Origin of the sequence: Weissella paramesenteroides (assembly GCF_051903945.1) — a bacterium.
Classification (GTDB): Bacteria; Bacillota; Bacilli; order Lactobacillales; family Lactobacillaceae; genus Weissella; species Weissella paramesenteroides_A.
Genome location: NZ_CP192268.1, coordinates 285,786 through 747,158 on the forward strand (window position 1 = coordinate 285,786; position 461,373 = coordinate 747,158).

General features: G+C 38.3%; 402 protein-coding genes, 16 tRNA genes, 9 rRNA genes, 1 other RNA gene, 3 pseudogenes, 5 riboswitches and 1 other annotated feature (1 of these 437 cut by a window edge). Of the genes and pseudogenes, 389 read left to right on the plus strand and 42 right to left on the minus strand.

Features of this window, described 5'->3' with window-relative positions:
- Positions 1-79: 79 nt before the first annotated feature.
- The 17 genes from ACQ4QH_RS01335 (at position 80) to purD (ending at position 15,813) form a co-directional block, all read left to right on the plus strand.
- A complete protein-coding gene (locus ACQ4QH_RS01335) occupies positions 80-1,066 on the plus strand; it encodes a ribose-phosphate diphosphokinase (RefSeq protein WP_439819004.1) in 987 nt (328 codons plus the stop codon).
- A gap of 65 nt (positions 1,067-1,131) precedes the next feature.
- Entirely contained in the window at positions 1,132-2,076 is a 945-nt protein-coding gene (locus tag ACQ4QH_RS01340; RefSeq protein ID WP_439819005.1) for a nucleoside hydrolase, read from the plus strand.
- Between the two features lie 126 nt (positions 2,077-2,202).
- A complete protein-coding gene (gene rpsF / locus ACQ4QH_RS01345; protein WP_002828739.1) occupies positions 2,203-2,502 on the plus strand; it encodes a 30S ribosomal protein S6 in 300 nt (99 codons plus the stop codon).
- Positions 2,503-2,572: 70 nt separating this feature from the next.
- Positions 2,573-3,124, plus strand: a complete 552-nt coding sequence (ssb, locus tag ACQ4QH_RS01350; RefSeq protein ID WP_002828738.1) for a single-stranded DNA-binding protein — start codon at positions 2,573-2,575, stop codon at positions 3,122-3,124.
- A 55-nt stretch (positions 3,125-3,179) separates the two neighbouring features.
- Complete coding sequence (gene rpsR / locus ACQ4QH_RS01355; protein ID WP_002828737.1) at positions 3,180-3,422, plus strand: 30S ribosomal protein S18; 243 nt, start codon at positions 3,180-3,182, stop codon at positions 3,420-3,422.
- 282 nt (positions 3,423-3,704) lie between these two features.
- Complete coding sequence (locus ACQ4QH_RS01360; protein WP_439819006.1) at positions 3,705-4,172, plus strand: hypothetical protein; 468 nt, start codon at positions 3,705-3,707, stop codon at positions 4,170-4,172.
- Between the two features lie 268 nt (positions 4,173-4,440).
- On the plus strand, positions 4,441-4,932 hold the full coding sequence (gene purE, locus ACQ4QH_RS01365) for a 5-(carboxyamino)imidazole ribonucleotide mutase (protein ID WP_439819007.1): 492 nt from the start codon (positions 4,441-4,443) through the stop codon (positions 4,930-4,932).
- On the plus strand, positions 4,925-6,046 hold the full coding sequence (gene purK, locus ACQ4QH_RS01370) for a 5-(carboxyamino)imidazole ribonucleotide synthase (RefSeq protein WP_439819008.1): 1,122 nt from the start codon (positions 4,925-4,927) through the stop codon (positions 6,044-6,046). The genes purE and purK overlap by 8 nt, the downstream gene beginning before the upstream one ends.
- Positions 6,047-6,048: 2 nt before the next feature.
- Positions 6,049-6,786 (plus strand): phosphoribosylaminoimidazolesuccinocarboxamide synthase, encoded by a 738-nt coding sequence (gene purC / locus ACQ4QH_RS01375; RefSeq protein ID WP_439819009.1) that lies wholly within the window; start codon positions 6,049-6,051, stop codon positions 6,784-6,786.
- Position 6,787: 1 nt separating this feature from the next.
- Positions 6,788-7,051 (plus strand): phosphoribosylformylglycinamidine synthase subunit PurS, encoded by a 264-nt coding sequence (gene purS / locus ACQ4QH_RS01380; protein ID WP_439819010.1) that lies wholly within the window; start codon positions 6,788-6,790, stop codon positions 7,049-7,051.
- Positions 7,048-7,734 (plus strand): phosphoribosylformylglycinamidine synthase subunit PurQ, encoded by a 687-nt coding sequence (purQ, locus tag ACQ4QH_RS01385; protein WP_439819011.1) that lies wholly within the window; start codon positions 7,048-7,050, stop codon positions 7,732-7,734. The genes purS and purQ overlap by 4 nt, the downstream gene beginning before the upstream one ends.
- Positions 7,727-9,961, plus strand: coding sequence for a phosphoribosylformylglycinamidine synthase subunit PurL (purL, locus tag ACQ4QH_RS01390; RefSeq protein WP_439819012.1), 2,235 nt, complete (start codon positions 7,727-7,729; stop codon positions 9,959-9,961). The genes purQ and purL overlap by 8 nt, the downstream gene beginning before the upstream one ends.
- Positions 9,946-11,406, plus strand: a complete 1,461-nt coding sequence (purF, locus tag ACQ4QH_RS01395; protein ID WP_439819013.1) for an amidophosphoribosyltransferase — start codon at positions 9,946-9,948, stop codon at positions 11,404-11,406. Before purL ends, purF begins: the two co-directional genes overlap by 16 nt.
- Positions 11,407-11,433: 27 nt before the next feature.
- Entirely contained in the window at positions 11,434-12,450 is a 1,017-nt protein-coding gene (purM, locus tag ACQ4QH_RS01400; protein WP_439819014.1) for a phosphoribosylformylglycinamidine cyclo-ligase, read from the plus strand.
- Positions 12,450-13,034 (plus strand): phosphoribosylglycinamide formyltransferase, encoded by a 585-nt coding sequence (gene purN / locus ACQ4QH_RS01405; RefSeq protein WP_436586131.1) that lies wholly within the window; start codon positions 12,450-12,452, stop codon positions 13,032-13,034. Before purM ends, purN begins: the two co-directional genes overlap by 1 nt.
- A gap of 2 nt (positions 13,035-13,036) precedes the next feature.
- The gene (gene purH, locus ACQ4QH_RS01410) at positions 13,037-14,566 is read left to right on the plus strand and encodes a bifunctional phosphoribosylaminoimidazolecarboxamide formyltransferase/IMP cyclohydrolase (RefSeq protein WP_439819015.1); all 1,530 of its coding nucleotides are present in this window, start codon (positions 13,037-13,039) and stop codon (positions 14,564-14,566) included.
- A 14-nt stretch (positions 14,567-14,580) separates the two neighbouring features.
- Positions 14,581-15,813: a phosphoribosylamine--glycine ligase gene (gene purD, locus ACQ4QH_RS01415; RefSeq protein ID WP_439819016.1), complete on the plus strand. Its 1,233-nt coding sequence runs from the start codon at positions 14,581-14,583 to the stop codon at positions 15,811-15,813.
- A gap of 198 nt (positions 15,814-16,011) precedes the next feature.
- Here purD and ACQ4QH_RS01420 read toward each other — a convergent pair.
- Together ACQ4QH_RS01420 and ACQ4QH_RS01425 are read right to left on the minus strand one after the other, a co-directional pair.
- Positions 16,012-16,084: transfer RNA gene (locus ACQ4QH_RS01420), tRNA-Lys, on the minus strand.
- 110 nt (positions 16,085-16,194) lie between these two features.
- A tRNA-Lys gene (locus ACQ4QH_RS01425) sits at positions 16,195-16,267 on the minus strand.
- Positions 16,268-16,402: 135 nt separating this feature from the next.
- Positions 16,403-16,505, plus strand: a riboswitch (purine riboswitch).
- A gap of 77 nt (positions 16,506-16,582) precedes the next feature.
- Between ACQ4QH_RS01425 and guaB the strand changes: the two genes are divergently transcribed.
- Positions 16,583-17,734: an IMP dehydrogenase gene (gene guaB / locus ACQ4QH_RS01430; RefSeq protein WP_439819017.1), complete on the plus strand. Its 1,152-nt coding sequence runs from the start codon at positions 16,583-16,585 to the stop codon at positions 17,732-17,734.
- Positions 17,734-18,585: an IMP dehydrogenase gene (locus ACQ4QH_RS01435; protein WP_439819018.1), complete on the plus strand. Its 852-nt coding sequence runs from the start codon at positions 17,734-17,736 to the stop codon at positions 18,583-18,585. The genes guaB and ACQ4QH_RS01435 overlap by 1 nt, the downstream gene beginning before the upstream one ends.
- A gap of 65 nt (positions 18,586-18,650) precedes the next feature.
- Here ACQ4QH_RS01435 and ACQ4QH_RS01440 read toward each other — a convergent pair.
- A tRNA-Lys gene (locus ACQ4QH_RS01440) sits at positions 18,651-18,723 on the minus strand.
- A gap of 252 nt (positions 18,724-18,975) precedes the next feature.
- Between ACQ4QH_RS01440 and yycF the strand changes: the two genes are divergently transcribed.
- From yycF to ACQ4QH_RS01470, 6 genes are all read left to right on the plus strand, one after another.
- The gene (gene yycF / locus ACQ4QH_RS01445; protein WP_002828720.1) at positions 18,976-19,680 is read left to right on the plus strand and encodes a response regulator YycF; all 705 of its coding nucleotides are present in this window, start codon (positions 18,976-18,978) and stop codon (positions 19,678-19,680) included.
- 77 nt (positions 19,681-19,757) lie between these two features.
- Positions 19,758-21,641 carry a cell wall metabolism sensor histidine kinase WalK gene (gene walK / locus ACQ4QH_RS01450; RefSeq protein ID WP_439819019.1) on the plus strand — a complete coding sequence of 628 codons (1,884 nt, stop codon included), beginning with the start codon at positions 19,758-19,760 and terminating at the stop codon, positions 21,639-21,641.
- Positions 21,604-22,956: a two-component system activity regulator YycH gene (gene yycH / locus ACQ4QH_RS01455; protein WP_439819020.1), complete on the plus strand. Its 1,353-nt coding sequence runs from the start codon at positions 21,604-21,606 to the stop codon at positions 22,954-22,956. Before walK ends, yycH begins: the two co-directional genes overlap by 38 nt.
- A complete protein-coding gene (gene yycI, locus ACQ4QH_RS01460; RefSeq protein ID WP_439819021.1) occupies positions 22,957-23,778 on the plus strand; it encodes a two-component system regulatory protein YycI in 822 nt (273 codons plus the stop codon).
- A gap of 208 nt (positions 23,779-23,986) precedes the next feature.
- Positions 23,987-24,787, plus strand: coding sequence for an MBL fold metallo-hydrolase (locus ACQ4QH_RS01465; protein ID WP_439819022.1), 801 nt, complete (start codon positions 23,987-23,989; stop codon positions 24,785-24,787).
- A 108-nt stretch (positions 24,788-24,895) separates the two neighbouring features.
- Positions 24,896-26,113: a S1C family serine protease gene (locus tag ACQ4QH_RS01470; RefSeq protein ID WP_439819023.1), complete on the plus strand. Its 1,218-nt coding sequence runs from the start codon at positions 24,896-24,898 to the stop codon at positions 26,111-26,113.
- A gap of 505 nt (positions 26,114-26,618) precedes the next feature.
- Here ACQ4QH_RS01470 and ACQ4QH_RS01475 read toward each other — a convergent pair.
- Positions 26,619-27,056, minus strand: coding sequence for a DUF1934 domain-containing protein (locus ACQ4QH_RS01475; RefSeq protein WP_439819024.1), 438 nt, complete (start codon positions 27,054-27,056; stop codon positions 26,619-26,621).
- 103 nt (positions 27,057-27,159) lie between these two features.
- On the opposite strand from ACQ4QH_RS01475, the gene ACQ4QH_RS01480 reads away from it, so the two are divergent.
- The 11 genes from ACQ4QH_RS01480 (at position 27,160) to ACQ4QH_RS01530 (ending at position 41,939) form a co-directional block, all read left to right on the plus strand.
- Positions 27,160-28,536, plus strand: a complete 1,377-nt coding sequence (locus tag ACQ4QH_RS01480) for an HD domain-containing protein (RefSeq protein WP_439819025.1) — start codon at positions 27,160-27,162, stop codon at positions 28,534-28,536.
- A 15-nt stretch (positions 28,537-28,551) separates the two neighbouring features.
- Positions 28,552-29,388: a sugar-phosphatase gene (gene yidA, locus ACQ4QH_RS01485; RefSeq protein ID WP_439819026.1), complete on the plus strand. Its 837-nt coding sequence runs from the start codon at positions 28,552-28,554 to the stop codon at positions 29,386-29,388.
- Positions 29,389-29,467: 79 nt separating this feature from the next.
- The gene (rpoE, locus tag ACQ4QH_RS01490) at positions 29,468-30,064 is read left to right on the plus strand and encodes a DNA-directed RNA polymerase subunit delta (protein WP_439819027.1); all 597 of its coding nucleotides are present in this window, start codon (positions 29,468-29,470) and stop codon (positions 30,062-30,064) included.
- Positions 30,065-30,237: 173 nt separating this feature from the next.
- On the plus strand, positions 30,238-31,848 hold the full coding sequence (locus ACQ4QH_RS01495) for a CTP synthase (RefSeq protein WP_439819028.1): 1,611 nt from the start codon (positions 30,238-30,240) through the stop codon (positions 31,846-31,848).
- A gap of 385 nt (positions 31,849-32,233) precedes the next feature.
- Positions 32,234-33,496, plus strand: a complete 1,263-nt coding sequence (locus tag ACQ4QH_RS01500) for a UDP-N-acetylglucosamine 1-carboxyvinyltransferase (RefSeq protein WP_439819029.1) — start codon at positions 32,234-32,236, stop codon at positions 33,494-33,496.
- A 292-nt stretch (positions 33,497-33,788) separates the two neighbouring features.
- On the plus strand, positions 33,789-35,327 hold the full coding sequence (locus ACQ4QH_RS01505; RefSeq protein ID WP_439819030.1) for a DEAD/DEAH box helicase: 1,539 nt from the start codon (positions 33,789-33,791) through the stop codon (positions 35,325-35,327).
- Between the two features lie 252 nt (positions 35,328-35,579).
- Complete coding sequence (alr, locus tag ACQ4QH_RS01510; RefSeq protein WP_439819031.1) at positions 35,580-37,100, plus strand: alanine racemase; 1,521 nt, start codon at positions 35,580-35,582, stop codon at positions 37,098-37,100.
- 10 nt (positions 37,101-37,110) lie between these two features.
- On the plus strand, positions 37,111-37,473 hold the full coding sequence (locus tag ACQ4QH_RS01515) for a type II toxin-antitoxin system PemK/MazF family toxin (RefSeq protein ID WP_439819032.1): 363 nt from the start codon (positions 37,111-37,113) through the stop codon (positions 37,471-37,473).
- A 92-nt stretch (positions 37,474-37,565) separates the two neighbouring features.
- Entirely contained in the window at positions 37,566-39,851 is a 2,286-nt protein-coding gene (gene helD, locus ACQ4QH_RS01520) for an RNA polymerase recycling motor HelD (RefSeq protein ID WP_439819033.1), read from the plus strand.
- A 109-nt stretch (positions 39,852-39,960) separates the two neighbouring features.
- Entirely contained in the window at positions 39,961-40,980 is a 1,020-nt protein-coding gene (gene trpS / locus ACQ4QH_RS01525) for a tryptophan--tRNA ligase (RefSeq protein ID WP_439819034.1), read from the plus strand.
- A gap of 29 nt (positions 40,981-41,009) precedes the next feature.
- Positions 41,010-41,939, plus strand: coding sequence for a Ppx/GppA phosphatase family protein (locus ACQ4QH_RS01530; protein WP_439819035.1), 930 nt, complete (start codon positions 41,010-41,012; stop codon positions 41,937-41,939).
- Positions 41,940-42,828: 889 nt separating this feature from the next.
- Here the strand turns inward: ACQ4QH_RS01530 and ACQ4QH_RS01535 are convergent.
- Entirely contained in the window at positions 42,829-43,884 is a 1,056-nt protein-coding gene (locus ACQ4QH_RS01535; RefSeq protein ID WP_439819036.1) for a Gfo/Idh/MocA family oxidoreductase, read from the minus strand.
- A gap of 159 nt (positions 43,885-44,043) precedes the next feature.
- On the opposite strand from ACQ4QH_RS01535, the gene ACQ4QH_RS01540 reads away from it, so the two are divergent.
- From ACQ4QH_RS01540 to ACQ4QH_RS01625, 18 genes are all read left to right on the plus strand, one after another.
- A complete protein-coding gene (locus ACQ4QH_RS01540) occupies positions 44,044-44,889 on the plus strand; it encodes an NAD(P)H-hydrate dehydratase (protein WP_439819037.1) in 846 nt (281 codons plus the stop codon).
- Between the two features lie 77 nt (positions 44,890-44,966).
- A complete protein-coding gene (gene pepV, locus ACQ4QH_RS01545; RefSeq protein ID WP_439819038.1) occupies positions 44,967-46,385 on the plus strand; it encodes a dipeptidase PepV in 1,419 nt (472 codons plus the stop codon).
- Between the two features lie 271 nt (positions 46,386-46,656).
- Positions 46,657-47,232, plus strand: coding sequence for an AAA family ATPase (locus ACQ4QH_RS01550; protein ID WP_002828697.1), 576 nt, complete (start codon positions 46,657-46,659; stop codon positions 47,230-47,232).
- A gap of 6 nt (positions 47,233-47,238) precedes the next feature.
- A complete protein-coding gene (locus ACQ4QH_RS01555) occupies positions 47,239-47,724 on the plus strand; it encodes a hypothetical protein (protein WP_439819039.1) in 486 nt (161 codons plus the stop codon).
- Positions 47,724-48,521: a DUF6681 family protein gene (locus ACQ4QH_RS01560; RefSeq protein ID WP_439819040.1), complete on the plus strand. Its 798-nt coding sequence runs from the start codon at positions 47,724-47,726 to the stop codon at positions 48,519-48,521. Before ACQ4QH_RS01555 ends, ACQ4QH_RS01560 begins: the two co-directional genes overlap by 1 nt.
- A 177-nt stretch (positions 48,522-48,698) precedes the next feature.
- Entirely contained in the window at positions 48,699-49,433 is a 735-nt protein-coding gene (locus ACQ4QH_RS01565; RefSeq protein ID WP_439819041.1) for an amino acid ABC transporter ATP-binding protein, read from the plus strand.
- A gap of 11 nt (positions 49,434-49,444) precedes the next feature.
- A complete protein-coding gene (locus ACQ4QH_RS01570) occupies positions 49,445-50,293 on the plus strand; it encodes a transporter substrate-binding domain-containing protein (RefSeq protein ID WP_439819042.1) in 849 nt (282 codons plus the stop codon).
- The gene (locus tag ACQ4QH_RS01575) at positions 50,290-50,943 is read left to right on the plus strand and encodes an amino acid ABC transporter permease (RefSeq protein ID WP_439819043.1); all 654 of its coding nucleotides are present in this window, start codon (positions 50,290-50,292) and stop codon (positions 50,941-50,943) included. Before ACQ4QH_RS01570 ends, ACQ4QH_RS01575 begins: the two co-directional genes overlap by 4 nt.
- Positions 50,940-51,596: an amino acid ABC transporter permease gene (locus ACQ4QH_RS01580; RefSeq protein ID WP_439819044.1), complete on the plus strand. Its 657-nt coding sequence runs from the start codon at positions 50,940-50,942 to the stop codon at positions 51,594-51,596. Before ACQ4QH_RS01575 ends, ACQ4QH_RS01580 begins: the two co-directional genes overlap by 4 nt.
- 350 nt (positions 51,597-51,946) lie before the next feature.
- Positions 51,947-53,563, plus strand: a complete 1,617-nt coding sequence (locus ACQ4QH_RS01585) for a peptide ABC transporter substrate-binding protein (protein ID WP_439819045.1) — start codon at positions 51,947-51,949, stop codon at positions 53,561-53,563.
- 394 nt (positions 53,564-53,957) lie between these two features.
- Entirely contained in the window at positions 53,958-54,878 is a 921-nt protein-coding gene (locus tag ACQ4QH_RS01590) for an ABC transporter permease (RefSeq protein WP_040760973.1), read from the plus strand.
- 14 nt (positions 54,879-54,892) lie between these two features.
- Positions 54,893-55,924 carry an ABC transporter permease gene (locus tag ACQ4QH_RS01595; protein WP_439819046.1) on the plus strand — a complete coding sequence of 344 codons (1,032 nt, stop codon included), beginning with the start codon at positions 54,893-54,895 and terminating at the stop codon, positions 55,922-55,924.
- Between the two features lie 17 nt (positions 55,925-55,941).
- Positions 55,942-57,045, plus strand: coding sequence for an ABC transporter ATP-binding protein (locus ACQ4QH_RS01600; protein WP_439819047.1), 1,104 nt, complete (start codon positions 55,942-55,944; stop codon positions 57,043-57,045).
- A complete protein-coding gene (locus tag ACQ4QH_RS01605) occupies positions 57,045-57,998 on the plus strand; it encodes an ABC transporter ATP-binding protein (protein ID WP_002828686.1) in 954 nt (317 codons plus the stop codon). The genes ACQ4QH_RS01600 and ACQ4QH_RS01605 overlap by 1 nt, the downstream gene beginning before the upstream one ends.
- A gap of 329 nt (positions 57,999-58,327) precedes the next feature.
- Positions 58,328-60,322 carry a DHH family phosphoesterase gene (locus ACQ4QH_RS01610; RefSeq protein ID WP_439819048.1) on the plus strand — a complete coding sequence of 665 codons (1,995 nt, stop codon included), beginning with the start codon at positions 58,328-58,330 and terminating at the stop codon, positions 60,320-60,322.
- Positions 60,323-60,351: 29 nt separating this feature from the next.
- Entirely contained in the window at positions 60,352-60,804 is a 453-nt protein-coding gene (rplI, locus tag ACQ4QH_RS01615) for a 50S ribosomal protein L9 (RefSeq protein WP_439819049.1), read from the plus strand.
- A 190-nt stretch (positions 60,805-60,994) separates the two neighbouring features.
- On the plus strand, positions 60,995-62,410 hold the full coding sequence (dnaB, locus tag ACQ4QH_RS01620) for a replicative DNA helicase (RefSeq protein WP_439819050.1): 1,416 nt from the start codon (positions 60,995-60,997) through the stop codon (positions 62,408-62,410).
- 92 nt (positions 62,411-62,502) lie between these two features.
- Positions 62,503-63,699: an MDR family MFS transporter gene (locus tag ACQ4QH_RS01625; protein ID WP_439819051.1), complete on the plus strand. Its 1,197-nt coding sequence runs from the start codon at positions 62,503-62,505 to the stop codon at positions 63,697-63,699.
- Positions 63,700-63,941: 242 nt separating this feature from the next.
- Here ACQ4QH_RS01625 and ACQ4QH_RS01630 read toward each other — a convergent pair whose 3' ends face one another.
- Positions 63,942-64,331: a YbaN family protein gene (locus ACQ4QH_RS01630; RefSeq protein ID WP_439819052.1), complete on the minus strand. Its 390-nt coding sequence runs from the start codon at positions 64,329-64,331 to the stop codon at positions 63,942-63,944.
- Between the two features lie 143 nt (positions 64,332-64,474).
- Here ACQ4QH_RS01630 and ispE point away from each other — a divergent pair, with 143 nt between their 5' ends.
- The 8 genes from ispE to gpmA all read left to right on the plus strand — a co-directional run bounded on the left by ispE (position 64,475) and on the right by gpmA (position 71,872).
- Positions 64,475-65,332 (plus strand): 4-(cytidine 5'-diphospho)-2-C-methyl-D-erythritol kinase, encoded by an 858-nt coding sequence (gene ispE / locus ACQ4QH_RS01635; protein ID WP_002828680.1) that lies wholly within the window; start codon positions 64,475-64,477, stop codon positions 65,330-65,332.
- A 179-nt stretch (positions 65,333-65,511) separates the two neighbouring features.
- On the plus strand, positions 65,512-66,567 hold the full coding sequence (locus tag ACQ4QH_RS01640; RefSeq protein WP_439819053.1) for a BMP family lipoprotein: 1,056 nt from the start codon (positions 65,512-65,514) through the stop codon (positions 66,565-66,567).
- A gap of 170 nt (positions 66,568-66,737) precedes the next feature.
- On the plus strand, positions 66,738-66,944 hold the full coding sequence (locus ACQ4QH_RS01645; RefSeq protein WP_439819054.1) for a hypothetical protein: 207 nt from the start codon (positions 66,738-66,740) through the stop codon (positions 66,942-66,944).
- A 6-nt stretch (positions 66,945-66,950) separates the two neighbouring features.
- Complete coding sequence (locus ACQ4QH_RS01650) at positions 66,951-67,247, plus strand: hypothetical protein (RefSeq protein WP_439819055.1); 297 nt, start codon at positions 66,951-66,953, stop codon at positions 67,245-67,247.
- A 253-nt stretch (positions 67,248-67,500) separates the two neighbouring features.
- Entirely contained in the window at positions 67,501-68,736 is a 1,236-nt protein-coding gene (locus tag ACQ4QH_RS01655) for an MFS transporter (protein WP_439819056.1), read from the plus strand.
- A gap of 450 nt (positions 68,737-69,186) precedes the next feature.
- Positions 69,187-70,002, plus strand: a complete 816-nt coding sequence (locus ACQ4QH_RS01660; protein ID WP_439819057.1) for an SseB family protein — start codon at positions 69,187-69,189, stop codon at positions 70,000-70,002.
- A gap of 43 nt (positions 70,003-70,045) precedes the next feature.
- On the plus strand, positions 70,046-71,056 hold the full coding sequence (locus tag ACQ4QH_RS01665; protein ID WP_439819058.1) for an NAD(P)/FAD-dependent oxidoreductase: 1,011 nt from the start codon (positions 70,046-70,048) through the stop codon (positions 71,054-71,056).
- A 96-nt stretch (positions 71,057-71,152) separates the two neighbouring features.
- Complete coding sequence (gene gpmA, locus ACQ4QH_RS01670; protein WP_436586723.1) at positions 71,153-71,872, plus strand: 2,3-diphosphoglycerate-dependent phosphoglycerate mutase; 720 nt, start codon at positions 71,153-71,155, stop codon at positions 71,870-71,872.
- Between the two features lie 153 nt (positions 71,873-72,025).
- Here the strand turns inward: gpmA and ACQ4QH_RS01675 are convergent, their stop codons facing one another.
- Entirely contained in the window at positions 72,026-72,409 is a 384-nt protein-coding gene (locus tag ACQ4QH_RS01675) for a winged helix-turn-helix transcriptional regulator (RefSeq protein WP_251939841.1), read from the minus strand.
- A 108-nt stretch (positions 72,410-72,517) separates the two neighbouring features.
- On the opposite strand from ACQ4QH_RS01675, the gene ACQ4QH_RS01680 reads away from it, so the two are divergent.
- The 5 genes from ACQ4QH_RS01680 to argH all read left to right on the plus strand — a co-directional run bounded on the left by ACQ4QH_RS01680 (position 72,518) and on the right by argH (position 78,026).
- A complete protein-coding gene (locus ACQ4QH_RS01680) occupies positions 72,518-73,024 on the plus strand; it encodes a type 1 glutamine amidotransferase domain-containing protein (protein WP_439819059.1) in 507 nt (168 codons plus the stop codon).
- 312 nt (positions 73,025-73,336) lie between these two features.
- Positions 73,337-74,668 (plus strand): gluconate:H+ symporter, encoded by a 1,332-nt coding sequence (locus ACQ4QH_RS01685; protein ID WP_251939843.1) that lies wholly within the window; start codon positions 73,337-73,339, stop codon positions 74,666-74,668.
- Positions 74,669-74,883: 215 nt separating this feature from the next.
- A complete protein-coding gene (locus ACQ4QH_RS01690) occupies positions 74,884-75,201 on the plus strand; it encodes a SemiSWEET family transporter (protein ID WP_439819060.1) in 318 nt (105 codons plus the stop codon).
- Positions 75,202-75,401: 200 nt separating this feature from the next.
- Entirely contained in the window at positions 75,402-76,625 is a 1,224-nt protein-coding gene (locus tag ACQ4QH_RS01695; RefSeq protein ID WP_439819061.1) for an argininosuccinate synthase, read from the plus strand.
- Positions 76,626-76,640: 15 nt separating this feature from the next.
- On the plus strand, positions 76,641-78,026 hold the full coding sequence (gene argH / locus ACQ4QH_RS01700; RefSeq protein WP_439819062.1) for an argininosuccinate lyase: 1,386 nt from the start codon (positions 76,641-76,643) through the stop codon (positions 78,024-78,026).
- Between the two features lie 278 nt (positions 78,027-78,304).
- Here argH and ACQ4QH_RS01705 read toward each other — a convergent pair whose 3' ends face one another.
- Positions 78,305-79,267 (minus strand): AraC family transcriptional regulator, encoded by a 963-nt coding sequence (locus tag ACQ4QH_RS01705; RefSeq protein ID WP_439819063.1) that lies wholly within the window; start codon positions 79,265-79,267, stop codon positions 78,305-78,307.
- 247 nt (positions 79,268-79,514) lie between these two features.
- On the opposite strand from ACQ4QH_RS01705, the gene ACQ4QH_RS01710 reads away from it, so the two are divergent.
- The 12 genes from ACQ4QH_RS01710 to ACQ4QH_RS01765 all read left to right on the plus strand — a co-directional run bounded on the left by ACQ4QH_RS01710 (position 79,515) and on the right by ACQ4QH_RS01765 (position 94,863).
- Positions 79,515-80,930 carry an MFS transporter gene (locus ACQ4QH_RS01710; RefSeq protein ID WP_439819064.1) on the plus strand — a complete coding sequence of 472 codons (1,416 nt, stop codon included), beginning with the start codon at positions 79,515-79,517 and terminating at the stop codon, positions 80,928-80,930.
- 20 nt (positions 80,931-80,950) lie between these two features.
- Positions 80,951-82,918, plus strand: coding sequence for a glycoside hydrolase family 127 protein (locus ACQ4QH_RS01715; RefSeq protein ID WP_439819065.1), 1,968 nt, complete (start codon positions 80,951-80,953; stop codon positions 82,916-82,918).
- Between the two features lie 277 nt (positions 82,919-83,195).
- Complete coding sequence (locus ACQ4QH_RS01720; protein ID WP_439819492.1) at positions 83,196-83,963, plus strand: ABC transporter permease subunit; 768 nt, start codon at positions 83,196-83,198, stop codon at positions 83,961-83,963.
- A gap of 16 nt (positions 83,964-83,979) precedes the next feature.
- Entirely contained in the window at positions 83,980-84,693 is a 714-nt protein-coding gene (locus ACQ4QH_RS01725; protein WP_439819066.1) for an ABC transporter ATP-binding protein, read from the plus strand.
- Between the two features lie 13 nt (positions 84,694-84,706).
- Positions 84,707-85,663 carry an aliphatic sulfonate ABC transporter substrate-binding protein gene (locus ACQ4QH_RS01730; RefSeq protein WP_439819067.1) on the plus strand — a complete coding sequence of 319 codons (957 nt, stop codon included), beginning with the start codon at positions 84,707-84,709 and terminating at the stop codon, positions 85,661-85,663.
- A gap of 31 nt (positions 85,664-85,694) precedes the next feature.
- Positions 85,695-87,206, plus strand: coding sequence for an AMP-binding protein (locus tag ACQ4QH_RS01735; protein ID WP_439819068.1), 1,512 nt, complete (start codon positions 85,695-85,697; stop codon positions 87,204-87,206).
- A 5-nt stretch (positions 87,207-87,211) separates the two neighbouring features.
- Positions 87,212-88,381 (plus strand): acyltransferase, encoded by a 1,170-nt coding sequence (locus tag ACQ4QH_RS01740; protein ID WP_439819069.1) that lies wholly within the window; start codon positions 87,212-87,214, stop codon positions 88,379-88,381.
- 212 nt (positions 88,382-88,593) lie between these two features.
- Positions 88,594-90,117: an AMP-binding protein gene (locus tag ACQ4QH_RS01745; RefSeq protein WP_439819070.1), complete on the plus strand. Its 1,524-nt coding sequence runs from the start codon at positions 88,594-88,596 to the stop codon at positions 90,115-90,117.
- Between the two features lie 113 nt (positions 90,118-90,230).
- Entirely contained in the window at positions 90,231-91,322 is a 1,092-nt protein-coding gene (locus tag ACQ4QH_RS01750) for an Ldh family oxidoreductase (protein WP_439819071.1), read from the plus strand.
- 13 nt (positions 91,323-91,335) lie between these two features.
- Positions 91,336-92,280: a phosphoglycerate dehydrogenase gene (locus ACQ4QH_RS01755; RefSeq protein ID WP_439819072.1), complete on the plus strand. Its 945-nt coding sequence runs from the start codon at positions 91,336-91,338 to the stop codon at positions 92,278-92,280.
- Positions 92,281-92,385: 105 nt separating this feature from the next.
- Positions 92,386-93,300: a magnesium transporter CorA family protein gene (locus ACQ4QH_RS01760; RefSeq protein WP_439819073.1), complete on the plus strand. Its 915-nt coding sequence runs from the start codon at positions 92,386-92,388 to the stop codon at positions 93,298-93,300.
- A 429-nt stretch (positions 93,301-93,729) separates the two neighbouring features.
- On the plus strand, positions 93,730-94,863 hold the full coding sequence (locus tag ACQ4QH_RS01765; RefSeq protein WP_439819074.1) for a 5-methyltetrahydropteroyltriglutamate--homocysteine S-methyltransferase: 1,134 nt from the start codon (positions 93,730-93,732) through the stop codon (positions 94,861-94,863).
- A gap of 82 nt (positions 94,864-94,945) precedes the next feature.
- Here ACQ4QH_RS01765 and adhP read toward each other — a convergent pair whose 3' ends face one another.
- The gene (gene adhP / locus ACQ4QH_RS01770) at positions 94,946-95,962 is read right to left on the minus strand and encodes an alcohol dehydrogenase AdhP (protein WP_002828647.1); all 1,017 of its coding nucleotides are present in this window, start codon (positions 95,960-95,962) and stop codon (positions 94,946-94,948) included.
- A gap of 270 nt (positions 95,963-96,232) precedes the next feature.
- On the opposite strand from adhP, the gene ACQ4QH_RS01775 reads away from it, so the two are divergent.
- From ACQ4QH_RS01775 to ACQ4QH_RS01790, 4 genes are all read left to right on the plus strand, one after another.
- Positions 96,233-98,011 carry an oleate hydratase gene (locus ACQ4QH_RS01775; protein ID WP_439819075.1) on the plus strand — a complete coding sequence of 593 codons (1,779 nt, stop codon included), beginning with the start codon at positions 96,233-96,235 and terminating at the stop codon, positions 98,009-98,011.
- A gap of 256 nt (positions 98,012-98,267) precedes the next feature.
- Positions 98,268-98,786, plus strand: a complete 519-nt coding sequence (locus tag ACQ4QH_RS01780) for a hypothetical protein (RefSeq protein WP_439819076.1) — start codon at positions 98,268-98,270, stop codon at positions 98,784-98,786.
- A 26-nt stretch (positions 98,787-98,812) separates the two neighbouring features.
- Positions 98,813-99,493, plus strand: coding sequence for a hypothetical protein (locus tag ACQ4QH_RS01785; RefSeq protein ID WP_439819077.1), 681 nt, complete (start codon positions 98,813-98,815; stop codon positions 99,491-99,493).
- A gap of 27 nt (positions 99,494-99,520) precedes the next feature.
- The gene (locus tag ACQ4QH_RS01790) at positions 99,521-99,985 is read left to right on the plus strand and encodes an ASCH domain-containing protein (protein ID WP_439819078.1); all 465 of its coding nucleotides are present in this window, start codon (positions 99,521-99,523) and stop codon (positions 99,983-99,985) included.
- Positions 99,986-100,136: 151 nt separating this feature from the next.
- On the opposite strand, the gene ACQ4QH_RS01795 is transcribed toward ACQ4QH_RS01790, so the two are convergent.
- The 3 genes from ACQ4QH_RS01795 to ACQ4QH_RS01805 form a co-directional block, all read right to left on the minus strand.
- Positions 100,137-101,033: an IS3 family transposase gene (locus ACQ4QH_RS01795; protein WP_439819491.1), complete on the minus strand. Its 897-nt coding sequence runs from the start codon at positions 101,031-101,033 to the stop codon at positions 100,137-100,139.
- A complete protein-coding gene (locus tag ACQ4QH_RS01800; RefSeq protein WP_439818706.1) occupies positions 100,988-101,494 on the minus strand; it encodes a helix-turn-helix domain-containing protein in 507 nt (168 codons plus the stop codon). Before ACQ4QH_RS01800 ends, ACQ4QH_RS01795 begins: the two co-directional genes overlap by 46 nt.
- A 91-nt stretch (positions 101,495-101,585) precedes the next feature.
- Complete coding sequence (locus ACQ4QH_RS01805) at positions 101,586-102,626, minus strand: AI-2E family transporter (RefSeq protein ID WP_439819079.1); 1,041 nt, start codon at positions 102,624-102,626, stop codon at positions 101,586-101,588.
- A 409-nt stretch (positions 102,627-103,035) separates the two neighbouring features.
- Between ACQ4QH_RS01805 and ACQ4QH_RS01810 the strand changes: the two genes are divergently transcribed.
- From ACQ4QH_RS01810 to ACQ4QH_RS01835, 6 genes are all read left to right on the plus strand, one after another.
- A complete protein-coding gene (locus ACQ4QH_RS01810) occupies positions 103,036-104,139 on the plus strand; it encodes a BMP family lipoprotein (RefSeq protein WP_439819080.1) in 1,104 nt (367 codons plus the stop codon).
- Positions 104,140-104,455: 316 nt separating this feature from the next.
- On the plus strand, positions 104,456-105,535 hold the full coding sequence (locus ACQ4QH_RS01815) for a BMP family lipoprotein (protein WP_439819081.1): 1,080 nt from the start codon (positions 104,456-104,458) through the stop codon (positions 105,533-105,535).
- Positions 105,536-105,752: 217 nt separating this feature from the next.
- Complete coding sequence (locus ACQ4QH_RS01820; protein WP_439819082.1) at positions 105,753-107,303, plus strand: ABC transporter ATP-binding protein; 1,551 nt, start codon at positions 105,753-105,755, stop codon at positions 107,301-107,303.
- 4 nt (positions 107,304-107,307) lie between these two features.
- Complete coding sequence (locus tag ACQ4QH_RS01825) at positions 107,308-108,426, plus strand: ABC transporter permease (protein WP_439819083.1); 1,119 nt, start codon at positions 107,308-107,310, stop codon at positions 108,424-108,426.
- Between the two features lie 2 nt (positions 108,427-108,428).
- Entirely contained in the window at positions 108,429-109,385 is a 957-nt protein-coding gene (locus ACQ4QH_RS01830) for an ABC transporter permease (RefSeq protein ID WP_439819084.1), read from the plus strand.
- A 307-nt stretch (positions 109,386-109,692) separates the two neighbouring features.
- A complete protein-coding gene (locus ACQ4QH_RS01835) occupies positions 109,693-110,502 on the plus strand; it encodes a Cof-type HAD-IIB family hydrolase (RefSeq protein WP_439819493.1) in 810 nt (269 codons plus the stop codon).
- A 58-nt stretch (positions 110,503-110,560) separates the two neighbouring features.
- Here the strand turns inward: ACQ4QH_RS01835 and ACQ4QH_RS01840 are convergent, their stop codons facing one another.
- Positions 110,561-111,928 carry a UDP-N-acetylmuramoyl-tripeptide--D-alanyl-D-alanine ligase gene (locus ACQ4QH_RS01840; protein WP_439819085.1) on the minus strand — a complete coding sequence of 456 codons (1,368 nt, stop codon included), beginning with the start codon at positions 111,926-111,928 and terminating at the stop codon, positions 110,561-110,563.
- Between the two features lie 179 nt (positions 111,929-112,107).
- Between ACQ4QH_RS01840 and ACQ4QH_RS01845 the strand changes: the two genes are divergently transcribed.
- From ACQ4QH_RS01845 to ACQ4QH_RS01915, 15 genes are all read left to right on the plus strand, one after another.
- Positions 112,108-113,088 (plus strand): rod shape-determining protein, encoded by a 981-nt coding sequence (locus tag ACQ4QH_RS01845; protein ID WP_439819086.1) that lies wholly within the window; start codon positions 112,108-112,110, stop codon positions 113,086-113,088.
- 11 nt (positions 113,089-113,099) lie between these two features.
- Entirely contained in the window at positions 113,100-113,309 is a 210-nt protein-coding gene (locus ACQ4QH_RS01850; protein ID WP_002828628.1) for a DUF2969 family protein, read from the plus strand.
- Positions 113,310-113,343: 34 nt separating this feature from the next.
- Positions 113,344-114,528: an FtsW/RodA/SpoVE family cell cycle protein gene (locus tag ACQ4QH_RS01855; protein WP_439819087.1), complete on the plus strand. Its 1,185-nt coding sequence runs from the start codon at positions 113,344-113,346 to the stop codon at positions 114,526-114,528.
- Positions 114,529-114,657: 129 nt separating this feature from the next.
- A complete protein-coding gene (proC, locus tag ACQ4QH_RS01860; protein ID WP_439819088.1) occupies positions 114,658-115,449 on the plus strand; it encodes a pyrroline-5-carboxylate reductase in 792 nt (263 codons plus the stop codon).
- Between the two features lie 84 nt (positions 115,450-115,533).
- Positions 115,534-115,605: transfer RNA gene (locus tag ACQ4QH_RS01865), tRNA-Glu, on the plus strand.
- A gap of 168 nt (positions 115,606-115,773) precedes the next feature.
- Positions 115,774-118,305 carry a M1 family metallopeptidase gene (locus ACQ4QH_RS01870; RefSeq protein ID WP_439819089.1) on the plus strand — a complete coding sequence of 844 codons (2,532 nt, stop codon included), beginning with the start codon at positions 115,774-115,776 and terminating at the stop codon, positions 118,303-118,305.
- 23 nt (positions 118,306-118,328) lie between these two features.
- The gene (locus ACQ4QH_RS01875; RefSeq protein ID WP_439819090.1) at positions 118,329-119,135 is read left to right on the plus strand and encodes an HAD-IIB family hydrolase; all 807 of its coding nucleotides are present in this window, start codon (positions 118,329-118,331) and stop codon (positions 119,133-119,135) included.
- 208 nt (positions 119,136-119,343) lie between these two features.
- Positions 119,344-121,326 carry an ATP-binding cassette domain-containing protein gene (locus ACQ4QH_RS01880; protein WP_439819091.1) on the plus strand — a complete coding sequence of 661 codons (1,983 nt, stop codon included), beginning with the start codon at positions 119,344-119,346 and terminating at the stop codon, positions 121,324-121,326.
- A 281-nt stretch (positions 121,327-121,607) separates the two neighbouring features.
- The gene (nagA, locus tag ACQ4QH_RS01885) at positions 121,608-122,783 is read left to right on the plus strand and encodes an N-acetylglucosamine-6-phosphate deacetylase (RefSeq protein ID WP_439819092.1); all 1,176 of its coding nucleotides are present in this window, start codon (positions 121,608-121,610) and stop codon (positions 122,781-122,783) included.
- Between the two features lie 5 nt (positions 122,784-122,788).
- Positions 122,789-123,493 carry a GntR family transcriptional regulator gene (locus ACQ4QH_RS01890; RefSeq protein ID WP_140837133.1) on the plus strand — a complete coding sequence of 235 codons (705 nt, stop codon included), beginning with the start codon at positions 122,789-122,791 and terminating at the stop codon, positions 123,491-123,493.
- 255 nt (positions 123,494-123,748) lie between these two features.
- Positions 123,749-124,360 (plus strand): 30S ribosomal protein S4, encoded by a 612-nt coding sequence (gene rpsD, locus ACQ4QH_RS01895; RefSeq protein WP_439819093.1) that lies wholly within the window; start codon positions 123,749-123,751, stop codon positions 124,358-124,360.
- Between the two features lie 274 nt (positions 124,361-124,634).
- Positions 124,635-126,365, plus strand: a complete 1,731-nt coding sequence (locus ACQ4QH_RS01900; RefSeq protein WP_439819094.1) for a septation ring formation regulator EzrA — start codon at positions 124,635-124,637, stop codon at positions 126,363-126,365.
- 190 nt (positions 126,366-126,555) lie between these two features.
- The gene (locus ACQ4QH_RS01905) at positions 126,556-129,126 is read left to right on the plus strand and encodes a cation-translocating P-type ATPase (RefSeq protein ID WP_439819095.1); all 2,571 of its coding nucleotides are present in this window, start codon (positions 126,556-126,558) and stop codon (positions 129,124-129,126) included.
- Between the two features lie 226 nt (positions 129,127-129,352).
- Positions 129,353-130,645 carry an adenylosuccinate synthase gene (locus tag ACQ4QH_RS01910; RefSeq protein ID WP_439819096.1) on the plus strand — a complete coding sequence of 431 codons (1,293 nt, stop codon included), beginning with the start codon at positions 129,353-129,355 and terminating at the stop codon, positions 130,643-130,645.
- Between the two features lie 2 nt (positions 130,646-130,647).
- Complete coding sequence (locus tag ACQ4QH_RS01915; protein WP_436586634.1) at positions 130,648-131,184, plus strand: phosphoribosyltransferase; 537 nt, start codon at positions 130,648-130,650, stop codon at positions 131,182-131,184.
- Positions 131,185-131,243: 59 nt separating this feature from the next.
- On the opposite strand, the gene ACQ4QH_RS01920 is transcribed toward ACQ4QH_RS01915, so the two are convergent.
- The 3 genes from ACQ4QH_RS01920 to ACQ4QH_RS01930 all read right to left on the minus strand — a co-directional run bounded on the left by ACQ4QH_RS01920 (position 131,244) and on the right by ACQ4QH_RS01930 (position 133,315).
- A complete protein-coding gene (locus tag ACQ4QH_RS01920) occupies positions 131,244-132,140 on the minus strand; it encodes a cation diffusion facilitator family transporter (protein WP_439819097.1) in 897 nt (298 codons plus the stop codon).
- A 1-nt stretch (position 132,141) separates the two neighbouring features.
- Positions 132,142-132,417: an ArsR/SmtB family transcription factor gene (locus ACQ4QH_RS01925; RefSeq protein ID WP_002828613.1), complete on the minus strand. Its 276-nt coding sequence runs from the start codon at positions 132,415-132,417 to the stop codon at positions 132,142-132,144.
- A 79-nt stretch (positions 132,418-132,496) separates the two neighbouring features.
- Positions 132,497-133,315 carry a hypothetical protein gene (locus tag ACQ4QH_RS01930; RefSeq protein WP_439819098.1) on the minus strand — a complete coding sequence of 273 codons (819 nt, stop codon included), beginning with the start codon at positions 133,313-133,315 and terminating at the stop codon, positions 132,497-132,499.
- A gap of 137 nt (positions 133,316-133,452) precedes the next feature.
- Here ACQ4QH_RS01930 and ACQ4QH_RS01935 point away from each other — a divergent pair, with 137 nt between their 5' ends.
- The 12 genes from ACQ4QH_RS01935 to ACQ4QH_RS01990 all read left to right on the plus strand — a co-directional run bounded on the left by ACQ4QH_RS01935 (position 133,453) and on the right by ACQ4QH_RS01990 (position 151,742).
- Entirely contained in the window at positions 133,453-133,878 is a 426-nt protein-coding gene (locus ACQ4QH_RS01935) for a GtrA family protein (protein WP_439819099.1), read from the plus strand.
- The gene (locus tag ACQ4QH_RS01940) at positions 133,875-134,726 is read left to right on the plus strand and encodes a Cof-type HAD-IIB family hydrolase (protein ID WP_439819100.1); all 852 of its coding nucleotides are present in this window, start codon (positions 133,875-133,877) and stop codon (positions 134,724-134,726) included. The genes ACQ4QH_RS01935 and ACQ4QH_RS01940 overlap by 4 nt, the downstream gene beginning before the upstream one ends.
- 104 nt (positions 134,727-134,830) lie before the next feature.
- The gene (locus tag ACQ4QH_RS01945) at positions 134,831-135,622 is read left to right on the plus strand and encodes an isoprenyl transferase (protein ID WP_439819101.1); all 792 of its coding nucleotides are present in this window, start codon (positions 134,831-134,833) and stop codon (positions 135,620-135,622) included.
- Between the two features lie 11 nt (positions 135,623-135,633).
- A complete protein-coding gene (locus ACQ4QH_RS01950) occupies positions 135,634-136,422 on the plus strand; it encodes a phosphatidate cytidylyltransferase (RefSeq protein ID WP_439819102.1) in 789 nt (262 codons plus the stop codon).
- 134 nt (positions 136,423-136,556) lie between these two features.
- Positions 136,557-137,813, plus strand: coding sequence for an RIP metalloprotease RseP (gene rseP / locus ACQ4QH_RS01955; protein WP_439819103.1), 1,257 nt, complete (start codon positions 136,557-136,559; stop codon positions 137,811-137,813).
- Between the two features lie 120 nt (positions 137,814-137,933).
- The gene (locus ACQ4QH_RS01960) at positions 137,934-139,646 is read left to right on the plus strand and encodes a proline--tRNA ligase (RefSeq protein WP_439819104.1); all 1,713 of its coding nucleotides are present in this window, start codon (positions 137,934-137,936) and stop codon (positions 139,644-139,646) included.
- Positions 139,647-140,018: 372 nt separating this feature from the next.
- Positions 140,019-144,332 (plus strand): PolC-type DNA polymerase III, encoded by a 4,314-nt coding sequence (locus ACQ4QH_RS01965; RefSeq protein WP_439819105.1) that lies wholly within the window; start codon positions 140,019-140,021, stop codon positions 144,330-144,332.
- Between the two features lie 641 nt (positions 144,333-144,973).
- Positions 144,974-146,548 (plus strand): 16S ribosomal RNA (locus tag ACQ4QH_RS01970).
- A gap of 248 nt (positions 146,549-146,796) precedes the next feature.
- A 23S ribosomal RNA gene (locus ACQ4QH_RS01975) occupies positions 146,797-149,712 on the plus strand.
- A gap of 77 nt (positions 149,713-149,789) precedes the next feature.
- Positions 149,790-149,906 (plus strand): 5S ribosomal RNA (rrf, locus tag ACQ4QH_RS01980).
- The 16S, 23S and 5S rRNA genes sit together here, the layout of an rRNA operon.
- A gap of 361 nt (positions 149,907-150,267) precedes the next feature.
- The gene (locus ACQ4QH_RS01985; protein WP_439819106.1) at positions 150,268-151,056 is read left to right on the plus strand and encodes an SDR family oxidoreductase; all 789 of its coding nucleotides are present in this window, start codon (positions 150,268-150,270) and stop codon (positions 151,054-151,056) included.
- A gap of 77 nt (positions 151,057-151,133) precedes the next feature.
- Complete coding sequence (locus tag ACQ4QH_RS01990) at positions 151,134-151,742, plus strand: TrmH family RNA methyltransferase (protein ID WP_439819107.1); 609 nt, start codon at positions 151,134-151,136, stop codon at positions 151,740-151,742.
- Between the two features lie 58 nt (positions 151,743-151,800).
- Here ACQ4QH_RS01990 and ACQ4QH_RS01995 read toward each other — a convergent pair whose 3' ends face one another.
- Entirely contained in the window at positions 151,801-152,187 is a 387-nt protein-coding gene (locus tag ACQ4QH_RS01995; protein ID WP_439819108.1) for a hypothetical protein, read from the minus strand.
- Positions 152,188-152,650: 463 nt separating this feature from the next.
- Here ACQ4QH_RS01995 and ACQ4QH_RS02000 point away from each other — a divergent pair.
- From ACQ4QH_RS02000 to ACQ4QH_RS02145, 30 genes are all read left to right on the plus strand, one after another.
- Positions 152,651-154,225 (plus strand): 16S ribosomal RNA (locus ACQ4QH_RS02000).
- Positions 154,226-154,314: 89 nt separating this feature from the next.
- Positions 154,315-154,388 (plus strand) — tRNA-Ile (locus ACQ4QH_RS02005).
- A 4-nt stretch (positions 154,389-154,392) separates the two neighbouring features.
- Positions 154,393-154,465, plus strand: a tRNA-Ala gene (locus ACQ4QH_RS02010).
- Between the two features lie 201 nt (positions 154,466-154,666).
- Positions 154,667-157,582, plus strand: a 23S ribosomal RNA gene (locus tag ACQ4QH_RS02015).
- A 77-nt stretch (positions 157,583-157,659) separates the two neighbouring features.
- Positions 157,660-157,775 (plus strand): 5S ribosomal RNA (rrf, locus tag ACQ4QH_RS02020).
- An 89-nt stretch (positions 157,776-157,864) separates the two neighbouring features.
- Positions 157,865-159,160 (plus strand): DEAD/DEAH box helicase, encoded by a 1,296-nt coding sequence (locus ACQ4QH_RS02025; RefSeq protein ID WP_439819109.1) that lies wholly within the window; start codon positions 157,865-157,867, stop codon positions 159,158-159,160.
- Complete coding sequence (locus ACQ4QH_RS02030; RefSeq protein WP_439819110.1) at positions 159,157-159,834, plus strand: ComF family protein; 678 nt, start codon at positions 159,157-159,159, stop codon at positions 159,832-159,834. The genes ACQ4QH_RS02025 and ACQ4QH_RS02030 overlap by 4 nt, the downstream gene beginning before the upstream one ends.
- Positions 159,835-159,987: 153 nt before the next feature.
- A complete protein-coding gene (hpf, locus tag ACQ4QH_RS02035; RefSeq protein WP_439819111.1) occupies positions 159,988-160,560 on the plus strand; it encodes a ribosome hibernation-promoting factor, HPF/YfiA family in 573 nt (190 codons plus the stop codon).
- A gap of 163 nt (positions 160,561-160,723) precedes the next feature.
- Positions 160,724-161,170: a hypothetical protein gene (locus ACQ4QH_RS02040; RefSeq protein ID WP_439819112.1), complete on the plus strand. Its 447-nt coding sequence runs from the start codon at positions 160,724-160,726 to the stop codon at positions 161,168-161,170.
- Positions 161,170-163,359, plus strand: coding sequence for a Tex family protein (locus ACQ4QH_RS02045; protein WP_439819113.1), 2,190 nt, complete (start codon positions 161,170-161,172; stop codon positions 163,357-163,359). Before ACQ4QH_RS02040 ends, ACQ4QH_RS02045 begins: the two co-directional genes overlap by 1 nt.
- A 114-nt stretch (positions 163,360-163,473) precedes the next feature.
- Positions 163,474-163,557, plus strand: a tRNA-Leu gene (locus ACQ4QH_RS02050).
- A gap of 507 nt (positions 163,558-164,064) precedes the next feature.
- Positions 164,065-164,154, plus strand: a tRNA-Ser gene (locus ACQ4QH_RS02055).
- Positions 164,155-164,187: 33 nt separating this feature from the next.
- Positions 164,188-164,261, plus strand: a tRNA-Met gene (locus ACQ4QH_RS02060).
- A gap of 5 nt (positions 164,262-164,266) precedes the next feature.
- Positions 164,267-164,356: transfer RNA gene (locus ACQ4QH_RS02065), tRNA-Ser, on the plus strand.
- Positions 164,357-164,433: 77 nt separating this feature from the next.
- On the plus strand, positions 164,434-166,011 hold the full coding sequence (locus tag ACQ4QH_RS02070; RefSeq protein WP_439819114.1) for an ATPase P: 1,578 nt from the start codon (positions 164,434-164,436) through the stop codon (positions 166,009-166,011).
- 225 nt (positions 166,012-166,236) lie between these two features.
- Positions 166,237-167,799 (plus strand): ribonuclease Y, encoded by a 1,563-nt coding sequence (gene rny / locus ACQ4QH_RS02075; protein ID WP_439819115.1) that lies wholly within the window; start codon positions 166,237-166,239, stop codon positions 167,797-167,799.
- Between the two features lie 985 nt (positions 167,800-168,784).
- On the plus strand, positions 168,785-169,828 hold the full coding sequence (locus tag ACQ4QH_RS02080) for a PTS sugar transporter subunit IIC (protein WP_439819116.1): 1,044 nt from the start codon (positions 168,785-168,787) through the stop codon (positions 169,826-169,828).
- A 393-nt stretch (positions 169,829-170,221) separates the two neighbouring features.
- Positions 170,222-170,974, plus strand: a complete 753-nt coding sequence (locus tag ACQ4QH_RS02085) for an ABC transporter ATP-binding protein (protein WP_439819117.1) — start codon at positions 170,222-170,224, stop codon at positions 170,972-170,974.
- A gap of 9 nt (positions 170,975-170,983) precedes the next feature.
- A complete protein-coding gene (locus ACQ4QH_RS02090) occupies positions 170,984-172,777 on the plus strand; it encodes an FtsX-like permease family protein (protein WP_439819118.1) in 1,794 nt (597 codons plus the stop codon).
- A 277-nt stretch (positions 172,778-173,054) separates the two neighbouring features.
- Positions 173,055-173,933 (plus strand): ROK family protein, encoded by an 879-nt coding sequence (locus tag ACQ4QH_RS02095; RefSeq protein WP_439819119.1) that lies wholly within the window; start codon positions 173,055-173,057, stop codon positions 173,931-173,933.
- Positions 173,934-174,043: 110 nt separating this feature from the next.
- Positions 174,044-174,313, plus strand: a complete 270-nt coding sequence (locus ACQ4QH_RS02100; RefSeq protein ID WP_439819120.1) for a hypothetical protein — start codon at positions 174,044-174,046, stop codon at positions 174,311-174,313.
- Positions 174,314-174,527: 214 nt separating this feature from the next.
- Positions 174,528-175,358 carry an undecaprenyl-diphosphate phosphatase gene (locus ACQ4QH_RS02105; protein WP_439819121.1) on the plus strand — a complete coding sequence of 277 codons (831 nt, stop codon included), beginning with the start codon at positions 174,528-174,530 and terminating at the stop codon, positions 175,356-175,358.
- A gap of 499 nt (positions 175,359-175,857) precedes the next feature.
- Positions 175,858-176,115, plus strand: a complete 258-nt coding sequence (locus ACQ4QH_RS02110; protein ID WP_439819122.1) for a hypothetical protein — start codon at positions 175,858-175,860, stop codon at positions 176,113-176,115.
- Positions 176,106-177,533, plus strand: coding sequence for an aryl-sulfate sulfotransferase (locus ACQ4QH_RS02115; RefSeq protein ID WP_439819123.1), 1,428 nt, complete (start codon positions 176,106-176,108; stop codon positions 177,531-177,533). Before ACQ4QH_RS02110 ends, ACQ4QH_RS02115 begins: the two co-directional genes overlap by 10 nt.
- A gap of 75 nt (positions 177,534-177,608) precedes the next feature.
- Entirely contained in the window at positions 177,609-178,943 is a 1,335-nt protein-coding gene (locus tag ACQ4QH_RS02120) for a C1 family peptidase (RefSeq protein WP_439819124.1), read from the plus strand.
- A 114-nt stretch (positions 178,944-179,057) separates the two neighbouring features.
- The gene (locus ACQ4QH_RS02125; protein ID WP_439819125.1) at positions 179,058-179,636 is read left to right on the plus strand and encodes a hypothetical protein; all 579 of its coding nucleotides are present in this window, start codon (positions 179,058-179,060) and stop codon (positions 179,634-179,636) included.
- 130 nt (positions 179,637-179,766) lie between these two features.
- Positions 179,767-180,002: a binding site (T-box leader), on the plus strand.
- Positions 180,003-180,228: 226 nt separating this feature from the next.
- Complete coding sequence (locus ACQ4QH_RS02130; protein WP_439819494.1) at positions 180,229-181,071, plus strand: 2-keto-4-pentenoate hydratase; 843 nt, start codon at positions 180,229-180,231, stop codon at positions 181,069-181,071.
- A 199-nt stretch (positions 181,072-181,270) separates the two neighbouring features.
- Positions 181,271-183,295, plus strand: a complete 2,025-nt coding sequence (locus ACQ4QH_RS02135; protein WP_439819126.1) for a KUP/HAK/KT family potassium transporter — start codon at positions 181,271-181,273, stop codon at positions 183,293-183,295.
- A 686-nt stretch (positions 183,296-183,981) separates the two neighbouring features.
- Positions 183,982-184,545 (plus strand): cadmium resistance transporter, encoded by a 564-nt coding sequence (locus ACQ4QH_RS02140; RefSeq protein ID WP_439819495.1) that lies wholly within the window; start codon positions 183,982-183,984, stop codon positions 184,543-184,545.
- Positions 184,546-184,567: 22 nt separating this feature from the next.
- Positions 184,568-184,879 carry an ArsR/SmtB family transcription factor gene (locus tag ACQ4QH_RS02145; RefSeq protein ID WP_439819127.1) on the plus strand — a complete coding sequence of 104 codons (312 nt, stop codon included), beginning with the start codon at positions 184,568-184,570 and terminating at the stop codon, positions 184,877-184,879.
- Positions 184,880-185,536: 657 nt separating this feature from the next.
- Here ACQ4QH_RS02145 and ssrA read toward each other — a convergent pair.
- Positions 185,537-185,901, minus strand: a transfer-messenger RNA (tmRNA) gene (gene ssrA / locus ACQ4QH_RS02150).
- Positions 185,902-186,095: 194 nt separating this feature from the next.
- Here ssrA and ACQ4QH_RS02155 point away from each other — a divergent pair.
- The 19 genes and pseudogenes from ACQ4QH_RS02155 to ACQ4QH_RS02245 all read left to right on the plus strand — a co-directional run bounded on the left by ACQ4QH_RS02155 (position 186,096) and on the right by ACQ4QH_RS02245 (position 203,685).
- Positions 186,096-187,082 (plus strand): GMP reductase, encoded by a 987-nt coding sequence (locus tag ACQ4QH_RS02155; RefSeq protein ID WP_436586441.1) that lies wholly within the window; start codon positions 186,096-186,098, stop codon positions 187,080-187,082.
- Between the two features lie 247 nt (positions 187,083-187,329).
- Positions 187,330-188,382, plus strand: coding sequence for a mechanosensitive ion channel family protein (locus ACQ4QH_RS02160; RefSeq protein WP_439819128.1), 1,053 nt, complete (start codon positions 187,330-187,332; stop codon positions 188,380-188,382).
- 164 nt (positions 188,383-188,546) lie between these two features.
- Positions 188,547-189,905: a cytosine permease gene (locus ACQ4QH_RS02165; protein WP_439819129.1), complete on the plus strand. Its 1,359-nt coding sequence runs from the start codon at positions 188,547-188,549 to the stop codon at positions 189,903-189,905.
- Positions 189,906-189,944: 39 nt separating this feature from the next.
- Positions 189,945-192,026 carry a DNA topoisomerase gene (locus tag ACQ4QH_RS02170; RefSeq protein WP_439819130.1) on the plus strand — a complete coding sequence of 694 codons (2,082 nt, stop codon included), beginning with the start codon at positions 189,945-189,947 and terminating at the stop codon, positions 192,024-192,026.
- 25 nt (positions 192,027-192,051) lie between these two features.
- A complete protein-coding gene (gene codA, locus ACQ4QH_RS02175; protein ID WP_439819131.1) occupies positions 192,052-193,293 on the plus strand; it encodes a cytosine deaminase in 1,242 nt (413 codons plus the stop codon).
- A 222-nt stretch (positions 193,294-193,515) separates the two neighbouring features.
- On the plus strand, positions 193,516-194,244 hold the full coding sequence (locus tag ACQ4QH_RS02180; RefSeq protein ID WP_439819132.1) for a response regulator transcription factor: 729 nt from the start codon (positions 193,516-193,518) through the stop codon (positions 194,242-194,244).
- Between the two features lie 17 nt (positions 194,245-194,261).
- Positions 194,262-195,164 (plus strand): sensor histidine kinase, encoded by a 903-nt coding sequence (locus tag ACQ4QH_RS02185; protein ID WP_439819133.1) that lies wholly within the window; start codon positions 194,262-194,264, stop codon positions 195,162-195,164.
- Positions 195,165-195,290: 126 nt separating this feature from the next.
- A complete protein-coding gene (locus tag ACQ4QH_RS02190; protein ID WP_439819134.1) occupies positions 195,291-196,235 on the plus strand; it encodes a GRP family sugar transporter in 945 nt (314 codons plus the stop codon).
- A gap of 253 nt (positions 196,236-196,488) precedes the next feature.
- Positions 196,489-197,523: an aldose epimerase family protein gene (locus ACQ4QH_RS02195; RefSeq protein ID WP_439819135.1), complete on the plus strand. Its 1,035-nt coding sequence runs from the start codon at positions 196,489-196,491 to the stop codon at positions 197,521-197,523.
- 124 nt (positions 197,524-197,647) lie between these two features.
- Entirely contained in the window at positions 197,648-198,991 is a 1,344-nt protein-coding gene (locus tag ACQ4QH_RS02200; RefSeq protein WP_002828937.1) for a glucose-6-phosphate isomerase, read from the plus strand.
- A 183-nt stretch (positions 198,992-199,174) separates the two neighbouring features.
- Entirely contained in the window at positions 199,175-199,741 is a 567-nt protein-coding gene (efp, locus tag ACQ4QH_RS02205; RefSeq protein WP_002828936.1) for an elongation factor P, read from the plus strand.
- Positions 199,742-199,843: 102 nt separating this feature from the next.
- Positions 199,844-200,278, plus strand: coding sequence for an Asp23/Gls24 family envelope stress response protein (locus ACQ4QH_RS02210; protein WP_439819136.1), 435 nt, complete (start codon positions 199,844-199,846; stop codon positions 200,276-200,278).
- The gene (gene nusB / locus ACQ4QH_RS02215) at positions 200,278-200,697 is read left to right on the plus strand and encodes a transcription antitermination factor NusB (RefSeq protein ID WP_439819137.1); all 420 of its coding nucleotides are present in this window, start codon (positions 200,278-200,280) and stop codon (positions 200,695-200,697) included. The genes ACQ4QH_RS02210 and nusB overlap by 1 nt, the downstream gene beginning before the upstream one ends.
- Before the next feature lie 175 nt (positions 200,698-200,872).
- A complete protein-coding gene (gene infC / locus ACQ4QH_RS02220; protein ID WP_050755328.1) occupies positions 200,873-201,406 on the plus strand; it encodes a translation initiation factor IF-3 in 534 nt (177 codons plus the stop codon).
- Between the two features lie 25 nt (positions 201,407-201,431).
- Positions 201,432-201,626 carry a 50S ribosomal protein L35 gene (gene rpmI, locus ACQ4QH_RS02225; protein WP_002828932.1) on the plus strand — a complete coding sequence of 65 codons (195 nt, stop codon included), beginning with the start codon at positions 201,432-201,434 and terminating at the stop codon, positions 201,624-201,626.
- A gap of 66 nt (positions 201,627-201,692) precedes the next feature.
- Positions 201,693-202,106, plus strand: a pseudogene (gene rplT, locus ACQ4QH_RS02230) (50S ribosomal protein L20); the annotation flags it as partial.
- Complete coding sequence (locus tag ACQ4QH_RS02235; protein WP_439819496.1) at positions 202,083-202,250, plus strand: HeH/LEM domain-containing protein; 168 nt, start codon at positions 202,083-202,085, stop codon at positions 202,248-202,250. The pseudogene rplT and the gene ACQ4QH_RS02235, both read left to right, overlap by 24 nt.
- Positions 202,251-202,327: 77 nt before the next feature.
- Entirely contained in the window at positions 202,328-202,834 is a 507-nt protein-coding gene (locus ACQ4QH_RS02240; protein ID WP_439818706.1) for a helix-turn-helix domain-containing protein, read from the plus strand.
- Positions 202,835-202,869: 35 nt separating this feature from the next.
- Positions 202,870-203,685 carry an IS3 family transposase gene (locus tag ACQ4QH_RS02245; RefSeq protein WP_439819497.1) on the plus strand — a complete coding sequence of 272 codons (816 nt, stop codon included), beginning with the start codon at positions 202,870-202,872 and terminating at the stop codon, positions 203,683-203,685.
- Positions 203,686-203,741: 56 nt separating this feature from the next.
- Here ACQ4QH_RS02245 and ACQ4QH_RS02250 read toward each other — a convergent pair whose 3' ends face one another.
- Positions 203,742-204,134, minus strand: a complete 393-nt coding sequence (locus ACQ4QH_RS02250; RefSeq protein WP_439819138.1) for a hypothetical protein — start codon at positions 204,132-204,134, stop codon at positions 203,742-203,744.
- Between the two features lie 332 nt (positions 204,135-204,466).
- Here ACQ4QH_RS02250 and rpsL point away from each other — a divergent pair, with 332 nt between their 5' ends.
- From rpsL to ACQ4QH_RS02290, 8 genes are all read left to right on the plus strand, one after another.
- Positions 204,467-204,889 carry a 30S ribosomal protein S12 gene (gene rpsL, locus ACQ4QH_RS02255; protein WP_002828929.1) on the plus strand — a complete coding sequence of 141 codons (423 nt, stop codon included), beginning with the start codon at positions 204,467-204,469 and terminating at the stop codon, positions 204,887-204,889.
- 17 nt (positions 204,890-204,906) lie between these two features.
- Complete coding sequence (gene rpsG / locus ACQ4QH_RS02260; RefSeq protein WP_002828928.1) at positions 204,907-205,377, plus strand: 30S ribosomal protein S7; 471 nt, start codon at positions 204,907-204,909, stop codon at positions 205,375-205,377.
- 132 nt (positions 205,378-205,509) lie between these two features.
- Complete coding sequence (fusA, locus tag ACQ4QH_RS02265; protein ID WP_436586417.1) at positions 205,510-207,627, plus strand: elongation factor G; 2,118 nt, start codon at positions 205,510-205,512, stop codon at positions 207,625-207,627.
- Between the two features lie 125 nt (positions 207,628-207,752).
- Positions 207,753-208,889 (plus strand): ABC transporter ATP-binding protein, encoded by a 1,137-nt coding sequence (locus ACQ4QH_RS02270; RefSeq protein WP_439819139.1) that lies wholly within the window; start codon positions 207,753-207,755, stop codon positions 208,887-208,889.
- On the plus strand, positions 208,879-209,697 hold the full coding sequence (locus ACQ4QH_RS02275; protein WP_439819140.1) for an ABC transporter permease: 819 nt from the start codon (positions 208,879-208,881) through the stop codon (positions 209,695-209,697). The genes ACQ4QH_RS02270 and ACQ4QH_RS02275 overlap by 11 nt, the downstream gene beginning before the upstream one ends.
- A complete protein-coding gene (locus ACQ4QH_RS02280) occupies positions 209,687-210,511 on the plus strand; it encodes an ABC transporter permease (RefSeq protein ID WP_439819141.1) in 825 nt (274 codons plus the stop codon). The genes ACQ4QH_RS02275 and ACQ4QH_RS02280 overlap by 11 nt, the downstream gene beginning before the upstream one ends.
- Complete coding sequence (locus ACQ4QH_RS02285; protein WP_439819142.1) at positions 210,511-211,602, plus strand: ABC transporter substrate-binding protein; 1,092 nt, start codon at positions 210,511-210,513, stop codon at positions 211,600-211,602. Before ACQ4QH_RS02280 ends, ACQ4QH_RS02285 begins: the two co-directional genes overlap by 1 nt.
- Before the next feature lie 96 nt (positions 211,603-211,698).
- Positions 211,699-212,475 (plus strand): peptidylprolyl isomerase, encoded by a 777-nt coding sequence (locus ACQ4QH_RS02290; RefSeq protein ID WP_439819143.1) that lies wholly within the window; start codon positions 211,699-211,701, stop codon positions 212,473-212,475.
- A gap of 95 nt (positions 212,476-212,570) precedes the next feature.
- On the opposite strand, the gene ACQ4QH_RS02295 is transcribed toward ACQ4QH_RS02290, so the two are convergent.
- Both ACQ4QH_RS02295 and ACQ4QH_RS02300 read right to left on the minus strand, forming a co-directional pair.
- Positions 212,571-212,936: a hypothetical protein gene (locus ACQ4QH_RS02295; RefSeq protein WP_436586404.1), complete on the minus strand. Its 366-nt coding sequence runs from the start codon at positions 212,934-212,936 to the stop codon at positions 212,571-212,573.
- 147 nt (positions 212,937-213,083) lie between these two features.
- Positions 213,084-213,533, minus strand: a complete 450-nt coding sequence (locus ACQ4QH_RS02300) for a universal stress protein (protein ID WP_002828920.1) — start codon at positions 213,531-213,533, stop codon at positions 213,084-213,086.
- Positions 213,534-214,131: 598 nt separating this feature from the next.
- On the opposite strand from ACQ4QH_RS02300, the pseudogene ACQ4QH_RS02305 reads away from it, so the two are divergent.
- From ACQ4QH_RS02305 to ACQ4QH_RS02405, 21 genes and pseudogenes are all read left to right on the plus strand, one after another.
- A pseudogene (locus tag ACQ4QH_RS02305) lies at positions 214,132-214,302 on the plus strand (type II toxin-antitoxin system RelB/DinJ family antitoxin).
- Positions 214,303-214,451: 149 nt separating this feature from the next.
- A complete protein-coding gene (locus ACQ4QH_RS02310) occupies positions 214,452-214,832 on the plus strand; it encodes a phage holin family protein (protein WP_439819144.1) in 381 nt (126 codons plus the stop codon).
- A 19-nt stretch (positions 214,833-214,851) separates the two neighbouring features.
- Positions 214,852-215,781, plus strand: a complete 930-nt coding sequence (gene hprK / locus ACQ4QH_RS02315) for an HPr(Ser) kinase/phosphatase (protein WP_002828917.1) — start codon at positions 214,852-214,854, stop codon at positions 215,779-215,781.
- 107 nt (positions 215,782-215,888) lie between these two features.
- Positions 215,889-216,908, plus strand: a complete 1,020-nt coding sequence (locus tag ACQ4QH_RS02320) for an NAD(P)H-dependent glycerol-3-phosphate dehydrogenase (protein WP_439819145.1) — start codon at positions 215,889-215,891, stop codon at positions 216,906-216,908.
- Between the two features lie 7 nt (positions 216,909-216,915).
- The gene (gene galU, locus ACQ4QH_RS02325) at positions 216,916-217,791 is read left to right on the plus strand and encodes a UTP--glucose-1-phosphate uridylyltransferase GalU (RefSeq protein WP_131473821.1); all 876 of its coding nucleotides are present in this window, start codon (positions 216,916-216,918) and stop codon (positions 217,789-217,791) included.
- Positions 217,792-217,961: 170 nt separating this feature from the next.
- On the plus strand, positions 217,962-218,918 hold the full coding sequence (trxB, locus tag ACQ4QH_RS02330; protein ID WP_439819146.1) for a thioredoxin-disulfide reductase: 957 nt from the start codon (positions 217,962-217,964) through the stop codon (positions 218,916-218,918).
- Positions 218,919-219,039: 121 nt separating this feature from the next.
- Positions 219,040-219,654: a histidine phosphatase family protein gene (locus ACQ4QH_RS02335; protein WP_439819147.1), complete on the plus strand. Its 615-nt coding sequence runs from the start codon at positions 219,040-219,042 to the stop codon at positions 219,652-219,654.
- A 95-nt stretch (positions 219,655-219,749) separates the two neighbouring features.
- On the plus strand, positions 219,750-220,721 hold the full coding sequence (locus ACQ4QH_RS02340) for a beta-ketoacyl-ACP synthase III (protein WP_439819148.1): 972 nt from the start codon (positions 219,750-219,752) through the stop codon (positions 220,719-220,721).
- A gap of 32 nt (positions 220,722-220,753) precedes the next feature.
- Entirely contained in the window at positions 220,754-220,939 is a 186-nt protein-coding gene (locus ACQ4QH_RS02345) for a hypothetical protein (RefSeq protein WP_140837617.1), read from the plus strand.
- A 185-nt stretch (positions 220,940-221,124) separates the two neighbouring features.
- Positions 221,125-221,391: a phosphocarrier protein HPr gene (locus ACQ4QH_RS02350; RefSeq protein WP_075269226.1), complete on the plus strand. Its 267-nt coding sequence runs from the start codon at positions 221,125-221,127 to the stop codon at positions 221,389-221,391.
- Positions 221,392-221,430: 39 nt separating this feature from the next.
- On the plus strand, positions 221,431-223,158 hold the full coding sequence (gene ptsP, locus ACQ4QH_RS02355) for a phosphoenolpyruvate--protein phosphotransferase (protein WP_439819149.1): 1,728 nt from the start codon (positions 221,431-221,433) through the stop codon (positions 223,156-223,158).
- Between the two features lie 320 nt (positions 223,159-223,478).
- On the plus strand, positions 223,479-225,164 hold the full coding sequence (locus tag ACQ4QH_RS02360) for an alpha-glucosidase (RefSeq protein WP_439819150.1): 1,686 nt from the start codon (positions 223,479-223,481) through the stop codon (positions 225,162-225,164).
- 265 nt (positions 225,165-225,429) lie between these two features.
- Positions 225,430-226,206 carry a triose-phosphate isomerase gene (gene tpiA, locus ACQ4QH_RS02365; protein ID WP_131473809.1) on the plus strand — a complete coding sequence of 259 codons (777 nt, stop codon included), beginning with the start codon at positions 225,430-225,432 and terminating at the stop codon, positions 226,204-226,206.
- Between the two features lie 92 nt (positions 226,207-226,298).
- Positions 226,299-226,619: a hypothetical protein gene (locus ACQ4QH_RS02370; protein WP_439819151.1), complete on the plus strand. Its 321-nt coding sequence runs from the start codon at positions 226,299-226,301 to the stop codon at positions 226,617-226,619.
- A gap of 183 nt (positions 226,620-226,802) precedes the next feature.
- Positions 226,803-227,060, plus strand: coding sequence for a hypothetical protein (locus tag ACQ4QH_RS02375; protein ID WP_439819152.1), 258 nt, complete (start codon positions 226,803-226,805; stop codon positions 227,058-227,060).
- A gap of 260 nt (positions 227,061-227,320) precedes the next feature.
- Entirely contained in the window at positions 227,321-228,679 is a 1,359-nt protein-coding gene (gene eno / locus ACQ4QH_RS02380; protein ID WP_439819153.1) for a phosphopyruvate hydratase, read from the plus strand.
- A 134-nt stretch (positions 228,680-228,813) separates the two neighbouring features.
- Positions 228,814-229,053: a preprotein translocase subunit SecG gene (gene secG, locus ACQ4QH_RS02385; RefSeq protein WP_002828898.1), complete on the plus strand. Its 240-nt coding sequence runs from the start codon at positions 228,814-228,816 to the stop codon at positions 229,051-229,053.
- Between the two features lie 74 nt (positions 229,054-229,127).
- Positions 229,128-231,479, plus strand: coding sequence for a ribonuclease R (gene rnr / locus ACQ4QH_RS02390; RefSeq protein ID WP_439819154.1), 2,352 nt, complete (start codon positions 229,128-229,130; stop codon positions 231,477-231,479).
- A gap of 22 nt (positions 231,480-231,501) precedes the next feature.
- Entirely contained in the window at positions 231,502-231,972 is a 471-nt protein-coding gene (gene smpB / locus ACQ4QH_RS02395; RefSeq protein ID WP_439819155.1) for an SsrA-binding protein SmpB, read from the plus strand.
- A gap of 182 nt (positions 231,973-232,154) precedes the next feature.
- Positions 232,155-233,606 carry an amino acid ABC transporter substrate-binding protein/permease gene (locus ACQ4QH_RS02400; protein ID WP_439819156.1) on the plus strand — a complete coding sequence of 484 codons (1,452 nt, stop codon included), beginning with the start codon at positions 232,155-232,157 and terminating at the stop codon, positions 233,604-233,606.
- Positions 233,606-234,343, plus strand: a complete 738-nt coding sequence (locus tag ACQ4QH_RS02405) for an amino acid ABC transporter ATP-binding protein (protein ID WP_439819157.1) — start codon at positions 233,606-233,608, stop codon at positions 234,341-234,343. Before ACQ4QH_RS02400 ends, ACQ4QH_RS02405 begins: the two co-directional genes overlap by 1 nt.
- A 128-nt stretch (positions 234,344-234,471) precedes the next feature.
- On the opposite strand, the gene ACQ4QH_RS02410 is transcribed toward ACQ4QH_RS02405, so the two are convergent.
- Positions 234,472-235,029, minus strand: a complete 558-nt coding sequence (locus ACQ4QH_RS02410) for a hypothetical protein (RefSeq protein WP_439819158.1) — start codon at positions 235,027-235,029, stop codon at positions 234,472-234,474.
- A 125-nt stretch (positions 235,030-235,154) separates the two neighbouring features.
- Here ACQ4QH_RS02410 and ACQ4QH_RS02415 point away from each other — a divergent pair, with 125 nt between their 5' ends.
- From ACQ4QH_RS02415 to ACQ4QH_RS02425, 3 genes are all read left to right on the plus strand, one after another.
- Positions 235,155-235,820, plus strand: coding sequence for a uracil-DNA glycosylase (locus tag ACQ4QH_RS02415; RefSeq protein ID WP_439819159.1), 666 nt, complete (start codon positions 235,155-235,157; stop codon positions 235,818-235,820).
- Between the two features lie 128 nt (positions 235,821-235,948).
- Entirely contained in the window at positions 235,949-236,929 is a 981-nt protein-coding gene (pta, locus tag ACQ4QH_RS02420; RefSeq protein WP_439819160.1) for a phosphate acetyltransferase, read from the plus strand.
- Between the two features lie 99 nt (positions 236,930-237,028).
- Positions 237,029-238,006 carry a linear amide C-N hydrolase gene (locus tag ACQ4QH_RS02425; RefSeq protein ID WP_002828888.1) on the plus strand — a complete coding sequence of 326 codons (978 nt, stop codon included), beginning with the start codon at positions 237,029-237,031 and terminating at the stop codon, positions 238,004-238,006.
- Between the two features lie 67 nt (positions 238,007-238,073).
- Here the strand turns inward: ACQ4QH_RS02425 and ACQ4QH_RS02430 are convergent, their stop codons facing one another.
- Both ACQ4QH_RS02430 and ACQ4QH_RS02435 read right to left on the minus strand, forming a co-directional pair.
- Complete coding sequence (locus tag ACQ4QH_RS02430; RefSeq protein ID WP_002829237.1) at positions 238,074-238,934, minus strand: IS3 family transposase; 861 nt, start codon at positions 238,932-238,934, stop codon at positions 238,074-238,076.
- Between the two features lie 8 nt (positions 238,935-238,942).
- Complete coding sequence (locus ACQ4QH_RS02435; RefSeq protein WP_096740512.1) at positions 238,943-239,428, minus strand: transposase; 486 nt, start codon at positions 239,426-239,428, stop codon at positions 238,943-238,945.
- Between the two features lie 124 nt (positions 239,429-239,552).
- On the opposite strand from ACQ4QH_RS02435, the gene tsaE reads away from it, so the two are divergent.
- From tsaE to ACQ4QH_RS02550, 23 genes are all read left to right on the plus strand, one after another.
- The gene (gene tsaE / locus ACQ4QH_RS02440) at positions 239,553-240,014 is read left to right on the plus strand and encodes a tRNA (adenosine(37)-N6)-threonylcarbamoyltransferase complex ATPase subunit type 1 TsaE (RefSeq protein WP_439819161.1); all 462 of its coding nucleotides are present in this window, start codon (positions 239,553-239,555) and stop codon (positions 240,012-240,014) included.
- The gene (locus ACQ4QH_RS02445) at positions 240,014-240,526 is read left to right on the plus strand and encodes a GNAT family N-acetyltransferase (protein ID WP_439819162.1); all 513 of its coding nucleotides are present in this window, start codon (positions 240,014-240,016) and stop codon (positions 240,524-240,526) included. The genes tsaE and ACQ4QH_RS02445 overlap by 1 nt, the downstream gene beginning before the upstream one ends.
- Before the next feature lie 12 nt (positions 240,527-240,538).
- The gene (locus ACQ4QH_RS02450; RefSeq protein WP_439819163.1) at positions 240,539-241,072 is read left to right on the plus strand and encodes a 3'-5' exonuclease; all 534 of its coding nucleotides are present in this window, start codon (positions 240,539-240,541) and stop codon (positions 241,070-241,072) included.
- Between the two features lie 15 nt (positions 241,073-241,087).
- Entirely contained in the window at positions 241,088-241,981 is an 894-nt protein-coding gene (gene murB, locus ACQ4QH_RS02455; RefSeq protein ID WP_439819164.1) for a UDP-N-acetylmuramate dehydrogenase, read from the plus strand.
- Positions 241,982-242,002: 21 nt separating this feature from the next.
- Positions 242,003-244,060 (plus strand): Na+/H+ antiporter, encoded by a 2,058-nt coding sequence (locus ACQ4QH_RS02460; protein ID WP_439819165.1) that lies wholly within the window; start codon positions 242,003-242,005, stop codon positions 244,058-244,060.
- Between the two features lie 8 nt (positions 244,061-244,068).
- Positions 244,069-244,902 carry a diadenylate cyclase CdaA gene (gene cdaA / locus ACQ4QH_RS02465; RefSeq protein WP_002828882.1) on the plus strand — a complete coding sequence of 278 codons (834 nt, stop codon included), beginning with the start codon at positions 244,069-244,071 and terminating at the stop codon, positions 244,900-244,902.
- A 1-nt stretch (position 244,903) separates the two neighbouring features.
- Positions 244,904-245,875, plus strand: a complete 972-nt coding sequence (locus tag ACQ4QH_RS02470; protein WP_439819166.1) for a CdaR family protein — start codon at positions 244,904-244,906, stop codon at positions 245,873-245,875.
- Positions 245,876-245,885: 10 nt separating this feature from the next.
- Positions 245,886-247,244 (plus strand): phosphoglucosamine mutase, encoded by a 1,359-nt coding sequence (gene glmM / locus ACQ4QH_RS02475; RefSeq protein ID WP_439819167.1) that lies wholly within the window; start codon positions 245,886-245,888, stop codon positions 247,242-247,244.
- Positions 247,244-247,558 (plus strand): hypothetical protein, encoded by a 315-nt coding sequence (locus ACQ4QH_RS02480; protein WP_002828879.1) that lies wholly within the window; start codon positions 247,244-247,246, stop codon positions 247,556-247,558. Before glmM ends, ACQ4QH_RS02480 begins: the two co-directional genes overlap by 1 nt.
- A 151-nt stretch (positions 247,559-247,709) precedes the next feature.
- Entirely contained in the window at positions 247,710-248,957 is a 1,248-nt protein-coding gene (locus ACQ4QH_RS02485) for a glycosyltransferase (protein ID WP_439819168.1), read from the plus strand.
- Positions 248,954-249,994 carry a glycosyltransferase family 4 protein gene (locus ACQ4QH_RS02490; protein WP_439819169.1) on the plus strand — a complete coding sequence of 347 codons (1,041 nt, stop codon included), beginning with the start codon at positions 248,954-248,956 and terminating at the stop codon, positions 249,992-249,994. The genes ACQ4QH_RS02485 and ACQ4QH_RS02490 overlap by 4 nt, the downstream gene beginning before the upstream one ends.
- Positions 249,991-250,992 carry a lysylphosphatidylglycerol synthase transmembrane domain-containing protein gene (locus ACQ4QH_RS02495; protein ID WP_439819170.1) on the plus strand — a complete coding sequence of 334 codons (1,002 nt, stop codon included), beginning with the start codon at positions 249,991-249,993 and terminating at the stop codon, positions 250,990-250,992. The genes ACQ4QH_RS02490 and ACQ4QH_RS02495 overlap by 4 nt, the downstream gene beginning before the upstream one ends.
- Before the next feature lie 10 nt (positions 250,993-251,002).
- Complete coding sequence (locus ACQ4QH_RS02500; RefSeq protein WP_439819171.1) at positions 251,003-251,257, plus strand: DUF1797 family protein; 255 nt, start codon at positions 251,003-251,005, stop codon at positions 251,255-251,257.
- Between the two features lie 111 nt (positions 251,258-251,368).
- Positions 251,369-253,549: an LTA synthase family protein gene (locus ACQ4QH_RS02505; RefSeq protein WP_439819172.1), complete on the plus strand. Its 2,181-nt coding sequence runs from the start codon at positions 251,369-251,371 to the stop codon at positions 253,547-253,549.
- Positions 253,550-254,014: 465 nt separating this feature from the next.
- A 16S ribosomal RNA gene (locus ACQ4QH_RS02510) occupies positions 254,015-255,589 on the plus strand.
- Between the two features lie 248 nt (positions 255,590-255,837).
- Positions 255,838-258,753 (plus strand): 23S ribosomal RNA (locus ACQ4QH_RS02515).
- 77 nt (positions 258,754-258,830) lie between these two features.
- A 5S ribosomal RNA gene (gene rrf, locus ACQ4QH_RS02520) occupies positions 258,831-258,947 on the plus strand.
- A gap of 8 nt (positions 258,948-258,955) precedes the next feature.
- A tRNA-Val gene (locus ACQ4QH_RS02525) sits at positions 258,956-259,028 on the plus strand.
- 2 nt (positions 259,029-259,030) lie between these two features.
- A tRNA-Asp gene (locus ACQ4QH_RS02530) sits at positions 259,031-259,104 on the plus strand.
- A gap of 28 nt (positions 259,105-259,132) precedes the next feature.
- A tRNA-Trp gene (locus ACQ4QH_RS02535) sits at positions 259,133-259,206 on the plus strand.
- A gap of 2 nt (positions 259,207-259,208) precedes the next feature.
- Positions 259,209-259,281 (plus strand) — tRNA-His (locus tag ACQ4QH_RS02540).
- A gap of 27 nt (positions 259,282-259,308) precedes the next feature.
- Positions 259,309-259,392: transfer RNA gene (locus tag ACQ4QH_RS02545), tRNA-Leu, on the plus strand.
- 187 nt (positions 259,393-259,579) lie between these two features.
- A complete protein-coding gene (locus tag ACQ4QH_RS02550) occupies positions 259,580-259,882 on the plus strand; it encodes a hypothetical protein (RefSeq protein ID WP_439819173.1) in 303 nt (100 codons plus the stop codon).
- Positions 259,883-260,012: 130 nt separating this feature from the next.
- On the opposite strand, the gene ACQ4QH_RS02555 is transcribed toward ACQ4QH_RS02550, so the two are convergent.
- Complete coding sequence (locus ACQ4QH_RS02555) at positions 260,013-262,829, minus strand: YfhO family protein (protein WP_439819174.1); 2,817 nt, start codon at positions 262,827-262,829, stop codon at positions 260,013-260,015.
- Positions 262,830-263,067: 238 nt separating this feature from the next.
- On the opposite strand from ACQ4QH_RS02555, the gene ACQ4QH_RS02560 reads away from it, so the two are divergent.
- The 6 genes from ACQ4QH_RS02560 to ACQ4QH_RS02585 all read left to right on the plus strand — a co-directional run bounded on the left by ACQ4QH_RS02560 (position 263,068) and on the right by ACQ4QH_RS02585 (position 267,983).
- Complete coding sequence (locus ACQ4QH_RS02560; RefSeq protein WP_439819175.1) at positions 263,068-264,045, plus strand: mannose/fructose/sorbose PTS transporter subunit IIB; 978 nt, start codon at positions 263,068-263,070, stop codon at positions 264,043-264,045.
- Positions 264,046-264,091: 46 nt separating this feature from the next.
- A complete protein-coding gene (locus ACQ4QH_RS02565) occupies positions 264,092-264,889 on the plus strand; it encodes a PTS mannose/fructose/sorbose transporter subunit IIC (RefSeq protein WP_002827690.1) in 798 nt (265 codons plus the stop codon).
- 19 nt (positions 264,890-264,908) lie between these two features.
- A complete protein-coding gene (locus tag ACQ4QH_RS02570) occupies positions 264,909-265,856 on the plus strand; it encodes a PTS system mannose/fructose/sorbose family transporter subunit IID (protein ID WP_439819176.1) in 948 nt (315 codons plus the stop codon).
- 87 nt (positions 265,857-265,943) lie between these two features.
- Complete coding sequence (locus ACQ4QH_RS02575) at positions 265,944-266,291, plus strand: DUF956 family protein (RefSeq protein WP_439819177.1); 348 nt, start codon at positions 265,944-265,946, stop codon at positions 266,289-266,291.
- A gap of 33 nt (positions 266,292-266,324) precedes the next feature.
- A complete protein-coding gene (locus tag ACQ4QH_RS02580; RefSeq protein ID WP_439819178.1) occupies positions 266,325-266,996 on the plus strand; it encodes a histidine phosphatase family protein in 672 nt (223 codons plus the stop codon).
- A 117-nt stretch (positions 266,997-267,113) separates the two neighbouring features.
- The gene (locus tag ACQ4QH_RS02585) at positions 267,114-267,983 is read left to right on the plus strand and encodes a DNA/RNA non-specific endonuclease (protein WP_439819179.1); all 870 of its coding nucleotides are present in this window, start codon (positions 267,114-267,116) and stop codon (positions 267,981-267,983) included.
- Positions 267,984-268,112: 129 nt separating this feature from the next.
- On the opposite strand, the gene ACQ4QH_RS02590 is transcribed toward ACQ4QH_RS02585, so the two are convergent.
- On the minus strand, positions 268,113-269,447 hold the full coding sequence (locus ACQ4QH_RS02590) for an ISL3 family transposase (protein ID WP_439819180.1): 1,335 nt from the start codon (positions 269,445-269,447) through the stop codon (positions 268,113-268,115).
- A gap of 274 nt (positions 269,448-269,721) precedes the next feature.
- Here ACQ4QH_RS02590 and ACQ4QH_RS02595 point away from each other — a divergent pair, with 274 nt between their 5' ends.
- From ACQ4QH_RS02595 to ACQ4QH_RS02605, 3 genes are all read left to right on the plus strand, one after another.
- Entirely contained in the window at positions 269,722-270,426 is a 705-nt protein-coding gene (locus tag ACQ4QH_RS02595) for an aspartate/glutamate racemase family protein (RefSeq protein WP_439819181.1), read from the plus strand.
- Positions 270,427-270,540: 114 nt separating this feature from the next.
- Entirely contained in the window at positions 270,541-270,876 is a 336-nt protein-coding gene (locus tag ACQ4QH_RS02600) for a DsrE family protein (protein WP_439819182.1), read from the plus strand.
- 530 nt (positions 270,877-271,406) lie between these two features.
- A complete protein-coding gene (locus ACQ4QH_RS02605; RefSeq protein WP_439819183.1) occupies positions 271,407-272,063 on the plus strand; it encodes a hypothetical protein in 657 nt (218 codons plus the stop codon).
- Positions 272,064-272,815: 752 nt separating this feature from the next.
- On the opposite strand, the gene ACQ4QH_RS02610 is transcribed toward ACQ4QH_RS02605, so the two are convergent.
- Positions 272,816-272,887 (minus strand) — tRNA-Arg (locus ACQ4QH_RS02610).
- 168 nt (positions 272,888-273,055) lie between these two features.
- Here ACQ4QH_RS02610 and ACQ4QH_RS02615 point away from each other — a divergent pair.
- The 12 genes from ACQ4QH_RS02615 (at position 273,056) to cls (ending at position 284,509) form a co-directional block, all read left to right on the plus strand.
- The gene (locus tag ACQ4QH_RS02615; RefSeq protein WP_040760342.1) at positions 273,056-273,442 is read left to right on the plus strand and encodes a helix-turn-helix transcriptional regulator; all 387 of its coding nucleotides are present in this window, start codon (positions 273,056-273,058) and stop codon (positions 273,440-273,442) included.
- Positions 273,429-273,884 (plus strand): hypothetical protein, encoded by a 456-nt coding sequence (locus ACQ4QH_RS02620; RefSeq protein WP_150177449.1) that lies wholly within the window; start codon positions 273,429-273,431, stop codon positions 273,882-273,884. The genes ACQ4QH_RS02615 and ACQ4QH_RS02620 overlap by 14 nt, the downstream gene beginning before the upstream one ends.
- A 125-nt stretch (positions 273,885-274,009) precedes the next feature.
- The gene (locus tag ACQ4QH_RS02625; RefSeq protein ID WP_439819184.1) at positions 274,010-274,222 is read left to right on the plus strand and encodes a hypothetical protein; all 213 of its coding nucleotides are present in this window, start codon (positions 274,010-274,012) and stop codon (positions 274,220-274,222) included.
- A gap of 356 nt (positions 274,223-274,578) precedes the next feature.
- Complete coding sequence (gene gap, locus ACQ4QH_RS02630; protein ID WP_002827627.1) at positions 274,579-275,589, plus strand: type I glyceraldehyde-3-phosphate dehydrogenase; 1,011 nt, start codon at positions 274,579-274,581, stop codon at positions 275,587-275,589.
- Positions 275,590-275,697: 108 nt separating this feature from the next.
- Positions 275,698-276,918, plus strand: a complete 1,221-nt coding sequence (locus tag ACQ4QH_RS02635; protein WP_131473772.1) for a phosphoglycerate kinase — start codon at positions 275,698-275,700, stop codon at positions 276,916-276,918.
- 226 nt (positions 276,919-277,144) lie between these two features.
- Complete coding sequence (locus tag ACQ4QH_RS02640) at positions 277,145-278,041, plus strand: LysR family transcriptional regulator (protein WP_439819185.1); 897 nt, start codon at positions 277,145-277,147, stop codon at positions 278,039-278,041.
- Between the two features lie 50 nt (positions 278,042-278,091).
- A riboswitch (TPP riboswitch) is annotated at positions 278,092-278,193 on the plus strand.
- 105 nt (positions 278,194-278,298) lie between these two features.
- Positions 278,299-278,823 (plus strand): energy coupling factor transporter S component ThiW, encoded by a 525-nt coding sequence (gene thiW, locus ACQ4QH_RS02645; protein WP_439819498.1) that lies wholly within the window; start codon positions 278,299-278,301, stop codon positions 278,821-278,823.
- A complete protein-coding gene (locus ACQ4QH_RS02650) occupies positions 278,820-279,653 on the plus strand; it encodes a PfkB family carbohydrate kinase (protein WP_439819186.1) in 834 nt (277 codons plus the stop codon). Before thiW ends, ACQ4QH_RS02650 begins: the two co-directional genes overlap by 4 nt.
- On the plus strand, positions 279,616-280,233 hold the full coding sequence (gene thiE, locus ACQ4QH_RS02655) for a thiamine phosphate synthase (RefSeq protein ID WP_439819187.1): 618 nt from the start codon (positions 279,616-279,618) through the stop codon (positions 280,231-280,233). Before ACQ4QH_RS02650 ends, thiE begins: the two co-directional genes overlap by 38 nt.
- A gap of 293 nt (positions 280,234-280,526) precedes the next feature.
- Entirely contained in the window at positions 280,527-281,447 is a 921-nt protein-coding gene (locus tag ACQ4QH_RS02660; protein ID WP_439819188.1) for an ATP-binding cassette domain-containing protein, read from the plus strand.
- Between the two features lie 10 nt (positions 281,448-281,457).
- The gene (locus ACQ4QH_RS02665; RefSeq protein WP_439819189.1) at positions 281,458-282,978 is read left to right on the plus strand and encodes an ABC transporter permease/substrate-binding protein; all 1,521 of its coding nucleotides are present in this window, start codon (positions 281,458-281,460) and stop codon (positions 282,976-282,978) included.
- 82 nt (positions 282,979-283,060) lie between these two features.
- Positions 283,061-284,509: a cardiolipin synthase gene (cls, locus tag ACQ4QH_RS02670; protein ID WP_439819190.1), complete on the plus strand. Its 1,449-nt coding sequence runs from the start codon at positions 283,061-283,063 to the stop codon at positions 284,507-284,509.
- A gap of 70 nt (positions 284,510-284,579) precedes the next feature.
- On the opposite strand, the gene ACQ4QH_RS02675 is transcribed toward cls, so the two are convergent.
- Entirely contained in the window at positions 284,580-285,209 is a 630-nt protein-coding gene (locus tag ACQ4QH_RS02675) for a DUF308 domain-containing protein (protein WP_439819191.1), read from the minus strand.
- 124 nt (positions 285,210-285,333) lie between these two features.
- Here ACQ4QH_RS02675 and ACQ4QH_RS02680 point away from each other — a divergent pair, with 124 nt between their 5' ends.
- From ACQ4QH_RS02680 to ACQ4QH_RS02695, 4 genes are all read left to right on the plus strand, one after another.
- Positions 285,334-285,471 (plus strand): hypothetical protein, encoded by a 138-nt coding sequence (locus tag ACQ4QH_RS02680; RefSeq protein WP_439819192.1) that lies wholly within the window; start codon positions 285,334-285,336, stop codon positions 285,469-285,471.
- A gap of 72 nt (positions 285,472-285,543) precedes the next feature.
- Positions 285,544-287,367, plus strand: coding sequence for a translation elongation factor 4 (lepA, locus tag ACQ4QH_RS02685; protein ID WP_439819193.1), 1,824 nt, complete (start codon positions 285,544-285,546; stop codon positions 287,365-287,367).
- Between the two features lie 139 nt (positions 287,368-287,506).
- Positions 287,507-287,749, plus strand: a complete 243-nt coding sequence (locus ACQ4QH_RS02690; protein WP_002827614.1) for a type B 50S ribosomal protein L31 — start codon at positions 287,507-287,509, stop codon at positions 287,747-287,749.
- A gap of 440 nt (positions 287,750-288,189) precedes the next feature.
- Positions 288,190-289,545 (plus strand): Na+/H+ antiporter NhaC family protein, encoded by a 1,356-nt coding sequence (locus ACQ4QH_RS02695; protein WP_439819194.1) that lies wholly within the window; start codon positions 288,190-288,192, stop codon positions 289,543-289,545.
- On the opposite strand, the gene ACQ4QH_RS02700 is transcribed toward ACQ4QH_RS02695, so the two are convergent.
- Entirely contained in the window at positions 289,526-289,918 is a 393-nt protein-coding gene (locus ACQ4QH_RS02700; protein ID WP_439819195.1) for a ribonuclease HI family protein, read from the minus strand. The genes ACQ4QH_RS02695 and ACQ4QH_RS02700 overlap by 20 nt on opposite strands.
- A 97-nt stretch (positions 289,919-290,015) precedes the next feature.
- On the opposite strand from ACQ4QH_RS02700, the gene ACQ4QH_RS02705 reads away from it, so the two are divergent.
- The 30 genes from ACQ4QH_RS02705 (at position 290,016) to ACQ4QH_RS02850 (ending at position 319,161) form a co-directional block, all read left to right on the plus strand.
- Positions 290,016-290,396, plus strand: a complete 381-nt coding sequence (locus tag ACQ4QH_RS02705) for an EbsA family protein (RefSeq protein WP_436585394.1) — start codon at positions 290,016-290,018, stop codon at positions 290,394-290,396.
- The gene (locus ACQ4QH_RS02710) at positions 290,389-291,303 is read left to right on the plus strand and encodes an RluA family pseudouridine synthase (RefSeq protein ID WP_439819196.1); all 915 of its coding nucleotides are present in this window, start codon (positions 290,389-290,391) and stop codon (positions 291,301-291,303) included. Before ACQ4QH_RS02705 ends, ACQ4QH_RS02710 begins: the two co-directional genes overlap by 8 nt.
- Before the next feature lie 197 nt (positions 291,304-291,500).
- Positions 291,501-292,013: a bifunctional pyr operon transcriptional regulator/uracil phosphoribosyltransferase PyrR gene (pyrR, locus tag ACQ4QH_RS02715; RefSeq protein WP_439819197.1), complete on the plus strand. Its 513-nt coding sequence runs from the start codon at positions 291,501-291,503 to the stop codon at positions 292,011-292,013.
- A gap of 64 nt (positions 292,014-292,077) precedes the next feature.
- Entirely contained in the window at positions 292,078-293,163 is a 1,086-nt protein-coding gene (locus ACQ4QH_RS02720; RefSeq protein WP_439819198.1) for a carbamoyl phosphate synthase small subunit, read from the plus strand.
- Positions 293,160-295,628: an ATP-grasp domain-containing protein gene (locus ACQ4QH_RS02725; RefSeq protein ID WP_439819199.1), complete on the plus strand. Its 2,469-nt coding sequence runs from the start codon at positions 293,160-293,162 to the stop codon at positions 295,626-295,628. Before ACQ4QH_RS02720 ends, ACQ4QH_RS02725 begins: the two co-directional genes overlap by 4 nt.
- Before the next feature lie 69 nt (positions 295,629-295,697).
- Positions 295,698-296,750 (plus strand): peptidylprolyl isomerase, encoded by a 1,053-nt coding sequence (locus tag ACQ4QH_RS02730; protein ID WP_439819200.1) that lies wholly within the window; start codon positions 295,698-295,700, stop codon positions 296,748-296,750.
- Between the two features lie 142 nt (positions 296,751-296,892).
- Positions 296,893-298,188 carry an adenylosuccinate lyase gene (gene purB, locus ACQ4QH_RS02735; protein WP_439819201.1) on the plus strand — a complete coding sequence of 432 codons (1,296 nt, stop codon included), beginning with the start codon at positions 296,893-296,895 and terminating at the stop codon, positions 298,186-298,188.
- 134 nt (positions 298,189-298,322) lie between these two features.
- Positions 298,323-298,562: a CsbD family protein gene (locus tag ACQ4QH_RS02740; protein WP_251940098.1), complete on the plus strand. Its 240-nt coding sequence runs from the start codon at positions 298,323-298,325 to the stop codon at positions 298,560-298,562.
- 234 nt (positions 298,563-298,796) lie between these two features.
- A complete protein-coding gene (gene fabZ, locus ACQ4QH_RS02745; RefSeq protein ID WP_040760323.1) occupies positions 298,797-299,258 on the plus strand; it encodes a 3-hydroxyacyl-ACP dehydratase FabZ in 462 nt (153 codons plus the stop codon).
- 2 nt (positions 299,259-299,260) lie between these two features.
- The gene (locus tag ACQ4QH_RS02750) at positions 299,261-299,719 is read left to right on the plus strand and encodes a MarR family winged helix-turn-helix transcriptional regulator (protein ID WP_002827601.1); all 459 of its coding nucleotides are present in this window, start codon (positions 299,261-299,263) and stop codon (positions 299,717-299,719) included.
- An 11-nt stretch (positions 299,720-299,730) separates the two neighbouring features.
- Positions 299,731-300,702: a beta-ketoacyl-ACP synthase III gene (locus ACQ4QH_RS02755; protein ID WP_439819202.1), complete on the plus strand. Its 972-nt coding sequence runs from the start codon at positions 299,731-299,733 to the stop codon at positions 300,700-300,702.
- Between the two features lie 49 nt (positions 300,703-300,751).
- Complete coding sequence (locus ACQ4QH_RS02760) at positions 300,752-300,991, plus strand: acyl carrier protein (RefSeq protein WP_002827598.1); 240 nt, start codon at positions 300,752-300,754, stop codon at positions 300,989-300,991.
- 30 nt (positions 300,992-301,021) lie between these two features.
- Entirely contained in the window at positions 301,022-301,969 is a 948-nt protein-coding gene (locus ACQ4QH_RS02765; RefSeq protein ID WP_251940100.1) for a DUF561 domain-containing protein, read from the plus strand.
- Positions 301,970-301,985: 16 nt separating this feature from the next.
- Entirely contained in the window at positions 301,986-302,915 is a 930-nt protein-coding gene (locus tag ACQ4QH_RS02770; RefSeq protein WP_439819203.1) for an ACP S-malonyltransferase, read from the plus strand.
- An 11-nt stretch (positions 302,916-302,926) separates the two neighbouring features.
- On the plus strand, positions 302,927-303,649 hold the full coding sequence (locus ACQ4QH_RS02775; RefSeq protein ID WP_140837086.1) for a 3-oxoacyl-ACP reductase family protein: 723 nt from the start codon (positions 302,927-302,929) through the stop codon (positions 303,647-303,649).
- Positions 303,650-303,736: 87 nt separating this feature from the next.
- Complete coding sequence (fabF, locus tag ACQ4QH_RS02780) at positions 303,737-304,972, plus strand: beta-ketoacyl-ACP synthase II (protein ID WP_439819204.1); 1,236 nt, start codon at positions 303,737-303,739, stop codon at positions 304,970-304,972.
- On the plus strand, positions 304,972-305,436 hold the full coding sequence (accB, locus tag ACQ4QH_RS02785; RefSeq protein WP_439819205.1) for an acetyl-CoA carboxylase biotin carboxyl carrier protein: 465 nt from the start codon (positions 304,972-304,974) through the stop codon (positions 305,434-305,436). The genes fabF and accB overlap by 1 nt, the downstream gene beginning before the upstream one ends.
- An 11-nt stretch (positions 305,437-305,447) precedes the next feature.
- On the plus strand, positions 305,448-305,879 hold the full coding sequence (gene fabZ, locus ACQ4QH_RS02790; protein ID WP_002827591.1) for a 3-hydroxyacyl-ACP dehydratase FabZ: 432 nt from the start codon (positions 305,448-305,450) through the stop codon (positions 305,877-305,879).
- A gap of 2 nt (positions 305,880-305,881) precedes the next feature.
- Complete coding sequence (gene accC, locus ACQ4QH_RS02795; protein ID WP_439819206.1) at positions 305,882-307,258, plus strand: acetyl-CoA carboxylase biotin carboxylase subunit; 1,377 nt, start codon at positions 305,882-305,884, stop codon at positions 307,256-307,258.
- Positions 307,259-307,268: 10 nt separating this feature from the next.
- Positions 307,269-308,114, plus strand: coding sequence for an acetyl-CoA carboxylase, carboxyltransferase subunit beta (gene accD, locus ACQ4QH_RS02800; protein WP_439819207.1), 846 nt, complete (start codon positions 307,269-307,271; stop codon positions 308,112-308,114).
- A gap of 2 nt (positions 308,115-308,116) precedes the next feature.
- Entirely contained in the window at positions 308,117-308,902 is a 786-nt protein-coding gene (gene accA / locus ACQ4QH_RS02805; RefSeq protein WP_150177485.1) for a carboxyltransferase subunit alpha, read from the plus strand.
- Between the two features lie 403 nt (positions 308,903-309,305).
- The gene (gene rpiA, locus ACQ4QH_RS02810) at positions 309,306-309,995 is read left to right on the plus strand and encodes a ribose-5-phosphate isomerase RpiA (RefSeq protein ID WP_439819499.1); all 690 of its coding nucleotides are present in this window, start codon (positions 309,306-309,308) and stop codon (positions 309,993-309,995) included.
- An 84-nt stretch (positions 309,996-310,079) separates the two neighbouring features.
- Complete coding sequence (locus ACQ4QH_RS02815; protein ID WP_439819208.1) at positions 310,080-311,804, plus strand: phospho-sugar mutase; 1,725 nt, start codon at positions 310,080-310,082, stop codon at positions 311,802-311,804.
- Between the two features lie 252 nt (positions 311,805-312,056).
- A complete protein-coding gene (locus ACQ4QH_RS02820) occupies positions 312,057-312,626 on the plus strand; it encodes a LemA family protein (RefSeq protein WP_150177497.1) in 570 nt (189 codons plus the stop codon).
- Positions 312,627-312,639: 13 nt separating this feature from the next.
- A complete protein-coding gene (gene htpX, locus ACQ4QH_RS02825) occupies positions 312,640-313,530 on the plus strand; it encodes a zinc metalloprotease HtpX (RefSeq protein ID WP_439819209.1) in 891 nt (296 codons plus the stop codon).
- 174 nt (positions 313,531-313,704) lie between these two features.
- Entirely contained in the window at positions 313,705-315,072 is a 1,368-nt protein-coding gene (gene rlmD / locus ACQ4QH_RS02830; protein WP_439819210.1) for a 23S rRNA (uracil(1939)-C(5))-methyltransferase RlmD, read from the plus strand.
- A 131-nt stretch (positions 315,073-315,203) separates the two neighbouring features.
- Positions 315,204-315,752 carry a cysteine hydrolase family protein gene (locus ACQ4QH_RS02835; protein ID WP_439819211.1) on the plus strand — a complete coding sequence of 183 codons (549 nt, stop codon included), beginning with the start codon at positions 315,204-315,206 and terminating at the stop codon, positions 315,750-315,752.
- A gap of 132 nt (positions 315,753-315,884) precedes the next feature.
- A complete protein-coding gene (locus tag ACQ4QH_RS02840) occupies positions 315,885-316,880 on the plus strand; it encodes a Gfo/Idh/MocA family protein (protein WP_439819212.1) in 996 nt (331 codons plus the stop codon).
- A gap of 25 nt (positions 316,881-316,905) precedes the next feature.
- The gene (locus ACQ4QH_RS02845) at positions 316,906-318,195 is read left to right on the plus strand and encodes a DEAD/DEAH box helicase (protein ID WP_439819213.1); all 1,290 of its coding nucleotides are present in this window, start codon (positions 316,906-316,908) and stop codon (positions 318,193-318,195) included.
- Positions 318,196-318,522: 327 nt separating this feature from the next.
- Entirely contained in the window at positions 318,523-319,161 is a 639-nt protein-coding gene (locus ACQ4QH_RS02850; protein WP_439819214.1) for a redox-sensing transcriptional repressor Rex, read from the plus strand.
- A gap of 79 nt (positions 319,162-319,240) precedes the next feature.
- Here the strand turns inward: ACQ4QH_RS02850 and ACQ4QH_RS02855 are convergent, their stop codons facing one another.
- Complete coding sequence (locus ACQ4QH_RS02855; RefSeq protein WP_439819215.1) at positions 319,241-319,897, minus strand: metal-dependent transcriptional regulator; 657 nt, start codon at positions 319,895-319,897, stop codon at positions 319,241-319,243.
- Positions 319,898-320,084: 187 nt separating this feature from the next.
- Here ACQ4QH_RS02855 and ACQ4QH_RS02860 point away from each other — a divergent pair, with 187 nt between their 5' ends.
- Positions 320,085-320,399: a hypothetical protein gene (locus ACQ4QH_RS02860; protein ID WP_439819216.1), complete on the plus strand. Its 315-nt coding sequence runs from the start codon at positions 320,085-320,087 to the stop codon at positions 320,397-320,399.
- A gap of 144 nt (positions 320,400-320,543) precedes the next feature.
- On the opposite strand, the gene ACQ4QH_RS02865 is transcribed toward ACQ4QH_RS02860, so the two are convergent.
- Entirely contained in the window at positions 320,544-321,083 is a 540-nt protein-coding gene (locus ACQ4QH_RS02865; protein WP_439819217.1) for a folate family ECF transporter S component, read from the minus strand.
- 37 nt (positions 321,084-321,120) lie between these two features.
- A riboswitch (THF riboswitch) is annotated at positions 321,121-321,213 on the minus strand.
- Between the two features lie 218 nt (positions 321,214-321,431).
- On the opposite strand from ACQ4QH_RS02865, the gene rbsR reads away from it, so the two are divergent.
- Together rbsR and ACQ4QH_RS02875 are read left to right on the plus strand one after the other, a co-directional pair.
- Positions 321,432-322,424, plus strand: a complete 993-nt coding sequence (gene rbsR, locus ACQ4QH_RS02870) for a ribose utilization transcriptional repressor RbsR (RefSeq protein ID WP_439819218.1) — start codon at positions 321,432-321,434, stop codon at positions 322,422-322,424.
- A 38-nt stretch (positions 322,425-322,462) separates the two neighbouring features.
- A complete protein-coding gene (locus tag ACQ4QH_RS02875; protein ID WP_439819219.1) occupies positions 322,463-323,485 on the plus strand; it encodes a DUF3114 domain-containing protein in 1,023 nt (340 codons plus the stop codon).
- Between the two features lie 193 nt (positions 323,486-323,678).
- On the opposite strand, the gene ACQ4QH_RS02880 is transcribed toward ACQ4QH_RS02875, so the two are convergent.
- Positions 323,679-325,034, minus strand: coding sequence for an aspartate kinase (locus ACQ4QH_RS02880; protein WP_439819220.1), 1,356 nt, complete (start codon positions 325,032-325,034; stop codon positions 323,679-323,681).
- A gap of 109 nt (positions 325,035-325,143) precedes the next feature.
- Positions 325,144-325,316: riboswitch (Lysine riboswitch) on the plus strand.
- 91 nt (positions 325,317-325,407) lie between these two features.
- On the opposite strand from ACQ4QH_RS02880, the gene alr (ACQ4QH_RS02885) reads away from it, so the two are divergent.
- The 8 genes from alr (ACQ4QH_RS02885) to ACQ4QH_RS02920 are packed head-to-tail and all read left to right on the plus strand — an operon-like array spanning position 325,408 to position 333,690.
- Positions 325,408-326,523 carry an alanine racemase gene (gene alr / locus ACQ4QH_RS02885; protein ID WP_439819221.1) on the plus strand — a complete coding sequence of 372 codons (1,116 nt, stop codon included), beginning with the start codon at positions 325,408-325,410 and terminating at the stop codon, positions 326,521-326,523.
- 20 nt (positions 326,524-326,543) lie between these two features.
- Positions 326,544-327,830 carry a diaminopimelate decarboxylase gene (gene lysA, locus ACQ4QH_RS02890; protein ID WP_439819222.1) on the plus strand — a complete coding sequence of 429 codons (1,287 nt, stop codon included), beginning with the start codon at positions 326,544-326,546 and terminating at the stop codon, positions 327,828-327,830.
- Between the two features lie 30 nt (positions 327,831-327,860).
- Positions 327,861-328,571: a 2,3,4,5-tetrahydropyridine-2,6-dicarboxylate N-acetyltransferase gene (gene dapD / locus ACQ4QH_RS02895; protein ID WP_439819223.1), complete on the plus strand. Its 711-nt coding sequence runs from the start codon at positions 327,861-327,863 to the stop codon at positions 328,569-328,571.
- A gap of 11 nt (positions 328,572-328,582) precedes the next feature.
- Positions 328,583-329,734 carry an N-acetyldiaminopimelate deacetylase gene (locus ACQ4QH_RS02900; RefSeq protein ID WP_439819224.1) on the plus strand — a complete coding sequence of 384 codons (1,152 nt, stop codon included), beginning with the start codon at positions 328,583-328,585 and terminating at the stop codon, positions 329,732-329,734.
- A 14-nt stretch (positions 329,735-329,748) separates the two neighbouring features.
- A complete protein-coding gene (gene dapA, locus ACQ4QH_RS02905; protein WP_439819225.1) occupies positions 329,749-330,624 on the plus strand; it encodes a 4-hydroxy-tetrahydrodipicolinate synthase in 876 nt (291 codons plus the stop codon).
- 4 nt (positions 330,625-330,628) lie between these two features.
- Positions 330,629-331,369, plus strand: coding sequence for a 4-hydroxy-tetrahydrodipicolinate reductase (gene dapB, locus ACQ4QH_RS02910; protein ID WP_407124868.1), 741 nt, complete (start codon positions 330,629-330,631; stop codon positions 331,367-331,369).
- A gap of 39 nt (positions 331,370-331,408) precedes the next feature.
- Positions 331,409-332,590, plus strand: a complete 1,182-nt coding sequence (locus ACQ4QH_RS02915; protein WP_131473747.1) for an aminotransferase class I/II-fold pyridoxal phosphate-dependent enzyme — start codon at positions 331,409-331,411, stop codon at positions 332,588-332,590.
- Between the two features lie 29 nt (positions 332,591-332,619).
- Positions 332,620-333,690: an aspartate-semialdehyde dehydrogenase gene (locus ACQ4QH_RS02920; protein WP_439819226.1), complete on the plus strand. Its 1,071-nt coding sequence runs from the start codon at positions 332,620-332,622 to the stop codon at positions 333,688-333,690.
- A gap of 131 nt (positions 333,691-333,821) precedes the next feature.
- Here the strand turns inward: ACQ4QH_RS02920 and ACQ4QH_RS02925 are convergent, their stop codons facing one another.
- Positions 333,822-334,559 (minus strand): M15 family metallopeptidase, encoded by a 738-nt coding sequence (locus tag ACQ4QH_RS02925; protein WP_439819227.1) that lies wholly within the window; start codon positions 334,557-334,559, stop codon positions 333,822-333,824.
- A 235-nt stretch (positions 334,560-334,794) separates the two neighbouring features.
- Between ACQ4QH_RS02925 and ACQ4QH_RS02930 the strand changes: the two genes are divergently transcribed.
- The 10 genes from ACQ4QH_RS02930 to ACQ4QH_RS02975 all read left to right on the plus strand — a co-directional run bounded on the left by ACQ4QH_RS02930 (position 334,795) and on the right by ACQ4QH_RS02975 (position 344,262).
- Positions 334,795-335,988, plus strand: coding sequence for an aminotransferase class I/II-fold pyridoxal phosphate-dependent enzyme (locus tag ACQ4QH_RS02930; RefSeq protein ID WP_439819228.1), 1,194 nt, complete (start codon positions 334,795-334,797; stop codon positions 335,986-335,988).
- Positions 335,989-336,184: 196 nt separating this feature from the next.
- A complete protein-coding gene (locus tag ACQ4QH_RS02935; protein WP_439819229.1) occupies positions 336,185-336,799 on the plus strand; it encodes an ECF transporter S component in 615 nt (204 codons plus the stop codon).
- Positions 336,800-336,967: 168 nt separating this feature from the next.
- A complete protein-coding gene (aroE, locus tag ACQ4QH_RS02940; RefSeq protein WP_439819230.1) occupies positions 336,968-337,780 on the plus strand; it encodes a shikimate dehydrogenase in 813 nt (270 codons plus the stop codon).
- A 1-nt stretch (position 337,781) separates the two neighbouring features.
- Positions 337,782-338,762 carry a 3-deoxy-7-phosphoheptulonate synthase gene (gene aroF / locus ACQ4QH_RS02945; RefSeq protein ID WP_439819231.1) on the plus strand — a complete coding sequence of 327 codons (981 nt, stop codon included), beginning with the start codon at positions 337,782-337,784 and terminating at the stop codon, positions 338,760-338,762.
- A 9-nt stretch (positions 338,763-338,771) separates the two neighbouring features.
- Positions 338,772-339,836: a 3-dehydroquinate synthase gene (gene aroB / locus ACQ4QH_RS02950; protein ID WP_439819232.1), complete on the plus strand. Its 1,065-nt coding sequence runs from the start codon at positions 338,772-338,774 to the stop codon at positions 339,834-339,836.
- Between the two features lie 3 nt (positions 339,837-339,839).
- Positions 339,840-341,018: a chorismate synthase gene (gene aroC, locus ACQ4QH_RS02955; RefSeq protein ID WP_439819233.1), complete on the plus strand. Its 1,179-nt coding sequence runs from the start codon at positions 339,840-339,842 to the stop codon at positions 341,016-341,018.
- 25 nt (positions 341,019-341,043) lie between these two features.
- Positions 341,044-342,336 (plus strand): 3-phosphoshikimate 1-carboxyvinyltransferase, encoded by a 1,293-nt coding sequence (aroA, locus tag ACQ4QH_RS02960; RefSeq protein WP_439819234.1) that lies wholly within the window; start codon positions 341,044-341,046, stop codon positions 342,334-342,336.
- A 1-nt stretch (position 342,337) separates the two neighbouring features.
- Positions 342,338-342,865, plus strand: coding sequence for a shikimate kinase (locus ACQ4QH_RS02965; RefSeq protein ID WP_439819235.1), 528 nt, complete (start codon positions 342,338-342,340; stop codon positions 342,863-342,865).
- Positions 342,840-343,571: a type I 3-dehydroquinate dehydratase gene (aroD, locus tag ACQ4QH_RS02970; protein ID WP_439819236.1), complete on the plus strand. Its 732-nt coding sequence runs from the start codon at positions 342,840-342,842 to the stop codon at positions 343,569-343,571. The genes ACQ4QH_RS02965 and aroD overlap by 26 nt, the downstream gene beginning before the upstream one ends.
- Complete coding sequence (locus ACQ4QH_RS02975; RefSeq protein WP_439819237.1) at positions 343,564-344,262, plus strand: hypothetical protein; 699 nt, start codon at positions 343,564-343,566, stop codon at positions 344,260-344,262. Before aroD ends, ACQ4QH_RS02975 begins: the two co-directional genes overlap by 8 nt.
- Positions 344,263-344,527: 265 nt before the next feature.
- Here ACQ4QH_RS02975 and ACQ4QH_RS02980 read toward each other — a convergent pair whose 3' ends face one another.
- Genes ACQ4QH_RS02980 through ACQ4QH_RS02990 form a run of 3 tightly spaced genes read right to left on the minus strand, consistent with a single transcriptional unit; the run spans position 344,528 to position 347,172 of the window.
- Positions 344,528-345,196 (minus strand): energy-coupling factor transporter transmembrane component T family protein, encoded by a 669-nt coding sequence (locus ACQ4QH_RS02980; RefSeq protein WP_439819238.1) that lies wholly within the window; start codon positions 345,194-345,196, stop codon positions 344,528-344,530.
- On the minus strand, positions 345,189-346,604 hold the full coding sequence (locus tag ACQ4QH_RS02985; RefSeq protein ID WP_439819239.1) for an ABC transporter ATP-binding protein: 1,416 nt from the start codon (positions 346,602-346,604) through the stop codon (positions 345,189-345,191). The genes ACQ4QH_RS02980 and ACQ4QH_RS02985 overlap by 8 nt, the downstream gene beginning before the upstream one ends.
- A 4-nt stretch (positions 346,605-346,608) precedes the next feature.
- A complete protein-coding gene (locus tag ACQ4QH_RS02990) occupies positions 346,609-347,172 on the minus strand; it encodes an ECF transporter S component (protein WP_439819240.1) in 564 nt (187 codons plus the stop codon).
- Between the two features lie 119 nt (positions 347,173-347,291).
- Positions 347,292-347,383, minus strand: a riboswitch (TPP riboswitch).
- A 172-nt stretch (positions 347,384-347,555) separates the two neighbouring features.
- Here ACQ4QH_RS02990 and ACQ4QH_RS02995 point away from each other — a divergent pair.
- The 46 genes from ACQ4QH_RS02995 (at position 347,556) to ACQ4QH_RS03220 (ending at position 402,528) form a co-directional block, all read left to right on the plus strand.
- Complete coding sequence (locus tag ACQ4QH_RS02995; RefSeq protein WP_439819241.1) at positions 347,556-348,527, plus strand: ribose-phosphate diphosphokinase; 972 nt, start codon at positions 347,556-347,558, stop codon at positions 348,525-348,527.
- 33 nt (positions 348,528-348,560) lie between these two features.
- Complete coding sequence (locus ACQ4QH_RS03000) at positions 348,561-349,550, plus strand: aldo/keto reductase (RefSeq protein WP_150221977.1); 990 nt, start codon at positions 348,561-348,563, stop codon at positions 349,548-349,550.
- 92 nt (positions 349,551-349,642) lie between these two features.
- Positions 349,643-350,566, plus strand: coding sequence for a ribokinase (gene rbsK / locus ACQ4QH_RS03005; RefSeq protein WP_439819242.1), 924 nt, complete (start codon positions 349,643-349,645; stop codon positions 350,564-350,566).
- A gap of 2 nt (positions 350,567-350,568) precedes the next feature.
- Positions 350,569-351,057, plus strand: coding sequence for a DUF1456 family protein (locus ACQ4QH_RS03010; RefSeq protein ID WP_439819243.1), 489 nt, complete (start codon positions 350,569-350,571; stop codon positions 351,055-351,057).
- A gap of 438 nt (positions 351,058-351,495) precedes the next feature.
- A complete protein-coding gene (locus ACQ4QH_RS03015; protein ID WP_150190530.1) occupies positions 351,496-352,890 on the plus strand; it encodes an Nramp family divalent metal transporter in 1,395 nt (464 codons plus the stop codon).
- Between the two features lie 188 nt (positions 352,891-353,078).
- Positions 353,079-353,393 (plus strand): PadR family transcriptional regulator, encoded by a 315-nt coding sequence (locus ACQ4QH_RS03020; protein WP_002827535.1) that lies wholly within the window; start codon positions 353,079-353,081, stop codon positions 353,391-353,393.
- Positions 353,386-354,003 carry a DUF1700 domain-containing protein gene (locus tag ACQ4QH_RS03025; protein ID WP_002827534.1) on the plus strand — a complete coding sequence of 206 codons (618 nt, stop codon included), beginning with the start codon at positions 353,386-353,388 and terminating at the stop codon, positions 354,001-354,003. Before ACQ4QH_RS03020 ends, ACQ4QH_RS03025 begins: the two co-directional genes overlap by 8 nt.
- A gap of 1 nt (position 354,004) precedes the next feature.
- Positions 354,005-354,814, plus strand: coding sequence for a DUF4097 family beta strand repeat-containing protein (locus ACQ4QH_RS03030; protein ID WP_002827533.1), 810 nt, complete (start codon positions 354,005-354,007; stop codon positions 354,812-354,814).
- A 178-nt stretch (positions 354,815-354,992) separates the two neighbouring features.
- Positions 354,993-357,359 carry a Xaa-Pro dipeptidyl-peptidase gene (locus tag ACQ4QH_RS03035; RefSeq protein ID WP_277375096.1) on the plus strand — a complete coding sequence of 789 codons (2,367 nt, stop codon included), beginning with the start codon at positions 354,993-354,995 and terminating at the stop codon, positions 357,357-357,359.
- 42 nt (positions 357,360-357,401) lie between these two features.
- Complete coding sequence (locus ACQ4QH_RS03040; protein WP_439819244.1) at positions 357,402-358,220, plus strand: Cof-type HAD-IIB family hydrolase; 819 nt, start codon at positions 357,402-357,404, stop codon at positions 358,218-358,220.
- Positions 358,221-358,399: 179 nt separating this feature from the next.
- Positions 358,400-359,800, plus strand: coding sequence for an RsmF rRNA methyltransferase first C-terminal domain-containing protein (locus ACQ4QH_RS03045; RefSeq protein WP_439819245.1), 1,401 nt, complete (start codon positions 358,400-358,402; stop codon positions 359,798-359,800).
- 51 nt (positions 359,801-359,851) lie between these two features.
- Positions 359,852-360,163 carry an Asp-tRNA(Asn)/Glu-tRNA(Gln) amidotransferase subunit GatC gene (gatC, locus tag ACQ4QH_RS03050; RefSeq protein WP_040760292.1) on the plus strand — a complete coding sequence of 104 codons (312 nt, stop codon included), beginning with the start codon at positions 359,852-359,854 and terminating at the stop codon, positions 360,161-360,163.
- A complete protein-coding gene (gatA, locus tag ACQ4QH_RS03055) occupies positions 360,163-361,620 on the plus strand; it encodes an Asp-tRNA(Asn)/Glu-tRNA(Gln) amidotransferase subunit GatA (protein ID WP_439819246.1) in 1,458 nt (485 codons plus the stop codon). The genes gatC and gatA overlap by 1 nt, the downstream gene beginning before the upstream one ends.
- Positions 361,620-363,065, plus strand: a complete 1,446-nt coding sequence (gene gatB / locus ACQ4QH_RS03060) for an Asp-tRNA(Asn)/Glu-tRNA(Gln) amidotransferase subunit GatB (RefSeq protein ID WP_002827526.1) — start codon at positions 361,620-361,622, stop codon at positions 363,063-363,065. The genes gatA and gatB overlap by 1 nt, the downstream gene beginning before the upstream one ends.
- Before the next feature lie 366 nt (positions 363,066-363,431).
- Complete coding sequence (locus ACQ4QH_RS03065; protein WP_002827525.1) at positions 363,432-364,382, plus strand: diacylglycerol kinase; 951 nt, start codon at positions 363,432-363,434, stop codon at positions 364,380-364,382.
- A gap of 251 nt (positions 364,383-364,633) precedes the next feature.
- Positions 364,634-365,932 (plus strand): bifunctional folylpolyglutamate synthase/dihydrofolate synthase, encoded by a 1,299-nt coding sequence (locus ACQ4QH_RS03070; protein WP_439819247.1) that lies wholly within the window; start codon positions 364,634-364,636, stop codon positions 365,930-365,932.
- A 1-nt stretch (position 365,933) separates the two neighbouring features.
- The gene (locus ACQ4QH_RS03075) at positions 365,934-366,539 is read left to right on the plus strand and encodes a non-canonical purine NTP pyrophosphatase (protein WP_002827522.1); all 606 of its coding nucleotides are present in this window, start codon (positions 365,934-365,936) and stop codon (positions 366,537-366,539) included.
- A 33-nt stretch (positions 366,540-366,572) separates the two neighbouring features.
- Positions 366,573-368,099: a UDP-N-acetylmuramoyl-L-alanyl-D-glutamate--2,6-diaminopimelate ligase gene (locus ACQ4QH_RS03080; protein WP_439819248.1), complete on the plus strand. Its 1,527-nt coding sequence runs from the start codon at positions 366,573-366,575 to the stop codon at positions 368,097-368,099.
- A gap of 103 nt (positions 368,100-368,202) precedes the next feature.
- Positions 368,203-368,505 (plus strand): hypothetical protein, encoded by a 303-nt coding sequence (locus ACQ4QH_RS03085; protein ID WP_002827520.1) that lies wholly within the window; start codon positions 368,203-368,205, stop codon positions 368,503-368,505.
- Positions 368,505-370,190, plus strand: coding sequence for an arginine--tRNA ligase (gene argS / locus ACQ4QH_RS03090; RefSeq protein WP_002827519.1), 1,686 nt, complete (start codon positions 368,505-368,507; stop codon positions 370,188-370,190). The genes ACQ4QH_RS03085 and argS overlap by 1 nt, the downstream gene beginning before the upstream one ends.
- A 349-nt stretch (positions 370,191-370,539) precedes the next feature.
- Complete coding sequence (locus ACQ4QH_RS03095; RefSeq protein WP_002827518.1) at positions 370,540-371,007, plus strand: arginine repressor; 468 nt, start codon at positions 370,540-370,542, stop codon at positions 371,005-371,007.
- 1 nt (position 371,008) lies between these two features.
- Complete coding sequence (locus tag ACQ4QH_RS03100) at positions 371,009-373,201, plus strand: transglycosylase domain-containing protein (RefSeq protein WP_002827517.1); 2,193 nt, start codon at positions 371,009-371,011, stop codon at positions 373,199-373,201.
- Positions 373,202-373,253: 52 nt separating this feature from the next.
- Complete coding sequence (locus ACQ4QH_RS03105) at positions 373,254-373,598, plus strand: YlbF family regulator (RefSeq protein WP_002827516.1); 345 nt, start codon at positions 373,254-373,256, stop codon at positions 373,596-373,598.
- 321 nt (positions 373,599-373,919) lie between these two features.
- Complete coding sequence (locus tag ACQ4QH_RS03110; protein ID WP_439819249.1) at positions 373,920-375,113, plus strand: metallophosphoesterase family protein; 1,194 nt, start codon at positions 373,920-373,922, stop codon at positions 375,111-375,113.
- Positions 375,103-377,439, plus strand: a complete 2,337-nt coding sequence (locus ACQ4QH_RS03115) for an ATP-binding protein (protein ID WP_040760289.1) — start codon at positions 375,103-375,105, stop codon at positions 377,437-377,439. Before ACQ4QH_RS03110 ends, ACQ4QH_RS03115 begins: the two co-directional genes overlap by 11 nt.
- 9 nt (positions 377,440-377,448) lie before the next feature.
- Positions 377,449-378,417 carry a 3'-5' exoribonuclease YhaM family protein gene (locus ACQ4QH_RS03120; RefSeq protein WP_439819250.1) on the plus strand — a complete coding sequence of 323 codons (969 nt, stop codon included), beginning with the start codon at positions 377,449-377,451 and terminating at the stop codon, positions 378,415-378,417.
- Positions 378,418-378,513: 96 nt separating this feature from the next.
- Positions 378,514-380,046: a gluconokinase gene (gene gntK / locus ACQ4QH_RS03125; protein ID WP_439819251.1), complete on the plus strand. Its 1,533-nt coding sequence runs from the start codon at positions 378,514-378,516 to the stop codon at positions 380,044-380,046.
- A gap of 142 nt (positions 380,047-380,188) precedes the next feature.
- Positions 380,189-380,656: a PH domain-containing protein gene (locus ACQ4QH_RS03130; RefSeq protein WP_251940150.1), complete on the plus strand. Its 468-nt coding sequence runs from the start codon at positions 380,189-380,191 to the stop codon at positions 380,654-380,656.
- A complete protein-coding gene (locus ACQ4QH_RS03135; protein WP_439819252.1) occupies positions 380,646-382,091 on the plus strand; it encodes a PH domain-containing protein in 1,446 nt (481 codons plus the stop codon). Before ACQ4QH_RS03130 ends, ACQ4QH_RS03135 begins: the two co-directional genes overlap by 11 nt.
- Before the next feature lie 91 nt (positions 382,092-382,182).
- Positions 382,183-382,740, plus strand: coding sequence for a LemA family protein (locus ACQ4QH_RS03140; RefSeq protein WP_439819253.1), 558 nt, complete (start codon positions 382,183-382,185; stop codon positions 382,738-382,740).
- Positions 382,722-384,476, plus strand: coding sequence for a DUF2207 domain-containing protein (locus ACQ4QH_RS03145; RefSeq protein ID WP_439819254.1), 1,755 nt, complete (start codon positions 382,722-382,724; stop codon positions 384,474-384,476). Before ACQ4QH_RS03140 ends, ACQ4QH_RS03145 begins: the two co-directional genes overlap by 19 nt.
- 349 nt (positions 384,477-384,825) lie before the next feature.
- On the plus strand, positions 384,826-386,328 hold the full coding sequence (locus ACQ4QH_RS03150) for a gluconate:H+ symporter (protein ID WP_131473711.1): 1,503 nt from the start codon (positions 384,826-384,828) through the stop codon (positions 386,326-386,328).
- Between the two features lie 229 nt (positions 386,329-386,557).
- The gene (gene yfmF, locus ACQ4QH_RS03155; RefSeq protein WP_439819255.1) at positions 386,558-387,823 is read left to right on the plus strand and encodes an EF-P 5-aminopentanol modification-associated protein YfmF; all 1,266 of its coding nucleotides are present in this window, start codon (positions 386,558-386,560) and stop codon (positions 387,821-387,823) included.
- On the plus strand, positions 387,813-389,102 hold the full coding sequence (gene yfmH / locus ACQ4QH_RS03160) for an EF-P 5-aminopentanol modification-associated protein YfmH (RefSeq protein ID WP_439819256.1): 1,290 nt from the start codon (positions 387,813-387,815) through the stop codon (positions 389,100-389,102). Before yfmF ends, yfmH begins: the two co-directional genes overlap by 11 nt.
- A gap of 61 nt (positions 389,103-389,163) precedes the next feature.
- Positions 389,164-390,111, plus strand: coding sequence for a helix-turn-helix domain-containing protein (locus tag ACQ4QH_RS03165; RefSeq protein ID WP_439819257.1), 948 nt, complete (start codon positions 389,164-389,166; stop codon positions 390,109-390,111).
- A gap of 21 nt (positions 390,112-390,132) precedes the next feature.
- Positions 390,133-390,717 carry a CDP-diacylglycerol--glycerol-3-phosphate 3-phosphatidyltransferase gene (gene pgsA / locus ACQ4QH_RS03170; protein WP_439819258.1) on the plus strand — a complete coding sequence of 195 codons (585 nt, stop codon included), beginning with the start codon at positions 390,133-390,135 and terminating at the stop codon, positions 390,715-390,717.
- 288 nt (positions 390,718-391,005) lie between these two features.
- The gene (locus ACQ4QH_RS03175) at positions 391,006-391,479 is read left to right on the plus strand and encodes a nicotinamide-nucleotide amidohydrolase family protein (protein WP_439819259.1); all 474 of its coding nucleotides are present in this window, start codon (positions 391,006-391,008) and stop codon (positions 391,477-391,479) included.
- 87 nt (positions 391,480-391,566) lie between these two features.
- A complete protein-coding gene (recA, locus tag ACQ4QH_RS03180) occupies positions 391,567-392,712 on the plus strand; it encodes a recombinase RecA (protein WP_439819260.1) in 1,146 nt (381 codons plus the stop codon).
- A 126-nt stretch (positions 392,713-392,838) separates the two neighbouring features.
- Positions 392,839-395,121: an RNA polymerase recycling motor HelD gene (gene helD, locus ACQ4QH_RS03185; protein ID WP_439819261.1), complete on the plus strand. Its 2,283-nt coding sequence runs from the start codon at positions 392,839-392,841 to the stop codon at positions 395,119-395,121.
- 6 nt (positions 395,122-395,127) lie between these two features.
- Positions 395,128-396,072, plus strand: coding sequence for a type I pantothenate kinase (coaA, locus tag ACQ4QH_RS03190; RefSeq protein ID WP_439819262.1), 945 nt, complete (start codon positions 395,128-395,130; stop codon positions 396,070-396,072).
- A gap of 369 nt (positions 396,073-396,441) precedes the next feature.
- A complete protein-coding gene (locus tag ACQ4QH_RS03195; RefSeq protein ID WP_439819263.1) occupies positions 396,442-397,221 on the plus strand; it encodes a LysM peptidoglycan-binding domain-containing protein in 780 nt (259 codons plus the stop codon).
- A 318-nt stretch (positions 397,222-397,539) separates the two neighbouring features.
- The gene (locus tag ACQ4QH_RS03200) at positions 397,540-399,084 is read left to right on the plus strand and encodes an MDR family MFS transporter (RefSeq protein ID WP_439819264.1); all 1,545 of its coding nucleotides are present in this window, start codon (positions 397,540-397,542) and stop codon (positions 399,082-399,084) included.
- A gap of 5 nt (positions 399,085-399,089) precedes the next feature.
- A complete protein-coding gene (locus ACQ4QH_RS03205) occupies positions 399,090-399,842 on the plus strand; it encodes a DUF4811 domain-containing protein (protein WP_131473701.1) in 753 nt (250 codons plus the stop codon).
- A gap of 259 nt (positions 399,843-400,101) precedes the next feature.
- Positions 400,102-400,302: a cold-shock protein gene (locus ACQ4QH_RS03210; protein ID WP_040760279.1), complete on the plus strand. Its 201-nt coding sequence runs from the start codon at positions 400,102-400,104 to the stop codon at positions 400,300-400,302.
- A gap of 84 nt (positions 400,303-400,386) precedes the next feature.
- The gene (locus ACQ4QH_RS03215; RefSeq protein WP_439819265.1) at positions 400,387-401,280 is read left to right on the plus strand and encodes an RluA family pseudouridine synthase; all 894 of its coding nucleotides are present in this window, start codon (positions 400,387-400,389) and stop codon (positions 401,278-401,280) included.
- Between the two features lie 147 nt (positions 401,281-401,427).
- A complete protein-coding gene (locus tag ACQ4QH_RS03220) occupies positions 401,428-402,528 on the plus strand; it encodes a CAP domain-containing protein (RefSeq protein ID WP_439819266.1) in 1,101 nt (366 codons plus the stop codon).
- Positions 402,529-402,764: 236 nt separating this feature from the next.
- On the opposite strand, the gene ACQ4QH_RS03225 is transcribed toward ACQ4QH_RS03220, so the two are convergent.
- Positions 402,765-404,003, minus strand: a complete 1,239-nt coding sequence (locus ACQ4QH_RS03225; RefSeq protein WP_439819267.1) for an aminopeptidase — start codon at positions 404,001-404,003, stop codon at positions 402,765-402,767.
- Between the two features lie 158 nt (positions 404,004-404,161).
- On the opposite strand from ACQ4QH_RS03225, the gene ACQ4QH_RS03230 reads away from it, so the two are divergent.
- From ACQ4QH_RS03230 to ACQ4QH_RS03260, 7 genes are all read left to right on the plus strand, one after another.
- A complete protein-coding gene (locus ACQ4QH_RS03230) occupies positions 404,162-404,809 on the plus strand; it encodes a hypothetical protein (protein WP_439819268.1) in 648 nt (215 codons plus the stop codon).
- A 44-nt stretch (positions 404,810-404,853) separates the two neighbouring features.
- Complete coding sequence (gene msrA / locus ACQ4QH_RS03235) at positions 404,854-405,399, plus strand: peptide-methionine (S)-S-oxide reductase MsrA (protein WP_439819269.1); 546 nt, start codon at positions 404,854-404,856, stop codon at positions 405,397-405,399.
- The gene (gene msrB, locus ACQ4QH_RS03240; RefSeq protein WP_439819270.1) at positions 405,386-405,823 is read left to right on the plus strand and encodes a peptide-methionine (R)-S-oxide reductase MsrB; all 438 of its coding nucleotides are present in this window, start codon (positions 405,386-405,388) and stop codon (positions 405,821-405,823) included. Before msrA ends, msrB begins: the two co-directional genes overlap by 14 nt.
- Before the next feature lie 111 nt (positions 405,824-405,934).
- A complete protein-coding gene (locus tag ACQ4QH_RS03245) occupies positions 405,935-406,888 on the plus strand; it encodes an NAD(P)-dependent oxidoreductase (RefSeq protein WP_439819271.1) in 954 nt (317 codons plus the stop codon).
- A gap of 101 nt (positions 406,889-406,989) precedes the next feature.
- The gene (locus ACQ4QH_RS03250; RefSeq protein WP_436585513.1) at positions 406,990-408,456 is read left to right on the plus strand and encodes a helix-turn-helix domain-containing protein; all 1,467 of its coding nucleotides are present in this window, start codon (positions 406,990-406,992) and stop codon (positions 408,454-408,456) included.
- A 122-nt stretch (positions 408,457-408,578) separates the two neighbouring features.
- Positions 408,579-409,532, plus strand: a complete 954-nt coding sequence (locus tag ACQ4QH_RS03255; RefSeq protein WP_395462057.1) for a hypothetical protein — start codon at positions 408,579-408,581, stop codon at positions 409,530-409,532.
- Positions 409,533-409,561: 29 nt separating this feature from the next.
- The gene (locus tag ACQ4QH_RS03260) at positions 409,562-409,897 is read left to right on the plus strand and encodes a heavy metal-binding domain-containing protein (RefSeq protein WP_395462056.1); all 336 of its coding nucleotides are present in this window, start codon (positions 409,562-409,564) and stop codon (positions 409,895-409,897) included.
- A 153-nt stretch (positions 409,898-410,050) separates the two neighbouring features.
- Here the strand turns inward: ACQ4QH_RS03260 and ACQ4QH_RS03265 are convergent, their stop codons facing one another.
- From ACQ4QH_RS03265 to ACQ4QH_RS03275, 3 genes are all read right to left on the minus strand, one after another.
- Positions 410,051-411,385: an ISL3 family transposase gene (locus tag ACQ4QH_RS03265; protein WP_439819272.1), complete on the minus strand. Its 1,335-nt coding sequence runs from the start codon at positions 411,383-411,385 to the stop codon at positions 410,051-410,053.
- 147 nt (positions 411,386-411,532) lie between these two features.
- Positions 411,533-412,393: an IS3 family transposase gene (locus tag ACQ4QH_RS03270; RefSeq protein ID WP_002829237.1), complete on the minus strand. Its 861-nt coding sequence runs from the start codon at positions 412,391-412,393 to the stop codon at positions 411,533-411,535.
- An 8-nt stretch (positions 412,394-412,401) separates the two neighbouring features.
- Positions 412,402-412,887: a transposase gene (locus tag ACQ4QH_RS03275; protein ID WP_096740512.1), complete on the minus strand. Its 486-nt coding sequence runs from the start codon at positions 412,885-412,887 to the stop codon at positions 412,402-412,404.
- A 213-nt stretch (positions 412,888-413,100) separates the two neighbouring features.
- Here ACQ4QH_RS03275 and ACQ4QH_RS03280 point away from each other — a divergent pair, with 213 nt between their 5' ends.
- The 3 genes from ACQ4QH_RS03280 (at position 413,101) to ACQ4QH_RS03290 (ending at position 415,765) form a co-directional block, all read left to right on the plus strand.
- Positions 413,101-413,886, plus strand: a complete 786-nt coding sequence (locus ACQ4QH_RS03280; RefSeq protein WP_436585518.1) for an alpha/beta hydrolase — start codon at positions 413,101-413,103, stop codon at positions 413,884-413,886.
- A 15-nt stretch (positions 413,887-413,901) separates the two neighbouring features.
- The gene (locus ACQ4QH_RS03285) at positions 413,902-414,645 is read left to right on the plus strand and encodes an alpha/beta hydrolase (protein ID WP_439819273.1); all 744 of its coding nucleotides are present in this window, start codon (positions 413,902-413,904) and stop codon (positions 414,643-414,645) included.
- Between the two features lie 310 nt (positions 414,646-414,955).
- The gene (locus ACQ4QH_RS03290) at positions 414,956-415,765 is read left to right on the plus strand and encodes a Cof-type HAD-IIB family hydrolase (RefSeq protein ID WP_436585520.1); all 810 of its coding nucleotides are present in this window, start codon (positions 414,956-414,958) and stop codon (positions 415,763-415,765) included.
- 69 nt (positions 415,766-415,834) lie between these two features.
- Here the strand turns inward: ACQ4QH_RS03290 and ACQ4QH_RS03295 are convergent, their stop codons facing one another.
- On the minus strand, positions 415,835-416,530 hold the full coding sequence (locus ACQ4QH_RS03295; RefSeq protein WP_395462051.1) for a GntR family transcriptional regulator: 696 nt from the start codon (positions 416,528-416,530) through the stop codon (positions 415,835-415,837).
- Between the two features lie 172 nt (positions 416,531-416,702).
- Here ACQ4QH_RS03295 and ACQ4QH_RS03300 point away from each other — a divergent pair, with 172 nt between their 5' ends.
- The 15 genes and pseudogenes from ACQ4QH_RS03300 to ACQ4QH_RS03370 all read left to right on the plus strand — a co-directional run.
- Positions 416,703-418,160, plus strand: a complete 1,458-nt coding sequence (locus tag ACQ4QH_RS03300; RefSeq protein ID WP_439819274.1) for a 6-phospho-beta-glucosidase — start codon at positions 416,703-416,705, stop codon at positions 418,158-418,160.
- 27 nt (positions 418,161-418,187) lie between these two features.
- Positions 418,188-418,508, plus strand: coding sequence for a PTS sugar transporter subunit IIB (locus tag ACQ4QH_RS03305; RefSeq protein ID WP_150176975.1), 321 nt, complete (start codon positions 418,188-418,190; stop codon positions 418,506-418,508).
- A 44-nt stretch (positions 418,509-418,552) separates the two neighbouring features.
- Complete coding sequence (locus ACQ4QH_RS03310) at positions 418,553-418,876, plus strand: PTS lactose/cellobiose transporter subunit IIA (protein WP_150176976.1); 324 nt, start codon at positions 418,553-418,555, stop codon at positions 418,874-418,876.
- A gap of 1 nt (position 418,877) precedes the next feature.
- Positions 418,878-420,338 (plus strand): 6-phospho-beta-glucosidase, encoded by a 1,461-nt coding sequence (locus tag ACQ4QH_RS03315; RefSeq protein ID WP_436585526.1) that lies wholly within the window; start codon positions 418,878-418,880, stop codon positions 420,336-420,338.
- Positions 420,339-420,382: 44 nt separating this feature from the next.
- On the plus strand, positions 420,383-421,663 hold the full coding sequence (gene celB, locus ACQ4QH_RS03320; protein WP_150176978.1) for a PTS cellobiose transporter subunit IIC: 1,281 nt from the start codon (positions 420,383-420,385) through the stop codon (positions 421,661-421,663).
- Positions 421,664-421,745: 82 nt separating this feature from the next.
- Positions 421,746-422,855, plus strand: coding sequence for a DUF871 domain-containing protein (locus tag ACQ4QH_RS03325; RefSeq protein WP_439819275.1), 1,110 nt, complete (start codon positions 421,746-421,748; stop codon positions 422,853-422,855).
- 234 nt (positions 422,856-423,089) lie between these two features.
- Positions 423,090-423,581: a hypothetical protein gene (locus ACQ4QH_RS03330; protein WP_439819276.1), complete on the plus strand. Its 492-nt coding sequence runs from the start codon at positions 423,090-423,092 to the stop codon at positions 423,579-423,581.
- A gap of 18 nt (positions 423,582-423,599) precedes the next feature.
- Entirely contained in the window at positions 423,600-424,952 is a 1,353-nt protein-coding gene (gene celB / locus ACQ4QH_RS03335; RefSeq protein WP_439819277.1) for a PTS cellobiose transporter subunit IIC, read from the plus strand.
- 20 nt (positions 424,953-424,972) lie between these two features.
- Positions 424,973-426,406: a 6-phospho-beta-glucosidase gene (locus ACQ4QH_RS03340; RefSeq protein WP_439819278.1), complete on the plus strand. Its 1,434-nt coding sequence runs from the start codon at positions 424,973-424,975 to the stop codon at positions 426,404-426,406.
- 172 nt (positions 426,407-426,578) lie between these two features.
- Positions 426,579-427,313, plus strand: coding sequence for a GntR family transcriptional regulator (locus ACQ4QH_RS03345; RefSeq protein WP_439819279.1), 735 nt, complete (start codon positions 426,579-426,581; stop codon positions 427,311-427,313).
- 88 nt (positions 427,314-427,401) lie between these two features.
- A complete protein-coding gene (locus ACQ4QH_RS03350; protein ID WP_436585538.1) occupies positions 427,402-428,379 on the plus strand; it encodes a LacI family DNA-binding transcriptional regulator in 978 nt (325 codons plus the stop codon).
- Positions 428,380-428,538: 159 nt separating this feature from the next.
- Positions 428,539-429,321: a glucose 1-dehydrogenase gene (locus ACQ4QH_RS03355; RefSeq protein WP_436585540.1), complete on the plus strand. Its 783-nt coding sequence runs from the start codon at positions 428,539-428,541 to the stop codon at positions 429,319-429,321.
- Positions 429,322-429,338: 17 nt separating this feature from the next.
- On the plus strand, positions 429,339-429,707 hold the full coding sequence (locus ACQ4QH_RS03360; protein ID WP_439819280.1) for a hypothetical protein: 369 nt from the start codon (positions 429,339-429,341) through the stop codon (positions 429,705-429,707).
- A 132-nt stretch (positions 429,708-429,839) separates the two neighbouring features.
- A complete protein-coding gene (locus ACQ4QH_RS03365; protein WP_439819281.1) occupies positions 429,840-431,123 on the plus strand; it encodes an IS1380 family transposase in 1,284 nt (427 codons plus the stop codon).
- A gap of 187 nt (positions 431,124-431,310) precedes the next feature.
- Positions 431,311-431,922 (plus strand): annotated as a pseudogene (locus tag ACQ4QH_RS03370) (NAD(P)-dependent oxidoreductase); the annotation flags it as partial.
- Between the two features lie 68 nt (positions 431,923-431,990).
- Here the strand turns inward: ACQ4QH_RS03370 and ACQ4QH_RS03375 are convergent.
- Positions 431,991-433,004 (minus strand): LacI family DNA-binding transcriptional regulator, encoded by a 1,014-nt coding sequence (locus tag ACQ4QH_RS03375; protein ID WP_150221907.1) that lies wholly within the window; start codon positions 433,002-433,004, stop codon positions 431,991-431,993.
- A 426-nt stretch (positions 433,005-433,430) separates the two neighbouring features.
- Between ACQ4QH_RS03375 and ACQ4QH_RS03380 the strand changes: the two genes are divergently transcribed.
- The 22 genes from ACQ4QH_RS03380 to ACQ4QH_RS03485 all read left to right on the plus strand — a co-directional run.
- Complete coding sequence (locus ACQ4QH_RS03380; RefSeq protein WP_436585544.1) at positions 433,431-434,180, plus strand: sugar phosphate isomerase/epimerase family protein; 750 nt, start codon at positions 433,431-433,433, stop codon at positions 434,178-434,180.
- Position 434,181: 1 nt separating this feature from the next.
- The gene (locus tag ACQ4QH_RS03385) at positions 434,182-435,477 is read left to right on the plus strand and encodes an SLC13 family permease (protein ID WP_439819282.1); all 1,296 of its coding nucleotides are present in this window, start codon (positions 434,182-434,184) and stop codon (positions 435,475-435,477) included.
- A gap of 24 nt (positions 435,478-435,501) precedes the next feature.
- On the plus strand, positions 435,502-436,464 hold the full coding sequence (locus ACQ4QH_RS03390; protein ID WP_436585547.1) for a sugar kinase: 963 nt from the start codon (positions 435,502-435,504) through the stop codon (positions 436,462-436,464).
- Positions 436,464-437,087, plus strand: coding sequence for an orotidine 5'-phosphate decarboxylase / HUMPS family protein (locus ACQ4QH_RS03395; protein ID WP_436585549.1), 624 nt, complete (start codon positions 436,464-436,466; stop codon positions 437,085-437,087). Before ACQ4QH_RS03390 ends, ACQ4QH_RS03395 begins: the two co-directional genes overlap by 1 nt.
- On the plus strand, positions 437,084-437,626 hold the full coding sequence (gene hxlB / locus ACQ4QH_RS03400) for a 6-phospho-3-hexuloisomerase (RefSeq protein WP_150176995.1): 543 nt from the start codon (positions 437,084-437,086) through the stop codon (positions 437,624-437,626). The genes ACQ4QH_RS03395 and hxlB overlap by 4 nt, the downstream gene beginning before the upstream one ends.
- 22 nt (positions 437,627-437,648) lie before the next feature.
- Positions 437,649-438,293, plus strand: coding sequence for a bifunctional 4-hydroxy-2-oxoglutarate aldolase/2-dehydro-3-deoxy-phosphogluconate aldolase (locus tag ACQ4QH_RS03405; protein ID WP_439819283.1), 645 nt, complete (start codon positions 437,649-437,651; stop codon positions 438,291-438,293).
- Positions 438,294-438,458: 165 nt separating this feature from the next.
- A complete protein-coding gene (locus ACQ4QH_RS03410; protein ID WP_436582104.1) occupies positions 438,459-438,791 on the plus strand; it encodes a hypothetical protein in 333 nt (110 codons plus the stop codon).
- 4 nt (positions 438,792-438,795) lie between these two features.
- On the plus strand, positions 438,796-439,596 hold the full coding sequence (locus ACQ4QH_RS03415) for an SDR family NAD(P)-dependent oxidoreductase (protein WP_439819284.1): 801 nt from the start codon (positions 438,796-438,798) through the stop codon (positions 439,594-439,596).
- 1,395 nt (positions 439,597-440,991) lie between these two features.
- Entirely contained in the window at positions 440,992-441,936 is a 945-nt protein-coding gene (locus tag ACQ4QH_RS03420) for an acyltransferase family protein (RefSeq protein WP_436585555.1), read from the plus strand.
- A gap of 649 nt (positions 441,937-442,585) precedes the next feature.
- On the plus strand, positions 442,586-444,298 hold the full coding sequence (locus tag ACQ4QH_RS03425; protein ID WP_436585557.1) for a hypothetical protein: 1,713 nt from the start codon (positions 442,586-442,588) through the stop codon (positions 444,296-444,298).
- Positions 444,299-444,776: 478 nt separating this feature from the next.
- Positions 444,777-445,610 (plus strand): LicD family protein, encoded by an 834-nt coding sequence (locus ACQ4QH_RS03430; RefSeq protein WP_436585559.1) that lies wholly within the window; start codon positions 444,777-444,779, stop codon positions 445,608-445,610.
- On the plus strand, positions 445,603-446,121 hold the full coding sequence (locus ACQ4QH_RS03435) for a hypothetical protein (protein WP_439819285.1): 519 nt from the start codon (positions 445,603-445,605) through the stop codon (positions 446,119-446,121). Before ACQ4QH_RS03430 ends, ACQ4QH_RS03435 begins: the two co-directional genes overlap by 8 nt.
- A 106-nt stretch (positions 446,122-446,227) precedes the next feature.
- Positions 446,228-447,508 (plus strand): ATP-binding cassette domain-containing protein, encoded by a 1,281-nt coding sequence (locus ACQ4QH_RS03440; RefSeq protein ID WP_436585563.1) that lies wholly within the window; start codon positions 446,228-446,230, stop codon positions 447,506-447,508.
- Positions 447,509-447,513: 5 nt separating this feature from the next.
- Positions 447,514-448,338, plus strand: coding sequence for an ABC transporter permease (locus tag ACQ4QH_RS03445; protein WP_436585567.1), 825 nt, complete (start codon positions 447,514-447,516; stop codon positions 448,336-448,338).
- 10 nt (positions 448,339-448,348) lie between these two features.
- The gene (locus ACQ4QH_RS03450) at positions 448,349-448,738 is read left to right on the plus strand and encodes a hypothetical protein (protein WP_308399754.1); all 390 of its coding nucleotides are present in this window, start codon (positions 448,349-448,351) and stop codon (positions 448,736-448,738) included.
- Positions 448,739-448,794: 56 nt separating this feature from the next.
- The gene (locus ACQ4QH_RS03455) at positions 448,795-449,535 is read left to right on the plus strand and encodes a hypothetical protein (protein ID WP_439819286.1); all 741 of its coding nucleotides are present in this window, start codon (positions 448,795-448,797) and stop codon (positions 449,533-449,535) included.
- A 16-nt stretch (positions 449,536-449,551) separates the two neighbouring features.
- Positions 449,552-453,547 (plus strand): CDP-glycerol glycerophosphotransferase family protein, encoded by a 3,996-nt coding sequence (locus ACQ4QH_RS03460; protein ID WP_439819287.1) that lies wholly within the window; start codon positions 449,552-449,554, stop codon positions 453,545-453,547.
- A 21-nt stretch (positions 453,548-453,568) separates the two neighbouring features.
- A complete protein-coding gene (tagD, locus tag ACQ4QH_RS03465; RefSeq protein WP_439819288.1) occupies positions 453,569-454,015 on the plus strand; it encodes a glycerol-3-phosphate cytidylyltransferase in 447 nt (148 codons plus the stop codon).
- Between the two features lie 30 nt (positions 454,016-454,045).
- Complete coding sequence (locus tag ACQ4QH_RS03470) at positions 454,046-455,272, plus strand: SGNH/GDSL hydrolase family protein (RefSeq protein WP_439819289.1); 1,227 nt, start codon at positions 454,046-454,048, stop codon at positions 455,270-455,272.
- Positions 455,273-455,371: 99 nt separating this feature from the next.
- Positions 455,372-456,766: a hypothetical protein gene (locus ACQ4QH_RS03475; RefSeq protein ID WP_439819290.1), complete on the plus strand. Its 1,395-nt coding sequence runs from the start codon at positions 455,372-455,374 to the stop codon at positions 456,764-456,766.
- Complete coding sequence (locus tag ACQ4QH_RS03480; RefSeq protein WP_439819291.1) at positions 456,763-460,224, plus strand: bifunctional glycosyltransferase/CDP-glycerol:glycerophosphate glycerophosphotransferase; 3,462 nt, start codon at positions 456,763-456,765, stop codon at positions 460,222-460,224. Before ACQ4QH_RS03475 ends, ACQ4QH_RS03480 begins: the two co-directional genes overlap by 4 nt.
- Positions 460,225-460,764: 540 nt before the next feature.
- Positions 460,765-461,373 carry the 5' portion of a CDP-glycerol glycerophosphotransferase family protein gene (locus tag ACQ4QH_RS03485; RefSeq protein ID WP_439819292.1) on the plus strand. Its footprint extends 534 nt past the window's final position, so only the first 609 of its 1,143 coding nucleotides appear in the window; its start codon is at positions 460,765-460,767; its stop codon lies off the right edge, out of view.

A 461,373-nucleotide genomic window follows, 5' to 3' on the forward strand; every position in this document is an offset into this window, starting at 1 on the left:
TGAAGAATACGTTGAAAAACTGTACAATGGGATTATTAAAGACTTGAATACGCATGTGAATGTGTCTATGGAGGAAAGCATGGCAACTTATTCGGATCCACATTTGAAAATATTTTCATTGAGTAGCAATCGACCATTAGCGGAAAAGATTGCTGCCGCTATTGGTGTGGAACTATCGAAAATAAATATCGCTCGGTTTAGTGATGGAGAGATTCAAATTAATATTGAAGAATCTGTCCGCGGGGATAACGTATATGTTATCCAACCAACATCAGCACCAGTTAATGACAGTTTGATGGAACTGTTAATTATGATTGATGCATTGCGTCGAGCAAGCGCACGTTCAATTAACATTGTAATGCCTTACTATGGTTATGCACGCCAAGACCGTAAGGCACGTTCTCGCGAACCAATTTCAGCAAAGTTGGTTGCTAACATGCTTGAAATGGTTGGTGCAACTCGAGTATTAGCACTTGATTTGCATGCATCACAGATCCAAGGATTCTTTGATATTCCGGTTGATCATATGACGGGGGCGCCATTATTAGCTGACTATTTGATTACAACAGGTATTGCAGATGACAATACCGTTGTCGTATCTCCTGACCATGGTGGTGTCACTCGTGCACGAGCTTTAGCAGAGTTATTGGGATCACATGAACCAATTGCCATTATTGATAAGCGTCGTCCAAAGGCTAATGTTGCACAAATTATGAACATTATCGGTGACGTTAAGGGTAAGCGGGCTATCATGATCGATGATATGATCGATACTGGTGGTACGATCACACAAGGGGCACAAAAGTTGAAAGACGAAGGAGCTTCCGAAGTGTATGTTGTTGCAACGCATGCGGTCTTTTCAGGTAAGGCTGTTGAAAATCTACAAAATTCCGTATTTGAGAAAGTTATTGTGACAGACTCAATTAATTTGCCAGAAGAAAAGAAGTTCCCAAAGTTGGTTCAAGTTTCGACTGCAGAATTGATTGCGGAAGCAATTAAGCGAATCAATGAGAACAAAGCGGTTTCACCATTGTTCAAAACACGTTTTCACCGTACAGCTGATTAAGTAAGAAAAATAAGTCGTTGTTCTAGCAAAGTTTAGAGCAGCGTTTTTTTATAAGGGGATAAAAAATGGCCAAAAAAAAGATGATTTTAGACTTGGATACTGGTGTTGACGATGCATTAGCATTAGCGTATGCACTGGCAACTCCCGATGCTGATTTAATTGGTGTGGTGTCTTCATTTGGAAATACCCAAGTTGAGACTGCTGCTCAAAACACATTGAAATTATTAGAGCTCTTAGATGAGCAGCATGTACCCGTTTTTGTTGGGGCAGCTCATTCATCAGCAACTGATAGCTTTGAAACCATGCAGGTATCAATGGATATCCATGGTAAAAATGCTATTGGGGATGTTGTCTTACCAGATCCTAAGGCGACGCCAGAAACGACGCCAGCAGTTGATTTTTTAATTGAATCTGCCCACCGGTACGCTGAAGATTTAATTGTGGTACCAACTGGTCCACTAACTAACTTGGCAGCAGCCTTTCAAAAGGATTCTCAAATAGCTGATTTGATCGGAAATATCACTTTAATGGGTGGGGCATTAACTGTTCCAGGTAATGTAACACCATATACTGAAGCAAATATTAATCAAGATCCTGCAGCGGCTGACTATGTTTTCAAACATGCAAAACATCTGGTAATGGTTGGCTTGGATGTGACGTTACAAACATTGCTAACGAAGAAAGAAACGCAACAATGGCGTGACTTAGGTACGCGTCAAGGTCGTGTGTTTGCCGATATCTTCGATTATTATATCGATGCCTATTATAATTTAGATATTAATCATGCTGGCGCTGCATTACATGATCCATTGGCTGTTGGTGTGGCAGTCGATCCAAATTTGGTGACATTACTACCATTGAATATGATGGTTGATGTCAATGATGGTCGCACAATTGGTGATCCGAGTCGTTTGCGTGATTCACATAAAAATAACTATGTTGCCGTTGAAGTGGATGAACCATTTTATTTAGAGCGATTTATGAACTATACATTGCAGATATTATCATAACAATCAATAGTTAAGGCTTGCCAAATGCCTTATTATCGTGTAACATAAGTGTTTGTGAGTTATCAGTAATTGATAGCTCTCCTTGCCGGCAGGTAGTCGGCCATAGACCAAAAGGAGGAATATATAATGGCATACGAATTAACATACATTATTCGCCCTGACATGAATGCTGACGCTAAGAAAGCATTGGTTGAGCGTTTTGACAAAGTGTTGTCAGATAATGGTGCTACGGTGGTTGAGTCAAAGGACTGGTCATCACGTCGTTTTACTTATGAAATTGCAGGTTACCGTGAGGGTCTTTACCACATCGTTAACTTTACTGCAGAAGATGACGCAGCTATTAACGAATTTGATCGTTTGGCTAAGATTTCAGAAGACATCTTGCGTCACATGGTTGTAAAGCGCGAATTAGCATCAGCTGAGTAATTTTTATAAGTTACTTTAATTTAATAAATTTAGTGGCTAGGTCTGAGGACCTTGAAAGGAGGCTTTCCATATGATAAATCGTGTTGTTCTGGTTGGTCGTTTGACACGTGATGTTGAATTACGTTATACGACTTCTGGTGCTGCTGTTGGTTCATTTACAATTGCCGTTAATCGACAATTTACAAATGCTAACGGTGAGCGTGATACTGATTTTATTAATGCTGTCATTTGGCGTAAGTCAGCAGAAAATTTTGCTAATTTTACATCAAAAGGTTCGTTAGTTGGTATTGAAGGCCGTATTCAAACTCGTAATTATGAAAATCAACAAGGGCAACGTGTTTATGTCACGGAAGTCGTCGTTGATAACTTCTCATTGTTAGAAAGTCGTGCTGAAAGTGAAGCACGCCGTTCTCAGAGTGGTTCAAATAATACGAATAATTTTGGTGGTGGACAGCAACGCAGTCAGGGGAATTTTAATTCCTCATCATCACAAAATCCATTTGGTGCACCAGCATCAAGTGGTAATGTGTTTAATGGTGGCTCAGCTAATTCACAATCATCAAATGATCCTTTCGGTGGTGGTCAAGAGATTGATATCTCTGATGATGACCTACCATTCTAAATTATTAACAAACAACATTGTCTAACGACATTATTCTATCAGGAGGAATTTAATCATGGCACAACAACGTCGTGGTGGCGGACCTCGTCGCCGTCGTAAGGTTGACTTTATCGCAGCCAACCACATTGAATATGTGGATTACAAAGATACTGAATTATTGGAACGTTTCATCTCAGAACGTGGTAAGATTTTGCCTCGTCGTGTTACTGGAACTTCAGCAAAGAACCAACGTAAAGTTACGACTGCTATTAAGCGTGCTCGTATCATGGGTCTTTTGCCATTCGTTGCAGAAGATTAATTACGTATAAGAAAAGTTGGAACAAATTTTTTTGTTCCAACTTTTTTTGCTAAAAATGTATTAATTATCAGCATGAAAGTTTTATAGCATAAACGCGTTCCAAAAGTCTGAAGCCTCAATGTAACGCAATTTACGCAATCCCTGTCCTTCGCGTTGCTACGGACAAAAATTGCGCAAATCACGTTACACACCGGCTTCAAAACAACTTTTGTCTCGCTCTTTTTTTAGATAGTCGCTTTGAGCAATGATATCAGTTACAATACAAGTACAAGGGAGGCATATATGAAAAGAGTAATCATGTACATCGTTGTATTTGTATTAGGTATTGTTTTAGGGGGATTAGGGGTCCATTTTGTTTCGGATTATCAGACCGATAAAGCTGAAGATAAATATGAGTCAAGTTATCGTGATTCAAGAGCGGCTTCACTAAAACAGAGTCAAAATTCTGTCAGCAGTCAGAGCGATAGTACAGAAAGTAGTCAGGTTGTATCCTTGCCATCGCAAGCAGAGGTTACAAAACGTGTAAGTAATGATCTTGATAAGTTTATTGCAGAACAAAAAGACGGTTTGCTTAAGACGGCATCTGTTGAAGATTCTGTAGATGCATTTGAAGATTCGTATCTTGATACTTATGAGGATGAACTGCAAACAAAGTATCCAGGCGATGCTAATGAAGATCAAATTGAGCATTTATTAGATACGGCAGTAGCGACGGTAAATATACACCAAAAAATTTCAGATAATAAATGATGAATTTAAATAAAAATATTTATCAGTAAGGCATCGGTAAAATGCTGGTTTTAATACCAGTATTTTACCGATTTTTTTGTAGCTAGTTCCCAATCTAATGCTAAAAGTGCCGAATTTTTAAAAACACGAACTTTATTAAAAATCCAAACTTTTTAAAGCCTTTTTTTGAAATAAACACGAATTATAGACATTGACTTAAATAATAAAGTTAAGTATTATGAAAGTGAAAAATAGGTGTGTTAACGACGAATTTAAAAAGTGAGGAATAATGGTGACAAATGAAGTTGCAGTATTGATGGGATCGATTTCAGATTGGTCGACGATGAAATTAACGTGTGAACAACTTGAAAACCTAGGTATATCATACGAAAAACATGTTATATCAGCTCATCGTATGCCTAATGAATTACAGGAATTTGGTCAAAATGCTCGCATGCAAGGATACAAAGTAATTATTGCAGGTGCTGGTGGTGCAGCACATTTGCCAGGGATGATTGCAGCAAATACAACCTTACCGGTGATTGGTGTTCCGATTAAAACACGAACATTGAATGGTGTAGATTCATTACTTTCAATTGTTCAGATGCCAGCAGGAGCACCAGTAGCAACGGTTAGTATCGGTGAAGCTGGTGCTAAGAATGCGGCTATTTTAGCGGCGCAAATTTTGGCAGTCGCACAATTAGATGTGCAAGAAAAATTAGTTGCATTCAAACAGATGCAACGTCAAGAATCTATCGAAAGTGAGGCGCGTTTTGATTAAAACGATTTTACCGCCAGCTACAATCGGTATTGTTGGTGGTGGACAATTAGGTCAAATGATGACGTTAAGTGCTAAAAGTATGGGATATAAAGTTGGCATCTTAGATCCTACACCGGATGCACCGGCTGCCCAGGTTGCAGATTTTCAAATACAAGCAAATTATGATGATGAAGCCGCGTTATTGGAATTGGCACATCGTAGTGCTGTTTTAACCTATGAATTTGAAAATGTCGCTGAAGAAACTTTAAAAAAAGCAGCAGCATATGCGGCCTTACCTCAAGGTGTTAATTTACTGCATATTACCGGGCAACGTTTGCGGGAGAAAAATTTTTTAAGAGATGCACAGGTACCAGTAACAGAGTTTGCAGCGGTTAATGATGAGGCGTCATTACAAACAGCTATTGCGAAAATTGGTTATCCGGCACTTTTAAAAACAGTCAGTGGTGGTTACGATGGCCATGGTCAGCTTGATATTAATAACTCTGCAGACTTAATCACTGCTAAGCAATTGTATGGTCAAGCGCCATGTATCCTAGAAGCTCGTCAGCATTTTCAAGCAGAAGCTTCGATTATGGTAACACGAGACTTGCACCAAAAAACTTATACTTTTCCGTTGGTGACGAATCAACACAAAAATCACATTTTACATACAACGATTGCTGCCAATCAATTTCCTGAAATACTACGTCAGAAAGCAAAAACTTATGCTGAAAAAATTGCTGAAAAGCTCGATCTCCATGGGATTTTAGGTATTGAATTTTTTGTTATTAATGATCATGAATTGATTGTCAATGAATTGGCTCCTCGACCACATAATTCAGGTCACTACACGATTGAGGCATGTAACATCTCACAGTTTGAAGCACATATCCGCAGTATTTGTGGCTTGCCAATACCTGTAATTAAGCAAGAACATCCCACGGTGATGCGTAATTTATTAGGGACTGACTTAACGTTAGCGCGAGAATTATTAAATGACCATCCGGAGTGGCATTTCCATGATTATGGTAAAGCTGAAATTAGACCACAACGAAAGCTTGGCCATATTACTGTCGTAGGTGATGATGTTGACGAATTGCTCGAAATGACCGCTATGTTAAAGGGAGAAAATTAACGATGACTGAACTGGCAGATATAGAAAAACAAGAATTGTTATACCAAGGAAAAGCAAAAGAAATGTACACAACGAATGATCCGGAAATTTTATGGGTACATTACATGGATCAAGTAACTGCTTTAAATGGGAAACGTAAAGTACAGATGAAGGATAAGGGTAAGACAAATTGTGCTATTTCATCGCAATTATTTACGGATTTACGGCACCAAGGCATAGAAAATCACTTTATAAAGCAATTGGGTCCTACTGATCAATTAGTACAGCGTGTTCAGATTATCCCTTTGGAAACCGTTGTTCGTAATTATGCGTCTGGTAGTTTTGTAAAACGATATCAAGTAGATTATTTGCAAAAATTTGAACAACCAGTCATTGAATTTTTCTATAAAAACGATGCATTAGATGATCCTTTTTTGAACGATGATGATGCTTTGGCACTGGGTGTTGCGACAAGCGATCAAATTGCAGCGATTCGTAAACTTGCACGACAAGTTAATCAACATTTGATTCAAATTTTTACCAAAATGAATGTACAACTTGTTGATTTTAAACTTGAGTTTGGGTTAACAACAGCCGGGGATGTCATTTTAGCAGATGAGTTGTCACCTGATAATTGTCGTTTAGTTGATATGAAAACAAAAGAGTCACTAGATAAGGACATTTTCCGTAAAGGATTAGGCGAAATGGTGCCGGTCTATGAAGAAATTTTGCAACGCTTACAGCACTCGGAGGAAATCTAAAATGACAGTTGTTAAAGTTTTTGTGAACTATAAAGAATCAATTTTGAATCCAGAGGCTGAGGCAATTAAACAAGCGTTAGGTCGCCTTGGTTATGACGATATTATTGATTTAAAAGTCGGAAAGACCTTTGAACTAACGTTTGCTGATCAATTGAGTCATGACGAGATTGATCATGAAGTTAATGAAATTTGTGATCGGATGTTAGCAAATTTTAACATGGAGAACTATCGCTATGAAATTAGCGACTCGGAGGCAATACAATGAGGTTTGCGGTTTTAGCATTTCCTGGATCTAATTGCGAGTTAGATGCTTATTATGCGGTTTCGGATGTGCTTCATGAAGAAGCAGAACTGGTTTCTTATGAAGCGGATTCGTTGATTGATTTTGATGCAGTGATTGTGCCGGGTGGTTTTTCTTATGGCGATTATTTACGTAGTGGTGCAATTGCACGTTTTGCACCAATTGTGCCAGCGTTACAAGAATTTGCGAAAAGTGGGAAACCAGTTATTGGTATCTGTAATGGTTTTCAAATTCTTACAGAAGCAGGCCTTTTACCAGGTACCTTGCAAAAAAATACAGTTGCTAAATTTGTGTGTCGAGACCAGCAGCTAGTTGTTGCAAATAATCAAACACCCTTTTCATCGTTATACGAAACGGGTGCAGTCATTACGTTACCAATTGCTCATGGTGATGGTAATTATTATTGTGATGCTGAGACGCTTAAAACGCTAGAAGAGAATAATCAAATTGTTTTTAGGTATCAAAATAACCCCAATGGTAGTTTGAGTGACATTGCTGGTGTTACTAATAGTGAAGGCAATGTTTTGGGTATGATGCCACACCCAGAACGAGCGGTTGAAAAAATATTGGGATCAGATGATGGTGTCCAATTATTTGCATCGATAATTAACTTTGTTAAGAAACATGAGGTAGTTAGCTATGAGTAGTGTTGGTGTTCAAACAGCAGAAATTTCACCCACAGATATTGAAGAACAAAAACTTTATCGTTCATTGGGACTATCGGATGATGAATATCAATTAATTAAAAATGAAATTCTAGGGCGTTTGCCAAATTATACTGAAGTCGGATTATTTTCAGGTATGTGGAGTGAACACTGTTCATACAAAAATTCAAAACCAGTTTTAAAAAAATTCTTTACCGCTGGGCCTCGTGTTGTAAAAGGACCAGGTGAAGGTGCCGGTATTATTGATATCGGTGATGGTCAAGGGGTAGTTTTTAAAGCTGAAAGCCATAATCATCCATCGGCAGTTGAACCATTTCAAGGAGCAACAACTGGGGTTGGTGGTATTTTACGTGATATTTTTTCAATGGGTGCTCGCCCAATTGCAAGCTTAGATAGTTTGCGTTTCGGGACGCCGCGTACTGCAGCAGATCGTTATTTAATTTCACAAGTGGTCGCTGGTATCAGTGCATATGGTAATTGTATTGGTGTTCCTACTGTAGGTGGCGATATGGCGTTTGATGATGCTTATGACCATAATCCGCTGGTCAATGTAATGTGTGTTGGCCTAATGGATTTGGAAAACATTCAAGTTGGTGCAGCGGCGGGTGTCGGTAACAGTATTATTTATGTTGGTGCTAAAACCGGTCGTGATGGGATCAATGGTGCATCATTTGCATCGTCACAATTTGATTCCGAACATGAAAGTCAACGGTCTGCTGTTCAAGTTGGGGATCCCTTTACTGAAAAATTAGTTATGGAAGCATGCTTAGAAATCAGTGAGCATCATGCAGATGCTTTGGTTGGTATGCAAGACATGGGTGCTGCCGGTTTAGTATCTTCTTCGGCAGAAATGGGTTCAAAAGCTGGTGGCAACGGTATGATTTTAGATTTGGATTTAGTGCCCCAACGTGAGACTAATATGACACCTTTTGAAATGATGCTATCAGAATCACAAGAACGAATGTTGTTATGCGTCAAAAGTGGCCGTGAAGATGAAGTATTAGCGGTATTTGACGAATATGGTGTGGAAGCAGTTGTGATTGGTCATGTTACTGATAATGATAGTTACCAACTAGTGCATCATGGCCAAATTGTTGCTGATGTACCAGTTGATGCACTTGCATCACAAGCACCGGTCTATCATCGTGAAAGTAAGGTACCAGCAAGAATTGAGCAAGCTAGTAAGCAACAGTTTGTGCCAGAAATTTCTTCAGCCACTGAAGTTTTAAAGCAAATGTTAGCCCAGTTAACAATTGCTTCAAAGGAAAGTGTTTATGAGACTTATGATTCACAAGTTCAAACGAACACGCTAGTAAAGCCTGGTTCTGATGCAGCGGTTGTTAGAATTCGTCATCATGATAAAGCGCTAGCTATGACAACAGATGTTAACGGCCGCTATCTATATCTAAATCCACGAATTGGTGGTCAAATGGCTGTGGCCGAAGCGGCAAGAAATATTGTGGCTTCCGGAGCTGTACCACTAGGTATAACGGATTGTTTGAATTTTGGTAACCCAGAAAAGCCAGAACAATTTTATGAATTAGACCAAGCGGTACAGGGAATGAGTGAGGCGTGTGAAAAGTTTGCTACCCCAGTTATCTCTGGGAATGTTTCTTTGAACAATGAGTTTGATGATGTGCCAATTTATCCAACCCCAATGGTGGGGATGGTTGGTTTGATTCAAAGGCTCGAACACATTACCACTCAGGATTTCAAACAAGCTGGTGATTTTGTTTATGTCATTGGTCAAACACATCAGGATTTTAATGGTTCTGAGATTCAGAAATTGCAGACCGATGAAATTTCAGGTCAATTGTTTGATTTTGACTTGGATTATGAAGTTAAAATACAAAATCTCGTAACGCAGGCAATTCAAAATAACCTGTTGCAAAGTGCACATGATGTTTCAGAAGGTGGCTTGATTGTTGCGATTGCAGAAGCGACATTTGGTAACCAGTTAGGTGTTGATTTGACTAGTAAATTGTCAGTTCGTCAATTTTTTGCTGAAACACAATCACGTTTTGTTGTTTCTGTGAGTCCTGAAAATCAAGTGGCTTTCAAACAATTGGTTGGTGCACATGCAACGTATTTGGGTCGAGTGACTGACGATGCTCGTTTGCAAGTCACGGCGCAAGATGGTGCCTTTGATCTTTCAGTTGCTCAAGCATTGGATATTTGGAAAGGAGCTTTGCCATGCAGTCTGAATTAAGTCATTTGAATGAAGAATGTGGTGTCTTTGGTGTCTGGGGTACGCCAGACGCAGCATTTTTAACCTATACTGGTTTATTTGCATTGCAACACCGTGGTCAAGAAGGCGCGGGCATCACGATTAATGATGATGGACAACTTAGAACGAAACGTGGTTTAGGTTTGCTTAACGATGTATTCAATGCAGCAGATCTTGAACAACTTCAAGGACAAGCAGCGATAGGACATGTCCGTTATTCAACGGCAGGTAGTAATTTACTAGAAAATATCCAACCATTACCTTTCAATTTTAGTGACACACAGTTTGCACTTGCTCACAATGGTAATTTGACAAATGCAGAGACAATTCGGAAAAACTTAGAAGATAGAGGTGCGATATATCATTCAAGTTCAGATTCAGAGAATTTAATGCATCTTATCCGATTAAGTAAAGCAACAACGTTAGATGAACAAGTTAAGGATGCCTTGCGGACGATTAAAGGTGGTTTTGCTTATTTATTATTGACGAAGGATCGTCTTTATGCCGCCCTTGATCCAAATGGTTTTCGACCACTTGTTGTTGGTAAATTGCCGAATGGTGGCTTTGTGGTTTGTAGCGAAACCTGCGCCTTAGATGCTGTCGGTGCGATTTTTTTCTGTGATGTTCAACCCGGTCAATTATTGCGAATTGATGAGTCAGGGTTATCAATTTCTGCTTATACGACAGACACGCAATTAGCAATTTGTTCAATGGAATTTATTTATTTTGCCCGCCCGGATTCAGATATTTATGGTGTAAATGTGCATTCTGCTCGTAAACGTATGGGGGCACTATTAGCCAAGGAACAACCAGTTGAAGCCGACTTGGTAACCGGTGTGCCCAATTCTTCTTTATCGGCGGCTATGGGTTATGCCCAGGAATCAGGGTTGCCTTATGAGATGGGCTTGATAAAAAATCAGTATTCTGCCCGCACATTTATTCAACCTACGCAAAAATTACGTGAGCAGGGTGTGAATATGAAACTATCAGCTGTCAAAGGTGTCGTAGCTGGGAAACGAGTTGTTTTGGTTGATGATTCTATCGTACGTGGCACAACTAGCCGGCGCATCGTGAAGTTATTAAAAGATGCTGGAGCAGCAGAAGTTCACTTGCGGATAGCCTCACCAGCACTAAAGTATCCTTGTTTTTATGGGATAGATATTCAACACGCCAGTGAATTGATTGCGGCAAATCAAACTTTGGCAGAAATGCGGCAAACATTTGGCGCAGATTCATTAGGATTTTTAAGTGTACCAAGTTTAATAAAAGCTGTTGGGTTAAATACTGGTGCACCGAATGGTAGTCTGTGTGTTGCTTATTTTGATGGTAAATATCCAACACCACTTTATGATTATCAAGAACAATACGACCAAGAGCAGGAAAAATTACGTCGGCAAGATGAACCTCAACATGTAACGACATTTTAACATCAGTTAACAGGAAAGGATCATAGAATGGATGCCTATAAAAAGGCGGGCGTTGATATTAATGCAGGATATCAATTGGTCGATCAAATAAAAAAATTAGCACACAATGAATCATTGGGTTCGTTTGGCGGACTATTTTCGTTAGACGTTGGATCATATCAAGAGCCGGTTTTAGTTGCAGGAACTGATGGTGTTGGCACCAAATTGCTAATTGCAATTCAAGCGAATAAGAATACGCAAGTGGGCATCGATTTGGTGGCTATGTGTGTTAATGATGTGTTATCACAGGGAGCCAAGCCATTGTTTTTTCTCGACTATTTGGGAACTGGTCATTTAGATCAAGGACAAGCCAAAGATATTATAACTGGCGTGGTCGAAGGGGTGAAACAAGCTGGTGCACTGCTATTAGGCGGTGAAACGGCTGAAATGCCCGATATGTATGCTACGCAACATTATGATTTAGCAGGATTTGCGGTTGGTATTGCCGACAAAAAACAGTTATTAACAGCTGAGAATACGCAAAATGGTGATGTACTCATTGGTTTAGCATCAAATGGTTTGCATTCAAATGGATTTAGCTTGGTACGTGATATTTTATTTAAACAAAATGACTTTTCATTACATGAGACATTGCCAGGTTACAAACACGATTTGCAAACTGAATTGTTAAAACCTACCCGAATCTATGTTGATGCAGTCTACCCTTTGATAGAACAAAAGCTAGTACATACCATTGCCCACATTACTGGTGGTGGTCTAATTGAAAATGTTGGTCGTATTTTGAATAAAGACCAGCGTGCTGAAATAAATGTAGCGACTTGGCCAATGCCGGGAATTATGCATTCATTACAAGAATTGGGCCAGCTGACATTTACTGATATGACGCAGACTTTTAATTTAGGAATTGGCATGGTTCTAGCAGTTGATCCAGACAATGTAGAAAAGGTGATGACGTTATTACAACAGTCAGGTGAAAGGGTTTATCAAATTGGTCGAGTTGTTTCGGGACAACAGGAAGTCAAATTGAAAGGCGAATTGCAGTGATGTCAATAATCAAAAAAATAGCGATTTTTGCTTCAGGCGAGGGGTCTAACTTTACAGCCTTATGTCAGGCATTTAAGCGTGAAAAAATGCCAGTTCAAGTTGCGCTACTAGTCTGTGATCACCAAAATGTGCCAGTATTGCAACGTGCTAAAAATGAGAGTGTTCCTACCTTGGTAGTCAATTTTCGTGACTATCCAGATAAAGCATCAGCAGAAGCGGTTATTGCAGCAAAATTAGCTGCTGAACAAATTGATTTTATTTTGTTAGCAGGATATATGCGCATTATCGGTCCAACCTTATTAGCAGGGTATGCCGGTAAAATGGTCAATATTCACCCAGCATTATTGCCAAGTTTTCCTGGTCGTCATGGCATTGAGGATGCTTATGAAGCAGGCGTGTCAACAACTGGCGTAACAATTCATTGGGTTGATGCAGGTGTCGATTCGGGTCAGATTATTGCCCAGCGTCAGGTACCAATTTATAAAACAGATCAGCTTACTGATCTTGAACAAAGGATTCATCAGGTTGAACATAAATTTTATCCATCAGTTGTTAAAGAGCTATTAGAAAAAGGAGAATTCTAAAAATGACTAAAAGAGCATTGTTGAGCGTTTCGGATAAAACAGGTTTATTGGAATTCGCACGCCAGTTAATTGCCCTAGATTTTGAAATTATTTCAACTGGGGGAACAAAAAAAGTCCTTGAAGATGGCGGACTAGCTGTTATTGGTGTTGAAGATATTACTGGTTTTCCTGAAATGCTAGACGGTCGCGTCAAAACTTTGCATCCGAAAATTCATGGTGGATTACTAGCAAAACGTCATAATTTGGCACACATGTCACAACTCGAAGAAGCGGGTATTTCACCTATTGATTTAGTTGTTGTTAATTTGTATCCTTTCAAGGAAACGATTAAAAAACCTGAAACAACTGAAGCAGAAGCAATTGAGCAAATTGATATTGGCGGTCCATCAATGTTACGTGCGGCCGCAAAAAACTTTGCCGATGTTTTGTCAGTGGTTGATACTGCCGATTATGAACGGGTGATATCATTTTTAGAAGCTGGTCAAGAAGATTTAACTTTCAGAAAGGAATTGGCAGCAAAAGTATTTCAACATACGGCGGCATATGATGCGTTGATTGCAAATTACCTGACAACCGAAGAATTTCCTGAGAAGTTAACATTAACATACGAGAAACAACAAAGCCTGCGTTATGGTGAAAATAGCCATCAAGCAGCGGCGTTTTACCGTAATCCTATTCCAGCAAAGTTATCAATTATCACGAAACAATTACATGGTAAGGAGTTATCTTTCAATAACTTGAAGGATGCTAATGCAGCCTTAAACATGGTTAGTGAATTTGCAGAACCATGTGTGGTTGCAATGAAGCATATGAATCCGTGTGGTGTTGGTATTGCTGATAATATTGAACAAGCTTGGGACGAGGCGTACGAATCAGATCCGATGTCGATTTTTGGCGGTATCGTCGCAGTTAATCGTGAGATTGATGCGGCAACTGCCCAGAAAATGCATGAAATTTTCTTGGAAATTGTCATTGCACCATCATTTAGTGCTGAAGCTTTGGAGATTCTTGGTAAGAAAAAGAATATTCGTTTATTGCAGGCCGACTTAAGCCATCGTGATGAGGCAGAACGTTTCGAAACGATTGCAGTTAGTGGTGGGTTGCTTGTCCAAGAAACTGACCGTCAAGTTGAAACAGTGTCAGATTTTAAAGTGGTAACTAAGACGCAACCAACGGCTGCACAATTGCAAGCATTGCAATTTGGTCAACATGTCGTGAAGTTTGTAAAAAGTAATGCTATTGTTGTCACAACAGCTACAAAAACACTAGGCGTTGGTATGGGACAACCTAATCGCATTGATGCAACAAAGATTGCAATCCAAAAAGCGATGCCTAAAGAAGGTTATGAACATGCTATTTTGGCCTCAGATGCCTTCTTCCCAATGGACGACTGCGTTGAGTATGCTGCACAGCATAATATTAAAGCAATCGTTCAACCAGGTGGTAGTATTCGTGATAAAGATTCTATTGCGATGGCCGATAAGTATGGTATTGCAATGGTGACTACCGGTGTACGTCACTTTAGACATTAGAAAGGGGCAGTGTGATGGTCAACGTTTTGATCATTGGTTCTGGCGCACGTGAACATGCAATTGCCACAACCTTTCTTAAGAGTAAGCAGGTTGAGCAGGTTTTTTGTGCACCAGGAAATCCTGGCATGCAAGCAAGTGGTATTCAAACAGTTGCAATTGCCGAAAATGATTTTGAAAAAGTAGCTCTTTTTGCTGAGCAACAACCGATAGACTTGGTGTTTGTTGGTCCAGAGGCGCCACTGGCTAGTGGTATTGTAGACTTCTTAACGGCTAAGGGGATTCGTGTTTTTGGGCCTAATCAGGCAGCAGCTAGATTGGAAAGTGATAAACAGTTTGCTAAAGAATTTATGAGTCGCAATCACGTGCCAACAGCAGCCTTTTCTTCGTTTAAGGATTTTGAGCAGGCATTGAACTATGCCCAAAAATTATTACTGCCAGTAGTGATTAAAGAGAATGGTTTGGCAGGTGGCAAGGGAGTTCGCATTGTTAAAGAAGCTGATGAATTAGCATTTGCTTTGCGTGAAGGTTTAAAAAAATCTGGCCAAATTCTTGTAGAAGAATACCTAGAAGGCGAAGAATTCTCATTGATGTTGTTTGTTGGCGGGCCAAACCCTGTTATTTTGCCAATTTCACAAGACCATAAAAAAATATACGCAGGAGAAACGGGACCAAATACAGGTGGTATGGGTGCTTATTCGCCAGTGCCACATATTACAGATGATATTATTGCACGTGTTGAACAAACAATTGTCAAACCTACGATAAATGGGTTATTGCGTGAAAATTTGATGTATGCGGGGACATTGTATATTGGTTGTATGTTGACTAGTGAGGGGATCAAAGTAATAGAATTTAATGTCCGTTTGGGTGATCCGGAAACACAAGTTTTGTTACCACAATTAGAGAGTGATTTTTATACAGCGATAACAGACTTGATTGCTGGCAAAAATCCACAGATGGTTTGGCAGACACAAGATTATTACTTAGGAACAGTTGTTGCTGCTCCGGGATACCCGGACGCGCCTAAACAACACATTGTTTTACCGATATTACCACAGAATGTTTTTTATGCTGGGGTTAGTGCGGAGGAACAACGATTATATAGTTCGGGTGGGCGTATTTTTACACTTATTGCGCGTGCACCGAGTTTGAAAGAGGCACAAAGTAGTGTCAATACTGCCCTAAAGAATATGAATTTGAATGATTTTTACTATCGAACAGATATTGGATTCCGTGATATCGACTAATTAATATCATTTTAGCAAGAAGAGGTTGGAACGTTTTCTTTTGTCCCAAACTTTTGGAAAAAGCTCAAGGTCATCAATCTACCGACTTCAAGTCGATGGATTGGTGATTCTTTTGGTATATATGCCAGATGCGTTTTAATTTTTGTTATTAAAAATACAAAAAAAGAGAACGACCGAAGTCATTCTCTTTCAAAATAGTGGACAAGCAGGGGCTCGAACCCTGGACCCACGGATTAAGAGTCCGTTGCTCTACCAACTGAGCTACTTGTCCAAAGTAATAAATTGTCTCGCAACAACAAATAATAATATATCATACAATAAGTATGTGTGCAAGTTTTTTTGAAAATAAAAAAGCCGATTCAAAATCAGCTTTCGAAATAGTGGACAAGCAGGGGCTCGAACCCTGGACCCACGGATTAAGAGTCCGTTGCTCTACCAACTGAGCTACTTGTCCAAATTAATAATATTGTCTCACAACAACGGATATAAATATATCATATAGAAGGAATGATTGCAAGTTTTTTTGGTTTAAAAAATTTAAAAATAAGTACTTGCAATTTTTTAGAAGTCGAGTAGAATCAATTGATAAATAAATATGAACTACCTTGTAGATTTAATCGTTAGATAAATGGGCTAACAAGTCTCTACCGCCTACCCGATAATAGGCGACAATCCACAATTGATTAGTGAAACTGTCTGGTTAACTAGCATTTGTTGGATTCTATGCAATCTTGCAAATGCTTTTTTTATACAAAAAAATGGAGGAAATATGGCTAATTATAGTGTTGCAAACAAATTTGTACCGATGGGGTTAACTTTTGAAGATGTCTCGTTACCGAAAAATACTGTGGGTAACCAACAAGATAAAATATCTATGCAAACTATACTTACGCCGACGTTGAAATTAAATCAACCTATTTTATCTGCCGCAATGGATACGGTCACAGAATCTCCGATGGCAATTGCTTTGGCAAAATTTGGTGGTCTTGGTGTAATTCACAAAAACATGTTGATTGCAGATCAAGCAGCAGAAATCCGTTTCGTTAAATCTACGACGGTAGATTTGACGCTCGATCCAAATGCATCAGTTGACGATGACGGCCGTTTAATTGTTGCTGGTGCAGTAGGTGTTACATCAAATACACTTGAACGTGTGCGAGCATTAGTCGCAGCTGGTGCGGATGCAATTGTCCTTGATTCGGCTCATGGACATTCTGAAGGCGTTTTACGTAAGATTCGTGAAGTTCGTGATGCCTTTCCTAAAATCAATATTATCGCTGGAAATATCGCGACAAAAGAAGGTGCTAGTGCCCTGTATGATGCGGGAGCAGATGTTGCTAAGGTTGGGATTGGTCCTGGATCAATTTGTACAACTCGTGTGGTTGCTGGTGTTGGTGTACCTCAAATTTCAGCAATTGCTGCAGCGGCGGAAGCAGCAAAGGAATACAATAAAGCAATTATTGCTGACGGTGGTATTAAAACTTCAGCAGATATGTCAAAAGCTATTCTAGCTGGTGGTCATGCAATTATGTTAGGGTCAGTCCTTGCTGGCACATTTGAAACACCTGGTGATGTGTTGACTGATGAAACTACTGGATTGCGATTTAAAGCTTACAGAGGCATGGGCTCAATTGCAGCGATGCAAAATGGATCAAAAGATCGTTATTTCCAGGGCGAAGTCAATGAAGCAAATAAAATGGTGCCAGAAGGTATTGAAGGTAAAACACCATATAAGGGAACATTGCTTGATGTTTTGCGACCTGCATTAAATGACGTCGCTGAAAACTTAAATAATGGTGGCTTTACCTCAATTCTACAGGCTGCTGAGAATGGAAACTTGATAGTAGCGACAGCGACACAGGATTATGCAAAAGTACCACAAAGCGTACGCATCATGCAAAACAAGGAGGAATTAGTATAATGTTTAGCCAAAATGGACTAGGACTTGATGAGGTGTTGTTGGTACCAAGTGCTTCCAATGTATTACCAAATGAAATTGATATTAGTACACAGGTTGCTGAAAATATTACACTATCAATTCCGGTAATTGGCGCAACGGGATTTACAACTATGGCAAATGCAATTGATTTTGCAAAAGAAGGTACATTGGCCATTTTGCCAGTACAATTATCAACATCTGAAAACGTAACCAAAATTAAGCAATTAGATAATCAGTATCTAGTTGGGGTATCGGTAGAAGCTACGGATACTGTAGCTAAATTGGTACAAGCAGGTGCTGATGTTGTGCAAGTCCTACCAACTGATAATCAAGACTTTTTGGTAAAAAACATTAGTGAAATTAAATCTAGCTTTAATGCATTACCAGTCTGGTTCGGACCGATAGATGATTTGGAAATTGCCAAACAAGCACTTGTGGCAGGTGCTGATACAATTATCGTTGGTGCTGCTGATGGTGATCCAATGGATGCTATCGTGACAACTGTTATGGCTTTTGCTGAACAAGCTGCTGAATTTAACAAAAATGTTATTCTCGGTTCAGGTATTCAATACAGTGGGGATGTGGTTAAAGCACTGGCTGCCGGTGCGGTTGCAACAATGATTGATGAAACAATGATTACGGATGTTATTGCAGATAACATTTTTCAAATCAGTGGGGGCTTGCGATCGGGTATGGGGTACACTGGTTCAGGTGATGTAGAAACACTGCGTCAGCAAGCGCAATTTGTTCAAATCACTTCGGCAGGTTTAACTGAAAGTCATCCACATGATATTGAATTGATTAAGGATGCTCCGAATTATCATCATATCTAATCGATGACATAATGAAAAAAAGACGTCAGAATTTTCTTAATTCTGACGTCTTTCTTTTAATATAGTGGACAAGCAGGGGCTCGAACCCTGGACCCACGGATTAAGAGTCCGTTGCTCTACCAACTGAGCTACTTGTCCAAATTGATGAAATTGTTTCGCAACAACGAATAATAATATACCACCAGTAAAAAAAGATTGCAAGCATTAAATAAAAAAATCATATCGAATGAATTAATAAACCGTGTATAAATTTTTTATTATGAAGTAAAATGTACCTATATACGGTCGCGTAATCTTGTTTTTTAAATTTTTGATAAAGTTTTATTTTGGTAAAAGCTGCTTGCATGATATAATATCAATCAGAGACCCACCCTTGGGAGGAACATAGTGATGAGTAAAATATTGGTCGTAGATGACGAAAAGCCTATTTCAGATATTATAAAATTTAATTTAACTAAAGAAGGTTATGATGTCGCTGTGGCGATGGATGGTCGTGAAGCCTTGGATTTGTTTGAGAGTGAGGAACCAGACTTGGTTCTTCTAGATCAAATGTTACCTGAGGTTGAGGGAACTGAAGTATTGCGTCAAATTCGGACAAAATCTCAAACACCAGTTATCATGGTTACTGCAAAAGATTCGGAAATTGACAAAGTGCTTGGTTTAGAAATGGGTGCGGATGATTATGTCACGAAACCATTTTCAAACCGTGAACTATTGGCGCGAATAAAGGCTAATTTGCGTCGTCAATCACCGGTTTCTGGACAATCAGGTCAGGTTGATGATAGTGGTGACATTAAAATTGGCGCACTGACTATCCATCCTGATGCCTACATGGTTTCTAAAAATGGACAAGATATCGAATTGACTCATCGTGAGTTTGAGTTATTACACCACTTGTCAAAGCATATTGGACAAGTTATGACACGTGATGATTTATTACAAACGGTATGGGGTTATGATTATTTCGGGGATGTACGCACAGTTGATGTCACTGTACGACGCATTCGTGAAAAAATTGAAGAGACACCAAGTCATCCACAAATTTTGATGACCCGTCGCGGTGTCGGATATTATTTAAAAGCTTCAGAAGAATAAATCATTAAATTGAAAGGCTAGTGCCTTGCCAAATGGCATGGCGCTAGCCTTTTTCGTAATTAAGAAAGGCAGTATTCATGCAAAGTAGTCGCAAAGGGCGCCGCTTTTTTTCATCTATTCACTTTAAAATTGCATTAGTATTTACGCTAACATTAATTGTTACTTTGGAATTAGTTGGTGCTTTTTTTGTGCGTCAATTAGAGCAACAAAGTTTATCATCTTTTCGTGATCAGATTGCTTTGCCTGCATATGTTGACGATTCCTTGACGCAACAATTGGCTAGTAGTAGTCATTCAAAGGTGAATCAAGATGTTCATACAATTTTAACGTCAACGAACAATGCTGCTATTTCAGAAATTCAAGTTTTTGATACAGCAGGAGTTTTACGTGGAACGAATGATGTTAATAATCAAGATAAAATTGGGCAAAAGACAACCGACTCAAATATCAAGGCAGCTATTAATGGTAATAAATATAGAAAAAATCCAATTGTTACGGTTAACAGTACGCGTTATCAATTAGTAGTTAAACCACTGGTTAATACGGTGGATGGAGAAAGTAATGTTGTTGGTGTGGTTGTTGTTCGAGCTAGTTTAGAGTCAGTTTATAATAATTTAACAAAGATATCATACATCTATTTTGCATCATTAGTTTTTGCGGTTGTTCTGGGTATTATTATGGCGATTTTTATCTCACGTAGTATTACGCGACCAATTGCTGAGATTAGTGCAAGAACAACTAAAATTGCGCAGGGTGATTATTCTGGCGGTATCGTCGTTCGGACAAATGATGAAATTGGTAAGCTCGCACAAGATGTTAACGTGTTGGCAGCACGTATTGAAGAAACAACTAATTCAATGGACTTTGAACGTCGTCGTTTAGACTCTGTTTTGGAGCATATGAGTGATGGTGTTATTGCAACAGACCGACGCGGTAATATTAACATTATAAATATTGCAGCTTTACGGATGACAGGGTTATCTGAAAATCAGGAAGCCAATGGTCGTTCGATTTTGGATATTTTACGTATTGCAGATCAATATAGTTTGCGTGATCTTTTAGATAATCGACATGAGTTATTATTAGATTTTAGTACAGATGAACATCCATTAATGATTCGGGCATATTTTAGCCTAATTGAACGCGCATCAGGATTTATTTCAGGATTGGTTATCGTTTTGCATGACGTTACTGAACAGCAGCGAACTGAACGTGAACGTCGGCAATTCGTTTCTAATGTGTCACATGAGTTGCGTACACCGCTAACTTCTGTTAAATCATATGTGGATGCTTTGCAAGATGGTGCAGTAGAAGATCCAGAAGTTGCACATAACTTCTTACAAGTTGCTCAAGATGAGACCACACGTATGATTCATATGATTAATGATTTGTTAGAACTGTCACGTATGGATTCAGGTACCATGAAGCTGGAGAAAGAGTACATTAACATTGCGGCATTGTTTAATTATATTCTAGATCGTTTTGATATGATTATTGCCAATGACGATAAACCAGAAAAATATTACACGATTAAGCGTATGATTCCGCAATTACAAATCTGGGTCGAAATTGATACATCGAAATTTACGCAGGTAATTGACAATATTATGAACAATGCCATTAAATATTCTCCTGATGGTGGCGTTATTACGGCGCGATTAGAAGATCGCGATAGTGAAGTGGTTTTGAGTATTACTGATCAAGGATTAGGTATTCCAAAGTCAAATATGAAACAAATTTTTGATCGTTTCTTCCGTGTCGATAAAGCTCGTTCTAGAGCACAAGGTGGTACAGGTCTTGGTTTGGCTATCTCGAAAGAAATTATTGAGCGTTTTAATGGTCGTGTATGGGTAGAATCGACTGAAGGTGAAGGATCAACATTCTCGATTGCATTACCGTATGAGCCATATAATGAGTTAGACGATGATTGGGATGATGGTGCGTGGGATGAAGAAGAATAAGCAATGGCGTGTTAATATAAGATATTTTAGACAACGTTATGGTGTAATTATTGCACTCATTATTGCGATATTAATTAGTATTTTTTTATCAGTACAATTATGGCGCAGTCCTGGTCAATCGATGAAACAACAGAAAGTAATTAATGACACAACCCAAGAAAATGTTAGTGGGGAGAATTTAACAAGTGTTTATAGTATTTCCCAATTAGTATTTAATCAATCAGATAAAGAACTTAGCGTCATTGACTATCGCACGTTATATTCAAAAATTGTTGATCGTGTGAAAGAATGGGATATTGCTTATAAAACAAGTGATGTTTTAAAAAAGACAACTTACCTAAATTCACTGTCTCAAAAAAATACAATTGTGATGAGCTTTCCCGATGCTGTTTCTGGTAATGTCATACAGTCTATTTTTGGTAAACGTATTAAGATAGCTGGTAATGCGACAATTAATCATGTGCAAATATCGCAGGATGATAGTAATAAACTTTTCTTTTATGATGATCATCATCATAAAAGGTATGCCTACCAGGTATCGAATGCGCCGCAAACGGTCCAACATTTGAAGCCTAGCAAAAAAACGGCAAGCGTGGACTATCAGTGGGTTGGTGAACATGTCATGGCAGCAACAACAACGCCAGTTAAATTACAAAGTTATAGTTATTTACTAGATGTTGACAGCACGGTATCGCGACTAACAAAACTCTTTTCAGATAGTGGTAAACGTGATGTGAACAATGGTCAGGAAATTTTAACATATTCTAACGGTGATAATCGTCGGATGGCACATAATGTCACGACAGGTTCTATTAATTATGATGCGTATAATGTTAATCGCAAGGCAAATACATTTAATCAACGACAACACGAGGGTTATCGTTGGCTAGTTAATTTACACCAAAATTCAGATAATTTATACTATTTTGAAGAACGTGACCAGGGTCAAACATTGACGTATCGTTTGTTTGTTAATGGATTGCCTATTTTTGGACAAACATCATATGGTTCTGTACAAATAAAGCAATTACCTAATAAACATGCAAGAATTGGAATGTCACAATATTCATTGCGGGTACCATTGCCAACAGATCAAAAGAATCAAATTAATATTGAGCCAATGGCTAGTGCGATGGCTGATTTAGAAAGTGTCGGTGTATCGCGAAATGATATCGAACAAATGTCAATTGGCTACCGCTGGCAATTGGATCCGGACAATCAAATTGTTACCTTGGATCCGGGATGGTATTTTGAACAGAATCATGTCTGGCGATCGGTGACAGATCAGGTTAAAAGTGAGCAAGGAGGTCATTAAATGGATTTTAGAAAAGTCTTGGCGGCCTTCTTAGCGGTGTTTATTGCGCTGGATATCTTTTTGGGTGTTCAATGGGTGCGGGCATATCCATTTAGTGATAACCGCACAACAGATCAACAAATATTAGATGAAATGAGTGATGATGGCATTTCGTATGGTTCTTTAGTACAAGATCGTCATTCAGGTTCATATTTAGCTGGTAAAAATGGCAAACAAGTTCTGGTTGATAAACAAAATGAACTTAAGCCCGGCTGGCAAACCTCGTTTTCGGATGATCAATTAGTTGTTGTCCCCCAGAAGCCTGTGCAGTTAGGTGTGGATTCAGCAAGTGATGTGATGAATTTGGACAAATTTGTTGCAAAAGATGATCAAGTGATTATGGGGAATGAATATCAATATAGTAAAAAGATGACCCAAATCGCACGAGCTAAAGAAAACAAACATACGACATCGAAACTCTATGTTTTCGTGGAAAAAATCCCGGCAGATAATCATGAATTTGTTACTGATCTTGCACAAATAGTCTTTGAAGTTGATAGTAATCATCGGCTACAAAAGTATGAACAACAATACGTCAATCAAACGCAATTTTTGCGTGATGATATGCAATTGATTTCTGAAAAACAAGCGTTGATTAATCTTTATCAATATAATGAATTACCCAATAATAGTACAGTTAAATTATCAAAAATAGGTTATGCGCCACTAACAACGGTTAAAAAAGATATCATCTTTATCCCCGTATGGCAGTTCTTAGTATCTACTAATAAAGACACAACTTTGATTACCGTTAATGCGATAAATGGTTCGATAATGAAATAAATATGTCATCACGTGGTAGAATATTACTTGTGGTGGCATCATAATGAATAGTGTATGAAACATCAAAGGCATTGAAATAATGCTGGGTGTGTCTCTTCCTTTTCGTGGTTGCCCGTAATCTCGTAGCATTTAGAGATTGCGGGTTTCTGAATATATTTGACAGTAAATCTGGACCACAACACAAGTTTCAGTTGGTGAGGAGTTAGGAATGGCGAACGATTTTAAAGTATCAATGTTAGCATCTGGTAGTAAAGGCAATGTGACGTTTATTGAAACGCCACACCATAATGTACTAGTGGACGCAGGCTTATCTGGTAAAAAAATAGCTGGTTTAATGGCACAGATAGGACGGTCACTGACGGATGTGGATGCTTTGTTTGTGACCCATGAACATAGTGATCACATTGCAGGGGTTGGTGTTTTAGCGCGTAAATATGGGATGAATGTTTATGCTAACCAAAAAACATGGGCTGCGATGGAAAATAAAATTGGGAAGATCAATCCGGAACAGGTGCAATTGTTTGAACCAGGGCAAACGAAACTGATGGGAGATTTGGATATTGAGAGCTTTAGTGTGTCTCACGATGCAGCTGATCCGCAATTCTATGCCTTCCACCATGATAATAAAACATTTGCTATGTTAACAGATACTGGTTATGTCAATGATCGTATTATTGGTACAATTAAAAATTCAGATGCTATTTTGATGGAAGCCAATCATGATTATGAAATGTTGCGAATGGGCAGCTATTCTTGGCCATTGAAGCAACGTATTCTAGGCGATCAAGGTCATTTATCTAATGAAGATGGCGCATTGGCTTTGACACAAATTCTTGGAAATCGTACAAAGCATGTCTATCTAGGACATTTAAGTCAAGAAAATAATCAAAAACCACTTGCTCATTTAACTGTTCAATCTGTATTGGAAGAACACGATTTTGGTGTTGATCATGATTTTGGACTATTAGATACGGATCCTTCTGTCGCCACGCAATTGATTCAAATTTAAGGACAATGATTCGCTGTTAAGGCGCTTTAAAGGGGATTATTTTAAAATTATTTTTACATAGACAAATAAAAGATAAGAACACGAAAACATAAGATACGGGGCATAAATATGAAATTATCATCTGAATCAAAAATTGTGGTAATTAGTGTTGTCGCTGGACTAATCGGTGGGGGTGTTGCTGCTGGTGGTGTGACATATTTTTCACAGGATGATCAGTCATCTGTGACGACCAGTAAAACAACAGCGGTTAAAGTAAATAGTAATAATGTTAAGGGGACTTCCAGTGCAACCAAAGCTTTTAAGAAAGTCTCCGGAGCAGTTGTCTCGGTAATTAATTTACAAAAACAACAGTCCTTAGAGTCTGGTACTTATGGTAGTACAACAGACAGTTCTTCAAGTAGTGATTCATCAGATCTTCAAACGGCGTCAGAAGGATCAGGTGTAATTTATAAAAAAGATAATAATACTGCCTATATTGTGACCAATAATCATGTCGTTGCCGATTCAAATGCTATTCAAGTTTTGTTGAGCGACGGGACGAAACTAACAGCAAAGTTAGTAGGGACTGATGAACAAACCGATTTGGCCGTTTTGAAAGTGTCGTCAAATAAAGTTAATGAAGTTGCTGATTTTGCTGACTCTTCTAAGACAGAAGCCGGTCAATCAGTATTAGCAATTGGTTCACCGTTAGGATCTGATTATGCAACGTCAGTGACGGAGGGAATCATTTCTGCTACAAAACGACAAGTTGATGCGACTGATGAAAGTGGTAATTCTTTGGGAAAGGCGACAGTTCTACAAACTGATGCCGCGATAAATCCTGGAAATTCAGGTGGTCCATTAGTTAATTTGGCTGGACAGGTAGTGGGAATCAACTCAATGAAACTAGCCTCTTCTGAAGATGGTACTTCTGTTGAAGGTATGGGTTTTGCAATTCCTTCAAATACAGTTGTAAGTATTATTAACGAACTTGAGAAGAATGGTAAGATCGAGCGTCCAGCCTTAGGGGTTTCGATGGTTGACTTGAGCAATGTTTCTACGAGCGATCAAAGTAATGTCTTACACTTACCATCCAGCGTATCGGGAGGGGTCGTAGTTGTTGACACTGAGGATAACTCGCCAGCTGCTAATGCTGGGTTGACTCAGTATGACGTGATTACCAAAATTGATGGTAAAAGTGTGTCGAATTCAGGTGACCTACGGGATGCGCTATATAAGCATAAAGTTGGCGATTCCGTACAGTTAACTTATTATCACAGAGGTAAAGAAAAAACCGTAACAGTAAAGTTGAATAAGTCGACAAGTTCATTAAGTAGTGCGCAATAAGCTTACGAGAGAGCGAGATAAAAGTCGTTTTTAAGCCGGTGTGACGCATGGTTTGTGCTATTTTTGGCCGTAGCAAAGCCGAAGGACAGGAATGGTGTAAATTGCGTTACATTGAGGTTTCAGACTTTTGGAACGCGTTTATGCTATAAAAATTACAGGTTTTATAATTAATACAATTTTAGCAAGAAGAGGTTGGAACGTTTTCTTTTGTTCCAACTTCTTTTTTGTAAACAAAAAGAAATGTTTTAGTAACTTTTTTGAAATTATCATCGCTTATATTATATATATCCGCTTTTGTTAGTGGAATTCATTACTCCCCAAAGTATATGAAAAATTACATAGTTCCCCAAACTATGTATCCCCCCTTCGCTGGTTGCGATAGTAGCCGGCGGCGGACCATCGCTGCGTTCCCCCTCTTGCACGATGGTCTTTTTTTTATCTAAAAAGTCGTTTACAAAAGATGATTTGACTTAGTGTCAATTCTTTTGTAAACGACTTTTGCTTTTTATTGTGGAATAGTTAGTGTGAGTTGATAATTACCGATTGATTCATGACGGTTTAATAAAGTGTATGTAATGGCTAACTTACCATAAGGATGGTCGGTAGTGATTTCATTAGTTAATTGATTAGTTCTTACAGTGATAGGAATGTTTCCTTGTGAGGTGATGTAATGTGATTGGAATTCTTGATCTGGTGAAAAATGTAACTGAACATCGGTGAAATCGTTGTGACGATGTAGTAATATATCGTCAATTTGTGATATTTTAAAAGTAACCGGTGTGGCAACACCATATTGATGTTCTGTATAGCAAAGATACAGTGCGTTGGGTGTTAGTGTCAATGTACCTAACTCTTTAAAGTTGAATGCTTCAGTTTGGTCATCTTGTTTAATTTGTGTTGATAGAGAGATAGTTGTTGACCATGTTTTTCTTATAGGTTGCATATAAAACTCCTTAGAATATGATTGTTTCAGTCCATTATACAGGGTTCAATAGGGTATAATGTAGTAAAAATATGTATTATTCGTCAGAATTAGAAAGGAAATCATGACGCAATTTATTAAAACAGGTTCAGAAAAAGTTTTTAGGGATCCTGTCCTGAATACGATTCGGGTAAAAGATCAGGTGATTCTTGAATTAATTGGGACGTCTGAATTTCAACGTCTGCGCCGAATAAAACAACTAGGTGTGGCGAGTGCAGTCTTTCATGGGGCAGAACATTCACGCTTTTCACACTCGCTTGGCGTTTATGAAATAGCTCGTCAATGTGCTGAACATTTGGAACGATTTTATCCTTCGCGTGAGCCAGGGGATGGGTTATGGGACGTTAGCGAACGGCTTGTATTACTCTGTGCAGCGTTATTACATGATGTTGGTCATGGACCATACTCGCACACATTTGAACACATTTTTAATACGGATCATGAGGCCTATACACAAGCAATCATTTTATCACCTAGTACTGAAATACATCAGGTATTGGTAAAGGTATCTTCTGATTTTCCTGAAAAGGTTGCCAGTGTGATTGCAAAAACCTATCCTAATCCACAAGTTGTTCAATTGATTTCTAGTCAAATCGATGCAGATAGGATGGATTATCTATTACGTGATGCTTATTATTCGGGTGCAACGTATGGACAATTCGATCTTTCAAGAATTATTCATGTCATGCGACCTTATGCTGGTGGCATTGCTTTTGATGAAAAAGGGTCTTACGCAATTGAAGACTATGTTGTTTCGCGCTATCAAATGTATGTACAAGTTTATTTTCATCCTGTATCAAGGTCGTTTGAAGTGTTATTACAGCATTTGTTAGAACGTGCAAAGGTTGTTTACGATGAAGGTCAAAAGGATTCACGTGTCAGTACGGCATTTATTTCACCAACCTTACAACCATTATTTGCTGGCAATTTAACGTTACAGCAATACGTGATGCTAGACGATTCATTGATGTTAGCGAATATCAGTGCTTGGCGTTATGCTGAGGATGCTATTTTGGCTGATTTAGCAACACGGTTTATTGATCGAAAACCATTAAAATCAATTGTTATTACGAATGAGACAAAAAAATTATTGCCAACAATAAAGCAATTGATTGACTCGGCAGGATTTGATACCAGATATTATACAGCTGAAAATGATAGCTTTGATTTACCATACGATGCATATAATCCTAAAGATAAAAAACCACGAACGCAGATTGAACTGATGCAATTAGACGGCTCTCTAAAAGAACTATCGACCCAAAGTCCTTTGGTTGAAGCAATGACAGGACGGATTTTTGGTAACGCACGTTTCTTTTTCCCACGAGAAATGTTAGTGCAACATGCAGTCGACGATATTATGGCGCCAATATATAGTGATTTTCAACGTTATGTCCATAATGAAACGTTAGTGGATCCGTTAGATGCTGAATCGAAATAGGAGTAGTTTTAAATAATGGGAATTAAGTTAATTACAATTGATATTGATGATACACTCGTTAATTCTGAGAAGCAGATCACGCCACGTGTTAAACAAGCGTTGCAAGCAGCTACAAATCAGGGCGTTAAAGTTGTCTTAGCGACAGGTCGTCCGCTATCAGGTGTCCAAGATTATTTAACACAGTTACATTTAGCAAATCAATCGGACCAATTTGCTATCACGTATAATGGTAGTGTTGTGCAAACAACGGCTGGTGAACAATTAGGCGGTCATGAACTATCTTTAGCCGACTATAAAAAGTTTAAAGCAATTGCTGAAAAATATAATTCTTACATTCAGGTGGAGTCACTTTCATATGCTATTACAGCAAATACAATGGTAAATCGATTTGCTAATGGTGAAAATAACATGGTAAGGATGCCATTGAAATTTCAACCGGTGTCAGATATGACGACAGATGAACATTACGTTAAATTCATGTTCATTGACGCGGCTGAAAAAATCGATGAAATTGCTGAGCACATGCCACAAGATTTGAAAGATGAGTATTACATCGTGAAATCAACGCCAAATTTCTTAGAAGTGATGCATAAGCAGTCTACTAAGGGAAATGGATTACAGCTGTTGGCTGATAAACTAGGCATTGATATGAGCGAGACAATGGCATTAGGTGATCAACATAACGATTTAACAATGATTGCAGTGTCAGGAATTGGCGTGGCGATGGCTAATGCTGTACCTGAGGTAAAGGCAACAGCGGATGTGATGACAACTTCACAAAATGAAGATGGGGTTGGATTAGCCGTTGAAAAATGGGTTTTGAATCAATTTGTGCAAGAATTAGAAAATTAAAATGAAAAGTATTTGCCGAAATGACAGAAATATTGTAATATTAGACATTGAGTAAGACCGCGAAAGGACGTGCAGTGATTTGGCATTAACACAATTTGACGGCCAAAATAAGGATGAGCTTTCAATGATTGAAGTTGCTCGTGCAATTTTGTCTGACCGTCATGAAACCATGGGATTTAATGACTTGTTGAATGAAGTGCAAGCATTCACCGGTAAGTCGGATGAAGAAATTCGTACGCGCTTATCACAATTTTATACTGATTTGAATATTGACGGTTCATTCATTTCATTGGGTGATACAATGTGGGGATTGCGTTCGTGGTACCCAATCGACTCAATTGATGAAGCTGTTCACATGGATCTGGAAGAAGAAGTTGAAGGCAAGCCTAAGAAGAAGAAGCGTAAGAAGATCAACGCATTCTTGGCTGATGTTGATGACGATGATGATGTCATCGACTATAACGACGATGATCCTGAAGATGATGACTTTGATGTTGCAGATACCGATGATGATGATGACAGTGCTGATGATATCGATGACGATGATGATGACGACGATACAAGTACTGATGATGATTTCGATCATGATGAGGTTTCTGGTGGCCTTGGTGACGAAATTAGTGGCATCAAGACTGACGTAGATGATGACTACGGTTCTGGTGATATTGAACATTAAGCATCGATTAATTAATTGACAAATACAGGAATTTCATGTATTATTAAATTCCGGGCTCTTGTATTAAATTACAAGGCGTAATCAAAGTTGATTAATGCTCCCAACGCTACTATAAGCATTGGGAGTTTTTTATTTTTATTGGCATTGGCACAGAACTCGGAGGATATATTTATATGACGGCTAAATACATCTTTGTTACTGGTGGTGTGGTTTCATCATTGGGAAAAGGTATTGTTGCAGCTTCACTAGGACGGTTATTAAAGAATCGTGGTTTTAAAATTGCGGTACAAAAATTTGATCCCTACATCAACATTGACCCAGGGACAATGTCACCATACCAACACGGTGAAACGTTTGTTACTGAGGATGGTTTGGAAACAGATTTAGATTTGGGACATTATGAACGATTCATTGATATTGACCTAAATAAATATTCAAACGTCACATCTGGACGTGTGTATTCAGAAGTTCTTGCAAAGGAACGTCGAGGCGATTATGATGGCGCAACAGTCCAAGTCATTCCACATATTACGAATGCATTGAAAGAAAAGATGATGCGTGCAGCTGAAACGAAGAATGCAGACATCGTTATTACTGAAGTTGGTGGAACGGTTGGAGACATTGAATCATTGCCATTTATTGAAGCCTTGCGTCAAATGAAGCGAGAAGTAGGTCCTGAAAATGTCGCCTACATTCACACCTCATTGATTCCATATTTGCGTGCTGCAGGTGAGATGAAGACAAAACCTACGCAACATTCAGTTGCTGAATTGCGTTCATTAGGAATTCAACCGGATATGTTAGTTGTTCGTACGGAGCAACATATTACGCAAAGTATGCGTGATAAATTAGCATTGTTTACTGATGTGGCACCGGAAGCGGTTATCGAATCATTAGACGTTGATATTTTGTATGAAGTTGTCTTGAACATGCAAAAGCAGGGGATGGATGATGTGATTTTGAAGCGTTTGGGACTTTCTGCACCGGCTGCGGACCTTACAGAATGGCGTGGCATGATTGATAAGATTCGTAATCTTAAGAAGAAAATCAAAATCACACTTGTTGGTAAGTATGCTGATTTACAAGATGCCTATATTTCAGTGAATGAAGCCTTGCGTTCAGGTGGCTATGCGGTAGATGCTGACGTTGATATCAATGCAGTAAATTCTGAAAAAGTAACGGCAGAAAATGTTGCAGAAATTCTGGCTGATGCTGACGGTGTCATTGTTCCTGGTGGATTTGGTTCGCGAGGAACCGAAGGTAAAATCGCTGCCATTCAGTATGCTCGTGAAAATAACTTACCATTCCTTGGTGTTTGCTTGGGTATGCAATTAGCGACAGTAGAATTTGCTCGTCATGTTTTGGGACATGCTAATGCTAATTCTATTGAGTTGGATGAAAATACAGATACACCAGTTATCGCATTAATGAATGATCAGAAGGAAATTACAAATCGTGGTGGTACCATGCGTTTAGGATTGTATCCAGCTTCATTGAAGGAAGGCAGCCTAACACAAAAGTTGTATGGTGGTCAATCAGAAATTCAAGGTCGTCACCGTCATCGCTATGAATTCAATACGACATATCGTCAAGAATTTGAGGATGCTGGTATGGTCTTTGCGGGTACTTCACCTGATCAAAGTTTGATGGAAATTGTTGAAATACCTGCTAACGATTTCTTTGTGGCAGCACAATATCATCCAGAGTTAACGTCACGGCCAAATCGTCCAGAACCATTGTATGCTGGATTTGTTAAAGCTGCTTTGGCACATAAAGAAAAATAATTTTAAAAAGTGTTGAGTAAAATAAATTTTGAATTCAGGTGTTGAATAAGGATTCAATCTTTTTGGACACGTAAAAATGATTGATAAATTTAATTATCAGTCATTTTTTTAGGTTATTATAGTATTCAGTTGTTATAATAGTTTATGTAGTTATTTTTGAATATTTTATTACTTTTTTGTGTTTGCTTTTTGTAAAAAGATAAATAAAAGACATCTTCTTGTAATTTAATTGTAACTACTGTAAACTTATTTAAGTATATTGTTAGCAATGGTATCTGACCATTATTGTTTGGCGATAGTCGAATGATTGATAACAATGAAAAATTTTGAATGAATGGACCTTAATGAAGGATGATAGAGTAGTAACTCTAAAAGGATTGATAAAATGAAGAAGTTGGTAATCCATGGTGGACGACGGCTCAGTGGTGAAGTAACCATTGGTGGTGCAAAAAATTCTACTGTTGCGCTAATTCCTGCAGCAATTTTAGCTGAAACACCCGTGAAATTTGATAGTGTACCCGATATCTTAGATGTTTATAATTTGCAGGCAATTTTGAATTCAATGAATGTCACCTCTACATTTAGAGGCGGCGAATTGATGATTGATCCAATTAACATCGTTGAGTCAGAGTTACCATCAACAGCAATTAAGTCATTAAGAGCCTCTTATTATTTTATGGGATCATTATTAGGCCGGTTTGGACGAGCAACCGTGACATTCCCAGGTGGTGACAATATTGGTCCACGACCAATTGATCAACATATCAAAGGTTTCGAAGCTTTGGGAGCCACTGTTCATGAAGAAAATGATACCGTATATATTAACGCGGAAAATGGACTAAAAGCGGCTCGTATTTTTTTGGATGTTGTCTCAGTAGGGGCTACGATGAATATTATTATGGCGGCTGTTCATGCTGAAGGAACAACGGTTCTGGAGAATGCTGCTCGCGAGCCAGAAATCATTGATTTAGCAACCTTTTTGAACAATATGGGTGCTCAAATTCGTGGTGCTGGAACTGATGTTATTCGTATTACTGGTGTAAAAAAGTTAGAATCTAAAAATACCCATACGATTATTCCAGATCGTATTGAGGCTGGTACATATCTTGCCTTGGCAGCTGCACAAGGAGATGGTGTGCTGGTTAAAAATGTGATTCCAGAACATTTAGAGTCATTTACAGCCAAATTATTAGAAATGGGTGTTGAGTTAGAGGTACGTGAGGACAGTATTTACGTACCAAAGTCAGTTAATTTGAGTCCAATTCATATTAAGACGGCGCCTTTCCCTGGATTTGCAACTGATTTGCAGCAACCAGTTACACCACTCTTAACTTTGGCTAGCGGTACGAGTGTCATTCAAGAGACGATTTATCCTGAACGGACACGTCATATACCAGAACTACAGAAACTTGGCGTTGATATATCGAATGATGTCTATGGTCAAATTAATGTGACAAAATCAAGCAACTTCCACGGTGCACGAGTGTCTGCTGCTGAGATTCGCGCAGGAGCTTCATTGGTTGCAACTGGATTGATGGCTGATGGTATCACTGAAGTTATTAATGCGGAACATGTTTTACGTGGTTATGACCACATTGTTCATAAATTAACGATGTTGAATGCTGACATTCAGATTGCAGAAGAATAAACCAACTTAGAATGTAAAAAATAAAATGTTGTGCAAAAATTAGGCTGTAGTCTAATGAAAGCGTACACATTTTGTTTTTTGCATTTTTTTTTGCAAATACTTGAGAAAAGCCAGTCTTAATGGTTGCTAATTACTTATTATCAGGATAAACTAGATAAGTTACGAAAATAAAGGACGATTACTAATGATAAACGCAGTATGGACGCCGGATTGTGTCTAGTTTGTTATTATGTTGATAAGTTCGCGATATTGAAGAACGATTGTTGCGGCAATCGTTACCGGAGGAAAAATTTTGAAGTTTTCAGAGTTAGGTCTTACGCAAGACCTGTTAACAGCCATCGAAAAGCATGGCTATGTAGAAGCAACGCCGATCCAGGAAAAGACAATTCCTTTGACTATGGCTGGTAAAGACGTTATTGGTCAAGCACAAACAGGAACTGGAAAAACAGCAGCGTTTGGATTGCCAATCTTAGAAATGATTGACAATGAAAATAAGGATGTGCAGGCATTGGTTGTTTCACCAACCCGTGAATTAGCCATTCAAACACAAGAAGAATTATTTAAATTAGGACGTGATAAGCATGTTCGTGTACAAGCCGTTTTTGGTGGTGCAGATATTCGTCGTCAAATTAACGGATTAAACCACGGTGCTCATATTGTTGTTGGAACACCTGGCCGTTTGATTGACCACATTCGTCGTGGCACAATCAATTTATCACATGTTAAGACATTAGTTTTGGACGAAGCTGATGAAATGTTGAACATGGGATTCTTAGAAGATATTGAGTCAATTTTGAAGGCTGTGCCTGATGAACGTCAAACGTTGCTATTTTCAGCAACAATGCCACCAGCAATTAAGCGAATTGGTGTGCAATTTATGACAGAGCCTGAGCACATTCAAATTGCAGCTAAGGAATTAACAACTGACTTGGTTGATCAATATTACGTTCGTGTCCGTGATTTTGAAAAATTTGATGTCCTAACACGTATTTTGGATGTTCAACAACCAGAATTAGCAATCATGTTTGGTCGTACAAAGCGTCGTGTTGATGAATTGACTCGTGGATTAACATTACGTGGCTTCAAGGCCGCTGGTATTCACGGTGATTTGACACAACAGAAACGTACTCAAGTATTGAAGCAATTTAAGAATCGTGAAATTAAGATTTTGGTTGCGACAGATGTTGCGGCTCGTGGACTAGATATCTCAGGGGTCACATACGTTTATAACTTTGATATTCCACAAGATTCAGAATCATATGTTCACCGTATTGGCCGTACTGGACGTGCCGGTGCACACGGTAATTCTGTAACCTTTGTAAGTAATTCAGAAATGGATTACTTAAAGGATATTGAAAAGCTAACTAAGAAGCGCATGCAACCATTGAAGCCTTACACTCGTGAAGAAGCTTTGGCTGGTCGTATGAGTGTTGCAACTGATTCAATTTCTGATATTGTTAAGGCCACTGCTGGTGTTGCTAATTCAGAGCAAGTTGACCAATTGGTAGAACAATATGATGCAAAGGCATTAGCAGCTGCCTTATTAGGTGCTGTTGCTAACGTTGAGCAGATGGATGCTGAATTTAAGTTGTCACACGAACGTCCATTACCACACAAGCATGGTAACTTCGGTGGTTCACGTCGTGGTGGTGGCTACCGTGGCCGTCGTGATGGCTCACGTAATGGTGGTTATCGTGGTAACCGTGGGCAACGCGAGCGACGTTCATACGATCGTGGTTCACGTACTGGATCAGGTGATCGTTCACAACGTGGACATTCAGGTGCACCACGCCGTCAATCACGTAATTTTGTGATTAAAAATAACGACTAATTAAGTATGAATGGCTTATTAGTCTGAAATGAATAATAGTGCCATTGTTGTTATATCAAGACATCAGTCTTGTGTAACATATCTAAGAGGCATCAATCTTCCAACTTTAAATTGGTAGATTGATGTCTCTTTTGATATATAATGGGCGATTTATAGCGTAGCCTCGGTTTTGTATTTATTAAATAAAAAAATAGTCAAACATTGATGGGTTATAGAGGGTATAATGAATATAATATTTTGGGAGGTATGTACATGATTGTTGGACATGGAATTGATGCGCAGATTATTAGTCAGGTTAGTGCGGTTGCTGAACGGCGTCCTGGCTTTGTAGATGTTATTCTGACGCCAGCAGAACGTGCGGTTTATGATGCAAGAAAAGGTAAGCATCGCCAAGAATTTTTAGCAGGCAGGTTCTCAATAAAAGAAGCCTATAGCAAAGCGATTGGAACTGGTATTGGTTCGCAAGCACATTGGCAAGATATTGAGATTTTACCCAATGACTCTGGTCAGCCAATAATGGTCAAGCATCCTAAGCAAGACCAAGTTATTGTACATATTTCTATATCACATACAGGTGATAGTGTTCATAGTTCTGTTATTTTAGAGGAGATGTCCTCATCCGCAACCAAAGCAGCTGATCAACGAAATATTGATGATCTGGCGATTATTAGTACCAGACGACCTGCTTGGATCGAAATTTCAGAGCGTGCGATTCAAAAAAATATTGCTGTGATTCGTGAACTAACAGGTGCACACCATTTTATTGCAATTGTTAAAGCCAATGCCTATGGCCATGGGATGGCACAAATTTTAACAGCTGCTAAACATGCCAATGTTGATGGATTTGGTGTGGCAACCATTGATGAGGGGATTTGGCTGCGCCGTTATGGAATATTGGAACCAATTTTTATATTAGGTGTAACACCTGTTACGTATGTTGATGATTTAGTGAAATATCAGTTAATACCTGTGGTAACGAGTGAAGCCTGGTTAAATGCGGCAATTAATAAAGTATCACCTCAAGCATCATTAGCTATTTCTATTGGGGTTGATACTGGTATGGGAAGAATTGGTATTCGTCACCATGACGAATTACAACGAGTTGTTCAAAAAATTAACCAAACTGATCAACTAATTCTTAAAGGAATCGGCATGCACTTTGCAACAGCTGATGAAAAAGACGAAGCATATTATCAAAAACAAGTTCAAACTTGGCATGAGCTTGTTGATGATTTACCATTGCCTCAGAATATCTGGTACCACTTAGCAAATTCAGCGACAGCATTATGGCATGAACAACCAAGTCGGGATGCAATCCGGGTTGGTGCTGCGATGTATGGGTTTAATCCTTCTGGTAAGGAATTAATGGCAAATCAATTGACACCAGCATTGACGTTGAAAGCGGAACTTGTTCATGTAAAACAAACAGAAGCTGGTACGTCTATTTCCTATGGTGCAACGTATCAAACTAAGCAACCAGAGTGGATTGGTACACTACCACTTGGTTATGCAGATGGCTATGCACGTCAATTGCAGGGCATGTATGGACTGCTGCCAGATGGTCGTCATGTTGAAATAATTGGACGTATTGCGATGGATCAATTAATGGTGCGCTTACCAGAAGAAATGCCAGTCGGCACAGTTATTACTTTAATTGGTAAGGTTGGTGATGAAGAAATTACGTTGGTAGACTTGGCTGAGCGCTTAAATACGATTCCTTATGAAATTGCGACAAGCTTATCAACGCGCTTGCCACGAAAATTAGTAAAGTAAAGAGAGATATATGGCTATTAAAAATGATATTAAACGTGGTGATATTTTTTTTGCTGATTTATCACCCGTGGTTGGATCGGAACAAGGTGGTCAACGTCCAGTTGTTATTGTGCAAAATAATGTTGGCAATCAGCACTCACCAACTGTGATTGTGGCGCCAATTACTGCTAAAATAGCAAAACCTAAGTTACCAACGCATGTTGGTTTACCAGCTGAGTCTGTGGATACAGGAATTGGCAAAGATTCTGTTATTCTGTTAGAACAGATTAGAACGCTGGATAAACGTCGTCTACAGGATAAAATAGGGACAGTGCCAGCAGAATTAGTTGTTAAAATAGATCAAGCATTATTTATTAGTCTTGGCTTAGTATAATTCATACAATTTTAGTAAAGAGGTTGGAACATTTTTTTGTCCCAACCTCACCTGTTTTTATGAGTAAAATTTGTTGAGAGGGAGGGAAAAACATGCATCAAGAACAAGCTGCTGAACAAAGAAGATTAGATACAGTCGTACAAAAAATAGATCAACAATTGTTAGAAGCAAGGGAAGCATATACAAAGGCCCACTCTGAAACTCGAGCTGTTGAAAGTAACTATATTGCCAACACGTCAATTAATACCGTTGAAATTGATGACGCGATGGAGACAAATGCTGAGATTCAGCAACAACGAAACATCGTGGCTCGTGTTACGGAAACTGAGAATATTATGGCGAAGGCAGTTGACACACTAACAATGCTACGACCAAATCCATATTTTGGACGGGTAGATATTGTCGAAGATAATTTGCCAGAAACGCTCTACATTGGATTAGCATCTCTGCAAGATGACCAAGGTGATTTTTTAATTTATGATTGGCGGGCACCAATTAGTGGTGTTTATTATAATGGGACACTGGGACAAGTTAGTTATCCGACACCAAATGGCGAGCAAATTGTTGATTTAAAAAAGAAAAGACAGTTTGTTATTAGTGAAGCTAAGATTACCAACATGTTTGATACTAATGAAACTGTTGGTGATGAGATGTTGCAATTTGCCTTGGGACAACAAAATGATGAAGTGATGCGCAATATTGTGGCAACTATCCAAAAGGAACAAAATCAAATTATTCGTGACACGACAAGTGATTTGTTAGTCGTACAAGGCGTTGCAGGTTCTGGTAAAACATCAGCAATTTTACAAAGAATTGCCTTTTTGCTTTTTCATGCACGTGAAGCACTTAATTCTGATCAAATTGTGCTTTTTTCACCAAATCGCCTTTTTTCGAGTTATATCGCCGATGTTTTACCATCATTAGGTGAACGCAATATGCGTCAAGTAACATTAGCTGAGTTTTTTAGTGCTCGTCTACAAGGATTAACAGTACAGACATTATTTGATCGTTATGAGCAAGAACAACAGATGATTGGACAGGCTAGTCAAAGTATTCGAGAAGTACTTGAAAGTGCCGATATTGTAAAATTTATCCAAAATTATGTTGCACAATTACGAACGAATGAGCTACATTTTGTTGATATTTACTATGAAGATAAAGTCTTCTTTAGTGCAGAAGACTTGGCTGATTATATGGCAACGTTGTCTGTGAATTATTCGATACGTGAACGAATTGACATGGTTCAAAAACATTTTCTACAAGTGTTGACGGATCGAATTGACCAGTTGCAAGATGCGGATTGGGTACTTGAAGAATTAGACAACTTGATGGATCAAGAGTATCAAGATTTGCTTGGTGATGAAGACATCGAGGAAACACTGGCAGCAGAGAATGTTAATGATGTCATTTCATTGGTGGCTAAACGTTATTTAACGAAACACTGGCAGATTATTGATGATGCCTTATATAACAGTTTCTTTCTTGACATTTATGAACAATATGTGTCATTTTTGGCATACATGGGTGAGCAGGATACTGAACATCTTGATTGGTGGGAAATGAAACGCGATCGATTTGCAAGGCAGTTAGAATACCATCGCATTGATTTAGAGGATGCCGCACCACTGTTATTTTTGCGGGATGCTTTGACCAGTGGTGGTACGAATCAAGCAATGTCATATGTATTTGTGGATGAAATGCAAGATTATGCATTATCACAATTGTTGTATCTAAAACATGCTTTCCCACGGGCAAAATTTACGGTGTTAGGTGATTCTGAACAAGCTTTGTTTCGTGCTGTTGAGACACCACAAGCGTTACTTGATAAATACGCACAAGCATTTGTTGCCAAGCGTCCAACCTTGATTAAACTGAATAAAGCGTACCGTTCGACACAAGAAATTATGAATTTTGCTAAGGCATTACTGCCGGATGGTGAGGACATTATGACTTTTACAAGACATGGTGAGAAACCAAAACTTATTCAAACAACAACCAAGGATGTTAGTGCGGTTTTGACAAATGAAGTGACCCGATTACGGCAGAAGTTCCAAACGGTTGCGATACTGACTAAAACTGCAACGCAGTCTGTAAAAGTAGTTGATGCTTTACGCAATTATCCAGAAACAGTACAATTGCTACATGCAACGGACCGCTCACGGATGTCTAATGTGTTAGTTATGCCAATTTATTTGGCAAAAGGTTTGGAGTTTGATGCTGTCATCGGCTATGACGTGTCACAGGAAAATTATCCAGATGACCAAGCGACAGGATTGCTATATACACTAGCATCGCGTGCGATGCATGCCCTTAGTTTAGTCAGCATTGGGCGTGTTTCGGGGTTAATCACTCGAGTGAATGAAACGCTTGAAAAATAAACAATTGTATAATAACTTACTAAGCGCTTGTTATCGTCCACAAAAACTTTTACAATTGATTTTGACGAATTTGATTTTGTGATGTGGTCACAATAGAAAGAAGAAAAATATGACTGAAAAGAAAGTTTTGTTAACTGGTGATCGCCCAACCGGTAAACTACATATTGGGCATTATGTCGGATCATTGAAAAACCGTGTTGAAATGCAAAACTCTGGCCAATATGATCCTTACATTATGGTGGCTGATAAACAAGCATTTACCGATAATGCACGAAATCCTGAAAAAATTCAAAACTCTCTTTTGGAAGTTGTTTTGGACTATTTAGCAGTTGGGATTGACCCAGCAAAGACAACGATTTTTGTGCAATCTGCTGTACCAGAGTTATCTGAATTGACGGAATACTTTTTGAATTTGGTGTCAGTGGCACGTGTACAACGTAATCCGACTGTTAAGGCTGAAATTCAACAAAAAGGGTTTGGTGAAAGTATCCCAACTGGCTTCTTTATTTATCCAGTCTCACAAGCTGCTGATATTGCTTTGTTCAAAGGACAAGTCGTACCAGTTGGGGATGATCAAAAGCCAATGCTGGAACAGACACGTGAATTAGTTCGTACATTTAACCGATACTATAATACTGATATTTTGGTGGAACCCGAAGGTATTTTTCCACCAGAAGGACAAGGTCGTATCCCAGGTCTAGATGGTAACGCGAAAATGTCAAAGTCTTTGGGAAACGCTATTTACTTAAGTGATGATGAAGATACACTTTGGGCTAAAGTAAAGTCAATGTATACCGATCCAACTCATGTACGTTTGGCAGATCCAGGTCATGTTGAAGGAAATATGGTATTTACCTACCTTGATATTTTTGACGAAGATAAGGCATATGTTGCTGATCTGAAGGCACAATATGAAGCTGGTGGATTAGGTGATATGAAGATTAAAAAATATTTGTTTGAAGTATTGAACAAAGAGTTAGCACCAATTCGGGAACGTCGCGCACAATTTGCAGCAGATAAAGCGGCTGTTTTGGATATTGTGAAGACGGGATCTGAAAAAGCCCGTGTTGTTGGTCAACAGACTATGGCAGAGGTTCGCCATGCAATGGGTGTTGATTACTGGGGTTAATGATTATTGATACCTTGAAGGAGCATTAAATGAGTTATTTGGCAGTCATTGACTTGGGTTCCAACTCAACCCGCATGGTGGTTGAGGAACTACAAGAGGATGGAAATTTTGTTGAATTACGCCGGCGCAAATTAGATACACGTTTGGCTGAAGGCATGGATGATAATGATGGTGAGTTGACAGATGCGGCGATGACCCGTGTTGTTGATGCGCTGTTAGAATTTCAGCAAGATTATATGATGTTTGATGATGTGACAGTAGTTGGTATTGCAACTGCTGCGGTTCGTGAAGCAGAAAATCAAGCTGAATTCTTAGACAAGGTTTTTCGGGCAGTTGGTGTCGAAATTCGCGTGTTAACGGGCGATCAAGAGGCTTATTATGATTATTTAGGAGCAGTATCAGCTTTGGATATTTCTGATGCTTGGTTATTGGATACTGGCGGAGCGAGTGTTGAATTAGTTGGCATTGAAGAACGCATGGCCACGAATATGATGAGTCTACCATTTGGTGCGGTCAATTTGTCTGAAAAGTTCAAGTTGAACGTTGATGGTGTGGTCTCACCTGATGCGATTGCTAAAGCAACGAAGTATGTGAACGATCAATACTTTAAATTACCTTGGTTAGATGATACGGTAACTTTACCAGTTATTTTGTTAGGTGGTGCTAATCGGTCTTTGGCTAGATTAGATCGCGTCCAACATGGGCTAGCTGCTGACTCAGATTTTCATGGGTATGAAATGACTACGGCAGCAGTGCTTGCAACTTATGAAAAACTAGTAAAGATGACTAGAGCAGAACGAGAGGCATTATTAGGACTAGAAGCTAATCGTGCAGATATTATGATTAGTGGCTTATTACCGTTGGTAGAACTAATTAAACGTACAGGCTCAAATAAAGTTATTTTTTCATCGTCGGGTGTACGCGAAGGGCTCTTACAAGAGTATCGGATGAATAATTAAAGATAAAGATGAAGTCGAAGTTTTCTGATTTACATTGGAAATCCTCGACTTTTTCTATTGTCCTTAGGCCCTATATTCACTTCCAAAAACAAAAATTTATCAGCTCTGCATAAACGCGCTCCAACAAGCAGCATTCCTCATATAAGCCCAATTTTGACCCAGCCGCTTACAGCGCCAGGGCACAAAACAGGTCTTATACCGGAACGCTAGGCGCTTGTTGTCACGCTCTGCATAAACGCGATGAGCTACCAGTTCGTCAAAAATAAGCAATCAATATGTCACACGCCTACGCAGTCGCTTCGGCAGCGTGCCAAATTGATCACTTATTTTGGACTCCAAAACGGTAGCTCATCAGCTCTGCATTAAAAAACCGCCGGTACGTTGACCCGCGGTTACTTCTGCTATACCCATAGGATACAACAAGGGGAGCACTTGAATTTGCTACCCTATATTCAATTGTAATGGTAATATCTAGAGGCTTAATCTGCAGATTTAAGCGACTGTCGCTAGTATTACCGAAACCATCAAATACATCTTGCTCGCAACTACTACTCATCCACATTTATCCGTTTAAAAAGCGAACCGTGTCGGGAGCAGCCTCCAAATCAACAAACATGTTTTCACCCTACGAAGAGATATCGTTCGTTATTGAAGAAACCGATGCTAATGACTGCAAGATTGTCAATTCATGACTTAATGTTTATCATTCAAAATTTGATACTAGTAATATCTTGCATCATTACTGTGACACGCCCATATGGATTTCAGTAGCTAAAGCGATGTTTGAGGTTGAAAAGAAATCATTTTTCAAATCATCTACCTACCTTTCCTTTGGTACACCATTATAATAACACGACTTGAAAACGGTTACAAATATTTAGCACCATAATTAATGATTAAAATAAACAATATGCGGATTAACGTCGGCTATGCCAGCTTCTAGTATCTGCATGGTGGTCAATAATTGTTCATCTGACACTAATTTTGGTTTTTTATTAACGATTGTTTCAAAAACTGAGTCATAGACCGAACCATAGTCACCTAAAATCGACGGCACAAACTTTTCTAAACGATCATTATTTTGATTGTAGTAGGTAACCTTACCATAGTCTTGTGGTGCATCTTGACCAAAGCCAAGGTCTCCTGGCATGATACCGGCTTTTAGGTCGTATTCTTGTTGGTCAATGTTGTTCTTGATATATGAACCCTTGGTGCCATGAAGAATCCACTTTGGATAGTGGGTAACAGTCGTTTCACTTGACTGAATGGTTGCCTTAAAAGCATCGTTATAAAATAAATTAGCCTCAAATTGATCGGATAGAGTTGCTGATAAATCACGTGTCGCTCTTAAATCATAAGTTACGGCCTGTGGTGCACCAAATAAAGAGACGATTTGATCAACTAAATGAGCACCATGGTCAAACCAGGTTGTTTCCATTGCGCTACCGGTTGATTTGGCATCGTTTGGTCGATAATGATCCATGTGTAGTTCAAGTTCAATAGGACGACCGACATAACCAGTATTAAGAACGTGCTGTAAGGTTAAGAAGTCACTATCAAAGCGTCGATTTTGGAATGGCATAAAAAATAGACCATTTTTATTCGCAAGATCAATCAGTTCTGTCGCTTCTTGTGCTGTTGCAACTACCGGTTTATCAACCAAGACATTTTTGCCAGCTAGTAATAACTGTCGAACGACTGCAAAATGAGTTGGCGCTGGTGTAACAACAATGACTAAATCTAATGTCTTATCAGCAATAATATCCTGTATATTTGTCGAAAAGACGGTGCCATTTTTTTCAAGGGCATTTCGATCATCTGGCCGTTTATTAATATGAGGCGCAACGATACGACCAATACGAAATTTATCAGGGCGTTGACGGACATAAGGTATATGGTAACGATTAGTACTTTTTCCAAATCCAACATAGGCGATGTTAAGCATAATTAGCCTCCAAATTTTATTCTCACTCTATTTTCATGTCTTTCATGTATTTGTGCAATAGATGTTAGAATAGTAATATGAAATAGAATAATAAACAAGTTTTTATACCATGACATGGCAAGGTATAAGCATTATTTTAGGAAAAACTGGAGAATCACTATGGTTAGTGAATTAAAATCAGATATTTTACATGAAGTTATTTTAAGGCGACCTGATCAAAGCCATAAAGGGGACTACGGTCGTGTGCTACTGATTGGGGGAAGTGTGCAATTTGGTGGTGCTATTTTAATGGCTAGTCAGGCAAGCATTGGTGCTGGTGCCGGATTAACAACAGTTGCAACAGATCGGACGAATTTAACGGCTTTGCATGCACGTACACCAGAAGCGATGTTTGTCGACTGGCAAGATAGTGACCAGGTGGTCAAAAATATTGAAAAAAGTGATGTGATTGTTATTGGACCAGGTTTGGGAACGGACCAACAGGCGGTTAATTTAGTTAAACGCGTATTCGCGATGGTTACGCAACAACAAATTTTAGTGGTTGATGGTTCAGCATTAACCATTATGGCCGAAAATCATTTAATGTTTCCACGTCAACCTTATACAATTGCGACACCTCATCAAATGGAGTGGGAGCGTTTGAGTGGTATTCAGCTAAATTATCAAACGGAGCACCAGTTAAATGAAGTCCAACGTCAAATTTTGAATTTAGATGTTTTAGTGTTGAAACAGCATCATACTTTAATTTACGCACAAAATGAACTCCGTCAATTAATGATTGGTGGTGCTTATCAAGCAACTGGTGGTATGGGAGATGTATTAGCGGGTACGATCGGCGGATTTGTTGGTCAGTTCAAAAATAACCATTTAAAGGCAGTAGAGGCAGCGGTCTATGCGCATTCGATGATTGCACAAGAAATGGCCAGTCATAGTTATGTTGTAAAGCCATCATTTATAGCAGATGCTTTACCAAATTATATGGCACGTATTCAATCTAATTTATAAAGCATACTGGGTCGGTGTGCATTTTCATAAAGAAGTGTATAATTGAGAACAATGTTAATCGTGGAGGAATTAAAAAAATGGCAAGACAATGGCGTGCTGAAGCATTGAAATATGAAGATGATTTACTAAAAGATTTGAAAGAAATGTTAGCAATCAAATCTGTTCGTGATGATGAAGCGGCAACAGCAGATGCACCTTTAGGACCAGGTCCTAAGGAAGCATTGTTGAAGTTTGAAGAATTTGCTAAGCGTGATGGCTTCCGTGTCGGTAATTACAAGAATTTAGTGGCTTATGCTGAATTAGGACCTGAGGACGCAGAAGAAACAGTCGCTATTATCGGTCATTTAGACGTTATGCCCGAAGGTGATGGTTGGACAAAGGATCCTTGGACACCAGTTATTGAAGATGGACGTTTATATGCTCGTGGTGCTTCTGATGATAAAGGACCAACGTTCGCAGCTTACTACGCACTTAAAATGATTAAGGAACTAGGCGTAGAGCTAAAGCGTAAATTAGTTCTGGTTGTTGGTATCGATGAGGAATCTGATTGGACCGGAATGGATGAATTCTTTGCTGAATATGGTGAACCAACTATGGGATTCTCACCAGATGCAGAATTCCCAATTATCAATGGTGAAAAAGGAAATGTTTCAATTGTCACTCGGTTTGCGGGAACGCAAGGTGGTTCATTGAAACTAATTTCATTTACTGCTGGTCAACGACCTAACATGGTACCAGGTGTTGCAAAGGCATCGGTTGAAACAACCGATACAGACGCATTAGTTGGTGCTATGAAAGATTACTTAGCTACTGAAACCCGTGTTAAGGGAGAAGCAACAGTTGCAGGTAATCAAGTAGATTTCACATTCTACGGCAAGCAAGTGCATGGTGCTATGCCTGAGACTGGGGAAAATGCAGGAACTTACTTGGCTAATTTCCTACAATCTCAAGACTTTGGTGGCAATGCGCAAGGATTCTTGACGTTCCTAGGAACTAAGCTACATGATGATACCGTTGCAGATAAGATTGGTGCTAAGACACATGACGAACTAATGCACGATTTGTCAATGAATGTGGGAATTCAACGCTTTACTGATAGTCAAGATGGTTTTGTTAACACGAATTTCCGCTATCCACAGAATACTACGGCTGAAGAAATTGAAAAGCATGTTGCTGAGTCATTACCTGATGGTTTTGATGCCGTAGCTAAGCAAGAAGGACATGCGCAAGTTCCTCATTACGTATCTGGTGATGATCCACTTGTTCAGACGTTATTGCAAGTTTATCGTGATCATACTGGTTTGCCAGCTGGTGAACAAGTTATCGGTGGTGGTACATTTGGTCGTTTGCTAAAGCGTGGTGTTGCCTTCGGTGCAATGTTTGAGGGTGTGCCAGATACGATGCATCAAGCAGATGAATTCTATCCAGTTGCTGATTTGACACGATCAATGGCTATCTTTGGTCAAGCAATGTATGAATTGGCAAACGTTGAATAATATGAAATAAGTTATATATAAAGTTGGCGAAAAATTTCGCCAACTTTTTTCATTTGTAATAAAAATATGTTACAATTATGTGACAGAGGTATTAGTGATAATAAGGTGTAACACGTTTAAAAGCATGTACAATTAATGTGCATGCTTTTACTATGACGGATTAACGAAATTATAGTAATCTAAACACTGAAAAATGTTATCAAATTGTTAGGGAACCTTAAGCATCAGACAGTATACTAATAACAGTAAAAAAAGAGAGTAGAAAAGAGTTATGAATCGAAAAGTTTTCGTTCTGACAGGTAATACGGGTACAGGCAAAACAACCGTTGCCAATTATTTAAATGAGTTTTATGAAATGCCCAAGGTAATCACACATACGACACGACCACCAAGAGAAGGTGAAATCGATCAGGTTGATTATTATTTTGAGTCAGAACAGTCTTTTAAAGAAAATCATTATTTAGAAAGTGTTGCTTACGCAAATTATCGTTATGGATCTTCCTATGAAGGACTTGAACGTGCTTGGGAGAAAAGTCCACTAATTACCATTGTCCTTGATACTGCGGGTGCCAAAACATATTCTGAAAAATTAGGGGATGAGGCAGTTGTTATCTTTTTAACCGTCACAAAACCTGATGAAATTTTAGGCAGATTATCAAAACGTGGTGATAATTTAGAAGAAACTCGCCGGCGGATGGCCAGTGAGGAATATAAACGTGATGTGCAGTTACCGCAATCCTTGCAAGGAATTGCCCACGTTGTCGTTAACGATGATTGGCTAAGTACAAAAGAAGAAATTGACAATATTGTTAAGCAGGCTTTAGTTTTTGACCTGGAGGAGGAGTAGCACTATATGGCATATCGAACACCACCATTTATTACACCAGTTGCATTAGTTTCAATAATTTTGGCGCTCAGTGCTGGAAACGCAATTGTTAATGTTTCTACGCATACTTCAAACGGTGCAGCAAAATCATCATCAGTTGTATCAAGTAGTATAGTATCATCAAGTAGCATTAAGTCATCGGTCAGTTCTTCAGAAAAACCTTCAAGTCGTTCAACTGAATCAGACATGACAAGTGACGATTCAGTTGATGATACAACGGTTAGTTCAGCATCGAAGTCATCTGCAAGCAGTTCGAGTTCATCAACAGATGAGGCGTCAACTGATACAACAACAGATGGAAATACTGATAGCACAACGGGAACAGATACAAATACAAATACGGATAATACCACCGGCAATACAACCACCGATAATACAACGGGAACAGATACAAATACGGATAATACCACCGGTAATACGACTAATAATGCAACACAAGGAGGAACTAATTAATGTTAACGATATTAGATTTACTTAATCATTATCTTGGTTTCTTCAATGTGAATGCCCGTTGGAAGGGGCAGGTATATACTGTTCTAGCAAGTGTTGGTAACTTTTATATTCTTTATTTGGCTGTTCGTCACATTCAAAATGGTGCCTATTTACGAGGTGCTCTGTTAGCATTAGCATTTTTGCTAATACTATATGGTGCAATTTTGAATATCGTTTATTATTATACGAAGAAGACAATTAAGTGGGATGTTTCACCAAAGTTAGAAAAAATGTTGGGTGGCCCCCAAGCTGCCAAAACAGCGACCGATAATAAAGCAATGCCATATGTGCCAGCGAATGGTCTTTACGATAAGAAACAAGTTTTACCGGCAACTGCTCTTTCTGATAATGATATGGCTGCAGAATTAACAAAAGTAGTTGATCAATTACGGGAGGGTGGTTTGATTACTGAAAATTACGGTGGTCTTTCAGAGAAAGAACAGTTGGCCTTTTTAGCTACTGGTCAACCAGCGATCTTTGCTAATCATCCTGGGACACCATTACCTTATTTTAAACTGGAAGAAGAACGTGGTGGACTAGCCATTTATGGTGGCATGAACGAGATGTTGTCTTCACGTTTAGCACGCGTACAGACAGTTGGTCTACAACCAGTAGACTTAGCATTAAAATCATACGATTTATATATTGCGTCAGTTGTTGTGACTGGTGGTCCGGGTAAAATTCGTGGGCGTCATGCTTTAATGCCTGTGGAAAAGCCTTATAAATTGGCAGTAGAATTAGCGTATACAAAAAAATAAAAAATCAAACATAATTGAATGTTTTTAAGTGTTAACAAACCTAACAATATGTTTGACAATTAAGATAAACTAAGATTATTATTAGATTATCGACCCGTCACGAATAAAAGCGCGGCGGGTTATTTTTTTTATACTAAGATAATTTTTTAGGTAAATTATCTATAAGGAGGAACCAGTATGTCGATGATCGAATTCAAAGATGTCAATAAATTTTATGGGGATTTCCATGCGTTGACGGACATCAATCTAAAGGTAGAGGCTGGGGAAACGGTTGTTTTAATCGGGCCATCTGGTTCAGGAAAATCAACGTTGATTCGCACAATTAATGGTTTGGAACCTGTTCAGGGTGGGCAGTTGATTGTAAACGGGCAAGACTTAGCTAATCCCCAAACGGATATGAACCGTACAAGAAAAAATGTCGGTATGGTGTTCCAGCATTTTAATTTATATGCGAATAAATCTGTTTTAGAAAATATAATGCTTGCACCACGATTGGTATTACATCGTGATGAGGATGAAAATAAGAAAGTTGCAATGGAACTACTTGATCGTGTTGGGCTAGTTGATCAGGCTGAAAAGTCACCAGCAGCACTTTCAGGTGGACAACAACAACGTATTGCAATTGCGCGTTCACTTGCAATGAAGCCTAAAGCATTATTATTTGACGAACCAACTTCGGCCTTGGATCCAGAAATGATCAATGGTGTCTTGCAAATCATTCAAGATATTGTGAGTGATTCTTCAATGACAACCTTAGTTGTTACGCACGAAATGGGCTTTGCTAAGAAAGTTGCTGACCGAGTTATCTTCATGGATAAGGGACAAATTTTGGAGGATTCACCAACCAAAGAGTTCTTTGCTAATCCAAAGGAGCCACGTGCACGGGAATTCCTATCGCAAATTATTCGTTAAGGAGGCGCAACATGAAAAGTAAATTTCAAGTTGTCATGAAGTCAGTTCTTGCAGCTGCTGCAGTCACCTTGTTTGCTGGGGTAACCGAAGGCACGGTTATTCATGCAGATACTGTTAAGAATCAAACATACAATCGGATTATGAAAACCGATCGAATGAATTGGGGTGTTAAGGGCGATACCAAATTGATGGGATTGATGAACATCAAAACGGGTAAACTAGAAGGATTTGATGTTGATATGGCTAAGCAAATTACCAAGCGTATCAATCCAAAAGCCAAGGTGGAGTATACGCAAATTACATCAGGTACCCGTGTGCCAATGTTGTTGAACGGTAATATTGATGCCGTTATTGCAACGATGTCGATTACACCTGATCGTCAAAAAATTGTTGATTTTTCACAATCATATTTTAATGCCGGTCAATCAATTTTGGTTAAAAAATCAAGTAAGTATCACAATGTTAGACAATTGAATACGCCTAAAGCACGTGTGTTAGCGGTTCAAGGGTCAACATCAATTGATGAAATTAAAGACTTTGCACCAAAAGCAAAAGTTGTTGGGTTACAAGATTATGCAACAGCGTTAACTGCTTTAAAGGCTGGCCAAGGGGATGCATTGACAACTGACAATGGTATTCTATATGGTATGGCAGCTGGATCTAAAACATTGGAAGTCCGTGGTGGTACCTTTACCAAGGAACCATATGGTGTTGCCATGCAAAAGCAGAATCCAAAGTTAGTTAAAGCCGTGAATAAAGCAATTGATGACATTAAGTCAGATGGTACTTATGCTAAAATGGCTCAAAAATGGTTCGGTAATGTTAAGGGAATGAATTGGAAGGAGTTGGCTAAAGAATGATTTCATTATTTCAATCACACGCCGGTGAATTCTTTACTGGATTTGGCTGGACAATTGCTTCGTCAGTTCTAGCACTGATCGGATCACTTATTTTAGGGACAGCTTTTGCATTAATGGAAGTTATTCCGAATAAACTAGTTAATGTCATCGGGCGTATCTACATCGAAGTTGTTAGAAATATTCCGCTATTGGTTATAACAATGTTCTTTTATGTTGTTATTGCAAATGTCATTAAAATTAGTGGCTTTGCGGCAGGAACCTTTGGTTTGACATTATATACATCAGCATTTATTGCTGAAACTGTACGCGCAGGAATTAATGCTGTGCCCAAAGGTCAACTAGAAGGAGCCATGTCAAATGGTCTTTCATGGTGGCAAGGTATGCGTTACATTGTTTTGCCACAAGCATTTAAGCTGGTGATTCCACCACTTGGCAATCAGTTTATTAACTTAATTAAAAACTCATCAGTTCTAGCGTTTGTTGCGGGGCTCGATTTAATGTACCAAGCAAATCAAATTTCACAAATGACATTTGACACATTTGGTCCATTTATCATTGTTGGTATTTTCTACCTAATTTTGACAATGCCAATGAGTTATTATATGCGTTATTTGGAAACTAGACTTGAAAAGAATGGAGGTCGCGCATGAGTGAGTTCTTTTCAGCATTTTCGTGGGTAAATATGCGTTTCTTGATGATGGGACTAGGAGTAACGATTGAGGTTGCTGTTGTTTCGATTATCTTGAGTTTCATTATCGGATCAATTTTGGGTGTCATTAGATATGTTAAAATCCCTTACCTTTCACAAATTGTGGGATTTATTATTGACTTGATTCGTAATTTACCATTGCTATTAATTATCTTTTTCACCTACTTTGCTTTACCAAAGATTGGTATTCATTTTGGTGTTATCACGTCAACAATCTTCGCATTAACGATTTTCGAATCTACAATGTTGGCTGAAATTATTCGTTCAGGTATTTTGGCAGTTCCTAAGGGACAGCTAGAAGGTGCCTTATCAAATGGATTGAACTTTAAGCAAGCTTTGTGGCACATTATTTTGCCACAAGCGTATAAGAAGATGATTCCACCAATTGTTTCACAATTTGTTTCTTTGATTAAGGATACATCATTGGCAACAATTATTATGTTGCCTGAAGTGACTTACCGTGCACAAATTGTTTATGCACAAGAGCCAAGTGCAATTATTTCAATGTTCTTTGCATTGGCAGTGATTTACTTTATCTTGAATTTTATTATTTCGAAGATTGGTGATATGCTAGATCGTCGTATGACAGCATAGATTTATAGAGAGCGATACAAACTTCGTTTATGCTATAAAAATTACAGGCTTATCATTCATACAAGTTTAGCAAGAAGAGTTTAGGACATTTTTATTTGTCCCAAACTCTTTTTTTATTTAGAAAAATGAGAAAATGGTGATTATTAAAAATGAGCTGATTATGAGAGCTGATAATATCCTTTTTTATATATAAATGCTGGTTTACCAATAGTTATCGATAAAACATAAGACTTGTTGATATTGTTTTATTAAATTGAACTTAAATCAGTCATTGACTATGGTTTAAGTTTATTATATGATTATGAAAAAGTTATCACGTTATGTGAATATGAATAAGGAATGGGGAAAATATGAATAAGACATTAAAGGTCAGTGCTTTGTTGTCTGGTGCGGTGATCCTAGGGTCAACTTTCGTACCAGTGACAGCTAGTGCCGCTAAGTATAAGACAATTAATTGGACTGAAGGTGCAAATGTTGGAACAATGGATCCTTCAAAGACAACTGCAGCCATTGATTTTAACTACTTACAAGCCATTGGTGAAGGTTTGTACCGTATGGACAAGTCTGGTAAGCCACAATTAGCTGGTGCAACTTCGGTTGATAAATCAGATGATGGCTTGACTTTAACGTATCATTTGCGTGATATGAAGTGGTCTAACGGTGAGTCAGTGACAGCTAATGATTATGTCTATGGTTGGCAACGTACTAATGACCCAAAGACAGCATCACAATATGCTTATCTATATTCAGGTATTAAAAATGCCGATGCCGTTCAAAAAGGTGATAAGCCAGTCACTGACTTAGGAGTTAAGGCACTTGATGATAAGACTTTGCAAGTAACTCTTGAGCGCCCAATGCCACAACTAGAGTCAGTGTTGACCATGGCTACTTTTGAACCACAAAACAAGAAGTTTGTGGATAAAGTTGGTAAGAAGTATGGTACTGCATCTAAGTACACGATTTCTAACGGACCATTTACCATGAAGGGTTGGACAGGTTCAAAAAACAAGATTTCTTTGGTTAAGAATCCAACTTATTGGGATGCTAAGTCTGTAAAGACACCAAAGGTTACTGTTCAAACCATCAAGGACCAAAATACTGGTTACAACTTGTATAAGTCAAAGAAGGTTGATTACACTACACTATCACCTGATCAATACAAGGCTTCAAAGAATAAGAAGGACTACACTGTTATTTCACAAGCATCAACAGCGTTCATCGAATTTAATGAAAACAAGAAGCCTTTGAATAACACAAATATTCGTAAGGCTTTGTCAAAGTCAATTGATCGTCAGACAATGTCATCAAAGATTCTTGGTGGTGGTGGAACACCAGCAACTTCATTTACATCAACAAAGTTAGCTAAGGATCCAGCAACGGGTAAGGACTTTGCTAAGGTAGCTGCAGATAAGAGTGCTGTTGGTTACAACTTGAAGGAAGCCAAGAAGTTGTGGAAGCAAGGATTGAAGGAAACTGGTAAGAAGAAGGTTACTTTGCAATACTTGACTGATGATTCTGATGGCGCAAAGCGTTCAGCACAATTTATCCAATCACAAATGGAAAAGTTACCAGGATTGAAGGTTACAATTAAGACTGTGCCATTCAAGCAACGTATTTCATTATCAGATGAAAAGAAGTTTGATATGGTTAACACGATTTGGGGTGCTGATTATGCTGATCCATCAACTTTCTTAGATTTGTATACCTCTGACTCATCATTTAACAATGGTAGTTGGAAGAATACAGACTATGACAATGTTATGAAGGCTGCAAAGACAACTGATGTAAACGATGCAACAAAGCGTTATGCGGATTACGCTAAGGCTGAGAAAATTCTACAAGAAGATGCAGCAGTTGCACCAGTTTACTATCAAGCAAAGCCATCACTATTGAATACAAAGGTTAAGGGTGTTGTTTCAAATACTGTTGGAGCACCATTCGATTGGAAGTGGGCATACAAGAAGTAATTTGATTGTTTGATCAAATGAACCGATGCTGAAAAATAGAGGGGGTGTGGCAAATGGGTGTTTGTCATGCTCTCTCATTTTTTTATAGCCAAATTTGTGAAAAAATAACTAAAAAAAGAAAAGTTTTCATTTTATGGTGATTACTTACGAATGCGCTTTAAATACCAGTAAAAAGTATACTTTCACCGTTAGTTATTTGAAATGTAAGCATTTACAATTTTTTCATAAGATTAAATATTTATGTGAGGTTTTATAACAAACTCTTTAACATTTGTGAAACCTCTGGTAAAATTAAAAACATCTAATTAATAGCTATGAGATATGAGAGTATGGTTATTTACGAAATGACTTTCTAGCATATTATGAGTAGAACTAAAATAGGGAAGGCATGGCCATGTTCAAATATATTATTAAACGGTTAGCAATTATTGTGTTAACTTTGGTCTTGATTATTTCAGCAACATTTTTCTTAATGAAGCTGATGCCAGGATCACCATTGGCAAACGCAGAACGTTTGTCTGCTAGTCAGCAAAAAATGATTGAGGCCCAATATGGATTGGATAAGCCTGTTATCGTGCAATATGTGACATATCTATGGGATGCATTGCACTTTGATTTTGGTGTTTCATTCCAATTTGCGAACCAAGAAGTATCAACTTTGGTAGCACAACGCCTTGGTCCATCTGCACAACTTGGAATTCAAGCATTGATTTTCGGATTGATAGCAGGTACTGGTTTAGGAGCTGCCGCTGCAGTTCGTCGTAATACAAAGACTGATACATTCTTATCAATCTTAGCAGTGTTGGGTATTTCAATCCCTTCATTCGTATTTGCGGCTTTGTTACAGTACTGGGTTGGATTGAAGTTGGGTTGGTTGCCAATCGCTGGTTGGAAGGGCTTTGCAGCAACAGTCTTACCAACAATCGCCTTGGGAATGAGTCCACTTGCTACGTCAGCACGATTTATTCGTACTGAAATGGTTGATGTGCTTGGCTCTGATTATATTGAGTTAGCCCGAGCAAAAGGATTGTCAAAGAATGAAATTATTTGGAAGCACGCATTACGTAATTCTTTGATTCCATTGGTAACGTTAATCGGGCCAATGGCGGTCAACTTGCTAACTGGATCGATTGTTGTTGAGAATATTTTCTCTATCCCTGGAATTGGTAGTCAGTTCGTTGATTCAATTTTGACTAATGATTACCAAATTATCATGGGAACGACAATTGTCTATTCAATGATGTTGATGGTTGTGTTATTACTAACTGATATCCTATACGGTATCATTGATCCACGAATTCGTTTGGCTAAATAAGGAAGGAGTAGCTAATGTCTGAAAAAGTAAATTTAACAGCAGATGATTTTCAATTGCTTCCCGCAGATCGTCAAACTGATAGTGAAAAAATTTTAAAGCCCTCAGTTAGTTTTTTGAAAGATGCTTGGCGTCGTTTGAAGAAAAATAAGGGTGCCTTCATCTCACTTTGGGTGTTGGTCTTTGTTTTTATCGTTGCTTTTGGTTCAACGCCAATTGCTAATTCAAAAGTAACTGCACAACAAGATGTGACTGTTCAAAACTTACCAGCCCGTTTGCCAGGTGTGTTAGGTGATATTCCTGGCTTTACTGGAGAAGGTAAGTTAGACGGCACAAAGGTTGACCAATATAAGTCATCTGGTGTGTCTGATAAGAAGAATTTCTGGTTTGGAACTGACCAATTTGGTCGTGACATTTTTAAACGTGTTTTGTATGGTACACGTATTTCATTGGAAGTTGCATTAATCGCGACATTAATGGACTTAGTCTTTGGTGTGACTTACGGTATCATTTCTGGATGGCGTGGCGGTAAGACTGATATTGTCATGCAACGTATTATTGAAATCGTTTCTTCGATTCCTAACTTGGTTGTGTTTGTGCTTTTGATTTTGATAATGAAGCCAGGTATGTTGTCTATTTCATTAGGAATTGCCTTAACATCATGGACATCAATGGCACGATTGGTCAGAGCGCAGGTTTTGACAGCTAAGGAACAAGATTATATTCTGGCTGCCCGAACATTAGGTTCTTCAACATGGCGCATTGGTTTGCGACACTTGGTACCAAACCTTAGTTCAACGATTATTGTGCAATTGATGTTCACGATTCCATCAGCAATCTTCTTTGAGGCTTTGCTTTCATTTATTGGACTAGGAATTCCAGTTCCAATGGCTTCATTAGGTACGTTGTTAAACGATGGACAAAAAGCAATGCAATTCTACCCATATCAGTTAGTTATTCCAGCTGTTATTTTGGGTATCATTATGATTGCGTTTAACTTATTAGGTGATGGATTACGTGATGCGTTTGATCCACGTACAAAGGATTAATGGAAGTGAGTGAAAATATGGCAGAGAAAATTCTTGAGGTTGATGACCTTAAAATTAATTTCAATACTTATAATGGAAGTGTTCAAGCCATTCGCGACGTTTCATTTGATTTGTACAAAGGTGAAACGTTAGCGATTGTGGGGGAGTCTGGTTCTGGGAAATCAGTAACGACTCGTTCTCTAATGGGCTTGTTAGCTAAAAACGCACGTGTTGAAAAAGGTTCAATTACGTTTAAGGGTGAAGAAATTCTTGGTAAATCCGAAACACAAATGCAAAAAATTCGTGGTTCAGAGATTGCAATGATTTTCCAAGATCCGATGACGTCTTTGGATCCAACAATGAAAATTGGTCAACAAATTGCAGAGCCTTTAATTAAGCACCAGCACTACAGCAAGAAAAAAGCTTGGGCAAAGGCCTTGGAAATGATGAAGATGGTCGGTATTCCAAATGCTGAGGCACACATTAATGATTATCCACACCAGTTTTCTGGTGGTATGCGTCAACGAATTGTGATTGCGATTGCCTTGATTGATAATCCAGAGATTTTGATTGCTGACGAACCAACAACTGCGTTGGACGTAACGATTCAAGCACAAATTTTGCACTTGATGAAAAACATCCAAGAGCAATCAGATACCTCAATCATTTTTATTACCCACGATTTAGGGGTAGTTGCTGGTATGGCTGATCGTGTTGCCGTTATGTATGCTGGTGAAATAATCGAAATTGGTAAAGTTGATGAGGTGTTTAACTTCCCACAACATCCATATACTTGGGGCTTGTTGAATTCAATGCCAACAACTAAAACAGAACGTGGTAAGTTAGAGGCTATTCCTGGTACACCACCAGATTTGTTGAATCCTCCTGTAGGTGATGCTTTTGCTGCACGTAATCGTTATGCAATTGCCGCTGATGAAAAGGTGAAGCCACCATTCTTTAAATTATCAGAGACGCATTATGCAGCAACATGGCTATTAGATGAACGTGCACCTGAAGTAGAACCACCGCTTGAAGTTCAAAAGCGGTGGGCACGTTTCCAAGCTGAACATCCAGAAGCAGATCGTTCAAAGGCTGTTCCGGTTGACAATACTGCTGTTCTTGGAAATGGAGGTGGCAAGTAATGGCCGATGAACGTAAGAAATTAGTTGAGATCCAAGGATTAGATATTACCTTTAATGAAGGGAAGTCTAATGAAACCAAGGCCGTACAAAATGCTTCATTCGACATTTATGAAGGTGAAACATTTGGACTTGTTGGTGAATCAGGTTCAGGTAAAACGACGATTGGTCGTGCGATTATGAAGTTGTACGAGCCAACAAACGGTAAAATTTTATTTGAAGGTGAAGACTTAGCCAAGTTAAAGAGACGTGGTAAGTTAAGCAAGTTCCGTCAGGCTGTCCAAATGATTTTTCAAGATCCGCAAGCATCACTTGACTTACGTATGAAAGTTAAGGATATTGTTGCTGAAGGAATTGATGTTAATCATTTGGCAAAAAATGATGCTGATCGTTCAAAACAAGTTGAAGACTTGTTAGAAATTGTTGGCTTGAATCGTGATCACTCTAGTCGTTACCCTCATGAGTTTTCTGGAGGACAACGTCAACGTATTGGGATTGCTCGTGCATTAGCAGTGCAACCTAAGTTCATTATTGCTGATGAACCTATTTCAGCGTTAGACGTTTCTATTCAAGCCCAAGTCGTTAATTTGTTAAAGGACTTGCAAGTAAAACAAGGTTTGACTTATTTGTTCATTGCACACGATTTGTCAATGGTGAAGTATATTTCTGATCGTATTGGCGTAATGCATTGGGGAAAGATGGTTGAAATTGGGACGGCTGATGAAGTTTATAATCATCCATTGCATGATTACACGCGTTCATTATTAAGCTCAATTCCAGTACCGGATCCAAGTGTTGAAGAACAACGTGTACCAATTGTCTATGATCCAACTGATGAATTAGATGGTCGTGACCGTCAAATGGTTGAAATTGCACCACAACATTTTGTTTGGGCTGGTGAAGATGAAATTGCTAAGTACCAAGAGCGTGCTCGTGAATTTGGTTTAATTGATTAGAAATATAGAGAGCGACACAAAAAGTCGTTTTGAAGCTGATGTAACGTGGTTTGCGCAATTTTTTGTCCGTAGCAAAGCGAAGTACAGCGATTACGTAAATTGCGTTACATTGAGAATTCAGACTTTTGGCACGCGTTTACGCTATCAAAAATTACAGGCTTATAATTCATATGATTTTAGCAAACCGAGGATAGAACATTTTCTTTTGTTCCATCCTCGGTTTTTTATAGGCAAAATTAAGATTGGTAGTTTGGGGGCAATTTTATGGATATGTTGGTTTATGTTATAATAATATGATACAAACAAAAAGAATAGGCTAGGTGAGACGGGTGAAAAAAATTACGGCGTTACCGACATTCTTTAGAAATCAACGCCTTAGTGGCATGGCAGCCTTGGTATCATTTATTGCAATTGTTGGGGCAGTTTTGGCCTGGCTAGTTAATTGGGTTGTAGGTATTATTTGGCTGGTATTAGTCGTTATTGCATTGATTGTTATTTTCAGGACACTTCAAGATTTAAGTGAACAAACAACGCATTATATTGAAAATTTATCGTATCGTATTAATCGTGGTGAGCAAGAATCGATTATTCAAATGCCCTTAGGTGTCATCCTTTGTACAGCCGAAGGTGACATTGAGTGGGTCAACCCATATATTCAACAATTACTGGGTAATGAGACGATTGTTGGTAGTGATTTACAACATGTTTCTGAACAATTAGCTGAAATTGTGACATTATGGCCAAATGAAGAAAAACGTGTCACTGAGCTTGAATGGCTAGGCCATGTTTTTCAGTTGCAGGTTCAGCCAGAGTTGAATGCAGTTTACTTAATGGATCGAACTGCTGCAGCTAAGGTAACTGCAGATTTTGAAAATCATAAATTGTTTTTAGGAATTGTTTCATTAGATAATTACGACGAAGTGACTGAAGGTATGAGTGATGCTGAAGCATCAACCTTGCGAACTTATGTTACCAAAACATTATCTGACTGGATGGCAGATCATGAAATCTATGCACGTCGCTTATCAGTGGACCGATATTTATTAATTGGTTATCGTGCAGCCTTGAAGAAAGCTGAAAATGATAAGTTCAATTTATTAAAAACGATTCGTGAATCAACCTCTGTTCAAAATGCGCAAATCACATTGAGTATTGGAATTGCTTATAATGAAATGGCTATTGATACATTAGCCGAAAATGCCCAAGCTAATTTAGACTTAGCATTAGGACGTGGTGGTGACCAAGTAGTTGTTAAGTCATCGACTGGTTCAGCCAGATTCTATGGTGGTAATACGAATCCTATGGCTAAGAGAACTCGTGTGCGTGCGCGCGTTATTTCACAAGCATTAGCTGATTTATTTGATCAGGCCGATCAGGTTTTTGTTATGGGGCATAAACGTCCAGATATGGATTCATTTGGTGGTGCTTTAGGTGTACGTAGATTAGCAGAAATGTTGGGAAAACCAGCATGGGTGGTTTACGAGGAAACGGGGCAAGAACATTCTGACATTCATCTATTATTGGAACAAATGTCTGAAGATGTTTCAGATGAACATGCACTGTTAACACCGAATGAAGTCTTAGCACAAATGACGGATCAAAGTTTGTTGGTTATAGTTGATCACTCTAAGCCATCGTTATCTGAGTCGCAAGACGTCTATGAAGCATTAAAGAATCGTGTTGTGATTATTGATCATCACAGAAGAGGTGAAGAGTTCCCAGAAGAGCCACAGCTGGTTTATGTTGAATCTTATGCATCTTCAACTTCTGAGTTAGTTACGGAATTGTTTGAATATCAACCAAGACGAGCGCAAGGATTAAGGCGTTTGGAAGCTACAGCAATGTTGGCGGGTATTCAAATTGATACGAAGTCATTCACTTTGCGTTCTGGTACGCGTACGTTTGATGCAGCCAGTTATCTGCGTGCAGTCGGTGCGGACGGTAATTTGTTGCAGGACTTTATGAAAGAAACGGTTGATTCATACCGTAATCGTGCGCATCTTATCGAACGTGCCCAGATTCATGATTCTGTGGCGATTGCAGTCGGTGAAGATGATGTGCAATACGATTCGGTTGTTGCAGCACAAGCCTCTGACTCATTATTGCAGATGATTGGTGTGACATCATCTTATGTTATTACTAGGCGTGATAATGATACTGTAGCTGTCTCAGCTCGATCAACAGGTATCGTTAGTGTGCAACTAATAATGGAAGCAATGGGTGGTGGTGGCCATCTAAGTAACGCTGCAACTCAGGTTAAAGATACATCAACAGAGGCAGTTTATGAGACATTGTTAGCTGAGCTTAATAAAGATAGTGATTAAAAATTTTGGTAAGAAGAGGGTATGAAACAATGAAGGTTATTTTCTTAGAAGATGTTAAAGGTCGCGGAAAGAAAGGCGAAGTAAAAGATGTTCCTGATGGTTATGCTAATAATTTTTTGATTAAAAACAAAAAGGCAAAGCCAGCAACGAATGCGAATATTTCGGCCTTGCGTGGTCAAAAGAAAGCAGCTGATCGTGAAGCTGCAGAAGAAAAAGAAATGGCCATTGCATTGAAAAATAAATTGGAGGATGACAATACAGTCGTTGAACTAAAAGCCAAGGCAGGTACAGATGGTCGTTTGTTCGGCGCTATTTCATCAAAACAAGTTGTTGCAGGATTACTTGACCAATTTAATATTAAGATTGATAAACGTAAAATGGATATGAAAGAGCCTATTCGAGCATTAGGTTATCGAAATGTGAAAGTTAAGCTTCACCGTGATGTTGAGGCAACTATTCGTGTCCACACAGAAGAGCAATAAATAAGTATTGAATGAGCTCTTACTATATCAATAATTAGGCGATTCTGGCTTGCAAAAATGCAAAAAGCTAGAATCGCCTAATTATCGTTATATTCGAATTCAAATCATCTTTTGTCTAACTCTGATTTTTTAATCGATGGTTATTTGGTACAATGAACAGTAGACTATGTTGAAGGGAGGTTATGTTCACATGCCCGATCAAAATGAAGGTGCACCATTACGTGTACCACAAGATGTTGAGGCCGAGCAGGCAGTGCTGGGTTCGATTTTATTGGCAACGGATCCCCAAGATTTATTGGCGGATATTATGACCATTCTTGAGCCAAGTGACTTTTATCGCACGGCACATCGCTTGATTTATTCGGCTATCTTGGCGCTTGACGAAACACAAAGAGCGATTGATATCTTAACAATCACTGATGAATTGGATAAAGATAATCAAGTCGAAAATGTCGGTGGCATGGCCTACCTGACTGAGTTGGCATCAAGCGTACCAGTTGCTGGTAATGCTTTGTATTATGCCAGAATTGTGCGAGAACGCTCTGTGCGTCGCAACATGATTGATACCTTACAGGATAGTTTGACACAAACTTATGAAGGTAGTGACTCAGTTGATGATGCGGTTGCAGACTTATCAACAAAGCTGGATTTAATTAATGGTGGCGAAAAAAGTGCAGACTTTAAAAATATCGCTGATGTTGTGAATAAATCCTTTGAACAAATTGAACAAAACTCACGCACCGACGAAACAGTTACGGGATTGGCCTCTGGTTTTCCAGCACTCGATAATTTGACTACCGGATTTCATGACGGTGAAATGATTATTATTGCTGCCCGTCCTGCCGTTGGAAAAACTGCATTTGTATTAAATATTGCGCAAAAAGTGGCGGTTGCAGACCCAACTTTACCAGTTGTTATTTTTTCATTAGAAATGCCAGATACGTCTTTGGTTAATCGTATGCTAGCGGCAGAAGGCAATATTAATTCGCAGCACATGCGAACAGGACAGTTGGAAGCTGAGGAATGGAACTCTTTAGCAGTGGCAACGGGTTCGCTAGCACGAACAAATATTTATATTGATGACACACCTGGTATTAAGGTGACAGAAATCAGATCGAAGTTACGTCGATTATATAAACGTGAGGGTCGGTTAGGTTTAGTCATTATTGATTATTTACAGTTGATTGAAGGAACTCGTAGTGAGGGTCGTCAACAAGAGGTTTCAGCTATTTCACGTGCAATTAAGATGATGGCCATGGAAATGAATGTGCCAATCATTGCCTTGTCACAGCTATCGCGTAGCGTTGAGCAACGTCAAGATAAGCGTCCGATGTTGTCAGACATTCGTGAATCTGGGTCTATCGAGCAGGACGCCGATATTGTTGCTTTCTTATATCGTGATGATTATTACGATAAATCTAATGATGATACGGATAATCAAAATGATCCACGTGATGAAGAACAGCAAGATATTGGTGAAATTGAAGTTATTCTAGAAAAGAATCGTTCTGGAGCTCGTGGAACAGCGCGGTTACTATTTGTTAAGTCATATAATAAGTTTTCAAACATTGATTTTCACAATGAAGAACCGGGTGGATTCGGTTAATTGTAAATAAAAGGGTTGCTAAAGAACGAGGCTAATGATGAATTTCATTAGTCTCGCTCTATTTTTGTGAGTATGTTAAAAAGAGGTTTATAATGCAAAGTATTGGGCAAGGAATGTCGTTACGTTGGTTGTTAACGGCAAGTTTTATTAATAGTTTTGCTTTTGGCTTTATTTGGCCATTAACATCAGTTTATTTATATAATGAACTGTATCAAACTTTAGTGACAATTGGATGGGTGATGATGGCTAATGCAGTTGGTCAAGCTATTGGGTCGATTGTTAGCGGCCGATTATTTGATCAATTTAAACCCTATCGGCTCATTCAGTTCGGTGTGTTAGCCATGATTGTGTTGCAAGTCGCCTTTATTATTTGGCATGGTTGGCCCACATATGCTGTTATTTTGACATTGGTCGGTTTCTTTGGTGGCTGGTTAACGGCGGCTATTAATGCTTATGGCACACAAGTACGGTCCCATGACGGTCGTTTTGTATTCAATATGCTTTATTTTATGAGTAATTTTGGTATGGTTTTTTCAACCGCATTAGTAGGACCAATTTATCCATTTGGTATAACATGGTTATTTCTATTAGCTTTAATACTATATGTTGCTTTATTTTTTATTGTACATACAAAGTTTCGCATTAATTTGGCAAATTACAGTCATGAACAACAGACAACTAAAATTGCTTTACCAAAATGGAATTTATTACTAATTTATGCAGGTATATCAGGACTCGTTATTTTGTGGATCTCATATGCACAGTGGCAAGGAAATGTCTCAGTGTACATGAATAGTGTACTGAAATTACCACTCTGGCAATATTCAATGTTATGGACGATCAACGGTATTTTGATTGCGATTATTCAATTGGGGATGAACGCCTTGAATTTATCAGCCAATCGACGATCAATGTTTATTCAAATATTTGCTGGCATTATCATGTTTGGTTTATCATTCTTAGTGTTACCATTTAGTCATCATTTCGTAGGATTTGCTTTGGCAATGATTATTACGACGATTGGCGAAGCAACTGCATTTCCAATGATTCCAGCGTTGGTGAATGAACTAACACCATTAACTTTGAAAGGACGTTATCAGGGACTAACCGCTGCTGCGCCATCTGTTGGAAGAGCTGTTGGACCATTAGTGGGTGGATTCATTATTCAACAACAAGGGTATAATGCATTGTTTTATGCAGCATCAGCATTAACTTTCGTGGCATTTATTGGTGTTTTAACTAGTATTGTTCTAGGATATCGTCGAACAGTACGCTATGAAGAAAATTGATATCAATAAAGAGAGTGTGACAAAAGATGCTTTGAAGCCGATTGTAACGATAATTAGATAATTTTGGTTCGTAGCAAAGCGAAAAGCCAGAGTCGTCTAATTGTTGTTATAGTAAGGATTCAGTCTTTTGGAACACGTTTAAAAGGGCAAAATCTACCGAAGTCAAATAGGTGGATTTTGCCCTTTTCAGTTTATAATGGCTAGTTTTGTCCCGGCCTTTAAATATGTTCCCATTTTGTGGTTTAATCTTCTTCGTCAAGGAACCAGTTATTTAACCACCAACCACGATAAAAACCTTCCATGGCAATAATTTGCGAAATTGAAGCACAAATTAACGTTATTTGTAACCATAATTTACCAGAAGTGAAAAATGGTATGCTCATGAAGGCAGCAGTGACAAGATAAATAATTATGCGATTCTTTTGGGTTAATTGGCGTTTATAAATACCTTCATATACGTACTGCTGGTAGTATTTATTGCTTTCTAACCAAATTTGTAGGCGCGTTGATGAACGTCCCCAGAAAAATGCTGTTAATAAATAGAATGGCGTTGTTGGAATGCCAGGTATCCAAATGGTTAGAGTACCTATTCCAAAAGTGATCAAACCTAAAATAATGTAGATGAAACGCATGTAAACTCCTTATTGTTTATTCTGATTTAGTATATCAAGGATTAGTTAAAACCAACAGAAGTAATAATTCTTTATCTGTCTTTGTTTCGCAATTAAAGGCAACTTGCTATAATTAAAATAATCTATGAAAGGACTTGGTCGCGATGGAAGTATTAGAGCAAGCCTACGCAAAGTTAAATATTAGCCTAGATACCCCGTTCATTCATAAAAATGGTGAACAAGAATGGGATATGTTAATGGTGGCCATCGACCTAGCTGATACGGTGACTATTCGAACAACGACTAATCATCAGAATATTGTTGTGGAATCAACAAGTGGTTTATTACCGCTCAATGAAAAAAACTTGGCCTATCAAGCGGCCAATTTGATGCGTGAAACAGCAGGTCGGACAGAAGGTATTGAAATTCACATTATGAAGCGTATTCCAGTTGCGGCAGGACTAGGTGGTGGTTCTTCAGATGCAGCGGCAGTCTTACGTGGGTTGAACCGAATTTGGCAACTTAACTACACCGAAGATAAGTTGGCGGTGATGGGGCTCCAAATTGACGCTGACGTACCGTTTTGTGTTTATTCACGGCCAGCTCGTGTTCGTGGACGTGGTGAAGTAGTCGAACCACTGACAGAAGCGATGCCACCGTTGTGGGTGATTGTTTCTAAGCCTGGAATCAGTGTTTCAACGCCTAAAATATTAAAATTAGTTGATTATTCTAATATGCAGCATGGGGATATGGTTGGATTGATGACAGCGGTTAATTCTGGTGATTTTCAAACAGCTTATCACAAAATGTTTAATGTCCTTGAAGCAATTACAGGAGCTAAGTATCCAGAGATACTAAAATTAAAGCAAAAAATGTATGATTTTGGTGCTGATGCAGCTCAAATGTCAGGTACTGGACCGACGGTATTTGCAATTTCTGAAAAAGCCTCACGTGCAAAACGAATCTATAATGCGGTTAGAGGATTTGTGTCAGAAACTTACTTGGTCAGGTTAGTTAATTAAAAACAGTATAATGAACCTTTATTGTTCGTGTTTTGTTGAATTTAAATAATCGGTTCATTTTTTTTTGCAAAAAAAGCGAACGAAAAGCTTTACTTTTTGAACATTATACATTATATTTAGAGTGTAGTTCGTGATTGACGAACAATCTAGGTAATCTTTTTATAAAAGGGGATAGAAAAATGGCTTCAAACGCAAAGATATGGGTGGCAGGTGCCGCGGTTGTAATTATTGCAGGTGGTGCATATGCTGCTTGGTCTGGAAACAAGTCAAGTGATGATAAAAGTAATAAGACTTCAGTTGCATTGATAACTGATGGTGGTGGAATTGATGATAAGTCATTCAACCAATCGGCTTGGGAAGGTATGAAGTCATGGGCAAAGGATAATAACGTTAAGCAAGGTAAGGGCGGCTATGCTTATTATCCTTCAAAGACGAATGCTGATTTTACAACAAATATGGATCAAGCCCGTTCTGATGGGTTTAAGAACATTTATGGTATTGGATTCCAATTGGTTTCAACGATTAATGAACAATCAAAGAAACATCCAGATACGAACTATATGATTATTGACGATGTTGCGAAGGCACGTAAGAATACAGTATCTGTTACTTTTAAGTCTGAACAATCATCATACTTGGCGGGTGTTGCAGCTGCTAAAACAACAAAGACAAACAAACTTGGTTTCGTCGGTGGTATGCAATCAGCTGTTGTTAAGACGTTTGAAGCCGGCTTTATTGCAGGTGCTAAGTCAGTTAACCCTAACATTAAGGTCGATGCGCAATATGTTGGTAGCTTTACTGATGCTGGTAAGGGTAAGACAATTGCCTCATCAATGTATCAAAATGGTGCGGATGTTATCTTTAGTGCTGCGGGTGGTTCTGGTGCTGGTGTCTTCACAGAGGCCAAGGATTTGAATGAAGAAAAGAATGCAGCAGATAAAGTTTGGGTCGTTGGTGTTGACCGTAATCAAAATGCTGATGGTGCCTACACTGCCAAGGATGGCAAGTCTAACTTCACATTGACTTCTGCAGTGAAGAAAGTTGGTAAGGCAGTAATTGATGTTACGAAAGATACCTCTAAGGGTCACTTCCCTGGTGGTAAGCACTTAGTTTATGGGTTGAGTGATAAGGGTGTTGCTGTAACTCGTGGTAACATGTCAAGCGCTGCATGGCATTCAGTACAAGATGCACAAAAGAAGATCGTTGATGGGGATGTCAAAGTTCCTGCTAAGTAATTGAATCGTTATAAATTAAGCAACGGAATCCTTTATGGATTTGGTTGCTTTTTTGATTAGAATAATTTATATATAAATTAACTCGGATGAAAAAATAAATTAGTTTAATAAAAAAACGTGATATAATTTGTTTGTTTTAAATGTTATTTAATTTAAAGGAGGTACTTTGCATGAATTTCGATGGTCAATCTTCTTATAATGTTTTAAGTGAGACGGAAATGATCAATATTTTTGGCGGTGCAAGCAAATGGCATTATTGGGGGAATGACGTCTATACTAGGGGTAATAAGGTTTGTACTAATTGGAATCAGGCATGGCATGCTGTCGGTCGTATTTCATATGGTTCATGGGCAAATGGATTAGCCCACATACGTTGATAAATTATGAAAAAAGATATGATGGCATTACTTTCCTTAATTGATGAGAGCGCTCATTCAGTAGAAACGCAATCAGATCCAAAACTAAGTGCTATTTTTACAAATTTTAATCAAAAAAAGGACAATCAGTTACAGAAAGCCTTGATTGATTTGAAATCAGAGATAAATATTTATCAATTAAACAATGAGTATAGGACACCTAAGTTCCTGACAAGAATTGTATTAGATATTTCAAGTGTGACTTCCGCTAATGAAAGTTTTGGAATGGCAGCATTTTTTTCAAATTTGTGGTTTGGCAAATAAGGTGTTTAATTTTTAAAAAATATAATCGTTAATTTTATACTGGATCGAATCAGGGCAAGCAAGTTTTGTTTTTACGATGCTTGTTTTTTTGTTGTCCTGAAAATAGGTTAAACCTAAATTAAATAACCTTGTTAATGAATTTAAGCGCTTTCATTTTTTATTTTTTAAATACCTAAGAATTACTTATTTAATAAAATAACCTTGACTATTGCCGTCATAAAGTATTAGTTTAGTAATGTAGGTTTTAATTAATATGTTATTGTTAAGGAGAGTTCTGTTGGAAAGTAAGGATAAGTTGTTCAATAAGGGATTTCTCAGTATTACACTGATTAATTTCTTAGTTTATTTAGTTTACTATTTATTAATGGTAATCATTGCAGTTGTTGCTCAAGAAAAATTGGGTGCAACCTTAAGCCAGGCAGGACTAGCGTCTGGTATTTATGTTATTGGAACATTGGTGGCACGGCTTTATGTGGGAAAGAAGCTTGAAGTACTTGGCCGTAAACAAACTTTGCGTGTTGGAATCATCTTGTACTTAATAACAACACTAATGTACTTGTATATGCCATCAATCGCGATCCTTTATGTTGTGCGTCTATTGAACGGATTCTTTTATGGGACCGTTTCAACAGCGACAAATGCAATTGTCACGGAATATATTCCATTATCACGACGTGGTGAGGGAATTAATTATTATGGATTGAGCACAAGTTTAGCAGCGGCAATTGGGCCATTCTTAGGTATGTTGTTACTGCACGCAACTAGTATTAATTTTATTGTGATAATGTCAAGTATCATCTTAGCATTCACTGTTATTGGTTGTTTCATACTAAATGTAAATAATATGTCATTAACTAGTGATCAACGTGCCTTGGCTGATAGTTGGAAAATCAATACATTTATTGATACGAAAGTTGTCTTTATTGCAGCAATTGCCTTTATTATGGGATTGGCTTATTCAAGTGTGTTGTCATTTTTGGCATCATATGTTGAGACAATTGATCTTGTATCAATTAGTTCATTTTTCTTTGTCGTATATGCGTTGGTGATTACTGTCACTCGTCCAATGGCTGGCCGAATCTTTGATCGATATGGTGAGAATTCAGTCATGTATCCAAGTTATTTCTTTTTAGCAATTGGATTATTTGTGCTTAGTGTTACCACTTCTGCCTGGGAATTATTATTCTCTGGTGCCCTTATTGGTTTAGGTTATGGAACATTTATGTCTAATGGTCAAGCAGTTGCCTTGCATTTAGAAAAAGATATTAGTCGGATCGGTGTTGCATTATCAACATATTTTGTTGGATTAGACTTAGGAATTGGTGTGGGTCCGTACTTGTTAGGTGCCCTACGCAATTTTGTTGATTTCAAGCAAATGTACTTAATGACAGCCGTACTACCAATTTTATGTGCTATCTTATATAAATTGTTCTATAAAGGTGCTAAAACTGAAGAACGGCTGCCAGAAAACGAACAACACGCTGCTTAATGTTCGTTTTTTGAGCAAAAATGTCGTTTTAAACAAGCATATTTGGTAATAAGAGTAATATTAACAATTAATTGTTTTTTATAGATGAATAAAACACGAAGTATGTATTTACTTTGCTTCTTTTTTAAGCTATGATTAAGGAGTTGCTTGAGGGGAAACGCAAAGCACATTAAAATACATATAGAGGATACAATGATTTGGCATCTATTTTATTAGCTGAATGTTGCCTTTGATTTGTCATAATGTGAAAATTGAGATGATCATCTCAGTTTTATCAGCCCAAAGTTTTTCGATATTATTTTGAAAAAACTTTGGGCTTTTGTAATGCCGATAAACGTTTATTGTTAGTTGGTGATGATATGTAGTTAAAAGGTGAGCCTCCTGACAAACACAGGGTTTTCCGTTATACTTGTTAAAAAGAGATGAGAAATTAAAGGAGAATGATTGCGCATGGATAATGATGATGAAGAACTACGTAATGATAAACTGCTGGATGCGATAGCGGTTTTTCGTGAGGAACAAAATGAGGTCACAGAGCATAACTTTATCCAGGCATTGATTGATGCGGTATTTATTGCGCCAGTTAATTTTTCAGAACCACCAGTTGTCAAAGACGATGGTGATGTTGAAATCCCAGATGATGCACAGATGCAGTTAGTAACATTCGAATTAGAAAATGGTAACGGGGTTTTCCCAGTGTTTACTGATTTGGATGCATATAATGCACAACCTATTGAAGCTGAATTACCTGTTTATCCATGGGCAATGGCGTTGTCAGATTATTTGCCAATCCTGCAAGATGATGAGACACAGAACATTGAAGGGCTAGCATTAAATCCATTTACAAATGGGATGCCAATTACGCGTGATAACATTGCCTATATTGCGCAACAAGTTGCTGCCCAGCAAGAAGCAAATAATGATGAAGATGAAGAAGGCAATAATGAAATGGAAATCACATCTGCTGAAGAGTTGATTCCAACACCACTTCGTTACGAGCTGATTGGTATTGCGGATGATGCAATGGGTACAATTGAAAATATGTATCTCCTTTGGTTGACTAATAATGATGCTGACACATCAAACTACCTACTTGTTGTAGATGGACCAGATCGTGATGCTGTGCAAGCACTCTATCAACAAATTGCGACCGCATTTAAAGAAAAAGCAGGCGATGAAGGAAGTGCAGTGGACATTGTCTATGCACCTGATTTCCAAGTTGACCTGTCTGAATTTGATAGTTTATACAGCCGAACGATTGGGTAATGATATTTACCAAGCAAATAGTAATAGGAAGTTTTCAATAATAATGAATGAAGAAGTTGATTTAACAATTATTGGTGCCGGTCCCGTCGGCATGTTTGCCGGTTTTTACGCAGGATTACGAGAACTAAAAGTGGCGATTGTCGAAAGCTTGTCAGATTTAGGTGGGCAGGTAACTAATTTCTATCCAAACAAAACCATATTGGATGTTGCGGGTTTTACGAATGTTTCGGGACAAGCATTGATTAATGATTTGACTGAACAACTATCCCAATTTGACCAAACGATGCGATTAGGTGCAACAGTAACGGATATTGTTCCTGATGAAGATGGTTATCAAATACAGACAGATCAACAGGATATTTTTCATACGAAGGGCATTGTTTTAGCAACTGGAGCAGGCGCTTTTGAACCTCGTCGTATTTCAGCGGATTTATTAGATGAACATGTTGAAGATAATATTCATTATTCGATTCATGAGTTAGAGTCATTTACAGGAAAACGTGTTCTAGTTGCTGGTGGTGGTGATTCTGCAGTTGATATGGCGCTACATCTAGAACCGGTGGCTGCAAAGGTTCGTTTGACTCACCGACGGGATAAGTTCCGGGCGTTGGAACATAGTCTAACGCGTCTTGAAAATTCATCAGTGGCCCTTGAAACACCTTATACAATTAAGCATGTTGCGCGTGATGTGTCTGGTGCATTATCAGTGACATTACAAGTGGCTCGTGCTGAAGAAACCAAAGTGATCACAGTAGATGAAATTGTCATTAGTTATGGTTTTCAGACAGAAAACAAAATCATGGCTGGTTGGACAATTAAGCCAGAGTTGAATGATCAAAATCAGATTTTAGTTTCACAGAATATGGCAACATCTGTAAAGAATATTTATGCAATTGGGGATGTGGCGGCCTATAACGGTAAATATGATGTCATTGCGACCGGGTTTGGTGAAGCGCCAACAGCAATCAATGATTTGATGACACATATTCTGCCAGAAAAGAAGGGACCAGCACATTCAACAGCATTGACTGTTGAAAATGGCACCGTTAAGTAGAAGTGATTATTTTGTGAAAAGATTACCAATTACTACTAAATATCATGAAAATTTGTTACAATAAGAACGAACAAAATTAGAAAAAGAGGTGTACCAATGGCAAAGTTGGTTTTAATTCGTCACGGTCAAAGTGAATGGAATGCATTGAACTTATTCAATGGATGGGTTGACACAAAGTTGAGTGATAAAGGTATTGCTCAAGCTAAGACAGCTGGACAATTGTTGGCTAAAGAAGGTATTCAATTCGATCAAGCTTATACGTCAGTTTTGACACGTGCCATTACGACATTGCACTTGGCATTGGAAGAAGCAGATCAATTGTGGATTCCAGAAGTTAAGTCATGGCGTTTGAATGAACGTCATTACGGTGCTTTGCAAGGTTTGAACAAGGCCGATGCAGCAAAGAAGTGGGGTGACGAACAAGTTCACCAATGGCGTCGTTCATATGACGTTTTGCCTCCTCTACTAGAAGAGCAATCAGAAACAATGACGATTGATGGTAAGACTTATCCTGCATTGGATCGTCGTTACCATGATGTACCAGAAGGTGAATTACCAAAGGGTGAGAACTTGAAGGTTACTTTGGAACGTGTCTTGCCATTCTGGGATTCAGACATCTCAAAAGCATTGAAAGACGGTAAGAACGTTGTTATCGGTGCCCACGGAAACTCATTGCGTGCCCTAGTAAAGCACGTTGAGCAAATCTCAGATGCTGACATCATGGGTGTTGAAATCGCCAATGGTGAGCCATGGGTTTACGACTTGGATGAAGATTTGAACGTTGTTTCAAAGAAGATCTTGAAGCCTGAAGCTTAATTAGAAATATAAAATAGAGACTACTGACAGAAATGTTGGTAGTCTTTTTTGTTGTATATAAAAATTTAGGCATAAAAATTCCCAGAAAGTTAAATGGTTACTTTAACTTTCCAGGTTCGGTTTATAAATTCATGGAATTTTTAGGGTTCTTCATCATATTTTTGGTTCGTAATCAACATTTAGCGTTGCTAATCGATTTGTTCCCCACGTAAACATCAATTCAATGATTGGCATCAAGCTCTCGCCGGTTGAGGTCAAAGAATAGAAAACAGCTTTACGATTTTTAATGAGTGTTTCATGGCGGGTTACTAATCCATCTTCAACTAATTCATTGAGTTGTTGTGATAGTACTTTGTGGGTTGCGTTATCCAAAAGTTGTTGAATTTGGCTAAAGCGCATTTGGCCGTCGTGTGAAAGATGATAGATAATGACTATTTTATATTTGCCAGAAAACATTGAAAGGGTGTATTCCTTGGCACAATTAAAATCTTTCTTTTGAATCTTGTTAATGGCATATTTTCTGATTACATCTGTCATAAAATTTTCTCCGTTAGTGTTAGATTTCATACGCACAAAAAAGTGCGTTATTGTATTGCTGTTCATTTAGGTATAAATTATATACCATAATAAAGGAGGTTGTTAATTATGACAAAGAAAGTTGCGGTTGTCGTCACCGATTTAGTAGAGGATATTGAATTTACTGATCCAGTTGAAGCTATTAAGAACGCGGGACATGATGTTACAACTATTGGTTTTGAGGTAGGAACTATAAAAGGTAAGCATGGTACTAAAATTAATATCGATAAGTCTATTGCAGATGTGGCACCTGAAGATTTTGAGGCTTTGTTTATTCCTGGCGGTTTTTCACCTGACCAATTACGTGCTGACCAACGATTTGTCGACTTTGTCAAATCGTTCTTATCAAAGAATAAGTTGACTGCAAGTATTTGCCACGGTCCTCAATTGATGATTCAAACTGGTTTGGTACACGGTCGCACCATGACATCTTACCTAACTGTACAACCAGATTTGTATTATGCAGGAGCTCGTATTGAAGACCAACCAGTGGTTATTGATGGTAACTTGATTACAAGTCGCGAACCTAAAGATATTCCAGCATTCAATGAAGCTGTTGTTGCGGCTTTAGCGTAATGTAAATTTATATATACTTTGAGTGAAGGCTTTAAAATTACAAAGACTATTGACAGAAATGTTGTAGTCTTTTTTGTGTTATACGTTAAAATTTAAGCTGCTGGTCAAACATATGAACATTAGAAGCAAAATTATTTAGTTTAGTGAACAGAAAATATCTGGATCTTTTCAAAATGTCAAGTTTTTAGTCAGTAAAATCAGAAATAAATGTGTTCCAAGATGGCATGATAAAATGCTAGATAATAGTAATGTGAACGGTTACAATATATGTGTGATCGATTTTATTATGTTTATTTATAGGGAGATTTTATTATGCCATTGTTTTGGGTATTGGTGGGCATTGTTTTATTGATTTTGCTGATTGTAAAATTTAAATTAAATACATATGTCTCATTATTAGTAACCGCTGTATTTTTGGCTTTGGTGCTAGGAATTCCGGTCGATAAAATTGGACCAGCTATCGAGACTGGTATTGGTGGTCAGTTAGGTCATCTTGCCATTGTTTTTGGTCTAGGATCAATGATTGGAAAGCTAGTTTCTGATACTGGTGGTGGTTACCGTATTGCGCATACACTAATTCAGAAGTTTGGTCGCAAGCAAATTCAAATTGCTATTATTCTGGCTTCATTTATTGTTGGTATTGCGTTGTTCTTTGAAGTAGGATTGGTTGTCTTACTACCAATTTTGTTTGTGATTGCTAAAGAGTTGCAAGTGCCATTGCTTTATTTAGGTATCCCAATGGCAGCAACTTTGAATACTGCGCATGCATTTTTACCACCACATCCAGCACCAACAGCTGTTGCAGGTGTGTTTAATGCAAGCATTGGTCAAGTATTGTTGCTAGGTATCATTGCTGCTATACCAACGATTATTATCGCTGGTCCAATCTTTAATATGGTACTCAAGAAGGTTTATCCAAGTGCTTATCATAAAGAGACACCAAATGTCTTTGGTGAATTTAAGACATTTGAAATCGAAGAGACACCTGGATTTGGTATCAGTATTTTAACTTCAATGATGCCAGTTATCTTAATTGGGATAGCAACTATCTTAGATCCATTTTTGAACAAGCATTCAATTATTGGCCAAATAATTGGTTTTATTGGTAGTCCTGACATGGCGATGCTCCTGTCGCTGCTCTTTGCTTTATTTACAATGGGTATTTTGCGTGGAATTAAAATGTCAGAAATTGGCAATACATTAACGGAATCAATTAAGCAAATTGCTATGATGCTACTAATTATTGGTGGTGGTGGTGCCCTAAAGGAAGTGTTGATTGAAGGTGGTATTTCAGATTATGTTTCGGCATTGTTTGCCCATACATCAATGTCACCAATCATTGCTGCTTGGTTGATTACCGCTGTACTACGTGTTAGCTTGGGGTCGTCAACAGTTTCAGGAATTACAGCAGCAGGATTGATTGCGCCATTGGTTGCTAGTTCTACTGTTAACCCAGCCTTAATTGTATTAGCAATTGGTGCTGGTTCAGTATTCGCTGACCATGTTAATGATGCTGGTTTCTGGATGATCAAAGAATACTTTGGTTTGTCATTAAAGGAAACATTGTTATCTTGGACAACACTGACTAGTGTCCTGGCACTTGCTGGATTGGGGTCAGTGCTGTTACTATCACTATTTGTATAATGATTTAAGCAATAGAAAATTAACGAATTATTTAAATCGTTTAGTAGCCAAATTAATTGTGAATTTGGCTACTTTTTTATATATAAAAGGTATATATTAACATCCTGTCATAAGTAAATAACATTTTAAAAAAATTAACCCTTGCATAATAAATAAATACGACTATCATATATGTCGTACATACTTTTAGCTTTAGGAGGAAATAAACAAGAAAAATGGACAGCGGAACCGATAAATCTAGTGATAGACGGCGCTTTATTGATATAAGTAGTAGGGTTACTATCGTAAGGTTGATTAGCATATTAGCGACCATTATGTGTGTGCTCATGTATTTATCGTATATAACCGAAATTCAAAGTAACCTTGCTGGCAATCCAGTACCACTCGTTCAACCACTAACTATGATGTTAGATGCTATATTGTGGGCTGGGTATGGATGGTTAAAAAAATATCGAGATTGGCCATTGGTGATATCAAATGTACCAGGCGTATTCTTAGGTATTGCTACTATCATTACAATATACGTTCATTAAATTTGAATATAATTAATAGAGACAAATGACTACTTGAACTGAACCTCCAAAAATTGGCGGGGAAGTTCGGTAGTTTTTTTATTTAAAATATACACTTTAAAATGAATATACGCTTTATTTATGAATAAATCGCAAAAAGTGTTGCATTTAATGTATATTTATTCTATTATTTAAAAAACGTCCAAAGAGGGGGAACGATTATGAGTAAAGAGAAAGTGGTTTTAGCATATTCTGGTGGATTGGATACATCGGTAGAAATTGCCTGGTTAAAAAATGCGGGGTATGACGTAATTGCATGTTGTATCGATGTTGGTGAAGAAAAGGATCTAGTTAAGATTCAGGAAAAGGGTAAGCAAGTTGGTGCGATTGAATCTGTTGTGATTGATGCGCAACAGGAATTTGCAGAGGAATATGTATTAGTGGCGCTACAAGCCCATGCTTATTATGAAGGGAAGTATCCTTTAATTTCAGCGTTATCACGACCATTGATTGCAAAGAAGCTTGTTGAAGTTGCCAAACAGTATGGCGCAACAGCGATTGCTCACGGTTGCACGGGTAAGGGTAATGATCAGGTCCGTTTTGAGACGGAAATTCATGCATTAGCGCCAGAAATGAAAATTGAAGATCCTATTCGTGATCAACATATGTCACGTGAAATGGAAATTGCCTATGCGAAGGAGAATGACATCCCCGTGCCAATCACAAAAGAGAGTCCTTATTCAATCGACGAAAATCTTTGGGGTCGTGCAAATGAATGTGGTGTACTTGAGGATCCATGGGCAACAGCACCTGAGGATGCTTATGAACGAACAAATGCATTAGAAAATACGCCGGACTCACCAGACTATGTAGAAATTACCTTTGAGCAAGGTGTGCCAGTTGCACTTAATGGTCAAGCGTATGAATTGGCTGAGCTCATTAAAGAACTCAATCAAGTGGCTGGTAAGCATGGTATTGGTCGTATCGATCATGTGGAAAATCGGTTGATTGGTATCAAGTCACGTGAAATTTATGAAGCACCGGGTGCCGAAGTTTTGCTAAAGGCACATAAGGATTTGGAAGATTTAACAACAACAAAGGATTTGGCACACTTTAAGCCAATTATTGAGAAGCAAATTGCTGAGACTATTTACAATGCATTATGGTACACACCATTATTTGATTCATTAAAGGCATTTATTGCTGAAAGTCAAAAAGAAGTGAACGGTGTTGTTCGTGTCAAGTTGTTTAAGGGTAATGTGATTTGTGAAGGTCGGCAATCAGATAACTCTCTATATAGCCTAGATTTGGCGACATATACTTCAGCAGATGCTTTTGATCAAGAATCAGCCGCTGGCTTCATTAAATTGTATAGTTTACCTTCAGTTGTTCATGCACAAGTGCAACAAAAATTAGCAGCAGCTGAACAATTAGTTTTAAAGTAGAAAGTGGGCAAATTGATGGCAACAAATCAAATGTGGGGTGGTCGTTTTGAAAAAGGCAATCGGTCAGATGTTGTGGCATTTAATGCATCGATTGCTTTTGACCAACGATTAGCAAAACATGATTTAATCGGTTCGATAGCTCATGCGAAAATGTTGACCCACACTAAGATACTTTCCGAAATAGAAGGAAAGCAAATCATTGGAGGGCTCGAAAAATTACAGGAAAAATTAGCGACAGGGGAATTAGTTTTTTCGGACACGTTTGAAGATATTCATATGAATATTGAACATCTCCTGCAACAAGAAATTGGGGATGTGGCTGGTAAATTACATACGGCTAGAAGTCGAAATGACCAAACAGCCACTGACATGCATCTTTTTATGAAGGACGAAATAGTGGCAATCACGTCATTATTAGATGAGCTACGGGAAGTTGTTGTCACAAAAGCTGAAATGAACGTCAATACGTTGATGGCTGGCTATACTCATTTACAACACGCACAGCCTATTTCATATGCTCACTACTTGATGGCTTATTATGAAATGTTTACACGTGACCGTGAAAGATTTCAAGCGGCATACAATAGCGCAAATCAATCACCATTAGGTGCTGCTGCCTTGGCAGGGACGACATTTCCGATTGATCGTGAATATAGTGCGCAAGCGTTGCAGTTTGCGGGAAATTATCAAAATTCGATTGATGCAGTATCCGATCGGGATTATCTATTAGACTTCTTACATGCTTCAGCAACTTTAATGATGCATTTAAGTCGTTTCTGTGAAGAAATTATTCAATGGAATTCTTATGAATTTGGTTATATTGAAATTAGTGATGAATTTGCGACGGGTAGTTCTATCATGCCACAAAAGAAGAACCCAGATGTCGCTGAATTGATTCGGGGTAAAACTGGCCGCGTTTATGGCTCATTGTTTTCGTTGCTCACCACATTAAAAGGGTTGCCATTGGCTTATGATAAGGACTTGCAAGAAGATAAAGAGGGTATTTTTGACACAATTGATACCTTGAAAGCATGTGTTTCGCTGTTTACAGACATGTTAGCCACTATTCAAATTAAATCAGATAAACTACAGGCGTCATTAAAGGATGATTTTTCAAATGCAACGGAGCTTGCGGATTACTTAGCTGATAAGGGATTACCATTCCGGCAAGCGCATCAGGTCGTAGGAAAGTTAGTTCATTATGGTATTGCCAATAATGAGCCACTGCAAGAAATGTCACTTACCCAATTACAAGGGTTTGAACCATTGATAGCAGATGATGTCTATGATGTTCTTGATCCAGAAAACGCCGTTGCACGTCGAATTTCTTTAGGATCAACTGGGTTTGATCAGGTAAAGTATCAAATTAAAATGGCTAAAGAAATGTTGATCAAAAAATAATAAAAAACACATGCGTTAGATAATGTTGTCCAGTGAGACAAATCTAACGCATGTGTTTTTTATTATTTTTTGGACTGCCGCTGCCGATTATCATGAGCTAGACTTAAGTAGATCAAAATCAATAAGACGGCGGCGCCACTTATTGTATAGAGATTGTTGGCAATTTTATGGTCAGCAACTTCCCAAGCTAAGTAAATGAGAATGAGCTGTAAGCACCATGAAATCAGGGATTGCCCAGCAAATATTTTAGTGAATAACTTCATAAATTTAGACTCCTTTTATTGATGGAAATTTGTATCTGGTAGATTGCCATTTTCTGGGATGTAATCAAGCATATCCTCAATTCGTTTAGGAATCGGAATTTGAGGGTCAATATGAGGATTATTTTGGTGAACCAAACGATATGATTGCCGATAATCAGTGGGTGATAAACCAGTTGTTGCTTTAAATTTATGTGTAAATATTTTAGGATCCGTAAAGTAAGCAGCGGCTGCAATTTGTTTGATTGACATTTCTGTGCGAATCAATAATAACGAGGCAACCTCAATTTTTAAATGATTCAAATATTGTAGGGTCGTCATCCCAGTATATTTTTTGAATAACCGAGTTAAGTAATCTGGATTTAAATGAACATGGTCAGAGATTTCCGCAACAGTCAACGTTGCAGAAATATTCGCACGAATCCATTCCTTAATATAATTTATTTTTGAACGTTCATCAGGTTGGTTTTGTGATACAAATGCCTTAAATAAATAGATGAGTAATGTTGAGGTTAAATAATCACGCTCATCAATATAGGATAGATTGTTATTGATCGATAACATCTGATGGACCAAAATTAAAATTTGTTGGTCATTTTCCAGTGAAAATTGGCGTGGTAAGGCAATCTGTTGCTGCTTGGTTGCTGCTGACTGAACTTGTTCAATAAATGCGACGGGAGTACTGGTAAAGATTTTTTCCTTAAATTGAGAAAAGAAATGGAACCAGTAAAAATCAACCGGGTCGTTACTTTCACGAAAACCCCCAAACGGCGTAAATGGTGGAATCACGAGGACATCATGCGCATGAAGGGTCACGTATTGTTGATCGATTTCTAAATAAATTGGACCTTTAATACAAATAATAATTTCATAGTCACCTTTATGGAACATGCGTTTATGTTGCCAATGTTGATCACTAATGAATTCACCGCCTTTATAAAACAACATCGTTTTATCTAATGTGAACGTTGAAAAAAGCATAACTTGCACCTCAATTTAATGGTCGGAAATAAACACCTAATATCGTATTTTCGTCTCAGCTAACTTTAACTCATAATACTATGATAATACATTATCATCCTGATGGAACGGTTATATAAAGTAGTCGGAAATGATTACCTTATGTGCAAGTATATATCTTTTTTGAATATTTGAAAACGGTTACAATGACTTTGTGAATAGGTAATCAAATGTTGGATTGCCAAAAAAATAGAGGGAGATTATTATCATGAGTTCAAATACGGATAACAACGGTCAAGTGAATCGTCATGTTGATGCTGCACAAAAATTGTTAGCAGAAGACAAACTACCTTTCCACCGTAAAATTACGTATGGTTTCACAGATATGTCTGGTAATTTACTTTACTGTATTATCAGTTCATACATGCTATATTTTTTCACGAATGTTTTCGGACTTTCTGTCGGTGTTGCAGGAGTCTTACTATTAATTGGTCGTGTTTTTGATGCAATTGGGGCACCCATTATGGGTATCTTGGTTGACCATACGCACAGTAAGTATGGAAAAAGTCGTCCATGGTTCTTATGGGGTGCGTTACCATTTGCAATCTTCGTTTGGTTACTATTTACGACACCTGATATTAGTAATACTGCAAAAATTATTTATGCTGGTGTCATGTACATTTTGGCTGACTTTTCTTATACGGCCATGTCAACACCAATTACATCTGTATTACCTAATTTAACAACGAATACAGACGATCGAATGCAAGCGAACTCTATTCGTTTGGTGCTAGGAAATGTTGGAAACTTCTTTGCCGTAACCTTCATTATTCCGTTTGCTGATTTGTTAGGTCACGGTAATGATCAACGTGGTTGGTCATTAGCCGTTGGTGTTTATGCAATTGTTGCTTTCATCTTGTTAATCATTGCATTCTTCGATATGCGTGAGAAAAACCTTGCCAAAGAAAAGGTTATTAGCATTAAAGAAAGTTTGAAGGCTACCAAGGGAAATTGGCCATGGATGTTGATTGTTTTGGCTAATTTGGCTTACTGGACAGCTTATACCGTACGAAATGCGGCATTGCCATATTATTTTCAGTACAATCTCGGTGACAAATCATTAATTTCATTCTTTAATGGTTTCTCAATTATTCAAGTTATTGGCATGGCATCCGTACCATTTGTGGTTAAGTTATTACACAAGTGGGGTTCAACCGTATTTTTCCTATCTTTGACAATTATTGGACAAATCTGGATGGGATTTGCGGGTAGTAACACGACTTCAGCATTGATTGGCTGGTGTGTTGCCTGTATTGGTGCTGGTTCAGCATGTACGATGTTCTTTGCCATGGTTGGTGATACCGTTGACTTTGGTGAATGGAAAACAGGTATTCGTGCAAATGGTTTCTTAACAGCCATTGGTGCAGCATTCTGTATTCAAATGGGGTCTGGTCTAGGCTCATTTATTGTTTCAATGTTATTAAATAATGTTGGTTTTGATGCATCACATGCAGTGCAATCAGCAAGTAGTTTAACTGGTATTCATCTATCATTTATTTGGGTACCTATCATTATTTACATTATCAGCTTGATACTAATGGTAACTTACCGTAAGTGGGAGCGTCATGAACCAGTTGTACAAAAAGAATTAGCAGAACGTGAAGTTGAAGCAGAAGAGGCATAACCGAAAGGAATTTTTATAAAATGAGTCACAATGAAACGATACAATTAAACCAAGTACAGGTAACATCTGAATTTTGGCAACGTTATCGCAATTTAGTTGTAAAGGAAGTGCTACCTTATCAATGGGAAGTTATGAACGATCAAGCCAATATCAATATTGCTGACGATCCTCAAAACAATGGCCAGGATAAGAATAGTCATGCAATTGCTAATTTAAAAATTGCGGCTGGTCTGGAATCTGGTCATCACTATGGCTTTCCTTTTCAAGATACAGATGTTTATAAATGGTTAGAAGCAGCTGCGTATTCCTTTTCATATCATCAAGATGATAATTTGAAAAAGATGACAGACGAATTGATTGATTTAATCGCTGATGCGCAAGATGACGATGGCTATTTATCAACATATTTCCAAATTGATGCACCTGAAAGAAAGTTTAAGCGTCTACAACAGTCGCATGAATTATACACGATGGGTCATTATATAGAAGCTGGTGTTGCCTATTATCAAGCAACTGGAAATCAAAAGGCATTGCAGATTGCAGAACGGATGGCCGACTGTATTGATAAAAACTTTGGTTTAAAAGATGGTCAAATTCATGGTTATGATGGACACCCAGAAATTGAACTAGCTTTGGCAAGACTATTCGAAGCGACGCAAGAGCAACGTTATCTTGATTTAGCACATTATTTTTTAAATCAACGTGGCCAAAATCCAGAATTCTTTGATGAACAAATCAAGGCAGACGGTGTCGAACGTGACTTGATTGCGGGTATGCGTGATTTTCCTCGTAGTTATTTTCAAGCAGCTGAACCAATCAAAGATCAGCAAACTGCTGATGGCCATGCAGTTCGTGTGGTCTATCTATGCACAGGCATGGCGATGGTTGCTCGTTATACTGGTGATCAAGAATTATTAGCAGCATGCAAGCGCTTTTGGCATGACATTGTTAAGCAGCGTATGTATATCACGGGAAATATTGGTTCGACAACCACTGGTGAAGCGTTCACTTACGACTATGATTTACCTAATGATACAATGTACGGTGAAACTTGTGCTTCAGTTGGGATGTCTTTCTTTGCAAAAGAAATGTTAAAGATTGAAGCAAAGGGTGAGTATGGGGACATCTTGGAGAAAGAGTTGTTCAATGGTTCTTTGAGTGGGATGTCATTGGATGGCAAGCATTTCTTCTATGTCAATCCACTAGAAGCCGATCCGACTGCATCAAAGTTAAATCCAGGGAAATCACATATTCTAACGCATCGTGCGGATTGGTTTGGGTGCGCTTGCTGTCCTGCTAATTTGGCTCGTTTAATTACTTCAGTTGATCAATATATTTATACGGTGCATGATAATACAATTTTGAGTCACCAGTTTATTGCCAATCAAGCAAGCTTTAGTAATGGCGTGACTGTCACTCAGACGAACAATTTCCCATGGCAAGGAGACATTAAGTACCATCTTGAAAATGCTAACCATAAAACATATCAGTTTGGTATTCGTGTACCACAATGGTCACAAGATGAGTTTAGTATTGCTGTAAATGGTCATAACGTTGATGCAACAATAGAAGATGGCTTTATTTATCTGACGATTGATCAAGATAATGTGGATGTTGAATTAACATTGAATATGGCCACAAAGTTAATGCGTAGTAGTAATCGGGTGAAAGTTAACTTTGGTCAGGTTGCAGTTACCCGTGGTCCATTAGTATATGCAGCTGAAGAGGCTGATAACGAGGCACCTCTTTGGGATTATCATGTTAATACGAAAGATGATACAACATATGATTATCAGGCAGAGACTCTTGACGGGGTCGGTGTGATTACAGTGCCAGCAACTCGTGAACAACTTGAATCAACTGATGATGCATTATATAAGTCAATTGATGACGTACCAAATAAAATTGATACGCAATTAACATTAGTACCATATTATAGTTGGGCTAACCGTTTAAACGGCCAAATGCGTGTTTGGTTGTATCGATAAAGACATAAAATATAATATTGAATAAGCATAGTAAAATGACGTGTGCAATGAAAGTTCAGTTAACTTTCTGGTTACACGTCATTTTTTTTAATTTTTTTAAATGTCACGCAATTGTAAATAATTCAAGAAAAAAATTACCGTAGGTTTAAGTTTAAAATTTTAAGATTGAACTTATTAAAAATAAATCCATTAAAAACTGTTGTTTTAGAAAGTTTATTAAAGTTAAATGATGAATTTTTCTAACCGTATGTAAAGGGGAGGCTATCATTTGCAAAGAATGATTACTAAAAGTAGGAAAAAACGACACATAGAGGGTACCTTACCTTGGTTAATTCCAGTTGGAATCATCATTATTTGGGAAATCATTGTGGATGCAGGGATGATTGATACAACTTATGTACCTAGCCCATCGGCAGTTGGCTCTCAGGCAATTACTTTATGGCAAGAAGGTACGCTGCAACAAAATATTGGTATTTCGTTATATCGCGCGACGATTGGGTTACTTATTGGTGGAACGATTGGATTTACACTAGGTGTGGCCAATGGATTGTCACGAATTAGCAATTTATTATTTAATTCGACCGTACAAATGGTACGTAATATTCCACATTTGGCTTTAATTCCTTTGATTATTATTTGGTTAGGGATTGGTGAACCAGCTAAAGTCACTTTGGTTGCTATTGGCGTAATGTTTCCTATTTACATTAACACCTTACATGGTATTCAATCGATTGACCCAAAATTAATTGAAATGGGACGTTCATATCAATTATCAAAGTGGCAAATGTTAACAAAAATTATTTTTCCCGGTGCAATGCCAACGATTTTAATGGGAATTCGATACGCTTTAGGGGTTATGTGGACCACTCTAATCGTGTCTGAAACAATCTCATCAAGTTCCGGTATTGGGTATATGGAAACCAATGCGCAACAATTTCTAGATATGCCAACAATTTTCTTGGCAATTATTATTTATGCAATTTTAGGTAAGGTATCTGATTGGATCGCAGCGTTATTGGAATCTATTCTGCTAGATTGGCAATAAAGAAGGAGATGATGGAATGGCAGATAATAGCATTGTACATATAAAGAATGTCACAAAAAAGTATGAGGACAAACTTGTTTTACATGATATAAATTTTGATATTGCACAAGGAGACTTCATTGCCTTTGTCGGTGAATCTGGTGGTGGTAAGTCGACCTTACTCCGATTAATTGCGGGATTAGAATTGCCAACTTCGGGGGAAATCGTTGTTAATGGTGAATTGGTTCAAGGACTAAGTCAAGTGACCCGTGTGATGTTTCAGGATGATCGTCTGTTACCATGGATGACGGTTTTAGACAATTTATCATTTCAATCACGTGATAAAAAAGCCAGGCAGCGTGCGCAAGAATTGTTGGATTTAGTACAACTACATGACTTTGCAGATCATTTTCCAAATCAGTTATCTGGTGGGCAAAAACAGCGAGTTGCTCTAGCACGTGCGTTAATGTCTTCACCACAATTATTATTACTTGATGAACCATTAGGTGCCCTGGATGCACTGACGCGTATTCGGATGCAAGAGTTGATTGCCGCAATTGTTGATAGGGAACAGTTAACGACGATTTTAATTACTCACGATGTTCGCGAAGCGGCAAAGATGGCGGATTATGTTGTTGCCATCAAACATGGAACAACTGGATTAAAGGTAGCTGGTCAACGTGGTAGTGACGATGAAGTAGCCATGATGCAAGTGGCTAATCAAGTACAAGATTTTATTTTGGCGGAGTAATAAGGGAGTTTATATGACAAAATCTTGGAAAAAAATAATATTAATTGTGCTGTTAATTTTGTGGGCCGGTGGTACTTACTATGGTTATCGGCAAGCGACAGGTGCGGGCGATAAATTGGAAAAGGTGACAATTGGCTATCAAAAGGGAGACCCTGTGGATGTTTCTAAATCTCGTGGGGTATTAGTTAAGAAAATGAAAGCACTAGGTTATCGGATTGTGTTTAAAGAATTTTCTGATGGATCATCCGAAATGCAAGCCCTTGTGTCAGGTAGTATAAATTATGCCCGTACAGGCGATACACCACCCATTACCGCAACAAGCAACATTGCCTATCTTGCTGCTGGTGCTAAGAAAGCCAATGGATCAGGAATTTTAGTGAAAGCAAATTCTGGTATAACGAAATTATCTGACTTAAAGGGAAAGAAAGTAGCCTATACACAGGGCACGTCTTCACATTATCTACTGTTGCAAGCCTTATCAAAGGCCAAATTGAGTAATTCTGATATTAAATGGGTCAATATGAAACAACCTGATGCAGCCATTGCTTTTTCAAAGGGGAAAGTCGATGCGTGGGTCACTTGGGATCCTTATACAGCCCAAGGACAGGTCCAACAAAAAGCACAACTTCTCGTTGATGGCCAGGGACTTTCAAACAATCGAGACTTTTTGATTTCAACGCAATCTTATGCAAAGAAACATCAAGAAATCAATAAATACCTGGTTAAGTACGTTGGCGAAGACATGAAATGGGCGAACAAACACCCAAATAAACTGGTTACATTGTTATCTAAGAAATTACATATGAAGCAAGCAGTGGTACAAAAAATGGTTGATCGTCGTGATTGGACGATGTCTCCTTTGAGTAAATCAGTTATTGCTGATGAACAAAAAATCGCCGATGTTTTCTATGCCAATGACCTTATTAAAAAGCAAATAAAAGTTAGCGATGATGTAATTACAATCAAATAATAATTAATAGATTAAGAAAGGAAAAATCAATATGACAGTTCTTACTGATGCCTTACAAAGACAGTTAGTAAATCATCAAGTAGATACAAAGTTGGTATCATTAGTTGACAGTCGGGCGTATACCGGCCGTCAAATAACAAAAATGGTGAATGGGTTAGCAGAAAAATTTACGCAGCATGGTATCAAAAAAGGGGATGTTGTGCTCATCGCTCTAACCAATCATTGGACTTACCCAGTGATTGAAATGGCGTTGTGGCAATTAGACGCAATTGCTCACCCGATTGCCCCATCATCGGGAATGGTGGAGATACTTGATGAATTTGAAGAGTATCAATATGCGGCAGGAATTTTTGATACGGCATATACTAACTCGTTAGAGCAGACGACAAATTTTATTGCTGACCCCTTTTTAATCGATGGTGCAAAAATCAATTTCTATCGTTATCAAGCTGTTCAAGAAACTAATACAGGAAATTTTAAAAATACAGATTTAGCGTTAATTTTAAATACGTCAGGATCAACGGGAAAGCCCAAACGTGTTGGTCTAACACATGAGGAGTTGTATCATTCTGCAAAACATATTGCCGCTTCGCAATTATTGACCGATCAAGATGCTGCTTTGGTTGTTATGCCAATGTTCCATGTCAATGCTCAGGTTATTCAAATGCTGGGTACGTTGGTTTCGGGTGGGAAATTAGTCATTGCACAAAAATTTTCGGCCTCAAGATTTTGGTCGGCAATTGCATATCATGAAATCACCTGGGTATCAATTGTACCCACAATTATACAAATTTTACAGATGAATGAAAAAGCAAAATCGGCCTTTAAACAATATCAGCATGATATAAAACTAAAGTATGTACGGTCTGCTTCATTTTCATTACTACCAGATCAGTTAACGGCTTTTGAGAAGCAATATCACTTACCAATAATCGAGGGTTATGGCATGACTGAAGCAGCATCATTGATTGCTTTGAACCCATTTGATGCACCTAAGGCAGGAACTGTTGGTTTACCAATAGCGACAGATGTTGCATTGTTGATTGATGGTAAGGTTTCTAAAAAGGCAGGTCAATCAGGTGAAATTTTATTGCGTGGTGATCATGTGATTACGGACTATCTTGATAGTCGACCTGATTCATTTCACAATGGGTGGTTACGTACGGGTGACCTTGGTCGATTTGATGCTGATGGTTATTTGAAAATCGTGGGTCGAATTAAAGAAATTATTAGTCATGGTGGGGAAAAAGTTGCACCAATTGCCATTGAAGCCGTGTTACGACAGCTTGATTTTATTGATGAGGTGGTTGTGATTGGTGTGCCGAATATATTGTATGGTGAAGAAGTTGTCGCTGCGGTGATTGCTAACCACAGTAATAATGAGTTGACGGATGCACAAATGCAGGAGAAAATATTGCATTATGCAGCAGATAATCTTTCGTTACCTGCACGACCTACTCGAATTGTCTTTGTGACAGACTATCCACATAATCCAACGGGAAAGGTGATGCGACATAAGTTGATAGCGCAATTGAGTCAATAAAAATTATGGTAGAAGGCAAACAGAAAAGAAAATATTTATATGAGGTCGATGTTTTACGACTAATCTTTATTACAGGTGTTTTATTAAATCACACAACAACCATGATTGGCCAAGAATTAGCAACAACATCTTGGGAAAGTGGTTTTCTAAATATGACACATTTATCATTACACTTCACCCGTATGGGATTTATGTTTATTACGGGCTTGGTATTGTTTTTACAGCATTATCATAAAGAACTGCATGTTTGGTCATTTTGGAAAAAGCGGTTTCTGGGTGTGGGAATTCCATACGTGAGCTGGTGTTTCCTGTTGCTAATGGGTGAAACTTTACAACAAAATGCATGGTCTGGTGCGGGAGACTTTTTTGCAGATCTTGTTCATTTAATAACTCATGGTGATGACTATTACATGTATTATATTATTGTGACCATGCAACTGTATGTGGTCTTCCCAGCACTAGTTTGGCTATTCAAAAAATTTAGCAATAAGCATAATTTAATTTTAGGAATTTCTTTTGTATTTCAGATTGTGTTACTGTTTTTTATTAAATATGGACTACCACACATTGATACAAGCAATTGGCCATATCTAATGAAAAACTATGGCTTTAGCCTACTGGTTTATCAATTTTACTTTGTGCTGGGAGCATATGCTTCCATCCATTATGAAACATTTAAGAGCTTTATTGAAAGAAAGCATCGGCTGATTGGTTGGGGAACGCTTATCTTAGCGCTTGGAACGCTTATAGAGTTCTACTATAATCAACATGTTTTGCATCTGTCGTTAACGAAAACCCTGGAAATTCATCAACCTTATATATTCATCTATGATTTATTTATTATTGGATTCGTTATTTGGATTGGGTTGCAATATGCAAAATATAGAGAAAATGGGTTACCACAGTGGTTAGTCAAATTTGTTTCAATTGGCGCAAAAGTTGGCTTTGGGATGTACCTTGGTCAAACCGTTGCCCTAACAATTATGGCAGGTATTTTAAGTGCCATTGGTCTATCAGATATTGGTAATTTCTTGTTAATACCAGTTATTTTCATCATTATTGTGTTGATGGATTATTACATGTCGTATTTCTTCTACAAGATACCGCCATTTGGTTTCTTGATTGGGCGTCCACAATGGCATGTAACCAATCTTTGGAAAAAAGAAAAAAATTAGCCATCTAAATGAATATGAATTGACCAAGACCTGTTTCCGATATGTAATTGGAGGCAGGCTTTTTTATTTGCTAATGAAAGATGAGAGTTTTTTCATAATGTTCAATTTAACCTTGCGAGTAAAGCTTTCTTTGGGGTTGGTTTGCTACACTTTTTGATAATGTTAGTTTTTAATTGGTTATTTACACCAAATTACGGAGGAAACGATTGAAGATGACAACACTTACAAAACAATTAACTGAGCAATTACAGATACATAAAGATGATGAGCTGATTAAAGACTTAAAACTTGATCAGTGGTTTACTGGTCAACAATTAGCGGATGATGTGACGACGTTATACAATTTTTTTCGAGAAATTGGTCTGATGAATCAGGATCTGTCACTTGTCTGTTTAGATAATTCAGCAGTATATCCAGTATTAACCCAAGCATTTTGGCAACTTGGCGTTGTTGAACACCCAGTAGCAGCGACGACACCAATTGCCCAACTTTTGGCAGAATTTAATGAACATACCTATGCTGTGATCGTTGTTAAAAAGGAATTAGCAGATCAGTTGACTGATCAAGTGCCTTTACAAAAACAGATCGTTAAGTTGAACACAAACCAACAATTAACCATATTTATTAATACTGAATTCTTAGCAAATCGACCAAATGATACAGAAACTTTACCTAGAGAAGAAGATCTTGGGCTAATTTTAAACACATCAGGTACGACTGGAAAGCCCAAGCGAGTTGGGTTAACACATCGTATTTTAAATAATGCAGCTCATCATAATATTGATTCTCACAAAATGACACCTGCCGATACCACTTTGATTACGATGCCAATGTTTCATATTAATGCGCAAGTTATTTCAACATTGTCAACAAGACTTTCGGGTGGAAAGATTGTGATTGCAAATAAATTTAGTGCCAGCCATTTCTGGCAACAAATTAGTGAAAATCATGTGACCTGGACATCAGTTGTACCAACAATAATTTCAATTTTGCTAATCAATGAGCAAGCAAATATGATCTATACAAAATTAAAAGATCATATTGATTTACGTTTTGTTAGAAGTTCATCATTTGCTTTACCAGAAAACAAATTCATTGCTTTTCAGGATCGCTTTCATACAAAAATTTTAGAAGGCTATGGCATGACTGAGACATCAAGTCAAAGTACACTGAACCCAATTAACGCTCAGAAAATTGGCTCAGCAGGTAAACCAGTTGGTACCGATGTTGCGATTTTGATTGATGGAAAATATGAAACAAAAAAGACAGCAATTGGGGAAATTGTTGTGCGTGGTGACCATGTTATTTCAGATTATATGGATCCACAACCAGATGCATTTCATGATGGTTGGTTTTTAACGGGAGACTTAGGATATTTTGATGAAGATGGCTACCTTTTTGTTAAAGGACGTAGTAAAGATATGATTAACCGCGGTGGTGAAAAAGTTGCGCCAGCTGGCGTACAAAGTGTGCTTTCTCAATTGGATTTTATTGCGGAAATTGTTATTTTAGGGATGCCAGATGACCTATATGGTGAAGCAGTAACTGCTGTGGTGAAACCTAAAAATTCATTGCTTGATGAGGCAACGATGATATCGCAATTACAGGATTATGCCAACGAAAATCTCGCAAAATTTGAGCGTCCGACACAAATTTATTTTGTGCAAGATTTTCCACGTAACCCGACTGGTAAAATTCTGCGTCCACAACTGAAAAAACAACTTATCAACATTTAGAAAAGTTAAAAATGGGGGACAGAAAAAATTCGATATCCTAAAATATTTAGCTAATGTTGATGTGAAAGAAAGATATATCTTAATTTAACATCATTGAAAGACAGGTAGTTAAGATGACAAATAGGTATGACAGTAAAAAAATAAATGTTCTAGTAAATAAAATTTATCAGGCATATGGGTTTTCAGAAGAAAACAGTCAAAAAATAGCAGATATCTTAATTTACACGGATTTACATGGCATTACCTCACATGGTGTGCAACGCCTTTCTTTGTATGATCGTTTTATACAAAACGGCAAAATAAGAATTGACAGTCATCCTGAAATTGAAAAAGAAACTAATGTTAGTGCGGTTATCAATGCCAATTTTGGGTCGGGACAATTGAATGGCATGTATAGTATGGAAGTGGCAATAGAAAAGTCCAAAGCACATGGTGTTGGTATTGTGACAACCAAACGTTCCGGTCATTATGGCATTGCAGGTTACTATGCTAATTTGGCTGCTGAACAAGGCTTGATTGGGATGTCATCATGTAATTCAAGACCAGGTATGATACCAACAAATGCTAAAAAAGCTTTTATTGGTACAAATCCCATTGCATTTGCAATGCCAGCAAAACCCCATAATTTTATTTTTGATGCTGCAACGACTGTTGTACCACAAGGCAAAATTGAAGTTTACCGTAAGCAAGAAAAAGACTTACCTGCGTTATGGGTTGCTAAGGATGGCAATCAACCTATTTATGATCATACCGATACAACAACCCTAGATTTATTACGCGATCCAGAGGCAAACGTTGGTATTGCACCACTTGGTGGTATAACTGAAGAGACAGGTGGTCACAAAGGTTATGGCTTAGGCATTATGGTTGAGGTTTTCACGTCTATTTTATCTTTGGGAAACACTTCTGCTGAAATTTCAGCATCGGATGTAGAAACTGGTCCATGTCAAAGTTTTATTGCCATTGATCCGGCCATCTTTGGTGATTCAGGAAAAATCATTGATAAGTTTTCGCGGTATCTAGAGGATATACGTCAATTACCTGCTGTTTCTGGGAAAGAAGTCTATGTTCATGGGGATAAAGAACAATTAGCTTATCAAGACCGTAAGAGAAATGGAATTGAAATTGATGATAAAACAATCAAGGAAATAAAGGCAATTGCTGATCGTCTGCATGTTGACACACAGTCATATTTTGTATCATAAGGAGATGGTAACAATGGCAGATAAGATAATCATTCCTAAAATTTCAGATGAATTAACCGATCACTATCTATCTAAAAAAAGATATGAAGTGATAACCGTTGATAATCCTGAACAAAGGGAAATTCTAAATTTAGCCCCTGATGCTGCTGCAGTAATGCTGATCAGTAAAAAAATTTCCAATGACTTCTATCGTCAAATGCCCAATCTAAAAATTATTGCACGACGCGGTGTTGGTTACGATAATATTGATGTTGATTTTGCAGCCAAGCAGGGTGTTTGGGTTACTAACACACCAGGTGCTAATGCACATAGTGTTGCTGAAATGGCGCTTATGAATATGTTGCAATTACGACGGCAATTTTGGTTAGTTGATAAACTTACCCGCGATGATCAATGGGTAGGTGCGTACCAATTACTGGGTCAAGATTTAACAGCAGCAACTATTGGCATTGTGGGTTATGGACATGTTGGACAGGAGTTAGCGCGTTTATTAACTGCATTAGGAGTGAAGGTAATCATTTATGATCGCAAACAAAAATCGTCACCATATGGCAAGTTTGTTAGTTGGCAAAAAATGTTTGAAACGGCTGATATTATTAGCTTACACTTAGCAGCTGTGCCAGAAACGCGGCACATTGTTGGTGATAGAGAATTTCAGTGGATGAAACCTGAATCTGCAATGATCAATTTAGCACGTGGACAAATTATTGATGAACAGTCATTAATTTTGGCCCTGCAAAATAAACAAATTGCTGGTGCTGCGTTGGATGTTTTTCAACAAGAACCAATTGACAAAACCAACCCACTTTTGAAGATGGATAATGTGATAGTGACACCGCATATTGGTGCGAACACCCAACAAGCAAATCAAAAAATGGCAATGATTGCTGCTAAAATGATTGATACCGTATTGCGTGGGGCAGCACCTAAATATGCTGTAAACAACCCAATTCTATAAGACTGCGAATTACTCCCTGGAAGACTAGTACATCCTTTATTGCACGCTATTTTTATTATTATTGATATAATAAGAATATGAAATAATCAGAAGGGACCAATGTTTATGTACCAAGAACGTACTGTTTTAAATGGGTTACATTGGGTTAGTGTCATTGATCCAACACATGAGGATGTGCAAAAATTACGAAACAAGTTTGACCTAACATATAGATTTCAATCATACGTGCAGGATCCTAGAGAACGATCACGCTTTGATTATAACGAACAGACAGAAGTTGGTATGCTGATTTGGCAAGTCATCATTAAAGATGAATCGGCAAGAATTTATCATGTTGTGCCAGTGAGTTTTATTGTGACAGCAGATACTTTAATTTCGGCTGTTCCAAAACGTGCCCAGCATGTTAATGAGGAACTGCAAGATCTATTCACGAAAAAAAGTAAACAGCAGCAAAGTATCATCACTATTTTGCTACGATTATTGTGGCGTTTAAATGATCAATACATGGATCAGGTTGATGATATTAATGCTATTCGTGGAAAATTGGCAAATTACCGTAAAAATCCAACAAATAAACAAATCGAAGCACTAGCATCGCTTAGCAATCAACTCGTGCACTTAACAACAGCGACAGACAATAATGTGATGGCGATTAAACAGCTGAAGTTAAGTGGTGACGCTGATTCAGATGAACTTTCCTTAGACAAACGTGAACGTGATTTGGTTGCGGATGTTGAAATTGAGACAAACCAAAGCCAACAGATTACACAAGACACAGCAGATTTAGTTGAACGATTGTCTAATACTTATAATAATATTTTGAATAACTCATTAAATGATACAATGCGGTTCTTAACCGTTTGGTCACTTATTTTGGCTGTGCCACCAATTATTTCAGGATTTTATGGTATGAATATGCATTTACCATTAGCCGTAGGAACTTGGGCTTGGGTGGGAACTTTGGTGATGACGGCAGTATTGATTTTTGCGGTGGTTTGGTTAGTGTACAAAAGAAAATAAAATTTTAATTTTACTGTTGACAGCATAAGGCATTTATCCTATCATTTAGATAAATTAATTAGTTTTTGCTGAGAAAAGATGAGTAATTGATTAGCGACTTTTGACAGAGAACCACATGAGCTGAAACGTGGTAAGGAAGCGTCGATGAAGATGGTCTTGGAGTGCAAACAAACAGTGAGTTTATGAAACGTATATTAGCTGTTTGCGGGTCCGCCCGTTATTGCGGGAGGATATAGCTAGTAGCAGTGTATCTGGACGAGGATATTATGTTAATCGCATAATATTGAATATGGGTGGTACCACGTGAACAATTAACATCACGTCCCTAGAAAACAAGATAATTCTTGTTTTCTAGGGACTTTTTTAATGCATTAACAAATTAATCAAAACTCAGTTTATTTGTATTTAGCAGAAAGAGGGATTTTAATTATGGCTACATTAACAGCAACGAAATTACATTATGATATTGTCGGCAGTTTTTTACGTCCTAACGCAATCAAGCAAGCACGTGCTGACTTTGCGGCAAAAAAGATTGATCAAGAACAGTTAACAGCAGTCGAAGATGAAGCCATCCGTGACTTAGTAGCCAAGGAAATTGATGCTGGCCTGAAGATTGTGACTGATGGTGAATTTAGACGTAGTTATTGGCATTTAGACACTTTTTGGGGCTTTTCTGGTATCGCTCACACGTATGCTGATCATGGCTACTTGTTCCATGATGAGGAAACCAGGAATGATTCCGCTCAGGTTGTTGGTAAAATTGCCTTTGATCCAGAGCACAATGATTTAAAAGCCTTTAAGTTCTTGAATGAGTTAGTTCAGGACCAACCAGGTATTATTGCTCGTCAGAGTATTCCATCACCAGCACAATTTTATGCTGAGTTAGTACGCGGGGTTGAGAACGAAGAGGCATTACATAAGTACTATCCTGATCATGCTGAGTTAGTTCATGATATTGGTCAAGCTTATCACGATTTGATTTTGGCATTATATGATGCCGGATGTCGAGATGTGAAGCTCGATGATTGTACTTGGGGAATGGTTGTTGATAGTGATTTTTGGCAAGAAATGACTAATGGGGAATTTAATCGTGATGCATTACAAGATATTTACTTAGAGTTGAATAATGCAGCAATTGATGATTTGCCAGATGATTTACGTATTAGTACACATATTTGTCGTGGTAATTATCATTCAACGTGGGCAGCTAAAGGTGGCTATGCACCAGTTGCCAGTCATTTATTTGCCCAAGAAAAAGTTGATGCGTTCTACCTAGAGTTTGATGATGAGCGTTCAGGTGATTTTGCACCATTGGCAGAAGTACCAGAGAGTACACAAGTAGTCTTGGGACTTGTTACAAGTAAACGACCAGAACTTGAGCAAAAGGAAACACTGATTAAGCGGATTAATGAAGCAACGCAGTATGTACCACTAGAAAGTTTGTCATTAAGTACGCAGTGTGGCTTTGCTTCAACAGAAGAAGGTAATCAGTTGACAGAACAACAACAATGGGACAAAATCCGTTTGGTTGTTGATACAGCACAAGAAGTCTGGGGTGATTAATGCATTGGACATTTTAAATAGATAGCAGAAGGCCGGGACATTTTCGTCTCGGCCTTCTTATAGATAGAAATAAATTAGTTAATTAGTGTGTGAAATCAATGACCATACGACCAACAATTTGATTGTTCTTCATTTCATCAATGATATCATTAATCTCAGATAGCTTACGGGTGTGGACGATTGGCTTCACACGATGTTCAGCACCAAATTGGAATGTTTCTGCTAAATCTTGACGAGTACCAACTAGTGATCCAGCAACTTTAATACCATCTAGCACTGTTTTTGAAATGTTCAATCCCATATCTCCCTTAGGTAAGGCGATAGCGACTAACGTACCATCAGGGCGTAATGCGTTAACGGCTGTTGTAAATGAATCTGGACTAACTGCTGTGATGATGGCACTGTGAACACCACCAACTTTATCTTGCAACAGTTGTGAGGCATCTTCGTTGCGAGAATTGATCGTTAAATCAGCACCTAATTCCTTAGTAGCGGCTAATTTTGCATCATCAATATCTACTGCAGCAACGTGAGCACCAAAAACATTATGAGCATACTGTACCGCTAAATTACCTAAACCGCCAGTACCGACAACTTCAACCCATTGGCCAGGCTTTAGATCACCAGTCTTCAGACCTTTATAAACGGTCACACCAGCACAGGTCAATGACGTTGCCTCGATTGGATCAAGACCCTCAGGAACCTTAACTGCATAGTCCGCTGGGACGATGCATTCTTCAGCCATGGCACCATCAACATTAAATCCTGAATTTTCTACATTTCGACAAAGGGTTTCACGGCCAGTTGTACAATACTCACAATGACCACATCCTTTGTAGAACCAGGCAATTGATACCCGATCACCAATTTTTAAGCTGGTTACACCGTCAGCAATCTTAGTTACTTTACCAACGCCTTCGTGACCAATAATGCGACCTGGTACTTTACCAAAATCACCAGCAGCGACATGTAAATCTGTGTGACATAGACCACAATATTCCATTTTTACAAGTGCTTCACCATATTTCAAATCCCGTAGTTGAACATCTTTAATATCAACATATCCATCACAATTATCTCTGACAACGGCTGCTTTCATAGTAATTTCCCCCAAATTATTTATTGATATTTAAACACTTAAAGCATATCAAAAAAGACAAAAAAGGTAAAGTGAAAATAATCACAAATAAACACAAAAATACTACTTATTTTATTTAACAATGTGTTAAACAAAATCATCATTTCTGTATAGTGTAATTTTAATTAAATATGTGTATTCTAGGGGTAAGGAGTACGGATTAAGCAGTATTTCTTAAAGATTTTGATTTGAAAGACCATGGTTTATTGCATTGAAGAGGGGGAATAATTTATGAATTACAGTAGTGGTAATTTTGAAGCATTTGCACACCCACGAAAGCCAGTCGGTGTTGATCAAAAGTCGGCTTATATTGTCGGTGGTGGTCTAGCAGGCTTGGCCGCAGCAGTATTCTTGGTTCGTGATGGCCAAATGCCAGGTAAGCAAGTTCATATTTTAGAAGAATTGTCTGTACCTGGTGGTTCGTTAGATGGTACTGAACGACCAAATATTGGGTTGGTCACTCGGGGTGGCCGTGAAATGGAGAATCATTTTGAAACGATGTGGGACATGTATCGTTCAATCCCATCTTTAGAGATTCCAGGGGCATCATATTTAGATGAATTTTATTGGTTAGATAAAGATGATCCAAATTCTTCAAATACGCGTTTAATTTATAAACGAGGACAACGCGTGCCAACTGATGGTCAGTACACCTTAGATGAGAAGTCAGTTGAGCTCATCAAGTTAATCATGACACCGGAATCAAAACTTGGGCGCACAACAATTGAAGAATTTTTCTCACCTGAATTTTTTGAGAGTAATTTCTGGATGTATTGGGCAACGATGTTTGCTTTCGAAAAATGGCATTCAGCCATTGAAATGCGCCGTTATACAATGCGTTTTATTCATCATATCGATGGGTTACCTGATTTTAAAGCATTGAAATTCAATCGATACAATCAATATGATTCAATGGTTTTACCAATCATAAAGTATCTTGAGGGATTTGGAGTCGACTTCCAATATAATACGACAGTAGACAATATTGATGTTGATATTAATGATGATGATCGCACGAAAACGGCACGTAAGTTATTCATGCATGTAGATGGTGCACAAAAGGAGCAGCAATTAACACCGAATGATTTAATATTTGTGACAAATGGCTCGATTACTGAGAGCACCACATATGGTTCTCATTATGAAGCAGCACCAGTTACCAATGAATTAGGTGGCAGTTGGACACTTTGGAATAATCTTGCCGAACAATCAAATGAATTTGGTCATCCAGCAGTATTTTATGACAACTTACCGGAAAAAAGCTGGCATGTGGCAGCAACGCTAACGATAAAGAATAGCGAGATAGAACCTTACATTGAGCGTTTAACGAATCGTGATTTACATGATCATAAGGTCAATACGGGTGGCATTGTAACGATTACAGATTCTAATTGGCTGATGAGTTTTGCAGTCCACCGTCAACCACATTTTAAACAACAGACTGAAAATGAAATTGTGGTTTGGCTATATGCTTTGTATTCCGACACACAGGGAAACTTTGTTGATAAGACAGTTGTTGAAAGTACAGGTGAAGAAATTACACAGGAGTGGTTATATCATTTGGGTGTACCGGAAACAAAAATTAAAGCACTGGCAAAACAGGATAATATTAATACAGTTCCTGTTTATATGCCATTTATTACGTCATACTTTATGCCAAGAGTTGCCGGTGATCGACCAGCAGTTGTACCAGATGGATCAGTGAACTTGGCATTTATTGGTAATTTTGCCGAATCACCAACACGTGACACGGTCTTTACAACAGAGTACTCAATTCGAACAGCAATGGAGTCTGTATATACGTTACTAAATGTTGAACGGGCAGTGCCGGAGGTGTTTAATTCAGTATATGATATTCGAACATTACTGCGTGCAATTTACTATATGAATGATAAAAAGAAGCTAGCTGATATTGACTTGCATATACCAAAGTTAGTTCAAAAAACAGCATTGCATAAAATTGATGATACTTGGGTAGCGGAGTTGTTGAAAGAAGCTGGGTTGCTTTAATCGAATATTGAAAGAACGTTAGAAAATGAAGTTGGGACCAACGAATAGGTGCCAACTTTTTATTTTAAGCTTGGTTTATAGAATAATGTGAAAGCGCTATAATAAGCAACAAGAAGATAAGGAGGAGATTATGGGTCAAAAAAATCATCAGGGACATGATTTTAAATACTTGTTTAATTTGCTCTTTGCTTTGTCCCAATTGATAAATGTATTTTTTAGTTTAGCGTTTGCGGAAGGATTTTCATAAGGTCTTGGGATGACCTCTGAAACAGACTATGGCAATCCAACTGCTGGTCCAGTGGCATTATTTTTCCCTGTTTATTTATTATGGCGTGGATTTAACTATAAAATCATTCACTGGTTTGGTTATCATGCCAAGGCAGATCTAAATTATCAATATGTGCCACCTACTTTGTTAGGTGGTGGATTAGCGATTGTTCTGTCAGATTTTAGGAAAATGTCACCGAAGTATAAGGTGAGATATCAACAACGCAGTAAATTTTTTCAAACAATCTTTTATTTAGGCTTTGTTGCTTGGACATGGGCGGTCTGTTATTATGGTGTGAAAATTTGTTATGCCATTACCGAATTTATTGGAATAACCAGTTTTTCAAGTGCAGCAAGTATGAATATTACGATTGTGGTAATGATGTTTACCGAATGGAAATTAACGCAATTGTATTATAATGTCTTTCCCAAAAGTTTTAAGCTTGATGTGATTATGACTGAACATAGTCAGCCAGTCGTGGGACACAGGAAAAAAGAATCCGAGTAGTTGTGGGGATTGTGTGAGGAGTGTGTATGGCTAAGAGAAAAAATAAGAGTAAGAGTTGGGGTGTGTTTTTCATTACGATGGGTTTTATTGTGTTTCAGCTATTGAATATTTTCTTTAGTATGGCCTATTCTGAAGCTTTTTATGTTGTTTTTACAGGAAAATCAACCATTAATACGAATGTTAACTTTGAAGGAATGCCTGAACCCGGATCAGTTGCACTATTCTTTCCGTTATATACCTTAATGCGAACGTTTGGCTACAAAGTGTGTCACTGGTTGGGCTATCATGCGGATGCAGAACTAGACAGTACCTTAGTACCACCAACATTATTTGAAGGTGGGATAGCATTTGTTATACCAGTTTTCACAAAAACAGCGGTACGGTATAAGCAAAAATTTAACCAAAGAAGTCGCTTCTTTCAAATTATATTTTACCTAGGATTCGCATTGTATACTTGGGCGATTTGTTATTTTGGTATGCAATTAAGTTACTTTATTTTTAAACAAAAGCCATATATGCCAGGAATAATTCCATTCTTTGTAACGGCGATGGCGATCATGGGTCTAGAGTGGTCGTTAACGCGGTCCTATTACAAAGCTTTTCCAAAATTATTTAAACTAGACGTCTTGATGATTGAGCATGGGCAACCAGTACTAGGACATTTTACTGCTAATCAGAAAGTACAACTAAAAATGAAACATCACTAATAAGAAGTATAACTAGGAGATTTTAATATGCAAAATACAGAGATTGAAACTTACTGGCAAGAATTTTGTCGGGTTAGTCATTTAGACCCATCAACACCGTATTCAGCTTGGGCATACGGATATACTGTTGAACTAGCTAATGAATTAGCAGAACTAACTGTTACAGGCGTAAAAACGGCAACGACTTCAGCTGCTGAACTTTATGAATTGGGTGAACCTAAGCCTTATGTCGGTGAATATAATATTATTTTAAACGGTGACAAACAGCCTGTTTGTATTACACAAACCACGGTTGTAGAAACGATACCCTATAATTTAGTGTCTGCAGAACACGCCTATCATGAAGGCGAGGGTGATCGCTCATTAAGTTATTGGCGCGAGGTTCATGAAAAATTTTTCAAGTCTGAATATGCGCAGATGGGAAAGCAATTCCATGAAAAAATACCTTGTGTTTGTGAAGTATTCAAAGTCGTTTATAATGGTGTTAATTAATGGAATAGGAATAAAGTAAAAAGACGTTGATTTGGCACATACCATTCAACGTCTTTTTTATAATTAAAAAAATTAACAGTGGAAGTTGGGACAAAAAATGCCTTAATTATTGAGGCGTACCCAAAAAGTTAAAGTAAAATATTTTAGCTGATTAAGCGGCCATTTGTCGGTATTCTACCGGTGAGTGGCCGTTTAATTTTACTTGAATTCGTGTGTTGTTGTAATACAGTATCCAATTGTTAATTGCGTCAATCAACTCTTTTGCCGATGAATAATTGTTCAATGGGCCAATTTCGACCTTCAATTTATTAAAGAAACTTTCCATAACCGCATTGTCTAGAGCGGTCGCGCGACGCGACATGCTTTGGATGATGCGGTTTTTCTTCAGCGTCTTACGCCATGATCTGTGCCGATATTGCCAACCTTGATCAGTGTGAATGGTTGTTCGATAAGAAAGTTCTGGCATTCGCTCTACGAGCTGATTAAGCGGTTGTAGGGTAAATTCGAGATTCGGACGGGTGCTAATTGAATGTGTAAGAATCTCGTTGTTGTACATATCTAGGATTGGTTCTAAATATACTTTTTCTCCAGTGGCCGGAACTTTAAACTCCGTGACGTCACTAGATAGTTTTTGTAATGGTCGATCAGTCTTGAAACGACGGTGAATCTTGTTCTTCACTCGTTTCCCTTCAGGACCCTTAGATGAATCATACTTACGCGATTGCTTGTTATACCCAACGCCTTTTAACCCCATCTCATGCATGTGTCGTTGGATCTTCTTGTGATTTACCTTTGCGAACTCAGGTTGCTTTCGCAACTCTAAATAAACTCGACGCACACCATAGTGATTATCCGCTTCCCAAATCGTCCTGATAGCCACGCGAAGTGGCTCATCGGGGTCTTCCTTTTTAAACTTTCGTTTCCAGTAGTGTACTGTACTTTCTGCAATCGGAAGAACCTTTAGAATATCTACTAGTTTAAATTGCGCCTCGAGTCGGCAAGCTACTTCTGAGATTTGTCGGTTCGTTGCTGAATCGAGGCTAATAATTTTAACGCTTCATTTTCAATCTTCAATCGAAGAACTTCGTCTTCGAGTTGAGCGAGTTGATTTTCTTGATCCGTCAACGGTTTATCTGACTTAGGCTTCTTGTTAGGCATTTTAGGTTTTCGTCCTTTTTGTATAGACAATAACCCATTTGGCCCAAGTTTGGAATATATCTCTTTCCACTTTACTATTTGAGCGGTGCCTACATAGCCAAATTTAGCTGCAACTTCAGTATTCGAAGCGTTATTTCTGATTGCCCACGAAGCTAATTCAACTCGAAATTTTCCAGTTGGTTTTGGAGGATTAAATAACACGTCAGATCCGTGTGTTTTATACGCCTCTAACAGCATCTTGAAACTCGTATAGTGTATGCCATAACGTTTAGCAACTTCTTGTTTACTTTTGTTCCCTGAAAAATATTCCAGGATTGCCTCAAGTTTTGTTTGTTTTGATATCTTAGTCATAAAGAAAAACCCCGAAAGTTACTTTAACTTTCGGGGTACGCCTCATATAAACCTGTCAGTTTTATAGCATCAATGTGGTCCAAAACGACCTTTATCTCGTTTTCTCTTCTAACGAATGCTTCGATATTGAGGCTTCTTGCACACCCAGAAGATTGAGAATAAAGGCGACAATTGGCACACCAATAATTAGTCCCCAAGCGCCTAAGAGATGCTCCATCACGATAATTGTTGCAAAGGTTAGGAAAATTGGTAGCTCAGTGCGCGTAGCCATTAATCTTGGATGCAAGAAGTATGACTCAAATAGATGGATAACGGCTACTAAAATCCAAACTTCGATCATACCAGTCCAACCAAGTGCTGCAAACGAGATGACACTTAGTGGAATTAATGAAAGTAGCACACCAGCAATTGGAATCAAACCAAGAATAAAAATCAGCAAAGCCATGACCAAAATGCTTGGAACCCTTAAGAAACTAAGACCGATAGCCATTAGTATTGTATTAATAAAGGCAATAATCATCTGGACTTCAATGACACTTCCTAAAATTAAAACAAAGGTGCTAGTTAGTTCATAGACATTGGTAAAGAATTTTGGATAATTTGAGTGAATGAACTGTGTACCGAAAATCCGTAATCTTTGCCATGAGATGGCAAAGATGAAACTAAGAAAAATTGACAGTAACACTTTAGAAAGGACACTGCCGATGACATTGAGCGTATCCCAACCACTTTCGAGCAGGCTCTTCCAGTTTTTTGTGAGTTCATTTAACAAATCAAGGTTTTGATAAGTGTCATTTAGATACTTTTTGATATCGGGGAAATTTTTGACGACTTTCATAACTTCGTCAGGAATAACAGCAAATTGTTTAACTAAGGTTGGTACGATAAACGTAAAAGCCATAACAAAAACAACGATACTAACAATAAAGAAGATTAACACTGAAAAACCATAGGGAATTTTCGTCCAACGATTAATTTTACTTGCGATTTTGACAGCTAAATAGCTAAAAATGGTTGTTAATAATACAATACTGATTAAATCACGAATGATATACAAAACAATCAAAATGAAAATTAAAGCAATTAATTTCTGGACATCACTTCGTTTAAATATTTCTTTAAAATTTGCCACACACACTCCCTCGCTTACTCTTCTTATAAGGATTGCCTTAATTATAGAACTAATTTAATTATAGGCATAGTTATTTTAAAAAGGATAAGCGGAATATTAATCGCTTTGTAAAAAAATCAGTCACTAAAACAATAGTGACTAAAGATGTTATAAAAATCAATTCGCTTAGTAACATAGTGTTAGGTTGGGTGATAGCTGGTAAACGACCGTACAAGTTGTGAATTAATTGTAAAAATTGTTCGCTTATAAAGTGAAAAAACCTTTTATACAGGTATGTTACGGTGTTTGATGTTTTAAATAACGAAAAAATTGCTTGAAAAAATGACCTCGGTAACCGTATAATTTGAAGAGTGATAAATTAAAAAACAACAGAATGTTACCTTCAAACGGTTAAGAAAGTGGGCAAAGTATGGTTTCACGTCGATTAAAAATAATAGGTGGTGTCGCAACAGTCGTTGTCATTGGTGGAGTTGCTTATGGGATGTTAAGTTCTTCAAATTCTTCTACTAAGAAGAATTATACGGTAGCAATGGTAACGGATGTTGGTGGTATCGATGATAAGTCATTTAACCAATCAGCATGGGAAGGATTACAGTCATGGGGCAAGGAGCATGATTTAAAAAAGGGTAGTGATGGATATAATTACTTACAATCTAAATCACAAGCAGATTTCTCACCCAACTTCCAACAAGCAGTGCAAGGTAAATATGATTTGATTGCTGGCATTGGTTACTCTTTGCATAACGCAACTGTTTCATCAGCTAAAAAAAATCCAAAGACGGACTATGTTTTAGTTGATGACATTGATCAAAAAAAGACTAAGAATGTTGTTTCGGTCATGTTTCGTTCTGAACAGTCTTCATATCTAGCTGGTGTTGCTGCAGCGACTAAAGCAAAAGCATTGCATCAAAGTACTGTGGGGTTTGTTGGTGGTATGCACAGTAATATTATTGATGCGTTTGAAGCTGGGTACACTGCAGGTGTAAAATCCGTCGATAAAAATTTGGCCGTTGATGTGCAATATGCTAATTCATTTGGTGACGCCGCAAAAGGGCAAACGATTACCGATGCGATGATGGCTAAGGGTGAAAAGGTTATTTTCCAGGCGGCTGGTGCAACTGGTAATGGTGTCTTTACGGCTGCAAAAGATAATAACCAGGACTTGATGGCCGATTCAAAGGATAAAGTATGGGTCATTGGGGTTGATATGGATCAATCTAATATGGGAACTTATCAAACAAAGGATGGTAAAAAAGATAATTTCACTTTGACTTCATCAATCACTGGTGTCGGACGTGGGCTACATCTTATTGCGAATAAAGCGATGAAGAATCAGTTCCCAGGAGGTAAAATTGTTGCTTATGGACTAAAAGAAGGCGGTGTTTCTGTACCGACAAAGAACTTAAATAGTGATGAGAAAAAGGCTGTCTTGCAGGCAAAAAAGGCAATTATTAAAGGTGATATTAAAGTACCAGCCCATCCAGCTAACTCAAAGTTCAAGCAGACGTTCTAAATATTGTTACTTAATTGTAACTTAAAAAAATAACGAATAGTCGCAGAGAAATATTATCTAGTAATGGTCTTTAAAACGTTTTATAACAAATGTTTTAAAGATCATTTTATTGATTGTTCGTATTTAAAACAAAACCAGTATCAAAAAATACATAAAACGTTTTACTTAATTTGATGATTCTACTAGCTTGTATATTGCAAATAATGTAGCTAAAGGCTATAATATTCAAGGAAATTAGCGATATAAACAATGTTAACCTATTGTTAACTAATAAGTATTTGTAATTTAGAAGAACGAAAATTAAGGAGAACGGAACATGGTTTCACGTCGTAATTTGGTGATTGGTGGCGTAGTTGTCATCATTGTCGCTGGTGTAGGTGCAACGTTGGTTCAAAATAAGCACACAAGTACCAATAAGAAAGATTTTTCAGTTGCGATGATAACTGATGTTGGTGGTGTCGATGACCGATCATTTAATCAATCTGCCTGGAAAGGTGTGACGGATTGGGGGAAAGCACATCACTTACAAAAGGGAAAGAATGGTTACGATTATTTTGCCTCTAAAACTAATGCAGACTTTGCCCCAAACTTTCAACAAGGTGTTTCAGCAAATTATGATTTGTTAATTGGAGTTGGTTATGCAACCAATGATGCTTTAGTCGAGTCAGCCGAAAAAAATAAAAACACAAAATATGTTTTGATTGATGATCAGGCCAAAAAGCCGTTGAAAAACGTCGCATCAATGATGTTTAAACAACATGAGGCGTCTTACTTAGCGGGTGTTGCCGCAGCGACCAAGGCACAAGAATTGGGTGACAAGAAGGTTGGTTTCATTGGTGGTATGAGTTCAGCAACTATTAAAGCCTTTCAGGCAGGATATATTGCGGGTGTTAAATCTGTTGATCCCAATATGACAGTTGACTCGCAATTTATCGAGTCATTTACGGATACTGCAAAGTCAAAGACAATTGCAGATGCCATGTATACATCTGGATCACATATTATTTTTCAGGCTGCGGGTCCTGCCGGTAATGCTGTCTTTACGTCTGCTAAGGATATTGACACGAAGTTAACTGATGATGATAAGCATAAGGCTTGGGTAATTGGCGTTGATATGGATCAAAAGACGCAGGGAGATTACAAAACTAAGGATGGTAAATCATCGAATCTAACGTTAGCTTCAGCGGTTAAAAAGATTCCAAGCTCAGTTGTTAAACTTGCGAACCAAGCGATGAAGGGGCATTTCCCTGGGGGCAAGACAGTGACGTTTGGCTTAAACAATGGTGGCGTTGGGCTAACAACTGACAACTTAGATAGTAAAGAAAAACAAGCAGTTCAAAAGGCTAAGACTGCTGTGAAATCTGGGGATGTCACAGTTCCAAGTAAAATGAAGTAAAATATAATAGGTGTTAATATTTGGGGAAGTGGAACGATTAACGTTCGGCTTTTTCTGCTGTTATTATGCATTTTAATATTAATTTATGACAAAATTGTTAAAAGACGAAGTATATTTAGATGAACACTAGAAATGTGTAAAAATAATCTGTAAAATAACGTTTATATGTTGAGTTTTATAGAGAAGCAAGTGAAAGATTTTTTCAGGGAGAGAGAATATGGCAGATGAGCCAATTGTGTTAGAAATGCACAATATAGTTAAGCAATTTGGCGAGTTTCGTGCAAATGACGAAATTAATCTGCAAGTAAGACGTGGTCAAATTCATGCGTTACTTGGAGAAAATGGTGCAGGAAAGTCAACCTTAATGAATCAATTATCTGGTTTATTACAACCGACATCTGGTGATATTTTAATTAATGGTAAAAAGATTACAGTAGATAGTCCAGCTAAGGCAGCGGAACTAGGAATTGGTATGGTGCATCAGCATTTTATGTTGATGGATGCTTTTACGGTCACTGAAAATATTATTTTAGGTTCTGAACCAGTTAATGGTGTGAAATTAAATATAAAAAAAGCTAGCCAAGATATTAAAAAATTATCTGAACAATACAGACTAGATGTTAATCCGGATGCATTAGCAGGTGATATTTCTGTTGGTATGCAACAACGTGTTGAAATTTTAAAAACATTGTACCGTGGTGCAGATATTTTAATTTTTGATGAGCCGACTGCAGTCCTAACACCTCAAGAAATTGATGAATTAATGGATATTATGCGACATCTTGCTGAAGAGGGTAAGTCAATTATTTTAATTACACACAAATTGGACGAGATTAAGGCAGTAGCTGATCAAGTGACAGTTATTCGTCGTGGAAAATCAATTGACTCTTTCCCGGTAGCAGGTGTGTCATCACAGGAATTAGCAGATATCATGGTTGGACGGTCTGTTTCTTTATATGCGACGGAGAAAACCCCAGCACAACCTAAAGATACCGTTCTTTCATTAGAACATTTAACCGTTAGGGATAGCCGTGGGTTAACTGCGGTAAAGGATTTAAGCCTTGATATTCATGCGGGTGAAGTTGTTGGTATTGCTGGTATTGATGGTAATGGCCAATCCGAATTGATTTCAGCAATTACCGGTCTACTGCCTATCACATCAGGTAAGGTCACGCTAAATGGTAAGAACTTAACAAATAAAAAACCTCGTCAGATTACTGAAGCGGGGGTCTCTCATATTCCAGAGGATCGACAACGCTTCGGATTAGAGTTAGAGATGACATTGGCGGAGAATATCGCATTACAAACTTACTATAAGCGGCCACTTTCAAAATATGGCGTCTTGGATTACGAAGCTATCAATAAACATGCACGTGAATTGATTGCGAAATTTGATGTGCGTACAGTGAATGAGCTAGTGACGGCAGGCTCATTATCAGGTGGTAACCAACAAAAAGCAATTATTGCACGTGAATTAGACCGTAATGCCGATTTTATTATTGCTGCACAACCAACACGTGGACTAGATGTTGGTGCAATCGAATATATTCATCAACAGTTAATTTATCAACGTGATGCGAATAAAGCAGTGATGTTAGTTAGCTTTGAATTGGATGAAATTTTGAATGTTGCTGATCGTATTGCCGTTATTTCACATGGCGAAATAACTGGTATTGTGAATGCAAACGAAACAACGAAGAATGAGCTTGGTTTGTTGATGGCTGGAATGTCATTAGACGATGCTCGAGCACAATTAGCAGGAGAATGATCTCGTGAATAAAATTAATTCATATAGTACTGGTCTCGTCGCTGGCTTGGCTGTGTTCTTTGGTTTGATGGTCGGTGCGGTCATCATGCTGATATCAGGATTTAACCCCGTTACGGGCTATATCAGTTTACTTCAGTCAGCGCTGGGATCTTCTTTAAACATTGGTGAAGTATTGCGGGCAATGACCCCTTTGATTTTGACAGCTGCTGGATTTTTGGTAGCCCAAGCTGCTGGATTCTTTAACATTGGACTTTCAGGACAAGTTTGGGTTGGTTGGATTGCATCGACTTGGTTTGTATTGGCCAATCAAGGGATGAATCCTTGGATTTTAATTCCGGTTGCGGTAATTATTGGTGCGCTTGGTGGTGCCGTTATGGGGTATATCCCTGGATGGTTACGGGCACAGTTTGGCGCTTCTGAAGTTATTACAACAATTATGTTAAATTACATCGCTTTATATGGTGGTAATGCGATTGTCCAAGGATTGCCTAATAAACTGATGGCTACGACAGATATGACCAAGACTTTGGGTAATTCGGATTCACTCCGTTGGGATTTCTTATCGAACTTAACTGGTGGCTCACGACTAAACATTGGCTTCATTATTGCAGTTGTCGCACTATTTGCCATTTGGTTTATCATGAAACGCACAACTTTGGGATTTGAAATTCGAGCAGTCGGACTAAATCCTAATGCTGCTCGCTATGCGGGTATGTCAGCTAAGCGCAATGCGATTACAGCGATGACAATCTCTGGTACGTTAGCCGGTTTAGCAGGTGCAACAGAAGGGTTGGGAACCTATCTAAATATCTTCTCACAATCTGCAGCACCACAAGTTGGTTATGATGGGATGGCGGTTGCGCTATTAGCATCAGGGTCATTCCTAGGAATTGTCTTTGCTGCATTCCTGTTCTCAGTTCTATCAGTTGGTGGGTTAGGTATGCCATTAGCGACAGGTGTGCCTACTGAATTGGTTTCAGTTGTGACAGCTTCGATCATCTTCTTCATTGGTGCAAATTATTTGATTCGTTTGATTTTGGTTAAGTTAGATGAAGACGATTCAAAGGATAAAGGTAAGAAGAAAAAGAAAACAACAAAAGCTAATCAAAAGGAGGCAAAGTAATCATGAGTGTGGAAACAATTTTACAATTAGTGATTTCAAGTACACTAGTTTACTCAGCACCTTTGATTTTTACTGCTTTGGGCGGTACTTTTTCAGAACGTGCGGGTGTCGTTAACGTTGGTTTGGAAGGAACCATGATTATGGGAGCCTTTGCAGGTGTTGTCTTTAACTTAACTTTTGCAGATCAGTTTGGTAGTGTGACGCCTTGGTTAGGGTTAATTGCTGGTGGCATTATTGGGTTAATTTTCTCACTGATACACGCAGTGGCAACTGTTACCTTACGTGCGGATCATATTGTTTCAGGTACGGTTATGAATTTGATGGCACCAGCTCTTGGTGTGTATATCATTAAATTAATGTATGGTAAGGGCCAAACTTCAATGATTTCACAAAACTTTGGTTACTGGAATGTACCAGGTTTAAGCAAGATTCCATTTATTGGCCCTGTTTTGTTTACAAAAACATCATCAACTGCTTGGGTAGCTATTTTGATCGCATTTGTTGCATCGTGGGTATTATTCAATACCCGTTTTGGGTTGCGTCTGCGTTCTGTAGGTGAAAATCCACAGGCAGCTGATACATTAGGACTGAAAGTATACACGTTACGTTATTCAGGTGTGCTGATTTCAGGTGTGCTTGGTGGCATTGGTGGTGCATTATTTGCACAATCAATTGCTGGTAACTTTTCTGCATCAACCATTGTTGGCCAAGGTTATATGTCGATGGCAGCGATGATTTTTGGTCGTTGGAATCCAATTGGTGCGATGGGAGCGGCGCTATTCTTCGGTTTCTCACAATCGATGGCGATTGTCGGGGCACAATTACCAGTTATTGACCAAATTCCAGCGGTCTACTTACAAGTTGCGCCTTATGTGTTAACTATTTTGGTCTTAGTTATCTTCTTTGCTAAGTCAAAGGCGCCCGCAGCAGATGGTGTTAATTACATAAAATCTGTTTAAAAATTATCAATAATTAAAAGACAAAAAAAGAGCGAGACAAAAGTTGTTTTGAAGCCGGTGTGACACGTGATTTGCGTCATTTTGGCCGTAGCAAAGCGCAGGACACCCATGGCGTAAATTGCGTTACAGTGAGGCTTCAGACTTTTGGAACGCGTTTATGCTATAAAAATTACAGGCGTATAATTAATACAATTTTAGCAAGAAGAGTTTGGAACATTTCAGTTGTCCCAAGCTCTTTTCTTGCTAAAAAATGTTTTTTCGATTACTGGTATAATGAATGTATCAATAATTAAAAGGATGGCTAATGATGATTACAACAATTGCGCTTGATCTTGATAATACATTATTAAATTCAGCTAAAGAAATTTCAGAGGAAAATGAACGAGTTTTAAAACAATTGCACAAAATGGGCAAGCGCATTGTTTTATGTACGGGACGTCCAATTCAAGGCATTCAGAAGTTATTAACACAGTTGGAATTGTTTGAATCAACAGATTATGCCATTACATTTAATGGTGGTTTAATTCAACATAATCAAACACAGCATATTCTAGCGCAGACAACAATCAGCAAACAAGAAGTGGCTGCTTTATATCATGACGCGCAGAACAGGCATTATCCAATTGATGTGATTGGGGCAGAGCAGGTCTATTCATTAATCACACTAGGAAAGTCTGATTATGAATCAACAATGGGGGCAGTTTTACCATTTGCGAATATTTCATTTGAAGACCTGCCAGCCGATCGAGCATTTGGTAAAGCGGTGTGTGCAGCACCAGCAGAAGTCGTTCAACGTGTTCGCAAAGAAATGCCTGATGAATTAAATGATTTATTGCATATTGTTCCTTCGCGTGCCGAGTTGTTGGAATTTTTGCCAAATAATGTCAATAAGGCACGGGGATTAACACAATTGATGGCACATTTTGGTGAAACATTGGATAATGTGATGACGTTTGGGGATGAAGAAAATGATTTTGAGATGATTGCACAAGCCGGAGTTGGTGTTGCAATGGGGAATGCGATTCCGCAGATTAAGAAAGTGGCAAAGGCCGAAACATTAACGAACAATGAAGATGGTGTTGCTGTGTACTTAAAGCAATATTTTAATTTGGCATAACAAAAAATCAGTTAGAAATTTTTATACATAATTTCTAACTGATTTTTATATAGAGTGGTTATTTTTTTAATTGATTGACAATATTTTCTAGATGCACACCATGTGAGCCTTTTAGCATAATCGTATCGTCAGGAGTTAGGTCAGCAAGTAGATCCCGCAATAGACTTTCGGGATCATCAATCGCATATCGTTTTACTGTACCAGTTGGATAAATGGGCTGTAGGGCCTCTTCAAGTGACTGGATTTCTTCACCAACTAAATAAACATGGGCAATTTTTGCCGGGTTCAAGTTTTCCATAAGGCTAGCATGCAATGCTGGTGATGCAACGCCTAACTGTAGCATATCACCTAAGACGGCAATGCGCTTTCCTTGAGTTGGCGTGTCCGCAAAGAAATGGAGTACTTCTTTTGCAGCAGTTGGGTTAGAATTATAAACATCAGAAAGAATTTTACCGCCAAATTGACCATCTAACCACTCAGTACGATTTTCTGTAATTGGCGCCTCAGCTAAGGCTTGGGCAATCTTTTCATCTGAAATGTGTAACAAGTGTCCAACGGTAATCGCAGAAAGGGCGTTTGTCACATTATAGCGGCCGGTCATTGGAATAGTGAAGCGTTGTGCACTTTGATTGGTTTTAAAACTGGCTTGTACAGGGGTCATGTCAATCTCGCTGGCAAATAGATCATTTGTACTATTTAATCCGAATGAATCATGCAATAAATGAGCATGTTGACCAACTCGTTCAAGTAATAATGGTTCATCCCCATTAAAGACCAGGTGCCCATTCGCCTTTAAGCCGTTGATGATTTCCATTTTGCCATCAGCGATACGCTCACGAGTTTTGAAGAATTCAATATGGGCTTCACCAATCATTGTTAGTAAAGCAATATCTGGCTTTACTAGCTTTGATAAGAAAGTTAAGTCGCCCGGATGATCCATTCCAATTTCAATCACTAGCAGTTCAGTGTCATTAGGCATAGAAAGAATAGTCTGTGGGACACCAATTTCATTATTGAAATTTTCAGGAGTTTTGACAGTTTTGTAACTTGTTTGTCCGATCGCAGCAATAAAATCTTTGGTTGTGGTTTTACCGTTTGAACCAGAGACTGCCACAACTAGAGGATCAACTTGGGATAGGTAGTGACTAGCTAGTTGTTGATAGGCTGCAAGTGTGTTAGGCACAATAATGACTGGCAGATGATTAGGCACATCTTGATGATCAGCTTGCCATAAAGCAACGGTTGCACCATTACTTTCAGCCGCGTCAACGTAATTATGTCCATCATTATCAGCTACCAAAGGTATAAAGAGACCACCAGGTTTTACTTGGCGAGAATCAAATGCGGTGCTCGTAACAGCGACATCTGCTTCATTTTGAATTGGCGCGTTTAAAATCGTCGCCATTTCTCGTAGAGTTAGCTTCATTATCCTAATTTCCTTTGCGAATGTTTTTCTTTTATTTTACCTTGTTCAATAAGGTCCGGCAAACAAAGATAACGGATACGGATTTTTCAAGATTTTTTCGTGTGTATGGTTTATACTATTAAAGATGGTAATTAGAAATTTGAACGAGCTTGCTCGATAAAAAATAAGAGGTGAATTTCATGGCCAAAGAAATCGGCGTTGATTTAGGAACGGCAAATGTGCTGATTTATGTTGATGGGGAAGGAATTATTTTAAATGAACCATCTGTCGTGGCGATTGATACAAAAACAGAAAAGATTTTAGCCGTTGGAACAGAAGCTTATCAAATGGTTGGACGTACACCGGGAAATATTAGGGCAGTGCGTCCATTAAAAGATGGCGTTATTTCTGATTTTGATATGACGGAGGCAATGTTGTCTCGATTTATGTCAAAATTAAATGTTAAAGGTGTTATGTCACGACCAAATATTATGGTTTGTGCACCAACAAACATCACAAGTATTGAACGTAAAGCTATTATCGGTGCAGCCGAAAAATCTGGTGGTGGTAAGGTTTATTTAGAGTATGAACCAAAAGTAGCTGCGGTTGGTGCTGGATTGGATATTTTTTCACCCATTGCGTCGATGGTAATTGATATGGGTGGTGGTACAACTGATATTGCTGTACTTTCACTAGGTGATATCGTGACTTCAGAGTCCATTCGAATTGCTGGTGATAAAATGAACGCGGATATTTCAAACATGGTTAAAAATGATCATGGTCTGATGATTGGTGAACGTACATCTGAACAAATAAAGATTCAGATTGGTACAGCAACACCACTAGATGAACCAGAAGAAATGGAAGTTCGTGGTCGTGATAGTTTTACTGGTATGCCACGAACAGTTACGTTAAATGCTAATGAAGTTGAAGAGGCAATGCATGACACACTAACACAGATTGTGACAGCAGCACACGCAGTATTGGCCCGAATTCAACCGGAATTAGCCTCAGATATTATCGACCGAGGTATTGTGCTAACAGGTGGTGGTGCATTATTACGAGGTGTTGATAAATTGATTGCGCAACATTTGGGTGTACCGGTTATGATTTCAGAAAAACCATTAGATAATGTCGCTAAGGGAGCAGGTATGTTGCTTGCTCACATGCACGCAAATTAAGGAAGGTAAATATGGCACGAAAAAATAAACCAGTTGCTGTTGAAATTAATGAGCTAGATGATAGCATTTCAGAAGTTATGATTAACAAGGTGACATTAGGAACAGTTGACGAGAAAAATTCACCACTTGTTGTGACGTTTGCTGATGGACATCAAACAACAGCAGATAATTTTGATGATGCAGTTGCAAGTTTACTTGCAGAATTTAACTTGCATCACTAGTTAGTTGAATAAACCAATAAATAAAGGGGGAAACATGCTCAAACGTTTTTTCTCAAAAGATGGTGGTGAAATAGATTGGTCAATTATTTTCGTTGTCATGATGTTAGCGCTGATTGGTTTAGCGTCGTTGTATGTCGCTGGAACCCATGATGCTAGCGTTAATGTGACGCGAATGGTATTGCTACAATTAGCTTATTATGTCGTTGGTATCATTGGTGTCATGATTATCATGCAGTTTGATTCTGAACAGTTATGGCGAATCGCACCATATGCTTTTGCGGTTGGTATGGTACTAATGATTGCAGTGCTATTTTTCTATTCAAAATCTTATTATGCTAGTACTGGTGGAAAATGGTTTGCTATTGGCCCAATCACTTTTCAGCCAGCTGAGATTATGAAGCCAGCTTTCATTATTATGTTAGCTAGGATAATTACCGATCACAATATTTCAAATCCTAACCACACCATGAGATCAGATTGGCGATTACTATGGAAGATTGTGTTGTGGACTTTACCAGTATTACTTGTAAATGGTAGTGATTTTGGTACTAATTTAGTCTTTATTGCAGTGGTATTCGGTATGACTTTGGTTTCAGGACTATCATGGTTATATCTTGCACCCATTATTGCAATTGTTGGTTCACTAGGTTCTGTCGCTATTTTGTTCGTTACCCAGACTTGGGGACGCCATCTACTTGAACAGGTGGGTTTTAAGGCCTATCAGTTTACACGTATAGATGCCTGGTTGAATCCACAAAATGATACATCAAATGGTGCTTATCAGCTGTGGCAATCAATGAAAGCCATTGGCTCAGGAGGAATTACGGGAACGGGATTTAATGTTTCCCACGTTAATGTTCCTGTCCGTGAGTCTGATATGATTTTTTCAGTAATTGGTGAAAATTTTGGGTTTGTCGGTGGTGTTCTGCTACTGATTCTATACTTTTTGCTCATTTATCAAATTATTCAGGTTGTTTTTGATTCATCAAATCAATTCTATGCATATATCGCAACAGGTGTTGTCATGATGTTATTGTTCCATATTTTTGAAAATATCGGTATGAATATCGGATTGGTACCACTAACTGGAATTCCATTACCATTTATTTCTCAAGGTGGTTCAGCCCTAATTGGAAATATGATTGGTGTTGGGTTGATCATGTCGATGCGATATCATAATAAATCGTTCTCGTTATCTGAACGTGAAGGATTTTCATAAAATAAAAGAGTTAGACAGGTGGTTGTCTATTTTGTGCAATATAGTAAACAAAATTTCAGCCATTCGTCTAGCTCTTTTTTATTGCGGCTATGTTATGATAAACATAATTATTTAAAAAAGAGGTGTCAAATGCTAACTATCGGATTTATTGGTGCAGGTAATATGGCACAAGCCATGATTAAGGGTTGGTCAGGTAATCAGGAAATTCAACAAGTTGTCTATTCACCACATGCTGGTTATAAGGTTGCGGAGCAACTAAACATTGAAGCAAAATCTTCAGCCTTGGAAGTATGGCTAACATCTGATTTGGTTGTATTGGCCACGCCACCGGCACAATTAGAAGCGGTTGCGCGCGAGTTACAACCTGGTATTTTAATTAAGCCAAGTGTAATTGTTGCTTCAGTCTTAGGTGGCATTTCGTTAGACCAGTTACATAAAGCACTAGGTAATACAGTGGTAGTTGCGCGTGCTTTGCCTAACGTTAATGTTGCCGTTAATTATGGTTATACAGCATTGGCATTTGATGATCATGTTGATGCTGACATTAAGGGAGCGGTAGCGGCTTTGTTTTTGGAGTTGGGTCGTACTGACGAATTGACTGAAGAACAATTTGGTATTGCTAGTGCTATCGCGGGTTCCGGCCCAGCATTTGTGGCTGCATTTACGGAGGCCTTAAAAGAAGTCGGAATTGCCAAAGGATTAACTGATGAGGTAGCGGCTAAACTAGCAGAACAAACAGTTGCCGGAACTGCTCGGCATATGACTCAGGAAAAGAAAACACCATTAGACTTAGCTAACGAAGTGATGACTCCTGGTGGATCAACTGCAGCTGGTTTTGATGTATTAACAAAAGGTGGTTTAAACCAATTATTGTTAGATACAATCACAGCAACGATGGTAAAGAATGCGGAATTTGAATAAATTGGAATTTTTATAAAAAAAGCTTGCAAACGTTTGGTGAAGCTGGTATTATTATTTATGTTGTTGAGGCAACAAAGTAATATTGGCTCATTGGTCAAGCGGTTAAGACTCCGGTTTTTCACACCGGCATCCAGGGTTCGACTCCCTGATGAGCTATTTAGTTAAAAGACTGGCAGATTTCTGTCAGTCTTTTTTGTTATATACAGATATACAAAAACAATCAGGAATCACACTGTTCATAACACTATGATAAAATGAAAACAGATAAAATATTTATCAATCAGTTTGATACTGAGCGATGCATAAAAAGGGGATTATGGATTTATGGTAGAAGGACAGCGTTTAGTCGACATTTTTCGACCAACTCATTATGATATCTTTTTAGATATTAATCGAGAAACAAAAGTTATTGCGGGTAAAACAACAATTAAAGGATCTGCAACACAAACGGCAATTATTTTGAATCAAAAATTCTTGTCAATAAATAATGTCACCGTTGATGGTCAAACGGTTATCGCCACAACGAATGATGAGGATGAGACCCTCACATTTACTGTTCCTGAACCAGGTGAATTAACTATTGTAGTCGATTATACAGCTCCATTAACAGATACGATGATGGGGATTTACCCCTCATACTATCAGATAGATGGTCAAAAAAAGCAATTGATTGGTACGCAATTTGAGACTACTGCGGCACGTCAAGCTTTTCCAAGTATTGATGAACCAGCCGCTAAGGCAACTTTTTCATTGGCTATTAAATATGATGAACATGAAAATGAAACAATCATTGCTAATATGCCTGAAGAAAAGGTGGACAATGGGGTTCACTATTTTGCACAAACGGTTAAAATGTCAACGTATCTAGTCGCTTTTGCATTTGGTGAGATGCAAAGTAAGTTGACCAAGACAAATAGTGGTGTGCAGATTGGGGTGTTTGCAACAAAAGCACATCAACCATCAGAATTAGACTTTGCCTTGGACATTGCAAAACGTTCAATTGAATTTTACGAAGACTATTACCAAACACCATATCCATTACCACATTCATGGCAATTAGCACTGCCTGATTTTTCAGCGGGTGCAATGGAAAATTGGGGACTAGTTACTTACCGTGAAGCTTACTTAACGATTGATGAGGCAAATGCATCAGTTGAAATGAAGCAACGTGTTGCGACCGTGATAGCACATGAGCTAGCACATCAGTGGTTTGGTGACTTAGTGACGATGCAATGGTGGGACGATTTGTGGTTAAATGAGAGTTTTGCAAATATGATGGAGTATGTGGCTATCGATGCATTACAGCCAGATTGGCATATTTGGGAAACCTTCCAGACATCAGAAGCAGCATCTGCCTTGCAACGTGATGCCACTGATGGCGTGCAATCTGTTCATGTACAAGTTGAAAAGCCAGCAGAAATTGATGCTATTTTCGATGGTGCAATCGTTTATGCCAAGGGATCCCGTATGTTAGTTATGGTGCGTTCACTAATTGGAGATGATGCATTGCGGCGTGGTTTGAAAGATTACTTTGAGGCTCATCAATTTGCCAATGCTAAAGGTTCTGATTTGTGGGCAGCGCTTGGTAAAGCGGCAGGTATTGACTTAACTGCAATGATGAGTACTTGGTTGGAACAACCAGGATATCCGGTGGTGAACGTCAAAGTGGTTAATGGTAAATTAACATTAACTCAGGAACAATTCTTTATTGGTGAGGGGGTCGATCAGAAGCGTCAGTGGCAAATTCCGTTGAACAGTAACTATACGAATCTACCTGAACTAATGGTTACGCAACAATTAGAACTTGGTAATTATGAACAATTACGTCAAGTTGCGGGAACACCTTTCCGATTGAATGTGGATAATACAGCGCACTTCATTGTTAATTATGAGCCAATGTTATTACAAGATATTTTGAATCATGTTGACAGCTTAAGTGCCATTACCCAATTACAATTACTACAAGATTTGCGCTTATTAGCTGAAGGACGTCAAATCTCATACGCAGTGGTTGTGCCAATCTTACGGAACTTTGCAGCTAGTCAGTCAGGCGTTGTTAACACGGCACTTTATCAAGTGATTGGTAATTTGAAAAAGTTTATGAAGCCAGATACGGCTGAAGAGAAGGCATTTAAGCAACTAGTAAATGAACTATCAGCCTCACAATTTGCACGGCTAGATTGGCACAAAAAGCCAGTTGAAACGATTGATGATCAAGTCAGTCGGCCAGTTATTGCTGATGCAGCATTGTTTGGTGAAAACCAAAAAGCTGTTACATCAGCACATACATTAGTGCAAGAAAATCAACCAAACTTTGTTAAGTTGCCTGCTGACATTCGGGCCATTGTCCTTGCTAATGAAGTAAAACATTTCGGCAATCAAGGATTGTTTGATCAATTGTTGGCTGATTATCGCACAACTTCAGATGGTGGTTATCAACGTGATATCATGTCAGCACTTACAAAGACATCAGATAAGACTTTATTGGCACAAATTGTTAATCATTTTGAAGATAGTGAAACCATTAAACCGCAAGATTTACGTGGCTGGTATCAAGGCGTACTTGCAAACGAAGATGGGCAACAACTTGCTTGGGATTGGATTCGTAATGAGTGGGATTGGCTTGAAAAGACGGTTGGTGGTGATATGGAGTTTACGACCTACATTACGGTAACCGCTCGAATTTTTAAAACAGCTGACCGTTTATCAGAATTCAAAGTTTTCTTTGAGCCAAAGTTAGAGACACCAGGTTTAACTCGTGAAATTACAATGGATGTTAATGTCATTGCAAGTCGTGTGACACTGATTGAAGAAGAAAAGACAGCTGTTCAACAAGCAATTAACGCATCGCTATAAAATAGTGCAAAAGGAGAACTAGAATGACACGCTTATTTGTGACGGATTTAGACCAAACATTTTTAAATTCAGAACGCCAATTTAACGTGGCGCGTTTTACAACTATTTTGAATCAACTTGATGAGAGAGGCGATCAGTTCGCCATAGCCACTGGACGTGACGAAAATTGGGTTCGCAATAAGTTTGGTAAATTAGTTGATCGGATGCATTTGGTCACTGGAAATGGTGCGACATGGCGGGTTAAAGGATCTGAGCAATTACATGTTCGAAATATTAACGCATCGGCTTTGAAAAAGTTGGAGGATATCTTAACTAGTGATGCCTTTGAGACAATCGGTGTCATTGCTTTTTCAGCTGATAACATGTATAACTTGGCTGGCTTACAAGAGTTACCTGAAAATATGCAAGATTACATGGCGCAAGTTTACCCAAATATGGAGACAGTGGCACACCTAACTGAAATTCCAGAGCTGTTAACTAGTGTGACAGGAATTTTTCCACCAATTCATTCAGAGGAAGCCATTGCGTTAATTGATGATAATCAATTACCACTACATGCAACAACGTCTGGCTATGGAACTGTTGATATTTTGGCTGAAGGTGTCAATAAGGCAACTAGTTTAACTATGTTGATCGACCAAATCGATTTAGCTCCTGAAGATTTAACGGTTTTTGGGGATGGTATGAATGATTTGGAAATGATGCAGCTTGCGGGCAACGTATATATCATGCCAAATTCTGATGATCGTTTGTTCGGACGTGGTTATAATGTTGTGACAAATGATAGTGATCACGATGGGGTATTGGAGACACTTGAAAAAATTATGTAGCGATTTATCTAATTATAGTGGGATGAAAAGGCTAAACTGTTAAATAAATTTTAATTTCTTAAGATCTGTTTTCAATTTGTTATTGGAAACAGGTTTTTTATTTTAATATAATGTGAAGAACTAACATGACTTCCTTGACGTTCGTTTGATAGACAGGTTACACTAAGAACCATAAATCACAGTGTAAATAAAGGCTGGAGGAGAATCGATGGCATACTTAGAGTTACGAGATATACATAAATCGTATTATCTTGGCAAAGAAGAGTTCCCTGTTTTAAAGGGAATCGATCTAGATTTTGAATTGGGAGAATTTGTTTCAATTCTTGGTGAATCTGGTGGTGGTAAGTCAACCTTGATGAACATTATTGGTGGATTGGATCGTGAATTTGAAGGATCTGTCACCATTGACGGCCAACTATTAGACCACAAGCAAGAAAAGCAACTTGATGAATATCGTCGGGGTACGATTGGATATATTTATCAATCATATAACTTGATCAGCCACTTAACAGTTTTGGAAAATGTCATGGTGTCATTAGAAATGACTTCATTGTCACAAGCTGAAAAAGTTAAGCATGCGACTTCTTTATTGGAACGAGTGGGCTTGGCTGAACAAATCAAAAAACACCCTAATCAGCTATCTGGTGGTCAAAAGCAACGTGTCGCAATTGCTCGTGCTCTAGCATCTGATCCACAAATCATTATTGCTGACGAACCAACAGGTGCGTTGGATTCAGAAAATACGGCTGATGTATTACGCATTTTGGATGAGATTGCTGCTGAGGGTCGCTTAGTTATTGCTGTTACACATTCTCAAGAGGTTGCTGATCATGGTACTCGCATTGTTCATTTAGCTGATGGCCAGATTGATGACGATCGGCGCCTACGCGAAGCCTACGCGGTGTCTGAACATGATAATCGCATGACTGATCGGGCACTGCCAGCTAGCGCATCTTATCGTAATGCCTATAAACATTTGACCTTTAGTTTTTGGCGTAACTCACTTATTATGTTAGGAACAGCAATCGGGTTATTTGCGGTCATGCTGTTTTCTGGATTGGGGAATGGGGTTAAGGCCTATATTAATGATCAGGTCAATTCATTAGCAAATCCGACGGCAATTGCAGTGATGCGTTATCAAGATGAAGATAGCGGTGGCAATCCAACTGCTGCAGCCGGAGGCACAGGTGCAGATCTTGATAAAACAACAATTTCTAACAAACAATTGCAACAGATTAAGAATGTTAAGGGTGCTAAAAAAGTTGTTCCTGGTTATCAAATTTCAGGTATGAAGGCAAAACTTAATAATGAAGACTACACGTTAACATCAGTGCAAACGTGGTCAGCATTACTCAAGAAAAATGTTGTTAAGGCAGGCCATATTCCTGGTAAAAATGAAATCGTTGTCGATAAGAAGACGGTTGCTAAGAAGTTTGACACCAAAAATTGGCAGTCAGTGGTTGGTAAAACCATGACAGTAACTTGGGTGACGGTCAAAGATGATGGTCAAACACCAGTTACAATTACTAAGGATTTGAAAATTTCAGGTGTGGTAGATGCTGGTCAAGCAGGTTCACAGAATGTTGTTAATTACAAGACTGTTCGTGATGCTTATAAAGCAGCTGGTGCCTCAACAAATGCGGCTTTGGCAACAGTTAGTGTTAAAAATGCTGATGCAGTTAAACCATTCCAAAAGCGTATTGCTAAGCTAAAGGGTGATGATAACAAGCGCCTTTATTCTGCCGTTACCGTTGGTTCAATATTGGATACGATTAATACAATCGTGACATTAGCTACTGATGTCTTGGCCGCAATTGCCGCAATCTCATTGATTGTTTCGGCTTTGATGATTATTGTCACTATGTTTATGTCAGTTTCAGAGCGTACAAAAGAAATTGGAATTTTGCGTGCGTTAGGTGAGAGTAAGAAAGACATTCGTCGTTTATTCACTTCAGAATCATTGCTAATTGGGTTAGCAAGTTTCGTTTTGTCGGTTATCTTCGCTTATGGTATTGGTGCAATCTTGAATGCAGCATTATATAAGATTGCAAAGTTCGATATGATTCAAATTTCATTTGGTAATGTCGTAACTACCTTAGTGTTAGCGCTCATTATTTCGTTCTTGGCAGCATTATTGCCAGCACGTCGCGCAGCTAAGCTAAATCCAATTGATGCTTTGGCAGCAGATTAGTAAAAAATTAAAACATATTAATGTGATAAGAGATTGGGACAGAAGAAAATGTTCCAATCTTTTTTTGCTAAAAATGTATTAATTATCAGCGTGAAAATTTTATAGCGTAAACGCGTTACACACCGGCTTCAACACAACTTTTGAAATCCTTTCTTTTTATTTAGGGATACATATCTGACTAGAAAAATCGGTCTAGACCGTGTAAACTTGAAGTCAATTAGAAGTGAATTTCAGACGGTTGATATCCGCTTGCGTCATTGAAGGAATAAGAGGAATATATCATGAGTAAAGTTTTAACGCATGCAACAATTTATACTGGAGAAGCTGAACGACCAGTGATAAAGGATGCTTACATTCGATTTGACAATCAAATTGAAGACATGGGACCAATGTCAGAATTAGTGTCAACTTCAGCAGATGAGTTGATTCGTGCTGATCGTCAAGTCATTGTGCCAGGATTCATTGATGTTCATACACATGGTGCCTATGGCTTTGATACAATGGATGGAGAGACAACGGACATTATTAAAATGGTCCACGGCCAAATTTCTGAAGGAATTACATCCGTATTTCCTACAACCATGACGCAATCAGTTGAAAACATCTCAAAAGCAATGGTAGCTGTCAACGAAGCAGCTAAAAAAGAACCGGCAATTATGGGTGTTCATCTTGAAGGACCATTCATTAATCCCCATTTTAAGGGTGCTCAACCAGAGCAATACATTATTGCGCCTAGTAAGGAACTCGTCCAGAAGTGGCATGAACTATCTGGAAATCGTGTGCGCTTGATTACTTATGCGCCAGAACAAGCTGAAGATGTTGTGGCATTTGAGGATTATCTGGCTGATAATAATATTATTGGTTCGATCGGGCATTCAAATGCGACACGTGAATTCTTGCAGAATCATTCCAAGGCAAGTCATATTACTCATTTGTATAATGCACAGCGACCAATGGCACATCGTGAGCCTGGTGTAACAGGTCATGCGATGCTGGAAGATCATATTCGTACAGAATTGATTGTCGATGGTTTCCATGTCTATCCAGATATGGTAAATTTGGCATATAAATTAAAGTCAGCCCAGCGCATTGACTTGATCACAGATTCAATGCGTGCTAAAGGTCTTGGTGATGGTGAATCTGAATTAGGCGGCCAAAAAGTTTGGGTGAAGGACAAGCAAGCCCGCTTAGAAGACGGTACTTTAGCAGGATCTGTCTTAGAATTTGATGATGCTTTCCGAAATGTGATGGCATTTACAGGTGCTAGCATTCACGAGGCAATTCAAATGGCTTCGGTGAATCAAGCAATTGAATTTGGCTTAAAAACAAAAGGTACTTTAACTGTTGGAAAAGATGCCGATTTAAATGTCTTTAATGCTGATTTAACTGAATTACAAGCAACTTATAGCATGGGCCGTCGTTTTTCAAAGCAAGACGGTGTTGAAACAAAGGAGTAAAAAATATGGGTTCTCCGGTATATATTCAAATTCATGATGAAATTCGTGAAGCAATAGACGCAGGTCGGTGGGTACCTGGAGATAGAATCCCAGCAGAACGTGAATTAGCTGAGCAGTTTGGTGTTTCTCGCATGACGTTACGTCAAGCTATTATGTTATTAGTAGATGAAGGAGTTCTAGAACGACGTGTGGGCTCAGGAACATTTGTATCTGAGCAAAAGGTCCAGGAACATTTGAATGGTATTACATCGTTCACGGACTTGATGGCAGATGCAGGGAAAAAAGCCACGTCTAAGACGATTAGCTTTCATGCGGGTCGGGCGACTAATTCAGAACAGGAACAATTACAATTAGCACCAGACGCACGTGTACTCAGAATGGAGCGTGTTCGTTACGGTGATGATGAGCCAATTGCTTTTGAAGTTGCGGCAATTCCTGAGTCACTCATTGAAGGACTATCAAGAAGTGCTTTGACTGATTCATTGTATCGAACACTTGCTGAAGAACGTGGCTTGAAAATCGGTCGTGCACAACAAACCGTGACGGCAGCAGCAGTTAAGGAAAGAGTCTCAGAATACCTGGCTATCAAACGCGGTGATCCTGTTTTAGTCTTACGGCAAATTACCTATGATGCAAAAGGGGTGCCCTTTGAATATGTGCAGACCCAATATGTTGGTTCAAGATTTGAATTTTATATGGAAAAATCATGATGCTATTATAGCTTGGTTGACCGTAATTATTATTTAATGCTTGTTTATTAGCTAATATTTTGATAGAATACTTGAAGTGTTGAAAACTGCAGCGGGTTGTCCGCAAGCTCGTCAACAATTTACCGACCCGTTTCAAATATGGCGGAGAACACACCAGTAACCGCGCTGCAGCGGTGAAAGTTTGGGTGAATTGCACGAATGTGAGGCAACTCTCTAGAATTCAACAAAATAAAAAATTCTGGAGGACATTTAAATATGTCACGTTATACTGGTCCTAAGTACCGTTTGTCACGTCGTCTTGGTGTTTCATTATCAGGTACTGGTAAGGAACTTGCTCGCCGTAATTATGCACCTGGTGATCACGGTGCCGGCCGTCGCTCAAAGCCATCAGATTATGGTATCCAATTAGCTGAAAAGCAAAAGGTACGTTTTACTTATGGTATGACTGAGCGTCAATTCCACAACTTGTTCTTGAAGGCAGGTAAGATTCGTAAGGGTACTCACGGTGACAACTTCATGTCATTGCTAGAGCGTCGTTTGGATAACATTGTTTACCGTCTAGGTTTGGCCTCAACGCGTCAACAAGCACGTCAACTTGTTAACCACGGTCACATCTTAGTTGATGGTAAGCGTGTGGATATTCCTTCATACGAAGTTGCTGTTGGACAAGAAATCTCAGTTCGTGAGAAGTCACAAAAGAATGTTTACATCCAAGCTGCTGTGGAAGCACAAGCTGGAACACTACCATTCGTTGAATTTGATAAAGATACATTAAAGGGAACTTTGGTTCGCGAACCAGAGCGTGCTGAATTGGATCACGAATACAATGAAGCCCTTATCGTTGAGTACTACAACCGTATTGGATAATTTTTATCATAATATTGGATTGTGGGTACACAATGAAAAAAGCCAAGGCAATTGCCTTGGCTTTTTTGCTATTTTCAGATAATCCAAAGCAGATTCATATTATTTATCTTTTTGAAAAAATGAGAGAATAAGTTAAAAAATGTTAAAGAACGACAAATAAAGTCTAAACAAATGTTAAAAATTAACATGTAATGGAGTTCACGTGGTACGCTAATCTTATTAGAATTCCCGATAGTTAGGAGTATGGTGATTATTGTTCACCAGATAAAAGAGTATGACACAGATTGGACATGTTGTAATTGGCTTGATTATTGTTGTAGCAGCCATTTATTTGATTATCTTTGTCTCTCAACGGTTGACTGCGCGAAAAGTTAATAAATTAATTCAAAAGAAAGCCCAGTTGGCTGAGATTCCAATGCGCGATCGGTTAGTTAAAGGTCGCCAGTTGAGCTTGACGGGACAATCTTTGAAGCAATTTCAATTGTTGGAAGCAAAGTACAATCATTTGGAAACAAGTGAATTTAATAATATTGATTTGAAAGCAAATACCGTGTTATTTGATTCTCAAGGGTTAAACTTTCTAAAGACTGCCCAAGGCATGAAAAGTTTACAACAACAAATTCGTGATGCAGAAGCAATCATTGATGTGGTAAACCAAGGTCTAAGCGACTTAGAACAATTAGATGCTGCTCATAAGCAGGCAGTGAAGGATTTGGAAAGCAAATATCAAGAGCTAAGAAAAGTGTTATTGTCGCAGAATTTTGCATTTGGACCAGCAATTGATAAGTTGGAAGAAATACTTGGTTCCCTTGAAGATGATTTCGCAGAATTTGCCCGTTTAACTGAAACTGGGGATCACGCAACAGCTGCAGGTATTTACGAAACCTTGGGGATGGAAACTAATCAATTAGAACAACGAATTGAACAAATACCTGATATCTTCAACAAATTGCATGATACAATTCCTGGTCAATTATCAGAATTGCAAGATGCATATGATAAAATGTCTGCTGAAGGATTTAAATTTGAAACGAATATTGATAAGGAACTAGCCAACATTCGCAAAGAGTTAGAAGAAGCTTTAGAGTTATTGAAGGAATTAACTTTAAAAAAGGTTTCAGAAGAAATTACGCGGATGGAAGGTCAAACGGAAATCTTGTATGAAACGTTTGATAAAGAGGCTAAGGCTGCGCAAACTGTTTGGGAAAACAATGAAAATTTGACAGGGTTCTTAGCGCATAATAAACGTCAAAATCATGAGTTATATGCACGTCTAGACCGTTTGAATCAAGACTTTGTTTTTTCTAAAGATGAGGTTGGACAGATACGTAGTTGGGAAATTCAATTATCAAATAACACGGTTAATTTTGAAGAATTAAAGCATAAAATTGCGCGTCATGATGCTGTATTCTCTAACTTGATCAGTGAACAGGTTGATATTCGAAAAGATCTGGAGCGTATTGAACGTGAACAAGTTGCACGTTGGCAAATGTATCAAGAATTGCCAGGGCAATTAGAACAGTCGAAAAAGCGTGTGACTTTATTGTCAGATAAATTACGCTTGATACAACGATCGTTTGAACGTCAAGGACTACCCGGTTTACCAGAAACCTACTTATCAATCTTTTACTCAGTAAGTGATGAGTTGGAACGTGTTAAACAGCAAATTGATATGTCACGAGTAAACGTTGATGATGTGTTACGTCAATTGAGTATTGTGACTGCCGATTTGGATACATTGCAGGAACGAACAGATAGTTTAATTGAGGCAGCAACGGTAACGGAACGCCTTGTTCGTAAAGCTTTGCTGTATCGCGATAATCCAGCTGTAGCTCAGGCAACACAACAGGCACGGTATTATTATGAGACGGGTTACGACTACGAGCAAGCTATGCAGACGCTTGGTGTGATGCTCGATCAGATGGAGCCGGGGTTAACAGAACGAATTGTTAATCAATATCGCCAAGAGCAAGCGACGCTACAAGCAGAATTTGCTGAACAATAGAATAACAAATGCAATGAGAAGTTGGGACAGAAGAAAATGTGCCAACTTTTTTCTGTCCCAAATACTTATCTCTCCAATTTTTACAGTACGGAAAAGTTACGATTTTGCCTAAAAATTTACAAATAAGCAAAAGTTTGTTAAAATTTAGACAAGGGATATAAATTTTTTCGCATTGCAAAAGGAGAGTCATATGAAAGAAGAATTAAGAAGAGATCATGCACCAACAACTATTCCAGCAGGATTAACAGATGCTCAAGTGCAGCAAGCAAGAGATAAGTATGGGAAAAACGAGTTTGATGAAGCGCCAAAGGAATCACTAGGTAAGAAAATTAAACGTAGTTTGAGCGATGTTGCCACAATTATTTTGATTATTGCTGCAATTATTTCGCTGATAACATCAATCATGCAAAATAATGGTCATTATTTTGAGAGTGTCTTAATTATTGCAATTGTGATTATTAATTCAGTGCTATCAATTTATCAAGAAGGTCGTGCAGAAGCAGCGCTAAATTCTTTAAAGGGATTGGAGCATGCTGAAGCAATGGTTAAACGTCATAATCAAGTAACTACAGTGCCTATTACCGATATTGTTGTGGGTGATATCTTGGTACTTGAGAATGGTAAACAAATTGCTGCTGATGCAAAATTGATTGAAACAAATGAATTAAGAGTCGAAGAATCAGCGTTGACTGGTGAAAGTGATGCCATTGAAAAAGATGAGTCAGAAATTTCCTCAGAAGACGATCCGTTAGGAGACCGTTTAGATCGGGTATATCGTGGTACAGCTGTCGTAAACGGTCGTGGAACAGGAGTTGTTACCGCCGTGGGTATGCAGACGGAAATGGGGAAGATTGCAGGATTATTAGGTAATGAGGAACGTGAACAAACACCACTACAAATTAGATTAGCACAACTGGGCAAGCGATTGAGCGTCATTGCAATCTTATCAGCCTTAGTCGTTATCGGGCTAGGTATTGCGGCGGGTGAACCATTACTGACGTTGTTTATGACTGCAGTGTCATTGGCTGTTGCAGTTGTACCAGAGACTTTGATGATTATCGTGACGATTACTTTGGCTTTAGGTGTGCAAAAGATGGCCAAAAGACATGCCATTGTACGTCGCCTACCAGCTGTTGAGACGCTAGGATCAGCCACAGTAATCGCCTCTGATAAGACTGGTACATTAACACAAAATAAAATGACGGTTCGTAAAGTTTGGGATGCACAAAATAATCAGGTATTTAGCGATGATGAATTAAAACATCGGCTACCAGATGTTTTAAAGTTTGGTGCATTATCAACGAATGTCACGCAAAATAACGATGAAGTAACAGGTTTACCAACAGAAGTTGCCATGGTTAATGCTTTAGGTGAGTATTCTGAATATGAAGCATTACAAAGCAACTTTCCAAAAGTCTTTGAAATCCCCTTTAATTCAACTAGAAAACGAATGACCACAGTTCACAGCATTGATGACGGCTATTTAGCGGTTACAAAAGGTGCTTTTGATGTCTTGTTACCTAAGTTTCCAACAGATAGTCATGCAAAAGCAGAAAAAATGAATGAACAATTTGGTTCAAATGCCTTACGAGTTATTGCGGTTGGTGTCGTTAAATTATCTGATATCTCTGCTGAACCAACAGAAGATGAATTAGAAAAGGACATGACACTACTAGGGCTGGTTGGAATTATTGATCCACCGAGACCAGAGTCGGCAGCCGCAGTTGCCGAGGCTCGGGCTGCAGGTATTAAACCAGTAATGATTACAGGAGACCATGTGGTCACTGCCAGTGCAATTGCTCGTGAAATCGGTATTTTAGGTGATGGCGATTTAGCCCTCTCAGGTGCAGAATTACATAAGATGTCTGATGAAGAACTTGATAAACATATTACTCAGTATGCTGTTTATGCTCGTGTTACACCAGAAGACAAGATTCGCATCGTCAAGTCATGGCAGAAGCGAGGTGATGTTGTTGCCATGACTGGTGATGGTGTGAATGACGCACCAGCCTTACGTCGAGCCGATGTGGGGATAGCGATGGGTGAGACTGGAACTGACGTCGCTCGTGAAGCAGCAGCAATCGTTCTTACTGATGATAACTTCGCGACAATTGTACATGCGGTTGAAACAGGCCGTGGTATTTACGGTAATGTTCGTAAAACAGTTAACTTTTTGATGAGTGCTAACATGTCGGAAATTGTTATTATTATTGCTGCTATGTTATTTGGATGGGGATCACCGCTGATTGCCACACAACTGCTATTCATTAACTTAGTTGCTGACGGATTGCCTGGCTTTGCCCTTAGTCGTGAGCCGGTTCATGATAATGTGATGAACCGTAAACCCATTAGTCCCAAAGATAGTATTTTTGCAAATGGGTTAGCTGGGAAAATTGTCATCAATGTGGTGCTGTTTTCAATCGTGAGTTTGCTGGCTCAAGGATATGGTATACACACTGGCAATCCACAAGCAGGTAATACGATGGCATTTATTGTTTTGTCATTAACTTCAATTTTGCATGTTTTTAATATTCGTAGTGACCATTCAATGTTTAAAATCAAATTTAGTATGAATCCAATGCTGGTACTAATGGCGATTTTAGCTACTGCATTATCAGTACTTTTGGTTATTCTGCCAGTTACACAAACGCTATTTAGTTTTGTGCCATTAAATGGTTGGGAATGGCTAATTACCATTGGATTAGCGTTAGTTCCGAATATTTATTGGGAAATCCATAAAGCAATTAAATCTAATAAATAGATGATTAGGTGCAAGACGTTCGTGTCTTGTGCTTTTTTTATTCGGCATAAAGCGAAAAATTAGCTTTTTAATTGTTAGTATCCAGATATAATCAACTTTAAACGATTAAAAGTCGAACTTTTATCGAAAGAACGTTGAAACGGATAACGTTTGTTGCTAAAATTAACTAGGTGTTGAAATTGTTTAGATTGTTCGTGTTTAACGAATTTTAAAATAGGAGGCCATTATGGCAGGGATTGTAGTTGTTGGTAGTCAATGGGGAGACGAAGGGAAAGGTAAAATAACAAATTTTATTTCACAAGACTCTGATATGGTCGTGCGTTATCAAGGTGGTAACAATGCTGGTCATACTATTTATGTGGATGGAAAAAAATTTGAGTTATCTTCAGTACCATCTGGTATTTTTAATCCCAATCGATTAGCAGTGATTGGAAATGGATGCGTTGTTAATCCGAAGGCACTGTTAGCTGAATTACATGAAATCCAAGAAAAAGGGGTAACAACCGAAAATCTTCGTATCTCAGATCGCGCGCATGTTATCTTCCCATATCACATGCTGATTGATCAGTTAGCTGATGCTAAGAAGGGTGATGGTAAGATTGGTACAACTGGTCGTGGCATTGGACCAACATACATGGATAAGGCAGCGCGTGTGGGTATCCGAGTTGTTGATCTACTAGATGAAGAAATTTTACGTGAACGCTTAGCTAATGTTCTGGCTGAAAAAAATGAAGTACTTGAAAAGATTTATGATCATGCACCATTTGATTTGGAAGAATTAGTGACTGAATACGTCGCCTATGGTCAAAAATTAAAGCCATATATTGTTGATACAACAGTATTGATCAATGAGTATTTGGATGACAACAAGCGAGTATTATTTGAAGGTGCTCAAGGTGCAATGTTGGATATTGATCAAGGAACTTATCCATATGTGACTTCTTCATCGCCTGTTGGTGGTGGGGCAACGATTGGTGCCGGTGTTGGGCCAACAAAGGTTACACGCGTTGTTGGTGTTGCGAAAGCCTATACTTCTCGAGTGGGGGATGGTCCGTTTCCAACAGAGCTATTTGATGAAGTAGGTGATCGTATTCGTGAGATTGGTCATGAATATGGTGTTGTGACAAAGCGACCACGCCGTATTGGCTGGTTAGATACGGTTGTATTACGTCATTCAGCTCGTATTGGTGGCTTTACGCACCTATCATTAAACAGTTTGGATGTTTTGTCAGGACTAGAGACAGTGAAACTTGCAGTGGCTTATGAGTTAGATGGTCAACGAATTACGCACTATCCAGCTAGCTTAAAAGATGTACAACGGGTTACGCCGGTATATGAGGAATTACCAGGTTGGTCAGAAGACATTACTGGCATTAAGTCACGTGATGAGTTGCCAGCTAATGCTGAAAATTACTTGAAGCGTGTTGAAGAATTAATTGGTGTACCGCTATACACATTTGCAGTGGGACCATCAAATGAACAAACCATTATCCTATTTGATATTTGGAATAAGGAGTAAGCATGTCTGAAATGAGATTAGCACGAACCGTTTTATCTGTTGATGAGATCAATCAAATGGTCACACGTGTTGCAGATGAAATCAATGAAGTACTAGTTGATGTTGAACGCCCAGTATTTATAGGTGTGATGAAGGGTGCATATATGTGGATGGCCGATTTAATGCGTGCCATGAATCGAGAAATTGAGCTTGATTACATTGATGTATCTAGTTACGTTGGTGACCAATCAACCGGCCATATTACGATTCAAAGAGATTTGAAAGTTGACCTTTCAGATCGGACAGTTGTGATTTTAGATGAAGTGGTTGACTCAGGATTAACGTTACGCTATTTAAAGGCCGATTTTGAAGCACGTGGTGCTAAGAAGGTATATGTTGCTGTTGCAACAGATAAACGGCATTCTGCTTCGGCAGGTGGTATTACACCAGATTTTATTGGGGCACATGTGCCTGATGAATTTCTTGTCGGATATGGTATGGACTATAATGAATATTATCGTGGCTTGCCTTATGTAGCTGTTCTAGAATTATCTGAATAAATAAAAAAATCGAAATTGGTTATATTAACCAATTTCGATTTTTTTATAGCCTTATAAATTTAAATATCATTACATGGTTCATCAGGTAAATTACGTTCCAATTGAATTGTTGTATGTTGAATATGCATCTCATCTTGTAGCATGTGACCAAGTTGAGAGAGTAGTAACATATCACTAGGATCTTTTACGACAAGATGAACAGTTAATGCAGTTTCTGTTGTAGAAATTCCCCAGATATGCAAATCATGTAAACTAATAACTTCTGGATTATCAAGAATTGCATTTTTGACGGTTTCTTCGTCGATATTTTCTGGTACGCCATTAAAAATTAGTAAAATAGACTGTTTAAAAATATCCCACGAAGACACAATAATAACGATACCAATGATAATTGAAACTGCTGGATCTAACCAATACCATTTTGTTAGCATCGTTAGTAAACCAGCAATAACCACACCGAGTGAAACACCAGCATCGGCCATTAAATGAACATAGGCCCCCTTGGCGTTTATATCTGACTTATGGTCGCCAGCCATTGCAAAGAATTTTGCTGCTAGAAAGTTAACGGCGATTCCGAAAGCCGATACGATCATAATTAAATTTCCAGCTGGTTCAGCACCACCATTTAGTAATTTAACAATTGCTTCATACCAAATAACAAACACAGCAACTAGTAAGAAGAGCGCATTGATAAAACTAGCTAAAATGGTTGCATTATGCCAACCGTAGGTATGCGTTGTTGTCGCTCGTAGCCCAAAAACAACGACGGCAGCCCAAGCCAAAATTAAAGAGGCAACGTCGCTAATGCTGTGTAGGGCATCCGCAAACAGTGCTGTTGAATGCGCATAATGTGCAAAAATCATTTCAGCAATGATAAAAGCAGTATTTAGAATAATGCCAGTTAAGTAAGGTAATTGCCTTTTTGGAACGGTTGCATGCTCGTGATGATTATGCATATTATAATTTTTCCTCCAAGTGTGTTGTAGCTAGTGCAATAATAGACCGGATATGGTCATCCTTTAGCACATAAAATACTTGTTTGCCGTGCTTATGGGAGCTAACAATATCGGCTTGCTTTAACATCTTCAATTGTTGAGAAATGTTTGATTGCGAATAGCCCGTAGCTGTGACTAGGTCTGAAACATTTTGTTCATGATCAGCCAAAATCTTTAAAATTTTTAGTCGTAAAACATTTGAAAATAGCTTAAAAAACTCTGATAATTTTTCATCCATAAATATATTATAAAACGTTAATATGTTTTTTGAAAGAAAAAAGAACTGAAATAAGATATAATTTCGGTTCTTTTTAAGATTAGTGTTGTTGTAAAAAAATAACCATAGTTGTCATCGCTTGCAAAACAGTAAAGAATACCATACGGTAACGTTGTTTTAAATTGAAATTAATCAAGACCATCCAAGTAAATATGATGATAATCATCGTTAGAATTGTCCAAAAATTCCAGGGTAAAGTTAAGACGTTTAATAACAAAATAACACCAAAAACGAGTGAAGTTAGTCGTTTATTACGTCCCTCAGTTACAAATACACTACTCATAAAGTATAAGTAACTGAAAAATAATGGTAGTAAGCTAATAATAAATGGTTGTGTCAGATACGTGTTCTGTTGGTAAAAAATGACAACGGGCATGACGATAGTTGCAATACCTGAATATAAGATTAGGCCAAGTACATTTTGCAAATTTAGCCATGGAATATTTATTAATAGTAGCGCAATCGGTAGTAGGGCTAATAACATAACCTGTTGACCAGTAAATTGTTTATATAAGAAGTATAAAAACAATAAAGGAAATAAAATAACAACATAATTGATCCAGCGTGAAAAGCCACGGTTAAATGTCAAGAATATCGCAATGGCGATAATAATGCTATACGAAATTAACAAGGGGTTATGCTGCCATTGACCGCCAGCTAGGTTTTTTGAATAAATTAGGGGATATACCCACCAAATAATATTTTGGGCGATGGCACCAATAATTAAAGCAAGCCATTGAATATCTGTCTGTTTTAATTTCTGATTTAATCGTGATTGACGACTAATTGGTTGATTAGTTGTTTGATTTTCTTTATGTCGATTTAAACGAGATACATTATCATGAGTTTCAGGATTCATAATCATGCCTTCCTAAATATTTAAGTTATATTTGTAAGAACTATTTATATAATTGTAGCAAACTAACCCGCTTACGGGTGATTTTGGTATAATGTTTTGAGTGTTATTTTGTAAATTGATTAGAATGGAGTAACGAAATGCGTGCAGTAATTGAGATCGTAAGGAAATATCGAATGCAAATTATGTATTTGATATTTGGTGGACTGACAACTTTAGTCAACATTGTGGTATATACGGGGGCACGTTGGTCTCATTTATCGATAAATATTGCCTATATCCTTGCTTGGATATTGAGTGTTTTGTTTGCTTATCTAACGAACCGTAAATGGGTGTTTGATAGTCAAACGACAGGCCTTGCTAATATTTTACTCGAAATGGTTAAATTTTTCTTTGCACGACTGGCAACAGGTGTAATAGGATATTTAATTCTATTGTTTGGTGTGCACGTCCTAAACCAAAATGATATGATTTGGAATATTATCCAAAATATATTTGTGATTGTTTCTAATTATGTATTGAGTAAATTAATGATATTTAGATTGAAGGAGAAAATTGAAAAATGACGATTAAATTAATTGCAACTGATATGGATGGTACATTATTGCGTGATGATCGGACATTCGATTATGCCCGCATGGAAGATTTATTAGATGAATTGGATGCTAAGGGTATTCGTTTTGTCGCTGCAAGTGGCAATCAATATAAAAAATTACGTTCATACTTCAATCCAGTTAATCCAGATCGCGTAACCTATGTTTCAGATAATGGCGCTTTAGTGATGGATCATGATGAGGTGATTGCTGAATCAACGATTACCCGTCAGCAGATTGATCGTGTGATTGCTTGGAATAACAGTGTTAATCCAGGAATGGAAAATTTAATTGTTTTGTCGGGTCATAATGGTGCATATGTGTCTAATCATGCGACACCTGAAATTATCGGTATGGTGAAGCAATTTTATCCAGTGGTTTACCAAGTGGAGAAATTTAAGGACATTGAGGATAATATTTTCCGTTTCACATTTGTGTGGGAGCAGGGAATCGATGTTCATCAACATATTCAACAGCTACGGGCAGAATTTGGTGAAGAATTACATACAACAGGATCAGGCTTTGGAACGGTGGACATTCTTGCGCCAGGGGTCAATAAGCGAACGGGTCTTGAAGAATTAGGTGATATTTGGGGCATTAAGCCAGAAGAAATGGCGGCCTTTGGTGATAACGGAAATGATTTAGAGATGTTACGATACGTTAAATATCCTTTTGTCATGCCTAACGCAGAAGATTTTATGAAGGTGCGGATTGATAATCTTGCTGTTAATGATAACAATCATAATGGTGTCTTAGATACTATTGAGGCTTTATTAGCCGGTGCATTTGATGATAATGCTAGCAAAATTTTTGATAAATAATGACTAATAATCAAATATCATGTGTCAAACTGTTATAATATATAGGGTTATGAAGCGTGTCAGTTTTCATAGTGATTATTTGTTAGGATCTCGGAGGAGAAATCGTGTTTTTTAATGACCGACGTGAAGAACGTGCTGATAAACAAGCTATAGAACTTGATAATCAGCAGATACCACAACATATCGCGATTATCATGGATGGTAACGGACGCTGGGCCAAGGGACAGAATCTACCACGAGTTGCTGGGCATCAGCGTGGCATGGAAGTCGTTAAGGATATTACTAAGGCCGCCAGTGATTTAGGTGTTAAAGTTTTAACCTTGTATGCTTTTTCAACTGAAAATTGGAAACGCCCAGAAACAGAAGTTGGCTTTTTAATGAAATTGCCGGGCAAGTTTTTTGATACCTTTGTACCCGATCTGATCGCAAATAATATTCGGGTCAATGTAATTGGTTATGTTGATCAATTACCTGCTTACACACAAAAAGCTGTTCAAAATGCAATCGCACAAACAGCTAATAATACTGGTATGGTATTAAATTTTGCCCTTAATTATGGTGGACGAGCTGAAATTGTATCTGGTGTGCAGCAAATTGCCCAAAGAGTATTAAATGGCGAAATTAAACCAGAAGATATTGATGAGAATATGCTAACTCAATCTATGATGACAGCATCATTGAATGAGTATGCTGATCCAGATCTGTTGATTCGTACCAGTGGTGAAGAGCGATTGTCAAACTTTTTACTTTGGCAAATTGCGTATTCAGAATTTGTTTTTGTGGATGAGCACTGGCCTGAATTTACCGCAAATGTTTTGAAACGTGCGATTAAAACATATCAGTCACGTCATCGACGATTTGGTGGCTTATCAGAAAATAAGAGTGATAAAAAATAGGAGATAAAATAATGAAAACACGGGTAATTACGGCAGTGGTAGCATTGGCAATTTTTATACCCATTTTAATTGCAGGTGGGATTTGGATTCAGATTGCTGCATCAGTACTTGCCGTTGTTGCTGCATCAGAAGTTGTCTTGATGCGTCGAACATTGTTGGTTGACTTTGGTGCCATATTAACAATGTTAGGTGCGCTAATTATGACATTACCAACAGATATTTGGCATAACCTTGACTTGCCAGTAACACTGCAGCGTTCTTCTTTGCTATATATATTTGTTATTTTGATGTTGTTACATACAGTAGTCGCACGTAACAAGTTTAATTTTGAAGATGCTGGTGTGTTTACACTAACAATGATGTACGTTGGTTTAGGATTCAGCATGATGGTTACAGCACGTACGACAGGACTAGATACTTTAATGTATGCTTTCTTAATTGTTTGGATTACTGATTCAGGTGCTTATCTAGTTGGTAGAAAAATTGGTAAACATAAGTTGACGCCGATCTCACCAAATAAAACTTGGGAAGGGTCAATTGGTGGTAGTGTCATTGCGGTTATTGCAGCGGCAGTTTATACCTATTTCTTCCCACAAACATATAGTTGGTGGATTATGCTTGTGATCAGCATTATTCTTTCAGTTGCTGGTCAGTTTGGAGATTTGATAGAATCTGCATTGAAGCGTTTTTACCATGTTAAAGATTCGGGGTCAGTATTGCCGGGTCATGGTGGTATTTTAGATCGTTTTGATTCAATGCTAATTGTCTTACCAATTATGTACCTGCTTGGTGTTTTTTAATAAATTAATGATTAAAAAGGGCTGATGGTGAACGTCGCCCTTTTTTTGCTAGCTTACATTTATTTCAAAGCACTTTTGTTCGTACTATATTTTATTGTATACTAACCCTACTTAGACTGGGATGGAGATAAGGAATGACAGCAATTATTACATTTATTATTGTATTTGGGGTTATCGTGATTGTGCACGAATTTGGGCACTTTTACTTTGCAAAAAAATCTGGTGTACGTGTTCGGGAGTTTGCAATTGGCATGGGGCCAAAGTTATTGCAAACACAGCGCAATGGTACAACTTACACCTGGCGTATTCTGCCAGTTGGTGGTTATGTGCGGATGGCTGGTCGTGCCGATACTGAAGAAGAACCTGTTCAACCTGGGATGCCAATCACAGTTGTTCTAACTAATGGTGTCGTGACACGAATTAATTTATCAGAACAAGAAGAACTGGTTGGTGGCCGTACAATTACAGTTAATCAAATTGACTTAGTGGATGATATGTTTATTGAAGGATACTGGCCGAATGAAGAAGGATTGGTTCATTTACCTGTTGATCATGATGCTGAAATAATTGAGGCAGATGGTACGATGGTATTAGTGGCACCAAGGGATACACATATAGAGTCAGCGAAATTGTGGCAACGAGCATTAATTAACTTTGCGGGACCAATGAACAATTTTTTGCTGACACTTATCTTATTTATTGGTTTGGCATTTACTTTGCCTGGCGTGTCTACGACAACGGTGGATCAAGTTGCGAAAGATTCACCAGCTGCTATGGTCGGCTTGAAGCATAATGATACAATTACTGAAATAAATGGTAAAAAGGTTAGTTCATGGCAAAGCATGCAGAATACTATTCAGACATTACCAAATAAAAAGGTTGCATTAACTTTTGAACGCCATGGTCAAATAAAACACACAACATTGACACCTAAGGGGATTAAGAATGGTGGCATGATGATTGGTCAGATTGGTGTCACTTCTAAACAAACGACGGCATTAGGTGCTCGATTGCGGTATGGGTTCCAAGCAACTGCTCAATCGATGACACAGATTTTCCGAGCAATTAAAAACCTTGTGCAAGGCTTTTCACTTAATAAACTAGGTGGGCCAGTGGCTATCTATAAAAATACGTCAGAAGTAAGTAGCATGGGTATTTTAGCAATCGTATCATTTATGGCTTGGTTGTCCGTAAATTTGGGAATGATGAATTTAATCCCGATACCAGGTTTAGATGGTGGTAAATTGTTATTAAATGCTGTGGAAGCGGTTATTCGACGACCGGTGCCTGAAAAAGCAGAGTTAGCAGTAACGATGGTCGGCGTTGTGCTCCTCGTTATTTTAATGGTTGCGGTAACTGGTAACGATATTTTACGTTATTTCGTGAAATAGGATACTTGGAAGAAGCATTTAAAATGTCTGTGTTGTCAGTTTCGAGTAAACAAATGTGGTAAGATAGAAAAAGAATTTTAATGCACGAGTTGGTGCAAAGATTAGGAATGGGTATAAGTCATGAAACAATCAAAGGTTTTTATTCCAACGTTGCGTGAAACACCAGCTGATGCGGAAGTAATTTCCCATCAAATGATGTTACGTGCAGGATATGTTCGCCAGGTAACTGCGGGTGTCTACGCATACTTGCCATTAGCACAACGTGTACTAAATAAGATAAATGCAATTATTCGCGAGGAAATGGAAAAAATTGATGCTATTGAAATGACAGCACCAGTTCTTTTACCAGCAGAATTGTGGGAAGAATCAGGACGTTATGAAACTTATGGACCAAATTTGTTTAAATTAAAGAACCGTCATGGGCGTGATATGATTCTTGGTCCAACGCATGAAGAAACGATGACAACGTTGATTCGTGATGATATTAAATCATATAAGCGGTTGCCACTGACCCTTTATCAAATTCAAACAAAGTTACGTGATGAAGATCGCCCCCGTTTTGGTGTTCTTCGTGGCCGTGAATTTATTATGAAGGATGCTTATTCATTTTCAATTGACGAAGCTGGCTTGGATGATGCCTACAAGAAGATGGAAACAGCCTATGTTAATATTTTCAATCGCGTTGGGTTAGACTATCGCGTTATCGTAGGTGATGCTGGTGCAATGGGTGGCTCAGATTCTAAGGAATTCTCTGCACCAGCTGCAGCCGGTGAAGATACGATTGCCTATTCAGATGAGTCTGAGTATGCGGCAAACCTCGAAATGGCTAAAGATCTTTACACACCCAATAAGTCACATGCACCCTTGGCTGATTTACAAAAAATTGCAACACCTGAAGTCGCCACAATTGCTGAATTGGCAGATTATCTGCAAACTTCAGCGGATCAATTAGTTAAGACATTATTCATGATGGCTGATGGTGAGCCTGTTATGATCTTGGTACGTGGTGATTATGAAGTTAATGAAGTCAAAGTACAAAATTATTTGCACGCCGATGAATTGCGTCTAGCAACTGAAGAAGAAGCGCAACAATATTTAGGCGCACCATTTGGTTCATTGGGTCCGGTTGGTGTTGGTGAAGAAGTAAAAATTATCGCTGATGAGTGGGTAACAGATATGGCGAATATCGTCGTTGGCGGTAATGAAGCAGGCTTCCATTACTTAAATGCTAATGTTGATCGTGATTTCCGTATTGATGAAGTCGCTGACGTCCGTATTGCACGAGAAGGTGATCCTGCTATTGATAATAAGGGCCATTTGCAATTTACAAAGGGTATTGAAGTCGGTCATATCTTTAAGTTGGGAACGCGTTATTCTAAATCAATGGGTGCGCAAGTTCTAGATGCGAATGGACGTCAAGCAGACGTTATCATGGGGTCTTATGGGATTGGCGTTTCACGCCTTTTGGCAGCTATTGCCGAGCAAAATGCTGATGAACACGGACTATCATGGCCAGCAACCGTTGCGCCATGGGATGTTCATTTGGTTCCGATTAAGTACAAGGATGAGGTTCAAGCTAAATTAACGGATGATTTGAATGAAAGCTTAGTGGCAGCCGGCTATGAAGTTTTAGTGGATGATCGTAATGAGCGTCCAGGTGTTAAATTTGCTGATTCAGATTTAATTGGTTTGCCAGTTCGTGTAACCGTTGGTAAAAAAGCTAGCGATGGTATTGTTGAAGTTAAGTTACGTCAAGCTGATGAAGCAATTGAAGTTCGAGCAGATGAACTCGTCTCAACGCTTCAAGTCTTCTTGGATGGCAATAAAAATTAAATATTATTTGTCCGTTTATTCTTGTTTTAAGATTTTAGCTTTATAGTATAACCATCGATGAGGGATACAGAGATATCCTGTCGATACCCATAATGATTACTCATAACCTAGCAGGAATGCCCGTTCCTGCAACTACTCCTTAAATTGGTATATGTGAGTATACCGTTAATAATAGATAGGGAAGCCCATCCACATCTATTATCAATGATGACATAGCACTTTGAGTTATTCATCATTATTGAGAGGAAGCAATTGCCCATTGCTTCCTCTTTTTTGTGTTTAAAAATCAATTAATCGATTTGATATTTTCATGACTCACGAACAATGTATAATAGCAATAGATTGTAAAACAAATGAAAGGGGCTATAAGTGATGGCGTTGAACCCACAAGAACAATTTCAAATATTGTTACAACAGTTGCAATACGAGGAGGTGCCCGACATCTTCCAAGAAGCAACATTGACTAAGTTAACAATTCACAAGCAGTCTCGTATTTGGCAATTCCATTTAACATTACCTGAGTTACCTGATGTGACAACTTTGGCGACATTAATTAGTAAGCTCCAGATGACGTTTGCTAATGTTGCGGCTGTTAACTATGAAATTAATTTAACTTCACAGCCAAATTTGATACAAGCAGTTGATTATTGGCGGTGGGTTTTACAGCAACATCAAAATGAACCAGGTGCCTTCCAACAGGCATTCAGTCAAGTGATGCCAATGGTTCAGGATAATCAACTTTTTTTGAGTTTTGATTCACAAGCATGGGCAAATTATGCAAAACAGACTGGAATTAATTTAATTCAACAGACATACCGACAAATCGGTTTCAGTGAAAATTTGTCATTTGTCATTAATGTTGATGATGAACTAGTTGCGCAATCACAGGCTGAGGCGATGGCACAGCGGGCTTCACAAGATGAGCAGTTAGTACAGATGGCACAAGTTCAAATAGAACAGGCTTCTAAGCAACGCCATGCTGCTAATCATGGTGGTAGCAATGGCGGAAATAGTTTGGGACGTAAGATTGCCAATGATGCTGAAGTTACCGATATGATCAATATTATTGATGAAGAACGATCGGTTATTGTTGAAGGGTATGTATTTGATGCGGAAGTCAAGGTTCTTAAATCAGAACGTCAACTATTGACCATGAAAGTGACTGATTATACCAGTTCCTTTATCCTTAAGAAATTCTCGCGTGATGAAAATGACGAAGAATTCTTTGCAAATATAAAAGCCGGCATGTGGATTCGTGCTCGCGGCCCAGTACAACAGGATGATTTTTTGCATGATTTAACGATGATGGCATATGATATGCAGATAGTTAGTCACGAGCCGCGTGTTGACAAATATGAAGGCGAACAGAAACGTGTTGAATTACATGCTCATTCTTTGATGTCAACAATGGATGCAACTAACGGTATTAAGGATTATGTGAAGCAAGCAAGTGATTGGGGAATGGATGCCATTGCAATTACTGATACTGCTGGCGCGCAAGGATTCCCTGAAGCTGCTTCGTCAGCTGCAGCCAATGATGTCAAAATGATTTACGGTGTTGAAGTAAATCTTGTCGAAGATGGGGAACCGATTATATTTAACCCGTCACATGTTGAACTAGCCGATGCCGAATATGTTGTGTTTGACGTGGAGACGACTGGACTATCTGCTGCATATGACAAGGTAATTGAATTATCAGCAGTAAAAATGGTTAAGGGCAATGTGATAGCAGAGTTTTCTGAATTCATTGATCCAGGATTTTCATTAAGTCAGACAACAGTTGATTTGACATCAATTACGGATGATATGGTTCGAGGTTCAAAATCAGAAAAAGAAGTATTTACGGCCTTTCGTGAGTTCTATGGCGATGCCATCTTGGTTGGACATAATGTGACATTTGATATGGGCTTTATGAATGAAGGATACGAACGTCATGATATGGGATTAATTACTAATCCAGTGATTGATACATTGACATTGGCTCGTTTCTTATATCCAAACATGCGCTCGTACCGTCTGAACACTTTGGCAAAGCACTTTGGTGTGCTACTTGAACAACATCACCGTGCAATTTTTGATTCGGAGACGACCGGACATTTAAATCGCATCTTCTTGGAAGAAGCACGTGAATCTTACGGTATTACACATGCTGACCAATTGAATGATCACATGACAGACAATGATGCTTGGCGTCATGGTAGACCAAATCATGCGGTTGTTCTCGTTCAAAATCAGACAGGGGTTAAAAACCTCTATAAGTTAATTTCAGAATCTAACATTCATTATCTTTATCGCACACCACGAGTGCCACGTTCAGTGTTAAATAAGTATCGTGAGGGTCTATTGTTGGGTACAGGTGATAGTTCTGGTGAATTCTGGGAAGCGCTGATGCAAAAGGGTTATGCTGCTGCTAAAACTAAGGCGAAATACTATGATTATATTGAAATTCAACCATCAGCGAATTATTTACCACAAATAGAAGGCGAATTAATTAAAGATGAGGCTCGGTTGCGTGAACTAATGTTGCAGGCTGTTAAAATTGGGGATGAGTTGAATAAGCCAGTTGTTGTGACAGGGGATGTTCACTACCTAAATCCAGAAGATGGCATCTATCGCAAGATTTTAATTAGTTCACAGGGTGGGGCCAATCCGCTAAATCGGCATAGTTTGCCGGATCTTCATTTTAGAACAACGCAAGAAATATTGGATGACTTTAGTTGGATGAAGCCGGAATTAGCAAAGAAATTGGTGATTGATAATACACACGTAGTTGCCAATATGATTGATGATGTTGAAGCAATTAAATCAGGTAACTATCCACCAAATATGCCAACCGCAAATGATGAAATTCGACAAAAATCATACGAAACAGCTTATCGTATGTATGGTAATCCTCTACCAGAAATTGTCGAGGCGCGTATTGAACAAGAGCTGAATTCAATTATTAAGAACGGTTTCGCGGTTATCTATTTAGTTGCTCAGCGCCTCGTAGCAAAATCAAATAAAGATGGTTATTTAGTTGGTTCACGTGGATCCGTTGGGTCTTCATTAATCGCCTTGTTGATTGGAATTACTGAAGTGAATGCTCTACCACCACACTATCGTAGCGTGGCAGGGGATTATGTTGAGTTTGTTAATCCACGTGATTATGAATCAGGCTATGATTTACCAGAACGTTATAGTCCAATTGATGGCTCAAAATTGATTGGAGACGGACATAATATTCCTTTCGAAACTTTTTTGGGATTCAAGGGTAATAAGGTGCCAGATATCGATTTGAACTTTTCAGGTGACTATCAGCCATTTGCGCATAATTATATGAAGTCCCTGTTCGGAGAGAACAATGTTTTTCGTGCTGGAACGATTGCGACGGTGGCTGATAAAACAGCTTTTGGATATGTAAAAGCATATGAACGCGATCATGATCAGCAATTCAGAGGTGCGGAGGTCGAACGGCTGGCGATGGGTGCAACGGGTGTGAAGCGCACGACTGGTCAACATCCGGCTGGGATTTTAATTGTGCCCGATGATATGGAAATTTATGATTTTACGCCTATTCAATTTCCGGCTGATGATTTATCGGCTACTTGGCGAACAACCCATTTTGATTTCCACTCAATTCACGATAATATTTTAAAGATGGATATTCTTGGTCATGATGATCCAACGATGATTCGTGCGTTACAGGATATGTCTGGTATTGATCCAACGACAATCCCAATGAATGATCCTGGTGTCATGAGCCTATTTTCATCACCCGAGGCGCTTGGTGTTACTGAGGATCAAATCTTTTCAAAGACCGGTACATTGGGTGTACCAGAATTTGGAACAGCCTTTGTTCGAGGCATGCTAGAAGAAACGCACCCTAAGAATTATTCTGAATTACTACAAATTTCCGGATTATCTCACGGAACAGATGTTTGGCGTGGCAACGCTGACGAATTGATTGAACGTGGTGTAGCGACAATTGGTACGGTTATTGGAACCCGTGACAAAATCATGACCGACTTGATCAACTATGGTGTTAATCCAGAATCATCATTTCAAATTATGGAAAAGGTGCGTAAGGGTAAAGGAATTGTCGATGAATATCAAGCCGAAATGCGTGCAGCAGGGGTACCAGAATGGTATATTGAATCTGGTTTGAAGATTAAATATATGTTCCCGCGTGCTCATGCGGCCGCTTACGTGCTTATGGCGTTACGAATTGCATATTTCAAAGTTTATTTTCCAACGTTGTATTATGCAGCCTACTTTTCTGTCCGTGCAAGCAATTTTGATATTGTTTCAATGTCGCGTGGACTAAATAGTACAAAAGCTAAAATAATGGAAATCAAACATCAGGGTAATGATGCCTCTGCTAAAGATAAGGATTTATTGACTGTTCTTGAAATTGCAAACGAGGCCTTAGAGCGTGGAATTACCTTTAGTATGGTTGATCTATACAAGTCAGATTCAGATGAATGGTTAATTGATGGCGATACATTGATTGCACCGTTCAATTCTGTACCAGGTTTAGGCGACAACGTGGCAAAGCGGATTGTAGCTGCAAGAGCTGAGGGAGAATTCTTATCTAAAGAAGATTTAGCACAACGTGGTGGCATTTCAAAGACCTTGTTACAATTTATGGATGATAATGGTGTTCTTAATGGTATGCCAGATGAAAATCAATTGGCACTCTTTTAGTGAGAACGAGACAAACATCGTTTTCAAGCCGGTGTGTAACGTAGTTTTCGTCATTTTTGGCCGTAGCAAAGCGAAGGACAGAAATGTCGTAAATTGCGTTACATTGAGGCTTCAGACTTTTGGAACGCGTTTATGCTATCAAACTAACATGCTTTTAATTAATAACTTTTAGCACAAAAATTAGAGGCTGAGACAATATCTGTCCCAGCTTCTTTTTTAGTTACTAGTAAAATGACTTATATTCAGTCCATTTATGGAAAAAAGTATGCTATTTAGAGAATGGTAACGCAATATTAAAAATAAAAAATGAATTTATACTTAAAGTATAAAAGACTATTGACTTTCGTTTTATAAGTGTGTAGTATATATCAAGTTGGCAACGACATTGCATGAAATTAATTTGATAAAAACATCTTTTAAAAAGTTGTTGACAAATTGAATTGGTTTCTGTAATATAGATTAAGTTGTCAGCGAGACAACAACTGTTGATCATTGAAAACTGAATATCGTTTCGATGAAACAAATGTGTAGGGTCATCAAGTAATTTACTTGATACAAAAACATTTGCGAAGTCAATTCGCTAATAAATTCGTTTAACTTCTGTTAAACAAATAACAACAATTGAGTTATACTTAAACTTTTAAAATGAGAGTTTGATCCTGGCTCAGGATGAACGCTGGCGGCGTGCCTAATACATGCAAGTCGAACGCTTTGTCTTTAATTGATCTGACGAGCTTGCTCTAATTTGATTTTATCTGACAAAGAGTGGCGAACGGGTGAGTAACACGTGGGTAACCTACCTCTTAGCAGGGGATAACATTTGGAAACAAGTGCTAATACCGTATAATACCAACAACCGCATGGTTGTTGGTTGAAAGATGGTTCTGCCATCACTAAGAGATGGACCCGCGGTGCATTAGCTAGTTGGTAAGGTAACGGCTTACCAAGGCAATGATGCATAGCCGAGTTGAGAGACTGATCGGCCACAATGGGACTGAGACACGGCCCATACTCCTACGGGAGGCAGCAGTAGGGAATCTTCCACAATGGGCGCAAGCCTGATGGAGCAACGCCGCGTGTGTGATGAAGGGTTTCGGCTCGTAAAACACTGTTATAAGAGAAGAACGGCACTGAGAGTAACTGTTCAGTGTGTGACGGTATCTTACCAGAAAGGAACGGCTAAATACGTGCCAGCAGCCGCGGTAATACGTATGTTCCAAGCGTTATCCGGATTTATTGGGCGTAAAGCGAGCGCAGACGGTTATTTAAGTCTGAAGTGAAAGCCCTCAGCTCAACTGAGGAATGGCTTTGGAAACTGGATGACTTGAGTGCAGTAGAGGAAAGTGGAACTCCATGTGTAGCGGTGAAATGCGTAGATATATGGAAGAACACCAGTGGCGAAGGCGGCTTTCTGGACTGTAACTGACGTTGAGGCTCGAAAGTGTGGGTAGCAAACAGGATTAGATACCCTGGTAGTCCACACCGTAAACGATGAGTGCTAGATGTTCGAGGGTTTCCGCCCTTGAGTGTCGCAGCTAACGCATTAAGCACTCCGCCTGGGGAGTACGACCGCAAGGTTGAAACTCAAAGGAATTGACGGGGACCCGCACAAGCGGTGGAGCATGTGGTTTAATTCGAAGCAACGCGAAGAACCTTACCAGGTCTTGACATCCCTTGCCAATCCTAGAAATAGGACGTTCCCTTCGGGGACAAGGTGACAGGTGGTGCATGGTTGTCGTCAGCTCGTGTCGTGAGATGTTGGGTTAAGTCCCGCAACGAGCGCAACCCTTATTATTAGTTGCCAGCATTCAGTTGGGCACTCTAGTGAGACTGCCGGTGACAAACCGGAGGAAGGTGGGGATGACGTCAAATCATCATGCCCCTTATGACCTGGGCTACACACGTGCTACAATGGCATATACAACGAGTCGCCAACCCGCGAGGGTGCGCTAATCTCTTAAAGTATGTCTCAGTTCGGATTGTAGGCTGCAACTCGCCTACATGAAGTCGGAATCGCTAGTAATCGCGGATCAGCACGCCGCGGTGAATACGTTCCCGGGTCTTGTACACACCGCCCGTCACACCATGAGAGTTTGTAACACCCAAAGCCGGTGGGGTAACCTTTTAGGAGCCAGCCGTCTAAGGTGGGACAGATGATTAGGGTGAAGTCGTAACAAGGTAGCCGTAGGAGAACCTGCGGCTGGATCACCTCCTTTCTAAGGAAAATCGGAAACCTACACATTCAACGAAACGATATTTAGTTTTGAGTGGTTAACACTCAGCATTAGTTCTTTGAAAACTGAATCATAATTGTAAATTTTTAAATTCATTATAATTGATCAAATCAATTAAATTGAGCCGAAAAAATACACCGCGTAATTTTTTGAGTTTTTTAAATAAGTTTAAAATCGCTTGTGACCATTGAGTCACAATACTCAAACGAAATCATCAACGAAAGTTGATCGGTTAAGTTATTAAGGGCGCATGGTGAATGCCTTGGCACTAGGAGCCGATGAAGGACGGGACTAACACCGATATGCCTCGGGGAGCTGTAAGTAAGCTGTGATCCGGGGATTTCCGAATGGGGGAACCCAACTTGTGATGCAAGTTATCGTTTAATGAATACATAGTTAGACGAAGGTAGACGTTGTGAACTGAAACATCTCATTAGCAACAGGAGAAGAAAGAAAAATCGATTCCGTCAGTAGCGGCGAGCGAACACGGAGGAGCCCAAACCAGAGTGCTTGCACTCTGGGGTTGTAGGACTACCGTTGTGGAGTTACAAATTTGTTTATTAGCAGAATCAGCTGGGAAGCTGAGCGAAACAGGGTGATAGCCCCGTATGCGAAAGTAAGCAAACTCCCGTGTAGGATCCTGAGTACGGCCGGACACGTGAAATCCGGTCGGAAACTGCGAGGACCATCTCGTAAGGCTAAATACTCCCTAGTGACCGATAGTGAACCAGTACCGTGAGGGAAAGGTGAAAAGCACCCCGGAAGGGGAGTGAAAAAGTTCCTGAAACCATGTGCCTACAACAAGTTAGAGCCCGTTAATGGGTGATAGCGTGCCTTTTGTAGAATGAACCGGCGAGTTACGATACCATGCAAGGTTAAGGTGGAAAGACCGGAGCCGTAGCGAAAGCGAGTCTGAAATGGGCGTTTTAGTATGTTGTTGTAGACCCGAAACCAGGTGACCTACCCATGTCCAGGGTGAAGGTGCGGTAAAACGCACTGGAGGCCCGAACCCGTACATGTTGAAAAATGTTGGGATGAGGTGTGGGTAGCGGTGAAATTCCAATCGAACTTGGAGATAGCTGGTTCTCTCCGAAATAGCTTTAGGGCTAGCCTCGGAAGATAGCGTGTTGGAGGTAGAGCACTGTTTTGGTGCGGGGCCCATCTCGGGTTACTAAATTAAGATAAACTCCGAATGCCAATCACGTATGTCCGGGAGTCAGACAGTGAGTGATAAGATCCATTGTCGAAAGGGGAACAGCCCAGATCGTCAGTTAAGGTCCCTAAGTGTGTGTTAAGTGGAAAAGGATGTGAAGTTGCATAGACAACTAGGATGTTGGCTCAGAAGCAGCCACCATTTAAAGAGTGCGTAATAGCTCACTAGTCGAGTGATTCTGCGCCGAAAATGTACCGGGGCTAAACACACCACCGAAACTACGGGTGCCACATTAGTGGCGCGATAGGAGAGCGTTCTAAGGGCAATGAAGTCAGACCGTGAGGACTGGTGGAGCGCTTAGAAGTGAGAATGCCGGTATGAGTAGCGAAAGACAGGTGAGAATCCTGTCCACCGTATGACTAAGGTTTCCTGGGGAAGGCTCGTCCTCCCAGGGTTAGTCGGGACCTAAGGCGAGGCCGAAAGGCGTAGTCGATGGCTAACAGGTTGAGATTCCTGTACCAGGTGAACATGTTTGAACGATGGAGGGACGCAGAAGGCTAACAGAACCCAGCGGCTGGAAATGCTGGGCCAAGCAACAAGTCTTAGTGTGAGTCAAATGCTTGCACTTATACGGACAAGTTGTGATGGGGACCGAAATAAAGTAGGGAAGTCTGTGATGTCACGCTGCCGAGAAAAGCTTCTAGTTAGTGTTTACCTGCCCGTACCGCAAACCGACACAGGTAGTCGAGGAGAGCATCCTAAGGTGAGCGAGTGAACTCTCGTTAAGGAACTCGGCAAAATGACCCCGTAACTTCGGGAGAAGGGGTGCTCAGCGCAAGCTGAGCCGCAGTGAATAGGCCCAGGCGACTGTTTATCAAAAACACAGGTTTCTGCAAAATCGTAAGATGACGTATAGGGGCTGACGCCTGCCCGGTGCTGGAAGGTTAAAAGGAGTGCTTAGCTTCGGCGAAGGTACGAATTGAAGCCCCAGTAAACGGCGGCCGTAACTATAACGGTCCTAAGGTAGCGAAATTCCTTGTCGGGTAAGTTCCGACCCGCACGAAAGGCGTAACGATCTGGGCGCTGTCTCAACGAGAGACTCGGTGAAATTTAAAGACCCGTGAAGATGCGGGTTACCCGCGACAGGACGGAAAGACCCCATGGAGCTTTACTGTAGCTTGATATTGAGTGTTTGTGCAGCTTGTACAGCATAGGTAGGAGCCGTAGAAATCGGGACGCTAGTTTCGATGGAGGCAAACGTGGGATACTACCCTCGTTGTATGAACACTCTAACTCACACCACTAAGCGTGGTGGAAGACAGTGTCTGGCAGGCAGTTTGACTGGGGCGGTCGCCTCCTAAAAGGTAACGGAGGCGCCCAAAGGTTCCCTCAGAATGGTTGGAAATCATTCGCAGAGTGTAAAGGCACAAGGGAGCTTGACTGTGAGACTTACCAGTCGAGCAGGTACGAAAGTAGGGCTTAGTGATCCGGTGGTTCCGCATGGAAGGGCCATCGCTCAACGGACAAAAGCTACCCTGGGGATAACAGGCTTATCTCCCCCAAGAGTCCACATCGACGGGGAGGTTTGGCACCTCGATGTCGGCTCATCGCATCCTGGGGCTGTAGTCGGTCCCAAGGGTTGGGCTGTTCGCCCATTAAAGCGGTACGCGAGCTGGGTTCAGAACGTCGTGAGACAGTTCGGTCCCTATCCGTCGCGGGCGTAGGAAATTTGAGAGGAGCTGCCCTTAGTACGAGAGGACCGGGGTGGACGTACCACTGGTGTATCAGTTGTTCCGCCAGGAGCATCGCTGAGTAGCTATGTACGGATGAGATAAACGCTGAAAGCATCTAAGTGTGAAACTCGCCTCGAGATGAGATTTCCCATTCAGAAATGAAGTAAGACCCCTCAGAGATGATGAGGTAGATAGGCTAGAAGTGGACGTGCGGTGACGCATGGAGCGGACTAGTACTAATGGTTCGAGGACTTAACCAAGTAGCAAGTGGTGTAAGGCAAGAAAAACGCAATTATGATTCAGTTTTGAGGGAACTAAGTTCACTCAATAAAAAACGTGTCGTGATGATGGCACTGAGGTCACACCTGTTCCCATACCGAACACAGTAGTTAAGCTCAGTAGCGCCAAAAGTAGTTGGAGGATCGCCTCCTGCGAGGATAGGACATCGCGATGCAGATGAAAGCAGCTCACATTTTACTGTGAGCTGCTTTTTTATATTAAAAGACAGATAAATGAATGGTTTATGATTTGAAGTTTTGTGAATATAAAATGCGTGACTAGATTTTTGTGTATAAATTTATGGTGTTTAATGGACCCTAGTATAACTGCAATTAGTGTTTTATAAGTGTACTTGTTCATTGACGCTGTATTAAAATTCATGTATATATTTGAATAAATAGCAAATGGCATGTATTTCAATTATAGATTTTAGAAAATGCCACATTACATTCTGTGTTTATTTAAAAATGCATGCTGATTAAATATTGAATAATTTTACGGTGGTTTAGTATTTTCAATACGGATGGGAGATGCTTATGGATTTACAACTAAAGGATAAGGTCGTATTAGTGACCGCTTCTAGTCAGGGATTAGGTTTTGCAAGTGCTAAAAAGTTTTTAGAAGAGGGGGCAAAGGTACTGATTACAAGCCATAATTTAGAACATTTACGCATTGCTTATCAGAAATTGTTGCCAATAACGAAAGCAAGCCATTTGTCGTATGTCGTGGCGGATTTAACTAGTACATCAGATATTGAAAATTTAATAGCCACCACGCATAAAAAATTCGGTTTGATCGATATTGTTATTAATAATACAGGTGGACCAAAAAGTGCGGAATTTGAGGCGCTTAGTGAAGACGACTGGACTGATGCGTATGAACTTATTTTAAGAAGTGCTGTGCAAATGATACGATCAGCATTACCTGATTTAAAAAGGACGCAAGGTGTCATTATTAATAGTGTTTCAGCTTCAACCAGGCAACCATTACCAGGACTTATATTATCAAACACGTTTAGAATGGCTATCCTGGGACTTTCTAAAAGCTTGGCAAATGAATTTGGTCAGTATGGCATTCGAGTAAATACAATTTCACCAGGTCGGATAGCAACTAATCGAGTCCAAAGTTTAGATGAGTTGAATGCAGAAAAAAGTAGGCAGTCAGTTGCATCGATTCGCCAGCAGTCTGAACAAACAATTCCTTTAGGTCGATATGGAGAACCCGCAGAATTCGCAAGTGTCGTGACATTTTTAGCCTCTAATGTCAGTAATTATATTAATGGTAGTAATATTTTGGTAGATGGTGGTCAGATACAAAGTTATTAAGATATAACTTGGTTAAACATTCTTATGTATAATAATATGGTATAAACAATTTTAAGAAAAATAAGTAGAGGTCAAAGATGAGTCACATTGATTTACAAAATGGGATCGACTATCGTAATTTGGGTGCTGATTTTAAGGGCATGACCAATGAACAAATCATGCAAGCATTAGATCAACGGCGTGGAGATATGATAACAGTATTGCAAAATCTGACGCATGACTTTAATAAAGCGACAGCAGTTAGAAATCATAATGCGTTTTCAGGGCGCGAAATTGTCTTTTTAAACCCCGATAATCCAATGGATAGTGATAATCCGGAAGGCGCTAAAAAATGGAATAAAACCGGCGCTGTGGGTGCGCAACATTATGAACATATTAGCCATCATCGTATATTGGACTATCAAAAATTATTTGATCAATGGCATGAAGAAGGTTACACAATATACGCGGTTGATAATACACCCGGTTATGAGTTACATAATGTTTTTCAAGTGAAGTTCCCTAAAAAGAGTGTATTTTTATTTGGTGAGGAACAAATTGGTTTAGCAGATGAGTTGATTCAGGCAGCTGACCAGATGATTTATATTCCGCAGACAGGATCAGTTCGTTCGTTGAATGTTTCAGTTGCACACGGCATCATTGCTGCTTTATACACTGCCCAATATCCTGTACCTGAGGACAAATAAAAAATGCGAAACGCACTAATGCCAGTGCGTTTCGCATTTTTTATTAAGTATTAATATCCTATAGAAGAAGCTCAAATTCTAGGTTATTATATTGGTCACGTTCACGTATTTGATGGTAACCGAACTCTTGCTCTGTACGTTCAAGTAATTCAGTATGCCAAGTGATTTTTTCGGCAAAGTTAGCAAACATATCTTCTTTTAAACGATTGACTAATGAAAGAAACTTTTGTCCTTCTTCAGCAGTCATTGATACATATAGGCGCTCATCATTACCAAATTTTTTTGAAATGCGCTTCAACTTAATGTTCATAACCTGACGAGTATAGGCAGGATTTCTATTTAGGCGAACACTGACATTAATGTGGTTATAGTGTGAATTTCGACTATACTGTAATAACATAGCTAGAAATTTTTCAGGATCTATTTTGTTTGTATTTGTTGACATATGGGCATCCTTAATCTTTAAAAGTTCTTTTCAAATAGTATAACACGTAATAATTTTTATTTTTTAAAACAGTATGAAAAAAACTATTGCGTTCTAATTCATATAGGGGTATTATATAAAAGTTGTCTTTTACAGAGGCTAAGCAACAGATAATAATTTAAGCTATTTTAATATTTACTTATATAAAACGAGTAATATTTTAGCAATAAATTATATTCAATTATTAATAGATTTTCTTTAAGAAACCTATTGACAATTGCGAACTGCTTCTGTAATATAGATTAAGTTGTCAGCGAGACAATAACTGTTGATCATTGAAAACTGAATATCGTTTCGATGAAACAAATGTGTAGGGTCATCAAGTAATTTACTTGATACAAAAACATTTGCGAAGTCAATTCGCTAATAAATTCGTTTAACTTCTGTTAAACAAATAACAACAATTGAGTTATACTCAAACTTTTAAAATGAGAGTTTGATCCTGGCTCAGGATGAACGCTGGCGGCGTGCCTAATACATGCAAGTCGAACGCTTTGTCTTTAATTGATCTGACGAGCTTGCTCTGATGTGATTTTATCTGACAAAGAGTGGCGAACGGGTGAGTAACACGTGGGTAACCTACCTCTTAGCAGGGGATAACATTTGGAAACAAGTGCTAATACCGTATAATACCAACAACCGCATGGTTGTTGGTTGAAAGATGGTTCTGCTATCACTAAGAGATGGACCCGCGGTGCATTAGCTAGTTGGTAAGGTAACGGCTTACCAAGGCAATGATGCATAGCCGAGTTGAGAGACTGATCGGCCACAATGGGACTGAGACACGGCCCATACTCCTACGGGAGGCAGCAGTAGGGAATCTTCCACAATGGGCGCAAGCCTGATGGAGCAACGCCGCGTGTGTGATGAAGGGTTTCGGCTCGTAAAACACTGTTATAAGAGAAGAACGGCACTGAGAGTAACTGTTCAGTGTGTGACGGTATCTTACCAGAAAGGAACGGCTAAATACGTGCCAGCAGCCGCGGTAATACGTATGTTCCAAGCGTTATCCGGATTTATTGGGCGTAAAGCGAGCGCAGACGGTTATTTAAGTCTGAAGTGAAAGCCCTCAGCTCAACTGAGGAATGGCTTTGGAAACTGGATGACTTGAGTGCAGTAGAGGAAAGTGGAACTCCATGTGTAGCGGTGAAATGCGTAGATATATGGAAGAACACCAGTGGCGAAGGCGGCTTTCTGGACTGTAACTGACGTTGAGGCTCGAAAGTGTGGGTAGCAAACAGGATTAGATACCCTGGTAGTCCACACCGTAAACGATGAGTGCTAGATGTTCGAGGGTTTCCGCCCTTGAGTGTCGCAGCTAACGCATTAAGCACTCCGCCTGGGGAGTACGACCGCAAGGTTGAAACTCAAAGGAATTGACGGGGACCCGCACAAGCGGTGGAGCATGTGGTTTAATTCGAAGCAACGCGAAGAACCTTACCAGGTCTTGACATCCCTTGCCAATCCTAGAAATAGGACGTTCCCTTCGGGGACAAGGTGACAGGTGGTGCATGGTTGTCGTCAGCTCGTGTCGTGAGATGTTGGGTTAAGTCCCGCAACGAGCGCAACCCTTATTATTAGTTGCCAGCATTCAGTTGGGCACTCTAGTGAGACTGCCGGTGACAAACCGGAGGAAGGTGGGGATGACGTCAAATCATCATGCCCCTTATGACCTGGGCTACACACGTGCTACAATGGCATATACAACGAGTCGCCAACCCGCGAGGGTGCGCTAATCTCTTAAAGTATGTCTCAGTTCGGATTGTAGGCTGCAACTCGCCTACATGAAGTCGGAATCGCTAGTAATCGCGGATCAGCACGCCGCGGTGAATACGTTCCCGGGTCTTGTACACACCGCCCGTCACACCATGAGAGTTTGTAACACCCAAAGCCGGTGGGGTAACCTTTTAGGAGCCAGCCGTCTAAGGTGGGACAGATGATTAGGGTGAAGTCGTAACAAGGTAGCCGTAGGAGAACCTGCGGCTGGATCACCTCCTTTCTAAGGAAAATCGGAAACCTACACATTCAACGAAACGATATTTAGTTTTGAGTGGTTAACACTCAATTGGAAGTCATAAGATTCGACCTGGGACTGTAGCTCAGCTGGTTAGAGCGCACCCCTGATAAGGGTGAGGTCGGAGGTTCGAGTCCTCTCAGTCCCATAATGGGGAATTAGCTCAGCTGGGAGAGCACCTGCTTTGCAAGCAGGGGGTCATCGGTTCGAACCCGATATTCTCCATAGCAACCATCTGGTTGTTAATTAGTTCTTTGAAAACTGAATCATAATTGTAAATTTTTAAATTCATTATAATTGATCAAATCAATTAAATTGAGCCGAAAAAATACACCGCGTAATTTTTTGAGTTTTTTAAATAAGTTTAAAATCGCTTGTGACCATTGAGTCACAATACTCAAACGAAATCATCAACGAAAGTTGATCGGTTAAGTTATTAAGGGCGCATGGTGAATGCCTTGGCACTAGGAGCCGATGAAGGACGGGACTAACACCGATATGCCTCGGGGAGCTGTAAGTAAGCTGTGATCCGGGGATTTCCGAATGGGGGAACCCAACTTGTGATGCAAGTTATCGTTTAATGAATACATAGTTAGACGAAGGTAGACGTTGTGAACTGAAACATCTCATTAGCAACAGGAGAAGAAAGAAAAATCGATTCCGTCAGTAGCGGCGAGCGAACACGGAGGAGCCCAAACCAGAGTGCTTGCACTCTGGGGTTGTAGGACTACCGTTGTGGAGTTACAAATTTGTTTATTAGCAGAATCAGCTGGGAAGCTGAGCGAAACAGGGTGATAGCCCCGTATGCGAAAGTAAGCAAACTCCCGTGTAGGATCCTGAGTACGGCCGGACACGTGAAATCCGGTCGGAAACTGCGAGGACCATCTCGTAAGGCTAAATACTCCCTAGTGACCGATAGTGAACCAGTACCGTGAGGGAAAGGTGAAAAGCACCCCGGAAGGGGAGTGAAAAAGTTCCTGAAACCATGTGCCTACAACAAGTTAGAGCCCGTTAATGGGTGATAGCGTGCCTTTTGTAGAATGAACCGGCGAGTTACGATACCATGCAAGGTTAAGGTGGAAAGACCGGAGCCGTAGCGAAAGCGAGTCTGAAATGGGCGTTTTAGTATGTTGTTGTAGACCCGAAACCAGGTGACCTACCCATGTCCAGGGTGAAGGTGCGGTAAAACGCACTGGAGGCCCGAACCCGTACATGTTGAAAAATGTTGGGATGAGGTGTGGGTAGCGGTGAAATTCCAATCGAACTTGGAGATAGCTGGTTCTCTCCGAAATAGCTTTAGGGCTAGCCTCGGAAGATAGCGTGTTGGAGGTAGAGCACTGTTTTGGTGCGGGGCCCATCTCGGGTTACTAAATTAAGATAAACTCCGAATGCCAATCACGTATGTCCGGGAGTCAGACAGTGAGTGATAAGATCCATTGTCGAAAGGGGAACAGCCCAGATCGTCAGTTAAGGTCCCTAAGTGTGTGTTAAGTGGAAAAGGATGTGAAGTTGCATAGACAACTAGGATGTTGGCTCAGAAGCAGCCACCATTTAAAGAGTGCGTAATAGCTCACTAGTCGAGTGATTCTGCGCCGAAAATGTACCGGGGCTAAACACACCACCGAAACTACGGGTGCCACATTAGTGGCGCGATAGGAGAGCGTTCTAAGGGCAATGAAGTCAGACCGTGAGGACTGGTGGAGCGCTTAGAAGTGAGAATGCCGGTATGAGTAGCGAAAGACAGGTGAGAATCCTGTCCACCGTATGACTAAGGTTTCCTGGGGAAGGCTCGTCCTCCCAGGGTTAGTCGGGACCTAAGGCGAGGCCGAAAGGCGTAGTCGATGGCTAACAGGTTGAGATTCCTGTACCAGGTGAACATGTTTGAAAGATGGAGGGACGCAGAAGGCTAACAGAACCCAGCGGCTGGAAATGCTGGGCCAAGCAACAAGTCTTAGTGTGAGTCAAATGCTTGCACTTATACGGACAAGTTGTGATGGGGACCGAAATAAAGTAGGGAAGTCTGTGATGTCACGCTGCCGAGAAAAGCTTCTAGTTAGTGTTTACCTGCCCGTACCGCAAACCGACACAGGTAGTCGAGGAGAGCATCCTAAGGTGAGCGAGTGAACTCTCGTTAAGGAACTCGGCAAAATGACCCCGTAACTTCGGGAGAAGGGGTGCTCAGCGCAAGCTGAGCCGCAGTGAATAGGCCCAGGCGACTGTTTATCAAAAACACAGGTTTCTGCAAAATCGTAAGATGACGTATAGGGGCTGACGCCTGCCCGGTGCTGGAAGGTTAAAAGGAGTGCTTAGCTTCGGCGAAGGTACGAATTGAAGCCCCAGTAAACGGCGGCCGTAACTATAACGGTCCTAAGGTAGCGAAATTCCTTGTCGGGTAAGTTCCGACCCGCACGAAAGGCGTAACGATCTGGGCGCTGTCTCAACGAGAGACTCGGTGAAATTTAAAGACCCGTGAAGATGCGGGTTACCCGCGACAGGACGGAAAGACCCCATGGAGCTTTACTGTAGCTTGATATTGAGTGTTTGTGCAGCTTGTACAGCATAGGTAGGAGCCGTAGAAATCGGGACGCTAGTTTCGATGGAGGCAAACGTGGGATACTACCCTCGTTGTATGAACACTCTAACTCACACCACTAAGCGTGGTGGAAGACAGTGTCTGGCAGGCAGTTTGACTGGGGCGGTCGCCTCCTAAAAGGTAACGGAGGCGCCCAAAGGTTCCCTCAGAATGGTTGGAAATCATTCGCAGAGTGTAAAGGCACAAGGGAGCTTGACTGTGAGACTTACCAGTCGAGCAGGTACGAAAGTAGGGCTTAGTGATCCGGTGGTTCCGCATGGAAGGGCCATCGCTCAACGGACAAAAGCTACCCTGGGGATAACAGGCTTATCTCCCCCAAGAGTCCACATCGACGGGGAGGTTTGGCACCTCGATGTCGGCTCATCGCATCCTGGGGCTGTAGTCGGTCCCAAGGGTTGGGCTGTTCGCCCATTAAAGCGGTACGCGAGCTGGGTTCAGAACGTCGTGAGACAGTTCGGTCCCTATCCGTCGCGGGCGTAGGAAATTTGAGAGGAGCTGCCCTTAGTACGAGAGGACCGGGGTGGACGTACCACTGGTGTATCAGTTGTTCCGCCAGGAGCATCGCTGAGTAGCTATGTACGGATGAGATAAACGCTGAAAGCATCTAAGTGTGAAACTCGCCTCGAGATGAGATTTCCCATTCAGAAATGAAGTAAGACCCCTCAGAGATGATGAGGTAGATAGGCTAGAAGTGGACGTGCGGTGACGCATGGAGCGGACTAGTACTAATGGTTCGAGGACTTAACCAAGTAGCAAGTGGTGTAAGGCAAGAAAAACGCAATTATGATTCAGTTTTGAGGGAACTAAGTTCACTCAATAAAAAACGTGTCGTGATGATGGCACTGAGGTCACACCTGTTCCCATACCGAACACAGTAGTTAAGCTCAGTAGCGCCAAAAGTAGTTGGAGGATCGCCTCCTGCGAGGATAGGACATCGGATGCAGATGAAAGCAGCTCACAGTAAAATGTGAGCTGCTTTTTTATACAAAAACTAATTTTCGCCGTCTTTAATTATTGGGTAGGAGAAAATTATGGCAAATAATACCGATGAATCTTTATTATATGGTCGATTGATGGTGTATCATTCAATCGATTGTAGTAAGTTAATTGAAAAGGCTGATGTTGAGCTAGCCATTAAAAATGGATACTGTAGTCGTTGTCAAAATAAAATTTCTTCGAAATGGCAATTACCATTGGGAGGACAATATTGTTGGCACTGTGCAAATATGGGTAGACTCACCACAAATGATTATCTGGTAACAATTAAGGAACCCAATGATTTTATAATGAATGATAATCCATGTACTTGGAAGGGAAAATTAACACCATTACAACAAATAGTGTCTGATGAGCAGATTAAAGCGCTAAGAGATGGAAAATCTCATTTGACTTATGCTGTGACGAGTGCAGGAAAAACAGAAATGCTCTTTCCAATGCTGACCCTGGCAATCAAACAAGGAAAGCGCATTGCAATTGTTGCACCACGAGTTGATGTCATTATTGAATTAAAAATACGAATTCAAGCAGCATTTAATGTTCCTTTTGTCGTGTTGTATGGTGGTACAGATGACGAATATAAATATACACAATTAGTATTAGCGACGACCCATCAATTGATGAAGTTTAAACAGGCATTTGATGTCATTGTACTGGATGAAGCAGATGCTTTTCCTTATTCAGAAAATCAAATGCTCATTAAATCGGTTAATCGAGCACTAAAAAAAACAGGGATTATATTTTATTTGACAGCAACATTAAATGCCTCTTTGAAAAAAATGATTAAGCGGAAACAAGTATTGTTGTCAATGTTACCACTTCGTTTTCATGGTCAGCCACTGCCTAATTTTAGTGTGAAAAGAATTACAAACTGGCGTGAAAAGCTACCTAAGCGAGTAGTTAACCAAATGATAAATTTAAGAGATAAAAAAATAAAGTTTCTTGTTTTTGTGCCTGAAGTCAAAGATATAGCGATTGTTATGACGCAGCTAAAAAGTATGACCACTGAACTAAAAATTTTCGGGACATATGCGGCAGATGAAACTAGATTAGAAAAAGTGCAAGCAATGCGTGAAAATACTATTGATGGACTTATAACAACGACAATTCTAGAGCGGGGAGTTACTTTTTCAGGCATTGATGTACTAATATTAGGGGGTGATGAACCAGTCTTCTCTACAACCACATTGATTCAAATAGCTGGTAGATGTGGGCGCAGTATCGATCGACCTACCGGATTAGTAAGAATTTATGTTCAAGAAAAAACGAAACAATTGGTTGATGCGATATCAGAAATCCATTATTTAAATAGGATAGGGAAAATATTATGAAATGTGAATTATGTCAGTCAAATCTCAATCATCAATGGCGATTACGAGATTTTTACGATTTTTCAGTATACAAACAACCCTTTATTTGTGAAATATGTTATGATAATTTTCAACAAATTGATCCCCAAACTGCTTGTTTAGAATGTCAGGGTGTAACGGTAGGAAAATATTGTGTTGATTGTCAACAATGGTTCAAGCAGGGATTTCCGAAAATACACAATGAATCATTATTCAAATATGATGCACAAATGAAAAGATATTTTAAAGCATATAAATTTGAAGGTGGTTACCATCTTCGTGATATTTTTAAGCAAGCTATCCAGCAAAGGTTAATTAAAGCAAATGTGGATATGATAGTGCCAATTCCCATAACAACTGATACATTCTTAGAACGTCAATTTAATCAAGTTACAGGTTGGTTGGAGGGAATACCATTTAATGAGATATTGATTTGTCGAGAGATAAGAAAGGATAAGCAGTCGCGAAAGACACGATGTGAGAGATTACTTACGAAACAGCCATTCACGTTGTGCCAATCAGATAAAAATTTGGCAAATCAGAAAATTTGTTTAGTGGATGATGTCTATACAACAGGACGTACTTTAAGGCATGCAGCAGAATGCTTAATGGTCGCAGGTGCTTTAGAAGTGACATCATTAACCCTTGCTAGATAGTGATGCTTCATGAATGTTAACGCTTTCTTTTTTTATTATCAATATGTTACAATATACTTACCGATAGGATACAGAAATGAATCTTTAAAGGTATATAAGGTAAAAATTTTGGGGATATTATCTTATAAATTTAGTCAGACAGGAGACAGGATTATGCTAGAATTTAAGGTACGTGGTGAGAACATTGAAATCACTGATGCGATGTCAGAATACATTGAAAAGCGTATTTCTCGACTTGAGCGTTATTTAAATACTGAAGCTAGTTATATCGCTCGCGTTAATGTACGATCATATAAGGAAGGTACGTTTAAGACAGAGGTAACTATTCAGTTACCATATTTGTTGCTTCGTGCGGAAGATACGCAAACGGATATGTACCAGACAGTTGATTTTGTTTCTGATAAACTAGAACGTCAAATCCGAAAGTATAAGACTAAGGTTAACCGTAAGTCCCGTGAAAAGGGTTATAAGGGATTGGAAAATACTGATTTTATGGCAGTGGATCCAGCAGCAGCTATTGAAGAACCTGAACCAGAAGAGGATGGTTTGGAAATTGTTCGAACAAAGCATGTTGATCTAAAGCCAATGGATGTAGAGGAAGCAGTTCTGCAAATGGAACTTCTAGGACATGAGTTCTTTATTTTCCAAGATGCTGAAACTGATTTACCAGCGGTCGTTTATAAGCGTCGTGATGGTAAGTATGCACTACTTGATACAGTAAATTAATGTCAATATTTAGGTAGGTAAGATTGGGGGGAATATTACTTACTTAATTAAACTAATTTAAAATTTTAAAGACTGGGAATTTTTCCTAGTCTTTTTATCTTTAAAGCATTAAAAATGATTTATAATGATATGAATGTCAATGTAGTACACAAAGGAGAAAGTAATGCCTAAGAAAAAATATATGTCAACACAGCAATATGGTGTGTTATTAAGTGAATTGATTGAAACTATTCAAGAAGCTGGTGATCGTGTAGCACCTTTTTTTGAAAAAATAGATAATGCTCTGAAGGGAAATGAATTAGCTAGTTTATCAACAGATGAATTTGTTGAGATTGCAACTGAGTTTGAGAATGTTGTTGAAATTTATCAAGATGTTTCTAAGCAATTGAATAGCATTACAGCACCTGTTCGACTTATAGGTGCACATCAAATAGTTAAACAAACTTTTACGGATTATACGGTAGCCACTCAAGTCATGGCTGATTCTTTGGATGTGAACACACAACAAGTTAATTTAGCTGAGTTTAGAAAATCGGAAGCTGATCAAGATGTCTTTATGGATAAATTCTTGGCACAAATTCGTCGTGTCTTTACAATGGTCACAGCCTAATGACAAAGGTATCAGAGAAGAATGCAACTTTAGAAATAGATATTGCACAGAGTGTTGGTAAAGAATTAAATTTGCCAACCCATAAAGTAAAAGCTGTCACGAATTTATTAGATGAAGGAAATACAGTACCATTTATTGCTCGATATCGTAAAGAAGCAACAGGCAATCTGGATGAAGTCCAAATACGTGATATTCAATCTATCTCTAAACAATTAACTGAATTACAAGCACGAAAACAAACGGTCTATAAAGCAATTGCTGAGCAAAATATGATGTCATCTAGCATACAACAGGCAATGATTGCGGCTGATACACTTCAAAAGGTAGAAGATATTTATTTGCCTTTTAAGAAGAAACGTCAGACAAAAGCAACCCTTGCTAAGGAAGCTGGGTTGATGCCGTTTGCAAAACTAATACAAACATTGCCATCAGAAGACCTAGATCTGAAAGTTGAAGCAACAAAATATATTAACCCAGAGAAAGCCATTAAAAATATTGCTGATGTTTTCTCAGGCGTTCATGAGATTTTTGCCGAAGTAATCGGTGAAAATGCAGGATTACGAGATTGGGTAAGACAGTTTACGTTAAATAATGGCCATTTTGTTGCTAAATTAAAACGTGGTGCTGATAAAAAAGACCAACAAGGTGTATTTGAGTTGTACTATGATTTTGATAGCTTAGTGAAAAAAATCCAAAATCATCAGATACTAGCAATTAATCGTGGTGAAAAAGAGGGGATATTATCTGGAAATATCATTGCTGATGAAGAAGCAATCAACCGTTATCTGAAATTTCGTCTAGTAGGAAGTAAATCGGGAGCGGCAGTAGATATATTAGTACACGCAGCACAAGATGCATATAAGCGATTCATTGGTCCGGCAATTGCGCGCGAAATCAGAAAAAAATTATTTAATCAGGCAAGTGAGGATGCGATTAAAGTGTTTGGGACAAATCTGTATCATCTATTGATGGCAGCACCCTTACATGGTCAAACCGTTTTAGGATTTGATCCAGGCATTCGAACAGGATCAAAGTTAGCAGTTGTGGACCCAGCAGGGCAATTTTTAGACAAAGCGGTGATCTACCCACATAAGGCGCCTAAATATGATCCAAAGAGTGCGAGAGAAATAATTATTAGCTTGGTTAAAAAGTATCATGTGTCAATAGTTGCTATTGGTAATGGAACAGCTTCTCGTGAATCACAGCAATTTATTGCCAATATTATCAAAGATGACTTACCAAATTTAAGATATGTTGTCGTAAATGAGGCAGGTGCCTCAGTGTACTCGGCGAGTGATGTTGCACGAGAGGAATTTCCAAATTTACCGGTTGAACAGAGGTCAGCTATTTCAATCGCACGAAGGTTACAAGATCCGATGGCAGAGTTAATAAAAATTGACCCGCAAGCAGTAGGAGTTGGTCAATATCAACATGATTTGCCGGAAAAGGAGCTTTCTTTAGAACTTGATAATGTATTAGAAACATCTGTTAATCAGGTTGGGGTGAATTTAAATACGGCGTCGCCTCAATTGCTAACACATATTGCTGGATTAACAGCAACGATTGCGCAAAATATTGTTGCATATCGAAACGAAAATGGGCAGTTTCAAGCACGAACGGAGCTAAAAAAAGTTGCTAAATTAGGTCCAAAAGCCTTTGAACAAGCTGCAGGATTTTTACGTATACCAAAAGGGAACAACCCATTAGATAATACTGATATTCATCCAGAGTCCTATCAAGTAGCTGAGAAGGTATTGCGTAGTGCGGCTGTTGAAAAACTAGGAACTGATGCACGTCATGCGCTGCACAAGTTTGATACACCTGCATTTGCACAACAGTTGTCAATTGGTTATCCAACGTTACATGACATTATTTCTTCACTGATTGAACCTGGTCGTGATTTGCGAGATGATGCACCAATGGCAACATTAAGATCTGATGTGTTGACGTTAGATGATTTAAAAGTGGGGATGCAATTGCAAGGAACTGTGCGTAATGTTGTTGATTTTGGTGCTTTTGTTGATATTGGTGTTCATGAAGATGGATTAGTTCATATTTCTAAATTATCGAACCAACATGTAAAAAATCCACATGCCATTGTTGCTGTTGGCGATATTGTGACGGTTTGGGTAACTGAAATTGACAAGAAGCGTCAACGGATTGGGTTATCAATGATTACGCCAAAATAAAATGATAAGGATCGAGTTAGCATGAATGACCTAGCTGCATACGGTTGTTTGAAATCTTGCATATAATAAGTATATTTGATAATATTAACTGTGTTGATGTTTTCAACATGGTATGCGATCGTGGCGGAATTGGCAGACGCGCAGGACTAAGGATCCTGTGGTAGAAATACCGTGAGGGTTCGACCCCCTCCGTTCGCAAAAAGAAAGGACTAATACAATGGCTGGAAAGCTGTTGTATTAGTCCTTTTTTAAATGTTTTACATCTGAATAGCATTGTATATAAGTATAATCCCACCGATACTAAAAAAGATGAGTCCCCATATAATTTGTGAAATGACACTTTTATCACCAAAATATAGTCGTATCAGTGGTGCTATATGACCAAGAATTGTGATTAATAATCCTAATATAACCAATGCCAATCCAATTAAACCAAGCATATTTTCCTCCAGGATGAATACTAAACAATTTGTGGCAAGTAAAATGATGATGATACATTCACTTTTTGTCTGTTAACTAATGTGGTATTATAGTACCCGAATTGAGATATGCTGTAAATGGGTATATAAGACTCTTTTTTTTATCAATTAGTAAAATAAAATATGACTGGTTTATTTATAAATAAAATGCGATATGAAAATTCTTGACAATTACCTTGTGGAGAGGTATGATATCTCTTGTGGTTGTATTACTACAAACATTTATGGAGATATACCCAAGTCTGGCTGAAGGGAACGGTCTTGAAAACCGTCAGGTCGGGAAACCGGCGCGAGGGTTCGAATCCCCCTATCTCCTTGACATCAATTTAGATGTTCTATTTCATATTATCGCGGGTTGGAGCAGTCTGGTAGCTCGTCGGGCCCATAACCCGAAGGTCGTAGGTTCAAATCCTACACCCGCAATTAATGGAGATGTACCCAAGTCTGGCTGAAGGGAACGGTCTTGAAAACCGTCAGGTCGGGAAACCGGCGCGAGGGTTCGAATCCCTCCATCTCCTTTTTATAAATAACCGTGTCCCGTGGACACGGTTATTTTTGTATCAATATCATTCTGAATATATGAGGGGTTTAAGATATGCCGATACGTCAAATTCGCTATTATCAATATGCAATAGTTATGCTTGTACTTGCAGTACTATCTGCAGTGTTTTTACCAACGTTAGTGGGATTATCCGCATTAATGTCGGTACACATAAAAAATATGACAATGACTATTTTTGGAGTAGCAGCTGTTATGGTGGTCTATATGGATGATCGCATGATTAAGCAGGCTTTATATCAACAAAAACAGTTACTAGTTGTGACGCTTTGGCTACCAATTTTAGGCCAAACCATCTGGTATTTTGCTGTCCTTTGGATTTATCTAACAAACGCGACAGGACATACAGTGATGACGATGACCTTACCGATTCTATTTATTGGTATGGCATTATTGCTCGTTTCAATGGGCTTATTACAAAAGGAAACCTTGTCAATTATATTGAATGCACCAATGAAAAGGACTGCACATCGTTTAAATGTCGCCACGATGTTTTTATCGCTCTATGCTTTATTGTTCTTTGGTTTAACGACTAATTGGATTTATGGTTTAACCACTATGGTTTCCGTTTTGATCATAACAGATGCCAATTGGCCAGCTTTGTGGTCCGGCTGGCATAGGGAACAAAGTTTAGAAAAGTTAGCAACTAATGGTGTGAATTTTAAAAATGCACGTGTTATAGAAAGATTACCTCAAGTGACGACAATTGTTACTGAAAAAAGTGGTATTTTAACTGATAATCGCATTACAGTACATTCTATTTTGTCTTTAGATAAAAGATATAGTGATTTTGATGTTTTAGGAATTGCAACTGGATTATTATCAATGGATGAAACTTCTGCTTTATCAAAGTCGATTTTACAGTATGCCGAGAGTCATGGTGTGTTCCCATCAACAGCTTCTGAACCCGAAATTATAGCAGGTGCGGGGGTAAAAGGCGTTATTTTAAATGAACGTTTTGCCGTTTTGTCAGCAGCAGAGGTTTTATCTGAAGGGTACAGTGTAGATTTAAATGCTTTGGAAACATACAAGATGTTAGGTAATTCAGTAAGCTATGTCGTTGACAGTTTACAAGTTATTGGCGTCATTACTTTTGGTGATACGTTAAATAAGTCATTACTTTCTCTAGATCGTTTCTTCACACAACGCCATTTGGATGTGAAAATTGCTTCAGGTGATACAATTGGGGCAACCATGCAATTGACTAATATTATGACTTCTTTAGATGAAGTGCAGGCTGATTTGCCACCAATGGCGAAAAAAGCACAGCAGGAACAGTGGACATCAAAAGATAATACGATGTTCGTGACTAACCAAGCCAACTTACCGGCTGAAGGGGATACCATTACTGTGGCGGTCAATCGTCCAGATATCAATGCTGATATTCACGTTGCGAGTGTGTCTGACTTAGAAAAATTGTGGGCAACTGCGGACCGTCTTATCCAGATTGATAAGAGAATGTTATCAGTGGCAAGTTTGCCTATCATTATTTGTCTACTATTAGCGGCAGGATTAGGTATCTTTATTTCTCCATGGTTGTATGTCACACCGATTTTTGCTGTAATTATTCGTTGCGTAATGAGTTATATTTTACGTTTACGAGTTAAACATTAATTAAGCAATATAAAAAATGAAATTCCGTTATATTAACATTGTTCTAGTTTCTGATAAACCGAAACAGAATGAAATGTTGATATGACGGTTTTTTGTTACGTACATCGAATGCTAGATTGATTGACTTATTATATAGAAAAGCCTAAAATTAAATATGTGTTATTAAGCGCAAAAAAACACTATTGATTTGACATAAACGTCAATTCTCTAGACAGGAGAAACAAGATGAACATAGTATTGATCATCCTGTTGTTGCTTGTCGCAATCGTAATTAGTATTGGAATTGGTTATACGGTGGCTAAAACAAAAATTAATCATACGCTAACCATTTCACATCAAACTGCTACAGATATAACGAATCAAGCTGCTACTGATGCAGAGCAATTAAAGAAAAATGCTCTTGTTGAAGCGCGAGATGAAAGCCAACGTTACCAACAACGTATCGAAAGTGAATTACAAGAACGTCGTTCTGAAGTAAAAGCACAAGAAGATCGTTTGGTAAGTCGTGAATCTGTATTAGATCGAAAAGATGCTTCTTTACAAAAACGTGAAGAAGTTATTTCGAATAAGGAAACAAAGTTAGATCATCAACGGCAAAGCGTCAATGATAAACAGAAGCGTGCCGAAGAACTGGTAGCTGAGCGTGAAGATAAGTTGATAGAAGTTGCCAACTTATCACGTGAAGATGCTCGTAATCAGATCTTGTCAGAAACTAAAGAATCATTAGTTGCTGAACGTGCTGTGATGATCAAAGATAGTGAGGAACGTGCCACTGCAGAAGCAGACAAGCGTGCAAAGAACCTAGTTGTCAGTGCTATTCAACGTTCTGCAGCTGACATGGTTGCTGAGACTACTGTCTCTGTTGTGACACTTCCTAATGATGATATGAAGGGTCGTATTATCGGTCGAGAAGGTCGTAATATTCGAGCACTTGAGACAGTAACTGGTATTGATTTAATTATTGATGATACACCGGAAGCAGTCGTGCTAAGTGGCTTTGATCCTGTTCGTCGTGAAATCGCTAAAAACACATTGGAAAAGCTAATTGCTGATGGTCGTATTCATCCAGCACGTATCGAAGAAATGGTTGAAAAATCTCGTAAAGAGATGGATGAGCATATTCGAGAAGTGGGTGAACAGACTATTTTCGATTTAGGTATTCATAGCATGCATCCAGACCTGGTTAAAACTGTTGGTCGGATGAATTACCGAACAAGTTATGGACAAAATGTCCTTGTTCATTCAATAGAAGTCGCAAAACTAACTGGCTTGTTGGCAGCTGAGTTAGGGGAGGACGTTACGCTTGCCAAGCGCGCAGGATTATTACACGATATTGGTAAGGCTATTGATCATGAAGTAGACGGTTCTCACGTAGAATTAGGTGTCGAATTGACAACGAAATACAAGGAACGTCCAGTTGTGATTAATTCAATTGCTTCACATCATGGGGATGTTGAACCCGATTCTGTAATTGCTGTTCTAGTTGCTGCTGCTGATTCAATTTCAGCAGCACGACCAGGTGCAAGATCAGAATCATTAGAAAATTACGTTCAACGTTTGCAACAACTTGAAGCCATTGCAAATGAGTTTAACGGTGTTGAAAAGTCATATGCTATTCAAGCCGGCCGAGAAGTTCGTGTTATTGTAGAACCAGCAGCTGTTTCAGATATTGAAGCAACTGTCTTAGCTCGTGATATTAGAAATCAGATTGAAACTGATTTAGATTATCCAGGGCATATTAAAGTAACTGTTATTCGAGAATCGCGTGCGATTGAGTATGCAAAGTAAGAGATAACATTAATAGAAATAAATTAGGGCTAGGATAAAAATTCTAGCTCTTTTTCTTTGCATAAAGAGTTATTTGATAAAGACAAGTTATAAATACACTTAATTCATGACAAACATACAAATAAAATAAAATTAATTTCACCGAAAGGGTTTACAAATTCTTTGGAAACGCTTACAATAATAAATGTGTTAAGGATACGGGGGAACGTATACGAAACTACTGATTAAAATTGTGAAACACTAGCTGGTTGGGGACTACTAGGATGTTATTGTCGCATTTCACTCTTACTGTTCGAATCATCGTTTAATCTCAAGAACTTGCTGAAAACTCTTCTCCTTCAGAAAAAATGAGAACGATAACTTATTTAATAGTTCGAGCAGTAAGAGGGTGATGAGACGACTCTTTATCAACATCAACGCTTTCACAATCAAAAAATATTTTGTGGGTCGTCATCCACACCATGTCGCCTTGCGGATACGCAGAGCGATTTTTTTGTGCAATTTGTTAGAAAATAATTATAAACAAATTATTCGCTTATTTTACGACATCTCGATATACTATAGATATTCCCCGTGGTAGTTAAACTAATGACTATCTAGTGCATTATTTATGTACGGAGCGTCGTAGATATACGACGCTTTTTTATGCGCATGATTAAAAAATGTTGACAAAAATGAAAAATAGATTAAAATTAAATTTATCGATTAAGTAAGGGAGCAAAAATGATGGTACATAAGAAGATGTTAACAGCTGAAACAGTGTATTACTTTTGGTTTTTTAGGTGATTATCCGAAATGACCAAAAGCATTTTTGCTAGGTTTCGGATAGAGAAAATATCCGGAACCAAAACAATACGACTTGATTGCAGTTATTGAGTAGTATTAGGAACTGGGTATTTTTATAAAAAATACCCAGTTTTTTTATTGGGAAAAGCATAAATTGTATATGAAATTAGTTAATGATGAGATGAAAAGGGGAAATCATATGACAGTTCAGAAATTAAACAAAAAAGAATTTGGGTTAGCAATTTTAAATGGCAATGCCAGCGGAATAATTGTGGCATTGATTCCATCAGCAATTATTAGTCAGTTGCTTGCAATTCTGCCACAAACGGATATCGTAAAGACATTGACGATGATGGTAATGTTAGCACAAAGCACTTTACCAATAATTGCCGCCTTTGCAGTGGGCGCATTGCTTAAGTTTGGGACAATTGAAAGTGCTTCAATGGCATTAGCAACTTTTATTGCTTCAGGTGTGGTAACAAGTCATAGTGGGCAGTATGTTATTAGCGGATCTGGCGTGATTTTGAATATTATGTTAACAACATTTATGGCTAGTTTAGTGACTATCGTCTTTCACAAATTACTTGGTCAATTACGAGCAGTATTTGAGCCATTAGCTGTTTTGTTAGTTGGTGGTGGCCTTGGTTTATTGACGTTACCTGTGATGATTGCTATCCAAGATGCGATTGGATCTGTTGTCGCCGCTGCAACCCAAACAGCACCATTAGTAATGGGCATCTTGTTAGGAATTATCTTTGCTGTATTGATTGTTTCACCACTATCTTCCGTTGGTATTGCAACGGCTATTGGATTGACTGGCATCGGAGCCGGAGCTGCTAATACAGGAATTGTAACTGCTTCGTTGGTTTTGGCAATTATGAGTTTGAAAGAAAATTCATGGGGCTTATTCATTGCCCACTTTATGGGTTCACCGAAGATTCAAATGGCTAACATGTTATCTAAACCAAAACTATTTATTCCAGTGATAATTGCATCAGCCATTGCAGGGGGGATCTCAAGCTTGCTGAGTATGTCAGGAACACCATTTTCAGCTGGTTTCGGCCTATCAGGATTTATTGGACCAGTTACAGCACTTAACGAATCAACGGGAAATGGAATTGGGTTACGAGTCGCGATAGCGTTCTTTATTGTGCCAATTGCTATGGCACTGATTATGAAGTACATTTTTATTGATAAATTACAATTAATTGATGCAAAAGACCTGAAACTGCCTGAAGTTTAATTTGTTGTTATAAAATTTACATGCTTATAATTACTTGACAATATAGTAAGAAAGAAATTGGGACAAAAGAAAATGTGCCAATTTTTTTTGCTAAAAATGCCTTAATTATAAACGTGTAATTTTTATAGCGTAAACGTGTTCCAAAAGTCTGAAACCTTGCTGTAACAACAATTAGGTGATTCTGGCTCTTCGCTTTGCTACGGACAAAAATTGCACAAATCACGTGTCACACCGGCTTCAAAAAAACTTATATCTCGCTCTATTTTTTTAATCTACACCAAAAGGTTGACATTTATTTTTTTAAAAATCAAAAAAATAATTTGACAATGCGATATTAGATTGTGTATAGTATTGTCTGTAACATAAATGAAATAATAACTAGGAGATAAAATCATGACTGAACCAGTTCTAATTGCCAATCAGTTAAATAAGACATATCTGAGCACAGCAGGTGTACAACAAGAGGTTTTGAAAAATCTATCATTGTCTGTGGATGAGGGCGAGTTTGTCGCTATTATGGGTCCATCGGGATCTGGAAAATCAACATTGTTGAATATTTTATCAACACTGATGCAACCTTCATCGGGTTCAGTGATGATTAACAACAAGAATATTTTGCAGATGAACGATGATGCAATTGCAAAATTCCGTGGTCAAGATATGGGATTTATTTTTCAAAATTATAATTTAATTGAAAGCTTAACTGTGCAGGAAAATATCAGTTTGCCACTTACACTGCAAAAGGCAAGTCCAAAGGAAATTAAAGCAGCTGTGCAAAAAGTAGCACAACTACTACACATTGAGTCTTATCTAAATAAATATCCAACAGAATTATCAGGTGGTCAACAACAACGAGTGGGTGCCGCACGAGCCTTGGTACACAATCCAACGCTTATTTTTGGCGATGAGCCAACTGGGGCACTAGACTCAGAAAACGCTCGCGAAATGATGAATTATTTAACTCAGATTAATGCTAACGAAGGAATTTCTATTGTCATGGTGACTCATGATGCTTTCTCAGCATCATTTGCATCTCGAATTTTATTCCTAACAGATGGACAGATCACAAAAACAATTACTCGCGATAACCAATCACGAGAAGTGTTCTATCAACAAGTACTGTCTGAGCTGGGAAATTTCAATTAGGAGGATCATATGTTTGGAATTGCTTTAAAATCATTGCGTTCTAAATGGCGTGATTATATTGTTCTGTTTGTTGGGTTGATTATTTCGGCAGCAATTTTTTACATGTTTAGTGCAATGGCCACTAATAAGGCATTTTTAGAGGCTAATGCTATTGTGTCACAAATTACAGTAATATTTGTCATTGGTGAAGTACTGTTAGGTATTATTACGTTTGTTTACCTGAATTTTGCGAATGGGTTTTTGTTAAGAATTCGTCAATCTGAATATGGTTTGATGTCAATGCTTGGAGCGACCAAAAAACAAATTGGTTCTTTGTTGCTAAGAGAAACGTTAAGCATTGGTGTTATAGCAACTATCATCGGGATTCTTATCGGCTTTGGTTTAACGTCATTAAGTAGCCACTACTTAATGAATCTCTTGGGTGTCCAGTTACAACATTGGCAATCTTTTTCAGTAAAATCTATTGTTTCGACATTAGTATTTTTTATTGTATTATTTACGCTAAATGGTTTGTATAATCGTCGTCGGTTACGAAAGCAAGATACGTTAACACTATTATTAGCTAATAAACAGGTTAACCAACCCAAAGAACATAAGGTGCTTGATCCTTTATTTGGTTTAATTGGTCTGGCTTTACTAATTGTGAGTTTTGTCTTGATGCCTAAGATTGCCAAAATTGGTTTATCTGGCTTTGTTGTCATCTTAATTTTAAACGTCTGGGGAACGTATTGGTTTGTTAGTCGAACATTAAAAATGGTAACGAACTGGGTACGTGATTCAAAATATAGTTTACGAGGATTACGTTCATTTATAAACGGACAACTTTCATTTCGATTACCTGATTATCAACGAATACTATCATCTATTGCTGTCATGTTCGCTTTGGCTTTAGGGGCCATGTCAGTCGGTCAAGGATATTATTTGATGTTACCCAGCCAAGCTGAAAAAGGAGATCCACTAACTGCGGCTTATGTGACAAACAAAGTTAGCACGGATAATCTAAAGGGAATTGCGTGGAATCAAGACTATCATTACGTTGTTAAGGGACAAACAATTTACTTTAATGCTGAAGAGTTTAATGACCAAAAATTACCAGCGAAAGTTTGGTCAAAAGATGGTTCAAGCTGGCAAACAAAATGGTTAACAGGAAATCAATTACGTGATGAGCCAGAATCGGATCTAACGTTGACTGCGGTCGCTAATCAAATCTTGAATACGCGTTTTGGGGCGAAAGTGGTTGTTGCAAAAAACGCATCAGATATGCGGGCACATAGTAAGACAACACATATTGTTCGTATGGTTAAAGTGACGGATATGATGGCGAATGAGCAAGCATTAGCGCATAATATGCAATTGCAGGAAAAAATTACAGGCATCAAGCCAGAATTTGCAACTGGATCATATGCAGAATACAGACAATTAAAGGGAATTTTTGGTGGTATTGAGTTCATGGGGAATTTCTTAGGCATTGGCTTTTTGGCAATGTTAGCAGCCACATTAATGTTTAAGACATTATCGGGTGTTGCAGATGATAAGAAACGATATCGTATATTGGCAATGATTGGAACAAGTGAAAAAAAGATTACCAAAACAGTTGCCACTGATTTAGGGATTCTATTTGTTATACCAATGGTAATTGGAATTTTGGACGTCGTATTTGGGTTGCAAATGTTTGCGCCATTAATGGCTGGGACAAGCAATGCATACCTTGGCTTTTTGCCATCCTTAATTGGTATTGGTGGCTTATATATTATTTACTATGGTTTAACAGTTTGGATGTATCGACGATTAATCAAAAAGTAATTCGCCATTTTTTCAAAGAATACGTTATAATAGGAGCATATTCAAAATGTTGTGGAGTTAATAACGAAAGTTAAAGACATCGATGCCACACAAAAAGCGTCTACCTAAACGCGCAAGGTAGGCGCTTTTTATTTTTACTAGCTTAGTTATTTTGTTAAAAATATTAAAAAGCGTAAACGTTTGTGATGCTTTTGTATCAATATTTGTAAACGGTTGCAATTTAAATAACAATCGATTAGAATACCAGTATACTATTAAATTTAGGGGGAATTGCCAAATGGCATTACTTGGTGCAATTGAAGCAGGTGGAACAAAGTTTGTGGTGGCTGTCGCGCCAGTCGAGAATCCGGAAGCTGTGATCGCTCGTGAAAGCTTTCCAACAGAAGATGGTGCGTCGACTATCCAAAAGGTACAAGAATTTTTTGATCAATATGAAGATATTGCAGCAATTGGCATTGCTTCATTTGGACCAATTGATGTCAGACCTGATAGTCAGACCTATGGCTATGTATTAGATACGCCTAAACGAGGTTGGTCAGGTTATAATTTCCTTGGTGCCATGAAAATTTGGCGCGATATACCTTATTATTGGACAACGGATGTTAATGCTGCTGGTTGGGCAGAATATGTGTCAGGATCAGCTGCTGATGTTGATAACATTGTATATCTAACGGTGGGAACTGGTATTGGTGCAGGCATTATTGCAAACGGAGAATTTGTTGGTGGTTACTCACACCCTGAAGCTGGTCACATTATGATGGCTAAACATCCGCAAGATAAATATGAAGGGCATTGTCCTTTCCATGGTGATCGTTGCTTAGAAGGATTGGCGGCTGGACCTGCTATGGAAGAACGATGGGGTGTTTCAGCAAAAGAATTACCAGATGATCATTTAGCATGGCAAATAGAGGCCTTTTATTTGGCACAAGCGGCTGTCACTTATACTGCTACGTTACGACCAGAACGTATCGTCTTTGGTGGTGGAGTGCCACACCGTGATATTTTGTTACCAATGGTACGACAGTCCTTTGCTGAACAATTACATGATTATTTAGCCGTACCAAAATTAGAGGATTATATTGTTTCTGTTGGTAATGGTGATAATGCGGGAATTTATGGGTGCTTCTATCTTGCAAAAGAGTTATTGGTAGATTAAACACGACCACAACTATGATTAGCCTAACTCCAATTTTTGGAAATAAACGTGAGATGCGTTATAATGGTTGAGTTACACAATATCATAGCCAATAAAAAGTGAGAAGTAATATGTTAACCGTTATTAAGCAATATGAGGATAGAGATGTAATTATCTATGATTATTACATTGAAAATCGACAAAATGTTTATGCTGATATGGGTCATATTACTGTTAAATCTATGGGCGGTTTTGCAACATGGCGGGCCGTTAATGATCAAAATGAGAAATATTTAAAACAAGCACTGACAGCCCTGGTGATGAAAAGAAATCAGGATGGTGGTGTCTATCCAGAAATGATAAAAGTGTTGCTTGGGGACAAAAGAGAATCGATGAAGTAGGATGGAAAATTTTACTTAATGACAGGAAGAAGTTGGAACAAGAGGAAATGTTCCAACTTTTTTATGTTAAAAATGGCTTAATTATAAACCTATAAATTTAGCGTGTGCCTTCTTTTTTAACCATCATCCATAACCATTTTCTCTTGACACTATTATATGGTGTATGGCATTCTTAAATTTGGTTACTAAAATCTAAGCATATAGAGGTTAAAAAATGTTTGATATTATTAAAGCAATTATTCTGGGAATAGTTGAAGGGATTACAGAATTCCTACCGATTAGTTCGACTGGTCATTTAATTTTAGCAAATGAATTTATCCAGATGAAACAGTCAACACAGTTTACGGATATGTTCAATGTTGTGATTCAATTGGGTGCGATTTTTGCAGTTGTGGTGATTTACTTCCATAAATTGAATCCATTTTCTCCTAAAAAAAATTCATTGGAAAAACATGATACTTGGATTCTGTGGTTAAAGGTGTTGGTTGCCATTTTGCCATCAGTTGTTCTAGGATTATTGTTCAATGACTGGATGGATGCACATCTGATGAATTGGCAAGTAGTGGCTGCTATGTTACTAATCTATGGAATTTTATTCATTGTTATTGAAAATCGTAATGATCGTCTCACACCACGTTTTACGAATTTAAGTAATTTACCATACCAAACAGCATTTATTATCGGAATGTTCCAGCTCTTGTCATTAGTGCCTGGAACATCAAGATCTGGGGCAACCATTTTGGGAGCCATTTTAATTGGTACGTCTCGTTTTGTTGCAACGGAATTTTCATTTTTCCTTGCGATTCCAACAATGTTTGGTGCATCACTACTAAAAATATTTAAATATTTTAGTCATGGTGGTGTATTCACTGGCACGCAAACAATGGTGTTGTTGACTGGAACAGTTGTTTCATTCATTGTCGCTTATCTATCGATTAGATTCTTGCTTAATTATATTAAAAATAATGACTTTAAAGCGTTTGGTTGGTATCGAATTATCCTGAGTGTTTTGGTAATCGCATATTTTGGCCTTTTTGCAAAATAAAATTAAATATTGATTAGAAAAATGATTGAGTTTATCATTTACTGTGCTATACTTATAGTAAGTCATCAACCTTATTCATATTTTCTACTCTTAAATAGATGATGGATAGTGATTTTGTGTTACCTTGTTGGTACCAAAGTCACTTTTTTATTGATTTTTCAAATTAAAGGTTTCTTTTAGGCTGATTTATATTTTATTTAAGTCGCTGGTCTTATCATAAATATTGTTGATAAGGAAAGCCCATTCCTATCAACAGCCCACACTCATAGAAATTTACCTAACCGTTTAAAGTGATTATACTTTAGACAACCTACTCCTTAATAAAGATCGTTGGTTTTGTTTAACAGCCAACTTGATCCAAAAAGCGTCTATCTTGCCCAGATAGACGCTTTTTGTATTCATAAAAAAATACTAATTTTCTGGCCAACATATTGATTTCACGCCAATGGTTCGTTATTTTAGACGTTAAACAGATATTTATATTCAAAAAGGGGTCGGTATGGGTGATAATTTAAAAGTTAAAAAGTGGGTGCATTGGATTGGGGTTATTTTATTTGTCATCGTTGTTTGTGCAGGTGGCTTTTACGGTCACAAGGTATATCGTGAAAGTCATCCAAAATTATTAACTGAGACACAAATCAAAAATAATCTAGGCATTCATTTAAATAAAAAATTGATTTCGAGTCAAAAAAATTTAGAAAAAAATATACACAAGCGGAGGAAGATCCGAGTTATACAATTGAGCATATGTTTGTAAAGACAAATCCATATAAAACCTCGCCATTAACTGCCCTTGCTATTTTTCATACAGATCAGGCAGCCAAGGTAAGCTATACGGTTGTTGGCAAAACGAATGGGACGTCCATCAGTAATGGTACAACTAAAAATAGTAACACTCACCGCATTAATGTGGTGGGGTTGTATGCTAATATGGCAAATCGAGTAGAATTTACGATAACTTACGCTGATGGACATGTTCAAAAGAAAACGGTAATGATCCAAACACAAGCGTTACCCAAAAGCTTAGCTAGTGTTAATATTCAAGTGAAAATGGCTAATAAGGAGCAAATGGCGATTGGAAAGAACGGATTAACTGCATTTACCCGCACAACAAAGGAACCATTTGCTATTGATGCTGATGGACAGATACGGTGGTATTCAACTGAATATAATCAGCATATTTTTAAAACTTTAAAAAATGGTCATTTGTTGATTTTGAGAAAGCAAAATAATAACCAACTGGTTTATAACGATCTTGTTGAGACAAACTATTTAGGAAAGATTTATCGAAATTACCAATTTAGTAATAAAACATCATCAACTGAAAATTTGAAAGCAAAGCATAAATCAGATGTGGAAACGACTGCTATTCACCATGATGTTATTGAACTACCAAACGGTAATTTATTAGCTACAGTATCTGATGGATCAAAGTTCATTGAGGATACGATGGTTGAAATCAATCGTCAAACAGGTAAAGTGGTACGGGTTATTGATTTGAAACGAATTTTCCCAATGGACATGTATGCACAATATGATGCAACGAAACGTTCTGATGGAAAAATTGATTGGCTACATCAAAACGCAATTAATTATGATAAAAAAGATAACAGTATTATTATTTCTGCACGTCACCAAGATTTAGTAATGAAACTTAATTATGAAACAATGCGTCCGGTCTGGATTTTATCTGGAAAACCGAAAGCAGATTGGCCAAAAAAGTGGCAAAAGCATGTGTTGCGTTATGCTAATGGGACAACTATCAATGGTGGTCAGCATGATGCACGTGTCATTCCTGGTTCACAAAAAGATGGTCAAGAAACTATTTCTATCTATGATAATAATTATGCCGTGTCATATGGTGATAAAAAGACGACCAAGAAATATTCAGCAGGTCGCGAATTAAGAATCAATTTGAAAACAATGACTGCGAAAGAAGTTTGGTCTTATGGACAGGCATTGGGGACGGCTAATTTCACAGATCGCATTGGTTCAAATCGATTGTTGGATAATGGTAATTTCTTAATTGATTTTGGTTACTTAAACGCAAAAAATGGGGATGCTTCTAATATTGTGGAAGTAACTCGTGAAGGTTATCAGGTGTTTAATGTTGAACTTTCTAATTTGCAGTCTAAGGGTTACGTTTATCGTGCTTATCGCATTCATATCTCGTAGCCTATGGGTGTCATATTGCATATTAGGATTGAAAGGGATAAACTTAAGTAATTATGAGAAAAAGGTGGTTAAAAAATGAGTGAAATTACCCAAGAGCAATTAACAGCATTTAAAGAAGCTGTGAATGAAAGCCCCAAGGCCGCAGTTTTACGTGGTGCAGTGACAACTAATGGTATTTTGAAATCAGCGCGTGATAACCAACGTGCTGGTGAATTGACGCCAACATTTAGTGTTGATTTGGAGAGCTCACCAGTTGCTAATCAATTGCAATCGGGACGTTGCTGGATGTTTGCAGCATTGAATACAATGCGCCATGATATGAAGTCAGTCCATGGTTTACCTGGTGATTTCGAGTTATCACAAAGTTACACATTCTTTTGGGATAAGTTGGAGAAGGCTAATTACTTCTACAACAATATTGTGGCAACAGCAGACAAGCCAACTACTGATCGTGAAGTTAGCTTCTTGCTAGCTACGCCACAACAAGATGGTGGGCAGTGGGATATGATTGTTGCAATCATAGAGAAGTATGGTGTTGTGCCACAATCAGCTTTCCCAGAGTCACAAGCATCATCTCATTCTGCTGAATTCAATCGTTTGTTCAATGGTAAGTTACGTAAAGATGCAATTGCGCTACGTCAATTGGTTGCGCAAAATGCTTCAGATGAACAAATTTCTGCTAAGCTTGCAGCATTCAACAAAGAAAACTATCATATGTTATCACTAACCTTTGGAGAGCCACCTTTGACTTTTGACTTTGCATTCCGTGATAAAGATAATGAGTTCCATCGTGAACAAGCAATCACGCCACAGGATTTCTTTAAGAAATATGTTGGTTGGGATTTAAGCAACTACATTTCAATTATTAATGCACCGACGGATGATAAGCCATACAATCAAACTTATGGTGTTAAAATGTTGGGTTCAGTCGTTGGTGGTCGTGATGTTAAGCATTTGAATCTTGACTTAGCAACGTTCAAAGAATTAGCAATCAAGCAACTATCTGCTGGGGAGAACGTTTGGTTTGGTGTTGATATGGGACCAAAGTTAGATCGTGTCGCTGGCTTGATGGATACGGAATTGTATGATGAAGACAGCCTATTTGATATCGATTTCAGCATGACCAAGGCAGAACGCTTGGATTATGGTGACTCATTGATGACGCATGCCATGGTTTTGACTGGTGTTGATCTTGTCGATGGTAAGCCAACAAAGTGGAAGGTTGAGAACTCATGGGGTGATAAGAACGGCCACAAGGGTTACTTTACAATGTCTGACGAGTGGTTTGACCAATTTACTTATCAAGTTGTTATTAAGAAGGAATTCCTTCCTGATGAATTGCGTGATGCTTATGAAAATGGCACACCAAAAGAATTGGCACCATGGGATCCAATGGGTGCATTAGCATAAAAACTATTAAATGACCGAAGTTGTCCAATCAATAATTGGTAATGACTTCGGCTTTTTTGTGACATAGAATTTATGGTATAGTGGTTATCAAAAATAGACAGTGATGGAAAAATTATGTTAAAAGACGATCTGAAGCAAAAGATTATGGCAATTAATGCAACATTGGATATCAAACAATTAAATCCAATTTTGGAACCTGTTTTAATGGCGGGGATGCGTCGGGGATATGAAGCAGCATATTTATTGATTATTGGATTAAGTGAAGGTGTTCAGCCAGATGATCAACCAGCAACTTGGATTGATCAAGTGGAACATACTGCTGATAAGGAATTTGCAAAACTGATTACTAATGTTCATGAAAATGATTCGCAACAAAATGAAGTAGCGACACAAATTAATAGTATGTTAGCAGAAGAATATCATGCAGTCGCTTCGCACCATGATAATCAATTAGTAGTAGAAAGTGTGGTTATGCCTTATTTTAATGGTTGGTTTTTGGGTTATTACCACGCATTGTTAACGTTGGTTGTTGAAAAACAGGCAGCAAAAGATACACAAAGCGAAGGGTTAAAGAAGCAAATTTCTAATCAAGCAATGCAAGCTGTCGAAAATGAGCGAACAAAGTTTCAACATCAGATGTTTTATCAAGATGGTGTTTTAAGGAATATTTTATCTGTTTTAGAACCAAGATAGTACAACAAAAGACACGTTGAAGTCGATTGTCATGATTGTTAGGTCATTGGATCTATTACTGTTAATTGCTATAAAAAGTTGACAAGAAAAATTTTCTGGTGTAAATTGACATCAATAATTAAATTAAAATTAAAAAGCAATGAAGAGAAGCTCATTATTTGTTAGCAATAAGAGAACTGTTGGTCGGTGCGAAACAGGTTGCGATAATTAATGACGATCATCTCTGAGCTATGTCGTTGAAACTTTATTAGACGACATTGGGTGCACCCATTATTGTGTCAGCGTATTACAAATGTTGTACGTGAGAGATAATGCTAGTGATGGCATTATAAATTAAGGTGGTACCACGCATTTAGCGTCCTTTTAACTATTTGATCAGATAGTTAAAAGGACGCTTTTTAATTTGAATGACATTAATTGTATTTTAGGGGGTGAGGACAGATGGAATCGGTGATTCAAAGCGCAAAAGAGAGTCCTAGTCAGATTAGTCTTTTGTTGCAATTAACACAGTATGAACGATTTTCGAGTCATAAACTATTATTTATTTGTCCTCAAGGTACAGACATAAGTGGGAACAAATAAATCAGATTTAATGGAGGGTACACTTATGAATCAGACAATGTCAGAAACACTTACTAAAGGAAATGAATTATCAACAGTTGAAAATGAGTTAGCAGAGAATTTGTTTACCGCATATCAAACACACGACCCCTTACAGCAATCGGCCTATGATGGGAGCGTTACGGATGAAGAAACTGCCTACCGGGTACAACATCGGCTAACTGAATTAAAAAATGAAGCCGTTGGTGGCTACAAGGTATCGCTTACTAGTCAAGAAACTCAGGATATGTTTGACTCAGATTCACCACTTTATGGTGCCCAAGTTAAAAGTCACTTTGTTTCATCGCCTACAACATTATATCGAAGCGACTTAATGGAACCGTTAGCAGAGGTAGAGATGTTATTTACAGCCAAAGAAAACCTTAGCAGCACAGATTCCTTAGTAGATTTACTTCACAAGACAAAAGTTGCGCCGGCTGTTGAAGTACCCGATTCGCGTTTTAGTGATTGGTTTCCAAGTCTGTCAAAATATATGGTAATGTCAGATGCAGCTGTTGGTGGTTATGTTGTTTATGGGAACGAGGTGGATACAGATAAACTTTTCACTGATGTTGATGAGTTGGCCAATGTCACATGTGAGTTATTCCATGATGGTAAAAAACTAAAGAATGGCAGTTCGTCTGAAGTTTTGGGAAATCCACTGCATTCACTCCATTGGTTAGTCGAAAAACTTGAACAACAAGGAACGCCATTAAAAGCTGGTCAACGCGTTTCAAGTGGTACATTCTTATTACCGGAATCATTAGGAAATGGTAGTTGGAAGGCAACTTTCGATAAGGGGCTAGGTGCGGTATTCTTTGATGTTGTTGATTAAAGTAGCATTGGTAGGTAGCAAATATTTAAATTTGGCGATGAGCCGTTCGTAAATTTTAACCTGAATGAGTTGGGATATATTTATATCCTGGCTTTTTTGATGTAATTATTGGTTGCTTTATAGAATGTTTGGCGGTACTATACGGGGGTATTAATTAGAATTTCAAAAATTTTTGATCCAATTTGGAGGCAAATTAATAATGCTCAAGCAATTTGAACGTGTTTCATTTGCAGGAATGCTAGTTACGTTAGGAATTGTATATGGTGATATCGGAACGTCACCATTATATGTCATGAACGCCATAGTTGGTGATGCTGGTAAAATGGGTCATACGTCACCAGACTATATTATTGGTGCCATTTCGTTGATTTTTTGGACGCTTATGATTATTACGACGTTAAAATATGTGATAATTGCAATGCAAGCCGATAACAATCATGAAGGTGGTATATTTTCACTTTATGCATTGGTAAGAGCAAAAGCAAAATGGCTCATTTTTCCAGCGTTAATTGGTGGTGCCGCTATTTTAGCCGATGGTACGCTAACACCAGCAGTGACCGTTACTTCAGCGATTGAAGGATTGCGTGGACAACATCTTGGATCAATATCATTTGGTAATGCGCAAAGTGATGTCTTGTTAATTACAACGGTGGTATTATTGCTGCTATTTGTCATTCAGCGTTTTGGTACAAGTACGATCGGAAAAGCTTTTGGACCAGTAATGATATTATGGTTTGGCTTTTTAGCAATTTTTGGCATTGTCAACGTATTAGGATACCCATCAATTTTAAAAGCACTGTCGCCGTACTATGCCATTACACTCTTATTTAGTCCAGTCAATAAAGTTGGTATTTTCATTCTGGGAAGTGTTTTTCTGGCAACAACTGGTGCTGAAGCATTGTATTCTGATATGGGGCATGTTGGTAAGAAAAATATTTATGCAACTTGGCCATTAGTCTATGGTGCATTGATTTTGAATTACTTAGGTCAGGGCGCTTGGATTATTAATCATGCACATGATCAGGGGTACGCAAATCTGTCAAATATCAATCCGTTTTATGAAATGTTACCTGGTAATTGGCGAATTTTAGGCATAGTGCTTGCCACTTTGGCTGCTGTTATTGCTTCGCAGGCGTTAATTACTGGTTCCTTTACATTAGTTTCTGAAGCAATGGGATTAAAATTACTACCACGTTTGTTGGTTAAGCATCCTAGTGATGTTAAAAATCAAATCTATATTGCTAATGTGAATTGGATTTTATGTATTATTACTCTAGGCATTGTTTGGTACTTTGGTAACTCGCAAAAGATGGAAGCAGCATATGGCCTGGCAATTACTGTTACTATGTTAATGACAACCGTACTACTCTTTGAATTTTTGAAGAGTCGTCTTAATCGAGTTAGCGCATTTTGTATTGCGTTCTTTTTTGGGACGATTGAAACTTTATTTTTGATAGCTAGTCTAGTTAAATTTATTCACGGTGGTTATATTACAGTATTACTGATGTTACTTATTTTGTATGTGATGTGGGTTTGGTACTTTGGTAATAAGAAAAGAGAGCATTATGAAGTAGCAAGTGAATATGTGTCTTTACTTGATTACCGTGATCAACTGTCAAAGTTAAGTGACGATGAGACAGAACCGTTTTTTACCACAAATTTGGTTTACATGACTAAAATTAAAAGTGATTATCGAATCAAGCGTAGTGCAATGTATTCTATTTTGGATCGGCAACCAAAACGAGCTAAAGTATACTGGTTTGTCACAGTAAATGAGACAGACGAACCATATGAAAGTAGCTATACCGTAGATATGTTGGATACGGACAATATTGTTAATGTACAATTATATCTGGGCTTTAAACTATCGCAGGTGGTAAGTGTTTATCTGCATCAAATTGTTGCCAAGTTAGTTGAACAAGGCGTTTTAAAATCACAAGTGCCAAAGTACTCGACTCAGATGGAACGCAAGGTTGGCTCGTTTAAATTTGTCATTATTAAGGAACAACCTGCGGATCTGGTGATTAATGATAAACTGAGTGGGCTAGACAGGCGTTTGATTGCTGGGCGAATCTATCTACAAAAGATTACCGCTTCACCAACCACATGGTATGGCTTGGAATTCAGTAATGTTATTGAAGAAAGCGCACCATTGTTTATTAATTACACAAGTAACCAATATGTTATGCAAAGAAAGATATATCATCGGCAAATAAAAAAGTAGCTGTTAATTTGTTAGAAGATGCTATTGTTGTTTCTTTTATATGTGAGTGGGGAACTTTATAAAGCGTCAGTCGCCATTATAAAATGTAGACATAAAAAAACTGCAAGGTGCAAAGACCTTACAGGCGACTGAGTTTGAAAGTGTGTTTTTGGATAGCGCTGATTAGTCTTGATGACTTATCAGCGTTTTTCTATGCCATTTTCCGTTGCCAGAAAATCTTGCAGACCAGTTTTATTTGTCTCTGATAATGATTGTATGTTTATTTGAGAGAGAGGGGTTACACTTGTTTGAGATAGGCGCTTTTCATTTGTCTTAGATAAACCTTTCCAATACATGAGATTGTCCTTTCTAAAGTAGTGAGTACGATAGTGTACGCAATAATATTTCTGAGATGGCGGAGTTAACTGGCCCAAGTAATTGTATGATCAGTTTTTAATCTGCCCATTTTCAAGTTCTTTATACAACATGATAACACGCAAAATGCTGTTTGCGTGTTAAGGAGCAAAGCAGATAAAGAATAATCAAATTATTACTGGAAATTAATCAAATGAACTATTAAAAGTAGGGGCTAATTTTTTTATTATAAATATGAGTCATTGTTAGGATCTTGTCATTCAGCTCTGGACAACGTATGTTATAATCTACATATGTTGATAATGACATGCGAATGATGAGGAGACAGGCTTATAAATTTAGGAGTATTAGTTGTTACTTTTTTAGGTGTTAATTTTGACTTTTTCTTTATGTTATTATTCTTGTTAAAAAAATATCGAATATCGCAAGTTATCTTGGGATACTTGATTGGTGTTATTATATTGTTAACAGCTAGTTATTCGATTGGTGCAGTATTGGCATCATTCTTACCAGAATGGCTATTAGGATTATTGGGAATATTACCCATTTATATGGCTATCCATGATAATGACGAAGAACAGGATAATAACAGTAAGCAGTCGCCAATCGTGACGGTATTACTGACATACTTATCGGTCTGTTCAGGTTGTGTCTTAGCTATCTTTTTACCTGTTATGATAGGCAAGAGCTTTAATAACTTTTTAATCGCACTGCTTATCATTGCATTGTTAACAATTATTGTTGTATTCATTGTTAAATGGGTGGCAGATATGAAAATTGTTACTGAACTAATGGATTGTTACGGTGAGATGCTAATGAAAATTTGCTATATTCTAATTGGATTTTACGTATTTTGGGATAGTGGGTTGATTAGTCATTTAATGGCATTGTTTTAGTTGTTAGAAAGAGAGTAGTGGCATGATTGATGAAGAACATTTAAATGAAATGAACAAGGTCATGAAGTTATTAAGTAACCCTGTTAGAGTGCAAATGTTGTATGTATTAGAAAATAAAAGCATGAGTGTTAATGAATTAAGTGAAAAACTATCAGTGGAGCAGTCGGTTATTTCTCATAACTTAGCGCTATTGCGTGAGCATCAGCTAGTAATGGCTGAACGACAAGGAAAATACAACTACTATCAATTGAATGATCCACATATTTTAGACGTGATCAATGAAACACTTGAGCACGTTGACCATGTCATACGTGGTAAGCAACATGGAGAATAAACAAGCGTAAGCATCTATAAGTAAATGTAAATTCATTGTAACTAGCGGTCTTTTTTGTGTTCGGTCTATTAAATTTTTATTTAAGGCAACCACAACATATCAACATATATAGGGGATAGGGATGCAACTCCCCTCGGATCCATTCAATGTCAGCTGGTTAAATAATATAAAATTTACATGATAAAAATCAATTTTTGATATAATTCAGACTCTTCTGGAGCTTTTGTTGACAGTATTTGATATTGTTGATGAAGGCTTTTTTATGCTATTGGATGCGCTCACAGAAGCCGTTTTGAGCCATTTTTCTAATATTATTAAATAAGGATGGGGGTCTTTTACTGGATTAAAACAGTACAGAATTGACATTTAGCATTAATCGCTCACAGAGCTTGCAATGGTTAGAAATTGAACTAAGGACAGGGTGAGGCAAACAGTTGGTTAATCAAGGACTTATGATGTTTGCGAATATTTTCATATAACATCTATGATTTTCGAGTAAGTACCGAGGCAAAATAAAAACGCCATTCAATTGAATGAACAGCGACATATTACACGATGGGTAGTCCCGTATTATTTAATTTTTCAAGTACACTAGCTGGCATACTTGATGTTGTTATATCAGTCAAAACGTTGATATAAAAGCATTTGTAAACCTTACTATGGAGCCGAGGGGAGTTGAACCCCTGTCCTAACATCTTGCAACTGACACCTCTACGTTCATAGCAAAACGATTTAAGTCTCACTTATCGCACGCCGTTTTGCCAAGCGATCGAATAAGCCAGTCTGATTATCCTCTTCTAAACTCCCGCAGACGGAGAGCGTTTAGCGCAGGTTACTCGATTTGAGACTTACGATAGCACGTAACTAATACTAAAGTAAGCAACGCCAGCTGGTTTTTAGGCAGCTAATGCGTAGTTATTGTTTGAATTTTTTGCAGTTAATTCTACTGAGTGGATTATAGGGCCACAACCCCTAAACGCAGTACCAGCCCAAACAATGCTAGTCGATTCCGTAACGACCCCGTTAATAGTTATTAGTATACCAAGCTTTTTGTAGCAGTACAAATACGATACGTCAGATACTCTAAATAAATATTCGCATTTAATGAGTTGAAAATATTGTTTAATATTTTTAGTTCGTGTATAATCTATTACTGGTGGTTAAAATAATAAATAAAATTTAAAAACACGAACATTCATGCTTAGGAGTTTATAATATGGAATTTACGACCGTTTTTGACTATGAGGATATTCAACTAATACCAAACAAATGTATTATTAATAGTCGTTCAGAGGCTGATACATCAGTAAAGTTAGGAAATCACACGTTTAAAATCCCCGTCGTGCCGGCAAATATGCAAACAGTAATTGATGATGCATTGGCAATGAAATTGGCTAAATCAGGTTATTTTTATGTCATGCATCGCTTTAATCCAGAAACACGTTTGGATTTCGTGCGAACTTTTCATGAAGAAGGTCAGATTGCTTCAATTTCTGTTGGTGTCAAGCAAGAAGAATATGATTTTATTGATCAGTTGAAAGCTGCAGATTTAGTACCAGAGTATATTACAATTGATATTGCCCATGGTCACTCAGATTCAGTTATTGAAATGATTAAGTACATCAAGAAAAATTTGCCAGAATCATTTGTTATTGCTGGAAACGTTGCCACACCTGAAGCAGTTCGTGATCTAGAAAATGCTGGGGCAGATGCAACGAAAGTTGGGGTTGGACCTGGAAAAGCCTGCATTACCAAATTAAAGACAGGATTTGGCACTGGTGGCTGGCAACTGGCAGCTTTGCGTCTGTGTGCTAAGGCTGCAAAGAAGCCAATTATTGCCGATGGTGGAATTCGTTATAATGGTGATATTGCAAAGTCAGTTCGTTTTGGTGCCACAATGGTAATGATTGGTTCACTATTCGCTGGCCATGCTGAAACACCAGGTGACATTGTCGAGTTGGATGGTGCGAAGTATAAAACTTATTTTGGTTCTGCTTCTCAATATCAAAAGGGTGAATATAAGAACGTCGAAGGTAAGAAGTTACTAGTACCTTATCGTGGCTTGATTCAGGATACTTTGAATGAGATGGAACAAGATCTGCAATCATCTATTTCATACGCTGGCGGACGCCAATTGCGTGATCTAAGATATGTTGACTATGTTATTGTTAAAAATTCAATTGTGAATGGTGATTCATACTAAAAATCGTTGGACAATCGTGAGGAGTTGGGACAAAAGGAACTGTTCCAACTTTTTTAGTCAAAAATATATTAGTTATAAGTCTGTAAGTTTTATAGCATAAACGCGTTATATTGAGGCTTCAAAACGACTTTTGTCTCACTTTCTCTTTTTTGAATCTTGTGAATTTGCGAAGAAGTTTGTCTTTTAGTTTTATGAAGCTAATAAATTAGGTATGATAATGTTATAGAAAAATTGAAGGGAGTCTTGTATGAAGCTTTTACAAAAATGGTTGATCAATAACTTTGATTGGCAAGCACTTGGACTCGCTTTGTTGATTATTATCTTGACAATTATTGTAACTAAAGGAATTGTTGGCGTCATCTTCTATCAAATTGAAAAAAGATTGACTAAGCGATTTGCAATTTGGCGAGATGTTCTTGTCGCTTTTGAAAAACCTGTAAAAATTGCGGTTTTATTTGCCGGATTCGTTTGGGCTTTACATACTGCTCGAGCACCACATTTAATTCTTCAGTACGTCGACGCAATTAATAAATCGGTTTTGATGTTTAGTGTGGGATATGGGTTATACTCACTAATGTCATCTCTAACTGACCTGTTCCAATATTTTGGTGCTAAAATTCATGTTGAAGTTGATTCGATTGTGATGCCATTCTTAAAGCGAACATTACAATTTGTTGTGATGGCATTAACGGTTACAATGATTTTGTCTGATTGGGGTATTAACGTTAATGGTGTGTTTGCCGGATTAGGTTTGGCAGGCTTGGCTGTTTCAATGGCAGCCCAGGACCCAATTAAAAATTTGCTGGGTGGTATTATCATTATTACCGAAAAGCCGTTTCAAATTGGTGACAATATTGAATCACCATCCGTTGCAGGAATTGCAGAAGATATTACTTTTCGTTCAACTTTAGTGCGTACCTTAGATGGCGCATTGGTGGTTGTGCCAAATGCAACCCTTTCAAACGAACCAATTACCAATTGGTCACGAGTAGAAATACGTAAAATTCCATTAGTTTTTTATCTATCTTTGAAAACAGATACCAAAGAATTGATTGCTGTTTCAGAAGAAACAATGAGAAAGTTATTATTGGATGATCGTTTTGAAGAAGGCACAGCTAAGGCGTTTATTAATCAGGTAACACCTTATGGATATGAATTTAATGTTAATGTATTTTTGAAAATGCTGCCAGATACTGATTTCCCGGGAGCACGAGCTGATGTTAATATGATTGTATTACGAATCCTTGCAGAACATAATATACAGTTATCAGTTGATACAAAACAAATGCCACAGCAATGATTGACTTCAAATTCAGAAAACGGTATAGTTTAACACAATAAAATATTGCTTTTTTAATGGTCAGACGAGAGCTGGCAAAGGAGCGCGTTATAAACGAGATAGTTAATTTAGATCGCGCCATATTTGTGGGGCGATTTTTTTATACCCTTATTAAGGAGAAAGAAATGGCAAAAGAATTTGGGCAGGTGCAGGCGATAAATGAAAATCAGCGAACAATGTCAAACTGGGATATGTTTGCGACATGGATTGGAGCTAATGCGAATAATGGTACCTGGTACATTGGTGGTGTGATTGCAGCCGCAGGTATGTACACGGCATCAACAACATTAATTGTGACAGGTATTATGTCATATCTATTTCTTACGCTAGCTTCCTACATGGGATACAAAACGGGGCTACCGATGATGGCCTTAACAAGAGCATCATTTGGATTAAAAGGGTCGTTTGGCCCATCAGTAATTAACATTGTGCAATTTATCGGGTGGGCAGCAGCCAATACTTTTATTGCTGCAATTTCGATCTCGGTAATTTTTAAGGACTTATTAGGCTGGACAGCTTACGCCAATGGCGGTAAAGCAGGGCTAGTCATCGGAATTATTATTATGTCATTGTTACACTTAGCTTCTATTTCGCTAGGTGAAAAATCTGTACGACTGATTGAGCGAATTGGTATTATTTTGGTCATTATTTTTGTTGTCTGGGAAGCAATTGTTGTTTTTCAAAATGTATCATTAAATCAAATTTTTTCATGGCAACCACCTAAGTCAGTTCGTATTTCGTCAGGGACAGCAATTGATATTCTAGCAGCCTTTAATTTGGCTTGGGTAACGGCGTCATCTGACTTTTCTAGGTTTGCTAAGAAAAATTCTGGGGCAACCGGTTGGTCATTTTTGGGAGCAAATATCGGTTTGTTTGGCTTTGCCTTTATTGGATTGCTAGCAACGATTGGAACTGCTGTGATGAATCACTCATTTGATCCAAATGATTCGGATCCATCAACGATTGCATCTAAATTGGGATTAGGAATTATTGCATTACTTGTCATTATTATTACATCAACGACTGCTAATGCAGTCAATTTAATGGCGGCTGGTTCTGCGTTGACTAATATGTGGCATAAATTAAAATTAACGCCCGCTTTATGGATTGTCACACTTATCGCCACGGCTGTATCGTTCATTCCATTATTGTTTACGACTTTCTTGGATGCTTTCACGGCATTCTTAGACTATATTGGTATGTTTTTAGGTCCTGAAATTGCCGTCTTTTTGGTTGATTATTTTGTGATTCGAAAAGGAAAATATGAGTTGTCAGAATTCACAAAAATAGACGGTAAATATTGGTATCAAGGTGGTTTGAATTGGTTGGCAATTATCTCTTGGGTAATTGGTATCGTGCTATACTTTAGTTTAAAATCAGTTTCATGGTTAAGTGAAACGATTGGTGTAACTTTTGTGGCAATGCTTTTTTCAGGGATAATTTATTATGGGTTAACTCGGCTACTTAGTAGTAAAGAAAAGTAATATTGCCAAATAAAACTTTGCTTTAAGGATTGAATTCAGATGAAATATTTAATTGTCACAGAGAAGCCATCTGCCGCTAAAAATTTTATAAAAGCGTTAGGTGGGAAGTCCGGTCAATATGCTGGCTATGACTATCAGATTGTTAATCTTCATGGTCACATGATGACTTTTAAAGAGCCAGAGGAGATGGTTAATGAAGATTTACGAACGGCTTATAAATCTTGGACGTTAAAGTATTTACCTTGGCAATTAACAGAGATGAATTGGCAGCGCACGTATTTAAAACAGCGTCAACCAAAGACCGGTCGTTTAAAATCAACGAAAACAGAGCTGACAGACTTACAACAAGAAAGTCGAAAAAACTATGATGCCATTGTGATTGCTACGGATACGGATCCATCAGGAGAAGGTGACTTGCTGGCATGGGAGGTCATCGATGCAATTAAGTGGCAGGGAAAAGTACTACGGGCAAATTTTGTCGATGAGGCGCCTAAAAGCATTAGACAAGCAATGGCTAATTTAAGTGACGTTTCGGATAAGACACAACACGGTGCGTACTTAAAAGGGGAAACCCGCAGTCGCTGGGATTTTGCGTCCATGCAACTGACGAGAATTGCAACAACTTCTGCTAAAAAAGCTGGATTTAAAGTTGTAGCGCGTGAAGGGCGTTTGAAATCAGTGATTGTTTGGAAAATTTATGAGCAAATGCAGAAAATTAAGCAGTATGTGAAACAGCCTTTTTATGAGGTTCGCTTCAAGGACCCAGCTGGGCACATATTTAAACGTTCGTTGCCAAAAGATGATCAGGTTGCTTGGCGATATGATAAAGAAGCACTTGCTCAAGTTGAAAAACAAAATTATCAACCTGCAGATGTCATTAACGAAAAGCATACTAAACGGCAACAAGCTCCTGATAAATTATTAGATTTAGCTGGCTTGGCGGCCATTTTGGCGCCACAGGGCTATGACAGTAAAGAGGTGCTGAGAACGTATCAGAAAATGTATGAAGCACAAATCGTTTCGTACCCAAGAACTGATGATAAGTCGGTCACCCCAGAACAATTTGCAGAACTGTTACCAAAGGTTGATCAAATTGCTCATTTAGTTGGAGTTGATAAACAACTTTTGACGCATCGACAACCGCGTACAACACATGTCAAACCACAAGGGTCACATGGGGCTAATCGTCCCGGATTGAATGTACCAACAAGTATGCAAACACTATCAAAATATGGTGTGAGTGCCGCTGCAATTTATGAAATTTTAGCTAAAAATTATTTGGCGATGTTGGCCGAGGATTATATTTATGATCACGTAACAGCAGAATTGAAGCAATATCCTAGCTTTAAAACAGCGTTTAATATACCAATCGCCAAAAATTATAAACTTGTTTATGATGCACAGCAGGCTTTACAAGATAATCAAGTTGATGAGGAGCAAAGTGATGCAATAGTCGGACCTAAAGCAGATCCGTACATCTATGAGGGCACTAATAAAAAACCGAGTTATCCCACAACAAAATGGTTGATGGCTTTCTTGGAAAAAAATAATGTAGGAACTGGTGCGACACGTGTTTCAACTTTGTCGGAGATGAGCCAGGGAACTCGTAAAATGATGACTGAGAAAAAGGGGCGTTTAACGCTTACTGAAACCGGCAACGTTTCAGCCATTATGGTTGCGGGAACGTGGATTGCATCTCCTAAAATTACCAAAAGATTATTTGAAATAATGAACGAAGTCGGTGAATTTAAGGTGACGATGGCAAAGGCGCTTGATTCAGTGACCCAAGTTGTTCAGCATGACATGCCAATCATGGTTGAAAATTCTCAGAAATTGGTCGTTGAATTAGGAAAACCAAAAATTAAAAATGCGAGAACAACAAAGAAAAGCTCTGAAAAAATTAAGGGACAGTTTAACGGTCAAGAAATTAGTTTTGCAAAAACGTGGAGTGACCATACTTTTTCGGATGAAGAATTGCAACACTTGCTTAATGGGGATGAAATTAGTTTTGAGGCGAAAACAAAACGAGGAAAAAATTATACGGCAACCGGTTATTTAGCAAAACAAACATATAAAGGGCATCCATATTATGGTTTTAAACTAAAGCCAAGAAAAAAATAAAGGGTAAATACTAAGGAGATTAGGTATGTTAATTAAACAAGTTGTGATTGAAAATGCTGAAAAATTGCAGGATGTGCGGATCATAGATGGAAAATTTGCTGCAATTGATGATTTATTAACACCAATTGCGGGTGAACAAGTTATCGATGCAACAGGAAAATTAATGATACCACCCTTTGTTGATCCGCATGTTCATCTAGATTCAACAATGACTGCTGGACAACCTGAGTGGAACGAGAGCGGAACTTTGTTTGATGGTATTCGAATTTGGGGTGAACGTAAGCAGACCTTATCTCATGAGGATGTTAAGCAGCGAGCCATTGCGGCCTTGAAAATTCAAGCTATGCACGGACTACAGTTTGTCCGATCACATGTTGATGTGACTGACCCAAATTTAGTGGCATTAAAGGCATTGCTAGAAGTGCGTGAAGAAGTTAAGCCTTGGATGACCCTACAATTAGTTGCTTTCCCACAAGAGGGGATTTTATCTTTTCCTAATGGTAGGGAATTGATGACCAAGGCGGCTGAAATGGGAGTAGATGCAATTGGTGCGATTCCTCATTTTGAATTTACTCGTGAATACTCAGTGGACTCATTGCATTTTGCATTTGATTTAGCCCAAAAATATCACTTGTTGATTGATGCGCATACAGACGAAATTGATGATCCAGCATCACGAGGATTAGAAACATTGGCCATGCTAGCATTAGAGACAGGATTGAAGGAGCGAGTAACCGCATCACATACGACAGCAATGGGGTCTTACAATGATGCGTACGTTTCTAAACTCATGCGACTATTGAAAATGGCTGATATTAATTTTGTTGCTAATCCATTAATTAATATGTATCTAGGTGGACGCTTTGACACATATCCAAAGCGTCGTGGGTTAACACGTGTTAAAGAATTAGATGCCGAGGGATTGAATGTTGCCTTTGGAGAAGATGATATAAAGGATCCTTGGTATCCAATGGGAAATGGCAATATGATGGATGTCTTACATATGGGACTGCATGCAACACAGATAATGGGCTATACAGAAATCATGAACTCATATCGTTTTATTACTAGTCAAGGTGCGCGGACGATGCAGGTTGCGGAGAACTATGGTATTGAGGTGGGGAAGCCAGCAAACCTCTTAATTTTTAATGCTGCTAATTGGTATGACGCTTTGAATGAGCGAGCAGAATTATTATATTCTGTTCATGAAGGACATGTTCTAGTGGAGACAAAGCCAGCGGATGTGCATGTACATTTACCAAAATAAGGCTAAATTATTTTTAATAGGTTAAGGGGCTGACAGCTGACTTTGTATAAAGTTGGCGACAGCCCTTTTTCCTTACATTAGTAGCACTTTAGGCGGAAAATGTTTGGTGAGTGTTGCAGTGATGAAATAACGACTTAAAAAGTTTTAAGAAGCATCGTTGTATAATAGAAATTAAAGATTTATGGAACAAAAAAAGTGCTGATGGTGGATATAGGTAAAAATATGAAATTGCTAATGATAGAAGATAATACATCCGTGTCAGAAATGATGGGGATGTTTTATAAGAAAGAAAAATGGGATGTCACCAATGCCTACGATGGTGAAGAAGGACTTAAGTTATTTAACGAGAACGCACAGGCATGGGATGCTGTTATCTTGGACTTGAATCTTCCAAAAGTTGATGGGATGCAAGTTGCTATGAAAATTAGAGAAGTGTCTGCAGAAGTGCCTTTAATTATGCTAACAGCACGAGATTCAGATTCAGATCAGGTACTTGGTTTTGATGTTGGTGCGGATGATTATGTTACGAAACCATTTAGTCCAATTACATTGATTGCACGGATCAAAGCTATTCATCGCCGGGCGATGATGCAACCTGTCAGTCACGAAGAAGACGTGATTGATGATTTTGATGTGCAAACACGAACATTTAAATTGAATTCAAGAACACGTGAAGCATATTTAAATGATGTGTTAATTCCGGATTTAACACCAAAAGAGTTTGACTTATTACGCGTACTTTCAAAAAAGCAACGTCAGGTGTTTTCACGTGATCAACTATTACAATTAGTATGGGATTATGAGTATTTTGGGGATGAACGTACTGTAGATGCTCATGTGAAGAAGTTACGTCAAAAAATTGAAAAAGTTGGTCCTCAAGTTATCCAAACGGTTTGGGGTGTGGGGTACAAATTCGATGATTCAAATGTACCTGAAACACCAATGAAATAACGATTAGAGATGAGCAAATGAAAAAAGGGCGCATTGAAAAATTGTTAATTGTATTAATTTTGATGTTTATATTGACGACCTTGCTTATATTGTTCCATTTGAATGATTTGGTCATTATTCTAGTATTAACTCTGATAACACTGATTGGTGTTTATGGTCTAATCTTACTTAAGAAACAGGTTAGTTTAGTAGAAAAGCAACAGCATGAGTTAAAGTTTTTAAAAAACAAAATTGTTGCGCAACGTGATGAAGAAGCGGCAATGTTGTCAAATGCTTCACATGAGATGCGGACACCGCTTACAACGATTGCGGGCATTGCTGAAGGCTTGCAGTATGGCGTTATTAGTCCTGATGAACAACAACATTCTTATGATTTAATCAAAGAAGAAGCGGATCGATTGACAAGGTTAATTAAATCAACGCTTTCATATGAGCGATTGCGACAACAACAACTAGATAACCAACCTGAACAATTTAGTGTTGTTTCAGTTATTCGCCGTCAAATTGAACAATTGACTAAACAAGCTGAGTCAGTTGGTAATGAGATTCAAGATTTGACCGTACAAGACGTTATCGTTTATGCAGATTCAGATCAAGTCGCACAAATTTTAACGAATATCTTAGCAAATGCCATCCAGTTTACAACAAATGGCATCATTACAGTTGCAGTTGATGAGATAGGTGGACAAGCGCATATTGTCATTTCGGACACCGGGATAGGTATGACTGAAGACCAGTTAAGTAAAATTTGGCAGCGATACTATAAGGCTGATCCATCACGTACGAAACGTGGTGAATCTGGATTGGGGATGGCAATTGTCAAACAACTAGTTGGTGCTAATCATGGTGAGATAAAAGTGTCATCGAAGTTAGGAATTGGCACGACTTTTGAAATTCTATTACCATCAAAAATTAATTAATAACTCATTTTGCATGTTATTCAAAAAAATATTATAAAAATGATAACGGATACATTGTTTTTGAAGATTTACTATGTTATCGTTCAATGTTGTGAATATTTTTTGAATTATTGTGAAGGAGATATTATGTCAATTTTAATTGCACTGATTCCGGCGTTGGCATGGGGATCAGTTGGCTTAGTTACCACAAAAATGGGTGGTACGGCTGCTCAAGGGACATTAGGAATGACTTTTGGATCATTAGTCTTTGGCCTATTGACGCTATGTGTTTTTGTTATTCCAAATTCCGGCATGTCGTTTGCTTTTAATCCACGTATTTGGTTAGTTGGTTTCATTTCTGGAATTTTTTGGGCGGTTGGAACTGCAGGTCAATTCGTTGGTTATAAAAAATTAGGCGTTTCGATTGGACAACCCTTGTCAACTGCAGGTCAGATTATTGGTAATGCATTATTGGCCGCTATTGTGTTGGGAGAGTGGCAAACTGGACATATGTGGTTGTTTGGAACAATCGCAATTATTGCCGTTGGTTTGGGTGCTGTTTTGACGGCATTACCGGATTCGGCACAATCAGGAACAGAGTCTGCTAATCATGAGGCGAAAAGTGGTGCGATTGCTATCCTAATTTCAACATTGGGATATATGTTGTATTTTATTTTTCCTAACTTGCTTAATAAAGTTGGGTATATTACTGATCATGTACATAATCAAAATAAAGGTTTGGATTACATGACGGCAATTGTTGGTCCGCAATCAATTGGACAAGTTCTAGGAGCATTAGTGATTGTTATCTTCTTTATGAAAGAGGGTAAGACAATGTTTGAAAAAGGAACTTGGCGCAATATGGTAACTGGGTTGGTTTGGGGACTCGGAAATGTCTTCATGTTTATCTCAGCTGCCAATCCAAATGTCGGTCAAGCAATTGCTGCGACCTTATCACAAACAGGTGTAATTGTGGGAACATTTGGTGCGATTTTCTTGCTAAAAGAGAAGAAAACGCCACGTCAAATGGTGTATATTGCAATTGGATCAATTTTGGTAGTTGTTGGTGCTATTTTAATTGCGAAATTATAATTTCACACGTAAATAAAAAGTTAGTATATTAGTAAATATCTTATATTGAATATTGAATCATTCTGATATTAGTTCTAGAAAGAATTTAAAACAAATTCTTTCTAGAACTTTTTGTTTATTTTATTCTGAGGTTATATTCGTTATGAAAACGGTTTATTTATATCCAGTTGCGTGCAAAATAATGTGTTAAAATACAAGTATATTGGAATTTTATAGATGGATATTTTAGGGGAATTGAAAAGAGGGAACGATAATGACAGTAACTGTTCATGAAATTGGTAAGATGCCAAATGGCGAAATTGCAGAGCAAATTGTGATTGAAAATAAAAACGGTCATAAAATTGGGGTGACAAATTGGGGTGCCACGTGGCAATTCTTTAAAACAAATGATGATCAAGATTTGATGGTTGGCTTACATACGACTGACAAATTATGGGAACAAGCATATTCGGTTGGTGATGTTATTGGTCGTGTTGGAAACCGTATTACAGGTGCCACATTTACGTTGAATGGTAAAACTTATCATTTAAAAGATAACGAATTGGGTAATGCATTGCACGGTGGTAAAGATAATTTTTCAAATCGGATGTGGGATTATACGATTGATCAGGCCACAAATTCAGTAACATTTACCACCACAATGACGGAAGAAATCGATCACTTCCCTGGTACAATGCCAACATCAGTTACTTATACATTTTCAGATGATGATGAAGTGACTTTGACTTTCTCTGCTGAATCAGACGAAGATACTTTATTTAATCCAACTAGCCATGGATACTTCAATCCAGCTGGTATTGACACTGATGCACGCGATTTGAATTTGCAAATTCATTCACAACGCCGTTTGGAATTACGTCCAGAAGATACAACACCAACTGGAAACTTCTTGGATAACGCTAATACACCATTTGATTTTAATGAATCAACTAGAATTGGTGATAATTTGGCTAAGTTAGATGGTCCATATGATGTGAAATTTGATAATGCTTTTGAAATTAATCAAGTTGCTGGCCGTCCAGCTGCGGTGGTATCAGATCCTAAGTCTGGCCGCAGTATTGAGGTTTATTCAGATAGAAATGCGATTATCTTCTTTATTGCAGATCCAGAAGTTGCTTATCATGAAGGTGATCGTGAGTGGTTTGACAAGCATCCATATAATGCAATTGCGTTGGAAGCACAAACTTTGTCAGATGCAATTAATCACGAAGGATTTGGAGATATTGTTTTGCCTGCAGGCAAGAAACAAACTTACCGCACGGTCTATAAGTTCAAGAATTTAGATTAAGCAAAGATATTGTGTAAAAGATTACATGGAAACACTTTCATTTTTTACTAGGAAAAGCTATAATTGGTCTATACCGCATATAAAAAATAGTAATACAACGATATAGAGGAAGAAGGATTTAATTATGACCACATTATCATTTGATACTTCAAAGTTGGCTTCTTTTGTGGGAGAAGAAGAGTTATCAATGATGCAACCGATGGTTAGTGTTGCAGATGAGTTGTTACGTCAGGGAACTGGTGTTGGTGCTGAGTACACAGACTGGTTGCACCTACCAACGGAATATGACAAAGATGAATTTGCTCGAATTCAAGCAGCTGCTAAGAAAATTCAGAGCGATTCAAAAGTGCTTGTTGTTGTTGGAATTGGTGGATCATATTTAGGTGCGCGTGCAGCAAATGATTTCCTTAATGATTATTTTGCTAACTATTATCGTGATGAAGATCGAGACTTCCCACAAGTTTTGTTTGCTGGTAATTCAATTGCGCCAGCTTACTTGAATAGCTTAATCAAGTTAATTGGTGATCGTGATTTCTCTGTTAACATTATTTCAAAGTCTGGTACCACGACAGAACCAGCGATTGCTTTCCGTGTATTTAAACAATTGCTAGAGGACAAGTATGGCGTTGAAGGTGCCCGTGAGCGTATCTATGCAACAACGGATGCTGCCCGTGGATCTTTGAAGACCTTGGCGGATGAAGAAGGTTATGAAGAATTTGTTGTGCCAGATGGTGTTGGTGGTCGCTTTTCAGTACTAACAGCAGTCGGATTGTTGCCAATTGCCGTTGGCGGTGGTGATATTGAACAATTGATGGCCGGAGCAGCAGCTGGCGAAAAGGCATACGCAGATGCTGATTTATCAAAAAACCCAGCTTACCAATATGCAGCCTATCGTAACATTTTGTACCGTAAGGGCTATACAACGGAATTATTGATTAATTACGATCCAACTTTGACGCAATTTGGTGAGTGGTGGAAACAATTGCAAGGAGAATCAGAAGGTAAGGATGGCAAGGGAATCTTCCCTGCATCTGGAAACTTCTCTACTGATTTGCATAGTTTTGGACAATATATTCAAGATGGTCGTCGCAATTTGTTTGAAACGTTGATTCGTGTCACAGAACCAGTCACTGACGTAACCATCCCAACGATGGATGCCGATGATGGCTTGGGTTACTTGCAAGGAAAGCAAATGAGCTACGTTAACCGCACGGCTTCTGAAGGAACCATGCTTGCCCATGTTGATGGTGGCGTGCCTAATATGATTGTTGAGATTGATAAGCAAAATGAATTTGCCTTGGGACAAATGATTTATTTCTTTGAGGTCGCTGTTGGTATTTCAGGTTATTTGAATGGTATTAATCCGTTCAATCAACCAGGAGTCGAGGCATACAAGCGCAATATGTTTGGTTTGCTCGGTAAGCCAGGATACGAAGAACTGACAGAATCATTGCAAGCACGTTTGTAATTCTTGAAAATAGAAGTTTAAAAATCGAAGCAGGGTTGTTTCGATTTTTTTGATTGGCGTGTATTTTTTTTTACCAAGTAAAAAATTAAAAAACATTCTGTTGAAAATATATATAAAGCTGGTTTTTAGCGGAGAAAACTGATAATATAATTCAGAAAGACATAAATTTAGGAGAATTCAATCATGGCAACTATTGGTATGAATGACTTGAAAACTGGTTTAACAATTTTGTATAACCAATCAATCTGGCGCGTTTTGGAATTCCAACACGTTAAGCCAGGTAAAGGTGCAGCCTTTGTGCGTTCAAAGTTGAAGAACTTACGTACAGGTGCAGTAAACGAAGTAACTTTCCGTCCTGGTGATAAGTTTGAAACGGCAAACATTGACCAAACGGATATGCAATATTTGTATGCTGATGGTGATCAACATGTATTCATGGATAATGAAACATATGAACAAATTTCTATTCCAGCAGACAAAATCGCTGATGCATTGAAGTTTTTGCTAGAAAACATGAGCGTTAAGATTACAACTTATAATGGTGAAATCTTAGATGTTGAACTACCTAAGACTGTTGAACTTACAGTTAAGGAAACACAGCCAGGTATCAAGGGTGCAACTGCTAATGGTGGTGGTAAGCCCGCAACGATGGAAACTGGCTTGGTTATCATCGTGCCTGACTTCATTAATGAAGGTGATAAGCTTGTTGTTAATACTGACAATGGTGGATCATATACTTCACGTGCCTAGTCTTTACTAGCAAAATTGGGTATAATTAACTATATCAATTGAGAAAGCGCCGACCGGCAGCCGGCCGGCGCTTTCAAACTATCTTAGGGAGGTTAGTTCCGTATGGCAGAGGAGACAATCGTATTAACACACTCAAGTGAGGCTTCTGGTGAAACATTAGTTAGTATGCGCGTGTTAGAGATTATCGCAGGTTTAGCTGCACAAGAAGTCGAAGGCGTTTCTCGTTTATCTGGTTCATTATCTGAACGTGCACAAGAGGCGTTTGGTCGACGTGTGCATGGTAAGGGTGTCGCATTACAGCAAACTTCAGATGGCTTAACTGTGGACGTATACGTGTACCTTAACTATGGTGTTAGCGTACCGAAAGTATCTCATGCAATTCAGCAACGAGTAACCTCACAGGTTGCAGCAATGACAGAATTACAAGTGAATCTCGTTAATGTTCACGTGCAAGGTGTTGTTTCACAAAAAACCACTAGTTCTGTTGATGTTAACAATTTGTTTGGTGAAGAATCAGACACGGAAGGAACCAAATAATGACCGAACTAAATCGACACCAAATTCGTCAAGCAGCGTTCCAATCACTTTTTGGGTTAGCTTTGAATCCAACAGCAGATGTTGATACGACAATTACCCAAGTTTTAGTAGGCGATCCTGAAATTGCTTGGGAAGATGAAATACCAGCAGATTTAACTTCAGTCGTCTTGGGAGTCGTAGCTAAACAAGATGAGTTGGATTTAATGATTACAGATCATTTATCATCAGGTTGGACATTGGATCGTTTAAATACAACTGATTTAGTTTTGATGCGTTTGGCTTTGTATGAAGCAAAATTTACGGATGTACCGGCTAAAATTGCGGTTAATGAGGCTCTACAATTAGCGCATGATTTTACTGATGATAAGTCGCGTAAATTTATCAACGGTATTCTAAACAAATCCTTGACTTTAAATTAGCCCAGTGTATAATTAGTATTTGTTAGGAAATAAAGTAATGGCATACCCGCTATTCACCTAGTTAAGATTACTTATCAGGTTAATCATTTTATCGTAAAGATGATAGATGGCGGGTTGTCGTGTGTAACGGCAAGCCGCTTTTACTTTATCGCAAGTTTTTTCGGAGGTAAGGATCATAGCAAACGCACGCCAACCACAACAACAAAAAGATTTAATCAATGATCGCATTCGTGCTCGTGAAGTTCGTCTGATTACTGATGACGGTGACCAAGGTGTCATGTCAACAGCAGATGCACAACGCCTTGCTGACGATGCAGATTTGGATTTGGTATTGGTGCAAGCCAACGCAAAACCACCTGTAGCAAAGATTATGAACTATGGTAAGTTCAAATTTGAAGCTCAGAAAAAGCAACGTGAGCAACGAAAGAATCAAAAAGTTGTCAATATTAAAGAAATTCGTCTTAGCCCAACTATTGATGTTAATGACTTTAATACCAAAAAGAACAATGCAATTAAGTTCTTAAATAAGGGTAATAAAGTTAAAGTATCAATTCGTTTCCGCGGACGTGCTATCACACACAAGGAAATTGGGCGTGAAGTAATGAACCGTATGGCAATGGATCTTGAAGAAATCGCAAAGGTGGAATCAAGAGCTAAGATGGAAGGGCGCAGCATGTTTATGGTGCTTGCACCCAAAGAGACTAAGTAATTAAACCAGTTTGGAGGACATATCAATGCCTAAGTATAAGACACACCGCGCTTCAGCAAAGCGTTTCAAGAAGACTGCTAATGGTGGGTTGAAGTCAGCTAACGCCTATACGTCACACCGTTTCCACGGTAAGACTAAGAAGCAACGTCGTCAATTGCGTGGAACTTCAATGATGAACCACACAACTTTGAAGACATATACGCACTTGTTGAGCCGTTAATTATTAATTTTTAATAATTATAACTGGTTCCGAATAAAAAATTAGAAATTACTGGAGGAAATACCCATGCGAGTTAAGGGTGGTAACGTTACGCGTTCACGTCGTAAGAAGATGATCAAGTTGGCCAAGGGTTACCGTGGTCAACGTCATATCAACTACAAAGTTGCTAAGCAACAAGTTTGGAAGTCATGGTTCTATGCATTCCGTGACCGTAAGCAAACAAAGCGCAACTTCCGTAAGTTGTGGATTGCACGTATTAATGCTGGTGCACGTATGAACGGTTTGTCATACTCACGTTTCATGAACGGTTTGTCATTGATGGGTTCAACTTTGAACCGTAAGATGTTGGCAGAACTAGCTGTTTCAGACTTTGAAGCTTTCTCAGCTTTGGTTGAATCAGCAAAGAAGGCTTTGGCTGACAACGGTCAAGTTGTTGCAGAAAAGTCAGCTGCTACTTTGGAAAAGGGTGTTGTTATCAACGCTGCTGCACCAAAAGCTGCATCAAAGTCTGCTTCAAAGCCAACTGATAAGAACACTGTTGCTGAAATTAAGGCATACTTGTCAGAAAACGGTATTGAATTTGCTTCTTCAGCAAAGAAGGCTGACTTGTTGGCATTGGTTTAATGCTTAGTAAGTAATAAAACGCTATGATATTATGAGGCGTACCCCGAAAGTTAAAGTAACTTTCGGGGTTTTTCTTTATGACTAAGATATCAAAACAAACAAAACTTGAGGCAATCCTGGAATATTTTTCAGGGAACAAAAGTAAACAAGAAGTTGCTAAACGTTATGGCATACACTATACGAGTTTCAAGATGCTGTTAGAGGCGTATAAAACACACGGATCTGACGTGTTATTTAATCCTCCAAAACCAACTGGAAAATTTCGAGTTGAATTAGCTTCGTGGGCAATCAGAAATAACGCTTCGAATACTGAAGTTGCAGCTAAATTTGGCTATGTAGGCACCGCTCAAATAGTAAAGTGGAAAGAGATATATTCCAAACTTGGGCCAAATGGGTTATTGTCTATACAAAAAGGACGAAAACCTAAAATGCCTAACAAGAAGCCTAAGTCAGATAAACCGTTGACGGATCAAGAAAATCAACTCGCTCAACTCGAAGACGAAGTTCTTCGATTGAAGATTGAAAATGAAGCGTTAAAATTATTAGCCTCGATTCAGCAACGAACCGACAAATCTCAGAAGTAGCTTGCCGACTCGAGGCGCAATTTAAACTAGTAGATATTCTAAAGGTTCTTCCGATTGCAGAAAGTACAGTACACTACTGGAAACGAAAGTTTAAAAAGGAAGACCCCGATGAGCCACTTCGCGTGGCTATCAGGACGATTTGGGAAGCGGATAATCACTATGGTGTGCGTCGAGTTTATTTAGAGTTGCGAAAGCAACCTGAGTTCGCAAAGGTAAATCACAAGAAGATCCAACGACACATGCATGAGATGGGGTTAAAAGGCGTTGGGTATAACAAGCAATCGCGTAAGTATGATTCATCTAAGGGTCCTGAAGGGAAACGAGTGAAGAACAAGATTCACCGTCGTTTCAAGACTGATCGACCATTACAAAAACTATCTAGTGACGTCACGGAGTTTAAAGTTCCGGCCACTGGAGAAAAAGTATATTTAGAACCAATCCTAGATATGTACAACAACGAGATTCTTACACATTCAATTAGCACCCGTCCGAATCTCGAATTTACCCTACAACCGCTTAATCAGCTCGTAGAGCGAATGCCAGAACTTTCTTATCGAACAACCATTCACACTGATCAAGGTTGGCAATATCGGCACAGATCATGGCGTAAGACGCTGAAGAAAAACCGCATCATCCAAAGCATGTCGCGTCGCGCGACCGCTCTAGACAATGCGGTTATGGAAAGTTTCTTTAATAAATTGAAGGTCGAAATTGGCCCATTGAACAATTATTCATCGGCAAAAGAGTTGATTGACGCAATTAACAATTGGATACTGTATTACAACAACACACGAATTCAAGTAAAATTAAACGGCCACTCACCGGTAGAATACCGACAAATGGCCGCTTAATCAGCTAAAATATTTTACTTTAACTTTTTGGGTACGCCTCATTAATCATGGCGTTTTTATTTTATCCAAATTTGTTGTACTAGGAATACGATATATCCCATGGTGATGGCTGGGATAAATGCAATCATTTGTTTGCGAGTCAATAAATGAAAAACTAATTGACAAGCGCAGGCGATTGTACAAATAAACCAAAACTGTTGAAACGTAACATACAAACTTAAGGTTGCCAAAACATCTAAATCGCCATTGCCGATATAGTGTTCACCACCAAGTGTATTAATTACCAGACAAAAACAATAAATTAAAAATAATAACCAGATAGGAGTACGGTAAAATAAAGCACCAACTAGTAGTGGTAAGATCAACCATAGACTATTAATGTGTTGATGATAAAAATCTTGGTAAGAAAGAGCTAATAATGTCGTTAATAGTAATAAGTCAAAAAACATCAGTTTATATTCCTTTTTTTAATTAATTAGAAATAAAGACACTATAAAACCTAGATTTAACAAAAATGAAACGCCCGGTATTGTTTGCAAACTAAAAGCCAATCTATCAAGGTTTTTATGTGATAAAAAGGTTGCATAAGGAACAGAATGGTGTTATATTATTAATTGTGCTTTTAGTTAGCAGGGTGTTTGCGGTTACGCGACGTGCTGAACTCGTAAACGAGAAGTACCAAATAAAGTCTGTTTGCTGGTATTGTTATTTAATAAATGACACGCCTGGAAATGTGGACTAACTACTATAAAAAAGAAAAATTGAAAGGGGACTCTTCGAAATGCCTACAATTAACCAATTGGTTCGTAAGCCTCGTAAGTCACAGAGCACAAAGTCAAAGTCACCTGCTTTGAACTTTGGTTATAACTCACAATCAAAGAAGGCCACTCATGTTTCTTCACCACAAAAGCGTGGTGTTGCTACCCGTGTTGGTACGATGACTCCTAAGAAGCCTAACTCAGCTTTGCGTAAGTACGCCCGTGTACGTTTGTCAAACTTGATTGAGGTTACTGCATATATTCCAGGTATTGGACACAACCTTCAAGAACACTCAGTTGTTTTGATCCGTGGTGGTCGTGTTAAGGACTTGCCTGGAGTTCGTTACCACATTATCCGTGGTGCACTAGATACTGCTGGTGTTGACGGTCGTATGCAATCACGTTCTAAGTACGGTGCAAAGCGCCCTAAGAACAAGAAAAAATAATCAGGGAGGACTAAATAATGCCACGTAAGAGTTACACTAAGCAGGCTGAAGTTCTGCCAGATCCAATTTACAACTCAAAGCTTGTTTCACGTTTAATCAATCGCTTGATGCTTGATGGTAAGCGTGGAACTGCTTCAACAATTTTATACGATGCTTTTGATCGTATTAAGGAAGTTACTGGTAACGAACCATTAGCTGTCTTTGAAGAAGCATTGAACAATATTATGCCCGTATTGGAAGTTAAGGCACGCCGTATCGGTGGTTCTAACTACCAAGTTCCTGTCGAAGTTCGTCCAGAGCGTCGTGTGACATTGGGATTGCGCTGGTTGGTGCAATACTCACGTGCCCGCGGTGAGCATACTATGGAAGAACGTTTGGCAAAGGAAATTATGGATGCTGCTAACAATACTGGTGCATCTGTTAAGAAGCGTGAAGACACACACAAGATGGCTGAAGCCAACCGTGCCTTCGCACACTACCGTTGGTAATATTCCAATTTTGTGGCTGCAGTCAAATGACAGTAGCCACTTTTGGTGTATTTAAGGTATAATAAAAGTAGACAACCAAACATTTAATTAAATACAAAGTTAAATGTTAAGAAACTCAAGGAGAATTTACTCATGGCTAACAAGCGTGAATACCCTTTGCTACGTACTCGTAACATTGGAATCATGGCTCACATCGACGCTGGTAAGACAACGACGACAGAGCGTATTTTGTATTACACTGGTAAGATTCACAAAATTGGTGAAACGCACGATGGTGCATCACAAATGGACTTTATGGATCAAGAAAAGGAACGTGGAATCACGATCCAATCTGCCGCAACTACTGCTGTTTGGCACGGTTTCTATGATCAATTTAAGAATGATCCATACCGTGTTAACATCATTGACACACCTGGTCACGTGGACTTTACTATTGAAGTTGAGCGTTCACTACGTGTGCTTGATGGTGCCGTAGCCGTTTTGGACGGTGCTGCCGGTGTTGAGCCACAAACTGAAACGGTTTGGCGTCAAGCTGAGACTTATCAAGTACCACGTATCGTGTTCGTTAATAAGATGGACAAGTTAGGTGCTGATTTTGGTATGTCTGTTGATTCATTGAAGGAACGCTTGGATGCAAACGCAAAAGCTATTCAATGGCCAATTGGTGCAGAAGATGACTTTGCTGGTGTCATTGACCTGATTGAAAAGAAGGCAATGTACCCAACTACTGAACTTGGTGAAGAGTGGGAAGAACGTGAAATCCCAGCTGAATACGCTGACTTAGTAGAAGAAAAGTACAATGAATTGGTTGAAGCTGTTGCTGATGTTGATGATGAAATCATGGACAAGTACTTGGAAGGTGAAGAAATCACTGAAGCCGAGTTAAAGGCAGCTATCCGTCGTGCAACGATATCACTACAATTCTACCCAGTTCTTGCAGGTTCAGCCTACAAGGATAAGGGTGTTCAAATGATGTTGGATGCGGTTGTTGATTACTTGCCATCTCCATTGGATGTTAAGCCATATGTTGCTAACGATCCAGAGACTGGTGAAGAAATTGACTTGATTGCGAACGACGAAGATCCATTCGCTGCTTTGGCTTTCAAGGTTATGACTGATCCATTCGTTGGTCGTTTGACATTCTTGCGTGTATATACTGGATCATTGGAGTCAGGTTCATACATTATGAACACTTCAAAGGGTAAGCGTGAGCGTGTTGGTCGTTTGCTACAAATGCACGCAACTGACCGTAAAGAAATCCCTGAGGTATTCTCAGGTGATATCGCTGCTGCCATTGGTTTGAAGGATACGACTACTGGAGATTCTTTGACTTCACCAGATCGTCAATTGATTTTGGAGTCAATGGAGTTCCCTGACCCAGTTATTCAATTAGCTGTTGAACCTAAGACTAAGGCAGACCAAGCAAAGATGACTGTTGCTTTGCAAAAGCTTGCTGAAGAAGACCCATCATTCCGTGCAGAAACGAACCAAGAAACTGGTGACACTTTGATTTCTGGAATGGGTGAGCTTCACTTAGATATTATTGTTGACCGTATGAAGCGTGAATTCCACGTTGATGTTACTGTTGGTGCACCACAAGTTGCTTACCGTGAAGCATTCACAAAGACTGTTCAAGCTCGTGGATACTTCAAGCGTCAATCAGGTGGTAAAGGACAATATGGTGATGTTTGGATTGAGTTCGCACCAAACGAAGAAGGTGCTGGATTCGAATTCGAAGATGCCATCGTCGGTGGTGTTGTTCCTCGTGAATACATCCCTTCAGTTGAAGCTGGTTTGAAGGATTCATTGAACAATGGTCCTTTGGCTGGATTCCCATTGGTTGATTTGAAGGCAAAGTTGTATGATGGTTCATACCACGATGTCGACTCATCTGAAGCTGCCTTCAAGATTGCTGCTTCATTGGCACTACGTGAAGCTGCAAAGACTGCTGGTGCTGTTATTTTGGAGCCTATCATGAAGGTTGACATTGTTGTTCCTGAGGATAACTTGGGTGATGCAATGGGTCACGTTTCAGCTCGTCGTGGTTTGCTTGAAGGTCAAGAACAACGTGGTAAGCAAATGTTGATCCACGCTAAGGTTCCGCTATCAGAAATGTTTGGATATGCAACTACTTTGCGTTCAGCTACGCAAGGTCGTGGAACATTCCAAATGGCATTTGATCACTATGAAGCAGTTCCTAAGAACGTTCAAGAAGATATCATTGCTAAGTATGGTGAGTCAAATAACTAAACTTAGTTTTTAGATATGTATATAAAGAAGATGTTGATTTAATAATCAGCATCTTCTTTTTTTAAATTTTAAGCGTATATCTTTCGTTATCGACTATTTTTTGATAAGTTTGTATAATTAAGGTTATGCAAAGAAAGGTGGTACTGATAGTGGCACAACCAATTATCGAATTTAAAAATGTTGCCAAACAATATGATGATAATATTGTTTTAAAGTCAGTGGATTTAGAAATAGAGGCTGGCAAATTTTATACTTTATTAGGACCATCAGGGTCTGGTAAAACAACTATCCTACGTCTTATCGCTGGCTTTTTAGAAGCAACTTCAGGAGATATTTTATTTGAGGGTAAACGTATGAATGATTTACCGCCTGAAAAACGTCGTGTGAATACTGTTTTTCAAAACTATGCACTATTTCCGAATATGAACGTCTTTGATAATGTTGCATTTGGCATGTCAATTAAAGGCATCAATAAGGGTGATATAAAAACCAAAGTTTCTGAAATGTTGGCGCTTGTAAAGCTAGATGGTTTTGAGGACCGAGAAATATCTGAATTATCTGGTGGACAGCAACAACGAGTTGCAATTGCTAGAGCACTAGCAAATGACCCAGAAGTTCTATTGTTGGATGAGCCGCTATCAGCATTAGACTACAAACTACGTAAGGATATGCAATATGAATTACGTGAAATACAAAAAAGATTAGGAATTACCTTTATTTTCGTAACGCATGATCAGGAAGAAGCATTGGCAATGTCGGATTGGATTTTTGTTACGAATGATGGGGAAATTGTCCAAAACGGTACACCAGTGGATATTTACGACGAACCAATCAATCACTTTGTCGCAGATTTTATTGGTGAATCAAATATTTTACCAGGTGTCATGCGAAAAGATTATTTAGTGTCATTTGCGGGTAAAGAATTTGAAAATGTTGATGGAGGGATGCGGCCGAATGAGCAAGTTGAAGTTGTTCTACGACCTGAAGATTTAGATTTGGTAGCAGCTGACAAAGGTAAATTAGTTGTTACCATCGATGATCAATCCTTTCGAGGAGATTATTACGAAATTACAGCGCATGATGATGATCAAAATGACTGGCAAATTCAAGCAACAAATCCAGCAGTTATAGGTGAAAGACGTGGGTTATTCTTTGATCCAGAAGATATTCATATTATGCGGTTAAATGAATCTGAGGAAGATTTCGATGCACGTATGGAAGAGTATGAGGATTCAGAGGAGGACGTTTTGCATGAATCGTAATCATACATTTAGTTATACGATCCCTTACTTCTTGTGGTTGGGGTTATTTGTAATCGCACCGGTTATTCTATTGATCATCCAATCATTTGGTAATCTAGCTGGACATTTTACGCTGGCAAATTATGAGGCTTATTTTAGTTCTGGTACATACTTACGCATGACTTTTAATTCGGTGTTTTTTGCGTTCATCGTTACGGTCATAACGTTATTGATTAGTTATCCAATGGCTTATATTATGAGTCGGTTAAAGCATGCACAATTTTGGTTATTATTGGTTATCTTGCCCACATGGGTTAATTTATTATTAAAAGCTTATGCATTTATTGGTTTATTTTCTAAAACCGGCACGGTCAATAATTTTTTAACTTTAATTGGTATTGGTCCACAACAGATTATGTTTACTGATGCGTCATTTTTGATTGTGGCAGCGTATATTGAAATTCCGTTTATGATAATGCCTATTTTTAATTCCCTTGTTGAGCTTGATCAAAGCTATATTAATGCAGCGCGTGATCTTGGTGCAAATTCATGGCAAACGTTAGTAAAGGTTATTTTTCCTATGTCAATGGGTGGTGTTAAAGCAGGTATTCAGGCCGTGTTTATTCCAACACTATCATTATTCATGATTACACGATTGATTGGTGGTAACCGTGTCATTACACTAGGAACGGCAATTGAGGAACATTTCTTAGTTACACAAAATTGGGGCATGGGCTCGACAATTGGCGTTATTCTTATTCTTGCAATGGGACTAACGATGTTATTGACAAGAGATCGTAAAAAGAAAGGAGCAAAACATGGCAAGTAAATCGAAAAAATGGGCTAATCTCTATTTGATTTTTGTATTTATTTTAATGTACGCACCAATCTTTTATTTAATCTTTTATTCGTTCAATAAAGGTGACTTTATGACCGATTTTTCAGGTTTCTCGTTGCGTCATTATGTGGATATGTTTGCTGACACACGATTGATGCAGATATTGGTCAATACATTCATTGTTGCATTGTTATCTGCTCTAATTGCAACGTTAATTGGTCTTTTTGGTGCGCTAGGAATTTATAATACAAAACAGCAAAGTGTTAAAAATATACTATTATCATTGAATAATGTTTTGATGGTCTCACCAGATGTTATTATCGGTGCAAGTTTTTTGATTTTCTTTACAATAGTGGGATTAAAATTAGGCTTTGGATCCGTGGTTTTATCACATATTGCTTTTTCAATTCCAATAGTTGTTTTGATGGTTCTGCCAAAACTAAATGAGATGAATCCTGCATTGGTAGATGCAGCTCGTGATTTAGGAGCAAATAATTATCAGGTCTTGTCTCGCGTTATTTTGCCTTATGCTTGGCCCGGTATTTTATCAGGTTTCTTTATGGCGATTACTTATTCCTTAGATGATTTTGCAGTTACCTTTTTCGTTACAGGTAATGGCTTCTCAACGCTATCAGTTGAAATTTACTCACGTGCACGACAGGGGATTGATTTATCAATTAACGCGATGTCGGCGCTTATGTTTTTACTATCTTTGATTTTAGTGATCATTTATTACTTTATCTCCAATTACAGTTCAAAAAATGGTAAGAAAAAGCGTGGTGCAAGAATGGTGGTGCATCAGTAATGAAAAGAATTATTTGGTTATCAGGAGTTATATTAGTAGCGGTATTATTGCTTTTTGGCATTAATCTAGGTTTTCAGCATTTTGAAAATTCAAGTACTAGTGCAAAAGGTACAGGCAATAAAAAACTCACTATATACAATTGGGGTGACTATATTGACCCATCATTGATAAAAGAATTTCAAAAAGAAACGGGTTATAAAGTTGATTATGAAACATTTGACTCTAATGAAGCGATGTTTACAAAAATTCAACAAGGAGGTACGCATTATGATTTAGCGGTTCCTTCTGATTATATGATTCAAAAAATGAAATCAGCCAATTTGCTCGTACCATTGGATCATAGTAAGTTAACTGGATTGAAAAATTATGACAAACAGTTTATGAATCAATCGTTTGATCCAGGTAATAAATACTCAGTACCTTATTTTTGGGGCACATTGGGAATTGTTTATAACGATAAATATATTAAACCTGGTGAGATAAAGACTTGGAATGATTTATGGCGACCAAAGTATAAGAAAAGTATTATGTTGATTGATTCATCCCGTGACATTATGGGAATGGCTTTAGCTTCGAGTGGTCAATCTGTTAATACAAAAAGTATTCCTGAATTAGCAGCTGCTAAAGGAAAGCTAGATACATTGATGCCTAATGTTAAGGCGATTGTTGCTGATGAAATTAAAATGTATATGGCTCAGAATGAAGCACCATTAGCGGTTGATTACTCTGGAGATGCCTCTGAGATGATAGCTGAAAATAAACATTTACATTATATTGTTCCTAGTGATGGTGGCAACTTATGGTTCGATAATATTGTCATGCCTAAAACTGTTACCAATAAGCGAGCAGCGTATGCTTTTCTCAATTTTATGAGTGAACCAAAGCATGCAGAACAAAATGCCGAATATGTTGGTTATGCAACTCCTAATAAAGAGGCGGTAAAATTATTGCCAAGTTCAATCAAAAACAATAAAGCTTGGTATCCTTCAAAAAAGACTTTATCACATTTGGAAGTTTATAAAGATTTAGGACCATCTTGGGTAGGCACGTATAATGATTATTTCTTAGAGTTTAAGATGACAAGTCGTTAATTTAAATGATTATTTTATCTTTAGGCTAAGCAAAAAATTATACAATGGTTCATAATATTTATGCTTTAATGTTAATAAAGAATGGGAGTTAACAAAATGAAGAAGGGTCGATCAGAAATGATTGTTGCTAGCATAGTTGTTGTCGTCGTTCTAGCTGTCATTGGCATTGCGTTTCTATCATCGCATTCTAACCAGCAGTCAACCACTCAGACGAAACAGACGTTGTCGAAAAAAGAATTAAATAAACAACCGCTACCACAACTTTCAGACACAGTTCATAAGAACGAAACAGTTGTTGAAATAAAAACAACTGTCGGTAATGTTAAGGTGAAATTATTTAATAAATACGCACCACTTGCAGTAAAAAATTTCGTGAAACATGCAGGGACAGGATATTACAATAACACAGTTTTCCATCGTGTCATTAATGATTTTATGATCCAAGGAGGTGATCCCACTGGTACAGGAACGGGTGGTTCATCAATTTGGAAAAACAAAAACTCAAAAATTGATTCTGGCTCAGGGTTTAAGAATGAGATTTCTGCTTCTCTGTATAATATTAGAGGGGCATTATCAATGGCTAATGCTGGGGCGGATACAAATGGTTCACAATTTTTTATTAACCAAAATCATGAAAATGTCTCTTCGCAACTAAAGAAGAAAAATTATCCAGATAAAATTATTAAAGCGTATCAAAAGGGTGGCAATCCCTCACTTGATGGCAACTATACAGTATTTGGACAGGTTATTAGTGGTATGGATGTGGTAGATAAAATTGCCAGTGCTGAAGTTAAGGATAATGCGGATGGTTCTGAGAAATCCGCACCTGTGAATCCGGTTAAAATTTTAAGTACGACAGTTATTAAAAAATAGTTTGTTGTGGCAATATAATAAAACAACGTCATCAGAATGCAATTTGATTCTTGATGACGTTGTTTTATTATACTTATTTGTTTAAAGTGAGATGGCTACTTCACAAAGTCCTTTTGCTTCGAACCGGAGTAAGCCATCGCAGTATTTGTAACGATTAATTGGAAATAATTGTCAAAACCAGGTTGATTATAACTACGTAATAAGCCAGCAAAATCAGCCGGTGACCACTCAGAAACACTAATCGCACCATCTTGATATTGCAAAGAATGAGCAATCGATGAGGTGCTTTCAACTAGGTAAAAGGTGTCATTCGTATCTAAATATAGTAATTGTAATTTAATGTTTCGGTTTGCGCCTAATGCAGTTGTTGAAGTTAAGAAGGGATCGTCCAACCAACGTTTGCTAAGATGTCCGTGTCGAAATTTGTGAATTGTTTCTAGTGTATTGCCTATAATTTTCATAATTCTTCCTCTACTTTGATATTGATTAGAAATATAAAATTATTATAACCTAATTTTAATAAAAATACATTGAATTCTATTATACATAGGTATAATGAGCATCCGTAAATAATAAAATACCAACCACAAGGTGGCTGGTATTTATTTTTACTGCACAATTAAAATATCTGCTTTAGCATTTTGAACAACAAAAGTCGTAACTGAACCGACAAGTAGGCGTTCCAACGTGTTTAATCCAGATTTACCTAACATGATTAAACCAGTATCATGGTCCTTAGGAAAGTCGCGAGCGATAACGGTCTTTGGAGATCCAAAACGAACGTGGATGTTAACTTCTTTAGCACCTTGTTTGCGTGCAATTTCTGCATACTTAGATAACTTCTCTTCTGCATCTTGCACTAGTTGATAAACAACATCACCAGAAATTGACATACCTGCTAATCCTGAAATGGAATTAGTATCAATAACGTACAATAAATCTAACACGGTTTGGTTACGTACCGCAACAGCAGCAGCTTTTTCAACTATGGCCTCAGAAATTTTTGAACCATCAATTGGCGCCAAAATATTCTTGTATGCAATTTTGTCCTCTGCCATGGAAGTCACCATCCTTATAAATTAGTTATTAATTATATAAAATTCTTTATATGCTTATATTATATACCTAATAACACTTTATTGTAAGCGCCATCTTAAATTTTAGCTTAGTAATGATACATGTATGCGTTATGTATAGTTGAAAAATTCTAACTTATTTTAAATAAAATATTGTTTGATGTTGGTTTTTGTGATAAAATTTAATTTATGCGATGAGTCGAGAAGATCTTAAATGATCTTTGATAAACGGCCCTCATTAACAGTCGTATTACTGGAGGGTGTAAAGCAAGTTGTGGAACTTGCTTTACTGCACATGACTACCTTTAGGGTTACCTAATGGGTGTACGTTGACTGGTGGGTAACCATCACGTGAGCTAAGACGCGTCAATCTTAGCAATGCCAAATGAAACACACTGTCATTATTTGACAGTGTGTTTTTTTATCGAAAAGCCAATCTAGAGACAACATTGTTATGCAAGTAATGTATTTTGAATAACATGTATTTTAAAAATATGTTTGGTTAAGTTATTTTCTGTAAAATGGTATATAATAATGAGTGAGTTGGATATATCTTTTACGATACAGGGGGACGTATCACATGGAAAAATTAATTCAAATTCGGGTTGAAGAAGAAGTACGCAATGCAGCAGATACAGTATTTAAAGAAAATGGGTTAACGACACAGTAAGCTGTTAAGATGTTTTTGACCCAGGTGGCACATAGTGGGGAGTCACCATTCAATGATTTATTTCGGGCAAAGCATAAATAAGTTTATTAATAGATTCTGATAATACTAGAAATGGACGCGTCCGTTTCTGGTTTTTATTTATCACAATTAAGTATATAAATTACCGAACATTTAGCCAAATATGGACCTAATTTTGATATACTGGTGCTAAGAATAACTGGAGGAAATAGATGAAGACAGTTACTTTTAAAAATTTCTCATTTTGGCAACGAATTATTATTAACACAGTTATGTTATTAGCAATGGCGGGATTATTTAGAAATGGTCTCTACATTAGAAATATCTGGACAGCAATACTGGCTGCTGTAATCCTAGGAATTCTAAATGCCTTGGTGAAGCCATTCTTACAATTACTTGCTTTGCCACTAACTATTCTATCATTTGGCCTGTTTGGGCTAGTTATAAACGGCATTGTATTGTGGCTGACGGCTTGGGTAGTTGGTGACGGGTTCAGATTTGCCAGTTTTGGTTGGGCAATATTTATTGCTATTGTAATGTCCGTGGTTAACATGATAATTTCTAGTTACTTTAGTAAAAATGATAATCAATAATTAAGACAGGTAGTAGAAAATGGCAAAAGAATTAACAGTAAAAGACTTATTGGATAATACTCGCCTAAAAATTGTAGCAGGTGAGGAATACCTAGATCGCAAGATTACAACCCCAGATATTTCAAGACCTGGTCTTGAAATGACAGGTTATTTTAATTATTATGCACCTGAGCGAATTCAGTTGATGGGAATTACTGAAACTTCATTTGCTCATCGAATGAATCATTCAGAATTATTATTGATTGCAAGAAAAATGATGCAACCAAATACGCCAACCTTTGTTGTGTCAACAGGTCGAAAATTACCGGAAGAGTTCATGCAATCTGCAAAGGAAAATCATATTCCAGTATTAGCAACTGAATTAACATCTTCAAAAATATTGGCTAATATGACTTATTTCTTAAGTGGTGGATTAGCGGAACGTCAATCTGTTCACGGTGTTTTAGTTGATATTTATGGGTTAGGTGTGCTAATTACTGGTGATTCAGGTGTTGGAAAGTCAGAAACGGCATTGGAATTAGTACAACGAGGCCATCGATTGATTGCTGATGATCGTGTTGATGTTTATGCGCAAGATGAGGAGCGTTTAGTTGGAGAGCCGCCTGCAATTTTGCGTAATTTGATGGAATTACGTGGTGTGGGGATCATCGATGTGATGGATTTGTTTGGAGCTGGTGCGGTTCGATCACATGCAACAATCGCTTTTAATCTGCATCTTGCCAAATGGCATGATGATCAAAAAGTAGATCGGCTAGGTAATGGTGAAGAAGTTATTACGATTCAAGGCGTTGATTTACCACGTTTTGTTTTGCCTGTTCAAGCTGGACGAAATTTGGCGGTGCTTATTGAAACGGCGGCCAAAAATTTCCGGGCTAAGCAAATGGGCTTTGATGCAACAGAAACCTTTAATAATAACTTAAATAGTTTGATTGCTGAAAACTCGAAATAGGCTAGTAACGTTGTTCTGTAGAGATCCATTCATGATAAGATTGCTAAGATATTAGAATATGGTATTATTATGATATTGGCGCTCATGCAATAAAAAGGAGGAATCTCGTGAGTAACGAAATTATTGCAGTTTTAGGTGCTGGATCGTGGGGAACCGCACTGGCAAATGTTGCTGCTGAAAATGGGCATGACGTTCGTTTATGGAGTCATCGAGCATCACAAGTTGCCGAAATTAATGAAACGCATCGAAATGCAAAATATTTGGGTGATAATCCATTAAATGAAGGGGTTGTTGGTGTCGCAGACATGCAAGCTGCGGTCCAAAATGCTGATATTGTATTAAGTGTTGTGCCAACTAAGGCGACACGAGAGGTTGCAAAACAATTAGTTGTAGCCCTTAAAAACTTAGATCAAAGTATCATTTTAATGGCTGCAACCAAGGGATTAGAGCCTGGAACATACAAACGCGTATCAGAAATGCTAGCCGAAGAAGTACCAGCTAAGTATTTACGCGGTCTTGGTGTAATTTCAGGTCCCTCACATGCTGAAGGAGTCATCACACATGACCCAACGCTGGTTACAGCAGTTAGTACAGACTTATCAGCCGCTGAGAAAGTCCAGCATGCATTCAGTAATCAGGTGTTTCGTGTTTATACCAATACTGATATGATCGGATCAGAAATTGGTGGCGCATTGAAGAACGTGATTGCCATTGGGGCAGGTGCACTGGAAAGTCTTGGGTATGATGCTAATGCTAAAGCAGCATTGTTCACCCGTGGCTTAGCAGAAATCAGTCGTTTAGGACAAGCTTTTGGAGCTAATCCAATTACTTTCATGGGATTGTCTGGCGTGGGGGACTTATTTGCCACAGCTACCTCGGTACATTCTCGAAACTACCGAGCTGGTGTCCAATTAGGTGAAGGTAAGAAACTAGCAGATATTATTGAACATATGGGAATGGTTATTGAAGGGATTTCAACAACCAAAGTTGCCCATGAATTAGCACAAAAGAAACATGTTGAGATGCCAATTACATCAGCGATTTATCGCGTCCTTTACGAAAATCAAGACGTTAAAGAAGCTATTCAAACATTAATGGGACGTCCAGTCTCACAAGAAGGGAAGTAAATTAATCATGAAACCAGTACGTAAAGCAATCATTCCAGCCGCAGGATTAGGAACTCGTTTTTTGCCTGCAACAAAGGCATTAGCAAAAGAAATGTTACCAATTGTTGATAAGCCAACTATTCAATTCATTATTGAAGAGGCTTTGGCTTCAGGGATTGAAGACATTGTGATTGTTGACGGAAAGTCAAAGCGCTCAATTGAGGATCATTTTGATTCAAATCCTGAATTAGAAAACAACTTACGTGAAAAAGGTAAGGATGAGTTACTAAAGATTGTTCAAGAGACAACTGATATTAACTTGTACTTTATTCGTCAATCTCATCCTCGCGGTTTAGGTGATGCTGTGTTGACTGCAAAATCATTTATTGGTGACGAACCATTCGTTGTAATGCTAGGTGATGATTTGATGAGTGATGAAGTGCCTTTGACAAAGCAATTGATTGACCGCTACAACACAACCGGTGAGTCAACGCTGGCCGTGATGCAAGTACCACATGATCAAGTTTCTGAGTATGGTGTGATTGCACCTGAAAAGGAAGTTGAACCTGGACTACACCAGGTTAATACTTTCGTTGAGAAGCCAAAGCCAGAAGATGCGCCATCTAACTTGGCAATTATTGGTCGTTATCTATTAACACCCGAAATCTTTGAAGAATTAGAGAATACTAAGCCGGGTAAGGGAAATGAAATTCAATTAACTGATGCCATTGATTCATTGAATAAGCGTCAACATGTTTATGCTCATGAATTTAAGGGTAGCCGTTATGATATTGGATCAAAGATTGGTTTCTTGACAACTAATATTGAATTTGGATTAAAGCACCCACAAACGTCTGAAGATTTGAAGGCATATATCAAGGAATTAGCTGCTAAGTTAGATTAGTCATTGGTGAACTCATACAAACTGCAAGTGTTTCGGTATCTATCGAACTTGCGGTTTTTTGTTTACAAAAAGTAAGTTAAAAAACTTGCTTTCTAAGTAAAAGAATGTAAAATGTAGTAGATAGTCAATAAGAGATTAATAAGCAAGTACTTGAAGGGGGAGGTGTTGTTATGACCCAACACTATGACACAATAATTTTGGGTGCAGGTCCTGGTGGTATGACGGCAGCAACTTATGCTTCACGTGCAAATCTGTCAGTACTAATGATTGATCGTGGGATATATGGTGGCCAGATGAATAACACAGCTGAGGTAGAAAACTATCCCGGCTTTAGTAGTGTGTTAGGTCCAGACTTGGCTGAGAAAATGTATCAGTCTTCAACACAATTTGGCGCTGAGTATGCTTTTGGAACAGTACTACATGTTCAAGCACAAGAGGATGGCTCATGGCGTGTTGTTACTGATATGGATGAATACACAACTAATACAGTTATCGTGGCGACTGGTTCCGATTATAAGAAACTAGCCGTACCTGGTGAAGACCAATATTCAGGACGAGGCGTATCTTATTGTGCTGTCTGTGATGGTGCGTTTTTCCGCGGACAACATGTCATCGTTGTTGGTGGTGGTGATTCTGCAGTTGAAGAAGCAACCTATTTAGCTGGGTTAGCAGATAAGGTTACTGTTTTCCATCGTCGTGACACGTTGAGAGCACAACAGATTTTGCAAGAACGTGCATTTGCCAATGAAAAGATTGAATTTGTTTGGAATACTGAAGTTGAAGAAATTTTAGGTGATGATAAAAAGGTTACGGGTGTTCGAGTACACAATAATGTAACTGATGAAGTTTATACGGTTGATGCCGCAGGTGTATTCATCTATGTTGGAGTCTTACCTGTTTCTGATGTTGTTGCTGATTTGGGTATTACAAATGATCAAGGTTGGATCAAAACAAATGAGCGGATGGAAACATCATTACCAGGTATTTATGCACTTGGTGACGTTCGTGAAAAAGAATTACGTCAAATCACGACGGCTGTTGGTGATGCAGCAATCGCCGGACAAAACGTCTTTTCATACAATGAAAATTTCAAACTACAACAGCAGAAAAAAATAGCGGAAGCATAAGATAAAATTTATTTCTGGTGCTTTATGCTAGTAAAATGCGGTTTAAGTAGGCTGAGTTAGAGAAATTCTGGCTCGGCCTCTTTTTTAACTTACCTGGTAATAAGATAAAAGAGGATAACATATGACAACTTTTTATTTTGTACGTCACGGACAGACGTTAGCTAACGCAGCGGGTTTGAAACAAGGACAAATTAATTCTGCAATCACAAGATTGAATGAAAAAGGTAAATTACAAGTTCGTCAGTTAGTGAATCATTTTGATATCAGCTTTGCAGATTTATTAATAACTAGTCCGTTGCACAGGACTATACAAACGGCAGATATACTTAATAATGTGGCTGGCATTCCTATTCAACAGGATGAGCGGTTATTAGAAATTTCATATGGTGAATGGGATGGACAAAAAAATCAGCAACTTGAGATGCAATTTTCGGATGTCTTTAATCCTGTTTTACATGATGTGACCGCAAATTATACGAAATATGCCACAACAGGTGAAACATTTGCACAGGTTGTTGAAAGAGTTAACCTTTTTTTGAATGAAGAAACCTTACAGCATCCAAATGATCAAATAATTGTTGTTACGCATGGTTTTACGATTAAGGCGATATTAATGGCTACTTTTGGTATAAATCAAGTAACTAATAATATACCCGAACCAGATAATGCCAGTGTGACTAAACTAACCCAAACTTCTGATGGCAATCGATATTTACATTATTTCAATCGAAATTAGTTATGAAATATGTTTTTTTAGTAAAATATTAATGTCTTTTTGTGGTTAGCATGCGTATAATATCTTTTGAATAGTAAATAGGAGGAGAGCAAAGCATGGCGCAAGGCGTAAAAATTGTTGCTTCATCTCATTATGTGCCGCAAGACATTGTGACTAATGATAATTTAGCTACAATCATGGATACAAATGATGAATGGATTCAAGCACATACGGGTATAAAGACCCGGCATGTTTCATTGCGAGGAGAAAACACTTCGGACTTAGCCACTAAGGCAGCGCAACAAGCACTCGCTCAAACATCACTTACACCAGCTGAGATTGGGTTAATAATTGTAACAACATTTACACCGGACGGATTGGCACCATCGACAGCAGCTCTGGTACAAAAAAATATACAGGCAGAGAATGCCTGGGCATATGACATTTCCACAGCATGCGCGGGATTTATCTTTGGTTTGAGTACAGCTGATAAATTTTTGAAAGCTGGTACTGCGAAGTATGCGTTAGTTATATCTGCCGAAGTTAACTCAAAAATGATGGATTTTAAAGATCGTGCTTCTTCAGTCTTTTTTGGGGATGGTGCGGGAGCATTCATATTGGAGGCAAGTGAACAATCACTACTAGTGGCAGAAGAAATGCATACCATTGGTAATGCGGAAGTTGTGCATTCAGGGCGTATTCAACCTTTACATGAGCTTTCTGCCGATAACTATCCGAAAACAGAAGCTTTTCACCAGGAAGGACGACAAGTTTTTAGCGAAGTTGAACGTCTAATTCCTGACCATATTGCCAACTTTTTGAAGAAAAATGATGTTACACCAGCGAATGTTGATTATTTCATACCGCATCAAGCTAATCTAAGAATAATTGAAATGATTGCTAAAAAATTAGAGCAGCCGATGGAAAAATTTGTAACAAATGTGACAAAATACGGGAATACATCATCAGCTGGTATTGCAATGGGCTTAGACGAATTGCGACACAATACACAATTGACTGGTAAAAAAGTGTTACTAACTGGATTTGGTGCGGGATTTACATATGGAAGTATATTGTGCCAATTTTAATTATCGCTGTATAATGTAATTGAGGAGGCAGAATGGATTATAGTCAGATGTTAGATCAACTAAGATCAGGCGAATTAGATGAATTTGTGGTCACTGCAAAAGAGTTTTCTGATTTTTATGTTGTATGGCGAGATTATCCCTATCAAAATGCAATTAGGGGCACTGCCGAACGTGGTGGTATAATTACATATACAGCAAAAGATGACGAAGCATCATAGAATAAAATTTATAGCTTAACGATAACAAATTATATTTTATGAAAAAAATATGTAAGCGCTTGCGAATATGTCTTATACCTGATAGAATAAACGTATGAAGGTTGGTTAAAATTGATTGTTGAAAGCATAATTTAACTTAACCCAAAGTAAAAGAATAATATTTAAATTTAGAGGAGATTATCACCATGGAATCACGCGAATTTCACATTGTAGCCGAAACTGGTATTCACGCTCGCCCAGCAACTTTGTTGGTACAAGCAGCTTCAAAGTTCTCATCAAACGTCACACTATCATACCAAGGTAAGGACGTTAACTTGAAGTCAATCATGGGTGTTATGTCACTAGGTGTTGGTCAAAACGCAGATGTTAAGATTTCTGCTGAAGGTGATGATGAAGCAGATGCTTTGTCAGCTATTGCAGAAACAATGTCAGCAGAAGGTTTGACAGACTAGTTTTTTAGATTAGGTTAAACAGGTTCTAGGGGAAATAGAATGACTAATAAAATTAAAGGAATTGCTGCATCAAATGGTGTTGCAATTGCAAAGGCTTATAAGTTAGTTGACCCAGATCTGTCTTTTGAGACTCGCACAATCGACGATACTCAAGGTGAGAAAGACCGCATCAAGGCGGCCTTTTTGTCTTCTAAGGCAGATTTGGAAAAGATTCGTGCAAAAGCAGAAGAATCAATGGGTGCGGATGAAGCTGAAGTGTTTACAGCACACATCATGGTTACTGAAGATCCAGAGCTTTTGGGTAACATTAACGATAAAATCGATAGTGATAAAACAAATGCTGAGGCAGCTTTAAAAGCTGTTACAGATATGTTTATTAGCATGTTTGAAGGTATGGCAGATGATAATCCATACATGGCTGAACGTGCCGCTGACATCCGCGATGTGACAAAGCGTGTGTTAAGTCACTTGCTTGATAAGGAATTACCAAATCCAGCATTGATCAATGAAGAAGTTGTTATTGTTGCGCAAGATATGACACCTTCTGATACTGCACAATTAGATCGTCGCTATGTCAAAGGGTTCATTACAAATGTTGGTGGTCGTACGGCACATGCTGCTATTATGGCCCGTACATTGGAAATCCCTGCAATTGTTGGTTCTGAAGTTGCTACGAAGGAAATCAATGAGGGTGACACAGTTATCTTAGATGGTCTTGATGGTGTGGCGTTGGTAAATCCAACAGAAGATGAAATCACGACTTATCAAGCAAAAGGTGATCAATACGCTGCTAAGAAAGTGGAATGGGCTAAGTTGAAAGACGAAAAGTCTGTATCAGCTGACGGCAAAGAATTTGTCATTGGAGCAAATATTGGAACACCAAAAGACCTTGATGGTGTCATTGATAATGGTGCTGAAGGTGTTGGACTATATCGTACAGAGTTCTTGTACATGGATTCTTCAGAATTGCCAACAGAAGATGATCAATTTGAGTCTTATAAAAAGGTATTAAAGAGTATGGACGGTAAGCCAGTTACGGTTCGTACAATGGATATTGGTGGTGATAAGCACTTGCCATATTTGCCATTGCCTGAAGAGGAAAATCCTTTCCTTGGCTACCGTGCCATTCGTATTTCTCTAGATCGTGACGATATTTTCCGTACGCAGTTACGTGCATTACTACGTGCTTCAGTTTACGGACAACTTTGGATCATGTTCCCAATGGTTGCAACGTTACCAGAATTCCGTGCTGCTCGTGACATTTTCAATGAAGAAAAGGCTAAGTTAGTTGCAGAGGGTACGCCAGTGTCAGATGACATTAAACTTGGTATTATGATTGAAATTCCAGCGGCTGCGGTTTTGGCAGATAAGTTTGCACAAGAAGTGGACTTTTTCTCAATTGGAACCAATGACTTAATTGGGTACTCTATGGCTGCTGATCGTGGTAATGATCGTGTGTCATATTTGTACCAACCATACAACCCATCAATCTTACGCTTGGTTAAGAATGTGATTGATTCCGCACATAAGTATGGTAAGTTTGCTGCAATGTGTGGTGAGATGGCAGGAGACCCAATTGCATTGCCAATTCTTGTTGGTATGGGATTAGATGAGTTCTCAATGTCTGCAACTTCTATTCTACAGGCACGTTCATTGATGAAGAAGTTGGACACGAAAGATATGGCTGAATTAGCTGCTAAAGCTGTTGATGCCGAAACAAATGATGAAGTTGTTGCGTTAGTAAAATCTAATGTTTCAGCTGACTAGTTGATAAAAATTGTGAGAGCGACCAAAATGGTTGTTCTTTTTTTTAACCATTTTTACAATTTCGTTTTCCACGCTTAGTAATTTTTCTCAAAATATGTTACCGGTAACATTTAATAGCTGGTTAAATATAATTAATATCATTATTTTATAATAAATAAATATTTTAAAATGTAATAATATTTAAATAAATAACAATTGTGATTTATTTATTGAAAAACATATTTTGTAAGCGTTTTCTTTTTAGAACGAATTAGGATTGAATATTTAATCTAGCTCATATATGCTAAAACCATTAATGAAATATTTGGGGGAATATATAGATGTCTACAAAATGGTGGCAAAACGAGATTGTTTATCAGATTTATCCACGTTCTTTTCAAGATACGAATCATGATGGCATTGGTGATATTCAAGGAATGATTGATCATTTGGATTACATTCAAGAATTAGGGGTCACAATGATTTGGGTAGCACCAATTTACAAATCACCAATGGTTGATATGGGTTATGATATTGCTGATTATCAAGACATTGATCCGCAATTTGGTTCACTAGATGAGTTTAAAGTTTTCTTGTCTGAAGCTAAAAAACGTCATATTAAAGTGATTATGGATTTAGTTGTCAATCATACTTCTGATCAACATGAATGGTTTAAACAAGCATTAGCAGATCCCGAAAGTAAGTACCGTGATTACTTTATTTTTAAAAGGACCAATAATGGCGATGTACCGAATAATTGGCGTAGTATTTTCGGTGGCTCAACATGGGAGCCAGTTGTTGATGAGCCAAATACGTTCTATTTTCATACTTTTGCCCCACAACAACCAGATCTTAATTGGGAAAACCCGGCGTTGCGTCAGGAAATATATCAAATGATTAACTGGTGGTTGGAATTAGGTGTGGCAGGATTCAGAGTTGATGCGATTACTCATTTGAAGAAAGACTTAGATTGGGCTAGTTTACCTGCCGATGGCAGTGATGGCCTGGTCTCGGTTATTAAGAAGGGGCAAAATCGACCAGGTATTGATGCCTTCTTGAAAGAACTGAAGCAAGAAACATTTGATAAATATGATGCCATTACAGTTGGTGAAGCATACGGTGTTCCGGAGAAAGATTTAAAGAAATATATTGGTCCAAATGGCTATTTTTCGATGATCTTTGACTTTTCATATATGAATATTGATGTCCTAAATACTGATGAATGGTATCGTGGCCGTAGTCAATGGACAGTAAAGGATCTGCGTGAAGCACTATTTGAGTCACAACAGGTTGCTGGTCAGGTTCCTGGTACACTTGCCAATGTTTTAGAGAATCATGATCAACCCAGAGTATTATCAAAGCTAGTACCTGATAAGCATGATCAAACACCCACAGCCGCAAAGGCATTGGCAACCATGTATTATTTCTTACCAGGTGTGCCATTTATTTACCAAGGCCAAGAGATAGGAATGAAGAATTTCGTCCGTAAGGATATTTCAGAATTTAATGATGTCTCATCAATCAATAATTATCAAATGGCGATTAAGGATGGTTATTCTAAGGAAAGTGCTCTAGCATCGATTAACGATAAATCACGTGATAATGCACGAGTACCAATGCAATGGAATAGTTCTAAATTTGCTGGCTTCTCTGAAACAGAACCATGGCTTGATATGGGAAATGATAGAGAAGGCATTGATGTACAGACAGAGTCAGCAGATGAAAATTCTGTTTTGAACTATTACAAGAGATTAGGTCAACTGCATCATGATTTAGCATGGCAATCAGTTATAACCACAGGTGATTTCCAACCAATTGTTTCATTGCCTGAAACAGTTATTGGCTATCAGCGCATACTTGGTGGACAAGTATTAACGGTATTTGTTAATCTAAGCCATGAATTAGCAGAATTTGATGCGCGCCATGCTGGAGACGTGTTAGAAAAAGTAGGAAATATCACAATCGATGACATTCATGTTAAAATGGCTGGATACTCAGCAGTAGTTATGGGACTTAATGCCAATTAACGATTGTGAATAATAAAGTAAGGTGCATATTTCATATTGGTCTTATAAACTGTTGGATGATTTATTAGTCATTCGGTTTATGGCATACGATTAAGGTCATCAATCTATCAACTTAAAATTGGTAGGTTGATGACCTTTTTCATGTGAATTAAGCAATTTTATCTGAACCAGTATAATATCAAAACATTGATTTGTTCATTAAGTAAATTTGAATTGGTAAGCGTGGTATAATCAGAATAAGCACGATGAGGGGTGGTAAAAGAGGATGTTACGACGACCAATTGTTATAGCAAACTGGAAAATGAACAAATTGCCAAGTGAGGTAGAACGTTATATCGCTGAAGTTTCGCCAAAATTGGCAGCATATCCGCATGTGGATGCAGTATTAGCAGGACAAGATGTCTTGTTAAATGCAATGGTGACTGCTGCTAAGGGAACATCAATTGAAATTGGGGCTGAAAATATGTACTGGCAGGATAAGGGTGCATATACAGGTGAAACAAGTCCAGCAGCACTTGCTGATTTAGGCATTAGTCGAGTGATTATTGGTCACTCTGAGCGCCGAAACTATTTTCGTGAAACGGATGAAATGGTCAATCTAAAAACATTGGCTGCTTTGCGTAATGGTGTATCACCAATTATTGCAATTGATGAAGCTGTTCAATTGGAATCACTCAATGACCACGCACATTGGATTGTAAACCAGGTGGTTGAATCATTAAAGGGTGTGACACGTGAAGAAATGAGTCGATTAATGTTGGCTTATGAACCAACGGCAGCGATTGGATCAGGGCAAGCAATGGGTCCAGAAGCAGCACAAAAAAGTTTGCGAGTGATTCGTCAAACAGTTGCGGATATGTTTGATCAAGAAGTTGCGGATCATGTTCGAATTTTGTATGGAGGTTCTGTGAAACCAGCAAATGCGTATGAACTTTTGAAACAGCCAGACATTGATGGTGTTTTAGTTGGGGATGCCGCATTGGATGCCGCAACATTTATTGAACTGATCAGTTTAGCAGAGCAAGCAAAACGTAATTTATAACAAATTAAAAGGGTGTCAATCTAATAGGTAGATTGACACCCTTTCAGTTTCTAATGGTTATGTTTCATTGTTAATCAACAGATGAGATAGCCGTGTCAGGTGCGGGAGTCACAACTGAACTTTCCTGTGTATTGCTTGTTTCTTTACTACTATCAGATTCTTTTGAGTTTGAATCACGATTTGTAGTCGAGTTTTCAGAGCCACTAGTGCTAGAACTTTCGCTGCTATTAACTGAACTACTATTACTTGAGGAATTAGAAGAGCTAGAGTTATTTGAACTACTTGAAGAGCTAGAACTGCTTGAAGAAGTAGAAGAGCTTGAAGAACTAGAACTGTTAGAAGAACTTGAAGAACTAGAGTTACTTGAAGAATTGCTTGAAGTAGAAGAACTCGGTATGCTAGATGAACTGTAGCTACTTGAACTATGTTGTGAACTAGAACTTGTTGGTTGACTTGATGAGCTATCTCGATTTGTGTTGGTTGAATGAGATAACATTTCTTGACTTGTGGCTCGTTGGGAAGTCTGGGAATCTTTAGGCTTTTGAGAGGTCATCACAGTACGATGAGGATCAACTGCACTTTCAGAGTTACTAGAGATGACTGAGACACCACTGGCAGCTAATCTCGAACTAAATTTTGCTAAGTTTGATCTTGATTCTGCTTTAGATTGTTTTTGTGCTTGTAGATGGGTGACTTGCTCTTTTGGATCTGTTAACCAGCCAGAAAAAGCTTGTGATGTACTTAGGAAGAAGATTGGAATGATGAATAATAGACAAACTAATAATGAAATTGTGAAAATTGCTCTTTTCATAAATCTTCTCCCCAAAAATAATGTAATAACAAGTATAGTTTAACGTGCTTAACAATTACATGACAGTCAATAGTATAACAAAACAACAACAAATAACTTGCAAATTAGTAACGTCAGCGCGGAAATTTTTAAGAATAATTAAAAAGCGGTCGCTTGATTGTGAAGATAATGCGAATTTTCTGTGTTCGTTATTAAACTTACAGACGTCGTTGTTAGCATATACTGTGAATTATGTTACAATAAGTCTCGAGGGATATTCCCATATTTAACTATACTTTCAAGAATAAGTAAGGAGAAGACAACATGTCTGCAATTACTGATATTTATGCACGCGAAGTTTTAGACTCACGTGGTAACCCTACTGTTGAAGTTGAAGTTTACACTGAATTAGGTGGCTTTGGTCGTGGTATCGTGCCATCTGGTGCTTCAACTGGTGTTAACGAAGCTGTCGAATTACGTGATGGTGATAAGGGTCGTTTCCTTGGAAAAGGAACTTTAAAGGCTGTTGAAAATGTTAACAAAGTAATCAAGGACAAGTTGATTGGTATGGATGTTACTGATCAAGTTTTGTTGGATCGCACAATGATCGACTTGGATGGTACGCCAAACAAGGGTAAGTTGGGTGCCAACGCTATCTTAGGTGTTTCAATTGCAGCTGCACGTGCCGCTGCTGATGAATTAGGTACACCATTGTACAACTACCTTGGTGGATTTAACTCAAAGGTCTTGCCAACACCAATGATGAACGTTGTTAATGGTGGAGCACACGCTGATAACTCAGTCGACTTCCAAGAGTTCATGATTATGCCAGTTGGTGCTAAGTCAGTTGCTGAAGCTGTTCGTATGGGTTCAGAAACTTTCCACGCTTTGCAAGCTTTGTTGAAGGAACCAGGTCATTCAACTGCTGTTGGTGACGAAGGTGGATTTGCCCCTAACTTTACTTCAAATGAAGAGCCATTCCAATACTTGTTGCAAGCGATTGAACGCGCTGGTTACAAGCCAGGAAAGGATGTGGCAATTGCCTTTGACGTTGCCTCTTCAGAATTCTATGATCATGAAAAGAAGATTTATACATTGGCTGGTGAACCTGATAAGAAGGAATACACAACTGATGAATTCATCGATTATCTAGAAAACTTGATTGAGAAGTACCCAGTTGTTTCTGTTGAGGATCCTTTGGCAGAAGCTGAAGATTTGAACGATGAAGAGCAATGGGATAACTGGGCAAAGTTGACTGAGCGTCTTGGTAACAAGGTACAAATCGTTGGTGATGACTTCTTCGTAACGAACACTGACTTCTTGGCAAAGGGTATTGCTAAGGGTGCTGCCAATGCTATCTTGATTAAGGTTAACCAAATCGGAACTTTGACAGAGACTGTTGAAGCAATCGAAATGGCAAAGGAAGCTGGTTATACAGCTATCGTTTCACATCGTTCAGGTGAAACTGAAGATACAACAATTGCTGACTTGGTTGTTGCAACCAACGCTGGTCAAATTAAGACTGGTTCAATGTCACGTACTGACCGTATCGCTAAGTACAATCAATTGATGCGTATTGAAGATTTGTTGACTGATAAGGTTGCGGAATACAAGGGTATTAACAGCTTCTACAACATTGACAAGTCTGCACGTGATGCAATTGTTAACTACGAAGCAAAATAATTAATTAGCATAAAAGTATGTGAGACTGATGAAATTATTGATCAGTCTCACTTTTTTTATTGAGACAATTTATTACCTATGTTATGCTATAAAAGTATATATGATTAGAGATAGAAGAAAGAGGAGGCACCAGGATGTACAACATACTATTAACAGCAATGATTATAGTGGGTGCACTAATTATTATTGCGGTTATGATGCAACCATCTAAGCAACAGGATGCTTTGTCAGCATTATCAGGTGGCGGTGGTGGTGACTTGTTTGCAACCCAAAAGGCCCGGGGATTTGTCGCTGTGATGCAACGAGTTACAGCAGTTCTTGCAGCAATCTGGTTTATTTTGGGATTGGCGCTTGTTTACCTTTCTTCACATTAAAAATAACCAGTGCTCAAGACCTCTCGTGACAGTTATTACGAGGGGTCTTTCATTTTAAGAATAGTGAGAAATTAATGGAGTTACAAAATTTACAAAACCAATTATTTGGTTTTTTGAAAGGTAATCCAACCCAAGCGTATCCAGCACAAACGTTAACAGATGGGTTGCGATTAAATGATGCAAATGCTTTTAAACTAGTTGTGCAAGCATTAGCGGCTTTGGAACGTGCTGGCAAAGTTAAGGTCAACGATGCTGGGGCATTCCAGTACAATGCTGATCATGAAGGTGTGATTGGAATCTTTAAGGCCAATGATAAAGGCTTCGGGTTTGTTCATTACGATGAAACGGCACCAGATGTGTTTATTAACCCAGATAATACGGCCTTTGCAACCCAAGGCGATGAAGTACGCGTAAAATTACTGAATAAAGGTGATGAGAAACGCGGTCCAGAGGGTAAGGTTGAGGAAATTATTACTCACGGACGTGAACAAGTTGTTGGAGAATTCGCTCTCGGTAGTGACTACACGGGCTATATTGGTAGCATACGATTAACTGATAAAAAGTTTTCTTCATTTGAATTTTTAGTCAAAGAAGGTGGTTTAGTTGCTACAGATGGTGAAGTTGTTGTGGCATCCATTGCAACATATCCGTCAGCTGAGATGCCAAAGCACTTTACAGGTGTCATAACAGACAAAATTGGTTATAAAGATGATCCTGGTGTTGATATTTTGGAAATTGTTTACAACCACGACGTGCCACACGTATTTCCTGAAGATGCAATGAAGCAGGCAGAAGCGATTCCTGACGAAGTCTTAGATAGTGAACGTGAGGGACGTGAAGATATTACCGACCAACCATTAGTTACAATTGATTCAATTGAATCAAAAGACTTGGATGATGCGGTTGTTGTTTGGAAGTTACCAAATGGTAATTTCCATTTAGGCGTTCATATTGCTGATGTGTCACATTATGCGATTGAAGGGACACCTTTGGATGAAGAAGCTTATAGTCGTGGTACATCTGTTTATCTAACGGATCGTGTGATTCCCATGTTGCCACGTAAAATCTCAAATGGGATTGCTTCATTGAATCCAGGTGTTGATAGATTAGCGATGTCGGCTGAAATGGAGTTCACGCCAAAAGGGAACTTGGTTAATCATCGTCTACATACATCAGTGATGCGATCACATGCACGTATGACTTATAAGGCAGTGAATGCCATCTTGGATGGTGATGAAGAAACACGTTCTGAATATGCAGAATTAGTTCCAATGTTTGAAGACATGGCTGAACTACATCAGATTTTGTCGGCAAAGCGTACGGCACGAGGAGCAATTGAGTTTGATGCACCCGAAGCAAAAATTATTGTTGATGATCAAGGAAAACCCACTGATATTGAATTACGTGAACGTGGTTTATCAGAACGGATTATTGAATCATTCATGTTAGCAGCAAATGAAACTGTTGCGATGCACTTTGACTTAGCTAAGGTACCATTCTTATATCGTATTCACGAAACGCCGGATGCTGATCGTGTGCAAAACTTTGTTGAATTTGTAAAAGCTTTGGGAGCACCAGTAAAGTTGGATCCTGAAAAGATACAGTCAACCGATTTGCAAGCGATTCATAATTTCTTTGTTGGTCGTCCGGAAGAGCAGATGGTTTCAACGATGATGCTTCGCACAATGAAACAAGCAAAGTATTCAAATGAACCATTAGGTCACTTTGGAATTGGTGCACAATACTATACACACTTTACATCACCAATTCGTCGTTATCCTGATTTAACTGTTCACCGATTGATCAAATGGTATGAAAAGAATGGGCTTGGTGAAGAAGCACAGGCAAAGTACGCAGATAAACTCGCACAAATTGGTGAAGATACTTCTGTTAAAGAGCGTCGTGCAGTCGATACGGAGCGTGATACTGACGCGATGAAGAAGGCTGAGTTCATGATGGACAAAGTTGGTCAAGAGTTTGATGGTGTTGTCAACGGTGTGTTAAAGTTCGGTATGTTTGTTTCATTAGAAAACACAGTTGAAGGATTGATTCACGTGTCAAACTTTACTGATGATCAATATGTTTATGATGAGGCACACATGGCATTGATTGGTCGTCGCTTACATCATATCTATCAGATTGGTCAACCGGTGAAAGTTCGTGTTGTTCGTGTTGATAAGGAACAAGCATCGATTGACTTTGTGCTGGTAGATCCAGATGAAGCACCTTTGACTGACATCAAGGTACCAGAAGAACATCGTGGGGCATTTGGTAAAAATCGTGGTGAGCGCCGTCAACATGATAAGCGTAATCATTCGTCAAAGGGCAACAAAACTCATAATGATGGTAAGGCATTTGGTGCCTATCAAAATAAACGTAAACCAGATTCCAAGCATCAAGGTACTAACCGAAAAGGTCGTCATTAGTAATTAGAATCAGGGGGTTGTCATGGCTAAAAAAAAGCAGCGTGCTGATGGTGCATTGGCAACTAATAATAAAGCACGATATAATTATGCAATTGCTGAAACTTATGAAGCAGGCATTGAATTGACTGGAACAGAAATCAAATCAGTTCGTGCTAGCAAAATCACGATTGGGGATGGCTTTGTTCAAGTTCGTGATGGCCAAGCTTGGTTAGATAATGTGCATATTAGTCCATTCGAACAGGGGAATCGGTTTAACCACGATCCGCTACGTAGTCGACGGTTACTCTTGCATAAGAAAGAAATTCAAGTATTACAGGCTGCTGTTGCACAACAAGGTAAAACGATTGTGCCCTTGAAAGTTTATCTAAAACATGGTTTTGCAAAGGTTTTAATTGGTGTTGCAACCGGTAAGCATAATTATGATAAACGTGAAACAATCAAAAAGCGTGATCAAGATCGTGAGCTACATCGAACAATGAAGAAACGTTATTGATAATTTTTAAAAACATTGGTTTGATAGTGATTCAACATAGAATCCATTAAATCAGTGTTTTTAATTTACTGACAAATTATATTTAGTGTCAGAAAAACTGACACAAGATAGCTTTTTATAGTGTGAATAGCGTAAAATAAATTAGTATGAATGTAAAAATTAGAGTCTTGGAGGAATAGACAATGCGCAAGTGGTTAATTAGTCTAATGGCGTTAGTTGGGCTGGCAGTTGGGATAACAGTAAGTTCACCAGCTGTGCATGCAGCAACACCAAACTATACCATTACAACTGATACAACATTTCCACCATTTGAGTTTCAAACAGATAACGGGAAGTATCGTGGAATTGATATGGATATGTTGAAAGAAATTTCAAAACGCGAAAACTTTACCTATACACTAAAGCCGATGAGCTTCAATGCTGGTGTGCAGGCAGTTCAGGCCGGTCAAGTTGATGGTATCGTTGCTGGTATGTCCATAACAGACGAGCGTAAAAATACTTTTGACTTTGGAACACCATACTATAAAAGCGGTATTGTTATGGCAGTCTCACAAAAATCAAAAATTAAGGGATTGTCTGACCTAAAAGGGAAAACAGTTGCTGCAAAAACAGGTAGTGCTGGAGCAGATTACGCACGTGAAATGTCAAAAAAGTATGGTTTTAAGGTGACCTTCTTTAATGATTCAAATACGATGTATAATGATGTTTTGATTGGTAATACGGTTGCTGTTTTTGAGGATCAACCAGTTATGGCATATGCGATTCAGCAAGGTACAAATCTAAAAATTGTCACAAAACCAGCCAAAGGTAATTGGTATGGTTTTGGTGTCAAAAAGTCTGCTAATGCTGAACTATTAAAAAAATTCAATGCGGGTTATGCAGAAATCGTAAAAGATGGTACTTATGACAAAATTGTTAACCGATATCTAGGAAAAGGTGGCTACAACTATAAAAAGAATGCAGCTAACCAAACTGAAAATCAAAAAACAACTATTTGGGATCTTTTTAAAGAAAATAAGAGTGCGCTATCTAGTGGGCTAGTTAAGACGTTAGAGTTGACCTTGGTGGGAATTATTCTGGCAGCCATTTGGGGAATATTCCTAGGTATTTTAGGCGTTATGCCAAGTAAGTTTGCTCGTGGCCTTTCAACGACAATTATTTATATTTTCCGTGGGTTACCAATGCTTGTTCTAGCTTTCTTTATATATATTGGAATTCCCAACTTAACTGGACAAAAAATTCCGGCATTTACAGCGGGTGTTATCACATTGATTTTGAATGAAGGTGCTTATATTGGTGCTTTCGTTAGTGGTGGATTTAAGTCGGTCGATTCAGGACAGCTTGAAGCAGCACGTTCATTGGGGCTACCTTATGGTAAGGCAATGCGCAAAGTTGTTATGCCACAAGGAATTCGCTTAATGATACCAAGTTTTATTAACCAATTTATTATTACGTTGAAGGATACATCAATTCTGTCAGCAATTGGTATTATTGAATTAACACAAACAGGTACATTAATCATTGCGCGTAATTTGCAAGGATTTAGAGTCTGGTTAATGATTGCAGTTCTATATCTTATCGTTATTACACTATTAACTTGGTTATCAAATTGGGTAGAAAAGAGGATCAAATAATGGCAACAGTTATTGAAGCACGTGATGTTCATAAAAGCTTTGGAAAAAATGAAGTGCTAAAAGGATTGAGCTTGGCTGTTGAAGAAGGTGAAGTTGTCGTAATGATTGGCCCTTCTGGTTCTGGTAAATCTACATTTCTACGTGCATTGAATAAGCTTGAAGAAATTAATAGTGGTGAAATTGCGATTGATGGTCAGAATATCAATCAGCCTAAGGTGAATATCGACAAGATACGTGAAAAGGTTGGTATGGTATTCCAACACTTTAACCTTTTTCCTCATCTAACAGTCATGGAGAATATGACGTTAGCACCAGTACAATTAGGTAAGATGACCAAAAGTGAAGCGATTGCAAATGCTAAAAGTCTTTTAGATCGTGTTGGTCTAGCTGATAAGGCAGATGTTAAGCCTGACACCTTATCTGGTGGTCAAAAGCAACGTGTTGCAATTGCGCGTGCTTTGGCTATGAATCCGGAAATTATGTTATTTGATGAACCAACATCAGCATTAGACCCAGAAATGGTTGGTGATGTTTTAGCAGTTATGAAAGAACTTGCTGAAGAAGGTATGACGATGATTGTGGTGACTCACGAAATGGGCTTTGCTAAACAGGTCGCTGATCGTGTGGTATTCTTCGCAGATGGTTATATTCGTGAAGAAGGTGCACCAAAAGAAATTTTTGATCATCCACAAGATCCACGTACACGTGATTTCTTAGACAAAGTTTTGAATGTATAAATAAGAGAGCGAGACAAAAGCCGGCTTCAGACTTTTGGAACGCGTTTATGCTATAAAACTAATATGCTCTTAATTACGCACTTTTAGCGCAAAAAATAGAGGCTGAGACAATTTCTGTCCCAGCCTTTTTATTTTTTAGGTAGATATTTTAATGTTTTAGAATTAATAAATGGTGTCAAACGTGGGACTGGCATATTGAAAATACTTGGCCAAGCTAGTGGGTGCCCATGAGCAATAAATTCCCATCGATCTAAAAAGGCAATAATCAATAATAAAAGTGGCTCTTGATGTGTATCAGAAATTTTGATTAATAGACGTTGATCTTTACTTGGGGTTGCAGTTGCTAATTGTTGACTAACTGTTTTTATTTGAAAGTGACGTTTTTCAAGACTACCAAGGACAAACCAGTTTAAGTTGTTTACAAATAATAATTCGTGTAACTTCAGTGAAAGACCGATTGAACCGACTTCTCGTTGATGGTTTGCTAAAATGAACCTAGGAATAATACCACTTGAAATTTGTGTAATCTTAGCAAGTGGTTCGTAGGACTGATTATAAATGGTGATTGTATCGTACCGTTGACCGATTTGTCCAGAGATAATGTATTTGACGACATTTGTGTAAGTTGTGACAGTAGTTATACCATCAAATTGTTCACGTACTTTTGACATTAGTAAATCATGCATATAAACACCTCGTCATGACATGAAAAAGATTACTCATCATTTTATTCTAACATAATCATGTTTGAACGTGTTTTAGTCGGTATAATAGATATATATGAATTCAAATTATGAAAATAGGAGTCGATATGCCAGAGCTATTACCAAAAGATTGGGCAGATGCATTGCAATCAGTATTGCAGCCAAATTATATTGGACGCATCCAAGAGTTTTTAGATACAGTTTATTTAGTCGATACGGTTTACCCAGAACGACAAAATGTATTTGCTGCGTTAAAAGAAACCCCGTTAAACAAGGTGAAAGTCGTGATTTTAGGGCAAGATCCATATCCAAACCCTGGACAAGCGCAAGGGTTGAGTTTTTCTGTACCAGCAACGATGGCTCTGCCTAAGTCATTGATTAATATTTATAAAGAATTAACAGATGATTTAGCAGTTACTGCACCCAACAATGGTGATTTACATCCTTGGGCAAAACAAGGTGTTTTACTGTTAAATACAGTTTTAACAGTACCAGCTCACCATGCAGGGGGACATACAGGCGAAGTATGGGAACAGCTGACTGATGAAATTATTAAACTTGTCGCAGAACGAAACCAACCAACTGTTTTTATTTTGTGGGGTAAACAAGCACAAAATAAAAAGCAGCTAATTAACGGCGAACAAAACTTGGTGTTACAAGCGCCTCATCCAAGTCCATTGTCTGCTTATCGTGGCTTTTTTGGCGCTAAGCCATTCAGCAAAACCAACGAATTTTTGCAAAAAAATAATGTTGCACCTATTAAGTGGGTATAAATTGATATATTTTGTTGCTAAAGTGAAACACTTAGAAATGGCTATACATCAATGGGTTTAGTGCCGCTATGGTATAATAGAATACGTAATAAAAAATAATTTTAAAAAAAGACGGGGGTTTGTTGATCATGGAGTTGTTTGAGCAATTAGCAAGTAAGATAAAAGGACAAAATAAGACGCTTGTATTTCCGGAGGGGGAAGATGCACGTGTTCAAGGTGCAGCAATTCGTTTAGCTGCTGATGGCCTAGTTAAGCCAATTTTATTAGGAAAGCAGTCATTGATTGACGCAACGGCTGAAAAACATCAATTTGATTTATCAAACATAACAGTTATTGATCCAGCAAGTTACCCTGAAGATAAGTTGAACGATATGATTCATGAACTTATTGAACGTCGTCATGGCAAGACAGATACAGCGACTGCTAAAAAGTGGGTTACTGATGTGAACTATTTTGGTACGATGTTAGTCTATATGAATTTAGCCGATGGTATGGTATCTGGCGCAACACATCCAACGGGGGATACTGTTCGTCCTGCTTTGCAAATTATCAAAACAGCGCCAGGTTCATCAAGAATTTCTGGTGCGTTTGTCATGCAACGTCATGACGAACGTTATATCTTTGCTGATGCAGCGATCAATATTGACATTGATGCACAAACGATGACAGAAATCGCTATTCAGTCAGCTAAGACGGCAAAAGTTTTTGGTATTGATCCAAAGGTTGCGATGTTAAGCTTTTCTACAAAGGGCTCAGCCAAGGCACCACAAGTAGATAAAGTTTCAGAAGCAACTAAAATTGCTAAGGAACTAGAGCCATCACTAGCACTTGATGGCGAGCTACAATTTGATGCAGCGTTCGTTCCTGAGGTTGCTAAGTCAAAGGCACCAGATTCTGAGATTGCAGGCCAAGCAAATGTCTTTATCTTCCCTGATCTACAATCTGGCAATATTGGGTATAAAATTGCCCAACGTTTAGGCGGCTTTGAAGCGGTTGGCCCAATTTTACAAGGATTAGCAAAGCCTGTTTCAGATTTGTCACGAGGTGCCAATGAGGAAGATGTCTATAAGGTCGCTATTATTACGGCTGCACAGGCATTAGAAAACTAGATAAATTAATAGAGGAGCGACATAACACAAATTCGTTGGGAAATTACAGATGAGATGTGTCATGGCGCTTTTTAATATATAAGGTGAGAGGGACAGCGTATGTGTACGAGTATTTTTCAAGTTGCACGTAATGGTGTACATGTTTTGTCGCGAACAATGGATTGGCCAAGGTTAGAGAATTCACCAATGTTTGTACCTAGAAAATATCAATGGCATTCATCATTTAATCGACATCTCATACAAAACAAGTATGCCTTCATTGGTGGCGGTGAATTAAGTAATAAACGAACAGACATTGCAGATGGTGTTAATGAATATGGTCTATGTGCACAAAAATTAACGTTTGGTAATGGCGCACACTTTGTGGATGAAATTGACGATTCTAAAGTGCAGATTGCACCGTTTGAATTTGTATTTTGGCTATTAGGAAATTTTAAATCCATTGCTGATATCACTGAACATATTGCTGACATTCAACTAATGTCTCAGAAAAATAGTGTCATAAAGTATGGCAATCCTGAATTACATTTTGCTGTCACTGATCCTACGGGGGCCATCGTCGTGATTGAGCCAACGACTTGGCCAATGAGAATTGTGGCGAATCCACTGGGAGTGGTAACTAATAGTCCTCATTTTGAGCGTCAAATTCAGCAATTAGAAAAATATGTTGATTTTAAACCAGAGTTTAAGGCGGGTAAAATGCCAATTAACGTTCCTAAAGTAACGACGGGAAAACTATCCGGAAAAGCGACACCACCAGGTTCTTACTCACCTGGTGCACGCTTTTTAAGAGCAGCGTATCTAAAAGAACGTGCTGATCAACCTGCGGATGAAGCAGAGGCAATTATTACAAGTTGGCATTTATTAGATAGTGTGACGGTACCACAAAATTTGACACATCAGCAAACATTCTCTGTCTACCGAGCAGCTACGGTGGCTGAAAGCCGCAGTTATTATTTTCAGTCTTATCATCAAGGCGAAATGTCTAAATTACAGTTAACGGATGACATGCTAACTGCCACTGAGGCAGTCGTTTATAATGTCCCCGATGAGTTAACAGTTAATCAATTAAATTAAAATATCGTGTAATTAAAGCTCCGTAAAAAGTTTATGTTGAACTGAACCCCAAAAATTGGAGTGACGTTTAAGCGGCTAACTGGTCGGAAAGATTTCGGTATTGAACCGGAGTTCTTCCGGCCAGTTTTGTTTTTATCCGCTTATTGTTGTAGTAATAGACATAGTTAGTTATGCCGGACTTTAATTCGTCATAACTTTGATAATGGTTGTTATGTACCGTTCCTACCTTCAAGATGTGGAAGATACTCTCAGCCATTGCGTTATCTAGGCATGTCGCTTTGCGACTCATGCTCTGGAACACACGGTTAGTCTTTAGCCGTGATACATACTCATAATTTTGATATTGGAAACCTTGGTCAGAGTGAATTGTCATTCGATAATTCAATTCTGGCCTATTTTGTAGAAGCTCATCTAATGGCTTTGTGACGAACTCGACAGTTGGATGAAGATCGATATTCCAAGTGAGAATCTCACCACTATAAACATCAATATAGGCGGTGAAATAAGCACGTTCAGCCATCGTGCCTGATCCCCAACGGACTTCAGTGACGTCGGTGAGAACCTTCTGATATGGTCGATCCGTTGTGAACCGACGGTTTACACGATTCGGTGAGATATGTCCGACAGTGCCGGCGTAAGAATTGTACTTCCGTGTCAGACGGTTGAAAGCAGTACAGAGAAGCCCGTTCATCTTCATAATTTTCAGCACAACCTTATGGTTGGTGTTGAAGCCACGATTACGAAGCTCTTGTGTGACACGACGGTAACCGTAGTCCGGGTTGTCATCACGAATTGATATAATCGCATCAATTAACTCACGTGGATACTCCTTGTACGCACGCTTGCACGCGTCATGATAACTACTGCTAGACATCTCGGCTACTTGAAGAAGCAGCTTCAACTTGCACTTCAACTCTTGCCTTAGCACAGTGATTACTACCGCTTTGTCTTGGTTTGTAATTTCTTCTTTTCCTGAGCTAAGGCCTCGAGTTTTTCCAAGTAGGCTACCTTAATTCGAAGTAGTTCATTCTCTTCTTCGAGCTTCTTGATCTTGTCGTGTTCTTGCTTATTCATAGTTCGTTTCCGCCTTCGTTTATCAGGTTTTAGCCGACCAGACTCTAGCGCACGTTCCCAATGCCAAATTAAAGATGGACTTGTTATCCTAAACTTTCTAGCCGTTATGGGATACGACGCGTTGTGATTCAGTCGCCAATTAATTACCTTGATTTTAAAGGAATACGGATAACTTGTCTTGTTTCTGTGGGAATCTTTGATTCCATAAATACCATCCTGTTTGATTGATTTCACCCAGATTTCAAGAGTCGAATGAGCTTTGATTCCGAATTTTCTCCGTATTTCAACGGGCGGAACACCTTTGAGATACATCGATACTGCTTCAATTTGAATTTCTTTCGAGAACATAAGAAAACCCCATGAGTTAGATTTACTCCAACTCATGGGGTTCAGTTCATGTTGAGCTTTTTTTCCTTTATCTGAGTCGTTTGTGCTCTGTAATCAGTTGGTCAAAAATGGTATACTTTTAACTATGAGAATATTAGTAAACACAGTGAATGAAACACAAGAATTAGCTGCTAAATTGGCAAAAAATGTGGTAGCTAGTGACACAATTTTGTTGTCAGGTGATTTAGGAGCAGGAAAAACTACTTTTACACAGGGATTTGCAAAAGAATTGGGTGTGAGAAGGCCCGTCAAGAGTCCAACGTTTACTTTGGTACGTGAATACCATACAAAGAAGTTTCCTTTATACCATCTGGATGTTTATCGTCTAGGTGAAGAAGGAAATGCAGAGGATTTAGGATTATCAGAGTATTTCGGTGGCGACGGCGTTGCATTAGTTGAATGGTCACAGTATATTAGGCCTGATTTACCTGACGACGTATTAAAAATTTTGTTTGAACGGGTTGCAGGTTCGGAGACAGAAAGACTGATTACAATTACAGCAACTGGTCATCGCTCAAACCAATTACTAGCAGCAATGGAGGCATAATGGAAATATTTGTACGGCCTGCAGATAGACAAGATGCAGTAAAACTGATGGGACTGCTATTTCAATTACAAGATGAATCTAGCACATTTATGATTGCACAAGATCCTGAAACAATCGAAGTAGCGGATGAAGCTGATAATATTGATATTCTGCAGACGACAACGAATAACATTATGCTAGTGTCTGCTACTGAGGAGGGGCAATTAGTTGGTTTGGCTTCGGCTGCAGCAAAGCCTAGACAGCCCAGGGTCGCAGAGATTGGGGTTGCAGTTTTGGCTGATTATCAAGGTAACGGGTTAGCGCAAGCGATGATTGCAGAAATTTTAGACTGGGCAACAACCTTTAGCTCAGTTGATCAATTGGTATTAACAGTACAAACAATTAATGAAGTTGCAATTCATATTTATGAAAAAATGGGCTTTAAGCGTATTCCCGGATCTGAAAGTGAAATTATGAATAGTAATCAAAAGCGGGTACCAGCTTTTGACATGGCCTGGACGGTCAACGATTGATGAGGTGTAACTATGAATTTTATTGCAATGGACTTTGAAACTGCAAGTGCTAAGCGTTATAGTGCTGTATCGCTTGGATTGGCAGTTGTGCGCGATAACAAACTTGTTGATGAATTTTATACATTAATTAAACCAGATAGTTTTTTTGATAAGCGAAATACTCGTATTCATGGCATTACTGAAGCTGATGTCCGTAATGCACCAATTTTTCCAGAAGTTTGGGAGCAAATTCAGCAGTTTTATACACCTAGTCAATTAGTTATCGCTCATAATGCACCGTTTGATAATGGTGTTTTGCGAGAAACATTAACTCATTATGATATTGACTTGCCACATTATTTATCTTTAGATACTGTACGCACTTCACGAAAACTCTATCCAGAATTACCAAATCATAAATTAAATACGGTAGCGGAAGCGTTAGGAATTGATTTAAAGCACCATCATAATGCTCTTAATGATACAGTAGCAGCAGCTGAAATTTTAGTACGGCAAGCAACTGATTTTGGTGTTGAACCATTGAAACAGTTGGTTAAAGTGATTTAATTAAGGAATTGAAAAATGAAGATGTTGAATGAAATGTTTCCAAGTTATAACATTCGGGCGAATGTTAATTTAGGAGATTATACAAATACACGTGTTGGTGGTCCAGCAGATTGGTGCTTTTGGCCGAAAACACAGCAAGAACTACAGCAGGTTGTCCATTTTGCGAATGCGACTGATTTACCCATTACAGTTCTTGGTAATGCATCAAATTTGGTTATTACTGATGATGGCCGACAAGGTGTAGTTATTTTCTTGACTGATATGCATCAAATTGAAGTTTTTAAAAATAGCATCACCGCTGAAGCAGGAGCATGGATAATTGAGGTAGCACAAACCGCATATGATTATTCATTAACTGGTTTAGAATGGGCTGCAGGTATCCCTGGCTCTATTGGTGGCGCTGTTTTTATGAATGCAGGGGCATATGGCGGTCAAATCGATCAAGTTGTACAAAGTATTGATGTCATCACGCCAGCAGGCGAAATAAAAACATATTCTGCAACTGAATTGGCATTCGGTTATCGTCATAGTTTGGTTCAAGAAACGGGTGATGTCATTATTAGAGCAACATTTACCATGCAGCCTGGAAAACGATCAGAAATTGGAGAAAAAATGGCTGATTTTAATACCCGTCGTGCGCAAAAACAGCCTTTAGAATTTCCGTCATGTGGATCAGTTTTTAAGCGACCAACTGGGTATTTTGCTGGTAAATTGATTATGGATTCCGGTCTACAAGGATACCAAATTGGTGGTGCGCAAGTATCTACAAAACATGCGGGTTTTATTGTTAATCGTGGCCAAGCAACTGGAAGTGACTATGTTCATTTAATTAAACATGTTCAAGATGTCGTGTATGAAAAGTTTTCAGTAAACTTAGAAACTGAAGTTCGGGTACTTGGGAGAAAATAAACAAAGAAAAGGAGTGTGTGTATGGTTCTACTGCAAACCGTTGTTGGTCTAACCTTTTTAGTCGTGTTAGGCAACGTATTGGGTAACTTTCTGAAAAAGATACCAGTCGGTTTAATCCAAATTGGATTAGGATTACTTGTGGCTATATTTTTTAATGTTGAAATTCAACTTGATACAGAATGGTTTTTACTTTTATTTATTGCCCCGTTGCTTTATTCAGACGCGTGGCGATTTCCTAAAAAAGAGCTATGGGAATTACGAGGGCCTATTTTTGGTAATGCAATCTTATTGGTATTTATTACAACGATTGTTGGTGGCTTTTTGATTTATTGGATGATTCCACAGTTACCACTTCCTGTAGCATTGGCGATTGCAGCTATTTTATCACCGACTGATCCGGTAGCAGTGTCAGCCATTGCATCTGAAGCAAAATTGCCGCCTTCTATTATGCATTTAGTGGCTGGAGAAAGCCTAATTAATGATGCCAGTGGTTTGGTTGGATTTAAATTTGCTGTTGCAGCTGCAACAGCAGGGACATTTTCGCTTTGGGATGCAACAGGTGAGTTCTTATATGTTTCAATTGTAGGAACTTTAGTGGGAGCGTTAATGGGATTTCTTATTAATGCGGTTGGTGACTGGTTATCTGCGCATGCCATTAATGATGTCTCATTAAGAGTTGTGATCCAATTGTTCACACCTTTCTTAGTTTATATTATTGCTGAAGAAATTCATTCATCTGGTGTTATCGCTGTTGTCGTTGCGGCAATTATTTTAAATATTCATACCAAACATGATGTTGATTATACAGGGGAACTCCATGTTATTGGGATTAATACATGGAATGTTTTTGGATACCTATTAAATGGATACATATTTGTTATTTTGGGAATTGAATTTCCATTAGCAACACATTTAGGCAAAGTCATATCATTACCGATGGCTATTTTGTATTCAGTAATTACTTGGTTCATTATTTTTGGCATTCGTGTTATTTGGACCTATGTAACACAATGGGTACGTTTGAAAAATCATAAAAATGAAACTGCATCATGGCAAGTTGCTATTACATCTGGACTAACAGGTGTTCGCGGTGCAGTTACAATGGCCGGAGTTTTATCTGTACCACTTATAACGGATAGTGGCCAACCATTTCCACAGCGTGCACTAATGCTATTTATTGCTGCTATCACAATAATTTTATCTTTGATTGTTGCCATCGTGTTTCTACCAATAGTTGGTGGGACAAAGAAAACACAGGTACCACCTGGTAAGAATAAGGCTCAAGCTAAGGTAGCCCAACATATGTCAGAACCACGGGCACGGGTTTATGTTTTACAGTCAGCCGTGCGAGAAATTGAGGCACGGCGTCGAGAATCGAATCAGGCGGTTGTTTATGAAATAATTCAACGTTATCAAATTCAAATTCGCCAATTGCAATTGCAATTTATGAAAACTGACAAGTTGAGTCCAATTTTGAATGCGGAAATGTCATTACGGCAAATCGCTTTAGAAGCAGAACGTAGTGCCATTCAAAGATTGTTAGTCGATGAGCGCATTACACCATTAGTTTTTGCTAGTGAAGGTCGACGAATTGACCGTGCAGAATCCGAATTGGATGATTTAGTTACTCATGATCGAGGTAAGCGAACTTGGCGTCAGATTCGTAGGTTCTTAATGAGTTTTGGCCGAATGGTACGTGTTTGGTTAAGCGATGATTCTTCTGACACATTGATGTCAGAGTATGAATTAGCACATCATGAATCTGCCAAAGAAGCAATTGCGGCAATCTCAAAATATATTAGTACAGAAGAAGCACAAAATTCGCACCTGGATCAAACGGCAGCGTATAATCTAATTATTATGTATCGTTCACGTTTGGAACGTGAACGTCATGGTCGTAAAGGTGTACAAAATGTTGAAAATTTAAAAATTGAACTCGAATTAGTTGGCTTGAATGCACAACGTGAAGCGGTACAACATTTAACTGAGGCTCACTTTATCTCGAATGTGACGAGTATGAACATTCGACAAAATATTAACTTTACGGAAGCAGGCATGTTGACCAATTTGGAAGAGTAGGAGTTAGTATGAATTTTGATATTGATGCATTATTAAAAAATATAAACATTGTGCGTATCATTGATGTCATCATTGTCTGGTGGGTTCTTTACCGATTGATGATGCTGATTCGTGGTACCAAGGCGGTCACTTTACTGCGTGGTGTTGGAATTGTTATCATAGTAAAAGTGGTTAGTTGGTATTTTGGATTAGCGACAATTTCTTGGGTAACTGACCAAATTATTAATTGGGGAGTCATCGCGTTGGTGATCGTTTTTCAGCCTGAAATTCGACGAGGTCTTGAACATCTCGGTCGTTCTGGTTTGTTCAGACAAAAACAAGCTTATCAATCTGAAAAGCGGCTAGTCAATGAGCTCGATGATGCGATTCAATATATGTCTAAGCGGCGTATTGGTGCTTTAATTTCAATTGAAATGGAGACAGGATTGGAAGAATATATTGAGACCGGTATACCAATTGATGCTGAAATTTCAAGTCAGCTTTTGATTAATACGTTTATTCCGAATACACCATTACATGACGGAGCAGTTATCCTGAAAGATAATCGATTAGCAACTGCGGCAGCTTACTTACCATTGTCGGACAGTGCAACAATTCCTAAAGAATTGGGAACAAGGCATCGTGCTTCAGTTGGAATTTCAGAAGTTACTGATGCATTAACTATTGTTGTGTCTGAAGAAACGGGTGCTGTATCAATTACTAGAAATTCAGAATTAATGCAGTCATTATCACGTGAAGATTATCGAAAGTACCTTACCCGTCAACTTGTCACATCAGATGAGGTAGCTAACCAATCTTGGTGGACGCAGTTAAGATCATTCTTAAAGCGAGGAGATAAGTAATATGAAACGACGTACTGATAAAATCGTGTATGGTCTGTTAACATTAGCTGTCGCCATCTTTATGTCTGCTTACACTGACTCACAATCAACGACGTCCACTCGTCGATCAAATAATAATACTAATGAACTATCTACTATTGGCAAGATAACATCATCACAGTCAGCAACCGTTAGTGTGCCTATTCAATTTTCTGGCATTAATACAGACGATTATTATATTAGCGGTGTGCCCGATAATGTTGCTGTGACAATAAGTGGACCGTCTGCATTAGTTACGGCGGCAAAAAACACGAAAAATTTTCAAGTATCAGCAAATTTAAAGAATTTATCAGATGGGACACATACCGTTAGTCTTAAGGTTACTGGGTTAAATAAAGATTTGACGTATAAGCTGAAAACACCTAAAGTAACATTGACCATGTATAAGCGTACTTCTTCATACTATTCAGTGAAAACAAACTATAACAAAGATGCGATTGCTGATGGTTACACAGTTGGTACGGTAACAACGTCAGTCAACAACGTTCAAATTATGGGACGTCAATCTGCAATTAATGTTGTAGATAGTGTTGTCGCTGATGTGCAATTGAAGCGAGATACGAAAAAAACTGTTAGACAAAAAGTCACGTTACAGGCAGTAGATGCTAATGGTAATCCAGTAGACGTTGCTGTATCACCACAAGTTACAACAGTTAAAATACCAATCAAGACAGGTAATGGTACGCGTCAAGTACCATTGAATTTGAAAACTAAAAATGGTAATGCTTCAGAATTTTCATTGTCTGGCTCGGTTAACGAAGTAGCTGTGCAAGGAAATATAGATGTCTTAAATAAATTAAAGAATGTTCAGGCTGTTGTAGATTTATCGGGAGTAACGACAGCAACACAAAAAGATGTTACGATTGATGTGCCAGATGGTGCTGAAAGTGTTGACCCAAAGACAGTATCGGTGGTTATAACTCCTAAGGAGTAGAAAGAGAATTATGGTTGAATTACATTATTTTGGAACAGATGGCGTGCGGGGCATTGCCAATAAAGAATTGACACCTGAGTTAGCATTTCGTCTTGGCCGAATGGGTGGAGCAGTACTAACTCGTCATGCAGTAGATCATCGGCCACGTGTGCTTGTTGGACGTGATACGAGAATGTCAGGTCCATTATTGGAGCATGCGCTAATTTCAGGTTTACTTTCTGTTGGTATTGAAATCCAACGTTTAGATGTGATTTCTACACCGGGAGTTGCTTATTTAGTTCGTGCACAAAAGGCAGATGCCGGTGCACAAATTACAGCATCACATAATCCAGCAGAAGATAATGGCATTAAATTCTTTGGTTCTGATGGTATGAAGTTATCAGATGAGCTGGAAGCCGAAATCGAAGCATTGCTCGATGCACCAGAAGATACATTGCCACGCCCAGCAGCTGAAGGTTTAGGATCTGTTTCTGATTTTAAAGAGGGAACGGCTAAATACTTAGAATATTTGCAAACGACCATCCCTAGTAACTTGGATGGTATGAAACTGGCCATTGATGCAGCAAATGGTGCCACTTCAGGTCTAGTGGCTAATTTATTTGCAGATATGGGAGCTGATTTTGTTACGATGGGGACATCACCAGATGGTATTAATATTAACCAAAACGTCGGCTCAACTCATCCAGAAGCATTAGCCAAGTTTGTGCTTGAAAACGAAGCGCAAGTTGGTTTAGCATTTGATGGTGATGGTGATCGTTTAATTGCCGTCGATGAAAAGGGACAGATTATTGATGGTGATCAAATTATGTTCATTGTTGGTAAATATATGTCTTCACACGGTCGTTTAAAGCAAGATACTATCGTGACAACGGTCATGTCTAATATTGGTATGTATAAGGCAATGTCCGATAACGGACTGAACTCTGTGAAAACTGCAGTCGGTGATCGCTACGTTGTTGAAGAAATGATCAAGTCTGGTTATAACCTAGGTGGTGAACAATCTGGTCACGTTGTCTTTTTAGATTGGGCAACTACAGGTGATGGTATGCTAACGGCACTACAATTATTGCATGTGATGCAAGAGGCGGATAAACCATTATCTGAATTAGCCGCAGAAATGACAGTATATCCACAAAAACTGGTGAATGTTAAAGTACAAGATAAAAAATTGGCATTGTCAAATGAAGCCATTAAGCAGATTATTAGCGAGGTTGAATCTGAAATGGGCAATGAAGGACGTGTTCTTGTACGACCTTCAGGGACACAAAATTTATTACGTGTTATGGCGGAAGCACCTACTCGTGAATCTGTCGATGAATATGTTGATCGAATTGTCACAGTTGTTAAGCAAGAGGTTGGTGTTGAGTAATGTCAGCAGATTTTCAGACGTTAGATATTATTGAAGAGATTACACGCAATGATGGCTCAACGTATAAGGAAATTGGCAATTTGTTGCATAATGGACAGGCAGAATATGCTGTTGAAGAAGGAATGATAAAAAAAGTTCGAATTTTAAAAATTAACATTCCACACTCTAAGAATGTTATTAGTTATGAAAAATTTGTTAACGAGAATTTTGATATTCCAACAAAAATTGCTATTTCAGAATATATTGAATGGCAACGGACGCCAGAGATGGATGCTGTTGTTGAAAAAATCTTAGCTGAAAATAAAGTTAGTTAACTTTAATGTAAGAGTCAGAAGTACTATCATACCTTGGAATTTTCAAGTGTAATGGTGGTATTTAATGGCTCTTTTTACATGCTTTTTTTCCGTTATAAATAGAAATTTGTTATTATAAGTAATAAGTAATTTTGTGAAAGGTTGGTCAGTTATGAATATTGGATTATTTACAGATACATATGCGCCACAAGTTTCCGGTGTTGTGTCATCAATTCAGACACTCCGACAACAGCTTATTGACCATGGGCATCGGGTGTACATTTTTACTTCAACTGATCCAAATGTGCCAAAGGAAGTTTTAGAGCCTGATGTCTATCGCTTTCCAAGTTTTCCATTTATTGGATTTAAGGATCGGCGGTTATCGTATCGTGGTGTTATTCAAGCAATTCAGCTCGCTAAGAAGTTAGAACTTGACATTGTACATACCCAGACTGAATTCTCGTTAGGTTTAATGGGGAAATTAGTTGCTAGACAATTGAAAATACCTGTTGTACACACTTTTCATACAAATTATGAAGATTATTTACATTATGTTGCTAACGGGAAAATCATTCGGCCAGCTAGTGTAGCAGTGATTGCACGAAGTTACATGGCAGGAATGACTGGCGTAATTGCACCGTCTAAACAAACATTTGATACGTTAACTAAATATAAAGTTTCTGCACCAATTGAGATTATTCCAACTGGTGTTAGTGTAAAGCATTCAAAGCAAGATGATACCAGTGCTTATTTGCGTGAAAAATTAGGATTAGGTAGTCAAACACCGGTGGTGCTATCACTTGGACGTGTGGCTTTTGAAAAGAATATTGATACTGCATTAACGATATTTGCAGAGGTATTAGAACAGGTACCTGAAGCTATGTTTGTAATTGTTGGAGACGGACCAGCAATGTCTGATTTAAAGGATCATGTACGATCATTAGAAATTGCGGATCACGTTATTTTTACAGGGGAAGTGGATCATCAAGAGGTCTATGGTTATTATAAATTAGCAGATGTTTTCTTATCTGCTTCCGTATCGGAAACGCAAGGATTGACATTTATTGAAGCGATGACAGCTGACACGCCAGTTGTTGCAATTCGTAGTCCTTATTTAGAGACAGTTGTTTTAGATAAAAATATTGGATCGCTTGCAGATGATAGTTATGATCTAATGGCACCACTAATCATGTACTTAAATGCAAAAAAACAGCAGCAAGTAGTAGGAAATCCAGCAGTACGGCAGAAAGTGCTGCATGACATTGATGAAGTTACTTTTGGACAACGAGTGTTAGATTTCTACTCTGAGGCGCTAGTTGTGTACCATGAAGAGGAGGATATGGAAGAAGCTGATAGTAATGATTTTGAGTATGCAAAATCATTTTTGTCTAGAACGCCATTCCATAAAAATAATAAATGATTCGAATCACAATGTTCTCTGCAGCTGAAACAGTTCCCGGTCAAGGCGTTGGCTCAGCTTATCGGGAACTAGTTAACTTATTAACTAGTAGGTTTCCCGATAAATTCCAACTAAAATTTAATAGTTTGTCAAAGACTGATATCAGCCATTACCATACTATTAATTTTGGGTTCTTTTTGAATACATTTCTTCCAGGAAGGGGTAAAAAAGTCGGATATGTACATTTTCTACCTGAAACCCTAGAAGGTTCAATTAATTTATGGTGGCCGATTAAAAAGATTTTTTATTGGTATGTGATGACCTTCTATAAACGAATGGATAAAATTGTAGTAGTTAATCCGGTGTTCATTGATAAATTAGTGGCATTAGGTGTATCAAAAGAAAAGATCACCTATATTCCTAATTTTGTTTCCAAAGACGATTTCTTTCCTGTTCCGGCAAATCAGAAGATAAATATTCGTAAAAAATTGGACTTACCTGAAAATACATTCATGGTGTTAGGAGTAGGACAAGTACAAGTTCGAAAAGGCGTGCTAGATTTTATTCAGTTAGCAAAAGATAATCCGGACTGGACATTTGTGTGGGTTGGCGGATTCTCATTTGGGGCCATAACGGCTGGTTACGAAACACTAAAAAAAGTTGTTGACAATCCACCTAAAAATTTGATTTTTCCCGGTATAGTGAATAGAAAATTGATGAATGATTATTATAATGCAGCCAATGTTTTTTTGCTACCGAGTTATACAGAACTATTTCCGATGTCAGCTTTAGAGGCCTTTAGTACAGGAACGCCAACAATTTTACGCGATTTAGATTTATATCGTGCAATTATTGATGGTTATTACTTACCTGCTGTTGATAGAGATGGGATGCAGAAACAACTTGATATGCTTGAAACGGATAGTGATCTACAGAAACAGATGGCAAAACAAGCATTAGCTGCATCTGAATATTATTCAGCGACCCATGTTGCTAAAATTTGGGACACTTATTATACGAATCAGGTTAATGACAAAAATGATGGGGGACATCAATGACAAGGCGAAATGGCATTGTATTTGTTCTAATGATGGTTGCTGGCGTAGCTATATTTTATTGGTCATTTCGTAACGTTAGTATGGTGCAACTTGTGCAGGATCTTCGTGGTGCCAATTGGTGGTGGCTGCTGGTTGCCTTGTTAGCAATGGCTGTTTATTTACTATTGGAATCAATTGTTGTGAAGGTTTTCGTGGATGATTCCCATGAGAAGTTATCATGGTCTGATGCTATTCGTATTCCGTTGGTTGAACAATTTGGTAATGGGATAACACCATTTTCTGCAGGGGGACAACCCATGCAATTGATCACACTTATTCAAGCTGGCGTTGATCCTGGTCGAGCCGGCTCAATTTTGCTGATGAAATTTGTGGTTTATCAGGCAATGATTGTTATTAATTTTTTCATTGCAATTGTTGTGGGATACCAATTTATTGCCGATAAATTAAAGGCATGGTCAGTATTTGTCATTTTAGGATTTATTATTCATCTAGTTGTGATAATTACGTTATTATTAGTGATGTACTGGCCAGGTTTAACCAAAGCGCTGGTCAAAATAGTATTTAAGCCAATTAAATGGATAAAGCCAAATAAAGCAGTGGCATGGCAACAAGTCGTAAATGAAAAAATTAAAAATTTTCATTCAGAAAGTATACGAATGAGCCATGATTGGTGGGTATTACTTAAAGCTATCGTTTTGACATTAGTTCAACTGACAGTCTATTATTTAATCCCATATTTCATTTTATTAGCATTGGGAGCTTCACAAATTAATGTCATTTTAGTGATGTCATTACATGTGTTAATAGTAATGGTTATTTCTTTATTCCCAATTCCTGGTGGTACAGGTGGGGCTGAAATTGGTTTTTCAATGCTATTTTCAACGTTTTTGCCAAATGCAGCGCTGTTAGTTTGTGCGATGGCATTATGGCGAATCATTACTTATTACTTGGGGATGTTCGCAGGTATTATCGCCTTTAATATAAAATCAAAACAGTGAGGTTAGGTTTATGCTGGCAGAGAATGATTTAAGTAAAATTGTGCGACGGATTCAGGCTATGCGCCAAGACAAGCGGGCAACGATCCAACAGCGTGATTTTAGTGTGTTTGGAGTGCCAGTAGTAACCGTTTTGTATGATTCTATGTCAGGTATGTTTGCTTTAGAAACAACTGAAAGAAAACAACATCGGTTTGCTTTTGATGATGTTGACTTACTAGCAATTGATATCTATGAGGCCTTAGCTGAGTTTAGAGAATCATTTTAATGAATCATAAGAAACTTTTATGGTGTCTTTTATAAAATGTTAGGTTGATAATCAGAATTTGGTAATTTGTTTTCAATATAACAAATAATTAAAAAATTTGGAGATAATAAAATGCAACGAGTTATGTTAGCCATTAAGAAAAAATGGCCAGATTTCAACGATACCGTTGGCTTCTTCCTGTTATCTGTATTCTTAGTATGGCTTAAGACCTACTGGGCATACAAGACGAGTTTTTCTTTAGGTGTTCAAGGCACCCTGCAAGAATTTATTCTAGTCATTAATCCGTTACCAACAGCGATTATACTGTTGAGTATTGCACTGTACTTTAGAGGTAAAGTTGCATATTGGTTAATGATTCTAATAAATTTGATTCAGTCAATTTGGTTGTTTGCCAATATGCTGTACTATCGAGAATTTTCAGACTTTTTGTCAGTGAATATTCTGAACTCAGGTAGCTCAGTTGACAATAATTTAGGAAAATCAATTGCAGGTATTATCAGTCCATTTGATTTTCTAGTATTTCTGGATATCATAATTTTAGTGCTATTATTAGTCTTTAAACGCATTAAATTCGATAAAGAAGTTGTTCAGAAACGCTTTGCTGCCTTGACAACTATATTCGGAATTGTCTTGATGCTTGTTGGATACGGCATATCAAGCAAAGATCGTTCTGGTCTATTAACTCGAACTTTTGATAATAATTATATTGTTAAATACTTAGGTTTAAATGAGTATGCAGCATATAATATCTTTAAGACAAAACAAACGGCGGATATTAAAAAAGATGCAAAAGCCGATGACCTTAATAAGATCAAAAATTATGTTAAGGGAAATAAAACCTTACAAAATGCGACTTATTTTGGTAAAGAAAAAGGCAAAAATGTTATTGTCTTTCATTTAGAGTCATTCCAACAATTTTTAATGGATTATAAAGTTAATGGTGTTGAGGTAACGCCTAATTTAAACAAGTTTTATCATGATCAAAACACTTTGTCATTTGATAATTTTTATAATGAAGTGGGGCAAGGTAAAACAGCTGATGCAGAAATGATGCTTGAGACAGGATTGTTTGGTACGGCATCAGGATCAGCAATGGTTAATTATGGTACTTCTAACACATATCAAGCTGTGCCAGCTATTCTAGATCAACAAGGATATACGACAGCAGCATTCCACGGAGATGTGGCTTCTTTCTGGAATCGTGATAATACGTATAAGTCTTGGGGGTATGATTATTTCTTCAGTAAGCCATATTATAAGAATGCAGATAACGCAGATTATAATATAGGATATGGGATGAAGGATAAAATTTTCTTGAAGGATGCCTCGAAATATCTTGAACAATTACCACAACCGTTTTATTCAAAGATTATTACAGTCACAAATCATTATCCATATGATTTAGATAGTCAAAATGCTTCCATTGCTAAAACTAAGACAAATGACAAGACGGTTGACGGATATGTCCAAACGGCCCGTTATTTGGATCAATCCTTTGGTGAATTTTTAAGTTGGCTTAAAAAGTCTGGATTATACGATAACTCAATGATTGTCCTATATGGTGACCATTATGGTATTTCAGAAAACCATAAGGCAGCAATTGCAAAATTGACAGGAAAAGATAGTGTATCTGACTATGATCTAGCTAATTGGCAAAAAGTACCATTCATGGTCCATGCACCTGGATTGAAGGGTGGTATTAATCACACCTATGGTGGTGAAATCGATGTGATGCCAACATTGCTTCACTTGTTAGGTGTTTCAACAGATAACGATATTCAATTTGGTCAAGATTTATTAGCAACCAATCGTCGTCAGATAGTACCGTTTAGAAACGGTGACTGGGTTTCTGCGGAATATATGAAATATGGTGGTAATTATTATGTGACGACCACTGGTACAAAGATTAATCCAAAAGAGGATCCACGAGCTAAGCAAATTATTGATGCAACTCAAAAGGATGTTGATAAAATGCTAACGTATTCAGATGATGTCCAAACGGGTGACTTACTACGTTTCTATACACCGGAAGGATTTAAGAAAGTTAATCGCAAAGATTATTCATACCAGAAGGCAAGTGGATTGAAGCAATTGAAGAAAGCCAATAAAGATAACCCAACATCAGTCAAAGCTAAGCATAATAATCAATCAACACTGAAAGACTATATTACTGATGCGCCAGAATTAGGTGGAAAACCACAAACTATTCAGGAAGCAACGTCTTCTAGTCAAGATGATAAAAATAGTAGTAGTGATAGTAGTTCATCATCTAATACTAGTGATAATCAATAGTTTTCTTTAAGTTAATTATTATTGATAAGTGAGAAGCTCACTGTAAGTTCCCTAAGAAAGGGAAGCTACAGTGAGCTTTTTTAGACTATGTTGGTAACTAATTTATGGCGTTTAAGTAAATGCAAGGTAAGTAAAAAATATTCGTAAGAAAGAAGGTAAAACTTGTTGTTGACGAACGTTCTTTTCTAAGGTATATTATATGAGCGGTTAAAAAAGCCGAGCATATACAAATCATGATGATAAAAAAGTTGTTGACTTTTAAAAATTATGTCTGTATACTTAATTAAGTTGTCGACAGGACAACGACTGTTGATCATTGAAAACTGAATATCGTTTCGATGAAACAAATGTGTAGGGTCATCAAGTAATTTACTTGATACAAAAACATTTGCGAAGTCAATTCGCTAATAAATTCGTTTAACTTCTGTTAAACAAATAACAACAATTGAGTTATACTCAAACTTTTAAAATGAGAGTTTGATCCTGGCTCAGGATGAACGCTGGCGGCGTGCCTAATACATGCAAGTCGAACGCTTTGTCTTTAATTGATCTGACGAGCTTGCTCTGATGTGATTTTATCTGACAAAGAGTGGCGAACGGGTGAGTAACACGTGGGTAACCTACCTCTTAGCAGGGGATAACATTTGGAAACAAGTGCTAATACCGTATAATACCAACAACCGCATGGTTGTTGGTTGAAAGATGGTTCTGCTATCACTAAGAGATGGACCCGCGGTGCATTAGCTAGTTGGTAAGGTAACGGCTTACCAAGGCAATGATGCATAGCCGAGTTGAGAGACTGATCGGCCACAATGGGACTGAGACACGGCCCATACTCCTACGGGAGGCAGCAGTAGGGAATCTTCCACAATGGGCGCAAGCCTGATGGAGCAACGCCGCGTGTGTGATGAAGGGTTTCGGCTCGTAAAACACTGTTATAAGAGAAGAACGGCACTGAGAGTAACTGTTCAGTGTGTGACGGTATCTTACCAGAAAGGAACGGCTAAATACGTGCCAGCAGCCGCGGTAATACGTATGTTCCAAGCGTTATCCGGATTTATTGGGCGTAAAGCGAGCGCAGACGGTTATTTAAGTCTGAAGTGAAAGCCCTCAGCTCAACTGAGGAATGGCTTTGGAAACTGGATGACTTGAGTGCAGTAGAGGAAAGTGGAACTCCATGTGTAGCGGTGAAATGCGTAGATATATGGAAGAACACCAGTGGCGAAGGCGGCTTTCTGGACTGTAACTGACGTTGAGGCTCGAAAGTGTGGGTAGCAAACAGGATTAGATACCCTGGTAGTCCACACCGTAAACGATGAGTGCTAGATGTTCGAGGGTTTCCGCCCTTGAGTGTCGCAGCTAACGCATTAAGCACTCCGCCTGGGGAGTACGACCGCAAGGTTGAAACTCAAAGGAATTGACGGGGACCCGCACAAGCGGTGGAGCATGTGGTTTAATTCGAAGCAACGCGAAGAACCTTACCAGGTCTTGACATCCCTTGCTAATCCTAGAAATAGGACGTTCCCTTCGGGGACAAGGTGACAGGTGGTGCATGGTTGTCGTCAGCTCGTGTCGTGAGATGTTGGGTTAAGTCCCGCAACGAGCGCAACCCTTATTATTAGTTGCCAGCATTCAGTTGGGCACTCTAGTGAGACTGCCGGTGACAAACCGGAGGAAGGTGGGGATGACGTCAAATCATCATGCCCCTTATGACCTGGGCTACACACGTGCTACAATGGCATATACAACGAGTCGCCAACCCGCGAGGGTGCGCTAATCTCTTAAAGTATGTCTCAGTTCGGATTGTAGGCTGCAACTCGCCTACATGAAGTCGGAATCGCTAGTAATCGCGGATCAGCACGCCGCGGTGAATACGTTCCCGGGTCTTGTACACACCGCCCGTCACACCATGAGAGTTTGTAACACCCAAAGCCGGTGGGGTAACCTTTTAGGAGCCAGCCGTCTAAGGTGGGACAGATGATTAGGGTGAAGTCGTAACAAGGTAGCCGTAGGAGAACCTGCGGCTGGATCACCTCCTTTCTAAGGAAAATCGGAAACCTACACATTCAACGAAACGATATTTAGTTTTGAGTGGTTAACACTCAGCATTAGTTCTTTGAAAACTGAATCATAATTGTAAATTTTTAAATTCATTATAATTGATCAAATCAATTAAATTGAGCCGAAAAAATACACCGCGTAATTTTTTGAGTTTTTTAAATAAGTTTAAAATCGCTTGTGACCATTGAGTCACAATACTCAAACGAAATCATCAACGAAAGTTGATCGGTTAAGTTATTAAGGGCGCATGGTGAATGCCTTGGCACTAGGAGCCGATGAAGGACGGGACTAACACCGATATGCCTCGGGGAGCTGTAAGTAAGCTGTGATCCGGGGATTTCCGAATGGGGGAACCCAACTTGTGATGCAAGTTATCGTTTAATGAATACATAGTTAGACGAAGGTAGACGTTGTGAACTGAAACATCTCATTAGCAACAGGAGAAGAAAGAAAAATCGATTCCGTCAGTAGCGGCGAGCGAACGCGGAGGAGCCCAAACCAGAGTGCTTGCACTCTGGGGTTGTAGGACTACCGTTGTGGAGTTACAAATTTGTTTATTAGCAGAATCAGCTGGGAAGCTGAGCGAAACAGGGTGATAGCCCCGTATGCGAAAGTAAGCAAACTCCCGTGTAGGATCCTGAGTACGGCCGGACACGTGAAATCCGGTCGGAAACTGCGAGGACCATCTCGTAAGGCTAAATACTCCCTAGTGACCGATAGTGAACCAGTACCGTGAGGGAAAGGTGAAAAGCACCCCGGAAGGGGAGTGAAAAAGTTCCTGAAACCATGTGCCTACAACAAGTTAGAGCCCGTTAATGGGTGATAGCGTGCCTTTTGTAGAATGAACCGGCGAGTTACGATACCATGCAAGGTTAAGGTGGAAAGACCGGAGCCGTAGCGAAAGCGAGTCTGAAATGGGCGTTTTAGTATGTTGTTGTAGACCCGAAACCAGGTGACCTACCCATGTCCAGGGTGAAGGTGCGGTAAAACGCACTGGAGGCCCGAACCCGTACATGTTGAAAAATGTTGGGATGAGGTGTGGGTAGCGGTGAAATTCCAATCGAACTTGGAGATAGCTGGTTCTCTCCGAAATAGCTTTAGGGCTAGCCTCGGAAGATAGCGTGTTGGAGGTAGAGCACTGTTTTGGTGCGGGGCCCATCTCGGGTTACTAAATTAAGATAAACTCCGAATGCCAATCACGTATGTCCGGGAGTCAGACAGTGAGTGATAAGATCCATTGTCGAAAGGGGAACAGCCCAGATCGTCAGTTAAGGTCCCTAAGTGTGTGTTAAGTGGAAAAGGATGTGAAGTTGCATAGACAACTAGGATGTTGGCTCAGAAGCAGCCACCATTTAAAGAGTGCGTAATAGCTCACTAGTCGAGTGATTCTGCGCCGAAAATGTACCGGGGCTAAACACACCACCGAAACTACGGGTGCCACATTAGTGGCGCGATAGGAGAGCGTTCTAAGGGCAATGAAGTCAGACCGTGAGGACTGGTGGAGCGCTTAGAAGTGAGAATGCCGGTATGAGTAGCGAAAGACAGGTGAGAATCCTGTCCACCGTATGACTAAGGTTTCCTGGGGAAGGCTCGTCCTCCCAGGGTTAGTCGGGACCTAAGGCGAGGCCGAAAGGCGTAGTCGATGGCTAACAGGTTGAGATTCCTGTACCAGGTGAACATGTTTGAACGATGGAGGGACGCAGAAGGCTAACAGAACCCAGCGGCTGGAAATGCTGGGCCAAGCAACAAGTCTTAGTGTGAGTCAAATGCTTGCACTTATACGGACAAGTTGTGATGGGGACCGAAATAAAGTAGGGAAGTCTGTGATGTCACGCTGCCGAGAAAAGCTTCTAGTTAGTGTTTACCTGCCCGTACCGCAAACCGACACAGGTAGTCGAGGAGAGCATCCTAAGGTGAGCGAGTGAACTCTCGTTAAGGAACTCGGCAAAATGACCCCGTAACTTCGGGAGAAGGGGTGCTCAGCGCAAGCTGAGCCGCAGTGAATAGGCCCAGGCGACTGTTTATCAAAAACACAGGTTTCTGCAAAATCGTAAGATGACGTATAGGGGCTGACGCCTGCCCGGTGCTGGAAGGTTAAAAGGAGTGCTTAGCTTCGGCGAAGGTACGAATTGAAGCCCCAGTAAACGGCGGCCGTAACTATAACGGTCCTAAGGTAGCGAAATTCCTTGTCGGGTAAGTTCCGACCCGCACGAAAGGCGTAACGATCTGGGCGCTGTCTCAACGAGAGACTCGGTGAAATTTAAAGACCCGTGAAGATGCGGGTTACCCGCGACAGGACGGAAAGACCCCATGGAGCTTTACTGTAGCTTGATATTGAGTGTTTGTGCAGCTTGTACAGCATAGGTAGGAGCCGTAGAAATCGGGACGCTAGTTTCGATGGAGGCAAACGTGGGATACTACCCTCGTTGTATGAACACTCTAACTCACACCACTAAGCGTGGTGGAAGACAGTGTCTGGCAGGCAGTTTGACTGGGGCGGTCGCCTCCTAAAAGGTAACGGAGGCGCCCAAAGGTTCCCTCAGAATGGTTGGAAATCATTCGCAGAGTGTAAAGGCACAAGGGAGCTTGACTGTGAGACTTACCAGTCGAGCAGGTACGAAAGTAGGGCTTAGTGATCCGGTGGTTCCGCATGGAAGGGCCATCGCTCAACGGACAAAAGCTACCCTGGGGATAACAGGCTTATCTCCCCCAAGAGTCCACATCGACGGGGAGGTTTGGCACCTCGATGTCGGCTCATCGCATCCTGGGGCTGTAGTCGGTCCCAAGGGTTGGGCTGTTCGCCCATTAAAGCGGTACGCGAGCTGGGTTCAGAACGTCGTGAGACAGTTCGGTCCCTATCCGTCGCGGGCGTAGGAAATTTGAGAGGAGCTGCCCTTAGTACGAGAGGACCGGGGTGGACGTACCACTGGTGTATCAGTTGTTCCGCCAGGAGCATCGCTGAGTAGCTATGTACGGATGAGATAAACGCTGAAAGCATCTAAGTGTGAAACTCGCCTCGAGATGAGATTTCCCATTCAGAAATGAAGTAAGACCCCTCAGAGATGATGAGGTAGATAGGCTAGAAGTGGACGTGCGGTGACGCATGGAGCGGACTAGTACTAATGGTTCGAGGACTTAACCAAGTAGCAAGTGGTGTAAGGCAAGAAAAGCGCAATTATGATTCAGTTTTGAGGGAACTAAGTTCACTCAATAAAAAACGTGTCGTGATGATGGCACTGAGGTCACACCTGTTCCCATACCGAACACAGTAGTTAAGCTCAGTAGCGCCAAAAGTAGTTGGAGGATCGCCTCCTGCGAGGATAGGACATCGCGATGCATTATAATGGACGTTTAGCTCAGCTGGGAGAGCACCTGCCTTACAAGCAGGGGGTCACAGGTTCGATCCCTGTAACGTCCATTGGTCGCATGGTCTAGTTGGTTATGACGTTCGCCTGTCACGCGAAAGATCACGGGTTCGAATCCCGTTGTGACCGTTTCAAATTAAGTATTACATCACATTATAGGGGTATAGTTTAGCGGTAGAACAACGGTCTCCAAAACCGTCGGCGGGGGTTCGATTCCCTCTACCCCTGCCATGGCGGTAGTGGTGAAGTGGTTAACACACCGGTTTGTGGTTCCGGCACGCGTGGGTTCGATCCCCATCTACCGCCCTGAATTGATGTAATATTTAATATGATGCCGTTGTGGCGGAATTGGCAGACGCGCTGGACTCAAAATCCAGTTCCCGCAAGGGAGTATGGGTTCGACCCCCATCGACGGCATAACAAACCCTAGGAATTCTTCAATTTAAGAATTTCTAGGGTTTTATTTTGTTATTCTATTAGATAGAAAAATAAATTGCAAAGTGTTTAAAAAATTTTGGTTTATAATTAGTTGAACAATATAGAAGAAAAAGAAAATAAGTGTCATACTAACGTAGTATGAATTTTAATCGAAGGGGATATAAATATGGCACATAGTCCAATTACTAGTGATACTCATCAACAATTAATGATAGATTTTGGTGTGGATGGTCCACAAGTTGGTGAAAAAAATATCTCATTAAAGGAGGGATTTCTGGTACGTGATGAATCAGGAGCAGAAAAGAACTATACACAATGGGATGTCATTCATCGTGCAGATGAAACCTATTGGTCACCTTTAGATGGCGATCGTAGGACATTGTATGATATTACAAGTTATGAGATTAAAAATAAAAAAAGTAATCAGTGGGTTAGTATTGCAGAATGGTTTGCTTCTGAAGAATTGTAGTAAGTTGTTACTTTATGTGTATCTTAGCAATGGTTACGAATAATGTATAAAAAGCTCTGAATTGAACCTTGTAAGTTTTGGAAATTATACCAACTTACAGGGTTCGTTCAGAGCTTTTTACATGTAAAAATTATTTATATTGTTGATTAATTTGTAGTGTCTTAAAAAGATTTATAGACAGAGCTAAACAGCAAATAATAATGCCAAGCAGAAAACTTATTTTACCAATATGACTACCAGGAGTGTGATAGTAGAGCCTTATATTATTTTTACCCGCAGATAGTGGAATACCAATAAACCCACTGCCAAGTTTAATTAAATTAGAATGACTTCCTTTGATTGTCCAACCATTGCTATAAGGAATAGTGGTTGCAAGTATTTTAGGCTTGTTAACAGTAACTGATGCAGTTAATCTATTAACTCCAGTTTTGTAACTTGGGGCCGTAGTTTTAATTTGTTTTGCAACTTTATTAAACCGATTGTCAGTGGGAATTGCTTTAATTTGCACATCAAAGTCATATTGCCCAACTTTATTAAAAGTAAGTGGAATAAAGGTTTCCTTATTTATGTCACTAGCCTGTCCAAGATTCATTGTAATAGTAGTTTGTGGATTATAAAATGATAAATTTGACTGTCCAGTTTGAGTAAACGTATTTACTTTATCATTGTAGGCAGTTGATATAATATAATTACCAGTTTCCTTACCCATACTGCTAAAGTGTGTTTTATACCAGTTCCAAGTAAATGCTTGACTATTGTATTGACGATCAATTAATTTTTGTGCATTTCTTGCATTTTGGTCATGTTTATATCGATATTGATTCAGAGCGACACGTTGCTGTTGTTGCAACGTATATGGTTTAAAATGTAAGTTTGATATTTCTAAATGCAATTCTGTACCTTTTAACGTTTTAGAAGGGCTAAGATAAAATCCAGTAGGTAACCAATCTGCATTTGTTTTATAAGTGATATGCTGTATTTTCTTTGCTTTTTTTGTTAAATCAGTTCTAATTTTGCCAGTAGCGACCTGTTCACCAAATTTTGATTTTTTGGTAGACGAATGATTAGCTATAACCACACTGTCTGCCAGGGTAGCTTCTTTTTCAGTCGGTGACAATGTATCATAGTATTTTTTACTAAGATAGTATTTTGGAAAATACAATAATGGATATGCATTTTTTGATTGGTTAACTGACTGTCCATTAACAATTTGATTAGTTTGGGTTTGGTATGAGTTCGGTGTTAAAGTATCTGGATTTTCAAATCGTTTTGAGACACCTAATACGTTACTAAGCACATTACGAGAATCAAGATTGCCTGTGATGTCATTAGGGTTAGCTGAATTGATAGCAAATGCACTTAATCCTTTACTAATTGAACCATTCTGCAATGACCAGTAGCTTTCAACATTATTCAAAGTGCTTAGAAGCGGCAGGTTTGTTGCCGGAGCAATACCAGTTGCGTTATTTAATTGATTATCAACATAAGATCGTATAACTTGGTTTGAATCGGTATTTGAATAATTTTTTTGTTGATTCATCAATTGCTTAACTACGTTATTGGGTAATAAATCTGTTGCGTTTGGATTTGTGTTACTTGTATGATTACGAGTTACTAAGAAAAATGAATTAATGATAATTAATAGAACTAACCACACCGGTTTAAGGGTGGTATTTGATTGTATCGTCCAAATTAAAGCTAATGAAGCAAAATAAAGAGCAATCATCATACCATAGCGACTATTTAAATTAAAATTACTGATAACGAATAAAGACAGTCCGGAAATTAGACCAGTAATAAAGAACCAAAAATAATCGCGTTTAGTTAAAGCATCTAACTGATTAATCAGATGTAAAACCATACAGCTAATTGGTAATGACAATAGGAATATCCAGCGATTAGATGGTGAAGAACCACCATTTAGAATTGCCGCAAATATCGGAAAGCATAAGCCGATTAAGCAGATTAACCATAAATAATTAAAGAGTTGATATTGATGCCAACGTCGCAAACCAAATATTAATGCCATGATGCTAATGGCTGTAAAGCCACCTGTTAGCCAAAAAGAAGGTGTGGTTTGATTAGCAATTAAATTACCTGGCAATGCAAAAAAATAGTAGGCGGGATAAAAAAATAGTCCATTAGCAATTTGACTATTTGAGCGTGCAGAAGTGAGTACGGCATAAATGCTAGGAAAAAGTAATGGTGCAGCAAGCAAAGTAGCAAGCAGACCAGAAAACATAAGCTTAATATGTGCCAACCAGTTCGACCAAGTATGATTTTGAATTTGATAGCCAATCCAATAAATAGCTAGACCAATCATTAACATAAAGGCAAAATAAAAATTATTCCATAATGTCCAGAAAATCATCACTGTTAAGAAGGTATATTTTTGTTTAGATAAAGCGATATTTAATGCAAGGACAAGTAGTGGGAAAATAATTAATGGATTAATAAAAAAAGGATGCTCAAATGCTGAGAATGCGGTGTATCCAGAAAAAACATAGCCAAATACGGCAATTTGATAGTGCCATGTTGGACGGTTTTTAAACCAATATTGTGCGGCAACTAAGAATGAAATACCGGCTAAATAAAGTCGCACAATGATCATAAAATTATAATAAGTGATTAGATGGGCCTTAGAGATAAAGGCAGCGCCGTAACTAAATACATCGCCTAAAGTATAATAAGAAAAAGTTTGATAATAGTCTGCTCCCAAACCAATATGCCATTGCCAACTTGTTGGCAGCGTGTGATGCTGAATAATATTTTTTAAATCTTCTTGCCAACGCACTAATGCTGGAAAATGTTGTGCAATACCATCTGATTGCCAAATTAGAGACGTATCTGTGAAGTAGTAAGGGGCAAAAATAACTATTGATAAAATTACAAACAGCATTGTATAGGTGATAATTGGTCGTATAGACCATTTCGACCGGGATTGCATATTTCATACCTCCAAAAGACTATCAACGTATTATAGCATTTTCAGTTGTTTAGAAAGTTTAAATTGGAAATCTCAGAAGTGTTTCAGTATGATAAGAACCAAAATAGTAATTAGAAAAATAAATAATTTAAAGTAAGTGTGTAACCGTTTACAGATTGTGAAAGATAGTCTATAATTACACAAGTACATGTTATCTTTGTACTTTGGAATTATTATATAAATAAGGAGCGTGGCAATTATGGTAAATTTCATTATTGCTAGTCATGGTGAATTTGCTGCGGGTATCCGACAGTCAGGTCAGATGATTTTTGGTGAGCAAGAGAATGTTCAAGTTGTAACATTCATGCCCAACGAAGGTCCAGAAGATTTGATGAAGAAGTTTGAGGATGCTCTTGCAACATTTGAACCTGAGGGACAAGTATTGTTCCTCGTTGATTTGTGGGGTGGATCACCGTTTAACGCTGCATCTCGTATTCAAGCCTTGCATGAGGACCGTATGGCCATCATCACAGGTTTAAACTTACCAATGTTAGTAGAGGCTTATGGGGCCCGTTTCACAATGGAAACAGCTGCTGAAATTGCAAGTTATTTGATGCCAGTTGCACGAGATGGTGTAAAAACCTTACCAGAAACTGAAGAACCAGCACCAGTCGCTGCCGATTCTGCAGAAGACGATCAACCAGTTGTTGAGGCTGGAGATATCAATAAGGTTATCCATTCTGGTTCTGCAACAATGGATGTTCGTTTAGCACGTATTGACTCACGTCTATTACATGGACAAGTGGCAACAGCATGGACAAAGTCTGTGTCACCAAACCGTATTATTGTTGTTTCGGATGGTGTGTCAAAAGATGAACTACGTAAGACATTGCTTGTTCAAGCAGCACCAGTTGGTGTAAAGGTTAATGTTGTTCCTATTCAAAAATTAGTGGATATCTGGGATGATCCACGCTTTACTTCAGTGAAGGCTTTGCTATTGTTTGAAACGCCACAAGATGTTGCTAAAGCAGTTGAGGGCGGTGTTAAATTAGGAAAAGTTAACATTGGTTCAATGTCTCATTCAGAAGGTAAGCGCATGTTAACTAATGCGGTTGCTGTTGATGATGAAGATGTAAAGACATTAGAATACTTACGTGATAATGGTATCACTTTCGATGTTCGTAAAGTGCCAGCTGATCAAAGTAAAGATGTTTTTGACTTATTAAAGAAGTCATAATTTGTTATTAATTAAATAGTAGAGAAATTATTCGGGAGGATAACGCATGATTTCAGCGTTTTTCGTAGTTCTATTTGCATTCCTAGCTGGAATGGATGGAATTTTAGATGAGTTCCAATTCCACCAACCATTAGTTGCTGCAACTCTAATTGGGTTAGCTAATGGCCACTTAACTGAAGGAATTATCCTTGGTGGAACGTTGCAAATGCTTGCCCTAGGTTGGATGAACATTGGTGCCGCTGTTGCACCGGATGCGGCTTTGGCATCGGCTGTTTCAGCATATCTTGTAACCGGTCCAGCACAAGTTAGTGTTGATACTGGTATGGCGATTGCTATTCCTTTGGCTGTTGCTGGTCAAGTTTTGACTATTGGTGTTCGTACAATTACGGTTGCCTTGGCACACGTTGCTGATAAGCAAGCTGAAAAGGGTAGCCTACGTGGAGTTGAAGCAATTCACTGGACAGCCTTGATTATCCAAGGTTTGCGTATCACAATTCCAGTGATTATTGTTATGGCTGTTGGTGCTGGCCCAGTTAATGATGCTTTGAACGCAATTCCAGATGTAATTACAAAGGGATTGGCTGTTGCTGGTGGATTCATCGTTGTTGTTGGATACGCCATGGTTATTAACATGATGGCAACTGCCGAACTTTGGCCATTCTTCTTCTTAGGATTTGCATTGTCAGCTGTTACAGAATTGAACTTGATTGCCATGGGTATGATTGGTCTTGTATTGGCCTTGATCTACCTACAATTGTCACCAAAGTTTAATGGTGGCTCAGGCAAGGGTGGTTCAAACAGTTCAAATGGTGATCCAATCGACGCCATTTTAGATAATTACTAAGCTTGGAGGATAGTACATCATGAGTGAAAATGAAAAAGTCGAAGTTCACTTGACTAAGGGTGATCTTGTTAATACTTGGTGGCGTTCAACTTTCTTGCAAGCTTCATGGAATTATGAACGTATGCAGAACGTTGGTTGGGCATTCGCAATGATTCCTGGTATCCGTCGTTTGTACAAGACGAAGGAAGACCGTGCTGATGCTATGAAGCGTCACTTGGAATTCTTTAATACACATCCATATGTGGCTTCACCAATCTTGGGTGTTGAGCTTGCTATGGAAGAGCAACGTGCTAATGGTGCAGAAATTAATGATGAAGCCATAAACGGTGTTAAGGTCGGAATGATGGGACCTTTGGCTGGTGTTGGAGACCCTATTTTCTGGGGAACAATGCGTCCCGTTCTTGGAGCGTTTGCCGCTGGTATGGCGCAAGGTGGATCAGTTTTGGGTCCAATTATCTTCTTCGTTGTTTGGAACTTGATTCGTATGTTGTTCCTATGGTACACACAACAATTAGGTTATAAAGAAGGTACAAACATTACGCAAGATTTGGCTGGTGGTGCCATGCAAAAAATTACCACTGGTGCTTCAATCTTGGGTATGTTCATCATGGGTGTTTTGGTTCCTCGTTGGACAACGATGAACTTCCCAGTTGTTATGTCAAAGGTTAAGGTACAAGATGGTGCCGCTGCTGATATTCCTGGCTTAGCAAAAGCTATTAATGGCGGTGATGTTTCTGCCTCAAAGATTGCTGATGTTGTTAGTCAAATTCAAGGTGGTCAATCACTTTCTGCCTACAAAGTAACAACTTTGCAAGATACATTGGATCAATTGTTGCCTGGTTTGGCACCATTGTTGTTAATGTTTATTGTTTTGTGGATGCTACGTAAGCGCGTATCACCAATCACAATTATCTTTGGATTGTTCATTGTTGGTATCTTGGCATACGCCTTTGGTATCATGGCATAATACAATTTGAAAGAAATTTGTTAAAATGAAAGATGAGGCAGCGATAATGCTGGCCCATCTTTTTTTATATAAAATAGGAGAATGATAATGGCTCAGGCATTAAATTCAAAAATATTATTATCAGGAAACGCAAATGCGATGATGTCACCAGTTAATATTCAACAGGGAAAAATGTATTATGGTGATCGTGGCATGGAATTCCGAGCAAATACACGCGGAGGATATATTCAAATACCCTGGAAAAGCGTTAAATCAATCAGTATGGAAATTATTTTAAAATTTTACTATCGTGGTTTTTTTGTTACGACTACCGATGGTAAGACATTTGAATTTGTTGGTGGTAAGGCGAAACAAGCCGTCAATGTATTCCGAGACCAGTTAAAGCCTGAACAAATTATGCGTCGTAAAGGGGTTATGGAACGTAAACGCAAGTGATTTGTGCTAAAATGAGCAAGGGAGGGATGAGCAATGAAAACTTTACATTTGTATGTGGTGCGTCATGGCAAGACGTACTTTAATCGTTATAATAAGTTACAAGGTTGGGGAAATTCACCATTAGTCGCCTCTGGTATTCAAGATGCACATCAAGCTGGTCAAAAACTATCTCAGGTGCATTTTAAGGCAGCTTATAGTTCTGATACAACTAGAGCAATGGATACCGCAAAAATTATTCTAGAGGAAAACAAAAATAGTCGAGAAGTTAGTTTAATTACAGATGCTAAATTTCGTGAAGAGTTTTATGGTAGCTTTGAAGGTACCAATATGGATGCTGCTTGGACAAGTGCCGGAGCGCCAGTAGGTTTGCGGACTTATTCAGAAATTGTGGATAAATATGATGTTGATAAAACGAAAGATTTATTAAAAGAAGCTGATCCATGGCATGATGCGGAAAATAGTGAAGAATATTGGCAACGTGTCTTAGCCGGTTTTAAACGAATATTGACTAATCCAGTATTAGATGATGGTGATAACGTATTATTGATTAGCCATGGGAATTCACTGATTTCTTTAGCTGATCGGTTTGGTGAGGGTAAAATTGCAGTTCATGAACGTCCTGCTAATGGGTCGATTTCTCAAATGGAATTGAACAAGGATGGCTTGACAATTCTTACATATAATAATGAGCCAGTAAAAGATTAATTTTTAAAGAAATGAAGATGCAGAATGTCAGTTAGATGTTCTGCATTTTTTAATTACATACGGAATAACTCTCTATGACATGATATACTTATTGACGTCATAAAAGGAGGCAATATAATGGGCCGTAAGAAAAATATACCAATTGGAGCTGCAGTTGTTATTGTGGGTCTTTTATTTTTACAGCAAACAGGGCTAATAAATATTGATGATCAAACTGATCATTCAAATCAGCAAACATCTTCATCATCGAGTGTAAAAAGGACAGTGAATGTTAAAGATGGTGTTGATTATGGCACAGTATCTGATACTCATCCAAGTGAGTCATTAGCTAAAACGGTATTAACAGATGAGGTTGTCAGGCAATTAAATGCTAATAAAGTCTCGTTTAATTCTGCGGGAGCATATATAGTTAACGATAATCAGACGAATTTGAATGCTACAGTAAACGTTGCGCCTTATGTGCAATTAGCACAACAAGATAGTCTTGGTCGGCCAGGAAGGGCAGATGCATTTTTAAATAGAAGCAGCCGTGAGTATCAATCTAGATCTGATACGGGCAATGCTAAAACTATTGACCCTGTGGGATGGCATCAATCTATGATTGGCGGTCGATATAATACCCTTTATAATCGAGGTCATTTAATCGGTTATGCTCTGGCAGGTAGTATAAGGTCATTTGATCCATCAGAAGCCAATGCACAGAATATAGCCACACAAACAGCATGGGCTAATCAAGCATCAAATGGTAATCCTGAAAATACAGGACAAAACTATTATGAAACGCTTGTTCGAAAAGCTTTAGATAGTAATCGAATGGTGCGATATCGAGTCACGCCTATCTATGTTGGTGATGATTTGGTACCATCAGGAAATCATATGGAAGCAAAATCCAAAGATGGGAAGTTACAGTTTAATGTTTTTATCCCTAATGTGGAACCTGGTGTAAAAATAGATTATGCTACTGGTGAAAGTGCAGTGGTTAAATAATTTAAAGATGTATATACAATAGAGCCATTGGTTTAACTATTTTAATTGGCTCTATGTCAAATAGCGTGAAAAATCGTAAAATCGATCTAAAGAGTTTGTGAAATATAGCTTGTGAATCTGATGATTTTGTCAGACTCGCAAGCTTTTTTTAGTTAGTAGGTTCATAAAACTAGCGTTTATATGTTTGCGATTGAATAGTTGTAGACGTATTCTGAAAAAATAATTCAATGAATTACCATAGCCATATGCCGTACGGCCAATTTGTTTAATGCGACGATTAATGCCTTCAATACGTCCGTTAGAAGGTGTTTGTAAAAAGGCATTTCTGATACTTTTTAGATTTTTCTTGTAGGTTAAAATCACCTGGTCCATTGCTGAGTGATTGGGCTTGTATTGCGATAAAATTACTGAAAATTCATCAAACGAACGAGATCGTTGCGCACGTAAGACGGCTTGGTATATTTTATAATCTTGTTTGAATTTTGGTGATAGACCAAAGATAAGTTGTAGAGCATCTTGTGGATATAGGTACTCATTAATTCCTTTGAACCATCGTGGTTGCGTTGTGTCTATCTTTGACTGGTCTGTAATAAAGAATTGCCAGTTAGATTTTAGTAGTTTATATACACGACTACGCTTATTATTAATTGTTCGTTGTAGTGTGATACGTGTGGATTGTACAGCCTTCATGGCTAATTGAATGATATGAAAACGATCAATGATAATTTGAGCGTTAGGAAACATCACCCGTAAGGGTGCGCTATAATTAGCGTTCATATCAGTAACGACGTATTGTACACGTTGACGATTAGATAGGTCGTAGTTAGATAAATACCTACGAATATCTATACTGGTACGGGTTGGAAAAATCTCAATTAAATCACTCGTCGTGCCATTTATCATTTCAAAATCGTAATGATGCTTTGCATAGAGTACTTCATCAACACAAATGACCGTAGGTAATGATTTTGTATAATTCGTACGATATGCTTTAGCGGCATGATGCAGTAGTCGATTAACTTTGCTGTGTGATATATGCAAAATGTAAGCAATATCTTTTTCGGAAATATCACGTTTTGCTAAATCAATAATTTGATGTAACAATGGCCGTGAGATAGTTGAATTGGACATAAAATCTTTTGATTGTGCTATAAATGTGTTTTTACAACGTAGACATTGATAACGTTGCTTGGTTAACAATAAAATTTGTTGATAACCGTTTGCTGTGGGTAATTTGTATGATGCAGTATCGGTACCAGCCAGATAAAAATGTCCCGACAATAAGAAACCACATTGCGGACAATGCTCTGGAACTGTCGTTAACGTTGCGCGATAGCGTAAGATTTGGTGTTGATCATGACCTATGGTCATTAATTCATTAAAATCACCGTTATCAGAAATTAAAAATTTAATGTTTTTGTCTGTTAAACCAACTGAATTTAGGATAGAATCATTAATGGACATCAATAAATACCTCGTATCTGTTTTTTTCGTCGATTACATTTTACGCCGGTATATTATTGGTGTCTTTTTATATTTGTGAAAAAGGCGAAATAAAAAGCGTGAAATTTTTAGTTTCACGCTAGAAAGTATAGAGCCTTTTAATTAGTCGACCAATGGCTCTATTTGTTAGAAACAGCAATTTTATGCACAAACACCAGATTGTTTTTCCAATGAAAAAATGTATAATTAATTTCTAATGGGATATTAATTTTTAGTGAAGTGTGGAGGGGTAGAAGTGAAAAAAGCTTTTGGCATTATTGGGGGAATGGGTACGATAGCTACCGAAAATTTCGTACATATCATAAATGAATTGACTGTTACACATAAAGATCAAGATTATTTAGATTATATTGTTTTTAATCATGCATCGATTCCGGATCGAACAGCCTATATATCTGATCATACAAAGCAAAATCCGTTGCCTTTTTTAGAATCAGACGTTGAAAAATTAAATTATCTTGGGGTGTCATTTATTGTAATAACTTGCAATACAGCACATTATTTTTTACCAGAGTTGCAAAAGCAGTCAGAGGTACCAATTTTTAGTATGCCTGAACTAGCTGTGAAAGCTTGTAAAAAAGAAACCAATAAGAGTGTTAGAGTTGGCATTATGGCTACAAATGGCACGATTTCAGCAGGTATCTATCAAAAAGCATTAATCGGAAAAGACATTATTCCGGTGATACCAGATGAATATCAACAAAACTTGATTATGTCATTGATCTATGAAGACATTAAAAATAAAAATTTTGTTGACCAGGAAAAGTATTATCAATTAATTAAATATTTTTTTGAAGAGTGTGAGTGTGATTACATTATTTTAGGATGCACTGAATTATCAGTAGCACAAGAACAGACACACTATCCATCTGACTATGTCATTGATGCGCAGTATGAACTGGCAAAATATGTTGTTAATCAGGCTGAGCAAGCAAGTTAATTTTTAATTAGTGCTAGTTAGGGATACTTGATACGAAGTTTTGAAAGGTCACTCTTATAAATTACATTCTTTAAACGAGATATTATTACTTTACTAATGGGAGGAAAGTTTTAGATGTTGAATACAGTTTTTCATATAGATGAAACGCAGAAATGGTCTGTTGTGATATCAAATTTAAAACATCTACACGAATGGATGCAGGACAATAACGAGAGTGGCGTTATTGAATTGGTTATCAATGGGGAAGCCATTTCTGATACGGTAGTTAATTCGAAACAAGATTTAAATGATTTATTCGTGATTGGCATTGATGTTCGAGCTTGCAAAAATTCAATGGATCAACGCGAAATTCAAGAAGAAGATTTACAAAATCATGTGAAAATAGTCCCTTCAGGAGTTGTTGAGCTAGCAATCAAGCAACACGATGGATTTGGGTATATTAAACCTTAGTAAGACGCTATGTATGTTGTTGTTTGTAGATGGATAAAAATTGTGTAGATTTTACAATAAAATTGTTTTGTGGGGATGAGCGAGAATTTTACAAATTGGGAGCTTACACCGTATAATTAAAACATAGAAAAAAGCCTGCAAGGTGTGTGAGACTTTGCAAGCGACCGAGTTTGAGAGTATGCTTTTGGACAGCGCTGATTAGTCTTTATGGCTTATCAGCGTTTTTCTTTATCTCATAGGTTTTTGCTAAGTTGATAGCAAACTTACCTAGAGCGCCTAGCACAGATAGTTAGAGACACCATGCGAGCATACTCCCGTAGAATTTTGTATCATCATCACACCTCCCAAATTTGAAAATGTGATGGCAATAAGAAATAATAAACGTTTAATCTATCCTGTAATTATCAGTGAATTTAATGACGACGGTCATTACGGTCATTACTTTGTTGTCACATCCCCTAATATCAAAGAAATGGTAACACAAGGCGACACAGCAGAAGAGGCAATCTTTGTGGGTAGGAGTGTTAAAAATGGAGCAATTAAGTAGTGTACGGGAGAAAAATATATTACCAGCAGTTATTTTAATAATAATTGGTGTAATTGGTGCTGTTACACCATCAGAATTTAATTGGTTATCAACTGTTGTATTTGGAAGTATAAGCTTAATTTTATTTTTTGGAAATAATGGCCTAAAAAGTATGTTGCGACCAATGACTAAACCATTTGTGGTTAAATTGTTGGTGCTGTTATTATTGTCTTTTTGTATAAAAGAAATGTTAATAGAAATCATTACAATTTTTAACATAACTGATATTAATTCTTTTGTAACAAATCCTGCAATAATTGAAGCAAAACAAAGCACGCTATCTAATAATTTAATAGATGTGAGTGAAACATCCATTTCAATTCTAGGAGAAGAGTTATTGGTCGCAGAAATAATATTACCTGTATATTCTTATTTAAAGAAGTATAGGTTTGGTTGGGCATTGAGTAATTTAGTTGGATGTATAGCTTTTGGCTTTATGCATGTTTTCGCATTTGATTTCCAAATTTGGCCATGTTTAATGGTTGGTCTGTCTAGATATCCATTTTCTCAAGCGTGGAAAAGTACAGATTCTGTTAGGGGTGGGATGTACATACACTTAATTTCTGACCTAATAGTGTTATTACCCGCTACTTTAATATGACATGCAAAGAATTAATATTAGTGCTAGCGTTTATTTGTAAAGAAAAAAGTTTCATTTACAGGAGAAGTTTAGGATATGCGTTTGATTATGACGATCCCGAAGATGAAGAAGTTGGCCCGGCAACTATTGAACTCCTAATGTGCACACCGGTTATGAAATACCAGACATCATTAATTTTAAAGTATTAGATTAAATAAATTTACTGAAACGCTTGGTTATCGCAACAAGGCGTTTTTATTAGCAATTGTTGTTAATTATTTATAATTTTCTACTATATGAATGTTTCATTATAAATGTTTTATTGAATGCCGTTGTTGGCAACTATTTCAGAGAGCTGATCACAACGGATGAAGTCAGTGAGATGTTAAGCAGTTTTGAAGATGGTATAAAAGAGTTTGTATTGGCGGATTGGACAGGATATAGAAGTAATGAATATTTATGATAGATAAATAGGCTGATAACTGATTATTTCAATGGCAGGATGTTAACAAGGAACTAGGTATTAAATGCAATTCACTGGTCTACTGAAAAAGTAAGTTTATTAAATAATTGAGAAGGAGGTTATCAGAGCAATAAAAAACTGCTATTCAATCAAATTATATTGATAAACAAAAAGCCCGTTGAGCGACTAAATTGATAATCACTCAACAGACTAAAATTATTTATTAACAAACTGAAATTGAATTTGCCACTAATTTGCCACCAACTACAACTGAAATACCTTTAAATCAACGTTTATAGCGACTTATAAATGAACCCGGGGGGAATCGAACCCTCATCTCCGGAACCGGAATCCAACGTGATATCCATTACACTACGGGTCCACAACAAATTAAATTATAGCCTATTAAATTTGTATTTGCAACATTAACAAGGGTTTCAATGTACCTAATCGTTAGGTTAAACCTTGCAATTAATTAAGTTTAGCTTTATTATAGTAATTGTAAAAATAAAAAATAATTCAAAATTTTAAAATAGAAAAGGTGGAGCATATGGCATCATCAGAAGGAAAGGCCACGATGGGCCGAAATATCAAAAGATACATTAAACAAAATGAAATGACAGCAGCACACCTTGCTGAAGTTATTGGTGTATCAACCGCAACTATTTCTGATTGGTCAAATGGAAAAACATATCCGCGAATTGATAAAATTGAAGCAATGGCTGAATTTTTTGGCATATCAAAATCAGATCTTGTCGAAGAGCCTAACCAATCTTCAAAAGCAGTGGTTACTGATGAGCCCGTCTTAATGGCTGCTCACTGGGGACTAGATATTTCTGGTTTACCAGATGAAGAACGCTCACGAGTTATTGATAGAGCTAAGTCCTATATTGAAGGACTAATTGCTGATTATGAGGATCGGAATGGGAACAGATAGTTATGATGATCTTTTAATTAGGGTGGAGAATGATCTACTTGGTTTGGGGATGACACCGGTTATCTTAGACACAATGCCACTTAAAGAAAATTCCGGATTAGATGGCGTTGCTTACTTAAAAGGGAATAAGGCGTATATTTTTGTAGATAAAACGTTGTCAATTTTTGATAAGGCAAAGACCTTGGTTGAAGAATATCACCATGCGATTTCAGATATTGGTAACCACATGGATTACGATGCAACACTTGCTCATAACGACGAAATCGACGCACGCGAGTCGGTAATTAAATACATGACACCTGAGAAAGTTATATTAAGGGTTGCACATGAGTATGAGGATCAACCATTCGAGGCCTGGATGTTGTGTGAATATTTAGGATATCCATTAGATTTTGCACAAGAAACCGTTAACTTGTATAGAAGAAACGGGTTGTTAAGTTAAATATAAATTTTACCCTTGAAATTAACTTAAACCTAATATATACTAATAGTAGTCCTAAGGAATTGTACTTAGGACTATTATTAACAAATAACATTAAGTTTAAACTAATTGTCAGGAGGCAATTTATGAGTAATGATATGATAACGTTCTTAATCATCTTGGGGACACTGACATGCATGTGGATTGTGGTAATGGCAGTTATTTCAATGATTGAGTTTTTAATTGATGGAAATGTTCACCGAGTGGTACGTGGTGTAAAGTTATTATTGCGTTATAGTCTAATCAGGCTAGGTGGCGTTGATGGTGAAGAGGCACATCGGATTCTATTAGGTAAATAAAGTGTAGAATTTCACAAGTGGGCATGTTTTGATGTCTGTAATATGTCAAATTAACGAGTTAAAAACTGATAATAATAAACTATTATTTTGTAATTAAATCAATACGTTAAGTGAACTAATGTTCAAGCAAATATAACGAAATTTGTTCCTGCTTATCGTATAATGCTTGTAGTGGGTGACATTTGAATACTAGATGATATTCACTAATTCATCCTTCATAATATTAATTTCAATTGATATGAAATTAATACGTAACAATAGTTGGTGGGTTTGTTTGCGAAATTGTAAACAAAGTCGTATAATAATTCATGTAGAAACGTTACAAAAGAATTTTTTCTGGGAGGAATCTTAATAATATGACTGTTAAGATTGGTATCAACGGTTTCGGCCGTATTGGTCGTTTGGCATTTCGTCGTATTCTTGAATTAAAGGATACAGCGGACGACATTGAAGTTGTTGCGATTAACGATTTAACTAACCCTGCTATGTTGGCATACTTGTTGAAGTATGATTCAACTCATGGTACTTTGAACGCTGACGTTTCAGCTGACGAAGAAGGAATTATCGTTGACGGTAAGAAGATCCGTGTATACGCTGAGCGTGATGCAGCTGACTTGAAGTGGGTTGCTAATGACGGTGTTGAAATTGTATTGGAATCAACTGGTTTCTATACTTCAGCAGAAAAGTCACAAGCACACTTGGATGCCGGCGCAAAGAAGGTATTGGTATCAGCACCTGCTGGTAAAGTACCAACGGTTGTTTATGGTGTTAACCAAGATACATTGACTGCAGATGACAACATTGTTTCTGCTGGTTCATGTACAACACAATCACTTGCACCATTGGCAAATGCCTTGGACAAGGAATTCGGTGTTGAAATTGGTTTGATGACTACTGTTCACGCCTTTACTGGTACTCAAATGCTTTTGGATGGACCTAAGGGTAAGAAGTTGCGTTCAAACCGTGCAGCTTCTGTAAATACAATTCCTCACTCAACTGGTGCTGCTAAGGCTATTGGTCTAGTTGTTCCATCAGTTGCTGGTAAGTTGGATGGTCACGCACAACGTGTTGGTGTTGTTGACGGTTCTGTCACTGAGTTGACTGCTGTATTGTCAAAGAAAGTTTCTGCTGAAGAAGTTAATGAAGCAGTTAAGAAGTATGAGAATGCTTCATTTGGATACAATGATGATGAAATTGTTTCATCAGACATCATTGGCGACACACACGGTGCCGTATTTGATCCAACTTTGACTAAGGTTATCACTGTTGGTGATAAGCAATTAGTACAAACTGCTGCTTGGTATGATAACGAGTATGGTTTCACTTCAAACATGATCCGTACTTTGTTGCACTTGGCAACACTTTAATAGTTACTTACACTATTATTTGAAAACGGATGGTTTAGTAATAGTCTGAACCATCCGTTTTTTATATAAGATTTGTAGTTTTTGAAGTAAAAAAGAAAGAGGGATTCCATGGCAAAGTTGACAGTTGAGGATCTAGAATTAAAAGGTAAAAAAGTATTGATGCGTGTTGACTTCAATGTTCCACTAAAGGAAGTTGATGGACAACAAGAAGTTGCAAATGATAATCGTATCGTTGCAGCATTGCCAACAATTAAGTATGTTTTGTCACATGGTGGTCGTGCGGTATTGTTTTCACATTTGGGACGTATTAAGAGTGAAGATGATAAGCCAGCGCTATCAATGAAGCCTGTTGCACAACGTTTAGCTGATTTACTTGGTCAACCTGTGACATTTGTACCAGCAATTGAGGGCCCAGAGCTTGAAGATGCTATTAACAAATTAGAAGATGGTCAAGTATTAATCTTTGAAAACACGCGTTACGCTGATGTTGTTGATGGTGAAGTTGTTAAGCGTGAATCAAAGAATGACCCTGCTTTGGGTGCTTACTGGGCATCATTGGGTGATATCTTTGTTAATGATGCTTTCGGTACTGCACACCGTTCACATGCATCAAACGCCGGCATTGCTGCAAATATTGCCCAAACTGCAGCTGGTTTCCTAATGGAAAAGGAAATTAAGTTCTTAGGGGGCGCTGTTGAAAATCCAGAGCGTCCGTTTGTTGCCATTATTGGTGGTGCTAAGGTATCTGACAAGATTACTATTATTCAAAACTTGTTGGAAAAAGCTGACAAAGTCATTGTTGGTGGAGGAATGGCATATACATTTGCCGCTGCCAAGGGTGAGAAAATTGGTAACTCATTGTTTGAAGAAGACAAAGTTGAACTTGCTAAGCAATTAATTGCAGATGCCGGTGATAAGTTGGTATTGCCAGTTGATGCAGTTGCTGCTGATAAGTTTGCAAATGATGCTGATTCATATGTTGCAGAAGGTGACATTAAAGATGGTTACATGGGTCTAGATATTGGTCCTAAGTCAGTTGAACTATTTAAGTCAGTTCTTGCGGATGCAAAGACGGTTGTTTGGAATGGACCTATGGGTGTGTTCGAAATGCCTAACTTCGCCAAGGGAACCTTAGCTATTGGTGAAGAACTGGTTAAGGTAACTGAAAAGGGTGCAACAACGATTGTTGGTGGTGGTGATTCAACTGCTGCTGTTCAACAACTGGGTGTTGCTGATAAGTTGAGCCACATTTCAACTGGTGGTGGTGCATCTCTTGAATACTTAGAAGGTAAGACATTGCCAGGAATTGCAGCAATTTCTGAAAAGTAATTTTAAGACAATCAATGAAGAAACTGGGACACTAAACTGTTCCAGTTTTTTTTTATACATATGATAAAAAATGACCTGATTAGAATCAGAAACAGTGAGGGGTATTTAGTAGCCTTTCAAATATTTTTTCAAAAATTAACTAGCTGTTGGATAAAAATTTACATATGACAAATTTGACTAAAATGTGATAAACTATTCCAAATAGTAATAATTGGGGAATTGTATCATGGATATACATAAATTTAAGGTCTTTCTAGATTTAGCTGAAACAGGTAATTATTCAGAAACTGCCGAAAGATTATATACAACACAGGGTAATATTTCTAAGCAAATTTTATCTTTGGAAAAAGAACTAAAAACGCAATTATTTAAACGTGAGCATCGGCACATTTCCTTAACTGAGTCAGGAAGAATTACAGAAATGTATGCAAAAAAAATTTTGCATGAATTTGACGCATTACAACAGACGTTAGTACAACACGATTCAGAGTCAGATAGCGTGTTGACTATTCATACAATGCCCACTTTTTCGAATTATCGTGGTTTTTCATTGATGAGTGACTTTCACAAAAGTCATCCTGAAATTACGCTGCACTTCTCTGAAACTAAAGATAGTTTATTACTTAACTCATTAAATGATAATCAAGCAGATATAATTTTTGGTCACTATACGCCAGATGTTAGTAATAAACTTGAGACACTGCTAACCGATCAAGACAACTTGATTTGTGTATTACCCGCTAATCACCCATTGTCGGCAAATCAAGTTATTTCGTTAAACGATTTAATGAAGGAAGAATTATTGCTACTCGAAGGTGAAGAGACAATCATTTTCAACAAATTTGGCGCTGCTGGAGAAAAAAGGCAATTGATGTCTGCAGTTGCCTATCAAGGTGAGCGAATCGATATTATTTTAAACATGGTATTAAATGGTATGGGTATTGCTTTGATGATGGAAAAAAGAGTTGATATGACGAATGATGGGCAAATAGTAAAGCGTAAAATCGCAACACACACAACAAGTGATTTTGGCTTTATGAGAATGAAACAAGTTCATGAATCCAAAGCTAATGAATTATTTTGGAAATACATCACACAATCACTTAACCATGATATTATTTAAAAATACATTTTAATCGTATGTGTGATAATATAATAGTATAAAAATTAAATATAATCACAAAGGGGAGCCAATCTGGCTGAGAATGAGATAGAATCTAGACCCTTCGTACCTGTTTTAGTTATTTAAGCGTAGGAATTGTGAGAATGTGTCAATTAATGGCCTCTTTGTGATGATTTTTTATTGCGGGGAGGTTTTTTATTTTGCATCTATTCTTGGATTAATGAAATTATGTTGACTAAATTTACTAGGGGAAAACGATAATGAATTCGAAAGTTAGAAAAATAACTTATTTAGCTATGATGATTGCACTAGACGTGGTGCTATCACCAATTTTACGTATTGAAGGAATGGCACCAATGTCTAGCGTTATCAATATTTTAGCAGGTGTGCTCATGGGACCATTGTATGCGACCATTATGGCGACTTGTTGTGGGATTATTAGGATGCTGATGATGGGTATCCCACCATTAGCATTAACTGGTGCGGTGTTTGGTGCTCTGTTAGCAGGGCTCGGTGCGCGTTGGTCACATAGTATTTATGGGTCGATTATTGGTGAGATTATCGGTACTGGATTAATCGGATCTTTACTATCTTACCCAGTTATGGTGCTTTTTACGGGCACAAAAACAGATTTGTATTGGCTATTGTATACACCAAGGTTCTTAGGTGCGACATTTATTGGCGCAGTAGCAGCTTGGCTTATTTGGCAACAAGCAAAAAAGATATCTTTGTTCAAAGATATGATGCGAGTTTTTAATATCGAGGAGCGTATTATAAGATGAAAAAGATCAAGATTCCGTTGCAAATGTCACCGCTCATTCATTGTATTACTAATGCCGTCTCAGTAGAGACTGTCGCAAACGCACTACTTTATATTGGTGCGAAGCCAATTATGACAGAAGACATTCGTGCCTTTAAAGATTTAACATTACAGACAAATAGTTTGTTGTTAAACTTAGGAAGTTTGTCACCCGATAAGGAGAAGAGCATATTAGCAGCAAGTAAATTAGCGATTGGTAAAGAACCAGTTGTACTAGATGTGGTTGGCATTGCTAGCGCTAAATCTGCCATGGAAGTTGCTAAAACGATCATTGAAGATAAACCAACAATTGTTCGCGGCAATATTTCAGAAATGCGCGCACTTTGTGATTTACAAACACATGGACGGGGCGTGGATGGTAGTCTATTAGACCAGACAGAGGAAGAACTAGTCAATTTAATTACGGCACTTAAACAACTACCTCAAGAATCGGTGTATGTTGCTACTGGGACAAAGGATATTGTTGTGGTCAGGAATAACGTTTGGGTACTAAGTAATGGTGTACCTGAATTAGATTGTTTCACAGGTTCTGGGGATACTTTAAGTGGCTTGTTGGCTGCATTATTGGGAGAAGGTGCATCCCCTGAAGATGCAGCAATACAAGCAATCAGTTATTTGAACATTGCAGGAGAGATCGCCAAGACCAAAACTGTGACTTCAGGAATTGCAGAATTTCGACAGCTATTTTTAAATGAACTTTCATTATTAGGGGTTGAAGATCCTAATTGGATAAATAGGATAAGGGGAACAAAAAATGACAAAACAATTATATTTAGTGACAGCGAGATATGATGAATCAGAAAATGAGTTTTTAAATAAAATTGAAATCGCTTGTGCCAATGGCGTTACAGTTGTGCAATTGCGAGAAAAAAATTTATCAACAAGGGATTACTATGAATTAGCCCTAAAAGTAAAAAAAATTACAGATAAATATGACTTACCACTAATTATTGATGACCGTATTGATATCTGTCTGGCGATTGATGCACGTGGTGCACATATTGGTGATGATGAACTACCAGTAAAGGTTGCTCGAAATTTACTTGGTGAAGATAAAGTATTAGGTGTTTCGGCCAAGACAGTTGCTCGTGCAACTGAAGCGGTAGCAGATGGTGCAGATTATTTAGGAACAGGTGCTATTTTCCCAACGCAGACAAAAGTTATTACAAAGCAAACTTCGATTGATACACTAAAGGCAATTACTGTAGCTGTTAATATTCCAGTTGTTGCCATTGGTGGCATTACAGAAGAGCGTCTTGATGTCTTCAAGGGGACAGGAATTGTTGGTGTGGCAATTGTTAGTGAGATTATGAAGGCAACAAACATTGCTCAAAAAGTGCAACATTTAAAAAAGGCGCTTGAAACGTTATAATGTATCAAAGGAGAGCGAGACAAAAGTTGTTTTGAAGCAGGTGTGTAACGTGATTTGCATTATTTTTGGTCGTAGCAAAGCGAAGGACACCCATGGCGTAAATTGCGTTACATTGAGACTTCAGACTTTTGGAACGCGTTTATGCTATCAAACTGACATGCTTTTAATTAAGATATTTTTGGCAAAAAAGTTGGAACATTTTCTTTTGTCCCAACTTCTTTTTTATATTCCTTTGATTTTAAAGAAGTTATTTTGTAGATGGCAAGTAGGTGCTAAATAAAGGAGTCATAGCAATGATAGAATTCAGTGATGTGGTAAAGACATATCAAGAAAAGCAAGTCGTTAATAAACTCAATTTAACCATTGCCTCAGGTGAATTTTTTGTTTTGGTTGGACCAAGCGGTAGTGGGAAAACGACGATTTTGAAAATGATTAACCGATTGATTTCCCAATCTGATGGTCAGATATTGATTGATGGGGTGGACACTAATCAGGTGGATAGGGCCAAGTTGAGAAAAAATATTGGTTATGTGTTACAGAATATTGCGCTTTTTCCAAATTTAACAATCAGTCAAAATGCCGGTATTTTATTAGAGGCACAAGGTATTAAACGAGAAAAACGACAAACATTGGTCAATGAATTGTTGGATAGAGTTGGCTTACCTCATGAGCAGTATAGTGATCGAATGCCTAGTGAACTATCAGGTGGTGAACAACAACGGGTCGGGATTGTCAGGGCGTTGATTACAAAACCAAGTATTATTTTAATGGATGAACCTTTTAGTGCATTGGACCCATTATCGCGCAAACAATTACAGGATCTTATTTTAGAGTTACATAAAGAATTTAAGCCAACGATTTTATTTGTTACTCATGATATGCAAGAAGCACTAAGATTGGGGACCAGAATTGGTGTACTTGTTAATGGACGTTTACAGCAAGTTGGGGATCCAAATACGGTGATTAATCAACCGGCTAATAAAATTGTGTCATCACTATTTAACAATCAACGGGTTACGTTGATTTCAGATTTAAAATCGGCAGGCTTATTTCATTTGTTAAAGCCAGATCAGGTGATTCAGGCGCCACATTTGTCGGAAACGCAGACAATTCAAGAATTAGCAATGGTTTTACGAGAATATCATCAAGTAATTATTGATCAGCAATATTTTGTTACTGCAGATGATTTGCTGCAGTATATCAGTCAACAGTAAAGGAGATTGCATGTTAAACGATTTGGTAAATTTACTGACAACGCAGTCAGGTGATATTTTTGTTGCGTTGCGTGAACATGTGTTACTTTCATTAGCAGCCATTCTCATCGCAGCTGCAATTGCTGTGCCACTGGCAATCACCTTAATGAATCATCGCCGAGCAGGTGAGCTAGTTTTACAGATAGCGGGTGTTATTCAAACGATTCCTAGTTTAGCTGTTTTAGGGGCATTGATTCCATTTGTCGGTATTGGTACAGTGCCAGCAATAATTGCTTTAGTTTTATATGCAATTATGCCTATTTTTCAAAACACTTATGCTGGTTTAACTGAAATTGATCCAAACTTAACTGAAGCGACCGAAGCATTTGGTTTTTCGCGTCCATTTAAGTTATTCAAAATTCAGTTACCTCTAGCTATGCCAATGATTTTATCAGGTTTAAGAATTGCAACAGTTATGGTAATTGGTACGGCTACACTAGCTGCCTTGATTGGTGGCGGTGGCCTTGGGACTTTTATCATGATTGGTATACAAACGAATGATAATGCACAATTACTGCTAGGTGCAATTTTGTCAGCTTTGTTGGCGCTAATCTTTTCTTGGGGGATTAAGTTGATTGGGAAACTTTCCTTAAAAAAAATTGGTATTCTGTTAACTAGTCTTGTTGCTATTGGCGGTATTTACATCGGTAGTCAAGCAATTTTACAACCAAAAGGCACAATCACGATTGCCGGTAAGTTGGGTGGCGAACCAGAAATTTTAATCAATATGTATAAAGAGCTTATTGAAGCAGATAACCCGCGTTTAGATGTTAAATTGAAGCCAAATTTTGGTGGGACGACCTTTATTTACAAAGCCTTAAAAGGTGGTGATATTGATATCTATCCAGAATTTACAGGAACCGTTCTACAATCGTTGGTAAAAGGGGAACATGTCAGCCACCAACCTACACAAGCTTTTAAAGATGCGCAGCGTGCAATAAAAAAACAAGATAATCTCACATATCTAGCGCCTATGAAATATCAAAACACATATGCATTGGCCGTTCGACAATCAGATGCGAAAAAGTATCATTTAAAAACGACGAGTGATTTAGCCAAATTGTCACCTCAATTAACGGCTGGTTTTGATCATGATTTTTATGAACTGAAAGATTCGTATCCAGGTATGAAACAGGCATATCAATTACAATTTAAAAAAGTTACCAGCATGTCATCAAATTTACGTTATAAAGCTTTAGTAAATAAACAAATTGATGTTACTGATGCTTATACGACGGATCCACAGTTAAAAGCATACAAGCTGGTGGCTTTGAAAGATGATCGGAAATATTTTCCACCTTTCCAAGGAGCACCATTGGTTAGAACGGCAATCCTAAAGAAATACCCAAGTATTCAAAAAAGTTTAGCTCGGCTAGATGGAGAGATAACCAATAAGGACATGATTGAGATGAACTATCAGGTAACTGTACAACATAAACAGGCTAATGAGGTAGCCCACCAATACCTAGTAAAACATCATTTATTAAAGTAGTATTGAGTTTTTTGCATAATTTAATATGTTGATGCAACATAAAACTGTTAGAATAATAGTACTATTCAAAAGGAGTGTGGGTATGTTTGAACATTGGATGGTATTGATAGTGGAGTTTGTGTTCATAATTAACACACTGGCTGCTATTTTAACCGTTTTTAGAGATCGCTATCGTGATATTACAGCAATTTGGGCATGGATGTTGGTTTTGCTATTATTTCCAATCGTTGGATTTTTAATTTATTTTCTGTTTGGTCGAAAGTTGTCGGGAAATCATATTTTCACGATGCAGACACAACAAATCATGGGTATTGATCGAATCGCGGCAAATCAGCAACAAGAAGTACTGTCGGTAGCGGATCCCGAACATTTTGTTGAAGAACAATCGTTTATTAGATTGTTCTTACAGAATGAACAAGCAATTTTTACAAATCAAAATGAAGTTGATATTTTAACAGACGGTCATGACATGTTCGAAAAATTATTTTCAGACATTCGTGCTGCAAAACATCATATAAATATTGAGTTTTATACTATTTATAATGACAAAATTGGGAATGAACTGGTTGATTTACTGACTGAAAGAGCTAAGGCAGGTATTCGGGTTCGTGTCATTTTTGATTCGTGGGGATCAGGTGGAAAGAATGCAAAACTATACAAGCGATTACGATCAGTTGGTGGACAGGTTGAAGCATTTTTAATGCCAAGATGGCATCTCTTTTCGTTACACGTTAATAATCATGACCACCGTAAATTAGTAATTATTGACGGAAATATTGGTTATATTGGCGGGTTCAATGTGGGTGATCAATATCTTGGTCGTTTAAAAAAGTTCGGGTATTGGCGCGATACACAACTCCGCGTAGTTGGTGATGGTGTTTTAGCCATGCAGAGCCGCTTTTTCACTGATTGGAACGCCACGACAAAAAATGAAAAATTGGAGTTTAGTGAAAATTACTTTCCATCAACGAATGCAAGCGGGGATGTTGCGATGCAAGTCGTCTCTTCAGGTCCTGATTCTGATACAAGGCAAATTTATCAAGGTTATTTGCGGATGATTTCGATGGCGCGTGAAAGCATCACGATTCAATCGCCATATTTTATTCCGAATTCAGCTATTATGGATGCAATTGAGGTTGCTGCCAGATCTGGTGTGAGAGTAAGGGTGATGATTCCATCAAAACCAGACCATATGTTTGTTTATCGTGCAACTGAGTATTATGCTAGCGTCCTTGCGCAGGAGGGTATTGAAGTTTATGCTTACGATAAAGGATTCCTGCACGCTAAGACAATTGTGATAGATGATAAAATCGTAACCGTTGGTAGCGCGAATATGGATATCCGTTCTTTTGCATTGAATTTTGAGGTGAACGCCTTTTTGTATAGCCAGAGTTTGGCATTAAAAATGAATAATATTTTTGAACACGATTTGGCAGATGCAACCTTATTGACGCCAAAGTATTTTGCAAAGCAATCAGGGTGGTTAAGATTTAAGCAATTTTTCTCAAGATTATTAACACCTATTTTATAAATTATAAGTAACAAAAAGACAGAACATTTCATCATGTGTTCTGTCTTTTTTCTTATTGATGTTTGATAAATTATGCTGGTTGATTCAAATCATTTTTACGACTAAAGAAACTAACTAGTAGGAAGAAGATACCCAACAAGTCTGTATAAACACCTAAAATAATTTGCATATCATGGGTTGAGTAACCGGTAAATAATACTAGGAATAGTCCTAGAAAAAGACCGATTGCACCAATCACTAAACCAACGAGACGTTGCCAGCCAATTAATAACTCGGGTACCCAAGTTTGGGCTAAATTACTCGTAGCATTGAATAGAATCCAAAATCCGAATACCAAGCCAATAAAATCTTTTGCAACATCTTGCCGAAATAGGAGAACTAACCCCATGACAGTACTCAACAAAGCACTCATTAAGTGTGAACCACGTAAGTAGGTACTGTGACCAAATAGTAAAATATCAATTAGCGCAATAAAAATCGAAAATAGTCCAAATAGAATTGATACCGCTAATAACCATTCAGGGTTAAAGACAAAAGCAAAAATTCCTAAGATAATTGAGATAACACCTGCGGCAGCTAACAGTTTACGCACGAAGTATGAAATAATTGGCTTTTGTGGGTGCTGTTGTTGTTCTGAACGTCTTTGAGGATTCTTCTCACCATCGACATCAGGTTGTTGAACTTCTGGCAAATTATTCATTGCAAAGCCTCCTTATAGTTTGAGTTGTTTAAATTGAGTGTAATTGAAAATAGAGTAAAATACAATTGAAGACTAATTTAAAATAAAAAATATTAGATATTTATAAAAAAAGGAAATATAAAAGATGATTGAGATTATTATTCTCCTTGTATTATTGGCATTATTTGGTTATACCCGATATCGTCAGAAAAAGTTTGATAAATCAGTTGATCAAAAAGCAAAAGAATTAACTGATAAATTAAAGGATAAGAATGACCATTAGTGGCACTACCATGATGATAAGAATACTTGTATAATAGTATGGACAGAAAATACAAAGAACAGGAGCGCAATAATGAATATAGAAGAAATGCAGGCGCGCCAAAAACATATACGAAATTTTAGTATTGTTGCTCATATTGATCATGGGAAGTCAACGATTTCAGATCGTATTTTGGAAGCGACACATACGGTTACCGAACGAGAAATGCAAGATCAATTGCTAGATACAATGGATTTGGAACGTGAACGTGGTATCACGATCAAAATGAACGCAGTTGAGGTCCATTATCATGCTAATGATGGCGAAGATTACATTTTTCATTTAGTTGATACACCAGGTCACGTGGATTTTTCTTATGAAGTATCTCGCTCATTAGCAGCAGCTGATGGTGCAATTCTGGTTGTTGATGCCGCCCAAGGCGTTGAGGCGCAAACGTTAGCAAATGTTTATTTAGCTATTGAAAATGATTTGGAAATTTTACCAGTCATTAATAAAATAGATTTACCAGCAGCTGATCCTGAAGCTGTTCGTAAAGAAATTGAAGATGTCATTGGTATTGATGCATCTGACGCCGTGTTAGCATCAGCCAAAAAGGGTATTGGTATTCCAGAGCTTCTGGAAAAGATTGTGATGGATATCCCAGCACCTGAGGGGGACCTTGAAACGCCTTTGCAGGCACTGATTTTTGACTCAGCTTATGACTCATATAAAGGCGTTATTTTAACCATTCGGGTGAAGACTGGTGTATTGCAGCCAGGCGATAAAATTAAATTTATGAACTCTGGTGCAGAATATGAAGTAACTGAAGTTGGTGTTAATTCGCCAACACCAATCAAACGTGATTTCTTAATGGCTGGTGATATTGGTTATGTTGCTGCATCAATTAAAAATATTCGTGACGCTCGTCCGGGAGATACAATCACTCATTTGAAACGACCAGCAGCAGAACCTTTGCCCGGATATCAACCAATGACGCCAATGGTTTATTCTGGATTATATCCAACTGACAATGCAAAATATAATGATTTGCGTGATGCCTTAGAAAAATTGCAGTTAAATGATGCCTCGCTGGAATTTGAACCAGAAACATCACAAGCACTTGGCTTTGGCTTCCGTACGGGATTCTTAGGGCTACTTCATATGGATGTGATTCAAGAACGGTTGGAACGTGAATTCGATCTAGACCTGATTACAACTGCACCATCGGTAACCTATCATGCTTTTACAACAGATGGTGAAATGGTGGAGGTTGCGAATCCATCTGAGCTACCAGATGTTTCAGAAATTAAATCAATCGAAGAACCATTCGTACACGCACAAATTATGGTACCAAATGATTATGTGGGTGCTGTAATGGAGCTTGCGCAGTCAAAACGTGGTGAATTTGATACCATGGATTACTTGGATGAAAATCGGGTTAATGTTAAGTATTACATGCCATTGTCTGAAATTATCTTTGACTTCTTTGATAAATTGAAGTCAAGTACACGTGGTTACGCTTCATTAGATTATGAAGTTTCGGGTTATCGACAATCTGAACTAGTTAAGATCGACATTTTATTGAATGGCGATAAAGTGGATGCATTGAGTTTCATTGTGCATCGTGATTTTGCACAAGATCGTTCACGCGTTATCACGAAAAAGTTAAAGGAAATTATTCCACGACGAAACTTTGAAATTCCAGTTCAGGCTGCCATTGGATCAAAAATTGTTGCGCGGTCAACAATTAAAGCCTACCGTAAGGACGTGACTTCTCGTATCCATACAGGAGATCCAGATCGTCGTGCAAAGCTATTGGATAAGCAGAAACGTGGTAAGAAACGAATGAAGGCGGTGGGAACAGTTGAAGTACCACAGGAAGCTTTCATGGCAGTTCTTAAGACAGATGAAGAATAACCACGCTAATCATAGAATTAGCCAATTTTCGATTGCTTTTCAGTTAAAAACTATCATTTTATAGTTTTTTATGTTAATATATTCTAGTTAAATAAACTGACTCTGGTTTTTAGAAAACTAGGGCGATAAGGAGAAAATAATGAAGGCTGATATTCATCCAGATTACCACCAAGTGGTTTTCGTTGACTCAACTACTGGTTACAAGTTCTTGTCAGGTTCTACTCGTACAACTGATGAGACTATCGAATTTGAAGGTGCTACTTACCCAATGATTCGTGTTGAAATTACTTCAGATTCACACCCATTCTACACTGGTAAGCAAAAGTTTATGACTGCAGATGGTGCTGTTGATAAGTTCAATAAGAAATACGGACTTGCTTAATCGCAAATTCCTACAAATGCCGTTGCATAGCGCTAAATGCCTATGCGACGGTTTTTTTGCATTGAGGTTGACAAAGACATAATCGATGCGTAAAATAGCGGATATTGGTAGGATACTTCATTGTATGTCAGAGAAGCTACGGGAGCTGTGAGTAGCGCAGGTGGAGTAACTGAACTATTTGAAACAGTTAAATAAACTTAAGAGAGTTGATCTGCAGTGACCAACTAATTTTTGGGTGGTACCGCGGAAAAAATTTCGTCCCAGTGATAGGTGAAAAAACTTGTCACTGGGATTTTTTTATGCAGAGAGGAGCAAAAGACAATGGGGTACTAAAGCATACCGGGCATGTTGGAGGACTTAGTCGTTATCAATTATCAACTTGTTTAGGAATAACATAGTAAAACAAAAATTTATTTCATTTTTTAGAGGAGAAGATAGATATGATTAAACCAATGACATTTAAACAAAGTTTTACAGTATTATTAGTATTAATTTTCATTTTTAGTTGGAGTATTCTTGGGTTTGGTTTATCCCCCAATGTACCATTAGTTATTAGTATTATTGTTGTGATGGTGTTTGCTAGGATTCGTAGAACAACTTGGCAGACAATTCAAGATCAATTATTAGACGGGATTAAAACCGCACTGGCACCATTATTCCTATTTTTACTAATTGGTATGTTGATTGGTTTATGGATGGGAACCAATACCATTCCCTCCTTATTGTGGGTCGGTTTGAAGATTGCCAATGTACAGTGGTTCTTGCCAAGCGCGCTATTGATCATGGCATTGATGGGTACAATGATTGGATCTGCTTTCACGACATTGGCAACGGTTGGGGTAGCATTAATGGGAGTTGGCACAGCCATTGGACTTGATCCGGGTGTTGTAGCTGGTGCAGTGTTATCGGGAGCAATCTTTGGTGATAAAAGTTCACCATTATCAGATTCAACAAATCTGGCATCGTCGATTGCGGGCACGGACTTATTCGCACATATTAAGAATATGATGTGGACGACAATTCCGGCGTTAGTGGGGTCATTAGTGATTTTTACTATAATAAATCAACAACAGACGATTAAGGGGAGTGTGAATGATTTACAAAAATTAGCGGGATTATTATCACCTACTTGGTGGTCAGTCATTCCAATTGCATTATTATTTATTATGGCATGGCGACATATTCCAGCAATCCCAACGTTATTGGTCAATATCGCTGTGACTGGTATGATGTTTATGGTGAACCATAATCTACAACAATTGGCAGATGTCATTATGAATGGCTCGAAAACCACGATTCATAATGAATTATTAGCAGCATTATTGAATCGTGGAGGTATGCTTTTTATGATGCCCACGGTCATTATTATTATGTTGGCATTAGCATTAGGTGGGTTATTAACAGAACAAGGTGTCTTAAAATCAGTGATGACACCATTGGTTAATCGTATTAAAACGAAAGCTGGTGTGATTACAGGGACGTTAGTGACTGGTATTTCCGCTAATTTTTTAATTGGCGAACAATACTTAGCGACTATTTTACCTGGACAGCTTTGGCATGATACGTTTACTCGCTTAAATATCAATCGATTGACGCTAGGAAGAACGTTGGAAGATTCAGGTACAGTTATTAATTATTTGGTACCTTGGGGTGTGGCAGGAAGCTTTACTGCACAAACCTTGGGCGTTTCGGTAACAACATTTGCACCGTTTACATTTTTTGCCCTGTTATCACCAATCTGCTCATTAATAAGTGCATGGACAGGTATTGGTCAACTTAACGCTGATGATGAATAGCTTGCCATGCAAGTTGGTGGGCACCATGGTTTTGTTTTTCTGGTAGCCATGTCGCAATGATTAGGTGATAACGGTCATAATAAGTTAGTAACTGGGCTAATTGTGGACCAAAATGTTTTGCATAGCGTTTATGGATACTATCGATAACAATTTTGGCATCTGCATAATACATGATCGTATCAGATTCATTGCTGAGGGTGGCTAAAACCTGAAAAGCCCAAATGGCGGCTGCAAATTCAGCCTCGTGATTTGACATGGTTCCTAGATAGCGATGCTGTTGAATTTGTTGACCATTATATAGAATGACAAGTCCAGCACCACTATTTCCAGGATTACCTTGACTAGCTGCATCTGAGTAAACTTTGATTAACATGACAAGTACCTCCAATTTCATTATACTAGACGGTAAGGACATTCTCAGATGATTTACGAACGATTTGATTATTTGGTAAATCAGAAAGGACATAAGAATGAAAGGATATTATCAACCAGCTGGCCTGATCGGCTGGGTTAACTGGCTGTGGATTCTAATGATTGCCTTGTTTGGTCTCATTATGCAATTAGAGGTAACACACCTTAATGTTTGGACATACGGGGCAGTAGCAGCCTTTATTGTTATTGCATTATTAACTTACTTTAGACGAAGAGTTGCACTAACCAAAGAAGCCCTGTGGATATTGCCTATGTTTGGAGTGCATACGGATAAGTTCCGCTTTTCTGAAATGGCACATGTGCAATTTACGAAACGAACAATTTTATTTAGTTACGATGGTGAGCGCTATAGCTTTTGGATGAATCGTCGCTTTTTAAACAACTTAAAAAAAGAAATTGAAGGACAAACAAATGACTGAGGAATCACTAATAATTACAGACCAAGAAGGCCGTTTGGATAAAGTTGTTGCAGAGGCATTCACGGATTACACACGAACACAAATGTCGAAATGGATCGATGATGGTATTTTGACAGTTAATGGAGAAACTAAGAAGGCGAAGTATAAAGTGCATGCTGGTGACGTGATTTCATTTGTTGAACCAGAACCGGTTGTTTTGGATATTAAGCCAGAAGATTTGCCTTTGGATATTGTCTACGAAGATGATGATTTATTGGTTGTGAACAAGCCCCAGGGGATGGTGGTCCATCCTGCTGCTGGGCATCCAAATGGTACGTTAGTTAATGCATTGATGTATCATACTGAATTGTCATCAATTAATGGGGTTATTCGGCCAGGAATTGTTCACCGCATTGATAAAGATACATCAGGATTACTGATGGTAGCCAAAAATGATCAAGCGCACGAAGCCTTATCTGCCGATTTAAAAAACAAGAAAAACCTACGTCAATATTATGCGCTAGTGCATGGTGAGTTTTCTGAGAATAAGGGAACCATTAAAGCACCATTGGGACGTTCAAAGACAGACCGTAAGAAACAGGCAGTGATTGCCGGTGGTCGTGATGCAGTTACTCATTTTGAAGTCGTGAAGAGATATGTTGGTTATACTTTGTTACGAGTAACTCTAGAAACAGGGCGCACACATCAAATTCGTGTACATATGGCCTATATCGGTCATCCAGTGGCTGGCGATCCCTTGTATGGTCCAAAGAAGACGTTGGCTGGTAATGGTCAATTCTTACATGCTGCAACATTGGGACTAACACAACCAACAACTAAAAAAGAATTAACATTTGAAGCACCTTTACCACCATATTTTGTCGAAACATTAGCACAATTACAGCCATATGCAGAAGAAAGCAACTGATAGTACGCAAATAACGTTGAACATGCTAAAATAGTTTTAGATAAACTAAATGAAAATTGTAACTTTCTTAAAGTAATCCTGTGAGGTTATTAGGAGGTAGCGTGGTAAACATAATGAACGAGACGTTACCCTTTTTAGAAGAGGTAATGTCTCTTTTTATTTATTAATTGAAATCAACTAGAGAAAAGGAATAAATTATGGCAAAAGAAATTGTTGACGCAATGGCAATGCAGCGAGCACTCACAAGAATTACATATGAGATTATCGAAAAAAATAAGGGTGTGGCCAATCTTGTGATTGTTGGCATCAAGACACGTGGCGTCTTTATTGGTCAACGTATTGCAGAACGCCTGCAACAATTAGAAGGTGCAATAATTCCCGTTATACCTCTTGATATTACGCATTATCGTGATGACGATACAGATGGTACTGGTGAAAAATCATCATTTAATGTTGATATTGATAATAAACGAATTATTTTAGTTGATGATGTCCTTTATACTGGGCGCACAATTCGTGCTGCCTTAGATGCCATTATGGACAATGGACGACCAGCGGCCGTTAATTTAGCAGTTTTAGTTGATCGAGGACATCGTGAGTTACCAATCCGAGCTGATTTTGTGGGCAAAAATATTCCAACAGCAACTTCTGAAAAAATTCGTGTAAACATGAAAGAATTTGATGGTCTGGATGGTATAGAAATTCGTTAATTTTTCAAGGGGTTAGACGGGAAGGAGGGATCGTTTAGCAAAACTGTTAAACGAGATCTACGTCATGACAACACGTTATTTAATTTTACAAGATGGCACTGTATATGCTGGTGAAGCTTTTGGGGCACCTGCAACAACTTTTGGTGAATTAGTTTTTAATACGGCAATGACTGGTTATCAAGAAATTATTACTAATCCAATTTATTATAATCAAATTGTGATGTTCACTGCGCCAACGATTGGGGCGGCCGGCATTAATCATTATGCGGATGAATCGATCGTGCCAGCAGTAAAAGGGGTCGTTGTACGTGAAATTGCAGAAATTTCGACCAATCGATTACAAGCACTTAGCTTAAATGATTACTTAAAAAGACATAATATTCCGGGAATTTCACAAATTGATACGCGCGCATTGACACGTCATTTACGAGAAACAGGTGTGCAGAAGGCATCAATCGTTGATCAACCGGATGACCATGCTTTTGATCAGTTACGGGCAATGGTGTTAACAAATCAACAAATTGCACAGATTTCTACGCCCAAAGCATATGCTAATCCTGGGCGTGGCGCAAATGTTGTTGTACTGGATTTTGGGCTTAAAAGTGGTATTTTGCGGATGCTCAGTGATTTTGATGCAAATGTTACAGTATTGCCTTTTTCTGCCACAATCGATGAAGTTGCTAATCTTGATCCAGATGGGATTGTTATTTCATCTGGACCGGGTGATCCAGCACAAGTTCCTGAAACAGCATTAGATATTATTCGCGAGTTTGAGAAACGCGTACCATTATTTGGAATTGGTTTAGGTCATGAATTATTTGCAATAGCTAATGGTGCTAAGATCGGTGAACTTGCATCAGCCCACCATGGGATGAATCATCCTATTCGTGAGCAGATTACCAAAGATATTATGTTTGCTACCCAAGGTCAGGCATATTATGTGGATAGTGAGTCGATTAAGGACACACCTTTATTTGTAACACATATTGATATTACCGATAACCAGATTCAAGGGTTGCGGCATCGAGATTATCCAGCATTTAGTGTACAATTTTTTCCAGATGCGGCACCAGGACCATTAGAAGAGACTCAGGCATTTGCTGAGTTTATGGAAATGGTGATGGCACGTCGAGGAGGTGGAACGATATGACAGAACGAGTCTTAATCATTGGTGGTTCTGCTAACGATTTTGGCCGAGAAACTGAGGGTGATGTTGCTGCTTATCAGGTTGTTCATGCCCTTAAGCAATATGGCCATGAAGTGGTGGTTGTCGATGACAATCCATACTCTTTTACTAGTGCACGTCATGATATTCAAGTTATTGAACAAACATTGACAGTTGAAAACCTAATTAAAATTATTAATGATGAGCATATCACAGCGATGATTACTTCAGTTGGTGGTTCAACAGCGATTCGCCTGGGGGCAGATATTCTTAAACTAATGGGGAATGGTGCCCCAACAGTCTTGGGTTTATCGTTGCCAGTGATGCAAGCAACCCAGAATACAAAATATTTACATGAACGTTTGACTCAGTTAAAAATTCCAACAGTACAGTCACGACTTGCTAGTAATTTGAATGAAATTTTTGATGCAGCTAGAGATTTTGAGTTACCTGTTGTTATTCGGCCAGTTGCGCCAATGGGTCAGACATTGCGATTACAGGTTGAAGATACAGATGATTTACAAGAGGCAGCAGAAACAGCGCTTAGTCGCTCAATTACCCACCAAGTGAATATTGACAAGAGTATTCGTGGCTATCAAGAAATTTCTATGTTAGTTATTCGCGATAAAAGTGATTCAACAATTTTAATCGGTGGTGTTGAGGATATGGATCCAGTTGGGATTCATTCAGCGGATTCAATTGCCATTACACCAATTCAAACATTACCTGATCCTGTGTACCAAAAATTACGTGCAGCGGCATTTACAGTCATTCGGGGGTTTGATGTTGTGGGCTTATTAGAAGTCCGTTTTGCTGTTGATCCAAAGAATAATGAGTATACCATTACCCGCGTGACACCTTATTTTGATCGGACAGCCGCGTTATTAGTTGCGGCAACAGGTTATCCATTGGTGCCAGTGGTTATTCGACTAATGCTGGGTGAGAATCTTGAGGATGTTAAAACACCAGTTATCGGGGCTAATCATACAGCATTATTGGAACCAACGATGGATCATATTGTGATTCGTTTTCCTATTTTTTCATTTGGTGATTTTGAGTCAAATGGTGTGAAAACAGAGCATCGCCTGAATACAGTACAAAAGTCAGTTGGTGCAACGATGGGTGTTGGACGAAGCGTTGAGGAAGCCTTAGAGAAGGCTATTCGTGCTGCACATTTTAATAACCGAAATTTCTCACCAACTGTGATGAATGCGTTAACAGATAACGAAATAATTGAACAGTTGATTCATCCCCGGGATAACCGTATTTTTGTGTTGATGGAAGCATTGCGAAGAGGATATACAGTTGATGAATTGGCAGAATTAACAAAAATTAATGCTTTTTACTTCTATAAATTAGATCAGATTAATAAATTGGAAGAAACTGTAAAAAATAACGCTTGGCAAACGGATGTTTTAAAATTGGCAAAGTATTACGGCTTGTCAGATGGATTGATTGCCCGTTTGTGGCATGCAAAGTTTGAGGAAATCCGTCGTTATCGATGGGATAACGGTATTTTACCAACATTTAAGGCGTTCGAACCATCAGCAGGTGAATTCGAAGAGGCAGCTAATCAGTATTATTCAACCTTTGAATCCGAAAATGAAAGTAATCGGTTGGGACGACGGTCGGTATTGGTTATTGGTTCTGGTGGATTCCGCCTTGGAGATGGTGCAGCAGCGTCTTATGTAATGGCAATGGTTGCTAAGGAGCTTCAAAATCAAAATATTGATACAATTCTTATGAATAACAATCCAACGGATTTAATGTTTATGTCACAGTTGGGTAGTAAAAAATATTATGAGCCATTAGAAATTTCTGATGTCATGAACGTGATTGAAATCGAACAGCCAACCCAAGTGTTTGTCCCTGGTAATCGAATCAAATTGATCAATAGTTTACGCCAGAATGGGATTAGCGTTCAGGTGATTGCTAAAGAAAAATATTTACCAAGTAGTATGAAAGATGATTTGCCACACATTGTGATTAATTATTTTTACGATGGGCAAACGATTTACTTAATTGGTTTAGGATATCAAAGTAATCAAGGAATCATTTTAGATCAATCGTTAATGTCAGAAGAATTATGGGGAAAGTTACCACGACCACAAATGAGTTCTGAGACACCAGGGTTGTATCAACTGATCATTAATCCATTACCAAGTTATGATGAAAATCCAGCAATGATTGTACGACCAATGCCGTTTACAATGGTTGCTTTCCTAGATAAGGTTACAGGCATAGACTGGTTACGATTGGTAATTCGTTATATGCTAAATCGGCAAACCTATGCAGAACAACAATTTTTAGCACAATTAAAGTCGCTGACTTGGCGAGTTCCCAAAGCACAACTTGAGTATTGGGATGCTGATTTTGCTGAACATATGGAAATTAATGAAGAATTAGACAATGGTCGTTATGCGATTGGGGCAACTTACCGTATAATTTAAGTATCAATTGTATTTATATGATAAACTAGACAAGTTGAATTAAAAATTTCGAGAAAGAAGGCACTACCGATGTGGAAAAAAGTATTAGGCGTGCTCGTCGTAATTGCGGCGGGTGTTGGGTTGGCTGCTTGGGGAATTGGCCCAAAGTCACTCGTAACGACCGATGCAGGTAATGTTTCACAAGCTGAATATTACAAAAAACTAAAAAGCTCTCCTGAAGGACAAAAAGAATTGGCCAATATGATTATTCAAAAGGTTTTGGATAAGAAATATGGAGATAAAGTTTCAAAGAAATCAATTGAATCACAATACAACGACGCTAAGTCACAGTATGGTTCACAATTTTCACAAGTTTTGTCACAAAATAGCATGACGGAGGATAGTTTCCGTGATTCATTGCGTATACAAGCTTTGGAAAAGCAAGCAGTAATTGCTGATAAGCATTATTCAAATAAGCAATTGCGTCAGGCTTACAAAGAATATCAACCAAAGGTTAATGTATCCGTTATCTTGACGTCATCAGAGGATGATGCGAAAAAGATTATTACACAACTTGATAAAGGCGGCGACTTTGCTAAGTTAGCAAAAGAAAAGTCAATCGATACCAATACCAAGAAAAATGGTGGTAAGATGACTAGTTTTGATTCAACTGATACAAATCTTGAAGATGATTTCAAAACTGCTGCCTTCAAGTTGAAGAAGGGTGAATATACGAAGACACCTGTAAAATCAACATCATCGCAAGGATACTTTATTATTAAGATGAATTCAAAGAGTGATAAGAAATCATTCAGTGCTTTGAAGTCAAAAATGAAGAGTATCTTAGTTGAAAAGACAATGTCAGATACAACTGAAGTTCAAGCAATTGTTGGTGAAGAATTGGGTAAGGCCAATGTAAATATTAAGGATTCAACATTACAAAATGTTTTGTCTACGTATACAGAAGCTGCCGCAACTGCAAAGACCGCAAAGAGTAGTTCATCTTCTGAGAGTTCAAGTTCTTCATCGGAAGCATCTTCTAGCTCTTCATCTAGTTCTTCGTCTAGCTCTACATCAAGTTCTTCAGCATCATCAGATAGTTCAAGTTCTTCATCAAGTGCTAGTTCGGAAAGTAGCAATTAGTTAATTGTAAAAAAACTGCAGAATTGTTTCTGTGGTTTTTTTATTTGATAAAATGCTGAAAGAAATTCGGATTTAAGTTACAATAGTTGTTGAATATAATAATTTGTTCGGCTTTTCGAAAGGGAATAAGAGGTTAAAAAGGATGCTTGATCGTTACACACGCCCAGAAATGGGACGTATTTGGTCGCTTGAAAATCAATACCAGTCATGGTTAGATGTTGAAATTGCCGCTACTGCCGGTTGGGTCTCAGTTGGCCATGTGCCAGCAGACGACTTAGCTGCTATTCGTGCAAACGCAAAATTTGATGTTGCACGTATTGCAGAAATTGAACAGTCAACGCGTCATGATGTCGTTGCTTTTACCAGAAATGTTTCAGAATCATTAGGCGAGGAGCGGAAGTGGATTCATTATGGATTAACTTCAACAGATGTTGTTGACACTGCACAGGCTTTGAGATTACGCCAAGCTAATCAAGTCATTAAGGATGATTTGCAGGAACTAAAAGCGACATTAGCAGAGCTGGCTTTAAAATATAAAGATACGGTTATGATGGGACGTACTCATGGTGTCCATGCTGAGCCAACGACCTTTGGATTGAAAATGGCTCGATTCTACCAAGCGGCTGTACGTAATATCGAACGTTTTGATCGGGTTGCTGCAGCTATTGAAACCGGAAAACTTTCAGGTGCTGTGGGAACCTTTGCGAATATTCCACCACAAGTTGAAGAAGTGGCGATGAAGGAATTGGGATTAACCCCACAACCAATTGGTTCACAAGTATTACCACGTGACTTACACGCAGATTATATGACAACGATTGCTGTAATCGGTGCTAATTTAGAAGAACTAGCAACAGAGATTCGTGGTTTACAACGTTCAGAAATTCATGAGGTCGAAGAAGGCTTCCGTGGTGGTCAAAAGGGATCATCAGCGATGCCTCATAAGCGCAATCCAATTGGATCTGAAAATGTTGTTGGTTTATCACGTGTCTTACGAGGATATGCAGTTACTGCTCTCGAAGATGTAACATTATGGCATGAACGTGATATTTCACACTCCAGTGCGGAACGGATCATTCTAGTTGATGGCACAACGGTTCTAGATTATATGTTGCATCGCTTGACAAATATTTTACGTAATTTACAGGTTTTCCCAGAAACGATGAAGAATAATATGAAGCGCACATATGGGTTGATTTATTCACAGCGTTTACTATTGAAATTAGTAGATGCTGGATTATCACGAGAGGCAGCATATGATACGGTTCAGCCTCTAACAGCTCAATCTTGGGATAATCAATTACAATTCCGTGAATTAGTAGATGCTGATGAAACAATCCAAACCAACTTAACGTCTGCAGAGGTAGATGATGCGTTTGATTATCATTGGCACCTTAAGCACGTTGACGATATCTATAAGCGTTTAGGTTTGCTATAAAGGAATTATCTAGTTTGATATATGCATCATGTTAACTTAATTTACTATTAATTTTATTGTTTAATAGATATTATTTGCACCTTGTGCGAATACCAGTTATTATAGAGAAAATATAGAAACGGGGGATTATATTTATGGCAGTAGAAGACGATGTAAAAGGTAAAGTTGATGAAGTTTCTGGTAAGGCAAAAGAAGTTGCCGGTGTTGTTTCTGATGACGAAAAGTTAGAAGCTGAAGGAAAGGCACAAGGATTAGCCGGTAAGGCACGTGGTCTTTTCGGAGATGCAAAAGACAAGGTTGAAGATTCAGCTGAAAACCTGAAAGATAAGGCAGAAGATGCAGTTGATGATCTGAAATCAAAGTTCAAGAAGTAATCACGCACTAATAATAAATTGCAAAGTACAGCGGTCAAGACAATGATATTTGTCTTGGTCGTTTTTTTGTTAGAAAACAAATAATAGTGACTTGATTTGATGGCGATAATTTTAACGAAATATTAGATAAATTCGATTAATCTGTATAATAAGTTGACATTTATGCCAAAAAGCAATAACATTTGAATATCGAATATTTCGATGTTCGAAATAAATTTTGGAAGGAGCACGACTGTGGCAGTTCTATCTACGACAGAGATTATGGATTTAATTCCGAATCGTTATCCCATCTTGTATATGGATTATGTTGATGAAATGACTCCAGGGGAATCATTGATTGCAACAAAAAACGTAACGATTAATGAGCAATTTTTCCAAGGACATTTTCCAGGTAATCCAGTTATGCCAGGCGTTCTAATTATTGAATCGCTGGCACAAGCGGCTTCAATCTTGATTTTATCATCACCACAATTTGTTGGTAAAACAGCTTATATGACGGGTATTGATAATGCAAAGTTTAAGAGAATGGTTAAGCCAGGCGATACAGTAAAGTTGCATGTTGAATTTGGTAACTTACGTGAAAATATGGGAACAGTAAAGGTTAAAGCCGTAGTTGATGGTAAATTAGCTACTAGCGCTGAACTAATGTTTGTCGTTTCACCTGAAGACAAGTCAGCTAGTGACACGGAGAAATAAGTATGACCGCACATGAAGAGGATTCTTTTGAAAAAATGAATGAGTCATTAGTAGATGTCTTCAATAATGTGATGTGGATTGAAGAGGCCTCATTGCGTAAATCACGCTTTAAGGACATTTCTATTAAAGATATGCATACGATTGCGGCGATTACCATGTATGACACGCGGACGGCATCCCAATTGGCTCAAACGATGCATTTAACGCCTAGTGCAATGACTAGTGTGATTGATAAGCTTGAAAAAAAGGGTTATGTCGTTCGTACTCGTGATACGAAGGATCGACGCGTGGTTCGTATTGGATTGACACACAAGGGTCGTACGGTTTTTCGTGCCCATGAAGCATTTCATCGTGGTATGGCCCATTCATTGTTTGATTCATTAGAAGAAGGTGAAGCACCTGCGGTTGAAAAAGCCGTTAGTGATTTGCAAGATTATCTTCGTGAGCTAATACAGTTTTAATTGAGGACATTATGGAACGATTTACAATTGTTGAGTCTGCCCACGTGGTGCCTGAGCGTGTTGTCACAAACGATGAATTAGCAACGTTTATGGATACGTCAGACGAGTGGATACACTCTCGCACAGGTATTCATCAACGACACATTGTGTCAAATGAAAGTACGAGTGATTTAGCAACGACTGTTGCGGAAAAGCTTTTGGCACAGGCAAATTTGTCAGCCAGTCAATTAGATTTTATTATTGTTGGCACAATGTCACCAGATTACTTAACGCCAAGTGTGGCACAACAAGTCCAAGGACGAATTGGCGCAACGAATGCTTTTGCATTTGATTTGTCGGCTGCATGTTCGGGATTTGTGTATACACTTAGCATGGCTAGTAAGTTATTAGCGACCAAGTATCGACGTGGTTTGGTAATTGGCGCTGAAGTACTAAGTAAGCTAGTAGATTGGGAAGACCGGTCCACTGCGGTCCTATTTGGAGATGGTGCTTCAGGTGTTTTGTTACAACAAACAACAGCAGATACTGGTTTGCTAGCAGAAGCGCTAAAAACATATGGCGATCAATCTGAATTTTTGACGGCAGGTCGTCAGCGAAATAGTAATCATTTCGTTGGGGATATCGTTGCAGCTGATCCTTACTTTCATATGAATGGGCGTGAGGTTTATAATTTTGCAACACGTCAAGTGCCAGCTGTCTTATCTCAAGCATTAGAAACAGCACAATTAACTGCAAATGATATTGATGTATATGTCTTACACCAAGCAAATGCACGGATTATTGCAAGTATTGCGAAAAGATTTGGACAACCGATTGATAAATTCCCAACAAATGTTGTCAACTATGGGAATACAAGTGCTGCAAGTATTGGTATTTTGCTTGATGAATTGCGGACAACAGGCGTCGTTCATCAGGGTCAGAAAATTGCATTAGCTGGTTTTGGTGGTGGTCTGACTGCAGGTGCACTAATTATCCAGCTATAATTTATAACAACTAATTTATTATTAATAAGAGAAAAAAGAGGAAAATAACATGACTGAAACAGAAATTTTTAACAAAGTAAGCGAAATCTTGGTTGACCAATTTGATTTGGAAGATGATGAAATTAAGTTAGATACAAACTTGAGTGAAGATATTGATGCAGATTCACTTGACTTGTTCGAAGTTTTGAACCGTGTTGAAGACGAATTTGATATTAAGCTTGCTGTTGCTGAAGAAATTCAAACAGTACAAGATTTGGTTAACAAGGTAACAGAACAAGTAAACGCCTAAGTAGTCGACGTAGTTAGAAGGGACGATATTATGAGCTTTAAGCTAAATAATCCACTTTTTGAAAAGTTGGGCATGAAGTATCCTATTATCCAAGGTGGTATGGCTTGGGCTGGAACAGGTCATTTGGCTGGATCTGTTTCAGAGGCTGGTGGATTAGGTATTATCGGAACTGGGTACTGGAAGGCTGACAAAGTTCGTGAAGAAATTCACCGTGCACGTGAAGTTACGGATAAACCTTTTGGGGTTAACGTGATGTTGCTTTCACGTCATATTCGTGAAGTGTTTGATGTTGTGATTGAAGAAGGTGTGAAGGTCGTTGCCACTGGTGCAGGTGACCCATCACCTTTTATTGATGAATTACACAGTCATGGCATTCTAGTTATCCCTGTTATTCCGTCAGTTGGTCTTGCTAAGATGATGGAAAAGAAGGGTGTTGATGCCGTTGTTGCCGAAGGTATGGAATCTGGTGGTCATATTGGTAGTTTAACAACGATGACGCTGGTACCCCAAGTTGTTGATGCTGTGAATATTCCAGTTATTGCAGCTGGTGGTATCGGAGATGGTCGTGGTGTTGCCGCTGCCTTTATGCTTGGTGCTTCAGGTGTTCAAATGGGAACACGATTCCTAGCTTCTGAAGAGTCAGAAGTACATGAAAACTTTAAGAACGCAGTTGTCAAAGCAAAGGATATTGACACTTTAGTAACTGGCGAGATTATGGGTAACCGTGCTCGTGTGCTAAAAACAAAAATGTCAAAGAATTTCGTTAAGCAAGAACGAATCGAAATTCAAAAGCCTAAGCCAGATGCTGATGCAATCGAGGATCTAGAGAACGGTTCGTTGCGCCGAGCTGTTATTGATGGTGATAAGACAACTGGTGCTTTCATGGCTGGACAAGTTTCTGGTTTAATTACTGAATTGAAGCCAGTCGCACAAATTTTGGAAGATACTTGGTCACAGGCAGAAGATCTTTTGAATTAACGATATTGGAGGACATATGAAACTTGGAATTTTAATGAGCGGACAAGGTGCTCAAAAGGTTGGCATGGGTGCTGATTTATATGAGCAAGTACCGGCTTATAAAGAAACCATTGATGAGGCTAGCCAAGTGCTAGGTTATGACATCATGTCAACTATTGTTAATGATGAAGAAAATGTGAAGCAAACAAAATTCACGCAACCAGCTATTCTGGCAATGAGTAGTGGTATCTATCGCGCATTGGCAGATGTCATGCCAGCACCACAAGCAACGCTGGGGCTTAGCCTTGGTGAATATAGTGCTTTGGTGGTAGCTGATGTATTAACTTTTGATCAAGCCATGCGTATTATTAAAGACCGTGGGGCATACATGCAACAAGCGGGTGATGATAATCCAGGTAAAATGGTCGCTGTGATGACAGATGATCAAGATTTGGTTATTGCAACTATTAAAAAGTTGCAAGCAGCTGGTAAGCGTGTTTATCCAGCAAACTATAATACATTTAATCAATTAGTTATTGGAGGTGTGGGTGCTGATGTTGATGCGGCAATTACGGCATTGACAGATGCTGGAATTGAACGATTGGTTGAGTTACCAGTTTCAGGTCCTTTCCATACACCATTAATGCAATCGGCAGCCGATCAATTGACAACACGTTTGGCAGATGAACCATTTTCACCGATGTCATTTGATGTTTACTCAAATACAACTGGTGAGAAATTCTCAGATGTCAAAACGACATTATTAGATCAAATTGTTTCACCAACTTACTTTGCGCAAGCATTGCAAGCAATGGTAGACGATGGGGTTGATACGTTAATCGAATTTGGTCCAAGTGATACGCTTTATAAATTTGCTCGTAAAATTGTTGGTAAAGATATTAAGCGTTATAAAGTCACTAATTTTAAGACATATCAAGAAGTTCGTGAAATGTTAGCAGCAGAATAGGAGACGAAGTGATGAATCTCGAAGGGAAAACAGTTTTAGTTACAGGGTCAACTCGTGGTATTGGCTTGGCCATTGCACATGCTTTTGATGATGCTGGCGCACGTGTTATTTTGCACGGTCGTTCTGCACCAAAGGCAGAGGTGTTAGGTGAATTTAGTGAAGGTACCATGGCCATCACAGCAGATATTGCAGATGATGCTAGCGTAAAAACAGCATTAGATGGTTTATTTGCTGAAATTGAAGGCATTGACATTCTAGTTAACAATGCTGGTATTGTGAATGACAAACTCACAATGGGGATGAAACCAGCAGATTTCGCACAAGTTGTAAACACAAACTTAAATGGTACATTTAATGTGACACAACCTGTTTTTAAGAAAATGTTGCGTGCCCGTACTGGACAGATTATTAATATGGCTTCTGTTGTTGGTTTGATGGGAAATGTTGGTCAAGCTAACTATGCTGCTTCAAAGGCAGGTATTGTTGGGTTAACCAAGTCATTAGCGAAAGAAGGCGCAATGCGTGGTATTCGTGTGAATGCCATTGCTCCAGGTATGATTGTCTCAGATATGACCAATGCCTTGTCAGATAAAGTGAAAAATCAAGTACTGGAAGCAGTACCATTAAAACGTTTTGGTGAAGCAACTGAAATTGCAAATACAGCTGTTTTCTTGGCTCAAAACGATTACATTACCGGCCAAACAATTACGGTCGATGGTGGGTTATATATTTAAGCAACGCATACGTGCGCTTTTGCACTTATTTATTTTTACTTACTTTTTTCGTACGTATAAAATTGCTAAAACATAAAGGAGAACAAGATGACACGAGTTGTTATTACAGGTTTAGGTGCTGTTACCCCCGTTGGAAATAGTACTGAAGATTTTTGGAATGGTATTTTTAATGGTGAAGTTGGTATTGCACCAATCACGAAATTTGATGCAACAGAGACTGGTATCACTGTTGCAGGTGAAGTAAAGGATTTTGATCCTTCTGCTCGCGTTGGTAAACGTGAATCACGTAAGATGGATCTATTTTCACAATATGCTGTTCATGCCGCTGGTGAAGCGCTTGAGCAAGCTGGATTAGCTGATGGTGTCGATAACCCAGACCGTTTTGGTGTGATTATGGGAACTGGTATTGGTGGTTTGACAACTATTGAACAACAGGTTATTAAGATGCACGACAAAGGACCACAACGTGTTAGTCCAATGTTCGTACCTAATGCAATTCCTAACATGGTTTCTGGTAATGTCTCAATGCGCTATGGTGCAAAAGGTGTTAACTATACAGTTTCAACAGCTTGCGCCAGTGCCACTAATGCTATTGGTGAAGCATTCTGGCGTATACAATCAGGTAAAATGGATGTTATGATCACTGGTGGTTCAGAGGCCTCAGTGAATGAAATGGGAATTTCTGGATTCGCAGCTTTGACGGCTTTGTCAACAGAATCTGATCCATTAAAAGCTTCAACGCCATTTGATGTTAACCGTCATGGATTTGTGCTAGGTGAAGGTTCAGGGGTCTTAATTCTTGAATCATTGGAACATGCACAAGCACGTGGAGCTAACATTATTGCTGAGGTTGTTGGTTACGGGTCAAATTCTGATGCTTATCACTTAACAAGTCCAACTCCTGATGGTTCAGGTCCCGCTGGCTCAGTTAAATTAGCATTGGAAGATGCTAATATTCAACCAAATGATATTGACTACGTTAATGCACATGGAACAGCTACTGGAGCAAATGATGCTGCTGAGTCAAAGGCAATGGAATTGGTCTTTGGTAAAAACGGTGTCTTAGTTTCTTCAACAAAGGGTATGACTGGTCACCTATTAGGTGCTGCCGGTGCAATTGAGGCCATTGCTGCAGTTGGTGCAATTGTTCGTGAAGAGTTACCAGTGAATGTTGGTTTAACTGAACAAGATCCCGAAACTGCAGGTGTAACTCTAGTTAATGAAGAAAATAAGCATGTTGCACCAAATTATGTTCTGTCAGCAAATTATGGTTTTGGTGGACATAATGCGGCAATTATTTTTAAGAAGTGGAGTGAAAATTAATGAGTTTGCAATTAGATGAAATTCGAACATTGATGCAAGACTTAGAAAACAGCTCATTGCGTGAATTTTCATTACAATCTGAAGATTTTAGCTTACATTTAAGTAAGAATGAAGTTTCTCAACCGGTTATGGCAGCAACTACGCAACCTGTAACTGATACACAATCTGTTGTTTCTGAGAAGAAGGCAACAGAGGGAACAGCTGATCTAGGTACTGATAACAGTGTCTTGGTTGAAGCACCTTTGGTTGGAACGGTTTATTTGAAGCCAAAGCCAGACGCAGCTCCTTTTAAAGAAGTTGGTGATCATGTGCAAGTTGGTGAACAGGTTGCAATTATTGAAGCAATGAAATTGATGACACCAGTGAAGAGTGAAGTAACAGGTGTTATTAAGGAAATCTTGGTTGAAGAAGAAGATGTTGTCGATTACGGACATGCATTATTCCGTGTTCAACCGGATGCCTAGGAGGATTTGATATGTCAGTATTAAATACACAACAAATTCAAGAAATTTTGCCTCACCGTTACCCAATGTTGATGTTGGATACGGTAGAAGAACTTGTACCTGGCGAAAGTGCTGTTGCTATTAAAAATGTAACAATCAATGAAGAGATTTTTCAGGGTCATTTTCCAAATAACCCAACTTTTCCAGGTAATTTGACGATTGAAGCCTTAGCACAAACTGGTGCTGTTGCTTTGTTATCAATGCCTGAACATAAGGGGAAAACGGCTTACTTTGGCGGAATTAAGAAGGCACGTTTCCGTAAGATGGTTCGTCCAGGTGACCAAGTGAGATTAGAAGTTAAGTTAACTCGTTTACGTGGCCCTATTGGTGAAGGTAAGGGGACAGCATATGTGGATGGCAAGCGTGTCACCACAGCTGACTTAACATTTATTGTTGGAGATTAAGTATGTTCAAAAAAGTTTTAGTGGCGAATCGAGGAGAAATTGCGGTTCGTATCATTCGTACACTGAAGGAAATGGGCATTAAATCTGTTGCTATTTATTCTTCAGCTGATGCGGATAGTCTTCATGTGCGACTAGCTGATGAAGCCATTGCTGTTGGTGGTCCTAGATCAAAAGACAGCTATTTGAATATGAAAAATATTTTGAGTGCAGCTGTGTTAACTGGCGCTGAAGCCATTCACCCGGGTTATGGATTCTTATCTGAGAATGAAGCCTTTGCTGAAATGGTTGGTGCAGTTGGCCTCAAATGGATTGGTCCAAGTCCTAAAGTCTTGGAGTTAATGGGAAATAAGGCGAATGCACGTGAATCAATGCGTGAAGCTGGTGTACCGGTTATTCCGGGATCTGACGGTTTTATTCACAATGCTAGTGAAGCTAAAAAAGTTGCTGAACGAATAGGCTATCCTTTATTGTTAAAAGCCGCTGCCGGTGGTGGTGGTAAAGGGATGCGTTTTGTTTATTCAGAAAATGAATTAGCTGAAAAATTTGATGATGCCCAACGTGAAGCGAAAGCTGCTTTCGGGGATGGTCACATGTACGTTGAAAAGGTTATGACAAATGTGCGTCATATTGAGATGCAAATTATCCGTGACCAACAAGGCAATGTCCTATACTTCCCGGAACGTAATTGTTCATTACAACGGAATAACCAGAAAGTAATGGAAGAAAGTCCAGCTGTTGGCGTGACTCAGGCCATGCGTGATGAACTGGGAGCCATTGCAACGCGTGCTGTTAACGCACTGGATTATGAGAATACAGGAACGCTAGAGTTCTTGGAAGACCATGAAGGTAATTTCTACTTTATGGAAATGAATACTCGTATTCAGGTTGAGCATCCAGTAACTGAATTAGTAACGGGTGTTGATTTGATCAAGATGCAAGTGCAGGTTGCGGCTGGCGAAGCATTGGCCTTGCGTCAAGCAGACATCAAAGTGAATGGTCATGCAATTGAAGTACGTTTAAATGCTGAACAGCCCGAACGTAACTTTGCACCAAGTGCGGGGAAAATTAATTTTGTCTTTTTGCCAACTGGTGGACCTGGCATTCGCATCGATTCAGCAATTTATTCAGGTGACATTATTCAACCATTTTACGATTCAATGATTGGAAAATTATTGGTACATGGTGATGATCGCGCTGAAGCAGTCGTTAAAATGAAACGTATTCTAGATGAAATGGTTATTGATGGTGTCAATACCAATGCCGATTTCCAAGAAGCGTTATTAAATGATGATGTTGTTGCAGAGGGCTTGTTTACAACACAGTACCTTGAGCATGACTTTTTACCAAAATGGCAAAAAAGTTTGACAGCAGGTGAATAGGAGGCAAATGATGGATTTATTTAATAAACCAAATGCCAAATTACCTAAAATTAAAAAAGACGCGCATGTTGATGCGCAGATTCCAGATGGTTTATTTCTAGCATGTCCATATTGTGGGGCACAGCTGTATTCTAAACAATTAGGCGAACACCGTGTTTGCCCAAATTGTGGTTACGGGTTCCGTTTGCAAGCATATGAGCGTGTTCACTTGATGACAACGGTGTTTGAGGAATGGGACGCAGACTTAACATTAGAAAATCCGGAATTTCCTGGATATGCTGAAAAGTTAAGTCGTGCGAAATCACAAACTGATTTAAATGAATCAGTCTTGACTGGTAAAGCGGTCCTTGAAGACGAAACTGTTGCCTTAGGAATTATGGATTCTTACTTTATGATGGGTTCGCTAGGAACGATGACTGGTGAGAAAATTACTCGTTTGTTTGAAAAGGCAACTGAGCAAAAATTACCAGTTGTTTTATTCACTGCTTCTGGTGGTGCTCGTATGCAAGAGGGAATTAATTCCTTGATGCAGATGGCTAAAGTATCTGCTGCAGTTGCCGCACATCAAGAGGCTGGTCTACCATATTTCGTGGTGTTAACTGATCCAACAACTGGTGGTGTGACAGCTTCATTTGCGATGCAAGGGGATGTCACATTGGCTGAGCCGCATGCTTTAGTTGGTTTTGCTGGTAAACGTGTGATTGAACAGACAATCCACGAAAAAGTACCCAAGGACTTTCAACGGGCCGAAACGGTTTTGGAAAATGGATTTATTGATGCAGTTGTGCAACGTAAAGAACTACCTAAAGTCTTAGCACAACTTGTAAAATTCCATCAACCACAAGGAGGTCGTTAGTCATGGTAAGTTTATTTAGACGTGAATTAACACCCGTTCAAATAGTGAAACGTGCACGTGAAGATCGATTTATGGCACGTGAAATTATTTCAGGTGTCTTTACTGACTTCTTTGAACTGCATGGTGACCGTTATGCTGGTGATGATCAAAGCGTTATTGGTGGCCTTGCTAACCTAAATGGTCGTCCAGTGACTGTTATCGTGATTGATAAAGGATCAGATATTAATGATAAGTTAGCCAAACGGAATGGTTCACCTGAACCATATGGTTATCGTAAAGCGACGCGGTTAATGAAACAGGCAGCGAAGTTTGGTCGTCCAATTATTACTTTTATCAATACACCAGGGGCTTTTCCAGGTAAGACTGCAGAAGATCAAGGTCAAGGTGAAGCGATTGCGCAAAGTATTTTGGAAAGTTTGAAATTGCCAGTTCCTATGATTGCCATTGTCTATGGTGAAGGTGGTTCTGGTGGCGCACTTGCGTTAGCAACTACTGATCAAGTGTGGATGTTCCAAAATTCAACTTATTCGGTCCTTTCTCCTGAAGGTTTTGCATCGATTCTGTGGAAAGATGCCAAACGACATGATGAAGCAGCTGCAGTCATGGGCTTAACACCAAATGACTTGTTAGATAATCACATTATCGAGTACATCATACCCGAAAGTCGTTCACATACACGTGTCTTTTCATTAATTCGTGCAAAATTGGATGAAGAAATTCAAAAGTTGGCAAATATGCCAGCTGATAAGTTAATTGCACAAAGACGCGCACGTTTTCGTAAATTTTAGTTAATAAAAAAGCGAGACAAAAGTCGTTTTGAAGTTGGCGTGACACGTGATTTGCGCAATTTTTTCCGTAGCAAAGCGCAGGACAGGGATTGCGTAAATTGCGTTACATTGAGACTTCAGACGTTTGGAACGCGTCTATGCTATAAAAATTACAGGCTTATAATTCATACAATTTTAGCAAGAAGAGATTGGAACATTGTCTTCTGTCCCAACCTCGATTAAAAACATCAAGTTACCACATTGACAATGGTAGCTTGATGTTTTTTAGTCTAAAAAATTTGTGATTCAGCTTCTTTTTGTTGTATACGTTGGTTCGATAACAAACACGTTTATGGCTATCTTTTTTTATGCTTTATCGGTAAAATTAATTTACTGTCAGGGGAAAAAGGAGGAATACATAGTGATTGATCAGCAAAAAATTCAAAAACAGCAAGCTGGCGAATTTGCAGCAACTTTAATTACTGATGGGATGATTGTTGGTTTAGGAACAGGGTCAACTGTACGGTTTTTTATTGAAGCGTTGGCTGCAAGAATCAATAATGAAGGCCTGAATATTACTGGGGTGACAACGTCAAATAAAACGTCATCATTAGCAAAATCATTGGGGATTAAGCTTGCTTCTGTCGATGAAGTGCCAACGATCGATTTAACGATTGATGGTGCAGATGAAGTTGATCATCAACTGAATGGCATTAAGGGTGGTGGTGCAGCATTGTTATTTGAAAAGATTGTGGCTTTGAATTCGAAGAAGAATATTTGGATTATTGATGAATCAAAGTACCATGAGGTCATTGGTCAGTTTCCATTACCTGTTGAAGTGGTGCCTTATGGTAGCCATCATCTGTTGCAAAAATTTTTGGCAGCAGATATGCAACCAACTTTTCGTCGAACAGCCACTGGTGAGCGCGTTACAACTGATGTTGGTAACTATATTATTGATTTACACTTGAAACGTATTGAATATCCCCAGAGTTTGGCATATTTTTTGGAACAGACGATCGGGGTTGTTGAACATGGTTTGTTTCTAAAAACGGTTGATGAAGTAATTATTGGTGGTAATCAACCAACATTAATTTCTAATATGAAGCAATAAGGTTAGACTAAATAACTGAATAATCCTATGGTACAATGAGATTAGTTATATTGGGGAACATAAAGATAAAGGAGAATGACAAAGATGACTTGGCAAGATAATTTTCAAGTATGGGAAAAGCGTAATGACTTACCAGAATATTTAAAAAATGAGATGGATGTATTAGCAAAAGATGATCAGCAAGCAGAGGATGCTTTCTATCAACCATTATCATTTGGAACCGCCGGTATGCGTGGTTTGCTCGGGGCAGGAATTAATCGCATGAATATCTACACAGTGCGACAAGCTACTGAGGGATTAGCACGTTTGATGGATTCATTATCTGAAGAAGTAAAAGCACGTGGGGTTGCCATTTCATACGATTCACGTCATTTCTCACAAGAGTTTGCTTTTGAATCAGCTAAGGTATTGGGAGCACATGGTATTAAGGCGTATGTTTTTGAATCATTACGTCCAACGCCAGAGTTATCTTTTACGGTACGATATTTTAAGGCTTATGCGGGGATTATGATCACAGCTTCGCACAATCCAAAAGAGTATAACGGATACAAAATCTATGGTGAAGATGGTGGGCAAATGCCACCAAAGGAATCTGATATCATTACGGCTTCTATTCGTGAAGCAGATATGTTTACGGTGCCAGTAAAACCACAAGCCGAACTAGAAGCGGCTGGATTGTTGGTAACTATTGGTAAGGACGTTGATGATGCTTATTTGTCTGAAATCAAGACGGTAACGGTTGATCAAGAGTTGGTCAATAAAGAAGGGCGTGATATGAAATTGGTATACTCACCACTTCATGGCACTGGTGCGTTTATTGCAGGTCAAGCTTTGGATAATGCAGGTTTCAAGAACGTCACAATCGTGCCAGAGCAAGAACAACCAGATGGTGATTTTCCAACTGTAACCTTGCCAAATCCTGAAGATCCAGCAGCATTAGCGATGGGCATTGCCTTGGCTAAAAAGCAGGGTGCTGATGTTGTGATTGGTGTTGACCCAGATGCTGATCGTATGGGAACGGCTGTTCGCTTGCCATCGGGTGAGTATCAATTGCTAACAGGTAATCAAATTGGTGCAATTTTGTTGCATTACTTATTGACTGCTAAAAAAGCGGCAGGAACATTACCAGCTAACGGTGTTCTTGTTAAATCAATTGTGTCATCAGAATTTGCAGCAGATATCGCAAAGAGTTTTAATATTGAAACGATTAATGTTTTGACAGGATTTAAGTATATCGCTGAGCAGATTCAAAATTATGAATCAACTCATGAGCATACTTTCTTATTTGGTTTTGAAGAGTCGTATGGATACTTAGTAAAATCATTCGCTCGTGATAAAGACTCTATTCAAGCAACTGTTTTGTTAGCGGAGGTCGCAGCATACTACAAGTCACTAGGTAAGACATTGTATGATGGTTTGCAAGATTTGTTTGCAGAGTATGGCTACTTTGTTGAAAATACACAATCACTGACCTTCAAGGGTATTGATGGAGCGGAAAAGATTGCGGCCTTAATGGCAAAATTCCGTGCCGAACAACCAACTTCATTTGGAAATATTGCAGTCACAAAGTTTGCTGATTTTACATTGCAAACTGAGACTGATGTCCAGACAGGTGTGGAGACAACAATGTCACTACCAAAAGCTAATGTATTAAAGTACTGGTTGACAGATGGCTCATGGGTAGCTGTACGTCCTTCAGGTACTGAACCCAAAATTAAATTATACGTTGGTACCAATGGGACAACCCAACAAATAGCTGATGATAAGTTAGCAGCTATTCAACAATCAATTGCTGATTATGTCGATTAACATCAACTATTTTAACTATTAAGTAAGGCCGTCAATTTACTAGTTGCAATTTAGTAAGTTGACGGCCTTTAAACATGTTCTAAAAAGCTGAAGTTAATGGTTACATTTGTTTTACAGGGGCTAAACATAATATTTGACCATTTTTTATAAAAAAGTAAATATTAAACAATGTAAATTTTGGAGCATGGTACAATGTATATTAGGTAGACTATAAAGCATCTTATGAGTAATTCATAAAGAATGGAGAAAATGATGATTGGATGGATTATTGTCGGTATCGTGATTGTTTTAGCTTTGCTATGGGTTGGAATCTATAACGGGCTGGTGCAAGCACGCATGCGTACACAAGAGTCATGGAGTCAAATTGACGTACAATTAAAACGACGAAACGATTTGATTCCAAATTTGGTTGAGACGGTTAAAGGATCAGCTAAGTTCGAACAAGGAACTTTGGAAAAAGTAGTTGGACTTCGTAATGCACTAACTCAAACGCCAACTGATGACCATCAGAAAACAATGGCACTGTCTGACCAATTGACGAGCTCTTTAAAGTCAGTTTTTGCAGTTGCAGAAGCTTATCCTGATTTGAAAGCATCAAATCAATACAATAAGCTAATGGAAGAATTGACAAATACAGAAAATAAAATTGCTTACTCACGTCAATTATTTAATACGACAACTGCCACATATAATACAAAATTACAGTCGTTCCCAACGAATTTTGTGGCTAAGATTCACAGCTTCAAGCCTAGCGAATTCTTGGAAACACCAGCTGAAGAACGAGAAGTGGTCAACGTGTCATTTGATGATCGTGGCCTTTAAGAGGTAATTGACCATGTTATTTGAACAAATTGCAAAAAATAAGCGCAAAACGATTGTGTTATTTATTGGATTCTTTTTGTTCATGGGAATTGTCGGTGCAGCACTAGGATATTATTTGCTCGGTGAATGGGTACCAGGTATCATCATTGCTATCGTGACGGGAATTGTTTATGCCGTTTATATGTTTAGTCAGTCGACAGACGTTGTCATGAGTTTAAATCATGCCCAAGAAATTACGAGTGCGGATCAAGCGCCTGACTTGTGGCATATTGTAGAAGATATGGCATTAGTAGCTAACGTCCCGATGCCACGGGTATTTATTATTGACGATCCGAGTCCAAATGCATTTGCAACAGGTAATGATCCTGAACATGCTGCCGTGGCAGCAACCTCAGGTATTCTGTCAGTATTAAACCGTGAAGAATTAGAGGGTGTTATGGCACATGAGATGACTCATGTTCGTAATTATGACATTCGTATTCAGACAATTGCGGTTGCTTTGACATCAGCAATTGCGATGCTGGCAAATTTTGGTACTCATTTTTGGTACTTCGGTGGTGGTAATCGAAATCGTGATAATAAAGATGGTAATATTATTGCCATGATTGCTTCAATTTTAGTTTTGATATTGGCACCAATTGCGGCAACGTTAGTTCAACTAGCAATTTCGCGTAATCGAGAATTTCTTGCCGATGCGGGAGCGGTGGAGTTAACACGAAATCCACAAGGATTGATCAATGCGTTAACTAAGATTTCGCAAAGTGAGCCAATGTCGGATGAAAATGTGTCACCGGAAAGTGCGGCATTGTACATTGCAAACCCATTAAAAGAGAAAAAGCTAACAAATCTTTTTGCAACGCATCCGCCTATGAGGGAACGAATTGCAGCATTACAAAAGATGTGATAATTGCTATTACAGTAAGGATTCAGTCTTTTGAAACACGTTTATGACCAGCAACCTGCCAATACAAATTGGTGGATTGTTGGTCTTTTTAATATTTCCTTTTAGTTTTGTCTGACGCTGTGATACAATGAAATGATTGTTGGTCGTCGAAAAGGCCAAAAGAAGGAGAAAATAATGAAAAAGAAAGCCCCCGTGGTTAAGAATCAAGAATTTGATGCTGAAGTTATTGATTTAACTTATCAAGGAAATGGTGTTGTTAAAGTTGATGATTTCCCAGTATTTGTGACAAATGCTGTCCCTGGTGAAAAAATTCGTGTTGGTATCACAAAAGTTACTAGTAACTATGCCTTTGGACGAGTTGTGAAGACGATTGAGTCATCACCAAACCGTAATCATGAAGTTAATACAGCAGCACTGACAACTGGTATTGCACCATTAGCACACTTGAAATATGATGCACAATTAAAATTTAAGCAACAACAGATTGCTGAATTATTTAGTAAGCAACACATAGATGTTAATGTTGCACCAACCATTGGAATGGAAAATCCAACGGGATACCGTAACAAAGCACAAATTCCAGCTCGTGAAATAAAGGGACAATTAACTACGGGATTCTTCCGTCGCGGATCACATCGTTTGATGCCAATTGAAGATTTTTATATTCAAGATCCAGAAATTGATAAAGCAATTGTTATTATTCGTGATATTTTACGTAAGTTCCATGTGCCAGCTTATGATGAAATTCATCATAAAGGGGTTATTCGTAACATTATGGTTCGTCGCGGATACTATTCACATGAGATGATGGTCGTGTTAGTGACACGTTCAAAGCGTATTCCTGGCGCAAATATTATTATTCCACAAATCAAAGAAGCACTACCAGAAGTAACTTCAATTATTCAGAACGTTAACCAGGATAAGACGAATGTTATTTTGGGTGATGTTAACCATGTTCTATGGGGTAACAAAGTTATTAAGGATACTTTGTTTGATAAGACCTTTGCCATTGGTCCAAATTCTTTCTACCAAGTTAATCCACAAACAACTGAAATTCTATATAAGTTAGCAGCTGATAAAGCAGAGTTAACGGGTAATGAAACTGTCATTGATGCTTATTCAGGTATTGGAACCATCTCATTAACGATTGCTGATAAGGTAAAGTCAGTTCTTGGTGTGGAAGTGGTACCAGGAGCGGTTGATGATGCAAAACGTAATGCTGATTTGAATAATGTTCATAATGTTAAATTTGAATTAGGTAAAGCGGAAGAAAAGATGGTTGCTTGGCAACAAGATGATCTAAAACCAGATGTTATCTTCGTTGATCCGCCACGTAAAGGATTAACGACTGAGTTAATTGATGCAGCTTCAGCTATGTCACCAAGCAAAATTGTGTACATTAGCTGTAATCCAGCAACATTGGTGCGTGACGTTGCCCAGTTCAAAGAAAATGGCTACACAATCAAAGGGGATGTTCAACCGGTTGATCAATTCCCACAAACAACGCATATTGAGTCAGTGACAGTACTTGAGCGTAACTAATTAAATATGTTTATAGCTGCCAATCCATCCAATGAAAATGGTTAGATTGGTAGCTATTTTTATATCAGTTAAGTATTTTAAAAAAGTGAGTTAAGGGACATGATATAATCAAAATAGGAGGGTGACAAGACATGACAAAAGCTTTAGTGATTATTGATTATACAAATGATTTCGTTGATGATAAGGGCGCGTTGACTTGTGGTAAACCTGCACAAAATTTGGCAGATTATATCGTGCACCAAGCACAAACCTTTTTAGAAAGTGGTGACTATGTCATCTTACCAACCGATGCGCATTTTAAAGATGACATTTATCATCCCGAACACGAGTTATTTCCGCCACACAATATCGTTGGTACTTGGGGACAAGAATTATACGGTGATTTACAACACTGGTATGAAAAACACCAGGCAGATGAAAAGGTTTATCAATTTAATAAAAACCGTTATTCTGCGTTTCAAAATACTAACTTAGATAATTTTCTAAGAGAGCGCCATGTGAATGAACTTTGGTTAGTAGGGGTATGCACAGATATATGTGTTCTTCATACGGCAGTTTATGCCTATAATTTAAACTATCAATTGACTATTCCAAGTGAGGGCGTGGCAACATTTACACCACATGGTCAAGAATGGGCCTTGGATCATTTTAAGAATAGTTTAGGTGCGCGCATTATTTAAAATAGCCGCAGTTGGTGTTTAAATAATTTGATTTCTAGTTATTTATCAGTCAAAAGCTAGCAGTTTTTATTATTGATGATGATATAATTAATACTAACTAAACGTATATGCGGTATATAAGGGAGACTAATTATGGCATACAAACTTGGAATAATTGGAACTAATTGGATTACAAAGCAGTTCGTACAAGCAGCTCATGAATCAGGTCAATATGCGTTAACAGCGGTATATTCACGACACGAGGATACTGGTCAGCAGTTCGCGCAAACATTCAATGTTAATGCAGTTTATACTGACTTAGAAAGCTTTTATACCAGTGGCATCAATGTTGTTTATATTGCCTCACCAAATAGTGTACACTTTGAACAGGTAAAGGCAGCTATCAGCCATGATATTCATGTGATTGTAGAAAAATCAGCATTTTCTAATCCAACAGAATATGCAGCTGTTTTAGAATTATTACATGATCATCCAGCTGTACGGTTATTTGAAGCAGCACGGCATATTCAGCAAGCTAACTTTAAAATTATTGAAAAGCAAGTTGCCAAAATGGAAAAAATTTCAGGGGCAACATTTGTGTATGAAAAATATTCTTCACGCTTCGATGATTATCTAGCAGGTAACGAGCCTAACGTATTAAGTCGCCGTTTTAGTGCCGGTGCTTTAACTGATTTAGGTGTGTATCCAATTTATGCAGCAATTAAATTGTTTGGTGCACCAAAACAAAGTCATTATTTTGCTACCCCACTACGCAATGGTGCGGATGGTCGTGGTATTGCTATTCTACGCTATAACGATTTTGACGTGACGATTGAATTTGGTAAGGGGTCTAATAGTCATTTAACGTCTGAAATTCTAGGACGTCGCGATACCTTAGTTATTGGGGATATCGCCGAAGTTCTTGATGTAACTTACTATGATGATGGCGGTACTGCTCATCAATTAAGCCAGGAACCACTATCGAACCCAATGATTGCTGAAGTTGTTAAGTTTGCTGATATGATGACTAATCCAAATGAAACAGTTGAGGCATATCAAGAATTATTGACTTTGAGTAGAACAGTAAATCAAGTTTTGTTTGATTTACGCCAAGACGCAGGTATTGTATTTCCTGCTGATGAACAATAAATAAACACAATACAAAGGAGACAAAATGGATTCCCGTTTTGAAGAACGATTAACTAGTGTTGGCTTTACCACATTAACGCCAATCCAGGAAGCTGTTGCTGAGCCGTTAGCAGATGGCCAGTCTATTGATGCACTTGCACCAACAGGTACCGGGAAAACGTTGGCTTTTACATGGCCTTTGCTACCTGAATTGGTGCCAGAAGATGGTGAGCAGTTGTTGATATTAGCACCATCACAAGAATTAGCCATGCAGACAACTCGAGTTATCCGTGATTGGGCGAATGTCTTATCATTGAAGGTATTATCCTTAACAGGGGGTGCTAATATTAAGCATCAACTTGACCGATTAAAAAAACACCCAGAAATTTTGATTGGCACGCCCGGACGTGTTAGTGAATTAATTACAAATGGTAAACTAAAATTAAAACGGTTACGCACGTTAATTTTAGACGAAGCAGATGAATTGTTACGTGATGATACAGCAAATCAAATTGATCTGATTTGGGATGCTATCGATGACGATGATGTACAAGTTGCATTGTTTGGTGCAACTGAAGTTGATTTGTCAATTGCTAGCGGTTTGTTCAACCGAGATTTTTTGCGTATCGATCAACGTCAGGTTAAAATTCCGACAGCAATTAAACATGAATTTTGGCCAACAGCACGTGATCAACGCCAAAAAAGATTGCGCCAATTGGCAACTCAAAAACATTTTCAAGCAATCGTATTTTTTAATACAACAAAACAACTAAAAATAACAGCAAGCTTTTTGGCCCATGAACATGTTGCGATGGCCACGTTAGTACGTGGTGATTCTAGTACGACCAGATCAAAATCATTAACGAACTTCCGTCAGGGAAAAGCAAAGTTTTTACTCACAACAGATGTGGCCGCTAGAGGACTTGATATTCCTGATTTACCAGCAATTATAAATTTTGATTTACCACGTGATGGAGAAACATACACACATCGTGCTGGGCGTACTGGGCGTATGGGTAAGGCAGGTACGGTGATTTCCTTTGGAAACGATCATGATTATCGTGATTTAAAGAAAATGGTAGCAGTTGATATTCAGACCATTTCTGGTAATCATGTGTTGCCAAATAAAAAAGTAGCAATTGTTGCTGATAAAATTGCGCCCGATAAGCCATCAATACTTAGTTCATCTGCATCATCAGACAAGCCACGGGCTAACAAGGCAACACAACGTAAGTCTGAAACGACAAACGTTATTTCACGTCAGGAACGTTTTGATAAAGAAAAGCGCGCCAAGCGGAAACATCGTAAAAATAAGGGTAAGCCAAAACATAATTAAATTAGAGTTGCTTTTGAATGAACTAAGACAAGGGATAGAGTTACTTTCAGTCTTTGGTTAAGTTTAATAGAGCTGCAAATCTTCTATTTAAGACAGGGAAGATTTGCAACTCTTTTTGTTTAGGGTAGCCACCGAAGTTCCAGTCATTTTTTTATCAAAAATCCGGCATTCAGGAAACGCTTACAAAAAATGGTGGTTTGTGAATTAATAATTGTTATTTCGTTCACATAATGTGCCATATATGGTATGATTATAACTAATAAGAGGTTCACAATGTTGGAGTTAGATTGTGAAATAGTTAAATTTTGAAAAAAGAGGTCGAACAAAATGGTTGAACATGATATTCCTAGAGCAACGGCAAAACGATTGCCAATTTACTATCGTTATTTAAAGTTGTTGTTAGATTCTGGGACTGTCCGCGTTTCATCAAATGAATTATCTGATGCAGTGAAGTTTGATGCTGCAACAATTCGACGTGATTTTTCTTATTTTGGAGCACTAGGAAAACGTGGGTATGGGTATGACGTGGAAGCTTTAATGAAGTTTTTTGGTGAAATTTTGAACCAAGATACTTTAGCTTCTGTTGCATTAGTTGGAGTAGGAAATCTTGGACAAGCTTTGTTGAATTTTAATTTTCATCAAAGTTCAAATGCGCGCATTGCAGCAGCATTTGATGTTAATCCTGATATTGTTAATACAATTCAATCAGGAATTCCTGTATATAGCTTAGATGATTTAGAGAAGCAAATTACGGATCAACGAATTGATGTTGCAATTGTTACCGTACCTGCTGATGTTGCGCAAGACGTCGCCAAGCGCTTGGCAACTGCAGGTATTCGAGGTATTTTGAATTTCACGCCACTGCGCTTAGATGTACCAAAGTCAATTCGTGTTCAAAACGTTGACTTAACAAATGAGCTACAAACGTTGTTGTACTTTATCAACAATTTTGGTGAAAGTAAATAATAAACAAAAAAACATTGATGAAACGACATCAATGTTTTTTTGTGCTTTTGTATATGAATGAGATTATATAGATTTTTATTTAGTCATTGATATAGATAAAATCTGCGGCATGTTGTGTGACTTGGATTGTTCTATCCCCAGAAACTAATACCAATGGGCCATCGAATGGTAGACGTTCTTTAATTGTCCAGGTGCTATTTAGGTCTAGATGCAAAGTTTCGGTATATTGTAGTAACTCTAAATCCTCAGTAAAGCTGTTGATAGTAACAGTTTCATTATCAGTTGCTTCACGCAATGTCCGTAATGATTTTGGCGAGTAGTGGTGGTCAATATCAGGAATAACAAGACCTTGGGGACTTAGTGTTGGAAAATCTAAATATTTATCTAGTGCATTGATAAATTGATCATTTGCATCATGATCGAGATGATCAGCATTAGAATGAGCTTCTGAAATTGACAATCCTAGTGTTGTAGCACCGAATGTCTCGATCAAACGATGTGATCGGATTAAACGTAAGGCAGTTTCACGTCCAGGTTTCGTTAATGTGACACCATAATAGGGAACCACATCAACTTCACCGGCTTCTTGTAGTTTTGCTAACATGTTTGAAACTGATGAAGGGGTTACATTTAAATGCTCAGCAATTTGATTATTTGAAATTTTTGTTGACTCATCGCCGCCGCTTAATTCTAAGATTGTTTGTAAATACTGGGTTTTAGAAATAGATTCGGTCATAATGTTAAAATTCCTCGTTTGTTGTGTAGTAGTTAAGGCTGTTAATTATATTATGAAACAGGTGGTCATGTTTTATTTCAGGAAAACAAAATTATACGTTTGATAAAACATTTATGATAGGTTATCATAATTATGGAAAATTAAATAGTAACTGACACCAGTCAGAAACAAGTTTTGGAGGCTAGATATGCAAGAAGTACAAATGTGCCAAGAGAACAAGTTAGTCCAATGTGCTATGATTCGGCGACTATTGCAAAGCTCACGGGATATTCCAGAGCAGACTGTCTGTCAGCTGATTACATCATTGGAATCAATGGTTGCTGGCCAGCAAGAAATTTTTGTTGGTCAAGTATATGACAGCTGTGTCTACTGGATTGGGTGTGGTGATGTGTGTTCAGAAACGAAATTAACATTTGCTACACCAGATGTCCGTAATAAATTTGCTAGTTCATTTGAGGTTGCCTGTCGCAAAATCGGGTTGCGCATTCATCGAAGTTACTAATGATAGGTTAAAAAATACTTTCTAATTTCTATAATTAGTCATTTTGATGATAACACTTTTTATGATTTAAGTAACAGAGATATTTTTTTAACAGCCGGTATACCAGAAAAGCCAGTCAATATCATGACTGGCTTTTCATTTGTTTTATATTTTTTGGTGTAATTGTTCAATCGTTTGATTGTTAAGCAAAAAATATAATAGAATACTTTGAATAGGTAAAAAGATAAGCTGTTTAATAATACGGATCCACAACAAGGATATAATTGTCCCGCTATTATGGATATTACCAATTATGACGACCCATAATGTGTTAAGAACAACGTTCACGATGACTAGAACAATACTTACGGTAATGATCACTCGCAACCAAGAAATTTTCTGTTGGTTATAGAAAGAAAATCCATAAATTGCAGCAGCTAAGACAGCAGATAAGGTAAATCCCCAGAAATAACCGTAGCCATTGATCAAACTTCCAATGACATCAGTAAAAATTGCAACCAGCATGCCCCAGGTAGGACCATACCACTTGGCAATGATTCCGACAATTAAGAAGGTAAAGCCAACTTTTATTGTGCCGGTACTTAATGAGAATTTCCCTATAACTAGTTGTAAGGCAATTAAGATTCCAAGCATTGTCAACTGCTTCGTACGTAAACGCGTTAAACCATATTCTAATGTTTTCATTTGAAAACACCTCCTTTTTTTGGAGGGTTTCACTTCTTACAGTGAATGTGATCAAGACATCGCGGTAATCCTTCGTCCATGGCCCACATTCCGTTTCCATGGCACTTAACGCGTCTTAATCTACCCTGTGCATCTAACAATGTTATATTATACTGCAATGAAAGTAAAAGTAAAATGAAATTTTTAAAAAAATAAAACAAGCCTCTTGGGGTTTAAAATGTTTAAAAAATTGGTAAAATGTTTTAATAAGGATAAGCACTGGGTTTTGACGTGGGTCAATATTGGGAGATAACAATAAAAAACTTAGTGATAATGGGTTAAAATAAGTAGTAGATAAAGAGGTCGGATATGGGAAAAGTTTCAATTAGAGATGTTGCGAGTTTAGCAGGTGTGTCAATTGCAACAGTGTCACAAGTATTGAATGGTAAAGGGACGAGGTTTTCTGAAACAACAAAAGCCAAAGTATTTGCAGCTCGTGATGAAATTGGCTACGTTCCAAATGCCAGTGCGCGTAGTTTAAAGCAAGGCGCTAGAGTTTTAGTAGGGGTTGTGGTACCTAGTTTACGTAATCCATTCTTTGGTGATTTAGTGCAACATATGCAGGAAAATATTCCTGACAACGTCTCATTATCGATTATGACAGCAAGACAAGGACAGGCAGATCAAACAGTCGAGACTTTAGTTAATTCAGGGGTTCATGGTATTATCATGGCAAGTCAATTAGCAAAGCCTGTTGCCGTAGCTAGTAGTTTAAAAAAACGTGGCATTGCTTTAGTCGTACTCGAGAATCATGACGAATTACTTGATGCAGATGCGGTTTATGCTTCTGATAAAAAAGGTGGTCGTCTAGTAGCTGAACACTTGTTATCATTGGGGCATAAGCATGTTGTTCTATTAGGAAATCAAGTTTATACTGATAACTTGCAATATCGGACAGCATCATTTAAAGCAACAATGTTGGCAGCAGGTGCTAAAGTTAGTGAGGTTGCTACTCGTAATTTAACGAAGCATGCTGGTCGGGCAGCGGCAATGGCAGTTTCTATTACACAGGCAACAGCCGCGTTTGCATTAAATGATGAATTAGCAATCGGATTAATTTCAGGTTTGAATGCTCATGGTATTCAGGTACCTGAAGATATGTCAGTAATTGGTTATGATGATACGGATTATGCTGAATTTTTTAGACCAGCACTAACAACTGTTGAACAGCCACTATGGTTAATTGCTGAAACGGCATTGAAGACGGTCATTGAACGTATTAATCATCCGGATGCTGAACGTCAGGTAGCCGCATTTGATACAAAATTAATTGTGCGCGAGTCAACTGCATCAATATCATAAATATGGTAAGCTAATCGTAGCAAGGAGGTCATTTTATAATGACAGGACTGTTCAAACGAACACGTGAATTAATAAAATCACCGATAGGAGTGGACAAGCGACAGGCTATTATGTCAGCAGCACTGTCAACACAAGTTACACACTTAATGAATGATGGTTGGGTGCCAAAAGCCATTGCTGCCTATGTTGACGAGATTGTTAACAATGAGCAACTTAATGATCAAACAATGAATCGCATTTTATCAGAAAATTGGATAGAAGCACATCGGATTGGGTCATCACTTTTTACGACGATGTTTACAGCGGGCTTTCATCGCGGAGGTGTGCCAGCAGCTGATCGATTGGAAATGTTGTATGAGTTGTTTGGAATGACAGTAAGTTCAACTAGTTTTGTAAAAATGTCAAGTTTAGGGGATTGGTACTCGAGGGATAAAATTAAAGATGAAGATTTATATTATTTTCATCTTGAGACGATTACTGATGTGCAGGATTATTTTGAATTCATCAAACAAATTGCTTTTATGGTACGACTAAAACATCATGCTTGGAATGGTATCCGCTCGAAATATGAAACAAGTCGTCAATTAAGTACGATTATGGATAATCAGTTACGATATTATTTAAGTAAACCAGTTGTTGATTTTATTTTACGTAATAACTGGCATCAGACAGATGTTGCTGAGGAAATTCTACAGTTAACCGGAACACCTGTTTCATATCCAAATGTTGACTTTCATAATCGAGGGGTCGTTAACAAAGATAATGTCAAGGTTGCATTACCGGGTTATCACTTAGAATTAATTTTCAATAATCAGGGACAACTTGTATCGATGTGGCAAGCTTTAGAGGCCCATCAGACAGTTAATGAACGTGGGGTACTTGCATTTTCTGAATCACCCGAAGATTATTCAATAGCTGAGTTACAAATGATTGCCAACACGGAATCAACAAATTATGCAAATGCGGGTGGGCAAATTCATCAATCATTAGATGTCAAACCAGCAAATCGGCATGCTGGTCTTGAATCGGATTTACGTAATTACGCGAAAAATAAATTTTAGCAAGAAGAGAGCGAGATAAAAGTCGTTTTGAAGCTGGTGTGTAACATGATTTGCGTAATTTGTGGTACATTGAGGCTTCAGACTTTTGGAACGCGTTTATGCTATAAAAAGTACGAGCTTATTAATTAATACGATTTTAGCAAGAAGAGGTTGGCACAAAAAATGTGTCAACCTCTTCTTTATGCTGTTGCGATTAAAAAACGGCGTGATAAATAACATGCACAGCTTCATTCATGCGATCAACAGGAACGCCAATCATGGTTGAAATTTGTGAAGCTCCTTGATTAATCATAGGCAGATTGATACCAGCCTCAGATAATGCGGCAGTTATTTTGCTAAAGGTGCCAATATGTTGTTGCATGCCCTCGCCAACAATCATAATAATGGCATAATCATCTAACCATTCTAGTTCATCTGGCGCAATAATTGCATAAATATCATGGCTAATATGGGCTTTGATTTCGGGTGTTAATTGTGATTTATCAAAGATAATCGTCATATCGTCAATTCCAGATGGCATATGCTCATAACTAACATTGTAAGTTGCCAAAATCTGTAATATTTTTAGGGTAAATCCAACTTCACGATTTAGCAAATAGCGGTGTAAGTAAAGTGCAGCAAAACGATTATCATTCGCGATACCGGTTACGGGATTGCTAGGATTAACTGCATGATTGGGCATAATCATTGTCCCTGGTGCCTGGGGGTCATTAGTGTTTTTGACATTGATTGGTATATTTGCTTCAATGACTGGAATGATTGCTTCATCATGGAAAACGGCGAAACCTGCATAAGACAATTCACGCATCTCACGATAGGTCATTTTTGAGATGGACTGTGGATGGGGAACGATCTTTGGATTAACGGTATAGATAGCCGATACGTCAGTAAAGTTTTCGTACAAATCTGCATGGAAACCACGAGCTAAAATGGCACCAGTAATGTCAGAACCGCCACGACTAAAAGTGGCAGCATAACCATCATTGGTATAGGTAATAAAGCCGGGAATAATTAGGAGGCGTTTGTCATCAATTTGATAATTACTGATTGCATGATAACTTTCTTGATCAAGGCGTGCAGACCGTGGCGAACCTGTCACGGTAATTCCTAATTCAGCTGGTGATACAAAAGTGGCTGGCAGGCCTTTTTTTTGCATGACGGCGGCAATTAATTGGGCATTTAGTAATTCGCCATGACCCATAAAAGCAGCGTATAGGTGGTCAAATGATGGATAATGGACACGATTTAAATGAATGAGCTGTTGCTTAATCTGTGAAATAATCACATCATCTTCTAACAAAAAATGTGCTGCAATTTCTTGATAGCGAGCTAAAATGGTCATCAAAATTTCAGTCGTGTCAGCACCAGCTATCGTTTGATCAGCGTAAGATTTTAATAAATCAGTCACTTTTATATCACCATCAAAACGCTTGCCAGGAGCTGATACGACAACGATACGACGATTTTCATCTGCCTGAATAATGTCTAAAACCTTTTGTACTTGAGAACCAGTTGCCAGGGAAGAACCACCAAATTTTACAACTTTCATTGTTTATGCCTCCAATTAAATTCCTAATTGGCACTAATTAAAAGTGAAAAAAAGATGAATGTCAAGTGTTGACATAAATATAAAATTAATATATTCTAATGTTACGTTAATGATTAATAGAGGTTGCAACCAACAAGAGTCGCTTAGTAGAGTCCACACAGACGGTGATATTAAGTAAAAGGGGCGGTTGCCGAAATGATACAGATTGTGTAACCCGTATTGTTGGGCTAATAGCTAATAACTATTAGACTGTCGCTGAATCAGCGGGGAGCTATTGTCACAGTCTTAAGGAATAGAAATGTGTCCGATTGACAGTGCAATAGTGCTGTTAATCGGTTTTTTTATGCAATCAAAAATTAAAGGGGCATTGATCATGGTAGTAGCAGTAACGAGACCAACAAGAATTAAAATATCACAATCGGCAGTGACGCATAATGTGACCGTTACTCGTCAGGCGAGCGGTGCAAAGTTCATGTTCTTAGCTGTGAAGGCCAATGCATATGGCTTTGGTTTGATTCCAATGGCTCAAGCGGCAATCAAGGCAGGGGTAGATGGATTAGCAGTTGCAGTTTTAGACGAAGCTTTGGCGTTACGACAGGCTGGAATAACAGTGCCAATTCTTGTCTTAGGAATCACATTACCGCAGTACGCTAAGTTGATTGCTGATAATGATTTAATTGCAACGGTCAGTGATTTGGATTGGCTACAGGCAGCACAGAAAAATTTAGTAGGTTCTCAATCAACGCTACAGGTAAACTTAGGCGTTGATACTGGTATGGGGAGAATCGGATTTCGCAATCGTGAGTCGTTGTCTGAAGCCATTGCGTACTTGGCATCACAATCGACATGCTTTAAATATCAAAGTATCATGACTCATTTTTCAGAATCCGACTCTCTCGCAACCGATTATTTCCAGAAGCAATTGGCAAATTGGCACCGGTTGACGGATGGGTTACCAATGCCACCAATGGTTCATTTGGCAAATTCTGGTGCAGCAATGTATCATGCGGATGAGATACCAACGGATTACATTCGTGCCGGAACCGTTGTTTATGGTATTGAACCATCACGTGGTGAGGTGTTACCAGATAATTATTTAAAGCCAGTACTCACATTAGAATCTGAACTCATTTTTGTGAAACAAATGCCGGCAAACGTTGGTATTAGCTATGGGCATACTTACTATACACACGAGGGTGAGTGGGTCGGCACGGTACCAATTGGGTATGCTGATGGTCTACCACGGCCAATCCAAGGATTTGAAGTGTTGGTGAACGGTCAAAAGGCGCCAATTATTGGACAGATTGCAATGGATCAACTGATGATTTCCTTACCAGCGGCATTACCAGTTGGTACAGTAGTTACAATCATTGGTAAGCAAGGTCAATATGAAAATACACTTGAAGATGTTGCGCAACATGTGGGCTTAGCACCTTGGGTGGTTGCTACAGGATTACAAGATCGACTCATGCGAGTGCTTGTCGATTAAAAAGGGGAGAAATAATAAATATGTCAGTACCATATCAAGTCAATCAAAACGGTGAACTCACAATTGGTGGGGTTACGGCGACAGAGTTAGCAAAACAATATCAGACGCCACTATATGTGTATGATGTTAATCACATTCGTCAACAAATGCGTTCTTTTAAAGAAGTATTTATGAATAGAAAAATTGATTACGTTGTTTCATATGCATCAAAAGCTTTCGCAACGATTGCCATGTATGAAGTTGCAGCACAAGAAGGTGTTCATCTAGATGTTGTTTCAGGTGGTGAGATTCAAACCGCTCTTGCTGCAAATTATCCAATGAGTCAGGTATCTTTCAATGGTAATAATAAATCGATCGAAGAACTTGAAATGGCAATTGACAATGGCTTAGGAACGATTATTCTTGATAACTTTTATGAATTGGCAGTTTTGCACGATTTGTTAAGTGAACGTGACCAAACACAAGATGTCTTATTAAGAATTACACCAGGAGTCGAAGCACATACTCATGACTATATCTCTACTGGTCAAACTGATAGTAAGTTTGGCTTTGATGTGAATAGTGGTCAAGCATATACGGCTCTCCAAAAAGCAATTGCTGATCCTTATTTAAATGTTTTGGGAGTATCAGCACACATTGGTTCACAAATATTTGATGTCACCGGTTTTAAAATGGCTGCAGAAAAATTGGTTGATTTAGTTCATGAATGGGGCTTTGATCCACAAGTGATTAATACTGGTGGTGGCTTTGGTATTCGCTATACAGCCGATGATAAGCCATTACCAGCAACTGAATTTGTTGAAGCAATTATTGATACGATTACAGAAAAAACAACGTTGTATGGTATGACAATGCCAGCCATTTGGATTGAACCAGGGCGAGCCATTGTTGGCCCAGCCGGTTATAATCTTTATACAATTGGCTCACGAAAAGATGTACCAGGTATTCGCACATATTTATCTGTTGATGGTGGTATGGGAGACAATATTCGACCTGCATTATATGAAGCAAAATATGAAGCAATTTTAGCGAATGACCCACAAGCGCCAACTGAAGAAGTTGTGCGAGTCGCTGGTAAGTATTGTGAGTCAGGTGATGTCCTTGTCTGGCAACAAGCTTTACCAAAAACGAAGCCCGGTGATGTTTTGGCAGTCTTAGCGACAGGTGCCTATGGTTATTCAATGGCTTCAAATTATAATCGTAACCCACGACCAGCCGTTGTCTTTGTTGAGGATGGTCAATCACAATTAGTTGTTGAACGAGAAACATACGCTGATATGCTACGTTTAGATAAGCACTATCAATAAATAGACAATGAGAGTAGGAGATAAACTAGAATGAACAATTTAGACGCCCAAGAAATTATTAATTACATCGCAACTGCCCCTAAGAAGACACCAGCGCGTGTGACGTTGGCAGGTGATTTGACTGAGATTGAATGGCCCGCAACTGTGCAGGCTTTTATTGAAACAAAGACTGGTACGGTCATTGGTGATTACCAAGATATTCAACCAGTTATTGCGGCAGCAGCTGATCAAATATCAGACTATCATGTTGAATTATTAGCTCGTAATAGTGGTGTACCATTGCTGAACTATGAAGATGTTCCAGCTCGCATTGAACCAGGAGCGATTATTCGCGATCAGGTGTCGATTGGTGATAATGCCGTTATTATGATGGGTGCTGTGATCAATATCGGTGCTGAAATTGGTGCTGGTACCATGATTGATATGGGTGCGGTTCTTGGTGGTCGTGCAATTGTTGGGCAGCATAGCCATGTTGGTGCAGGAGCCGTTCTTGCAGGTGTTGTAGAACCAGCATCAGCGACACCTGTAACGATTGGTGATAATGTGTTGATTGGTGCCAATGCCGTTGTCATCGAAGGCGTTCAGGTTGGTGATAATGCCGTTATTGCAGCGGGGGCAATTGTAACGAAAAACGTACCAGCAAACACGGTTGTTGCTGGTGTGCCAGCCAAAGTTATCAAAATAATTGATGAGCAAACGCAGGCGAAGACGGCTTTAGTTGATGCTTTACGATCATTGTAAGCGAGGTAAAAATGACGATTACAGATTTAAATCTAATTGATATTCGGCGTCACCTACATGCTCATCCAGAGTTATCGATGGCTGAGTTTGAGACGCAAGCTTATTTGAAAAAAATCGTGACGTCTTGGCATGCTCCTTGGTTGACTATCAGAGAAATTCCAGCACTGCCAACGGCTTTATTGGTACGGTTAGCAGGTAAGCATCCCAAGCGGACGATTGGGTATCGTGCAGATATTGATGCATTACCAATTACAGAAGAAACCGGTTTGCCTTTTTCATCAGAGCGTCCAGGTGTCATGCATGCTTGTGGGCACGATATTCATATGACAGTCGCATTGGGTGTGTTAGCGCATTTTGCAGAACAACAACCAGAGGATGATATGGTCTTCTTGTTTCAACCAGCTGAAGAAGAACATGCTGGTGGCAAGCAACTGTATGAATTAGGGACATTTGTTAATGAATGGCGACCTGATGAATTTTATGCCCTGCATGATCAGCCTGCAATGCAAGCAGGTCAAATTGCAACCCGTCAAGGAACCCTATTTGCTGGTAGTACTGAAATTCATTTGACGATTAAAGGAAAAGGGGGCCATGCGGCGTTCCCACATCGCGCGCATGATGTAATTGTTGCAGCAGCAGCATTTGTGATGCAAGTTCAGACAATTGTGTCACGAAATGTTGATCCAGTTCACGGTGGTGTCGTCACAATAGGTATGTTACAGGCTGGTACGATAGGTAATGTGATTCCAAACGAAGCAAGTTTAGCTGGGACTATTCGGGCGTTTAAACAGCCAGATTTGGAAATGATGCAACAACGTGTACGAGAAATCGCACAGGGATTGGAAACAATGTATAATGTGCAATTTGATTTACAATTGATTCAAGGTGGTTATTGGCCAGTTAATAATGACCCCGACACGACTAAAGCATTTATTCAATATATGACGAATGATGATGACATTGACTTTACAACTTGTGAGCCGGCTATGACGGGTGAAGACTTTGGTTACTTGATTAACCAAATTCCAGGCACAATGTTTTGGCTTGGCGTTGGTGATGATGCGCATACGCTACATGATAGTCGATTAAGCCCAGATGAAGCAGCAATTGAACCAGGCGTTAAGGCAATTATTAAATATCTGTCTTGGCGTATGTCAGAATAGAAAGTGTGAATAAAATGTACGAAGATATTTCTTTAATTACAGCAATTATTACACCATTTACAGATGAAAATACGATTGATTACCAGGCATTAGATTCATTAACTGAACGGTTGATCGCAGAAGGAACGCAAGGATTCGTTATCGGCGGCACAACAGGTGAATCACCAACATTGACACATGATGAGAAGATTTCATTATATGCTTATTTTGCAGCTAAAGTGGGCGATCGTGGACCAGTAATTGCAAATGTTGGTGATAACAATACGGCTCATTCTGTGGCACTTGCCAAGGAAGTTAGCGCAATTACAGGTATTGATGCAGTATTGGCGGTTACACCATATTATAGTAAGCCTAATCAAAAGGGGATGATTGCACATTTCCAAGCAATTGCAGATGCTTCAAATGTGCCGGTCATGATTTATAATATTCCTGGTCGTACCGTGGTTGGATTGACTAACGAAAGTGTTTTGACATTGGCTGAACATCCAAACATCAATGCGGTCAAGCAAGTAACTAGCATTGATGACTTGGCCTATCTAGTTGCACATGCACCTGAGGGATTTAAGGTGTACACAGGTGAAGATTCACAAACATTAGCTGCCAAGGCAGTTGGTGCGGCTGGTACAATTTCAGTCGCTGCTCATTTATATAGTAAGGAAATGACGGATTTGTTCCAAGCGCTTGCTGCTGGTGATGTGGTCAAGGCTGGTGAAAAACAACGTTGGCTAACACCACGCATGTTAGCATTATTCAGTTACCCATCCCCAGCACCAGTTAAGGCCGTGCTGGCACATCAAGGTGAAGTTCAGAATGTGACACGTCTACCTATTTTGCCTTTAGATGAAAGCGAGACGGCAGATGTGTTGGCCCAACTCGAGCGGGAGGAATAATTAGATGACGACTGTATTTTTGGCAGGTGGTTTCGGTAAAATGGGGCTCGCCATTCAACAACTGATAGAGAGTGAAGCTGATTTAGAATTAGTGGGTATTTTATCAGGTTCGTTACATGAGAGTGAGTTACCTGTATTTACATCATTAGCAGATATTGATGTGACTGCAGATGTTTGGGTTGATGTGACGCAACCAGAGGCAGCTTTTGCTAACGGACAGTATGCTTTGACTCACGGATTCCAATTAGTGGTTGGTACGAGTGGTTTACAGGCAGAGCAACTGGCGGCTTTAAAAGCATTGAGTGAAAAAGAAAATCGCGCAACTTTGGTCGTGCCTAATTTTTCATTGTCGGGCGTGCTATTGATGCAATTTGCAGCGCAAGCAGCGAAATATTTACCAGATGCTGAAATTTTGGAAATTCATAATCCGAAGAAGGTTGATGCACCTTCTGGGACTGCACGTGCGACTGCTCAAGCAATTGCAAAGTCTCGCCAAGCAGATCCAGTAAAAACAAATGTTAAGGATCCGGCACGTGGTGATCAAATTGACAATGTGACGGTTCACGCAATGCGTTTACCAGGATATGTCGCTGAAGAAGAAGTTGTCTTTGGTGCACCTGGGGAAACATTGCGAATTAAGCAGACCTCATTTACCCGTGAATCTTTCATGGGCGGGGTTGCACTAGCTATTCGCCAAATCAATACCATTCAAGGATTGCAAGTTGGATTAGACAAGGTATTATAAGTATTAGTAAATAGGCGAAGAGCCAGGGGAGATTAAGAAATGGTTGAATTAAGTGCAGCGTTAGCAGGACAACATAATAATATATTGGCAAAGATGGTGCCTTCACCAATCCGTGTGGTAGATGATAAGTTCTCAACGATTGATGGCATTTTAAAATTAACTTTGGGTGAGCCAGATTTTGCAGCACCCGAGCATATTAAACAAGCAATTATTCGAGATGTGCAAGCAGATGATTCACATTATTCATCTTCACAGGGCGTTTTGGCATTACGTGAAGCAATCTCTGATTATCTAGTCGATCGGTTTGATACGCCAAGATATGATCCAGCTACTGAGGTGAGCGTAACGGTTGGTGCGGCTGAGGCAATCAGTGCAACATTCCAAGCATTATTTAACCCAGGGGATGAATTGATTGTGCCAACACCAACTTTTCCGTTATATGCATCGGTTGCACAAACATTAGGCATTGAAGTCATTGGTTTAAATACTGCACCTGATTTTATCGTGACTCCTGCGAAATTAACGGCTATCTTAACTGCGCACCCAAATGCAAAAGCCATTTTACTTAATTATCCATCAAATCCAACTGGTGTCACTTATTCTGAGACAGAGCTAAAAGCGTTGGTAGCGATTTTACGCGAACATCAATTACTTGTGATTGCTGATGAAATTTATGCTGAGCTAGTTTACGATGCCAAGCATACATCAATGGCTCGTTTACTACCTGAACAAACAGTATTGATCAGCGGTGTGTCAAAGTCACATGCGATGACAGGTTATCGTATTGGTTATGTCGTTGGTCCAGCAGAATTAATGAAGCAAGTTGGTAAGGCACACCAAGCGATGGTTGCGACAGCACCTGGTCCGATGATGGCCGGTGCGTTAGAAGCACTACGAAATGGTCGTGAAGATCCTGAGAAGATGCGCGTAGTCTATGAAGAACGCCGTGACTTGGTTTTGGCAGGTTTGGCTGAGGCAGGCTTTACAGCAGCACAACCTGGCGGCGCCTTTTACATTTTTGCAAAAATTCCGGACTTTTTGAACACGAATGATACTGAATTTGTCTATGATTTGGCAGATACAGTGAAATTAGGTGTGGCACCAGGCTCAATTTTTGGTGCAGGGGGCGAAGGCTATATTCGTATTTCTTATGCTGCATCAACGGAGAATTTGAAATCAGCAATTACCCGTTTGAAGCATTATGTTGATTTGAGGAAATAAGTTCATACATTTAGATATTGGGGGATAAAATGACAAGCGAATCAGGGTATAATGTGGCCATCTTAGGCGCAACTGGAGCAGTTGGTACACGTATTTTAGCACAATTAGAACAATCGACGATTCCAGTTAAATCATTAAAGTTGTTAGCTTCTGTTCGTTCAGCTGGACAAACGCGTCAATTTAAAGGACAAGACATTGTGGTGGAAGAAGCAACGCCAGATTCATTTGATGGGATTGATCTAGTTCTAGCATCTGCAGGCGGTAGCTTAGCAGGATCATTGCTTCCCGAAGCAGTTAAACGTGGGGCAGTAGCAGTTGATAACTCATCACGTTGGCGGATGGATCCAAAAGTACCACTTGTCGTACCAGAAGTTAACCCAGAAGCTTTAGCAGATCACCAAGGGATTATTGCTAATCCTAATTGTTCAACTATTCAAATGGTAGTAGCGTTGGAACCACTACGTCAGGCGTATGGTTTGAATCAAGTGATCGTATCGACGTATCAAGCGGCTTCAGGTGCTGGTCAACGTGCGTGGGACGAGTTATTGCACCAAGCACAACAACACCTAGATGGTGAAGAAGAGACAGCGGATATTTTGCCAACCAAGGGAGATAAGAAGCATTATCCATTGGCATTTAACTTATTGCCACAAATTGATGTTTTCCAAGAAGATGGCTACACTTTTGAAGAACAAAAGATGATGCAAGAAACCAAGAAAATTTTATTTGGTGATCCACATTCTAGTGAAGTGAAAGTGACCGCTACGGCTGTTCGTGTGCCAGTTCCAATTGGTCATGGTGAGTCAGTATATGTCTCAGTAGATGATGAAACGGCAACAAGAGAAGATGTGCAGCGTGTTTTGGCAAGTGCACCGGGCGTTGTTTTAGAAGATAATCCAGATGAACAACTTTATCCACAGCCAATCAAAGCAGAGGGGAAGCGGGAAACCTTTGTTGGACGTGTCCGTGCAGACATTGAAAACCCCGGTAGTTTTAATATGTGGGTAGTTTCTGATAACTTGTTAAAGGGTGCCGCCTGGAATACAGTTCAAATTGCTGAAGAATTGGTCAAGCGTGACTTGATCCATAGTCAGGCATAATAGATAAAAAGAAAGTGCAATAAAGGGCTTCAGTCTTTTGGAACACGTTTAAAGGGCCGTCAATCTATCCAAATGATTAGATTGACGGCCCTTTAAATATGTTTCATGTAACGGCAGTGAATTTTAATTTACTAATATGCTTCGACCCATGGGAATACGGGTTTGGTTGCACCGTATATGGCATAACCGTTGTTTGTCAAACTAGCCCAGTTTTGATTACCATAATCAAAATGCCACCATTCCTCACTGTAGTTAGTGAATCCAGCCTGTGTCATTATATGGTACAGCAAGCGACGGTTGCGACGAGCAACATCGTATTTTTCAGAGGTCTCCTCTGTTTCATAATAAGTGGTCTTCGCACGCATGCTGATATCATCAAATGGGCTACCCATTTCTAATAAACGACCGTCTTCATCAACGATAGATAAATCAATTGAGCCACCTGTGTTATGAGGGGAAGGCTTCGTTGGATCCGTTGATGGGAGTGCAACGATTCTAAGAGCTGCTTGTTGTACTTGTTCATCAGAGTAACCCGGATGATCACGTTGTACAAAGCGCTTCATTTGATCAAATAGGGCTTGCTGAGTTGGAATGCTTCGCCATGTATCAAAAATCACAAATTTATAACCGTAGGGTAACTTACGGGCAGCACTAATTAATTTATTTTGCACTTCTAAACGTGTATATAATTCAGGGTATGACCCAGGCAAATTTTGAATGAAGTATTGTGGGCTAACAACCATTTTTTCTGGTAAGTAACTTAATGAAATCAGTGGTTCGTCATTTTCCCGAATAGGTACTTCACGAATGGGAGACCAGTCCCAGTTTGTAACTGGTGTTTCAATTGGCGTGTCAGTAAAATCTAACATCGTATGCCTCCTTGTTAATTAAATGATTAAAAAATTATGTCAATTAATGTGTATGACTTATGGCTATTTTAACATGAATTTTGCATAATGAGAGCGGTTCACAGTTGTTAAAAAAGGCACAAACAGTGTAGAATGTAGGTGTTATACAAAAAAGTCCAAATATTTTCCTGGAAATCGGATTTTATATTATAATGATATTCAATTAAAAAATAAAGAGAAATGTGAGTGAATTAAAATGACGAAAAATGAATTTGTACAACCACTTAATCCAAAGGTAACAAGTTTAGCAGCTGACGGTCTGATCGGCTTTCAAAAAAAAGTTCGTGATATTCCTGACTTATTGCGCTTAACATTCGGCGAACCTGGTTTCAACGTTGATGATGCAATCAAAGATGCCGTCATTTCATCAATTGCTAATGATAATTCACATTATAGTGATGCTCAAGGTGAACGTGACTTACGCCAAGCAGCCGTAAAATATTATGCTTCTCGTTATAATTTGCCATTTGAGAGTGAAGATAATGTCATTGTGACGGTGGGTGCGTCAGAGGCAATCAATGTTATTTTTATGACGTTATTAAATGAAAATGAAGGTTTGATTATTCCTGAACCAGCTTACACACCATATACTGCTTCACTTGATTTGGCTCATGGTAAGAAAATTACGATCAATACTCGTCCAACTGACTTTAAATTGACACCAGAACTAGTGGCTGAAGCTGTTGAACAGGCAAATGTACCCGTAAAGGCCATCCTATTTAACTACCCATCAAACCCAACTGGGGTCACATATACTCGTGAAGAACTGCAAGCCTTGGCTGACGTATTTAAGCGATATCATTTGTGGGTTATTTCTGATGAAATTTATGCCCAATTGACATATGATCAATCACATGTATCGTTAAGTAGTTTATTACCAGAGCAATCAATTTTGATGACTGGCTTGTCAAAGTCACACGCGATGACCGGTTATCGGATTGGCTTCATTATTGCCAATCAAGCATTTATTGATGAAGCACAGAAAGTACATCAAGCATTGACATTTGCCCTACCAAAGTTTATTCAGGACGGGGCAACGGTTGCTTTGACTACGGCAGCCGATGTTGCTGATGACATGCGTGATGTCTATAAGAAGCGTCGTGATTGGTTGGTGCCACATTTAGAAGCATTTGGTTTTGAAGTGGTTAATCCAGAGGGTGCCTTCTACATTTTTGCAAAAATTCCTGATGATATGGGACATGATAGTGAGGCTTTTGCTTTGGACTTAGCTGAAAACGGCCATGTTGCCGTGATTCCAGGTGATGCCTTTTCAGAATACACACCTGAATATATTCGCATTTCATATGCTGCATCAGATGAAGATTTGCAAGAGGCAGTTCGCCGAATGCAAGTATTCTTCGCCGCAAAAAGAGCTAATGTGAACGTATAGTCAATAGAACATATTTAAGGGACGTCAATTTACCAAGCAAAACGGGTGAAGTTGACGCCTTTTTAAAATATAGAAACACTTTTTTGGTATATAATAGACAAAATAGGTTGATGTGTGTAATAATTTTATACGTTTGTTAGCCAGGTGCTAACAAAAATTTATTAATGTTAAAGTATCATAAATTTGGAGGAACGCGATGCAAACGCGTGTAAACAAAAGTCGCCATCTGGTCTTAACAGCATTGTTTATAGCAATTGTTTTGCTACAATCAATTGTGCCCTGGTTAGGAACGTTGCCCTTGGGAGCATTTGCAATTGGGGCGGCTGTTACCATTATCACTTATACGGTAGCGATTGGTGCAATGATTCTTGGACCAAAAACGGGTGCCTTATTAGGATTTGTGTGGGGTGCGTATTCACTGTGGCATGCATGGTCTAGTGTCCCTAGTATTGGTGCACTGATCTTTCGTAATCCAATAACAGCACTTGTTCCCAGAATCATGGTTGGTTTTTTGATTGGTTATTTGTATCAAAAATTTGTGCAACATCGCGAATTGAAAAAACAAGGACCCTGGCTGATAGTTTTAGGCGGTTTCTCAGCGTTGGTCAACACGACGTTGGTCTTGTTGATTACATGGGTGAGTTTTAAAGTCATGGACACATCTTTCACTGGTATTCCAAGTACTAATTTGGCGCAGTGGTTGATTGTTTCTATTGCCGGGTTTAATGGTATTTTTGAAATCATTGCGGGCGCAATATTGGTACCACTGATTGGTTTACCAATATTGACTTATTTTAAAAACCGTATCTAAAAAATAAGGCTGTTAACGACAATTTAGAATCTATTCTGGTATTGAAAACTCTTCTGATTTTAGTACACTAAAAGAAGAGAAGAGTTTAGCAGTATCGTTAATGTTGAGAGACTGTATCTTTTCGGTCTCTTTTTTTATTGCTAAAAATATAAATTCCCGGAGATATTAATGACAGATCATTATGGACTAATTGGTTATCCGGTGCAGCAATCCAAATCACCAGTTATGCAAAATGAAGCGTTTCGATTGGCTAATATCGATGCTGATTATCAGCTTTTTGCCATTGAACCAAATCAACTTGGAGAAAAATTTAATGAACTAGTCGCAAATGGCAGTCGTGGTTTTAATGTGACGATGCCGTTTAAACAAGCAATCATCCCTTATCTTGACGAATTATCTGAGTTATCAAAAACGCTAGGGGTCGTTAATACGGTGGTTGTGAAAGATGGTCGTACGTTTGGTGATATTACTGATGGACAAGGCTTTTGGTCAACAATTAAAAAATTACCAGAACATGTGGTTGTCTTAGGAACTGGTGGCGCAGCTCAGGCAATCATTGCGAGTGCACCGAGTGAAAGTCGAGTACATGTTTTTAACCGAATGACACCAAATTTTCGTGAGAAAGAACGAACACTGGCACCATTATTGCAAGAGTCGTTACATGATATTACGTATGTCGACCAATTTTTATTAAAAGCAGATTTGATTATTAATGCAACAAATGTGGGGATGCAAAATAATCAATCGTTGCTTTCGCCAAAACAATTTGCATTAACACCAAATCACGTGCAAGTTGTCGATATTATTTATAAGTTGAACGATACACCATTTGTAGCAGCTGCAAAAAAGGCCAATCGGCAAGCAACCGATGGTCTCGCCATGTTAGTAGGGCAAGGCGCATTGAGTTTTGAAAAGTGGACAGGAATAAAACCCGATCAAAATGCAATGATGGCAGCAATTTTAAGAGAAGGAAGATATTGAAATGATCGTTATCATGGCAGATGTGTCTGCAGCACAAGCGACGTTAGCACAAGCAAAGGCTAATCACCTGGAACATGTTTATGCATGGAAAAATCGGGTGGGATTCGCAAACTTAAAGAGTATGAGCGAGGCATCATTTATTAACAAGCAACAGGTGGTTGATGTGATTTTAGATCATCCAGCCGCAATGCAAGTTAGTCGGACTTTTCACCCAGATGATACCGTTATTCAGACCAAGCATGCAATAATTGGCGGTCAGCATTTTAACTTAATTGCGGGTCCAGATGCGATTGAGTCTGCTGAGCACGTCTTAGCCATGGGAAAGGCTGCTAAGGCAGCAGGGGCAACTATTTTACGTGGGGGTTCTTATAAACCACGGACAAGTCCCTATAGTTTTCAAGGTCTCGGTGAACAGGGGTTAGTTTGGCATCGTGCTGCAGCTGATACATTAGGCATGGATATGATGACTGAAATTATGAGTCCAGTAGATGTTGATTTGGTTGGTCAATATACGGATATTTTTCAGGTTGGCACGCGTAATATGCAAAACTTTTCCTTATTAAAGGCATTAGGGCGACAAAATAAACCCGTACTGTTAAAACGCGGGATGAGTGCGACGGTCGATGAACTTTTAAGTGCAGCAGAGTATATTGCATCTGAAGGTAATCAACAAATTATTTTGATGGAGCGTGGTATCCGCAGCTTTGATCAAAAATATTTGCGAAACACAATGGATGTCAGTGTTATTCCAGTATTACAAAAATTAACTCACTTACCAGTGTTAGCTGACCCATCACATGCAGCGGGTGTTTCTGATCATGTGACACCAATTGGCTTGGCAGCAGTTGCAGCTGGTGCACAAGGACTGATGGTTGAAATTCATGATCAACCAGCCAAAGCATGGGTTGATGGCAAACAAGCCCTCACACCAGATCAAATGATGACTTTATTTAAAAAAGCACAAGCAATTCATGAATTATGAGGTGGTAATATGGTGACAGTTTCCGTTCCTGAAAAAACTTATCAAGTTCAGATTTTAAAAGGCATGCGTCATGAAATTGGCAAAAGAATTCAACAGGTATGGTCAACGCGTCAGGTATTAGTGATGACCGATGAAAATGTTGCGGCACTTTATTTATCTGATACGGTGACCCAATTGCAAGCAGCTGGTTATCAAGTAACGACCCTTGTTTTACCTGCGGGTGAGCACTCAAAATCATTGACATGTCTTGAAAAGGCGATTGCTCGTTTAGCTGAAAAACACTTTACTCGTGCGGATGGCGTCATTGCGCTAGGTGGTGGTGTGATTGGTGATCTAGCTGGATTAACAGCCGCAACATATATGCGTGGGATTGCCTTTATTCAAATTGCCACATCACTGACAGCACAAGTTGACTCGAGTGTCGGCGGTAAGACGGCCATTAATTTAGGGCAGACAAAGAATATTATGGGCACATTTTATCAACCTGATTTGGTACTGATCGATCCAACTTATCTAAAGACATTAGCGAATCGAGATTTAGTTGAGGGATATGCTGAGGTGGTTAAAAGTAGCGCATTAGCAGGTGGTGAGTTCTGGCAACTGACAGGTACGATTCAATCGGTTAATGATATTTTAGTGAACGCGTCGGAATTAATTACGCAATCTGTCACATATAAAGCAAACATCGTAATGCAAGATGAACGTGAAGCGGGTATTCGTAAGTATCTTAATTTTGGTCATACGATTGGTCACGCCATCGAATTACTTGCTACCGGTAGTTTAAGGCACGGAGAAGCAGTGTCGATAGGTATGGTTGCAATTACCAAGCGTTTTGTTGCCGAAAATGTTGGTTCATTTGAATTTTTACAGTCCTTAAGTCAGCGGTTACGAGTAGTTGGCTTACCAATTTCGTCAGCGCTAGTTAATCAACCAGCAATGATTGCTCAGTTAGCACATGATAAGAAGAATCTTTCAGGTATCTTGCAATTAGTTGCGATTAAAGAACCTGGACAACCAGTAATTATCAAAAAATCATTAGTAGAGATGACAGAATTTATTGAAGGAGCATCATAATTTATGCGATATATGACAGCAGGAGAAAGTCATGGTCCAGAAGAGGTTGCCATTATTGAAGGCATTCCAGCTGGTTTAACAATTACAGCTGCCGATATTAATGAACAGCTTGCACGACGTCAACATGGTTATGGTCGCGGTCAGCGCCAAGTCATTGAAACAGATACTGTAACAATTATGTCAGGTGTTCGTCATCAAGTCACTTTGGGATCACCAATTGCTTTAAACGTCCACAATGATGACCACAATCACTGGTCAAAAATTATGGATCCAAATAGTCCAGCTACCGTTGAAAATAGCATGCGTAAAGTAATGCGTCCTAGACCAGGTCACGCTGATCTAGTCGGTGGTATGAAGTATCGTCATCAAGCTGATTTACGTAATGTTTTAGAACGTTCATCAGCTCGTGAAACGGTGATGCGAGTTGCTGTAGGAGCGGTTGCTAAAAAATTATTAGCGGCACTTGATATTGATGTTCATGGCTTTGTGACCAATATTGGACCAGCTAGTTCAGACTTGACGCAACTTACAAAATATAAAACGTTAGCTGAATTACGTGCCGTCACTGAAAGTTATCCCACACGTACGTTGACTGCTACTGACGATGAAGCAATGCGTGAAGTGATTGATCAAACCAAACGTCAGCGTGATACTGTTGGTGGCACGGTGCAAGTGATGGTAACAGGTGTCCCAGCCGGATTAGGATCATATGTGTCTGCCGATGAAAAATTAGATGCTAAAATTGCCCGCGCCATTGTTGGTATTAACGCCTTTAAAGGTGTTGAATTTGGTGGTGGCTTTGCGAATGCGACCAAATATGGTAGTGAACTGATGGATGAAATTTATTGGTCAGCTGAACGAGGCTTTTATCGTGGTGCCAATCATTTGGGTGGCTTTGAAGGTGGCATGACCACTGGTGAAATGATTGTTGTTCGAGGAGTTGTCAAGCCAATTCCAACATTATATCAACCAATGCAAAGTGTTGATATCGACACGCATGAAAATCACCGGGCATCAACAGAAAGATCAGACACAACGGCAGTAACTGCTGCTGCAGTCATTGCTGAGGCCATGGTTGCTATTGAGTTAGCAAAGGCTATACTAGATAAATTTGATACAGATAGCTTGTCACGATTACAAGAACAAATGGCAGCATATCGTGAAGAAATCAAGCATTTTTGATTGGAAAAGAATTGTAGGTTAAATAATGGGCAAAATGAAGTTACAAACAGCGGGGAAACAACTGCGGGGAACTTTAACAATGCCTGGTGATAAAAGTATTTCACATCGAGCAGTTATGCTTGGAAGTATTGCGTCAGGTGATACGAGAGTACAACATCTTTTGGATTCTGAAGATGTGCGTCGAACTGTGACGGCAATGTCGAATTTAGGGGTGACATTTAGTACCGAAAATCACGATTTGATCATTCATGGCAAGTCCTTGAATGAACTTGTTGAGCCAAAGCAGATGTTGGATATGGGAAATTCAGGAACAACAGCTCGCCTATTAATGGGGTTACTGGCAAATCAACCATTTGCGATTACATTTCGTGGTGACGACAGCTTATCTAAGCGACCATTTGCACGTGTAATCAAGCCATTACGTGCCATGGGGGTGAGTTATGTTAGTAAAAATGATCATCTACCAGTTACGAAACTTGGCACACGTTATCTTGAAGGACTAGTTTATGAATTACCAGTAGCCTCTGCACAAGTAAAAAGTGCAATTATTTTAGCGGCATTACAAGCTAAATCACAAACGACAATTATTGAGCCAATTGCGACTCGTGACCATACTGAACGGATGTTAGCAGCCTTTGGGGTGATGGTGAAACGAGAAGGGAATCAAATTAAAATTGCACCCCAGACGCACTTAAAGGCAACAATGATTCGCGTGCCCGGTGATATTTCTTCGGCTGCTTTTTGGATTGTGGCAGGGTTACTTGTACCAAATAGTCAATTAACACTTAAACAAGTCGGCATTAATCCAACGCGTACAGGTATCTTAACGATTTTGCAGCGCATGGGTGCTCAGTTTATCTATCAGAATGAATCCAGAGATGGTGAACCAGTGGCAGATATTCAAGTTCACTCACAATCATTAAATAGTACGATAATCACAGCGACTGATGTACCAGCAATGATTGATGAAATACCGTTGATTGTATTAGCTGCAACGCAAGCACAAGGGGATACGATTATTTCTGGTGCTAGTGAACTACATGTGAAAGAAAGTGATCGTATTGCCACAGTAACAACGCAATTAAATAAGTTAGGTGCCAATATTGAACCCAGAGAAGATGGCTTTTATATTCATGGTGGGACACCATTACATGTTGATCAACCAACGACAATCGATTCCTGTGGTGATCATCGAGTAGGCATGATGTTAACGATTGCGGCTTTGATTACAACAGGAGAAGTATCACTGGCCAATGCAGACGCAGTGAATATCTCATACCCAGATTTTTTTAAAGACTTAAATGAGGTCGTAAAATAGTATGAAAGTAATTTTAATTGGCTTCATGGGAGCTGGTAAAACAACGGTGGGTCAATTATTGGCCCAAAAAACAAACCTAGCATTTTTGGATACGGATCAGTTAGTGAGTCAACAGACTGGTCAAACGCCCGGTGAAATTTTTGCAACGGTAGGTGAATTAGGTTTTAGACAACTTGAGCAGACTATTCTTCAAGAAAATTTAGTTAAGCAGGGTGTTATGGCGACTGGTGGCGGCATCATTGAATTAGAAGAAAATCGGCAATTATTAAAAAATAGTACGGTGCCAGTTATTTATCTATCAGGTTCTTTTGGTCAAACTGTTGAACGATTAGTTAAAGATAATTCACGACCAATCGTGCGTAATAAGTCCTTGTTGGAACTAGCTGAACTTTGGGAACAACGGCTGAATAAGTATGCCGAGATTGCTACAGAAATTATTTACACTGATAACAAAACTGCCGAGCAAGTAGCTGAAGAAGTTAGGCAGCACATGGAAGTCCATCATGATGAAACGATTGAAAATAGGTAGTGCAGTAGCCACCGAACGACGACCGCTGGTGGCTGTGCCGATGGTTGATAAAACTCTAGCTGCCATAAAATCTACGGCGCAAACATTAGGGCAAACGCCTGCAGATGTTGTTGAATGGCGCATTGATTTCTTGTCGGATTTATCTGAATTAACAGTTACTAACATTCGCCAGGTGCACGAAATATTGAATAAACCGATGATTTTTACTTGGCGAACTGTTGATGAAGGGGGAAAATTAACCTATCATCATGATCTTTATCAAAGCATCTATCATGACGCAATACAAGCTGGTGTTGAAGCTGTTGATATCGAAGTTACTTTATTAGCAGATCAGCAAGAACTATTGAAATTGATACCCAAAGACGTCCAAGTTATCGGATCGAAGCATAATTTTAGGGCAACACCTTCTCATTTAGACGTGTGTCTAGCACGGATGACAAAGTTACCAATAGACATTGCGAAGCTTGCGGTCATGCCAAAAGATGCAATGGATGTTGAACGGTTACTGCAGGCAACTGCAACTGTTGCGAACGAAAGTGATGTGCCTTTGATTACGATGTCAATGGGTGAGTTGGGGATGGTGTCACGTGAGCTTGGTTATCAATTTGGCTCACAATTGACTTTCGCAGTTGTTAATGAGGCATCAGCACCAGGTCAAATGCCTTTAGCAACACTATTACATAAATGGGGAGAATCATATGTATAATAGTCGTTTTTTTTCAGAAGATAGACAGGCTGTAATTGACAAGATACCTGGGACCATGGGATATACGTTGATTACATTTCATGCAGTCGGTGATGATATTGATCTAAATCAAGCAAAATTACGGCTCGATTGGCGAGCACCTGATATTTTTAAACAGCACCTGGCTCAAGAATTAGCGATTAATCCACAGTTTGACCGGATTGGATATGTTACTCGTGTCGAAATGTTGCTAGGGCAGGCCATGCTTGATTATAATGGACATTTTACTTTGGATACAACCGCTTTAACGAGTGCCATTCAAAAGCAAGCCCAAGAACCCATGCAGTTAACCGCAATCGCTGCAGATTTGATTTTACCGATTGGATTAACTGATTTACGACATGTTGTTCATTTAACAAAGTGGGTTCATGAGAACCATGTGGTTTATCATTTAGTAGCTGGATTGCCAGCACTAGAACAGAAAGTAGATAATCTGCGTAATGCCGAAGTTTTTAAAAATAAGGGACCAGTATTAATCCATGAAACAGAGCTTGATTCACAAGCATTACTATTATTTGTGCAAGATTTAATTCAAGATTATTTTGGTGTCGAAGTTGTGAAGCTCCATTTGTCACAGGCAGCATTTGGTCAAGCAGATCCGGTAGATCAGTCTGCAGGTAGCCGTGTACTGATTGCTGATTTTGAAAATTGATAAAAGGAGAGCGAGACAAAAGTCGTTTTGAAGCCGGTGTGTAACGTGATTTGCGTCATTTTTAGCCGAAGCAAAGCGAAGGACAGAAATGGCGTAAATTGCGTTACATTGAGGCTTCAGACTTTTGGAACGCGTTTAAAAGGAGAGCGAGACAAAAGTCGTTTTGGAACACGTTAATGCTATCAAAATTTCATGCTGATAATTAATACATTTTTAGCAAAAAGAAGTTGGAACAAATTATTTTGTTCCAACTTCTTTAGTTTTATTACCAAGGTTTTATTACAATAGCGACAATGAAGTAGGCGAGCACTAATAGAAAGGCAAGTCCCCATTGCCATTTTGGTAAGTGCTCTTGGACAGTTTGTGTTCTTGGAAAACCTTCTGAAAAACCGTGTGAGGTCATGGCAATTGCTAAATCATCTGACCAATGTAGTGCACTCAGAATGGCTTTAAAGTAAATCTGTGGCTGCCATAAGTGATAGGTGATACCACGTAAGGCACCAGCGTACCGAATAATTTGTACCTGCCGTCGAACGCGAGGTACTAAATTAAATGCAGCTAATAAGCCATATGTAAAAGTATTAGATAATTTTGCATGTTGGTTTAGGCTGAAGAGTAGATCTTTAACTTTGACAGTTAAAGTGACTGCTGCACCTAAAAGTAAGTAGGCATATAAACGAGTGGCATAAACAAGGGCGAGATGATGAGTATCACCAGTACCAAAGGCAATAAATGACCACCAGGTTCCAAAGGCAACCGGAATTGAAATTAGTAACATCAACCCAATAATCTTTAAGTTTGGTCGTTGTATTAAGAGATAAATAAGGCTAATTAATGCAACGACACCGTTGAGCATGACAGAACGAACGAACGATGTTTCGATACCAATTCCTAGCATAATTGCAACGAGAATTGTTGGATTTAATTTAAGCATTTGGTGCCTCCCCAATAAGGTGTAACACTTGATTTTTAAAAACCAACTCGTAATCAATAAAGTCTGCCAAGCCAGAACGTTGATGCGATATCATCAAGACACTCTGGTTTGTTGCTTGAATACTGTCACGGATTAGTTGCATAACTGCTTGTACTGAATCAATATCAAGACCTGCTAATGGTTCGTCCAATAATAGAATAGGTTGTCCCATGATTAGCATGCTAAGCACCTGTAACTTTTTTTGTTGACCACCAGATAATTGATATACAACGTGTTCAGTTAGATGGCTTAAATTTAGGCTTTTCAAAGCTGATTGAATCCGTTCTTCTGACCAATAAGCCGCTGCTAAACCATGTTGCTGTGACAACGTGATTTCCTCTTGCACGGTCATTGTAACAAATTGATCACTAGCTGACTGGAAAATCAAAGCAACTTTTTTTGCCCAATTTTTTAGTTTTATTTTGCTTGTATTCTCATTATGCCAAGTCACTTGACCAGTATATTTAACCTGGTGACTTAGTGCTTTGAAAAGGGTTGACTTTCCAATTCCGTTTGCACCTGATAAGAGGCCAATTTGTCCCGTTGGTAATTTAAAGTTACTATTTTTTAGCAATTGGCGACTTTTGCCAACGGTTAGTGTCAAATCCTGCCAGCCTAATGAACCGTTTGAGTTGGGTAAACCATAAAAAGGGATTTGCGCCGGTAAATCAAACAGTTTTGAAAGCGGTTGTTGGTGCAATGTACCTGAAGCAGTATCTATGGCAAATAGATGATCAACTAATTCTTGATAGCCTGATAAGTCGTGATCAGAGATAATGATTGTCTTATGTTGCTCCAATTGCATTTTCTTTAAATCAGTTAATAAAGCTAAACGTGCTGTTGGATCAACACTTGCAAATGGCTCATCAAGTAACACGATATCACTATCCATTGCCAGGATGATTGCTAGGGCAACCCGTTGTTTTTCACCACCTGATAATGTTAACAAATCTTGGTCAGCAATTTGCTCGAGATGTAAGGTATTAATTGCTAAGGCAACTCGCTGATTAATTGTATCAATTGGCAATTGCAAATTTTCTAAAGCAAACACTAATTGTAAGCGTGCAGTGCGCATAGCAAATTGGCGATCCGGATTTTGAAAGAGCATGGCAATTCGCTTAGCTCTTTCAAAAGGAGCCAATGGTTGGATCGGTTCGTCATTTAGGAAGACGTTACCAGCAGTAATGACACCACCAAATTTTGGTAACAGACCAGCCATTGCCTTAAGTAACGTTGATTTACCTGAACCTGATGGACCGATTAGTAGATTAAAGGAACCCTCTTCAGGAATCCAATTAATCTGATTCAATACATTAGGTTGATCATCCTCGTAGGCAAAACTTAAATTGTCAACTTGTAGTTTTGTCATAAGCTTAACGTTTTAGCAATCCAGACTTTGTCACAAGTTTCTTGATATAGTAAACCAATACACCACCAAAGAAACCGGCAGAAATCAAACGAATAATGAATAGCGTGATCATCATTCCCGGCTTATAGTCAGCATAACCACTATTAAATAGGTCCCAAATGAATGTGACAATTGTTGTGGTCAATACAGAAAGGGTAAGTCCTAGTTTATCCCAGCTCTTGTAGCCAGTTGCTGCGAATCCTAATTCTGTCCCAATTCCTTGTACAAAACCAGAAATTAAGTTGGCGGCTCCCCAACTTGAGAATAGTAGCATTTCAACAGCAGCGGCTAATACCTCACCAATTGTTGAACTACCAACTTTTTGTAGAATTGCACCTGCTAATGGTCCGGCCATCAACCAAACACCTAAAGTTAAATCGTTAGCGTAGGGTTTTAGCGGGGTAGCAGCGACTGCATAATAAGCCGCACTCCATAATTCAAAAATAACACCGAAAAAAATGGCGATGATCGCTAAGAATATCACATCGCGTAGTGACCACTTAACCTTTGATTCATTAACTGTTTGCATAATAATTGCAAACCTCCTTAAAAATAAAATGTTATCGAATCGCTGAAGCTTTGGTAACAAAAAAAGCCCCAGTATCAATAGTGTTTGTACACACCGATACTGGGGTTCGTTTACTGTCATGGTAAACAAACCAAGCTCCCTAGCAACATTACCTTGCTCAGGTTCTATGGGTATTATCTCAGCCAGCTCTATGGCACCCCAGCTTGTTTGATTCGCATATCCAAGTATAGTAGTAATAGTATAAATTTGCAAATAAATTATATTGTACCGATAATGCAATGCGTAATAGGGGCAGATAATCATATAAAGCATATCGTAAAGAACTATATTTTGTTAAAATAGACTTGACGACAGGTGATGGTGAGAAATGGAGGAATTCACTCGTGGAATCTCAAATAAAGTTGTTAGGGCTAACTGCTAATCATGAACTAGCAAATGCAGTGGCAGAAGAATTACATATGCCGTTAACACAGCTAGATATTAAGCGTTTTGCGGATGGTGAAATATATGAGCGAATATTAGAAAGTATTCGTGGCGATGATGTTTATGTCATCGCACCGATTGCAGAAGAGGTCAATGATGCGTTTATGGAAATGATGATTGTTGTTGATGCACTGCGACGTGCATCTGCAGGACAAATCACATTGGTCATTCCTTACTTGGGTTACGCTCGACAAGATCGCAAAGCAAAATCACGGGAACCAATCACTGCTAAAATGGTTGCTTCACTCATTGAAATGAACGGTGTTGATCGGGTCGTTTCGATGGATCTACATGCTGCACAATTGCAAGGCTTTTTTGACATTCCAGTTGACCATTTGCAGGCTGCACCATTATTAACAGATTACTTCTATAGTCGGAATTTGTTAGATGATTTGGTGGCCGTTTCTCCTGATCATACTGGTGCTGGTCGTGCCCGTAAGTTTGCTGACTTACTTGGCGCACCATGGGGAATTGTCAATGACAATGTTGCCATGTCTGACCCAACGTCCGCCGATGCAATTGTTGGTGATGTTAAGGGGCGTCGTGCCATTATTGTTGATGATATCGTTGATACGGGTTATCGTGTGCAAATGACAGCTAAGGCGCTACTAGCTAATGGTGCAACTGAAGTCTATGTTGCAGCAACTCACCCAGTTCTGTCTGGACAGGCAGCTGAAAATCTGGCAGCTGATAAGAATATCGAGCGCCTTATTTTCACAGATACTTTACGTATCCCTGAAGAAAAGCAGAGTTCAAAATTTACAACATTATCTGTTGCGCCTTTGTTTGCTGAGGCAATTCGTCGGATTCATGAGCACAAACAAATCGATGTGCTACTACGTTCAAATAACAAACAAGAAGTAAATCTATAATCTTAATCAAATTGAAAATTAGGAGGTACCGTAATGGTCTATGCAGCAGCTGAAAATCGTTATGAAGTGATGCCATATCGCCGGGTCGCAGATTCAGGATTGATTTTACCAGCGTTATCATTTGGATTGTGGCGTAATTTGGGAGACCAAAAGCCACTGGCTAATTCAAGAGAAGTGATGTTAAAAGCTTTTGATAATGGTATTTTTTCATTTGACAATGCTTCAAACTACGGCCCATCAGATGGTACAGCAGAAGAAACATTTGGTGCCGTTTATAAACAAGACTTACATCCTTATCGTAACGAATTAATTATTACAACAAAGGCTGGGTATCACATGTGGCCTGGACCACTGGGACAGTTTTCAGGTAAAAAGACTTTAGCAGCCGCTTTGGACTTGTCATTGCAGCGCATGCATTTAGATTATGTGGATATTTTTTATGCACATCGTTGGGATCCAAATACAAATTTGCGTGAAACTGCTGAAGCATTAGACTTAATGGTTCGTCAGGGAAAAGCATTGTATGTTGGTGTGTCTAATTATACGACTGAACAAGTAGCAGAAATTAGTAAAATCTTTGATGAGTTACATACGCCGTTTATTGGTAACCAAATGTCGTATAATATGTTTAATCGAGAAGCAGAAGATACTGATATGTTGGCAACTTTAGATCAACATCATGCGGGGCTGATTGCGTATGGACCATTGGCAGAGGGCTTATTAACGGATCGCTATTTAAATGGTTTTCCAACAGATATGCCATTACACCGTACCAATGCGTTTATCAAAGACGATCCCGAAGGTGCTGTAGCTAAGTTGAATGCTTTGAATAAAGTAGCGGCTGATCGTGGACAAACTTTGGCACAGCTAGCCATGGCTTGGTTACTACGTGACAAACGTGTACCGTCAATTGTTATTGGTGCTTCTTCAGTTGATCATTTATTAGACAATGTGAAAGTAGCTGATAATATGACTTTATCTGCTGAAGAATTAGCAAAGATTGACGCTATTTTAAAAGGTTAAAAATTTGATGTAAATGAATTGTTTATTTTCTAGATAGATAGATTGAAAATAAACAATTTTTTTGTGAATAGTCATTTTAGGAGGATTGATGAATGACGAGAAAGGTGACAGTATTAGGTTCATTGAATTCTGATACGATTTTACATATTGATCATTTGCCTGTACAAGGTGAAACGATGGCGATGTCTGATGCGTCCACTGCACCTGGTGGCAAAGGAGCCAACCAAGCAGTTGCAGCGCAACGTTTAGGTACCCAAGTACATTTTATCGGTGCCGTTGGCAAAGATCAGAATGGTGAATTATTGCTGAATGCTTTAAAAAAGGATGGTGTGGATACGACCCATGTTGCCCAACTTGCTAATGTTGGTACTGGGGCAGCCTATATTTTATTGGAGAGTGATTCACACAATACAATTCTCATTCTAGGTGGAGCTAATCAATGTATTAGTGAAACAAATGTCGATGAAGCAAAAGAGACTATTCAATCATCGGATGTACTGGTTGCACAATTTGAAACACCAGTTGTCGCCACGCTACAAGCATTTAAACTTGCTAAATCAGCTGGTGTCATGACAATTTTAAATCCAGCACCAGGACGTAAAACGATTCCAAAAGAGTTGATGGCCTTGACAGATCTCATTACACCAAACGAAACCGAAGCAGAAATTATTACTGGTATTCCGGTAAATGATGACCTATCAATGATCAAAGCTTCCAATAAAATGCAAGAAATGGGTGCAAAAAATGTAATCATTACGCTCGGTGAGCGAGGTGCTTATTATCAACTGGCTAATGGCCAGCATGATTTTGAACCTGCCTTAAAGGTTAAGGCAGTTGATACAACGGCAGCAGGGGATACATTTATTGGTGCACTAGCAACTAAACTCACGTCAGATATGACAAACATTGTTGAAAGTGTTCGTTTTGCTAGTGCGGCATCCGCATTGACGGTACAAGGAGCCGGTGCACAACCATCGATTCCGACCCTCGAAAAAATGAAAGAAGTCCAACATTAATTATGCATAATAACGATATTGTTCGAAGATTGCAGTATATTTTCAATATTAATAGTAAAGATATGATGACGATTTTCAAACTAGGTGGATTGGCACTTGATAAGCAAGCATATCTAGCTATTATGGCTAAACCAGATCAAGATAGTGCACGAGATGCACAATTATCACGACACGACTTAGAAAAATTCATGAATGGATTGATTATTTCTCAGCGAGGACATAAAACTAATCCCGATGGCTCAATAGTTGCGCCGGATTACAGCATGCAACGGGATAACGATATTAATAATGTGGTAATTAAGAAAATCAAGATTGCCATGGCATATACAACTGAAGATTTACTTAGTTTTTGGGAAGCAGCGGACTTCAAAGTTACCAAGGGTGAAGTTGGTGCCATGTTGCGGCGCAAGTCACACCCGAAGTACTTAGTTGTTGGTGATCAATTCATGCGTAAATTACTAATGGGTATGGCTAATAGTTTACGTGGCTAAGTCAGAGTACGAGACAAAAGTTGTTTTGGAACGCATTTAAGAGAGAACGAGACAAAGACGTTTAGGGCTATCAATCTACCAATTAAATGGGTGGATTGATAGCTTTTTTAGCAACGATATATATTTAAATTAATGTTTTAAGTGAAAACGTTTTAATTTTTAGTTTGTGATAAAAATTAAAACCGTCATTGAATAAACTTTTTGATATTTTTGTGAAAAAAAAGTAAAAACGCGCAAAACAAATGGTTGCAACCACTGTTGTAAACGAGTAAAATACAATTTGCGGGTAAGGAGAGCCCCGGTTAAGTAAAAGTCATAAGCTTTCAACAACCAAGTTGAACGAAAATCTTTATGAATTCTATTTAGCACTATATACAAAAGTAAATAGTACACTGGGACTGCCTTGTTACGACATTTTACGTATCATGGGAGGTTGTCATGTCTGGAAAAGAAATGGCAAAAAATAGAACGCTGGTTCAAGACGCAGCTGCAGATGATAGTTTAGGCGATATCAATGGTTCTGTAGTTGTGCCAAAAGGCGGTTCTTTTTGGAGAAAATTGTGGGCGTTTTCAGGCCCTGGTGCATTAGTTGCCGTTGGATACATGGATCCTGGTAACTGGGTCACTTCGGTGGCTGGTGGAGCAACTTATCATTACACTTTGCTTTCAGTTGTTTTGATTTCATCATTGATTGCAATGATGCTACAATACATGGCTGGTAAGTTGGGGATGGTAAAGCATGAAGACTTAGCACAAGCTACACGTAATCGTACAAATAAGACAGGCGGCATTATACTTTGGATTATTTCCGAGTTAGCTTTGATGGCGACAGATATTGCTGAAGTTATCGGTGGTGCGATTGCGTTACACTTGCTATTTGGCTGGTCGATGATTGCGTCTGTACTGACGACGGCGTTGGACGTTGTGTTGCTATTGTTATTAATGCGCTTTGGATTCCGAAAAATTGAAGCAATTGTTGTAACACTTATTTTAACCATTCTATTTATTTTCGGATATCTAGTAGTTTCATCAAATCCTAATCTAACCGCATTATTTGGTGGTTATTTACCACAATTACAAACAGTTAGTACGCATGGTATTCATGGTGCAGATTCGCCATTAGTCATGACGTTAGGTATTATTGGGGCAACAGTTATGCCACACAACTTGTATTTACACTCATCAATTTCACAAACACGCCAAGTGAGCCGTGAAAACAAAGCAGAGTTAAAAGAGGGTGTGCGGTTTATGACATGGGATTCAAATATTCAATTGTCATTAGCTTTTATTGTTAATTCATTTCTATTGATTTTGGGAGCATCATTGTTTTTCGGACATGGTGATCAAGTTGGTACTTTTGGACAAATGTACAATGCGTTAGGTGATAGTTCAATTGCGGGAGCCATTGCTTCACCAATTCTATCAACACTATTTGCGGTTGCATTGCTAGCATCAGGACAAAATTCAACCATTACTGGAACTTTAACTGGTGAAGTTATAATGACTGGTTTCTTACATTTAAAGGTGCCAATGTGGTTACGTCGTGTGATTACCCGTGGTTTAGCCTTAATTCCAGTTGTTGCCTTTACGTTAATTTATGGCGGTAATGAAGGAAAGCTTGATCAGTTACTTGTTTATTCACAGGTATTCTTGTCAGTTGCTTTGCCATTTGCAATGGCACCATTAATTGCATTCACATCTTCGAAGAAGGTTATGGGTGAAGATTTTGCTAATCCAAAATGGATGACTTGGATAGCATGGATTGTCTTTATTGTTTTAACAGGGCTAAATATCCAATTAGTTGTCCAAATTGTTGGACAGATATTTGGTTAATTAATAAAGTTAATCATTTTAGAATGTAATTGAATAGTAAATGTATCAAGAGACCGAATTTAAAAAAATCGGTCTTTTTTTTTCGCTTTAGATAGAAATTGTTGAAATCTTTATTCTTGACACATCATTATACGTCGTATAACATAATGATATACAAGATATAATATACAAAAATAAGGAGAATAGCCATGAATATTCAAGTACCGACGGTGGTACTCGATGGTTCTGTATTGGCCGTATTAACCAAGGAAGATACATATGGTTATATCATTACGAAGGCGATGCAAGAATTATTGGGCGTCAGCGAATCAACGATGTATCCCGTTCTAAGAAGATTGAAGCGCGATGGCTACTTAGAAACATACGACAAACCATTTGAAGGTCGAAATCGACGTTACTATCACGTGACTGATTTAGGTCGGGCACATTTGAATGAAATCAGCCAAGCTTGGGCAGAATTCCGCGTGGCCGTGAATTCATTATTGGAGGAGAGCGATGATTAAAGAGTATTTAGCAGCAGTTAGATCAAATCTAAAAGATATTCCTGCTGATGAACGTGAAGAATTATTACAATTTTACGAAGAGCAAATGCTAGATGCAGGTTACACGATTAAAGAAATTGAAGAAAAATATGGGACCCCAAAGCAGTTTGCTCGTTCATTAAAAATTGAATATTTTATTGAAAATGATGAAACGGCAGATGAAAATATTCCAACTGGTGAACGAACAAAGAACCGGGTTAATTTGATTTGGTTAATCATTCTAGGACTATTTGCCTCACCAATTTTAATTCCTGTTGCAATCGGTCTAATCTGTCTACTAGCTGGTGCATTTATTGCCTTCTTGGGAATATTATTTGCTATCTATGCAGGGATTATCGGTGTATTGGCAGGCGGCTTATTTGCCTTTGTAAATGGGGTCATTTTATTGTGGCAGTCTGTACCAACTGGTTTGTTGTTTATGGGAGCTGGCTTGCTGCTAACAGGTGCAGTCATCTTCTTTGCACCGATTGTTTGGCGATTAACACGTTGGTTATTTGAGATGCTGGTCATGTTTGTGAAGTGGGTTGGTCATCGTTTCTTGAGTAAAAACCGTGTAAAGGAGGCTCAGTAAAATGGGATTAAAAGCAACACTCATTACTGGTGGTAGTGTGATGGTTATTGGTGGTGCCATGATTGTTACTGGATTATCAACCGGAGCAAAAACGACGATTACTTGGGATAATGGACCAAAAATTGTGAAGGTACACAAGATTAACCAAAAGTTTAATAATAAGAATTTCAAAAAAATAACCATTGATGGTGGTTCGAATTCGTATGTACGAGTTGTACGAGGTAGTCAGTGGCGAGTGTCTGGCAAGTATCTTGATAGTAAATTGAATTTAAACACGACGAATGATGAATTAAAGTTAGCGTTACGTGAATCAAACAATCCAATTTTCGGTATCGAGGAGTCTAGTCAAACGGTTGTCGTGACCGTACCTTACAAAGTTAATTTGGACAACTTAAACTTAACAACCGATGGTAGTGGGATAACGACACAAGATATTTCTGCTAAAAATTTGACGGTGCGTAATGATTATGGTGGTGTGCGTTTAAATCAATTGACTGCCCAGAAAATTGATATGCAAGGTGATAGTGGTAATTATCGTCTGCAAAATGTGACGGCGGATACGCTACACGTCAATAGTGGGGATGGCTACTTTAAGGCCCATAATCTAACGTTGAAACAAGCTAGTCAAATGCAGGGCGATAATCAACAAATCGAATTACACACAATTCATGTACCAGGTATTAATGTGGCAAACCAAGATAGCAGTATCTATGCTGGCGGTGCTGATCAAGCCGATAATGATTATCATACGGGAGACCAAAGCAAAGCCTTAACAATTAATGGTGCCAATAATGATGTAACCATTAAATAGAAAATTATAGCGTTTCAGACTTTTGAAACACGTTTATGCTGTCAAACTTACAAGCATATAATTAATATATTTTTAGTTGAATAGGTTGGAACATTTTCTGGTGTTCCGACCTTTTTTATATGTTCTCATTATGTTTTAATCTTTGTTATAATGAAGTCATTGAAATGGAGAGTGAAATATGAAAATAAATCAATTTGGGGTTATCGAAACGACTTTCGAACAAAAGATAAATGAACTGACGTCGATCGGTTTTTATGATGAAAAAATTCAAGCGGCCATTTCAAAGGGGAGCGTACCTTTATTACAAGCATTGTTAGAACAAGCAGCGACATCAACGGCTGTAACAACAAAGTTTGATGATTATATGGTCAGTGAACAACAAGATTTAGCAACTTTTTTAGCAACAGGACAACAAGTCACAGCACGTGAATTTGATGCGCTTGCCTTGCAACTGTTAAATTTTTTAGAATCGATTGATTATACATTAGCTGATCCGGAACAAGCGGTGGCAAAAATTGGGCTACCATTACACAATAAACCTGGTGAGTGGGACACGGATGATGTGTTAAATGCTTGGTATGATCTATTAACGACACATACGAAAGGCGGACTGCAACTTATTGATGAGTTAGTCAGTCATCAATATTTTAAAGCAACGAATCAGTCACTGTTTTTTAATGGTAAAGCCTTGGCTACATTTGATACTAATCAATTAATTAAAGAAGTCGTCTATGTGGAAACGGATTTAGATACGGATGATGATGGTGTCAAAGATTTGGTTCGTGTTGACATTATTCGACCAACAACGTCACAACAAGTACCCACTTTGTTTACCGCTTCACCTTATTATCAGGGGACAAATGATGTGCAGAGTGATAAGAAATTGCACGATGTTAATGTACCATTACAGCGGAAAGTGCCAAATGATTTAACCTATGAAGATATTGCGTATCAACCAGCTGCACCCAAAAAGTTAACGGCACACGAACAAACAGGTGAAGCGACGACAGCGACAGAAACTTTTTATCCAACATCACATGTTGATTTAAATAATTATTTCTTATCACGTGGTTTTGCAGTAGCCTATTCGTCTGGCGTTGGTACCCGTTATTCAGATGGGATGCAAGATACTGGTTCACCTGAACAAGTCATCAGTATGCAAGCGGTTGTGGAATGGTTGGCCGGTAACCGCACCGCGTTTGTTGACCGAAAAAGTGGCGTAACGATTAAAGCACATTGGTCAAATGGTAAGGTTGCCATGACTGGTAAGTCATATTTGGGAACGTTAGCAACAGCAGTAGCGACCGCTGGTGTTGCAGGGTTAGAAACAGTTATTTCAGAAGCAGCTATTTCTGATTACTATCAATATTATCGTGATAATGGTCTTGTGATTGCACCAGGTGGTTTTCCAGGAGAAGACATGGATGTACTGGCAGAGCTGGTTTATTCTCGTATGCAAGATGCAGGCGATTGGCATCGTACCAAGACACAATGGGAGCAATTTCAAAAGCAAACGGTTATCGATATGGATCGCACGACCGGAAATTATAATACTTATTGGGATGCCCGTAATTATCTAAAAAATGTATCAAATATTAAGGCAGATATTGTGATGGTTCATGGTCTGAATGATTGGAATGTTAAACCACGCCAAGTTTTCCGTCTTTATCAAAAGCTGCAAGAACTAGATGTGGTGAAGAAGCTCTATTTGCATCAAGGACAACATATTTATATTAATAATAATCGGTCATTAGATTTTAGTGACCAGATGAATTTATGGTTAAGTTATAAATTATATGATGTAGAAAATCATGCGGGTGAGCAGTTGCCTGATTTAACCTGGCAAAGTAATCAAGCACCGGAAACTTGGGAAACACGTCAGAGTTGGGGTACAACGACGCCTACAAAAATTTCATTGGCCAATGTGCAAACACCAGTTAGCTATACAGATAAGCAAACCAAATTAGCTTATACATCATATAGTCAAGATTATAATCACTGGCGTTCATTGATGATTGACCGTGATGCTCATGAATTGGATCATTCACGGGTTGTCTTTTTACAACCAAAACAAAAGCAAGATTTGCTAATTGATGGTGAGGTATCACTACAATTGCGGATTAAATCTTCAACTAATGTGGGATTAGTGAGTGCAATGCTTGTAGACTATGGGGATGCTAGTCGGTTGACAACAAAACCTGTACCACAGGGCAGTCAAATTGATCGTGGCATCAATTGGCAGCCAACCCCCTTAGTTGAGTTCCAACAAGCCAAAACAACGCCCAATAAAATGATTACGATTGGGCATATCAATATGCAAAATCGAGAAAATGCTTGGCGAGTCAATGATTTACGTCCAGACGAATATGTTGATCTAACACTTACACTGCAGCCGACTCTGTATCAGTTAACGGCTGGTCATCAATTAGGAATTGTCATTTATGGTACTGATTTTGAAATGACCGTGCGTGGCAATCAAAAAATCACTTATACAATTGATACCAAGCATAGCCAGCTATTAGTACCAGTTGTGCCTAGTGAATAATTAACATTGTGGGAAATGAGAGAGTAAAAGAGGATCGTAGCGATGGGACGTAAATTAATTGGTATTGATTTAGATCGAACAACCTTGAATGATGCAGGGGAAGTTTCTGAAAGAACACGGCAAGCTATTCAAAAAATGCAACAAGCTGGGCATGTTGTTGCCATAATTACTGGTCGACCAGTGCGTTTATCAATGGATATTTATCAACAACTTGGCCTAAAGTCACCAATGATCAATTTTAATGGGGCACTTGGTGAAATTCCAAATGAACTGTGGGATTATGCTTATTCATACCAGGTTGATCGTGAGATTGCATTTGATTTAATTGAAAACGCGGCAGACATGGCAATCAAATCGGTAGTTGCGGAAAGTCGTGCAGATGTCTGGACAAACAGTCATATCGGACCAACAAACCCGAATGAAGCATTTTTCTTTCCGCAATCGACAGACACCTACCATATGTTAGACCGATTAAATTTAAAAACGAATATCAATTCAATTTTAATAGAAGCACAAAATAGTACTCATCAGGCAATGATTCAAGACTATGTGACTAATCGTTATGGCTCTGATCGGGTAACTGTTAACACTTGGGGTGCAGATTCACCAGTACTAGAAATTGTACCCGCAGGTGTTGCAAAGGATACGGGACTGCAAATCATGCAACGTGCGTTTGATATTCAAAAGGATGATGTCTATGCTTTTGGGGATGGTATGAATGATTACGAGATGATCGACTATGCCACACATGGGGTCGTTATGAAGAATGGTCAACCAGCTTTAAAAGCAATTGCAAATGATATCACATCATATACAAATGATGAAGATGGCTTAGCAAAGTACTTAGAACAAATTATTTAAAACATTTAAGAGGCGTCGATCTACCAAGTTAGATGGGGTAGGTCAACGCCTTTTTATCATTGTCAGTGATCGTAGTTATTAATCTGCCAGGACAGTTATAACTTCATTAAAAACACTTTTTGAATAGTGCAAAAACGTGTAGAATAAAATTATTATATATAGGACAAGGAGTTTATGAAATGGCGGAGTTACCGACAGATTATCAGACAAAGTACCGTCAATTAATGGACGATGATGCAGATGAATTCTTTGCCGCATTTGATCAACCAGTTGTGAAAGCTTTTCGTATTAACCCGTTAAAAGCAAATCAGCAACTGTATGATACGCCAACAAATGGTCAAGTACCATGGGGCAAGTGGGGTTATTTCGGCGTCGCAAAAGGTCATTCGGTTGATCACACGACGGGCCTGATTTATTCACAAGAGCCATCTGCACAACTGGTCGGTGAATTAGCACAACCACAGCCTGGAGAACGAGTGCTTGACTTGGCAGCTGCACCAGGTGGTAAATCAACACATCTAGCGTCTTTCATGAATCAGCAAGGTTTATTGGTGTCGAATGAGATTTTCCGTAAGCGTGCACAAATTTTAAGTGAAAACATTGAACGATTTGGTGTTCAAAATGCCTTAGTAACGAATCATTCCCCACAAGAATTATCGAAAAAATTTCCGCAGTATTTTGACCGGATTGTTTTAGATGCACCCTGTTCAGGTGAGGGGATGTTCCGTAAAGATCCAGATGCAATGCAATATTGGCATAAGGATTATCCGGCAGAAAATGCGACTCGTCAGCGCGAAATTTTAGTAGAAACGATGAAAATGCTAAAACCAGGCGGAACACTGGTATATTCAACTTGTACATTTGCTCCTGAAGAAGATGAACAGATTATTGCTTGGTTATTAGCCGAATATCCAGACTTACACTTGGTTGATGTGCCAAAACATGACGGTATGTCAGATGGTCGTCCAGCATGGGCAGATGGTAATCCAGAATTAGCTAAAACAGTACGGTTATTTCCACAATCCGTTGCTGGTGAAGGCCATTTTATGGCAAAGTTGCAGTATCAGCCAACTGACGTGGTGCCGGCTAAGGAGCCAAAATTAGCCAAAACGAATTTAACAGCTGAACAACGACAGTATTGGGAAAAATTTCAACAACAATTATTGCCAAACTATCAACCAGGTGTTTTATTAGCTTTTGGTGACCAACTTTATGCAGTACCAACTGGCACACCGGACTTAAAGGGGTTACAAGTATTGCGAGCTGGATTACATTTGGGCACATTTAAGAAAAAACGTTTTGAACCTAGCTTGGCGTTGGCGTTGGCTCTTCATTCAGACCAGTTTATACAACGTTATACATTAAATGATGAGGAATGGCGTCAGTATGTCCATGGCGACACATTCATGCTATCATCGTCTGTCGAAAATTTAACAAACGGCTGGTATTTACTAGAGTTAAATGGTAATGGTGTCGGCTTTGGTAAGTTAGTCAATCGACGAATGAAAAATTTTTATCCAAAGGGCTTGCGATTTATTGTGCATGAGAATCAAACGAATTTGGCAGATGACATATACTAAATATAAAATCTTTTGGTAAAATAGCTATATTAAAGCATGAAAGGAATTAACATGGCAAACGAGCAAATTACGCGTGAAGAAGTTGAACATGTGGCTAGCTTAGCAAAGTTAGCTTTAACAGATGCAGAAGCTGATATGTTTACAGATCATTTAGGTAAAATATTTGATATTGTGACAACATTAGCTGAGGTGGACACAGAAAATGTGAAGCCAACATATTCTGTGACTGAGATGCAGACAGTATTACGAGATGATGTTGCGGTTAACGCCCAACAATCACAATCATTGCTAAACAATGCACCAGAACACCAAGACACTTTGATTAAAGTGCCTGCAATTCTTGATGGGGGAGCTGAAGGTTAATGAATTTTTTGCATACAGACATTGAAAAGTTACATGAGCAACTTGTAAATAAAGAAATCACATCAGTTGACTTAGTGAAAGAGACGTTAGCAAATATTGCGCAAACTGATGCAAAATATGATGCATTCTTAGCAACTATGTCAGAAAAGGCATTGGCCGAAGCTGCTGCTATTGATGAAGCGGGTATTGATCCAGATAATGTCTTGTCAGGTATTCCTTATGGTATCAAAGATAACTTGATTACCAAGGATGTGCCAACAACTGCCGCATCAAAAATTTTGGAAGATTTTAAGCCGATTTATGATGCAACTGTTGTCTCACGTTTACGTGAACAAGGTGCAGTGGGCGTTGGGAAGTTAAACATGGACGAGTTTGCCATGGGATCAACGACTGAAACATCATACTATAAGCAAACAAAGAACGCTTGGGACCAAACCAAGGTACCTGGTGGTTCATCAGGTGGGTCAGCGGTCTCAGTTGCTGCTGGTCAAGTACCTTTTGCACTAGGAACAGATACTGGTGGTTCGATTCGTCAACCAGCAGCCTTCAACGGTATCGTTGGTATGAAGCCAACTTATGGTCGTGTATCTCGTTGGGGTGTGATTGCCTTTGCATCTTCACTTGATCAAGTAGGTGTGTTTACGCGTCGTGTCAAAGATAATGCGACTGTGTTAGCTGCAATGGCAGGTCACGATGACCATGATCAAACTTCTTCAGATCAAGCCGTTCCTGACTTTACAGCTCACTTGGATGGTGATATTTCTGGATTGAAGATTGCTGTGCCAACAGAATACTTTGGCGCTGGAGTTGACGATAGTATCAAAGAGACCATTCGTGCCGGCATCGATCAATTACGCGAACTCGGTGCAACGGTAGATGAAGTATCATTACCACATACAAAGTATGGGGTTGCTGCTTATTATATCTTGGCTTCTGCTGAAGCATCATCAAACTTGCAACGTTTTGATGGTATTCGTTATGGATTCCGTCCAGAAAACGTTAAAAGCTTAGAAGACTTGTATGTCCAAACGCGTACCCAAGGATTCGGTGATGAAGTGAAGCGTCGTATTATGCTTGGTACTTACTCACTTTCAGCTGGTTCATACGATTCTTTCTTTAAGAAAGCTGCACAAGTACGAACATTGATGAATGATGATTTCCAAAAGGTCTTTGCAGATTATGATTTAATCGTTGCGCCAACGACACCAAATGTTGCTTATGACTTTGGTGCTAATCAGGACGACCCTGAAGTGACTTACATGAACGATGTTTTGACGATTCCTGTCAATATGGCCGGCTTACCAGGTATGTCAGTACCAGCTGGATTTGTTGATGGCTTGCCAGTTGGTATGCAATTGATTGCAAACCGCTACCAAGAGGAAACGATTTACCGTGTTGCCTATGCATTTGAGCAAGCAACACGTCTATTTGAAAAAGTACCAGGAGGTAAGGATTAATGGCAGTGCCAAATTTTGAAACGACGATTGGACTAGAAGTCCATGTTGAGTTAAAGACTAACTCGAAGGCGATGTCACCTTCTCCTGTTCAATATGGTGCTGAGCCTAATGCGAACACCAATGTGATTGACTGGGGATATCCTGGTGTTTTGCCACAGGCAAACAAGGGTGCTTTAGAATACGGTATGATGGCATCATTAGCACTACATGCTGATATTACTCGCGATTTACACTGGGATCGTAAGAATTACTTCTATCCTGATAATCCCAAAGCCTATCAAATTACGCAACAACAACAACCAATTGGTCGCAATGGTTGGCTAGAAATTGAGTTTGAAGGTAAAAAGAAGCGGGTTGGTATTACTGAATTACACGTTGAAGAAGATGCAGGTAAGAATACCCACGGAACTGATGGTTATTCTTATGTTGATTTGAATCGTCAGGGAACCCCCCTAATTGAAATCGTTGGTGCACCTGACATTGCTTCTCCGGATGAAGCTTATGCTTATCTAGAAGCATTGCGCCAAGCGATTCAATTTACTGGTATTTCTGATGTGAAGATGCAAGAAGGATCAATGCGTGTTGACGCGAATATTTCAATTCGCCCAGTTGGTTCAAGTGAGTATGGGACAAAGGTTGAGTTGAAGAATTTGAACTCATTTAATTATGTCCGTAAGGCACTTGCATTTGAAGAAAATCGCCATGCAAAGATTTATATGTCTGGTGGTACCATCAAACAACAGACTCGTCGTTTTGATGAAGCAACGGGTGAAACTGTATTGATGCGTGTTAAGGAAACAGCAGATGATTACCGTTACTTCCCAGAGCCTGATTTGACACCAGTGCATATTACTGACGAATGGGTCAATGAAGTGAAGGCAAAGTTGCCAGAAACAGCTAGTGTCCGTAAAGCACGTTATGTTGATGAGCTTGGTTTGGAAGTCTATGATTCAGAAGTGTTGACTCAGACGCTAGCAATGGCAAACTTCTTTGATGAGACGGTTAGTTTTGGTGCTGATCCAAAGCGTACGGCTAACTACTTGATGGGAGATGTTAATGCCTTCTTGAATGAGCAACAAGCTGATTTGGAGGATACACCATTAACACCAGCTCACTTAGCAGATATGATCAAGTTGATCGATGATGGCACAATTTCAACAAAGATGGCCAAAAAAGTCTTTAAGGCAATCACTAAGGGTGACGATCCTGTTGCATTCGTCGAGAAGAACGGCTTGAAGCAACTATCTGATCCAGCAGTATTGACACCATTGATTGACGAAATTTTGGATAAGAATGAACAATCAATTATTGATTTCCACAATGGAAAAGATCGTGCGGTTGGTTTCTTGGTTGGTCAAATTATGAAGCAAACAAAGGGTAGTGCTAACCCAGCAGTCGTTAACAAGTTATTGTTAGCTGGTTTGCAAGCACGTAAGCCTGAATAAAATATCAAAGCGAGACAAAAGTCGTTTTAAAGCTGGTGTGTAACGTGATTTGCGCCATTTTTGGCCGAAGCAGAGCGCAGGACAGGAATGGGGTCAATTGCGTTACATTGAAGCTTCAGACTTTTGGAACGCGTTTAAAAAAAGAGTGGGAGCAAAAACGTTTTGAAGCTGGTGTGTAACGTTGTTTGTGCTATTTTTGGCCGGAGCAACGCGCAGGACAGGAATAGGGCAAATTGCGTTACATTGAGGCTTCAGTTTTTGCGAACACGTTTAAAAAGAGCGAGACAAAACGGCTCACTATCGACATCAGAATTAGGTAATCTGTTCTGATGTCATACATATATTAAAAATTAGGAGCAAGACGGAATGAAAAGAGCACGAATTATCTATAATCCAACTTCTGGTCGTGAAGCCATTCGACGTGATTTAGTCGATATTTTGGATGTGTATGAGGAAGCTGGTTATGAAACGAGCGCCTTTGCGACAACTCCTGAGCCAAATTCTGCCATGACTGAAGCGAAAAGAGCTGCGGAAGCGGGCTTTGAATTGCTAGTTGCCGCTGGTGGCGATGGCACAATCAATGAGGTTGTCAATGGTATCGCACCATTAGATAAACGGCCAATGTTAGCCATTATTCCTGCTGGTACAACCAATGATTACGCACGTGCATTGAGCATTCCGCGTGAAGACCCATTGGCAGCAGCGAAGGTTATTCTAAAAGGAAAAGCAGCCAAGATGGATATTGGGCAAGCCAATGATTCATACTTTATCAACATCGCAGCTGGTGGTTCTTTATCAGAACTCACTTATTCTGTGCCATCTAAATTAAAGTCAATGTATGGCTACTTGGCATATGTGGTGAAAGGTGCTGAAATGTTGACTAGCATCAAGCCGATGGATATCCATGTCAAATATGATGACGGTGAATTTAACGGTAAGTCAGCAATGTTCTTTTTGGCATTGACGAATTCTGTGGGTGGTTTTGAACAAATTGTGCCAGATGCAAAATTAGATGATGGTAAATTTACTTTGCTTATTGTGAAAACAACCAAGTTCGCTGAGATTTTGAACTTGATTACGGAAGTGCTAATGGGTAAGCATATTAATAATCCAAATTTGATTTATGTAAAATCTGAAAAAGTTGAGGTGTCATCAACTAAAAATGATAAGATTATGATTAATTTGGATGGGGAATATGGTGGCGATGCACCAGTGACATTCACTAACCACAAGCAACATATTAAAATCGTTGCCAATGTTGATGATATTTCACCAGATACGTTAGTTGCAGCACCAATTAAGTTACTTGAAAAATAATTTTATAGAGAGTGTGACAATCGGCTTCAGTCTTTTGGAACACGTTTAAGGGGCAATAATCTACCGCAGTCAAATAGGTAGATTATTGCCCCTTTCAGTCTACAATGGCTAGTTTTGTCCCAGATTTTTTTATCATATGAATGATTCGTAAATAATTATCCAGAATGTTCCGCCGAGCAAGAATGATATATGATAAAATAAAAATTTAGAGAGTCGTTTGATGAACAAAAAGATGAAGGACTGGTTTGCGTATGGGCACCGTTGAAACGTATCGACAACTTGAAGCAAGTTTGGGTGATGATTGGCAATTATCACCAAGTAAACATAGTCGTGTAGGCATGTTAAAAGAAATTTTGAATTGGATTGGTCATCCTGAGCGACGATTATCAGTCATCCATATTGTTGGTTCAAATGGTAAAGGATCGACTGGCGTGATGTTGAGTAAAATTTTGACAACGGCAGGTTATCGGGTCGGTCACTTTTCAACCCCAGCAATTTTGTCAGATCGTGAAGTTGTCACGATTAATGGACAAATGATTAGCGAAGCAGACGTGATGTTTCACTATAAAAGAATTATGATTGAAATCAAAAATCATGGTGGTGATGAAAAAACACTCACCAAATTCGAGCTGTGGACCTTGATTGCCCTTTGTCATTTTGCAAAACAAGAAGTTCAGTTTGCGATTATTGAAGCAGGTTTGGGTGGTACTGGCGATGCGACAAATGTTGTTGAAAAGCCATTGGTTGTCGCTATCACAAAAATTTCTGATGACCATTCAACAATGCTTGGCCACGATATTATTAAAATTGCTGAGAACGTTGCTGGTGCAATTAAGCCAGGAAGTTTAGTGGTCAATTATCCGGGGCAAGATGTTACTGTTTTTAACATTCTTCGTGATAAGGCCAAAACAGTTGGCGCAGTTTGGAATCCTTACCCAAAGCCACAAATTACTTTAATCCGTTCATCGCCAAAGGGATTAGTTGTTAATGCAGACCAGCTGGAAGGGTTGAAATTGTCATTAACGGGTGCTTATCAGGCAAATAATTTAAGCACTGTTTTACAAGTCGTCACAATTTTGAAGAACAAGCGGATTGCATTGTCCGATGTGACGGTTGCGGAAGCCCTTGCTCATGTTAAAATTACGGGTCGTATGGAATATGATAGTGAAAACAATATTTTGTATGATGGTGCCCATAATCCACATGGTATCACCAGTTTGGTGGCGGCTATTCGTTCATGGCATTTACCTTTTAAGCCCATTGTTATTTTGGGACTGATTAAAGGTAAAAATCATATGGACATGCTGGATGAATTACTACCTTATGTGTCAACGGTAATTGCCGTGACACCTGATGCAAAGAATGCAATGTCAGCTGATGAACTAGCGGCAAACATTGTGATGATGAGCAATGTTGATGTTGAAATTGCTGATGACTCAACAGCCGCTATTTCTCTTGCCAGACAAGTTAGGGAGTCATCAAAAGCATTAATCGTGGTGACCGGATCATTTTATACGTTACGAGCTATCGAAAGAGAGGAGAAAATTTAACATGATGACACGTTTTGTTATTGCCTCAAACAATACGCATAAGACCGATGAGATGGTTCGTTATTTAGCAGTACTAGGGCTAAAAGGTCTCAATTATCGTCATTTAATTGATGAAATCACATTTCCACCAGAAACAACAGATGATATGGCTACCAACGCATTGGTCAAGGCACAAACCATTCATAATTTGTTACCTAATGAATATATTTTAGCTGATGATTCTGCATTATTTATTCCAGCAATTCCAGATCATTTTGGTGTCACAACCATGCGTGAATTTAAGGCACATCATTTGAGCGGGGATGATGAAATTAACCAATATGTCCTCCAACAATTACCAGCTGCAGCACCTCGTGATGCCTACCTGTTAGCACATTTTGTGGTTGTCACACCACAAAATGTTGTTTATACGTCTGAAGGTAAGGGTGGTGTTGTGTTAGCAGACACACCACGCGGTAATCGGAATGGGCTGGATGAGTTGTTAGAAACTGAGAATGGGTTGACTTTGGCCGAAATCGATATGCCGGAGCGTGTGCATTACGCACATCGTGGTCGGGCAGCAATTAAAATGAAAAGCCAACTACAACAAGCTGGCGAATTAGCATAATCAATGAAGAATCAGAAAAGAGGATTAAGTTTAATGACACTCACTGCAGATAACATTACAACGTTATTGGCTGATCAAGATTTATTAATATCAGCACCAGATTTCGATGGTGAGATACAACATTTAGCTTATAATTCCAATGATGTTGTGCCAGGTACCTTACTCTTTATTAAGGGAAATTTTAAAGCAGAGTATTTAACCGATGCCATTGAAAAAGGGGTCACTGCAATCATTGCACCAGCAAGTTTTAAACATGCAACCAAGCTACCTACTTGGGTCGCTGATGATGTGCCTGCAGCAATGAGTATTATTGCAATGGCTTTTTATCAATATCCCCAAAATAATTTGGCACTAATTGGTATCACTGGTACAAAGGGAAAAACATCGACCGCATATATGGCATATGAAATTCTACGTGCGTATACCCATGACAAAGTTGCCTTGTCATCAACATTACAAGTGATTACTGGTAGTGAACCACAATATCATTACCGGGCCCATTTAACGACACCTGAATCAGTGGATCTTTTTCGTTGGATGCGAGAGGCAGTCGATAATGGGATGACCCATATGGTGATGGAGGTATCATCACAAGCCTTTAAAATGCGCCGTGTTTATGGTCTTCACTTCAATGTTGGTATCTTCTTAAATATCAGTCCAGATCACATTGGTGAAAATGAACACCCAACCTTTGAAGACTATTTACAACATAAAATGATGCTGTTTGATCATTCAGAACAAATTGTGTTGAATGTTGATTCTGATCATTTTGGTGAGTTGATTGCCCATGCTGAACTAATGGTTCATCGTGATGGTATTTGGTTGTATGGTCAAGAAGATGTTGATTCACCAAAGGCAGATGTCTATTTTGAAGCGACCGATGCTAATTTGCATGGTAGTGTCTTTAAGGTACCAGAGGTTGGTCAACAAGCTGAACATTTGCATATTAAGGGTGAATACACATTAGATATGCCAGGTGATTTCAATCAAAGTAACGCCTTAGCGGCAATGATTGCAACCCGTCTGGTTGGTGCGGATGCACCAGCTATGGCTGAGGGACTTGAAACAGTTAAAGTACCAGGACGGATGCAGGTTCTAAATACGCAAAAGCACGGTACGATATATGTTGACTATGCACATAATTATGCTTCGATTGCGGCCTTATTACAGTTTGTCCGCCAAAATGAATCAGTCAATCAATTAGCCATTGTTGTTGGTGCACCTGGTAATAAAGGTGTGTCACGTCGACCAGGTATTGGAAAAGCTGTTAGTGAAGGAGCAGATGTTGTTTATCTAACAAGTGATGATCCACAATATGAAGATCCAGCTAAAATTGCTGATGAAATCCAAGCAGCGATTACTAATCCAAAGGTGACAATTTATCGCGAACTTGATCGAACCAAAGCGATTATTGCTGCTATCCTGGCAGCAGGACCGGACGATGTTGTGGTGCTAGCAGCTAAAGGATTGGATGAATATCAAAAGATAGATGGTGTTGATACACCATATGAAAATGATTGGGCAGTGGCCAATCGCATTGTTTCCGAACTAGAGCGCTAGTTTTTAGGCTAGAAATTTGTTATAATTTATAGAATTGTCGTTATTACGGCTAACTAATAATAAATTAAAAAACCTCAGTTATAAAAGTAAAGGGGAAACCATCATGGCTAAAGAACCAGTAGAAAATACATCTGAATTCGACGTCGGCGATTTTGTTGCCGGTAAGAAGTTTGCCAATTTTGAGCACGACTTTAAGGGTATCGTCGAAAAAATTTATGAGCATTCATTATTAGTGGTTATTACTGAAAATAATCCTGAAGATGATGCAACTGTGAATGAATACAATCATCGGGCAGTATTACGTATGTCAGAAACTAAGATTTTAGTTAAGACGGACAATCCTGCACCACGTCCTTCAGCGGAGGATGATGCCGAAGATGATAACGCTAAAGGAGACAACGCTTAATGGACTACAAGAATCAAATTGCAGAAACAATTGCTGCAGTCGTCCCTGAATTGGATAATGCAACGATTCTTTCAAAAATTGAGGTGCCCAAGGATGCTAGCATGGGTGACTACGCTTTTCCAACATTTTTATTAGCTAAAGCACGTCGTATGGCACCACAACAAATTGCAACAAATATCGTTTCAGAAATTGCTACCGATGGCTTTAAAGAAGTTAAAGCCGTAGGACCCTATGTCAATTTCTTTTTGGATCAAGCACAATTTGGCGCTGATACATTAGCAGAAGTCCTACGTCAGACAGATTATGGACATAATACTGATGGTGAAGCGGGTCATATTACGATTGATATGTCATCACCTAACATTGCTAAGCCAATGTCAATGGGACACTTACGTTCAACAGTTATTGGAAATTCATTAGCTGAAATCGCGAAAGCAAATGGTTATCAACCAATTAAGATTAATCATTTGGGTGACTGGGGAACGCAATTTGGTAAGTTGATGTCAGCTTACAAGCGTTGGGGATCAGAAGAAGAAGTTAAAGCTGATCCTATCAATACGTTAGTGAAATATTATGTTCGTTTCCATAAAGAAGCTGAAACGCAACCTGAATTGAATGACGAAGGTCGTGCCTGGTTTAAAAAGCTGGAAGATGGCGATGAGGAAGCTCATGAACTATGGTCATGGTTCCGTGAAGAATCACTAAAAGAATTCATGGAATTATACAATGACTTAGATATTGACTTTGATTCATTTAATGGTGAAGCCTTCTATAATGACAAGATGGACGCTGTTATTGATACGCTTAAAGAGAAGCACTTACTTGTTGAATCACAAGGTGCACAAGTTGTTGATTTGGAAGATGAAGGCTTGAACGTCGCCATGATTCAACGTACAGATGGGGCAACATTGTACATGACGCGTGACTTAGCAGCTGCTATTTTCCGTAAGAATAACTACAATTTCGTTAAGTCATTGTATGTTGTTGGTGGCGAACAACGTGAGCACTTTATGCAAATGAAGGCTGTCTTGAAAAAGATGGGCTACGAATGGTCAGATGACATTGAGCATATTCCATTTGGTATGATCACAGTTGATGGTAAGAAACTATCAACCCGTTCAGGTCGGATTATTTTGTTGAAGGATGTTTTGGCTGATTCTGTTAAGTTAGCAACTGCTCAAATTGATGAGAAGAATCCAAATCTAGCTAACAAAGAAGTTGTTGCCCATGAAGTTGGAACTGGTGCGGTAGTCTTCCATGACTTGATGAATGAGCGTCTTGGAAACTTCGATTTCAAATTGGAAGAAGTTGTGCGTTTTGAAGGTGATACTGGTCCATACGTACAATATACGAACGCACGTGCACAATCAATTTTGCGCAAGGCTGGTAAGCCAGAACTAGACTTAAATAATTTGTCAATTGATGACGAACAAGTTTGGGAAACTGAAAAGTTAGTGGCAAGCTTTAATGATATCGTGCGCCGCGCATGGCGTGATCGTGAACCATCAGTCATTGCTAAATACTCATTGAATTTGGCGCGTGCCTTCAATAAGTACTATGCAAACTCAAAGATTTTAGTTGAAGATGATCAACTAAATGCTCGTCTAGCACTAGTGACTGCTGTTTCATATGTGTTGACAGAATCACTACGTTTGCTAGGGGTAAAAGCTCCTAAGGAAATGTAGTTAAAATTTAAAAGATTTTAGCAAAAGAGGAGGTTGGAACATTTTTGTTCCAACCCTTTTTATATTAAAAATGTATTAGTTATCAGCCCGTAAGTTTGATAGCATAAACGCGTTCCAAAAGTCTGAAGCCTCAATGTAACGTAATTTACGCCATGGGTGTCCTTCGTTTTGCTACGGCCAAAAATGACGAAAATCACGTTACACACCGGCTTCAAAACGACTTTTGTCTCGCTCTCTTTGTGCTAAAAATAAGCTAAAGTTAAGTGAAATAGCCGATTATGATAAAATAGTATAAGTGACGGCGATAGATTACCAGTCATAATGACTAAGTAAAAAAGAGGAATGAAACATGGCTTTGAAAAAGCAAGAACGGCAAGCAATGATTCTTGAAATATTGGCACATAATGTGATTGATTCTCAAGAAGAGATTCTGCATCGTTTACAACATGCAGGGATTGCGGTCACACAAGCAACGGTATCGCGTGATATCAAAGAATTGCGGATTGTGCGTCGTCCCGATGCAACTGGTCAATCAAGATATCAAGTGATGGCAGATGCAACTAATACAACTGTTAGTGATAAAAATCAAATTGAACAAGGTTTTGCAGATATGGCCGTAGAAATTACCCCAGTATCTTTTATGGTTGTGGTAAAAACAACACAGGGAAATGGTAATCGGCTAGCTGCCATGATTGATGCTGCAGAAATGCCTAACGTGATTGGCACACTAGCTGGTCATAATACAATATATGTCACAACGCCAACAGCTGATGCAGCAGTTGCTTTGGTTGAACAATTTAATAATTGGATGCAATAATATGAAAGAATTTTTTAAAGGACTAAAAGATTGGTGCCATCAAAAAATGACACCGGTGACTAACTGGTTACGAAAATTTTTTGGACCGTTAATTAGATGGCATCAACGATTTTTCCGTCCGTTCTATGCATGGATAAGAAAGACCTTTGGTCCGTTCTGGCATAGGTTTCAAATTAATCGATGGTTAATTGCGCTTTTCCTATCGATTATTCTGGTAGTGAGCGTTTTAGGAACTTTTGAGGCCAAAACGACAGATGTTTCTGATTTGAAAAAGCGTCTTCAGTCAACTACTGAAATTTATGATGTTTCTGGTAATAAAGCCGGTAGTTTGTCTGGTCAAAAGGGAACGTATGTTAAATTCAGTGATATTTCACCACATGCAGTTAATGCGGTGATTGCAACTGAGGATCGTCATTTTTATCAGGAACATGGTTTTTCAATTCGTGGGATGACACGTGGTGTTTTGACAACTATTTGGTATCGTTTACGTGGTAGTAGCGTGTCTGTTGGTGGGTCAACCTTGACGCAACAATTAGTGAAAAATGCCTTTTTGAGTCAAGATCAAACCGTTACTCGTAAGGCACGTGAACTATTTTTGTCAATTCAAGTTGAAAAAGAATACTCTAAACATGATATTTTGGCCATGTATTTAAATAATGCTTATTTTGGTCATGGTGTTTGGGGAATTCAGGATGCCGCTGAGAAATATTTTGGTGTCAGTGCGGCCAACTTATCAGTTTCACAAAGTGCTATGTTAATTGGTATGTTACAATCACCAAATGGTTATGATCCACTAACCTATAAAGATGCCGCTAAGCAACGTCGTGACCAAGTGCTACAAAATATGGTGGCAACAAAGTATTTGACACAAGCACAAGCCGATTACAATGCAAAACTTGCCTTAGGGGCAACGAACCATGAAGTTGATAATTCAAATTACAATTATCCGTATTATTTTGATTCAGTCATTAATGAGGCTATGAGTAAATATGGCTTGAAAGAGCAAGATATTTTGGATGATGGGTATAAGATTTATACAACTTTGAATCAAAAGGATCAAACTAATTTACAAAATGATTATGCTGATGCGACCTTGAATCCAATCGGTGAAGGTTCACAAGCAGCTTCGGTAGTAATGGACGCAAAAACTGGTGGTGTACGGGCAATTATTGGTGGTCGTGGAGATCATGTATTTAGAGGCTTTAATCGTGCAACACAGTCATATCGTTCACCAGGATCAACGATCAAACCGATTGTTGATTATGGGCCATCATTATCGCGTGGTTTCTCGTATGACTCTGAACTAAAGAATAGTACGATGAGTTTTGGAACGAATGGTTATTCACCATCAAACTATGGTAATTACACTAGTGAGAAAATACCAATGTACAAGGCGTTGGAAAATTCTTACAATATTCCAGCCGTTTGGTTACTTGATCAAATGGGTGTGAATGCAGGTTATAATGCTGCGGTTAAGGCAGGTTTGCCATTAACAAAATCTGATAAGAATTTAGCACTTGCTATTGGTGGTCTGAAAAAGGGTGTGACACCGTTACAATTGACGCAAGCTTACACAAGCTTTGCAAATGGTGGAGAGATGAGTAGTAGTCATTTCATTACAAAAATTGTTGATGCTTCAGGTAAGACAATTGCCCAAGCCAAAGAAAAGCATACGCGACTATGGTCGAAGCGTGTTGCTAATGAAATGACCTCAATGATGCTTGGCGTATACACTCATGGAACCGGGGTTGCAGCTGATCCAACCGGCTATGATGTTGCCGGTAAGACCGGAACGACTGAAGTTTCGGGAACTAACTCAACCAGTGACAACGCGACTGATTCATGGGCCATTGCCTATACACCAGACGTCGTTGTGACAACATGGACTGGTTATGATGAAACGGATGCGAGTCATACGATTTCAGCTTATTTGTCACAGACGGCTGGACCATTGATGAAGACAACACTTGAACAAGTACTGCCGAATACGGCACAGACGAAATTTAGTGTGAAAAGTGTCCGTGCAAAGTTGTCGGCTACTGAGGATGCTGCTTCAAATAAGAAAAATGGTATTGCCAATAATATTTCTGGTATTGGTGATGATATTAAAAATGGTGCTTCCAGTGCTTGGAGTAATGTCAAAGATGGTGCGAAAAAAGCTTGGTCCGGAATTCAATCATTATTACCACAATGATAATAAAATATGAGATAATGGAATAATTAAAAGGGATGGGGAATATATATTTATGATTAATATTTACGATAATGTTAATGCAGTTGCTGAAAATTTACGTGAAACAGCACAATACAAGACCTTGCGTGATGCCATTGCGGCTGTTGAGGGTGAGCCAGAAGCAAAAGCTATCTTTGCTCGTTTCCAACAAGCACAAACGCAAATCAACCAAGCAGTTCAATCTGGTAATGAACCAGCAGAAGATCAAATCAAAGCTTGGCAAGAAGTTGCCAATGAGATGGAAAAGTATGATTCTCTAAAGAAGATGCTTGAAGCTGAAAAAGGTTTGAACCAATTGTTGATGGAAATCAATGACATTATTACAAAGCCAATTGCGGAGTTGTACGGTCAAAACTAAGTGAGAGAGCGAGACAAAAGTTGTTTTGAAGCTGGTATGTAACGTTATTTTCGTCATTTTTGGCCGTAGCAAAGCGAAGGACAAGAATGTCGTAAATTTCGTTACATTAAGGCTTCAGACTTTTGGAACGCGTTTATGCTATAAAAATTATAAGCTTATAATCAAGATAATTTTAGTAGGTATCAATCTACCAAATTCAAAAAAGAGTGTCGCAACGCGCCACTCTTTTTTTTATAGACAATCTCCAATATAATGAAATTGATAGAGCGAGACAAAAGTCGTTTTGGAACGCGTTTATAAAACAAAAAAGGGGTTAGAAAAATGAAGTTTATTCATGCTGGTGATTTGCATCTTGGCAATCCATTTGGTGGTCTATCAATGACACCAGATTGGTTAACCGATCAGTTACAAGCTGCAACTGAAACGGCAGTCCATCGATTAGTGGATGATGCCATCACTGCGGCGGTAGATTTCGTTGTATTGGCTGGCGATTTGTTCGATACAACTACTCCTGATGCACGTGCACAATTAGATTTAGTCAGGGAGCTAGAGCGATTAGCAACGGAAAATATTCCGGTCTATGTGGGCTTTGGTAACCATGACTACGTTCTTGATTGGCAACGGGTACCCACATTTCCTAAAAATGTCACATTATTCCCAAAAGACGTGACAACATACCACATGCAGACAAAAAATCATGAGTCTGTAGCCATTTCAGGCTTTTCATATACACAGCGGCATATAACAACAGATCAGGTTGCTGAATTTCCTATTAAATCAACTCAAGATGATTGGCATATTGGGATTTATCATGGATCTATGGGCGAGGTTGGTTCAGGAAACTATGCGCCATTTAATTTGCAAGCGATGCAACAGAAACATTATGATTATTGGGCGCTTGGTCATATTCATGTACGTGAAACCTTACAAAAAAAGCCATTCATCGGGTATTCTGGTAGTATTCAAGGACTGGATAAAACAGAAACTGGTGCTAAGGGATATTACATGGTGGAAAGTGAGGGAAATGAATTAGTGCCGACATTTACTCCGGTTGCACCAATAACCTGGGTAACAGCCGAGGTACGTACTGAACGTGACCTGAGCACAGTTGTGCAATATGTCCGAGGACAGTTTGCGATGAAGGATGAATTTGAATTAATTTCATTAAATCTGATAACTGAGGATCCTAATGTATTGTCAGCAATTGTGAACCAACAACTATTAGCACAGTTTGTTGCTGCAGCACAAACCACCGATATGTTTTTTATTTATGAAATCCATGCACAAACACAAGAGCAGCACCTACCATTACCAGCAGTTGATGAACGCTATTGGTCGGAAACCATTGGCGATGTGTTCACCCGTGAACAATTGCAGAAGATGGGATTAAAACAAGTTACGGATGTCGATGTGCTCGATCATTTTTTAAATGCGCAGACATTACAAGCTTTACAGGAAGCTGTTAAAACACAATTACACTTGTCACAGATAGGGGATGAATATCATGTGGATTAAAAAAGTGCATATTGTTGGATTTGGTCAGTTTAATCAGCAAACATTTGATTTCGTTCAAGGGTTACAAGTGGTTCAAGGACTAAACGAAGCCGGAAAAACGACGTTACATCAATTTTTATTTGATATGATATTTGGTTTTCCACAAGCTAAAGGACGTAAAATCAACACCTATGAACCCCTAGACAAGGGACCATATGGTGGTAGTATGCAGTTTGAAGTTGATCACCAGCTTTATGAACTCGAGCGTCTGGGAAGGACGCAGACAGTGACGACATTAACTGCTGTAGGCAGTGGTCAACAATTTGCTGATCCAGAAGCCATGCTAACAAAGCTATTGGGACCAGTTGATCGTGAATTATATTTAGCAATTTTTAGTTTTGATCAAGAAGCTTTAATGAATATCTTTTCATTGAAACCGGATGACTTTGCAGCCTACTTACGCACACTTGCTACGCCAGGTGCACAGAACTGGCTAGAAGTTGCGAATCGTTGGGATAAAACAGCAACTGCGAAATTTGGTAGCACAAAAACGGCCCATCGTGAACTAAATCAAGCGTTGGCGAATTTACAAATGCAACGTCAACAGTTACAAAATAATTTGCGTCAACAACCATCATTGGATAAATTACAAGCTGAGGCACAACATTTGACCCAGCGTGTGGCGAGTTTAGAGCAACGACAAGCCCAATTACAAGGTCAAATGAATCATCAACAAGCCCAGGTGCATTTGTTACCGGTATATCGACGTTGGCAACAAATTAAACAGCAAGTGAAAGCAACTGGTAAACCATTAGATTTAACGGCAGCCGACAAAGCTGATCGTGTACGTCAACAGTTGACGGCCTTAGATGACGTCATGGTTACGACTGCAGTAACGAAACAACAGGTTGAATCGGCAACGGTTGCACTAAGGCAATTAGAGAAGTTAGAAAATCAACAAAAAAATTTAGCTGAACAACAAGTCAAAGCGGTTCAAGCGCAAACAGCATTACTAGAAAAATATCATTGGACACAAGTACCACCGTTATTAACTGATCAGCAAAAAAGTCAGTTGGGTGGCCAAAAGGAAACGGGACAACAATCAACTAAGAATAGCTGGTTAATTATCGCGATAATCATTAGTAGTTTGATCATCATTGGTGCATTGTTGATTAGTCATGTTGCAATAGGTATTCTATTAGCGCTAATTAGTCTGTTGCTTGGTTGGTGGGGCAGTCGTCAGCAGAAAACAAATGTGGTAGCTAACACTCAACAAGATTTGCCTGCTGCCTACCAGCAAATGGCGACAGCTGATATTTTTGCCGCACAAACAGATATCCAACGGATTAACGACATGATGTTGTCAAATAATCAAATTATTCATGACCAACAAGCCATGATGTCAGAACTTGTGAAGATGCGAGCGGCTTTAAATTGGCTGGGTGAGGGATTGACGGTTGATGAATACCGTAAACGACTAGCAGATATTCATATCAAGCAAGAAACCATGGGACAACAGCAGTTACAACGGGCTAATCTACAACAAACGTTACAAGAATTGTATCAAAAACTCGGGGTGAAGGATGTAGCCATGCTACAACAGCGCCGTGATGCCCAACGTCATATTAATGACTTACAACGTGAGGCGAATATGCTTGAAGAACAGCTAAAAGGGGCTGACCTACATGAACTCGCCGCACAAGCCGCAATTGCAACGGACGATAAGCCAGCAATGACAGATCAACAAACCATTTTGCAACGCATTCAGGATGAAAAAAATCAATTGAATCAAAAACTAGCTGAAATCAATGTGCAGTTGCAAAACTTGCAGACTGATAATACGATTGAACATCAACAGCAAGTGGTCGCCAATCAAGTGGCTGTTGTTAATCAACAATTAACGCAATATTTTGTTGATCGGTTAGGTAGTGAATGGATTAAGCAAGCCCTAAACGCGGCAATTGCTGATCGCTTACCAAATCTTTTGGCTCAGGCAGGAACATTTTTAAGGCAGTTGACTGATAATCATTATCAAACGATTCAGCAGACGAAGACCTTGTTAAAAGTAGTTCGAAATGATGGCAAGATTTTAGGTGTGAATCAATTATCAAAGGGGACAGCAGAACAATTGTATGTGGCGCTACGTTTAGCTTTTGTTAAAAACGTCACTGCCACTTTGCAATTACCATTGTTGATTGATGATGCCTTTGTTGATTTTGATGAGCAACGTCGACAAACGATGTTGACATTATTAGCAGATTTAGCATCATCTGAGCAACAAATTTTCTACTTTACAGCCCAAAAGACACAGGGCAAACATGTCTTAACATTGACTCATCAACAATAGGAGGCTATTTTGGCAAAAGAATTAAAGGATTATCAATTAGATGAACGTGTTGAAACCTTTGCATTACTCAAAGAAGTTGATGCACGGGTGACACAGCAGGGAAAACGATACTTAGCTTTACAATTGGCTGACCGTTCAATGGACATTAAGGGGATGAAGTGGGATACGACCGATGCCGAGGTCAATGAGTTACATGCAGGAATCGTGGTCTACATCCAAGCAGTGCGTCAGGCGTATCAAGATAAACCACAACTAAAAGTTTTGTCGATTCGACCAAGTAAAATTGGTGAACCACAAGATCCAGCAGATTTTGTGGCGGCAGCACCAATGAAAAAACAAGATATGGCTGAAGAAGTTTCAGCAATTATTTTTCAGATAACAAATGCTAACTGGCAACGAATTGTTCGTCATATTCTTGGTAAATATCGTGAGCAATTTCTACAATTTCCCGCTGCGAAAAGTAATCATCATGCGTTTGCTGGTGGGTTAGCCTTTCATACGTTGTCCATTGTTCATTTGGCACAAGCTGTGGTCAAGCAATATGATAATTTAGATGCTAGTCTGTTATATGCTGGCGCATTATTGCATGATATTGGCAAAGTGATTGAATTGTCAGGACCGGTCGCAACACAATATACAACTGCCGGTAATTTAATTGGTCATATTATATTAGTTGATGAAGAAATTGTTTTAGCAGCCACAGAATTACAGATCGATCTGAAAAGTGAAGATATGATTATCTTGCGGCACACAGTTTTGGCACATCATGGTTTACTAGAATATGGTTCGCCGGTACGTCCGATGATTAAAGAAGCCAATGTGTTGCATCAACTTGATGAATTGGATGCTGGTATGCAGAGTTTTGATAATGCTTTAGCTGAGACTAATCCAGGTGAATTTTCGCCTCGTCAATGGGCATTAGATAATCGGAGTGTTTATCGACCAGCCGGTGGTCATCCCGGAAATGAAACAAGATAGAAAAAAGTTTTCGTGACTTTGTTTGCAAAATGTAAGTTTTTTACATAAAATTAAAGTAAGCGTTGAACAAAATATTGGATTTGAGAGGTTTTATTAATGGATTACCTAATTGGAGTTGACTTGGGAACAACGTCAACAAAAGTTGTCTTGTTTGATACAATAGGACATGTGATTGCAAGTGCAAATAAGGGTTACAAACTATATCGTGATGCACCAGATATGGCTGAAGAAGACCTAGATGAGATTTGGGAAGCTTTCACTGATGCGATGGCACAAGTGACACGTTCAGCAAAAGAAGGCAAAATCTTAGGTGTTTCATTTAGTTCAGCAATGCATTCATTAATTGCATTTGATGCTGACTGGCAGCCTTTGACACGCGTGATTACTTGGGCTGATGCACGAGCTGTGAAGTATACAGAAGAATTAAAGTCAAATGGTATTGGTCAAGAAATTTACAGTAAGACAGGAACACCAATTCACCCAATGGCACCTTTGTCAAAGTTGCTTTGGTTGAAAAACGAGCATGCTGGTATCTATAATAATGCTGTTCACTATCTTGGTATTAAGGAGTTCTTGTTTAATCGTTTATTTGGTGCCAATAAGATGGATTACTCAATTGCTTCGGGAACGGGTCTATTTAATATCTTTAATTTGGACTGGGATGAACAAGCATTGTCAGTAACTGGCATCACTAAGGAACAATTACCAGAACCTGTTGATCCATATACGATTGAAAAAGGCATGAATCCACAATATGCAGCAGAAATGGGCTTGGATGTTGATACACCATTTATCTATGGAGCTGGTGATGGCCCATTATCAAACCTAGGGGTTAATGCGATTCAACCGGGTGTCGCAGCGGTCACAATCGGTACATCAGGGGCTATTCGAGTGGTAACGGATGCACCGAAGATTGATCCAAAGGGTCGTACATTTACGTATGCCTTGGATAAGGATCACTGGGTCGTTGGTGGACCAGTTAATAACGGTGGTGATGTTTTCCGTTGGGCTCGTGATAACATGTTCGATTCAGAAAAGTCGACAGCTGAATTATTAGGAATTGATTCATATGACTTGTTAACTGAAATTGCATCAAAGATTCCAGCAGGTGCTGATGGTTTGCTATTCCATCCATATTTGGGTGGCGAACGCGCACCAATTTGGGATGCTAATGCACGTGGTTCATTCTTCGGTTTGACACACAACCATACGCGTGCACATATGGTTCGTGCTGTCTTAGAAGGGATTATCTTTAACATCTATATGGTTTCATTGGCACTTGAAGAAGTTGTTGGTGACCTATCAGCCATTCAAGCAACGGGTGGTTTCGCTCGTTCACCATTGTGGCGTCAAATGGCTGCTGATATTTTCGAGCAACCAGTTACTGTACCAACTGCATTTGAATCAGGTGCATTGGCAGCAACAGTGATGGCACAAAAGGCATTAGGATTAATTGATAATTTGGAAGTCATTGGTGACATGATTGGGGAAGCAAATACTTACCAACCAAATCCTGAAAACTACGATGCATATCGTGAATTGACACCAATTTTCATTCGACTATCACGTCAATTGCAAACAGAATATAAAGCAATTGCGGATTATCAACGAACACATATTGAGAAGTAAATATTAGACTTTAGACGAAAAGATCAGAACCTAAAAAAGGATCTGATCTTTTTTGTCTCATTCTCCATAAGTCGTTTGCAATCTAAATTCTTAATATGGTAGGCTTAAACCCATAAAAGGAAGGGATGGATATTTCTATAAAATGGGACAACAATTACCTGAGAAGATTAAAACAGTGTGGCGGTTGCAAGCAACGATTAATTTATTAATTGCGGTCGGTATCGTAATAGGCGTCATCGTATGTCATTATTTTTTCGCATGGCCAGTGTGGTTGATATGGGTGGTAGCCGCTATTGGTGTGATTTTTTCGAGCGTAGAATTTAGCTTGATTCCATACCGTTATCAATTTTGGCGGTATCAGATTTCGGTACATGATGTTGAAATTACGACTGGTTTTTTCGTTCGTCAAACAACAGCGGTGCCAATTTTACGAATTCAAGATGTCACCTTGTCGGCTGGTCCATTGCTACAACTGAACAAATTGCAATCCGTTAAGATTCATACGGCAGCAGCTGTCCATGAAATTGGCGGGGTCGACCTGGCAACAGCAACTAAATTAAAAAATCAAATTATGGATCTAGCAAAGGAAGAGGATGTTTATGACAGCTAAAACAAAGCATCTTCATCCATTAGCATTAGTTATTTTTTTGGTTGAAGAAGTGAAGACTTGGTGGGTTTTACTGCTGTTAGGTGTGGCTAATCAATTATGGTGGTGGTTGTTAGCTGCGCTTTGTGTGGGTGTTTTTTTAATAGTTAGTCGTTATGCTACGCTAACTTATACTATTTCAGCCGATGAAATTATGATTAAGCAAGGTTTATTTAACAAACAACAACTTCACTTAACTTATCCAAAAATTCAAACATTTCAGACAAAACAGTGGTTTTTTATGAAACCTTTCCAGCTGGTTAGTTTAAAAATTGAAACATCTGCACACGTTGATAACCAAGCAGATGCTAGTCTGCCGATTATTTCTTTAAAAGAAGTGCACGAACTAGAACAATTAAAACAGAATGCTCATTCAGAAATAAACGATCAACCAATGTCATCGACGAATGCTGTGCATCGTGATGATGAAGTGAAACAACAGTATCAAATTAAGTGGCGCGATTTAAATCTATATGCGGTGACTTCATTTAGTATAGTGCCAATTTTATTGGGAATAAGTGTTGTTTATAATCGTCTAGATGATATTCTACCAAAACATTATCTCACCCAATTGGTTAGTCGGTTTAGTCAGCAGACAGAAGCCGTGATTATTTTTGACATTGTGTTTGTCATATTGCTAGCGGTTGTCATTTCTTATTTGTTGATTATTCAACGATACTATCATTTTAAAATTGTGCAACATGGTACACAGTTAACAACAACTAAGGGCTTTTTTCAAACTAGTCGGGTGACGGTTCGCCTAAATCGCATACAAAGTGTTGTCTATATCCAATCGTGGTTGCGACAATTATTACATTTAACAACAGTTCAGGCATTGGTTGCTGCAAATGCTTCTGATGATGAACAAAGTGGTGGTGTGGTGATTATGCCCGTCGTACAGTCAAAAGATGTGCAACAGCAGATGCACGCTTTTATTGATTGGTTACCAATAAAAGATGCGACAGCCAAATCATGGTGGCGGGCTAATGCACGTGGTCGATGGGCCCTGATTCGTAACCGGTTATTACTTGCGGTACTAATATGTGTGCCAAGTTGTATTTTTCTCCGTCCGTTTGGCTTGTTGTCTCTGATTTTATTGCCAGTAACGTGGGCCTTAGGGGCATATACGGGCAAAAAAACGGGAGTCGGTATCACTGAACATCAAATTTTGGTGGCGCAAGTTGGTCGTTTGTTTGGTAAAAAACGCTATTATATGCCTAAGAAAAATGTCCAATCAATGCAATTGTCCCAAAGTATTTTGATGCGGCAGACAGGGCTTGTCCATTTGGTGATTCGTCTGCGAAGTGGTAATACCGAGTTGACAATTAAAATTCGTTACTTGCCAGAAAAAGACGCCAAAGCAGTTTATGCTTGGTATCATCAGGCTTACTTGCAATGAGAGGTTATGCAATGATTTTTAGTTCATTTTATGTTATAAAGTACGTAGAAGTATCTCGATAATCTAACAAAATAGAACAGGAGAGATTGATATGGTATGGGGAATTATTATTGGTGTCGTAATCGTTATTATTGTTGTTTGGTTAATTGCCATTTACAATCAACTAGTTAGGCTCCGTGAGAATGTACGTAACGCCATGGGGCAAATTGCCGCACAAATTGAAAGCCGTTGGGATGCGCTAACTAATTTGATGCAAGCAACCGAAAAATATCAAACATATGAAAGTCAAACGTTTGAGAAGATTGTTAATGCTCGTCAAAATGTTTCGGAACGATCTGATGTTGCTGATGTTAATGCGGATGAACAACAATTCAATCGGGTATTGGGTGTTGTCAATGCCTTAGCTGAGCAATATCCAGATTTAAAGGCTAGTCATGTTTATCAACAAACAATGACGGCTGTCGATGAATTTGAGAACAAGGTTCGTTTGTCACGAATGGTTTATAACGATTCAGTGACCAAGTTGAATCGGTCAATGCAAGTCTTTCCTAACTTTATGATTGCTGGGTCGATGGGCTTTAATCAGGAGAAGTATTTCGAAAATACGCCAGAAAAACAGGAGATGCCACAATGGGAAAAATCAGAGTAAAGACTCTCTGGTTACTATTTCTGGCGTGTATTGCCTCGTTTTTCATGCTAGGGAATGGCCAGAGTATTTCGGCTGAACAAAAAGTTAATCGCATGAATATTGATGTTGCGTTGAACGATCAAGGAACGGCAACAATCACTGAAAATTGGTCAGTAACTGCTGATGAAGGTAGTGAAATCTATAAAGTTGTGAAATTGGTTGGCCCACAAGCGCTATCGAACTATCAGGTCAGTATGGATGGACGTCAGTTTAACCGACAACTAAACTGGCAGACGGATGACAATCGGCAGCAAAAGGCGTACAAATTTGGGCAGCATGGTAATGAGTTAAACTGGGGAATTACCAAATATGGTACGCATCAATACACGATTCGCTATCAAATTAGTAACTTTGTCGAGCAGACAGCCACAAAGCAAATGATTGCTTGGCAATTTTTGAATAGTGATGTTGCCATTTCACCAAAGCATCTAAAAGTGACGCTCCATGATTCTAATCATCAATTTTCAGTGAAGAATGGCTATGGTGTTTGGGGATTTGGTTTTGCAGGAAAAACAGCCTTTGACAAGGGCCAAGTGACAATGCAAAGTACTAAGGATTTGTCAGAAGACAATTATGTTAAGATGATTGTTCAAATTCCTCGACATACGTATGGTACGCTGTACACCACCTCACGATCATTTGATTCTTATATGAAAGAAGCCTTTAAAGGCAGTGACTATAATTATCAAGATTATAAAAATGGTGAAACTGTAAAAAATGACCAAGGTCGTCGGTTAGCGATAATTGTCGTGACCATCGTTATTTTTTTGGTCCTTGGCGGCGGTATTTGGCTAACGCTGTGGTATCGAAATTATCGCCACTATTATCCAACGATTCGTGCGTTACAGAAGCAAACCAAAGGGGAGTATTATCGCGAAGTACCAACTGGTAGTATTTACAATGTTTATCTGCTATTTAGTGCGATGTTATCTAATGCAGCAACAAATAACTTTTTGTCGGTTGGGTTATTGCAACTGATACGTGATCGTTATCTGACTATACAAACAAAAAATGGTGAAAAGAAACCTAACAAGAAGAAAATAACGTTTGTGTTGTCTGATAAGACACTTGCCGAAGACACACCTGAACCAATTCAAAAGTTACACCAATTACTTGAAAATGCCGCAACAGATGGCGTGATAACGCAAAAAGCATTTGGCCGGTACTTAAGTAAACACAGTAAGAAACTTGAAGCGCTAACAAAGGCTTTCCGTGATTATAGTCAACAATATGGGGAGGCAAATGATCTTGTCTTCTCTGAAAATTCAAAACGTGAAAAGACTGGTGACCGTAAACGTGATCGCGCAAATCGTGCGGCATCATGGCTACAAGGCTTCCGTAAAAAGCCAGCAGCCACAGCGGTCGATCTAGATCTGGCGCGGCTAAAAAATTACTTGCAAGAATTTACCTTGCTAGATGAACGAACGCCGCAAGAAGTTGGGTTATGGGATGATCTGATGTTAGCATCTGCAGCTTTTGGTATTGCTGAAGAGGTGGCTGAGGAATTGACGATTGCTTATCCAGGGTATGAAGCAGAAAGTGCTTATTATTATGGCTCACTTTATCCATTCTTTGCTGTCCAACACTTTAGCAGTGGGGCAATGTCTACGGCTACAAGTACTGGTAGCGGTGGTGGCACGAGCTTTTCTGGTGGCGGTAGCTTCGGTGGTGGCGCTGGTGGCGGTGGCTTCCGGTAGTTGAGATGAAAATTAAAAGTATGTATCGAAAGGTTGGGACAAAAGAAAGTGTTCCAATCTTTTTTTGCAAAAAATGTATCAACTATAAGCCTGCAATTTTTATAGCATAAACGCGTTCCAAAAGTCTGAAGCCTCAATGTAACGCAATTTACGCAATCCCTGTCCTTCGCTTTGCTACGGCCAAAAATTGCGCAAATCACGTTACACACCGGCTTCAAAACAATTTTTGTCTCGCTCTCTGTTTTACCAGTTGTAAAAAGTTAGTGAAGGGGTGTACAATATTTAAGTTGAGCAATCGCTTACACAAATGTGAGTGAAATTATTTTTTGATTGTAGAGGTTAGTATATTATGTTCACAATGCTAACAGGATTATCAATTGACAAGTCTACAGGACTATATCAATGGTTACTAAACGATTTTAATGTTTGGCCATTTTTGATTTTAGTTCTTGGAATTGCCTTGTTGCTATTTTTCATCCTGAAGTTAAATGTTAATACCTTCGTGGCATTAATCATTACATCTATTTTAGTTGCCCTTGGATTGGGTATGAATCCAGCTGGAATTGCTGGTGCCTTAAAAGATGGTATCGGTGGTACCATGGGCGAGTTGATCATTGTCTTTGGTTTTGGATCAATGATTGGTCGTTTAGTCTCTGATTCAGGTGGTTCGTATCGCATTGCCACAACGCTGATCAACAAGTTTGGTAAGAAGCGTTTGCAGTGGGCAGTTGCTGGGGCATCATTTATCATTGGTATCTCATTGCTATTCGAAGTTGGTCTAGTTGTTTTGATTCCAATTGTGTTTACAATTGCGCTTGAAGCAGAAGTGCCTTTGCTTTACTTGGGTATTCCAATGGCTGCCGCATTGTCAGCAGCACAAGGTTTCTTGCCACCACAGCCATCACCTACAGCGGTTACGAACATCTTGGGTGCTAACATTGGTATCGTATTGATGTACGGTATTGTTGTTGCTATCATTGCGATGATTGTTGCAGGACCATTGTTTACGCGTGTGATCAAAAAGGTTGAGCCAAAGGCCTTTAAGATTACTAAGAAGTTAGATGCGATTGGTGAAGTTAAGACATTTAAGTTGGAAGATACGCCATCATTTGGTTTGGCAATCTTCACTTCATTGATGCCAGTTATCTTCATGCTTATCTCAACGATTTACACGTTATCAGTGAACGCCGGTAAGCAAGTGTACTCAGGTACAATTGGCGATGCAGCTTGGAAGGCCATGTCACATGCAGCCCAAAAAGGTTACATTACAGATCCATCTGTCTTAGACAAGATTATTGCAATGCTTGGAAACCCAGTGATTGCGATGGTTATTGCGATGGCCTTCGCTATCTGGTCAATGGGGCCAAAGCAAAACCGTACGATGGCCGAAGTTGGTGACTCAATGGGTAATGCCTTGAAGTCAATCGCCAACTTATTGATGGTTATCGGTGGTGGTGCTGCTTTCAAGGGAATCTTGACTGCTGGTGGTATCTCTGATGCGATTGCGGCTGCTTTCTCACACACATCATTGTCACCAATCATTTTTGCTTGGATCATTGCCTTGATTTTGCGTGTTTCAGTTGGTTCAGCAACGGTTGCTGGTTTAACCACAGCCGGAATCGTTGCACCATTAGTTGCCAGTCAAACAGCTGTTAACCCAGCCTTTGTTGTTCTAGCAATTGGTGCCGGTTCGCTAGGTGTTTCTCACGTTAATGATGCTGGTTTCTGGATGTTCAAGGAATTCTTTGATTTGGACGTACCTCAGACTTTGAAGATTTGGACGGTGCTAGAGACATTGATTTCTGTTGTTGGTTTGATCGTTATTTTGATTTTGTCAGCAATCTTTTCATAAAATTTAATTTTAATAAGAAACTGGGATGGAATTTCTATCCTGGTTTTTTATTTGCCTTAATACAGCAATTGCCTCACCGTGTAACTATTTAAAATCTATTAACACTATTTGGAAAGAGTGGTAAGTCATCAGTTGAAAGGTTATACTTAAAAGCAATTGCTAATTTTTAGCACATATTTTAAATGAAAGTGAAAATACGAGCGATATTTTCATCAGAGAAGGTACAGTTGTGGTAACAAAAGAAATTCAAACGGGTGTGTTTGTCCACGTTTTACCGACAAAACAATTTGCGACAACCCACATCGCGGTTAATTTTACGCAACAATTAAATCGACAAACACTCAATGGTCGTGTTCTAGCAAGTAATATGTTAGAAACAGCCTCAGCAAAATATTCCTCACAAACTAAATTTGCACAAGCATTGAGTGAGATGACTGGGGCAGCTTTCGGCACTGAAGTTTTCAAAGTTGGTCAATTACATACCGTCCGCCTGCAATTAAATTTGGTTCATGAACGTTTTACGACTGCTGGTAGTCATATTCTGAACGATGGTTTTGACTTTTTGAATGAAGTGATCAATCGTCCAATTGGGGATGGAATAGCAGGCTTTACATCAGTTATTTTTAACCGACAAAAAGAAATGGCACTAGATGAAGTCGCTGGATTACGTGAAGATAAACCATATTATGCGTTACGGGAAGCCTTGCAAGCCTATTTTGGTACTTCAGACCAGGCGTTACCAGCGTTTGGGACAATTGATGGTTTAGAAGCCACCACGACACAACAAGCTTGGCAAGTCTGGCAAGATAGTGTTGCCCACGATCGAATTGATATCGTCGTGGTGGGGGATGCTGACTTTAATAAAGTAATTGCAGCAACCAATCAGTTTAATTTTGCGCCACGCCGGCAATTGTTACAGGCAACTTATCATCAGAATTTGTTGCCACAAGTTAAACAGGTCAAATCACAGGATGAAGTGACCCAAGCACGATTAGTTTTGGGTTATACATTAATGTCAAATAGTGATGAACGGTTTATTGCTAATGTATTTAATGGCCTATTTGGTGGCCTGGCAATTTCAAGGTTGTTCTTAAATATTCGCGAAGCAGCTGGTCTCGTGTATGGTATTTCATCAGATTACAATCCATACACTGGGTTGTTACTGGTAGAAGCTGGGGTTGATCAAATCAATTTAGCAATCACGACAACCAAAATTAATGAAGAATTACAGCGTCTGCAAAAGACATTAGTTTCTGAAGAAGAGTTAGCCATTGTGAAGCAATTATTGAAAACGTCATATACGATGACATTAGATCAACCACTTTATTTAGCCGATCGTTTGTACAATCAGCAAGTTTTGCACCAAGAGCTAACTGACGAAGCATGGTTGGCTAAGATTGATGCAGTGACGGCTGAGCAGGTACAAGCTTTCGCACAACGAGCGGTTTTACAATTACAATATGAAATGGTTGGAGGAAACGCAAATGGAGACTAAATCGCAGAATTTTTTTCCAGCGGGAAAGCATGTCACGTTAGATAATGGCTTGCGTGTCCATTTGCTACCCCGACCAGATTTTCATCAAGTGGTGGGGATGGTGACAGTTGACTATGGTGCGCGTGATCGTCTATTCATGAATCATGGGCAACTTGTATCACAACCTGCTGGTGTCGCACATTTTGTGGAACATCGTTTATTTGCACAACCCGATTATGATGCTTTCTCACGATTGAGTGAATTAGGGGCAAATGCCAATGCATTTACTACCCAGACACGCACAAGCTACTATGTTTCAACAGCGGTTGGTAATCAAGCAGCCTTACAGGAATTATTAACATTCACACAAGAACCATATTTTGACTTAGAGACCGTGCAACGCGAACAAGATATCATCACGCAAGAAATTGATATGTATGAGGATGATATTAATTCGAGATTATATCGGCTGATTTTGGCACGTCTATATCCAGGAGATCCGTTGGGGCAAGACATTGCCGGTACAGCAACTTCTGTCCATCAAATTACGCCAGAACAACTTCATTTGGCATTTTCAGCGTTTTATCAACCAGATAATATGGATGTTGTGATTACTGGTGCATTTGATGAGCAGGAAATGCTAGCCTTGATTAAAAATTCACCTGCAGGACAACGTGCAGCAACGAAATCAGTTGTTAAATTGATACCAGAACTTGAACCAGTTATCACAACACCATTAGAAGTATCATTAAATGTTGTTCGTAATAAAGTGGTATTAGGCCAGCGTTGGGAAATCGACTTCAATAAGCTTTCACGTCGTGATGTTTTACGGGTGACGATTATTGGTAGTCTAGCAATTGATTTAATCTTTGGTGAATTTTCACCAACTTATATGGATTGGTATAATGATGGTTTGATTGATGATAATTTTAGTGCAGAATTTGATGCGGAACGACATTTTGCTTACTTAACGATTGCTGCTGAAACGGCAGATCCTGAACTGGTGATTGCAGAGGTTTCAAAAATGCTCACTGACTTGCCAGCACAGGTCAATCAGCTTAAGGGCAGCTTTCATTTAGTGAAAAATGATGCACTCAGTCGCTTGATCAATAAGTTAAACCAGTTAGAGGAAATTGCCATTCGATTTGAAGGACAAACTTTTGATGAGGCCACACTACAAGACGAAATTGCTATTTTACAAGCATTAACAGTCAATGATATGATGACGGTGTTAACTGAGACAACAGTTAGTTCAGTAGCAAGTGTAATCGCTCGTTCTGATATGTCGGAATTATGTTAAAATGAAATAGAATGCAATTATATTTATTATGCTAAATTTTAAAAGTTAGGATGAGAGATTTATGAATGAGGAACGCAATAGCGCCATCGGACAAGAGCTCCAACAAGCTCGACTTGATAAGGGTCTATCACTTGATGATATTCAACAATCAACAAAAATTCAAAAACGCTACTTAGCGGCGATTGAAAGTGGCCAATTTGATCAATTACCAGGTGCCTTTTATGAGCGTGCATTTGTACGTCAATATGCAACTGCAGTTGGCCTAGATGCCGTTGCCTTCATGCAAAAATATGAAAATGAAGATACCGAAACAGTTGCGCCTGATTTAAGTGCAGCGCGTGTCGATGCTGATAATGTGACGCGTGCGGGGATGCACCAAACTGAAGAAACTGTTGCTGATAAGACACGTAGTATGATGCCTAAAATTATTATTGGTGTTGTCATCGTCGCAATTATCGCGATTATTTGGGTAGTGGTCTCATCATTTGCTGGTTCAGCCAAGCAAGAATCAAAGAACCAATCAACGGTATCAGTGACCACATCGCAAGTGGCTAGCAAAAATACTTCTTCAAAGAAGTCTGAGACATCAACGACCGCTTCAAGTGAGTCAAAGTCGTCAACAAGTAGTTCTAGCAAGGCATCATCGAAGTCATCTTCTGAAAAGAAAACAAATAAGGCTGATAAAGTTGACTTAGGACAAGGTACAGTTAGCGGTACGACCGTTACTTATAACTCAGTTAAAGCACCTAATAAGACAATGAAGATGCAATTGAAGGCTGAGAATGGTTCTTCATGGATGCAAGTTAGCGACGCAGCTGGTACCGTATTATGGAATGGTACAGTGGCAGATGGTAAGACACAAGAAGTTGATATTCCAACAACAGCTACTGGTGTATCAGTTTCAATTGGAAATGCCTTGGCAACTAAGGTGGCACTAAATAATAAAGCAGTTGATTTACAGTCAAGTAATGCAAGTGTTTGGCACTTGGGTATGACCTTTACACGATAAGAATGTAGGAGCAGATAAAAAATGAATTTCCCTAATAAACTAACTGTGTTTCGTATGATTTTGATTCCAGTGTTTATGTTAGTATTGTCTCTTTCACCAGATTGGGGAACTTTGGCAGTTGGTGGCGCAACACTACCAGTCACGCACTTAGTTGCCGCAATTATATTTATTGGGGCTTCGTTAACTGATCTTGCAGATGGTAAAATCGCCCGTAAACATCACCTGGTGACAAACTTTGGTAAATTTGCGGATCCACTAGCTGATAAGTTGTTAGTTATGACTGCCTTGATTTACTTTGTTCAATTTGACTGGGTACCAGGTTGGATGGTTGCAATTATTGTTATCCGTGAATTAGCCATTACTGGTTTGCGTACATTGATTGTGGAAAATAACGGTAAGGTATTGGCAGCTGCTATGCCTGGAAAGATTAAGACAGCTTCACAAATGGTGTCAATTTCTTTCTTCCTACTACATGATATTTTCTTTGCCATGATTAATGTACCATTTGCGATGATTATGATGTGGATTGCATTAATTGCAACGATTTACTCAGGAATTGATTACTTCTATAAGAACCGTGATGTGTTCTCTGATGGGTTTAAGTAGCGAGCGTAACAAAAGTCAGAGCGTGACAAAAGTCGTTTTGAAGCCGGTGTGTAACGTGATTTTCGCTATTTTTGGCCGTAGCAAAGCGAAGGACAGGAATGGCGTAAATTGCGTTACATTGAGGCTTCAGACTTTTGGAACGCGTTTATGCTAACAAAATTATAGGTTTATAATCAATAAATCTTTAACACAAAAAGGCTGGCACATTTTCTTTTGTGCCAGCCTTTTATAATAAAAAAACACTTATACAACAATTTGCCTCTTTATTAATAGGGAAGGAGAATCGTCATGCAACAACAGCGAGTTGGGCAAAGTTTAATTGCCCGTCATCAAACGATTACATCGGCTGAATCTTTAACAGCGGGATTGTTTGTGGCAACCTTAGCAGAAGTTAGTGGGATATCAGCGGTGTTACCTGGTGCTTTTGTTACCTATGCGGCAGCAGCAAAAACGAAATTAGTTGGTGTACCAGCAGAATTAATTACAACGTATGGTGTTGTATCTGATCAAGTAGCAAGAGCAATGGCTCATGGGGCCCAAGAAAAATTAGCAACTGATTGGGCGATTAGTTTCACCGGTGTTGCTGGTCCTGATGCTTTAGAGAGTCACCCGGCGGGAACGGTATATATTGGTGTTGCCACGCCATCAGGCAAAACATTGGCACGACAATATCAGTTTCAAGGTGATCGACAGGCTATCCGTGAAGCAAGCGTTACAGCAGGATTTGATTGGTTAGCAGTTTTATTATCGGAAGAATCTTAATTTTGTCAGATGTGTTGAAAAAAAGTGCTGATTAGGTTACACTAGAACTGCGTTAAGTTAAAGTTAATGAGTGGAGGCCCAAATATTATGGCTACAGGAAAGAATATTAATCCAAACAAAAAACTAGAAGGTAAAATTACTGATCCAAAAGAACGTCAAACAGCATTGAATGATGCTTTGAAGAAAATCGAAAAGTCTTTTGGTAAGGGATCCGTTATGAAGCTTGGGGACAGCCGGTTTACCAAGGTTGAATCGACGCCAACAGGTTCATTGAAGCTAGATGTTGCGTTAGGAATTGGTGGTTATCCAAAGGGACGTGTCATTGAAATATATGGACCTGAATCATCTGGAAAGACGACCTTGGCTTTACATGCCGTTGCAGAAGCTCAAAAAAATGGTGGTATTGTTGCCTATATTGATGCCGAAAATGCCATGGATGTTGAATATGCCAAAGCATTAGGTGTTGATGTTGATGAACTATTATTGTCTCAACCAGATACTGGTGAGCAGGGGTTAGCTATTGCTGATGCCTTGATTGCTTCTGGTGCGATTGATATGGTAGTTATCGATTCTGTCGCTGCTTTGACACCGAAGGCAGAAATTGATGGTGAAATTGGTGATTCATCAGTTGGTTTGCAAGCACGTATGATGTCACAAGCCTTGCGTAAAATGTCAGGGGCAATTTTAAAGACAGGAACAACGGCTATCTTTATCAATCAATTACGTGAAAAGATTGGTGTGATGTTTGGTAACCCTGAGACAACGCCTGGTGGACGTGCTTTGAAGTTCTATTCATCAGTACGTTTGGATGTTCGTCGTAAGGGTGGGATTGATGCCACAAAAGCAGATGGGGACAATATCAAATCTGTTGGTAACTTGACCCGTATTAAGGTTGTTAAGAATAAGGTCGCTGCACCATTCCGTGAAGTTGAAGTTGAAATTCTCTTTGGAAAAGGAATTTCAAAGACTGGTGAAATGATTGATTTAGCTGCCGATAAAGAAATCATCATTAAAGCAGGTTCATGGTTCTCTTACAAGGGTGAAAAGATTGGTCAAGGAAAGGTCAATGTTATTCGCTGGTTAGAGGAACCAGAACATAAAGCAATTTACGATGAGATTTATGATCAGGTTCGGATGGCTTACATTGGTAGCCATGATGGTTCAGCTGATGCACCGGAGGCTGTCCAAGATGAATCTAGTGACGAAATTCCATTGGACATTGAAGATAATTAATTTATAATTAGTAGACGAAAACTGGGGCAAAATGCTTGTCCCGGTTTTTGTCTGTGAAAAATAACTGGCTAAACAGCTCAAAGTGGTGTAACATAGAAACACTAATTTTTATCGGGGGAACGTAACATGACGCCGTACGACTCAGAACAAAAACGCCTAGATACTGTATTGGAAAAAATCCAGGATGCTAAGGCAAAAAACAAAATGCAACAAGCCAGCGCAGTTGAAAAAAAAGCTGACGTAGAATCAGGCTGGAAAGACGTTCGGTTTAAATCATCAACATATGGTAGCTTATTTGAGACCGCAATGTCTGTTCGTCAACAACAACAAATGTTGCAAGAACGTGAGTTAGCTATGAACTCAGCAGAACATCAAGCTGTGGTATTAGACCGTTTAACAGAACGTCCTTATTTTGCCCGCATTGATGTTCAAGAAAAGGGTACCGAAAAAGTTGACCAAATTTATATTGGGTTAGCATCATTTTCAGATGGTCCAGATAACTTTTTGATTTATGATTGGCGGGCCCCAATTTCTTCAATCTATTATGATGGTGGATTGGGTCAAGTCACTTATGAGACACCAGATGGTAAACAAGATGCTGAGGTTTCTTTGAAACGCCAATTTCAAATTGAAGACGGCAAAATTGTGACAATCTTTGATACTGACGAAGCAGTTGGTGATCAAATGTTGCTTAATGCCGTTTCTGGTGAATCAACGACAAAGATGAAGTCCATTGTGACGACAATTCAAAAAGAACAAAATAAGATTATTCGTAATACAGCAGCTGACTTGCTATTTGTGCAAGGAGCCGCAGGTTCTGGTAAAACATCAGCCGTTTTGCAACGAGTTGCTTATTTACTATATCGTTACCGTGGTCATCTAACCTCTGGACAGGTCGTTTTATTCTCACCAAATCAATTATTTAACGATTATATTGATCAAGTGTTACCAGAATTGGGTGAGCAAAACATGGTTCAGATGACATTTTATCAATATGCGTCACGCCGTTTACCGAAGCTCCAATTAGAAACGTTACAAGAACGATTCGAATCACAGCCAACGGGTGCTGCCAAGAAGGTGATCGATTTAAAGGGGACGAGTGTGTACTTTAAAGCGATGCAAAAGTATGCGCAGTCATTAAATCACGCCAATATCAAATTGCGCAGTGTTAAATTCCGTGGCCATGAAATAATTAGCAAAGATAAAATTGCGGACATCTACTATTCATTTAATGATAACTACCAACTTGGGAACCGTCTGCATGCAACAAAAGAACAGTTGATGAAGATTTTGCAAGGAAAATCAGGTAATGAGGTACATGCCGATTGGGTAGAAAATGAAGTGCAAAATTTGAGTAAGGAACAGTACGATACGATGCTACGTGATAATCCACGTGAGTTTGATTCAGACGAGGCAGAGTACAAGTTCATTGCAAAACAATTAGTGATGCGCGCCTTTACACCTGTTATTCGTGGTGTCAATCGTAATCACTTTATTAATATTAATGAGCAATTTGTGCACTTTTTAAAAACAGTACCGCAATTAATAAATTTGGCTGATTATGATATTAGTGATGCTGAATGGCAAGCGGGTGTCAAACACACGGTTGAACAAATGCGTCAAGGTATTTTACCAATGTCAGATATGACACCATATATGATGTTGTTCGATTTAATCAAGGGTAGTCGTGGCGAGCGTGATATTCGTTTTGTCTTTATTGATGAAATCCAAGATTATACACCTTTCCAACTTGCTTTCTTGAAGTTTAGCTTCCCAAAGGCGCGGTTTACTATGTTAGGTGATTTAAATCAGGCAATTTTTACTAAAGAAAACGCAGTGAGTTTGCAAGATGAATTATCACAGTTGTTTGACCCTGAAAAGTCAGAGTATATTGAGTTAACGCAAACCTATCGTTCAACACAGCAAATCACCGATTTCTCAAAAGATATCTTGATCCAAGGTGCCCAAATTGATGCGTTTGAACGGAAGGGTGCTTTACCAACTATCTCGGTAGTGCCAACGACTGAGGCAATGGTTGCTGGTATTGTCGAACAATTGGCAAGTAATCAAGCAGCAGAAGAGACAACTGCCATTATTACGAAAACTTTGGCTGAAGCGGAAGTCGCCTATGCTGCATTACGTGATCAGGCTGATGTTACCATTATCCGAACGGAAAACCAGCGATTAGTGCCTGGTACAATTATTGTGCCAGCTTACTTAGCTAAAGGATTAGAATTTGATGCGGTTATTATGTGGGATGCTGCTGCAAAGGTGTATCATGGAGATGATGAACGACAACTTGTTTACACCATTGCATCTCGTGCAATGCATCAACTAACGATATTTGCCGTTCAAGAATTGACGCCACTGTTAGCAAATGTGGCTGATAACTTATACGAGATGAGGTAGAGGGGCATGGCGACAGCACCGTTAAATTTTGCTGTTTTTAATAGAGAGGATTGGCAAAAATTAGCCAGTCAGTATGTGGTGCCAGAAAAAATTGATATGACACCGCAGACATTACAAAACATTAAGGCTTATAACGATCGCATTGTAATGGCGGATGTATTTAATATTTATGGACCATTAGTTACCTATATTAAATTGCGGTATGATCAATATCGGCATGACATTGCTGAACGGGCAGCCTTTCTTGGTCGACAAGCATCACGGGGACCATTTATTATCGGAATTGCGGGTTCAGTTGCTGTTGGGAAGTCAACGACCGCGCGATTATTACAATATATGTTACAATCAGCTTTTCCTGAAAAGGAAATTGCCTTGACCACGACGGACGGTTTCTTGCTTTCAAATGATAAATTGAAGGCGGCGGGTATTTTTGATCGTAAAGGCTTTCCAGAATCTTATAATATGGTAGAGCTGCTGTCTTTTATGAATGCTTTGAAAGAAGGCAAGAATAAAGTTCGCTCACCAAAGTATTCTCATGAAATGTCCGATGTGTTAGCGGGCGAATATGATGAGTTTGATAACCCGGATATTTTTATTATCGAGGGTATCAATACATTACAAAGTGGCGCTAATACACCAGTGTATGTGTCAGACTTTTTCGATTTATCTATTTACGTTGATGCAAAAACAGATTTGATTGAACAATGGTATGTTGAACGCTTCCGTGCCTTGTTGACTGCCGCAAAAGAGAATCCAGATGACAATAGCTTTTTTGCCGAGTACACAAAAATCCCCGTTGAAGAAGCGGTGGCGTCTGCAGTCGATGTCTGGCATCAAGTAAACTTACCGAACTTAAATGAATATATTTTGCCAACTCGTGAGCGTGCTGACTTAGTTTTGCATAAGCAAGCCAATCATGAGATAGACACGATATGGTTACGAAAATTTTAGAAATGTTACTTTTCAAAGTGACGTTTATGTAACAAAAAATGATAAAGACGGGGAACAACAGCGTTCAACGTCTTTATTTTTTTATTTTAAGGATAATTTTAGTAATTATTTATCTAGTTAACTATCTTAATAATTCCTTTATAAATGCCTGTTTTATAGGGACAGAAACGCTTATATTACAAAAATATTTCTTGAATTAGCGATATTGATTGAACAATTCAAATTCATGTAATGTTAATGTAATTTGCCAAACACTGAAATTGGTAAACTATTACTTGTCGTTGGGTAATGCCCAAGTAATCGACCTGAGTAGTCACAGGTATTAAATATAGAATTCAAACTTATCCAGTAGGAGTGTTATTAATTTTTATGAGTAAAGTGAAACAAACAGCCTTAGCAGTTGCCGGTGTTGCGTCAGTATTCGTTGCTGGTACGTCTATCGTAAACGCTGCCTCAACTTATACAGTTAAAGAAGGCGATACGCTATCAGAAGTTGCCAATAAATTTAACATGACAGTTGATGACTTGGTAAAGTCAAACAACTTGAAAGATGCAAACATGATCTTCGTTGATCAAAAGATTGAAGTGCCAGATTCACAAAGTGTTGCTGAAACTGATGTGGATGCATCTTCTGACTCTGCCGCTAACGATGCTGCATCATTAGCAATGTCACAAGCTGCCTCATCAGCCGCTGCAAGTTCTGCAGCTGCCGCATCATCAGCTGCCGCTGCTAGCTCTGCTGCTGCATCACAAGCTGCCGCTCAAAAGGCTGCCGCAAGTGAAGCTGCTGTATCAGCTGCTGCAACATCAACAACGACAGCATCAGCACAACAAGCTAATTCAGCAACGACTTCAACTGCATCAACTGCTTCATCAGTAAGCGCTCCAGCTGCTGGTGGTTCAGTTAAGGCACAATTCTTAGCTAATGGTGGAACTGAGGCTTTGTGGAATTCAGTTGTTATGCCAGAATCTGGTGGAAATCCTAATGCTGTTTCACCAAATGGTTACCAAGGACTTGGTCAAACCAAAGAAGGTTGGGGAACAGGTAGTGTTGCTAGCCAAACTGCAGGTATGGTTAATTACGCAAACTCACGTTACGGTTCAGTTCAGAACGCAACGGCTTTCCGTCAAGCTCACGGTTGGTGGTAAAAAACACTTAATGATTAATAACAGAAAAAAGATTGAGCACAGCATGTGTCTCAATCTTTTTTTTATGATAAAAATTTTAAAAAATTTGTGAACTCATCACAAGAAAAATGTTGATAAATACTATATTTATGTAAGGAATTTCATCGGTTATATGCTTGCCACATTAAGTAGTAGCCTACTTAATGTATGTGGACATAAACTTCATTCATTGTGAACACGATTACAATGTTTGTTAAATTACTTAACAAAAACACTTGATAAAATAGTTAGCGAGTTTTACAATTATAAATTGTGATTATAAAAAACGGAGGAAAATAAATGGCACATGAAAAAAATGTGACTTTGGACATGAACGGTAAACCATTTAACCGTACAGCCATGGTCGCCGTATTATTAATCGGTACTTTTGCCGGTGTGTTGATGCAAACTTCATTGGGAACGGCTATTCCAACCCTAATGCACGATTTTGATATCTCGTTTGCAACGGCACAACAAGCAACAACCTGGTTCTTACTAGCGAACGGGGTGATGATGCCTGTTTCAGCATTCTTATCAACACGTATTAAATCAAGAACATTATATATTATTGCTTATGCACTTTTAACAACAGGAATGGCATTAACAGCCTTTACACCTGCTGATTCAAATATGTGGTGGATGTTTTTAGCTGGACGTATTATTACAGCGATCGCCGTTGGTGTGACGATGCCGTTGATGCAAGTGGTAATGCTTAACATTTATCCAGTTGCTGAACGTGGGGCCGCAATGGGTCTTAACGGAATTGTTATTGGATTAGCACCTGCGATTGGACCTAGTTTATCAGGTTGGATTCTTGAAAAGGATCACGTCTTACTAGGATTGACGATTTCTTCTTCATGGCGAACAATTTTCATTTTGCCGTTGATCGTTATCATTATTGCATTTATTTTGTCATTCTTCCTTGTTAAGAACGTGTTACCTACTAAGAAGATTAAGTTGGATGTTGTCTCATTCATCTTATCAATTCTTGGCTTTGGTATCTTCTTGCTAGGATTCACCAATGTTGCAACAAAGGGTTGGGGTGATTTCCCTTCAGTAATTTTGCCAATTCTTGCTGGATTGTTACTAATTATTGTATTCATTTGGCGTCAACTTAAGATGGATACGCCATTTATGGATGTCCGGGTCTTTAAGAATAAGCAATTCTCATTGACGACACTAGGCGTCATGATGGCGATGATGGCGATGATGGGTGTCCAAATGATGTTGCCAACGTACTTGCAAAATGTACACGGTATGTCAACGTTGAACTCTGGATTAGTTCTTTTGCCAGGTGCCTTGATGATGGGACTAATGGCGCCATTAACTGGACGTATGTACGACCAAATTGGTGCAAAACGCTTATCAATTATCGGTTTCGCTATTCTAGCTTTGGGTACTTTGCCATTCATGTTTATTACGACAAGTACACCAGGTGCGTTCATTACAGCACTATATGCTTTGCGTATGTTTGGTGTTGCGATGGCGATGATGCCATTAACAACAATGTCAATGTCAGTTTTGCCAGCCAATGAAGCACCACATGCAACTGCTTCAAACAACACTGCACGTCAAGTGGCATCTTCAGTTGTTGTTGCCTTATTGACTTCAGTTACACAAAACATTATCAATAACAATGAACCAAGCAAGGCATTACAAACGGCTAACCCACTGCAATATGGATCAGACCTTCTTGATGCCTCAATGAAGGGATTCCGTGTCTCATTTGCCATTGGTTTCATATTCTCTGTTATTGGTGTTATTTTGGTATTATTCATCCGTGGTGGACGTGTTGTGCCTGAAGGTATGACAAAGCATATTTCATCAGATGAGAAGGAGGACTAGGCAACATGATTATTATTGTATTAGCGGTGCTTGCAGCACTAACATATATTTCATGGTTCTACATTAAGAGTACGCCAACACGTATCGTGGCAGGTCTAATCTCTTTTGGTTTGTTAACGGCAACAGTTTTGTTGTTAACAGCTAACGTAAATTCTCATTACGGTATGAAGAATGTAACGACTACGACTGAAAAGACAATTTATTCAGCTGGTGGTTCAAAATCCCCAGCTGGTATGTTGATTACCCAAGAATTGGGGACTAAGTCAGGTAACTACGTGATGATCTTTGCTGATCGTGAAGATGGTAAAGCAAAGCCACACTTTGTGCCAAATAAGAAGAAGATGGTTGAAGCAGTTCATAAAACTGCAACCTATAAGATAGCTGATGTTGACAAGGCAACCATTAAGACTGTGACAACACGCCGCGAGTGGCAGAATGATTTCTTTAAGTGGTTGTTAGACTTTGGTGGTGAAGGTCATTCACTTGTTAAGCAAACAACGACTGTTACAGTGCCTAAGAATACTTGGGTCGTCTTGAGTGCAAAACAAGCAAAACAAGTGACAGCAAAGCAAAAGGCTGCTAGTCAAAACAAAGCGGCAGCCGCTGCACAACAAAAGCAAATGCGTGATGCTATTCAAGCCAAGGTAGCTGCCTACATTAAGGCAAACCCTAAGGCTAGTGCAAACGACGTTGCAAATTACTCTAAAGAAGCAACTGCTGAAATGACAGCAAGTGCTATGAAACAAATGTTGAAGTAGTGAAGGAAAACATTTATTAAGCGATTGCTGCTTAGTAAATGTTTTTTAATTATTAATTTTATTGCTTGGTATGACTGGTATAATAGACAAACATTTGATAATAATTTAGCTATCAATTAAAATGTTTGTATCATTCAGTACAGACACGTGTTATACTTAAAACATAGTTTGAAAGATTTTGTTTTATGTTTCTAAGAAATAAGGGCATCTTCGTTTTGGATTATTAATTTTTATGGCAAGATGCCAGGAGGTTTCAGACATGGAACAAGGAACAGTAAAGTGGTTTAACGCAGACAAGGGTTACGGATTTATTTCACGCGAGTCAGGTGACGATGTATTCGTACACTTCTCAGCAATCCAAACTGATGGCTTCAAGTCATTAGAAGAAGGTCAAGCTGTATCATTCGAAGTGCAACAAGGTGACCGCGGTTTGCAAGCTGCTAACGTTTCAAAGTTGTAATATTAGACAACTTTAAAACAATAAAAGAGTCTGGGAAATTTCCTAGGCTCTTTTATTTTGGTACATATTTATGGGGTGAATGCAATGGCAGGATGGACAAAGAAAATAACATTACCAGCAGATCAGCCTGCAGTTTCAATTAAAGAACAACTGACAGATTGGCGCATTCCGCGGCGGATACGGGGGAATTTTCGAATGGCCCGGCGTATCTATCTTAATGGTCAATATCAACCGACTTCAACAATTCTAAAACCATACGATGTCCTGACTTTGAATTGGTTGCCCGAAGACTTTATTACACCGGATTCACAGTATGTTCCTGATGCTTCACAATCATTGCAAGTCTTATACGAAAATGATGAGTTAATGGTCGTTAATAAACGCAAAGGGGTAAAGACACATCCTAATTCACCAGGTGAAAATGGGACAATGATGAATTTTGCCCAAGCATATTTAATGAAGCAAGATAAACGGGCGTACATGGTTCATCGTTTAGATGGGCAAACGACTGGCGCACTCATTATTGCGAAGGTGCCCTATGTTGTGCCAATCCTGAATCAGATGCTACATGATAAAACGATTAAACGTACTTATTTAGCGTGGGTTGATGGGCATTTAACAGATTCGACGGGGACGATTATGTTAACCATTGGAGATCATCCCACTAATTCTCGTTTGCGACAAATCAACGGTGCGAATGCGAAGCCAGCCATTACACACTGGACAAAGATTAAATCAGTCTATCAGCAAACGTTAGTGCGTTTGCGGTTAGAGACAGGGCGCACGCATCAAATCCGCCTCCACATGGCTGCAATTGGTCATCCGTTGGTGGGGGATGATTTGTATAATCCACAATCAGAGTATACGAGTGGATTGTTGCTACATTCTGCTAGTGTGCAGTTGCCGATTCCTTTTTCAAATGAAATAAAATCTATTGGTGCACCATTACCTAATAGCTTCCCAGTAAATCTTAAGTAATTACCCGATTTTATTAAGAAATTTCAAAATTCACCTTTAATTTGTAATGAATTTGTTAAGAACTTCTGTTATTATTAAGAAACGTTGTAAATTAAACGGAAATTAAATGCGCATAAAAGCGTAACGAATTAAGGGGAAACTTCTTCAATGGAAATCAAGTCACACAAGAAAATGTATAAGGCAGGTAAGCAATGGGTATCAGTTGCAGTAGCAACTACTGCTGCAGGTGTTGCCTTCGTCGCTGCTAATGAGTCTGCTTCTGCAGATGTATGGCAAGCTAACCCTGTTGATCAAGTTGCATCGCAGGTATCAGCAAATGGTGGCATTAATAATTACCAAATTCAAAATGGTGACACTGTTTGGGCGTTAGCAATGGCTACTAATGATTCAGTTGCTCATTTTGCATCTGTCAACGGTATCGTTAACCCAGATTTAATTATTGCTGGTCAATCATTTAATGGTGCGACTGCAGCCACAGCAACATCTGCGGCTGCCCCAACGCAAACTGCTTATACACCGGCAGCAAGCGATTCAGCAACATCTGCTGCAAACGATGCAGCGGCATCTGAAGCGGCAGCAAGTCAGGCAGTTGCCTCATCGCAAGCGGCGTCTGAAGCCTATGCTGCCTCAGTTGCTGCCAGCGTTGCTTCATCACAAGCTGCCGCTGCTTCAATTGCAGCTGCAGAGTCTCATGCAACGGCTGCTAGTGAAGCGGCTGCTAAAGCTGCTGAATCACAAGCGCTTGCTGCTGCGGCACAGTCAAGTGCGGCTGCACAATCAGCTGCTTCAGTGTCATCATCAGTAGCTGCTGCTAGTGCTGCGGCAGTTGCCTCATCACAGGCAAACGCTGCAAGTCAAGCGACGGCTAACCGACAATCATCACAAACGGCGACAACAGCTACTTCAACAACCGCAGGTAATGTTGATAATGCAACCTTTAACGCATTGAAGGCTAAGCGCAGTGGTATGACAACTGAATGGTCATCTGATTTGGCTGCCCAAGCCCAAGCACGTGCCCAACAAATTGCTAACAATGGTGGTTCAATTCCAAGTGAACACTGGAGTAATGCCAACGAAGTTATTTCAATTGGCTTTGGTGCGGGTTCATCAGTTGTTAACGCTTGGTATAATGAAACGAACATGACGACGGCATCAGGAACTGGTCACCGCGACTGGGAGATGCGGGCAAGCTCAACTCACTTTGGCTTTGCACAAGTTGGTAACGTTATTGTTGGTGTATCAAATTAATGAAAAAATAAAATGAGATTTGGATGTTAACGTCCAAATCTCATTTTTTGAGAGTGTGACAAAAGACGCTTTGGGGCCGATTGTAACAACAATTAGGAAATTTTGGTTCGTAGCAAAGCGAAGAGCCAGAATTTCCTAATTATTGTTATAGTAAGGCTTCAGTCTTTTAGAGCACGTTTAAAGGGCGTTAATCTACCGAATTCAGATAGGTAGATTAACGCCCCTTTTTATAACGTTTATGCCCAGTTTCCTTGACGGAACACCGGCACAAGTTGACCGTCTTGGGTGACACCGTCAATGGTCATATCAGCAGAACCAATCATGAAATCAACGTGCACGATTGAATCATTTTGACCTTTCGCTTGTCGATCAGGAACTGACAGTTGCGTACCGTTTTTAATATTTGAAGGGTAGGCCGCTCCCAGTGCTAAGTGATCAGAGGCGTTTTCATCAATTAAGGTTGTATAGAAAACAATATTTGAGTTAGAAATCGGTGAATTATCGGGTACGAGTGATACTTCGCCCAGTGAGGCCGCACCGGCATCAGTTTGAATTAATTGTTGCAATACATCCTGGCCAGATGTTGCTTCAGCAGCAACTACTTGACCGTCGGCGAATGTCAATTTAATATCTGTAATTAAAACACCGGCATATGATAATGGCTTTGTTGATTGGACCGCCCCATCAATATGGCGATAATCAGGTGATGTAAAGACTTCTTCGGTCGGCATGTTTGGGACAAAGCGGTTACCAGCTTTGTTGAACGATTCAGCGGCTTCCCAGACATGATCTTCCGCTAAGCCAACTGTTAAATCGGTTTTTGCTGAATGATATTGCAAAGCTTTGAAATTTTGCTCATTCAACCAAGCGGCTTTTTCGTTCAATGTATTAATGTGTTGTTGCCAGTCAGCAATCACATCGTTATCTAAAGCAATGCGGTTAATTTTAAAAATTTCCTGCCAGAGTTTGTCCTGCGCTTCATCAGCTGCGACATCGGGAAAGACTTTTTGTGACCATTCTTTACCAGCTGCTGAAACCACTAACCAAGCGACATCATTATTCATGGTAGCTTGACGAACGGCAGCATTGGCTTTTTGATAGGCTTGTTCATACAGTGATACACGATCGCTTGGGACGTCACTGAAACCATCAGGATCGCTAGAGACAATTGATATCCGTGATGTTTGATTGGCCATCAATGATTCAGCACGTACAGATACCCAAGCTGGGATATTTGTTAAGATTGCCTCGCTAGCATGTTTCAAGAATTCACGCTTTAGGATCGTGTCTTGCCATTCGACGATTACTTGGTTAGCACCTAATTGATAAGCTGCATCCATGATGCGGTGAACCAGTTCAGCCTGGTCGATTTCAGCGTAGATAATGACATCCTGACCGGGCTTAACATTGACACCGACACTGGTAATTAAATCAGCGTACTTACTTAATAATTGATCGAAATTTTTAATTGCCATAATTTTTTCTCCGTTTTCTAAGATAAGCTTCATTTTACAGGAAATAACAATTTCGTGAAACCGTAACTTAATAATTGTAAGTAATGTTAACAGAATGAATTGTTGGGCAATCGTAAATCATGATATAATGCAACAAATACTTATTGAAGGAGTATAACATGAGTCGAAAAAGAATAATGTTATCTGTGTTTGGGCTCATCGTACTCATTATTGCTGGCTATGCAGCCATGATGTGGTTTAGCGATGATCAAACTTATTCGCGAGAATTAAATAAAGCCCGGGACGCAGTTGCCGTCCAAGATTGGGAGACAGCTAGAAAGCATTATCAAGCATCACGTAAGGTACGTGTTTCGGTTGAAAATCGAACAGCTAGTGAACAGTTAACTGATTTAGAACGTGCAGATGCGGCTATAAAAAAGCAAAATTGGCAATCAGCCCAAAGTTTGTATCAGCGGGCAATTGATACCGATGGTGGGGTTGCCCTGTTAAAGAAGGCGGCTAAAACAAATCAACGTTTCGTTACAGCCAAGCAAGATACTGGTAAGTATCAAGCATCAGCCTCATCGTTACAAAAATCTGTTGATAAAAAGGATAGTGAGCTGAAAGACTTGCAGAAACAAATGAGTGAGTCAACAGCTTCAGTTCAGGCAGCCCAGAGTTCAGCTGCGCAAGCCATCGCTGATGCAAAAGCAACGGCAGATTCTGCGAACCAACAAGCCTCATCGGCGGCATCTGCTTCACAAAAAGCAGCTGATGATGCGAAAAAATCATCGTCAAGTTCAAGTAGTAAAGACGACAAAAAGTAAAAAATTGAGTTAACGGTGTATCCTATAACTAGGGGGTATGATGAATGACAATGCAAACAGCTATTTTTGCTGGTGGATGTTTTTGGTGCATGGTTGAACCATTTGAAAATTTACCAGGTATTGAAAAAGTTCGCTCAGGCTATACGGGTGGGACAGTTGCTAATCCAACATACGATGAAGTAGCTGCCCACATGACAGGACACACAGAAGCAGTTAAGATTTGGTTTGATGATGATATTGTGTCATATGAATCTTTGGTTGATCTTTATTGGCAACTAGCCGATCCGACAGATGCAATGGGACAGTTTGCTGATCGTGGTGATACCTATCGCCCAGTTATTTTTGTGAAGGATGAAGACCAACGCCAAATTGCGACCGCTTCTAAACAGGCGTTAGCAGCATCAGGTCGTTTTGATCAGCCAATTGTGACAACGATTGAAGATGCGAAACCATTCTATGATGCTGAAGAAGAGCATCAACAATTTTATAAGAAAAATCCATTACGTGAAATGTTAATTATGATACCGAGAAAAAAGTATCAGCAAAAGTATTGGTCAGATAAGGAGGACACCAGCCATGGCAAAGCCTAATGAGACAGATTTACGTGATCGATTAACACCAGAACAATATGCGGTGACACAAGAAGCCGCAACAGAGGCACCATTCAATAATAAATATGATGCTTGGTTTGCGGATGGTATCTATGTGGATATCGTCAGTGGTGAACCATTGTTTAGTTCATTGGATAAATATGATGCTGGTTGTGGTTGGCCGTCATTTACTAAGCCAATTGATAAAAAGTCTGTAAAGCGGCATCTCGATACTTCACATGGTATGTATCGAACAGAGGTTAAGTCAACGGATGCCGACTCACATTTGGGGCATGTGTTTACCGATGGACCGATTGCAGAAGGTGGGTTACGCTATTGCATCAACTCGGCTGCGTTAAAATTTATTCCGGTTGCTGACTTGGCAGCGCAAGGATATGGCGAATACGAATCGTTATTCAAATAAGAATAATTATTTAGTTAAACAGTGAGCAACTGTGTTAAAACCACTTTCATGGGTATCGTCATGAAGGTGGTTTTTGACTCGTGATTAATTTGAGAAGTGAGGGATTGAAAGATGACAGAGTTATTGTTGGCTGTTCAGCCATTGACTGAACAAGAATCAGCTATTTTGATTAATCAGGGCATTGAGATTGTAACCCCAGAACTAGTGACAGACGATCAATTAAAAAATGTCACCATTAGTTATGGCTGGTCACCAGAACTCGGTAATCGTATTTTGGCTGAATCAGATAATCAACTCCGCTGGGTCCAATATCAAGGAGCAGGGGTTGATTTATTACCGTTAGCAGCCTTTGCGGAACGACAAATTTTGGTAACGAATGCAAGTGGGGTGAAAGCACCACAAATTGCCCAAACAGTAGTGAGTTATTTAATGCATTTTGCGCGGGGATTGCATGTTTATCAGGAACAACATCTTTGGCATGAATATGAAGATCAATATACGCTAGATGAGTTACCAACAGTCATTTTCGGTACAGGTAAAATTGGCCAAAAAATTGCCTCTTACTTATCACCATATGGTATGCCAATTTATGGCGTTAATTCATCTGGCAAACAAGTACCCGGTTTTGACAAAGTATTTGCACTGAATGATTTATTATCCGTTTGGCCAGAAGGGATTCAAGTCATTATCAACACTTTGCCCGATACACCAGCAACCCATCATTATTTTAATTCGCAAAATCATAAAATCTGGGGTGAGCTCTTCTTGTTGGTCAACGTCGGTCGAGGCGGTACGGTTGATGAAAAAGAATTGATTGCTTCATTGCAGTCAGGACGAATTCGTTATGCAGCGCTCGATGTGACGGAGGTGGAACCAGTGCCTGCCGATTCAATGCTTTGGCAACAACGTAACCTCATCTTGACACAGCATACATCTTGGGCAAATCATACGTATCCAGAACGACGCTCGGGGGATGTTTTCCGCATTTTATCAACCAATTTACTAGCTTATCTTAATCATGAGCCATTAGTTGAGAATGTGGTGGATCTAACCAAGGGCTACTAAAAGTGACTTTCTTTTTTTCGTTAGATAAAAAACTAGCGAAATTAAATTTGTAAATCAAGTATGATTGTCTTATGACTAACTAAATGGAGAGAGCGAACGAAATGAATTGGTTACTTTCAAAAAAAGATGAGGAACGATTGGCGCTACATCAGTATCTAATCACACATCATAGTAAGACTTTTCTGATTAAAGATTTGATAAAGGCAATGAACTGGTCTAGATATCTCGTTTTGCAAGCTGTGCAACAGCTAAATGTTGATTATCAAGCCATTACCAAATCATCGCAAACCTTCATTACGATTGCTGACGCCAATCGCACAATGACCTTGCATAATTTACAGTTAATCAGTGTGGGTGCGTTAAAGGGGTATTATTTACGACAATCGTTAAAATTTGAACTCCTGCTGGATGTTTTTTTAGAAGATGTCCATTCTAATGAAACCATTGCTTTCCGCCATTCATCTAGTACCACGGTTGTGCGAACAATGAAAGAAGAAGTGCGTGATCAACTATTATTGCAAGGCATTAATATTGCCGATAATTATAAGTTAGTTGGCGATGAACGCCAAATTCGCACGATGATGGTTGAACAAATCTATATTGCTTTTGCAAATGAACAGTTACCATTTAGTGCGGCAACCCTAAATTATGTGAAACAAGTTCAGCATGATGTCATTCCATTACTCACAAAACGAGCAACCATCAAACGTGTGTTGGAAATTACGATTGGTGTGTGGCATACTCGTGTGTCAAATCATCATCATATTCAACCAACCGATGAAAACTTGCTTCGACCAACTGAACAGTTACAGTGTCCAACGAAGCACTTAATGGGGAAATTTGCATCCTATTTAAAATTCCGATTAGATCCTGAAGATGATTGGGTTGAGGACGAATTACGTTATGGTGTCGCCGTTTGTTACGCGCTGGGCATTGGGCATACACAAGATTATCTATCTGACTTAACCGATGAAAATCAAGAAAAAGTTGATTGGACAATTCAACGAATCGGGCGAGCTTATGGTCATTACTTTATGAAACAATTGCCGGAAGAACAAAAACAAGCAATTAAAGATTTAATGGGGCCAGCGTTGATTCGTTTATGTTATTTTCCACCATATGATATTCAACCATTACCAGATATTGATTTTCAGATGAAAACATATCCAATTCATACGGCATTTACGAAACAAGTGGTTCACATTTTTACGAGGCGCTTTGATTATGATGAACAACAATTGATGTCGATATTATTCAATCCTTTGCTTAGCGCCTTTATTAAGGTATTTGATGTTCGTGAAATTTTCCCATTAATCACGGTGACAATAGATTTGATTGACATGCCAGCCTTAGAGAATTATTTGACCCAAATGGTCGCACAATGGGATACATTGAATCTGCGCATTACGAATCAATTGACGAAGAAAACAGATTTTTACCTTTCTAATGTGATGATCAGTGAAAAAATACCTGGTTTTGCTTGGCAGTCAATCCCAGAGTGGTCGGAACAGTTGGCATTACGGCAACAAATGATTGATCTAACAACTCGTAGGTTCTACAAATTGTAATACATAAGTATTATAATTGGTGATTAATCCACACTTTTGTTACAATTGTATTAAATCATTATATCTAAAGAGGGATATGGTGTGATGATTTCAATGGAGCAGTTGCAAGAGGAGGGAAAATCATGAATAAAACAGTTGTCGCCGGCACTGCCGTTGTGGTTATCGTGGCAGCCGCTGGTGGGGGAACATATGCTGTTTTGCATACGCCAAAACGACAGTTTGCATCTAACCTTGTGAAGATGACCAAAAGCAATGATAATATTGCAGATTTTCGCGTAACAGCTAGTGGCACGGGGGATGATTCCGGCAGTGCTAGTGGTACACTGAAGGCAGATGCGCAGAATGAAAATAATCTGGCGGTACATTTAAAAGTAAATGATAAAAATACGCCAGAAGCTATGAATATTAAAATGGATAAAAAACATGTTTATGTTTCTGCAGATATCCTGACCAGTTCAGTGAAGGCATATGGTTCAACAGGTCTGACAAAAGTGACAAAGTCATTGGATAAGTATTGGCTGGATGCTTCACATAGTGTGTCATTAGAAGACACTTATAGTCCCATTAAGACGAAAGAAGTCCGGTCAGATGCAACCAGTGTTACGGAATGGTTTAAAGATTTAGATAGTAGTAAGTTCAAAAAGGTGTCTAATGGCTATCAAGTTAACTTGAATAAAGCTGATATGAAGAGTTTGATGACGAAGATTTCAAAGACAAAGTCAGGTAAAGAACTTTCAAAGTCAGAATGGAAAGAAGCAAAATCATCACTTGATCCAGTGAAAAACTTTAAGCTCAAATTAACTGTTGGTGACAAGGGCAAATCATTTGGAATTGATTTTTCGGGAAAAGAAGACAATCGCAAAGAACGTTTGACCTTTAAAGTCAACACAAAGCGTGACAATAACTTGAAGGTAAAAATGCCGGCAAAGTCATTGATTAAAACTGAGTCACAGCTGACGGCATTGTTGCAAGACAAGATGTTGGATTATTATAGTGATCAAATTGGTTCAACAATTGATGAATTTTATTCATCAACAGATAGCTCATCAACAAGTGATGATATCTTGGATGCGTAGTCAATAGTGATAAATACGGAGGAATGTGTATGTCTGAAAAAGTATTAGTAGTGACCACAGAAACCATTGCGGGCTACCATGTTGTGGAAACAATGGGTGAAGTATTTGGGCTAACCACACGTTCACGTAACGTGGTATCAAGTGTCGGTCAATCATTAAAGACCATTGTTGGTGGTGAAATCAAAGGCTATACCAAGTTACAAGATACGGCCCGTGATGAAGCCATTGATCGATTAAAGACGGCCGCTGCCGAAGTAGGTGCGAATGCCGTTTTGATGATGCGCTTTGATTCATCATCAGGTGCCATTGGTGATTCCGTCGCTGCATATGGTACAGCTGTTAAAATTGAAAAAGATGTTGATTAATTTGTAAAGAATATGATGAGGTTGGGACAAAACTTAGCTAATTTAAAGCACCATGACGAAGACAAAAATCTGGCTCTATGTCGAATAGCGTTAAAAATCGTAAAATCGACCTAAAGAGTTTGTGAAATATAGCTTGTGAATCTGATGATTTTGTCAGACTTGCAAGCTTTTTTTAGTTAGTAGGTTCGTAAAACTAGCGTTTATATGTTTGTGATTAAATAGTTGTAGACGTATTCTGAAAAAATAATTCAATGAGTTGCCATAGCCATACGCCGTAAGGCCAATTTGTTTAATGCGACGATTAATTCCTTCAATACGGCTGTTAGAAGGCGTTTGTAAAAAGGCATTTTTGATACTTTTTAGATTTTTCTTGTAGGTTAAAATCACGTGGTCCATTGCTGAGTGACTAGGCTCGTATTGCGATAAAATTGTTGAAAATTCATCGAACGAACGAGATCGTTGCGCACGTAATACGGCTTGGTATATTTTATAATCTTGTTTGAATTTTGGTGATAGACCAAAGATAAGTTGTAAGGCATCTTGTGGATATAGATATTCAATAATTCCTTTGAACCATCGTGATGGCATTGTGTCTATCTTTGACTGGTCTGTAATAAAGAATTGCCAGTTAGATTTTAATAGTTTATAGACACGACTACGCTTATTATTAATTGTGCGTTGTAGTATGATACGTGTGGATTGTACAGCCTTCATGGCTAATTGAATGATATGAAAACGATCAATGATAATTTGGGCGTTAGGAAACATTGCTCGTAAGGGAACGCCATAGTTAGTGTTCATATCAGTAACGACATATTGGACATGTTGACGATTAGATAAATCATAGTTAGATAAATACCTACGAATATCTATACTGGTACGGGTTGGGAAGATCTCAATTAAATCACTCGTCATACCATTTATTATTTCAAAACCATAATGATGCTTCGCATAGAGCACTTTATCAACACAAATAACCGTAGGTAATAGTTTTGTATAATTCGTACGGTATGCTTTAGCCGCATGATGCAGTAATCGATTAACTTTGCTGTGTGATATATGCAAAATGTAAGCAATATCTTTTTCGGAAATATCACGTTTTGCTAAATCAATAATTTGATGTAATAATGGCCGTGAAATAGTTGACTGGCGCATAAAATCCTTTGATTGTGCTATAAATGTGTTCTTACAATGTAGACATTGATAACGTTGCTTGGTTAATAATAAGATTTGTTGATAACCGTTCGCCGTGGGTAATTTGTATGATGCAGTATCGGTACCAGCCAGATAAAAATGCCCCGACAATAAGAAACCACATTGCGGACAGTGTTTTGGGGCTGTCATTAACGTTGCTCGATAGCGTAAGACTTGATGTTGATCATGACCCATGGTAACCCATTCGTTGAAATCATCGTTATCAGAAATAAAAAATTTAATGTTTTTATCTGTTAAACCAACTGAATTTAGGATAGAACCATTAATGGACATCAATAAATACCTCGTATCTGTTTTTTTCGTCGATTACATTTTACGCCGGTATATTATTGGTGTCTTTTTTTTGTGAAAAAGGCGCAATAAAAAGCGTGAAATTTTTAATTTTATTCTTGAACTGAACCCCAAAAATTGGAGTGACGTTTAAGCGGCTAACTGGTCGGAAAGATTTCGGTATTGAACCGGAGTTCTTCCGGCCAGTTTTGTTTTTATCCGCTTATTGTTGTAGTAATAGACATAGTTAGTTATGCCGGACTTTAATTCGTCATAACTTTGATAATGGTTGTTATGTACCGTTCCTACCTTCAAGATGTGGAAGATACTCTCAGCCATTGCGTTATCTAGGCATGTCGCTTTGCGACTCATGCTCTGGAACACACGGTTAGTCTTTAGCCGTGATACATACTCATAATTTTGATATTGGAAACCTTGGTCAGAGTGAATTGTCATTCGATAATTCAATTCTGGCCTATTTTGTAGAAGCTCATCTAATGGCTTTGTGACGAACTCGACAGTTGGATGAAGATCGATATTCCAAGTGAGAATCTCACCACTATAAACATCAATATAGGCGGTGAAATAAGCACGTTCAGCCATCGTGCCTGATCCCCAACGGACTTCAGTGACGTCGGTGAGAACCTTCTGATATGGTCGATCCGTTGTGAACCGACGGTTTACACGATTCGGTGAGATATGTCCGACAGTGCCGGCGTAAGAATTGTACTTCCGTGTCAGACGGTTGAAAGCAGTACAGAGAAGCCCGTTCATCTTCATAATTTTCAGCACAACCTTATGGTTGGTGTTGAAGCCACGATTACGAAGCTCTTGTGTGACACGACGGTAACCGTAGTCCGGGTTGTCATCACGAATTGATATAATCGCATCAATTAACTCACGTGGATACTCCTTGTACGCACGCTTGCACGCGTCATGATAACTACTGCTAGACATCTCGGCTACTTGAAGAAGCAGCTTCAACTTGCACTTCAACTCTTGCCTTAGCACAGTGATTACTACCGCTTTGTCTTGGTTTGTAATTTCTTCTTTTCCTGAGCTAAGGCCTCGAGTTTTTCCAAGTAGGCTACCTTAATTCGAAGTAGTTCATTCTCTTCTTCGAGCTTCTTGATCTTGTCGTGTTCTTGCTTATTCATAGTTCGTTTCCGCCTTCGTTTATCAGGTTTTAGCCGACCAGACTCTAGCGCACGTTCCCAATGCCAAATTAAAGATGGACTTGTTATCCTAAACTTTCTAGCCGTTATGGGATACGACGCGTTGTGATTCAGTCGCCAATTAATTACCTTGATTTTAAAGGAATACGGATAACTTGTCTTGTTTCTGTGGGAATCTTTGATTCCATAAATACCATCCTGTTTGATTGATTTCACCCAGATTTCAAGAGTCGAATGAGCTTTGATTCCGAATTTTCTCCGTATTTCAACGGGCGGAACACCTTTGAGATACATCGATACTGCTTCAATTTGAATTTCTTTCGAGAACATAAGAAAACCCCATGAGTTAGATTTACTCCAACTCATGGGGTTCAGTTCATCTAGAAGGTAAAGTATAGGCCCTTTTTAATCAAGAACTCGTCTTTTTTGAATAAATTGATGGTCAAATGATATTTTTATGTTCTTTGCGTGATAATATAATTGTTAATTAAATCAAAATTCATTTTAAATTATTACTATCATTTTTACGAAAAGAGGTTCACTATGGCTCATTTACAAGTTGACTATTACTCACAAGTACTCGGCATGGATCGTACGATGAACGTTATCTTACCTGAATTGTCAGACCACAATCCAACTTGGACTGCAGAAACATTACAAGATATACCAGTTCTTTACTTACTACATGGCATGTCGGGTGACCAATCGACCTGGCAACGTCGTACGGATATTGAACGATTGGTCAGACAAACGCCACTTGCAATTATTATGCCATCAACCGATTTGGCATGGTATACCAATACGCAGTATGGCTTAAATTATTTTGATGCGATTGCAAAAGAATTACCAGAAAAAGTTGCCAGTTTTTTTCCACAACTTTCAACTAAAAGATCAAAAAATTTTGTGGTTGGATTATCAATGGGTGGTTATGGTGCCTTCAAAATGGCGTTTGCAACTGATAAGTTTAGTTATGCTGCTTCACTTTCTGGAGCCCTTGTGGGTGAGACAGATACACTACTTGATTTGGAATCATTAACTTATTGGCAAGGTATTTTTGGCGATTTGGATCATTTTATTGGTTCTGATAATGACATTTTGACGTTAGCAAAGCGTTGTGAAAACAAACCGAAATTGTATGATTGGATAGGGGAGCAGGACGAATTTAAGCAATTAAATGATACAGCTGTGTCTAAATTAAAGCAGTTATCATACGACATCACCTATGAAACAGCCCTCGGTCGTCATGAGTGGTATTATTGGGATAAACAAATTGAACGAGTATTGGAATGGTTACCAATTAACTATGTGCAAGAGGAACGCTTATCTTAATGAGGGGAGCTTTTTATGGCGGTAAGTCGATTGTCATTTTATTCTAGGACACTAAAAATGAATACAAGTGTCAATATTATTTTGCCAGAGTACCCAACAGGGTCAGGGAAAACACTATTGTTGTTACATGGTTTAGGTGAAGATGAAAATGCTTGGCTAAATCAAACACGGCTGACCGATTATGCCAGTCAAACAGATATCACGATTATTATGCCACGAGTAGACCGGAGTTATTACACGAGTCGGGATGGTGAGAGTCAGTATTTTGAATATATTAGTCAGGAACTGTTACAACGTTGTCGTGCATGGTTTCATTTGTCAGATCAACAATCACAAACATTTATTGCGGGAACTTCAATGGGGGGCTTTGGAGCATTAAAAACTGGATTGACACATCCAAACCAGTTTCAAGCAATTTTTCCAATGTCTGCGATGACTGATATTGTCCAAAAATGGCGTGAGAGTCCAAAACGTGATGCTTGGTTCAAGGGCCTATTTGGTTCACCAGATCAAGTGAAAAATTCTATTAATGACATTGCTTATTTGATAACACAACAGAAAGCGCAGGCACCCTATATTTGGCAATTATGTGGGACTGAAGATCCGTTTTATGACATGAATCTTGCCCTTAATGAACAAATTGAACAACAGGGTCTACGACATGAGTTTGTTGCGGTCAGTGGTGGCCATGGATGGATAGTATGGGATAAAGCTATTCAGCAGATTATTAAGTTAATCAATGAAAATGCGTTTGACTAAATAATGACAAAAAGAATGGGGTGGATATTTTGGCGGAACAAATAACTGGTGTGATACTAATTTTAATTAGTTTTTGGGAATTTTATAGTGTTAGAGGGGTTTTCCTAAATAGCAAGCGCCATGGTACAAAAAGTACGTCTCATTTTCTACCAGCAGCTCTCTGGAGTGGCATTGTGTTTGGTGTAGCAATGTTAGGGATTGGGATAGCACTAATTTTCAAGCAAATTTGATTACGGTTTAACTTCTTTTTTGTTGACTTGTTGGTGTAGACCAATTAACATGAAAGCGTTAACAATAACTTAGGGGAGATATGACGATGATCAAATTAATTGCGCTAGATATTGATGATACACTGTTAAATTCAGAGGGGAAGATTCTCATTAGTACAAAAATTGCTTTAAAAAAGGCACTTGAGAATGGTATCAAAGTGGTGCTTTGCTCGGGACGACCCTTGCAAGGGGTGCGACCATTTTTGAATGAGCTTGGTATTAACAGCGATGATCAGTATGTCATTACCTATAATGGTAGTGTGATTGAGTCCGTTACTGGGAAAGTTATCAATAGACTAGGCATTTCAAATGCCGAATATCGTCACATAGATGAATATGCCCAGCAACACCAGCTACAGTATAATGTGCTCGACGAAGATGGTGAAATTTATACGAGCAATACTAATGTTAGTCGCATTACTGTTACTCAAGCATGGGAGAATGATGCGGGACTATTGATTCGGAAACCTGATGAACTAGGTGATGATTTTTCAATCGTTAAGGCCATCTTTGTGGGGGAGACCGATGAATTAAATCGGATTGAACCAGCAGTAGTGAAAGAATTTGGTCATCAACATTACATTGTACGAGCTGCTGATAATTTCTTAGAAGTTATGAATGCAGCAGCAAGTAAGGGAGCAGCTTTAGAAATTTTAGCAGCTGAACTTGGAATAGATGCTGAAGAAGTCATGGTGTTTGGTGATGAACAAAATGACATCCCCATGTTTAAATTTGCCGGCCATGCGATTGCGATGGGTAACGGCTCAGAGTTAGCAAAAAGTTATGCAACATTTGTTACGGATACAAATGACAATGATGGTATTGCGAAAGCACTAGAAAAGTTTTTATAAAAAAATTAAGAAAAATTCCTGTGGGTCATACGGTATACATCGTTAGATTGACCCACAGGAATTTTTTGATTAATTGGTTAAATAAAACTTTGCATGATCAGGATGATAGACATTTTCAGAGTAATCAAAAATCTCACCACTAGTTGAATAAAAGGTTTCATAGACAGACAGGCCAAAACTTTTTTCTGGTAAACCTAGTTTTTGTGATTCAATCGCCGTTAATTCGCGAACTTCAAAAAATTTATCTGTAAAGCCAACGGTGATATTGTACGCCTGATTAATGTAATTAAATAAAGATTGTTGTGAAATGGATTCATCCAAGTAGGGAATATACTGTGAATTGTAGAATGAGGTTTCAAAACAGAATATTTCATTATTACGGGATTTCACGCGTTGAACTTTAAAAACAGGATTATCAACTGGACAATTTAACTTGTGTGCGACATGTAGCGGGGCAGCAATTTTTTTTACAGTCACATCTGTATTTTCGGTGACTTTTTTGGTGAAATCGCGCGTCCAACCATGATTCAAATTAAAGTTAATATAGTCATCCGAAGGCATATTCCGTACGAAAGTCCCACTACCTTGTACTTGGTAGATAAAGCCTTCTTTTTCTAGTTCGGCAATGGCTTTTTGAATGGTAATCTTGCTAGCATGATAAATTTTTACTAGCTCTGATAGACTGGGTAATTGTTCACCTTGTTTTAATTGGCTACTTTGAATAAATAAAAAAAGTTCCTTGGCAATCTGTTGATATTTAAGCACTTTACTACTCCTTTCAGCAAACACATTCGAATGTGTAGAATGAAAACGCTTGCATTGCTGTATATGTACTGTTATAGTGTACATATACAATTTAAGTTAGTCAAAGATTTTTAACTAAAATAAATTGCAGATGTTAGATGATCGTGTTCATGAACGAATTTGGGAGGCGAACATGGGACTAAAATTAAACGACGACTTTCTATGGGGAGGAGCGATTGCTGCTCACCAAGCTGAAGGAGCGTGGAATAAGGACGGCAAGGGGGTATCGATTGCTGACATTTTGACTGCTGGCGCCAATAACAAACCTCGCGAAATAACCGATGGTGTTAATGAAGGATTAAACTATCCAAATCATCATGGTATTTATTTCTATGAGACCTATAAGGAAGATCTAGCATTGATGGCTGAGATGGGCTTTAAAGCCTTTCGTACATCAATTGCTTGGACACGAATTTTCCCGAATGGGGATGATGCAGAACCAAATGAAGCAGGCCTAAAATTTTATGATGACTTGTTTGATGAAATGCACAAGTTAGGTATAGAGCCAGTTGTGACATTGAATCACTTTGAAATGCCTTATCACTTAGTTAAAGCCTATGGTGGTTGGTCGAATCGTAAGTTGATTGATTTGTTTGTGAGATATGCAACGACCGTTTTTACCCGTTATCAGGATAAGGTCACTTATTGGATGACGCATAACGAAATTTCCAATCAAGCCAACTTAACTGATGATGTCATGAGTGAATTCATGATTTGGACAAATTCTGGTTTGAAATTTGCAAAGGATACGACACCAGAGGAGAAGCTAGCCGCCATGGTGCAAGCAGCTCATTTTGAATTAGTGGCTAGTGCCAAGGCGGTCAAGGTTGGTCATGAAATTAATCCTAATTTTATGATTGGTGGCATGTTGAATGTTGCACCGTTATATCCAGCTTCACCAAAACCAGCTGATATGCTGGCAATGCAAAAAGCCCGTCAATTACATGACTGGTTCTCAGATGTGCATATTCGTGGCGAATATCCAGTAGAATTTGAAGCATTTGCGAAAAGAACGGGTTACCGTCCAGACATTACAGCTGAAGATCGGGATGCTTTACGTGAAGGAACTGTCGACTATTTGGCAGTGTCTTACTACAATTCAACGGTCATTAAAGCTAAGGGTGATCGTGATACTAATCTTGAAGATGTCAAAGGTTATGAGATTGTTCCTAATCCAGAAATTCCGGTTTCTGATTGGGGATGGGGCATTGACCCACAAGGATTACGCTACACACTGAATGAACTGAATGATCAATATCCTGGTTTGCCAATCATGATTGTTGAAAATGGTTTTGGTGCTTTCGACGAAGTGGTTGATGGCCAAGTTCATGATCAATACCGCATTGACTATTTGAAAGCACATGTTGCTGAGGTTGAAAAAGCGGTGGTCAATGATGGCATTCCGGTCATCGGTTACCTATCTTGGGGACCTATCGATATTGTTTCAGCTGGAACTGGTGAAATGAGTAAACGATATGGTTATATTTATGTTGATTTAGATGACATGGGTGAAGGATCAGGAGAACGTCTCCGCAAAGATTCATTTAATTGGTATAAAGAAGTGATTGCATCTCATGGTGTCAATCTATAATTAGACAAGAAAAACGAGGGTTTAAAAATGGCAGATAAGAAGATTATGTTGGCATGTGCAGCAGGGATGTCAACATCACTATTAGTAACAAAGATGCAAGAAGCTGCAAAGGCCAATGGTAAGGATTATGAAATTTTTGCCAAGTCAACAGCAGATATTGACAATGAATTAGCAGCAGATGTAAAGCCAGATGTATTACTACTTGGCCCACAAGTTAGTTACATGCAGAAGGAAGTTAAGTCAAAGACGGATGCTGCTGGTATTCCAATGGATGTCATTAACATGATGGATTACGGCATGATGAAGGGTGATAAAGTTTTGGCAGCAGCTGAAGCTTTGATGAACTAATCAAATTGCTGTCTTAAACTGATAATTCAGAAGAGGATGTAAGAATGAACGATGAACGAATGACTGTCGTAATGGGACTAATCATGCACGGTGGCAATGCGAAGGGGCAGGCCTATCAAGCAATTCAATTAGCCAAGGAAGGCAAATTTGATGAAGCTGATGAAGCAATGGCATTAGCAAATCAGGAGCTAAAGGAAGCGCATGATGTACAGACAGATATGTTAACCAAGGAAGCGCAAGGTGAGCATACTGAAATAGATTTGTACATGGTTCATGGGCAGGACCATCTGATGAATGCATTAACTTTCCGTGACATGGCGATTGAGTTGATTGCATTGATGAAACGAGTTGCAGAATTGGAGAAATAATATGGTCAAAGGTTATCAAATGCCAGACGACTTTTTATGGGGATCTGCTGTCGCGGCTCACCAATTAGAAGGTGCCTGGAATGTTGACGGCAAGGGTGTTTCAATTGCCGATGTGATGTTAGCAGGAAAAAGCGGTGTCCGTCGTGAAGTGACCGATACGGTTTTACCAGATGGTAATTATCCAAATCATCGCGGGATTGATTTTTATCATACTTTTCCAGAAGACTTCAAAAGAATGAAAGAACTGGGACTAAAAGCTTTCCGCACATCAATTGCCTGGACTCGTATTTTTCCAAATGGTGACGAGGCAGAACCCAATGAAGCGGGCTTAGCATTTTATGATCGCATGATCGATGAAATGCACAAAAATGGGATTGAGCCAGTAATTACATTAAGCCACTTTGAAATGCCATTGCATTTAGTCAATGCCTATGGTGGTTTCCGCAACCGTGAAGTGATTGATTTATTTGTAAAGTTTGCTGACACAGTAATTCGCCGTTATGGTGACCGTGTGAAATATTGGATGACATTCAATGAAATCAATAATCAAACTGAGTGGATGAATCCCCATCACTTACTACAAAATTCAGGGTTAAAGGATTATCGACCTGGTGAAGCACAAGAACTTATGTATCAGGCATCCCATTATGAACTAGTGGCTTCCGCTTTGGTGACAAAGCACGCACATGAGATTGCTCAAGAGTTGGGCACGGACATTCAGGTTGGCTGCATGATTGCTATGAATCCGGTGTATCCAGCTTCATCAAAACCAGAGGACATCCTCGAAGCGCAACGTGCCATGCAAACACGATATTATTGGGGTGATGTACATGCCAACGGCGTCTATCCAAATTGGCTAAAGAATTTCTGGCAACATAAGGGCTTCAATATTGATATTACTGCCGCAGATGAAAAAATCTTGGCAGAGAATACAGTGGATTACGTTGCATTTTCTTACTACATGTCATGGACAGTTTCTGATACTGGCGATGAGTGGCTTGAATACAATGAAGAGGGCAATCATGGTGACAATCCATTCTTAAAGAAGTCTGATTGGGGCTGGCAGATTGATCCGGTTGGTATGCGCTGGGCGATGAATTGGATGTGGGATCGTTGGCACAAACCATTGTTTATTGTTGAAAATGGTTTTGGTGCTTATGATAAATTAACTGAGGATCATCAAATTCATGACGATTATCGGATTACGTATTTCCAAGGGCATATCCAAGCAATGGAACAAGCAGCTGTCTTAGATGGGGTGCCATTGATTGGTTACTTACCTTGGTCAGGTATTGATTTAGTTTCTGCATCGACAGGTGAGATGTTGAAACGTTACGGGTTTATTTATGTTGATTTAGATGATATGGGTCAGGGTACTGGTGAACGGTATTACAAAGACTCATTTAAGTGGTATCAACGAGTGATTGCAACTAATGGTGCCACATTAGAATCGTTAGATTAATTAGGTATATAAAGTAAATATATTTAAAATAAGAGGAAAGAATTATGGCAAGTAATGTATTAAATGAGAAAATAATTCCATTTTTTCAAAGATTGTCGGGATCACGACATTTAGTTGCTTTGCGTGATGGTATGACGGCTGCCGTACCAATGATTATTATTGGTTCTGTCTTCATGATTGTTGCACAGTTCCCAATTCAAGGGTACCAAGATTTTATGGCCCACACGTTTGGGTCAAACTGGGCCACGGTTGTGCAATATCCAACGAACGCCTCGTTCCATATCATGGGATTAGTAGCGGTCGCAGGTATATCATATAACCTGGCCAAGAGTTATAAAGTAGATGCCTTTTCAGCAATGGTGGTTGCCATTGGGGCATTTATTTTAACTATTCCGCTAAGAGTTGATAAAGCTGGTGCAATGTGGGTGCCACTACAACAATTAGATTCTTCAGGATTATTTATTGCTATTTTAGTTGGTTTGTTTATTACTGATTTGTATGTCTGGTTGGTTCATAAGAATTTGACAATTAAGATGCCATCTACAGTACCACCAGCAGTCAGCAATTCATTTGCCTCACTATTCCCTGGTGCTTTGGCTTTGATACTTATGTGGATCATTCGTATGGCAGTCGAAGCTTCACCAATGAAGAGTATTCCAAATATTATTAACTTCGTATTGCAAGAGCCTTTGAGTCATTTGAACAATTCATTGCCAGGTGCAATTATCGTTGAGTTGTTTATCTGTCTATTATGGTTCTTTGGAATTCATGGTGCGAATACGGTTAGTGGTGTCATGATGCCAATCTGGCTTGGTGCCATGACACAAAACGCCAACGCTATGCAAGCAGGTAAGGCATTACCTAACATTGTGACGCAACAATTCTATGATAACTTCGTTCACATGGGTGGATCTGGTGCAACCATTGGTTTGGCATTTATGCTTGCCTTCCTCTCAAAGAGTAAGGAATTTAAGACCCTTGGAAAGCTTGTTGTTGGTCCGGCATTATTTAATGTTAATGAGCCAATCATCTTCGGTATGCCAGTTGTTATGAATTACAAGTTGCTATTGCCATTTATTTTGGCACCAATGGCCAATGTTATTACAACTTACACGGCAATGAGTACGGGTATCGTTGCTAAGACGATGGGTGTGATGGTTCCTTGGACGACACCACCAATTATTTCAGGTTACTTGGCAACTGGTCATTTGTCTGGGGCAGTTCTGCAATTGGTTAACATTGTGATAGACGGTTTGATCTACTATGCCTTCTTCAAGAGCATGGATCGTAGCCATTTGGCAGAAGAAAAAGATGAAGTTGCTTAATAAGTATTGAAACAAGAATATGTGGGTCAAAAAGAGTCTAAGATAATTTTTGACCTGCATTTTTTATTGAGGGGGGATAACGATGACAAAACGACAACTTGGCTTATCAATTTATCCAGATCATAGTGATTTTGAAAAAGATAAGCAGTATTTAGCGCTTGGTAAAAAGTATGGTTTCACACGTATTTTTATGAGTATGCTAGAGGTGACCGGTTCGATCGCAAAAACTAAGCAAAAATATCAACAAATTGTGGCTTATGCTAATGACTTAGGTTATGAGACGATTATTGATGTAGCACCACGGATTTTTGATCAATTAGGAATTTCATATGCTGATTTATCATTCTTTAACGAATTAGGTGTTGCAGGAATCAGATTGGATCAGTCTTTTGATGGTGCGACCGAGGCGATGCTATCGTATAATCCATATAACTTAATTATTGAATTGAATGCCAGCAATGATGTGGATTATTTGAATAATATTTTGAGTTACCAAGCAAATGAGCCATATATCTATGGTTGTCATAATTTTTATCCACAAAAGGGAACTGGCCTACCTTATGACTATTTTATTGCTTGCAGTCAGCGCTTTAAACAGCTGGGTATCCATACTGCTGCCTTTGTTTCTAGCCAAATTGGTAAAATTGGGCCTTGGGATGTCAATGATGGTTTACCAACGCTAGAAATGGATCGTTATTTGCCAATTGATGTGCAGGCTAAACATTTATTTAGCACCGGTTTGATTGATGATGTGATTATTGGCAATGCTTATGCGAGCGAAGCCGAACTAGCAGCTTTGAGTCAGGTAAACCGTTATCAGTTGGTACTAAGGGTTGACTTTGAGGAACTAATTAATGCTATTGAAAAAACAATTGTGACCGTACCGCAACATTTTAGACGCGGTGATATCAATGCAACAGTAATTCGTTCAACCATGCCACGAGTCGACTATCAAACGGTCGATAATCTACCTCATGATAATGAACAAGCATTTCAACGCGGTGATATTGTGATTGGCAATGATGAATTTGGCGTCTATAAAAATGAATTACAAATTGTACTGACCCCACATCAGGATCAACGGAAAAATCGGGTCGGTCACATCAGTGCAGATGAGTTGTTTTTGTTAGACTTTATTCAACCGTGGACAAAATTTAAATTAATTGAAAATACTGACAGTGACATTTATTAGCCAGTATCAAAAAGCAAACCATTGGTAAAATACCTGGTTTGCTTTTTTGTTTATAAAAAGAAAGCGCTTTCTTTTTATATAGTTCAATGCTATAATTAAGTCATTCGAATGAGTAAAAAGTAAGGAGGAACTTTATGACACAAATGGTTAGTTCATTTTAATCCTAATAGGATAGGCGTCAGTTCATCATGTGACAGGGACACGTTGATGACGATATTTTATAGGGGGGCATATATGTCAGAAGGACAACAGCAACGGCAAAAACAAAAGCAGGCATTAAGTATCAAAAGTATGGCCTTTAATCGATTTTTGTTATTTCGATACGTTACAGCCGGTTTTTTCTTTGCCAATTTATATTGGACAATTTTACTATTTGGGGCACCGGGTTGGTATTGGTTATTACCAGCAATATTATTCTTAATTGACATTGCAATTAGTATTGAGCAAACCCGTAAATATTGGCGGCCTGATCATTCATTAGTGATTACCAGAGTTGGTTATTGGGCACAATTAGCATGTAATATTGTTTTAATTAGCGCAACTTTGATGAAAGCGAGTCAGCCTTTCTATCCATTTATTAATGATCAAAGTCAGATGGCCATTCTAATTGCCTTGGGAATTGGCATTATTTTTTGTGTTTTCGTACAACGACAGGCATGGTTGATTACCCATGATCAAGACCGCTATTTACAACGTTTAAATGAGTTTAAAGCCAGTTTACAATAATAGAAAAGAGAGCAAATTATGGACAATACTGATAACAAGCTATTCCAGTTCTTAAGTAAGCATCTCATGGGACCCATGGGTAAGTTAGCACAGTTTCGCATTGTACGAGGCGTAATGGCTTCTGGTATGGCATCCATACCATTCACGATTGTGGGATCGATGTTTTTGATCGTAAGTGTTATTCCACAAAGTTTTCCATCGTTAGCAGGTATTTGGGCAGCTTCTTTCGATAAAATTACCAGTTTGTATATGATTGCGAATACAGCAACCATGGGAATTTTGGCCCTTTACTTCTGTTTGGTTTTTGGTTACGAATATACTAGAATTCAAGCACAAGAGGAAAAAGTCAATGTTAACCCATTGAGTGGGGCCTTATTATCAATGATGGCATTTTTCATGTGCGTACCTGAATTACTGTTTAAAGACGGTGCGATGAGTTTGGTCAACATTGTTACTAAAGATCAAAAAATTATTGATGGTTGGCAAATGGGCGGTGGAGTCACTCGTTTAGGAACGACTGGCATCTTTACTGCCATTATCATGGGTATCTTAGCTGTGAAGATTTATACTTACTGTGTGAAGAAAAATTGGACAATCAAAATGCCTGAAACCGTACCAGCTGGGGTAATCAATTCATTTATGGCTTTGATTCCAACTGCCTTGATTGCCTTAACAGTCATTGTGATCAACGGTGCCTTGGTATTCTTGAATACTGATATTTTCAAAGTCATTGCAGTACCTTTTGGATTCGTTACCAACCTAACAAATACTTGGGTTGGATTACTTGTGATTTACTTTATTATGCACGCCTTATGGATCGTTGGTATTCATGGTGCGACTATTGTGACGTCATTTTTGACGCCAATTGTTTTGTCAAACATGGCTGCCAATCAAACGGGTGCCAACTTACCATTTGCTGGTGAGTTTAATAATTCATTCGTGACGATCGGTGGGTCAGGAGCTACTCTGGGAATGGTCATCTTTATTGCTTTCTTTGCCAAGTCGGCGCAACTCGGGGCATTGGGTAAGGCAGCAATTGTGCCAGCGTTCTTTAATATTAATGAACCAATTTTGTTTGGTATGCCAGTCGTGTACAATCCATACACAGCGATTCCATTCTTCTTGGCGCCAATGGCATCAATGTCGGTTGCTTACTTTGCGATTAAATTGCATATGGTTAATCCACCAATTGCGCAAGTTGCCTGGCCAACACCAGGTGGACTATCAGGATTCATTGGTTCTGGTGGTGACTGGCGAGCAGCTGTACTAGGTGTTGTTTGTGCGTTAGTTGCTTTCTTGATTTGGTATCCATTTATCAAATTCTATGACGGTAAATTAGCTCGTGATGAACAAACGGCTACGGCAGCATAAACAATTGGGGGTATGAATTAATGAGCACTTTTCCAAAAGATTTTTTATGGGGCGGCGCTGTTGCTGCTCATCAATTTGAAGGTGGTTGGCAAGCGGACGGTAAAGGCATTAGTTTAGCGGACGTGATGACATCAGGTGATAATCAAACCGCTCGCCGAATCACGGATGGTGTTTTACCAGGAGAAAATTATCCAAATCACGAAGCCATTGATTTTTATCATCATTATAAAGATGATGTGAAGTTATTTGCTGAATTGGGGTTGAAGGCTTTTCGTACGAGTATCGCGTGGACGCGTATTTTTCCAAATGGTGACGAGGATGAACCGAATGAAGCAGGTTTAAAATTCTATGACGATTTGTTTGATGAACTACTAAAATATGACATTGAACCGGTTATTACGTTATCCCATTTTGAAATGCCATATCATTTGGTGACGGAGTATGGTGGTTGGCGTAATCGCAAGATGATTGATTTCTTTACCAAGTTTGCCAAGGTAGTTTTTGAACGTTATCAGGACAAGGTAAAGTATTGGATGACGTTTAATGAAATCAATAATCAGTCAGCTATGTTAAATGATTGGGCACTGTTTACCAATTCCGGATTAGTTGCGGAACCTGGTGAAGATATTGAACGAAGCATGTATCAAGCAAGTCACTATGAGGTGGTTGCAAGTGCATTAGCTGTACAAATTGGGCACGCAATCAATCCAAAGTTTGAAATTGGGGCAATGTTTGCTTTGGGTCCTGCTTATGCGGCCAGTCCAGATCCACGTGATGTGATGAAGGCGCAACGGTCAATGCAAGTCAATACATGGTATGCAGATGTTCAGTGCAAAGGAAAGTATCCTGCTTGGTTAAAGAAGTACTTTGAACGTAAGCATTATGATCTGGATATCACATTGGCAGATGAGGATATTTTAATGGCCGGTACGGTTGATTATATTGGGTTTTCTTATTATGCATCACATGTGGTACAAGCTGTTGTAACAGAAGCTGATGATTTTACGACCCGTGATGAGCACACAGAAATTCCTAATCCAACGTTACCAGCATCGGATTGGGGATGGATGATTGATCCAGTTGGTTTACGCTATATTTTGAATTGGTTAACTGAACGATATGATTTGCCACTATTTGTTGTTGAAAATGGATTGGGGGCATTTGATAAGGTTGAAAATGGACAAATTCATGATAATTATCGAATAGATTATTTACGCGAACATATTGAACAAATGGCTAAAGCAATCAATATTGATGGTGTGAACTTAATGGGCTATACGCCATGGGGCTTTATTGATTTAGTTTCAGCAGGAACTGGTCAAATGGATAAACGATATGGCATGATTTACGTTGATAAAAATGACGCAGGTGAGGGTACCCTAAAACGAATGAAAAAAGATTCGTTTACGTGGTTTAACCAAGTTATTTTATCAAACGGTGATAATTTGAACTAAAATAGTACGAGAAAAGACTTGTTAATAGCACAATGATTAGATGGTTGTTCTGTGGATTAACAAGTCTTTTGTTTTGCCGTAAATTCAGGCATAATAAAGGTATTAGGGATATATTTTAAAGGAATAAACAAAACATTGTAAAAGAAGTAATCGTGAGTTAAAGGGGCATATTATGGCACAAAGAGAAAGTTCATTAGCTATTGATGCACTAGTTAAAAAAATGATTGCAGAAATTCAACAACATACGATTGGTGATGCTGCGAATAAATTACCACCTGAGCCAGAGTTAATGGCACGTTACCAGGTTACACGGTATACACTAAGACAAGCATTACAGAAATTGAGTCGCATGGGGTATACTTTTCAAGCTCATGGTATTGGCACGTTTGTTCGGGCACGGTTGGATCGACAAGCAATCTCAATGCAAAATATCGTTGGCATGACTGATGAAGTTGCCCGACAAGGCCGTCAGTTAACCACAAAATTTGCAAACTTAGCACAAACAACGGCAGCAGAAGCAGGATTTTTGCCAATCAATTCAACGATTGATGTAAAAACACCATTATGGGAAGTACAACGTTTACGATACGCCAATGATGAACCATTTTTGTATGAACAATCATACTATTTATGCGAACATGTCAAAGAAATACCAGAACAGGCTTTATATGGATCGCTATTTAATTTTATAGAAAACGATGATGATCTAAAATTAGGTTTTCAAGATTCAACTATTACAGCAGGTTTAATGACTGCCGACATGGCAACGTTCTTTCAAAAGGATGAGGCATCACCAGTATTAAGTGTTTACGATGAAACATACTTAAGTGCGGGACAGTTGATTGCATTTTCGAAGTTGAGTTATGATGCTGACTTGACGAAGTTATTTATGTTTAAAAAGTTGTGATGGATAGAGAAAATTGCATGATTTACCATAATATAATTAACATTTAACTTAAAATATATTGGATTTAAACAATGGTGGTAATTGATACATGACCAATAAAAATAAAACAGTTAGTATAAACGATGTGGCGCTAGCAGCAGGAGTATCCATTGCAACAGTTTCAAGGTTTCTAAACGGGCAACTGAATCGAATGTCTGCTAGAACTGCAAGTAAAATTCAAACAATTATTGATGAAATGGGATATGTACCAAATGCTGCGGCACGTCAATTAATGACAAAAAGTTCTAAAATGATTGCTGTAGTTGTGGCAAATATTGATGACTATTTTTCTTCTGAATTGTTTAAAGGAATTGGTGCAATTGCAATTACAGAAGGGTATACGCCCGTATTATTTGATGCCAATGATGATAAGCAGCAAGAACTTGATGTCATTGAAAAAATTGATCAACAAAATTTTGATGCATTAGTTATACAACCTTTGAATACTGATGCGCAGGTGATTCAAAAGCATATTAAAAGAAAAATTCCTATTTTGACTGTTGATCGATCATTAGATCACTCTGTCTGGCCAAACGTTATTAGTGATAATTATGATATAGCTAAAACTGCTAGCAATTATTACCTTAAAAAGGGTTACCAACAAGTTGTTATCGTTACAGAGCCAGTTGGAACGGTCTCTACCAGACAAGCGCGAGTAACTGCAATCAAGGATGTTTACCCTGATGCAATTACTGTTGAAGTAGATATCAAAGAGAAAATTGGCGATAAATTAATAACAAGTCTGATTGATAAAATAGATAAAAACAAGAAAATACTAGTATTTGCCTTGAAAGAGCGTTTAGTTTTACGCTTAGCATCTTTGCTGACAAAGCCGGAAGTGAATAAAAAGTTAATGCTAACTGGCTTTGCGGAGTCAGATATTATTTTTGACATTAATTCAGAGTTACGGTTGGTTAGACAAAATCCTTTTAAAATGGGCGCTACTGCTGGTGAATTAATACTTGATTTATTGAAAAGCAAATCAGAAAACATCATGGAAACAACCATTGTCAAAGCTGAATTTTAATCTCAAAAAACTGCTAAATTTACTTGGCAGTTTTTTAATTTGTGGTACTATTAGGGTAAGCGCTTACCCTAAAATGATAAACGTATAAAATAACGGCAGAGTTGATGTAAATTAGTCAGATTGTGTCGGAAAAATTAAGTTAAACAGGGGGAATTTCATATGAGCTTGGTTGATCAATTCAATACAGATTTTTTTAGATTAGATGGCAAAGTTGCAATTATTACGGGAGGTGCATCTGGTCTTGGACAATATTATAGTAAAGCATTAATTAAATCTGGTGCAAAGGTTATGGTTGCTAGCATTAGTGAGAAGGGAATCAGTGAATTAGAAGAGTTTGCTCAAAAGAATGGGTCTGAAGTCGGTTTTATTAGTCGCGATGTGACTGCAAAAAATGCGGCAAAAGATATTGTTGCCGCAACCATAGAAAAATTTGGACAATTAGACATATTAATAAATAATGCTGGTATTCAAATTAGAAATAAGTGGCATGAGTTTAAGGATGAAGATTGGCAGGAAGTAATCGATATCAATTTAACAGCAGCCTATCATTTAGCGCATGAAGCAGCATTAGTGATGGCTAAATCAGGTAGTGGAAAAATCATTAATATTGGATCAATGCAGTCATATCGTGCTGGAAAATTTATTTTTCCTTATACAGCAAGCAAACATGGTGTTATGGGATTAACCAAAGCATATGCGGATGCCTTAGCATCAGAAAATATTCAAGTGAATGCTTTAGCACCAGGTTATATTGATACACCTATGACAAAAGTCTTACAGGAAGACAATGAAAGAAATAAGGAAATATTAAGTCATATTCCGGCTGGACATTGGGCAGATCCATCTGAATTAATGGGTGCAATTGTGTTTTTAGCAAGTCCAGCTTCTAATTACATCACGGGTGTGACTCTGCCAGTTGATGGTGGTTACTTATTAAGATAAGAAAAGAGGTTAGTGTAATGAAGAAAAATGTCGTAATTCCTAAAAATTTGTCTCAAAAGGGTAAGGATACCTTGTTGCATGCTGGTTTTAATTTAGTTGAGCTAGAAGATTTATCTGCATCATCAGTGATTAAGACAGCACCTGAGGCATCAGCCATAATTTTAATGACTGAACCTTTTGAAAATTTTGATATTACTAAAATGCCTAATCTAAAAATAATTGCGCGTCATGGTGTAGGTTACGATAATGTTGATGATGATTTTTGGGGTAAAAATGGTGTCTATGTAACTATTACACCGAATGCAAATGCTTCTACAGTGGCTGAAACAACTTTTGCAGAAATATTAGACCCGGATTATTCATCAAGACAAACAAAGACCCGCTGAAACAGCAAGTTAATACCGTTTCAACGGGTTTTGCGCTTTCACCCGTTGGGTGAAAACCATAGGAGCTCTTTTTTATGATATTTTGTTAGTGAAAAACAAACCAAATACTCAAAAATTGGAGCGTCTAAAATTATGACTCAAAAAGTATTACCTAGCAACCCTTTAGTTGCAGTTTCAGACAATGGGGCACCAATTACCTCGGATGGTGGCAACGTGCTGCTTAGTATGTTTCTGAATTCACCTGTAGTTTCCAGGCTCTTTAATAACGTTGAATTCAACGATAATCGCAAAAGTCCACGCTATGCTAAGGTAGAATTATTATTGCAAATGCTCATTCAAGTTATCGAAGGTTATCGCAACGACGACGTTGCAGATTACTTGACCCAAGATATCGAACATCGACTTGTTTATGCGCAAAACATGGCATCTCAACCAACTATTTCCAGATTTCTATCACATCTCACGAACGAAGACATTGATGAGCTACAAGAATTAAATCGTCGTATTGTCTCTTTAATTGATGAAAGATCAGCCAACACTGAACTGGTGCTAGATTTGGATTCAACCTACTTTGAGACCTTTGGTCATCAAGAAAAAATTGGTTTTAATTATCACTACTTGAACGTCGGTTACCATCCGCTTATCATGACCGATGCTTTAACTGGAACCGTGCGTCAGGTATCGTTGCGAAGTGGCAATACCTATACCGGTAATGGTGCAACTGAATTTGTGCAAGGGTATCTGTCAACTAGTCTATCCGCTCAACATCAGACAATTATTTTGCGTGGTGACAGTGGCTTCGCCACGCCAGACTTGATGGAAACATTAGAAGGCAACAATATTTTTTATACCATCCGATTGAAGTCAAATCCTCGATTGAAGCGTATGGCACTTGATGGACGATATGTTAATTTCGACAATCTTTTGATGATTGAAGGTCAGTTGACGACCGATGAATTTGAGTATCAAGCCGCCTCATGGGACAAAGCACGTCGTGTTATCGTTTTAAATGATGAACATGGCGGTACACAGTTCATCGTCACTAACCTAAGTCTTCCACAAAAAGACATCGTCCGTGTTTACCGCAAGCGTGCGGCGATTGAAGATATTATTCGCGAGCTTAAAGGTGGATTTGCCTTCGGCAAAACTGATAGCAGTTCATTTTTCGCCAACAAAGCGCGCATGTGGATCTCAGTGATTGCATCAAACTTGATGCGGTTGATGAAGAGTATTGCGTTGGACGACCAGCAACAATCGTGGACAATCAACACCTTTCGAGACCGTTTGTTAAAAATCGGTGGACGTGTCACTAAGCACGCCCGCAAGGTGATCTTGACGTTAGATAGCCACAACCAAGAACAATTCGATGGTCTGTTCTGGCGAGCTTGGGAACGACTAAATGCTTTGTGGCAATAAAACAACGAATTATATTTTCAAAAAAATAGCAAAATCTGGCTGGTTTTAGTGTGCCCATTTTTCTCAAAAAACGCTCAATCGAAAAAAACACCCTGAAACTGTGCCAGGGTACCGGCAGTTTCAAGGTGATTTATCGTATTTTACTGATTTAGCTGTGGTTAAAAATTTAGTGCATGAATAATCCGGGTTAGATTTATCAAAAAACTTGACGGCCACATCTAATGAAATGCGTAAGGGGAATTTTGACTATAAAAATAGTCATCGTGGCTTTAATCTTGCGGGAAAAACTTTAGGGATTATGGGATTTGGACGTATTGGTAAACAAGTTGCTAAATTGGCTAATGTGTTTGATATGAAAATTTTGATTTATGATCCATTTGTTAAAACAACTAATATTGGATCACTAGTTAATCGGGAAGATATTTTCAGTCAGTCTGATATCCTAACGTTGCATATGGCGGTGACAGAAGACAATAAAGCTGGGATTGGATCTAGAGAATTTGAACTGATGAAAGATACTGCTTTGTTAATCAATTTGGGAAGAGGTGCCTTAGTAAATCAAGATGAATTACTTGAAGCATTGAGAGAGAAAAAAATTGCTGGTGCGGCATTGGATGTCTTTAATGAAGAACCATTACCTCTAAACAGTGAATTTTATCAATTAGAAAACGTTCTATTGACACCGCATATTGCATCAAATACAAAAAATGCAATGGAAAACATGGCTGTAGACGCAGCTAATGAGGTTATTAAAGTATTAAATGGTGAAAGTCCCCAATGGGCAGTGAATAAAATATAAATTTTAATCAATCGATGATTATAAAAAGCACTACTTTCAAATCTTGTGAATTTGAAAGTAGTGCTTTTTCATTTATTCGAATCGTCATTGTATAAAATTTTTGCAGGGACGACAACTTTTTGAGTTTCTATCGGTTCTTTATTTAACTGCTTCAACATTAATTCCGCCGAAATACTGCCCATTAAAAAGGGATTTTGGGTGATTAGTTTTGAATGTGGATTAATGGCATGTGCCGTATTTGTGTCCGCAAAACCAGTCACAGCGATGCGATCATTATCAATCAATCCATCAAATGTTAGTAAAGATACGAACTCTAGAAACCATCGTTCCTTTAGTGAAAAGATTAGAGTTTTTTCATGACTGTCGGTCAGCAACTCTTTGATATGATTATAAATTTTCTTTTTATTGTAGTTTTCTTCAGGAATTTCAACAATTTCAATATTAGGAATGACTGATTGAATTCCCAAGAAACGATCACGTCTCGTTGAAATACTGTCAATTGGAGAGGTTAAGACAATGACACGTGAGTAACCATCATTTTTGAATAAGAGTGCGGCACTTTTTGCGCTTTCATAATTATCTGTTAAGACTTGCGGCCAAATTGATGTATCAATATTACGGTCAACAATTACGATGGGCGTATCTGTGTTAACCTCCGAAAAGATATGTGACATATCGCTAGCATTTGGTTGAAAAATAATACCATCAAAGTTGTATGTACTGGTTGTCTTAATGATTTCACGTTCTTTTTCTATACTAGCATTACTATCAAAGAGCACTGCCATATAACCCTTTGATTCTAAAAAGGAACTAGCACCTTTAAATAATTCAGTAGAGAAGTAATCGTCAATATTAGAGACTAAAACGGCAACTAATTTACTTGAATTAGTAACCATTTGCCTGGCAGCAGCATTAGGGATGTAATGAAGTTTTTCAATTGCATTTTTAATCGTATTTGCAGTGTCGTCAGACATTTTATTTAAATTACCATTTAAAAATCGTGAAACAGTAGTTGTAGAAACGCCGGCCAGATGAGCGACATCTTTCATGTTAGCTTTTCTTTTCTTTTTTTCGTCGACCATAGTTTCCTCCGTTAACCTTGTTAGCCATAATTATAAACCAATTATAAAACAGGGTAAAAAGATATTGTAATGATATAAAGATATCACAATTAGCACCAATATAAAAAAACAAAAAAATATAATTTTTTGAATGTTTAAAAGTATTGAAAATAACTACATAAATTTTTGTGGCTTCTGGATAGATACTTGCTTTTAGGGTAACGTTACACCAAAAATAAATATATTTTAAATATATCACCTAAAAACACTTACTTTAAGGCAATAGAAAGCGCTTGCAAAATAAAGGTGTAACGTTTAACATAATGGATGTAAGGAAAACGTTAAACCAAAAAGAAAGGGTGCATTTATGGCGTAATAAATTGACTTTTTGGTGTTAAACGAGGATTGGGAATAAATTTTTAATAAAGACAGATAATGGGGGTTATCATGACAGTAATTTTGAATACATGGATTTTTGAAAAAGACGTTAAGCAAGGTGTTAGTCAGACACAACTCGTGGAACGTGTCAAGGCATTAGGAGCTGATGGTATTGAAGTTCGTCGTGAATATTTTAAGGATCTTGACAAAGAACTTGCACAAGTTGGACAAAGCGCAAAAAAGGCGGGCTTAATTGTAAATTACAGTGTACCTGACGTTGTCTTCTCTGAAGATGGCTCGGTTAATTCAAAGTTAATGGATTATTTTAAGGAAGGTGAAATTCTAGGTATTTCTAAAATTAAGTTCAATACTGGTCATTTTGACAAGTTTGATGGTGATTTGCAGGAAGCATTCAGTGAATTCCCGTTGGATCAAATTGAAATGAATGTTGAAAATGATCAGACAATCTTAAGTGGAAAAGTTGCCCCAATTAAAACATTTTTAGAAGCAGCACATCAAGCAGGATATTCAGGAATCGGTTATGTGTACGACCTTGGTAATTGGGCATTTACACATGGAGATGCAATTGCAAGTGCCGATGCTTTACGCGAGTCAACAAATTATATCCACTTGAAGAACACGATTAATGTTGATGGTGAATTGAGTACATCAGATGATCTGGATGAAGGTGTTTATGACTGGCGTGAAATCCTAACACATTTGCCACATGATGTGTCATTTGCATTGGAGTATCCAATGGATACTGATGAGCAAATTAAGCAACAAATTAGTTTATTGAAAGTTGAGATAGGTGATTAATATGAGTTCGACGATCATCTCAATATTACTATTAATTTCATTTGCAGTTTTTATTTTCTACATTCTTAAAGGTGGAAACTTAGTTATTGGATTCTTTGTTATGGCTATTCTATGGTCAGTAATTGGTATGGTGCCTTTCAGTACCGCAATACAAAAAGTTTTTGCTGAACCAGCATTGAATTATGGACCAACTATTATTTATATCGTGTTCGGTTCATGGTTTGGACGAGTTTTGGTTGATAGTGGTATTGCGCCAGCTATATCTGAAGCTACTAATAAGGTAGGGAAAAAGAAACCCTTGATTGCTGCGATTCTAGTTATTATTGTAACGGCATTCATTTTTGTTAGCGCATATGGTGTCGGTTCAGTTATCGCAATTGGTGTTATCTTGCTACCAATTCTTTTGTCCGTTGGTGTTCCACGTGAAATTGCTTTAACAGCTTTTTCATTGGCAATTGGTTCCCCAATGTATGTCAATGTTGTGCTATTCAATCAAATCAAAGCATTCTTCCCACATGCAGTTTATGGTGGTAAGTACTTACAATTTGGCTGGACTGCAACATTAATTCAATTGGCTATTGTCATAATTTTCTTGATCTTGATGCGCAAGAAATTTAAGCCACAAAGTGCAGAAGAAAACTTGGAAATTATCGGGGCAAAATTTAGTGAAGATGGTCAAGATGTTAAGAAAGTACCATATATTGCATACATCGTCCCAATTATTCCAGTTGCCATGAATATGTTATTCAGTTGGGATGCTATTCCATCACTTGTACTTTCTGTCATTGTTGCCATGCTTTTGACTGGTAAGATGAAGAGCTACAAGGAAACTGTGAATTTCATTAATAGTACTGTCGCACAAGCAATTAGCGATATTTCAGGTTTGATTATCTTCTTAATGGCTTTGATTATGTTCAGTGGTGCCGCAACGTTGAATGCACACCACTTTGAGCCAATATTCAATGCTATCTTGCCACACAGTCATTTGATTTTGGCAATTGCACTTGGTGTGTTAGCACCATTAGCTTTGTTCCGGGGTCCATTGCATGTTTGGGGAGCTGGAGCAGCAACAGCAGCTGTTTTGTCTGGTACAGGATTATTCAATGATGCATTCTTACTACCATTGCTATACGTACCAACTTTGATGGCCGTTTCAACAGATATTACTCAATCATGGAATGTTTGGGGATTAGATTATATGAAGGTGAAGTCAAAAGACTTCCTCAAGTATGGTGTTCCAGTGATGTGGTTAGTTTCAATCGTCAATGAAGTACTTGTATATGTATTCTTTGGCTAAATAACGTAAAAAGAGGGAAAAAAGATGAGTGAATTTATTACAATTGGTGAACCATTAGTGACGTTTGCTTCAAAGGATGCAGATATTTCATTAGCTGATGCGATTAATTTTCATAAGATTATGGGTGGTGCGGAACTAAACGTGGCAATTGGTGTCTCACGTCTAGGACATAGTTCTGAGTATATTTCACAGGTGGGTGCCGATCCATTTGGACAATTTGTGAAGAAGACCATTTTAAGTCATAATGTTGGTACAACCTATATTTCTGAAGATTCTGACCATTTTACGGGTCATCAATTAAAGCAATTAGTAACCCATGGTGATCCAGCAACGTTTAATTATCGTAAGGATTCTGCAGCATGTCATTTGACTGAAGAAGTGATTGATCAGGTTGATTTATCTGATGTGAAAATCGCACATATGTCAGGGATTTTTCCAGCAATTTCAGATATTGCTGAAAATACATTCCGTAAATTATTCAGTCGTCTAATTGATAATAACATTTTAACGACATTTGATCCTAATCTACGACCAACGTTATGGTCATCAAAGGAAAAAATGATTTCTACAATTAATGAATTAGCTGGTATGGCGGACATCGTCTTACCTGGAATGGAAGAAGGTAAGATTTTGATGGGTTCAGATGATCCTGAAAAGATTGCTGATTTCTACTTGAAGGGTGAGCGGACAAAGACAGTAATTGTTAAGATTGGCCCAGCAGGTGCCTATGTGAAAACTCAAGATGGTGAGAGTTATACAGTTAATGGCTTTAAGGTTGAAAAAGTAGTTGATACAGTTGGTGCAGGTGATGGCTTTGCATTAGGTGTGATTACGGCATTGATGGAAGGTAAGTCATTAAAGGCTGCAGTATTACGTGGTAATGCAGTTGGTGCGTTACAAGTACAGACGCTTGGTGATAATGATGGTTACCCAACACCAGTGGAATTGAAAGAATTTTATATTAAAGAAGGAGTATCTGAAGAATAATGAAATTACAAGTAGCAATTGATAGGGTGCCGCTAGATAGAGCAGTAGATATTGCCCATAGTTTAGATGGCAAAGTAGACATTATTGAATTAGGAACTTCTATCGTAAAAGATTATGGGTTAGAAGCACTTAAGCAAATGGATTTTCAACTTGAAAAGTCGGAACTGCTGATCGATTTAAAAACAATTGATGAAGGAGAATACGAGTTTAAAAAAGGGTTTGAAACTTCAGCTGATATTTTAACAGTTATGGGTAGTTCATCAAATGGCACATTAAATCAAACCTATCAAATTGCTCAAGATGTGAAAAAAGATATTTTTGTTGATTTAATGGAGATTAATGATGATAGATTAAATAGCATGCCAGAATTACCAAATGCCATTTTTGGGCTACATCATTCTAAGGATTCTGTTGAATCATTTGATGCAGTGGATACAATTAAACAGTTTAATGATCAGCATCCACAAATTTCACGTTTAGCTGTTGCTGGTGGTATTGATATCGATCAGGCTAAGAAAATTGCTGATCAAGGTATTGCGGATATTATCATTGTTGGTGGTAAGATTTCAGGCACATCCGATCCAGTTAGTGCGGCACAAAAGTTCATGGAGGCAATCAAATGACATTAATTAAAGAAATCGTCAGTGAAGTAAATGAAGTTATGTCCCTAGTTGATGAAAGTCAACTAGAACAGGCTGAAAAGTTGATTGATAAGAATAAGCGTATCTTTATTTTAGGTGCTGGACGCTCAGGATTAATGGCAAAGGGCTTTGCAATGCGACTGATGCATATTGGATACACTGTCTTTGTGATTGGTGAGACAATTACGCCTTCGATTCAAGCAGGTGATGTATTGGTTTCGGTTTCAGGTTCCGGAAAAACAGGGAGTGTTCTGAATCCAAGTAAGAAAGCTAAGGAAACAGGCGCAGCTTTAATTTCAGTAACCAGCGATCAGCATTCGCCATTGGGACAAATCGGGGATGCAACGATTGTTGTACCTGGTGCGACAAAAACAGGAGACGGTGTCAAATCAATTCAGTTATTGAGTACGTTATTTGATCAAAGTGTTCATATTACATTAGACGTCCTTTGCTTAATGATTAGCCGTCGAGACCATATTTCTAACGATTCAGCTAAAGCAACTCATAGTAATATGGAATAACAGAATTGAGGGGCGTATAAACATGCAAAAAGTTGATACATTATCACGTTTGGGGGCTGCTGGTGTTGTATCAGTGGTACGTGGAGAATCGAAAGAAATTGCCTATAAAACAGCAATAGCTTGTATAAAGGGTGGCATAAAAGCAATTGAATTAACATTTACGGCACCTTCAGCAGATGAATTGATTAAGCAACTAAACGAAGAGTTTGCGAATGATTCAGAAGTAATTGTCGGTGCTGGCACAGTGCTTGATGCGATTACTGCTAGAGTTGCAATTATGGCTGGTGCAAAGTTTATTGTTAGTCCAGCATTTGACCGTGAAACAGCTTTCATTTGCAATGAATATCAAATTCCTTATTTACCAGGATGTATGACAATTAATGAGATTAAGTCTGCTTTACGTTATGGTGCTGATGTTGTCAAAGTCTTCCCTGGTAGCTCAGTTGGTAAAGACTTTGTTAAAGCTATTAAAGCACCCTTACCATTTGTTAATGTTATGCCAACAGGTGGTGTAAATTTAGATAATATGCATGAATGGTTTGATTTAGGCGTTGTAGCCGTTGGCGCAGGAAGCGATTTGACTGGTGCAGCAGCAGTCGGTGATTTTGACAGTGTTACAAAACGTGCAAAAGACTATCATCAAGAATATTTGCGAATTAAAAATTAAAATACTAATCTCTCCATAAAAATTAAATTTTGAGTTTCGCATGATAATTAACAACTTTCTACTATATAAGAAGGTTGTTTTTTGTTTTAAAATAAAGGATACATTTATGAATTTTAACTAGGCAAACTTGATTTATGGTATACTCAAATTAACTGAGGGGGAATTATGCAGAAAGATGATCGTAAGACTAAAATAAAAATAACCCATCAATTTGGACAGTCAGCATTTATTGGTGGCACATTATGGACGATTGGATTTTTTGCAAGACATTTGATTCGTCATCAGAAGCGTCGCCAGTTAGGTTTGAATGATATTTTTACGGTTAGTAAGACTATCAAAATAAGTGCTGAAAGAGAATTGCGTTCAGATGTGAATTATCTTGTGTGTGATGTGGATCAAGCAACATATACTTTAATGGTATTAGATCAGGCAGATTACAAACCATTTTTGGTGACAAAAAAGACAATCAAACGCACTGTGATTCGAAAGGATTGGTGAGTATATGACAAAGAAAAACGTTATTATTACAGGAGCTTCTGATGGTATCGGGGCAGCAGCAGTTCGTGGATTAAATCAAGATGAGTATAATCTTTACTTGGTTGGCCGTAATAAAGCAAAGACCGCCAAGATTGCTAATGAAGTCAATGCACCTTATTTTATTGCAGATTTTTCGCAATTAGATCAAGTTCGTCATCTAGCAGTGGCTTTGCAAACAACATTAGGTGAGCAAAAAATTGATATTTTGGTCAATAATGCTGGTGGATTGTTTGGGTCATATGAATTAACGAACGATGGTTTTGAAAGAACGTTGCAGGTGGATTATCTGGCGCCATTTTTACTCACGCAACTGTTGCTACCAAACTTTAATCCAAAACAAGCAGTTGTCATTAATACTTCAAGTATTGCGCATCAATTATTTGGACATATTAATTTAAATGATTTGAACAATAGTCATAAAAAATATGAAGCAACCAAGGCTTATGGGGATGCCAAATTAGAAAATATTTTATTTGCTAACGAGCTAGACCGTCGTTACCATAAAAATGGATTATCTGCGGTTTCTTTCCACCCAGGTATGATTCGTACAAATTTTGCGAATGATAAAAAAAGCTGGATGTATCGTATTTACCATACGGTGCTGAATAAGGTGATTTTACAAAGTGCCGAAGCAGGTGGTGATACTCTTCGTTTCTTTATCGAAGGTACACCAGGCGAAACCTGGGAATCAGGCGCATATTATAATAAACGAGAAAAAGCAAAAAAGTTTAATCCACAAGTAAATGATTTAACTTTACAAGAGTAACTTTGGGATAAGACGAAAGAGCTATTACATTTAGTGGATTAATTGGTTAATGAGAGTACAAAGCGATAATATTTTTATTTATATTGTTCTATAATTTTATGATTGCTCTTTTTAATGCGGATTTCATGACGAAATAGTTCCTTAGGGTTTGGCGTGACTAATTTAGTGTTCACCTATATTTAGCTATTAGACAATGACTGTGACATTGCGACTTATTTAATTTTATGGCAGAGCTACAGCTGACATCATTCAACCTGTGGCAACTTCTTGAATGGCTTAATAGGCTTGTTGTTCATGTTTTATTAGTTCAAATCTTTTCATTTTATCCGCCCTCTACAATTAGTCTTAAATCTATTGTACAAAAGCAGACATTTTTAGTTGCTAACTAAGGGGACATTAGCATTTCCTTTTCAGAGAAAATTATAATTAATAAGATTTCTAATTTTATTTATGATATACTTAGACGGTACTGGTTTCTTGATAAATTACTCATCAAAATAGTTATTTAATGGTTTATTGTGTTTAATAAATAACTAATGTGAAGGGCTGCTAAATGGGAGTTTAGTAGCCCTTTATGTCTCCTAAATTGTGGCCGTTTGTCAAACATATTAACATTAGAAGCAGGAAAAGATATGATGATATCTGTTTCTACTTCTTTAATTTTATAATTAAAGTGTACAAATTGAAAATCAATTAAAAGTGTTTGTGAAAACAGGTGATGAATCTGACTTAGTTTGTCGTATTCACCACCTGTTTTTGTGTTAATGGATTCATGAAATTTGCTTGAATTCGATGTTAGTTGAATAGTTGCAATCGAATTCTAAAAAAGTAATTGTGTAGATTATCATAACCATATACTGTGCGACCATCTGATGGGGTATGTAAGAGGGTATTAAAATACTTTATAGGTTCTTTTTACAATTCGTGATGACTTGATTCATTGCAGAATGATTTTGTTGTCATTACTTAATAATGGCCATCGATAATAGATTCATGAGCCGTCTCACTTGCTATTTAATTGTAGTACGTCAATGAATTTCTCTAGACATAGTTTAGACGCATTTGTACAACTAATAAAATTTTTAGAATTGGCAGACATTCTTGAAAAAAATTCTTCTACGTGCACGTGATCAAATGCAGTATGCGAGTTTATAATAATCCAGTATGATGATTCGATTTGTATCCTGTATGATTTAGACAAGCTATATTCTACGCTAGTTCGTACTAAATCGGGTTTTACTGATCTTTATGTTTCAATTTAAACGTAATTTTACCTTATAAATAATTGTTATAGTATTTATTTTATGATTTAATTAATAATGTTGTACAATCTGGAAAATATAATTTGTTTTTGTTTATGTAACGTATTTATGTAATATGAGAGGTAATTAGTTTATGAGAAAACGAATTGAATGGATTGACATAGCAAAGGCAATAGGAATAGTTTTGGTAGTATATGGTCATGTTATCTTAGGAGTACATGATGCTGGGTTATGGGGTGATTCATTAAATTATGAGTTACAACATAGTTTTGTGTATACAACCCATATGCCTTTGTTCTTTTTTTTAAGTGGTATTTTTGCTATTAAATGGGTAACAAGGTCGCCACAAAAGGCAGTTTGGCAAAAAATTAAAACATTGCTTATTCCGTATATCCTTTGGGGATTTATCCAGGCTGGAATTATGCAAGTATTTTCGAGTAGTACTAATAACGGACAGGGATTGATAAATGCTCTAAAGTTACCAATTACACCATACGCGCAGTTTTGGTTTTTATACGATTTATTTTTTGTTTTTATTTTGTATTATGTATTAATTAATGGGTTGAAACTATCTTTTAAATGGATACTTTTAATTGGTATGGTATTATTTTTAGTTTCACCACTCTTTAAATATTGGGAATTGTGGCGGATATTCTACCACTTTATCTTTTTTATTTTAGGTACACAAATGTTGAAGTTAGGGGAATGGATTAATAAAATTAATCCATTAATAAGTTTATTAGTATTTATAGTGGTAAATCTATTATATTTCTATATCCCTGTTTCATTTGTGATAAGTAATTTGATATCGTTTTTCGCCGCGTTAAGTGGAATTGTGTTCATAATTAGTATTTCAAGGTATCTTAATAGTTCCATAATTTTATACATCGGGCGAAATTCAATTGTTATATATTTATTACATTTAATATTTGCTTCGGGTTCAAGAATCCTACTTCTAAAATTAGGTGTAGATAATTTATTAATTCAAATTATATTTGGCATGTTTATGGGGCTAGTCGGACCGATCATTGTCTTGATTTGTTCAAAATATTTACGAATAGATAAAATACTCTTCTAATCATAAAACTCTATAATAGGGGAGCTAAGTTTAAAAGTATAAAGGAGATCTAAGTAGGACTGGTGTGTCTTTAATATTTAATGGTGATACATATTCAAGGACACCGGATACAATTCTGTTAGGCATTAGAGTTTAACCGAACTAGAACTACAAAGTCGATCAATTAATGAAAATTATACTAGTGGTTGTCCATGATAAATAATAATTTTTGAGTTGATTATTTGAATCCATTATTATTTATACATCTTTTGTTACTTAAACTAATTGTATAGCATGTTGTAGTTATTAGTACGGCAAGTGTTTTCTATTGTATTTATTTACATAATATAATAAATTTTAGTTTGATCTCAGTAAAGTGTATGAGAAGTAAACTTGCAGATATATTTTTTTATTAGATAGTTTCATTATCGATATCATGGGTAAATTATTATCTGCAATAATTTTTCATCTATGATTGATGCGAACAAATTGTACAAATGATTATAAAAGTTAGATGTGCACCATATATCATTCATTTTTAATCAGTTTGATTTGTAAAGCACAGCAAATTGAAATTTACAATTTGGTAAGCATTATAATAAATGTCAAATAGTGAAGTGTAGCATGACTACAAAAAGATTAGGTATTTCAGAGGTAAAAGAAAAAAGTAATGAAAAAACATTTTAGGGCAAGTCTTATTTTTTTATTAATAGCAATATTAATTATATTGCCACAATTAGTGCAGCACTCAGTTATCTTAGGTGGTGATTCGCTTTTTCACTTCAATAGATTTTTTGATGCCGAACAACAAATAGCCCACGGTAATTTCCAATATTTTATGAGTGTTTATGGATTTTCACAATCGGGACGTATTGTCAATGCGATTTATGGACCTTATGTTGCTTATTTTAATGGGTTTATTCTATACATATTAAAATCATGGTTCTGGTATCAAATTTTCACTGGTATATTTGTACCTTTTGTTGCAGGAATAAGTATGTATTACTTATTAATAAGCAACAAAATAGATTATGTATATGCAATTTTTACTTCGTCATTGTATATGCTAACATACGGCGTAACAAATTGGATAACAGGTCAACAATTTTTATCGTGGGGAGCTATGCTTGTTCCGTTAGGCTTAGCAGTGGCGACACGTCTTATTAGAGATCGTCTGAGACCCATTAATATTGTAGAGATGAGTATCGTTACTTCGTTGTTTATTCAAACCCATTCTTTATCTTCCCTATTATTAATTTTTGTATACTTGGTTTTTTTTGTTATTTCTATTTTTAATGTTACTAATATAAAAAAATTACTTGCCAATTTGATTGCATCTATTATGATAACAATAGTGCTAACTAGTAACGTTTGGTTAGCACTATTTGAAATTTATAGGAATAACAAATTATTAGCTCCATTCAAGAATTTATTGCCATTACAAAATGGTGTTGTTAATTTTACAAATGATAATAGGCTGTTACTAATTTTTGCCATGATATTTATTTTCCAAATTGGAACAATGTTTTTCAAAGTTACACGTGTGAGTTTGTTAAACCGAGTAGTAACAATATTAGGTGGAACGCTATTAGTACTAACGTTGCCAATAATTCCTTGGAACTATCTTTTTGCACACGCCCCTTTAATTGGTATTATTCAATTTCCATATAGGTTATTACCTTTCGCAGAAGGGTTATTGTTGATGGGATTTGCAATTACTTTGACCGAGTTAACTAAGCATAAATATATTAATAATGTAACTAAAATTGGAATGCTTTTGATAATCTCTATTACGTTAATGAATGTTCAAAGTAATGTATATCATGTATCATCACAATGGAATTCTGATATAAATATTATTTCTAATATGAATAATGTAGAGTATAAACAAAATGGAGAACAATTGAGAAAACGATTTTATAGTAGAAACTTGGGGGAACCGTTGAATTACGTTTGGAAACCCACACCTGATTATTTACCAATTAAAAATAATGCTGATATTTTGCATCCTTATTATCAATACGATACTGAAATAGTGAAAAATGGTAATAATAAAAAGAAAGCTAATAAAAAAGGAATACAAGTAGAATGGGTATCTACTACTAATAGTTATCATAATATAGGGGTGGTTAAGTATTTTGATAGTAATATTCTTATAAATGGGCATAAACCTATAAAGGGAGAATACTATACAACTGATTTAGGGACATTGATGATTAAAAGTAAATTAGGACGAAATGTTGCTAATATTTCATATAAGCCAGTATTTTTAACTACAAATATGTTATTTATCAATCTATTTTCTTGGATTGCTTTTTTGGCAATATCATTATTTGTTATTTTAAAAAGATTTAAAAAGAAAGAATCAAGATGGTTTCATTGAAAGTTGGATTGTTAAGGCGACAAATTGCTAGAATTATTGACTTATTATATTAAATATTATTGGTAAGAAACATATTTAGAAGAAAAATAATATATGAAGCTGCTAAATTTTTGGCTGTTCATCAAACGTATTAACATTAGAAGTAGAAACAGATATGACGATACCTGTTACTGCTTCTTTAATTTTATAATTAAAGTATACAAATCTATCGGGTCGTCAGTACCATTGTAATGTAAATGACCATAGTAAAATATCCGCATGCCTTTTATGATACCTCTTTACAACATAGAGGTTGAGTTGCAGATTACTTGAATTTGATATAAACTTATGATGTTCGGAACGGTATATCTTAATTTTTTCATAGATAAAAGCGAGATAAAATAAAAAATAATAAGTGAATGATCTTTATTTAAAATGTGCCATTGATTTCATAGTTGATGGACATTAATTGAAATATAGTTGGGAGCTAGATAAAGGCATGAGTGAACATTTAAATTATTTAACTATATCTGAAGTACAGAAAATCATGTTGACAATTTTGACTGATATGGTGAATTACTTTAATAGTCATGATTACCATTATGTGTTTACAGGTGGGAGTGCCTTAGGTGCGGTGAGACATCAAGGCTTTATTCCATGGGATGATGATGCGGACGTAGCATTACCAAGAGATGAGTATGAAAAGTTTATTAAGGAATATCAACCGACTAATCTGCGTTTTGAGTTGTTAACACCGGAAAATACAGATAACTGGTTGTATGCTTATGCACGTATCAGTGACACGCAGACCCGAGCAAATGGGAAATGGGCAGAAGTACATAATGGTGTATATGTTGATGTGTTTCCTATAGATGCTGTACCACAGACAAAGTTTGGTCAATACATTGCTTATTATCAGATGAAATATTTGGATGTTATGCGAAACTCTACACGGCGTATTGCAATTTCCAAGAAGGAACCAGGTTGGTGGCTTAAGCCGTTAATTATTAAATATGCGCAACGACGGTCGACCATTCATTGGGTTAAAAAAATGGATTTATTAGCTCAAAACATGCACCGACGTCATGTGGGAAAGTCTGATATATACAGCTTATATATCGTACAAGGATTAAATAAAACGAGGGAAAATTTTCCTTTAGTAATTTATCAAAACAGAAAGTTAGTAAAATTTGAAAGTTTAAAAGTCTATGTTCCGGCAGATAGTCAACGTTATTTAACGCAAATGTACGGTGATTGGCAGAGAATGCCGTCAGAAGACAAGCGTAAATCTCATGCCCGTTTCTATTATAAAGGAGTAGAAGTACATGATTAGTTTATACATACTACTCGTTGCTGCCGTTATTGCAATATTTGGTTTGGTTGTAATTATATTTTCGCATATTAAGAAAATCGATCGTTCAATGAGAATGGGTCGTTTCTTTTTAGTATTTGGTATTATTGTTATGATAATTTCGGGTTTATTCATGAATACAGAGAAAAAGGCTCATCAAGCGGCAATCAACCATCAAGAGAAAGTACAATCTCAACAAATATATGATGCGGCTCTGGTACACATTAGTGATGAAACGGTATATGTTAAAAGCGGTCAGGCAAAAGTGACCATCCGTACGTCTGAAAATGTAGCTATTAAAGTACACAGCAATCATGAACAATTACATGATTTAAATTATAAGTCAACTAAAGAGAAAAAAAATATTAAAGTGACTTTTGTTATACCGGGTGAATATACGGTGACAGCTACTCGTGGTCAAAATAAAGTTATTAAACATATTGTAGTTTCAAAAGATAATCACAAAAATATACATGAGAATTCTGTTAATTAACAGGTAACATAAGTCTTAAGTTAAAATGAAACATGTTGTACAAAAAATAATAGTGCTGGATCTAAACGAAACAGATGATAACGCACAATGAAGATAGGTTTAAAAAATGACTGAAGGAAAAATAACGGTTGCCGCAAATCATGTCACAAAAAGATTTGATTTGGCAGAACGACAATCAGATAAAATAAAAGCTGTTTTCAAATTTTGGGGTAAAGGGGTTCCTAATTTTTGGGCGGTTAAAGGTGTGTCTTTTGAAGCACGTGCGGGTGAAACCATTGGTATTATTGGGACTAATGGATCTGGAAAATCGACATTATTGGAAATGGTTGCGGGACTAACGCAGCCAACTAGTGGTCACATGACAATTAATGGCTCGACCTCAATTATTGCAATTGGTGCTGGTATGCGAGGAAAGTTAACCGGTCGTGCTAATATTCGCCTAAAGGCTTTAATGCAGGGTATGACGGATAAAGAGATAGATGCTAAGATGGATGACATTATCGAATTTTCGGAACTGGGAGACTTTATTGACCAACCAGTTAAATCATATTCATCAGGGATGAAATCAAAGTTAGGCTTTGCTATTTCTGTATACTCTGATGCGGATATAGTTATCATTGATGAGGCGTTGTCAGTTGGTGATCCAACCTTTACACAGAAGTCTATGGAGCGAACGAAGCACTTTAAAGAAGAAGGAAAAACTATATTTTTTGTTTCCCATTCGGCAGCACAGATGCGTCAAATGGCTGATCGAGTAATTTGGATGCACTATGGTGATATTCGCATGGATGGGCCAATTGATAAAGTCATGCCAGAGTATGAACGCTTCTTAAAAAAGTTTAACCACTTTTCAGAAAATGAACGATTAGCCTATCAAAAGCGATATAAAGATGCCCAAAAAACATTTACATTATCTAATCTAGAGCAGTTAGAACATAATAGACAAATTCTATTAGATCCTACAACAGTTATTGAGAACGAAAAGGAAGATGAGAAATCATTTATCGAAGGTAATGAAAAAATGGGATGGTTTACTCGTGTTTTTTTACTTATCATAATGCTATTAACGGTTGGATTAATGAATAAGCAATTGCTTAATATGTCATGGAAAAATGTGGCAGAACATCCAACACATTTAATTACAAATTTTGCACCATCTAAATTGGCAGAATTAGATAATAAAACAGAACATACTGGAACAACAAAAGTTAAGAAGGTATTAGTTTATACGGTGACACAGAATATGTACACAGTTGGGAAAAATGAGACTTTGATTGATATTTCGAAAAAATCAAATATTTCTATTGAAGCAATTATGCGAGTAAATCATTTAAAAGAACAAGTGGTCAAACCGGGACAAGTATTAAAGTTACCGGTTGAGAGGTAGTAATTGTGAAAGATATTTGTAAAATTTTGAAAGAACTTATCAAAAGTTGGCCAGTTGTTTCCCGTATTGCGCGTTACAATAATGACCAAGCATATCGCCAGAATTATCTTGGTGATTTTTGGCATTTTGCAGATCCAGCACTTCAAATCGGAATTATGATTCTAATGTTTGCGGTTCGTAATGGTGGCGGTAATGGCAATCCTCATGCAACAGGATTATCCGGCTATATTGCCTGGATTGCTTTAGGGATGGTCACATATTTTTTTATGCAGTCTGCAATGCAGAAATCGGCAAAAAGTATTCAATCACAAATTAATATGTTATCACGTATGAAATTTTCTTTGTCAGCAATTCCAATGACAGAAATTATTACTGAATTACGGCGATATTTTGTAATGCTGGGCATGGCGTTTTTTACAATCTTATTTATGGATGTAAGACCATCCATTTATTGGATACAATTTTTTTACTATTTTTTTGCCATGATTATATTCTTGTATGCTTTGTCATTAGTGACATCAACAATTACAGTATTGGTTCCTGATTTTTATAATGCATACGTGGCAGTGTTACGAGTTGGAATGTGGGTTTCTGGTGTAATTATTTCAGTAGATAGTCCCAGCTTTCCCACAGTACTCTCTAATGCTTTAAAATTAAATCCATTGTATTACATTATTGAAGGATTTAGGGAGACACTACTAGAAAATCCAATTTGGTTTTGGAATAATGTGACAGAAAACCTCATATTTTGGGGAATCGTAATTATTTTGTTGGTTATTGGTTCACATATCCATATGCGCTTCCGTAATCGATTTATGGACTTTATATAAGGACAGAAAAATGAAGAAAAAGTTAGGAATTATTCAAGTGCTAGCTACTCTAATAATTGGCATTATGATTGGTGCATTTGCCGAGCGTAGTCATGTGTTCGGTTATACAGATAATACGATGATTATCCCAAGTGGCACCTATAAGACGACTAGTCCAAATGAATGGCACAAAATGAAAGTAACAAGCTCTGAAGTATATGACGCAAAAGGTAATCGATTTGTAGTTGTTGATAATCATTTTACTAATCGTACACATGGACGTTTAGTGTTAGCAAGTCTAAATAAAGGAAATCAGTCATGGTCATATTACATTACGAAAATTAAAGAGGGCTGGCGGGTTAGCCCCATTATTAATGGTGCACCTGACAGTAATTCGAGTTTTATTGTTTATGTCAATTAATTTTTATTAGACCCAGGTAATATGCCTGGATACATATAAAGCAGGGAGATGATTTTATGAATAATCAAGTTAAGATTATTGTCAATAATTTGGATGCTCAAGAAGTTAAGAGGATTAAATTATATGTAAAAAATTTAATCCAGATAGTTGGTGAAAACCTTGCAGTAACTATTTTAGATCCACGTTATAATGGTGACTACAATAAGCAGTTGGAAAAATATGATGATATCATATCGGTATTACCTAATAGTAAAATTAACAGTTTCTACATATCAATATATTTACATAGCGATAGGCAAGACAATATTAAACAATTTATAGAATCGTATATTGGTAAAGAAAAGTTCACTATTGAAAAAAATGAAAATGGACAGCAATTTCTTAAACAAGACGGACAAACTAGGGTTAAAGTTAGTACAAATATGGCTGGTCAGATAACGGCAGTTGATTTTATAAAAGCAGGGCAAAATATACCTCACCAACGTGTGTCGGTAAATAGCACTGGAAATATTCAAGTTATTCGTTCCTTTAGTGAAAAAAATAGACTGCCTCTAATTGATAAGTATGTTGATACAGAGTTAAAAACGCAAATGGTTGTCCATTTTGATGAAAGAGGTTTCCGATCGGGTTACCAATTAACCTCGCAGGAAGAACCAGTTGTTTACAGTGAAATTGATTTATATGAACAGTGGTTTAACAGAGTGATAGAAAAAGATGATTATATTATCAATGTGAATCGTCATTACGATGTTTTGTTTGAACATTACCACGATATAAATAAGGTATTTTTGATGTAAATTTAGGTGATAAGAAATGATTAATTTAATTCCAAAAATAAAACGATTAGCACACATTGTAGAAGTCGCTATGACTTATAAATATTCTGATTTGAAAAGGACTCGTGAATATTACATTCGTCACTATGACAATGCTCAGATTGATTCACATGTTGTGTTATATGAGTCACGTGATGGACAGTCAATGACCGATTCACCATTAGCAATTTTTCGATACTTAAAAGCAAATAAGCAATATCAAGATTTACAACATGTTTGGGTTGTTACTGATACTAGTAAGAAGCATATTGAAAAAATGGTAGCTAATCTCCCAAAAGATTATGGAAAAGATATCATTTGGATTAAACGGAATTCTATTGATTATGCAAAATGGTTATTAAGAGCCAAGTATTTGATTACTAATTCAACTTTTCAGTCTTTTTGGCATAAAAAAACCGAACAAATTTATATTAATACTTGGCATGGTACGCCATTAAAATTTATGGGATATGACATTCCAGGATCAAAAACATCATTGAAAAATGTTCAACGAAATTTGTTTATGGCGGATTATATTATTTCGCCTAATGAACATACATCCCATGTGTTTTTAGATAGATATAAGTTAAACGGGCTATATCAAGGAAAAGTATTAGAAGCAGGATATCCTCGGATTGATTTAACCTATGGAAATAATCATGAAGCAACGCTTAATTATTTGAAACAACAAGGTATTCAGATAGACCAAAAAAAGCCAATTGTTATGTATACACCAACTTGGAAGGGGACTTCTATTACTAATCCATCGGGTAGCATTAATCAAATCTATGAAGAGATTAAAGTATTAAAGCAACTTAATCCAGATAAAAATATCTTAGTAAAGGTACATCCGTATGCTTACAAACTAGCTAGTCGTCATGAAGAATTGAAAGCTTATTTAGTGCCAGATGAAGTTGATGCTAATTTAATTTTGGGAATTACTGATATATTAATTACTGATTATTCAAGTATTTTCTTTGATTTTATGGTAACTGATAAACCTATTATTTTTTATGCTTGGGATCATGAGCTGTATAGTAGTTATCGTGGTATGTATTTTAAGGATAGTGAATTACCAGGGCCAATTTTTGACGATATTAAGCGGGTTGGTCAGGCTTTACAGCAGATTGACCAAGTAATTGTAAATTACAAAGTAAAATATCAGTCATTAAAAGAGAAGGTTGTACCATACGATGATGGACAAGTGACTAAACGAATTGTGCAAACAATTTTTGATCAAAAAAAAATTAATGGAATTAAATACCGACGAGCAGATGGGTTAAATAAAACAAAAATTTTGATATATCCAGGTGGTATGGGAAATAATGGAATTACTACCAGTGCAATTAATTTGAGTCATAATTTAGACTATGATAAGTATGATGTGACTTATTTATTATGGGATAATAATAATGATGAAATTGTAAGAAACGTATCTAAGCTGGATGATCATATTCGTATTATGTATCGTTTTGGTGTAACTGCGTTAACTCGACCAGAGAACAAACAAGATCGTTATATTAGTGAGCATGGAATTAATAACTGGTCAGATGATAACATTCCTAAAACTGGATACTTACGTGAATCTGATCGGCTGTTTAATAGTGTTCAATTTGATACATTAATTGATTTTTCAGGATATTCTTATAATGGATCAAAATTATTTGCCGTTATGCCACGAAAAAACTTGGTTGTTTATCAACATAATGATTTATATGCAGATTCGCAAAAGGTTATTAATGGTAAAAAAGTACATGCCAAAAAACTAAACGCCTTATTTACGTTATATCCTGTGTTTGACAAAATTGTTTCTGTATCAGAGACACTCAGGCAAATTAATCAGAAAAAATTGGTAAAATATGTTCGCCCAGAACAAATGGTTGCGGTGCCTAATTCATTAACTATTCCAGTGAACAATAGTGAAGTAAATGAGTCAATTAATATACCGACTATAGAGGATTATCAAGCACCAGCCACTTTGAGAAAAACAGTAGTTAATGTATTTTGTTCCTTGGTGGATATCCAAACAGGTACGTATAAGCAGATCAATATTATGCCTACGAATGATATTCGTGTTGTAGGGCGAGCTACATTACAAAATAAAATATATTTTAAACTTGCCATTGATGATTTACCAAATGGGTGGGTACAAGCAAAAGACATTAGCATTCAAGAGACAAATGAATTGATATATCATTCAGAATATCATCAAATTGGTTGGATTTATAATAATAAGCGTCGGTTGTTTAAAACTCCCTATTTAAAGGGCGAGGATACAGGTGATGTTATTGGTCAGGCAAAATGGTTAAATCATACTTTTGTCAAAATCGTTTCATATGCAGAAACAGGTGATGGCGTTTATTACCAAATAAAACTACCTAAAAGTAATCAATTGGGATGGTTAAAAGCAAGTAGCATCCTACTCATGCAACAATCAGATCGTTTTGCATTTTATCAGTGGCTATGGAATTGGATATCAAATAAGGTTACTGAAGAAAAATATGATACAGGTGTTGCTCAATTATTTACACTCATCCGTAATGCAGATTTGACAAATCAGCCCTTAGGTTTGAGTAAGCGCGGTACTAAGCATCGTCAATTAGTAAAGTCCAATAAATTGTATGTTGCTACGGCCAATGCACAAACAAAAAAAGGACACTATTTGCAAGTTAAAATTGGACAAAAAAATTGGTGGATAGATGAACATGATGTTCAGTTGCAAAGTATTGACATACCAATTACTGATGAACTAGCTTTTCCAATTACTAACTTTATTAATCAACCAATTGAAAAAGCACTTGTTTTTAGTGAAAATATTAAAAAACAAATTAATTTACAATTTGATAACATGCCGGATGATTTAGAAATCATCGCGGGTTACTCTGTACCGAAGTATAAGGATAATAAACAGATAGTTGAATTATATTCTAAAACCTTTGATGAACAGTTAATATTACCAGCGTCGGAATTATTTGCGATTGATACGAGTCATTTTGATCTTCATTATGGTTTTGAAAAGACTACAAACATTGCTGTGCATAAAACGCTAATGGACGATTTACAAGATACCGTAGCTGTTGATGATATTGTGGAGATAGCTCGAGTTTGGAATTGGCAACGTCAAGCATTCATGATTTATGTACGTTTTCTAAATCAATATGGCTGGATCTCCGATGATGTTATTACAAAATTTAAGGTAAAGAAAACAGTGTTAGTTGAAGAACGGGTTGTTGATGAACAATCACAAATTAATTTACAGGTAGATGTGTTACCAGTTGATCAACCAAGTTCTGTTTTGAAAATTGATCAACCTTGGATTACAAGGAAAGTTGATGTTTTTTCAATGGGACATCATTTTAGTAAGTTAGTTCGGCAAAATGGTCAGACAATCTTAATGGCGGATGATGGTCAGATTAAGCTAATTAATGAAATTTCGGATGCTATGTCTGATAAGTTACTGTATGCAAATGATCGCAATTGGGGAAATTATGATAATTTTGTATTTGTTGCGGTAGGGCGCTTGTCGCCAGAAAAAAATCAAACTATGCTTCTGGATGCGTTTGCTAAAGTTTATCAAACACATCCGGAGGCAGAATTAATTATTCTAGGTGAAGGTATTATTCGCCAAGATTTGGAAGAACAAGCGGTTGATTTAGGTGTTTCAGATGCAGTCTTGTTTACTGGACAAGTAGATAATCCAAATGATTATCTTGCAATGGCTGATGTCTTTGTGCACCCGTCCTTATATGAAGGTCAACCTATGGTATTATTAGAAGCAATGATGCAACACAAGCTCATCGTAGCTACAAATATTGCTGCTAATGTTGGTGTGTTAGGCAATCAAAAATATGGACTATTAACACAAGATGTTTCAACCATGGCCTTTACAGATATGATGTTATTCGCCATTGAAAAGCAAACGAGACTAGAAAAATTTAATATTGAGGACTATCAGCAACGTGCGCGGCAAGCGTTTGGTAATTTACTTAAGTAAATATTAAAGGAGTTAAAGACTATGAAACGAATTATCACATACGGAACATTTGATATGTTGCATTACGGGCACATTAATTTATTACGTCGTGCTAAGCAATTAGGAGATTATTTGATTGTTGTCTTATCAAGTGATGAATTTAACTGGGAATCAAAGCAAAAGAAAACGTATTTTTCATATGAAAAGCGTAAGCAACTATTGGAAGCAATTCGCTATGTTGATTTAGTAATTCCAGAAAATAGTTGGGAACAGAAGATTTCTGATATGAAGGAATATCATGTGGATACATTAGTTATGGGTGATGACTGGTCTGGAAAATTTGACTTTATTGAAGAAGAGACAGATACCGAAGTTATTTATTTGCCACGAACACCTGAAATATCAACATCACAGATTAAGAATGATTTAAATAATAAAAAACTAGCAACGGATGTTGATACATCTAAGATTGATGTATCAGGTAATTAAGTTAAACCAGTAATGGGGAACGTTAAACGTATGACAGTTAAAACCAAAATAAAAAAAGTTTTAAAACAATTATTTAATAAAAACGATTATTCTGACTGGACTAATAAGAACATTATTGTGTTTGGTGATAGTATTGTTGCTGGACAAGAACTGGTCAGAGAAGAGACACCTTATCGTGATATAGTTTATGCTAAGTTAGCTTCATATTATCTGCATGCACATAAGTTAGAAAATTTTGCGGAAACTGGTACGGGACAATTTAAAGGGCAACATCATTTAGACAAATTAGCTGGTTGGACACATAGTTTTGAAGGTAGTATTGTACATTATCAAAAGGAAATTAAAGATGCGCAAGTTGTTCTGATTGCTTATGGCAATAATGATTGGAAACAACCTAATCCAGATGGAACACTGCATTCATTGGGTGAAGTAAAAGACAAATTGCGTGGTAACATTCAACATATTCGTCAAATAAATCATAATATCCAATTAGTAGGTATCTTAGAAACAATAGCTTTTAGAAAATATAAACCAGCTTGGAATTTAAAGGGACCTAATGGGTTTACTTATGCCGAAATGCTAAGTGCTTTTACGGAGGTTTATCAAGAATGTCAAATACCTATTTTTGATATTCGAGATTATCATTTAGGAAATCACATCGATGAATATGTTGACGACCGTGATCATTTTACGTTACCCGTTCACAAATTAATAGCTAAGTGTTTATCGGATTTTGTTAGACATGCTTATCAATCACCTAGTCAGCGATTTGGTGAAACTGTTAAATTTATATATAATGACAATTTATTTGAAGATTCTAAAATGAGACAACAACTATTTCAAAAAATTAATGAATTATCAAAACAAGGTAAAAAATCTGAAATTTTATTTTTTGACTGGGTAGATAATTATCAAAAAACATTAAATAAATTTTTAGAGAATGGTAATGTCCCGTCTGACTTAAAAATTACTAATATCTATCAGTATTATGCGGCACCATTAAATTATGGTGAAGAAGTACAAATAATAGCTGAAAAAGATGGTGTATTGATTAATAATCATGATGTACAATTTATCCAACGTAATAAGGATAAATTTTTATTAAAACAAGTTGATAATAGTTGGTCAAAAGAAATGACCTATGATGAATTAAAACATTTATGGGTGAAACATTATATTTCATTGAAAGATGAAGTATGTGTATGGAACAATGGACAATTCATAGAAATTGATTCATTAGAAATAGCTTGGAAGTAAACCAATTATTATGGAAAATTGATTTTAGTTACTTTAGTTTGAAACGTGATGAGACGATTGATTATTGATTAAATCAAATTGGTGTGGGGTTAGTTTAATATGGGAAATAATCATATTATGAAAAACTTATTTCATAAAATAAAGGGTAAAGATAATATTAAAGAGAAGGGGAAAGAAAATAAACTAATAAAAGACATTAGGTTAGTAAGTGTTAAAAAAAATACAAATAATAAGCTTGAATTTTTATTAACAGAAAATATAAAAATAGAAAAAATTTATATAGTTAATGAAAACAAATATTATAATATGGAATTCTATCAAAAAAGCCATGTTATTTATTTAAATTTACAAATTCCGAATGAATTGATTTGTGATGAAGATACAAAATACAATGTTTATTTTTTAAGTGAGTTTGGACCCTTACGACCATTTTTACCAAATGCTCAAATAATAGATTCTAAAATGAGAAACTTTGATATTGAGTCAAATGGTGATGTACATGGATATATTTATTTTTCAAAATCATATAAAAGGGCTATGTTGCAGTTAAAAAAGCAAAAAATACCTAATCTAATTAAAAAAATGAAAATAAGCAAAAAAGAAGCATTTAGTTTTAGCAGTTTTAAACTAAATGATAGTTATATAGATTTATTTTTTGATTGGAAAAAAGATTTTGGCAAAAATTATAAAATTATTTTGGAGAGAGGGGGAAAATGGCAAGTATTACAAACTGAATGGTTAGTCGGAAGCGTACGGGGATATTTTGATGAATCAGTTTTAGCTAATATGGCTCCTGAATTTGGATATACTGTTAGATTTTTGTGCCAATCAGATGTTAACGATGATGTTATATATGAATTAATGGTAAATGGTAATAAAAATTTTCAATTAATGAAGTATAAAAATCATGTTTATTCATTTATATGGAATACTATTGAAAATTTGAGATTTTATTCTTCTAATGATGGTAAATCAAGATTGTTATATCCCGATGGTACTTTTGTAAATAATATTTATCTGGAATATAAAGAAAGACCAGTATTCAAAAAAATTAATATTATTATGGAAGATGACGGCTGGATCAAAACGGATATAGATATAACAAAAGATAATTCAATGTATAAAGGAATTTATACTGTTTATCAGAATGATACGTCTAGAATTTTAGGAAGTTTTAATAAAATAAATGATTTACAAGAGGCATTTGCGCTTCCAAATAAATTGAATGTTTTAGCTAAAGTGCAAGATAAACAATTATTTTTTTTCACAGAGCAAGCTACTGATATAATTAATGTATGGGTAACTTTTAAGGAAAACAAAAAAATGTACTTACAAAACACTAGTATTAATAGTGAATTCCAGTTTTCACTTAAAAATAATAATATAAAGAATATTAATGATATAATTTTTGAGTATTATACATGTGATGAGAAAATTAGGTATAAATCTGTGTCAAAAATTAGCGATATTATTGTTATGGAGAATGGAGAATGAAAAAGAAACTTGCTGTTGTTATTCCCATGTACAATGTGGATTTGTTTTTAGAAAATGCATTGGATACATTATTAGTACAAGACCTTACAGAACAAGAGTTACAAGTTATATTAGTAGATGATGGGTCAACAGATAATACTGGAAAAATTGCTAAAAAGTATGTTACTAAATATCCCAATGTCTTTGAATACCACTTATTTGAAAACGGTGGTTTAGGTGCTTCAAGAAATCGGGGAACTAGGTTAGCTGATTCAGATTACATTACTTATTTTGATCCTGATGATGAAATCGTTCCAGGCAGTTATCGATTAGCATTGGATATACTACATGATACAGATAGTGACATTTTAATAGGTGGTACTAAGCGATTTAACAGTAAGAAAGTTTGGAATTCGTGGATACATTCAAAAGCTGAAATAAAAGAGCTTCGTAAGATAAAATTTTCTGATCGCCCAGAGTTGGTCTGGGATTCAACTGCATGGAATAAATTATATAAATTAGATTTTATAAGGGAAAATAATCTTTATACTCCAGAAGGAATTTTATATGAAGATATGCCAATGGTTGTTCCCGCATTGACTCTTGCAAACTCTATTGATGTAATGAAAAGTACATTGTATATGTGGAGATCTAGAGATTTTGGAGCACCTTCTATTACTCAAATGTCAAGTAACGAAACAAAGCCTTTGATTGATCGTTTATTTGCAATGAAACTAATAATAACGGATTTAAAAAAATATGGTGCTTCAGAAAAAATTTTTAATGCACAATTGGATAAATTTCTGAATTTTGACGTTATGGTTATGTTCGCAAAAGATAAATTTGAACTTTTTACGAAAAATCAAAAAAAAGAGATTTTTAATGCATTAAGAGAATTTTTGCAATTACTTACAGATAAGCAAATAGAAAGAGCTAATTTTCATGATTTAGTTTATTTCAGACAAATTCTAAAAATTAGTACAGTGGATGAATTTAGTGAATTAACGATAAATTTTTTGCGAGGAAACACAAAATTTAAAGGATATTGGCAGGATGGATTATACAGATTAACAAGTGATTTATCTACTTTTTCTAAATCTGTAACTTCAATTGATATGAAACCTGTTATCAAGATAGAAGAGGCTAAATTTGAAAAAAATAAATTGATTATTAATGGGTTTGCTTATGCCAAGTTTTCAGATATGTCAAGTGATAAAGTTGTAACGGATGGTAAAATATCATTATTAGATGATAATCAAGATCTTTTGCAGGACAATGCAGGAAGTATTGTTTTTAAAAGTAATCATCGAATTATGGCTGCATACGGATATAATAAAACGCATTTTAATAAAGATGGTGCAGATTTCAATTATAATTTTTCAGGATATGAGATTACAATTGAACTAGATGATTTAAAAAAAATAAAAGAAAAGATGATCTTTTTATTGACTGTGAATATAGACGGGGTTCAAATTAGAGAGTTTATTAAAAATCCTATTAGTGGTCACATAACACGGCCAGATGTTTATATTTCAGATGATGATAATGCATATCAACTAACCTACGATAAAAATTCTTGGGTTATGCAATTGGAAGTTACTAAAAAAGTTCCCGTATTAAGGAAAAATGAAAAAAATCAGTTAGTCTATAATAGTTCACAAAATGATTTATACTTACAAGCAGGTAATATTAAGAAAAAACTCAAAGTATTTAACAATTATGTGTATTTCCCATTGGAGTTACAAAGGTTGTTAAAAAAATATGATAAAGTTGCAAGGCATAAGTGGCAATTTATAAAGGTTTCAAGTATTACTGGACGTTCTGAAAATGTATACTTTTCTGCGGATAGTCCTCTTCATCATGAAAATAATGCTAATTTAGAATTTACTTATGCGGATCAAAATGGTTTCGCAGTGAATCAGATAACGCGTGTTTATCCAATATTGAAAAGTGTGGCAATTAATAATAATAAATTGTCCTTAACTTTTAAATTATCTGGTTGGTTAAATGAGGCATGTAATGTTCAAATTATTGGAGATCCTAAACTACCTGATTTGATTTGGAATACAACGAAAGTAAGTAAAGATTTATATCATTTATATTTACCATTAAACAGGAATGATTTTAGCAGTAAGCCTTGGTTAAATTTTTATGTTAGATTGACTTTTAAAGATGGATATCAAACGAACGAGCTATTACGTTGGGGACCAGATAATTTTGAAATTAAGAATAATTGGGTTGAGGCAGGTAATATTGGCTGGTTAATTTGGGAGGTTAATCGGTATGAATTGGGTGGCTTTGCAGTAAAAAGAACTGATAATCGTGTGTATCGCCAACGGTATTTAGGAGAGTATGAAACCTTTTTAGAGACAGATTATCAACAATGGGTAAAAGAACCATTATTGGAAAAGACTGTAGTATGGTCATCATACTGGGGAAAAGGTAATAAACTTGAGTCTAATCCAGGTGCATTATTTAATTATTTTAAAACAGTTCATCCAGAATTTAATAATGTAATCGTGTTGGAAGATGCCATTAGCGATTATAGTGATGTATTTCCAGATGCAACGGTCATTTCATTTAATACTAAAGAATATTGGTATTACTTGGCCAAAGCAAAATATTTTGTCAATGATGTCAATTTTGAAGAAATGGGTAGAATTAAGAGATCTGATCAAATAGAGATTCAAACAATGCATGGAACGCCACTTAAAAAGATGGGATTTGAAGTATTGTCAGATTGGAGAGATGGCACATATGAGAACTATTTGCGTAAAAATAAAAATTGGGATTATTTAATTGTTCCAAGTGATTATGTGGCGGAAGTTGCACAGAGAGCATATGCAGTTCACCCTAAACTACTTAAAACGGGGTATCCTCGTAATGATTTATTGTTAGAATCAAATGCTAAGTTAGATTTATGTGACTTAAAGAAAAAATTGAATTTACCTCTGGATAAACGCATAATTCTTTATGCTCCAACTTGGCGATTGAAGGGACAAACGGATATAAATAAGTATATTGATGTTAAATCTTTATATGAAAATATACCAAGCGATGTTGTTATATTGCTTCGTTCCCATACGTATGAAAAGTGGGTAAATTTAAGTAGTGTATTTTGGGATAAGATTCGCTATGCACCACAAGATTCTAAAATAGAAGATCTATATTTGGCTTCCGATGCCGTGATAACTGATTATTCATCTGTTATGTTTGATTATGCCTTGTTAGATAAGCCTATGATGTTCTTTGCATTTGACTATGAGGAATATATTACAAAACGAGGAATAAATTTTGATTTGAAGCAAATAGCGCCTGGTCCATTCTTAGAAAAACAATCGGAATTAGAAATGTGGCTAAATAAGTTTGAAATTATTAATAGTGTATATTCAAATAAAATTAAGAAATTTAAAAATAAATTTTGCCAATTTGAAACGGGACATGCTAGTGAAAAAATTGTAAAAGAAATTTGGAATTAAAATATTATACGATTTATCTATGATTTTGGATGATGTGTGAATTAAAAAATTAAAAACATTTAGAAAACATTAAATTTCTAATTAATCCTTTCGTGAAGAAAGAACAAATGTCACTATAGATGACCAATTAATTTATCTTATAAAAAAAGCTAATTTGTTTAGCAATTAAGTTAGGACCTTTGTGTCATTATGAAAATATAAGCTTTTTTTGACAGGCTAAGTTACTGGAATGTGAGTATCGTAGAAGCTGTGTGATGTTTTCTTATGTCTTATTATTAATTTTTAGTAAGAACTTGATATGATTGTCCATGTTATGTATTTTTTGTTAAATGTTTATTAGGCAGATCAGTTACAAAAGGTCTGCTTTTTTAATTAGTGAATTAGTGGGCTAGCTTTAAGTATGATAATATTGTTATCAGCATATTTAGAAATTATATACTAAATAGAATAATTTAGTCCGTTATTAATTAACTATGGAATATAACATCTTATACCTTTTCTACCTTGGTGAGGTGAGGGTTAAGAGTGAAGGATAACACTATGGGACAAATACAAAAATTAAAAAATAATATAAAAAACTCATCTTTTTTTGGCATGATTTATTTGGTAATCATGTGGTCATTTATTAAACTATTACAAATATTTATTAAACCAAATAAAAAACAAATTATGTTTATTTCGTACAGTGGTCGGCAATATTCTGATACGCCAAAAGAAGCTTACAACATGCTTCGAGAAGATCCAAATTTTAAGGATTATGAGTTTGTGTGGGCATTTAATAAACCAGAACTTTTTGTGCAACCTGAATTAGGACGCAAAGTATCCGCTAATTCACTAGTGTTTTTTTATCATCTATTAAAATCTAAGTATTGGGTTACCAACTCTAGTATTGATCGGCTAGTGCCATTTAAGCATAAAAGAAATGTTTACATTCAATTTTGGCATGGTATTCCAATGAAAACACTTGGACATGAAGAAATTGGCTTATCACCTCTAGTACAATATTGGTATGATCATGTGCAATTTGATTTTATGTTTACATATGGTAATTATGATTTACAAAAATTCAAAGAAATTTTTCCAAAAACAAAGCATTTTGTAGAACAAGGACAATTACGCAAAAACATTGTGATACGTTATCAAAAAAAT

What these genes read in the sequence shown, in the direction of transcription:
- ACQ4QH_RS01335 (WP_439819004.1), top strand. Translation starts at nt 80, where the DNA reads ATGGCAACTTATTCGGATCCACATTTGAAAATATTTTCATTGAGTAGC.
- ACQ4QH_RS01340 (WP_439819005.1), top strand. Translation starts at nt 1,132, where the DNA reads ATGGCCAAAAAAAAGATGATTTTAGACTTGGATACTGGTGTTGACGAT.
- rpsF (WP_002828739.1), top strand. Translation starts at nt 2,203, where the DNA reads ATGGCATACGAATTAACATACATTATTCGCCCTGACATGAATGCTGAC.
- ssb (WP_002828738.1), top strand. Translation starts at nt 2,573, where the DNA reads ATGATAAATCGTGTTGTTCTGGTTGGTCGTTTGACACGTGATGTTGAA.
- rpsR (WP_002828737.1), top strand. Translation starts at nt 3,180, where the DNA reads ATGGCACAACAACGTCGTGGTGGCGGACCTCGTCGCCGTCGTAAGGTT.
- ACQ4QH_RS01360 (WP_439819006.1), top strand. Translation starts at nt 3,705, where the DNA reads ATGAAAAGAGTAATCATGTACATCGTTGTATTTGTATTAGGTATTGTT.
- purE (WP_439819007.1), top strand. Translation starts at nt 4,441, where the DNA reads ATGGTGACAAATGAAGTTGCAGTATTGATGGGATCGATTTCAGATTGG.
- purC (WP_439819009.1), top strand. Translation starts at nt 6,049, where the DNA reads ATGACTGAACTGGCAGATATAGAAAAACAAGAATTGTTATACCAAGGA.
- purS (WP_439819010.1), top strand. Translation starts at nt 6,788, where the DNA reads ATGACAGTTGTTAAAGTTTTTGTGAACTATAAAGAATCAATTTTGAAT.
- purQ (WP_439819011.1), top strand. Translation starts at nt 7,048, where the DNA reads ATGAGGTTTGCGGTTTTAGCATTTCCTGGATCTAATTGCGAGTTAGAT.
- purL (WP_439819012.1), top strand. Translation starts at nt 7,727, where the DNA reads ATGAGTAGTGTTGGTGTTCAAACAGCAGAAATTTCACCCACAGATATT.
- purF (WP_439819013.1), top strand. Translation starts at nt 9,946, where the DNA reads ATGCAGTCTGAATTAAGTCATTTGAATGAAGAATGTGGTGTCTTTGGT.
- purM (WP_439819014.1), top strand. Translation starts at nt 11,434, where the DNA reads ATGGATGCCTATAAAAAGGCGGGCGTTGATATTAATGCAGGATATCAA.
- purN (WP_436586131.1), top strand. Translation starts at nt 12,450, where the DNA reads ATGTCAATAATCAAAAAAATAGCGATTTTTGCTTCAGGCGAGGGGTCT.
- purH (WP_439819015.1), top strand. Translation starts at nt 13,037, where the DNA reads ATGACTAAAAGAGCATTGTTGAGCGTTTCGGATAAAACAGGTTTATTG.
- purD (WP_439819016.1), top strand. Translation starts at nt 14,581, where the DNA reads ATGGTCAACGTTTTGATCATTGGTTCTGGCGCACGTGAACATGCAATT.
- guaB (WP_439819017.1), top strand. Translation starts at nt 16,583, where the DNA reads ATGGCTAATTATAGTGTTGCAAACAAATTTGTACCGATGGGGTTAACT.
- ACQ4QH_RS01435 (WP_439819018.1), top strand. Translation starts at nt 17,734, where the DNA reads ATGTTTAGCCAAAATGGACTAGGACTTGATGAGGTGTTGTTGGTACCA.
- yycF (WP_002828720.1), top strand. Translation starts at nt 18,976, where the DNA reads ATGAGTAAAATATTGGTCGTAGATGACGAAAAGCCTATTTCAGATATT.
- walK (WP_439819019.1), top strand. Translation starts at nt 19,758, where the DNA reads ATGCAAAGTAGTCGCAAAGGGCGCCGCTTTTTTTCATCTATTCACTTT.
- yycH (WP_439819020.1), top strand. Translation starts at nt 21,604, where the DNA reads ATGATTGGGATGATGGTGCGTGGGATGAAGAAGAATAAGCAATGGCGT.
- yycI (WP_439819021.1), top strand. Translation starts at nt 22,957, where the DNA reads ATGGATTTTAGAAAAGTCTTGGCGGCCTTCTTAGCGGTGTTTATTGCG.
- ACQ4QH_RS01465 (WP_439819022.1), top strand. Translation starts at nt 23,987, where the DNA reads ATGGCGAACGATTTTAAAGTATCAATGTTAGCATCTGGTAGTAAAGGC.
- ACQ4QH_RS01470 (WP_439819023.1), top strand. Translation starts at nt 24,896, where the DNA reads ATGAAATTATCATCTGAATCAAAAATTGTGGTAATTAGTGTTGTCGCT.
- ACQ4QH_RS01475 (WP_439819024.1), bottom strand. Translation starts at nt 27,056, where the DNA reads ATGCAACCTATAAGAAAAACATGGTCAACAACTATCTCTCTATCAACA.
- ACQ4QH_RS01480 (WP_439819025.1), top strand. Translation starts at nt 27,160, where the DNA reads ATGACGCAATTTATTAAAACAGGTTCAGAAAAAGTTTTTAGGGATCCT.
- yidA (WP_439819026.1), top strand. Translation starts at nt 28,552, where the DNA reads ATGGGAATTAAGTTAATTACAATTGATATTGATGATACACTCGTTAAT.
- ACQ4QH_RS01495 (WP_439819028.1), top strand. Translation starts at nt 30,238, where the DNA reads ATGACGGCTAAATACATCTTTGTTACTGGTGGTGTGGTTTCATCATTG.
- ACQ4QH_RS01500 (WP_439819029.1), top strand. Translation starts at nt 32,234, where the DNA reads ATGAAGAAGTTGGTAATCCATGGTGGACGACGGCTCAGTGGTGAAGTA.
- alr (WP_439819031.1), top strand. Translation starts at nt 35,580, where the DNA reads ATGATTGTTGGACATGGAATTGATGCGCAGATTATTAGTCAGGTTAGT.
- ACQ4QH_RS01515 (WP_439819032.1), top strand. Translation starts at nt 37,111, where the DNA reads ATGGCTATTAAAAATGATATTAAACGTGGTGATATTTTTTTTGCTGAT.
- helD (WP_439819033.1), top strand. Translation starts at nt 37,566, where the DNA reads ATGCATCAAGAACAAGCTGCTGAACAAAGAAGATTAGATACAGTCGTA.
- trpS (WP_439819034.1), top strand. Translation starts at nt 39,961, where the DNA reads ATGACTGAAAAGAAAGTTTTGTTAACTGGTGATCGCCCAACCGGTAAA.
- ACQ4QH_RS01530 (WP_439819035.1), top strand. Translation starts at nt 41,010, where the DNA reads ATGAGTTATTTGGCAGTCATTGACTTGGGTTCCAACTCAACCCGCATG.
- ACQ4QH_RS01535 (WP_439819036.1), bottom strand. Translation starts at nt 43,884, where the DNA reads ATGCTTAACATCGCCTATGTTGGATTTGGAAAAAGTACTAATCGTTAC.
- ACQ4QH_RS01540 (WP_439819037.1), top strand. Translation starts at nt 44,044, where the DNA reads ATGGTTAGTGAATTAAAATCAGATATTTTACATGAAGTTATTTTAAGG.
- pepV (WP_439819038.1), top strand. Translation starts at nt 44,967, where the DNA reads ATGGCAAGACAATGGCGTGCTGAAGCATTGAAATATGAAGATGATTTA.
- ACQ4QH_RS01550 (WP_002828697.1), top strand. Translation starts at nt 46,657, where the DNA reads ATGAATCGAAAAGTTTTCGTTCTGACAGGTAATACGGGTACAGGCAAA.
- ACQ4QH_RS01555 (WP_439819039.1), top strand. Translation starts at nt 47,239, where the DNA reads ATGGCATATCGAACACCACCATTTATTACACCAGTTGCATTAGTTTCA.
- ACQ4QH_RS01560 (WP_439819040.1), top strand. Translation starts at nt 47,724, where the DNA reads ATGTTAACGATATTAGATTTACTTAATCATTATCTTGGTTTCTTCAAT.
- ACQ4QH_RS01565 (WP_439819041.1), top strand. Translation starts at nt 48,699, where the DNA reads ATGTCGATGATCGAATTCAAAGATGTCAATAAATTTTATGGGGATTTC.
- ACQ4QH_RS01570 (WP_439819042.1), top strand. Translation starts at nt 49,445, where the DNA reads ATGAAAAGTAAATTTCAAGTTGTCATGAAGTCAGTTCTTGCAGCTGCT.
- ACQ4QH_RS01575 (WP_439819043.1), top strand. Translation starts at nt 50,290, where the DNA reads ATGATTTCATTATTTCAATCACACGCCGGTGAATTCTTTACTGGATTT.
- ACQ4QH_RS01580 (WP_439819044.1), top strand. Translation starts at nt 50,940, where the DNA reads ATGAGTGAGTTCTTTTCAGCATTTTCGTGGGTAAATATGCGTTTCTTG.
- ACQ4QH_RS01585 (WP_439819045.1), top strand. Translation starts at nt 51,947, where the DNA reads ATGAATAAGACATTAAAGGTCAGTGCTTTGTTGTCTGGTGCGGTGATC.
- ACQ4QH_RS01590 (WP_040760973.1), top strand. Translation starts at nt 53,958, where the DNA reads ATGTTCAAATATATTATTAAACGGTTAGCAATTATTGTGTTAACTTTG.
- ACQ4QH_RS01595 (WP_439819046.1), top strand. Translation starts at nt 54,893, where the DNA reads ATGTCTGAAAAAGTAAATTTAACAGCAGATGATTTTCAATTGCTTCCC.
- ACQ4QH_RS01600 (WP_439819047.1), top strand. Translation starts at nt 55,942, where the DNA reads ATGGCAGAGAAAATTCTTGAGGTTGATGACCTTAAAATTAATTTCAAT.
- ACQ4QH_RS01605 (WP_002828686.1), top strand. Translation starts at nt 57,045, where the DNA reads ATGGCCGATGAACGTAAGAAATTAGTTGAGATCCAAGGATTAGATATT.
- rplI (WP_439819049.1), top strand. Translation starts at nt 60,352, where the DNA reads ATGAAGGTTATTTTCTTAGAAGATGTTAAAGGTCGCGGAAAGAAAGGC.
- dnaB (WP_439819050.1), top strand. Translation starts at nt 60,995, where the DNA reads ATGCCCGATCAAAATGAAGGTGCACCATTACGTGTACCACAAGATGTT.
- ACQ4QH_RS01625 (WP_439819051.1), top strand. Translation starts at nt 62,503, where the DNA reads ATGCAAAGTATTGGGCAAGGAATGTCGTTACGTTGGTTGTTAACGGCA.
- ACQ4QH_RS01630 (WP_439819052.1), bottom strand. Translation starts at nt 64,331, where the DNA reads ATGCGTTTCATCTACATTATTTTAGGTTTGATCACTTTTGGAATAGGT.
- ispE (WP_002828680.1), top strand. Translation starts at nt 64,475, where the DNA reads ATGGAAGTATTAGAGCAAGCCTACGCAAAGTTAAATATTAGCCTAGAT.
- ACQ4QH_RS01640 (WP_439819053.1), top strand. Translation starts at nt 65,512, where the DNA reads ATGGCTTCAAACGCAAAGATATGGGTGGCAGGTGCCGCGGTTGTAATT.
- ACQ4QH_RS01645 (WP_439819054.1), top strand. Translation starts at nt 66,738, where the DNA reads ATGAATTTCGATGGTCAATCTTCTTATAATGTTTTAAGTGAGACGGAA.
- ACQ4QH_RS01650 (WP_439819055.1), top strand. Translation starts at nt 66,951, where the DNA reads ATGAAAAAAGATATGATGGCATTACTTTCCTTAATTGATGAGAGCGCT.
- ACQ4QH_RS01655 (WP_439819056.1), top strand. Translation starts at nt 67,501, where the DNA reads ATGTTATTGTTAAGGAGAGTTCTGTTGGAAAGTAAGGATAAGTTGTTC.
- ACQ4QH_RS01660 (WP_439819057.1), top strand. Translation starts at nt 69,187, where the DNA reads ATGGATAATGATGATGAAGAACTACGTAATGATAAACTGCTGGATGCG.
- ACQ4QH_RS01665 (WP_439819058.1), top strand. Translation starts at nt 70,046, where the DNA reads ATGAATGAAGAAGTTGATTTAACAATTATTGGTGCCGGTCCCGTCGGC.
- gpmA (WP_436586723.1), top strand. Translation starts at nt 71,153, where the DNA reads ATGGCAAAGTTGGTTTTAATTCGTCACGGTCAAAGTGAATGGAATGCA.
- ACQ4QH_RS01675 (WP_251939841.1), bottom strand. Translation starts at nt 72,409, where the DNA reads ATGACAGATGTAATCAGAAAATATGCCATTAACAAGATTCAAAAGAAA.
- ACQ4QH_RS01680 (WP_439819059.1), top strand. Translation starts at nt 72,518, where the DNA reads ATGACAAAGAAAGTTGCGGTTGTCGTCACCGATTTAGTAGAGGATATT.
- ACQ4QH_RS01685 (WP_251939843.1), top strand. Translation starts at nt 73,337, where the DNA reads ATGCCATTGTTTTGGGTATTGGTGGGCATTGTTTTATTGATTTTGCTG.
- ACQ4QH_RS01690 (WP_439819060.1), top strand. Translation starts at nt 74,884, where the DNA reads ATGGACAGCGGAACCGATAAATCTAGTGATAGACGGCGCTTTATTGAT.
- ACQ4QH_RS01695 (WP_439819061.1), top strand. Translation starts at nt 75,402, where the DNA reads ATGAGTAAAGAGAAAGTGGTTTTAGCATATTCTGGTGGATTGGATACA.
- argH (WP_439819062.1), top strand. Translation starts at nt 76,641, where the DNA reads ATGGCAACAAATCAAATGTGGGGTGGTCGTTTTGAAAAAGGCAATCGG.
- ACQ4QH_RS01705 (WP_439819063.1), bottom strand. Translation starts at nt 79,267, where the DNA reads ATGCTTTTTTCAACGTTCACATTAGATAAAACGATGTTGTTTTATAAA.
- ACQ4QH_RS01710 (WP_439819064.1), top strand. Translation starts at nt 79,515, where the DNA reads ATGAGTTCAAATACGGATAACAACGGTCAAGTGAATCGTCATGTTGAT.
- ACQ4QH_RS01715 (WP_439819065.1), top strand. Translation starts at nt 80,951, where the DNA reads ATGAGTCACAATGAAACGATACAATTAAACCAAGTACAGGTAACATCT.
- ACQ4QH_RS01720 (WP_439819492.1), top strand. Translation starts at nt 83,196, where the DNA reads ATGATTACTAAAAGTAGGAAAAAACGACACATAGAGGGTACCTTACCT.
- ACQ4QH_RS01725 (WP_439819066.1), top strand. Translation starts at nt 83,980, where the DNA reads ATGGCAGATAATAGCATTGTACATATAAAGAATGTCACAAAAAAGTAT.
- ACQ4QH_RS01730 (WP_439819067.1), top strand. Translation starts at nt 84,707, where the DNA reads ATGACAAAATCTTGGAAAAAAATAATATTAATTGTGCTGTTAATTTTG.
- ACQ4QH_RS01735 (WP_439819068.1), top strand. Translation starts at nt 85,695, where the DNA reads ATGACAGTTCTTACTGATGCCTTACAAAGACAGTTAGTAAATCATCAA.
- ACQ4QH_RS01740 (WP_439819069.1), top strand. Translation starts at nt 87,212, where the DNA reads ATGGTAGAAGGCAAACAGAAAAGAAAATATTTATATGAGGTCGATGTT.
- ACQ4QH_RS01745 (WP_439819070.1), top strand. Translation starts at nt 88,594, where the DNA reads ATGACAACACTTACAAAACAATTAACTGAGCAATTACAGATACATAAA.
- ACQ4QH_RS01750 (WP_439819071.1), top strand. Translation starts at nt 90,231, where the DNA reads ATGACAAATAGGTATGACAGTAAAAAAATAAATGTTCTAGTAAATAAA.
- ACQ4QH_RS01755 (WP_439819072.1), top strand. Translation starts at nt 91,336, where the DNA reads ATGGCAGATAAGATAATCATTCCTAAAATTTCAGATGAATTAACCGAT.
- ACQ4QH_RS01760 (WP_439819073.1), top strand. Translation starts at nt 92,386, where the DNA reads ATGTACCAAGAACGTACTGTTTTAAATGGGTTACATTGGGTTAGTGTC.
- ACQ4QH_RS01765 (WP_439819074.1), top strand. Translation starts at nt 93,730, where the DNA reads ATGGCTACATTAACAGCAACGAAATTACATTATGATATTGTCGGCAGT.
- adhP (WP_002828647.1), bottom strand. Translation starts at nt 95,962, where the DNA reads ATGAAAGCAGCCGTTGTCAGAGATAATTGTGATGGATATGTTGATATT.
- ACQ4QH_RS01775 (WP_439819075.1), top strand. Translation starts at nt 96,233, where the DNA reads ATGAATTACAGTAGTGGTAATTTTGAAGCATTTGCACACCCACGAAAG.
- ACQ4QH_RS01780 (WP_439819076.1), top strand. Translation starts at nt 98,268, where the DNA reads ATGACCTCTGAAACAGACTATGGCAATCCAACTGCTGGTCCAGTGGCA.
- ACQ4QH_RS01785 (WP_439819077.1), top strand. Translation starts at nt 98,813, where the DNA reads ATGGCTAAGAGAAAAAATAAGAGTAAGAGTTGGGGTGTGTTTTTCATT.
- ACQ4QH_RS01790 (WP_439819078.1), top strand. Translation starts at nt 99,521, where the DNA reads ATGCAAAATACAGAGATTGAAACTTACTGGCAAGAATTTTGTCGGGTT.
- ACQ4QH_RS01800 (WP_439818706.1), bottom strand. Translation starts at nt 101,494, where the DNA reads ATGACTAAGATATCAAAACAAACAAAACTTGAGGCAATCCTGGAATAT.
- ACQ4QH_RS01810 (WP_439819080.1), top strand. Translation starts at nt 103,036, where the DNA reads ATGGTTTCACGTCGATTAAAAATAATAGGTGGTGTCGCAACAGTCGTT.
- ACQ4QH_RS01815 (WP_439819081.1), top strand. Translation starts at nt 104,456, where the DNA reads ATGGTTTCACGTCGTAATTTGGTGATTGGTGGCGTAGTTGTCATCATT.
- ACQ4QH_RS01820 (WP_439819082.1), top strand. Translation starts at nt 105,753, where the DNA reads ATGGCAGATGAGCCAATTGTGTTAGAAATGCACAATATAGTTAAGCAA.
- ACQ4QH_RS01830 (WP_439819084.1), top strand. Translation starts at nt 108,429, where the DNA reads ATGAGTGTGGAAACAATTTTACAATTAGTGATTTCAAGTACACTAGTT.
- ACQ4QH_RS01835 (WP_439819493.1), top strand. Translation starts at nt 109,693, where the DNA reads ATGATTACAACAATTGCGCTTGATCTTGATAATACATTATTAAATTCA.
- ACQ4QH_RS01840 (WP_439819085.1), bottom strand. Translation starts at nt 111,928, where the DNA reads ATGAAGCTAACTCTACGAGAAATGGCGACGATTTTAAACGCGCCAATT.
- ACQ4QH_RS01845 (WP_439819086.1), top strand. Translation starts at nt 112,108, where the DNA reads ATGGCCAAAGAAATCGGCGTTGATTTAGGAACGGCAAATGTGCTGATT.
- ACQ4QH_RS01850 (WP_002828628.1), top strand. Translation starts at nt 113,100, where the DNA reads ATGGCACGAAAAAATAAACCAGTTGCTGTTGAAATTAATGAGCTAGAT.
- ACQ4QH_RS01855 (WP_439819087.1), top strand. Translation starts at nt 113,344, where the DNA reads ATGCTCAAACGTTTTTTCTCAAAAGATGGTGGTGAAATAGATTGGTCA.
- proC (WP_439819088.1), top strand. Translation starts at nt 114,658, where the DNA reads ATGCTAACTATCGGATTTATTGGTGCAGGTAATATGGCACAAGCCATG.
- ACQ4QH_RS01870 (WP_439819089.1), top strand. Translation starts at nt 115,774, where the DNA reads ATGGTAGAAGGACAGCGTTTAGTCGACATTTTTCGACCAACTCATTAT.
- ACQ4QH_RS01875 (WP_439819090.1), top strand. Translation starts at nt 118,329, where the DNA reads ATGACACGCTTATTTGTGACGGATTTAGACCAAACATTTTTAAATTCA.
- ACQ4QH_RS01880 (WP_439819091.1), top strand. Translation starts at nt 119,344, where the DNA reads ATGGCATACTTAGAGTTACGAGATATACATAAATCGTATTATCTTGGC.
- nagA (WP_439819092.1), top strand. Translation starts at nt 121,608, where the DNA reads ATGAGTAAAGTTTTAACGCATGCAACAATTTATACTGGAGAAGCTGAA.
- ACQ4QH_RS01890 (WP_140837133.1), top strand. Translation starts at nt 122,789, where the DNA reads ATGGGTTCTCCGGTATATATTCAAATTCATGATGAAATTCGTGAAGCA.
- rpsD (WP_439819093.1), top strand. Translation starts at nt 123,749, where the DNA reads ATGTCACGTTATACTGGTCCTAAGTACCGTTTGTCACGTCGTCTTGGT.
- ACQ4QH_RS01900 (WP_439819094.1), top strand. Translation starts at nt 124,635, where the DNA reads ATGACACAGATTGGACATGTTGTAATTGGCTTGATTATTGTTGTAGCA.
- ACQ4QH_RS01905 (WP_439819095.1), top strand. Translation starts at nt 126,556, where the DNA reads ATGAAAGAAGAATTAAGAAGAGATCATGCACCAACAACTATTCCAGCA.
- ACQ4QH_RS01910 (WP_439819096.1), top strand. Translation starts at nt 129,353, where the DNA reads ATGGCAGGGATTGTAGTTGTTGGTAGTCAATGGGGAGACGAAGGGAAA.
- ACQ4QH_RS01915 (WP_436586634.1), top strand. Translation starts at nt 130,648, where the DNA reads ATGTCTGAAATGAGATTAGCACGAACCGTTTTATCTGTTGATGAGATC.
- ACQ4QH_RS01920 (WP_439819097.1), bottom strand. Translation starts at nt 132,140, where the DNA reads ATGCATAATCATCACGAGCATGCAACCGTTCCAAAAAGGCAATTACCT.
- ACQ4QH_RS01925 (WP_002828613.1), bottom strand. Translation starts at nt 132,417, where the DNA reads ATGGATGAAAAATTATCAGAGTTTTTTAAGCTATTTTCAAATGTTTTA.
- ACQ4QH_RS01930 (WP_439819098.1), bottom strand. Translation starts at nt 133,315, where the DNA reads ATGAATCCTGAAACTCATGATAATGTATCTCGTTTAAATCGACATAAA.
- ACQ4QH_RS01935 (WP_439819099.1), top strand. Translation starts at nt 133,453, where the DNA reads ATGCGTGCAGTAATTGAGATCGTAAGGAAATATCGAATGCAAATTATG.
- ACQ4QH_RS01940 (WP_439819100.1), top strand. Translation starts at nt 133,875, where the DNA reads ATGACGATTAAATTAATTGCAACTGATATGGATGGTACATTATTGCGT.
- ACQ4QH_RS01950 (WP_439819102.1), top strand. Translation starts at nt 135,634, where the DNA reads ATGAAAACACGGGTAATTACGGCAGTGGTAGCATTGGCAATTTTTATA.
- rseP (WP_439819103.1), top strand. Translation starts at nt 136,557, where the DNA reads ATGACAGCAATTATTACATTTATTATTGTATTTGGGGTTATCGTGATT.
- ACQ4QH_RS01960 (WP_439819104.1), top strand. Translation starts at nt 137,934, where the DNA reads ATGAAACAATCAAAGGTTTTTATTCCAACGTTGCGTGAAACACCAGCT.
- ACQ4QH_RS01965 (WP_439819105.1), top strand. Translation starts at nt 140,019, where the DNA reads ATGGCGTTGAACCCACAAGAACAATTTCAAATATTGTTACAACAGTTG.
- ACQ4QH_RS01985 (WP_439819106.1), top strand. Translation starts at nt 150,268, where the DNA reads ATGGATTTACAACTAAAGGATAAGGTCGTATTAGTGACCGCTTCTAGT.
- ACQ4QH_RS01990 (WP_439819107.1), top strand. Translation starts at nt 151,134, where the DNA reads ATGAGTCACATTGATTTACAAAATGGGATCGACTATCGTAATTTGGGT.
- ACQ4QH_RS01995 (WP_439819108.1), bottom strand. Translation starts at nt 152,187, where the DNA reads ATGTCAACAAATACAAACAAAATAGATCCTGAAAAATTTCTAGCTATG.
- ACQ4QH_RS02025 (WP_439819109.1), top strand. Translation starts at nt 157,865, where the DNA reads ATGGCAAATAATACCGATGAATCTTTATTATATGGTCGATTGATGGTG.
- ACQ4QH_RS02030 (WP_439819110.1), top strand. Translation starts at nt 159,157, where the DNA reads ATGAAATGTGAATTATGTCAGTCAAATCTCAATCATCAATGGCGATTA.
- hpf (WP_439819111.1), top strand. Translation starts at nt 159,988, where the DNA reads ATGCTAGAATTTAAGGTACGTGGTGAGAACATTGAAATCACTGATGCG.
- ACQ4QH_RS02040 (WP_439819112.1), top strand. Translation starts at nt 160,724, where the DNA reads ATGCCTAAGAAAAAATATATGTCAACACAGCAATATGGTGTGTTATTA.
- ACQ4QH_RS02045 (WP_439819113.1), top strand. Translation starts at nt 161,170, where the DNA reads ATGACAAAGGTATCAGAGAAGAATGCAACTTTAGAAATAGATATTGCA.
- ACQ4QH_RS02070 (WP_439819114.1), top strand. Translation starts at nt 164,434, where the DNA reads ATGCCGATACGTCAAATTCGCTATTATCAATATGCAATAGTTATGCTT.
- rny (WP_439819115.1), top strand. Translation starts at nt 166,237, where the DNA reads ATGAACATAGTATTGATCATCCTGTTGTTGCTTGTCGCAATCGTAATT.
- ACQ4QH_RS02080 (WP_439819116.1), top strand. Translation starts at nt 168,785, where the DNA reads ATGACAGTTCAGAAATTAAACAAAAAAGAATTTGGGTTAGCAATTTTA.
- ACQ4QH_RS02085 (WP_439819117.1), top strand. Translation starts at nt 170,222, where the DNA reads ATGACTGAACCAGTTCTAATTGCCAATCAGTTAAATAAGACATATCTG.
- ACQ4QH_RS02090 (WP_439819118.1), top strand. Translation starts at nt 170,984, where the DNA reads ATGTTTGGAATTGCTTTAAAATCATTGCGTTCTAAATGGCGTGATTAT.
- ACQ4QH_RS02095 (WP_439819119.1), top strand. Translation starts at nt 173,055, where the DNA reads ATGGCATTACTTGGTGCAATTGAAGCAGGTGGAACAAAGTTTGTGGTG.
- ACQ4QH_RS02100 (WP_439819120.1), top strand. Translation starts at nt 174,044, where the DNA reads ATGTTAACCGTTATTAAGCAATATGAGGATAGAGATGTAATTATCTAT.
- ACQ4QH_RS02105 (WP_439819121.1), top strand. Translation starts at nt 174,528, where the DNA reads ATGTTTGATATTATTAAAGCAATTATTCTGGGAATAGTTGAAGGGATT.
- ACQ4QH_RS02110 (WP_439819122.1), top strand. Translation starts at nt 175,858, where the DNA reads ATGGGTGATAATTTAAAAGTTAAAAAGTGGGTGCATTGGATTGGGGTT.
- ACQ4QH_RS02115 (WP_439819123.1), top strand. Translation starts at nt 176,106, where the DNA reads ATGTTTGTAAAGACAAATCCATATAAAACCTCGCCATTAACTGCCCTT.
- ACQ4QH_RS02120 (WP_439819124.1), top strand. Translation starts at nt 177,609, where the DNA reads ATGAGTGAAATTACCCAAGAGCAATTAACAGCATTTAAAGAAGCTGTG.
- ACQ4QH_RS02125 (WP_439819125.1), top strand. Translation starts at nt 179,058, where the DNA reads ATGTTAAAAGACGATCTGAAGCAAAAGATTATGGCAATTAATGCAACA.
- ACQ4QH_RS02130 (WP_439819494.1), top strand. Translation starts at nt 180,229, where the DNA reads ATGGAGGGTACACTTATGAATCAGACAATGTCAGAAACACTTACTAAA.
- ACQ4QH_RS02135 (WP_439819126.1), top strand. Translation starts at nt 181,271, where the DNA reads ATGCTCAAGCAATTTGAACGTGTTTCATTTGCAGGAATGCTAGTTACG.
- ACQ4QH_RS02145 (WP_439819127.1), top strand. Translation starts at nt 184,568, where the DNA reads ATGATTGATGAAGAACATTTAAATGAAATGAACAAGGTCATGAAGTTA.
- ACQ4QH_RS02155 (WP_436586441.1), top strand. Translation starts at nt 186,096, where the DNA reads ATGGAATTTACGACCGTTTTTGACTATGAGGATATTCAACTAATACCA.
- ACQ4QH_RS02160 (WP_439819128.1), top strand. Translation starts at nt 187,330, where the DNA reads ATGAAGCTTTTACAAAAATGGTTGATCAATAACTTTGATTGGCAAGCA.
- ACQ4QH_RS02165 (WP_439819129.1), top strand. Translation starts at nt 188,547, where the DNA reads ATGGCAAAAGAATTTGGGCAGGTGCAGGCGATAAATGAAAATCAGCGA.
- ACQ4QH_RS02170 (WP_439819130.1), top strand. Translation starts at nt 189,945, where the DNA reads ATGAAATATTTAATTGTCACAGAGAAGCCATCTGCCGCTAAAAATTTT.
- codA (WP_439819131.1), top strand. Translation starts at nt 192,052, where the DNA reads ATGTTAATTAAACAAGTTGTGATTGAAAATGCTGAAAAATTGCAGGAT.
- ACQ4QH_RS02180 (WP_439819132.1), top strand. Translation starts at nt 193,516, where the DNA reads ATGAAATTGCTAATGATAGAAGATAATACATCCGTGTCAGAAATGATG.
- ACQ4QH_RS02185 (WP_439819133.1), top strand. Translation starts at nt 194,262, where the DNA reads ATGAAAAAAGGGCGCATTGAAAAATTGTTAATTGTATTAATTTTGATG.
- ACQ4QH_RS02190 (WP_439819134.1), top strand. Translation starts at nt 195,291, where the DNA reads ATGTCAATTTTAATTGCACTGATTCCGGCGTTGGCATGGGGATCAGTT.
- ACQ4QH_RS02195 (WP_439819135.1), top strand. Translation starts at nt 196,489, where the DNA reads ATGACAGTAACTGTTCATGAAATTGGTAAGATGCCAAATGGCGAAATT.
- ACQ4QH_RS02200 (WP_002828937.1), top strand. Translation starts at nt 197,648, where the DNA reads ATGACCACATTATCATTTGATACTTCAAAGTTGGCTTCTTTTGTGGGA.
- efp (WP_002828936.1), top strand. Translation starts at nt 199,175, where the DNA reads ATGGCAACTATTGGTATGAATGACTTGAAAACTGGTTTAACAATTTTG.
- ACQ4QH_RS02210 (WP_439819136.1), top strand. Translation starts at nt 199,844, where the DNA reads ATGGCAGAGGAGACAATCGTATTAACACACTCAAGTGAGGCTTCTGGT.
- nusB (WP_439819137.1), top strand. Translation starts at nt 200,278, where the DNA reads ATGACCGAACTAAATCGACACCAAATTCGTCAAGCAGCGTTCCAATCA.
- rpmI (WP_002828932.1), top strand. Translation starts at nt 201,432, where the DNA reads ATGCCTAAGTATAAGACACACCGCGCTTCAGCAAAGCGTTTCAAGAAG.
- ACQ4QH_RS02240 (WP_439818706.1), top strand. Translation starts at nt 202,328, where the DNA reads ATGACTAAGATATCAAAACAAACAAAACTTGAGGCAATCCTGGAATAT.
- ACQ4QH_RS02250 (WP_439819138.1), bottom strand. Translation starts at nt 204,134, where the DNA reads ATGTTTTTTGACTTATTACTATTAACGACATTATTAGCTCTTTCTTAC.
- rpsL (WP_002828929.1), top strand. Translation starts at nt 204,467, where the DNA reads ATGCCTACAATTAACCAATTGGTTCGTAAGCCTCGTAAGTCACAGAGC.
- rpsG (WP_002828928.1), top strand. Translation starts at nt 204,907, where the DNA reads ATGCCACGTAAGAGTTACACTAAGCAGGCTGAAGTTCTGCCAGATCCA.
- fusA (WP_436586417.1), top strand. Translation starts at nt 205,510, where the DNA reads ATGGCTAACAAGCGTGAATACCCTTTGCTACGTACTCGTAACATTGGA.
- ACQ4QH_RS02270 (WP_439819139.1), top strand. Translation starts at nt 207,753, where the DNA reads ATGCAAAGAAAGGTGGTACTGATAGTGGCACAACCAATTATCGAATTT.
- ACQ4QH_RS02275 (WP_439819140.1), top strand. Translation starts at nt 208,879, where the DNA reads ATGAATCGTAATCATACATTTAGTTATACGATCCCTTACTTCTTGTGG.
- ACQ4QH_RS02280 (WP_439819141.1), top strand. Translation starts at nt 209,687, where the DNA reads ATGGCAAGTAAATCGAAAAAATGGGCTAATCTCTATTTGATTTTTGTA.
- ACQ4QH_RS02285 (WP_439819142.1), top strand. Translation starts at nt 210,511, where the DNA reads ATGAAAAGAATTATTTGGTTATCAGGAGTTATATTAGTAGCGGTATTA.
- ACQ4QH_RS02290 (WP_439819143.1), top strand. Translation starts at nt 211,699, where the DNA reads ATGAAGAAGGGTCGATCAGAAATGATTGTTGCTAGCATAGTTGTTGTC.
- ACQ4QH_RS02295 (WP_436586404.1), bottom strand. Translation starts at nt 212,936, where the DNA reads ATGAAAATTATAGGCAATACACTAGAAACAATTCACAAATTTCGACAC.
- ACQ4QH_RS02300 (WP_002828920.1), bottom strand. Translation starts at nt 213,533, where the DNA reads ATGGCAGAGGACAAAATTGCATACAAGAATATTTTGGCGCCAATTGAT.
- ACQ4QH_RS02310 (WP_439819144.1), top strand. Translation starts at nt 214,452, where the DNA reads ATGAAGACAGTTACTTTTAAAAATTTCTCATTTTGGCAACGAATTATT.
- hprK (WP_002828917.1), top strand. Translation starts at nt 214,852, where the DNA reads ATGGCAAAAGAATTAACAGTAAAAGACTTATTGGATAATACTCGCCTA.
- galU (WP_131473821.1), top strand. Translation starts at nt 216,916, where the DNA reads ATGAAACCAGTACGTAAAGCAATCATTCCAGCCGCAGGATTAGGAACT.
- trxB (WP_439819146.1), top strand. Translation starts at nt 217,962, where the DNA reads ATGACCCAACACTATGACACAATAATTTTGGGTGCAGGTCCTGGTGGT.
- ACQ4QH_RS02335 (WP_439819147.1), top strand. Translation starts at nt 219,040, where the DNA reads ATGACAACTTTTTATTTTGTACGTCACGGACAGACGTTAGCTAACGCA.
- ACQ4QH_RS02340 (WP_439819148.1), top strand. Translation starts at nt 219,750, where the DNA reads ATGGCGCAAGGCGTAAAAATTGTTGCTTCATCTCATTATGTGCCGCAA.
- ACQ4QH_RS02345 (WP_140837617.1), top strand. Translation starts at nt 220,754, where the DNA reads ATGGATTATAGTCAGATGTTAGATCAACTAAGATCAGGCGAATTAGAT.
- ACQ4QH_RS02350 (WP_075269226.1), top strand. Translation starts at nt 221,125, where the DNA reads ATGGAATCACGCGAATTTCACATTGTAGCCGAAACTGGTATTCACGCT.
- ptsP (WP_439819149.1), top strand. Translation starts at nt 221,431, where the DNA reads ATGACTAATAAAATTAAAGGAATTGCTGCATCAAATGGTGTTGCAATT.
- ACQ4QH_RS02360 (WP_439819150.1), top strand. Translation starts at nt 223,479, where the DNA reads ATGTCTACAAAATGGTGGCAAAACGAGATTGTTTATCAGATTTATCCA.
- tpiA (WP_131473809.1), top strand. Translation starts at nt 225,430, where the DNA reads ATGTTACGACGACCAATTGTTATAGCAAACTGGAAAATGAACAAATTG.
- ACQ4QH_RS02375 (WP_439819152.1), top strand. Translation starts at nt 226,803, where the DNA reads ATGACTGAGACACCACTGGCAGCTAATCTCGAACTAAATTTTGCTAAG.
- eno (WP_439819153.1), top strand. Translation starts at nt 227,321, where the DNA reads ATGTCTGCAATTACTGATATTTATGCACGCGAAGTTTTAGACTCACGT.
- secG (WP_002828898.1), top strand. Translation starts at nt 228,814, where the DNA reads ATGTACAACATACTATTAACAGCAATGATTATAGTGGGTGCACTAATT.
- rnr (WP_439819154.1), top strand. Translation starts at nt 229,128, where the DNA reads ATGGAGTTACAAAATTTACAAAACCAATTATTTGGTTTTTTGAAAGGT.
- smpB (WP_439819155.1), top strand. Translation starts at nt 231,502, where the DNA reads ATGGCTAAAAAAAAGCAGCGTGCTGATGGTGCATTGGCAACTAATAAT.
- ACQ4QH_RS02400 (WP_439819156.1), top strand. Translation starts at nt 232,155, where the DNA reads ATGCGCAAGTGGTTAATTAGTCTAATGGCGTTAGTTGGGCTGGCAGTT.
- ACQ4QH_RS02405 (WP_439819157.1), top strand. Translation starts at nt 233,606, where the DNA reads ATGGCAACAGTTATTGAAGCACGTGATGTTCATAAAAGCTTTGGAAAA.
- ACQ4QH_RS02410 (WP_439819158.1), bottom strand. Translation starts at nt 235,029, where the DNA reads ATGCATGATTTACTAATGTCAAAAGTACGTGAACAATTTGATGGTATA.
- ACQ4QH_RS02415 (WP_439819159.1), top strand. Translation starts at nt 235,155, where the DNA reads ATGCCAGAGCTATTACCAAAAGATTGGGCAGATGCATTGCAATCAGTA.
- pta (WP_439819160.1), top strand. Translation starts at nt 235,949, where the DNA reads ATGGAGTTGTTTGAGCAATTAGCAAGTAAGATAAAAGGACAAAATAAG.
- ACQ4QH_RS02425 (WP_002828888.1), top strand. Translation starts at nt 237,029, where the DNA reads ATGTGTACGAGTATTTTTCAAGTTGCACGTAATGGTGTACATGTTTTG.
- ACQ4QH_RS02435 (WP_096740512.1), bottom strand. Translation starts at nt 239,428, where the DNA reads ATGTTCTCGAAAGAAATTCAAATTGAAGCAGTATCGATGTATCTCAAA.
- tsaE (WP_439819161.1), top strand. Translation starts at nt 239,553, where the DNA reads ATGAGAATATTAGTAAACACAGTGAATGAAACACAAGAATTAGCTGCT.
- ACQ4QH_RS02445 (WP_439819162.1), top strand. Translation starts at nt 240,014, where the DNA reads ATGGAAATATTTGTACGGCCTGCAGATAGACAAGATGCAGTAAAACTG.
- ACQ4QH_RS02450 (WP_439819163.1), top strand. Translation starts at nt 240,539, where the DNA reads ATGAATTTTATTGCAATGGACTTTGAAACTGCAAGTGCTAAGCGTTAT.
- murB (WP_439819164.1), top strand. Translation starts at nt 241,088, where the DNA reads ATGAAGATGTTGAATGAAATGTTTCCAAGTTATAACATTCGGGCGAAT.
- ACQ4QH_RS02460 (WP_439819165.1), top strand. Translation starts at nt 242,003, where the DNA reads ATGGTTCTACTGCAAACCGTTGTTGGTCTAACCTTTTTAGTCGTGTTA.
- cdaA (WP_002828882.1), top strand. Translation starts at nt 244,069, where the DNA reads ATGAATTTTGATATTGATGCATTATTAAAAAATATAAACATTGTGCGT.
- ACQ4QH_RS02470 (WP_439819166.1), top strand. Translation starts at nt 244,904, where the DNA reads ATGAAACGACGTACTGATAAAATCGTGTATGGTCTGTTAACATTAGCT.
- glmM (WP_439819167.1), top strand. Translation starts at nt 245,886, where the DNA reads ATGGTTGAATTACATTATTTTGGAACAGATGGCGTGCGGGGCATTGCC.
- ACQ4QH_RS02480 (WP_002828879.1), top strand. Translation starts at nt 247,244, where the DNA reads ATGTCAGCAGATTTTCAGACGTTAGATATTATTGAAGAGATTACACGC.
- ACQ4QH_RS02485 (WP_439819168.1), top strand. Translation starts at nt 247,710, where the DNA reads ATGAATATTGGATTATTTACAGATACATATGCGCCACAAGTTTCCGGT.
- ACQ4QH_RS02490 (WP_439819169.1), top strand. Translation starts at nt 248,954, where the DNA reads ATGATTCGAATCACAATGTTCTCTGCAGCTGAAACAGTTCCCGGTCAA.
- ACQ4QH_RS02495 (WP_439819170.1), top strand. Translation starts at nt 249,991, where the DNA reads ATGACAAGGCGAAATGGCATTGTATTTGTTCTAATGATGGTTGCTGGC.
- ACQ4QH_RS02500 (WP_439819171.1), top strand. Translation starts at nt 251,003, where the DNA reads ATGCTGGCAGAGAATGATTTAAGTAAAATTGTGCGACGGATTCAGGCT.
- ACQ4QH_RS02505 (WP_439819172.1), top strand. Translation starts at nt 251,369, where the DNA reads ATGCAACGAGTTATGTTAGCCATTAAGAAAAAATGGCCAGATTTCAAC.
- ACQ4QH_RS02550 (WP_439819173.1), top strand. Translation starts at nt 259,580, where the DNA reads ATGGCACATAGTCCAATTACTAGTGATACTCATCAACAATTAATGATA.
- ACQ4QH_RS02555 (WP_439819174.1), bottom strand. Translation starts at nt 262,829, where the DNA reads ATGCAATCCCGGTCGAAATGGTCTATACGACCAATTATCACCTATACA.
- ACQ4QH_RS02560 (WP_439819175.1), top strand. Translation starts at nt 263,068, where the DNA reads ATGGTAAATTTCATTATTGCTAGTCATGGTGAATTTGCTGCGGGTATC.
- ACQ4QH_RS02565 (WP_002827690.1), top strand. Translation starts at nt 264,092, where the DNA reads ATGATTTCAGCGTTTTTCGTAGTTCTATTTGCATTCCTAGCTGGAATG.
- ACQ4QH_RS02570 (WP_439819176.1), top strand. Translation starts at nt 264,909, where the DNA reads ATGAGTGAAAATGAAAAAGTCGAAGTTCACTTGACTAAGGGTGATCTT.
- ACQ4QH_RS02575 (WP_439819177.1), top strand. Translation starts at nt 265,944, where the DNA reads ATGGCTCAGGCATTAAATTCAAAAATATTATTATCAGGAAACGCAAAT.
- ACQ4QH_RS02580 (WP_439819178.1), top strand. Translation starts at nt 266,325, where the DNA reads ATGAAAACTTTACATTTGTATGTGGTGCGTCATGGCAAGACGTACTTT.
- ACQ4QH_RS02585 (WP_439819179.1), top strand. Translation starts at nt 267,114, where the DNA reads ATGGGCCGTAAGAAAAATATACCAATTGGAGCTGCAGTTGTTATTGTG.
- ACQ4QH_RS02590 (WP_439819180.1), bottom strand. Translation starts at nt 269,447, where the DNA reads ATGTCCATTAATGATTCTATCCTAAATTCAGTTGGTTTAACAGACAAA.
- ACQ4QH_RS02600 (WP_439819182.1), top strand. Translation starts at nt 270,541, where the DNA reads ATGTTGAATACAGTTTTTCATATAGATGAAACGCAGAAATGGTCTGTT.
- ACQ4QH_RS02605 (WP_439819183.1), top strand. Translation starts at nt 271,407, where the DNA reads ATGGAGCAATTAAGTAGTGTACGGGAGAAAAATATATTACCAGCAGTT.
- ACQ4QH_RS02615 (WP_040760342.1), top strand. Translation starts at nt 273,056, where the DNA reads ATGGCATCATCAGAAGGAAAGGCCACGATGGGCCGAAATATCAAAAGA.
- ACQ4QH_RS02620 (WP_150177449.1), top strand. Translation starts at nt 273,429, where the DNA reads ATGGGAACAGATAGTTATGATGATCTTTTAATTAGGGTGGAGAATGAT.
- ACQ4QH_RS02625 (WP_439819184.1), top strand. Translation starts at nt 274,010, where the DNA reads ATGAGTAATGATATGATAACGTTCTTAATCATCTTGGGGACACTGACA.
- gap (WP_002827627.1), top strand. Translation starts at nt 274,579, where the DNA reads ATGACTGTTAAGATTGGTATCAACGGTTTCGGCCGTATTGGTCGTTTG.
- ACQ4QH_RS02635 (WP_131473772.1), top strand. Translation starts at nt 275,698, where the DNA reads ATGGCAAAGTTGACAGTTGAGGATCTAGAATTAAAAGGTAAAAAAGTA.
- ACQ4QH_RS02640 (WP_439819185.1), top strand. Translation starts at nt 277,145, where the DNA reads ATGGATATACATAAATTTAAGGTCTTTCTAGATTTAGCTGAAACAGGT.
- ACQ4QH_RS02650 (WP_439819186.1), top strand. Translation starts at nt 278,820, where the DNA reads ATGAAAAAGATCAAGATTCCGTTGCAAATGTCACCGCTCATTCATTGT.
- thiE (WP_439819187.1), top strand. Translation starts at nt 279,616, where the DNA reads ATGACAAAACAATTATATTTAGTGACAGCGAGATATGATGAATCAGAA.
- ACQ4QH_RS02660 (WP_439819188.1), top strand. Translation starts at nt 280,527, where the DNA reads ATGATAGAATTCAGTGATGTGGTAAAGACATATCAAGAAAAGCAAGTC.
- ACQ4QH_RS02665 (WP_439819189.1), top strand. Translation starts at nt 281,458, where the DNA reads ATGTTAAACGATTTGGTAAATTTACTGACAACGCAGTCAGGTGATATT.
- cls (WP_439819190.1), top strand. Translation starts at nt 283,061, where the DNA reads ATGTTTGAACATTGGATGGTATTGATAGTGGAGTTTGTGTTCATAATT.
- ACQ4QH_RS02675 (WP_439819191.1), bottom strand. Translation starts at nt 285,209, where the DNA reads ATGAATAATTTGCCAGAAGTTCAACAACCTGATGTCGATGGTGAGAAG.
- ACQ4QH_RS02680 (WP_439819192.1), top strand. Translation starts at nt 285,334, where the DNA reads ATGATTGAGATTATTATTCTCCTTGTATTATTGGCATTATTTGGTTAT.
- lepA (WP_439819193.1), top strand. Translation starts at nt 285,544, where the DNA reads ATGAATATAGAAGAAATGCAGGCGCGCCAAAAACATATACGAAATTTT.
- ACQ4QH_RS02690 (WP_002827614.1), top strand. Translation starts at nt 287,507, where the DNA reads ATGAAGGCTGATATTCATCCAGATTACCACCAAGTGGTTTTCGTTGAC.
- ACQ4QH_RS02695 (WP_439819194.1), top strand. Translation starts at nt 288,190, where the DNA reads ATGATTAAACCAATGACATTTAAACAAAGTTTTACAGTATTATTAGTA.
- ACQ4QH_RS02700 (WP_439819195.1), bottom strand. Translation starts at nt 289,918, where the DNA reads ATGTTAATCAAAGTTTACTCAGATGCAGCTAGTCAAGGTAATCCTGGA.
- ACQ4QH_RS02705 (WP_436585394.1), top strand. Translation starts at nt 290,016, where the DNA reads ATGAAAGGATATTATCAACCAGCTGGCCTGATCGGCTGGGTTAACTGG.
- ACQ4QH_RS02710 (WP_439819196.1), top strand. Translation starts at nt 290,389, where the DNA reads ATGACTGAGGAATCACTAATAATTACAGACCAAGAAGGCCGTTTGGAT.
- pyrR (WP_439819197.1), top strand. Translation starts at nt 291,501, where the DNA reads ATGGCAAAAGAAATTGTTGACGCAATGGCAATGCAGCGAGCACTCACA.
- ACQ4QH_RS02720 (WP_439819198.1), top strand. Translation starts at nt 292,078, where the DNA reads ATGACAACACGTTATTTAATTTTACAAGATGGCACTGTATATGCTGGT.
- ACQ4QH_RS02725 (WP_439819199.1), top strand. Translation starts at nt 293,160, where the DNA reads ATGACAGAACGAGTCTTAATCATTGGTGGTTCTGCTAACGATTTTGGC.
- ACQ4QH_RS02730 (WP_439819200.1), top strand. Translation starts at nt 295,698, where the DNA reads ATGTGGAAAAAAGTATTAGGCGTGCTCGTCGTAATTGCGGCGGGTGTT.
- purB (WP_439819201.1), top strand. Translation starts at nt 296,893, where the DNA reads ATGCTTGATCGTTACACACGCCCAGAAATGGGACGTATTTGGTCGCTT.
- ACQ4QH_RS02740 (WP_251940098.1), top strand. Translation starts at nt 298,323, where the DNA reads ATGGCAGTAGAAGACGATGTAAAAGGTAAAGTTGATGAAGTTTCTGGT.
- ACQ4QH_RS02750 (WP_002827601.1), top strand. Translation starts at nt 299,261, where the DNA reads ATGACCGCACATGAAGAGGATTCTTTTGAAAAAATGAATGAGTCATTA.
- ACQ4QH_RS02755 (WP_439819202.1), top strand. Translation starts at nt 299,731, where the DNA reads ATGGAACGATTTACAATTGTTGAGTCTGCCCACGTGGTGCCTGAGCGT.
- ACQ4QH_RS02760 (WP_002827598.1), top strand. Translation starts at nt 300,752, where the DNA reads ATGACTGAAACAGAAATTTTTAACAAAGTAAGCGAAATCTTGGTTGAC.
- ACQ4QH_RS02765 (WP_251940100.1), top strand. Translation starts at nt 301,022, where the DNA reads ATGAGCTTTAAGCTAAATAATCCACTTTTTGAAAAGTTGGGCATGAAG.
- ACQ4QH_RS02770 (WP_439819203.1), top strand. Translation starts at nt 301,986, where the DNA reads ATGAAACTTGGAATTTTAATGAGCGGACAAGGTGCTCAAAAGGTTGGC.
- ACQ4QH_RS02775 (WP_140837086.1), top strand. Translation starts at nt 302,927, where the DNA reads ATGAATCTCGAAGGGAAAACAGTTTTAGTTACAGGGTCAACTCGTGGT.
- fabF (WP_439819204.1), top strand. Translation starts at nt 303,737, where the DNA reads ATGACACGAGTTGTTATTACAGGTTTAGGTGCTGTTACCCCCGTTGGA.
- accB (WP_439819205.1), top strand. Translation starts at nt 304,972, where the DNA reads ATGAGTTTGCAATTAGATGAAATTCGAACATTGATGCAAGACTTAGAA.
- fabZ (WP_002827591.1), top strand. Translation starts at nt 305,448, where the DNA reads ATGTCAGTATTAAATACACAACAAATTCAAGAAATTTTGCCTCACCGT.
- accC (WP_439819206.1), top strand. Translation starts at nt 305,882, where the DNA reads ATGTTCAAAAAAGTTTTAGTGGCGAATCGAGGAGAAATTGCGGTTCGT.
- accD (WP_439819207.1), top strand. Translation starts at nt 307,269, where the DNA reads ATGGATTTATTTAATAAACCAAATGCCAAATTACCTAAAATTAAAAAA.
- accA (WP_150177485.1), top strand. Translation starts at nt 308,117, where the DNA reads ATGGTAAGTTTATTTAGACGTGAATTAACACCCGTTCAAATAGTGAAA.
- ACQ4QH_RS02815 (WP_439819208.1), top strand. Translation starts at nt 310,080, where the DNA reads ATGACTTGGCAAGATAATTTTCAAGTATGGGAAAAGCGTAATGACTTA.
- ACQ4QH_RS02820 (WP_150177497.1), top strand. Translation starts at nt 312,057, where the DNA reads ATGATTGGATGGATTATTGTCGGTATCGTGATTGTTTTAGCTTTGCTA.
- htpX (WP_439819209.1), top strand. Translation starts at nt 312,640, where the DNA reads ATGTTATTTGAACAAATTGCAAAAAATAAGCGCAAAACGATTGTGTTA.
- rlmD (WP_439819210.1), top strand. Translation starts at nt 313,705, where the DNA reads ATGAAAAAGAAAGCCCCCGTGGTTAAGAATCAAGAATTTGATGCTGAA.
- ACQ4QH_RS02835 (WP_439819211.1), top strand. Translation starts at nt 315,204, where the DNA reads ATGACAAAAGCTTTAGTGATTATTGATTATACAAATGATTTCGTTGAT.
- ACQ4QH_RS02840 (WP_439819212.1), top strand. Translation starts at nt 315,885, where the DNA reads ATGGCATACAAACTTGGAATAATTGGAACTAATTGGATTACAAAGCAG.
- ACQ4QH_RS02845 (WP_439819213.1), top strand. Translation starts at nt 316,906, where the DNA reads ATGGATTCCCGTTTTGAAGAACGATTAACTAGTGTTGGCTTTACCACA.
- ACQ4QH_RS02850 (WP_439819214.1), top strand. Translation starts at nt 318,523, where the DNA reads ATGGTTGAACATGATATTCCTAGAGCAACGGCAAAACGATTGCCAATT.
- ACQ4QH_RS02855 (WP_439819215.1), bottom strand. Translation starts at nt 319,897, where the DNA reads ATGACCGAATCTATTTCTAAAACCCAGTATTTACAAACAATCTTAGAA.
- ACQ4QH_RS02860 (WP_439819216.1), top strand. Translation starts at nt 320,085, where the DNA reads ATGCAAGAAGTACAAATGTGCCAAGAGAACAAGTTAGTCCAATGTGCT.
- ACQ4QH_RS02865 (WP_439819217.1), bottom strand. Translation starts at nt 321,083, where the DNA reads ATGAAAACATTAGAATATGGTTTAACGCGTTTACGTACGAAGCAGTTG.
- rbsR (WP_439819218.1), top strand. Translation starts at nt 321,432, where the DNA reads ATGGGAAAAGTTTCAATTAGAGATGTTGCGAGTTTAGCAGGTGTGTCA.
- ACQ4QH_RS02875 (WP_439819219.1), top strand. Translation starts at nt 322,463, where the DNA reads ATGACAGGACTGTTCAAACGAACACGTGAATTAATAAAATCACCGATA.
- ACQ4QH_RS02880 (WP_439819220.1), bottom strand. Translation starts at nt 325,034, where the DNA reads ATGAAAGTTGTAAAATTTGGTGGTTCTTCCCTGGCAACTGGTTCTCAA.
- alr (WP_439819221.1), top strand. Translation starts at nt 325,408, where the DNA reads ATGGTAGTAGCAGTAACGAGACCAACAAGAATTAAAATATCACAATCG.
- lysA (WP_439819222.1), top strand. Translation starts at nt 326,544, where the DNA reads ATGTCAGTACCATATCAAGTCAATCAAAACGGTGAACTCACAATTGGT.
- dapD (WP_439819223.1), top strand. Translation starts at nt 327,861, where the DNA reads ATGAACAATTTAGACGCCCAAGAAATTATTAATTACATCGCAACTGCC.
- ACQ4QH_RS02900 (WP_439819224.1), top strand. Translation starts at nt 328,583, where the DNA reads ATGACGATTACAGATTTAAATCTAATTGATATTCGGCGTCACCTACAT.
- dapA (WP_439819225.1), top strand. Translation starts at nt 329,749, where the DNA reads ATGTACGAAGATATTTCTTTAATTACAGCAATTATTACACCATTTACA.
- dapB (WP_407124868.1), top strand. Translation starts at nt 330,629, where the DNA reads ATGACGACTGTATTTTTGGCAGGTGGTTTCGGTAAAATGGGGCTCGCC.
- ACQ4QH_RS02915 (WP_131473747.1), top strand. Translation starts at nt 331,409, where the DNA reads ATGGTTGAATTAAGTGCAGCGTTAGCAGGACAACATAATAATATATTG.
- ACQ4QH_RS02920 (WP_439819226.1), top strand. Translation starts at nt 332,620, where the DNA reads ATGACAAGCGAATCAGGGTATAATGTGGCCATCTTAGGCGCAACTGGA.
- ACQ4QH_RS02925 (WP_439819227.1), bottom strand. Translation starts at nt 334,559, where the DNA reads ATGTTAGATTTTACTGACACGCCAATTGAAACACCAGTTACAAACTGG.
- ACQ4QH_RS02930 (WP_439819228.1), top strand. Translation starts at nt 334,795, where the DNA reads ATGACGAAAAATGAATTTGTACAACCACTTAATCCAAAGGTAACAAGT.
- ACQ4QH_RS02935 (WP_439819229.1), top strand. Translation starts at nt 336,185, where the DNA reads ATGCAAACGCGTGTAAACAAAAGTCGCCATCTGGTCTTAACAGCATTG.
- aroE (WP_439819230.1), top strand. Translation starts at nt 336,968, where the DNA reads ATGACAGATCATTATGGACTAATTGGTTATCCGGTGCAGCAATCCAAA.
- aroF (WP_439819231.1), top strand. Translation starts at nt 337,782, where the DNA reads ATGATCGTTATCATGGCAGATGTGTCTGCAGCACAAGCGACGTTAGCA.
- aroB (WP_439819232.1), top strand. Translation starts at nt 338,772, where the DNA reads ATGGTGACAGTTTCCGTTCCTGAAAAAACTTATCAAGTTCAGATTTTA.
- aroC (WP_439819233.1), top strand. Translation starts at nt 339,840, where the DNA reads ATGCGATATATGACAGCAGGAGAAAGTCATGGTCCAGAAGAGGTTGCC.
- aroA (WP_439819234.1), top strand. Translation starts at nt 341,044, where the DNA reads ATGGGCAAAATGAAGTTACAAACAGCGGGGAAACAACTGCGGGGAACT.
- ACQ4QH_RS02965 (WP_439819235.1), top strand. Translation starts at nt 342,338, where the DNA reads ATGAAAGTAATTTTAATTGGCTTCATGGGAGCTGGTAAAACAACGGTG.
- aroD (WP_439819236.1), top strand. Translation starts at nt 342,840, where the DNA reads ATGATGAAACGATTGAAAATAGGTAGTGCAGTAGCCACCGAACGACGA.
- ACQ4QH_RS02975 (WP_439819237.1), top strand. Translation starts at nt 343,564, where the DNA reads ATGTATAATAGTCGTTTTTTTTCAGAAGATAGACAGGCTGTAATTGAC.
- ACQ4QH_RS02980 (WP_439819238.1), bottom strand. Translation starts at nt 345,196, where the DNA reads ATGCTTAAATTAAATCCAACAATTCTCGTTGCAATTATGCTAGGAATT.
- ACQ4QH_RS02985 (WP_439819239.1), bottom strand. Translation starts at nt 346,604, where the DNA reads ATGACAAAACTACAAGTTGACAATTTAAGTTTTGCCTACGAGGATGAT.
- ACQ4QH_RS02990 (WP_439819240.1), bottom strand. Translation starts at nt 347,172, where the DNA reads ATGCAAACAGTTAATGAATCAAAGGTTAAGTGGTCACTACGCGATGTG.
- ACQ4QH_RS03000 (WP_150221977.1), top strand. Translation starts at nt 348,561, where the DNA reads ATGGTCTATGCAGCAGCTGAAAATCGTTATGAAGTGATGCCATATCGC.
- rbsK (WP_439819242.1), top strand. Translation starts at nt 349,643, where the DNA reads ATGACGAGAAAGGTGACAGTATTAGGTTCATTGAATTCTGATACGATT.
- ACQ4QH_RS03010 (WP_439819243.1), top strand. Translation starts at nt 350,569, where the DNA reads ATGCATAATAACGATATTGTTCGAAGATTGCAGTATATTTTCAATATT.
- ACQ4QH_RS03015 (WP_150190530.1), top strand. Translation starts at nt 351,496, where the DNA reads ATGTCTGGAAAAGAAATGGCAAAAAATAGAACGCTGGTTCAAGACGCA.
- ACQ4QH_RS03020 (WP_002827535.1), top strand. Translation starts at nt 353,079, where the DNA reads ATGAATATTCAAGTACCGACGGTGGTACTCGATGGTTCTGTATTGGCC.
- ACQ4QH_RS03025 (WP_002827534.1), top strand. Translation starts at nt 353,386, where the DNA reads ATGATTAAAGAGTATTTAGCAGCAGTTAGATCAAATCTAAAAGATATT.
- ACQ4QH_RS03030 (WP_002827533.1), top strand. Translation starts at nt 354,005, where the DNA reads ATGGGATTAAAAGCAACACTCATTACTGGTGGTAGTGTGATGGTTATT.
- ACQ4QH_RS03035 (WP_277375096.1), top strand. Translation starts at nt 354,993, where the DNA reads ATGAAAATAAATCAATTTGGGGTTATCGAAACGACTTTCGAACAAAAG.
- ACQ4QH_RS03040 (WP_439819244.1), top strand. Translation starts at nt 357,402, where the DNA reads ATGGGACGTAAATTAATTGGTATTGATTTAGATCGAACAACCTTGAAT.
- ACQ4QH_RS03045 (WP_439819245.1), top strand. Translation starts at nt 358,400, where the DNA reads ATGGCGGAGTTACCGACAGATTATCAGACAAAGTACCGTCAATTAATG.
- gatC (WP_040760292.1), top strand. Translation starts at nt 359,852, where the DNA reads ATGGCAAACGAGCAAATTACGCGTGAAGAAGTTGAACATGTGGCTAGC.
- gatA (WP_439819246.1), top strand. Translation starts at nt 360,163, where the DNA reads ATGAATTTTTTGCATACAGACATTGAAAAGTTACATGAGCAACTTGTA.
- gatB (WP_002827526.1), top strand. Translation starts at nt 361,620, where the DNA reads ATGGCAGTGCCAAATTTTGAAACGACGATTGGACTAGAAGTCCATGTT.
- ACQ4QH_RS03065 (WP_002827525.1), top strand. Translation starts at nt 363,432, where the DNA reads ATGAAAAGAGCACGAATTATCTATAATCCAACTTCTGGTCGTGAAGCC.
- ACQ4QH_RS03070 (WP_439819247.1), top strand. Translation starts at nt 364,634, where the DNA reads ATGGGCACCGTTGAAACGTATCGACAACTTGAAGCAAGTTTGGGTGAT.
- ACQ4QH_RS03075 (WP_002827522.1), top strand. Translation starts at nt 365,934, where the DNA reads ATGATGACACGTTTTGTTATTGCCTCAAACAATACGCATAAGACCGAT.
- ACQ4QH_RS03080 (WP_439819248.1), top strand. Translation starts at nt 366,573, where the DNA reads ATGACACTCACTGCAGATAACATTACAACGTTATTGGCTGATCAAGAT.
- ACQ4QH_RS03085 (WP_002827520.1), top strand. Translation starts at nt 368,203, where the DNA reads ATGGCTAAAGAACCAGTAGAAAATACATCTGAATTCGACGTCGGCGAT.
- argS (WP_002827519.1), top strand. Translation starts at nt 368,505, where the DNA reads ATGGACTACAAGAATCAAATTGCAGAAACAATTGCTGCAGTCGTCCCT.
- ACQ4QH_RS03095 (WP_002827518.1), top strand. Translation starts at nt 370,540, where the DNA reads ATGGCTTTGAAAAAGCAAGAACGGCAAGCAATGATTCTTGAAATATTG.
- ACQ4QH_RS03100 (WP_002827517.1), top strand. Translation starts at nt 371,009, where the DNA reads ATGAAAGAATTTTTTAAAGGACTAAAAGATTGGTGCCATCAAAAAATG.
- ACQ4QH_RS03105 (WP_002827516.1), top strand. Translation starts at nt 373,254, where the DNA reads ATGATTAATATTTACGATAATGTTAATGCAGTTGCTGAAAATTTACGT.
- ACQ4QH_RS03110 (WP_439819249.1), top strand. Translation starts at nt 373,920, where the DNA reads ATGAAGTTTATTCATGCTGGTGATTTGCATCTTGGCAATCCATTTGGT.
- ACQ4QH_RS03115 (WP_040760289.1), top strand. Translation starts at nt 375,103, where the DNA reads ATGTGGATTAAAAAAGTGCATATTGTTGGATTTGGTCAGTTTAATCAG.
- gntK (WP_439819251.1), top strand. Translation starts at nt 378,514, where the DNA reads ATGGATTACCTAATTGGAGTTGACTTGGGAACAACGTCAACAAAAGTT.
- ACQ4QH_RS03130 (WP_251940150.1), top strand. Translation starts at nt 380,189, where the DNA reads ATGGGACAACAATTACCTGAGAAGATTAAAACAGTGTGGCGGTTGCAA.
- ACQ4QH_RS03135 (WP_439819252.1), top strand. Translation starts at nt 380,646, where the DNA reads ATGACAGCTAAAACAAAGCATCTTCATCCATTAGCATTAGTTATTTTT.
- ACQ4QH_RS03140 (WP_439819253.1), top strand. Translation starts at nt 382,183, where the DNA reads ATGGTATGGGGAATTATTATTGGTGTCGTAATCGTTATTATTGTTGTT.
- ACQ4QH_RS03145 (WP_439819254.1), top strand. Translation starts at nt 382,722, where the DNA reads ATGGGAAAAATCAGAGTAAAGACTCTCTGGTTACTATTTCTGGCGTGT.
- ACQ4QH_RS03150 (WP_131473711.1), top strand. Translation starts at nt 384,826, where the DNA reads ATGTTCACAATGCTAACAGGATTATCAATTGACAAGTCTACAGGACTA.
- yfmH (WP_439819256.1), top strand. Translation starts at nt 387,813, where the DNA reads ATGGAGACTAAATCGCAGAATTTTTTTCCAGCGGGAAAGCATGTCACG.
- ACQ4QH_RS03165 (WP_439819257.1), top strand. Translation starts at nt 389,164, where the DNA reads ATGAATGAGGAACGCAATAGCGCCATCGGACAAGAGCTCCAACAAGCT.
- pgsA (WP_439819258.1), top strand. Translation starts at nt 390,133, where the DNA reads ATGAATTTCCCTAATAAACTAACTGTGTTTCGTATGATTTTGATTCCA.
- ACQ4QH_RS03175 (WP_439819259.1), top strand. Translation starts at nt 391,006, where the DNA reads ATGCAACAACAGCGAGTTGGGCAAAGTTTAATTGCCCGTCATCAAACG.
- recA (WP_439819260.1), top strand. Translation starts at nt 391,567, where the DNA reads ATGGCTACAGGAAAGAATATTAATCCAAACAAAAAACTAGAAGGTAAA.
- helD (WP_439819261.1), top strand. Translation starts at nt 392,839, where the DNA reads ATGACGCCGTACGACTCAGAACAAAAACGCCTAGATACTGTATTGGAA.
- coaA (WP_439819262.1), top strand. Translation starts at nt 395,128, where the DNA reads ATGGCGACAGCACCGTTAAATTTTGCTGTTTTTAATAGAGAGGATTGG.
- ACQ4QH_RS03195 (WP_439819263.1), top strand. Translation starts at nt 396,442, where the DNA reads ATGAGTAAAGTGAAACAAACAGCCTTAGCAGTTGCCGGTGTTGCGTCA.
- ACQ4QH_RS03200 (WP_439819264.1), top strand. Translation starts at nt 397,540, where the DNA reads ATGGCACATGAAAAAAATGTGACTTTGGACATGAACGGTAAACCATTT.
- ACQ4QH_RS03205 (WP_131473701.1), top strand. Translation starts at nt 399,090, where the DNA reads ATGATTATTATTGTATTAGCGGTGCTTGCAGCACTAACATATATTTCA.
- ACQ4QH_RS03210 (WP_040760279.1), top strand. Translation starts at nt 400,102, where the DNA reads ATGGAACAAGGAACAGTAAAGTGGTTTAACGCAGACAAGGGTTACGGA.
- ACQ4QH_RS03215 (WP_439819265.1), top strand. Translation starts at nt 400,387, where the DNA reads ATGGCAGGATGGACAAAGAAAATAACATTACCAGCAGATCAGCCTGCA.
- ACQ4QH_RS03220 (WP_439819266.1), top strand. Translation starts at nt 401,428, where the DNA reads ATGGAAATCAAGTCACACAAGAAAATGTATAAGGCAGGTAAGCAATGG.
- ACQ4QH_RS03225 (WP_439819267.1), bottom strand. Translation starts at nt 404,003, where the DNA reads ATGGCAATTAAAAATTTCGATCAATTATTAAGTAAGTACGCTGATTTA.
- ACQ4QH_RS03230 (WP_439819268.1), top strand. Translation starts at nt 404,162, where the DNA reads ATGAGTCGAAAAAGAATAATGTTATCTGTGTTTGGGCTCATCGTACTC.
- msrA (WP_439819269.1), top strand. Translation starts at nt 404,854, where the DNA reads ATGACAATGCAAACAGCTATTTTTGCTGGTGGATGTTTTTGGTGCATG.
- msrB (WP_439819270.1), top strand. Translation starts at nt 405,386, where the DNA reads ATGGCAAAGCCTAATGAGACAGATTTACGTGATCGATTAACACCAGAA.
- ACQ4QH_RS03245 (WP_439819271.1), top strand. Translation starts at nt 405,935, where the DNA reads ATGACAGAGTTATTGTTGGCTGTTCAGCCATTGACTGAACAAGAATCA.
- ACQ4QH_RS03250 (WP_436585513.1), top strand. Translation starts at nt 406,990, where the DNA reads ATGAATTGGTTACTTTCAAAAAAAGATGAGGAACGATTGGCGCTACAT.
- ACQ4QH_RS03255 (WP_395462057.1), top strand. Translation starts at nt 408,579, where the DNA reads ATGAATAAAACAGTTGTCGCCGGCACTGCCGTTGTGGTTATCGTGGCA.
- ACQ4QH_RS03260 (WP_395462056.1), top strand. Translation starts at nt 409,562, where the DNA reads ATGTCTGAAAAAGTATTAGTAGTGACCACAGAAACCATTGCGGGCTAC.
- ACQ4QH_RS03265 (WP_439819272.1), bottom strand. Translation starts at nt 411,385, where the DNA reads ATGTCCATTAATGGTTCTATCCTAAATTCAGTTGGTTTAACAGATAAA.
- ACQ4QH_RS03275 (WP_096740512.1), bottom strand. Translation starts at nt 412,887, where the DNA reads ATGTTCTCGAAAGAAATTCAAATTGAAGCAGTATCGATGTATCTCAAA.
- ACQ4QH_RS03280 (WP_436585518.1), top strand. Translation starts at nt 413,101, where the DNA reads ATGGCTCATTTACAAGTTGACTATTACTCACAAGTACTCGGCATGGAT.
- ACQ4QH_RS03285 (WP_439819273.1), top strand. Translation starts at nt 413,902, where the DNA reads ATGGCGGTAAGTCGATTGTCATTTTATTCTAGGACACTAAAAATGAAT.
- ACQ4QH_RS03290 (WP_436585520.1), top strand. Translation starts at nt 414,956, where the DNA reads ATGACGATGATCAAATTAATTGCGCTAGATATTGATGATACACTGTTA.
- ACQ4QH_RS03300 (WP_439819274.1), top strand. Translation starts at nt 416,703, where the DNA reads ATGGGACTAAAATTAAACGACGACTTTCTATGGGGAGGAGCGATTGCT.
- ACQ4QH_RS03305 (WP_150176975.1), top strand. Translation starts at nt 418,188, where the DNA reads ATGGCAGATAAGAAGATTATGTTGGCATGTGCAGCAGGGATGTCAACA.
- ACQ4QH_RS03310 (WP_150176976.1), top strand. Translation starts at nt 418,553, where the DNA reads ATGAACGATGAACGAATGACTGTCGTAATGGGACTAATCATGCACGGT.
- ACQ4QH_RS03315 (WP_436585526.1), top strand. Translation starts at nt 418,878, where the DNA reads ATGGTCAAAGGTTATCAAATGCCAGACGACTTTTTATGGGGATCTGCT.
- celB (WP_150176978.1), top strand. Translation starts at nt 420,383, where the DNA reads ATGGCAAGTAATGTATTAAATGAGAAAATAATTCCATTTTTTCAAAGA.
- ACQ4QH_RS03325 (WP_439819275.1), top strand. Translation starts at nt 421,746, where the DNA reads ATGACAAAACGACAACTTGGCTTATCAATTTATCCAGATCATAGTGAT.
- ACQ4QH_RS03330 (WP_439819276.1), top strand. Translation starts at nt 423,090, where the DNA reads ATGTCAGAAGGACAACAGCAACGGCAAAAACAAAAGCAGGCATTAAGT.
- celB (WP_439819277.1), top strand. Translation starts at nt 423,600, where the DNA reads ATGGACAATACTGATAACAAGCTATTCCAGTTCTTAAGTAAGCATCTC.
- ACQ4QH_RS03340 (WP_439819278.1), top strand. Translation starts at nt 424,973, where the DNA reads ATGAGCACTTTTCCAAAAGATTTTTTATGGGGCGGCGCTGTTGCTGCT.
- ACQ4QH_RS03345 (WP_439819279.1), top strand. Translation starts at nt 426,579, where the DNA reads ATGGCACAAAGAGAAAGTTCATTAGCTATTGATGCACTAGTTAAAAAA.
- ACQ4QH_RS03350 (WP_436585538.1), top strand. Translation starts at nt 427,402, where the DNA reads ATGACCAATAAAAATAAAACAGTTAGTATAAACGATGTGGCGCTAGCA.
- ACQ4QH_RS03355 (WP_436585540.1), top strand. Translation starts at nt 428,539, where the DNA reads ATGAGCTTGGTTGATCAATTCAATACAGATTTTTTTAGATTAGATGGC.
- ACQ4QH_RS03360 (WP_439819280.1), top strand. Translation starts at nt 429,339, where the DNA reads ATGAAGAAAAATGTCGTAATTCCTAAAAATTTGTCTCAAAAGGGTAAG.
- ACQ4QH_RS03365 (WP_439819281.1), top strand. Translation starts at nt 429,840, where the DNA reads ATGACTCAAAAAGTATTACCTAGCAACCCTTTAGTTGCAGTTTCAGAC.
- ACQ4QH_RS03375 (WP_150221907.1), bottom strand. Translation starts at nt 433,004, where the DNA reads ATGGTCGACGAAAAAAAGAAAAGAAAAGCTAACATGAAAGATGTCGCT.
- ACQ4QH_RS03380 (WP_436585544.1), top strand. Translation starts at nt 433,431, where the DNA reads ATGACAGTAATTTTGAATACATGGATTTTTGAAAAAGACGTTAAGCAA.
- ACQ4QH_RS03385 (WP_439819282.1), top strand. Translation starts at nt 434,182, where the DNA reads ATGAGTTCGACGATCATCTCAATATTACTATTAATTTCATTTGCAGTT.
- ACQ4QH_RS03390 (WP_436585547.1), top strand. Translation starts at nt 435,502, where the DNA reads ATGAGTGAATTTATTACAATTGGTGAACCATTAGTGACGTTTGCTTCA.
- ACQ4QH_RS03395 (WP_436585549.1), top strand. Translation starts at nt 436,464, where the DNA reads ATGAAATTACAAGTAGCAATTGATAGGGTGCCGCTAGATAGAGCAGTA.
- hxlB (WP_150176995.1), top strand. Translation starts at nt 437,084, where the DNA reads ATGACATTAATTAAAGAAATCGTCAGTGAAGTAAATGAAGTTATGTCC.
- ACQ4QH_RS03405 (WP_439819283.1), top strand. Translation starts at nt 437,649, where the DNA reads ATGCAAAAAGTTGATACATTATCACGTTTGGGGGCTGCTGGTGTTGTA.
- ACQ4QH_RS03410 (WP_436582104.1), top strand. Translation starts at nt 438,459, where the DNA reads ATGCAGAAAGATGATCGTAAGACTAAAATAAAAATAACCCATCAATTT.
- ACQ4QH_RS03415 (WP_439819284.1), top strand. Translation starts at nt 438,796, where the DNA reads ATGACAAAGAAAAACGTTATTATTACAGGAGCTTCTGATGGTATCGGG.
- ACQ4QH_RS03420 (WP_436585555.1), top strand. Translation starts at nt 440,992, where the DNA reads ATGAGAAAACGAATTGAATGGATTGACATAGCAAAGGCAATAGGAATA.
- ACQ4QH_RS03425 (WP_436585557.1), top strand. Translation starts at nt 442,586, where the DNA reads ATGAAAAAACATTTTAGGGCAAGTCTTATTTTTTTATTAATAGCAATA.
- ACQ4QH_RS03430 (WP_436585559.1), top strand. Translation starts at nt 444,777, where the DNA reads ATGAGTGAACATTTAAATTATTTAACTATATCTGAAGTACAGAAAATC.
- ACQ4QH_RS03435 (WP_439819285.1), top strand. Translation starts at nt 445,603, where the DNA reads ATGATTAGTTTATACATACTACTCGTTGCTGCCGTTATTGCAATATTT.
- ACQ4QH_RS03440 (WP_436585563.1), top strand. Translation starts at nt 446,228, where the DNA reads ATGACTGAAGGAAAAATAACGGTTGCCGCAAATCATGTCACAAAAAGA.
- ACQ4QH_RS03450 (WP_308399754.1), top strand. Translation starts at nt 448,349, where the DNA reads ATGAAGAAAAAGTTAGGAATTATTCAAGTGCTAGCTACTCTAATAATT.
- ACQ4QH_RS03455 (WP_439819286.1), top strand. Translation starts at nt 448,795, where the DNA reads ATGAATAATCAAGTTAAGATTATTGTCAATAATTTGGATGCTCAAGAA.
- ACQ4QH_RS03460 (WP_439819287.1), top strand. Translation starts at nt 449,552, where the DNA reads ATGATTAATTTAATTCCAAAAATAAAACGATTAGCACACATTGTAGAA.
- tagD (WP_439819288.1), top strand. Translation starts at nt 453,569, where the DNA reads ATGAAACGAATTATCACATACGGAACATTTGATATGTTGCATTACGGG.
- ACQ4QH_RS03470 (WP_439819289.1), top strand. Translation starts at nt 454,046, where the DNA reads ATGACAGTTAAAACCAAAATAAAAAAAGTTTTAAAACAATTATTTAAT.
- ACQ4QH_RS03475 (WP_439819290.1), top strand. Translation starts at nt 455,372, where the DNA reads ATGGGAAATAATCATATTATGAAAAACTTATTTCATAAAATAAAGGGT.
- ACQ4QH_RS03480 (WP_439819291.1), top strand. Translation starts at nt 456,763, where the DNA reads ATGAAAAAGAAACTTGCTGTTGTTATTCCCATGTACAATGTGGATTTG.